The 461,373-nt window shown below is 35.9% G+C and carries 429 protein-coding genes, 3 tRNA genes, 2 rRNA genes, 1 other RNA gene, 11 pseudogenes, 1 riboswitch and 3 other annotated features (2 of these 450 only partly in view); of the genes and pseudogenes, 188 read left to right on the plus strand and 258 right to left on the minus strand.

Annotation, left to right across the window (positions count from 1 at the left end; translation table 11 throughout):
• From FA707_RS04485 to FA707_RS04495, 3 genes are all read left to right on the plus strand, one after another.
• Positions 1–529, plus strand: the 3' end of a protein-coding gene (locus FA707_RS04485) for an aspartate ammonia-lyase (RefSeq protein WP_136953099.1). Its footprint begins 833 nt before the window's first position; only the last 529 of its 1,362 coding nucleotides appear in the window; the start codon falls outside the window, past its left edge; the stop codon is at positions 527–529.
• 90 nt (positions 530–619) lie between these two features.
• Complete coding sequence (locus FA707_RS04490; RefSeq protein WP_136953100.1) at positions 620–1,543, plus strand: manganese-dependent inorganic pyrophosphatase; 924 nt, start codon at positions 620–622, stop codon at positions 1,541–1,543.
• A gap of 125 nt (positions 1,544–1,668) precedes the next feature.
• Positions 1,669–2,079: a phosphate-starvation-inducible PsiE family protein gene (locus FA707_RS04495; protein WP_246032348.1), complete on the plus strand. Its 411-nt coding sequence runs from the start codon at positions 1,669–1,671 to the stop codon at positions 2,077–2,079.
• Positions 2,080–2,123: 44 nt separating this feature from the next.
• Here FA707_RS04495 and FA707_RS04500 read toward each other — a convergent pair whose 3' ends face one another.
• From FA707_RS04500 to FA707_RS04510, 3 genes are all read right to left on the minus strand, one after another.
• Positions 2,124–2,813, minus strand: coding sequence for a type 1 glutamine amidotransferase (locus FA707_RS04500; RefSeq protein ID WP_136953101.1), 690 nt, complete (start codon positions 2,811–2,813; stop codon positions 2,124–2,126).
• 1 nt (position 2,814) lies between these two features.
• Positions 2,815–4,158, minus strand: coding sequence for a Mur ligase family protein (locus FA707_RS04505; protein WP_136953102.1), 1,344 nt, complete (start codon positions 4,156–4,158; stop codon positions 2,815–2,817).
• A gap of 126 nt (positions 4,159–4,284) precedes the next feature.
• Positions 4,285–5,682 (minus strand): TrkH family potassium uptake protein, encoded by a 1,398-nt coding sequence (locus FA707_RS04510; protein ID WP_136953103.1) that lies wholly within the window; start codon positions 5,680–5,682, stop codon positions 4,285–4,287.
• A gap of 200 nt (positions 5,683–5,882) precedes the next feature.
• On the opposite strand from FA707_RS04510, the gene FA707_RS04515 reads away from it, so the two are divergent.
• The 6 genes from FA707_RS04515 (at position 5,883) to trmD (ending at position 13,136) form a co-directional block, all read left to right on the plus strand.
• The gene (locus tag FA707_RS04515) at positions 5,883–8,819 is read left to right on the plus strand and encodes a cell division site-positioning protein MapZ family protein (RefSeq protein WP_136953104.1); all 2,937 of its coding nucleotides are present in this window, start codon (positions 5,883–5,885) and stop codon (positions 8,817–8,819) included.
• Between the two features lie 100 nt (positions 8,820–8,919).
• A complete protein-coding gene (locus FA707_RS04520) occupies positions 8,920–9,339 on the plus strand; it encodes a CopY/TcrY family copper transport repressor (protein ID WP_136953105.1) in 420 nt (139 codons plus the stop codon).
• Positions 9,340–9,353: 14 nt separating this feature from the next.
• Positions 9,354–9,560 carry a copper chaperone CopZ gene (copZ, locus tag FA707_RS04525; RefSeq protein WP_136953106.1) on the plus strand — a complete coding sequence of 69 codons (207 nt, stop codon included), beginning with the start codon at positions 9,354–9,356 and terminating at the stop codon, positions 9,558–9,560.
• A gap of 14 nt (positions 9,561–9,574) precedes the next feature.
• Complete coding sequence (locus FA707_RS04530; protein ID WP_136953107.1) at positions 9,575–11,767, plus strand: heavy metal translocating P-type ATPase; 2,193 nt, start codon at positions 9,575–9,577, stop codon at positions 11,765–11,767.
• A 114-nt stretch (positions 11,768–11,881) separates the two neighbouring features.
• Positions 11,882–12,394: a ribosome maturation factor RimM gene (rimM, locus tag FA707_RS04535; RefSeq protein ID WP_136953108.1), complete on the plus strand. Its 513-nt coding sequence runs from the start codon at positions 11,882–11,884 to the stop codon at positions 12,392–12,394.
• Position 12,395: 1 nt separating this feature from the next.
• Positions 12,396–13,136, plus strand: coding sequence for a tRNA (guanosine(37)-N1)-methyltransferase TrmD (gene trmD / locus FA707_RS04540; protein WP_136953109.1), 741 nt, complete (start codon positions 12,396–12,398; stop codon positions 13,134–13,136).
• Between the two features lie 8 nt (positions 13,137–13,144).
• Here the strand turns inward: trmD and FA707_RS04545 are convergent, their stop codons facing one another.
• Both FA707_RS04545 and FA707_RS04550 read right to left on the minus strand, forming a co-directional pair.
• A complete protein-coding gene (locus FA707_RS04545) occupies positions 13,145–13,678 on the minus strand; it encodes an AAA family ATPase (RefSeq protein ID WP_136953110.1) in 534 nt (177 codons plus the stop codon).
• Between the two features lie 9 nt (positions 13,679–13,687).
• Positions 13,688–15,454: a glycerophosphoryl diester phosphodiesterase membrane domain-containing protein gene (locus tag FA707_RS04550; protein WP_136953111.1), complete on the minus strand. Its 1,767-nt coding sequence runs from the start codon at positions 15,452–15,454 to the stop codon at positions 13,688–13,690.
• A gap of 224 nt (positions 15,455–15,678) precedes the next feature.
• Between FA707_RS04550 and rplS the strand changes: the two genes are divergently transcribed.
• The gene (gene rplS / locus FA707_RS04555; protein ID WP_136953112.1) at positions 15,679–16,026 is read left to right on the plus strand and encodes a 50S ribosomal protein L19; all 348 of its coding nucleotides are present in this window, start codon (positions 15,679–15,681) and stop codon (positions 16,024–16,026) included.
• A gap of 96 nt (positions 16,027–16,122) precedes the next feature.
• A complete protein-coding gene (locus FA707_RS04560; protein WP_136953113.1) occupies positions 16,123–16,890 on the plus strand; it encodes a sulfite exporter TauE/SafE family protein in 768 nt (255 codons plus the stop codon).
• Between the two features lie 94 nt (positions 16,891–16,984).
• Here the strand turns inward: FA707_RS04560 and tnpC (FA707_RS04565) are convergent, their stop codons facing one another.
• The 5 genes and pseudogenes from tnpC (FA707_RS04565) to FA707_RS04580 form a co-directional block, all read right to left on the minus strand.
• On the minus strand, positions 16,985–17,626 hold the full coding sequence (tnpC, locus tag FA707_RS04565) for an IS66 family transposase (RefSeq protein WP_168177343.1): 642 nt from the start codon (positions 17,624–17,626) through the stop codon (positions 16,985–16,987).
• The gene (locus FA707_RS10445) at positions 17,620–17,778 is read right to left on the minus strand and encodes a hypothetical protein (protein ID WP_168177344.1); all 159 of its coding nucleotides are present in this window, start codon (positions 17,776–17,778) and stop codon (positions 17,620–17,622) included. Before FA707_RS10445 ends, tnpC (FA707_RS04565) begins: the two co-directional genes overlap by 7 nt.
• 47 nt (positions 17,779–17,825) lie before the next feature.
• Positions 17,826–17,912, minus strand: a pseudogene (locus FA707_RS10545) (transposase domain-containing protein); the annotation flags it as partial.
• 176 nt (positions 17,913–18,088) lie between these two features.
• The gene (tnpB, locus tag FA707_RS04575; protein WP_136953116.1) at positions 18,089–18,448 is read right to left on the minus strand and encodes an IS66 family insertion sequence element accessory protein TnpB; all 360 of its coding nucleotides are present in this window, start codon (positions 18,446–18,448) and stop codon (positions 18,089–18,091) included.
• Complete coding sequence (locus tag FA707_RS04580) at positions 18,435–18,635, minus strand: hypothetical protein (protein WP_136953117.1); 201 nt, start codon at positions 18,633–18,635, stop codon at positions 18,435–18,437. Before FA707_RS04580 ends, tnpB (FA707_RS04575) begins: the two co-directional genes overlap by 14 nt.
• Positions 18,636–18,956: 321 nt before the next feature.
• On the opposite strand from FA707_RS04580, the gene FA707_RS04585 reads away from it, so the two are divergent.
• The 11 genes from FA707_RS04585 to FA707_RS04635 all read left to right on the plus strand — a co-directional run bounded on the left by FA707_RS04585 (position 18,957) and on the right by FA707_RS04635 (position 29,686).
• A complete protein-coding gene (locus tag FA707_RS04585; RefSeq protein ID WP_168177345.1) occupies positions 18,957–19,979 on the plus strand; it encodes a WxLIP family cell surface protein in 1,023 nt (340 codons plus the stop codon).
• A 19-nt stretch (positions 19,980–19,998) separates the two neighbouring features.
• On the plus strand, positions 19,999–20,289 hold the full coding sequence (locus tag FA707_RS04590) for an LPXTG cell wall anchor domain-containing protein (RefSeq protein WP_136953119.1): 291 nt from the start codon (positions 19,999–20,001) through the stop codon (positions 20,287–20,289).
• Between the two features lies 1 nt (position 20,290).
• Complete coding sequence (locus FA707_RS04595; protein ID WP_246032310.1) at positions 20,291–21,058, plus strand: WxL domain-containing protein; 768 nt, start codon at positions 20,291–20,293, stop codon at positions 21,056–21,058.
• Positions 21,059–21,091: 33 nt separating this feature from the next.
• Entirely contained in the window at positions 21,092–21,994 is a 903-nt protein-coding gene (locus FA707_RS04600) for a WxL domain-containing protein (protein ID WP_136953120.1), read from the plus strand.
• A 20-nt stretch (positions 21,995–22,014) separates the two neighbouring features.
• Positions 22,015–22,848 (plus strand): WxL domain-containing protein, encoded by an 834-nt coding sequence (locus FA707_RS04605; protein ID WP_136953121.1) that lies wholly within the window; start codon positions 22,015–22,017, stop codon positions 22,846–22,848.
• Positions 22,849–23,033: 185 nt separating this feature from the next.
• Positions 23,034–24,038 (plus strand): WxLIP family cell surface protein, encoded by a 1,005-nt coding sequence (locus FA707_RS04610; RefSeq protein WP_136953122.1) that lies wholly within the window; start codon positions 23,034–23,036, stop codon positions 24,036–24,038.
• Positions 24,039–24,069: 31 nt separating this feature from the next.
• Entirely contained in the window at positions 24,070–24,381 is a 312-nt protein-coding gene (locus FA707_RS04615) for an EF2685/EF0750 family sortase-dependent surface protein (protein ID WP_136953123.1), read from the plus strand.
• 2 nt (positions 24,382–24,383) lie between these two features.
• The gene (locus FA707_RS04620) at positions 24,384–25,154 is read left to right on the plus strand and encodes a WxL domain-containing protein (RefSeq protein ID WP_136953124.1); all 771 of its coding nucleotides are present in this window, start codon (positions 24,384–24,386) and stop codon (positions 25,152–25,154) included.
• A 37-nt stretch (positions 25,155–25,191) separates the two neighbouring features.
• The gene (locus FA707_RS04625) at positions 25,192–25,995 is read left to right on the plus strand and encodes a WxL domain-containing protein (protein WP_136953125.1); all 804 of its coding nucleotides are present in this window, start codon (positions 25,192–25,194) and stop codon (positions 25,993–25,995) included.
• A gap of 49 nt (positions 25,996–26,044) precedes the next feature.
• The gene (locus tag FA707_RS04630) at positions 26,045–26,857 is read left to right on the plus strand and encodes a WxL domain-containing protein (RefSeq protein ID WP_136953126.1); all 813 of its coding nucleotides are present in this window, start codon (positions 26,045–26,047) and stop codon (positions 26,855–26,857) included.
• Between the two features lie 180 nt (positions 26,858–27,037).
• Complete coding sequence (locus tag FA707_RS04635; protein WP_136953127.1) at positions 27,038–29,686, plus strand: BspA family leucine-rich repeat surface protein; 2,649 nt, start codon at positions 27,038–27,040, stop codon at positions 29,684–29,686.
• 244 nt (positions 29,687–29,930) lie between these two features.
• Here the strand turns inward: FA707_RS04635 and FA707_RS04640 are convergent, their stop codons facing one another.
• The 7 genes from FA707_RS04640 to FA707_RS04670 all read right to left on the minus strand — a co-directional run bounded on the left by FA707_RS04640 (position 29,931) and on the right by FA707_RS04670 (position 35,259).
• Positions 29,931–30,980 (minus strand): IS30 family transposase, encoded by a 1,050-nt coding sequence (locus FA707_RS04640; RefSeq protein ID WP_136954183.1) that lies wholly within the window; start codon positions 30,978–30,980, stop codon positions 29,931–29,933.
• Positions 30,981–31,226: 246 nt separating this feature from the next.
• The gene (tnpC, locus tag FA707_RS04645; protein WP_136953128.1) at positions 31,227–32,531 is read right to left on the minus strand and encodes an IS66 family transposase; all 1,305 of its coding nucleotides are present in this window, start codon (positions 32,529–32,531) and stop codon (positions 31,227–31,229) included.
• Between the two features lie 8 nt (positions 32,532–32,539).
• Positions 32,540–32,755 carry an IS66 family transposase gene (locus FA707_RS04650; RefSeq protein WP_136953129.1) on the minus strand — a complete coding sequence of 72 codons (216 nt, stop codon included), beginning with the start codon at positions 32,753–32,755 and terminating at the stop codon, positions 32,540–32,542.
• Between the two features lie 86 nt (positions 32,756–32,841).
• The gene (gene tnpB, locus FA707_RS04655; protein ID WP_136953130.1) at positions 32,842–33,201 is read right to left on the minus strand and encodes an IS66 family insertion sequence element accessory protein TnpB; all 360 of its coding nucleotides are present in this window, start codon (positions 33,199–33,201) and stop codon (positions 32,842–32,844) included.
• Positions 33,188–33,388, minus strand: coding sequence for a hypothetical protein (locus FA707_RS04660; RefSeq protein WP_136953131.1), 201 nt, complete (start codon positions 33,386–33,388; stop codon positions 33,188–33,190). The genes tnpB (FA707_RS04655) and FA707_RS04660 overlap by 14 nt, the downstream gene beginning before the upstream one ends.
• Before the next feature lie 185 nt (positions 33,389–33,573).
• Positions 33,574–34,089 carry a YbaK/EbsC family protein gene (locus FA707_RS04665; protein ID WP_136953132.1) on the minus strand — a complete coding sequence of 172 codons (516 nt, stop codon included), beginning with the start codon at positions 34,087–34,089 and terminating at the stop codon, positions 33,574–33,576.
• Between the two features lie 165 nt (positions 34,090–34,254).
• A complete protein-coding gene (locus tag FA707_RS04670) occupies positions 34,255–35,259 on the minus strand; it encodes a PocR ligand-binding domain-containing protein (protein WP_136953133.1) in 1,005 nt (334 codons plus the stop codon).
• A gap of 217 nt (positions 35,260–35,476) precedes the next feature.
• Between FA707_RS04670 and FA707_RS04675 the strand changes: the two genes are divergently transcribed.
• The 10 genes from FA707_RS04675 (at position 35,477) to FA707_RS04720 (ending at position 47,187) form a co-directional block, all read left to right on the plus strand.
• Positions 35,477–36,607 carry a glycerol dehydrogenase gene (locus tag FA707_RS04675; RefSeq protein ID WP_136953134.1) on the plus strand — a complete coding sequence of 377 codons (1,131 nt, stop codon included), beginning with the start codon at positions 35,477–35,479 and terminating at the stop codon, positions 36,605–36,607.
• A 141-nt stretch (positions 36,608–36,748) separates the two neighbouring features.
• The gene (gene dhaM / locus FA707_RS04680; protein ID WP_136953135.1) at positions 36,749–37,147 is read left to right on the plus strand and encodes a dihydroxyacetone kinase phosphoryl donor subunit DhaM; all 399 of its coding nucleotides are present in this window, start codon (positions 36,749–36,751) and stop codon (positions 37,145–37,147) included.
• 3 nt (positions 37,148–37,150) lie between these two features.
• Positions 37,151–38,134, plus strand: coding sequence for a dihydroxyacetone kinase subunit DhaK (gene dhaK, locus FA707_RS04685; protein ID WP_136953136.1), 984 nt, complete (start codon positions 37,151–37,153; stop codon positions 38,132–38,134).
• Positions 38,135–38,144: 10 nt separating this feature from the next.
• Positions 38,145–38,741, plus strand: a complete 597-nt coding sequence (gene dhaL / locus FA707_RS04690; protein WP_136953137.1) for a dihydroxyacetone kinase subunit DhaL — start codon at positions 38,145–38,147, stop codon at positions 38,739–38,741.
• Between the two features lie 150 nt (positions 38,742–38,891).
• Positions 38,892–40,571, plus strand: a complete 1,680-nt coding sequence (locus FA707_RS04695; RefSeq protein WP_246032349.1) for an IS1182 family transposase — start codon at positions 38,892–38,894, stop codon at positions 40,569–40,571.
• A 124-nt stretch (positions 40,572–40,695) separates the two neighbouring features.
• On the plus strand, positions 40,696–41,397 hold the full coding sequence (locus FA707_RS04700; protein WP_136953138.1) for an ABC transporter ATP-binding protein: 702 nt from the start codon (positions 40,696–40,698) through the stop codon (positions 41,395–41,397).
• A gap of 11 nt (positions 41,398–41,408) precedes the next feature.
• Positions 41,409–44,150: an FtsX-like permease family protein gene (locus FA707_RS04705; RefSeq protein ID WP_168177346.1), complete on the plus strand. Its 2,742-nt coding sequence runs from the start codon at positions 41,409–41,411 to the stop codon at positions 44,148–44,150.
• Positions 44,151–44,236: 86 nt separating this feature from the next.
• Positions 44,237–45,103, plus strand: coding sequence for an SPFH domain-containing protein (locus FA707_RS04710; protein ID WP_136953140.1), 867 nt, complete (start codon positions 44,237–44,239; stop codon positions 45,101–45,103).
• 10 nt (positions 45,104–45,113) lie between these two features.
• Positions 45,114–45,617 (plus strand): LURP-one-related/scramblase family protein, encoded by a 504-nt coding sequence (locus tag FA707_RS04715; RefSeq protein ID WP_136953141.1) that lies wholly within the window; start codon positions 45,114–45,116, stop codon positions 45,615–45,617.
• Between the two features lie 229 nt (positions 45,618–45,846).
• Positions 45,847–47,187: a M20 family metallopeptidase gene (locus tag FA707_RS04720; protein ID WP_136953142.1), complete on the plus strand. Its 1,341-nt coding sequence runs from the start codon at positions 45,847–45,849 to the stop codon at positions 47,185–47,187.
• Positions 47,188–47,225: 38 nt separating this feature from the next.
• Here FA707_RS04720 and FA707_RS04725 read toward each other — a convergent pair whose 3' ends face one another.
• A complete protein-coding gene (locus FA707_RS04725) occupies positions 47,226–47,594 on the minus strand; it encodes a YccF domain-containing protein (RefSeq protein WP_136953143.1) in 369 nt (122 codons plus the stop codon).
• Between the two features lie 272 nt (positions 47,595–47,866).
• Here FA707_RS04725 and FA707_RS04730 point away from each other — a divergent pair, with 272 nt between their 5' ends.
• From FA707_RS04730 to FA707_RS04780, 11 genes are all read left to right on the plus strand, one after another.
• Positions 47,867–48,778, plus strand: a complete 912-nt coding sequence (locus FA707_RS04730) for a YitT family protein (RefSeq protein WP_136953144.1) — start codon at positions 47,867–47,869, stop codon at positions 48,776–48,778.
• Positions 48,779–48,838: 60 nt separating this feature from the next.
• Positions 48,839–49,174, plus strand: a complete 336-nt coding sequence (locus FA707_RS04735; RefSeq protein WP_136953145.1) for a metal-sulfur cluster assembly factor — start codon at positions 48,839–48,841, stop codon at positions 49,172–49,174.
• 198 nt (positions 49,175–49,372) lie between these two features.
• A complete protein-coding gene (locus FA707_RS04740; protein ID WP_136953146.1) occupies positions 49,373–50,368 on the plus strand; it encodes a tyrosine-type recombinase/integrase in 996 nt (331 codons plus the stop codon).
• Positions 50,369–50,404: 36 nt separating this feature from the next.
• On the plus strand, positions 50,405–51,721 hold the full coding sequence (locus FA707_RS04745) for a DUF2726 domain-containing protein (protein ID WP_136953147.1): 1,317 nt from the start codon (positions 50,405–50,407) through the stop codon (positions 51,719–51,721).
• Between the two features lie 194 nt (positions 51,722–51,915).
• Positions 51,916–53,523 carry a type I restriction-modification system subunit M gene (locus FA707_RS04750; RefSeq protein WP_210409630.1) on the plus strand — a complete coding sequence of 536 codons (1,608 nt, stop codon included), beginning with the start codon at positions 51,916–51,918 and terminating at the stop codon, positions 53,521–53,523.
• A 13-nt stretch (positions 53,524–53,536) separates the two neighbouring features.
• The gene (locus FA707_RS04755) at positions 53,537–54,751 is read left to right on the plus strand and encodes a restriction endonuclease subunit S (protein ID WP_168177407.1); all 1,215 of its coding nucleotides are present in this window, start codon (positions 53,537–53,539) and stop codon (positions 54,749–54,751) included.
• Positions 54,752–54,830: 79 nt separating this feature from the next.
• Positions 54,831–56,048 carry a hypothetical protein gene (locus FA707_RS04760; protein ID WP_136953150.1) on the plus strand — a complete coding sequence of 406 codons (1,218 nt, stop codon included), beginning with the start codon at positions 54,831–54,833 and terminating at the stop codon, positions 56,046–56,048.
• Between the two features lie 140 nt (positions 56,049–56,188).
• Positions 56,189–59,251, plus strand: a complete 3,063-nt coding sequence (locus FA707_RS04765; protein ID WP_136953151.1) for a type I restriction endonuclease subunit R — start codon at positions 56,189–56,191, stop codon at positions 59,249–59,251.
• Between the two features lie 407 nt (positions 59,252–59,658).
• Positions 59,659–59,835, plus strand: coding sequence for a hypothetical protein (locus FA707_RS10450; protein WP_168177347.1), 177 nt, complete (start codon positions 59,659–59,661; stop codon positions 59,833–59,835).
• 764 nt (positions 59,836–60,599) lie between these two features.
• On the plus strand, positions 60,600–61,946 hold the full coding sequence (locus FA707_RS04775) for a Y-family DNA polymerase (protein WP_136953153.1): 1,347 nt from the start codon (positions 60,600–60,602) through the stop codon (positions 61,944–61,946).
• Positions 61,947–62,001: 55 nt separating this feature from the next.
• Entirely contained in the window at positions 62,002–62,427 is a 426-nt protein-coding gene (locus FA707_RS04780) for a hypothetical protein (RefSeq protein WP_136953154.1), read from the plus strand.
• A 176-nt stretch (positions 62,428–62,603) separates the two neighbouring features.
• Here FA707_RS04780 and adhP read toward each other — a convergent pair.
• Positions 62,604–63,604: pseudogene (adhP, locus tag FA707_RS04785) on the minus strand (alcohol dehydrogenase AdhP).
• A gap of 292 nt (positions 63,605–63,896) precedes the next feature.
• On the opposite strand from adhP, the gene FA707_RS04790 reads away from it, so the two are divergent.
• The 8 genes from FA707_RS04790 to FA707_RS04825 all read left to right on the plus strand — a co-directional run bounded on the left by FA707_RS04790 (position 63,897) and on the right by FA707_RS04825 (position 72,126).
• Positions 63,897–65,315, plus strand: coding sequence for a helix-turn-helix domain-containing protein (locus FA707_RS04790; RefSeq protein ID WP_168177348.1), 1,419 nt, complete (start codon positions 63,897–63,899; stop codon positions 65,313–65,315).
• 130 nt (positions 65,316–65,445) lie between these two features.
• Positions 65,446–66,087, plus strand: coding sequence for a WxL domain-containing protein (locus FA707_RS04795; protein ID WP_136953156.1), 642 nt, complete (start codon positions 65,446–65,448; stop codon positions 66,085–66,087).
• A 20-nt stretch (positions 66,088–66,107) separates the two neighbouring features.
• Positions 66,108–68,456, plus strand: coding sequence for an L-type lectin family protein (locus FA707_RS04800; RefSeq protein ID WP_136953157.1), 2,349 nt, complete (start codon positions 66,108–66,110; stop codon positions 68,454–68,456).
• A 28-nt stretch (positions 68,457–68,484) separates the two neighbouring features.
• Positions 68,485–68,769, plus strand: coding sequence for an LPXTG cell wall anchor domain-containing protein (locus tag FA707_RS04805; RefSeq protein ID WP_136953158.1), 285 nt, complete (start codon positions 68,485–68,487; stop codon positions 68,767–68,769).
• Entirely contained in the window at positions 68,759–69,247 is a 489-nt protein-coding gene (locus FA707_RS04810) for a hypothetical protein (RefSeq protein WP_136953159.1), read from the plus strand. Before FA707_RS04805 ends, FA707_RS04810 begins: the two co-directional genes overlap by 11 nt.
• A 32-nt stretch (positions 69,248–69,279) precedes the next feature.
• Positions 69,280–70,317 (plus strand): DUF916 domain-containing protein, encoded by a 1,038-nt coding sequence (locus FA707_RS04815; RefSeq protein WP_168177349.1) that lies wholly within the window; start codon positions 69,280–69,282, stop codon positions 70,315–70,317.
• A 200-nt stretch (positions 70,318–70,517) separates the two neighbouring features.
• Positions 70,518–70,790 carry a hypothetical protein gene (locus tag FA707_RS04820; RefSeq protein ID WP_136953161.1) on the plus strand — a complete coding sequence of 91 codons (273 nt, stop codon included), beginning with the start codon at positions 70,518–70,520 and terminating at the stop codon, positions 70,788–70,790.
• A gap of 475 nt (positions 70,791–71,265) precedes the next feature.
• A complete protein-coding gene (locus FA707_RS04825) occupies positions 71,266–72,126 on the plus strand; it encodes a type IV toxin-antitoxin system AbiEi family antitoxin domain-containing protein (protein WP_136953162.1) in 861 nt (286 codons plus the stop codon).
• Positions 72,127–73,203: 1,077 nt separating this feature from the next.
• Here FA707_RS04825 and FA707_RS04830 read toward each other — a convergent pair.
• Positions 73,204–73,695: a hypothetical protein gene (locus FA707_RS04830; protein WP_168177350.1), complete on the minus strand. Its 492-nt coding sequence runs from the start codon at positions 73,693–73,695 to the stop codon at positions 73,204–73,206.
• Between the two features lie 350 nt (positions 73,696–74,045).
• Between FA707_RS04830 and FA707_RS10455 the strand changes: the two genes are divergently transcribed.
• From FA707_RS10455 to FA707_RS04840, 3 genes are all read left to right on the plus strand, one after another.
• Positions 74,046–74,216: a hypothetical protein gene (locus FA707_RS10455; protein ID WP_168177351.1), complete on the plus strand. Its 171-nt coding sequence runs from the start codon at positions 74,046–74,048 to the stop codon at positions 74,214–74,216.
• Positions 74,217–74,264: 48 nt separating this feature from the next.
• Entirely contained in the window at positions 74,265–74,636 is a 372-nt protein-coding gene (locus FA707_RS04835; protein ID WP_136953164.1) for a hypothetical protein, read from the plus strand.
• Between the two features lie 132 nt (positions 74,637–74,768).
• Positions 74,769–75,710 carry a hypothetical protein gene (locus FA707_RS04840; RefSeq protein ID WP_136953165.1) on the plus strand — a complete coding sequence of 314 codons (942 nt, stop codon included), beginning with the start codon at positions 74,769–74,771 and terminating at the stop codon, positions 75,708–75,710.
• A gap of 264 nt (positions 75,711–75,974) precedes the next feature.
• Here FA707_RS04840 and FA707_RS04845 read toward each other — a convergent pair whose 3' ends face one another.
• The 4 genes and pseudogenes from FA707_RS04845 to FA707_RS04855 form a co-directional block, all read right to left on the minus strand.
• Complete coding sequence (locus tag FA707_RS04845) at positions 75,975–76,763, minus strand: hypothetical protein (RefSeq protein ID WP_136953166.1); 789 nt, start codon at positions 76,761–76,763, stop codon at positions 75,975–75,977.
• A 118-nt stretch (positions 76,764–76,881) separates the two neighbouring features.
• Complete coding sequence (locus tag FA707_RS04850) at positions 76,882–77,688, minus strand: hypothetical protein (RefSeq protein ID WP_246032350.1); 807 nt, start codon at positions 77,686–77,688, stop codon at positions 76,882–76,884.
• Between the two features lie 132 nt (positions 77,689–77,820).
• Positions 77,821–77,937 (minus strand): annotated as a pseudogene (locus FA707_RS10605) (SAP domain-containing protein); the annotation flags it as partial.
• 222 nt (positions 77,938–78,159) lie between these two features.
• Complete coding sequence (locus FA707_RS04855; protein ID WP_136953167.1) at positions 78,160–78,714, minus strand: tyrosine-type recombinase/integrase; 555 nt, start codon at positions 78,712–78,714, stop codon at positions 78,160–78,162.
• A 509-nt stretch (positions 78,715–79,223) separates the two neighbouring features.
• Here FA707_RS04855 and FA707_RS04860 point away from each other — a divergent pair.
• The 29 genes from FA707_RS04860 (at position 79,224) to FA707_RS05000 (ending at position 110,478) form a co-directional block, all read left to right on the plus strand.
• A complete protein-coding gene (locus FA707_RS04860) occupies positions 79,224–79,580 on the plus strand; it encodes a helix-turn-helix domain-containing protein (protein ID WP_136953168.1) in 357 nt (118 codons plus the stop codon).
• 405 nt (positions 79,581–79,985) lie between these two features.
• Positions 79,986–80,207, plus strand: a complete 222-nt coding sequence (locus tag FA707_RS04865; RefSeq protein WP_136953169.1) for a hypothetical protein — start codon at positions 79,986–79,988, stop codon at positions 80,205–80,207.
• Positions 80,208–80,219: 12 nt separating this feature from the next.
• Positions 80,220–82,508: an ATP-dependent DNA helicase gene (locus FA707_RS04870; RefSeq protein WP_136953170.1), complete on the plus strand. Its 2,289-nt coding sequence runs from the start codon at positions 80,220–80,222 to the stop codon at positions 82,506–82,508.
• Complete coding sequence (locus FA707_RS04875) at positions 82,496–83,926, plus strand: hypothetical protein (protein ID WP_136953171.1); 1,431 nt, start codon at positions 82,496–82,498, stop codon at positions 83,924–83,926. The genes FA707_RS04870 and FA707_RS04875 overlap by 13 nt, the downstream gene beginning before the upstream one ends.
• Positions 83,919–84,395, plus strand: a complete 477-nt coding sequence (locus tag FA707_RS04880) for a crossover junction endodeoxyribonuclease RuvC (protein ID WP_168177352.1) — start codon at positions 83,919–83,921, stop codon at positions 84,393–84,395. The genes FA707_RS04875 and FA707_RS04880 overlap by 8 nt, the downstream gene beginning before the upstream one ends.
• A gap of 230 nt (positions 84,396–84,625) precedes the next feature.
• On the plus strand, positions 84,626–84,961 hold the full coding sequence (locus FA707_RS04885; protein WP_136953145.1) for a metal-sulfur cluster assembly factor: 336 nt from the start codon (positions 84,626–84,628) through the stop codon (positions 84,959–84,961).
• Between the two features lie 368 nt (positions 84,962–85,329).
• Complete coding sequence (locus FA707_RS04890; RefSeq protein ID WP_136953173.1) at positions 85,330–85,848, plus strand: hypothetical protein; 519 nt, start codon at positions 85,330–85,332, stop codon at positions 85,846–85,848.
• Between the two features lie 17 nt (positions 85,849–85,865).
• The gene (locus FA707_RS04895) at positions 85,866–87,395 is read left to right on the plus strand and encodes a flotillin family protein (protein WP_136953174.1); all 1,530 of its coding nucleotides are present in this window, start codon (positions 85,866–85,868) and stop codon (positions 87,393–87,395) included.
• Between the two features lie 138 nt (positions 87,396–87,533).
• A complete protein-coding gene (locus FA707_RS04900) occupies positions 87,534–87,980 on the plus strand; it encodes a DUF6557 family protein (RefSeq protein WP_136953175.1) in 447 nt (148 codons plus the stop codon).
• A 183-nt stretch (positions 87,981–88,163) separates the two neighbouring features.
• The gene (locus FA707_RS04905; protein WP_136953176.1) at positions 88,164–88,631 is read left to right on the plus strand and encodes a ClbS/DfsB family four-helix bundle protein; all 468 of its coding nucleotides are present in this window, start codon (positions 88,164–88,166) and stop codon (positions 88,629–88,631) included.
• Positions 88,632–88,853: 222 nt separating this feature from the next.
• The gene (locus FA707_RS04910; protein WP_136953177.1) at positions 88,854–90,284 is read left to right on the plus strand and encodes a 6-phospho-beta-glucosidase; all 1,431 of its coding nucleotides are present in this window, start codon (positions 88,854–88,856) and stop codon (positions 90,282–90,284) included.
• 163 nt (positions 90,285–90,447) lie between these two features.
• The gene (gene dinG / locus FA707_RS04915) at positions 90,448–93,246 is read left to right on the plus strand and encodes an ATP-dependent DNA helicase DinG, 3'-5' exoribonuclease type (RefSeq protein WP_168177353.1); all 2,799 of its coding nucleotides are present in this window, start codon (positions 90,448–90,450) and stop codon (positions 93,244–93,246) included.
• 15 nt (positions 93,247–93,261) lie between these two features.
• Positions 93,262–93,738, plus strand: a complete 477-nt coding sequence (locus tag FA707_RS04920; protein ID WP_136953179.1) for a cell wall elongation regulator TseB-like domain-containing protein — start codon at positions 93,262–93,264, stop codon at positions 93,736–93,738.
• Between the two features lie 17 nt (positions 93,739–93,755).
• On the plus strand, positions 93,756–94,943 hold the full coding sequence (locus tag FA707_RS04925) for a pyridoxal phosphate-dependent aminotransferase (RefSeq protein WP_136953180.1): 1,188 nt from the start codon (positions 93,756–93,758) through the stop codon (positions 94,941–94,943).
• Between the two features lie 50 nt (positions 94,944–94,993).
• Positions 94,994–96,292 carry an asparagine--tRNA ligase gene (asnS, locus tag FA707_RS04930; protein ID WP_136953181.1) on the plus strand — a complete coding sequence of 433 codons (1,299 nt, stop codon included), beginning with the start codon at positions 94,994–94,996 and terminating at the stop codon, positions 96,290–96,292.
• Positions 96,293–96,495: 203 nt separating this feature from the next.
• On the plus strand, positions 96,496–96,885 hold the full coding sequence (locus FA707_RS04935) for a GntR family transcriptional regulator (protein ID WP_246032351.1): 390 nt from the start codon (positions 96,496–96,498) through the stop codon (positions 96,883–96,885).
• Positions 96,875–97,783 (plus strand): ATP-binding cassette domain-containing protein, encoded by a 909-nt coding sequence (locus tag FA707_RS04940; RefSeq protein ID WP_136953182.1) that lies wholly within the window; start codon positions 96,875–96,877, stop codon positions 97,781–97,783. Before FA707_RS04935 ends, FA707_RS04940 begins: the two co-directional genes overlap by 11 nt.
• Complete coding sequence (locus FA707_RS04945; protein WP_136953183.1) at positions 97,776–98,978, plus strand: hypothetical protein; 1,203 nt, start codon at positions 97,776–97,778, stop codon at positions 98,976–98,978. The genes FA707_RS04940 and FA707_RS04945 overlap by 8 nt, the downstream gene beginning before the upstream one ends.
• A 122-nt stretch (positions 98,979–99,100) precedes the next feature.
• Positions 99,101–100,648 (plus strand): ABC transporter permease, encoded by a 1,548-nt coding sequence (locus tag FA707_RS04950; protein WP_136953184.1) that lies wholly within the window; start codon positions 99,101–99,103, stop codon positions 100,646–100,648.
• Between the two features lie 12 nt (positions 100,649–100,660).
• A complete protein-coding gene (locus FA707_RS04955; protein WP_136953185.1) occupies positions 100,661–101,335 on the plus strand; it encodes an ABC transporter ATP-binding protein in 675 nt (224 codons plus the stop codon).
• Positions 101,328–102,821, plus strand: coding sequence for a PASTA domain-containing protein (locus FA707_RS04960; protein ID WP_136953186.1), 1,494 nt, complete (start codon positions 101,328–101,330; stop codon positions 102,819–102,821). The genes FA707_RS04955 and FA707_RS04960 overlap by 8 nt, the downstream gene beginning before the upstream one ends.
• Before the next feature lie 222 nt (positions 102,822–103,043).
• Positions 103,044–104,882, plus strand: coding sequence for a DNA primase (gene dnaG, locus FA707_RS04965; protein WP_136953187.1), 1,839 nt, complete (start codon positions 103,044–103,046; stop codon positions 104,880–104,882).
• A gap of 22 nt (positions 104,883–104,904) precedes the next feature.
• Positions 104,905–106,014: an RNA polymerase sigma factor RpoD gene (rpoD, locus tag FA707_RS04970; RefSeq protein ID WP_136953188.1), complete on the plus strand. Its 1,110-nt coding sequence runs from the start codon at positions 104,905–104,907 to the stop codon at positions 106,012–106,014.
• Between the two features lie 87 nt (positions 106,015–106,101).
• The gene (aroD, locus tag FA707_RS04975) at positions 106,102–106,836 is read left to right on the plus strand and encodes a type I 3-dehydroquinate dehydratase (RefSeq protein ID WP_136953189.1); all 735 of its coding nucleotides are present in this window, start codon (positions 106,102–106,104) and stop codon (positions 106,834–106,836) included.
• Positions 106,837–106,911: 75 nt separating this feature from the next.
• Positions 106,912–107,610 (plus strand): tRNA (adenine(22)-N(1))-methyltransferase, encoded by a 699-nt coding sequence (locus FA707_RS04980; RefSeq protein WP_136953190.1) that lies wholly within the window; start codon positions 106,912–106,914, stop codon positions 107,608–107,610.
• Complete coding sequence (locus FA707_RS04985) at positions 107,611–108,414, plus strand: Nif3-like dinuclear metal center hexameric protein (RefSeq protein ID WP_136953191.1); 804 nt, start codon at positions 107,611–107,613, stop codon at positions 108,412–108,414.
• A gap of 21 nt (positions 108,415–108,435) precedes the next feature.
• Positions 108,436–109,674: a peptidase T gene (gene pepT / locus FA707_RS04990; protein ID WP_136953192.1), complete on the plus strand. Its 1,239-nt coding sequence runs from the start codon at positions 108,436–108,438 to the stop codon at positions 109,672–109,674.
• 1 nt (position 109,675) lies between these two features.
• Positions 109,676–109,951, plus strand: coding sequence for a DUF1294 domain-containing protein (locus FA707_RS04995; RefSeq protein ID WP_136953193.1), 276 nt, complete (start codon positions 109,676–109,678; stop codon positions 109,949–109,951).
• A 65-nt stretch (positions 109,952–110,016) separates the two neighbouring features.
• A complete protein-coding gene (locus tag FA707_RS05000; protein WP_246032352.1) occupies positions 110,017–110,478 on the plus strand; it encodes a hypothetical protein in 462 nt (153 codons plus the stop codon).
• A gap of 46 nt (positions 110,479–110,524) precedes the next feature.
• Here FA707_RS05000 and FA707_RS05005 read toward each other — a convergent pair whose 3' ends face one another.
• Positions 110,525–112,948: a transglycosylase domain-containing protein gene (locus FA707_RS05005; protein WP_136953194.1), complete on the minus strand. Its 2,424-nt coding sequence runs from the start codon at positions 112,946–112,948 to the stop codon at positions 110,525–110,527.
• Positions 112,949–113,103: 155 nt separating this feature from the next.
• On the opposite strand from FA707_RS05005, the gene FA707_RS05010 reads away from it, so the two are divergent.
• The 6 genes from FA707_RS05010 (at position 113,104) to FA707_RS05035 (ending at position 119,640) form a co-directional block, all read left to right on the plus strand.
• Positions 113,104–113,829: an HAD family hydrolase gene (locus FA707_RS05010; protein WP_136953195.1), complete on the plus strand. Its 726-nt coding sequence runs from the start codon at positions 113,104–113,106 to the stop codon at positions 113,827–113,829.
• A gap of 259 nt (positions 113,830–114,088) precedes the next feature.
• Positions 114,089–114,637, plus strand: coding sequence for a tryptophan transporter (locus tag FA707_RS05015; RefSeq protein ID WP_168177355.1), 549 nt, complete (start codon positions 114,089–114,091; stop codon positions 114,635–114,637).
• 136 nt (positions 114,638–114,773) lie between these two features.
• Entirely contained in the window at positions 114,774–115,658 is an 885-nt protein-coding gene (locus tag FA707_RS05020; protein ID WP_136953197.1) for a deoxyribonuclease IV, read from the plus strand.
• 101 nt (positions 115,659–115,759) lie between these two features.
• Entirely contained in the window at positions 115,760–115,987 is a 228-nt protein-coding gene (locus FA707_RS05025) for a YneF family protein (RefSeq protein WP_135254757.1), read from the plus strand.
• Positions 115,988–116,107: 120 nt separating this feature from the next.
• Positions 116,108–117,859, plus strand: coding sequence for an ABC transporter ATP-binding protein (locus FA707_RS05030; protein WP_136953198.1), 1,752 nt, complete (start codon positions 116,108–116,110; stop codon positions 117,857–117,859).
• Positions 117,859–119,640: an ABC transporter ATP-binding protein gene (locus FA707_RS05035; protein WP_136953199.1), complete on the plus strand. Its 1,782-nt coding sequence runs from the start codon at positions 117,859–117,861 to the stop codon at positions 119,638–119,640. The genes FA707_RS05030 and FA707_RS05035 overlap by 1 nt, the downstream gene beginning before the upstream one ends.
• A gap of 66 nt (positions 119,641–119,706) precedes the next feature.
• Here FA707_RS05035 and FA707_RS05040 read toward each other — a convergent pair whose 3' ends face one another.
• Positions 119,707–121,053 carry an MATE family efflux transporter gene (locus FA707_RS05040; protein ID WP_136953200.1) on the minus strand — a complete coding sequence of 449 codons (1,347 nt, stop codon included), beginning with the start codon at positions 121,051–121,053 and terminating at the stop codon, positions 119,707–119,709.
• A gap of 157 nt (positions 121,054–121,210) precedes the next feature.
• Between FA707_RS05040 and trxB the strand changes: the two genes are divergently transcribed.
• The 6 genes from trxB (at position 121,211) to FA707_RS05070 (ending at position 126,765) form a co-directional block, all read left to right on the plus strand.
• Positions 121,211–122,128 carry a thioredoxin-disulfide reductase gene (gene trxB, locus FA707_RS05045; protein WP_136953201.1) on the plus strand — a complete coding sequence of 306 codons (918 nt, stop codon included), beginning with the start codon at positions 121,211–121,213 and terminating at the stop codon, positions 122,126–122,128.
• Between the two features lie 102 nt (positions 122,129–122,230).
• Positions 122,231–123,406, plus strand: coding sequence for a nucleotidyltransferase (locus tag FA707_RS05050; RefSeq protein WP_136953202.1), 1,176 nt, complete (start codon positions 122,231–122,233; stop codon positions 123,404–123,406).
• Between the two features lie 107 nt (positions 123,407–123,513).
• Positions 123,514–124,284 carry an ABC transporter ATP-binding protein gene (locus tag FA707_RS05055; protein ID WP_136953203.1) on the plus strand — a complete coding sequence of 257 codons (771 nt, stop codon included), beginning with the start codon at positions 123,514–123,516 and terminating at the stop codon, positions 124,282–124,284.
• A 3-nt stretch (positions 124,285–124,287) separates the two neighbouring features.
• Complete coding sequence (locus FA707_RS05060; RefSeq protein WP_136953204.1) at positions 124,288–126,141, plus strand: FtsX-like permease family protein; 1,854 nt, start codon at positions 124,288–124,290, stop codon at positions 126,139–126,141.
• A gap of 95 nt (positions 126,142–126,236) precedes the next feature.
• Entirely contained in the window at positions 126,237–126,512 is a 276-nt protein-coding gene (gene rpsP, locus FA707_RS05065) for a 30S ribosomal protein S16 (RefSeq protein WP_135254743.1), read from the plus strand.
• A gap of 13 nt (positions 126,513–126,525) precedes the next feature.
• Entirely contained in the window at positions 126,526–126,765 is a 240-nt protein-coding gene (locus tag FA707_RS05070) for a KH domain-containing protein (RefSeq protein WP_154299892.1), read from the plus strand.
• Positions 126,766–126,838: 73 nt separating this feature from the next.
• Here the strand turns inward: FA707_RS05070 and FA707_RS05075 are convergent, their stop codons facing one another.
• The gene (locus FA707_RS05075) at positions 126,839–127,252 is read right to left on the minus strand and encodes a hypothetical protein (protein ID WP_136953205.1); all 414 of its coding nucleotides are present in this window, start codon (positions 127,250–127,252) and stop codon (positions 126,839–126,841) included.
• Positions 127,253–127,526: 274 nt separating this feature from the next.
• Between FA707_RS05075 and FA707_RS05080 the strand changes: the two genes are divergently transcribed.
• The 3 genes from FA707_RS05080 to FA707_RS05090 all read left to right on the plus strand — a co-directional run bounded on the left by FA707_RS05080 (position 127,527) and on the right by FA707_RS05090 (position 131,238).
• A complete protein-coding gene (locus tag FA707_RS05080; protein ID WP_136953206.1) occupies positions 127,527–128,633 on the plus strand; it encodes a VanZ family protein in 1,107 nt (368 codons plus the stop codon).
• Between the two features lie 137 nt (positions 128,634–128,770).
• A complete protein-coding gene (locus FA707_RS05085; RefSeq protein ID WP_136953207.1) occupies positions 128,771–130,165 on the plus strand; it encodes an MDR family MFS transporter in 1,395 nt (464 codons plus the stop codon).
• 185 nt (positions 130,166–130,350) lie between these two features.
• Complete coding sequence (locus tag FA707_RS05090; protein WP_136953208.1) at positions 130,351–131,238, plus strand: DUF3307 domain-containing protein; 888 nt, start codon at positions 130,351–130,353, stop codon at positions 131,236–131,238.
• A 47-nt stretch (positions 131,239–131,285) separates the two neighbouring features.
• Here FA707_RS05090 and gmuD read toward each other — a convergent pair whose 3' ends face one another.
• A complete protein-coding gene (gmuD, locus tag FA707_RS05095; RefSeq protein WP_136953209.1) occupies positions 131,286–132,677 on the minus strand; it encodes a 6-phospho-beta-glucosidase GmuD in 1,392 nt (463 codons plus the stop codon).
• A gap of 159 nt (positions 132,678–132,836) precedes the next feature.
• On the opposite strand from gmuD, the gene FA707_RS05100 reads away from it, so the two are divergent.
• Both FA707_RS05100 and pepI read left to right on the plus strand, forming a co-directional pair.
• A complete protein-coding gene (locus tag FA707_RS05100) occupies positions 132,837–133,541 on the plus strand; it encodes a GntR family transcriptional regulator (protein WP_136953210.1) in 705 nt (234 codons plus the stop codon).
• A gap of 26 nt (positions 133,542–133,567) precedes the next feature.
• Positions 133,568–134,452 (plus strand): proline iminopeptidase, encoded by an 885-nt coding sequence (pepI, locus tag FA707_RS05105; protein WP_136953211.1) that lies wholly within the window; start codon positions 133,568–133,570, stop codon positions 134,450–134,452.
• A 62-nt stretch (positions 134,453–134,514) separates the two neighbouring features.
• Here pepI and fni read toward each other — a convergent pair whose 3' ends face one another.
• From fni to FA707_RS05135, 6 genes are all read right to left on the minus strand, one after another.
• The gene (gene fni, locus FA707_RS05110; protein ID WP_136954188.1) at positions 134,515–135,564 is read right to left on the minus strand and encodes a type 2 isopentenyl-diphosphate Delta-isomerase; all 1,050 of its coding nucleotides are present in this window, start codon (positions 135,562–135,564) and stop codon (positions 134,515–134,517) included.
• A gap of 33 nt (positions 135,565–135,597) precedes the next feature.
• Positions 135,598–136,680, minus strand: a complete 1,083-nt coding sequence (locus FA707_RS05115; protein ID WP_136953212.1) for a phosphomevalonate kinase — start codon at positions 136,678–136,680, stop codon at positions 135,598–135,600.
• A 15-nt stretch (positions 136,681–136,695) separates the two neighbouring features.
• A complete protein-coding gene (gene mvaD / locus FA707_RS05120; RefSeq protein WP_136953213.1) occupies positions 136,696–137,682 on the minus strand; it encodes a diphosphomevalonate decarboxylase in 987 nt (328 codons plus the stop codon).
• Positions 137,679–138,605: a mevalonate kinase gene (gene mvk, locus FA707_RS05125; RefSeq protein ID WP_136953214.1), complete on the minus strand. Its 927-nt coding sequence runs from the start codon at positions 138,603–138,605 to the stop codon at positions 137,679–137,681. The genes mvaD and mvk overlap by 4 nt, the downstream gene beginning before the upstream one ends.
• A 182-nt stretch (positions 138,606–138,787) precedes the next feature.
• Positions 138,788–140,086 carry a hydroxymethylglutaryl-CoA reductase, degradative gene (locus FA707_RS05130; RefSeq protein WP_136953215.1) on the minus strand — a complete coding sequence of 433 codons (1,299 nt, stop codon included), beginning with the start codon at positions 140,084–140,086 and terminating at the stop codon, positions 138,788–138,790.
• 18 nt (positions 140,087–140,104) lie between these two features.
• Positions 140,105–141,283 carry a hydroxymethylglutaryl-CoA synthase gene (locus FA707_RS05135; RefSeq protein ID WP_136953216.1) on the minus strand — a complete coding sequence of 393 codons (1,179 nt, stop codon included), beginning with the start codon at positions 141,281–141,283 and terminating at the stop codon, positions 140,105–140,107.
• A 244-nt stretch (positions 141,284–141,527) separates the two neighbouring features.
• On the opposite strand from FA707_RS05135, the gene FA707_RS05140 reads away from it, so the two are divergent.
• Genes FA707_RS05140 through FA707_RS05160 form a run of 5 tightly spaced genes read left to right on the plus strand, consistent with a single transcriptional unit; the run spans position 141,528 to position 145,092 of the window.
• Positions 141,528–141,953: a MarR family winged helix-turn-helix transcriptional regulator gene (locus FA707_RS05140; RefSeq protein ID WP_136953217.1), complete on the plus strand. Its 426-nt coding sequence runs from the start codon at positions 141,528–141,530 to the stop codon at positions 141,951–141,953.
• Between the two features lie 38 nt (positions 141,954–141,991).
• Complete coding sequence (locus FA707_RS05145; protein WP_136953218.1) at positions 141,992–142,954, plus strand: ring-cleaving dioxygenase; 963 nt, start codon at positions 141,992–141,994, stop codon at positions 142,952–142,954.
• A 2-nt stretch (positions 142,955–142,956) separates the two neighbouring features.
• Entirely contained in the window at positions 142,957–143,850 is an 894-nt protein-coding gene (locus FA707_RS05150; protein ID WP_136953219.1) for a VOC family protein, read from the plus strand.
• Positions 143,847–144,464 carry a flavin reductase family protein gene (locus tag FA707_RS05155; protein ID WP_136953220.1) on the plus strand — a complete coding sequence of 206 codons (618 nt, stop codon included), beginning with the start codon at positions 143,847–143,849 and terminating at the stop codon, positions 144,462–144,464. The genes FA707_RS05150 and FA707_RS05155 overlap by 4 nt, the downstream gene beginning before the upstream one ends.
• A gap of 31 nt (positions 144,465–144,495) precedes the next feature.
• On the plus strand, positions 144,496–145,092 hold the full coding sequence (locus FA707_RS05160) for an alpha/beta hydrolase (RefSeq protein WP_136953221.1): 597 nt from the start codon (positions 144,496–144,498) through the stop codon (positions 145,090–145,092).
• A 57-nt stretch (positions 145,093–145,149) separates the two neighbouring features.
• On the opposite strand, the gene FA707_RS05165 is transcribed toward FA707_RS05160, so the two are convergent.
• On the minus strand, positions 145,150–145,914 hold the full coding sequence (locus FA707_RS05165) for a peptidylprolyl isomerase (protein WP_136953222.1): 765 nt from the start codon (positions 145,912–145,914) through the stop codon (positions 145,150–145,152).
• A 170-nt stretch (positions 145,915–146,084) separates the two neighbouring features.
• On the opposite strand from FA707_RS05165, the gene FA707_RS05170 reads away from it, so the two are divergent.
• From FA707_RS05170 to nth, 10 genes are all read left to right on the plus strand, one after another.
• Positions 146,085–147,176 (plus strand): DUF871 domain-containing protein, encoded by a 1,092-nt coding sequence (locus FA707_RS05170; RefSeq protein WP_136953223.1) that lies wholly within the window; start codon positions 146,085–146,087, stop codon positions 147,174–147,176.
• Between the two features lie 214 nt (positions 147,177–147,390).
• The gene (obgE, locus tag FA707_RS05175) at positions 147,391–148,698 is read left to right on the plus strand and encodes a GTPase ObgE (protein ID WP_168177356.1); all 1,308 of its coding nucleotides are present in this window, start codon (positions 147,391–147,393) and stop codon (positions 148,696–148,698) included.
• A gap of 110 nt (positions 148,699–148,808) precedes the next feature.
• Positions 148,809–149,756 carry a ribonuclease Z gene (gene rnz / locus FA707_RS05180; RefSeq protein WP_136953224.1) on the plus strand — a complete coding sequence of 316 codons (948 nt, stop codon included), beginning with the start codon at positions 148,809–148,811 and terminating at the stop codon, positions 149,754–149,756.
• Entirely contained in the window at positions 149,749–150,543 is a 795-nt protein-coding gene (locus FA707_RS05185) for an SDR family NAD(P)-dependent oxidoreductase (RefSeq protein WP_136953225.1), read from the plus strand. Before rnz ends, FA707_RS05185 begins: the two co-directional genes overlap by 8 nt.
• Before the next feature lie 14 nt (positions 150,544–150,557).
• Entirely contained in the window at positions 150,558–151,043 is a 486-nt protein-coding gene (locus FA707_RS05190; RefSeq protein WP_136953226.1) for a LapA family protein, read from the plus strand.
• Between the two features lie 105 nt (positions 151,044–151,148).
• Positions 151,149–153,455, plus strand: a complete 2,307-nt coding sequence (gene recJ / locus FA707_RS05195) for a single-stranded-DNA-specific exonuclease RecJ (RefSeq protein WP_136953227.1) — start codon at positions 151,149–151,151, stop codon at positions 153,453–153,455.
• A 15-nt stretch (positions 153,456–153,470) separates the two neighbouring features.
• The gene (locus FA707_RS05200) at positions 153,471–153,983 is read left to right on the plus strand and encodes an adenine phosphoribosyltransferase (RefSeq protein ID WP_136953228.1); all 513 of its coding nucleotides are present in this window, start codon (positions 153,471–153,473) and stop codon (positions 153,981–153,983) included.
• A gap of 225 nt (positions 153,984–154,208) precedes the next feature.
• A complete protein-coding gene (locus FA707_RS05205) occupies positions 154,209–154,739 on the plus strand; it encodes a lysozyme family protein (protein WP_168177357.1) in 531 nt (176 codons plus the stop codon).
• Positions 154,740–154,753: 14 nt separating this feature from the next.
• Positions 154,754–155,470 (plus strand): DnaD domain protein, encoded by a 717-nt coding sequence (locus FA707_RS05210; protein ID WP_136953230.1) that lies wholly within the window; start codon positions 154,754–154,756, stop codon positions 155,468–155,470.
• Positions 155,471–155,478: 8 nt separating this feature from the next.
• Positions 155,479–156,117 (plus strand): endonuclease III, encoded by a 639-nt coding sequence (gene nth, locus FA707_RS05215; RefSeq protein WP_136953231.1) that lies wholly within the window; start codon positions 155,479–155,481, stop codon positions 156,115–156,117.
• Positions 156,118–156,158: 41 nt separating this feature from the next.
• Here nth and FA707_RS05220 read toward each other — a convergent pair whose 3' ends face one another.
• A complete protein-coding gene (locus FA707_RS05220; RefSeq protein ID WP_136953232.1) occupies positions 156,159–158,495 on the minus strand; it encodes a PBP1A family penicillin-binding protein in 2,337 nt (778 codons plus the stop codon).
• Positions 158,495–159,106: a Holliday junction resolvase RecU gene (gene recU / locus FA707_RS05225; protein WP_136953233.1), complete on the minus strand. Its 612-nt coding sequence runs from the start codon at positions 159,104–159,106 to the stop codon at positions 158,495–158,497. Before recU ends, FA707_RS05220 begins: the two co-directional genes overlap by 1 nt.
• Before the next feature lie 58 nt (positions 159,107–159,164).
• On the opposite strand from recU, the gene FA707_RS05230 reads away from it, so the two are divergent.
• From FA707_RS05230 to FA707_RS05260, 7 genes are all read left to right on the plus strand, one after another.
• A complete protein-coding gene (locus FA707_RS05230) occupies positions 159,165–159,710 on the plus strand; it encodes an SLOG family protein (protein ID WP_136953234.1) in 546 nt (181 codons plus the stop codon).
• 102 nt (positions 159,711–159,812) lie between these two features.
• Positions 159,813–160,244, plus strand: coding sequence for a cell division regulator GpsB (gene gpsB / locus FA707_RS05235; protein ID WP_136953235.1), 432 nt, complete (start codon positions 159,813–159,815; stop codon positions 160,242–160,244).
• 19 nt (positions 160,245–160,263) lie between these two features.
• An RNA gene (rnpB, locus tag FA707_RS05240) (RNase P RNA component class B) lies at positions 160,264–160,634 on the plus strand.
• Positions 160,635–160,732: 98 nt separating this feature from the next.
• Positions 160,733–161,896 carry a THUMP domain-containing class I SAM-dependent RNA methyltransferase gene (locus FA707_RS05245; protein ID WP_136953236.1) on the plus strand — a complete coding sequence of 388 codons (1,164 nt, stop codon included), beginning with the start codon at positions 160,733–160,735 and terminating at the stop codon, positions 161,894–161,896.
• Positions 161,897–161,921: 25 nt separating this feature from the next.
• Entirely contained in the window at positions 161,922–163,433 is a 1,512-nt protein-coding gene (locus FA707_RS05250) for a carboxypeptidase M32 (protein WP_136953237.1), read from the plus strand.
• 183 nt (positions 163,434–163,616) lie between these two features.
• Entirely contained in the window at positions 163,617–165,143 is a 1,527-nt protein-coding gene (locus FA707_RS05255) for a YfcC family protein (RefSeq protein ID WP_136953238.1), read from the plus strand.
• A 71-nt stretch (positions 165,144–165,214) separates the two neighbouring features.
• Entirely contained in the window at positions 165,215–165,568 is a 354-nt protein-coding gene (locus FA707_RS05260) for a DUF2200 domain-containing protein (RefSeq protein WP_136953239.1), read from the plus strand.
• A 60-nt stretch (positions 165,569–165,628) separates the two neighbouring features.
• Here FA707_RS05260 and FA707_RS05265 read toward each other — a convergent pair whose 3' ends face one another.
• From FA707_RS05265 to FA707_RS05275, 3 genes are all read right to left on the minus strand, one after another.
• Positions 165,629–166,483 (minus strand): DegV family protein, encoded by an 855-nt coding sequence (locus tag FA707_RS05265; RefSeq protein ID WP_136953240.1) that lies wholly within the window; start codon positions 166,481–166,483, stop codon positions 165,629–165,631.
• Positions 166,484–166,495: 12 nt separating this feature from the next.
• Entirely contained in the window at positions 166,496–166,996 is a 501-nt protein-coding gene (locus FA707_RS05270) for a DUF1836 domain-containing protein (RefSeq protein ID WP_136953241.1), read from the minus strand.
• A 95-nt stretch (positions 166,997–167,091) separates the two neighbouring features.
• Positions 167,092–167,505, minus strand: a complete 414-nt coding sequence (locus FA707_RS05275) for a ribonuclease HI family protein (RefSeq protein WP_136953242.1) — start codon at positions 167,503–167,505, stop codon at positions 167,092–167,094.
• 80 nt (positions 167,506–167,585) lie between these two features.
• Here FA707_RS05275 and FA707_RS05280 point away from each other — a divergent pair, with 80 nt between their 5' ends.
• Positions 167,586–168,047 carry an EbsA family protein gene (locus FA707_RS05280; protein ID WP_136953243.1) on the plus strand — a complete coding sequence of 154 codons (462 nt, stop codon included), beginning with the start codon at positions 167,586–167,588 and terminating at the stop codon, positions 168,045–168,047.
• Between the two features lie 31 nt (positions 168,048–168,078).
• Here the strand turns inward: FA707_RS05280 and FA707_RS05285 are convergent, their stop codons facing one another.
• Positions 168,079–168,291 (minus strand): cold-shock protein, encoded by a 213-nt coding sequence (locus FA707_RS05285; RefSeq protein ID WP_136953244.1) that lies wholly within the window; start codon positions 168,289–168,291, stop codon positions 168,079–168,081.
• Between the two features lie 173 nt (positions 168,292–168,464).
• Between FA707_RS05285 and FA707_RS05290 the strand changes: the two genes are divergently transcribed.
• The 38 genes from FA707_RS05290 to xerS all read left to right on the plus strand — a co-directional run bounded on the left by FA707_RS05290 (position 168,465) and on the right by xerS (position 205,562).
• Positions 168,465–168,863 (plus strand): hypothetical protein, encoded by a 399-nt coding sequence (locus FA707_RS05290; protein ID WP_136953245.1) that lies wholly within the window; start codon positions 168,465–168,467, stop codon positions 168,861–168,863.
• On the plus strand, positions 168,856–169,554 hold the full coding sequence (locus FA707_RS05295) for a CBS domain-containing protein (protein ID WP_136954190.1): 699 nt from the start codon (positions 168,856–168,858) through the stop codon (positions 169,552–169,554). Before FA707_RS05290 ends, FA707_RS05295 begins: the two co-directional genes overlap by 8 nt.
• A 13-nt stretch (positions 169,555–169,567) precedes the next feature.
• Entirely contained in the window at positions 169,568–170,011 is a 444-nt protein-coding gene (lspA, locus tag FA707_RS05300; protein WP_136953246.1) for a signal peptidase II, read from the plus strand.
• Positions 170,012–170,020: 9 nt separating this feature from the next.
• Positions 170,021–170,926, plus strand: a complete 906-nt coding sequence (locus FA707_RS05305) for an RluA family pseudouridine synthase (RefSeq protein ID WP_136953247.1) — start codon at positions 170,021–170,023, stop codon at positions 170,924–170,926.
• Between the two features lie 231 nt (positions 170,927–171,157).
• Positions 171,158–171,694, plus strand: coding sequence for a bifunctional pyr operon transcriptional regulator/uracil phosphoribosyltransferase PyrR (pyrR, locus tag FA707_RS05310; protein WP_136953248.1), 537 nt, complete (start codon positions 171,158–171,160; stop codon positions 171,692–171,694).
• 151 nt (positions 171,695–171,845) lie between these two features.
• Complete coding sequence (locus FA707_RS05315) at positions 171,846–173,129, plus strand: solute carrier family 23 protein (protein ID WP_154299887.1); 1,284 nt, start codon at positions 171,846–171,848, stop codon at positions 173,127–173,129.
• A 33-nt stretch (positions 173,130–173,162) separates the two neighbouring features.
• On the plus strand, positions 173,163–174,095 hold the full coding sequence (locus FA707_RS05320; RefSeq protein WP_136953250.1) for an aspartate carbamoyltransferase catalytic subunit: 933 nt from the start codon (positions 173,163–173,165) through the stop codon (positions 174,093–174,095).
• 4 nt (positions 174,096–174,099) lie between these two features.
• On the plus strand, positions 174,100–175,389 hold the full coding sequence (gene pyrC, locus FA707_RS05325) for a dihydroorotase (protein WP_136953251.1): 1,290 nt from the start codon (positions 174,100–174,102) through the stop codon (positions 175,387–175,389).
• A gap of 7 nt (positions 175,390–175,396) precedes the next feature.
• Positions 175,397–176,476 (plus strand): carbamoyl phosphate synthase small subunit, encoded by a 1,080-nt coding sequence (locus FA707_RS05330; RefSeq protein ID WP_136953252.1) that lies wholly within the window; start codon positions 175,397–175,399, stop codon positions 176,474–176,476.
• A 1-nt stretch (position 176,477) separates the two neighbouring features.
• The gene (gene carB / locus FA707_RS05335) at positions 176,478–179,654 is read left to right on the plus strand and encodes a carbamoyl-phosphate synthase large subunit (RefSeq protein ID WP_136953253.1); all 3,177 of its coding nucleotides are present in this window, start codon (positions 176,478–176,480) and stop codon (positions 179,652–179,654) included.
• 18 nt (positions 179,655–179,672) lie between these two features.
• The gene (locus FA707_RS05340; protein WP_136953254.1) at positions 179,673–180,461 is read left to right on the plus strand and encodes a dihydroorotate dehydrogenase electron transfer subunit; all 789 of its coding nucleotides are present in this window, start codon (positions 179,673–179,675) and stop codon (positions 180,459–180,461) included.
• Positions 180,458–181,375 (plus strand): dihydroorotate dehydrogenase, encoded by a 918-nt coding sequence (locus FA707_RS05345; protein WP_136953255.1) that lies wholly within the window; start codon positions 180,458–180,460, stop codon positions 181,373–181,375. Before FA707_RS05340 ends, FA707_RS05345 begins: the two co-directional genes overlap by 4 nt.
• 1 nt (position 181,376) lies before the next feature.
• On the plus strand, positions 181,377–182,090 hold the full coding sequence (gene pyrF, locus FA707_RS05350; protein ID WP_136953256.1) for an orotidine-5'-phosphate decarboxylase: 714 nt from the start codon (positions 181,377–181,379) through the stop codon (positions 182,088–182,090).
• Positions 182,090–182,719, plus strand: a complete 630-nt coding sequence (gene pyrE / locus FA707_RS05355) for an orotate phosphoribosyltransferase (RefSeq protein ID WP_136953257.1) — start codon at positions 182,090–182,092, stop codon at positions 182,717–182,719. The genes pyrF and pyrE overlap by 1 nt, the downstream gene beginning before the upstream one ends.
• Positions 182,720–182,900: 181 nt before the next feature.
• Entirely contained in the window at positions 182,901–183,590 is a 690-nt protein-coding gene (locus tag FA707_RS05360) for a carbonic anhydrase family protein (protein WP_168177358.1), read from the plus strand.
• Positions 183,591–183,744: 154 nt separating this feature from the next.
• The gene (locus FA707_RS05365; RefSeq protein WP_136953259.1) at positions 183,745–184,623 is read left to right on the plus strand and encodes a phosphate ABC transporter substrate-binding protein PstS family protein; all 879 of its coding nucleotides are present in this window, start codon (positions 183,745–183,747) and stop codon (positions 184,621–184,623) included.
• A gap of 216 nt (positions 184,624–184,839) precedes the next feature.
• Positions 184,840–185,574 (plus strand): response regulator transcription factor, encoded by a 735-nt coding sequence (locus FA707_RS05370; protein ID WP_136953260.1) that lies wholly within the window; start codon positions 184,840–184,842, stop codon positions 185,572–185,574.
• Positions 185,571–187,304, plus strand: a complete 1,734-nt coding sequence (locus FA707_RS05375) for a sensor histidine kinase (RefSeq protein ID WP_136953261.1) — start codon at positions 185,571–185,573, stop codon at positions 187,302–187,304. The genes FA707_RS05370 and FA707_RS05375 overlap by 4 nt, the downstream gene beginning before the upstream one ends.
• Before the next feature lie 34 nt (positions 187,305–187,338).
• Positions 187,339–187,527, plus strand: coding sequence for a 2-hydroxymuconate tautomerase (gene thmT, locus FA707_RS05380; RefSeq protein ID WP_136953262.1), 189 nt, complete (start codon positions 187,339–187,341; stop codon positions 187,525–187,527).
• Between the two features lie 71 nt (positions 187,528–187,598).
• A tRNA-Sec gene (locus tag FA707_RS10460) sits at positions 187,599–187,695 on the plus strand.
• A gap of 372 nt (positions 187,696–188,067) precedes the next feature.
• A complete protein-coding gene (gene prdC, locus FA707_RS05390; RefSeq protein ID WP_171028925.1) occupies positions 188,068–189,354 on the plus strand; it encodes a proline reductase-associated electron transfer protein PrdC in 1,287 nt (428 codons plus the stop codon).
• 35 nt (positions 189,355–189,389) lie between these two features.
• Positions 189,390–191,285 carry a D-proline reductase (dithiol) proprotein PrdA gene (prdA, locus tag FA707_RS05395; protein WP_136953265.1) on the plus strand — a complete coding sequence of 632 codons (1,896 nt, stop codon included), beginning with the start codon at positions 189,390–189,392 and terminating at the stop codon, positions 191,283–191,285.
• 32 nt (positions 191,286–191,317) lie between these two features.
• Positions 191,318–191,599, plus strand: a complete 282-nt coding sequence (locus tag FA707_RS05400; RefSeq protein ID WP_136953266.1) for a CBO2463/CBO2479 domain-containing protein — start codon at positions 191,318–191,320, stop codon at positions 191,597–191,599.
• Between the two features lie 10 nt (positions 191,600–191,609).
• Positions 191,610–192,068, plus strand: a complete 459-nt coding sequence (locus tag FA707_RS10640; RefSeq protein ID WP_484444096.1) for a glycine/sarcosine/betaine reductase selenoprotein B family protein — start codon at positions 191,610–191,612, stop codon at positions 192,066–192,068.
• Positions 192,069–192,095: 27 nt separating this feature from the next.
• On the plus strand, positions 192,096–192,341 hold the full coding sequence (locus FA707_RS10645) for a hypothetical protein (protein ID WP_246032298.1): 246 nt from the start codon (positions 192,096–192,098) through the stop codon (positions 192,339–192,341).
• Between the two features lie 13 nt (positions 192,342–192,354).
• Positions 192,355–193,092 carry a proline reductase cluster protein PrdD gene (prdD, locus tag FA707_RS05410; protein ID WP_136953268.1) on the plus strand — a complete coding sequence of 246 codons (738 nt, stop codon included), beginning with the start codon at positions 192,355–192,357 and terminating at the stop codon, positions 193,090–193,092.
• A gap of 15 nt (positions 193,093–193,107) precedes the next feature.
• Positions 193,108–193,581, plus strand: a complete 474-nt coding sequence (locus FA707_RS05415; RefSeq protein ID WP_136954191.1) for a glycine/sarcosine/betaine reductase component B subunit — start codon at positions 193,108–193,110, stop codon at positions 193,579–193,581.
• 15 nt (positions 193,582–193,596) lie between these two features.
• Positions 193,597–194,613, plus strand: coding sequence for a proline racemase family protein (locus tag FA707_RS05420; RefSeq protein ID WP_136953269.1), 1,017 nt, complete (start codon positions 193,597–193,599; stop codon positions 194,611–194,613).
• Positions 194,614–194,636: 23 nt separating this feature from the next.
• Positions 194,637–195,518, plus strand: coding sequence for a sulfite exporter TauE/SafE family protein (locus tag FA707_RS05425; protein ID WP_136953270.1), 882 nt, complete (start codon positions 194,637–194,639; stop codon positions 195,516–195,518).
• Positions 195,519–195,626: 108 nt separating this feature from the next.
• Positions 195,627–196,652, plus strand: a complete 1,026-nt coding sequence (selD, locus tag FA707_RS05430; RefSeq protein WP_136953271.1) for a selenide, water dikinase SelD — start codon at positions 195,627–195,629, stop codon at positions 196,650–196,652.
• An 11-nt stretch (positions 196,653–196,663) separates the two neighbouring features.
• Positions 196,664–197,263: a sulfurtransferase-like selenium metabolism protein YedF gene (gene yedF / locus FA707_RS05435; RefSeq protein WP_136953272.1), complete on the plus strand. Its 600-nt coding sequence runs from the start codon at positions 196,664–196,666 to the stop codon at positions 197,261–197,263.
• Positions 197,264–197,274: 11 nt separating this feature from the next.
• Positions 197,275–197,535, plus strand: a complete 261-nt coding sequence (locus FA707_RS05440; RefSeq protein WP_136953273.1) for a putative Se/S carrier protein — start codon at positions 197,275–197,277, stop codon at positions 197,533–197,535.
• Positions 197,532–199,418 (plus strand): selenocysteine-specific translation elongation factor, encoded by a 1,887-nt coding sequence (selB, locus tag FA707_RS05445; protein WP_136953274.1) that lies wholly within the window; start codon positions 197,532–197,534, stop codon positions 199,416–199,418. The genes FA707_RS05440 and selB overlap by 4 nt, the downstream gene beginning before the upstream one ends.
• A gap of 9 nt (positions 199,419–199,427) precedes the next feature.
• Complete coding sequence (locus FA707_RS05450; RefSeq protein WP_136953275.1) at positions 199,428–200,582, plus strand: aminotransferase class V-fold PLP-dependent enzyme; 1,155 nt, start codon at positions 199,428–199,430, stop codon at positions 200,580–200,582.
• Positions 200,579–201,976 (plus strand): L-seryl-tRNA(Sec) selenium transferase, encoded by a 1,398-nt coding sequence (gene selA / locus FA707_RS05455; protein ID WP_136953276.1) that lies wholly within the window; start codon positions 200,579–200,581, stop codon positions 201,974–201,976. The genes FA707_RS05450 and selA overlap by 4 nt, the downstream gene beginning before the upstream one ends.
• A complete protein-coding gene (yedE, locus tag FA707_RS05460) occupies positions 201,973–203,145 on the plus strand; it encodes a selenium metabolism membrane protein YedE/FdhT (RefSeq protein ID WP_136953277.1) in 1,173 nt (390 codons plus the stop codon). Before selA ends, yedE begins: the two co-directional genes overlap by 4 nt.
• Positions 203,146–203,147: 2 nt before the next feature.
• Positions 203,148–203,387 carry a sulfurtransferase-like selenium metabolism protein YedF gene (gene yedF, locus FA707_RS05465; RefSeq protein ID WP_136953278.1) on the plus strand — a complete coding sequence of 80 codons (240 nt, stop codon included), beginning with the start codon at positions 203,148–203,150 and terminating at the stop codon, positions 203,385–203,387.
• 1,101 nt (positions 203,388–204,488) lie between these two features.
• Positions 204,489–205,562 (plus strand): tyrosine recombinase XerS, encoded by a 1,074-nt coding sequence (gene xerS / locus FA707_RS05475; protein WP_425471269.1) that lies wholly within the window; start codon positions 204,489–204,491, stop codon positions 205,560–205,562.
• Between the two features lie 18 nt (positions 205,563–205,580).
• On the opposite strand, the gene FA707_RS05480 is transcribed toward xerS, so the two are convergent.
• From FA707_RS05480 to fakB, 14 genes are all read right to left on the minus strand, one after another.
• Positions 205,581–206,162 carry a TetR/AcrR family transcriptional regulator gene (locus tag FA707_RS05480; RefSeq protein ID WP_136953280.1) on the minus strand — a complete coding sequence of 194 codons (582 nt, stop codon included), beginning with the start codon at positions 206,160–206,162 and terminating at the stop codon, positions 205,581–205,583.
• Positions 206,163–206,235: 73 nt separating this feature from the next.
• Entirely contained in the window at positions 206,236–207,255 is a 1,020-nt protein-coding gene (locus tag FA707_RS05485) for a DUF2804 domain-containing protein (protein ID WP_136953281.1), read from the minus strand.
• A 32-nt stretch (positions 207,256–207,287) separates the two neighbouring features.
• Positions 207,288–208,673, minus strand: a complete 1,386-nt coding sequence (locus FA707_RS05490) for an aldehyde dehydrogenase family protein (RefSeq protein ID WP_136953282.1) — start codon at positions 208,671–208,673, stop codon at positions 207,288–207,290.
• Positions 208,674–208,683: 10 nt separating this feature from the next.
• Positions 208,684–209,349 (minus strand): YdeI/OmpD-associated family protein, encoded by a 666-nt coding sequence (locus FA707_RS05495; RefSeq protein ID WP_136953283.1) that lies wholly within the window; start codon positions 209,347–209,349, stop codon positions 208,684–208,686.
• 70 nt (positions 209,350–209,419) lie between these two features.
• Positions 209,420–210,376, minus strand: coding sequence for a siderophore ABC transporter substrate-binding protein (locus tag FA707_RS05500; protein ID WP_136953284.1), 957 nt, complete (start codon positions 210,374–210,376; stop codon positions 209,420–209,422).
• Positions 210,377–210,405: 29 nt separating this feature from the next.
• Positions 210,406–211,164, minus strand: a complete 759-nt coding sequence (locus FA707_RS05505) for an iron ABC transporter ATP-binding protein (RefSeq protein ID WP_136953285.1) — start codon at positions 211,162–211,164, stop codon at positions 210,406–210,408.
• 10 nt (positions 211,165–211,174) lie between these two features.
• A complete protein-coding gene (locus tag FA707_RS05510; protein WP_136953286.1) occupies positions 211,175–212,146 on the minus strand; it encodes an iron chelate uptake ABC transporter family permease subunit in 972 nt (323 codons plus the stop codon).
• A complete protein-coding gene (locus FA707_RS05515) occupies positions 212,139–213,092 on the minus strand; it encodes an ABC transporter permease (protein WP_246032299.1) in 954 nt (317 codons plus the stop codon). The genes FA707_RS05510 and FA707_RS05515 overlap by 8 nt, the downstream gene beginning before the upstream one ends.
• A 184-nt stretch (positions 213,093–213,276) precedes the next feature.
• Positions 213,277–215,082 carry an acyltransferase family protein gene (locus tag FA707_RS05520; protein ID WP_136953288.1) on the minus strand — a complete coding sequence of 602 codons (1,806 nt, stop codon included), beginning with the start codon at positions 215,080–215,082 and terminating at the stop codon, positions 213,277–213,279.
• A gap of 163 nt (positions 215,083–215,245) precedes the next feature.
• Entirely contained in the window at positions 215,246–215,467 is a 222-nt protein-coding gene (locus FA707_RS05525) for a YozE family protein (RefSeq protein ID WP_136953289.1), read from the minus strand.
• Positions 215,457–215,978 (minus strand): peptide-methionine (S)-S-oxide reductase MsrA, encoded by a 522-nt coding sequence (msrA, locus tag FA707_RS05530; protein ID WP_136953290.1) that lies wholly within the window; start codon positions 215,976–215,978, stop codon positions 215,457–215,459. Before msrA ends, FA707_RS05525 begins: the two co-directional genes overlap by 11 nt.
• Positions 215,978–216,631: a YpmS family protein gene (locus FA707_RS05535; protein ID WP_154299886.1), complete on the minus strand. Its 654-nt coding sequence runs from the start codon at positions 216,629–216,631 to the stop codon at positions 215,978–215,980. The genes msrA and FA707_RS05535 overlap by 1 nt, the downstream gene beginning before the upstream one ends.
• A gap of 1 nt (position 216,632) precedes the next feature.
• Complete coding sequence (locus tag FA707_RS05540) at positions 216,633–217,472, minus strand: SGNH/GDSL hydrolase family protein (RefSeq protein WP_136953292.1); 840 nt, start codon at positions 217,470–217,472, stop codon at positions 216,633–216,635.
• A gap of 98 nt (positions 217,473–217,570) precedes the next feature.
• Positions 217,571–218,419 carry a fatty acid kinase binding subunit FakB gene (gene fakB, locus FA707_RS05545; protein ID WP_136953293.1) on the minus strand — a complete coding sequence of 283 codons (849 nt, stop codon included), beginning with the start codon at positions 218,417–218,419 and terminating at the stop codon, positions 217,571–217,573.
• Positions 218,420–218,593: 174 nt separating this feature from the next.
• Between fakB and trhA the strand changes: the two genes are divergently transcribed.
• Complete coding sequence (trhA, locus tag FA707_RS05550) at positions 218,594–219,223, plus strand: PAQR family membrane homeostasis protein TrhA (RefSeq protein WP_136953294.1); 630 nt, start codon at positions 218,594–218,596, stop codon at positions 219,221–219,223.
• A 53-nt stretch (positions 219,224–219,276) separates the two neighbouring features.
• Here trhA and FA707_RS05555 read toward each other — a convergent pair whose 3' ends face one another.
• The 13 genes from FA707_RS05555 to FA707_RS05615 all read right to left on the minus strand — a co-directional run bounded on the left by FA707_RS05555 (position 219,277) and on the right by FA707_RS05615 (position 231,219).
• Positions 219,277–219,987 (minus strand): aspartate/glutamate racemase family protein, encoded by a 711-nt coding sequence (locus FA707_RS05555; protein ID WP_136953295.1) that lies wholly within the window; start codon positions 219,985–219,987, stop codon positions 219,277–219,279.
• 20 nt (positions 219,988–220,007) lie between these two features.
• Entirely contained in the window at positions 220,008–221,246 is a 1,239-nt protein-coding gene (locus tag FA707_RS05560) for a carboxylate--amine ligase (RefSeq protein ID WP_210409614.1), read from the minus strand.
• Positions 221,239–222,762, minus strand: a complete 1,524-nt coding sequence (murE, locus tag FA707_RS05565; RefSeq protein ID WP_136953297.1) for a UDP-N-acetylmuramyl-tripeptide synthetase — start codon at positions 222,760–222,762, stop codon at positions 221,239–221,241. Before murE ends, FA707_RS05560 begins: the two co-directional genes overlap by 8 nt.
• Before the next feature lie 50 nt (positions 222,763–222,812).
• Positions 222,813–223,181 carry a methylglyoxal synthase gene (gene mgsA, locus FA707_RS05570; RefSeq protein WP_136953298.1) on the minus strand — a complete coding sequence of 123 codons (369 nt, stop codon included), beginning with the start codon at positions 223,179–223,181 and terminating at the stop codon, positions 222,813–222,815.
• Positions 223,182–223,312: 131 nt separating this feature from the next.
• Positions 223,313–223,804, minus strand: a complete 492-nt coding sequence (locus tag FA707_RS05575; RefSeq protein ID WP_136953299.1) for a dihydrofolate reductase — start codon at positions 223,802–223,804, stop codon at positions 223,313–223,315.
• Between the two features lie 24 nt (positions 223,805–223,828).
• Positions 223,829–224,776, minus strand: coding sequence for a thymidylate synthase (locus FA707_RS05580; protein ID WP_136953300.1), 948 nt, complete (start codon positions 224,774–224,776; stop codon positions 223,829–223,831).
• A 16-nt stretch (positions 224,777–224,792) separates the two neighbouring features.
• Positions 224,793–226,694 (minus strand): ABC-F family ATP-binding cassette domain-containing protein, encoded by a 1,902-nt coding sequence (locus FA707_RS05585; protein WP_136953301.1) that lies wholly within the window; start codon positions 226,692–226,694, stop codon positions 224,793–224,795.
• Positions 226,695–226,848: 154 nt separating this feature from the next.
• A complete protein-coding gene (locus FA707_RS05590; protein ID WP_136953302.1) occupies positions 226,849–227,307 on the minus strand; it encodes a hypothetical protein in 459 nt (152 codons plus the stop codon).
• A 78-nt stretch (positions 227,308–227,385) separates the two neighbouring features.
• Positions 227,386–227,754, minus strand: coding sequence for a thioesterase family protein (locus tag FA707_RS05595; protein ID WP_136953303.1), 369 nt, complete (start codon positions 227,752–227,754; stop codon positions 227,386–227,388).
• Positions 227,755–227,792: 38 nt separating this feature from the next.
• The gene (locus tag FA707_RS05600; RefSeq protein ID WP_425471317.1) at positions 227,793–228,989 is read right to left on the minus strand and encodes a CCA tRNA nucleotidyltransferase; all 1,197 of its coding nucleotides are present in this window, start codon (positions 228,987–228,989) and stop codon (positions 227,793–227,795) included.
• A complete protein-coding gene (locus FA707_RS05605) occupies positions 228,985–229,347 on the minus strand; it encodes a MazG nucleotide pyrophosphohydrolase domain-containing protein (RefSeq protein WP_136953305.1) in 363 nt (120 codons plus the stop codon). The genes FA707_RS05600 and FA707_RS05605 overlap by 5 nt, the downstream gene beginning before the upstream one ends.
• Before the next feature lie 75 nt (positions 229,348–229,422).
• Positions 229,423–229,959 carry a YpiB family protein gene (locus tag FA707_RS05610; RefSeq protein ID WP_136953306.1) on the minus strand — a complete coding sequence of 179 codons (537 nt, stop codon included), beginning with the start codon at positions 229,957–229,959 and terminating at the stop codon, positions 229,423–229,425.
• Positions 229,960–229,971: 12 nt separating this feature from the next.
• Positions 229,972–231,219 (minus strand): tetratricopeptide repeat protein, encoded by a 1,248-nt coding sequence (locus FA707_RS05615; RefSeq protein WP_136953307.1) that lies wholly within the window; start codon positions 231,217–231,219, stop codon positions 229,972–229,974.
• Positions 231,220–231,365: 146 nt separating this feature from the next.
• On the opposite strand from FA707_RS05615, the gene FA707_RS05620 reads away from it, so the two are divergent.
• Entirely contained in the window at positions 231,366–231,620 is a 255-nt protein-coding gene (locus FA707_RS05620; RefSeq protein ID WP_136953308.1) for a YbjQ family protein, read from the plus strand.
• An 80-nt stretch (positions 231,621–231,700) separates the two neighbouring features.
• On the opposite strand, the gene hbs is transcribed toward FA707_RS05620, so the two are convergent.
• From hbs to FA707_RS05655, 7 genes are all read right to left on the minus strand, one after another.
• Positions 231,701–231,976, minus strand: coding sequence for a non-specific DNA-binding protein Hbs (gene hbs / locus FA707_RS05625; protein ID WP_136953309.1), 276 nt, complete (start codon positions 231,974–231,976; stop codon positions 231,701–231,703).
• 183 nt (positions 231,977–232,159) lie between these two features.
• Positions 232,160–233,470 carry a ribosome biogenesis GTPase Der gene (gene der, locus FA707_RS05630; protein WP_136953310.1) on the minus strand — a complete coding sequence of 437 codons (1,311 nt, stop codon included), beginning with the start codon at positions 233,468–233,470 and terminating at the stop codon, positions 232,160–232,162.
• Between the two features lie 277 nt (positions 233,471–233,747).
• Positions 233,748–234,950, minus strand: a complete 1,203-nt coding sequence (rpsA, locus tag FA707_RS05635) for a 30S ribosomal protein S1 (protein ID WP_136953311.1) — start codon at positions 234,948–234,950, stop codon at positions 233,748–233,750.
• 107 nt (positions 234,951–235,057) lie between these two features.
• Entirely contained in the window at positions 235,058–235,726 is a 669-nt protein-coding gene (gene cmk / locus FA707_RS05640; protein ID WP_136953312.1) for a (d)CMP kinase, read from the minus strand.
• Positions 235,727–235,806: 80 nt separating this feature from the next.
• Positions 235,807–236,514, minus strand: a complete 708-nt coding sequence (locus tag FA707_RS05645) for a LysM peptidoglycan-binding domain-containing protein (RefSeq protein WP_136953313.1) — start codon at positions 236,512–236,514, stop codon at positions 235,807–235,809.
• Positions 236,515–236,594: 80 nt separating this feature from the next.
• Entirely contained in the window at positions 236,595–238,037 is a 1,443-nt protein-coding gene (locus FA707_RS05650) for a RecQ family ATP-dependent DNA helicase (protein ID WP_136953314.1), read from the minus strand.
• Complete coding sequence (locus FA707_RS05655; protein WP_136953315.1) at positions 238,021–239,106, minus strand: helix-turn-helix domain-containing protein; 1,086 nt, start codon at positions 239,104–239,106, stop codon at positions 238,021–238,023. The genes FA707_RS05650 and FA707_RS05655 overlap by 17 nt, the downstream gene beginning before the upstream one ends.
• A 28-nt stretch (positions 239,107–239,134) precedes the next feature.
• On the opposite strand from FA707_RS05655, the gene FA707_RS05660 reads away from it, so the two are divergent.
• Positions 239,135–239,353, plus strand: coding sequence for a ferredoxin (locus FA707_RS05660; protein ID WP_136953316.1), 219 nt, complete (start codon positions 239,135–239,137; stop codon positions 239,351–239,353).
• Between the two features lie 41 nt (positions 239,354–239,394).
• Here FA707_RS05660 and FA707_RS05665 read toward each other — a convergent pair whose 3' ends face one another.
• From FA707_RS05665 to FA707_RS05705, 9 genes are all read right to left on the minus strand, one after another.
• A complete protein-coding gene (locus tag FA707_RS05665; RefSeq protein WP_168177359.1) occupies positions 239,395–239,979 on the minus strand; it encodes an ECF transporter S component in 585 nt (194 codons plus the stop codon).
• 134 nt (positions 239,980–240,113) lie between these two features.
• Positions 240,114–240,246: riboswitch (FMN riboswitch) on the minus strand.
• Between the two features lie 74 nt (positions 240,247–240,320).
• On the minus strand, positions 240,321–241,049 hold the full coding sequence (locus tag FA707_RS05670; RefSeq protein ID WP_136953318.1) for a pseudouridine synthase: 729 nt from the start codon (positions 241,047–241,049) through the stop codon (positions 240,321–240,323).
• Between the two features lie 26 nt (positions 241,050–241,075).
• Positions 241,076–241,729, minus strand: a complete 654-nt coding sequence (scpB, locus tag FA707_RS05675) for an SMC-Scp complex subunit ScpB (protein WP_136953319.1) — start codon at positions 241,727–241,729, stop codon at positions 241,076–241,078.
• A gap of 6 nt (positions 241,730–241,735) precedes the next feature.
• Positions 241,736–242,494: a segregation/condensation protein A gene (locus FA707_RS05680; protein WP_136953320.1), complete on the minus strand. Its 759-nt coding sequence runs from the start codon at positions 242,492–242,494 to the stop codon at positions 241,736–241,738.
• Positions 242,495–242,562: 68 nt separating this feature from the next.
• Complete coding sequence (xerD, locus tag FA707_RS05685) at positions 242,563–243,453, minus strand: site-specific tyrosine recombinase XerD (RefSeq protein WP_136953321.1); 891 nt, start codon at positions 243,451–243,453, stop codon at positions 242,563–242,565.
• A 90-nt stretch (positions 243,454–243,543) separates the two neighbouring features.
• A complete protein-coding gene (fur, locus tag FA707_RS05690) occupies positions 243,544–243,987 on the minus strand; it encodes a ferric iron uptake transcriptional regulator (protein ID WP_136953322.1) in 444 nt (147 codons plus the stop codon).
• A gap of 100 nt (positions 243,988–244,087) precedes the next feature.
• Positions 244,088–245,296 carry an MFS transporter gene (locus FA707_RS05695; RefSeq protein WP_136953323.1) on the minus strand — a complete coding sequence of 403 codons (1,209 nt, stop codon included), beginning with the start codon at positions 245,294–245,296 and terminating at the stop codon, positions 244,088–244,090.
• 57 nt (positions 245,297–245,353) lie between these two features.
• Complete coding sequence (locus FA707_RS05700) at positions 245,354–246,235, minus strand: CvfB family protein (protein WP_136953324.1); 882 nt, start codon at positions 246,233–246,235, stop codon at positions 245,354–245,356.
• A gap of 131 nt (positions 246,236–246,366) precedes the next feature.
• Complete coding sequence (locus FA707_RS05705) at positions 246,367–247,803, minus strand: NCS2 family permease (RefSeq protein WP_136953325.1); 1,437 nt, start codon at positions 247,801–247,803, stop codon at positions 246,367–246,369.
• A gap of 359 nt (positions 247,804–248,162) precedes the next feature.
• Here FA707_RS05705 and FA707_RS05710 point away from each other — a divergent pair, with 359 nt between their 5' ends.
• Positions 248,163–249,509 carry an Nramp family divalent metal transporter gene (locus tag FA707_RS05710; protein WP_136953326.1) on the plus strand — a complete coding sequence of 449 codons (1,347 nt, stop codon included), beginning with the start codon at positions 248,163–248,165 and terminating at the stop codon, positions 249,507–249,509.
• Between the two features lie 47 nt (positions 249,510–249,556).
• On the opposite strand, the gene FA707_RS05715 is transcribed toward FA707_RS05710, so the two are convergent.
• The 20 genes from FA707_RS05715 to rpoN form a co-directional block, all read right to left on the minus strand.
• Positions 249,557–250,102: a DUF3267 domain-containing protein gene (locus tag FA707_RS05715; protein ID WP_136953327.1), complete on the minus strand. Its 546-nt coding sequence runs from the start codon at positions 250,100–250,102 to the stop codon at positions 249,557–249,559.
• Between the two features lie 116 nt (positions 250,103–250,218).
• Positions 250,219–252,147: a BglG family transcription antiterminator gene (locus FA707_RS05720; protein ID WP_168177360.1), complete on the minus strand. Its 1,929-nt coding sequence runs from the start codon at positions 252,145–252,147 to the stop codon at positions 250,219–250,221.
• Positions 252,148–252,271: 124 nt separating this feature from the next.
• The gene (locus FA707_RS05725; protein WP_136953329.1) at positions 252,272–252,574 is read right to left on the minus strand and encodes a PTS lactose/cellobiose transporter subunit IIA; all 303 of its coding nucleotides are present in this window, start codon (positions 252,572–252,574) and stop codon (positions 252,272–252,274) included.
• A 277-nt stretch (positions 252,575–252,851) separates the two neighbouring features.
• Positions 252,852–253,169, minus strand: coding sequence for a nucleotide pyrophosphohydrolase (locus FA707_RS05730; protein WP_136953330.1), 318 nt, complete (start codon positions 253,167–253,169; stop codon positions 252,852–252,854).
• Between the two features lie 447 nt (positions 253,170–253,616).
• A complete protein-coding gene (locus FA707_RS05735) occupies positions 253,617–253,907 on the minus strand; it encodes a hypothetical protein (protein ID WP_136953331.1) in 291 nt (96 codons plus the stop codon).
• Positions 253,900–254,289: an MmcQ/YjbR family DNA-binding protein gene (locus tag FA707_RS05740; RefSeq protein ID WP_246032300.1), complete on the minus strand. Its 390-nt coding sequence runs from the start codon at positions 254,287–254,289 to the stop codon at positions 253,900–253,902. Before FA707_RS05740 ends, FA707_RS05735 begins: the two co-directional genes overlap by 8 nt.
• Positions 254,290–254,387: 98 nt before the next feature.
• Positions 254,388–255,587, minus strand: coding sequence for a M20 family metallopeptidase (locus FA707_RS05745; RefSeq protein ID WP_136953332.1), 1,200 nt, complete (start codon positions 255,585–255,587; stop codon positions 254,388–254,390).
• Positions 255,588–255,617: 30 nt separating this feature from the next.
• Positions 255,618–256,457 (minus strand): MetQ/NlpA family ABC transporter substrate-binding protein, encoded by an 840-nt coding sequence (locus tag FA707_RS05750; RefSeq protein WP_136953333.1) that lies wholly within the window; start codon positions 256,455–256,457, stop codon positions 255,618–255,620.
• Between the two features lie 13 nt (positions 256,458–256,470).
• The gene (locus FA707_RS05755; protein WP_136953334.1) at positions 256,471–257,154 is read right to left on the minus strand and encodes a methionine ABC transporter permease; all 684 of its coding nucleotides are present in this window, start codon (positions 257,152–257,154) and stop codon (positions 256,471–256,473) included.
• The gene (locus FA707_RS05760) at positions 257,151–258,224 is read right to left on the minus strand and encodes a methionine ABC transporter ATP-binding protein (RefSeq protein WP_136953335.1); all 1,074 of its coding nucleotides are present in this window, start codon (positions 258,222–258,224) and stop codon (positions 257,151–257,153) included. The genes FA707_RS05755 and FA707_RS05760 overlap by 4 nt, the downstream gene beginning before the upstream one ends.
• 60 nt (positions 258,225–258,284) lie before the next feature.
• Positions 258,285–258,524, minus strand: a binding site (T-box leader).
• A 201-nt stretch (positions 258,525–258,725) separates the two neighbouring features.
• On the minus strand, positions 258,726–259,799 hold the full coding sequence (locus FA707_RS05765) for a serine hydrolase (RefSeq protein ID WP_136953336.1): 1,074 nt from the start codon (positions 259,797–259,799) through the stop codon (positions 258,726–258,728).
• Between the two features lie 312 nt (positions 259,800–260,111).
• Positions 260,112–260,312 (minus strand): hypothetical protein, encoded by a 201-nt coding sequence (locus FA707_RS05770; protein ID WP_136953337.1) that lies wholly within the window; start codon positions 260,310–260,312, stop codon positions 260,112–260,114.
• Between the two features lie 147 nt (positions 260,313–260,459).
• Positions 260,460–261,758: a phosphopyruvate hydratase gene (gene eno / locus FA707_RS05775; protein ID WP_136953338.1), complete on the minus strand. Its 1,299-nt coding sequence runs from the start codon at positions 261,756–261,758 to the stop codon at positions 260,460–260,462.
• 97 nt (positions 261,759–261,855) lie between these two features.
• Positions 261,856–263,385, minus strand: coding sequence for a 2,3-bisphosphoglycerate-independent phosphoglycerate mutase (gene gpmI / locus FA707_RS05780; protein WP_136953339.1), 1,530 nt, complete (start codon positions 263,383–263,385; stop codon positions 261,856–261,858).
• Positions 263,385–264,140, minus strand: a complete 756-nt coding sequence (gene tpiA, locus FA707_RS05785; protein ID WP_136953340.1) for a triose-phosphate isomerase — start codon at positions 264,138–264,140, stop codon at positions 263,385–263,387. The genes gpmI and tpiA overlap by 1 nt, the downstream gene beginning before the upstream one ends.
• Positions 264,141–264,166: 26 nt before the next feature.
• Positions 264,167–265,348 carry a phosphoglycerate kinase gene (locus FA707_RS05790; RefSeq protein WP_136953341.1) on the minus strand — a complete coding sequence of 394 codons (1,182 nt, stop codon included), beginning with the start codon at positions 265,346–265,348 and terminating at the stop codon, positions 264,167–264,169.
• Positions 265,349–265,441: 93 nt separating this feature from the next.
• Complete coding sequence (gene gap / locus FA707_RS05795) at positions 265,442–266,440, minus strand: type I glyceraldehyde-3-phosphate dehydrogenase (protein WP_136953342.1); 999 nt, start codon at positions 266,438–266,440, stop codon at positions 265,442–265,444.
• A gap of 43 nt (positions 266,441–266,483) precedes the next feature.
• Positions 266,484–267,521: a sugar-binding transcriptional regulator gene (locus tag FA707_RS05800; protein WP_136953343.1), complete on the minus strand. Its 1,038-nt coding sequence runs from the start codon at positions 267,519–267,521 to the stop codon at positions 266,484–266,486.
• A gap of 264 nt (positions 267,522–267,785) precedes the next feature.
• The gene (locus FA707_RS05805; protein WP_168177361.1) at positions 267,786–269,000 is read right to left on the minus strand and encodes a chloride channel protein; all 1,215 of its coding nucleotides are present in this window, start codon (positions 268,998–269,000) and stop codon (positions 267,786–267,788) included.
• Between the two features lie 55 nt (positions 269,001–269,055).
• Positions 269,056–270,387 (minus strand): RNA polymerase factor sigma-54, encoded by a 1,332-nt coding sequence (gene rpoN / locus FA707_RS05810; protein ID WP_168177408.1) that lies wholly within the window; start codon positions 270,385–270,387, stop codon positions 269,056–269,058.
• Between the two features lie 72 nt (positions 270,388–270,459).
• Here rpoN and FA707_RS05815 point away from each other — a divergent pair.
• Together FA707_RS05815 and FA707_RS05820 are read left to right on the plus strand one after the other, a co-directional pair.
• Positions 270,460–270,531, plus strand: a tRNA-Arg gene (locus FA707_RS05815).
• Positions 270,532–270,731: 200 nt separating this feature from the next.
• Positions 270,732–271,571, plus strand: a complete 840-nt coding sequence (locus FA707_RS05820; RefSeq protein ID WP_246032301.1) for an Ltp family lipoprotein — start codon at positions 270,732–270,734, stop codon at positions 271,569–271,571.
• 117 nt (positions 271,572–271,688) lie between these two features.
• Here FA707_RS05820 and FA707_RS05825 read toward each other — a convergent pair whose 3' ends face one another.
• Positions 271,689–272,357, minus strand: coding sequence for a hypothetical protein (locus tag FA707_RS05825; RefSeq protein ID WP_136953346.1), 669 nt, complete (start codon positions 272,355–272,357; stop codon positions 271,689–271,691).
• A gap of 182 nt (positions 272,358–272,539) precedes the next feature.
• Here FA707_RS05825 and FA707_RS05830 point away from each other — a divergent pair, with 182 nt between their 5' ends.
• Together FA707_RS05830 and FA707_RS05835 are read left to right on the plus strand one after the other, a co-directional pair.
• On the plus strand, positions 272,540–272,821 hold the full coding sequence (locus tag FA707_RS05830) for a hypothetical protein (RefSeq protein ID WP_136953347.1): 282 nt from the start codon (positions 272,540–272,542) through the stop codon (positions 272,819–272,821).
• Between the two features lie 370 nt (positions 272,822–273,191).
• Positions 273,192–273,374, plus strand: coding sequence for a hypothetical protein (locus tag FA707_RS05835; RefSeq protein ID WP_136953348.1), 183 nt, complete (start codon positions 273,192–273,194; stop codon positions 273,372–273,374).
• 59 nt (positions 273,375–273,433) lie between these two features.
• Here the strand turns inward: FA707_RS05835 and FA707_RS05840 are convergent, their stop codons facing one another.
• Entirely contained in the window at positions 273,434–274,468 is a 1,035-nt protein-coding gene (locus FA707_RS05840) for a Gfo/Idh/MocA family oxidoreductase (protein ID WP_136953349.1), read from the minus strand.
• A 199-nt stretch (positions 274,469–274,667) separates the two neighbouring features.
• Between FA707_RS05840 and FA707_RS05845 the strand changes: the two genes are divergently transcribed.
• Positions 274,668–275,525 (plus strand): MurR/RpiR family transcriptional regulator, encoded by an 858-nt coding sequence (locus tag FA707_RS05845; protein WP_136953350.1) that lies wholly within the window; start codon positions 274,668–274,670, stop codon positions 275,523–275,525.
• A gap of 61 nt (positions 275,526–275,586) precedes the next feature.
• On the opposite strand, the gene FA707_RS05850 is transcribed toward FA707_RS05845, so the two are convergent.
• Together FA707_RS05850 and FA707_RS05855 are read right to left on the minus strand one after the other, a co-directional pair.
• On the minus strand, positions 275,587–276,279 hold the full coding sequence (locus FA707_RS05850; RefSeq protein WP_136953351.1) for an ABC transporter ATP-binding protein: 693 nt from the start codon (positions 276,277–276,279) through the stop codon (positions 275,587–275,589).
• 12 nt (positions 276,280–276,291) lie between these two features.
• Positions 276,292–277,419 (minus strand): ABC transporter permease, encoded by a 1,128-nt coding sequence (locus tag FA707_RS05855; protein ID WP_136953352.1) that lies wholly within the window; start codon positions 277,417–277,419, stop codon positions 276,292–276,294.
• Positions 277,420–277,585: 166 nt separating this feature from the next.
• Here FA707_RS05855 and FA707_RS05860 point away from each other — a divergent pair, with 166 nt between their 5' ends.
• Complete coding sequence (locus tag FA707_RS05860) at positions 277,586–278,140, plus strand: TetR/AcrR family transcriptional regulator (RefSeq protein ID WP_136953353.1); 555 nt, start codon at positions 277,586–277,588, stop codon at positions 278,138–278,140.
• Between the two features lie 47 nt (positions 278,141–278,187).
• Here the strand turns inward: FA707_RS05860 and FA707_RS05865 are convergent, their stop codons facing one another.
• On the minus strand, positions 278,188–278,769 hold the full coding sequence (locus FA707_RS05865) for an NUDIX hydrolase (protein WP_246032302.1): 582 nt from the start codon (positions 278,767–278,769) through the stop codon (positions 278,188–278,190).
• A 100-nt stretch (positions 278,770–278,869) separates the two neighbouring features.
• Between FA707_RS05865 and FA707_RS05870 the strand changes: the two genes are divergently transcribed.
• Positions 278,870–279,940, plus strand: coding sequence for an endonuclease/exonuclease/phosphatase family protein (locus FA707_RS05870; protein ID WP_136953354.1), 1,071 nt, complete (start codon positions 278,870–278,872; stop codon positions 279,938–279,940).
• Positions 279,941–280,027: 87 nt separating this feature from the next.
• On the opposite strand, the gene ccpA is transcribed toward FA707_RS05870, so the two are convergent.
• From ccpA to FA707_RS05980, 23 genes and pseudogenes are all read right to left on the minus strand, one after another.
• Positions 280,028–281,032 (minus strand): catabolite control protein A, encoded by a 1,005-nt coding sequence (gene ccpA, locus FA707_RS05875; RefSeq protein ID WP_136953355.1) that lies wholly within the window; start codon positions 281,030–281,032, stop codon positions 280,028–280,030.
• 250 nt (positions 281,033–281,282) lie between these two features.
• Positions 281,283–282,314, minus strand: a complete 1,032-nt coding sequence (locus FA707_RS05880) for a metal ABC transporter substrate-binding protein (RefSeq protein WP_136953356.1) — start codon at positions 282,312–282,314, stop codon at positions 281,283–281,285.
• A 101-nt stretch (positions 282,315–282,415) separates the two neighbouring features.
• A complete protein-coding gene (gene dnaJ / locus FA707_RS05885) occupies positions 282,416–283,570 on the minus strand; it encodes a molecular chaperone DnaJ (protein ID WP_136953357.1) in 1,155 nt (384 codons plus the stop codon).
• A 137-nt stretch (positions 283,571–283,707) separates the two neighbouring features.
• On the minus strand, positions 283,708–285,534 hold the full coding sequence (gene dnaK, locus FA707_RS05890) for a molecular chaperone DnaK (protein ID WP_136953358.1): 1,827 nt from the start codon (positions 285,532–285,534) through the stop codon (positions 283,708–283,710).
• A gap of 35 nt (positions 285,535–285,569) precedes the next feature.
• Positions 285,570–286,118, minus strand: a complete 549-nt coding sequence (grpE, locus tag FA707_RS05895; RefSeq protein ID WP_136954196.1) for a nucleotide exchange factor GrpE — start codon at positions 286,116–286,118, stop codon at positions 285,570–285,572.
• A gap of 29 nt (positions 286,119–286,147) precedes the next feature.
• Positions 286,148–287,182, minus strand: a complete 1,035-nt coding sequence (gene hrcA / locus FA707_RS05900) for a heat-inducible transcriptional repressor HrcA (protein WP_136953359.1) — start codon at positions 287,180–287,182, stop codon at positions 286,148–286,150.
• Between the two features lie 241 nt (positions 287,183–287,423).
• Entirely contained in the window at positions 287,424–288,560 is a 1,137-nt protein-coding gene (gene hemW, locus FA707_RS05905) for a radical SAM family heme chaperone HemW (protein ID WP_136953360.1), read from the minus strand.
• Entirely contained in the window at positions 288,557–289,510 is a 954-nt protein-coding gene (gene ribF / locus FA707_RS05910; RefSeq protein ID WP_136953361.1) for a riboflavin biosynthesis protein RibF, read from the minus strand. Before ribF ends, hemW begins: the two co-directional genes overlap by 4 nt.
• 14 nt (positions 289,511–289,524) lie before the next feature.
• Positions 289,525–290,448 carry a tRNA pseudouridine(55) synthase TruB gene (gene truB, locus FA707_RS05915; RefSeq protein WP_136953362.1) on the minus strand — a complete coding sequence of 308 codons (924 nt, stop codon included), beginning with the start codon at positions 290,446–290,448 and terminating at the stop codon, positions 289,525–289,527.
• 123 nt (positions 290,449–290,571) lie between these two features.
• Entirely contained in the window at positions 290,572–291,753 is a 1,182-nt protein-coding gene (locus FA707_RS05920) for an MFS transporter (protein WP_136953363.1), read from the minus strand.
• 53 nt (positions 291,754–291,806) lie between these two features.
• A complete protein-coding gene (gene rbfA / locus FA707_RS05925; protein ID WP_136953364.1) occupies positions 291,807–292,160 on the minus strand; it encodes a 30S ribosome-binding factor RbfA in 354 nt (117 codons plus the stop codon).
• Between the two features lie 32 nt (positions 292,161–292,192).
• Positions 292,193–294,106: pseudogene (infB, locus tag FA707_RS05930) on the minus strand (translation initiation factor IF-2); the annotation flags it as partial.
• A 299-nt stretch (positions 294,107–294,405) separates the two neighbouring features.
• A pseudogene (locus FA707_RS10610) lies at positions 294,406–294,514 on the minus strand (translation initiation factor IF-2 N-terminal domain-containing protein); the annotation flags it as partial.
• A 12-nt stretch (positions 294,515–294,526) separates the two neighbouring features.
• Entirely contained in the window at positions 294,527–294,832 is a 306-nt protein-coding gene (locus FA707_RS05935; RefSeq protein ID WP_136953366.1) for a YlxQ-related RNA-binding protein, read from the minus strand.
• Positions 294,829–295,122, minus strand: coding sequence for an RNase P modulator RnpM (gene rnpM, locus FA707_RS05940; RefSeq protein WP_136953367.1), 294 nt, complete (start codon positions 295,120–295,122; stop codon positions 294,829–294,831). The genes FA707_RS05935 and rnpM overlap by 4 nt, the downstream gene beginning before the upstream one ends.
• A 132-nt stretch (positions 295,123–295,254) precedes the next feature.
• A pseudogene (nusA, locus tag FA707_RS05945) lies at positions 295,255–296,292 on the minus strand (transcription termination factor NusA); the annotation flags it as partial.
• A 24-nt stretch (positions 296,293–296,316) separates the two neighbouring features.
• A complete protein-coding gene (gene rimP, locus FA707_RS05950) occupies positions 296,317–296,790 on the minus strand; it encodes a ribosome maturation factor RimP (RefSeq protein ID WP_136953369.1) in 474 nt (157 codons plus the stop codon).
• A 211-nt stretch (positions 296,791–297,001) separates the two neighbouring features.
• Entirely contained in the window at positions 297,002–297,844 is an 843-nt protein-coding gene (locus FA707_RS05955; protein WP_136953370.1) for a bifunctional 5,10-methylenetetrahydrofolate dehydrogenase/5,10-methenyltetrahydrofolate cyclohydrolase, read from the minus strand.
• A 21-nt stretch (positions 297,845–297,865) separates the two neighbouring features.
• On the minus strand, positions 297,866–298,621 hold the full coding sequence (locus FA707_RS05960) for a formate/nitrite transporter family protein (RefSeq protein ID WP_136953371.1): 756 nt from the start codon (positions 298,619–298,621) through the stop codon (positions 297,866–297,868).
• 16 nt (positions 298,622–298,637) lie between these two features.
• On the minus strand, positions 298,638–299,180 hold the full coding sequence (locus tag FA707_RS05965; RefSeq protein ID WP_136953372.1) for a 5-formyltetrahydrofolate cyclo-ligase: 543 nt from the start codon (positions 299,178–299,180) through the stop codon (positions 298,638–298,640).
• Between the two features lie 156 nt (positions 299,181–299,336).
• Positions 299,337–299,897, minus strand: a complete 561-nt coding sequence (hpf, locus tag FA707_RS05970; RefSeq protein WP_136953373.1) for a ribosome hibernation-promoting factor, HPF/YfiA family — start codon at positions 299,895–299,897, stop codon at positions 299,337–299,339.
• A 121-nt stretch (positions 299,898–300,018) separates the two neighbouring features.
• Complete coding sequence (locus tag FA707_RS05975; protein WP_136953374.1) at positions 300,019–300,705, minus strand: ComF family protein; 687 nt, start codon at positions 300,703–300,705, stop codon at positions 300,019–300,021.
• Positions 300,686–302,032, minus strand: a complete 1,347-nt coding sequence (locus tag FA707_RS05980) for an ATP-dependent helicase ComFA (RefSeq protein ID WP_136953375.1) — start codon at positions 302,030–302,032, stop codon at positions 300,686–300,688. Before FA707_RS05980 ends, FA707_RS05975 begins: the two co-directional genes overlap by 20 nt.
• Before the next feature lie 116 nt (positions 302,033–302,148).
• Here FA707_RS05980 and FA707_RS05985 point away from each other — a divergent pair, with 116 nt between their 5' ends.
• The gene (locus tag FA707_RS05985) at positions 302,149–303,063 is read left to right on the plus strand and encodes an alpha/beta hydrolase (protein WP_136953376.1); all 915 of its coding nucleotides are present in this window, start codon (positions 302,149–302,151) and stop codon (positions 303,061–303,063) included.
• A gap of 44 nt (positions 303,064–303,107) precedes the next feature.
• On the opposite strand, the gene FA707_RS05990 is transcribed toward FA707_RS05985, so the two are convergent.
• On the minus strand, positions 303,108–303,635 hold the full coding sequence (locus tag FA707_RS05990) for a hypothetical protein (protein WP_136953377.1): 528 nt from the start codon (positions 303,633–303,635) through the stop codon (positions 303,108–303,110).
• Positions 303,636–303,786: 151 nt separating this feature from the next.
• Here FA707_RS05990 and FA707_RS05995 point away from each other — a divergent pair, with 151 nt between their 5' ends.
• A complete protein-coding gene (locus FA707_RS05995) occupies positions 303,787–304,428 on the plus strand; it encodes a YigZ family protein (RefSeq protein WP_136953378.1) in 642 nt (213 codons plus the stop codon).
• A 150-nt stretch (positions 304,429–304,578) separates the two neighbouring features.
• On the opposite strand, the gene FA707_RS06000 is transcribed toward FA707_RS05995, so the two are convergent.
• The 5 genes from FA707_RS06000 to FA707_RS06020 all read right to left on the minus strand — a co-directional run bounded on the left by FA707_RS06000 (position 304,579) and on the right by FA707_RS06020 (position 308,534).
• Positions 304,579–305,298: a GntR family transcriptional regulator gene (locus FA707_RS06000; protein ID WP_136953379.1), complete on the minus strand. Its 720-nt coding sequence runs from the start codon at positions 305,296–305,298 to the stop codon at positions 304,579–304,581.
• 135 nt (positions 305,299–305,433) lie between these two features.
• Complete coding sequence (locus FA707_RS06005; RefSeq protein ID WP_136953380.1) at positions 305,434–305,949, minus strand: hypothetical protein; 516 nt, start codon at positions 305,947–305,949, stop codon at positions 305,434–305,436.
• Positions 305,950–305,984: 35 nt separating this feature from the next.
• Positions 305,985–307,319: a Y-family DNA polymerase gene (locus FA707_RS06010; protein ID WP_136953381.1), complete on the minus strand. Its 1,335-nt coding sequence runs from the start codon at positions 307,317–307,319 to the stop codon at positions 305,985–305,987.
• A gap of 156 nt (positions 307,320–307,475) precedes the next feature.
• Positions 307,476–308,057 (minus strand): YtxH domain-containing protein, encoded by a 582-nt coding sequence (locus tag FA707_RS06015; RefSeq protein ID WP_136953382.1) that lies wholly within the window; start codon positions 308,055–308,057, stop codon positions 307,476–307,478.
• A gap of 27 nt (positions 308,058–308,084) precedes the next feature.
• Complete coding sequence (locus FA707_RS06020) at positions 308,085–308,534, minus strand: DUF948 domain-containing protein (RefSeq protein WP_136953383.1); 450 nt, start codon at positions 308,532–308,534, stop codon at positions 308,085–308,087.
• Between the two features lie 160 nt (positions 308,535–308,694).
• Between FA707_RS06020 and FA707_RS06025 the strand changes: the two genes are divergently transcribed.
• Positions 308,695–309,606: a mechanosensitive ion channel family protein gene (locus FA707_RS06025; RefSeq protein ID WP_136953384.1), complete on the plus strand. Its 912-nt coding sequence runs from the start codon at positions 308,695–308,697 to the stop codon at positions 309,604–309,606.
• 59 nt (positions 309,607–309,665) lie between these two features.
• On the opposite strand, the gene FA707_RS06030 is transcribed toward FA707_RS06025, so the two are convergent.
• From FA707_RS06030 to rlmN, 38 genes and pseudogenes are all read right to left on the minus strand, one after another.
• The gene (locus FA707_RS06030) at positions 309,666–311,345 is read right to left on the minus strand and encodes a formate--tetrahydrofolate ligase (RefSeq protein ID WP_136953385.1); all 1,680 of its coding nucleotides are present in this window, start codon (positions 311,343–311,345) and stop codon (positions 309,666–309,668) included.
• Between the two features lie 25 nt (positions 311,346–311,370).
• Positions 311,371–311,994, minus strand: a complete 624-nt coding sequence (locus FA707_RS06035) for a cyclodeaminase/cyclohydrolase family protein (protein WP_136953386.1) — start codon at positions 311,992–311,994, stop codon at positions 311,371–311,373.
• Positions 311,995–312,105: 111 nt separating this feature from the next.
• Positions 312,106–313,383: a phosphoribosylamine--glycine ligase gene (gene purD / locus FA707_RS06040; RefSeq protein WP_136953387.1), complete on the minus strand. Its 1,278-nt coding sequence runs from the start codon at positions 313,381–313,383 to the stop codon at positions 312,106–312,108.
• 12 nt (positions 313,384–313,395) lie between these two features.
• On the minus strand, positions 313,396–314,937 hold the full coding sequence (purH, locus tag FA707_RS06045; protein WP_136953388.1) for a bifunctional phosphoribosylaminoimidazolecarboxamide formyltransferase/IMP cyclohydrolase: 1,542 nt from the start codon (positions 314,935–314,937) through the stop codon (positions 313,396–313,398).
• A 2-nt stretch (positions 314,938–314,939) separates the two neighbouring features.
• A complete protein-coding gene (gene purN / locus FA707_RS06050; RefSeq protein WP_136953389.1) occupies positions 314,940–315,515 on the minus strand; it encodes a phosphoribosylglycinamide formyltransferase in 576 nt (191 codons plus the stop codon).
• Positions 315,515–316,558 carry a phosphoribosylformylglycinamidine cyclo-ligase gene (gene purM, locus FA707_RS06055; protein WP_136953390.1) on the minus strand — a complete coding sequence of 348 codons (1,044 nt, stop codon included), beginning with the start codon at positions 316,556–316,558 and terminating at the stop codon, positions 315,515–315,517. Before purM ends, purN begins: the two co-directional genes overlap by 1 nt.
• A gap of 20 nt (positions 316,559–316,578) precedes the next feature.
• Positions 316,579–318,003 carry an amidophosphoribosyltransferase gene (purF, locus tag FA707_RS06060; protein ID WP_136953391.1) on the minus strand — a complete coding sequence of 475 codons (1,425 nt, stop codon included), beginning with the start codon at positions 318,001–318,003 and terminating at the stop codon, positions 316,579–316,581.
• Positions 317,979–320,210 (minus strand): phosphoribosylformylglycinamidine synthase subunit PurL, encoded by a 2,232-nt coding sequence (gene purL / locus FA707_RS06065; RefSeq protein ID WP_136953392.1) that lies wholly within the window; start codon positions 320,208–320,210, stop codon positions 317,979–317,981. The genes purF and purL overlap by 25 nt, the downstream gene beginning before the upstream one ends.
• On the minus strand, positions 320,210–320,884 hold the full coding sequence (purQ, locus tag FA707_RS06070) for a phosphoribosylformylglycinamidine synthase subunit PurQ (RefSeq protein ID WP_136953393.1): 675 nt from the start codon (positions 320,882–320,884) through the stop codon (positions 320,210–320,212). Before purQ ends, purL begins: the two co-directional genes overlap by 1 nt.
• Positions 320,884–321,141 (minus strand): phosphoribosylformylglycinamidine synthase subunit PurS, encoded by a 258-nt coding sequence (purS, locus tag FA707_RS06075; protein WP_136953394.1) that lies wholly within the window; start codon positions 321,139–321,141, stop codon positions 320,884–320,886. The genes purQ and purS overlap by 1 nt, the downstream gene beginning before the upstream one ends.
• Position 321,142: 1 nt before the next feature.
• Positions 321,143–321,865: a phosphoribosylaminoimidazolesuccinocarboxamide synthase gene (gene purC / locus FA707_RS06080; protein WP_136953395.1), complete on the minus strand. Its 723-nt coding sequence runs from the start codon at positions 321,863–321,865 to the stop codon at positions 321,143–321,145.
• 19 nt (positions 321,866–321,884) lie between these two features.
• Positions 321,885–323,183, minus strand: coding sequence for an adenylosuccinate lyase (purB, locus tag FA707_RS06085; protein WP_136953396.1), 1,299 nt, complete (start codon positions 323,181–323,183; stop codon positions 321,885–321,887).
• Positions 323,184–324,317: pseudogene (gene purK / locus FA707_RS06090) on the minus strand (5-(carboxyamino)imidazole ribonucleotide synthase).
• A complete protein-coding gene (gene purE / locus FA707_RS06095) occupies positions 324,310–324,801 on the minus strand; it encodes a 5-(carboxyamino)imidazole ribonucleotide mutase (RefSeq protein ID WP_136953397.1) in 492 nt (163 codons plus the stop codon). Before purE ends, purK begins: the two are co-directional and overlap by 8 nt.
• Positions 324,802–325,053: 252 nt before the next feature.
• Positions 325,054–325,725: a phosphate signaling complex protein PhoU gene (gene phoU / locus FA707_RS06100; RefSeq protein ID WP_136953398.1), complete on the minus strand. Its 672-nt coding sequence runs from the start codon at positions 325,723–325,725 to the stop codon at positions 325,054–325,056.
• A 24-nt stretch (positions 325,726–325,749) separates the two neighbouring features.
• Complete coding sequence (gene pstB / locus FA707_RS06105; RefSeq protein ID WP_136953399.1) at positions 325,750–326,526, minus strand: phosphate ABC transporter ATP-binding protein PstB; 777 nt, start codon at positions 326,524–326,526, stop codon at positions 325,750–325,752.
• Positions 326,508–327,311 carry a phosphate ABC transporter ATP-binding protein PstB gene (pstB, locus tag FA707_RS06110; protein ID WP_136953400.1) on the minus strand — a complete coding sequence of 268 codons (804 nt, stop codon included), beginning with the start codon at positions 327,309–327,311 and terminating at the stop codon, positions 326,508–326,510. The genes pstB (FA707_RS06105) and pstB (FA707_RS06110) overlap by 19 nt, the downstream gene beginning before the upstream one ends.
• A 14-nt stretch (positions 327,312–327,325) precedes the next feature.
• The gene (gene pstA / locus FA707_RS06115; protein ID WP_136953401.1) at positions 327,326–328,210 is read right to left on the minus strand and encodes a phosphate ABC transporter permease PstA; all 885 of its coding nucleotides are present in this window, start codon (positions 328,208–328,210) and stop codon (positions 327,326–327,328) included.
• On the minus strand, positions 328,210–329,130 hold the full coding sequence (gene pstC / locus FA707_RS06120; RefSeq protein WP_136953402.1) for a phosphate ABC transporter permease subunit PstC: 921 nt from the start codon (positions 329,128–329,130) through the stop codon (positions 328,210–328,212). Before pstC ends, pstA begins: the two co-directional genes overlap by 1 nt.
• A gap of 26 nt (positions 329,131–329,156) precedes the next feature.
• Complete coding sequence (locus tag FA707_RS06125) at positions 329,157–330,005, minus strand: phosphate ABC transporter substrate-binding protein PstS (protein ID WP_136953403.1); 849 nt, start codon at positions 330,003–330,005, stop codon at positions 329,157–329,159.
• Between the two features lie 410 nt (positions 330,006–330,415).
• Positions 330,416–331,303, minus strand: coding sequence for a permease-like cell division protein FtsX (ftsX, locus tag FA707_RS06130; protein WP_136953404.1), 888 nt, complete (start codon positions 331,301–331,303; stop codon positions 330,416–330,418).
• Positions 331,296–331,982 (minus strand): cell division ATP-binding protein FtsE, encoded by a 687-nt coding sequence (ftsE, locus tag FA707_RS06135; protein ID WP_136953405.1) that lies wholly within the window; start codon positions 331,980–331,982, stop codon positions 331,296–331,298. The genes ftsX and ftsE overlap by 8 nt, the downstream gene beginning before the upstream one ends.
• Before the next feature lie 101 nt (positions 331,983–332,083).
• Positions 332,084–333,188 (minus strand): peptide chain release factor 2 gene (gene prfB, locus FA707_RS06140; RefSeq protein ID WP_136953406.1). Its coding sequence is split into 2 segments (ribosomal slippage): positions 332,084–333,115 and positions 333,117–333,188, totalling 1,104 coding nucleotides; the frame shifts between segments, so codons are not numbered across the junction.
• Between the two features lie 74 nt (positions 333,189–333,262).
• Positions 333,263–333,406: an SEC-C metal-binding domain-containing protein gene (locus FA707_RS10615; protein ID WP_425471318.1), complete on the minus strand. Its 144-nt coding sequence runs from the start codon at positions 333,404–333,406 to the stop codon at positions 333,263–333,265.
• A gap of 5 nt (positions 333,407–333,411) precedes the next feature.
• A pseudogene (secA, locus tag FA707_RS06145) lies at positions 333,412–335,788 on the minus strand (preprotein translocase subunit SecA); the annotation flags it as partial.
• Positions 335,789–336,045: 257 nt separating this feature from the next.
• On the minus strand, positions 336,046–337,869 hold the full coding sequence (lepA, locus tag FA707_RS06150; protein WP_136953408.1) for a translation elongation factor 4: 1,824 nt from the start codon (positions 337,867–337,869) through the stop codon (positions 336,046–336,048).
• A 143-nt stretch (positions 337,870–338,012) separates the two neighbouring features.
• Positions 338,013–340,610, minus strand: a complete 2,598-nt coding sequence (gene clpB, locus FA707_RS06155) for an ATP-dependent chaperone ClpB (RefSeq protein WP_136953409.1) — start codon at positions 340,608–340,610, stop codon at positions 338,013–338,015.
• Between the two features lie 308 nt (positions 340,611–340,918).
• Positions 340,919–341,140, minus strand: coding sequence for a DUF2187 domain-containing protein (locus FA707_RS06160; protein WP_136953410.1), 222 nt, complete (start codon positions 341,138–341,140; stop codon positions 340,919–340,921).
• 266 nt (positions 341,141–341,406) lie between these two features.
• Positions 341,407–342,168 (minus strand): hypothetical protein, encoded by a 762-nt coding sequence (locus tag FA707_RS06165; protein ID WP_136953411.1) that lies wholly within the window; start codon positions 342,166–342,168, stop codon positions 341,407–341,409.
• Between the two features lie 138 nt (positions 342,169–342,306).
• Positions 342,307–344,397, minus strand: a complete 2,091-nt coding sequence (gene glyS / locus FA707_RS06170; protein WP_136953412.1) for a glycine--tRNA ligase subunit beta — start codon at positions 344,395–344,397, stop codon at positions 342,307–342,309.
• Position 344,398: 1 nt separating this feature from the next.
• Positions 344,399–345,301, minus strand: a complete 903-nt coding sequence (gene glyQ, locus FA707_RS06175; RefSeq protein WP_136953413.1) for a glycine--tRNA ligase subunit alpha — start codon at positions 345,299–345,301, stop codon at positions 344,399–344,401.
• 63 nt (positions 345,302–345,364) lie between these two features.
• Positions 345,365–345,534: a binding site (T-box leader), on the minus strand.
• A 39-nt stretch (positions 345,535–345,573) separates the two neighbouring features.
• Positions 345,574–346,383: a DNA repair protein RecO gene (gene recO, locus FA707_RS06180; RefSeq protein WP_136953414.1), complete on the minus strand. Its 810-nt coding sequence runs from the start codon at positions 346,381–346,383 to the stop codon at positions 345,574–345,576.
• A gap of 82 nt (positions 346,384–346,465) precedes the next feature.
• The gene (gene era, locus FA707_RS06185; protein ID WP_136953415.1) at positions 346,466–347,371 is read right to left on the minus strand and encodes a GTPase Era; all 906 of its coding nucleotides are present in this window, start codon (positions 347,369–347,371) and stop codon (positions 346,466–346,468) included.
• 15 nt (positions 347,372–347,386) lie between these two features.
• On the minus strand, positions 347,387–347,800 hold the full coding sequence (locus tag FA707_RS06190; RefSeq protein ID WP_136953416.1) for a diacylglycerol kinase: 414 nt from the start codon (positions 347,798–347,800) through the stop codon (positions 347,387–347,389).
• Positions 347,778–348,245, minus strand: coding sequence for an rRNA maturation RNase YbeY (ybeY, locus tag FA707_RS06195; protein WP_136953417.1), 468 nt, complete (start codon positions 348,243–348,245; stop codon positions 347,778–347,780). Before ybeY ends, FA707_RS06190 begins: the two co-directional genes overlap by 23 nt.
• Positions 348,245–350,356 (minus strand): HD family phosphohydrolase, encoded by a 2,112-nt coding sequence (locus FA707_RS06200; protein ID WP_136954197.1) that lies wholly within the window; start codon positions 350,354–350,356, stop codon positions 348,245–348,247. The genes ybeY and FA707_RS06200 overlap by 1 nt, the downstream gene beginning before the upstream one ends.
• Before the next feature lie 75 nt (positions 350,357–350,431).
• On the minus strand, positions 350,432–351,397 hold the full coding sequence (locus FA707_RS06205) for a PhoH family protein (RefSeq protein WP_136954198.1): 966 nt from the start codon (positions 351,395–351,397) through the stop codon (positions 350,432–350,434).
• Positions 351,398–351,493: 96 nt separating this feature from the next.
• Positions 351,494–352,549 carry a dual-specificity RNA methyltransferase RlmN gene (gene rlmN, locus FA707_RS06210; RefSeq protein ID WP_136953418.1) on the minus strand — a complete coding sequence of 352 codons (1,056 nt, stop codon included), beginning with the start codon at positions 352,547–352,549 and terminating at the stop codon, positions 351,494–351,496.
• A 153-nt stretch (positions 352,550–352,702) separates the two neighbouring features.
• Between rlmN and FA707_RS06215 the strand changes: the two genes are divergently transcribed.
• On the plus strand, positions 352,703–354,784 hold the full coding sequence (locus FA707_RS06215) for a Na+/H+ antiporter (RefSeq protein ID WP_136953419.1): 2,082 nt from the start codon (positions 352,703–352,705) through the stop codon (positions 354,782–354,784).
• On the opposite strand, the gene FA707_RS06220 is transcribed toward FA707_RS06215, so the two are convergent.
• From FA707_RS06220 to fsa, 17 genes are all read right to left on the minus strand, one after another.
• A complete protein-coding gene (locus FA707_RS06220) occupies positions 354,763–356,454 on the minus strand; it encodes an IS1182 family transposase (RefSeq protein WP_246032304.1) in 1,692 nt (563 codons plus the stop codon). The two genes, FA707_RS06215 and FA707_RS06220, sit on opposite strands and share 22 nt — an antisense overlap.
• 157 nt (positions 356,455–356,611) lie before the next feature.
• Positions 356,612–357,790: an acetyl-CoA C-acetyltransferase gene (locus FA707_RS06225; protein WP_136953420.1), complete on the minus strand. Its 1,179-nt coding sequence runs from the start codon at positions 357,788–357,790 to the stop codon at positions 356,612–356,614.
• A gap of 317 nt (positions 357,791–358,107) precedes the next feature.
• Positions 358,108–359,433 (minus strand): IS91 family transposase, encoded by a 1,326-nt coding sequence (locus FA707_RS06235; protein ID WP_136953422.1) that lies wholly within the window; start codon positions 359,431–359,433, stop codon positions 358,108–358,110.
• Positions 359,434–359,584: 151 nt separating this feature from the next.
• On the minus strand, positions 359,585–362,020 hold the full coding sequence (locus tag FA707_RS06240; RefSeq protein WP_136953423.1) for a DNA translocase FtsK: 2,436 nt from the start codon (positions 362,018–362,020) through the stop codon (positions 359,585–359,587).
• Between the two features lie 153 nt (positions 362,021–362,173).
• On the minus strand, positions 362,174–362,668 hold the full coding sequence (locus FA707_RS06245; protein WP_136953424.1) for a hypothetical protein: 495 nt from the start codon (positions 362,666–362,668) through the stop codon (positions 362,174–362,176).
• Positions 362,669–362,769: 101 nt separating this feature from the next.
• A complete protein-coding gene (locus FA707_RS06250) occupies positions 362,770–364,848 on the minus strand; it encodes a DNA topoisomerase 3 (RefSeq protein ID WP_136953425.1) in 2,079 nt (692 codons plus the stop codon).
• Complete coding sequence (locus FA707_RS06255; RefSeq protein ID WP_136953426.1) at positions 364,796–365,158, minus strand: DUF1033 family protein; 363 nt, start codon at positions 365,156–365,158, stop codon at positions 364,796–364,798. Before FA707_RS06255 ends, FA707_RS06250 begins: the two co-directional genes overlap by 53 nt.
• 164 nt (positions 365,159–365,322) lie before the next feature.
• Positions 365,323–366,150 (minus strand): MetQ/NlpA family ABC transporter substrate-binding protein, encoded by an 828-nt coding sequence (locus tag FA707_RS06260; RefSeq protein ID WP_136953427.1) that lies wholly within the window; start codon positions 366,148–366,150, stop codon positions 365,323–365,325.
• Between the two features lie 27 nt (positions 366,151–366,177).
• Positions 366,178–366,867, minus strand: coding sequence for a methionine ABC transporter permease (locus tag FA707_RS06265; protein ID WP_136953428.1), 690 nt, complete (start codon positions 366,865–366,867; stop codon positions 366,178–366,180).
• The gene (locus FA707_RS06270) at positions 366,857–367,894 is read right to left on the minus strand and encodes a methionine ABC transporter ATP-binding protein (RefSeq protein WP_154299957.1); all 1,038 of its coding nucleotides are present in this window, start codon (positions 367,892–367,894) and stop codon (positions 366,857–366,859) included. Before FA707_RS06270 ends, FA707_RS06265 begins: the two co-directional genes overlap by 11 nt.
• 60 nt (positions 367,895–367,954) lie before the next feature.
• Positions 367,955–368,225: a binding site (T-box leader), on the minus strand.
• Between the two features lie 42 nt (positions 368,226–368,267).
• Complete coding sequence (locus FA707_RS06275) at positions 368,268–368,600, minus strand: glycine cleavage system H family protein (protein ID WP_136953429.1); 333 nt, start codon at positions 368,598–368,600, stop codon at positions 368,268–368,270.
• Positions 368,601–368,612: 12 nt separating this feature from the next.
• Complete coding sequence (locus tag FA707_RS06280) at positions 368,613–368,966, minus strand: arsenate reductase family protein (protein WP_136953430.1); 354 nt, start codon at positions 368,964–368,966, stop codon at positions 368,613–368,615.
• Positions 368,967–369,459: 493 nt separating this feature from the next.
• Positions 369,460–369,639 carry a hypothetical protein gene (locus FA707_RS06290; protein WP_136953432.1) on the minus strand — a complete coding sequence of 60 codons (180 nt, stop codon included), beginning with the start codon at positions 369,637–369,639 and terminating at the stop codon, positions 369,460–369,462.
• A gap of 2 nt (positions 369,640–369,641) precedes the next feature.
• On the minus strand, positions 369,642–370,451 hold the full coding sequence (locus FA707_RS06295) for an SPFH domain-containing protein (RefSeq protein WP_136953433.1): 810 nt from the start codon (positions 370,449–370,451) through the stop codon (positions 369,642–369,644).
• Positions 370,452–370,591: 140 nt separating this feature from the next.
• Positions 370,592–371,962: an MATE family efflux transporter gene (locus tag FA707_RS06300; RefSeq protein ID WP_246032305.1), complete on the minus strand. Its 1,371-nt coding sequence runs from the start codon at positions 371,960–371,962 to the stop codon at positions 370,592–370,594.
• Positions 371,963–372,129: 167 nt separating this feature from the next.
• The gene (locus FA707_RS06305; RefSeq protein WP_136953435.1) at positions 372,130–373,401 is read right to left on the minus strand and encodes a RidA family protein; all 1,272 of its coding nucleotides are present in this window, start codon (positions 373,399–373,401) and stop codon (positions 372,130–372,132) included.
• A gap of 182 nt (positions 373,402–373,583) precedes the next feature.
• The gene (fsa, locus tag FA707_RS06310) at positions 373,584–374,231 is read right to left on the minus strand and encodes a fructose-6-phosphate aldolase (protein WP_136953436.1); all 648 of its coding nucleotides are present in this window, start codon (positions 374,229–374,231) and stop codon (positions 373,584–373,586) included.
• Between the two features lie 238 nt (positions 374,232–374,469).
• Between fsa and FA707_RS06315 the strand changes: the two genes are divergently transcribed.
• Positions 374,470–375,294, plus strand: coding sequence for an aldo/keto reductase (locus tag FA707_RS06315; RefSeq protein WP_136953437.1), 825 nt, complete (start codon positions 374,470–374,472; stop codon positions 375,292–375,294).
• 251 nt (positions 375,295–375,545) lie between these two features.
• Here the strand turns inward: FA707_RS06315 and nhaC are convergent, their stop codons facing one another.
• Complete coding sequence (nhaC, locus tag FA707_RS06320; RefSeq protein WP_136953438.1) at positions 375,546–376,943, minus strand: Na+/H+ antiporter NhaC; 1,398 nt, start codon at positions 376,941–376,943, stop codon at positions 375,546–375,548.
• A gap of 419 nt (positions 376,944–377,362) precedes the next feature.
• The gene (asnA, locus tag FA707_RS06325) at positions 377,363–378,370 is read right to left on the minus strand and encodes an aspartate--ammonia ligase (protein WP_136953439.1); all 1,008 of its coding nucleotides are present in this window, start codon (positions 378,368–378,370) and stop codon (positions 377,363–377,365) included.
• Positions 378,371–378,609: 239 nt separating this feature from the next.
• Between asnA and sstT the strand changes: the two genes are divergently transcribed.
• The gene (sstT, locus tag FA707_RS06330; RefSeq protein WP_136953440.1) at positions 378,610–379,854 is read left to right on the plus strand and encodes a serine/threonine transporter SstT; all 1,245 of its coding nucleotides are present in this window, start codon (positions 378,610–378,612) and stop codon (positions 379,852–379,854) included.
• Positions 379,855–379,912: 58 nt separating this feature from the next.
• Here the strand turns inward: sstT and FA707_RS06335 are convergent, their stop codons facing one another.
• From FA707_RS06335 to FA707_RS06365, 7 genes are all read right to left on the minus strand, one after another.
• The gene (locus FA707_RS06335) at positions 379,913–380,671 is read right to left on the minus strand and encodes an ABC transporter permease (RefSeq protein WP_136953441.1); all 759 of its coding nucleotides are present in this window, start codon (positions 380,669–380,671) and stop codon (positions 379,913–379,915) included.
• Entirely contained in the window at positions 380,668–381,585 is a 918-nt protein-coding gene (locus tag FA707_RS06340) for an ABC transporter ATP-binding protein (RefSeq protein WP_136953442.1), read from the minus strand. Before FA707_RS06340 ends, FA707_RS06335 begins: the two co-directional genes overlap by 4 nt.
• A 1-nt stretch (position 381,586) precedes the next feature.
• A complete protein-coding gene (locus FA707_RS06345) occupies positions 381,587–381,778 on the minus strand; it encodes a PLDc N-terminal domain-containing protein (RefSeq protein ID WP_136953443.1) in 192 nt (63 codons plus the stop codon).
• A complete protein-coding gene (locus FA707_RS06350) occupies positions 381,765–382,358 on the minus strand; it encodes a hypothetical protein (RefSeq protein ID WP_154299956.1) in 594 nt (197 codons plus the stop codon). Before FA707_RS06350 ends, FA707_RS06345 begins: the two co-directional genes overlap by 14 nt.
• Before the next feature lie 10 nt (positions 382,359–382,368).
• On the minus strand, positions 382,369–382,869 hold the full coding sequence (locus FA707_RS06355) for a helix-turn-helix domain-containing protein (protein WP_136953445.1): 501 nt from the start codon (positions 382,867–382,869) through the stop codon (positions 382,369–382,371).
• A gap of 255 nt (positions 382,870–383,124) precedes the next feature.
• Positions 383,125–383,307, minus strand: a complete 183-nt coding sequence (locus FA707_RS06360) for a CsbD family protein (RefSeq protein ID WP_136953446.1) — start codon at positions 383,305–383,307, stop codon at positions 383,125–383,127.
• A 24-nt stretch (positions 383,308–383,331) separates the two neighbouring features.
• The gene (locus FA707_RS06365) at positions 383,332–383,574 is read right to left on the minus strand and encodes a GlsB/YeaQ/YmgE family stress response membrane protein (protein ID WP_136953447.1); all 243 of its coding nucleotides are present in this window, start codon (positions 383,572–383,574) and stop codon (positions 383,332–383,334) included.
• 270 nt (positions 383,575–383,844) lie between these two features.
• On the opposite strand from FA707_RS06365, the gene FA707_RS06370 reads away from it, so the two are divergent.
• Positions 383,845–384,339: a hypothetical protein gene (locus FA707_RS06370; RefSeq protein ID WP_136953448.1), complete on the plus strand. Its 495-nt coding sequence runs from the start codon at positions 383,845–383,847 to the stop codon at positions 384,337–384,339.
• 133 nt (positions 384,340–384,472) lie between these two features.
• On the opposite strand, the gene nifJ is transcribed toward FA707_RS06370, so the two are convergent.
• The 7 genes and pseudogenes from nifJ to FA707_RS06410 form a co-directional block, all read right to left on the minus strand.
• Entirely contained in the window at positions 384,473–388,009 is a 3,537-nt protein-coding gene (gene nifJ / locus FA707_RS06375) for a pyruvate:ferredoxin (flavodoxin) oxidoreductase (RefSeq protein ID WP_136953449.1), read from the minus strand.
• Positions 388,010–389,032: 1,023 nt separating this feature from the next.
• Positions 389,033–389,993, minus strand: a pseudogene (locus tag FA707_RS06385) (IS30 family transposase).
• A gap of 409 nt (positions 389,994–390,402) precedes the next feature.
• Positions 390,403–391,848 (minus strand): glycoside hydrolase family 1 protein, encoded by a 1,446-nt coding sequence (locus FA707_RS06390; RefSeq protein WP_136953451.1) that lies wholly within the window; start codon positions 391,846–391,848, stop codon positions 390,403–390,405.
• Positions 391,848–393,296 carry a glycoside hydrolase family 1 protein gene (locus FA707_RS06395; protein WP_136953452.1) on the minus strand — a complete coding sequence of 483 codons (1,449 nt, stop codon included), beginning with the start codon at positions 393,294–393,296 and terminating at the stop codon, positions 391,848–391,850. The genes FA707_RS06390 and FA707_RS06395 overlap by 1 nt, the downstream gene beginning before the upstream one ends.
• On the minus strand, positions 393,296–393,628 hold the full coding sequence (locus FA707_RS06400; protein ID WP_136953453.1) for a PTS lactose/cellobiose transporter subunit IIA: 333 nt from the start codon (positions 393,626–393,628) through the stop codon (positions 393,296–393,298). Before FA707_RS06400 ends, FA707_RS06395 begins: the two co-directional genes overlap by 1 nt.
• A gap of 21 nt (positions 393,629–393,649) precedes the next feature.
• Entirely contained in the window at positions 393,650–394,888 is a 1,239-nt protein-coding gene (locus FA707_RS06405) for a PTS transporter subunit EIIC (protein ID WP_136953454.1), read from the minus strand.
• A gap of 8 nt (positions 394,889–394,896) precedes the next feature.
• Positions 394,897–395,211, minus strand: coding sequence for a PTS sugar transporter subunit IIB (locus FA707_RS06410; RefSeq protein ID WP_136953455.1), 315 nt, complete (start codon positions 395,209–395,211; stop codon positions 394,897–394,899).
• 205 nt (positions 395,212–395,416) lie between these two features.
• Between FA707_RS06410 and FA707_RS06415 the strand changes: the two genes are divergently transcribed.
• A complete protein-coding gene (locus FA707_RS06415; protein WP_154299955.1) occupies positions 395,417–397,342 on the plus strand; it encodes a BglG family transcription antiterminator in 1,926 nt (641 codons plus the stop codon).
• A gap of 256 nt (positions 397,343–397,598) precedes the next feature.
• On the opposite strand, the gene FA707_RS06420 is transcribed toward FA707_RS06415, so the two are convergent.
• From FA707_RS06420 to FA707_RS06450, 7 genes are all read right to left on the minus strand, one after another.
• Positions 397,599–398,453 (minus strand): hypothetical protein, encoded by an 855-nt coding sequence (locus FA707_RS06420; RefSeq protein WP_136953457.1) that lies wholly within the window; start codon positions 398,451–398,453, stop codon positions 397,599–397,601.
• A complete protein-coding gene (locus tag FA707_RS06425; protein ID WP_136953458.1) occupies positions 398,446–399,555 on the minus strand; it encodes an AAA family ATPase in 1,110 nt (369 codons plus the stop codon). Before FA707_RS06425 ends, FA707_RS06420 begins: the two co-directional genes overlap by 8 nt.
• On the minus strand, positions 399,542–401,038 hold the full coding sequence (locus FA707_RS06430) for a DUF262 domain-containing protein (protein ID WP_136953459.1): 1,497 nt from the start codon (positions 401,036–401,038) through the stop codon (positions 399,542–399,544). Before FA707_RS06430 ends, FA707_RS06425 begins: the two co-directional genes overlap by 14 nt.
• A gap of 19 nt (positions 401,039–401,057) precedes the next feature.
• Positions 401,058–403,769: a DEAD/DEAH box helicase family protein gene (locus tag FA707_RS06435; RefSeq protein WP_136953460.1), complete on the minus strand. Its 2,712-nt coding sequence runs from the start codon at positions 403,767–403,769 to the stop codon at positions 401,058–401,060.
• Positions 403,762–405,651: a site-specific DNA-methyltransferase gene (locus FA707_RS06440; protein ID WP_136953461.1), complete on the minus strand. Its 1,890-nt coding sequence runs from the start codon at positions 405,649–405,651 to the stop codon at positions 403,762–403,764. The genes FA707_RS06435 and FA707_RS06440 overlap by 8 nt, the downstream gene beginning before the upstream one ends.
• 129 nt (positions 405,652–405,780) lie before the next feature.
• A complete protein-coding gene (locus FA707_RS06445; RefSeq protein ID WP_136953462.1) occupies positions 405,781–406,557 on the minus strand; it encodes a hypothetical protein in 777 nt (258 codons plus the stop codon).
• A gap of 58 nt (positions 406,558–406,615) precedes the next feature.
• Positions 406,616–406,852 (minus strand): helix-turn-helix domain-containing protein, encoded by a 237-nt coding sequence (locus tag FA707_RS06450; RefSeq protein WP_136953463.1) that lies wholly within the window; start codon positions 406,850–406,852, stop codon positions 406,616–406,618.
• Positions 406,853–406,965: 113 nt separating this feature from the next.
• On the opposite strand from FA707_RS06450, the gene FA707_RS10560 reads away from it, so the two are divergent.
• Positions 406,966–407,742: a YvbJ-related protein gene (locus tag FA707_RS10560; RefSeq protein ID WP_246032306.1), complete on the plus strand. Its 777-nt coding sequence runs from the start codon at positions 406,966–406,968 to the stop codon at positions 407,740–407,742.
• An 80-nt stretch (positions 407,743–407,822) separates the two neighbouring features.
• On the opposite strand, the gene FA707_RS06460 is transcribed toward FA707_RS10560, so the two are convergent.
• The 5 genes and pseudogenes from FA707_RS06460 to FA707_RS10590 all read right to left on the minus strand — a co-directional run.
• Positions 407,823–408,230, minus strand: a complete 408-nt coding sequence (locus FA707_RS06460) for a hypothetical protein (protein ID WP_136953464.1) — start codon at positions 408,228–408,230, stop codon at positions 407,823–407,825.
• Between the two features lie 201 nt (positions 408,231–408,431).
• A complete protein-coding gene (locus FA707_RS06465) occupies positions 408,432–409,820 on the minus strand; it encodes a relaxase/mobilization nuclease domain-containing protein (protein ID WP_136953465.1) in 1,389 nt (462 codons plus the stop codon).
• Positions 409,805–410,419, minus strand: coding sequence for a plasmid mobilization protein (locus FA707_RS06470; protein WP_136953466.1), 615 nt, complete (start codon positions 410,417–410,419; stop codon positions 409,805–409,807). Before FA707_RS06470 ends, FA707_RS06465 begins: the two co-directional genes overlap by 16 nt.
• Positions 410,419–411,426, minus strand: a complete 1,008-nt coding sequence (locus FA707_RS06475; protein WP_136953467.1) for a replication initiator protein A — start codon at positions 411,424–411,426, stop codon at positions 410,419–410,421. The genes FA707_RS06470 and FA707_RS06475 overlap by 1 nt, the downstream gene beginning before the upstream one ends.
• Positions 411,427–411,516: 90 nt before the next feature.
• Positions 411,517–411,675 (minus strand): annotated as a pseudogene (locus tag FA707_RS10590) (helix-turn-helix domain-containing protein); the annotation flags it as partial.
• Positions 411,676–411,762: 87 nt separating this feature from the next.
• Here FA707_RS10590 and FA707_RS06485 point away from each other — a divergent pair.
• The 3 genes from FA707_RS06485 (at position 411,763) to FA707_RS06495 (ending at position 414,697) form a co-directional block, all read left to right on the plus strand.
• Positions 411,763–412,344, plus strand: coding sequence for a hypothetical protein (locus tag FA707_RS06485; RefSeq protein ID WP_136953469.1), 582 nt, complete (start codon positions 411,763–411,765; stop codon positions 412,342–412,344).
• Between the two features lie 73 nt (positions 412,345–412,417).
• Positions 412,418–413,581, plus strand: a complete 1,164-nt coding sequence (locus FA707_RS06490; RefSeq protein WP_136953470.1) for a site-specific integrase — start codon at positions 412,418–412,420, stop codon at positions 413,579–413,581.
• 36 nt (positions 413,582–413,617) lie between these two features.
• Complete coding sequence (locus FA707_RS06495) at positions 413,618–414,697, plus strand: S66 family peptidase (RefSeq protein WP_136953471.1); 1,080 nt, start codon at positions 413,618–413,620, stop codon at positions 414,695–414,697.
• A gap of 112 nt (positions 414,698–414,809) precedes the next feature.
• On the opposite strand, the gene sufB is transcribed toward FA707_RS06495, so the two are convergent.
• The 24 genes and pseudogenes from sufB to FA707_RS06610 form a co-directional block, all read right to left on the minus strand.
• The gene (sufB, locus tag FA707_RS06500) at positions 414,810–416,204 is read right to left on the minus strand and encodes a Fe-S cluster assembly protein SufB (protein ID WP_136953472.1); all 1,395 of its coding nucleotides are present in this window, start codon (positions 416,202–416,204) and stop codon (positions 414,810–414,812) included.
• Between the two features lie 5 nt (positions 416,205–416,209).
• Positions 416,210–416,686: a Fe-S cluster assembly sulfur transfer protein SufU gene (gene sufU, locus FA707_RS06505; RefSeq protein WP_136953473.1), complete on the minus strand. Its 477-nt coding sequence runs from the start codon at positions 416,684–416,686 to the stop codon at positions 416,210–416,212.
• Entirely contained in the window at positions 416,673–417,908 is a 1,236-nt protein-coding gene (locus tag FA707_RS06510) for a cysteine desulfurase (protein WP_136953474.1), read from the minus strand. The genes sufU and FA707_RS06510 overlap by 14 nt, the downstream gene beginning before the upstream one ends.
• Position 417,909: 1 nt before the next feature.
• Positions 417,910–419,193: a Fe-S cluster assembly protein SufD gene (gene sufD, locus FA707_RS06515; protein ID WP_136953475.1), complete on the minus strand. Its 1,284-nt coding sequence runs from the start codon at positions 419,191–419,193 to the stop codon at positions 417,910–417,912.
• Positions 419,194–419,206: 13 nt separating this feature from the next.
• Entirely contained in the window at positions 419,207–419,974 is a 768-nt protein-coding gene (gene sufC / locus FA707_RS06520) for a Fe-S cluster assembly ATPase SufC (RefSeq protein ID WP_136953476.1), read from the minus strand.
• Between the two features lie 268 nt (positions 419,975–420,242).
• Positions 420,243–421,994: an ABC transporter ATP-binding protein gene (locus tag FA707_RS06525; RefSeq protein ID WP_136953477.1), complete on the minus strand. Its 1,752-nt coding sequence runs from the start codon at positions 421,992–421,994 to the stop codon at positions 420,243–420,245.
• Positions 421,981–423,723, minus strand: coding sequence for an ABC transporter ATP-binding protein (locus FA707_RS06530; protein WP_136953478.1), 1,743 nt, complete (start codon positions 423,721–423,723; stop codon positions 421,981–421,983). Before FA707_RS06530 ends, FA707_RS06525 begins: the two co-directional genes overlap by 14 nt.
• Before the next feature lie 1,011 nt (positions 423,724–424,734).
• Positions 424,735–425,862, minus strand: coding sequence for a tRNA 2-thiouridine(34) synthase MnmA (mnmA, locus tag FA707_RS06535; protein ID WP_136953479.1), 1,128 nt, complete (start codon positions 425,860–425,862; stop codon positions 424,735–424,737).
• Between the two features lie 198 nt (positions 425,863–426,060).
• A pseudogene (locus FA707_RS10565) lies at positions 426,061–426,195 on the minus strand (FusB/FusC family EF-G-binding protein); the annotation flags it as partial.
• Positions 426,196–426,208: 13 nt separating this feature from the next.
• Positions 426,209–427,126 carry a MalY/PatB family protein gene (locus tag FA707_RS06540; RefSeq protein WP_136953480.1) on the minus strand — a complete coding sequence of 306 codons (918 nt, stop codon included), beginning with the start codon at positions 427,124–427,126 and terminating at the stop codon, positions 426,209–426,211.
• A gap of 18 nt (positions 427,127–427,144) precedes the next feature.
• On the minus strand, positions 427,145–427,411 hold the full coding sequence (locus FA707_RS06545) for a beta C-S lyase family protein (RefSeq protein ID WP_136953481.1): 267 nt from the start codon (positions 427,409–427,411) through the stop codon (positions 427,145–427,147).
• A 135-nt stretch (positions 427,412–427,546) separates the two neighbouring features.
• Entirely contained in the window at positions 427,547–427,888 is a 342-nt protein-coding gene (locus tag FA707_RS06550; RefSeq protein ID WP_136953482.1) for a cysteine desulfurase, read from the minus strand.
• Between the two features lie 81 nt (positions 427,889–427,969).
• Positions 427,970–429,115, minus strand: a complete 1,146-nt coding sequence (locus FA707_RS06555) for a cysteine desulfurase family protein (protein ID WP_136953483.1) — start codon at positions 429,113–429,115, stop codon at positions 427,970–427,972.
• A 131-nt stretch (positions 429,116–429,246) separates the two neighbouring features.
• Complete coding sequence (gene pbp4, locus FA707_RS06560) at positions 429,247–431,265, minus strand: penicillin-binding protein PBP4(5) (RefSeq protein ID WP_136953484.1); 2,019 nt, start codon at positions 431,263–431,265, stop codon at positions 429,247–429,249.
• Positions 431,266–431,389: 124 nt separating this feature from the next.
• Positions 431,390–432,319, minus strand: coding sequence for a ribose ABC transporter substrate-binding protein RbsB (rbsB, locus tag FA707_RS06565; RefSeq protein ID WP_136953485.1), 930 nt, complete (start codon positions 432,317–432,319; stop codon positions 431,390–431,392).
• Between the two features lie 27 nt (positions 432,320–432,346).
• Positions 432,347–433,306 (minus strand): ABC transporter permease, encoded by a 960-nt coding sequence (locus FA707_RS06570; protein ID WP_136954201.1) that lies wholly within the window; start codon positions 433,304–433,306, stop codon positions 432,347–432,349.
• Positions 433,287–434,765, minus strand: coding sequence for a sugar ABC transporter ATP-binding protein (locus FA707_RS06575; protein WP_136953486.1), 1,479 nt, complete (start codon positions 434,763–434,765; stop codon positions 433,287–433,289). Before FA707_RS06575 ends, FA707_RS06570 begins: the two co-directional genes overlap by 20 nt.
• Positions 434,766–434,776: 11 nt before the next feature.
• The gene (rbsD, locus tag FA707_RS06580) at positions 434,777–435,166 is read right to left on the minus strand and encodes a D-ribose pyranase (protein ID WP_136953487.1); all 390 of its coding nucleotides are present in this window, start codon (positions 435,164–435,166) and stop codon (positions 434,777–434,779) included.
• Between the two features lie 3 nt (positions 435,167–435,169).
• Positions 435,170–436,039, minus strand: a complete 870-nt coding sequence (rbsK, locus tag FA707_RS06585; RefSeq protein WP_136953488.1) for a ribokinase — start codon at positions 436,037–436,039, stop codon at positions 435,170–435,172.
• A gap of 82 nt (positions 436,040–436,121) precedes the next feature.
• On the minus strand, positions 436,122–437,093 hold the full coding sequence (locus FA707_RS06590) for a LacI family DNA-binding transcriptional regulator (protein WP_136953489.1): 972 nt from the start codon (positions 437,091–437,093) through the stop codon (positions 436,122–436,124).
• A 26-nt stretch (positions 437,094–437,119) separates the two neighbouring features.
• Positions 437,120–437,665, minus strand: coding sequence for a cysteine hydrolase family protein (locus tag FA707_RS06595; protein ID WP_136953490.1), 546 nt, complete (start codon positions 437,663–437,665; stop codon positions 437,120–437,122).
• Positions 437,666–437,706: 41 nt separating this feature from the next.
• Positions 437,707–438,402, minus strand: a complete 696-nt coding sequence (locus tag FA707_RS06600) for a 5'-methylthioadenosine/adenosylhomocysteine nucleosidase (protein WP_136953491.1) — start codon at positions 438,400–438,402, stop codon at positions 437,707–437,709.
• A 22-nt stretch (positions 438,403–438,424) separates the two neighbouring features.
• Complete coding sequence (gene macP / locus FA707_RS06605) at positions 438,425–438,712, minus strand: cell wall synthase accessory phosphoprotein MacP (protein WP_136953492.1); 288 nt, start codon at positions 438,710–438,712, stop codon at positions 438,425–438,427.
• A 12-nt stretch (positions 438,713–438,724) separates the two neighbouring features.
• Entirely contained in the window at positions 438,725–439,276 is a 552-nt protein-coding gene (locus FA707_RS06610) for an NUDIX hydrolase (protein WP_136953493.1), read from the minus strand.
• Between the two features lie 166 nt (positions 439,277–439,442).
• Between FA707_RS06610 and FA707_RS06615 the strand changes: the two genes are divergently transcribed.
• From FA707_RS06615 to FA707_RS06625, 3 genes are all read left to right on the plus strand, one after another.
• A complete protein-coding gene (locus FA707_RS06615) occupies positions 439,443–440,180 on the plus strand; it encodes a 5-bromo-4-chloroindolyl phosphate hydrolysis family protein (protein ID WP_246032307.1) in 738 nt (245 codons plus the stop codon).
• Positions 440,181–440,202: 22 nt separating this feature from the next.
• A complete protein-coding gene (locus FA707_RS06620) occupies positions 440,203–441,387 on the plus strand; it encodes a toxic anion resistance protein (RefSeq protein WP_136953494.1) in 1,185 nt (394 codons plus the stop codon).
• Between the two features lie 145 nt (positions 441,388–441,532).
• Entirely contained in the window at positions 441,533–443,215 is a 1,683-nt protein-coding gene (locus FA707_RS06625; protein ID WP_246032308.1) for an IS1182 family transposase, read from the plus strand.
• Here FA707_RS06625 and brnQ read toward each other — a convergent pair.
• The 9 genes from brnQ to FA707_RS06670 form a co-directional block, all read right to left on the minus strand.
• Positions 443,212–444,558, minus strand: coding sequence for a branched-chain amino acid transport system II carrier protein (gene brnQ, locus FA707_RS06630; protein WP_136953495.1), 1,347 nt, complete (start codon positions 444,556–444,558; stop codon positions 443,212–443,214). The genes FA707_RS06625 and brnQ overlap by 4 nt on opposite strands.
• A gap of 218 nt (positions 444,559–444,776) precedes the next feature.
• A complete protein-coding gene (locus FA707_RS06635) occupies positions 444,777–446,087 on the minus strand; it encodes a dihydrolipoamide acetyltransferase family protein (RefSeq protein ID WP_136953496.1) in 1,311 nt (436 codons plus the stop codon).
• A 29-nt stretch (positions 446,088–446,116) separates the two neighbouring features.
• Positions 446,117–447,100 (minus strand): alpha-ketoacid dehydrogenase subunit beta, encoded by a 984-nt coding sequence (locus FA707_RS06640; protein ID WP_136953497.1) that lies wholly within the window; start codon positions 447,098–447,100, stop codon positions 446,117–446,119.
• 2 nt (positions 447,101–447,102) lie between these two features.
• A complete protein-coding gene (locus FA707_RS06645) occupies positions 447,103–448,098 on the minus strand; it encodes a thiamine pyrophosphate-dependent dehydrogenase E1 component subunit alpha (RefSeq protein ID WP_136953498.1) in 996 nt (331 codons plus the stop codon).
• A 31-nt stretch (positions 448,099–448,129) separates the two neighbouring features.
• Positions 448,130–449,557, minus strand: coding sequence for a dihydrolipoyl dehydrogenase (gene lpdA / locus FA707_RS06650; protein WP_136953499.1), 1,428 nt, complete (start codon positions 449,555–449,557; stop codon positions 448,130–448,132).
• Between the two features lie 28 nt (positions 449,558–449,585).
• Positions 449,586–450,647 (minus strand): butyrate kinase, encoded by a 1,062-nt coding sequence (gene buk, locus FA707_RS06655; RefSeq protein ID WP_136953500.1) that lies wholly within the window; start codon positions 450,645–450,647, stop codon positions 449,586–449,588.
• Positions 450,648–450,663: 16 nt separating this feature from the next.
• Complete coding sequence (locus FA707_RS06660) at positions 450,664–451,503, minus strand: phosphate acyltransferase (protein ID WP_136953501.1); 840 nt, start codon at positions 451,501–451,503, stop codon at positions 450,664–450,666.
• A gap of 92 nt (positions 451,504–451,595) precedes the next feature.
• Positions 451,596–452,690 (minus strand): Glu/Leu/Phe/Val dehydrogenase dimerization domain-containing protein, encoded by a 1,095-nt coding sequence (locus tag FA707_RS06665; protein WP_136953502.1) that lies wholly within the window; start codon positions 452,688–452,690, stop codon positions 451,596–451,598.
• 558 nt (positions 452,691–453,248) lie between these two features.
• Entirely contained in the window at positions 453,249–453,947 is a 699-nt protein-coding gene (locus FA707_RS06670; RefSeq protein WP_246032309.1) for a LysM peptidoglycan-binding domain-containing M23 family metallopeptidase, read from the minus strand.
• Between the two features lie 395 nt (positions 453,948–454,342).
• On the opposite strand from FA707_RS06670, the gene FA707_RS06675 reads away from it, so the two are divergent.
• Complete coding sequence (locus FA707_RS06675) at positions 454,343–455,818, plus strand: helix-turn-helix domain-containing protein (protein ID WP_168177364.1); 1,476 nt, start codon at positions 454,343–454,345, stop codon at positions 455,816–455,818.
• 38 nt (positions 455,819–455,856) lie between these two features.
• On the opposite strand, the gene gshAB is transcribed toward FA707_RS06675, so the two are convergent.
• From gshAB to FA707_RS06695, 4 genes are all read right to left on the minus strand, one after another.
• The gene (gene gshAB, locus FA707_RS06680; RefSeq protein WP_136953504.1) at positions 455,857–458,145 is read right to left on the minus strand and encodes a bifunctional glutamate--cysteine ligase GshA/glutathione synthetase GshB; all 2,289 of its coding nucleotides are present in this window, start codon (positions 458,143–458,145) and stop codon (positions 455,857–455,859) included.
• 127 nt (positions 458,146–458,272) lie between these two features.
• Positions 458,273–458,346: transfer RNA gene (locus FA707_RS06685), tRNA-Asn, on the minus strand.
• 4 nt (positions 458,347–458,350) lie between these two features.
• Positions 458,351–458,466, minus strand: a 5S ribosomal RNA gene (gene rrf / locus FA707_RS06690).
• A gap of 72 nt (positions 458,467–458,538) precedes the next feature.
• A 23S ribosomal RNA gene (locus FA707_RS06695) occupies positions 458,539–461,373 on the minus strand (it continues 82 nt past the right edge of the window).

Genomic DNA, 461,373 nt, shown 5'->3' on the forward strand with positions numbered 1-461,373 from the left:
GGCGATCGCAGTCAGTCTTTCAAAAGTGGCGAATGATATTCGTTTGCTATCTTCAGGTCCAAAAACAGGTATCGGAGAAATAAAAATACCTGCACGACAAAATGGTTCATCCATCATGCCAGGGAAAATTAATCCAGTAATCCCAGAAGTAATGAATCAGTGTGCGTTTTTAGTGATGGGAAATAACGTCACCATCGGTTTAGCCGCTGAACATGGACAACTAGAATTGAACGCGTTTGAACCAGTAATTTTTTATAAATTAATCGAATCATTTGAAGCACTTACGAATGGTATTCAAACTTTTAACGAAAATTGTGTTAAAGGAATTGAAGCAGATCGTGAACGTTGTCAAGAAAATTTAGAGCGTAGTACTTATATGGCGACACCACTAGCTGAAAAAATAGGCTATGAACAGGCGGCGGATATCGCTAAAGAATCCGTGGCGTCAGGGAAGACCGTCAAAGAAGTAGCGAAAATTTTTAATATTTCAGATGACATCTTGAATGATTTGAAAGTCACAATAAAATAGAAGATTTTAAGGTTTAGCCTCATAAATATTCAAGTTTTATGCTATAATAATGGCGTAATTAATTTATTAGAATAGATAGGGGTATTGAATATGTCTAAAGTTTTAGTTTTCGGCCATCAAAATCCAGATACTGATACCATTGCATCAGCGATTTCAATGGCGTATTTACAACAACAATTAGGAGTAGATGCTGAAGCTGTAGCACTTGGCGAAATGAACGAGGAAACAGCTTACGCTTTAAATGAATTTGGTGTCGCACCATTAAGAATTATTGAAAGTGCAAAAGCAGAAACAACAGAAGTGATGTTAGTTGATCACAACGAAGCACAACAAAGTGTTGGAGATATTAAAGAGGTAGACGTGTTAGCAGTTGTTGATCATCACCGTATTGCTAACTTTGAAACAGCAAATCCATTATATTATCGTGCTGAGCCTGTAGGTTGCACAAACACGATTATTTACAAAATGTATCAAGAACATGAAGTAGCAATTCCTAAAGACGTAGCTGGTTTAATGTTATCAGCGATTATTTCAGATACATTATTATTCAAATCTCCAACATGTACCGAAGAAGATGTGAAAGTTGCGGAAAAATTAGCGGCTATCGCAGAAGTTGATATGGAAACTTATGGATTAAACATGTTAAAAGCGGGAACTAATTTAGCGACTAAATCTGATGAAGATTTATTAAACATGGATGCAAAAAGTTTTAATATGGGCGACAAAGTTGTTCGTATTGGTCAAGTTAATACAGTTGACGTTCAAGATGTATTATCACGTCAAGCATCAGTTGAAACAGCAATGGCTGGTCAAAACGAAGCAAATGGCTACGACCTATTTGTTTTAATCGTGACGAATATCTTAGATAGTGATTCAGTTATTTTAGTCGTAGGTGAACCAAAAGAAAACGTTGAAAAAGCCTTCAACGTGACATTAGAAAACAATACTGCTTTATTAAAAGGTGTTGTATCTCGTAAAAAACAAGTAGTCCCTCAATTAACAGAATCATTTTAATGTGGACACGTAGGATGTAGCTCAAGTTGCTGCATCCTTTTTTATTTTATGTCTAATTAGATGAAATATCACAAACTATTAGGTATAATGAACAAGTAACTAACGAATAGTTTGGAGGAGAGAGTTTGAAGCAGTTATATAAAAAGTTCGAAAATTTAATTGATTTAATTGTCCATCTGATTATTATGGTGTTAATCGGTGTTGTCTTAATCGGGATGGTTGAACTTGTTTATAATATTATTACCACCTCAATTACCATCGGTACAATGGAAAGTTTGACTGTGATGATTCAAGATGTCGCGACGTTTTTCATCTTTTTAGAGATTATTTTAATGTTGCTGAAGTACTTGAAAGATATTCATCATGTGCCGGTTAAATATTTGATTATTATCAGTATTACGGCTATTGCCCGTGAAATTTTATTAGCGCATGGCGATGCATTAAGAATGATTTTTTTAGCGTTAGCTATTTTAATTTTAATGGGTGTTGTTTACTTAATTCAAAAGTTAAACTTATTATCAGATGATGATTTATAACATAAAGAAAGGACTGCGATGTTAACGTCGCAGTCCTTTCTTTATTAATCTAATTCAATAATATAACCGAAGTCTTCGTTATATTTGTGTTCTAAAATAGAGCGCAAAACTTGTTTGGCTAAGTTTGTGTTGCGGGCTAAGATGGGTCCGTGGAAATAAGATCCGTAGGTGTTTTTGTAATGGACACCTTCAGTTTGATCTTTACCGTTATTACCATAGCCTTTAATGACTTTCCCTAAAGGTTTAACATTTTCACCTAAATAAGTCACGCCATTATGGTTTTCAAAACCTAAATAAACTTCGTCGTATTCCTCGTTTCTAATTTCAACATCACCAATAAAGCGGTTGTTGACTTGGCTTTCAGTATAATAATCAATCGCCGAAATCCCTTTGATTTGTTCACCTTTTGCACCAATGTAGTAGTGGCCAAGTAATTGATAACCACCACAAATAGCTAAGAAGGGACCGTCATTTTCAATATAACGAACAAGTGGTTCTTTCTTTAATTGAATGTCTTGAGAAACGACTGTTTGTTCAAAGTCTTGACCCCCACCGAATAAAACAAAGTCATATTTCGAATCGTCAAACGTATCATCAATACTAATAACCTCGTGTGTTAGCGTGATTCCTGCTTTTTTCGCATAGTATTCTAAGACTAATAAGTTACCGATATCACCGTAAGTATTTAATAAGTTGCCATACAAATGACAGGCATGAATAGTGTAGTTTGTCATGCTACATACCTCCTTTGATATAACCTTGTGAAGCTAATTCTTTTCGTAACTGTAAGACCGCCGTATACGTTGCTAAAATAAAGACGCGTTCGGTGTCCATTTGTTTAATTTCTTCAATAATTTTTGGTAATTCAGGGATTTCCTTGAAATTATTGTTTTCTAAACCAGCTACTTTCATACGTAGGGCGATATCTTTAGAGCGTTCACCACCAGCGATGACATTAGGAATAGTCATCTCAGCAAATGACTCATAATTGCCATCCCAAATCCAACTGACATCGATACCATCGGCATAGTTGGAGTTTAAAATTTGTACTAAGCTAAAAGGTTGTGGGGCTAAGTTGATCATGTCGATAACTTGATTCAAACCAACTGGATTTTTAACTAAGACTAAGGTACATTCTTTGCCATCGATGTTAATTACTTCTTGACGACCAAATACTTTTTGGTCGTAGGTTAAGCCTTTAGCTATATTTTCATCTGTGACACCATAGTGTTTAGCAACTGCAGCTGCGGCTAATGCGTTATAGATATTATATAACCCACCAACTTCGATTCGTTGTTTAGTCCCATCGATTTCAAATTCAGAATAAGTGTTTGTCATATCGTTAAGGTTGGTCACTTGATAACTTAGTTCAGGACGTTTAAACTGACAATGTGAGCAATAGTATTTACCTTGGTTACTGTAAGTTAACATGTTGTATTTTAAAATGTGCTGGCAACGAGGGCATAGTAAGCCGTCGGTATTTGAAGAAGGTACCACCTCAGGGTCTTCTTCGTGATTAAATCCATAAAAAACTCGTGAATTGACACTTTCGTTAGAGTTAAATAATGGTAAATCGCCATTTGCAATAATCGTTGCATCAGGTGCGTTCGCTGCGCCATCAACAATCATCTGATAGGTTGTATAAATTTCACCGTAACGATCTAATTGGTCACGGAAAATATTGGTAAATAAAAAGGCAGAAGGTTTTAAGTATTTTGTTACTTTAGATAAACTTGCTTCGTCAATTTCTAAAACAGCAAATTTCTTTTGACCTTTTTTCGGTTTATCTGAAAGGAAGGTTGAAACAATCCCTTGTAACATGTTGGCTCCAGTTGTGTTTGTTAACACATCGCCAAATTGTTGTTTTAGTATGTTTACGGTCAAAGCAGTTGTTAAAGTTTTCCCATTTGTTCCTGTTACGACGATAATTTCGTAATCTTTTGAAATCGCGTTTAGAACATCAGGGTCTAATTTTAAGGCAATTTTACCTGGCAAACTGCTGCCGCCTTTCATAAATGTTTGCAAGAACCATTGGCTCGATTTGCCAACAGAAAGTGCTAAACGACTTTTAAATGTCATTATTTTTTCCTCCCAAAGCACGAATCGTGATCATAATATGCTTAATAATACCATAAAACAGCAAAAAAAGAGAAGAATCACGCGACTCTTCTCTTAATTATTAGTGAAAATTTAAACAGTTATTTTTTACCCGATAATAATTTTTTCAGTTGGGTACAAGAATGCTTTATCTTGTTTTTCTTTAGGTAAGAACATCATCAACGTATATAACATACCCACGCGTCCGACAAACATCAGAATACCAATGACAATTTTTCCGAATAAAGTCAAATCATCTGTTATTCCTAGTGATAGTCCTGTGGTTCCGAATGCAGAGGTGACTTCAACTATGATGGCGAGTAATGAATGGGATTCAGTTGCTGATAATAGCATAATTGCCAGGAAACACATTGTTAAGGATAAGTTGAAGACAACTACAGCTTTTTTGACATCTTCAGCTGAAATTCGACGTCCAAAAATATTAACGTTTTCTTCGCTCTTAATGAATGACATCATATATAAAAATAAGATAGCGACGGTAGTTGTTCGAACACCACCGCCTACAGAACTAGGGCTACAACCGATGAACATTAGCACTGAGAATAATAACAACGTAGCTGGTTGGAACTCGTTTAAGTCATGCATTTGCAGACCAGCATTACGCGTGGTTACTGAATAAAACATTGCATTTAGCCATTTTTGTCCCTCGTTCATGTTCGCGAATAAGTGCTGACGTTCTAATAGATAAATCATGATTGTACCAGCAATAAATAAAGTTATAAAGGTGAAGATAGCAATTTTGGCGAACAATGAAAATCTAAAAGGAATTTGACGAGCTTTGCGTTTATACAATACGCGTTCTCTGATTTCCATGATAACCGGGAACCCTATCCCTCCGACCATGATTAAAAACATCGTACAGACAAGGAAGAAAATATCGTTTTTATAAGGAATAATTGATGCACCGGTCACATCAAAACCTGAGTTTGTTGCGGCAGAAATAGACTGATATAATCCGAAAAAGATTGATTCAGAGATGGTCACATGCGATTTGTTAAGGTAAAAATGAACCGCAAATATTGCCCCAAAAATTAATTGAATTTTTATTAAGAAGGACATACTAATGCGTATAAGTTTAACAATGCCACTCAGCTTTGGTTGGTTCATATCAGTCATAATTAGCTGCCGCTGAGATAATGAAATTTTCTTTTTGGAAAAAATAAAGAAAAAAGTTAAAAACATCATAATGCCAAGTCCACCAATTTGGAAAAGGATTTCTAACAGAACAATACCGCGGTGGTTAAAGACCTCGTTAATATTATAGGTTGATAGGCCAGTAACACTAACAGTACTTATAGCCATAAAGAAATCATCAAAGGCAGAAGTATGGACACCGGGATTTCTGAACCAAGGCATTTTTAATAAGAAAAATGCGAACACGGTAAAGCCCAAATAGTAAATAACAATTTTTTGAATACTTGTAACATTATTAGCCATAAAGCGATCAAATTGTCGTCTAATTATATAGAGATATTTATTTATCATAAGCAGGTTCCTTTATACGTTTATATGTAATGATTATATCATAGCTGAATTAATAACATTAACTAAATGAAATGGTATCATATCTATCACAAGCTTTGCTAGTGCAAATAATTATTTATATTGCAGAGTAGAGTTAGATTTTCAACCCGACTAAAGTGTGATAGAATTGTATAGAATATACTGATAAAGAGGTTGAGATTATGTCAGAAAATAATAAATGTCCAAATTGTGGACAGATTTATGATTTAGATACTGATTTCTGCCCTAAGTGTGATTTATACGGTGGGAGTAGTCGCCAATTTCATCATGGGCCAGATTATCGAGAAAAAATAGCGACACGTCGTCAAGAGATGGAAAACGATGCTCAAATTCGTCTAAAGTTAAAAGCAGTCCATGAAATAAAACAAGAAAAACAACTGGTTGATGAAGAAATAGAACGATTCAATAACGAAGAAGCGTTATTAAATGAAGAAGCAGTGGATCACAGTACTATTTTCAGAGAAATTTCGGAAGAAACATCAATAGCGGAGGTCGAGGAAGCGATTAGTTCTGCAATCGAGGAGAGCAAGCTAAAAGCTGAAGCGGTAGATGTGGTAGACACTACAGAAATGCCTATCATTGAAATTGAAGGTGAAGATTCGCAAGCAACGATTGTTGAGGAGGAATTAGTTCCTCACACAGAAGATATTATGGAAGTTGCGGCTACCGAGCAAGAAACGGTAGCGTCTGAGACAAGTGAAGAAACCGCAAATATCCATGTTGAAGAGACCTTCGACGAGAAAACACCGATTCTACTTGAGTCGGAAGAAGTACCAGCAGCTTTAATCGGTAAAATTGATAAAATAAGTGGCTCTCTCGATGAAAAGGATGAGGAAGTTGCTTCTAGCCAAGACGCTGAAACGTTGAAGGAACCACTGTCAGAAACAAAGGTTGAAGAACCTCAACCTGATTTAGCAACGATGGCCGGTTTATCAGGTGATTTAACCGCAGAAAGTCAAGAAAAGCCTGTAGCAGAAGCAGAGAAAATGGTTAATGAAGCAGATTTATCAGACGATGCGATTGAAACATTTGGTAAGGTTGAAATAGAAGAAGTTAATATGGCGATTGAAAATCATCAAGTTGATTTAGACGTAGCTTCAGGTTTAAACCCAGAAGTACCAGCAACTTCTAATGAGGATACTAGCGATTCAACTGATCAACCTATCAACGATAAGTACTCGACAGAGAATTTAGTCAAAATAACTGAAGAAGTGAACGAAAAAGAAGCTTATACTGATGAAGTCAATGTTGAAGCAGCTGAACTTGGTGATAATCAGGAGATAGTAGTCATCGATGAAACATCTAAGTTAAGTGATATTTCTGAACATCAATCTGTTGACACCAATCAAGCGATGACGCTAATCATGTCCGAAGAATCAAATATTTCCGGCATTTTGGAAGAAGCTAAAGAAGAGCAGCCTGAGGTGTCAATTGACTCAGAAGTAGCAGGAAATATTAGTGAAGCTGAAGAAGTAGAAACTAACGTAATAATAGAGCATGAGATGTTAGATGAAGTAGAGCTAGAAGATTTAAAAACAGAGTTGACATCCACTGAAAATATTTTACAATCTGCTGACCAAGCTGACCAAGCTGACCAAGCTGACCAAGCTGACCAAGCTGACCAAGCTGACCAAGCTGACCAAGCTGACCAAGCTGACCAAGCTGACCAAGCTGACCAAGCTGACCAAGCTGACCAAGCTGACCAAGCTGACCAAGCTGACCAAGCTGACCAAGCTGACCAAGCTGACCAAGCTGACCAAGCTGACCAAGCTGACCAAGCTGACCAAGCTGACCAAGCTGACCAAGCTGACCAAGCTGACCAAGCTGACCAAGCTGACCAAGCTGACCAAGCTGACCAAGCTGACCAAGCTGACCAAGCTGACCAAGCTGACCAAGCTGACCAAGCTGACCAATCAAAAGCGTCTTATGTTCCACCGGTCGATATTGAAACAATTCCAAATCGTGCCACTAAAGACGTGGTAAAACATGCTAATAAACCGTTATTTAACCGCAAACGTGCTTTATTAACCGTTGCTGCGATTTCATTATTAGCAACAGGCGCTATTACCATTAGCCAACGAGAAAAAGCACTCGAACAACAACGAATGGAACAAATTGCAGCGAATAATAAGGCTAATGAACAGGCCAAACTATCATTAGAAAAATTATATGCCGACAGTAGTCATAGTTTGCTGAAAGTTGGAATTTCAATGGAATCAATTGATGAGGTTGCTGAGCAAATTGCCGCTCTTTCTGATAAATCATATAAACAGGAATTAACGAATCAGTTAGCGAAAGCCAGTCAACAACTTGAAGAAGTTGCCACTTTAAATAACTTATTTGAAGCACCAGTACTCGTTGATAACAAAGTGCAAAAGGATGCACTCGTAAAAGTATCAACGACCTATAAAGAATTAATAGAAAAGACGGAAACTGATGAGTATGCCACTTTATACAATCAAGCAATTACGCTTGGGTTAACTCAAATTAAAGAGAATCAACAAGCAAGCAAATTGGTAGATGGTTTGTTTGACGAAGACGGGCAGCTAGTTCAAGATACTAATGATCAAGCCATTGAAAAAGCAGCTGCGGCCATTAAGCTAGTCAAAAATACTTCGCTTAAAAAAGAACAAACAGCTAAACTAGAAAAAGCCAAAAAAGCGTTAGTTGAGCGTAAAGAAGCAGAAGTAGAAGCGAAGAAAGAGCAAGAAGCAGCTGAATTAGCAGCTCAAAAAGCTGAACTTCAACAAAAAACAATCGATATTTATGGACAAGACACTCTTGATAAGTGGAATAATAAATACACAACAGAACAAAGTGGTATTTTAACCAATTTGGATGCAGGCGCTGTGTCTGACGATCCTTGGGTCTGGGCTCCTGGCGTTCAACAAGTTGTCTTGAATGAATGTTATCGTCGTGGCTACATTGTTGATGGTGGTTATGAACTACGCAAAAAAGAAGTCGTCAATGGTGAGGGGTACTATGAACTATATGCAACCGATGCAGGTTCGCCTTTGCTATCAAAATCTGGCGCCAAAACACCGTTTTTCGTTGTGCAAATCAATTGTAAAACAGGTTGGTTTAAAGGAAACCGTTAAGTTCAAAATCGAGAAGGATAAAGACCGTTCACTTTATCCTTCTTTTTTATTGACGTTTATCGTCTACAGGTGTAAACTTTGGGTATTAGGAGGGATATCGATGGATATTAGCGAAGCGGAATGGGAAATTATGCGAGTTATTTGGGCCAATGGTCATTCGACAAGTAGCGACATTTTAACGATTCTTTCTAAAAAAACGTCGTGGAAGGCCTCGACAATTAAAACATTACTTAGTCGTCTTGTGCAGAAAGATTATTTAGTAACGAGTAAAGTGGGCAATAAATTTGTGTACCGCGCTACCGTTTCTGAAAATGTTGCGCTGAACCACAAAATGCAACATATAGTGAAGCAAGTCTGTGCAAAAAAACGTGGTCAAATTTTGGGAGATTTGCTTGCAGAGAGTAAATTAACCCAACATGATATTCATGCGCTACAGCAACTACTTATGACTAAATTAGAGGCTGCCCCAACGGAAATTGCATGTGATTGTATACCAGGTCAATGCACCTGTCATTTATAAAGGAGGAGAAACAAATGAAACAAGTGATTAATATTGAAGGCATGAGCTGTAACCATTGTGTAGCCCGTGTTGAAGAAGCATTAGCACCCTTAGAAGGTATGAAAAAAGTAAAGGTAAATTTTAAAAAAGGCCAAGCCGTTGTTAAATACGACGAACAATTATTGAATGAAACGACATTGGTTTCAACCGTTAATGATTTAGGGTTTAAAGCAAGTGTTTAAGCGAGGTGGAGAAGATGAGTGAAAAAAGTATCGACACTTTTGTGATAACTGGCATGACCTGTGCGAATTGTTCTGCACGAGTTGAAAAAGAATTAAATGCAACAGAAGGCGTTATCAAAGCTAACGTTAATTTAGCAACTGAAAAAGCTACAGTCGAACATGAGTTAACGATTGATACCGATCAACTCATTCAAACGGTAGAAGGTATTGGATATGGAGCGATTCTTTATGATGATGCACACAAAGCTCAAATCGCTAAAGAACAAAGTGACTATGAACAAAAAATGAAACGTCAGTTAATTATCAGTGCGCTGTTAACTTTGCCGATGGTTGTTGGGATGATTTTTATGCTAGTAGGGAACCATCATCCATTTGTGATGTTTATGCATAAACCTTGGGTCCAGCTTTTACTAGCGACACCGGTACAATTTGTGATTGGAGCGCGTTTTTATAAAGGGGCGTACCATTCTTTAAAAACTAAAGCACCAAATATGGATGTATTAGTGGCGCTTGGGACAAGTGCGGCTTATTTACTAAGTGTCTATAATGGTTTTTTGGGTGGTAATTCAAGTCATTTATATTTTGAATCAAGTGCGATGATTATTACCTTGATTTTGTTAGGAAAATATTTAGAGCATCGAGCAAAAAATAAAACAAGTGACGCTATACGTCAATTAATGGCATTAGCTGGAGATGAAGCAGTAGTTATCCGAGATGGGCATGAGCAAACGATTGCGATTGAAGAGGTCAAATTAGGAGATCGAGTTAAAATCATCCCCGGTAGTCGCATTCCTGTTGATGGCAAAATCGTGAGTGGGCAATCAATCGTTGATGAAAGTATGCTAACGGGTGAAAGTGTCCCAGTAGAAAAAATAGTCGGTTCACAAGTGTTTGGAGGAACTGTCAATACGACAGGTATGTTTGTTTTTGAAGCAGAAAAAATTAGTAAAGAGACGTTACTGTCAAAAATTATTCAAATGGTCGAGGATGCGCAAGGATCAAAGGCACCGATTCAGTCCATTGCGGATAAAATGTCGACTATTTTTGTTCCAGTTGTTTTAATTATTGCATTAGTGACATTAGGGGTAACAGCTTGGCTAACTAAAGATATTGAGCGAGCGCTTATCAATAGTGTTTCGGTGCTAGTTATCGCCTGTCCTTGTGCGTTAGGTTTAGCAACGCCAACTGCTATTATGGTGGGCACCGGATTGGGAGCAAAAAACGGCATTTTGATAAAAAACGGTCAAGCTCTCGAAACAGCAGCTAGTATTGATGCGCTGATTTTTGATAAAACAGGTACCTTAACTAAAGGAACCCCAGCCGTGACAGATGTGATAGTTTTTTCAAATGACTATGATGGGCTTGACTTTTTACAACTGGCTTCCTCATTAGAAAGTCATTCAGAACATCCATTAGCTCAAGCGGTTGTTAAGCATTACCAAGGAGGATTAGTTGAGGTTACGGATTTCGAGGCTAACGTAGGTTTTGGGATTAGCGGTAAAATCTCAGGTCAATCCTATGTGATGGGTAATGACAAATGGATGCAGGCAAAAGGATTTGAAACAGAAAACTTTCAATCTGTGATGGCACCCATTGAGGCGTTAGGTAAAACCGTGATTTATTTAGCAAATGAAGTTGAATTAGTCGGAGCTATTGCGTTAGCAGATGAAGTTAAAACGACGTCTGTGAGAGCTGTGCAAAAATTAAACCATGCTCAAGTAGCAACTTATATGCTGACAGGCGATAATTTTGCGACTGCGCGTCATATAGCCGAACAAGTTGGTATTCCAAGTGATCATGTGCAAGCACAAGTATTACCTGAAGATAAAGCAACCTATGTAACCCAGTTGCAAGCTAAAGAGCGACAAGTCGCGATGGTGGGCGATGGAATCAATGATGCCCCAGCTTTGGCACTAGCCGATTTAGGAATCGCAATGGGAAGTGGGACTGATATCGCCATGGAAAGTGCCGATGTCACTATTGTTAAAGGGGACTTAAATAAAGTTTCCCAATTAATTCATTTATCGCAAAAGACCTTGAAAAAAATTAAACAAAACTTATTCTGGGCCTTTATATACAATATTATTGGCATTCCGTTTGCGGCAATCGGCTGGTTAAACCCGATTATTGCCGGAGCAGCGATGGCGTTTAGTTCTGTCTGTGTCTTGTTAAATTCATTAAGTATCAATCATATTAAATTAAAATAACTATGTAAGAATGGAAGGTATGAGCGAGTAATGTCATACCTTCCATTTTTTAAGTAGTCAGCTTTGGCAACTAATGTTACAATATTGAGGACTAAAGAAGAAAGATGTGAGAGAATGACTGAATTTTTAAACGTAGGAAAAATTGTCAATACCCAAGGAATTAAAGGGGAAGTACGTGTGATTTCAAAAACTGATTTTGCAAAAAAACGTTATAAAACGGGCAATCAATTATACTTGTTCCAAGAAGATAAAGCACCGATTACCTTAACGGTTAAAAGCCACCGCCAGCATAAAAACTTTGATATTTTAAGTTTCGAAGGGCATCCAAATATTAATGATGTGGAAAAATATCGCGATGGGATCTTAAAAATTAAAAAAGAAGAGGCGCAACGCTTGCCTAAAAATGAATTTTATTTCCATGAAATTATTGGCTGTGAGGTCTATGAAGGCGAACAATTAATTGGGAAGATTAAAGAAATTTTACAACCTGGCGCGAATGATGTCTGGGTTGTGCAACGTAAAGGCCAAAAAGATGCCTTAATTCCCTACATTGAATCAGTGGTAACGAATGTTGATGTTAAAAACAAACGCGTTGATGTGGAAATTCCAGAAGGGTTGCTTGATTAAGATGAAAATAGATGTATTAACGCTATTTCCTAAAATGTTTGAAGGACCAATGAATGAATCGATTTTAGGAAAAGCTAAACAGCGTGAATTAGTTGAGGTCAATGTTCATAACTTCCGTGATTTTTCTGACAATAAACATCAACAAGTAGACGACTATCCGTATGGTGGTGGCGCAGGGATGTTATTAAAAGTCCAACCGATTGATGATGCGTTAGCACATATTAATGAACAGTCACCCGAAACCAAGAAACGTGTGATTTTACTTGATCCAGCGGGTATACCGTTTAATCAGAAAGTAGCAGAAGAATTTTCTGAAGAAGAGCATTTAGTATTTATTTGCGGTCATTATGAAGGTTACGACGAGCGTATTCGTTCATTAGTGACGGACGAAGTTTCTTTAGGGGATTATGTATTAACGGGTGGAGAGCTAGGGGCCATGGTGATGATTGATGCGACTGTGCGCTTATTACCCGAGGTGTTAGGTAATGACGAATCAGCCGTAACCGATTCTCATTCAACAGGCTTATTAGAACACCCTCATTACACACGTCCTGCCGACTATAAAGGAATGAGAGTACCAGAAGTGTTAACAAATGGCAATCATAAATTAATTGACGAGTGGCGCTTAAAAGAATCATTGCGTCGTACGTATTTACGTCGCCCAGAGATGTTAGAAAAATTAGACATGTCGGCTCAAATGATAAAAATGTTAGAGCAAATTAAACAAGAAGAAAACGCGTAGCCGAAGGGCTACGCGTTTTTTGTCGTTATATGATTTAATTCATGTGCTTGATAATAAGCATCTAGTTCTTTTTGATTGCGAATAATAATTGTTTTGTCGGGGTATTTTGCTTGAATCTTCTTTAATTCAGCTAATGGTTGGGCTTTGCGGCCTTTATAAAGAATCCACCATAGAAATGCCCCGTCAATTTTTTCTTCGCAGCCCTCGGCCATGTCAGGTCGTGAGCTTTTTCGATAATTAAAATAACGTTTGATAACTCGGCGTAAACAAGCCCAACGTGAAAAAGCTAAGATGATGACAGAGTCAGCTTTTTCAATGCGTTCTTCTTTAAAAAATTTGGTGTAGTTACCATCAATAACCCAAGATTTTTGTGCCATAAATTGTTTTATGATGGTATTAGCTTCGATGCGGTCACGTTCTTGCCAATCTTCTACAAAATGAACAGTGTCTAGATGAAGTACAGGAACGTTGATTTTTTCAGCAATAGCACGAGCTAACGTTGATTTTCCACTACCGCTATAACCAAGAATTGCAATTTTCATAGGAACTCCTTATCTGATTTCTAAATATTTTTTGATTCGGTCGGTAAAGCTCATGTTTTCAGAGAGCTTTTGTTTAATTTCTTGTGCTTCATCAGGATAATCGGTAATTATCGCATCAGCGCCCATGCTAATGTATTTACGCATCAGTGATTGTTTATTAATTGTCCAAGCAAACAATTGTTGTTGACGTTTATGGGCTGTTTCTAAATTGTTCTGATTAAAAGAAAATTCTTCCATCACCATAAAGTCAGCGCTTGTTTTTGGAAGGGAGCCTAGGTTGAAGGCGACGATAAAGCCAGTATTAACAGCAGGTGCGCCCACTTCAAAACTTTCAATTTGTGTTTGATTTAATCCTTGTACATAGTGCCGACTTAATAAATCACGGTCGTAAAGTAAGTTGATTAATTCGGCTTCATTGCGTCCATCTGCTTCTTCAGCAAATTTTAACTCAATTAATAAGCGCAAGTTTAAATCATCGGCTAACGTTAACACATCTTCTAGTGTTGGAATTTTATCTTTCATTCGTCCTTCTTGCAAGGTAATTGCTTGAACTTCTTCAAGGGTTAAATCACTGATTTTTTGCGACGAGCCCCCTAGGCGTCTTAGTGTCTCATCATGGAAGAGCACAAATTCACGATCTTTTGTCTGTTGGATATCAATTTCAACCATGTCAGCATCAGCTTCTTTAGCGGCGATAATGGCCGATTTAGTATTTTCAATGGCATTCTCTGTCACACCTCGATGACTAATAATTAAAGTACTTGGGGCATAGACGTTATTGGTTAAGTAAGAATAGTTAAAAAATGTCATTACCACGAATCCAATCAACATCATGGGTAGAAGGATACGTAAATATTTTTTAGGGTAGATCGTTTTTTCAGTAGGATGTTCTAATTCTTCAGTATCTTTTAGTAAAGTAACTATTACCTCCGCGACTAATGCCTGTAACATACTAAAGGCAATAAATAACAAAATTTCGATTAAACTTAAACAAACCGCTGAAACATAGGGAGCCACTGGTAAAGCAATTTTTTCGACTAACATTACGGGTAAAAATAATAGTACAATCCCTAAGAACGTCAATAATGAATGAAGTAATACAACGCCACCTAAAGAAATCAAGGTAGTAAATAATTTCTTTTTAGTAAATTGCCAGCTGTATTTAATCCCTCCAAGGATGGTGCTTGATTCATTAAAGACAAAATAAGGAATACTGTAAATTAATCTAATACTTAAATAAAAAATTAAGGCCGAAACACCAAAATATAACAGCTTTCCAGATAGTGATTTCATCAACTCGTCCGTAATGAAGTAAGGAATGTACAAATCACTAGTAAAACTGCCTTCAAGACCAATCGAAGCGAGTGGAATCATTAAGACGAAATAAATCAAAAATAATAACGCTTGAAAACTGACAAAGTAACGCAGCTTTTTGAAAAGCTTGAGTAATGACTGTCGGAATTTCAAGGGATTCCTTCCATGATGGTCAGCATATAAAAAATACAAGCCAAATTCAAAGAAAATCGCAAAAATAAAAATTAATACTATAAGGATAATAAGAGCGAATGATTTTGGGTTTTTAAATAAACTGAAGATGGTGGATTCAGTAATTCCGTCAAAGCCATTAATTTTTAAAATTTGTTGGCCTAAAAAACCAAGAATCGGTGAAATAATGGCGATTCTAAGTAAGTTGAACAGGACATTAGCCTTGATGTAGTCACGTTTATAGAGCCAAAAATCTTGATAAGCGTGTTTAATGACAGCAATTGGATTCAATAGGGCATCACCTCAAATTATTATGTTAATTATATTATAGCGAATATTTGTTATTTTACGAATGAATCGGTTTCAAAGGTAATGATTTGTGGTAAGTAAGAAAAAAACTTTACAGCTAATTTGATTTGTGTTAGAATATTTTGGTGAGTAAGAACTCACATAATATTACGACATTCCGCTTTGAATCACTCATATGAATGTTTGGGAATAAGGAGATGGATAATATGAATCCAATTATTGAAGCTATTACAAGTGAACAACTTCGTTCAGACATTCCACAATTCCGCGCTGGGGACACTTTACGTGTACACGCGAAAGTTGTAGAGGGAGAACGCGAACGTATCCAGTTATTCGAAGGAGTTTGTATCAAACGCCAAGGTGCTGGAATCAGCGAAACTTACACTGTTCGTAAAATTTCTAACGGTGTTGGTGTTGAACGTACTTTCCCAGTACACACTCCACGTGTTGCTCAAATCGAAGTAATCCGTCATGGTCGTGTACGTCGTGCTAAATTATACTTCTTACGCGAACGTAGTGGTAAATCTGCACGTATTAGAGAAATCAGAAGATAATTTCTGGAACCCTTGCTTAGGCAGGGGTTTTTCTTTATATAATAGTTTTTTCATTATACTATCGTAAAATGATAGGGAAGAGTGAGGTGATATTATATGATTGGTATTATTTACTTTATAGTGGTTATCCTCGCCAATACTTTGGGGGCTGTTTCAGGGATGGGTGGAGGTGTTTTAATTAAACCAATCTTTGATTTTATTGGTGTAGATTCGGTCTTGGCCATTTCATTTTATTCATCGGTGGCTGTTTTTACAATGTCTCTCGTTTCAACTATGCGCCAGTTAAAACAAAACATTTTATTGGATGGTAAAAAAATAACAGGATTATCTATGGGTGCTTTAATAGGGGGAATCTTGGGAAATCAAACGTTGTTCTCGTTAATATGGCAATTGCCAAACGAGAAAGATGTCCAACTTATCCAAATTGGCTTGACCATTTTATCACTTTTTTTTGCTTTAGTTTATTCGAATGAACAGCATCAACGTTTTTCATTTACTTATTTGGGAATGTACATTATTTGTGGTATTGTTTTGGGGTTTTTAGCTAGCTTATTAGGAATCGGTGGTGGACCCATCAATGTTTCACTCTTGATGTTATTATTTAGTATGTCAATTAAACAAGCAACGGTGTATTCAATTGCTACGATATTCTTCTCACAATCGGCTAAGTTGTTAACGATGGGATTGACGACTGGTTTTGGTTCGTATGATTTAACGAGACTTTGGTTTATCGTACCAGCAGCAATCATTGGAGGCATTTTAGGAGCAAAATTAAGTAAAATCTTACCGAGTGAAAGAGTTAGTCAGATTTTCAAACTAATGATTCTTTTGGTTATTTTGATTAATTTGTATAATGGTATGTAAGCGGGTAATAGTCACACGGGTGCACAAATAACGTCAGATAATCTATGATTTTAAACAAGTCATAGTTATCTGGCGCTTTTTGTATTGTACTATTTTATTTACAGAAATCTTGGATTCCTTGAGCCCAAGGCATATACGTTTCAATGAGTTCAGGTTGTTGTCTGAATGGTAGATTCGGTAAATCTGTTAAGAGTCGGCAAAGATAGCTATAGGGATTTAGGCCGTTGGCCTTCGCAGTTTCCATGATGCTATACACTATCGCATTGGTTGTTGCACCCAGTTCGCTCTTTGAAAACAAGAAGTTTTTACGCCCAATAGTTAAAGATCTAATTTTCCTCTCGGCTAAATTATTGGATAAAGCCAAGCGTCCATCCTCTAACACACGCATTAATTCCTCTTTCAAATGTCTACCATAAGCTACCGCTTGTCCTAGTTTACTTTTTGCTAGGACAGGGAGTTGTTCCAACCATTCCCAAAACTCTTCTAGTATCGGTTTGAGTTGAATCTGCCGTTGCCATTTTCTTTCCGCTGTCGATAAGTTTTCAAAACGTCGTTCTAAAGCGAATAACTGATTACAGTAGGCAACACCAATTGCTGCTTGTCCCTTATCACCACTGGCATCCACAAATTTCCTTCTCATATGTGCCCAACAGCCTACAACGGTTAGTCCTGGGATATTTTGATAAGCGACATAACCATCACAATGGCAATAACCTTCAAATTCTTCACTTAACACCTCGATGATGTTTTCTCGTCAGAACGATTCAAAATTTGATAAGGTGTTTCATCCGCATCCTCTATATGGATGTGGATGTCTTTCGTTGGTAAATGTTCAATTAATTTTGCTTTATGGCCTTTACGTTTTTTACGTCGGGTAGTAGTGGTCACGACGGTTTCTACTTCGGTTGTCTCCGGTTCTTGAAAACCGCTGGTTCCTCATCAAATAAAGACAGTTGATTATTGTCTACTGATTTCTCACTAGAAGAACCAAATAATTTTTTAGTTAGGTACTCGACTTGTTCAGTTAACACTTTAATTTGTTTAGCCTGACTTTCAAGTTGAAGTGTCAATTTTTCATTATTTTTAGTTAGAATTTTGACTAGTTCTTCCATTATATGTGACTCACTTTCTAGTTGTTTTTGAAAGTGTATCACACAAATAAGCAAGGTTAAACAAAAAGTTTTATCCTTGCTTAAATTTAATTAAGATAGCCTGGAGCCGATGGCTTCAAAGCTTTAGGTTGTTGAAGCGAGAGTCCCTCTAATAACCATCGTAACTCTTGATGAGATAGCTGTTTGACTTCTTCTGCTTTTCGAGGCCATTGTAATTTTCCTGATTCTAATCGTTTATACAATAAGACAAAGCCATCTTGATCCCAATATAAGGCTTTAAAGCGATCTAATTTTCCACCACAAAACAAGAAGAGTGCTTCATCAAACAAGTTGAGGTTGTATTGACAGGTGATGATTTCTGCCAAGCCATCAATACCACGTCTCATGTCTGTTTTCCCACAAACAATAAAAATGTGTGGGACGCCTGCATAATTAATTAGACCCATTGGTCAATTCCCTAACAATTGTAGTCAGGATATATTGACTGATCCCGTTGTACACTCTTAAATCAGCCTCTCCAACTTCTAACTGACAAGCTAATTTAGGTTTTATAGGTTGGTTTTGGGCAGACAGCTTGCTAGAGTCGTTACCTAAAGAAACAGGGATGATAGATGGTAAACTTTCTTGGTTCATAAAGAACACCTCCAGATATACTTGATGAATTAAGTATACCCGGAGGTGTTTAAGAATTTAATACGGTCAACTATTACACGCTTACTATGAACATCCTTAATCACTGTAATATCAACATTTAAAAGTAAAACATAAAATCATAAAAAAGTCCAACAGTTCAAAAACATTTATAAAAACATTTTTTTTGAACTGTTACTCTTCGTTATTTTTAGTTAAGATGATATAGGACTAAAAGTGACTTGTTAGAAGTCACATAATTTATTAGTTCTTACCGACAATCTTTTTCGAATGAAAAACTTGCGAATTAATTTTAAAGGAGAGATGAAATTAGTGAAAAAAACTTTTTTATTAATTGTTGCATTATTTAGTTCAGCTGTCATGGGCAGTCAAATGGTGAAAGCCTCAGAACTGAATTTTAGTGTTGATACTATATTACCAGAAAATCAAAGAGAAGGTAGTACTTATTTCGATTTGATAATGGAACCAAATCAAGAACAAGAGATCGTTACCAAAATACGTAATCACACCGATAAAGAAATAGAGGTAGAGGCAACGGTAGAACCAGCAACTACAAATGTTAACGGTGTAGTGGACTACAGTAAGACGGAAACAAACGTCGATGATACAGCACCTATAACTATCAAAGAGATTGCTAAGGCTGATAAAGAAACAGTCAAAATTAAAGCCAATCAAACATATGACTACAAAGTTAAGATTACGATGCCAGATATAGCGTTTGATGGTGTAATAGCTGGAGGATTGACTTTTAAAGAAGTTAATGATGATAGTGAAGCAAATGAATCTGAAGAACAAGGGATGGCTATTGAGAATAAATTTGCTTATTCAGTTGCGTTATTAGTTAGACAAAATGAAACATCTTTAGCTTCTGATTTGAAATTACTTGATGTTCGTGTAGATCAATTAAATGCTCGAAATGTTATTTACTCAGATTTACAAAATCCTGTCGCAAAATATTTGAACCAGTTAAATGTTGAAGCAAAGGTAACTAAAAAAGATAAGACCGAAGTCATCTACGAAACGTCTAATCAATCGATGCAAATGGCTCCAAATACGACAATGGCTTATCCAATTAGACTTGAGGGCGAAAAATTGCAACCTGGTAAATATACGATGCATATAACAGCAACGTCAGGTGAGGATAAATGGGAGTTGGAAAAAGACTTCGAAATCACAGCTGAAAAAGCACGTGAACTAAACAAAAAAGACGTGTCAATTGAAGAAGATAACTCAATGTTATACATCTACATAGGAATTGCTGTTCTAGCGTTGTTAATGATCATTATTATTGTTCTGCTTGCTAAAAAGAAAAAAAATAACGACTAAACAAGGGGGATGAGAAACAATGAAATACATTAACAAGCTTACATTAGCCTTAATGTTGTTTATGATATTAGCACCCTCGGTGAAGGCAGAAGAAAGTGAATATGGTTCTAAAGGACAAGTAACGTTTACAGGTGAGTATCAAGTAGACAATGGTCCGGATGAAGAAAAACCACATCATTTGCCACAAACAGGTCAACCACATTATTTGCCACAAACAGGTGAGCAAACACATGCTTATCAATTTATGGGCATCAATCTGGTTGTTATCTCTTTCTTTGGGTATTTAAGATATAAACAGAAGGAGGTGTGATATGAAAAAAATCAACTTAATGCTCATTATCTTCAGTTTTGTTCTGTTTGAAAGTTTAGAAGTGAACGCTGAAGAAAGCACCTATTCAAAAACCGGTGAAATAGAATTCATACCTGGTGATAGTGTTAGACCTCCAATTGATCCAGTAGACCCTGATCCTGATCAACCTGTTGACCCATGGGATCCAACTAGTCCAGATGGCAAACCCGCCCCTGGCACACAAGGTCCGTTATCTATCGATTATGCTTCGAGTTTTGATTTTGGAACGAACGAAATTGATAATAAAGACCGAATTTATTATGCTAACCCACAGTATTATTTTGATACTCAAGTTGGTGAGATAAACAAAAAAATATTCACCCCTAACTATGTTCAAGTTTCTGATATGCGTGGCACGAATACTGGTTGGCGCTTAACGGTCAAACAATTGTATCAGTTTAGAAACGACGAGACAAAAAATAGTGAATTAATAGGCGCTCAGGTGAAATTGAATGATAGCGAAGCCATTTCATATATTGAACAAACTGATCAGACACCGTTGTCTGGTGATGTATCAATTGTACCAGGTGAAAGCTTCGTCGTGATGCAAGCAAACAAAGGAGCAGGCGCTCAAACATGGATTAACAGATGGAGTAAAGTGGAAACTATCCCGTCTGGCGAAGTGAAAAATACTAGTGTTCAACTGTTTATTCCAGGTTCAACACCAAAAGATGCCGTTACCTATAAAACCGAATTCATCTGGACATTGTCAGATAGTCCAGCAAATTAACAAGAAAATTTTTAAATAAAAGGAGAATATAAAATGAAAGCAACTAAAGTAATTTCAACAGTATTATTAAGCACGTTAGTATTAGGAACAGTTTCAACAGGGGTATTTGCTGAAGAGGTTTCTCAGGGAATCGACACAGAAGCTGGTGTAGGGTTCAAGTCTGGTGATGGTGAAGTAACGCCACCCGTTGATCCAGAAAACCCCGATCCAACTAAACCGATTGATCCGGTAGATCCTACAGACCCTACTAAACCGATTGAACCACCTACCGGAAACAAAGGACCTTTATCTTTAGACTTTGCGTCTAAATTGTACTTTGGTAATCAAAAAATTAGTACAAAAGACCAAACTTATTTTGCAGCCGCTCAATTGTATCAAGATAAAGAAAATCCAGGTCAATATTTAGAAACTACAAACTATGTTCAAGTAACTGATAGTCGTGGATTAATTGACGGAAAATGGCAATTGAATGTAAGTCAACCTAATGCTTTTACAACCCCGATTACTGATAGTGAAGGGCTAGCGCAGTCAAAAGAGTTAGAAGGTGCTAAAATTGTTTTCACAAATGTTAACGCCAATTCAGAACAAGATACTACTTCTGCTAAACCGCACGTTCTGCAGACATTTACCTTAGAAAAAGAGGCGTCTTTCAATGTTACCACCGCAGATAATAGCCAAAATCAAGGCTTTGGGACATGGGTAACTCGTTTTGGAACAGCAGTCACTCCAGTTGATAAAACTAATGCTACTGTTGAAATAGAGGGTGTGACGGTGGATACTGAAGCATACGATGAAGCAACCCATAACTTAAACACTGATATTCGTTTAGAAGTACCAGGTAAAGCAACTAAATTAAACCAAGCTTATACAACACAACTTGTTTGGTCATTAACTGATGCACCAGGAAATACAGAAAGCACAGAAAACACATTATAAAAAGAAAAGGATGATAAAAAATGAAAAACAAATTAATTAACTCTCTATTATTAAGTTCATTATTATTAAGTACTGTTTCAACTGTCGTTTTGGCAGATGATAATGAAGGCCCTGTATCGTTATCAAAAGATGCATCAGTTGAATTCCAAGCTGATGACACACCAACACCACCCGTTGACCCAGAAAATCCAGATCCAGAGAAACCAGTAATTCCTGTTGAACCAACAGATCCAGATCCAGATCCAGAGAAACCAGTTGAGCCAGGTACAGGTGGAGAATTATCAATTGACTATGTTTCATCATTTTACTTTGGAGTGAATAAAATTACTGGTAAAACTGAAAATTATGCAGCAAGAGCACAACGAGTATTTGATGAAACAGGTGAATTGTCAGATGTACCTAACTATGCGCAAGTGACTGATAAACGTGGAACGTTAGCGGGTTGGACATTATCTGTTACACAGGCGACTGAATTCCAAACAAGTGAAGAAACGCCTCACGTATTAGTAGGTGCACAATTATCATTAAATAATGCTTATTACGCTACTAAATCAGATGTTAAAGATGTATCACTGCTAACGGGTGCTACTACACTTTCTGCAGGACAAGAAGTTGAGGTATTAGGAACTTCTGAAGGACAAGGTGCTGGAACATTTACCTACTATATGGGGTCATCTGATTCATTGGAAGCAGGAACGCTTTATGTGAAAAATGAAGCAGGAGAAGTAGTTCCTGAAGAAACAATGTTAAATCCAGATGTTAATTTAAAAGTACCAGGTAAAGCAGTTATTAAAACACAAAAATATAGTACTGATTTAATTTGGACATTAAAAAATACGCCAGCAAATTTATAATAAAGCAACGAAAACGAGTGGGTTATCCCACTCGTTTTTTTGTTGTTTATTATTAGAATATTAACATCTTAATATCGCTTTCATATTTGTTGTTGTAACAACCATTCAGATGCTATCATAAATTAGGTAAGTATAATATCTGTTATTTATTATACGTTTAAAGTGAAGTTGGGGAGGAATTTTGGATGAAAAAAATAGTCATGGGGATTTTATCATTGTTGGTATGGGGGATGGTATACAACGAGACAATTGAAGCATCAGAGCTAAAATTTAGTGTGGAAGCTGTTTTACCAGAGAACCAAAGAGAAGGAAGTACGTATTTTGATTTATTAGTTCAACCTTCAACAACGCAAGAAATTGTAGCAAAAATAAAAAATCATTCAAACGAAGAGATAAAAGTAGCAACATTTATAGAGCCTGCTACAACAAATATTAACGGAGTGGTTGATTATGGGGTAACGGATACCACCACCGATGAAACAGCGCCGCTTCAATTCAAGGAGGTTGTGACCTCAAAAGAAGAAACAGTCACCATTCCAGCCATGCAAACAGTGGATTACAAAATCACCATCAAGTTACCAGATAAGACGTTTGATGGCGTGCTTGCAGGCGGGTTGACCTTTAGAGAACATGAAGATGAAAAAGATGAGGAAAAAGACAATCAACAAGGGATGGCGATTGAAAACAAATTTGCCTATTCTATTGCTTTGTTGTTGAGACAAACGGAAACAACCTTAGCTTCAGATTTGAAGCTGTTAAAGGTTGAACCAAGCCAAGTCAATGCTCGTAATGTTATTAATAGTTATCTACAGAATCCAGTTGCTAAGTATTTAAATAAATTTAATGTAACAGCCAAGGTAACAGAAAAAGATAAGTCCGAAACATTGTATGAAACGAAGAATGAAGGCATGCAGATGGCGCCAAATACTACCATGGCTTATCCACTGAGATTAGAAGGAGAAAAATTAAAAGCAGGGAAGTATACCATGCATATCGAGGCTTCTTCTGGTGAAGACCAATGGACATTTGAACAAGATTTTGAAATCACAGCTGAAAAAGCGCGTGAGTTGAATAAAACCGATGTCTCTATAGAAGAGAACAATGATCAATGGTTGATCTACATTGGAATAGGTATTTTAGCACTACTACTTATGATTATTATTTTCTTATTAATTAAGAAGAAAAAATAATAAAATCGGACGAAAGGAGACAATCTCGAATATGATGAAATACTATCTTGTCCTCATAGGTTGTTTGTTATTGATGCTACCAGTTAGCCTCGTACAAGCTGAGGAGAAAAGTTATGGTTCAAGTGGCGTGGTCGGTTTTACGGGTGAATACCCCGTAGATAATGGTCCAGATACCGCGTCGCCAAGCCCTCAATTACCCAATAATAATGGGAATGGTATCGTCTCAAGACCAGTACTACCACAGACCGGAGAAACAAAAGTATCTTATCTATGGTTGGGAAGTCTACTAGTAGTATTAAGTCTAGGCTTGCTAACACAACAAAAAAAAATGGAGGAATTATAAAGATGAAAAAAATATATATGAGTCCTATCGCATTATTATTGTTTACAGCCCCTATTCTATCACTAGCAGAAGAAGAAAAAACATATCCAGCTAAAGGAGAAGTCGAGTTTATCCCTAGTACAACGGTGACTCCACCGGTTGATCCTAATGAACCGGATCCTGGAAAGCCTGTTGAACCATGGAACCCAACGGACCCTGATGGAAAACCAGAACCAGGCACTACTGGACCATTATCAATTGACTATGCTTCAAGCTTTGATTTTGGGGTGCACGAGATTGTCAATATCGATCAAACGTATTTTGCAAAAGCACAGTATTTCTTCAATGCAGATGGAGAGGGTAAAGACGAAAGTACGACACGTCCAAACTATGTCCAAATTACCGATAACCGAGGAACGAATGCTGGCTGGCGTTTAACAGTAAAACAATTAGCGCCGTTTAAAAATGAAGACACTATTAACAAAGAATTAACCGGTGCCAAAGTGACTTTAACAAATAGTAAAGCAGATTCAAATATTACATTAGAAAGTCAAACACCGACTGTTCACGACGTGACGATTGAACCAGGTGAAGATTACTTAGTGATGGATGCAACGATTGGCCAAGGTGTCGGGACATGGGTGGATCGTTGGGAAGGTTTAACAACGGTTGATGGTGAACAATTAAATACAGGCGTTCAATTATTTGTTCCTGGTGCCACACCTAGAGATGCAGTTCAATATTATACAGACTTCTTATGGACGTTATCAGACATTCCGGCAAATGAATCATAAGAACTTACTACTATTATTAAAAGAAGGAGAATAGGCAATGAAAAAAACAACGATTATTTCTACTATTATAATGAACACGTTATTATTAGGTGGGTTAATGCCCGCAGTCAGTGCTGAAGGCTTACCACAGGAAGCGTCCAGCGAAGCAGGTGTTGGATTTGAACCAAACAACGAAGTAGTGGATCCGGTTGATCCAAACAAACCAGATCCAGAAAAACCAATTAATCCAACTGATCCAGAAAATCCTGGAACGGATCTACCAGATCCAGAAACACCAAATGCCGGTCCAATATCATTAGATTTCGCTTCAAAATTATATTTTGGTCTTCAAAAAATCTCGACTAGTAATCAAACGTACTATGCTGCAGCTCAACCATACGGGCCAGATAATGAATTAACAACTAATTATGTCCAAGTAACAGATGTGCGTGGCGATGACCAGGCAACTTGGAAGTTATCAGTTAAGCAATTAAAAGACTTTACAGTACCAGAAACGACTAAAACTTTAGCTAACACTAAAATTCATTTTACTGACGGGAACATGAACACACAAGCTGAAAACAGCTCGGCAGCTCCTAGTGTGTTGAACGAGTCGTTCACGTTGGAAACTGGAACACAAGTGGATGTCGTTCAGGCAAGTGATGGTAAAGGGATGGGAACTTGGGTTCTTCGCTTTGGTACCAATGATAGCTTGGCAACTAATACTGGCGATGAGGGCACGTATCCTGAAGCTATTACAAAGTTAAATAAAGAAATCAGTTTAGAAGTGCCAGGTGCTTCAACTAAGTTAGCAGAAAAATATACCACCGACTTATTATGGACATTATCGGATACACCGTAGCAGTAAACTAGTTAGCTCATAAAAACATTAATTAGAAGGAGAATAACCAATGAAAAAAATTATAACCGCAACGTTATTAAGCACAATGGTATTAGGTACACTTGCCACAACTGTTAAAGCAGCAGATGTGGGGTCGTTAACAGGAACGGGTTCTGTAGAGTTTATTCCAGATGACAGCACAACACCTCCGGTTGACCCTGAAACACCAGATCCAGATAAGCCAGTTGTTCCAACTGACCCAACTGATCCAGATGTTGACCCATCTAATCCGGGAGAGCCAGCACCAGGTACTGATGGACCGTTATCAATTGATTTCGTGTCGGATCTATACTTTGGCGTTCAAAAAATTGTCAGCACAAATGAAGATTACCCTGCTAGAGCGCAACAAGTAGTGAAAAATAATGCGTTAGTGGATGTGCCAAACTATGCGCAGATTACAGATAAACGTGGGACGTTATCTGGCTGGACATTAAAAGTAAAACAAGAAGCGCAATTCAAAACTGGCGATAATGATTTGAACGGTGCTGAATTATCATTTAAACAAGCAACGTTTGCGACGACTGCTTCAGAAAAAGAGTTAGCTTTAATGGAGGAGACGGTAACCTTTGATCCAGGAGTAGAATACACAGTGTTGGGCGCTGCTGATGGGCAAGGTGCAGGAACATACACCTATTACTTTGGAAGCAGTAGTGCGTTGACAGACGGTCCGATGTCATTTAGAGATGATACTGGAGAAGTGGTTGAAAAAACGGTTAAGTTGAATGAGAGTGTCAACTTACATGTACCAGGTAGTGCGGTGAAACGTGCGGCTGTTTATACAACGAACTTGCTATGGACGCTAAGTGACGTTCCTGCTAGTTAATCAGGTGGATAGTGCTCCTTAACGTTATGTTAAGGAGTTACTATAACAGTTCAAACTTGTTAAATCACAAAACATTTATGGACTGTTTCACCAATAACCTTTGTAGTAAGATAGACAAGCAGGTTATGTTGTGATGTTACAGAACGAAGGTAATTGGTTAAAGAACAGGAGGTAATTTTTTTGACTAATAAAAAAATTAATAAGACGGTAACGTTTGTCAGTGTGACAACGATTGCGTTAGGTTCGTTAGGTTTATATAGTAGTAGTGTCTTAAGGAATGCGACGCCGTTAAAGGCGGATGAAATAAATACAGAAGTGTTAGAAGAAACCCTACCAACAAGTGAGATTGCTCAGAGTATGGTAGATGGCAGTTTGGCAAGTGAAACAAGTGAATCGGCTGTAATGAGTGAGTCGGAAGATTCATCAGAAGAGGTAATCGAAAGCACAGAAGAAGTTGCGACTTCAGAAAGTGCATCTGAGGGGAATACTTCGCAAAATGAGAATTCAAGTTCATTGTTTAATACTGATACTATTCAGTATAGTGTTGAAGGTACAACTTTAGTCATTACGGGTGGCGTTCTTGAACACTTAATAGATGGTGTTGGAGCATATTTTGCTGGAAAGATAGATATGTCATCAATTACAGAAATTAATATTACGGGTGAAGTTACCTTCATAGACGCCGGTGCAAATGCATTTTTTAGAGATTTTACAAATGTAACAAGTATTAGTGGTTTAGAAAAAGTTGATGTCTCTCAATGTACTATGTTACGTGGCGTATTTGTGAATATGAAATCACTGCTTTCTATAGATTTATCCAGCTGGGATGTAAGCAATGTAACAAATACTAATAGTTTATTTAGTGGTTGTAATAGTTTAACCGAATTAGATTTAAGTGCTTGGAAAGTGAATAATATTAGATCATCTAGGTCAATGTTCGGTTCGATGACAAGTTTGGAAAAATTAGACCTCTCTGGATGGGAAACAGAAAACTTAATAGATATGTCTGGTATGTTTGTTGGAATGTCAAAAATAACTGAACTCAACATTAATCATTTTGATGTTTCTAAAGTTGCTTCAGTTTCACAGGAGTATGATCCACAAACGGCTGGTGGTGGTATGGCGACTGCATTTAGAGGTATGTCTAGCTTAAAGGCGCTTGATTTAAGTAATTGGAAAACCCCTAGTTTAAAAAGAGCAGACGGTTTATTCCAAAATATGGATTCGCTAGAATACCTTGATATTAGCGGATTCGATATGACTAATATTACGAACCAAACAGGTATGTTTGATTTGAATCAAGAAACATTAGTTTTGAAAAAAATAGTGTTGGGTGAAGATTTTTCATTTAAGGATTCTTCAGTAGCTGGAGAGTCTGGTTTCTCTTCTCTTGTCCCGCCTACTGAATTAAAGTTATGGGGAAGACAAAATCAACAAACCATGAAATTTGACAGTATCCCTAAGACAGCAGAACAATTGGAATCAGAGTATAACGGACAAACTTTATCAGGAACTTGGACATGGCTAGATTATTATGGAATATACCTGAAGGAAGAGACGATGTATATTAATCAGGAACCTCTTTGGGATCCCAAAGTCCATTTAGAAAGAGTAACCGATGAATACGGTAATATCAGTGACTGGGATACAGAAGACGTCCAATACTCGCATGATATTGACTTTAGTAAAACAGGTAAGTATGAAATCTTATATTCTACCGAACATTTTGAATCTAGCACATATCTAAACTTGATTTCCAAAATTATTAATATTAATTTTGTGAATGAAGAGAACCAAGTGATAGGAGAACAAGAGAAATTTGAAGGTGGAGTAGGAGAAGAATATCAGTTTAAAGCAAAATCTATAGACGATTATATACTAGCAAGTGTAGAAGGGGAAGCTTCAGGTGTTCTTACTGAAGAAACACAAGATGTGACTTTTAAGTACATTAAACTAGATGATGCTCTAGAGTTAAAACAAGAAGTATTTAATACAGATAACACATCATTAGATGGAAAAACTGCAAATAAAGAAGATACTTTAAATTATAAGGTGACAATTAGATTAAATGATTTAATTGATTTAGATCATTATACTTTGAACAATTTAATAGTCAGTGAAGTTATAGACCCATCGTTAGAGGATATAACAAATCTAAAAATGATGAATTTAGAAGGTGACGAGGTAGAAATTGAATTAGATTCAGATAACAAATTAATAACTTATAATGATGTTGCAGGTTTATCTCGTGAATGGGTAATAACATATAATGGGAAAATTTCACGTACCGCAGAAACGGGCGCAGAAATCAAAGAAGTAGCGGATATCACGTTAGAATTAGATTCGAATTTGCTGGATAGTGCTAGTACTATTATTGGAAAATCAAATGAAGTTGTTACAATAGTGGAAGCTTCTCCATTAAGTTTGGTTAAAGCACCACTATCAATAAATTATGGTAATAGTAATAAAATTTCATCTTCTACACAAAAATATGAATATCAAGAAGTTTCAGATGATAATAGAATTATTATTAACGACGGTCGTGGCGTGGATACAGGATGGAGCCTATATGGTAAAATGGAGAAAGAATTAACGAATGGTTCTTCTATTTTGGAGTCTGCATTAAGTTATAAAGGTCAGACGCTTGATACTGTAAATGGTGCATTAATTTATAATCAAGAAAAAACAGAGAACTCAAATGATGTTGTAATAGAGATTAATAAAGAAGATTTATTACTAACGGTGTTACCAGGACAAGCTAGAATAGGTGATTACGAAGGTACGATAATTTGGTCGTTAATGGATACACCTGCTAATGAAATCAACTAATGTGTAAAAAAAATGGAGAGCCTTAGAGCGAAAAAAGTTAAATAGTAGGTTAATATAAAGAAAACAGGTACGATGATATTTTCATCGTACCTGTTTGTGTTTATTTATTATGGCTCTTCGTCAAATAGTGTTGATGGACTCAAATTTTATAAAATTAAGTGACTCTAAATTGCAATATTAAGTTAGCCACTTAGGTAAAAAAATCTAAATATCAATGTTATTTTAACCAAAACCTCTTTTACTATCAGGTTTTGGTTTTAATTTTTTCCAATTCTTCTAAAAATAGTATGACTGGTTGTCGATAGTTTAACAACTTACGTGGTAAAAAATTGATACTATCAGTAGCTTGCTGAATAAATTGTTTTGAATACTTATATATCGGTGTTCCTTTCGGAACAAATCTCCTAAGTAATCCATTATGCCGTTCATTTGTTCCACGTTCCCATGAGGAATACGGATGAGCAAAGTAAATATCAGTCGCATGGTTTAAGGTGTCTTGTAATGAGCTAAATTCACTTCCGTTATCAGCGGTGATTGATTTAAACACATGAGAAAACAAATGACCAAACTGCTTTTCTAGTTGTTTTAACGCATAGCAAACAGACTCTTCAGTATGGTCATCTAAAATAGCGGTCACCATGTAGCGTGTTTTTCTTTCAACGAGAGTGAGTAAAGCATTGTCATCTTTTGTTTTGGCTCCAAGAACACTATCTATTTCCCAATGACCAAAAGATTGTCTACTATCAATCGAAGCTGGCCGTAGATCAATTGATTTTCCTAGCTCTTTTTTATGTTGATGGCTTTTCTTTTTCTTCGGTGATAACCTAAGCTTCATTTTAAGATGGTGGTTTCTTATTGGTAGAATGCCACTATCTATGTAGTTATAAAGTGTTTTAGTGGAGACTGTAGGTTTGTCAAAATCCTCTAAGGATTTAACAAACCCAACAATCGCATCTGGTGACCAATTAAATTCAATGATTTGTTTACAAGCATAATTAATAAAGTCAAAGGCACTTATTAATTTGGATTTAGCTCCACAACGCTTCCTGTTTTTTATATAAACGGCTTGTCCTGTATCAGCAAAATAGAGTTGTCTAACTTTTCTATTTTCTTTAATTTGAGTTGTGGTACCACGTTTAAGCTCGTTAGCAATCGTTTGGTGATGACGACCTAACCGTTTACCAATTTCTCTATTTGATTTACCATTCTTATGCCAGGATTCAATAAGTTGTCTTTCCTTGAAGGAAAGGTGTTTATAGGTTGATTTTTTTGTGTTACTCTTAATTTGAGCCATGGTAAAAATTCCTTTCATTGTTGAGTGAGTACTTCAATGATACATGATTTTTTACCATGGTGTTTTTTATTTATCTTAGGGTGGCTAACTTGATTCTACAACTAGCCAAAATTAAGTGACTAGGTGAAGTGTAAAAACTTCACCTTTTGTAAGCGGGTAATAGTCACACGGGTGCACAAATAACGTCAGATAAGCTATGATTTTAAACAAGTCATAGTTATCTGGCGCTTTTTGTATTGTACTATTTTATTTACAGAAATCTTGGATTTCTTGAGCCCAAGGCATATACGTTTCAATGAGTTCAGGTTGTTGTCTGAATGGTAGATTCGGTAAATCTGTTAAGAGTCGGCAAAGATAGCTATAGGGATTTAGGCCGTTGGCCTTCGCAGTTTCCATGATGCTATACACTATCGCATTGGTTGTTGCACCCAGTTCGCTCTTTGAAAACAAGAAGTTTTTACGCCCAATAGTTAAAGGTCTAATTTTCCTCTCGGCTAAATTATTGGATAAAGCCAAGCGTCCATCCTCTAACACACGCATTAATTCCTCTTTCAAATGTCTACCATAAGCTACCGCTTGTCCTAGTTTACTTTTTGCTAGGACAGGGAGTTGTTCCAACCATTCCCAAAACTCTTTTAGTATCGGTTTGAGTTGAATCTGCCGTTGCCATTTTCTTTCCGCTGTCGATAAGTTTTCAAAACGTCGTTCTAAAGCGAATAACTGATTACAGTAGGCAACACCAATTGCTGCTTGTCCCTTATCACCACTGGCATCCACAAATTTCCTTCTCATATGTGCCCAACAGCCTACAACGGTTAGTCCTGGGATATTTTGATAAGCGACATAACCATCACAATGGCAATAACCTTCAAATTCTTCACTTAACACCTCGATGATGTTTTCTCGTGATCGTGTAAGCGATGAATGATAGTAGGTAATAGGATATTGTGATTCTTGAACAGCTTGGAATAACCAAATGCGAGCTTGCGAAGTACTAGGTTTCCCGTCAGAACGATTCAAAATTTGATAAGGTGTTTCATCCGCATGGATGACAGGCTCTTTTATTAAATACTGACGTAAACGTTCATATATTGGTTGTAGCCACTCTTCTGATGCACGGATTAACCAATTTGCTAAAGTTTTTCGAGAAACAAGTAATCCATAATTTTGCCATTCTTTTTCTTGTCGATAAAGTGGCAGACTTAAATTATATTTTTGATGCATCACCCACGCAATCACACTAGGACTTGCTAAACTATTTTGTAATGGTGCCTTCGGTGCCTGTGCGCGTTTGATAGAAGAAATATCTTGCTTTCGACAAGCTTGGCAATCATAGCTATGTTCGATATAGCGATTTTTTTCTAAACGTGCTGGAATAAATATCACTTCTTCTCGGACCACTTTTTCACCCATGACTTTTAACGTATCACCACAAAGCTCACAAAGATAATCCGCACCCTCTAAATGGATGTGGATATCATTTGTTGGTAAATGTTCAATTAATTTTGCTTTATGGACTTTACGTTTTTTACGTCGGGTAGTAGTGGTCACGACGGTTTCTACTTCGGTTGTCTCCGGTTCTTGGAAACCGCTGGTTCCTCATCAAATAAAGACAGTTGATTATTGTCTACTGATTTCTCACTAGAAGAACCAAATAATTTTTTAGTTAGGTACTCGACTTGTTCAGTTAACACTTTAATTTGTTTAGCCTGACTTTCAAGTTGAAGTGTCAATTTTTCATTATTTTTAATTAGAATTTTGACTAGTTCTTCCATTATATGTGACTCACTTTCTAGTTGTTTTTGAAAGTGTATCACACAAATAAGCAAGGTTAAACAAAAAGTTTTATCCTTGCTTAAATTTAATTAAGATAGCCTGGAGCCGATGGCTTCAAAGCTTTAGGTTGTTGAAGCGAGAGTCCCTCTAATAACCATCGTAACTCTTGATGAGATAGCTGTTTGACTTCTTCTGCTTTTCGAGACCATTGTAATTTTCCTGATTCTAATCGTTTATACAATAAGACAAAGCCATCTTGATCCCAATATAAGGCTTTAAAGCGATCTAATTTTCCACCACAAAACAAGAAGAGTGCTTCATCAAACAAGTTGAGGTTGTATTGACAGGTGATGATTTCTGCCAAGCCATCAATACCACGTCTCATGTCTGTTTTCCCACAAACAATAAAAATGTGTGGGACGCCTGCATAATTAATTAGACCCATTGGTCAATTCCCTAACAATTGTAGTCAGGATATATTGACTAATCCCGTTGTACACTCTCAAATCAGCCTCTCCAACTTTTAACTGACAAGCTAATTTAGGTTTTATAGGTTGGTTTTGGGCAGACAGCTTGCTAGAGTCGTTGCTTAAAGAAACAAGGATGATAGATGGTAAACTTTCTTGGTTCATAAAGAACACCTCCAGATATACTTGATGAATTAAGTATACCCGGAGGTGTTTAAGAATTTAATACGGTCAACTATTACTCGCTTACAATGGTATAAGTGTTTTAAGCAAATCTTAACGTAATTAAATGAACCTGTCAGTGTATTGAATACTGGCAGGTTCATTTTAATTGTTACTACTTAGTATGGTTATAACGCTATTACTTGAATATCATAACCATAGTGTTTAATTAATTCTAAGGTATCAGCCTTCTTTAAAAAAATGGTTTGCGTGTTGATATTCGGGTGAAAGGTTAAGTATTCTTCCTCCAATATTTCTTGGTCGAAAAAAACTTGAACATCTTTGTCGGCGTTATAAGGTAATCCAAATATCGAAATTAAACCAGGAGGAAGTTTCATTTTTTTGATAGCTGTTTCACTAGACGTTAGTTTGATACGACTTTGGGAACCAATAAGATTTTTAAAATGATGAATATCTAGCCGTTTTTTATCGTCCATCACAATCAAAAAGAAAGCGCTTTTTCGTTTGTTTGTTAAAAATAAATTTTTTGTACGCACTCCCTGATGCCCATCAATAAAAGCATCCGCTTCTTCTGTTGTAGTAGCAGGAGGGTGTTCAACGATTTTATAAGGAATTCTAAGTAATCTTATCGTATCCATTAACTCTTTGTTCAGTTGGGCTAACTCATATTCAGTTGTATCCATCTTATCTCCTCCATCCAATTAAGTGTTTGTTTAATAAAACAAGATGATAAACCAATCATAAGCCACATATTAGCAGCAAGCAACTTTTATTCTTAAGATATAAGAGCAGCTGTTCGGCGAGCAGATGAAAAAAGGATGACAAAAAAAAGCCTTTTTGTCATGCGATTAATTACTATTTTTTCGATATTTCAATGGTGTCATGCCTGTGACCTTTTTGAATGTTCTAACAAAATAGCTTGGTTCCACGTATCCCAATTCATCACTTATTTGATTGATAGGTAAGTCGGTTGTTTTAAGCAATTTTTTCGCCCAGCTTATTTTTAATTTCGTATAAACTTTTGTGAATGGTTCGCCAAATTCTTCTTTAATTAAACGACTTAGATAGCTAGGGCTTAAATTACATAACGACGCTAAAGTAGTTAAATCAAGATTTTCTTGTTTGTTGTAAAAAATAGCATCAATTGCTGGTTGTAATTGTTTATTTTTCAAAGATCGTTTAGTCGAGAGGTTATTTAAACGCTTATCTAATAGGGACTGTTTTAACTCTTTTTCCACATATTCTAGATTATCAAGATTAGTTGAAGTGACGACTCTGTCATCTTTCTTGCGAATCGTTAAACTCTGTTTATAAGTTTTAACTAAAAAGTCTTTTTTAATGGCCTCGTTCACAATATAATGACTTAAATCTTTCAACATATTAGCGAATTTAGTTAGTTCATCCAAGGTTAGTGAGGGATATTGTTCAAACAAGTCAACATGTTCACATTTGAACGCTTGCACGCTTTCAAGATGATCTAAGTTGAGGACTTGTTCAAGTTTGTCATGATTGTCTCGCAAGGTGATTTCACCAGCCATGATGGCCCCGGTGTATTGATTGTCAACCATAATAGGAATTGCCATATCAATAATATTAAAATGACAGCGATATATAAACGGTTCATTCATCCGTACAGCTTCGATAGCCGCTCTGGCATCACATTTTTCACAAAAAAACTTTAACTCCGGATGCTTTCGAGCTAAAGAGCAAAACGGTTGAACTTGACTATGGGTTGAGATAGGGCGACCTTGGTAGTCCACTAAGATGATCGCAAGGTTTGTCGCAATCGCAATGCTTTCTTGCAATGTTTCCCATTTTTTTAAATCCAATACTTCTTCAATTTTGTACGCCATTAGTAAAATGCTCCTAACTGTCATTGGTAGAAAATGTTTATTAAATAATCGTATTTATTAATATTATATCATTTTGACGATTATTTTTTACAAAAAAATTCAATTTAACAAAAAAATTCAACTTTAATTTATAAGTAAACGCTATCATCGTTCAATGATTTCGCTTTCATTAGAGGTTATGATAAGTATGTAATAAAAAACAAGGAGGAATTAACTCATGAGAAAAGCATTAATTTTACCAACAAAATATGTACAAGGTGAAGATGAATTATTAAATTTAGGATATTTCGTGTCGACTTTTGGTAAGTCAGCATTGTTAATTGCAAGTCAAGAAGATGTAGAGCGTGTTAGACCACAATTAGAAGCAACTGCCGAAAAATTCGATGTGAGTTTTATTGAGGGTGGGTTTAACGGTGAGGTAACACGTGAAGAAACAAAAAGATTACAAGCTGTTGCAACAGAAAAACAAACAGATTGTATTATCGGACTAGGCGGAGGTAAAGCAATCGATGCGTCTAAAGTAGTGGCAGAAGGTGAACATTTAATCATTGTCCCAACAATTGCAGCTCAAGATGCACCAACTTCACATTCAGCAGTTTTATATCATGAGGATGGCTCATTTGATGACTATGCTTACTTTAAACAAAGTCCTAGTGTTGTATTAGTTGATACAAAAGTAATTGCGAAAGCACCAACGAGATTTTTAGTGGCCGGGATGGGTGATGCATTATCAACTTACTTTGAAGCACGTGCAACGCACCATTCATATTCTCGTGTTAATGCAAGTTTACCAATGGGCACAAGAGAAGGTGTGACACCTCCAGCAGTTGGAACATATGCGGCTCTAGCTCTAGCAAAATTATGTTGGGATCATCTAAGAGAAGATGGCTTACGAGCAAAAATTGCTTGTGACGCAAATGTAGTGACAGAAGCATTAAATAAGATTGTTGAAACGAATATCTTGCTTTCAGGACTTGGGTTTGAAAGTGGTGGTTTGGCAGCTGCTCATGCGATTCACAATGGGATGACTGCCTTACATGGTGCACATAGCTATTTACACGGTGAAAAGGTTGCCTTTGCAACCATCGCTCAGCTAGTTTTAGAGAACGCTGACCAATCAGAACTTGAAGAAGTTTTAGACTTCTGCTATTCAGTTAACTTGCCAATTACGTTAGCTGAACTAGGCGTTGAAAATATTACGTTTGAAGAAGCAATGGAAGTGGCGAAAATCGCATGTATTCCAGAAGAATCAATTCATTCTATGCCTTTCCCAATTATTGTTGAAGATGTGGCAAATGCGATTATCGTAGCAGATAAAATAGGACAAGAGTATCATTCTAAACACTAATAAAGAAGATGACTCCTAAAAAATGAACATCTTTTTAGGAGTTGTTTAATTGGAAAATAGCCTCTTGTTGAAATCGCTTCCAATTATTAGTATAATGTAGAAGTGGTAAGCAAAGATAGAAATGTGGGAGTGACGTTAATAATGAAAAAAAGTATTCTATTAGTATCACATAGTAAAGAAATTACAGATGGCCTGAAAGTGATGATTGAGCAAATGGCAAATTCCGATGTTGTTTCAATCTATTCATTAGGAGGCACGTCAGATGGAGAGTTAGGAAGCGATCCGATGAAGTTAATTGATGCGGTAAATGAGGCGGAAGATTCAGATGTCTATCTAGTCTTTGCAGATTTGGGAAGTGCGGTAATGAGCTCTGAACTAGCATTTGACATGTTAGAAGAAAATCAACAAGCACGATATAAATTAGTTGATGCCCCACTAGTTGAAGGCGCTTTTGCAGCAGCCATTACAGCGGGTGTAACAGATGATATTAACCAAATAATCACTGAAGCAAAAAATGCTGGTAAGAAAGGTTGGGAGTAATAAATGAAAAAAATTATTAATGATCCAAGTCATATTGTTGAAGAAATGTTAGAAGGTATGGTGAAAAGTTATAGTACGTTAATTAGACGGGTTGAGGATACTCGTGTTGTTGCCAAAACTGCTGAGCATTCACAAGTTGGATTAGTTTCAGGCGGTGGTAGTGGTCATGAACCAGCGCATGCAGGCTTTGTTGGTGACGGCATGTTAAGTGCTGCGGTTTTAGGGGATGTTTTTACTTCCCCAACGCCTGATCAAATTGAAGCAGCTATTAAAGCAGTTGACCATGGCCAAGGTGTGTTATTAATTGTTAAAAACTATACGGGAGATATTTTAAATTTTGAAATGGCGAAAGACATGGCTGAAATGGAAGATATCGCTGTAGAAATCGTTGTGGTCGATGATGATATTGCGGTTGAAGACAGTACTTACACTGCTGGTAAACGTGGTGTGGCTGGAACTGTTTTGGTTCATAAAATCTTGGGAGATGCTGCTAGAAACGGTGCTACATTAACAGAACTTAAAGAGCTCGGAGAAGCAGTTGTAGCTGCCACTAAAACAATTGGTGTTGCGCTTCGTGCCGCTACAGTCCCAGAAGTTGGTAAACCAGGTTTTGAATTAAAAGAAGACGAAATTGAATTTGGGGTTGGGATTCATGGTGAACCAGGTTACCGTCGTGAAAAACTACAAGCTTCTCGACAATTAGCAGAAGAAATGGTGGACAAATTGGTCGCAGCTTATGATGATAAACCAACGGAAATTGGTGTTTTAGTTAATGGTATGGGTGGTACACCTTTAATGGAACAATTTGTGTTCATCAATGATGTACTTAATTTATTAGCTGATCATGGTATTAACGTGACGTTCCACAAAGTCGGCAACTATATGACGTCGATTGATATGCAAGGACTATCATTAACGTTCATCGACTTAAATAATACAGCTTGGTTAGAGGCATTAAATACTGACGTTACGACAATTTCTTGGTAAGGAGTAGATTATGGAATTAACAGTAAAAGACATTCAAGCATGGTTAAATGATTATACGAAATTAATCGAAGAAAATAAAGACGAACTAAGCTTACTTGACACGCCGATTGGTGATGGTGATCATGGGAATAATATGGCTCGTGGTGTAGGAGCCTATCAAGAAGCGTTTGCTAAACAACTTCCGGCAACTATCAGCGATACCTTTAAGACATTGTCAATGGCGATGATTTCAAAAGTAGGTGGGGCTTCAGGTCCATTATACGGAACAGCTTTTATGAATATGACAAAAACAACAAAAGGCATGGAAACTATTGACTCAATCGAAAGTTTAACCGAAATAGTCAAGCAAGGTTTGGCAGGGATTCAAATGCGAGGAAAAGCTGAACCAGGTGATAAAACAATGGTCGATGTATGGTCAGCGGTTGTGACTGCCTTAGAAAATAATCAATTAAATGAAGAAAAGATTATGGCAGCTAAAGAAGCAACCAAAGATTTAGTCGCTAAAAAAGGGCGCGCCTCTTACTTAGGTGAACGTGCCATTGGTCATATTGATCCCGGTGCAGCATCTAGTGCGTTATTATTTGCATGCTTGCTAAACTATTTATAGAAACTCGTATGAGGCTGTGACATAAGTCTCTAAAAAAACCCCTGATAAATTTGGCAATAAAGACAAATTTATCAGGGGTTTTGGTATAATAAAATAAAAAAGAAGCACGGTCCGACCCATGCTTCAAAGAATCCTAGAAAGGACCAAAAAATGTATTCTAATTATAACATGAATCAGTTAAGTTTGGATATTACAACTTCATATATTCCAGAAAAAAATAATACGGCTTGGTTTATTAACGAGCTAGTTGAAACATTAAAAATCAAAGAATCTTATTTATTCGGAAGACCACGTCAATATAATTTATCTGCTATGTTAAAGCTGGTCTTATTTGCGTACACACGCAGTGTTTTTAGTAGTCGTAAAATTGCTCAATTGGCTGAAGAGAGCCTACCGGATCGTTGGTTAACACAAGAAATGATGCCTTCTTATCGAACGATTGCACGCTTTAGAATATCTGATGAATTAGAAGGTCTTATTAATCAAGGCTTGGAGCAGCTAACCGCTTATTTACGTCAACAAAACATGATTGATGATGCCATTTTTATTGATGGAACTAAAATTTTAGCTGATGCCAATAAATTTAGTTTTGTTTGGAAGAAAAGCACGATTCGTTTCGATGCGATGAATCGAGAAGCAACCGTCTCTTTAATGAATGAATTAAAAGAGGCTTATTCGTCGTCTCATATACCAGATGGTTCTAATCTGTCTTTAGATATGGTTGATGAAGTTCTAACTCGTTTAGAATTCAGATTAGAAGAATTAGAAAAACAAATTGAAACAACACCTAAGCTTTCTCCCAACCCTGCTAAACAAGAACGACGTTCTTTAAAATCAACTAAAAGAAAATTAGCTGCACGTCGAGCTAAAATGCTAGAACATCAAAAGCAATTTAAGACTTTCGGGAAACGAAACAGCTTTTCAAAAACTGATCACGATGCCACTTTCATGAGAGTAAAAGAAGATCACATGAAAAATGGTCAGCTTAAGCCAGCTTATAATCTGCAAATTGCTACGAGCAAGCAATTTATCGTAGGCTATGATGTTTACCAAAATCCAACAGATACTAAAACGTTAATCCCTTTCTTAGAAAAAATGAATTTAGCAGAAAAGGATGCCATGTATATAGTAGCAGATGCAGGTTATTGTTCAGAAAGTAACTATCAATATCTAGAAGACAAATTATCTCAACATACCTCATTAATCCCGTACGGGACAATGTTGAAAGAAAATAGTAAGAAATGGCAGTCAGATGATAAAAAGGTAATGAATTGGTTTTACGAAGAAAAAGAAGACTATTATATTGACCCAAAAGGAGTCCGTTTTAATTTTAATACGTATCGAAAACGCACAGACAAAGACGGTTTTTCACGTGATTTCAAGGAATATGTGGCAGAAAAATATGACGAAAATCGTGAAGAAATTCCTGCTGCGTTAACAGCCAAAGGCCACATAAGAAAAATAATGATTAATCCTTCATGGGAATATTATAAAGCGAAGCAACGAGATTTTCTTTCAACGAAAGAAACTGGAAAAATTTACGCTAAACGTAAGATTGATGTGGAACCAGTTTTCGGACGGATGAAGGCTTCTTTGGGCTTCACTCGTTTCTCTGTGAGAGGACTTGGAAAAGTTCTCAAGGAAACCGGTATTGTTTCCTTGGCGCTAAATATGATGAAATTAGCGTCTTGGGAGACGCAGAAAGACATAGAAAATAGAAAAAATCCGAAACAAACGAAAAATAACACTTTTTGTCCGTTTCGGATTTTTTATTTTAGACTAATAACACTAACTTTTGTCACAGCCTCATTTTTATGTGTAAAACCATAAGACTATATAAATATTCTTTGACTTTTTACGAAAATTTGACCGCTTAATTTTATTATTTGTTATAATAAACCTATTATATAAAAGGATAGTCATTTTATAGAAACCGAGTTAGGGAGGTCGCTTGATGAGTTTTATTGAAGTTAATCATGTTTACAAGAAATATCACATGGGTGAAACAGAAATTATTGCGAATAATGATGTAAGTTTTACTATAGATCAAGGAGAACTAACAGTTATTTTAGGTCCAAGCGGGGCAGGAAAATCAACTGTATTAAATATGTTAGGTGGGATGGATGTTCCGACGTCAGGTGATATGTTAGTGGATGGACAAAATATTGCTAAGTTTAGTGATAAGCAATTAACAGAGTATCGTCGTACAGATGTCGGCTTTGTTTTTCAGTTTTACAATTTAGTCCCTAATTTAACGGCGAAGGAAAATGTCGAATTGGCAACAGCTGTTTGTAAAGATGCGTTAAATGTTGAAGAAGTCTTAAACCAAGTAGGGTTAGGTCATCGTATGGCAAATTTTCCGGCGCAACTTTCAGGCGGTGAACAACAGCGTGTATCAATAGCAAGAGCCATTGCAAAGAACCCTAAAATGTTATTGTGTGATGAACCTACGGGTGCGTTAGATTTTGAAACAGGCAAACAAGTCTTACAATTGCTTCAAAATTTAAGTCGAGACTTTAATAAAACCATCTTAATTATTACGCATAATTCCGCAATTGCCCAGATGGCAGATAAAGTGATTCATATTAATGATGCCAGAGTAAAAAAAATAGAAATCAATGAACAACCGATCTCAGTTGATCAAATCGAATGGTAGGTGACAGTTCATTGAAAATAGATTTGTACCTTAAATCAACGTTTATAGATATAAAAAAATCACTAGGACGGTTTATCGCTGTCGTAATTATTATTTTGATGGGTGTCTTATTGTTTGTCGGTATTAAATCAGTTGGTCCCAACTTAGAATTAACTGCTGATAATTATTTTACAAAATATCATCTTTCAGATTTTCAAGTAGTTTCTACGCTAGGCTTAACCGAAGAAGAACAGCGAGTAGTTAGTGAACTTCCGGGTGCTCAAGTGGAGATGGGTCATAATTTTTCTTATATTGACGAAACCCATAACTTAATTTTACAAGTTTACAGCTATCAAACAGACACTAAGCAAAATAACTTAGAAGTGATGAAAGGCCATTTACCTCAAAAAGCGAATGAAGTAGTGGTAGATTATCAGCTAAAAGAGACGTATTCCATCGGAGACACATTAACGATTCAAGACGATAATTTGAAGCAGACAATTTATCAGGTGGTTGGTTATGTTCAAACCGCTCTGTACATGGATGTCGATGAACGTGGTGTCACTAATATTGGCGACGGTGTTGTCAAAGGCTTTGTTTATTTACCAGAAGAGAATTTTGAAATGGACGCATATACCACGATGTATGTTTCGTTTAGTGAGTTGCAACAGGAAAGTAGTTTTTCTAAAGTTTATGAAACACGTTCTTTAGAAAAACAAACCGCGATTGAAGACGCATTAAACCCACGTCAAAGCGCTCGTCTAAATGAGATTAAGGCTGACGCACAGGCCGAACTTGATAAAAATCAAGCAGAGCTAAATGATAAAACACAGCAACTAAATAACGGAATAAACCAGGTCGAAGCGGGTTTGTCTGAAATAACTAAACAGTATGATCAGTTGAAAGAACAATCTGACATGTTGGCAATGCAAATTGGCGAGAAGTTAGCAGTAAGTCAATTTGGTGATGGACTGACTCAATTGGCTGATAAAAAAGCAGAATTAACCCAACAGCTAGCTGATTTAACAGCTAATCAAACCGAACTAGCTGATGCACAACAACAATTAACGGATGCGCAAGCTGATTTAGATGAAATGAAAAAAGCCCGCTTTATCGTTAATAACCAAGCAAGCAACCCTGGTTATACGGAATATCAAAGCTTATCAGAACGCATAGATGCGATTGCAAATGTCTTCCCGGTTTTCTTTTTCTTAATTGCGATTTTGATTACTTTTACAACCATTACACGGATGGTTGAAGAAAATCGTAAAGAAATTGGAACGCTAAAAGCGTTAGGTTATCGTAACGGTGAGATTGCAAGTAAATATATATTGTATACCTTATTAGCTGCATTTATCGGAACTACTCTTGGTGTATTAATTGGTGCAAAACTATTACCATTGGTCGTGTTCGAGATGCAAAAGGTTAACAATATTTTCCCAGTTTATACGACGAAATTTTTCCCTATCCCAATCTTAATTGCGGTCCTATCAGCTCTAGGTTCGACATTAGGTTCGGCCTTACTAGTGTTATCCCGCAACTTACGTGAAAAACCAACCGCGCTTTTAATGCCCAAGGCACCTAAAGCAGGTAAACGCGTTTTCTTAGAGAAAATTACCCCTATTTGGAATCGTTTGAATTTTTTTCAAAAAGTGACGTATCGTAATATTTTCAGGTATAAAGCGCGTATGATTCTGACAATCATGGGGATAGCAGGCTGTACAGGCTTAATGATAGCAGGTTTTGGCTTGAATGATTCGATTTCAGCGCCTGTCGATAAACAATTCAATGAATTGGTGCATTACCAGGCAATTGTTTCGTTAAGCGAGGAAGGTAACGTTGATAAAGCAACGGCAATTTTAAACGAGCATTCCCAAGTGAATGAAGTGATGCCGGTCTATTCAGAGCAAATGACGATTCGTGAGAAGCATAAAGCTGGTCAATTTGCGACAGTGACCATCACCGATGATTTAACCGATTTAGAAAAATTTGTGACGCTACATGACGAAAAAACAGGTAAGAAACGAAACGTGCCTGAAACCGGTGTGTTGATTAGTCCTCGAATTGCTAAAACTTATGAAGTAGCGGTTGGGGATTCGTTAGCACTTGAAACAAGCGAAGGTACTCTTATCGAAGTAAAAATTAAAGGAATGATTGAAAACTATTTAGGCCACGTTATTTATATGACTCAAACCTATTATGAATCAGTTATGAAGCAACCTATTACTGCCAATACATTACTAGTCAAGACGGAGAAACAGACAAACAAACAAGAACAATCATTGGCAGAGGAACTAATTGATAGTGGTGCGGTTCTAAATACAACCTACATTTCTGATCAGATTGCTAAACAAGCCATTGCATCTGAAAGTTTAGGTTCGATCGTCGCAATTTTTATTATCTTGTCAGGTACATTGGCATTTGTAGTGCTTTATAACTTAACAAACATCAACATTTCAGAACGTGAACGTGAACTTGCCACAATTAAAGTGTTAGGTTTTTATGATAAAGAAGTGACGATGCATATTATTCGAGAGAATGTCGTGTTTACGATTATTGGTATATTAATAGGCTTTGTTGTAGGACAAGTTTTAACGTGGTTTATTTTGACGATGGCTAGTTCAGATATGATGGTCTTCCCAATGATTATTAAACGGAACGGTTACTTAATTTCCGCATTAATGACTGCCATTTTTTCTGGGATTGTCATGTGGGTGACACATGTTAAATTGAAACACATTAATATGATTGAAGCCTTAAAATCTAACGAATAGGCAACAACCACAAGGAAGAATCTAGGTTCTTTTTTGTGGTTTTTTTTTGAATATGTTACACTATTTGTAAGAAAGAGGGGGATAAAATGAAAGAGAAAAAACCTTTTTATATTAATGGCTATATTGGAATATTAGCACTAGTTGTGATGTTATTGTTGGGTATCTTTTTATTTTATAAAGGTGTGTCAAATGATCAGTTTAGTAATGTTGTGGTCGCGATTATCTTATGGATTATTTCGTTACTGTTTTTAAGTTCATTAACGATTATACAACCTAATCAAGCGCGAGCAGTCTTATTTTTCGGTCAATATTTAGGCACAATCAAAGAAAGTGGTCTATTTATTACGGTCCCACTAACTGAGAAAAAAGATGTGTCATTAAAAGTGAAGAACTTCAATAGTTCAGTCTTGAAAGTAAATGATTCGGATGGGAACCCGATTGAAATTTCCGCAGTTGTGGTTTACCGTGTTGTTGATACGGCAAAAGCTTTATTCGACGTTGATCGTTATTCAAACTTCGTTGAAATCCAAAGTGAAACAGCCATTCGTCATATTGCAACACAGTATCCGTATGACACGTTTAACGATGGTGATTTAACTTTACGTGGGAACACGAATGAAGTTTCAGAAGAATTGAAAAAAGAATTGGATGAGCGTTTATCAGTTGCCGGTGTAGAAGTGATTGAAACACGTTTAAACCATTTAGCTTATGCAACAGAAATTGCGAGTGCCATGTTACAACGTCAGCAAGCTAAGGCAATTTTATCCGCTCGTCAAACGATTGTTGAGGGAGCTGTGTCGATGACGCAAATGGCACTTGAACAAATTCAAGAAGGTCAAGAAATTAATTTTACAGACGATCGAAAAGTTCAATTGATTAACAATTTATTAGTATCGATTATTACAGACAAAGGAACACAGCCAGTCATCAATACTGGGGACGTTTCTGAATAGGAGAGAGCCAATGACGACGTTATATATGAAGCAAAAACTTATATCAATCGGGGAAAAATTTACCATTACCGATGAAAAAGGTCGTGCTAAATATTATGTTGAGGGTAGTTTGTTGAAAGTACCAAAAACTTTTACAATATATAATGAGAACAAACAGAAGATTGGTAAAGTGAGTAAAAAACTTGTTTCAATCTTGCCTAAATTTGACGTAGAGGTTGAAGGACAACCTGCTATGAGTATTGAAAAGCAGATTAGTTTGATGAAAGCCAAATATGAGATTAAAGGTAATGGCATAACAGTTAAAGGGAACCTATTAGACATGGATTTTTCTGTATTAAAGAACGGTCGTAAAGTAGGATCGATTAGTAAAAAGTGGATTAGTATTGGAGACAGTTATGAAATCAATATCGTTGATACTGGTTTAGAGGAAGTAATGGTCTCAATTGTAGTCGCAATTGATTATGTCAAAGCAAGTAATGACAAGTCCAACCAAACAAATAATCAAACAAATTAATTAGATTCTTATAAATACGTCGTGTAAATTAACTTTTACGGCGTATTTTTTATAGGCAAGATACTATTTTTAATAAAAAATAATTTGATGGCATTATGTTTATAATACGTTAGGATGTGAAAATTCTAATAAATATGTAACTTTGATTATTGTTGATGAATATTGATACATGCTTTGATATAATAGGAAGTGAACTAAAATAGTGAGTTTAGGAAAGGTATGTGATTTCATGGAAAAATTTATTACAAAGGCACATTTGGATGATGCGCTAGATACTTTATCAACCTTAATTTCTTATCCATCAGTTTTAGATGAAGAGGCGACGACAACACCCTTTGGACAAGATATTCAAGATTGTTTAGAAGTAACTTTAGATTTCTTTAAAAAAGAAGGGTTTGAAACATTTATTGATCCTGACGGTTACTATGGTTATGCAGAAATTGGTGAAGGTGATTTATTTGCCGTTCTGTGCCATTTAGATGTTGTGCCAGCGGGGGACCCTTCAAAATGGAGTGTTGACCCGTTTAAAGCAGAAATCAAGAACGATGCAATTTATGGACGAGGCACGCAAGATAATAAAGGTCCTGCGATTGCTTCTTACTATGGATTGAAAGCAGTACTTGATAAGGGCTATCAACTGAAACATAAAATTCGCTATATCTTCGGAACGGATGAAGAAAACTTATGGCGTTGTATGAATAAATACTGTGAGGAACAACCTGTTGCAAAAATGGGCTTTGCTCCAGATTCTAAGTTCCCATTAAATTTCGCTGAAAAAGGGTTATTACAGTTTAATCTTAAAGGCACAGGACAAACTGATTTCGTATTAGAAGGTGGAAAAGCCTTAAACGTTGTACCGGAATTAGCAACCTATCAAGGAACAAAAGTTGCAGACGTTGTGAGTGAACTAGAAACATTAGGTTATAAATTTGAGTCAAACACTTCAACTGTTAAAGTATTTGGTAAAGCGACACATTCAAAAGATGCGCCTATCGGAATTAATGCTATTACACGTTTAGCCGAAGCGTTACATTCACTTTATCCAGACAACAAAGCGTTAGAATTATTAGGTGGTGTTATCAAAGGTGATGCGAATGGTGTTAGTGCCATTGGTGAAGTTAAGGATGAACCATCGGGCTTAATGACCATGAATATTGCGAAAGTAACAATGAATGCTGATGAAACAACTATTAGTGTGGATATCCGTTACCCTGTTACTTTAGAAAAAGAAGACTTGGTCGCTAAATTAGAAACTTTAGCTACTAAATATGATTTAGTGTATGAAGAATATGATTATTTAGCACCACTATACGTACCTGTTGATTCAGAATTAGTGTCAACTTTATTAGCGGCTTATCGTGATGTATCTGGCGATACTGAGTCAGCTCCGATTGCTTCAGGAGGCGCAACTTATGCCCGCACAATGCCGAATTGTGTAGCGTTTGGTGCGATGTTTGAAGACACAGTAGAGCTGTTTCATCAAATAGATGAATGTTGGACGTTTAATGACATGGAACGCGCCATGGATGTTTATGCCGAAGCATTCTACCGTCTATGTGTGACAAAATAAAAATAAGAGGTATGATCGTTACGATCATACCTCTTATTTTAATATCTGGTGACCACTTGTTTACCAAACGGCATCAATGCTAGTCCGGCTAATTTAAATGATTGCTTGGCAAAAGGTATTCCGATGATTGTAATCATCAATATCAGACCACTAATCAGATGTCCAAGAGCGATTGGTAACCCACTGAAGATTAACCAAATAATATTGATTAAAAAATTAAAGCCGCCCCCGGTATCAATCACCTCTTTACCAAATGGCCAAAAACTTAATCCAGCTAGTTTAAAACATTGTAAACCAATTGGAATTCCGATAATGGTGACACACCACAATACCCCAGCTATTAACCAACTTAATCCTCCGATGAATCCTCCAAAGATAAACCAAATAATATTTCCTAAAAAACTCATGTTATCACTCCTCAAGCGTCATGTTGTTATAAAAAAGTGTATCACTATATTCATCAAATAGATAGATTTGAACGGTAAAATCATTCTTTAGACGGAGGAATAATCAGTCTCGAGTTGTTGAGAAAGTTCGGTTTTTGTTGATTTATTAATTGATGATGAGAATTTAATCGATATCGAAACTTTTTTTAGTCTCTGGGGTTTTTTAGGCTATTTTTTTCATGAAAAATATTGTAGGATAGATAGGTAGAAAACAGTAGATAGGAGGATTTGTAATGAATCGTTTTCATGAATTTAGCATTAAACATGAATTGTTAACACGAAGCTTGATTATTATTGTTTCGTCAATTATTGGTTCAATTGGATTAAATATGTTTTTAATTCCTGCCAATGTATTTTCAGCAGGGGTCAATGGGGTGGCACAGTTAGTGTCTGGATTTTTAGATATGAAATTTAATCTTTCTATCGATACAGGCGTGTTAATCTTTCTATTTAATATTCCCATCTTCTTAATTGGATGGTTGAAATTAGGGGCAAAAGCCACGATTTATAGTTTTTTTTCAGTTTTAACTTTTTCACTATTTGCAATGATTATTCCGGTACAAGTTATTGTACAAGATGTATTACTTAATACGATTATTGGTGGTCTCCTAATCGGGATTGGTTCAGCTTATTGCTTGAAATACGGTTTCACAACAGGAGGATTTGATTTGTTATCTGTTATCATTTCAAAAGTAACAGGTAAGTCAGTTGGTAGCATGATGTTCTTGATGAACTTGCTAGTGATTGCTGGAGCAGGTTTCTTATATGATTGGACACAAGCTATTTATACAATTATTTCAATTTATGTTTTAAGCACAGTAGTAGATAAAATTCATACAAGTGGCCATAAGCTTACGGTATTCATCGTTACTAGCAAAGAAGATGAACTATTAGAAGCCTTTAAGAAAAGTATTGTTCGTGGCGTAACAGTTTTACCAGGTAGAGGTGGATACACTGGTAAAAATCGATCAGTCTTTATGATAGTCATCAATCGTTATGAGTTATATGACATTGAGAAGCTTTTAAGACAAGTTGATGAAAAAGCCTTTGTTAATATTTTACCTACTGAAGTAGTGTTAGGTGAGTTTTGGACGCCAGAACAACAAAAAGCAATGCTGAGTTTAGCTAAAGGTCAGATGGAATAATCTGGCATACATGTGGTAAAATAAAGGCAACTGATACTAGCAAAGAAATGAGGGACTTCAATGTCAGAACAAAATTGGACAGAAGCACAGATCGAAGATATTAAAGAGCGTATTTTAGCAGCACTTGAAACAGTAATCGATCCAGAGTTAGGGATTGACATCGTAAACCTTGGTTTAATTTATGAAGTAGAATTTGGGACAGACGGCAATTGTTTAGTGAAGATGACCTTAACCACAATGGGTTGCCCATTAGCCGATGTTATTACTGAAGAAATTCATGAAGCATTGAAAGATGTGGAAGAAGTGAAAAATACAGAAGTGAAGTTAGTCTGGTATCCTGCTTGGACAACGGATCGCATGAGCCGTTATGCGCGTATTGCTTTGGGGATTCGATAACCGTATTTTGATTTTAATTATTGCTATATAAGGGTTTGTACGCCCTTATATTTTTTTTGTCCTCTCATTAAGTTAGATGTCCGTGTTAAAGGGTCGGACTCCGGGTATTCGGAGTGTATGAGTAAATATTTTGTTATTTTATAGATTAAAAAGCCGTTTTTCTTTGATTAAATCATAAGAAAGGATGGCTTTTTTTGTATGGAAAAAATTAGGTTGGAAGAATTGATCACGGAGCTGGATTTTACAGATCGAGCAAGAGGTTTGTCACCGAAGACTTTGAAGAAGAATAAAAAAGCGTTGAAATTATTTCGAGAATACATTTGGAAGGAATTTGGAGTAGAAGAGATGGGAGAGGTTTCGACACATATGATTCGTTCTTATTTGATTTATCGTAAGGAAAAATGTGGAAATAAAGAAACCTATATCAATAGTCACTTGAGGAGTATTAGAGCACTCTATCGTTACGCCGTTGATGAAGAATATTTGAAAGAATTTGAGAACCCGACAAATCGGGTTAAGTGGATGAAGGAAGCAAGTCCGGTCATTATAACTTTTAGCGATGATGAAATGAAATCGATGTTAAATTATGTAGATAAACAAAGACAGAACAAATTAGCGAGATATGACGAATTTCATTTAGGCTATATGACAGAATTTCTACGTGAAAGAGATAAGTTGCTGATTATGGTTTTAGCAGATTCTGGTCTTCGTGCATCAGAAATTTGTGGTTTAACTGATGCGACATATAACCAACACGGTATTCATGTTGTGGAAGGTAAAGGGAAAAAAGGTCGTGTGGTATTTGTATCACCACTTGTTTTGAAACAAAAAATGAAGTATGACCGAGCAAAAAGTCGATACTTTGATTCTGTTGATTACAATGTAAAAAAATCCGTATTTGTAACACGTAAAGGTAGTAAATACTCAGTAGATATGATGGAAAGAGATGTAAAACGTATTGCAGTCCATGCAGGTGTTAGACAAGAGGTTCGAGCAAGTCCTCACACCTTTCGACATTATTTTACTCAAAGTTTGGTGAGATATGGAACAGACATTTATACGATACAACGCTTGATTGGACATAGCTCGATTAAAACGACAGAAGTTTATCTTAATAGCTTGGTTAATGAGGTGGTGATAAAAAAGGGATTATCGGCCAGTCCATTGATGAATTTATATGAGTTAGAGAGTTAAGCAGACATAAAAACTAATATAATAGGAGAGTGCCAAATGAAAAAGACAACGGAACAATTCAAAGAAGAAATTTTTGGAAAATATGGGAATGAGTTTGATATTTTAGGTGAGTATCAAGGAAAAGAAATTCCTCTGTTAGTCAGACATCACGTCAATGGATCATATCATGATTATAAGGTTAGGCCAGCGGATTTAAAAAGAAGAGGTTCATGCTCTATTTGTCATAGAAGAAAAAGAACGCATGACGAATTTGTAAAAGAGGTTGACGCATTAGTTGGGGGAGAATATATTGTTGCATCTCACTATATAAATTCAAAAACAAAAGTCACATTTCTTCATCTGACAGAAGAAGGTATCCATTTATTTAACATGACACCAGATGCATTTATTAATCAGCATTCCAGATGTCCAGAATGTTGTGTGCGACGTGTTCCTGATTCATTAGAGGTAATGATGGCAAAATTAGAAGACAAGTTTAGTGGTGAGTTTGAGTATAAAGAGGGATATGTTAATGGTCAAACTAATTGTCAATTCGTTCATCATACTGATTTGGGATCTCATGAGATTATATCAACTCCAGCGAGATTATTGAATACAGGAGGCTGTGGTGTCTGCAAAAATACTAATCTTTCGCATGATGATTTTGTTCAATTATTATTCGAAAAATATGGTGATGAATTTACAGTTCTTTCTACCTACAATTTAACATCAAACAAGTTATTAGTTAGACATAACACGAAGGAAAACCCACATGATTTTGAAGTGATTGCCGGGGATTTATTGCACCGAAAGACGTGTTGTGTTTGTAATCCGCGTTCAAAAACACATGAAGAATTTGTTGAGCAAATCAAAGAGAAATTTGGAGAAGAGTATGAGGTATTAAGTCGATACATAAACAATAAAACACCTATACGGGTAAGACATATATGTGAAACTGGTGAGCATGAATTCATAAAAGAACCATCAAGTATGATAAATCAACATCAAGGATGTCCTCTATGTGCTCCACGAAGTAAAGGAGAAGAAAAAATTCAGCAATATCTTGAGCAAACTGGACGAGAATATCAGAAGGAATTTCATATTTCTTTAACTAACAATACGTTCATGAGAGTGGATTTCATGATTTTAGAGAATGGCCAACCGATTGCTGGTATTGAATATGATGGAGAGCAACATTTTCATCCAGTTGAGCAATTTGGAGGAAAAGAAGGATTTGAGAAAACTCAGGCGAGAGATCAAGTGAAAAATCAATATTTTAAAGATATGGGAATTCCGCTATTAAGGATTTCGTATTTAGAGTATGAGAGAATTGAAGAAATCTTATCTGAAAACATAAATCTTTGGTTTAGCTAAGATATCAAGAATTTTGAAATGTATCATATTAAAAAGGGCTGATTTGTTCAGTCCTTTTTATTTATTCATAAAGTATGTTCTGATAATAAATTCTTCTGAAGGTTATAAAAAACTATGAAATGGCAATTATAACGGTTAATATAGAAGTGTATGTAAAAAAAATATAGAAAATAATATAGATATATTATAAAGGAGTGTCGCAAGTGGCAACTACAACGTCAAAAACATTATCACAAGCACTATGGAATTCAGCGGATATTTTGCGTTCTAAGATGGACGCTAATGAGTATAAAACCTATTTACTTAGCTTGGTGTTTTATAAGTACTTATCAGATAAAATGCTGTTAAAAGCTTCTGAGTTATTAGAATCCGATACAGATGATTTAGCACAAGCACAACGTAATTTTGAGGAAGCCTTTGCAGATGAGGAATTGCGTGATGAGCTAATTAATGCGGTAAAAGAAGATGTCTCGTATGTGATTGAACCTAAATTAACGTTTACTCATTTAGTGGACATGGTTAACAAAGGGAAGTTCCAATTAGAAGATTTAGCTCAAGGCTTCAGAGAGATAGAGCAGTCAAGTGAGATATTTGAAAATCTATTCGAAGATGTGGACTTATATTCAAAAAAATTAGGACCAAACAGCAGTAAACAAAATCAAACGATCTCAGCCTTAATGAAGGAATTAGCAACATTAGATATCGCACACAATGGCGATATGTTAGGCGATGCTTACGAGTATCTAATCGGAGAGTTTGCGGCCGATTCTGGTAAAAAAGCCGGCGAATTCTATACACCACAACCGGTATCACAGTTAATGACGAAAATTGTCATGCAAGGCAAAGAAAATCAAAAAGGCTTTTCTGTCTATGACCCGACGATGGGTTCAGGTTCCCTAATGTTGAATGCCAAGAAGTATTCGAATGAGCCTGGTACGATTGGTTATTTCGGACAAGAATTAAACACGTCTACATTCAACTTAGCGCGTATGAACATGATTCTACATGGAGTGGATATCGAGAACCAGCATTTGAATAATGCGGATACCTTGGATGGAGATTGGCCAACAGATGAGCCAACCAACTTCGAAGCAGTTCTAATGAACCCACCTTATTCTGCTAAGTGGTCTGCCGAAAAAGGTTTCTTAGATGATCCACGTTTTTCATCTTATGGGGTATTAGCGCCAAAATCAAAAGCCGATTTTGCGTTTCTATTACATGGTTTCTATCATTTAAAAGATACGGGAACAATGGCGATTGTCTTGCCTCATGGTGTCTTATTCCGTGGTGCAGCAGAAGGGAAGATTCGTCAAGCGTTGTTAGATCAAGGTGCGATTGATACTGTAATTGGTTTACCTGCTAATATCTTCTTCAATACAAGTATTCCAACGACGATTATTATTTTGAAAAAAAATCGTTCATCTCGTGATGTTTTCTTTATTGATGCATCAAATGACTTTGAAAAAGCGAAAACGCAAAATAATTTAACACCAGAGCATATTGAAAAAATATTAGAAACCTATATCAAGCGTGAAAATATTGAGAAATATGCCCACTTAGCTTCATTTGAAGAAATCGTTGAGAATGACTTTAACTTAAATATTCCACGTTACGTCGACACATTTGAGGAAGAAGAACCCATTAACCTAACTGAGTTATCTAATAGCATGAGAGCAACAAATAAAGCTATTGTACAAGCTGAAACTGAATTATATGACATGATGAAAGAATTAACAGCCAATAATGATGAAACAGCACAACAATTAGCTGATTTGATGAGTTTATTACAGGTAGGTGAGTAAAATGGCGAGTAACATAACTAAACAACCTGAAATACGATTTGACGGATTTAGTGACGATTGGGAACAGCGTAAGTTAGGTGAAGTTTCTCAAATAATGAGTGGAGGAACCCCAAGTACATCTACTCCTGAATTTTGGAACGGAGGCATAGATTGGTATTCTCCTGTAGAAATTGGCGACCAAATATTTGTGAATGGAAGTCAAAAAAAGATTACTGAACTGGGTCTACAAAAAAGTTCTGCTAAGATATTACCGGTAGGAACAGTTTTATTTACTTCTCGTGCAGGTATTGGAAATACAGCTATATTAGCAAAAGAAGGTTGTACCAATCAAGGATTTCAATCAATAGTACCTGGAGACGAATTAGATTCTTATTTTATTTTTTCAAGAACAAATGAGTTGAAAAGATATGGAGAAACCAATGGAGCTGGTTCAACTTTTACAGAAATTTCAGGTAAACAAATGGCTAAAATGCCGATACTTATTCCTAAAATGGACGAACAAAAGAAAATTGGTGCGTTTTTTAAGACCCTCGACCATGCTGTCGCTCTTCAGAATTGTAAGTTAGAAGAAATGCAATTATATAAAAAAGCCATGCTTCAAAAAATGTTTCCAAAAAATGGTGAAAAAGTACCTGAAATACGATTTGACGGATTTAATAACGATTGGGAACAGCGTAAGATTGGAGAATTATATAAAACGTATTCAGGTGCAACACCATTAAGAAGCAAAAAAGAAAATTTTATTAATCCTACAACTCCATGGATAAAAACAACTGATTTAAGGAATATGGCAATAATCTTTAACGAGGAAAATATCTCAGATATAGCAGCAAATAAATTAAAACTACTTCCAAAAAATACGGTGTTAATAGCAATGTATGGGGGATTTAACCAAATTGGTAGAACAGGTTTACTAACGTATTCTGCAACCATAAATCAAGCATTAACTGCGTTAGAACCTATTGATGATGTAAATTCATATTTTTTAATTACAGAATTAAATTATAGAGTCAATGAATGGAAAAAACTTGCAGCAAGTAGTCGAAAAGACCCTAATATAACAAAAAAAGATGTGGAAAATTTTATTCTTTATTATCCTGATTTAGAAGAACAACAAAAAATTGGAGCCTTCTTCAAGTCGTTGGATGATATTATCGATCTTCAAAATAATAAGGTGAAAAAGTTAAAAGAAATGAAGAAAGCACTATTGCAGAAAATGTTTGTTTAATAATAAAAATCTCTTTTCTTATAGAAAGGAGATTTTTTGAATTTGGTTATAGTAAAAATATAAAAAGGTGGTAACGATATTGCAAGAATCCATAACTAATTTTATTACTGATAATAAGGACATACTAATAACAATAATTTTTTCTTTTGTAGCAATTATATTAGCTTTAGATGAAGATGCTTTAGATAAAAAATACCAAAAAAAGATAATACTCGTTATATATTGTATGATGTATTATTTGCTTATTATATCGAATAATATCATATCGGTTAATAAAGCTATGGTATATAGTTTAGTAATGTTAGGAATAGTTCTAATATTCTTTACAATTAACGTATCTTATTCAAATGAAAAGAAGTACTTAGAAAGAGAATTATCGGTGTTAGATTACTTTTTTCTAAATTTTATGAAAAGCTTTTTTATAACAAAATACTACATTTTTATTTTATTCGTAATTATAGAGAGGTTAATAAACGGTATACCTAAAGGATACTCCAATACGATTACTATATTAGAATTTTCGTTTATGATCCTAATTCCGATATATCATTTATTGTCTAATTCAAATGATTGTTTTGGAACAGTTGAATTTTCTAAAACAAGGGATACCGTTTTGGAAAACTCAAAATTAGTTATCAAAAAGACAGACGAGGAATTAATGGAGATAAGTAGGTTATTATCATTATTAGTTTATTTAGAAGATAAAATGCTATTTGATAGAAAGGAAGTTTGTGTAACATTACCTTCGTTATTGGAAGGAAGAAAAAAGTATCGATGTAGAATATTACAATCTAATTCTACTAAAGCAAATGATAATAAATCATTAATCAGATATTCATTTAAATTAGTTAGATCCCCATTAAAAGCCTTGAGAACTTTAAAAAAATATAAACGTGGGTATTCAACATTATTAACACAGTATATTAGAATTAGTTGTATGTATCCTAATTCATACAATTATACTTTCAGAAGAAAATTATTCGTAGAACATATATACTGTAAATTATTTTATAAAAGTTGGAGAAGATTTTTTGTAAGGATAAAATTTTTGGGAGAAGATAAGTCATTTGATTATGTTAGAACTCTTACTTTGTTAGCTTATTATAAGAAGGTTTTAGAAGAACCAATAAATGAATTAGAGTTAATAAATAAATTACAATCATCCGGGAGTAAAGAAATTCTTGTTGAAATTGCAAACTGTTTTTATGAAATTAATGGAGAACATCATATTTATAGAGAAGATTTAATAAATAGAATTTATTCTTCAATACATATTTATAAAAATAGTATTAGATAAAATTAAGCAAAAAACCTTTAAAGATAGTGTTATATAAGAAATTTGAAATACTATTAAGTAAAATTAACGAAGTAACAATTTGGTACGTTTGCTATGATATAATTTTTAGTATAAAGAAATAAGCGGAAAGTAGGGTAGCTATGTACTCATTTACTTCAGAAGAAATTATGGAAAATAACTTAATTCAACAATTAATTACAGGAGAATCGCAGTGGACGTATCGTGAAGATCTACGTACAGAAGATGATTTATGGGCTAATTTCAAACAAAAATTGGAAGCGAATAATAAACAAGTTTTGAATGATGTCATGTTAACGAACCAAGAATTTCAACAAATCAAAAATCAATTAACTTTTGCGAATTTTTATCGAGCGGCTGAATGGTTAAGTGGTGAGAATGGTATTGCGAAAGTCGAAGTGCAACGCGAAGATGCCTCGCTTGGTACCATTCGTCTAATCGTCATGAAGAACCGTGATATTGCAGCGGGTATTTCTTCTTATGAAGTCATTAATCAATATCGTTCAAGTAAAGATAGTGCACAAGACCGCAATCGTCGTTTTGATGTGACATTACTAATCAATGGGTTGCCTATGATTCATATTGAATTAAAAAATAAACGAGAACCTTATATGGATGCGTTCCGTCAGATTGATAAATACTTAAAAGAAGGTAAGTTTACCGGTATTTTCTCAAGCCTACAGATGTTTGTCGTGACAAACGGCGTTGATACTCGCTACATTGCGGCTTCAATTAGTAGTAAACTAAAGCCGGCTTTCTTAACAAAATGGGTTGATAAAGACAATCAACCTGTGACGGATTATTTAGATTTTGCTCGAGAGGTCTTATCTATTCCAATGGCTCATAGAATGGTTGCGCACTATTCTGTTCTCGATAATGAACGTAAGTCGTTGATTCTTCTACGTCCGTATCAAATTCACGCAATTGAAGCGGTTAAAGAGGCTTCTAAGCATCGTCAAGGTGGTTTTGTCTGGCATACGACCGGTTCAGGAAAAACGCTAACCAGTTATAAGTGTGCTCGTAACTTATTACAAATCCCATCAATTGATAAGACGATTTTTATTGTCGATCGAATTGACTTGGACCAACAAACATCTGCGTCATTTAACTCTTACGCGCAAAATGACGCGATTGAGATTAATGAAACAGAAAATGTCTCCGATTTAATCAAAAAATTAGGAAATGGTGACCGGTCAGGCATCGTAGTGACGACTATTCAGAAGTTAAACCATTTAATCAGACGATTAAATAATAAGCCAGACGGACGAGATTACAAAAAACTATCGCAATTACGCGTCGCTTTTGTCGTGGATGAATGTCATCGAGCGGTGAGTGCAGAGAAGAAAAACGAGATAGCGGAATTTTTCATTAATTCATTATGGTATGGTTTTACTGGAACCCCAATTTTTAAGGAAAACGCTAAAGATGAAAAAGGGAATATGGCCCGAACTACTTATGAGCAATATGGTGAATGTTTACATAACTATACAGTGAAAGAAGCTATTCATGATAAAGCAGTATTAGGTTTTCAAGTAGAATATAAGGCCACCTTTGAGGAAGAACAATTGGATGAGATTGTTGCAACTGTGACCGGTAAAGAGTTATCCGAAGTTGAAACAATGGACATGATGGTCCGTGAAGCTAAAGTACCTAAGAAGGTTTATGAAGAAGAGGAACATATGCTGGCGGTTATTAATTCTATCATCAACAAGTCTTCCAAGAAATTAGGTTTTAACAACGGTGTTGGGTACACGTATAATGCTATTTTAACTACGACATCAATTGCCCAAGCCCAAAAGTATTATGACTTGATTAAAGAAGTAAAAGCAGGTCATTCATCGGTGAAAATATCAGAAAAAATTAAACGCGTCTTGCCAGATTTTCCTAAAGTAGCGATTACTTATTCGATTAGTGAGAATGAAGAATCTTCAGAGGTGAATCAGACGAAGATGAAGGAAGCGTTGTTGGATTACAATGCTGAATTTGGCACTAATTTTACCATTGATACGATGAGAGGTTATAACAGTAATGTGAACGACCGTCTGGCTCGTAAGAGAGAAAAGTATCAAGCCAGAAGTGAACAGTTAGACTTAGTCATTGTAGTGGACCGTCTGCTTACAGGATTTGATGCTCCATGTTTATCGACTATCTTTATTGATCGTCCGCCTATGCCGCCTCATAACTTGATACAGGCATTTTCTCGAACGAATCGTATCTTTGACTCTAAGAAGGAATACGGCCAAGTGGTGACGTTCCAGTCGCCTGCTTTGTTTGAAGAAAGCGTGAAAGATGCCTTACGTTTGTATTCAAACGGTGGAGAGAATGAAGTATTAGCGCCGGAATGGGAAGAATCGAAAACGGCTTTTATTGAAGCAATCCACAGCCTAAGACAAATAGCGGAAGAACCTGAGAACATTGATATTGATGCCTCTCCAATCGAATGGTTGAAGAAGTTTGCAAAAGCTTATCAGCGCGTGGATAAGACGTTTAGTGCGGTTCAAGTTTATACAGAATATGAAGATGAGATGTTGGGCACCCTTTTCTCAATCACGATGCCTGAATTAGAAAATTATCATGGGAAATACCAAAACGCGTTAGAAAAAATTAAAGGCGAAGGACCTGGCCCTGATGATGAGATTGAATTAGATGTGGAATACGAGTTGTCGTCTATCAAGACAGACAAGATAAACTACGAGTATATTTTAATGTTAATCCAATCATTTGTCCCAAGCGGTGATGATGACATTCAATTGGTACATACGATGAATGACAAAACGATGCAAGAAGTTGAGAAGTACTTAGAAGACCTTGCACGCACCAATCAAACCATGGCTAATATTGTCAAAGGAATTTGGCAAGATTTACAAGACAACCCTGAAAATTACCGTGATAAAGTAATTTCAATGGAAGTAGAAGCTGTCATTGAGCAAGCCAAGCAACAATTTGTCGAAGAAGTTTCAAAGGAATGGTATGTTGAAGAAGATAAATTGGCCTATTATGTAGATAATTACAAACACGGAAAAGAACATCAATTAGGCGCCAGTGATTTATATAAGAGTGCTGATTACAATCAATACAAAACAACCGCTGAAAATCCAGTCATCAAATTGAGATATAGAAGTGAACTGTTTAAACAAATTAATCAGAAGATTGAAGAAAATATTTTACCGTTACGAGAGAAGTAATTAAATAATTAGTAGGGAGAGAGTTAGGAAGTAGACTTTCTCCCTATTTTTTGGTACCATAAATTCTTGACTAATTAGTTAGTAGATGTTATTTATGTATAAGAAGTGAGGAACTCATGTTAGCCTTATTGGAGTTCTTGAGACACATAAAAGTGTCTGCCTGAAAGGGTGTCGGTGATTCGACAGTGATGAAAGGGCTATTCATCAAAAACTTACTTAAAGACTCATAAGGTGCAGAGTCTATAATGCAACCTCACTTGACAGCTACTTAGTTGTCATTAGAAAAAATCCGGCATAGGAAAAGCCTTATAACATTAAATGTTATAAAAGCAATGCACCTATTAAAAAGTAAAAGCGAATGTGCTGGTGGCATGTTCGCCTTTTTTTATAAAAAGGAGGGATATGTTATGAGAGTGATTAACGCAAAAGATGTTGCAAATATCAAACTACTGGAAGAAGCACTCAAAATGGAAATACCATCTCTTGAACTAAAACAAGGAAGACAACGCCCAAGAAATCCTGATGAAAAAGAAGTGCTGTTACGCTGGGAAAGGAAACGTGGCACAAAGATTGGAACGATATAGAGAAGATATGTGCTGTCAAAGAACAGATAGCGACCATAGATGCAATTAGTCTAAGGAAATTTACATTGTTTGGCTGAACTATATTGGCTGGAATGTAGTCGTCTTTATCTTGTATCTTTGTGTATTTCTCAAACAAAATAACGATGGTGAACACCTTTAAATCATTAATAATAGACTGAAATAATGAACGTAGGTATCAATACTTATAAGCGAAATAGCCGTGCATTATGTTTTTTTGTCTAATGGTTAGCAATATTATTAGTGTGAGTCCACTCATTTTATTCAATACATTCGATGAACAGAGAAAAAAGTATTTTTGAACTGTTTATATATTTAATAGTGCTCCCTTTTTAGTAAGATAGTATATTTATTGAAAATAGGTCAAAGTTCGTTTATTTATTTAATAAATATACGTATGTAGGATAAACCATACTATATATGTAAATTACAGAGTAAGGCATATGGTGTTCCGGCATTATAACTAAACTCATCAGCTTTGATATAGTTAAGGATACTTAAAAGTTAAAACATTGATACCATAATTTGAAAAAATGAGATTGTATTTGCTTATTTTGAGATGGTGAATAATTTTATTAATATGATATACAACTAATTTTAAGAGTCTCAATTGAGGCTCTTTTTTGTGTTCAGAGTTTCTTTTTCATATGTACTTGACTTAAAATACGAACATATGTTCTAATTTGAGTATAAGATTTATTTAGACTGTTAAATAATAACCGATTAAGAAAGAAGGCGGGATTACGATGGGATTATTCAGTCAAAATCCTACATTTGATTATAATAAGGAACCCTCACGAGATATTTTGTGTATTGATTGCAAGAGTTTTTATGCCTCAGTGGAATGTGTAGAACGCAATCTTAACCCATTAACAGCGAAGTTGGTGGTGATGAGCTATCCGAGTGATAATCCTCGTGAAAGGGGTAGTGGCTTGATATTAGCCAGCTCACCCGCTGCGAAAAAAGCGTTTGGCATCTCTAATGTGAGTCGAGCGAGAGATTTACCTTATCCATATCCGGATGATTTGGTAATTGCTCCACCTCGTATGAAAGTGTACATGGAGAAAAATAAAGAAATTAACGCTATTTATAAGAAATATGCCGATGAGAGTAATCATCATGTCTATTCAGTTGATGAGAGTTTTTTAGATGTTACCGATGGCATGACCATGTATGGTGTAAAAACGGCTTATGAGATGGCCAGACTCATTCAACGAGATGTTTATCATCAAATAGGTATCTACACGACGGTTGGTATCGGAGATAATCCATTACTGGCAAAATTAGCGTTAGATAATGAGGCAAAGCATAATAAGGACATGAAAGCCGAATGGCGTTATGAAGATGTAGCGACTAAACTATGGGGTATTCAGGATATTACGGATTTCTGGGCAATAGGAAGCAAAACTGCTGATAGATTACGAAAACTCGGTATTTATAGTATTAAGGATCTGGCTCATGCCGATTATTACAAAATCAAACAACACATGGGTGTGGTTGGGACGCAACTCTATGCGCATTCATGGGGAATTGATCGCACCTATATTGGACAAGATTATACACCTAAGTCTAAATCCGTTGGCAACTCACAAGTCTTACCTCGTGATTACCGAGATGCGAAAGAAATTGAGATTGTTATTACTGAAATTGCTGACCAGGTAGGGACGCGCTTACGTCGAATGGGTGCCAAAGCCAGTACTATTAGTTTAGGAATCGGCTTTTCACTGGGATACCTTAATCATGAGGGACGTGGTGGCTTCCGCAAGCAACTCAAGGTACATCCTACAAACAACAGTCGAGAAATGGCCCAGTACTTATTACAGTTGTTCAGAGAGAATTATGAGGGAGAATATGTCCGAAATATTGCCATTAATGCCACAAATCTCACTTATACAAGCGCACTACAATTAGACTTATTTAAAGAACCGGACGTACAAGTTAATAATGTGAAAGTCGATTATGTGGTCGATACGATACGTAAAAAATATGGGTTTACCTCCATGGTTCATGCGAATAGCTTATTAGAAGGCGGTAGAGCCATTGCGCGTGCAGGATTAGTTGGTGGTCATGCAGGTGGAATGGGAGGCATATAAACATGGGGGGCATTTTCAATGGGAGGCATGTGAGCATGAGAGGAGAGTTATCACCATGGTCAAACGAACCAGTAAACGATTTGCGCAACAGTTTCAAGATTACAATGACTACCATGATCGTCCATTTGGGTTAAAGTGGGGAACGGCTTTTGCGATGGAAGAATTGACCAGTACCATCGACGAGAACCATCTCCACGCATCTAAAGACATCAAATCCAAGCCGTTAATGTCACGAGAAGATATAGATGAGGTTTTATCATTCTCCTATATCAAGAATCAACCAGTAGAAGTTCAATTGAATGAACGAGATGAATTTGGTCGCTTTACGGAACCATTTATTGGAAGATTCAAGGGGGAAGCGTATGTGGATTATGTAGTGATCGAGAAAGCTGATGGACCTACACCCTATAATTGGGAAGATATCCGGCATGTCGCGATTAAAGAAGTGGATAAGTTGTCAAAGGTGGAGTTGTTCGAGTGAAATCTTGAATAAGAATTAATCAGCTTTTTGGTAAGATGTATATGGAACTGTGAATATTTTTTTTTAATTATAATATCAAATTAAAAAAGGACGTTTATGATACGTTTGAATTATTTTCTTTACTAAAGAAAAAAACAAATGTATGCATAAATGTCCTATCAATTTACTAATTACAATTATTTATTAAAATCGATAACCATACGTCCTCGAATTTTTCCAGCTTCCATTTCCTCAATATCTTCAATTTTTCTTGATTCACAATGAGGTACTACTTTTCCTTCTGCACCAAATTGGAATGCCTCTTTTAGATCTTCACGAGTGCCCACTAATGAGCCTACAACTTGAATACCGTCCAATACAAGACGTGGAATATTTAAGTCCATTGAATCAGTTGGTAAGCCAACTGCTACTACGCGTCCACCTGCACGAACTGAGTCAACTGCTGAATTGAATGCTTGTTTCGCTACGGCAGTAACAACTGCAGCGTGAGCACCTCCATGGGTTTTTTCTTGGATAATTTTAGTTGCATCTTTCTCAGAAGAGTTGATCGTTAAGTCAGCACCACATTCTTTTGCAAATTCTAATTGACCATCGTTAATATCGACAGCGATAACTTTTGCATTGAAAACGTTTTTAGCATACTGAAGGGCTAAGTTACCCAAACCTCCTAATCCGTAGATCACAATCCATTGTCCAGGTTTTACACCAGATTCCTTGATCGCTTTATAAGTCGTCACACCGGCACAAGTAATACTACTTGCTGGTTCAGAAGCTAAATTTTCAGGCACTTTAACTGAATAGTCAGCGGTTACAATACATTCTTCAGCCATTCCGCCATCTACAGAGTAACCAGCGTTTTTTACTTCACGACATAACGTTTCTTTCCCATTAATACAATACTCACAATGGCCACAGCCTTCAAAAAACCAAGCGACACTTGCTCGATCACCAACCTTTAAACTTGTTACATCGTCAGCAACTTCAATAACACGCCCAATTCCTTCATGTCCTAAAGTAACACCTGTTACGTCGCCAAAGTCATGATTCTTTACATGTAAGTCAGTATGACAAACACCGCAACAAATCATTTCTAAACGTACTTCACCCGTTTTTAGTGGACGTAGTTTTTTTTCTCGATTTTTACTCCTTTATCTTTTGTTACTACAACAGCTTTCATAATAATTCCTCCTAAATATTAATTACGATACTTTTCGAAAATATCACCTTTTTTGTGCCGATGCAATGTTTTTTTTAAGGTGTAATTTAAGAATTTATTATTTTTTTCGGACTCTTCTCTTTTTTCAATAACATGTAAGAATGCCGTAAATTTAAATAATCGTTTATATAAATAGCCTAATTTGTTAAAAAAATATCATATGATATTAATCTTAATAATTTCTTAACAATTCGATTATTGATTCTTTTTTTATCAAAATGGTACGCTATTAGTGAGAAAAATGGAGGTTTATATGATTGAAAAATTGTTAGATAATGAAGATGCAAAAAAGTATAAAGTGGTTAAATTCATTCAAAAACAGAGAAACAGATATATTAGTATCGAGGAAATCATAGCAGAAACAGGTATTTCCTCAAAAAAAATCAAAGAGATAATCAATGAAATTGAACAAGATGAAAATGAAATTTATCCTAATTGTTCAAAAAATCAAATTAATTATCATAAAAAAATGGTAATTAAATCAACGGACTATAATCCGTATCATTACCTTAAATTTTATCTAAAAAGGAGCTTGAAATATAAATGGTTGGAGGATATTTTTCTTGAAAAACAAATAAATTTAGAGGAAGAAGCTCTGGAATACCACATTAGCACCTCTACGATTTACCGAAGATGGAAGGAATTTAAGCGAGATATATTAGATATGGGACTTTCTATTAAAAAAACAGCGAGACAACGTTACCGAATTTCAGGTGAGGAGCCTACCATTAGGTACCTTTATTATCGAATCTTTATGTTAATCGATTGTCCAATCCCTTTGAATAAAGAATTGGAAGATGAGACATATCATTATCTCGTTAATCAAAATTATGGCATTGCAGAGGGAAGTATCATTTCATTTCAAACAATGCTGGCTGTTACAATTCAGAGATCTTTAAAAAATCCTATTAATTCGACTAAAAAAAATGATTTTTCTTTAATTGAATTTAAGTACAGTCGGGATTTATTTTTAGAGAGATTTTTTAAATTCTTTAAAAAATATGGAAGAAGTGAAACTGTCATATCAAAAGAATTGGATTTTTTATTTTTCTTTCTGACAACGGAAAATACTCACGACATATCTGAATTTAAAAACGAAGTAATGGATTCTACTGAACTGTCGGATTGCAAGTATTTTAATATTTTAACTGATTTTAAAAACGAAATCATTGAAAAAAGATTTGAATTGAACCTTAATAATGCGGAATTGTTTTGTTTTTACGTCAATACTTATTATGGTTTGAGGAGGAATGATTTATTTAAAAATGCCGTAAATATTGTTATAGAGGGCGAAATGCCCATAGCTTTCGAGTGCTTCAAGGAAAAGATAAAGGATTATCAATTCTATCACATGCTACCGTTAAAACAATTATTTATATTGTTAGAGCCTATTATGAAATTGGAACAGAAGGTGATAAAAATATTGCTAATTAACAGAAATGGAGACCTGGTTACCAAAGAGATAGAAAGGATGATCGAAGAAGAAGCACGATTTTCTCCAGTATTTTCTAAAAGACTATTAGATAAACCCGATATAGTTATTTCTGATGGTCCACTATTAGAATACACAAGCTTACCAGTATTTTACTTATCCCAGTTACCTAACAAATTTGAAATATTATCAATCGTAGAAGAAATTCATGAAAGGTTTGAAAAAAAAACAAGCAGTTAAAATATCGATATAGCGCTATCATCTGTGTGTTTTCTTATTTTGAGGTTCAAAAAATCTCCTATTTTGAGGAAAAGTATCTTTTATTCTATGTTATTCTTTAGTTGTATTATAAATTTAAGGGGGAATTTTTGTGAAAAAAACAGTGTTATGTTCAGTATTATTATTTGGGAGTTTTGGATTTTTAGCAAATAATGTAAAGGCAGAGGATGCCAGCAATACAGGTAGCGTTATGCTAAATGCACCCGAAACAACAAATCCGGTAGAACCTGAAATCCCAGGCGGTGGCGGAACAGGACAAACTGGCCCATTAACAATTGACCAAGTGCCATCTTTTGAATTCGCAAGTGATGAGAAGCAATTAGAAGGAACGTTTAAAGATACACCAGTAGAAGGAATTAAAAAAAATGTACAGGTAACTGACCGCCGAGGAACGTCAGCTGGTTGGACATTGGGAGTAACTATTTCACCTTTTGTTGATGCGAATCAAAAAGCATTAAGAGGAGCGGACATTAATATCCCGATCGCATTACAAGCAGGTGAAGATAACCAATCAGACAAACCTGGTATTATTAAAAGCGCTATCACAGGAGTTATTAATACTGAAAACGGATTAACCGCATCAGATGTCATTACAGCAGATGAAGGTCAAGGTGCAGGTACGTGGATCGCTTTAATGGAGAATGCTGCATTAAATGTTAAACCAGGAAATACAGCTGGAACATATACAAGTACATTTGTATGGACATTAGGAGAATTACCAGCTGGTAACTAAGAATTATTAGGGGGCATAATATGAAAAAATTATTAGGTACATTAATCTCTCTAACATTTTTTTACCTATTAACTATCCCTACTATTACACATGCAGATGAAGTGCCTCCTCATATGAGGTTAGATAATATTTTTACCGTAGATCTTGGTCAATCGGAAAATATTGCCGGAGTGACGGATGATGGAACTGTTTATATCACAACTGCCGGATATAGCCAAATTGGTGCTATTTGGAGCACTGATAATAACTTGCTTGATTTTAAAGAACCTTTTGAAATTGTAGCGTATACGAATCAAGGATTAGGTATGGTGAGTGATGGTAAACAAAAAGCGGATGGCATGGCGTTTGTCATCCGCTCCACTTTACCCATAACAGATGGGGCGTATGAATGGTTCTCGCACTCAGGAAGTTCTTTAGGGGTATATGCGGATGAGGGATATGGTAAATCAAAAAATGGAATCGCAAATTCTATAGCTATCGAATATGATCTATATAAAAATATTGGGGCGCCCGATGCGTTTGACCAGGATCTAACGACCGTTGGCGATAAAGGAAGCCATATTGCGACAGCCTTTCCAAACGATCCGAGTACTTATGATGATAGATATGTCCTACCCATCTTGGGTAAGTCATACAGAGTAATGAAACATGAAAATGTGTTAAATTCAGTTCCTATTCAAACAGATAAATGGATAAAATTAGAAGTGAAATGGCAACCTTCAGAAGATAAGGATATTTCAAAAGGGCAATTGAGCTACACTATCGACAATAATACGTTTATAATTGATAGTAAACGATTCTTCAAGCAGGTTTTTGGCAGTCAAAATGAGATACAAACAGCCTACTTTGGGTTCACCGGATCTACAGGTCCAAGCAATACTGCTGGTCAAGCTGTTGTCTTTGAACAAATTCCATCAGTAGTAAATTCAAACGTCAATACTACGATTAAAAAAGCCGATAATTCGGAAGTAGTAGATGGGGAAACAATTGTAGCCGGGGAAACCTTAACAGTTGAAGTGACACCGGAATGGGTTGGAGGTAATCAAAATTGGTCGGATATAGCAACAGAGATCAATCTCCCCGCTAAAGGTGTTTCACTTGTAGCCAATAGTACCAAGCTAAATGGTGAAGATCTATCAGATGATTATTGGCAAAATGGAATCCTTAACTTACCAGAAGGAACGCTACCTGATTTAGGAATTTTTGAAGGAAATGGTGGAGAAAGTGCTACTATTCAATTTCAATTAAAAGTTGCGAACAATGATGATACTGGGAAAAAGATTGTGTCGTCATCATTTACTGGTAGTAACAATATTTCTAAATCTGAAAGTGTCGGATTCCTTACTGAGAATAAAGATATTATTCTTGAGATAACTAATCCAAAAGAAGGTGACATATTCGTTGATGATGGTCAGACAGAGCTTTCTTTCGATGTAAAATGGAAGACTAATGTATCTAATCCACCTTTAAAAGGCAAATTTCAAATAGTTCAAGATGACAATGTCTATGATATTTCAGATATGGATATTAACGGTAGTGGACAAGGTTCGGTTAACTGGATCAAACAATTCAAAGAAATAGGCTTTGGGAAATTTAAAGCGGTTTTTTCCGTAACAGATGACAATGTTAATGAATCAGTTAGTGTGAATCTGATAAAACAGGATAGACCTATTCTAAAAGTTCTTCGATTAGAGAATGAAGAAGTGGCACCTAACTCCGAAATCTTAGTAAATTTTGAAGTGCAAGATAGGGATAGTACTGCTGGGGATCTATGGATGAAACTGGATGACGGAGAGTTTAGCTTGGTGGACAGCTATAGTGATTTTAATGCGGTTGGCCCCAAACTATTGGATACAACATTAAATACAACAGGCCTTTCAAATGGTGCGCATGTAGCTACTTATTACTTTGTAGATCCAGATGGTAATCAATCGAACGAGTCAGCCCTTAATTTCACCGTATCAGGCAAATTAGAGATGGTAGACAAACCGACTGATTTTAAACTTACGGATATTGCTTTAGGAGACCCAGATACGAAAGTTGATATGGGTAAGATTGGTTTGAGTGATGGAAGATTAGATAAAACATCATGGAAACTAAGTGTTGCTTATTCAGAACCATTCTCTACAACGGTTGAGGGCACTCAGTTAATAGCACCGGATGGTTTCTTATACTATTCAAAAGATGGCGTAAAACATAACGTCAATACAACGGGCACTATCCTTTTAGAAGACACGACGATTCCTGACAATGAGACACTATATGTTGATCAAGAGGACTCTAATGGTTTTTATATCCATACAAACTATGGTATGCGCACAGGTGAGTATAATGGAACGTTATTATGGTCATTAGAGATGACGCCTTAGCTAAGATGGAATTAATGGAGGAGATGTCATGAAAAAAGTAATTACTATGATAATGGTTGTTTGTTCTTCGTTGTGTTTTGCTATACCTCGTGTGAATGCTTCATCTACGAATGGTGCCACGGATGTCACAATTGAAATAGTAAAAAGAGGGTCGATGTCAGGACAAACACCTATTGATAAACTAAATGATAAAATTTTACAAACTGGCGAATCAACAGATATACACCTTATTTTATTGGGATTGATTTGCGTGGTATCGTATTTCATTATAATAAATTGGAAAAAGAAAGGACTGAGCCTATATGAAAAATAAACACATGAGGCGAGATCTTTTCTTCGTCCTTTTATTAACGTTTCCTTTGGTCGCCACAAAACAGTACGCAAGCCAAGTAACATCAACAGGTACAATCACAATACCCCAGGGGACGTTATTGTTAGAAGATGTTTCATCTACTATTGATTACGGGAAAATTGAACAACCAATAGAGGAAGAGGTCTATTCAATCAAAGTAGAGCTAACGGTGAATGATACGAGAGAAGCCTTACCTGGTTGGGATGTATTTGTAAAAAATGCACCAGTCAATTGGGATGAACAAAACCTTAAACTTTCAATCGATGATAAACAAACTATATCATCAGATGAATCGGTCAAAATATTATCATACGATCCTGCCACTTATGAAAATACAACTACTGAAGCATTTAAAGTATTTCTTACAGTGGGGCCTAACATACAGCCGGGATTGTACGAAACCAAGCTTATTTGGGAATTAGGGGCATTACCTAAGTAACGAATAATAGATATGTAATGTGGAGGGAATTTATGCGCAATTTATATAAGTTTATGATGCTTTCGATTGTTGGTATAGTCATGATGTGTTCGTTTCAACGCTTTGCTTATGCAGATGACAGCCCAACATTTGAATACTATGTCACACCAATCTTCACGGATAATCAATCGGATGATAAACGAGGTTATTTCGACTTATTAGTGAAACCTGGAGAAGTTCAAGAACTTAAACTTGAGGTATCAAACACGAGTAAACAGAAAAAGAAGTTGACGATAACGCCTACAACAGCTGGGACAACCAGTAATGGAACGATTGACTACAGTGGTAAGGAGTGGCGTCATACATCTAACTTAGTTGCCAAATTTTCTGATATTGCATCTGAACCACAAACGGTTGAATTGAAGCCTGAGGAAAAGAAAGTTGTGACGTTTGAAGTCAAAGTTCCTGATGAAAAATTTGAAGGACAAATAGTTGGAGCCTTTTATGTAAAAGAAGACTCAACCGAAAAAGAAGAAACAAAAAGCACAAGTGAGAATGGCATCGGAATTAAAAATGAATTTGCTATGATTATTGCATGTGTATTAATGACAGATGAGAAAATACCTGATCAAGATTTTGAATTAGGACCTGTTAAAATTGATACTTATGGTGGTTTGTTGTCGTTAAAAACTGATTTATCTAATCACACAGCACGACTACTTACCAACTATAGCTTAGAAGGAACTATTTTAACGGCAAAAGGTAAAAAGGTAATGGACATTGCGTTGAGTGATATTTCAATGGCACCTAATAGTATTTACGAAATGCCCTTACAGATTAATTCCTCTGATTTTCCTGCGGGTAAGTATAAAATGGCGTTAACCATTCACGACCGAGCGAAAGAGAAAGAATGGGAGATCGCTACTGACTTTAAAATTAAAGCTGAGGAACGTCAAGAAGCAATTAAGGAGAGTATCGATTCAGTCGTTTGGTATAAAACAACCAGTGGCATGTTAATAATTGCATTAATCGTATTGGTTATCATTATGTTTATCGTGATATTAAGAAATAAAAGAAAAGGCTCGCAATAGTGAGTCTTTTTATTTTGTCAAAAAAAATATATCTACATGCATTAACATTAAAAGTATCCGTTAGAACAGCTGAAAAACTTCTAAAAAAATGAATTTTTACTTTTTAGGAATATTCTGAAATGTATTACATATAATTCAATATAAAATTAATTAATTTAAAAAATAGAGAAAAATAAACATTAGCGGAGAGTGGAGAATGAATGATAGATAAAACAACAGTTAGTTCTGAAAAAATCAATGGATCGAATAACACGATAGCAACAAAGAAACAAAAAAGAAAGGCGAAATTTATAGCAACAAGTTCGGCTATCCTGACTTTTATTCTTTCTTTGTTATTAGTAAAAGAGGTGGCCTATATAGAATTGTTTTTTGGAATTATTTGCACTTATTTTTATGTGTACTATTATATCCTTGCTGAAGAGGAGTATACCCTTATTCTCGATAAGAATAAACAAGTACCAAAAGAAACATAGCTTTATTTATCAATAATTAAAAAAAATCGATATTTTTTTAAAAAGTCAGAATGAAATATTGTGGTAGGTTTCTATAGTTGGTATTATTAGCTCATAAGAACAAGAGATGCAAGATTCCAGCGATAAACTAAAGAGAGTGTAAGCGATAGTGAATCAGTTAATGAGCACTACTTGTCTTTCCTTTCTAAAAAAGCCTATTTATTTTTTATTTGAACTGCTGAAAACTACGTTGCGGAAACAGTGTAGCGAGTAAGGATTAAAGACGACTGCGGAAACAGTTGTCTTTTTTTGTTATTTGAAGTTAAAGTCTACAATATTAAATAATTAATGATAAGCAAATGATATGTACAGCAAACACTCAATGACAAATTTCGTTGTGTAGTAGTATTGATATTATTTAAAAATACCGATAAATTAATATTAGTGGTAAAATAATGTAAAAATTATAATTACCAACACGATGGAGGTGTGTCTAATGGATAATGAAAAACTTAAGCACAAGTTACTGAGACAATTAGGAACTTTAACGTTATCAACTGAAGAATTAAATCAGTTGGAGGCTATGTATCGTCAGTTCGTTATTAATGATACTTTAAATGTGGGATCAACGAAATCAATTAAAAAGCTGATTTTAAATGAATTGTTTAAAAATAAAGATATTAGACGCGTTTGCGGAGATTTTTTTCAAAATAAAGATTATTTTAATAAAGCTGATTTAGTTCAGTTGTTTTCTATGATTGCTTCAAGTAAAGTTGGGAAATACGAGTTATTTGATAGTAACTACTACTCAGTTGAATTGGAAAGTGTTATAGAATCATATTCTGACAAACTATTGACTGAATATGGGTTTGAGAAAGTTAGAAATGGTTGGTATAAAAATCAAGATTCACCAGAAGATGATGAGTTTGAAATTCAAATATATTATCCAAATATGATATTTAGCCATGAATCAGCTTTATATTATCATGAATTAACGAATGTGATTCCTAAAAAATATATAACTACTGTTCCAAGAACATATAACAATTCTAATACCCGATATGGTAAATTGCTAAAAATTGTAAGGACCTCCAAGTTTATCTCTAATGATGACGTTGTTATAATGAAAACAAATTATCAAAATGAAATTAGAGTTACAAGCATTTACAGAACAATTTGTGACGTTATGAATCCCAAATACAAAATGAATGCAGAAATAAGGAATAGGCTATTAGTAGAATCTCTGAAAAGAAATGATGTTAATATAACTAAATTATTAAATAAAGCAAAAGAACAAAATGTGGAGCATATCATTAGACCTCTAATTGAAGTGTTAGCACAGAGCATGATTGAGTAAAAAGTTATGTCTATTTAATGGAATTAATAGATTCTAAATAGATGAACTATCTTTCTGCCGCGCAATATGAAGTAGTTTAGTAATTATTTGAGGTTTTTAAAAACATCTTTCAATTGGTTAATGCTTATGTAAGTGAGGTTAATCTTCTACATTCAGTGACTATCCCAACCAAGTTATTGGAATAGGCTATTAAAAGTTATCTGGTTTCTTTTTAAAAGGTTACAACCTATCACGTTGTTGGGGGTGTTAAGGTTTTATCTATATCAAATAGAGAATACATGAATAGTGAAAAATGATAATTTTTACTATTTATATAATTAATAGTGCTCCCTTTTTAGACATATTTAGTATAATGAACAAAAATTTTCTTATAAAAATGAAGTAAATTAATAGTAATGATTTCCAACTAATCAGAAGAACCAACAGCATAGCAATGTAGGCGTGGCGCTACTAATGATGTTGGAAAGTTGCATATAGACAACTTAACTTAGAGAACAGTTTTTTGGGGGATTTGACTTTAAATTAAAAACTCAAGTTTATGAAGAATTTATTTAGATAAATCTGAGGAAATCCGAATACAATTCAATAAATTAGAAGAACTGAAGAAGAAGTCGAAGAAAGGATGAGAAGGTTAAACTATTATAAATAGAAGCCTATAGTTTCTTTTGCTAATTCTATTTTCAACCTAATTACGGCCGAAATCATCTTATAGAACATGAATGAGTAGAGTGCGCCTACATTCCATCCTGTTTTTATTAATTAAATTTATTGATTTTGGCTTTATTCTCTGTAAGAAGATTCTCTAAAAAGATAATAAATAATAAAAATCCAAATATGACTTTATTTTTGTAAAATTACTTTATAAGTATTTATGAAAAAACAACAAGTGATGATAGCATTTTTATGTTGTTGATGGTGTTTTGAACTTAGATACATCAACTAATAGCGATAAAATTGTATAATTTTGAGATATTATATAATTAATAGTGCTCCCTTTTTAGACTGGTTAATCAAATAAATGACTAAAATAATTTAAAGTAGGCGTAATATAGGGAGATAGGTTTGTTTTATCTTATATTAGGGTGATGCCTCCCTATTTATTGCGCCAATTATGTTTTCTATAAAATCAATTAATTCATTATTTAAATTTAAACGTTGACTCACCTTAATTAACTCTGCAAGTTTAAAGTTCTTATGGTTGTATAAATTAATCCAAGCTTCAACTAATGTTGATTCAGAAATCAATACGTCGTCTGAAAGACAATCTAAGAATGTACGATAAACATTAGTAACAGGTACTAAATTTCCTAAAGGAGTATCTACTAATTCGATGTCTTCAACTGGCACAGCATGAGTTGATGAAGAAGAAGCTATCGTTGTCGACTCCGAAATTGAATAGTGACAAGGTTCTTCAGTAATTAATTTATGAAGATACAAAGCAGTATCATGTGAATAGACACAGCCAATATTTTCGAAAAGAAACTTAAATAGTTCATCATATACTTCATCTTCAACTGGTGATTCATCAATTCTTGATGCAACAAATGATTGATAAACGCTATCTAACAAGTTTAGTTCTACAGAATTTAGAGACATTTCTTCTATTTTAGTCAGCATTTCTTTTTTTGAAAGTGGTAGTTTAGACGATTTTTTAAAATCTGAATTATGTAACATTTGGGTTCTTCCCTTCTATAATCTCATTAGTGAATACAAGACTATTATATACGAACGCACATTCGGTTCCTAAGGTTTTAGTAGTTTTAATTCGCTGTTTTTATACTAAGATTGGTGTTAAAATAACAAAAGTTAATTCGCTTTATTATATATATTTCACTTATAAGAAGCATATAATACCATATGAAAAGAGAAAGGAGTAGAACTACAAATTAGTTGGGAAAAATCAAGAAGGTGGTCATATAATGGATTATGTGCAAATTTTTAAATTAAAAGTGGAAAAGATTATGATAGAGAGTAATAGGAAATATTTGGTTAAGGATGTAGATAATGGATTCAAATTGATTAATTTTAACTCAGAAAATATTTATATTTTTGAATATCAAAAAGGAAAATGGATATCAAAAATCAAGTAAAGAGAAGGACAGAAGCATAAAATAGAAGATAAGGTTGATTTACTCTATTTGAATCTTCTTCAATTAATTGAAAAAGAAAATAGAGATTTACTCGGGATCACTAAAGAAGAATTAGATTCTGATTTTGTGTTTCATGAATCAATGAAAATTTGGCAAATACTTTTACAAACGTTAAAAGACGAAATGTCAGATACTATTAATCAGATTGACATTATGGAATCACAAATAGTTGTTGAGTTCAAAAACATTAAAGACTATTATCCAATGGTTTTTCTGAATTACGTTCATAAATCGCAAGTCTGGGTTTCTGAATATATAGAATTTCTTGAAGTAGACGAAGTTTTTGCAACTTATCATAATCAATTTCAACAGATTGAAATGTATTTAGATATGATAAACAATCAAGAACCTTTAAGTTAACAATGCAAATGTAGTCCCTTTTTTGTGAAAAGAGGGCTTTTTTTTACTAATGTAATTGGAATTACTGGTTTATGATTGCTTGTATATGGTGTATAATTGTTTTAAAAACGAATGTTAAAAAGGGGAGTTTGTATGAAAAGTAAAAAAAAGTCTTTGATGATTGCTGTGTGTGGTTTACTTATTATAGGTGGTATTGTATATAAAGTAGATGCAAATAAAAAAGCAGAAGCTGAGAGGATAAGAGTCGAACAGGTTAACAAGAAAATAAAAGACATAGAATTAACCTTTATTTCTTTTGAAGAACTAAAAGATAGCGATAGGAAATTAGAAAGTTTAAAAAAACTAATTAAAGACTATAATAGTTATGAGAAAAGTGATGAACCTGATTCGAAAATATTAAAATCCTATGAAGATGCTATAAAAAAAGAGAAAGATGTATTAAAAAAAATTAACACAGATTCTCTGAAATCAATCACTTCTAAGGATGTTTCTAAAGAGGGAAAAGACGAATTAAATTCAAAGATAAAATCTTTAGAATCTCTAAAACAAGAAATATCTGGCCAAGAGAATGTGGTTTATTCCGAAAAAGAATTCAAGGAGATAAATGATAGTATCGTAAACTTAATTAAAAACTATACTGATAAAGTGAAGGAAATTGAGAAGAAGGAAGCTGAAGAAAAGGCAAAAAAAGAAAAAGAAGCTAAAGAAAAAGCTGAAAAAGAAGCCGAATTACAATATCAAGCTCAATTACAAGAAGAATATCAGAGTAATCAAGTAAATCAAAATCAAGCTTATAGTGAACAAACCTCGAATAACGAGAATAGCTATAGTCAGGGGGGAAGTCAAAGTAATAATCAAACGATAACTTCAAATCAAGAATCAACTAATTCAAATTCATCTGCAACTTCAAATCAAAACCAAGGTAATAGCAATCAAGCTCATGATTGGAATGGTTGGAGTAATGATGGGGCAGAGGGACCTATTGCTGATGATCTTTGGGCGGATTATGGCGAAGATGGAAAAGTTACAATTGGTGCTGGTGATGAAGAATTTGGAGGATGGCAGCCTAATTAATCAGCCTTTGAATAGTTTATAATTATTTATTTGTCATACGTAATCTGTAACCAGCTTTTTAAAAATCATAGCGAATTTTGAAATACCCCCAGCAACTATTTTTCACTGTCAGTTGCTGGGGGTATGTTCATAATATGAAATAATCGTAAACTCATTTGGATCATACCAGAAGTCTATAGATAATTGTATATTGTAGTATATTTTCATAATCTGAATTGCTTAATAATCTATAGTTTCATAAATAGTTCAAGTGTACATTTTTATTTATAAATCTTCTAATCTTTTTAGAGGTTCTCCAACGGTAGAATATCGGGCAATTGTACCATGTGGTGATACCAAGAAGTACCCCCTGTTAGGTGAGCCTAACTCAGATTCAAAATGAACCTGTAATGAAATACCATCATCTGCAAGTTTTACTTCTGGATAGGATAAATTCCAATCGGTGTACGTTCTAACATATTCATCAACGTATTCTATTACATTTTCACTGGTAATATTAACTAAATCATCATTATTAGATTGATCACTATAACCTCCGTTGTACAACTTGTCCGTAGCCAGCTTTTGGGCAGTGCTATTTTGTTCTTCTGAAATCCATCCATTTTGGTAAGCATTTCCATAATAATCAACAATTCCCCAAAGAATGATATTGTATTCTTCTCCTGACAATCCAGAAGAATCAGACGGACGCACACTTCCACGTTGTTCTGGAGGCATGGGATTTCCATTCATAGAAAATTCATTATACGCTTGAATAAATTTTTCAGGATTATCATTTGATAATATTTCTTCTGTAGATGGGATGTTAGAAGAAGCCTCACTTGTTGTTTCAATAGTAGTGGAAACTTTTTCTTTTGAGGAATTACTTTCTTTTTCTTGTGATGAAAAATTAGTAGATTGATCAGTTTCATTTGAATTAGTAGATTTTTTAGTATTCCCAGTTACATGAGTCTTTAATGACGAATCATTTTTTATTTCAGATTTTTTTGAGCAACCAGTACCGATAATTAGTAAAGTTGAACAAATTAATATGTGATTGATTTTTTTTAACAATTTAACATCCTCCATTTGATAAATTATAATAGCCTAAAATGTATATCAGGTGTACATTAATGATACCATTATTATAATCGAATCAAAAGCTTTATCATAGTATACAGGTTGTTAAAATTTAAATTAATCCCTGTAGATAGTCAATCACTTTCTGAATCTCTTCTTTCTCAAATGATTCGACAACTTTACATATCACTTCAACTTTAGTCGTATCAAAATCATCTTCATTACCCCAATAAATATCGCCACCTGGCAATACTCCCAATACATTTTCAACCAACTCATCTAACCCTGGTAGTTCCTTAGGCGCTAAATCTTGTTGATATGTTTCATCATCGATCCATCTTCCATCCCAGTAATGAGCTCTTGTAGCTTCGTTTCTGCTATAACCATTTTTTTCACGTATACCAGCGGATAGTTCTTTAAATAATTCATCCATAGTAGGTATATCGCCTTCGCTCATTAGTCTCATGATCTGCTTATATTGTTCAAAGGAAATATATGCCAGTTTACTAAGAGGCTTTGTCATCTCAGGTCGATTTGAGATCATTTCTTTATCAAATTCATGATAGAAAGTGTGTAGGAAAAGTTCTAACTCATCAGTCGGTATTGATAGTTGGTTGTAAATGGAATGAACAGGAATCGATTGGGCATCTCCAGTTGAAATATACCAACCGTGTGTGCCAATATAAGTCATTTCATCTCCAGCTCGAGTCTTTTCTAAAGAAGCCCACAAATTGTACGTAATGTCTTTTAACTTTTCATAATAAGACTGCTTGTAATTACCTTGATTGTAATAGAGTATTGATAACTTGTACGGCTCTTTATCGAAATAGCTAATTAAGAAATCTGCTGGGTTTACGTAAGGATTTTTAATGAAGTAGGTACTATCTATATTAATCCCGTTATCTCGGTAATTAGGCATTAAATGTGGATTTCTGTCAGCCCAATAAAACGCCTTATATTTTTTCAATACAGCCTTTCCTACATCTGTTAATACTAACATTTTTTTGTCGTTAACTGCCGAAATTTGGTAATCAGCTAATCTTTCTTCTATTCTTTCAATTAATTCTGCTTTGGTACCTGTCGTTTTTTCACTATTTCGTTTTAAAACTTCTTTCAGTTCAGGTATCTTTAGGTAATCCAGACTATTGAAAGGGGTGCCTACTTCAATTCATCCTTTATTCAAAAGGGGAGGGATACTTTTGATATAATCATGATCTATGTATGAAACTTGGCCACCAGTCATTTTTCTTTTATAATCATTTGCGTTTATCGGGTTAGCATTGACAACTCTTAGTGCACGCAATTGATTAAGGGTAGGTAATTCATTAGAGCTATTGGTCATGTTATTATCTCCTTTTTCTTCTATTATATATGCGATTTTACGACGCCATCATATTCCTAATTTGAAGTCCATTAAACTCCTACCAATTTCATCTTCTGTAATTCCGATATATCGTTTCGTGATATTCTCAGATGAGTGATTGAAGATCTGCATCAATGTGGCAATATCTCGCGTCTTTTGGTAATAATGGTAGCCGAATGTTTTTCTCAGGCTATGCGTCCCAATATCATTCCGACCTAATTTCTCTGCAATATCCGCGTACAGTTTGTAAACTGTATTGACTTTAAGATGTCCGCCTTGTTGTCGGCTTGGAAATAACCAATCATCATCTTTTTTATCTTTGGTGTAATCCTTGATAAGTGGTTGGAGATTTTCCAAATAGAGTTGCTTTTTCTTTTCGGTTTTCTGTTCCGTTATTACGGGTCTTATTTCGTACTTAATATCTTTTACTTTTAGTTTCACTATGTCGCTCATGCGTAATCCATTATTGATTCCAAAAATGAACAGAAAGACATCTCGATCCGCATGTTGGGTTCTTCTTAGCCAAAATTTGAAATCTTCGATTTCGGTCTGAGTTCTGAGTGGTTGGACATTATAAGACATATAATTTCTCCTTTATTTTATGGATTTCACTTCATTAATTTAATTATATAGATTAATAATAGTGAACTCAATAGATGAGGAATTAAAAATGCTATTTTATCAGCGTTTTGACATCACTATTTTCTATCAAATAGTGAACTGTAATTGTTTTTGTGTGAAAGTAAGTTAATTATTGATTTAATGTAGAACGTATGTTCAAATAGTATTAAGAAAACAAACGAAAAATCGAGTGACAGGATTATCATGGCTGAGACAGTAAAAGTAGTTGAAATTAATACAGGGTAATCAAAAAGAATGTATGGCTTGAAATTTCTAACAGAATTATCGGATAATTTATCTTTGAAAAAGTGTCGAAAGATTCGATGGATAAAAGAAGACGGGTATTTGATGGTACCCATTTGAACAAGAACTAACAGAGAACGTGTGAATAATATCAAATTGCCTGAAGGGGCATTTAAAATGATTAAAGTAAAAGATACGAAACTATTATAATAAGTGAGGAGAAAATAATGAAACTTAATATGAGGTTTGCGACCAGAGTAAATAAAATTCTCTCAGAAGAAGGTATTTCAGCAGAAGAGTTCGCAACAATGCTGGAGTTAAATACCAAATATGTGAGAGAATTGTTAACTGGGAATCGTGTGGTTACAAAAGAGATAGTTAAAAAAACAGCTGAGGTTTTGAATGTTTCTGTAGAAGAGTTAGTTAAATCTGATCAAAAACCAGGTACTGATATAGAAATTGTTCACCTGTATGGTCAATTTGATTCAAGACAAGGGCGTCGCGCAATTGATGAGATGAAGTTTCTAATTAATAATTATATGGGATTGCTGGAGAGAAAAGAAAAGTTATCAAAAGATGAGTAATGCTTTAAGCAAAAAATAATAATTGGCATTGCTTTAAATATTTAACAGATATAAGTAATGAATATATTATTTAGTATAAACACAAAGTTCGGGCGCTTAATTGAAAAGGCTTGGACTTTTTTATTTTTCAAATCCCTAAGATAATCATAACTAAAAGTCGAGATACGATATCTCGGCTTTTTTTTAGCCGATTTTTTATAAAAAATAATATCCGAATCATCGGATGTTTTATATTAACGTTATTTTATTTTTTATAAACACTTTAACAATAAGGGTTTAAAGGTTTTTTTGTGTAAAAATAATTTATTTTTTAAATCAAGCTATATTTTGGGGAGAAATATCTATAATAAATAAAATGTTGAGTTAATACCATTCACAAAAAAAGAAACTAAAGGAGAAAAAACAATGAAAACAGAACAATTATTTTTTGAAGAAGAGGCGTCAATTTACCTTTTAATCTTGTACAAATTTGAAATCGAGGTTGAAGAAGAGATGAAATATTATGGATGCATCGAGTACAGAGAAGATGTATTTAAAGTCAAATTAAATTATGAGGATTACCAAAAATCAGATGCACCCGAAAATTTTGTGACAGAAGATCAGTTTTTTCGAATGAAGGAATTTTAAGAGGAGGAAACTATGGAAAAGTTTAACAATGTAGAATTTACAGTTACAAGGATTATGAGTAGGAATGAGACAAAAGCTAAGGAAATGTTTTCTTATTATATCAATGGAAATATTTCAAAAGTTGCCGGAGAAAAAAATTGTAAAGAGCTTCATAGCAGAGTAGGAAAAAGAAATGCAAGTATTACATTTGCTTTTGAAGAAGAGGTTAATGTTAGAGACAAATTTACTGCTGACGTTAAGGTGTGTCAGTCAAGTAACGGGCAATACTTTTTGAAATGTCTGTGCGTTCAAAAAGAGATACCAGCGTCTGATAGTAAGCTATATGGTTATTTAGCTTCTAAAAGTAAAGAACAGAAACCAAAAATCACAAAAAAAGATTGGGAAAAAATAATTGAAATCAAACCTCTTGATGAAATTATAAAAAGTGGAATCTCTAAAGAAGAGCTCATGGAGATGAACATAAAAGAAAGTAAGGTAGATACGATTATCAAAGTGTTAACAGAGAACGTTATTCATTTAGGTAGAATTCAAGCCTTAACAAAAGCATTAGCTCTTAATGTTGCAGAGTCTATAAAAATATTGGACAAATTCAGTGTTCAAGATAATCAGGATGTAGATTCGATAGTCAATCAAATTAAAAGCAATCCCTTTATTTTGATGTTTAATTATTCATTTTCGTTTGAACGTTGTGAACAAATTTTTGAGAATCCAAAGATTAAAGTAGCTGAAAAAGTTTGGAATGCTGCCCGTCTTTATAATATGCTCACTACGCTTTTACTAAATAATGGAGGATATTATATCTTAAAACAAGAGTTAGAAAGTGAATGGACCGCGTATGAAGAGGAGAAATCGTCAAATGTAAGTAGCATATCTTTTGATGATTTATTAAATTACTTAATTAATAGTGAGTTTGTTAAATGTGGTTTGAGTCGAAATGATAACGAACAAACGGCAAATTTTGTCACAACCAACAGATTATACGAAGGAGAGTGTGAGTTAGCTTTTGAAATTGCAACGAAATTGTCAAGGGAAGTGAAGGGAAGCACCGCAATAAACATCGATGGGTTAAGTGTACCTCAAAATGCAGCAGCAAGATTAATACTTAGAGATTTTGCAATAATAACTGGAGGTCCTGGAACAGGTAAAACAACAACATGCAAAGGACTAATAGAACTGATTGAAAAATTATTTCCTAATAAGAAAATTTGTTTACTTGCGCCTACAGGTAAAGCTGCTAAGAGATTGGCTGAATCAACAAATAGAGAGGTAATGACAGTTCATAAGAAATTGGAAATAATAAATTCAGATGACGATAGAACTGTTACAGTATTTGATTCAAATGACATAGTTATCATTGATGAAGCTTCAATGTTAAGTACTTATTTGTTGCTCAAAGTATTTCGTTCAATGCAACCAGAAACCAAATTGATACTAATTGGTGACGTAAACCAATTACCTTCTATTGAGTATGGTAAACAGTTTTCAGATTTGCTTAATGTTGAAGAAATTTCAAACATTAGACTGAGGGATGTTTACAGACAACAAAAGGACAGTAAAATAATTGATATTTCAGATGCAATTATCAACAATACTTCAGAAATCAAAAAGCTTTTTGAAGTAAATAGAAATGAAGAAAAGTTTTTTGATGGAAAAAATGAGTCGAAAATTGTTGATACTGTCGTTAAACTATCAAAAAAGTGGAAAGAAAAAGGAAATACTTTAGAGGACATGCTTGTGCTGACCCCGATTAACAATGGCTTAATTGGCAAAGATGAGTTGAACAAGAAATTGCAAAAAGTTTGGAATGAACAGAATAACAGCCAGTATGTTCTTGATCAAGATAGATCGATAAAGTTTTATGAAAATGACAAAGTCATGCAATTAGTAAATGATTCAGATCAAGGTTTAGTGAATGGTGATGTGGGTACTATTACTAAGGTTATTCCTAAAAATGATGGCGGAATAGTTGAAGTGAAATTTGACAATGCAATCGTTACGTATGATTCAACTAATTTGAAAGAATTAGATTTAGCATATGCCTATACCGTTCATAAATCTCAAGGGTCTGAAGCAAAATTTGTCATTCTTGTGAGCCCACCTGAAAAAGTGTTCAAAGGAAACAAAAACCTATACTACACAGCAGTTACAAGAGCAAAAGAATTTTTGATAGTAGTAGGTTGTCAAGAGACATTTGTTAACAGTTGTGAAATAAGCGCGTTAGAAAACCGACATACATTATTAACAGAAAGAGTAAAACAAAACATTAGAAAATTAAAGGAGAATAGCAAATGGAAACAATAAATAAAGAAATTTCACAAAAAATAATGGAATTATATTGTGATTTTAAAACAAGCTACTACGTGAAAAATAAAGAAGGGGATTTTGCGATTGCAAAGTCCTATACGAAAGAGGAAGAAGAGGATAAATTGGATAAAATTTTATCATTGTTTCAAATTATGGAATTTATGAAGAATAGGAACATGGAAATGAGGTTAGATATTTCTTTGGATACTACCAAATTTCTATCAATCGAGGTTGTTGATGATAAAGATTTAGTAGAATCTATTTTAAGGATTCTGACTGAAAAATTTCAACTACGACAACAAAATATACTTGTTAGAAAGTATGAAAATAAGTATTTTGTCGATTTGTTTTTTAGTTTTCATCTATCAAATCTTATTTCACAAAAACTATATCTTTTTATTAAAGATGAGTTGAAGTTGACTAATTATGAGATTAGCTATCATCCGAAGTCCGTGAGAGGATTTGATTTGCATTTTAATAAGTTGGAGCATGAGATATTTGATGCTGAAATGAAATCAGTCGATATTAATTATTTATTGGCGATTAAGAAAATTGATATCAATTCGGAAGATTTTAAATTAATTGAACATGCTATGTTGTCTAATATTGATGAAACAAGGCTGAAAAAATCTGGTTATTTAGACGAAGAATTTGTCAAGTGGCCTTCAGAAATACGAAAGATTGAAGAACAAAGAGTATTTGATTTAAGCCTCGAACACTGGAATTATGCCGTCTATTATCATATTGGAATAAGAAACGAGGAATTTAGCAGAAAACAAATTGAGGAAATTTGGAAGGAAATAATTCAAAATACCTCAATTAAATATGGTGGACAGATAGACACCGATAAGCTTAAAAGAGCTGTTGAAAAATCACTTGATCAAAATTATGAGGATAAAGGATATATAAAAGAAACACCTCTATTTTTAACTAAAAAAGAGGCGTTGTTTATCTTTAAATCACAAGACAATAAACGCAAAAGGGAAACATTATTTGCCTTGTACATGTATTGTCGAATGTACAACAAGCCGACAAAATTTCAGTTTTCATCGAAGTTTTTGTCTAAAAAATTCGGATTGGGAAAAAGAGAAGCTATTGTTAATCGTATTGAACAGATGACGGATGAAAATGGCGAGATAATGGTAGGGGTTGAAAGAGTTGGTGCAAGTCAATGGAAAGGAGAAGAAGTTAAAAAAATGAATACATATAGTCTGAATTTTGAAATGAATTTGGATATCGATGTGGCAAAAAAAGAAAAATACATTGTAATTACTGATTTTGATAGTAGAAACTTTTATCGAGTAGTGACTGAATTAATTGACGAAGATGAATTGAATCAGATTGTTAGTAAAAGTGACTACCAAAATTATTTTAAAAAACTATACAAAGAAAAGGAGGAGGTAGTTGTTGGTTAAAAATATTGTGTTAGCTTTAGATTTATCATTAACAGAAACGGGATATGCTATTTGCAAAATTGAAAAGGGGAATTTTGAGGTGTTAGAGTTTGGAACGATTAAAACTTCTTCAAAAGATAGTATGGGCTATCGGCTTCAATTGATTGAAAGTGAACTGATTAGAATTATGCAAAAATGGCATCCAGATAGTGTAGTGAAAGAAAAATCATTTAGCAATAGGAACATTACATCTACGCAAGCTATATTTCAAGTGGTTAGAATTGCTTCATATGCTATTTGGAAAGAGTTGGAATTGGTACCTATCGATTATGCTGCAACTAATATTAAGAAGACTTTAACAGGTAATGGCAGAGCGAGTAAAGAACACCTGATGGAAAAAGTAAAGGCATTGACGAACTCAGAACCAACCAATTTTGATGAATCGGATGCGATAGCGGTGGCTTATACTTATTACTTAGATAAAGTATAGAAATATTCGATAAAAAGCGATTAAAATCGAGAATTATTTTTGGAGTGATTTTGGAAATCGACATATTTTATCACGGGTACCTAAGCGTATGAGAAAAAAGTGCTCATATGCAGGGATATCCCTGCTGTAACTCTTGAATTAAGGTTAGAAAGATGGTAAATTAAACGTAAAGAAAGAACGGCTTTTTAGAAATATCACAACTACAATTATTTACAAAATGAGGGACTTCAATGTCAGAACAAAATTGGACAGAAGCACAGATTGAAGATATTAAAGAGCGTATTTTAGCAGCACTTGAAACAGTAATCGATCCAGAGTTAGGGATTGACATCGTAAACCTTGGTTTAATTTATGAAGTAGAATTTGGGACAGACGGCAATTGTTTAGTGAAGATGACCTTAACCACAATGGGTTGCCCATTAGCCGATGTTATTACTGAAGAAATTCATGAAGCATTGAAAGATGTGGAAGAAGTGAAAAATACAGAAGTGAAGTTAGTCTGGTATCCTGCTTGGACAACGGATCGCATGAGCCGTTATGCGCGTATTGCTTTGGGGATTCGATAGCGTTATATCAAAGTCTCTAGGGATGTTGCTTAAAATTTGATGAGTGAAATACTCACTGAGTATGGTGTCCAAGATGAATTTCTCATTGTTTGGATAACAGACTAAAAGCGTCAATTTTTGCATGAATCCTATATTAAAACGACAAAAAATATTAAACTCCTTCGTTAACTGAAAAGTTAGGGAAGGAGTTTTTTTAGAAAATAACGAGATTGGCTGAAATTTCATTCTTTGACTTTTATTATGACGATATATTTATTACGATGCCTACTCAGGTAATTGTTTTTTTATGAAAAAATTTGTTGTTTTGTATTAAATGTATTATGATATGATTATATAAATGCAAGGTTAAATGAAAAAGAGGTGAGTTTGTGGAAGGGATACTAAATTTATATGTTTCTCATCTAAGCAGTGAGCCACTCTTATGGGTAGTTGTGACTGTATTGATTATCTTTGGTATCAGTATGATGACACGATTTATTGATATTGATTTTTTAGATTTATCATTTGTGTGGATTATTATGATAACGTTATTTGTTTTTCTTGATTGTCCGTGGTGGCTCGCGTTTATTGCCGGGCTAATCGCGGCGTTTTTACTGAAAATCTTGATTATTTTTCCATTCAGAGAAAAAATGAGTTACTCAACCATTATTAGCAGTAAAGAATTGGTTGGAAAAGACGGAGAATTAATGACATCTCTAAATGTGAACGAGACAGGACAAGTTCGTTTGATCTTAAGTAGTGGTATTGAAAATTTCCCATGTAAAATGATGGGTGAGCAGTCTACAACTTTGGCACGTGGAGAAAAAGTCAGGGTTATGTCTGTTGACGAAAAAAATAATCTCATCTATATAACCAAATTGGTTGATCATAATTGGGATGAATTTTAAAAACAGGAGGAAGAAAGATGAATGTTATCATGACTTTAGTACCAGTAATTATTATTTTAGCTTTAATTGCAATTGGATTGTTTTCGTGCTACCGAACAGTACCAAATAATGAGGTAATGTTGGTATATGGAGGACTTTTAGGTAACAAAAATACGTTGACTTCTTCATCAGGATCAAAATTGAAAATGGTGAGTGGAGGAGGTTCATTTGTTATTCCTATTGTTCAATCTACGAAACGCATGAAATTAGAAAACATGAAGCTTGATGTGAGTGTCGAAGACGTTCCGACGAAAGCTGCAGTTCCAGTAAATGCCGAAGGAACGGTAGTGATTAAAATTGGGAATAGCCAAGAAGCGATTATGACACACGCCCAACAGTTTATGGATAAACATGTTGAAGAAAAAATTGAGCAATCACGTGAAGTTTTAGAAGGTCACTTACGTGCTATTTTGGGAACACTAACCGTTGAAGAAATCTATCAAGAACGTGATCAGTTTGCCAATCGTGTGCAGGAACAAGCAGAAACGGATTTAGCCAACATGGGATTAACCATCGTTTCCTTTACTATTCGAGACATTAACGATGAAAATGGCTACTTTGAAGCAATCGCTCAACCTAGAATTGCAGCTGTAAAAAAAGATGCACAAATTGCGACAGCTATTGCGGAAAAAGAAACTCGTATCAAACGTGCTGAAGCGGAAAAAGAAGCAAAAGAACGTGAAATTTCAAATGCGACAATGATTGCAGAAGCGACAAAAGATAAAGAGTTGAAAATTGCTTCTTATATCGTAGAGCAAGATACGGCAAAAGCCAAAGCCGATAATGCTTATGCAATTGAAAAAGCAAAACTTGACATTGAACTGAAATCGCAACAAATGAACATTGAAATCCAAGAACGTAAGAAACAGATTGAATTAGAAGAACAAGAAATACTGCGTCGTGAAAAACAATACGATTCTGAAGTTAAGAAAAAAGCAGATGCTGATCGCTATCAAGTCGAACAGGCTTCTGAAGCTGAAAAATTTGCGCGTGTCAAAGAAGCGGAAGCACAAAAGGAATTAGTTGCATTAGAAGCTCAAGGGCAAGCAGAGAGCATTCGTGCAATTGGTGAAGCGGAAGCTTTAGCAAAAACTCAAGTGGGTCAAGCAGAAGCAAATGCTAAGGAAATGATGGCAGAAGCTTTACGTCAATACGGAGAAGCAGCGATTAAACTAGAATTGATTGATCGTTTACCTGAAATTGTGAAACATGCAAGTGAACCAATAGGAAACATCTCTGATATTCGTGTGATTGAAGGTGGAAGTGGTGAGGGCCAAGGTGCTTCTAAAATCGCAGGTCTTTCAGCTAAAAATATTGCCGCAAGTTCTGAAATATTGGAACAAGTACTAGGAATTAATTTAGGAAACTTGATTCAAGATTTCGCTGGCACAAGAACGGGTGTTCAAGCCAAACGAATTGCTGATGCGTTAAATAGTGACGAGAAAAAAGTAGAGAATGAGGAAACATCAGAAACTAATGATTCTGAGTCTAACAATGAAGAGAATTAAAACTAAAAATAAGCCTATGTAGGCTTATTTTTTTCAATCTTGAGTTATATCTGTCATTTGATTTCCCCTTAAAAGATCACTCTCAATAAAACTATTATGCTATAATTAATTAAAATAACTAGAATTAGAGGATAACTAATGAATTTTAAAACAGAATTATTGGGTATATTAAACGATGACTTATTGATGACAATTGCTGAAGATATGGTGGGACGTTTTAATATTCAAGAATCAGCAGATAAACGATTTGATAAATTATCACGGTTTGTCAATAGCATTCAATCAGTTTCCGACAAGGTAAACAATCATTACGTGGTAAAAATTATGCAAGACTTTGATGATGAAGAAGACGAGGATGAAGAGGGATACTGGCGTCCGTTTTTGTACCATGTGAATGAGGATAAACTATATCCAATAGATTTAATCCCTTTTACAGATTTATTTACCTATCAAATTGACGGGTTAACAGATGATTTAGATTTATTATCAGAGGTTTTATTTGAATTGACTTTTGATGGTTTTACAATCGAAGAACAGCAAATAAGCATTATGGCATTTGAGGATTCTTTAGCCTCGCTAGAATAAAAGTCAAACGAGAGTGGCAATTGCTTCTCTCGTTTTATAAGAAGATATTTGTTTATTAATGGCTCTTATAATATTGCCTTAATGATAGCTAGGAGGGATAAAATGGTACGTCCAAAATCAAAGGAATCGTTATGGCAACAAGCAGAAGAAAATTTTGACAAACTATAAAATACTATCAATCAAATGACGTTAGAACAGCAATTAGAACCATTTGTATTCACAGAAGAATTTTTAATGACTAAAAAAGAGGCTCACTGGCGTCGTGATGAAAATCTACGAGATGTTTTGATTCATTTGTATGAATGGCATCAACTTTTTCTAAATTGGGAGAGTGCTAATGGTCAAGATCAATCGGTTCCGTTTTTACCTGAACCTTATAATTGGAAGAATTATTCACAAATGAATGTTGAATTTGTTGCTAAGCATCAAGTGACTTCCTTATCTGAAGCGAACGAATTGTTAGCAACAAGTCACCAACAGATGATGGCTATCATTAAGGGTTACTCAAATGAACAATTGTTTGAGAAACAACAGTTTAGTTGGACGGGTAGTACAACATTAGGCAGTTATTCGATCTCTGCTACATCCAGTCATTATGATTGGGCAAATAAAAAACTTAAGCAACAACTCAAGTTATTAAAGGGGAAATAAGGGCCTTTTTTAATAGAGATTGACATTAGTGAAAGCGTTTGATATATTTTATATATAACATAATATTTATGAATGCCGATGGATAGTGATTGTTTATAAATGACAAGCTAGACCTGATGACGAGATGTAAGACCGCTTTTTTGCTGTGTCTAATCTTGTCATTAGGTCTTTTTCTTTTTATCGGAACCATCATAAAAAATATAAGAAAGTGAGTGAAGATACATGGGATTTCCAACGAATTTTTTATGGGGCGGGGCAACCGCAGCGAATCAATGTGAAGGGGGCTATAATGAAGGTGGACGTGGTCTAGCTAACGTGGATGTGGTGCCAATTGGTAAAGATCGTTTCCCAATCATTGCAGGGATTCAAAAACATTTAGCCTTTGATGATGAACATTTTTACCCAGCTAAAGAGGCCATTGATATGTATCATCGCTATAAAGAAGATATCGCATTATTCGGAGAAATGGGCTTTAAAGTGTATCGCTTGTCGATTGCTTGGAGTCGCATTTTTCCTAACGGTGATGAGAGTGAACCAAACGAAGAAGGACTGGCTTTTTATGAAGATTTATTTAAAGAATGTCATAAACATGGCATTGAGCCATTAGTTACGATTACCCATTTTGATTGCCCGATGCATTTGATTACGGAGTATGGTGGTTGGCGTAACCGTAAGATGATAGGCTTTTATGAAAATCTTTGCCGCACTTTATTTACGCGTTATAAAGATTTGGTTAAGTATTGGTTAACATTCAACGAAATTAATATGATTTTACATGCACCATTTATGGGAGCTGGGATTGTTTTTGAAGAAGGTGAAGATAAAGAGCAAGTTATCTTTACAGCCGCTCATCATGAGTTGTTAGCAAGTGCAGCAGCTACAAAAATTGCCAAAGAAATTAATCCTGACAATCAAATTGGTTGTATGTTAGCAGCAGGTAACTACTATCCATATACTTGTAATCCTCAAGATTATTTTGCAGCGATTCAAAAAGACCATGAGAATTATTTCTTTATCGATGTGCAATCACGTGGTAAATATCCTAACTATGCGTTGAAGGAGTTAGAGCGTAAAGGTATCAAGCTACCCATTGAACCAGGTGATTTAGAGTTGCTAGCTGAAAATACAGTAGACTTTATTTCATTCTCATACTATTCTTCAAGAACTGTTTCGACTGATTCTGAGTTGAATAAACAAACCGAAGGCAATATTTTTGCCTCATTAGCTAACCCTTATTTAGAAGCTTCAGAATGGGGCTGGCAAATTGATCCGCTAGGTTTAAGAAGTACGATGAATCAAATATATGATCGTTATCAAAAACCTTTATTTATTGTTGAAAATGGTTTAGGGGCAGTGGACACGCCTGATGAAAATGGCTATGTAGCAGATGATGATCGTATTGACTACATGCGTGAGCACATTAAAGCCATGAAAGATGCGATTGACTTGGATGGCATTGAATTAATGGGTTACACGTCTTGGGGTTGTATTGATTTAGTATCAGCTGGGACAGGTGAAATGAAAAAACGTTATGGCTTCATTTACGTTGACCGTGATAATGAAGGGAACGGTACATTAAAACGTACACCAAAGAAATCATTTGATTGGTATAAGCAAGTAATCAGTACTAATGGTGAGGACTTAGGTGAATAATTAAGTTTGTATATAGCTACGTAGGCTTGTTCTACGTAGCTTTTTTGATTTGTTTTAGCTAATCTATCAATAAAACTCGATTTTTACGTAAGATATTAGAGATATTGTTCATGAATTGACGAAAAATGAGGTATAATAGCATAGAATGAAAGGAGGAGCGTCGATGAAACACGACTCCGTTTATGCTGTTGTCGATTTAGAAACAACCGGCACGAATTCAAAAGAGGATAAAATAATTCAAATTGGCTGTGTCTTTGTCCAAAATGGTCAAATAATTGATATTTATCGTCAAGATATTAATCCTCGTATTAAATTAACCAAGCAAATAGAATCTTTAACAAGATTAACCAATCAGCAGCTCGCAAGTGCGCCTTATTTTGAGGATATTGCAGCTGAATTAATGCAAAAACTAACGAACTGTGTGTTTGTTGCCCATAATATTTACTTTGACTATCAATTTTTAAGTCAGGCGTTCGTTCAAGCTGGATTTGAACCGCTAACGATGCCGGGAATTGATACGGTTGAATTGGCACAAATTTTCTTGCCTACTTTACCAAGTTATCGGTTAACCGATATTGCCGACTTTTTAGAGTATGAACACGATCGTCCGCATCAGGCGGATAGCGATGCACTTGTGACTAGCGAATTGCTGATTTATATTGATCAAAAAATTAAACAATTACCAATTTGTACCTTAGAACAAATTGTCACATTAAGTCGTGTCTTAGGAAAAGAAACCTCAGACTACTTAGCCATGCAATTAACACAACTTAAACAAAACTACCCGCCATTAGCTCCAGGGCTTAAAGTTGTTAATGGTCTAGCTTTACGGCAAAAGCCTGATATGAGTGATTTATACCCACATAAAGTTTTAACAGACTTTCCCGTAGGTGTAGAAGCGAAAACAGAAGCTTATGGTGAGTTACTAGAGGTACGTGAAAGTCAATCACGTATGATTGATGATGTGTACCAATTTTTTACCAATAAAACACGAGAAAATGTTGAAAAAAACTTTGCCATTGAAGCACCAACGGGAAGTGGAAAATCATTTGGCTATTTGTACCCGATGAGTTTCCTAGCAACGTGCGACAATCCGGTTGTGTTGAGTACGACCTCAATTTTGCTTGAACAGCAATTAATTAATGAAGCAATTCCGCTTGTCAATCGAGTCAATCAGAATAGTCTTGTCGGTACAATGATTAAAAGTTCTCGCTACTTTATCGATCTTAATAAATTTAATGTTACCTTACAACAAGCCCCACGACAAAAACAATTTGCCATCCATCAGATGAGCGTTTTAGTATGGCTACTTGATACAGAAACGGGTGATTTAACGGAGCTTAACTTAGCTAATTTAGAACATCCATTCTTCAGACAAGTGAAACACTTTGGTGAACGATTTATTCCGACAGGTTCACCTTTTTATGAAGAAGATTTTTGGCGTTATTTAAAAAATCGTGTGAACCATTCGAATGTGCTGATTGTCAATCATGCCTTTTTAATAAAAGAGAATTTTCGTGAGTTTCCTTGGTTACCGGCAAGTGATTATTTAATTATCGATGAAGCCCATCATTTACCTGAAATTGCCGAAAAAATGGGACGTGAACAATTAGATTTTTCGAAAATTAAGTTTATTTTCCATAAATTGACGCATTTTGAAGAAGTAATGGCTAATTGGACGCGCATTCAGGGGGATAAAGATTGGCCAATTAATGTCCAACTATTAAATCAAATTGTGACAGAGTCTCATCAAGTGTTAGAAAATCTAGAGGCTGATATCGTTGAAACAACTGTATTAGATGGGAAATATAAGTTAAATGAGGAGCTATTGATAAGTCAAGAACAGTTAGAAAATTTACCGATATATGTAGTTCAAGACATTTATCGTTTGATTCGGTTATTAGCTGATTTAAATGCGTTGATTAACCAATGTCGGGACTTCTGTTTCCAACATTGGGAAAAATGGTTGCCAAGTGAGCAATTAAGTATTCAAGCTTGGCTAGACTATCAAGATGAGCTTCAAACCATTTTAGCGTTTGTGACCGATTATATCCAAAATGATAATAAACAATTAATTAAATGGTTATTTATCGATGATGATAAGTATCAAATTCGTTTATTTAAATCGGATGTCGGCGCATCACTCGTGGAGGATACTACCTGGTACGAACGTTATCAGAAAATTCTATACACAGGTGGTACCTTATCGACAGGTGATCAGGATAATTTTTTAGCAAAAAATTTAGGGATTGAGTCGATTCCAATGGTGAAATTCAAAGGGACATTTGATTACGAGCAACAGGCACGACTATATTTGCCAACTGAAAGTGCGCAGTTTACTAATTTATCAAGTCCTTATTACGAATCATATGTCGCACAGAGTATTCTTGAATTAGCAAAAAATAATTCGGTCAATATACTTGTGTTATTCACGTCATTAGACATGCTAAAAAATGTTTATTATAAAATTCAATCATCGTTAATTGATGATAGTATTGAAACATTAGCGCAAGGAATCACGGGTTCAAGGGAACGCATTCTGAAACGCTTCACCAAACAAGGTGGACAAAAAGTTTTACTTGGGGCTGATTCTTATTGGGAAGGGGTCGACTTACCTGGAGACGCTCTTGAATTAATCGTAGTTGTTCGCCTACCATTTGAATCACCTGATCGTCCGTATATCAAAGAAAAATTACGTCTCTATCAAGAACGTGGGTTAGATGGTTTTCAGCATTACTCATTACCCAAAGCGATATTACGTTTGCGCCAAGGGATTGGTCGTCTTATTCGTAGTAATGATGATCATGGGGCTATTGTAATACTTGACCCAAGAATTGAGACTGCACGTTATGCCAAAAAAATTAAACAGTCACTGCCCGATGGCTTGACGTTAGCTGTTAAGCCCCTGGATAATATTATCAGCGAATTAACAGATTTTATCGGTAAAAGAAACAACAGGTAATAATGGAGGAACAATATGTATAAAAAAATAATGATCGCATTAATTGCGTTATTAGTGATAATTATTTCAGGCAGTGTCTTGATTTTTGTAAAATCAGTTCAACCTCACCAACAAGCAGAAAAACAAGCGCTGGCGTTTGCCAAAAAATATATCGATCTTGAAACAGTCGATGAATTCTATTGGTTTAATCGTAAGGAAACAAATTTTTCATTAGTAGGGACGACTGAAAAAGGTAGTGAAATCGTCGCGTTTATTCCCGAAAGTGGTGATAAAATTAAAGTCATGAAACAAAAAGAAGGCATTAATTATGACCAAGTGATTAGTTTGATTGAAAAAGACTACCAACCTAATAAAATATTACGAGTAAATTTAGGGATGATTGATGACATTCCGCAGTGGGAAGTCGTTGTTCAAAATGAAGATGAGACGTTAACCTATTATTTAATAGGATTCGAATCAGGTAAAATAATCTCAGTTATTGAAAATGTATAAAATAGGAGGAATGCAAGATGGAATTATCTAAACGTGCTAAACAATTATCACCGTCTGCTACCTTAGCAACGGCTCAAAAAGCGCAAGACTTGAAGAAAACAGGGGTTGATGTGATTAGTTTGTCATTAGGACAACCAGATTTTGTAACGCCGATAAATGTTCAACAAGCAGCCATCTTATCAATTGAAAATGGAGAAGCAAGTTTTTATGCGCCATCTAACGGAATTTATCCATTGCGTCAAGCAATTATTGATCGAATTGAAACAGATTATGGCAAGCGATATGAACTAGATGAAGTAGTGGTGACGGACGGTGCCAAGTTTGCACTATACGCATTATTCCAAGCGGTATTAAATTCTGAAGACGAAGTGATAATTCCAGTTCCTTACTGGGTAAGTTACGCAGAACAAGTTAAATTAGCTCAAGGTGTGCCCGTCTTTGTTGAAACGAAAGAAAGCAACCAATTTAAAGCAACGGTCCAAGATTTGGAAGCTGCTAGGACGGACAAAACCAAATTAGTGATCATTAATTCTCCATCAAATCCAACAGGTATGCTTTATTCTAAAGAGGAACTAGAAGCAATCGGGAATTGGGCAGTTAAACACGATATTTATATTGTTGCGGATGAAATATACGGTAAGTTAATATACAACGGTTATGAATTTACTTCAATGATTGAATTATCTGATGCGATTAGAAAACAAACGTTCATCATCAATGGCGTATCAAAAAGCTATGCGATGACCGGTTGGAGAATCGGCTATGTTCTTGGAGACAAAGAAGTGGTTAAAGCGATTAACACTATAAACAGTCAATCAATTAGTAATTGTGCAGCGGTCAGTCAATACGCAGCGGTTGAAGCCTTGAGTGGACCGCAAAATTCAGTTGAAGAGATGCGTCAATCATTTGAAGAACGTTTGAATACAATTTATCCGCTAGTTGCAGCCTTGCCAGGTGTAACTATTGAAAAGCCTAAGAGCGCGTTTTACCTATACCCGAATATTCGTGAGACGCTAAATTTATGTGGGTATGAGAATGTCACAGATTTTGTGAATGATTTATTAGAAGAAGCCCATGTCGCGGTAGTAAGTGGCGAAGGATTTGGCACACACGATCACATCCGCATAAGCTATGCAACGGATATTGACACGTTAAAAAAAGGTGTTGAAAGAATTGCATCTTTTATTGAAAAAAAGCAAAAATAACGATATAGTAGTAGTAATGCTAATGAAACAGTGAAGGGGAGACTTATTAGATGGAAAGAATTCGTATTATTGATTCTAAAGACCACGTTGGCGAAATTGTACAAATTGGTGGTTGGATTGCGAATAAACGTTCAAGCGGTAAAATCGCTTTTCTACAATTACGTGACGGATCAGCCTTTTTCCAAGGGGTTGTCGTTAAAAATGAAGTACCTGAAGAGGTATTTGAAACAGCTAAAGGGTTAAGCCAAGAAACATCAGTTATCGTAACAGGTGAAATTCGTGAAGATTCACGTTCTAAGTTTGGTTACGAAATTGGTATTCAAAATATTGAAGTGGTAGGGGAAAGTAATGAGTACCCAATCACACCGAAAGAGCACGGGACAGACTTCTTAATGGACAACCGTCATTTATGGTTACGTTCAAGTCGTCAACATGCTATTATGCAAATTCGTAACGAAATTATTCGTGCGACATACGAATTTTACAATAGCCGTGGATTTACCAAAATTGATCCACCAATCTTAACAAGTAGTGCACCAGAAGGAACAACTGAATTATTCTCGACTGATTACTTCGGTCAAGATGCTTACCTTTCACAAACAGGTCAATTGTATGCTGAAGCAGCTGCAATGGCGTTTGGTAAAGTATTCTCATTCGGTCCAACTTTCCGTGCTGAAAAATCTAAAACACGTCGTCATTTGACAGAGTTCTGGATGATTGAACCTGAAATGGCGTTCGTCAAACATGAAGAAAGCTTACAAATTCAAGAGCAATATGTTGCCTTTTTAGTTCAATCAGTTTTAGATAACTGTGATTACGCTTTAGACGTTTTAGGTCGTGATAAAGACTTATTGAAAACTTATACAGAGTTACCATTCCCACGTATTTCATACGATGAGGCAATTGAATTATTAAATGCTAATGGCTTTGACGATATTAAATGGGGCGATGATTTTGGTTCGCCACATGAAACTTATATCGCGAACCATTTCAGTAAACCAGTTTTCATTACTAACTATCCTAAAGGAATTAAACCATTCTATATGCCTTCACCAGAAGACCGTGATGATGTTGTAATCTGTGCGGACTTAATTGCACCAGAAGGCTACGGTGAAATTATCGGTGGTAGTGAACGTGCAATTGGATACGAAAACATGAAACAACGTATTGAAGACAACAACCTAAGTTTAGACGACTATGGTTGGTACTTAGATCTAAATAAATACGGTCCAGTTCCTCACTCAGGATTTGGTCTAGGTTTAGAACGTGCCGTGACTTGGATTTCAGGGATTGAACATATTCGTGAAGCAAGTCCATTCCCACGTCTATTACACCGTATTTACCCATAGTAATAAACAATATAACGAAGAGTCCAATTTGGGCTCTTTTTTGTTTTTTTGATTATTTAATTACTAGTTTATTCAATGAAATTAAGGTCTTTAAGGTGGTTGTCTGTTATTTATTCTTCCTCCTTGTAGATTATAATTGACAGTATCAAGTGTATTAGTTAATATAGTACACATAGAACAGTTGGTTGAAAGGAGGAAGAAACGTGCAATTAGATAAGATGAGCCGAAAACCTTTGTATGAACAAGTCGTTTATGGCATAAAACAAGATATCTTATTAGGGATTATAGAGGCAGATGAAAAGTTACCGTCTGTTAGAGAACTGGCAAGTCAATTATTAATTAATCCTAATACCATTAGTAAGGCGTATAAACAACTAGAAGCTGAAGGGGTTATTATGACAATCCGTGGTAAAGGGACATTTGTTGCGAGACAAGAAACGGCGCAACGAGATGAACGTAAAGTTGAAAGTATTAAGGCTAAAATGAAAGAAGTCGTTATTGAAGCGATTTATCAAAATGTTGAAGAAACCGAATTAATCTCTTGGATAAAGGACATTGTGAGTGAGAATGGAGGAATGAGAAATGAAGGTTGAACATTTAAGTAAAGAAATTGATCAACGTCTAATTATAGATGATATAAGTTTTGAATTAAAAAGGGGAGAAATTGTTGGCCTGATTGGACGTAATGGGGAAGGAAAAACAACCCTCTTTCGCTTATTAGCGAATCACTATAATAAAACAGCTGGTAATGTGTTTATCAATGAAGAGAACATTGACCGCCATCGCGATTTATATAGTCAGCTATTTTATATTGATAGTCAATATCATAGCTTAAACGGTATGTCGCCTTTACAAATTTCTAAAATGTATCAAGAACTTTATCCGATGTTTGAAGCTGATAGATTTAAGAACTTGGTTGTAAGAAATGAATTGCCGTTAACGAAAACTTACCGAACTTATTCAAAAGGGATGCAGGGATTACTACAAATTATTTTAGCTATTTGTACGAATGCCAATTATATATTGCTTGACGAACCCTTAGACGGTTTAGACTTTTATGTCAAAAAACAAGCTCTGCAATTGTTATTATCAGAAGTTGCAGATCATCAAAAAACGTTATTAATTAGTTCGCATAATTTAGAAGAATTAGAATATATAATCGATCGGGCGTTAATTATTAAAGCGGGTCGTTTAGTGAAAGATTACCATCTTGATGAAGTAAAAGAAGCGGTGAAGAAAGTTCAGATGATTTTTCCGAATAACGAATTACCTAGTTTTGTGACCGAACACGCGATGATTATTGAGCGTAGAGGGAAAGTGAGTGTCGGTATTTTTGCTGAATTAACGGATGAGATTTTAAAAGAGATTTCTAAATATCAACCTATTTTATTCGAAGAGTTACCGATTAGTCTAGAAGATGTGGTCGCTTCTCAAGTTTTAGATGAAGCAGAATTAAATAAGTCACAGCAGGGAGGAACGTCAAATGAATAAATCGTTAATAAAGATTGTCTGGCAACGTCATAAATGGATACTAATTGCTGGATTAGTAGTGATTATAGGTAGTTATATGCAATCATTGACAACTCAGTATACTAGCTGGAAAAGTCAGCATGATTATTATTATTCAAAAGAATACAAAGAGATGTTTGAGGAAGAAGTAAAAAATAACTTAGCAGAAGGCTATGACGGGGCGATTTACTATGTGGGTGATGAGATGGAGGAACGCTACACCCAAGATTTTGATGTTTATCAAGCCAATGATTTAGAGACTATGCGCATATTTGAGGACGACCATAATGTTTACGGAATTAGCTACTATAGCTATTTTTTCTATAGTTTACTATCGTTGGTGACAATATTCTTTGGATTAGCCGTGTTTCTATTTGACAATAATGGTAATTTTAATCAAACATTATTTTCTTCACGTTTTACTAGAAAACAAATTTTTTGGACCAAACTTAGCCTATTTAGCTTAGTGTTTTTTATCGCTCATATTATCGGAACGTTTATCTATCTAACAGGGATGTATAGCTTAATTCCAAATGATATGATGGGGGCAAGTATCACTGAACTATTGCCTAGTGTCATCGCAACTATTTTAGTGGGAGGCTGTTATTTCTTTGTTTCTGTTTTAGGCGGTGTGATAATGGGACAATGGCTATTTGCGGTCCCAACAGTGATGGTATTTCTATTGTCTACTGAGTACTTTGCTAGTACGATTAAAGAGTGGTTAATTGTGTTTAGTGGTCAGTACGATGCTTACTATAATGGTTATGATTATGATGAGTTATCTCAAAAGTATCATTTGTCTTCTTGGGTTACGAGCTATGGGAAAGGCGACGTGCCAATGTCCCAATGGTTAATGATGGGAGCGATTATGATAGTCTGTGTTGCAGCTAGCTATTGGTTATTTAAACGTTTATCAACTGATAATGTTCATCAATATATTGCCTTTGATTTCTTAAAGAAACCAGTTTTAATAACAGCGATGGTCTATATTTTCTTTAGTGTTTTTTCAATTCCTTTCTTTGCGACAGTCGTTTATGAGAAGTTAGGAGCTGTGATGGCGATGATGGGAATCATGTTGGTCACTATGGCGATGTTTTATATCGTTTTCTACTTGTTGATATATCGTCAATTCCCTTTTAGTAAAAATGAAAAAATTTTTGAATTAAAAGTTAAATAATGAGTTATTTATTGAGTACGGAGTAAATCTTCGTACTTTTTTTGAAAAAACAGTATAAAAAAAGTAGATTTTTTATATGAATATTGATATATTAAGTATAATTTAAAAAAGGAGGATTATGTATGGGGTATTTACAAAGAGCTTGGGCAAGTGTAACAAGAAAAAAAGGCAAATCATTCATCTTGTTTGCGGTCATTTTTATTTTAGGAAATGTGATTGCGGGAGCAATTGCTATTCAACAAGCTACGAGTAATGTTGAAAAAAACATCAAAAAATCTTTGAGTGCTAGCGCAACACTCACAGTTGATTATGAAAAATTAGAAAAGGCTAGTGAAGATTTTGATTACGAGAGTTTAAAATCTCAAGACTTGAAGGTGATTAATCAAATTGGTGAATTACCACAAGTTGACTATATGGATTATACGCTTCAAGATTACCAACAAGTGAAAAAAATCAAAACAATCAGCTCGGAAAATATGGGTGGAATGGATGGTTTAAACTATAAAGGTGGGAATCAACCAGGAATTAGTGATATTAAAAAAGGTTTAGTAGAGCTAAAGGATGGCCGTGTTTTTGATGAGAACGAAATTGAAAACGGTAAACAAGTCGGATTGATTTCAAAAGAACTAGCGAAAGCCAATAATTTAAAAGTAGGAGATAAATTTGTCATTGAACAATTACAAGATTTTTCATGGCTTGATGATGTCACGTCTTCAGATTCAGAAGATATGGAAGAAGATGGAACGGGTATGCCAACGATAACTAATGAAAACAGCGTTAATGTTAATTTTTTGATTGAAATTATTGGTTTATTTGATTTAGTTGATAAATCCAAAGATAAACCCAGAACGCAAAATCAAGAGGATCAATTTGCCTCTGAAATGCAGAAAACAGAACTTCAAAACACTGTTTATTTACCAAATAATACGATGAAGAAAAATACGCGCCAAATTGCTGAAGCTGTGAAAAAACAAAATCCTAGTTTTTTCGAAAATATGTATGGTGATAGTTCATTCGATGAGATTGAAAAAGAATATTCATTTGGGCAACCTTTTTACATGTTGAAATCACCTGAAGAGGCTGAAAGTTTCAGAGAAGACGCGCAAGCGCTTTTAACAAAATATGATAAGGTAGTCTTGTCGACAGATCAATATGATGATGTTGCAGGTCCATTGAATCAGATGTCTAAATTATCAACCATTGTGTTATGGGTAGCTATCGGTGCTTCTATTGTGATAGTTAGTTTAGTGGTGCTATTGTTCTTACGCGATCGCAAACATGAATTGGGTGTTTATTTATCAATGGGTGAAAAGCGTGGAAAAGTGATTGGTCAAATAGTTGTTGAGGTTTTAACGATCGCGATTATAGCCTTAAGTGCTTCAGTAGTAACAGGGAACTTTGTTGCGAGTTCAGTTTCGGATTCAATGATTGCAGCAAATGTGAAAAAAGAAAATGAAAAAGCGCAAGATGGCTTTACGATGGACTATGAATATCAAGCGTTAGGTGCAACGGCGATTAGCCAAGAGGAAGTGTTAGACGCTTATCAAGTGAAGTTAACACCTAAATTTGTTGGCTTATTTTATGGCGTTGGTTTAGTGACGATTCTATTGTCTGTCTTGGTCCCACTACTGTATATTGTACGCTTAAATCCGAAGAAAATTTTAATGTAGGAGGGAAAAGGAATGGCGATTTTAGAAGCGAAACATATTAATTATTTTTATCAAGATGGCGACCAGTTACGTTATATTTTGAAAGATACGACGATTGGCTTTGAGAAAGGGACTTTCTATGCGATTGTGGGACAGTCTGGTTCTGGTAAGACAACTTTTCTCTCGTTATTAAGTGCGTTAGAAGAACCTAAAGAAGGATCGGTCTATTTTGAAGGCAAGGATATTAAAGAAATTGGCTATGAAAATTATCGTCGTGACAATATAAGTATTATTTTTCAAAGTTATAATCTGATTCCTTATTTAACGGCGGTTGAAAATGTGTTAGTTAACATGTCAATTACTGATAATGAGATGCCCGGAGATGAGCGTGAAATTGCCTATAATTTATTAGACTATATCGGATTAGATCGTGCTAAAGCAGATCGTCAGGTCAATCAATTATCTGGTGGGGAACAGCAACGTGTAGCAATTGCGCGTTCTTTATCTACGAATGTCGATGTTATTTTAGCCGATGAACCAACCGGAAATCTAGATGAAGGAAAAGAAGAAGAAATTATTGAGATTTTTAAAGAATTGGCTCATAAACATGGTAAGTGCGTAATTGTTGTGACTCACTCAAGCGAAATTGCTGAACAAGCGGACGCATCAATTACGCTCCGTAAGGGAGGCTTAACATTCAATGAGTGATTTTTTATCAAATTTTACTAACGATAATTACGAAAACAAACAAGCTGAAAAAAAGACTGAATCTAAGATTAATCCTGAGCAAACAAATGAAAAATCATCAAATGATGAGGAAGTTCTAGAAGAATCGCAAAAAAATCAAGCGAATGAGATGGAAACATTGCACCGAGAAGCAGATGATATCGAAGCAAAACAAAAGGAATTTTCTGAAAAACTGCCTCACTTTGATGAAGAAACCCAAACGATGACTGACCCGTCTTATGGCAAAAAACAATTACGTAAGAAGATTATTATTGGAACCTCGAGTTTGGTGGCAATTGGGTTAATCGTTTTTGGTTATCATCGAATGACAACCGTTAAAGTGCCTGATTTTGTTGGTAAACAAGTGAGTGACGTTCGTGAGTGGGGTGTTGATACAGGCGTAAAAATTACACCAGAACAAGTCTATGATTTTGATGAAGAAATTAATTCTGTCATTAAACAAAATCAAACACCTGGTGAACGTATGAAGAAAAAACAAAAGTTAGTAGTTTATACAAGTTTAGGTCCTGATCCCGAACAGTTAATTAAATTACCTAAGTTTGAAGAAATGACCTTAACTCAAGCTCAGGAATGGATTACAGAACAAAAGGCCGAGAACGTGACTATTACTGAAGAGTACAATGATAAAATTGAAAAAAATAAATTAGTGAAGCAAGAATTTTCTCAAAAAGATTTTGATGCCTCTAAGTATAAACGTGAAGATCAGATGATTTTAACTTATTCAAAAGGTAAGGAAGTTTTTGAAAAAAATATTGCTATGCCAGACTTTGTTAAAACAGATAAAAGCAAACTTGATGAGTGGATAAAAGCTAATCAAATTAAGGCGGATATTAAATGGGTAGATGCAGACTTAGCTAAAGGTAAGGTAGTATCACAAAGTATCGAACCTAAAGTTAAGGTAGCTAAACGTGATAACATAGCGTTCACTATTTCAAAAGGCAAGGCGATTATTGTCCCAAATTTTGTAGAGTACAACAAAAACAATATTGATGAAATTTCTGGTTTAACTGTACAGGTGAAAGAGCAGTTTTCAGATGCGGTGGCGTTTGGCGGGTTAATTTCGCAATCAGCTGAAGCAGGGAAAAAATATTACGAAGGCGATGAGATACCGCCTGTTACGGTTGTTTATTCAGCAGGCCAACCTTACTTGCGTTCTTATATAGGTGAATTGGAAGGCGATTTAGCTGAACGATTTTTCAATGATTATCGTTCAAAAGGGGCAGATATTACTTATACAACTTATCGCATGGCTTCTAGTGAACCAAAAGGAACTGTTGTAAAAATGAGTACGTATAATGAATTTGTTCCGACAACATATAGTGTTTCAATAGGAATAAGTGATGGTACCTTAACAGTTGAAGAACCGAAAGCTAATACAAAATTAACAGAAGAGGATACGCTATCGTCTGACACTTCAGTAGATGAAATTGAGAAAGAATCGGAATAAGTGGTAGGTTCGATAAAAAAATATTACGAAAAGAGTAAATTATTAGATAATTTGCTCTTTTTTATACTATATCTAAAAATTCGGGATAATTCTTTTGTTATATCAAGGAATTGTGCTATAATAGATTATGTAAATTTATGTTCGCAAAAGTTCGCGCTAGGTTAACTTAGGGCGATTTTTAATCGAATGAAATTTGAATAAGTGACAGAGGGTGAAAAGAAGTTGAGCAGAATACCACAAGAAGTACTTGATGAAATTAGACATCAGGTGAACATTGTCGATGTCGTTGGCCAATATGTTCAACTCAAGAAATCGGGTAAAAATTATTTTGGTTTATGCCCATTTCATGATGAAAAATCCCCTTCTTTTTCAGTAGCAGAAGATAAGCAAATTTTTCATTGCTTTGGTTGTGGTAAAGGGGGCAACGTATTTCAATTCGTTCAAGAAGTTGATGGTGTGTCCTTTGTAGAGTCAGTTGAAAAAGTAGCAGAAACCAGTCATGTGCAAATTAATTATCAATTTCAACCAGAGATGTCTGTTAATGAAACAGTCCAAAAACGCAAATTTGATACATTAATCGAGATGCACGAAAAAGCTGCAACACTTTATCAACATGTCTTACTAAAAACCAAAGTGGGAGAACCAGCGTTAGATTATCTGTATCAACGTGGGTTAACTGATGAACAAATAGAGCATTTTGGCATTGGGTTTGCACCAACTGAGAATAGTTTGTTACGTCGTGTTTTTGAAAATGATGGCTATAGTGAAGAAATGCTTGCCGCCTCAGGATTAATGTCTCAACGAGATAATGGTGAATTTTTTGACCGCTTTTTCGGACGGATTATGTTTCCTATCAGAAACAATCAAGGGAAATTAGTTGCTTTTTCAGGAAGGTTATTTGACCAATATTTATTAGATCAAAAGAAAAGTCCTAAATATCTAAACAGTCCCGAAACCGAAATTTTCAATAAGCGTCAAGTGCTGTACAACTTTCATGAAGCTCGTAAAGTAGGTCGCAAGGAAAATGAATTGGTTCTTTTTGAAGGGTTTATGGATGTGATTGCTGCTTACAATGCAGGAATAAAAAATGGTGTTGCTTCAATGGGAACCAGCTTAACTAGTGAGCAAATTAATACGCTGCAACGTACAGTTAGTCAAGTACTAGTCTGTTATGACGGCGACAATGCAGGTAAAGAAGCCAGTTTCCGAGCGATGAATGTGATTAATGATCATTCAGCATTAGATATTAGTTTAGTCTTATTACCGGAGCGTATGGACCCAGACGAATTTATTCAGAAGTATGGCCCAGAACGCTTTGTTAATTTATTAAAGAATCATCGTGAATCACCATTTACTTTTAAATTAGAGTACTATAAACAAAATAAAAATTTAGATAACGAACTAGACCGTCTAGAGTATCTTGAGACCATGGTTCGTGAATTGTTGTCAGTTAATTCGGTTATTGAACGAGAAGTTTATATTAAGCAATTGGCGGATGATTTTGATGTTTCAGTGGAAGCAATACAAGCTGAAATCCAAAAAGGCCTGACAAATCAAGCTCAGGTTCGACAAAATCGTCGTCGTGAGATAGCTCAGGCTGAACTTGTTGTGCCCCAAGTACAACAAGTACCCAAACTATCTTTAGCTGAAAAAACCGAACAGATGCTATTGTTTCGTATTTTACATGAGACAGGTGTGGCATCTTCAATTAAGAATTTATCGGATTTTCAATTTATCCACACAGAGTATCAGCAGATTTTTGAAATTTATCAAGAATATATGCTGTTACACGGAGAATTTTTGGAAGCTGATTTTTTAAACGCATTAACCGATGACACATTAAAAAATAAATTAATTCAAATTAGTTATTTAGAAATGTCAGAAGAAAGTAGTCAGCAAGAAATTAATGATTATGTTCGAACGATAAAAAAAGCTAGTTTGGAGCAATTGAAACAAGAAAAGTTGATGCAACAAAAAGAAGCATCACGCATGGGTAATAAGGAATTAGAACTTCAATTAACGATTGAGATTATTAATATCCAAAAGTTACTTAAGGATTAGAATATATTAGGGGGCATGGTCCATGGCAAACCAAAATGAAACAAAAAAGGTAACGTATAACCAAGCAGTTACCGCGTTAATTAGCGAATACAAAGCAAAAGGGTCAATCTTATATGATGAGTTGACTGATAAAATTGCGACGCCTTATGAATTAGGTGATAAAGGAATGGACAACTTAATTCAACGTGTGGAAGACCAAGGGATTAGCGTGGTTGATGAGGATGGCGAACCAGCAAAAAGAAGTTTACAAAATGAAGATGAAATCGACCAAACAGAGGAAGATTTATCTGCCCCAGCTGGCGTTAAAATTAACGACCCTGTACGTATGTATTTAAAAGAAATTGGGCGTGTTGATTTGTTAACAGCGCAAGAAGAAATAGATTTAGCACTACGTATTGTCGATGGTGACCAAGAAGCGAAACAAAAATTAGCGGAAGCTAACTTACGTTTAGTTGTAAGTATCGCAAAACGTTACGTGGGTCGTGGTATGCAATTCTTAGACTTGATTCAAGAAGGAAACATGGGTCTAATGAAAGCTGTAGAAAAATTTGACCATACTAAAGGGTTTAAGTTCTCTACTTATGCAACATGGTGGATTCGTCAAGCGATAACACGTGCGATTGCCGACCAAGCAAGAACGATTCGTATTCCAGTTCATATGGTGGAAACTATCAACAAATTAATTCGTATTCAACGTCAATTATTACAAGACCTAGGACGCGAACCTACACCGGAAGAAATCGGTGCTGAAATGGACTTACCAACTGAAAAAGTTCGTGAGATTCTTAAAATTTCTCAAGAACCTGTTTCATTAGAGACACCAATTGGTGAGGAAGATGATTCACATTTAGGTGATTTCATCGAGGACCAAGATGCAACAAGTCCAGCTGAACATGCAGCGTATGAAATGTTAAAAGAACAATTAGAAAACGTCTTAGATCAATTAACAGATCGTGAAGAAAATGTTTTACGTTTACGTTTCGGTTTAGACGACGGCCGTACACGTACGCTTGAAGAAGTGGGGAAAGTCTTCGGCGTAACACGTGAACGTATTCGTCAGATTGAAGCCAAAGCGTTAAGAAAATTACGTCACCCTTCACGTTCAAAACAATTAAAAGACTTTTTAGAGTAGACATAATATTAAGGGTGTGACGACAATCGTTACACCCTTTTTTAGTAGATAAGTACGATAATTTGTAAGAAAGAAGAAGTGAGACAAATGAAAGTAACTAACTTGTTTGTTAAAACTGACGGTAACATATGCGTGCCGTTAGTTGGTAGAACGCGCGATGACATTCTTCAACAGTTACCACAAATTGTTGACGTGCGACCAGATTTAATTGAATGGCGTCTAGATTATTATGAAAACTATCAAGTGATTAAGGAAGTAGCGGAGCTCTTGTCAGATATCCGATTACAATGGGGAAATCGTCCTCTTTTGTTCACGCTTCGTACTAAGAATGAGGGAGGGCAGGCTGAGATATCGCCAGAAGATTATCTGTCTATTCTTATTCAGTATGTTACCCAGCTAGACCTCGACTTACTTGATATTGAAATGATGTCAGTAACAGATGCTAGCGAGCTAAAGGCAGTATTAAAAAATAAAAACACAACCCCTGTCATTAGTTACCACAATTTCTATGAAATATTGACTGAAGGGTCTACAATTAATTTGTTGAAACAAATGAAGACAGATTATCCAGACGCAATATACAAATGTGCCCAAATGCCCAAAACATTTGAAGAGGTTCTAATGATCATGGCAGTAGGAAAAAAAATTGGAAGTAAGCAACCATTAATTATGGTTGCCATGGGAGAACTAGGTAAAATAACTCGCGTTTTAACGAAATCAATGCATAATCTCGTGACGTTTGCTTCAGTCACACAAAGTTCTGCTCCGGGACAGCTTGAAATTCACATTTTACGTGACTTGATGGCTCAATTAAATCATTAAAAAACCTAGACCTCGACGTTTTAGTTGATAGATTATGGTATAATTAAACAATATTATTCAGAAAGTAGTGAAAGTATGAATGAACAAAAATTATCAAAAAGGTTAGAAAGAGTAGCGAGTTTTGTTCCTAAAGACGCCATTGTAGCGGATATTGGATCAGATCATGCCTATCTACCGGCTTGGTTATATTTAAATCATAAAATTAAAAAAGCCATTGCGGGCGAAGTGGTTGAAGGTCCATATAATTCAGCTAAATCACTTGTAGCTTCTCTCGGATTAGAAGAACATATTTCTGTTCGATTAGCAGATGGGTTGGAAGTATTAAAGGCAGAAGATGGTGTAACAGCGATTACGATTTGTGGAATGGGAGGCACGTTAATTCGTGACATCCTGATTCGAGGAAAAGCAAAAGGTCATTTATCTGGTAAGGAACGCCTAATTTTACAACCTAATGTCGGTGAACCGACTCTAAGACGTTGGTTACAAGCTGAAGGCTATCAAATTTTACGTGAAGATATTTTAGAAGAAGATGAAAAAATTTATGAAATTATAGTGGCGGAGAAAACTGGTGAAACTACCAATTATGATGAACGAACCTTGTTTTTTGGCCCATTTTTAGGTGAACAAAAGGGTGAAGTATTTGCTCAAAAATGGCAACAACAATTAGAAAAATATCGCTATATTTTGGCTAGCATGGAGAAAGCTGAACAAGTCGATTCAGCAAAAGTGACGGAAGTAAAAGAGAAAATAAGTTGGATTGAAGAGGTGATTTAAATGTTAGCAACAACGTTTATTGAGCGATTTGAACAGCATTTTCCCCTTAATATGGCAGAAGCAGGAGATCCTGTTGGCTTACATGTCGGGACTTTGAATAAAGAAATTAAACGAGTGATGATAACCTTGGATGTCCGTCCAGAAGTCGTGGCGGAAGCTATTGCTAAAGAAGTCGACTTATTGGTTGCAAAACACCCACCAATTTTTAGACCACTGAAGGATTTAGTTATTGATGCACCACAGCAACAAATGTATGCTGATTTGTTGAGACATGATATTGCGGTTTATGCAGCTCATACTAATATGGATATTGTCCATGATGGTTTAAATGACTGGTTTTGTGAACTGCTTGAGATTGAAAATACAACGTATATCACCAAAACTCATGAGATTGATGGGGAATCTTTTGGTATTGGTCGTGTCGGGGATTTACCTACTCCGATAACTTTAGAAAACTTTGTTTATCAAGTAAAGGAGACGTTTGCTCTAGATGGTCTTCGATTAATTAGTCATTCACCAGAAAAAATGATTCAACGTGTGGCTATTTGTGGCGGTAGTGGCGAAAAGTTTTATCGTGATGCACAAGCAGCTGGTGCGGATGTTTATATTACAGGTGATGTTTATTATCATACAGCTCATGATATGATAGCTGATGGTTTTTCAGTTATTGACGCGGGTCATTACATTGAATCTTTATGCAAAGAAAAAATAGTTTCTCTATGTAATGAGTGGAAAAAGGCGTATAATTGGGATGTAGAAATTATTGAGTCAATGGAAAATACAAACCCATTTACTTATTATTAAAATTTAAGGAGTTGTCGTTAAATGTATGAAAATTTAGTGCCTCGTTTTATTAATTATGTAAAAAAAGAAACTCGTTCTGATCATACGAGTCAAACAGTTCCTTCAACATCAAGTCAAATTGAATTTGCGCATATGTTAGAAGCGGAATTAAAAGAGTTAGGAATGACAAATGTTAAATATAACGAATCAAATGGCTTTGTAACAGCTGAACTACCAAGTAATACAGATAAAGCTGATGTACGTAGTATTGGTTTTATTGCGCATATGGATACGGCTGACTTTAACGCAGTTAATGTTAACCCACAATTCGTAGAAAATTATGATGGCGTTTCAGATATCACATTAGGTGACAGCAAATATAAATTAACAGTAAAAGATTTCCCTAATTTAGCAAATTACACAGGTCAAACGTTAATTACAACGGACGGCACAACGTTATTAGGTGCTGATGATAAATCTGGTATTGCTGAAATTATGACAGCAATGGAAATTTTAATCAATAATCCAGATATTAAACACGGAAAAGTTAAAGTGGCTTTTGGACCAGATGAAGAAATCGGAGTAGGTGCAGACCGTTTTGACGTTGAAGATTTCGATGTTGATTTTGCCTATACAATGGATGGTGGTCCAGTAGGCGAATTAAACTATGAAACGTTTAGTGCTGCTCAAGCTAATATTACGATTCATGGGAAAAATGTTCATCCAGGTACAGCTAAAAATACCATGATAAATGCTTTATCTTTAGCGATTGCCTTTGATAATCAGTTACCAGCGGATGAACGTCCACAGTTTACTGAAGGTTATGAAGGATTCTTCCATTTAATGGAATTATCTGGTAATGAAGAAGAAGCTAAAATGAGCTATATTATTCGTGATCATAAGCGCGAAAAATTTGAAGCACGTAAAGCTTTGATTACGGAAATTCAATCAAGAATGAATGCAGTTTTCGATGAAGAGCGTATTTTGGTAGAAATGTATGACCAATACTACAATATGGGTGAAATTATCGAAAAAGATATGAGCATTATCGAATTAGCAAAAGAAGCAATGGTTGAAGTAGGCATTGAACCTAAAGTTGAACCTGTTCGTGGTGGTACAGACGGCTCTAAAATTTCTTATATGGGATTACCTACACCTAATATTTTTGCGGGTGGCGAAAATATGCACGGACGTTTTGAATTTGTCGCAGTAGAAAGTATGCAAACAGCGACAGACGTTATCGTTGGTATCATCAAATTAAACGAGCAAAAGGCAGTTTAATATGAGTACAGGAATTTTAGTCTATTTAATCGCGGCTAACGTGTATGTTTTTTTCTTGATGTGGCTTGATTATCACCAAGAAAAAACGGGTAAAAAAGAATGGCCAGTTTCTGAATGGCAAATGATGACAATTGGCTTGTGCGGTGGCGGGTTAGGTGGCGCACTAGCCATGATTATCTTGGGTCATAAAGAAAATCGTAAACGCGTAAAAATTATTTATTCACTAGGTTTGATTATTGCCGTCATTTTGTTTGCTAAAATGATAGGTTGGATTTAATATAATGGGGCAATGAGCTGGAAATATAGGCTTTTCTAGTTCATTGCTTTTTTTGAAAGGAAAGAATGATGCTAACATTTGATGAGAAAAAACAAATTATTGAAGAATTTAAAGAATTACAAGCTCAGCCAGTTTCAATGAATCGCATTAACTATCACTATCCCGAAAGCGCAGTTGATCGTACGGTTGTGGTAAAATACCTTCATCCGAAAAGTCACAATGCGTTTGTGTATGCAGGGTATCTACCAGCTGATGAGACTAATGACGGTTATATTTCTGTTAGAGACGCTTCAGCTGAAGAATTACGTCGATTAATTCAACTTGGTATTGAGGAATTACGTAAAACATTAGACGGTTTTGAAGAAGGTTATGAAGAAGAATGGCAGGATGAACGAGGGGATATTTTACGCCTACGTTATGTAAATCCAGTATGGGCCGTTGTCATGCAGTCGGAATCAATTGAGGCTATTTTTAAAACGAAAGAAGCTGCAGAGAGTTACTTAGAAGATGAGGGCTTCTTTTATTAAATAAGAGTAAACAAAAAAACTTCCTAATTTTAGGAAGTTTTTTTGTTTACTCTTCGTCTTTGTCATCGTCATCATCTGATTTTTTATCTTCATCAGTTTTTTGATCGGTGTTAGTTTTTTTCTTTTCTGTCGTAGTTGTCTTTGGTTTTTTAGTGGATTCAGTCCAGTATTTGTTGTAGTTTTCGGTTGTACCGCCTACACCAAATTCATAACTTGGGCTAGAAGGTTGATTGCCTTCTGAATAATATGAAGTGACAGATTTTCCAGGTGTGTAATAATTACGATTATTATACTGGAAAGAACCAATTGTTGTACCTGTTTTATCAGAAACTTGATAGCTTTGTACAGAATCATCAAGACTAAAGGTTTCATTAGTTTTGAAGACATCAGGTTTTGCCTGATACGCTGCTAAAGCGATATGCGCCCATAATGTCATGTTGTTTTGACCAAAAGTATAAGGCATATTGACATTGTTGGGGTTATCAGTATTTGACTTACCAATCCAAGAGCTTAAGGTCACTCCTGGTGTAGAAGCAGTAAACCAAAAGTCACGGTCGTTTTCCGATGTCCCGGTTTTACCTACCCAATCAGCATAAGCAAGGTCACCATACAAGGTACTTTTTGCTGTTGTTCCGGTACCACTTGTTAAGACATCACGCATCAAATTGTTCATGATTGACGCAGTCGAACGTTTATATACTTGTACAGGGTTGTTTTTATGTTCGTAGATAACTTTTCCAGTAGAATCTGTAATCTTCTGAATTACATAACCTTCGAGATATTCACCGTGGTTGGCTAAGGTTTGATAGGCATTTGTTTGTTCAATAACACTCATACCATAATCCATCGCACCAAGTGGAATCGATTCACGTATAAATTCATCTGATCCCATGTCAATGTTCATTTTGTCAAAATACTCTTCTGGATTAATTTTATTTAATAATTCTTGATATAAGTTTACGACAGTAATGTTTCCAGAGTTTTTAAGAGCGTCTCTAACAGATATAAAGGATTCACTCGATTTTTTACCATAGTTGGTTAATTCAACATCACTAGAGTTCCCTTTATAATTACGTTTAAAGTCAGGGAGCATGGTTTCACTACCGATTAGTCCGACATCAATCGCTGGCGCATAAGCTAAAATTGGTTTCATAGTTGAACCAGGAGAACGCTTGGTTTGGAATGCATGGTTATTTTGATTTTCTGAGTAATCTAGACCTCCGACAAAACCTAAAACTTTACCCGTCGCATTTTCCATTAAGACGCTACCGTTTTGAATTTGATTACCTGACCAGTCATTAATTAACCATTCATTATTTTGAACCGCTTGATTCATGGCAACATAGACATCTTTATCTATGGTTGTTTCAATCGTGTATCCTTTACGACGAATATCTCTCTCAGCAAGTGTATAGTATCGATTATAGAGATTTTCATCGTTCTCAACGTCCTTACTTGTCAATTCATCCGCTTCATAATAGAGTTTCATTAATGTTTTTATGGCTTCTGATTCGACTAAATAGTATAAGTAGCCACGTTCATCTTCTTCGTTAACTTCTTGTTTTAGAAAATCTTTTTTGATGTCATATTTCTTTGCTGTTTCGTAATCTTCCTTAGAAATCAGTTTTTCACGATGCATATTTGCTAATACTTGTTGTTGGCGTTCAATGCCTAAACTAAGGTCTTCTTTTAATTCCCCTGTATTGGTGTAAGGGGAGTAAACAATTGGACTTTGTGGTAAACCAGCGATATAGGCAGCTTGTGGAAGCGTGACGTCTTTGGCTTTAACACCAAACAATCCTTGTGCTGCTTCTTCAACGCCGGCTATGTTTTCTCCTTTATTATTACGACCGAACGGAGAAACATTGAGATAAGCTGTTAATATTTCATCTTTTGATAATTCGTCCTCAACTTTTAACGCATATAAAATTTCATTGGCTTTACGTGAAAAACTTAACTCGTTAGTTAAAAGTTGTTGTTTCACTAACTGTTGGGTAATCGTTGAACCTCCTGATTGTCCGCCTAGTCCTGTAACATCGGAAATCATTGCTCGGATTAAAGCCTTGGGAACGATGCCCTTATGGATGTTAAAGTATTCATCTTCGGTTGAAATTAATGCCTCTTTAATTAGAGGAGAAATTTCATCTTGATTGATTCTTGTTCGCACAATGTCAGACCTTAAATCAGCTATTTTCTGACCACCAGCAAAATTAATATGCGAAACGAGTTCGATATTGTTGATGGCTTTGACTAATTCTTTTTTTTCAGGAATTCTAGTGGTTTCAGTCAAGTTGGTAAAATAACCTAAGACGATACCCGCTCCTAATGAACCGCCAAGAATTAGCAACGCAAGTAGTAGATAAATCCCTGACTTGATTACTTCCATGGATACGATACCTCCAAAGAGCAAGTTGTCTTTAAGCGTGTGTTTATCATTTGATCGACGTTTATTTTCTTTTTTCAGTGTCATCACCTCATTAATCTACAATCATTCATAATTATAGCAAAAAACGTACGTACTTCATAGTTTAATCGGTTTACTTTAATTGAATTGAAATATAATGTATACTTTCAGAAGAAGACATGAATATTTTCATAAAAAGTGATGAAAGGTAGTTTTTACAAATGATTTTTTTTGATTTAGATGATACATTGTATGACCAAATGGCACCATTTAAGAAAGCCTATGAGCAAGTTTTTGTGGAGGAAAAATACCAAACAATCGACTTAATTGAGTTGTTTGAACATCGTCAAAAATATAGTATAGAAGCTTACACACTTTTTACCCAAGGTGAATTAACGAAACTTGAAATGTTTAGTTATCGTTTATGCCGATCGTTTGAAGCGATGGATGTGAAGATTACAGACGAACAAGCGCTAGCTTTCCAAGAAGCTTATCAAGGATTTCAAGGTAAAATTGAACTCGATCAAGAAATGGTAAAAGTACTGGACTATTGTACCGCTAATGCTATTCCAATTGGCATTTTAAGTAATGGTGAAGAGCAACATCAATGGAAAAAAATCAAACATTTAAATTTAGAAAAATGGTTTACTAAAGAAAATATTTTCGTTTCAGGGGCTATAGGATTTGATAAACCTGATCGTCGTATTTTTGAACATGTTAGGACATGTATGCAGTTAGAAGAGCATGAGTTATGCTTAATCGGTGATAATTTTGAAAATGATGTGGTGGGTGCATCAGGGGCGGGTTGGCAAACGGTCTTCTTGAATAAGTATCGCCTTGATACCACAGATTTAACTCAACCAAACGTTGAAATTACTAAAAGTAAAGAACTATTACCTTTAATTGATGAAATTGTTACCTTTGACAAAGTCATTATGACATGGTAAGGTGTAATCAATATATTTGAGAGGAGCGATAACATGTACAATAGTCATTCAGTTTTAACTAATACGATGAATTTATTAAACTGGCAAAGATACTATTGTATGTATGGCTTCTGAACTGAACCCATAGATACAATTTTAGAGTACTTTCTAAAACGTGTATCTATGCCAATTCGAACGAAAGCATAGAGCAATCTATGCTTTTTTTGTTTTTTTAGAAAGTACTCATATGGTCAAAAAAATGAATGTGAGGAAAATTTCTATGAATACAACAAAACAACTAACCAAAATGCTAACACTAACACCAATTTTAATCGTCTTAGGTCAAATTTTAACGTTAATTACACCTAGTCTTTTTGGATTAATTCGTCCTGACTTTGCGTTAGTCTTCTTATTTCTGTGTGTGATAATCAATCCAACCTTTAAACAAGTGATGATAGCTAGCTTATTAACGGTCGGCTTATCTTTACTAGCAGGGGCTAATCCCTTATTTTTAATGCCATCTTTGATAGACCGTTTATTGTCTGCTATGTGCTGCTTACTAATGTTCAAGTTATTGAAGGGGAAAAATATGGCACAAAATACGACCTCGGTTAGTCTGATTATTTTTATATCTACTTTAGTCAGTGGCATCGCCTATTTGTTTAGTGTCTTTATGATTGGAAGTATGATTGGTATGCAAGAATTGTTGATAATTTTTAAAATGGGACTATCATTGTTAATTATTACAGTGGGGGCAACGGCTGTTATTAATTTCTTTTTTGCTAAATTCATCTTAAAAATATTTAAATTAGTCACGCATTCAGCCTAGTTTTATCTTCCCAACACCTTAATAATGTAAAAAGTCCAATAAATGAGTTAAAAAGGCTTGAATTTAAGCAATTAGATTGTTATCTTGTCAAAAAAAACATACAATTATTAAGATGATAATTTTAGGGGGAAGATAGATGTTAATAGGATCACATGTAAGTATGAGTGGCAAAGCAATGTTATTAGGTGCAGCTCAGGAAGCGGCTAGTTATAATGCTAGTACGTTTATGATATATACTGGTGCACCACAGAACACACGCCGTAAAGCGGTAGAAGAAATGAATATTGAAAAAGGTCAGTTGATGATGAAAGAGGCTGGGTTGAGCCATATGGTCGTTCATGCGCCTTACATTATTAACTTAGGCAATACAACGAAGCCAGAAAATTTCCCGTTTGCTGTGCAATTTTTAAAAGATGAAATTATGCGTTCTGAAGCATTAGGGGGTACACAAATTACCATGCATCCAGGTGCTCACGTAGGCGCAGGAGTGGATGCTGGCATTAATCAAATAATTAAAGGGTTGAATGAGGTCTTAACCAAAGAACAAATCCCACAAATCGCTTTAGAGACAATGGCGGGTAAGGGAACTGAATTAGGTCGTTCTTTTGAAGAGATTGCTCGTATTATTGAAGGTGTTGAATTAAATGAGAAATTATCAGTTACTTTAGATACGTGTCATATTCATGATGCAGGTTATGATGTTACTGATTTTGATGCGGTTTTAACAGAATTTGATAAAATCATCGGGTTAGATCGTCTAAAAGTAATTCATGTCAATGATTCAAAAAATGTTCGTGGAGCTGGTAAAGACCGACATGCGAATATTGGTTTTGGTGAGATAGGTTTTGAGGCATTAAATCGCATTGTTCATCACGAGGCATTAAAGGATTTACCAAAAATCCTAGAAACGCCATATGTTGGTGAAGATAAAAAGACAGCAAAAGCACCTTATAAGCATGAAATTGAAATGTTTAGAGCCCAAAAATTTAATCCGAATCTGTTGGAAGACATACAAAAATAACAAATTTGTTTAAAAACATAAAATAACCTTTTCAAAATGCTATTCTTTTAGTAGAATTAGTAATTGAGAGAACGAATCTAAAGATGAAAGGGGCGATTTAAATGGGTACAGGATGGGTAATTTTAATTGCTATTATAGCGTTATTAGCTGGTTTAGTCGGCGGCTTCTTCATCGCAAAAAAATATATGGAAGATTACTTACAAAAAAATCCACCAGTCAACGAAGAATTATTACGTTCTTTAATGGCACAAATGGGACAAAAACCTTCTGAAAAGAAAATCCGTCAAATGATGGCTTCTATGAAAAACCAAAATCAGAAGAAAAAATAGGATTTGATAAGTTCAATTCGTATGCGAAAAAGCGAGCGCTTGTAAACGGGCGTTCGCTTTTTATTTTTTAATGTGAAGCTCGTATCAAAGCAGTATTACGGAATTATTAGGAGGTGCAACATGCAAATTTTTAAAAAGTTAGGCTGGTTTTTCAAGCAAGAGAAAAAAGCTTACTTCTGGGGTGTTTTATCATTAATTATCGTCGCACTTTTACAAATTTTAACCCCAAGAATTATCGGTTTGGTTGTCAATGAAGTCAACAATAAGACATTGACGAAAGAAAAGTTATTATTATATGTAGGCGTGGTGTTCTTCGGCGGAATATGTCAGTATATTTTACGATTTATCTGGCGTACTAACATCTGGGGGAGTGCCGCTCGTTTAGAAAAAACTTTGAGAAAACGTTTGTTCCATCACTTTACTTCAATGGACCAAGTCTTTTTCCAAAAAAATCGTACAGGCGATTTAATGGCACATGCGACCAATGACTTGAATGCCATTCAAAACGTGGCTGGAGCAGGTGTTTTGACTCTTGTCGATTCACTGTTAAATGGTGGGATTACTATCGTAGCTATGTGTTTATTGATTGATTGGCGATTAACGTTGATTGTATTAATTCCATTACCATTACTAGGCCTAATGTCACGCGTTTTGGGAACTAAAATGCATGATGCGTTTAAAGAGTCTCAAGAAGCGTTTTCAATGATTAATGATAAAACACAAGAAAGTATCACAGGGGTTAAAGTAATCAAAACGTTCGGGCAAGAAGCAGAAGACATTACAGAATTTTCGGAAAAAATTGATTACGCAATTGGTAAACAAAATCGCGTAAACTTTATCGATTCATTATTTGATCCGCTAATTACCATTATTATCGGCTTATCGTATGTTTTAACGTTATCAGCTGGCGGTTACTTTGTGTCCAAAGGTATTATCCAAGTTGGGGATATGGTGTCAATGTTTGCTTATATCTCGATGCTTGTTTGGCCAATGTTTGCTATTGGTCGTTTGTTCAATGTATTAGAGCGCGGAAGTGCTAGTTACGACCGAATTCAAGAATTGTTAAAAGAAACCTCACAAATTCATGAAAAAGACAACGCGATTACTACACCAGCCAAGGGTGATTTAGCATTTTATATTGCCTCATTTACTTATGATGGTGATGAAAAATCAAGTCTTGATAATGTTCATTTCTTATTAAAAGAAGGCAACACATTGGGCTTAGTCGGTAAAACAGGTGCTGGTAAAACAACGATTTTAAAATTATTATTACGTGAGTTTGACCATTTTGATGGTGAAATTAAGATGGGTGGCGAGTCATTAGCTGATTATTCATTAGACGCTTTATTATCATCCATCGGTTATGTGCCACAAGATAATTTCTTGTTCTCAATGACGGTTCGTGATAACATTCGTTTTGCAAAACCTGAAGCGACTCAGGAAGAGGTCGAAGAAGTAGCCAGAATGACGGCTATTCACGATGATATTTTGGGATTCCCTGAAGGATACGATACGATGGTAGGCGAACGTGGAGTGTCTCTTTCTGGTGGGCAAAAACAACGTATTTCAATTGCGCGTGCCTTACTAGTTAATCCAGAGTTGTTGATTCTAGATGATTCACTATCAGCAGTTGATGCCAAAACGGAAGAAGCAATTCTTTCGAATTTAAAGGCTACTCGTCAAAATAAAACAACAATTATTGCGGCACACCGTTTAAGTAGTGTGATGCATGCGCAAGAAATATTAGTGATTGACGAAGGAACAGTGAGTGAACGTGGCACGCATGAATCACTTGAAGCTGAAGGTGGCTGGTATGCAGATATGTACGAGCGTCAACAGTTAGAAGCAAAAATTGAAGGAGGGGTTGAGTAATGGCTGAGCATCAATCAGAATGGACAAAATCGATGTCGACTAAAGAACAGTATCAGGTTGTGAAACGGATGATCCGTTATACTAAGCCATATTGGCACTTATTTATTCCTTCAATTATTTTGTCGCTAGTGTTAGCGGCGGTCAATATGGTGTTACCAAGAATTATTCAACAATTTATCGATAATTATCTAAAAGTTGGCAATACGGGCTTAAACATTTTCTTCTTTTTTGCAATGTTATATTTTGCAACGGTCCTTGTTAAAGCAGTTATTTGGTTTTTCCAATACAGCTTATATTTAAAAGGAGCTGTTAGAACGTCGCAAAGTATCCGTTTAGCCTTATATAAGAAGGTACAATCATTAGGTATGCGCTACTTTGACCAAACACCAGCTGGTTCGATTGTCTCACGTGTGACCAATGATACGGAGACCTTAGTGGACTTCTGGTTTGTTTTTCAAAGTGTAATTACCGGTGTCTTTGGGATTATTTCAGGGATTATCGCGATGTGGTTACTAAGCCCAGACTTGACCTTGAAGATTGTCTGGTTCATCCCGTTACTACTGGTTATTATTTGGTATTATCAAAAATTCAGTTCACGTGTTTATCGTCAAATGCGTGAAAAATTAAGCCAGTTGAATACGAAATTAAATGAATCGATTTCAGGTATGTCAATTATTCAACAATTTAGACAAGAAAAACGTCTAGAAGCTGAATTTGAAGCAATTAATGACGATTACTTACAAACAAAAACAGCGATGATTAAAACCAATTCATTATTATTAGCGCCAGTTATCAACTTATTAGTCGCGTTATCGACTGCTTTAGTGTTGTATTATTTTGGTAACTTGTCATTGAATCAGTTAATTGATATCGGGATAATTTATGCCTTTATTACGTATGTTCAGACATTCTTTCAACCAATGATTAATATGATGGACTTCTTGAGTGTTTTCCAAGATGGGATTGTCGCAAGTAGTCGGATTTTAAAAATTATGGATCATGAGGAATTAGCGCCGCAACAAAATCAAGAAGCAGATGCTAAAATTACCCAAGGGAAAGTCGAGTTTCGTAACGTTAGCTTTGCTTATGACGGGGAACATCAAGTTTTAAAAAATATTAGTTTTGTGGCTAATCCTGGTGAAACCGTGGCTTTAGTTGGACATACGGGTAGTGGGAAAAGCTCTATTATTAATGTTTTAATGCGTTTTTATGAGTTTTATGACGGCGAAATTTTGATTGATGATCGAGATATTCGTGATTATCCGATGTCTGAATTACGAGATAAATTAGGGTTAGTTTTACAAGAAGCCTTTATGTTCTATGGTGACATTAAGAGTAATATCCGTTTGCTAGATAAAAGTATTACGGATGAACAAATTGTTGAGGCAGCTAAGTTTGTTCAAGCAGATAAATTTATTGAGTCGCTACCAGATGGTTATGATTCAAAAGTCATTGAGCGTGGGGCTAGCTACTCTAGTGGGCAACGACAATTATTATCGTTTGCAAGAACTATAGTAACGGATCCTAAAATCTTAGTATTAGATGAAGCTACGGCTAATATTGATACGGAGACAGAAGGGTTGATTCAAGAAGGCCTACAACGTATGCGTAAAGGTCGAACAACGATTGCGATTGCCCACCGGTTATCAACGATTAAAGATGCAAATTTAATTTTAGTGTTAGATAAAGGACGTATTGTAGAGCGAGGGAATCATGACGAGTTAATCGAACATGGTGGCTTGTATTATGATATGTATCAATTGCAACAAAAAGGTGAATAATATATAAGAAAAGGATGTGGCCAGTGTTTTGGCTACATCCTTTTTTAGTCATTAAGTGATTGCGTGTTAGACAACATTTTTATTTCGCCAGTGACCAGATTGCCAACGTTTTGACATTGCAATAGAGCGTAGCCCCTCATCAATAGTGTAAGCTAACCAAACCCCAACTAAGCCCCATTTAAAAACAATAGCGAGTAAATAAGAAAATGGGAGACTGATGACCCATAATGCAATCAAACTACAAATCAGAGGGAATTTAACATCACCTGCTGCATTGAGTGCACTGACTAAAATCATATTAATTGCACGACCAGTTTCTAGGGCGATATCAATCAATAATATGATCTTAGAAATCTGAATAATTTCTTGGTTGTCGGTAAAAATCCCCATAAATTGTTCAGCAAAAAGATAAACGATGAATGAAAAAACAATGGTGATTATCGTTCCAAGTACCGCACTGCGTTTTGCACGATCAAAGGCGTTATCATAGTCTTTTGCACCTACAAAACGTCCCACCATAATTTGGTTACCTTGTGCAATAGCGCTTGCGGTAATATAGACAAATTGGGTAATGGTTTGTACGTAAGACTTTGCGATTAAATATGATTGACCAAGTGTTGCCACGATGATGGTGACGACAATTTGTGACGCTTGATAAGATAATGATTCTCCAGAAGAAGGTAAGCCTAATTTGAAAATTTTTCCTAAATAGCTTTTTGAAAACTTCAATGGGTTATTCTTTAATACGTTATAACCAACACATTGATTTAATAAATATAGCGAAATAATTAACCCTATGGTATTAGCTATAGCACTCGACATACCTAAGCCTTTTACGCCGAGATGCGGGAAACCAAACGGGCTGAATAAAGCAAAATAATTTCCTATAACCGCTAAAATTGTTGAAACCAATGGGATAATCAACGCAGGTTTTGTTTGTCCATGACTTCTTAAAACAGCGATGACAACTGCGGTTAGAGCAGAAACAATCAAACTCCCACCGAAAAATTGTAAATAGTCTTTCCCAATTTCTACTATATTAACTGGTAAGTTCATAAAGACTAATAATTGCTTTGAAAAGAAAATAAATGTCAAACTAATCAATAACCCCATGATAAAAGCACCAAAAAGGCCAGTTTGAATGACTTTATTAATTTTGTGATGCTCTTTAGCCCCGATTAATTGGGCGATAATAATTTGTGTGCCGACTGTTACAAAACCGTAAATAAAAACGGTTAAGTTGATTAATTGGTTAGACGAGCTAACCGCAGCCACTGCTGGCTCAGAATAACCAGAAATCATTAGGACGTTGATATTTCCAATAATCACACGTAAAAACAATTCAACTAAAATAGGCCAACTTAATAGTAGTAACTCTCGGTCACTACGAGTTGGTGATAAATAACGTAACATAAGCCCCTCCTTTTATTTATTATCTTCATTTTAGACTACCTTCACTTAATGTCAATTAACTTTTAAACAAATTTGAAAAAAACAAAAGGGTAGACAAAATGCTGATAAGTGAGTAAAGTAAAGGGAGGAAAATTGATAGAGAAGAGGGAATGAAATTATGTATGATGTAGTCATTATTGGAGCAGGTCCTGGTGGGATGACCGCTGCTTTATACGCCTCTCGTGCGGATTTAAAAGTGTTAGTTTTAGAACGAGGTATCTACGGTGGTCAAATGCAGAATACTGCTGAGGTAGAAAATTATCCAGGTATGGGCATGATTAGCGGCCCAGAACTATCTGAAAAAATGTATCAAGATTCAAATAACTTCGGTGCCGAGCATGCTTATGGGTATGTAACAGGTATTGAAGTAAATGAAACATATAAAACAGTTGTCACAGAAGACAATCGCTATGAAACAAAAACTGTGATCATTGCAACAGGAGCAGAACATCGTAAATTAGGTGCCCCTGGTGAAGATGAGTTTGCTGGTCGAGGGGTTTCATATTGTGCGGTTTGTGATGGAGCATTTTTCCGTAATCAACATTTAGCTGTTATCGGTGGTGGGGACTCCGCGGTTGAAGAGGGAGCTTATTTAACACAAATGGCTTCTAAAGTGACAGTTGTTCACCGTCGTGATGCGTTACGTGCGCAAAAGATTTTACAAGACCGAGCGTTCAAGAACGAAAAAATGGCTTTCGAATGGAACAAAACGGTTGAAACCATCGAGGGTGATGACAACAAGGTAAAAGCACTACAATTGGTCGACACTCAAACTGGTGAAAAATCGACGTTAGAAGTTGACGGTGTTTTCATTTATGTCGGTTTAGTGCCAATCACAGAAAACTTCAGTAATTTAGGTATTACTGATGAAGAAGGTTGGATTGTGACGAACGAAAAAATGGAAACCTCTGTCCCAGGTATTTATGCGATTGGTGATGTGAGAAAAACAATTTTACGTCAGATCACCACAGCTGTAGGCGATGGTAGTATCGCTGGACAAGAAGTTTATAAATATATTGAATCATTAAATGACTAATTATTCATAGTTAAAGGAGAGGTAACCTAGTTATCTCTCCTTTTTTCGTTTCAAATAAAGTTATGATACACTAGTAACATGACAAATTAAAGAGAGGTTCTTATGAAAAGTTGTGGCATAATAGCAGAATATAATCCGTTTCATAACGGACATCGTTATCAAATAGTGGAAGCAAAAAAAATAACGGGCGCTGATTGTTTAGTCGTTGTGATGAGTGGTAACTTTTTACAACGTGGTGAACCGGCGATTATTGATAAATGGAAACGGACTGAACTAGCCTTAGCTGCAGGGGCTGACTTAGTCATCGAATTGCCGTTTGCTCATGCGGTGCAGGCAGCTGATTATTTTGCGGCAGGTGGGGTTGAATTATTACAAGCTCTAGGGGTTGATTATTTATCATTTGGCACAGATTATGAAGGGGAGTTAGATTATCATCAATTTGCGGAGTTTCAACTTGAAAATCAAGTTCAAATTGATGAAGCGTTTAGACGAATTCAAAATAATGGCATGAATTATCCCCAGCAGATGACAGAAGTTTATCGCCAGTTATTTCCTGAGATGCGGTTAGATTTCTCGTCACCGAACCATATACTAGGAATGAGCTACGCAAAAGAAAACATTAAGTATCCACGTCCGATGCAATTAGCTCCGATTAAACGTCATCAGGCCCAGCATAACGAACAATCGGTCAACCACGAAGTCTTCGCTAGTGGCACAGCCATTCGTCAAGCAATGCTTGCTGGACGATTTGCCGAGGTCCAACCAGTTGTTCCACTTAAAACTTACCAGGCCTTAACTGAGTGCCCCCTTATTTCGTGGGAAAAACTTTGGCCGTATTTAAAGTATCAATTGACGATTTTATCGACTAGTGATTTAGCTGAGATTTACCAAATGACACAGGGAATAGAATATCGTTTAAAAGAAGTTGCGAAACAGGCTGAGAGTTTTCATCAGTTTGTAGAATTAGTGAAAACTAAACGTTTCACTTGGACAAGAATTCAACGTTTGTCTACTTATCTATTATTAAATATAAAAGATCAAGATATTTTAAGAGCACGTGCGCAAAATTATTTACGTGTCTTAGGATTTAGCCAGACAGGTCAGCAATTTCTTAAACACATAAAAAAACAAACCACTTTACCAATTATTACGAATATCAATAAAAAAAATGAAGAGTTGTTAATACTAGATATTAAGGCGGGAAAAATTTATCAAATGGCGACGGCTGAAAAAAATGAACAGGACTACTATAAACGTCCGATAACTATAAAATGCTGACGATATTCGAACTATAAACCGAGTGAAATGTGGGTCTTAGGTCTGATGGCAATTGTCATGAGGAGGCGTATGATTAGGTTATTGAAAAACACTAGGGGGAAGAAATTATGACAGAAAAAGTTGTCGAGATTAATCATTTAAAAAAAATATACGGAAAGCCTAATGAAAAACAATATCAAGCATTAGCTGATATCTCTTTCAATGTGCATGAAGGAGAATTCGTTGGGATTATGGGACCTTCTGGTTCAGGGAAAACAACATTATTAAATATGATTTCAGCCCTTGATACACCTACAAGCGGTAGCTTAAAGATTGCCGGCGAAAATATCGTGGACTTAAACGAAAATCAATTAGCTGATTTTCGTGCTGAAAAAATTGGTTTTATTTTCCAAGACTTCAATTTATTAGAAAATTTAACGATGCGTCAAAATATTGGGCTGCCGTTATCGCTACAAGGTGTCTCAGCGAAGAAAATTAATCAACAAGTAGAGAGAATTGCCAATCGTTTAGGCATTGACCATATTTTGGACAATTATCCTACAGAAGTCTCAGGTGGACAAAAACAACGTGTAGCAGCTGCTAGAGCGTTAATCCATCAGCCTGAATTGCTACTAGGTGATGAACCAACAGGGGCACTAGATTCAAAAAACGCAAAGAACTTATTAGAAGCGTTACGTGACTTAAACGAGCAAGATAAAACAACGATCTTAATGGTAACGCATGATCCAATGAGCGCAAGTTACTGTAAACGAATTTTGTTTATTCGAGATGGTGAAATCTTTAAAGAAATCGAGAAAAAAGGCAGTCAACAAGTCTTCTATGAAGAAATTCTTTCTATCTTATCACATGTTGACTTTTCATCAGAAAGTCAGGTGTAAGAGATGACTTGGAAATTAGCACTTATTAATGTAAAAAAACGCTGGCAAGATTACGCCGTGTTGATGATGGGGTTAGTCGTATCAGTGGCTATTTTTTATATGTTCCAAACATTATCTGTGAATACGACTTTCTTGGAAGAAGTCATTCCAACTGTTGCGATTGTAGGCTTTATTTTCCAGATTGGTGCAGTAATGCTAGGGCTACTGACCATCGTATACATATTCTATGCCAACTCGTTCTTACTATCGATGCGTAAAAAAGAATATGGTATGTATATGATGTTTGGCGCTAAAAAAACTAAAATTAAACAAATGATGACTATCGAAACGTTATCAATTGGTGGGTTAGCGCTGTTAATTGGAACATTTGTTGGGGCAGGGTTTGCTAATATTATGAGTCGTGTCTTGATGAAAATGTTAGAACTTGAAACCAATGCTTATAGCGCATTTTCTACCAAAGCAATTTTGATTACTGTAGCTTTCTATGTTATATTATTTATTTTTACAGCTATTGTTAATAATTTGAAATTTTCAAAAACAAAACTATTGCAATTGCTTAATGAAGAAGGGACAAGTGAGAAGTATCGACCAAACAAATTTAAGATTGTTGGTTTAACTCTAGTATCTATCATTTTATTAGCGATTGGTTATTGGGTAATGGCCCATTTAGATAAAGTAGGACAAATGGGTATCGTGATAGCAATGTTGACGATTACGTTTGGGACATTTGCTTTTTATCAAGCCTTATTCCCATTAGTTGTAAATTTAATCAAAAACTCTAAGTTCTCTAAAAAGAATTTACGTATTTTCACTTTATCACAGTTAAGTTTTAAAGCAGGTAGTATTAGTCGTGTGTTAGGCATGATAACTATGATGTTAGCTTTATCATTAGGTGCGATTACGGTCGGATTTGGTTTTAATCATGAAAAAGAATCATCAGTGGCGTTTTATCAATATGATGTTGTGAGCAATAATCCTACACCTGAAATCATCAAACAAATTGATAATTTACCAGGAGTTAAAGACAAAGTTATCTATCAAGTTAAAGAAGTTGGGGACAAGACTTATTATTTATATGATGAATTAATGGCCCATCCGCTAATTGTCGATAAATCACGTATGGATAACACTGTAGTTGTAGGGGGCTTTTCTGAAACAGAGTTTGTAGAGTATAACGAGTTCAATGAGGGAGATGTCTATAGCTATAATAATGATAGTTTAGGTGAGGTATTAAATACGTTGGGTAATTTAGATAATGCTTACCAACCTTATAAAGCTGATCCTGAATATCATATCGTTTCACAGGCTGATTTTGATCAAGTAGAGGCGCCAATTATTGAGAAATATGTTGTCCGCCTTGATAACTTTAAGGATGGCTTGACACAGCTAAAAGCAATTAATCAATTAGAAACTAAGCGAAGTGATATGGAGCAATTTAATGCTTCTAGTAAATATAGTTTATATAGTGTCATGAGCGGTATGATGAATGGCTTCATGTTTATGGGAGCCTTCTTGGGAATTGCTTTCTTAGCAATGCTTGCAAGTTGTTTAATGTTCAAAATTTTAACAGGCGCTCATGCCGACAAAGTCCGTTATGATATGTTAAGTAAAATGGGAGTTCGTAAAAGCTTGTTATTAAAATCAATTGCTCAAGAAATTGGCGTATTGTTTATTGTGCCAGCGTTGTTAGGGACAGCTCATGTATTGTTCGGATTAAAAATGTTTGAATCATTTCTAGCTAATCCATACGCACAGCTATGGTTGCCGTTCAGCTTATTTGCTGTTGTTTATTTAATCTATTATGTATTTACAGTGGTGCTTTATAAAAACATCGTTTTAAAAAAAGTTGATAGATAAAGATAAAAAGAGCCTGTAAAGAAAAAACACTTTACAAGCTCTTTTTTTAGTGCTAAACTATCCATTGTAATATATTTCATGGAGGTGACATAATAATGGCAGTTAAAATTCGTTTAAAACGTATGGGTTCAAAAAGAAATCCATTTTATCGTATTGTAGTAGCAGATTCTCGTTCTCCACGTGATGGACGTTTCATCGAGGTAGTAGGAACTTACGCTCCAACTAAAAACCCTGCAGAAGTAACAATCAAAGAAGATTTAGTTTTAGATTGGTTATCAAAAGGTGCACAACCTTCAGATACAGTTCGTAACATCCTTTCTAAAGAAGGCGTTATGAAAAAACATCACGAAGCTAAATTTGAGAAAAAATAAGGTGGCGTAGATTATGACAGATGTGAAAGAATTGATCGTAACTATCATTCGTCCGTTAGTCAGTCATCCTGAAGATATCTCATTAACGATTGAAGAGTCAGATGAGTTTATGGAATATAATTTGAAGGTACATTCAGATGATATCGGTCGAATTATCGGTAAGCAAGGACGCGTTGCCAAAGCAATTCGTACGATTGTTTATTCAGTAAGAACCAATGGCCCTAAAAAGATTCGTTTAAATATTTTAGATTAAGAGAGAGCATCTGTTCTCTCTTTTTTTGCAAAAAAAGAGCTGTGACGCACAGGCGTCACAGACTAAGGTTAAATTATTTTGTTAACATTTTTTTCAAAATTTCAGATAAGAAATCGCCAGAACCAGAAGCTTCTTCACCAGTATTTTGTAAACTTGATGGAATTTCAGGCATTTCTGGTAAGTCGTTATTTTGAGCAGAAGCTGAAGTAGCACCACCCAATAAGTCTTTTAATGAACCGAAGATATCAACTGAACTATCAGTAGCTGAACTAGATTGAGTCACATCAGCTTTTTCGCTGAATAAATCCGTTAAATTACCAAAAATATCGTGATCAGCTGTTTCATTTTTTTTTGCAAATAAATCCGTTAATTGACCGAAAATATCACCAAATTCAGAGCGGTTTTCTTCGACTTGTGTTTGTGCTTCTTCAGCTTTCCCCTCGTTCATTAAATTAAAAACTGTTTTTAATAAATCTTCAATATTCATTTATCTGACACTCCCTCATATTTTTATACTTTATTTATATCATTTTACTAATTAAATAGCTAAAAATAGGGCTTACATTGGCTTAAAAGACTGGAATAAAGAGCGTTAAGTGATTATTAGAGGGGTACATAATGTAGGAAGGTGGGAGGCAGTTTATGAATTAATTGAATATTTTGGGAGAAATGATGGCGTATGTTTAAATCTATTATTGCAAGCCTATTTAAAATCATGTAAGTTAAATGAATAAGAATGTATTTATTAGGGGGAAGTTTATATGGGTGTCTATTTAGAACCAATAAAAATGGCAATGATTGCATTTCCAATTATGGCTTTTATGATCAGTTTGCCAATTTTTTTATACCAATATTATAAGCACGTAACATTTCTACGATGGTATGGACTCGTTATTTATAGTTTTATGTTATACCTGATTGTTGCTTATTTTCTAGTTATTTTGCCTTTACCTGATCGAGAGGAGGTTGCTAAGTTTACAACAGCACGATACAGCTTGCAACCATTTCAATTTGTACGGGCATTTATTGAAGAAACAAGTTTAATAATTAATCAACCTGCAACGTATTTGTCAGCGTTAAAAGAGTCAGTGGTTATTCAGCCTGTGTTTAACATCTTTTTGACGATTCCGTTCGGTATATATATGCGTTATTTGTTTAAAAAAGATTTGAAAACAACTTTTTTATTATCATTTGGCTTTTCGTTGTTTTTTGAATTGACACAGTTAAGTGGGTTATATGGTTATTATCCTCGTAGTTATCGTTTATTCGATGTGGATGATTTGTTTTTGAATACTTTGGGTGGTTTAATTGGTTATGGCATGACGCCTTTAGTTGAAAAGCTGTTTCCACGAGAAGAAGCTCTTAAACGTCGTCAGGAGAAAAGTGCTAAACAAGTGTCATATATTAAACGTGGTGTTACGTATCTTACTGACTGGTTAGTCTTTACTTGGCTGTTGGGAATAGTTGAAGGGTTTCTGGGCAACGGTTATCTAATAAGCGTTCTATCGTTTTTTATTTATTATTTTGTAGTGCCGGTAACTATTTTTGACGGGCAAACGTTAGCTCAGAAAGTAACAGGACTTAAGATGATAACCGAGACCGGTGAGAAAATTTCTAAAAAAGCCTTATTCATCCGACAATTATTATTTGGTATCAATTGTTTCATAATTAATGTTTTGCTTAGTAATGCGTTAATTGCTACGGGTACCGTTCCAGATGAACAGCTTGATGTTGTCTTGTATATGGTGTTTATCTTAACGTTCTATACGTTGGTATTTGTGTTGCATGTTTTATACAATATTATTACCAAAGATAAACAGCTGTTTTATGAAGATATTTCTAAAACGATTTTGATTAGTACGAAATAAATAGTCAACCTAGTGAAAATTCACTAGGTTGACTATTTATTTTGAAAAATATCCTATTAATATGCTATGATAGTTAGGTACCAAATTAATTGGCTTATAAATAGTTAGTTAGTTTGAATGTAGAAGGGAAGAGATATATGAAGAAAAAATCAACAAACATGATACTTGCCATTCTTCTGTTTGGAACATTTATTGCCTTTTTAAACCAAACATTAATGAATGTCGCGCTACCGAGCATCATGAAAAATTTTGGCATCGATGCTGCACAAGGGCAGTGGTTAACAAATGGTTATTTGTTAATTAATGGCATTATGGTCCCAACAACAGCCTATCTAATCGATCGATTTAAGACACGTAATTTATATTTAACGATTATGACGATTTTTGCTGTTGGGACATTAATCTGTGGGATTTCGGATAATTTTACGTTATTAATTATCGGTAGGATGCTGCAAGCAGCTGGAGGTGGGGTAGTTGGACCACTGTTAACCGTCATAGTCATGCGCTTATATCCGATTGAACATCGCGGGACAGCAATGGGCTTCATCGGTTTAGCGATGAATTTTGCGCCGGCTATCGGACCAACTTTGTCAGGATGGATTGTTCAGTCCTTTACATGGCGTTACTTATTTTATATGATTTTACCTTTAGTGATATTAAACCTTATTTTAGCGGCTATTTTTATGCCCAACATTGGTGAACCAAAAGATATTAGTTTGCATAAACCAAGTATCTTATTATCTTCACTAGGGTTAGGATCCTTATTGCTAGGTTTTAGTAATGCAGGTAGTCATGCTTGGGGTAGTTTTAATGTGGCGGGGTATATCTTGCTAGGTATTGTTATTTTGATGCTATTTGTTCGTATGCAAGTTAAATTAAAGGAACCCGTTTTAGATTTTGCTGTATTTAAAGAAAAAATGTTTAAGTTATCTACGATTGCTAATTTTTTCATAATCATGGGTCTGTATGGAGGTATGTTATTATTACCACTATTCTTACAAAATGTAAAAGGGGTTACACCTTTACAGTCAGGCATGGTGTTACTACCAGGAGCACTTTCAATGGCTGTTTTGTCACCAGTTACAGGTAATTTATTTGATAAATATGGTTATAAAATATTGAGTAATATCGGATTGACGATTTTAGCAATCGGTACGTTACCATTTATCTTTTTCAAACCAGAGGCAAGTTTAATGGTAATTGCCTTGTGTCAAATGGTTCGTAACATCGGTATTGCTATGGTGTTAATGCCAATCCAAACGCAAGCGATGAACTCATTGCCTGATGCGTTATTGAGTCATGGAAATGCAATGTATAACACAATTCGACAAGTGGCAGCCTCAATTGGTACGGCTGTGTTAATTACGATTATGTCGACTGCCAATAGCTCTTATGCTAGTCTTCACCCGGAAGTAACTGAATCAGCTTCATTATTGTTCGGTATTCATACAGCTTATGCGGTAACGTTCGCTTTAGGATTAGTCGCACTATGTATATTAGCTTTTATTAAAATTCCTAACAAAATTAAGTAATTATTTAACAGACCTGAATAGTCAGGTCTGTTTTTTAAAATTCAATAAATAGACACTGTTTTTGTTAATGTTGTATAATTTATATAAGTTATGATGTTATGTTTACTGTAGGGTGACGATGGGTTGTTTAATAATATTATTATGTAAACTTATCGTTTTCCATATTGAATATTGGGGGAGAAAGAATGGGCAATTTAGTATTAGCATTTATTATTGGACATTTATTGGCTGATTTTCCGTTTCAAAAAAATCAACTAAAGTTGACAAGAAAGCAGATGGTAGGCCATATTTTCATTCACTTCTGTGTGTATTTAGTGTTAGGAATTGCTTATTTGCTGTATTTACCAGAAGTAACTAGTGAGATTATATTGAAGTTAGTCTACGTTATTTTATTAATATGTTTCTTGCATTGGGTTGTTGATATTGGTAAAGAACATGTGATTGATTTGATTGATGAAAAAGAAGAGGATCTTCATTTAGAAATGATTTATCAAGTTGGGGTCTTTTTGCTTGATCAAGTAACGCATTTGACGATTATAGTAGGAGCTATCAGCTTTGTTTTTAAAGAAAACTTTAGAGTCTTTCAAAGTTTAGATTTATTACTTAGTGGCATGTTGTCACTTGAATTTAGCTCGCAACTCCTTTTAACCATTATTGTATTATTAATGAGTATCTTTGTTGTTGGTAATTTAAATAAGTTGATTTTAGGCTATTTCGAACCTGATCGTGAAATCGTTGAGAAAGTTGAAGTGGAAGAAACTAGAGCAGTCGGTGATTTTTCAGAAATTGAACGTGTGGTGACGAATCGAGTATTTACTGTAGAGGAGTTTCCGACTAAGTCAGGATTATGGATAGGTGGATTTGAACGTTCCATTGTCATGATGTGTTGCTTTGCCAATAATTTGATTGCAGTTGCGATCTTTGCTTGTTTTAAAATGTTAGCACGTTTTAGACAATTTGAAGATAAATCGTATGGTGATTATTATTTGTTAGGAAACTTAATTAGCTTTGCTTGTGCCATTTTTTTAGGTTATTTTTTGAAATTCGTTTGGGGATTTGAAATTAACTTTTAAAATATTTAAATAGAGTATGACGTGATGTCATACTCTATTTTGTATTATTAGAAGCCGTTATTATCAGAAACTTGTTTAAACCAACGACCGCTATTTTTTATGCTGCGCTCCCAGTTTTTATCAAGGTTAACTGAAATGAAACCATAACGGTTCTTATAAGCATTGGTCCATGACCAGTTATCCATGCAAGTCCACATATGGTAACCTAGACAGTTAGTGCCTTCTTGAATGGCTTGGTGAACATATTTTAAATGTTCTGAAACAAACTCAATACGGTAGTCGTCTTCAATAATCCCTTCAGCATTACGGAATTTTTCTTCACCTTCAACACCCATTCCATTTTCAGAAATGAAACATGGAATATTGCCATAGTTTTCTCGGACATTTGTTAAAATATCGTAAATGCCTTTTTCATATATTTCCCAACCACGATGAGGGTTCATTTTGCGTCCTGGCATTTCGTAATTATCGAAGTAATCTTCTGGCATAGGCCCATGCTCATGGTTGATAGGAGTTTCTTTTGCTTTGACACGACGTGGTTGATAGTAATTGATACCTAGTAAATCAATGGTATTATTTTGGATAATATCTAAGTCTCCATCTTTTATTTCGGGCATCATATCAAGCTCTTTTATGATATCAACTAATTCAGTCGGGAATGTTCCTTTAACAGAAGGGTCTAAGAATGAGCGGTTGAACATCGCATCGGCAATGACAGCTGCTTTTACATCCTCAGGGTTATTTTCGTCACGTGGATAGCTTGGGGTTAAATTTAAAATAATCCCAATTTGTCCATCTAGGTTTAATTCATGATAAACTTTAACAGCCATTGCACTTGCTAACATTTCATGATATCCCACTTGAATCGCATGTTTTAAGTTGATTTCATTTGGATAGTGGAATTGGTATAAATAACCAGCTTCAACCGGAACGATTGGCTCGTTATGGGTGAACCATTTTTTCACACGATCGCCGAATAATTCGAAACACGTTTTTGCATAGTTGACATAGGCATCAACGGTTTCACGATTTAACCAGCCACCTTTTTCTTGGAAGGGCATTGGCATATCGAAATGATATAAGTTCATAAAGGGTTCAATATCATTCGCAATCATTTCGTTAATTAAGTCATTATAATAGTCAACGGCTACTTGATTGACTTCGCCAACCCCATTTTGAATCAAACGACTCCATTGGATAGAGTGACGGTACGAGTTATGCCCGGTTTCTTTCATTAATTGAATATCTTCTTTATAAGTTTGATAGAAGCGTGATGCGTTATCGGGACCGACATTGTTAAAGAATTTTTCTGGTTCAATGGTGTACCAGTAATCCATTACATTTTGTCCTTTGCCGTCACCTTCGAATTTACCTTCTGTTTGTGGACCACTTGCAGCGGAACCCCACCAAAAATTTTCAGGGAATTGATAGTTTACCATGAAAACGCCTCCTAATATTATTATGTTTTAATGATAACACAATTTAAGTTAAATGACTATACATTTACACTTTAAATGATATAATTATTATAATAATGTAAAGGTTTGCAATAGATAGGTATGCTATAATAAAAAAGAATAAAATGAGGGAGTATGACAATGACGAAATATGAATACATCGCGGATATCATTCGTAAGCGTATCTTAGCGGGTGAATATCCTGAAAACACCTTAATTCCCAATCAAGTTGAATTGGTTGAGGAATTTCAAGTAAGTCGCATGACGATAAAAAAAGCCATTAATATTTTAATGATGGAAGGGTTAGTTTACAGTCAAAGAGGGCTAGGAACGACCGTATTAAATAATCAATTACCTGAAAGAAGTGCCACATTAGCTACAGATTATTCAGGCCTAACTAAAGGTTTAGAAGGCAAGGAGATTAAAACCGATGTCATCAAATTCGATGTAGCTTTTCCTGATGAATTTATTCAAGAAAAACTGAAAATTACGGCTCATCAACCCGTTTATGAAATTATTCGTTTACGTAATGTTGAGAATGAGCCTTATACGTTAGAGCATACGTTTATGCCGGTTGACTTAGTGCCAGGTTTGAATGAAGAAATCAGTTCTCATTCGATTTATTCGTATTTAGAGGAAATTGGAATTGAATTTGCTGGAGCACATCGAAATATTCATGCGGATAAATCAACCGAATTAGATCATCAATATTTAGACTGTCAACCGAGTGATCCAGTTCTTGAAGTTGAACAGGTGGTTTACCTTAAAAATTCACGTCCAATTGAATTTTCAAGAAGTCGCAACCGTTATGATAAGAAAAGCTATACCGTGTTAGATGTGATGTAACAAATAGAATAAAGGAGGCAATAAAAATGACAACCATCACGGAAGGTTATATGCCATTTAAAGGTTACCATACGTATTACCGAATTATCGGTGAAAAACAATCGGGAAAAGCACCGTTATTAATGTTGCACGGTGGTCCGGGTTCTAGTCATAATTACTTTGAATTATTAGACGAATTAGCTAATAGTGGGCATCAATTGATTATGTATGATCAAATCGGTTGTGGCAATTCACAAGCTGAAGGACGTACGGATTTATTTAATTTAGCCACTTGGAAAGAAGAATTAATGGCGTTACGTGAACATTTAGGGTTAGAGGAGCTTCATATTTTAGGCCAATCATGGGGTGGGATGTTATTAATTGCCTATTTGATTGAAGAACAACCATCAGGCATTAGGAGCGCGATTCTTTCTAGTACTTTATCATCAGCAAGTTTATGGAAACAAGAACAGGAACGTATGATTCGTTTGATGACACCCAAACAGCAAGCATTATTGCTAAATCCTAAACCACCAGTCTCAGGTGAGTTACTAGATGCTTACCAATCGGTAGAAGATTTGTATATGTTACAACATGCTAGTGGCCCAATTACTGAAGATTCTCCTGAGCCATTACGTCGTCCTAAGGCTTCAGGAAGACAAGCTTATGAAACAGGCTGGGGACCAAATGAGTTTACGCCACAAGGCAATTTGAAAGCATTTGAATATACAGAACGATTAAGGGAAATAGAAGTCCCAGTCTTAATCACAAGTGGCACCGATGATCTCTCAACACCGTTAATAAATAAAGTGATGTACGACCGTTTGCCAACTGTTGAATGGGAATTATTCGCTAACAGTCGGCACATGCCATTTGCTGATGAGAATGAACGTTATATAATTGTTCTCAATAACTGGTTATCTAATCATTAAAAAAACATGAAATCTCTATCCGTTTGACGTTACGATTCAAACGGATAGAGATTTCATGTTTTTTATTTTGAACGATTTGCAAATGCTTGCCAATTAATTTGACGGGCTTCACACCAAGTTTTAAGTGGATCCATCAAGATTACATCACTTGCAGTTAAGTCAGCTACTGATTTAGCACTTAATAGTGTCATCATAGTTTGAATACTATTTTTCCAACGTTCAACTTCAGCAATGGTGGCTTCAACACCTTCGTTTAATACTAAGTGTAAAAAGTGTCCTGATAAACCAGCTGCTTTAGCACCAAGCGCCAACGATTTAACAATGTCATAAGGGTTACGAATTCCCCCAGAAGCAATAAGTTCTACTGAGTTGGTTAAAGTTGATCCTTCTAATAATGAAATAGCCGTTGATTGTCCCCAATCTTCAGCAAAAGCAAACTCTTGATGTTCACGGCGTGCATTTTCAATTTTTAAGAAGTTTGTGCCGCCGTTACCACTAACGTCAATGGTTTGAACACCAGCTTGTTGTAATTTCATGATGGTTTGACGACTCATTCCAAAGCCGACTTCCTTCACAATCACGGGGACACCTACTGATTGTACCGTTTTTTCGATATTGTTTAACCATGTTTCAAATACGCGTTCACCTTCAGGCATGACTAGTTCTTGAGGCGCATTGACATGGATTTGCAACGCATCAGCTTTCAAAATATCCACGGCTCTTAAATAGTTTTCAAGTGGATGTTCGGGTCCTAAATTAGCAAACACTTTACCGTTGGGATTGGTCTGGCGAATGATTTCGAAGCTAGGGGCCGTTTCAGGATGTTTAATCCCGGCACTCACTGATCCTGACGCCATCGCTAAACCAGTTTCACGTGCAACAGTCGCTAAATCTTGATTTATTTTATATGTCTTTTCACTACCACCAGTCATTCCGTTAATGAAGAAGGGAGTACTAAAATCAAGTCCAGCAAAACTAGTCGCTAGACTAACGTCTGCTTGATTGACTGTTGGAAATGAATGGTGAACAAATTTAATCGCGTCATAGTGATCTGTTTGACGCTCATGATAGAAAGCTTCGGCTAATTCTACATGCTCATCTTTACGATTGATATGTTGTGTCATTTTAAAAAACTTCCTTTCTGATTAAATTTGTTTGATCGCATCATAATGAACAGACAAAGGTAATGGGGTGATATTTTGGTTTAACCATTCTTTAAAAAGTGGCGTATAAGTTGGTTGTTTTTCAATAATCACAATACCGCAGTCGCCACCGCCAGCACCTGATGATTTAGCGGCACCACCATATTCTTGAGCGATTTCGCACATTTCAAAAAGCGTAGCCGTTTCAATTTGAATGCCACTGTTCTTGCCTAGTTGTTGTAAGAGATTACGATTTTTATGAATCCCGTTTTGAATTTTTTGAAGGTTACTCTCAGAAAAACCGGTTAGTATTTCCTCGACGACGGTTTTACTCTGTGCTAAAAACTGGCTGTAATAGTCTTGGATTTCAGCTTTTTCATCGTTAATTAAATCGACTAGATGAGTAGTTGAGGCCGGAGAACCGGTCCAACCGATTAACAGTTCTAAGTTGTTAGGAACGGGTAGTGGTTCAATTGTCAATAATGGCCAATCCATTGCCAATAATTCAGATAGGGCATGTTGAGTACTCTTTTCAAGTAACCATTGACGGTCAAAACAAGAATAAGCAATCCAACCACCATATGAACTGGCGGCTAAGTCACCAAACGAACCATTGCTATTAATTGCAAGGTGTGTGATAGCGGCTAATTTATAAATAGTTTCGGCTGTATAAGGCACTTGATAAAATTGCAACAAGGCTTTGATAGTTGCTACAGTCACGGCGCCGCTTGATCCTAAACCATATTTTCTTCCATCATGGTTATCTAAGTCGCTCTCAATTTCCAAATTGAAAAAGTGTAAAGGTTTGTTAAGTTCAGTTATGTATTGTTCCGTCGTTGTAACAGCTTGGACTACATAGGCAAATGGGTTTTCACGTTGGTCCATGAAAAATTTACCTTGTTTTCGAGTCCATGGGATTGGAAAACCATTTGTTAAGCTTGAACGAATCGTTCCTAAATTATTCGTTTGGGTTAATTTAACGGTAATATATTGGTTAAGCGCGACTAATATAGCAGGATGTCCAGGCTCTAGTACGGCGTATTCACCAGCAATATATAATTTTCCAGGTGCGCTAGCTTTGATCATGATATTCGTCCTTTCTTATTCGGCGGATAGTATATAGGCATCTCGTCCTACGCCAGAAATAATTGTGGGATTATTAGGGAAAGTATCATCTAGTAGTTGTTTGATTTGATCAGCTTGATTAGCTTGACAAATCACTTTAACGTTAGGTCCAGCATCCATTGTATAGTAACAAGGTAAGCCTAGTCCACGTATTTCACGAATTCTTTGTAAAACCTTAACTGTTAATGGTTCCCAGTAACTAAAAGGGGGAGTTGCCCCTAACATGGTACCGTGCATTTTCATCCCATTGGCTTCAGTTATCTCACCGAGCCTAATGAAGTCACGTTGACTAATCGCCTCTTTGATAGTAATTAAATCTTTCCCGGCTTGTTCAACCCACGCAGGATAGAAGGGGGAGGTTTCAACCGTCAATTTCATGCCTTCACGACTAGAAATTTCTTTTTTCCCAGTATTAACTGGAATAGTTAGCATAGCTATATTCCAGTCAGCATTGTCAATTTTGTTGGCGCAGCTATCAGAGCCATCAGATTTTGTACCCATTTGCCATTCAACAAAACCGCCAAAAATACTACGAGTGGCACTTCCTGAGCCTTGACGAACGAACGTTGATAAAGTAGTTTGATCGAAATTCAATTCAAATAATTCGTTTAATGCTGTCCCTAAGGCTGCAAAGGCTGATGCCGAAGAAGCTAAACCTGCAGCAGTGGGGACATGATTAGTACTTTCGACTTTAATCGCTGATTGGTGTCCTGCTACTTTTCTAAATAAATCAATAAACTGGCTGATTTTATTAATTTCTTTGATTTCTTGTAGTTCGCCATTTAAAACAAATTGATCGCTGTTTCCTTCTATTAAGGAAACAGTGGTATCGGTATAAAATTCATCAAGTGTTAAAGATAGTGAGCTGTTCATTGGTAAAAACAACTCTGTATCACGTTTGCCCCAGTATTTGATTAAGGCAATATTAGTATGAGCGCGTGCGGTTACACGTGTTTTTGTCATAAAGATTCTCCCATCTGATAAAGCCAAGTCTTTTGCGCACCGGCTAAAGTTAAGGCTTGTTGTATTTTTGAGGCTTCACTATGAGTTGCAGCTAGAGCAATCATACAGCCTCCTCGACCACCACCTGTTAGTTTAGCACCTAGTGCCTTGTTTTGAAGGGCGGTCCTTACTAACTTATTTAGAGGTTCATTTGAAACGTTTAATTGTGTTAATATACCGTGGGCTTGTGTCATCACTTGTCCAAGCGCTTCGGGTTTGTTTTGTGAGATGTATGTTTTAGCTTTCTTAGCAAGATCGCCTAATTGATGAATCAGCTCTTGAACGTCAGCTATGTGATAGTGATTGGCAATTTCTTTTACCGCCGCTTTGGTTTGTCCAGTAATACCCGTATCAGCTACAATTAGCCAAGCGGATAAATTTAAGGTAATAGCTTCCATAAATTGATTTTTGGCAAAAAAATAGGGGACATGGCGGCTTGTCATTAGCGCATCTAACCCACTTGGATTACCATGAGCTATTTTTTCTGCTTCACCCACTATATGAAGTAATACATCATCTGAAAGTCGCGCTTTATAATAGTCAAAAATACCGCGAACAGTTGCGACAGCAACCGCTGCACTGGAACCCATGCCGCGTTCAGCAGGGATGGTACTTTCAATTTCAATTGTTAGCGTATCTTGTTTATTTAAATAATCTAAAGAAATAGTGATGGCGTGATGCAGGCTCTCAAGTAATTCTGGCATATCTGATACTAATCCTTGATAAAATTCACAGGCAAGAAATAATTCCTCTTGATTAGGCGTGATGGTTGCAGTAATTCCTACACTAGGGAAGGGAATTGCTAACGCAGGTTCACCATAAACGACTGAATGCTCGCCCATCAATATAATTTTTCCATGTGAATGACCTTGTCCTTTGCGCATAATATTCCTCCATCAATATAGTCAACCTTTATATTTTAGCTTAAAATCGTTAATTTCTCAACGGTTTCAGCTGATTATTGAAAAAAATCGCTGAAATAATCACTTTTATCATAAGGGAAATAGCGAAAAAATAAAGCTCTTTATTAAATTATTAATGAATACTTAAAAACTCGTAGAATAAACTACGAGTTTTGTTGTCTTAATTCAGTTAAGAGCTCAGTTGCTTTTGCTAAATTCATGCGTTCAAGCGCTCGTAAGCGACTAGCAACAAGTTCGATTTCTTCACCGGTCGCCCCAGCGTGAATGGCTAAGGCGTTTGCATGTAGTGACATGTGTCCTTTTTGTATTCCTTCAGTCACTAAGGCACGTACAGCAGCAAAGTTCTGCGCTAATCCGACGGCACAAATAATACGAGCCATTTGTTCAGCAGTGTCTACTTGCATCAATTCTTGCGAAATTTTCGCTAGTGGTAAGGCGTTAATCGCGCCACCTAATGAACCGAGAAGGAGAGGGAGCGTTAATTGCCCTTCAAGCATCTGTTTGTCGAGATCCAATTGCCAAGTTGTTAAACCTTGATAACTACCGTTTCGACTAGCGTAGGCATGAATACCTGCTTCTATAGCGCGATAATCGTTACCAGTTGCCATTACTACCGCGTCAATACCATTCATAATCCCTTTATTATGTGTGACTGCACGGTAGGGATCTAGTTTAGCATAATGCGCTGCTTTAACGATTTTTTGCGCAACACTTTGGCCATCTAAGTGATTAGTCGCTAATAAATCAAATGGAATTTCGCAAGTGGCTGTGACGAGTGAACGGGTATTATAGTTACTTAAAATACTCATTAATTTTTCGGCTGCTAACCATTCTTGAATCGCCGGTGTGACACCTTCAAGAATCGTATTGACGATATTTGCGCCCATCGCTTCTTTAACATCAACATATAAGTAGACAGTTAAGTATTCCGCTTGGTCTTTTTCATTATAGATAATGTGTGTCTCAACGTCGACAAGTCCACCTCCGCGGACCACAATTGACGGATGAGCAAGTTCAGCTAATTGTTTAATTTCGTCAACGCGACTGTCTACTAATTGTTTTGCGTTAGCAAAATCAGCTATTTGATAAAAAATCATTTGCCCTGTTTGTAGACGTTCTGGAAATGACGTTTTAAAACCACCAGTAGAACGGGTAAAACGCGCGGCATTACTGCAAGCAGCAATAACAGAAGGTTCTTCGATTGCCATAGGGATAACACATTCTTGACCATCAACAATAAAGTTTAAGGCGACGCCCATAGGAAGACTAAACTGGCTAATTTGATTTTCGATTAAGTGATTGGCAACATCTTCACTTATCCCAGTTGTCGTCATTAATAAATCTGCAGAATTTTCTGATACAAAGCCGTGAGCTTTTAGTAAATCAAGGCGTTCACTACGCGTTTTTTGATAAAATTTTGAAATTTTAGAAGTTTGTTCCATAGTTAGGTACTCCAAACATTAGTTTACAAAGCCATAATGACGTTGGTGTTGTGTTATTTCGGTTAATTGAATTGGCGCATGATCAAAGCGATTAGATAGTGCTAGTGTTGAGCCATCAGTAGGTAATTTTTCTAAGAAAACTTCTTCATATTCAGCTACTGTCAATTGTTGTCTTGCTTCTAAGATTGCTTGATGCTCTTGACTTAAGAGTTGTGTTTCGAATCCATCTACTAAATCAAGTAGGAAAAACTCGCACACAGCGCCAGAACCATAGCTGAAACAGCCAATTGTTTGTCCTGCTTGTAAGGTAGTCGCATGATCTAATAATGAATTAAGCCCTAAATATAAAGACCCTGTGTAAATATTTCCAATGTTTTTGGTGTAAATAATACTTTCTTCGTAGTGTGCTAAGAAACGCTCACTGGTTTCTGGTGAAACAGTTTCGAGTAGGCTAGCCATCGCTTTTTTGCCCATCTTTGCATAAGGTAAATGGAAACATAAGGCTTCTAAACTCTCTATATCAAGCTTGTAACGTTTTTGATATTCATTAATGACTGTCTCAAAGAAAGTTGTATAGGCTTCGTTTGAAAATTTGCCATCAACCATGGCATTTTCTGAGTAGGTTGGACGCCAAAAATCATAGATATCATTTGTATACATCACAGATTCATTTCGAATAGAAAAGATGCGTGGATTTGCAGAGATTACCATAGCAACTGCGCCAGCCCCTTGTGTCACTTCACCAGGTGTATTCAGACCATAACGAGCAATGTCTGATCCAATGACTAACACTTTACGACCGGGATGTTGTGCGACATAATCTTTTGCCATCATTATTCCAGCTGTGGCACTATAACAAGCTTGTTTCATCTCGATACAACGAGCGAATGGATTGATGTTTAATAACTTATGAATGGCAACTGCGCCTGATTTAGAATAATCAGTGCCTGATTCAGTAGCAAAAATGACCATATCGATTAATTTGGCATCTTCTTCTGAAACAATCGGTCGCGCAGCGTTCGCTCCCATAGAGATTGCATCTTGAGTGATGGGATTAATGCCCATTTTTAATTGACCAATGCCAATAGTGTATTTATTAGGATCTGTATCACGTGCGTGAGCCAAATCGACCATGTCTACATACAAAGTAGGGGTGAAAAAGTTGATTTTATCGATACCTATAGTTTGTGTATTCATATTTGTTTGCTCCTTATCTGGAAATCTTTCACAAGAAGTGTAGCATAAAAATGCTTCAAACGTGAATAGTATCAGGATTATTTAGATTAATTTAATAATTTCTATCATTAATTCAAGCATTTGCACCCAAAATGAAAATGCCCTTTATAACAACAACTTATTATTTGTAAGCATATTGATTGCCTGGATAAAAAGTGTGGGTTATAATTATCTCGAATTAGAGATAAAATGAGGTGAAGGAAAAATGAAAAATACGGAAATAGCGTTACGAAATTTTATTGCCATCATGCGAACAAAAGATTCAATTGAAAAAGTTGTGAAGGAAGATGTAAAAAAATACGGATTGAATTTAACAGAATTTGCAGTATTAGAATTGTTATACAGCAAGGGTGAACAGCCTATTCAACAAATAGCTGACAAAATATTAATTGCCAGTAGTTCGACCACCTATGTCGTTGATAAACTGGTTGCAAAAAACTTAGTCGATCGACAAGTATCTCCAAATGACCGACGTGTTTATTACGCAAAACTGACAGCACATGGTCAGAAGTTAATGGATGAAATTTTTCCGAAACATACGTTGACGATTCAGAAAATATTTTCGACTCTTGATCAACAAGAAATGAAACAATTACAGCGATTGTTACTTAAAGTAAATCAAGCCAATTAAATGGTGTTATTAAAAATTATTGAAAGAAGGAAATTAACATGAGTAAACAACAACTATTAGGAATTCATCATGTCACTGCCATGACAAGTGATGTCGTAAAGAATTATGAATTTTTTACAGAAATATTGGGGATGCGCTTAGTCAAGAAAACTGTTAATCAGGATGATATATACACCTATCATACGTTCTATGCGGATGATCAAGGCTCGCCTGGAACGGATATGACATTTTTTGATTTCCCAAATAATCCACCGGGTATTAAAGGAACGAATGCTATTACTCGCACAAGTTTCCGCGTGCCGACAGATGAAGCGTTAACGTATTGGGTAGCACGTTTTGAAGAATTTAATGTTAAACATGAAGGAATTAGTGAGTTGTTTGGTAAGAAAGTCTTGAAGTTTGAAGATGAAGACCAACAACGTTATCAATTGATTTCAGACGAAACCAATCAAGGAGTAAAAGCCGGAATCCCATGGAAAAAAGGGCCCGTACCATTAGATTATGCCATTTACGGGTTGGGACCAATCGAAATTACTTTAGCATACTTTGAGCGCTTCAAAGAAATTATGACGAGCGTTTATGGGTTTAAAATGATAGAGGAAGTCAATGATATGATCTTATTAGAAATTGGCGAAGGGGGAAATGGTGCTCAAATGATCTTACGACATGATGCCACATCTCCAATTGCTCGCCAAGGATATGGCGAAGTCCATCATGTTGCTTTTCGAGTAGCTGATCAAGAAGCGTTGTATTCATGGTTAGATAAATATCAACGCTTAGGAATTCCAAATTCAGGTCATGTGGATCGTTTTTATTTTGAAGCATTGTATGCTCGTATTGGTCATATATTAATCGAGCTATCGACAGATGGTCCTGGGTTTATGGGGGATGAACCGTATGAAACATTAGGAGAAAGTCTATCGCTGCCACCATTTTTAGAAAATAGACGTGCCTATATTGAAAGTGAAATTAGACCATTTAATACGAAAAGGGAGGAATAATCATGCAAGGAATTAACAAAATTCATCATATTTCAGCCATTGTTGGAGACGTGAATGAAAATTTAACTTTTTATCGTGAGGTGTTAGGCTTACGTTTAATTAAACAAACCGTCAATTTTGATGATCCGTCAACTTACCATTTATATTTTGCTAATAAAAAGGGTGAAATTGGAACGGTTATGACCTTCTTTCCATGGCAACAAGCGTATACCGGTCGTGTTGGCGGAGGGCAGGTAGGAAGAATTGCGTTTAGTATTCCTAAAGGCAAACTGTCAAATTGGCAAGAAAAATTTGAAGAACTAGCTATAAGCTACACGACGGAGAAGATTTTTAAGGGGGCACAACTACACTTTAATGATCCACATGGTCTAAGTTTAAGTCTAGTTGAAAGTGAAGAAATAGGAATAGACGAAGACATTACCAATATTCATGGGGTTGAATTACTATCCACTAATTATCAGATGACATTAACGGGATTAATGGAGCACCTAGGAATGACGGATGCAAAAGAAGAAGACACGGTTTGGCGGCTTTTCTTAAGAGATGAAGTCGTTCAAGAAATTGTGTTACCCAAAAAAAACTTACCAATTGGGCGTTTTGGGGTCGGGACAGTTCACCATATCGCATGGTCAGTCCCAAATGATATAAAGCAAATGTTATGGCAAGATAAATTAATGGCGTTGCAATACGGTGTAACAGAAATTAAAGATCGTCGCTATTTCAAAGCTATTTACTTAAAAGAATTTGGTGATATCATTTTTGAATTAGCGACTGAAACCCCTGGATTTGCAATTGATGAAACACCAGAACATTTAGGTGAGGCGTTGATGTTGCCGCCTCAATTCGAATCGCAACGCTCAGTCATTATGTCGCAATTGCCGGAGTTACAATTATGAAAGAAACAGTCTTTTTAACGCCAGACAAATTGACTGAACGCGAAAATTATAAATTGTTGATTGGTTCAATTGTGCCACGTCCAATCGCTTTGATTACTACTCTTAATAAGCAAGGCGTGCTTAATATCGCACCGTTCAGTTATTTTAATATAGTAACGGCAAATCCTCCGATTGTATCAGTGGCTATTCAACGAAGAAATGGACAATTGAAAGATACTGCGCGCAATTTATTATCGCAGAAAGAAGCGGTCGTTCATCTAGTAAGCGTTGAAAATGTGACAGATGCTAATCAGACTGCTGCCAATTTAGGGATGGATGAAAGCGAGTTGTCGCTAACACATTTTACTCCGATAGCATCAAAAATGATTAAAACACCAAGTTTACAACAAGCAAAGGGGCGTTTTGAAACAAGTCTTTTACAATGTGTACCAATTGAAGAACACGGAGAACCTACAGCAGATTTGTTTTTATTAAAAATTCAAGCGTATCATTTCGAAGAAACAGTATATGAAGCGGGTAAAATTAATTTAGAGAAGTTGGCACCAGTTAGTCGATTAGCGGGAAACTATTACGGAGAAGTAGCCAATATCTTTAGTTTAGAGCGACCAGATTAATAGAGGTTAATGACAAGAGGAGAGGTAAGAGATGGAACATAAATTTATTCAGGGAGCAACTGGCCATCCAGTTCTCATATTGTTACATGGGACAGGAGGGAGTATGAATGATTTAATACCTGCTGCAGAACATTTGGATTCTCAAGCGTCCGTTTTAACCATACAAGGGGATGTTTTAGAAAACGGCATGCGTCGTTTTTTTAAACGATTTCCTGATGCAAGTTTTGATTGGGATGATTTAGAAGTCAGAGGCGCGAATTTAGTGTCTTTCATAAAGAATGCTAGTCATATGTATCAATTCGATTTAAAAGATGTTGTATTAGTTGGTTACTCAAATGGGGCGAATATTGCGATTAATTTATTACTAAGAGACCCACGTATCTTCTTACGGGCAATATTATTCCATCCAATGTATCCGACAGATGATATTGATAGACAGGATTTAACGAATGTGTCAATATTTGCTTCGTTAGGTGTTAAAGATCCGATTGTAACGGTGGCTCAAAGTGAGCAAGTCATTAAGTTATTTGAAAACCAAGAAGCTCAGGTAACACCTTACTGGACGACAGGTCATCAATTGAGCTATAGCGAAGTAGAGCATGCACGTCAATGGTTAAAAAATAGTTAATAGAGAATAAAAACACAGCTTTGCGTCGCTTTAGACGCAAGGGCTGTGTTTTTACTTTTATTTAGGTTCTTGTAAAATATCGATTGATTTGATTACAACGTCTTTTTCTGGTTTATCATTAGCACCAGTTTTTACTTCGGCAATTTTATCTACGACATCCATCCCGTCAATCACCTGACCGAATACGGTATGATTGCTAGTTGATCCTTCAAATGTATAGTCTAAGTAAGGCGTACCACCTTCTTTATATTTGTCGATAATTTCTTGTGGGTACTCATCGGTTAATAGACCGTCGGAGACATTATCAGAATTTTGGACGATAAAAAATTGGCTACCATTAGTATCTGGGCCAGCATTAGCCATTGAAAGGGCCCCACGGATATTAAATAATTCACGGTTAGACTCATCTTCAAACGGTTCACCCCAAATACTTTCACCACCTGCACCAGTTCCTTCTGGATCGCCACCTTGAATCATAAAGTTATTAATTACACGGTGGAAAGTAACACCATCATAATAACCATCTTTGGCATGTGTAACAAAATTTTCAACCGTCTTTGGTACGACTTCAGGGAATAGTCTGATTTTGATCGCACCTTGACTAGTGTTCATTTGAACCAAATATTCATTATCTTGAACCTGATCGTTTAATTGTGGAAAAGTTAGTTGACTAAAATCAACAGATTCTTCGGTTTCTGAAGATTCAATGGTTACTTCTGAATTATTAGTAACACTTTCAATCGTGTTATCTTTTGACTGATTACAGCCAGCTAAAAACAAAATTGAAGAGAATAGTATAACTGGTAATATAACTTTTTTCATTACATTTCACTCACTTTCAATAATAGCTAAATTGTTATAAATTAGATTATACCTAAATTCTTTAAAATACAAAATAAAAATAAAAAAATAATTATGTTCGTAATTGGTGGACGTGGTCTAGACAACTTGCTATAATTAAAGCGTATTCAAAAAGATTAGGGGGCATTTGTATGGGAAAATTAGGGATTTCAATTTATCCAGAACGTTCAACATTTGAAAAAGATAAGGAATATTTAGATTTAGCGCATAAATATGGTTTTAAGCGTGTTTTCACAAGTTTATTACAAATTAAAGGTGATAAAGATCAAGTATTAGCGGATTTCAAAAAAGTGGTGGATTACGCTAATTCTTTAGATTATGAAGTGATGGTGGATATTAACCCTGGATTGTTTGATCAATTGGGTATTTCATATGATGATTTATCTTTCTTCCACGAAATGGGCGCAGACGGTATTCGTTTAGATATCGGGATGACCGGTTCAGAAGAGGCACGTATGACGCGTAATCCATATGGTATTAAAATCGAAATTAACATGAGTGGTGGGACAAGTTATGTTGACAATATTATGAGTTATTCACCAAATACTAATAATTTATTAGGCTCTCATAACTTCTATCCGCATCGTTACACTGGTTTAGATTACCAACACTTTGTTAACTGCTCAGAGCAATTTAGACAATATAATTTAAACACGATGGCGTTTGTAAACTCGCACGCTGCAACATTTGGTCCTTGGCCAACACAAGACGGTTTATGTTCGTTAGAAGACCATCGTGACTTGGACATTTCAACACAAGTTAAACACTTAATGTTAACTGGCTTAATTGATGATATTACAATTGGTAACGCCTATGCGTCAGAAGAAGAATTAAAAGCAATGGCAGAAGCCTTTACTGCAGAATTTCCTTCTATTAAAGTGGTACCTGCTGAAGACATTACTAAAAACGAACGCATTTGTTTATTTGATAATATTCATAGCTATCGTGGTGACCGTTCAGCTTATATGCTACGTTCAACTATGACACGAGTTTATTATAAAGATAAAGATTTCCCAGCCCATAACACAGTGGATATCGTTCGTGGCGATGTTTTAGTTGATAACGAAGGCTACGGTCAGTATAAGGGCGAAACACAAATTGCCTTGAAAGAAATGAAAAATGATGGCCGTGTCAATGTAGTAGGTAAGATTTCTGATGATGAGTTATTCTTATTAGAATTCTTAAAACCATGGTCAAGTTTCAAATTAATTGAAGCAAAATAATAAATTCTCATAAAAAATAGAAAACTTAGAGTGTGAGAAGAACACTCTAAGTTTTTTGCTGTGCTATCAGTTGAGAATGCTAGTCAAAAAATGGTATGATAGTGGTGAGGTCTTGCTATAGTAGTTTTTTTCATGAAAATTAATAAAAAAATAGACAAGTGTGGTTTTTACCTATAGAATAGACAAAGATTGAATAAGAGTAGGAGGACAAAAAATGTCCATGTTTTTAGATCAAGTAACAATTGACGTTAAAGCCGGTGATGGCGGAGACGGAATGGTTGCTTTCAGAAGAGAAAAATATGTACCCGATGGCGGACCACATGGTGGTGACGGCGGTCGCGGTGGTAATGTAGTATTCGTAGTAGACGAAGGACTACGTACGTTAATGGATTTCCGTTTTAATAAACATTTCCGTGCAAATAGCGGTGAAAAAGGGATGCGTAAAGGGATGCATGGTCGAGGATCAGACGATTTAATCGTTAAAATCCCACCAGGTACAACCATCAGAAATCAAGAAACAGGTAAAATCCTAGGTGACTTAACGCAACACGGTGATAGTATTGTCGTGGCGAAGGGTGGCCGTGGTGGACGTGGTAACATGCGTTTTGCAACACCTTCTAACCCAGCACCTGAGATTGCTGAAAACGGTGAACCTGGAGAAGAATTACGTCTTGATTTAGAATTGAAAATTTTAGCAGACGTTGGTTTAGTTGGTTTCCCATCCGTTGGTAAATCAACTTTATTGTCGATTGTATCTAAAGCTAAGCCAAAAATTGGAAGCTACCACTTTACAACGTTAGCACCAAACATTGGGATGGTACCAACAAAAGACGGTCGTAGTTTTGCAATGGCTGACTTGCCAGGATTAATTGAAGGCGCATCTCAAGGGATCGGTTTAGGAACGCAATTCTTACGCCATATAGAACGTACACGTGTCTTATTACATGTGATTGATATGAGTGGGATGGAAGGTCGCGATCCTTATGAAGACTACTTGACTATCAATAATGAGTTAGAGTCTCACAACTTACGTTTGTTAGAACGCCCACAAATCATCGTGGCAAATAAAATGGATATGCCAGGTTCTGAAGAAAATTTAGCTGAATTCAAGCAAAAATTAGCTGAAAATACGGAAGGTGAGTTGCCATTAATCTTCGCAATTTCAGGTATTTCTAAACAAGGTGTCGATGACTTATTAGTTAAGACGGCTGATATGATTGAAATCACACCAGAATTCCCATTATATGAGGAAGAAGAGATGCAAGAAGAAAACGTGGTTTACTCATTTGCTGAAAATAATCGCGAATTTGATGTTACACGTGATCCTGATGGTACATGGGTACTTTCTGGTGAAAAACTAGAGCGTCTGTTCTTAATGACGAACTTAGAACGCGATGAAAGTACGATGCGTTTTGCACGTCAAATGCGTGGTATGGGTGTTGATGAAGAATTACGTGAACAAGGAGCGCAAGATGGTGATTCAGTCAGAATTATGGACTTTGTCTTTGAATTCGTAGACTAAAATTGGCATGATGAGCCTGATAGGATAACTTGAAGAAATACTTTAAGAGGTGATGGCACACGTTGCCTCACCTCCTTTTTTAATAGCAGATAAAAGAATAGGAGTTAGCGATGAAATTAGAATTCTTAGGTACCGGGGCAGGCGTGCCGTCTAAACAACGTAACGTAACCGGCATTGCACTGAAATTATTAGACGAACGAAATGCTGTGTGGTTATTTGACTGCGGTGAAGGGACACAACAACAAATTTTAAATACGAGTGTTCGTCCAGGAAAAATCGAAAAAATCTTTATTACGCATCTTCATGGTGACCATATTTTTGGTTTGCCAGGTTTATTGAGTTCACGTTCTTTTCAAGGTGGTGATACAACCTTGACCATCTATGGCCCAAAAGGAATTAAAGCGTTCGTTGAGACTAGTTTAAAAGTGTCTGAATCACGCTTATCTTATCCATTAGACTTTGTAGAAATAGAAGAAGGTGGCGTTATTTTCAAAGACCAACAATTTGAGGTGATTTGCCTTCCATTAGACCATAAAATTGCCAGTTTTGGTTATCGTATTGAGGAATCTGATCATCAAGGGGAATTGTTAGTAGACAAATTACGAGAATTAAACATTCCTTCAGGACCAATCTACGGAAAAATTAAAAATCGTCAAAAAGTAGTGCTAGCAGATGGACGAGAAATTGATGGGGCGGATTTTGTTGGGCCTGATCAAAAAGGTCGCACGGTAACGATTTTAGGCGATACTCGTAGCCATGCGAATATTGCGAAACTTGCGGCTGATGCAGATGTCTTAGTACATGAAAGTACCTTTAATCATGCAGAAGCGCAAAAAGCACGTGCTTATTATCATTCAACTTCAACGCAAGCCGCAACAGTAGCTAAAGAACAAGGCGTCGGACGCTTGTTATTAACCCATATTAGTTCACGTTATTTAGGCAAAGCTGTTTATGAAATGGAAAAAGAAGCGAAAAATATTTTCCCGAATACTAAAATTGTGAAAGATTTTGATATTATTGATATCCCTTTTGATAAAGAGGCGCGTCAGCATGACTAAGAAACTCGTCGGCAAGGTCGTTTTAATTACGGGTGCTTCATCAGGATTGGGTGAGCAATTAGCTTATTCAGCCGCTAGACAGGGAGCGACTCTAATACTTTGCGCCCGTCGTGAGGAGCAGCTATTAGAAATTACGAAAAAGTGCCAAGAGCTCTCTGGTCACGAAGCAGTCTATTATTTAATCGACATAGCAGAATATGAAACAACCGAGCTTGTCCTAGAACGCATCATTCGCCGTTTTAAAAAAATTGATGTCTTAATTAATAATGCAGGCTTTGGTTTGTTTCGTGAATTTATACAGTTTGATTTTGACGTTGCGGATAAGATGTTTAAAGTCAACGTCTTAGGGTTAATGGCTATCACACAGAAAATTGCCCAATTAATGATCGATCAAAAGCAGGGTCATATTATTAATATTGGCTCTCAAGGTGGAAAAATGGCTTCACCAAAAAGTAGTGTCTATTCCGCTACAAAATTTGCAGTGATTGGTTTTTCCGATGCGCTACGTTTAGAGTTGAAGCCACATGGTGTTATGGTGACAACCGTTAATCCTGGACCGATTACAACCGAATTTTTCGAAACAGCGGATGAAACAGGCAACTATTTAGCATCGATTGGTCGCTTAGCTATTGATCCGGCCAAACTAAGTGAAAAAATTATTCGCGTAATCGGTAAATCAAAGCGCGAAATCAACACACCTAAAATTATGTCTTTTGCAAGCATAATGTCTAGCCTATTTCCAAACCTAAGTGATATACTTACTGTATCGTTATTTAATAAGAAATAAGTAGGGGAGGAATAATGATGAAAAAAATGTGGAAGTGGATTGTAGCTGCAATTGTAATCTTATTGGTAGTTATTTTTTCAGTCATGAATACGCGCTATGTTAGTCTAGATTTTGGGTTTAAATCGCTACATTTACCACTGATTTATATTTTGTTAGGGTCATTTATTTTAGGTGGTTTAGTGACAATGCTTTTATGGTTAACAAGTAACTTTGAACATCGTCACAATATTAAGGCATTGCAAAAAGAATTAGATGCGTTACAAGCCTCTGTGGATGATCGTGTCGTAACAGAAGTTAGTGCTGCGAAAATTGAATTAGAAGCACGTCTTGCTGAAAAAGAGCAAGAATTAATTGCTGTGAAAAAAGATTTTGCAGAAGATAGTAATATAAAAAATCAAACAATTGATGAATTACAAGCGAAATTAATGGCACTAATGCCACCTCAAGTTGAGGAGCCAATGGAAATGACTTTACCAGATGAGTCATTCACAGCTGAATAACTAGAGTTTATATAACTGGCACGAATCATCGTGCCAGTTTTTTTTGTATATTTTTTCCGTTAGACTAGGTAATTTGCTATAATAGGGAAGTTGGGAGTGATTGAAGTGAAACAATCAAAATATCATTGGATTCGTTCTGAGGAACCAATTCAAACCGAATTAATAAACTGGCTAAAAGAGCATGGCTTTTCTGAACAATTAGCGCCTTTATTAGCTAACCGAAAAATAACGACAGCTGAACAATTATCAGCTTATTTTTATCCGAACTTAGAAGACTTATATGACCCATTTTTACTCTTTGATATGGACAAGGCGGTTAATCGTTTATTTGAAGCGATTGAGAGCGGTCAAAAGATTGTGATCTACGGTGATTATGATGCCGATGGGATTACCAGTACGACCGTGATGAAGGAAGCAATTGAATTAGTTGGGGGAGATGTCTCATACTTTTTACCGAACCGCTTTGAACATGGTTATGGACCAAACGTGAAAGTTTATGAACAATTAATTGCCGATGGTGCCGAACTTATTGTGACAGTTGATAATGGTGTAACAGGACATGAAGCAATTGAATATGCCAAAACGCAAGGCGTGGACGTTATCGTGACCGATCACCATGAATTACCTCCAGAGTTACCAGAACCGTATGCTTTAATCCATCCGAAGCATCCAGCTGGGAACTATCCATTTGGGGATCTTGCGGGTGTAGGTGTAGCCTTTAAAGTGGCGACAGCCTTGCTAGAAGAACCACCTGTTGAACTGCTTGATTTAGTTGCGATTGGGACGATTGCTGATTTGGTTTCTCTAACCGATGAAAATCGCAATCTCGTAAAACATGGGTTACAAATGATGAAAGAAACTGATCGAGTGGGTTTAAATGCTTTGATGAAAGTAGCCAATGTTGACAAAGAAAATATTAGTGCTGAATCTGTCGGCTTTGGCATCGGCCCTCGTTTAAATGCGATCGGCCGAATTGGCGATGCAAGCCCAGGCGTCGAACTAATGTGTACGTTTGATGAGGAACAAGCAGAAGAATTAGCGACGTTTATTCAGAAAAAAAATGAAGAACGTCAGGCAATTGTTGCGACAATTAGTCAAGAAGCATTAGAGATGGTTGCTGAATTAGGTGAACAGTCCATCTACTTATTAGCCAAAGAAGGCTGGAATGAAGGCGTATTAGGTATCGTTGCTAGCCAAATCGTACAAAAGACTAATCGACCAGCCATTATCTTATCACTAAATCCAGAAAGTGGCCTGGCAAAAGGCTCTGGACGAAGCATTGAACAAATTAATTTATATGATTTGCTATCAGAAATTCGTGACGAACTGGTGAAATTTGGGGGCCATCATATGGCAGCTGGGATGACGCTTGAACAATCAAAATTACCAGAAATTCAGGCTAAATTGAATACGTTAATCGAGCAACAGTCCATTGACTTTTCAGTTGGACAGCCGCTAAATGTTGAAGATCATTTAGCAATTGAAGCCCTAGATGTCCGTTTAGTTGAAGCCATTCAAACGTTAGGACCATTTGGAACAGACAACCCATCGCCTGTTTTCTTATTTGAAAATGGTCGCGCGCAAATGACGAAAGCTATTGGGGCAGATCAAAAGCATTTGAAATTCCAATTTCAAACCTCTGATGCAAGTATCGATGTGATTGCGTTTGGTTATGGGAATCAATTAGTGGAAATTGAGAGTGCAAGTGAGTTGGCGATTGTCGGAGATTTATCAATTAATGAATGGAATGGTAATAAGAAAGTACAACTGATGATGAAAGACTATGGGATTAACGAAAAACAAGTCTTTGACTATCGTGAAAAATTACATCTATTGCCAGAACTATTAAGTTTACCGCGAACATTCTATGTTTTATTTGACGGGAAACATTTAAATCAATTCAAAGCGATTCCCCAAGAACATCTGTTGCTAGTAGGTGACCAAACGGACCTAAGCCAGTATGCCGGCGCGGCTCAGTCGGTAGTCTTTTTGGATTGTCCAATAGAAGAGCATCAGCTCCAAGAAATTGTCAGCGAGTTACAAGTTGAAAGGATTTACTTGTTACTTTATAGCAAGGAGCAGTGCTATTTGAATGGGATGCCATCAAGGGAAGCATTTGGTAAATTATTTAAATTAGTCCAAACTAAGCAAGAAATTGATGTGAGGTATAAGCTTAATGAACTTGCACAGTATATAAATGTCGAATTTAATACAATAATTTTCATGATTAATGTGCTTTTTGAGCTGAAATTTGTTACAATAGAGAACGGAGTGATGCGTAAAGTGGATTCAACCAACTTCACGCCGCTTAATGAAAGTAAAGTATATCAAACTCGTGAGCGTAAAATGCAGACGGAGAAATTTTTACTTTACAGCAATATAATTGAATTAGAGAAATGGCTGTTTCAATAGGAGGAAATGTAAATAATGAACTTAAAAGACTATATCGCTAGTATCCCTGATTACCCTAAAGAAGGTGTGATTTTTAGAGATATTTCACCATTAATGGGAGACGGAGACGCTTACCGTGAAGCAACGAAACAAATCGTGGATTATGCTAAAGAAAAACAAATCGACATGATTGTTGGACCTGAAGCACGTGGTTTCATCATTGGTTGTCCCGTTGCCTACGAATTAGGTGTAGGTTTTGCTCCAGCTCGTAAAAAAGGTAAATTACCTCGTGAAACAATCGAAGTAGACTACGGTTTAGAGTATGGCGAAGCGACGTTAACACTACACAAAGATGCGATTAAACCTGGTCAACGTGTGTTAATTTGTGATGACTTATTAGCAACAGGAGGAACAATCGCTGCGACAATCGAATTAATTGAAAAATTAGGTGGCGTGGTAGCGGGTTGTGCATTCTTAGTTGAATTAACAGACTTAAATGGTCGTGAAAAAATTAAAGGTTATGACATTTTAACATTAATGGATTTCTAATAAATGATTCATTGTAAAAGGATGTGGCAGATTGTCACATCCTTTTAGTTATCTTTCAAAACAATTGTCAGCCTTACACAGATTGTAGTATGATTAATATTCAAAGAATAAAAAGGAATGAGACAAATGGTGGTAAAAAGAAGACGTCGCCGTCATATGTGGATAAAACTATTGACGATATTCCTTTTATGTAGCCTTACAATCGTAATTTTTCTTGGGATTCAGATGAAGAAAAAAGTAACGGCTGTTTCAAAATGGGATACAGATATTGAAAGAATTAGTAAAGAATACGAAATAGAACAGTATCAAGATATCATAAAAGCTATAATTATGACAGAATCCAAAAAGGATAATGTGGATATTATGCAAAGTAGTGAAAGTCGCTACGGAAGCACAGGGAATATTAAGAGTGAAGAAGAGAGCTTGGAAGCAGGTATTGCATTTCTAGCTGAAACAATTGAGTTAGGTGAGTCAGAACATGTCGATTTATGGACCAGTGTTCAAGCGTATAATTTTGGATTAAATTATATTTACTATGTAAGTGAAAGAGGTCAAAATACATCGATTGAACTTGCTGAAAAATATTCAAAAGAAGTGCTTGCACCAAATCTCGGAAACGAAGAATTAACAATGTATACTTATCGCATGCCGCACGCTATTTTTTATAATGGTGGCCACCTTTATAAAAACGGTGGGAATTTCTTTTATGCAGATTTAGTGAGAGGGTATGTTAAAGTATTAAATTGGTTTTCATAGAAAAGGGTGGGAAAATGTTAGAATTACAACGTTTTATTCAGGCGGGAAGCACGTCAGTTTCTAACCTACTTATGACTTATTACCGACAATTAGGTATGAGTGAGCAAGAAATGATACTTTATTTACAATTATTGATGGATGAAAAAGAGGGTAAGAGTTTTCCGGATATGACAGTCATCGCAAGTCGTATGGGCATAACATTGCAAGAAGCGTATAGCTTAATTGAAACATTGATTAATAAAAAAATTATTAAGTTAGAAACTCAGCCTGATTCTTCAGGTAAGCAAACAGACTATTATGATTTGACAACTGTCTATACAACATTACAAGAAGTGTTAGTAGCAGCTCATCAAAAAAATCAAGTAGAACAATCACAATTAGACATTCGTCAGTTAATGCACAAGTTTGAACAAGAATTTGGTAGGAATTTGTCCAGTATGGAACGTGAAAGCATTACTTATTGGATTTATGATGATCATTATTCTGTCGAAATTATAGAACTAGCGTTAAAAGAAGCAGTTCTAAATCAAGTTTATAATATTAAATATATTGATCGTATTTTACTAAGTTGGGAACGAAAAAATTTACGTTCCAAGGCACAAGTCTTAAATGAATTAAATCATCGAAAAAATCAATTGAGAAGCCAGGATAAAGCAGAATTTACCAATGAACAAGCAAAAAACAAACCTAAAATTCCTTTGTTCAACTGGCTTGACAATGAAGGGAAGTAGGATATACTATGCTTTCTAAAGCTAAAACGATGGAAGCAATCGATCTTATCGCTTCCATGTATCCAGATGCAGAGTGTGAATTGGTCCATAAAAATCCTTTTGAGTTATTAACTGCGGTTATTTTGAGTGCACAAACAACCGATGTTTCGGTAAACAAGGTAACGCCATACTTATTTGAGAAATTTCCTACGCCGCAAGCTTTGGCCGAAGGCGAATTAACAGAAATAGAAGAAGTGATTAAAACAATCGGATTGTATCGAAATAAAGCCAAACATATTAAAGGCTGTAGCCAAAAATTGGTCGCTGAGTTTGCTGGGGAAGTTCCCAAAACGATTAAAGAACTAGTTAGTTTACCAGGAGTTGGGAAGAAAACGGCAAATGTCGTTGTAAGTACGGCTTTTGGAGTTCCAGCTATTGCAGTAGATACACATGTTGAACGTGTTTCTAAACGTTTAAGAATCGTAAAACAATCAGCAAATGTCACTGAAGTAGAAGAGACATTGATGAAAAAAATACCCAAAGAACGTTGGTCCAAAACACATCATCAATTAATCTTTTTTGGCCGTTATCATTGTACTGCGAGAAAGCCGAAGTGTGAAGCCTGCCCATTACTATATATGTGCGCAGAAGGACAAAAAAATTTATAGTAGAAGTTAAAAAAAAGCAAGCGACTACTCGCTTGCTTTTTTTAATCTTTGTCATCTTGGTTTGAACCATCAGCTTTCGCTGCATCAGCAGGTTTCTCTTCTGAACTTGGTTGTGTTTCAGCAGGTTTCTCAGTTGAAGGAGCAGGCTCTTCCGAACTAGCGGGTGGTTGCTCTGAACTTTGAGGCTTTTCTTCAGAACTATCAGGTTTTTCTTCTGATTCTATAGAGCTTTCTGGTTTCTCTTCAGAAGATTTAGAGGAGTCTTTCTCAGACTCAGAGCTTTTCTCTTCTGATTCTACAGAGCTCTCAGGCTTTTCTTTAGAACTACTTGGGGTATAGCTTGGTTCGCTACTATATGAAGGGGTAGTTGGTTGTGTCCAAGTGTATCCTTTGACAAATAACTCACTACCATATTTCACGACGCTGTCAGGCATATCCCAATCAGATGATTGAACATTGTTCATTAAGTAAGACATCATATTACGATAAATCGCCATTGCAATCCCTTGTTCAGACTCTGGAATCGCTTGGAAGAAGTCTTCATAACCAATCCAAACTGCTATCACATATTCTTTCGTATAGCCAACAAAACTAATATTTGGAACGCCATCACCTTTGATTTTATCTTCATCGGCTTCATCATAGTTAGATGTCCCTGTTTTACCAGCTTGATAAATACCGTAAATTTGAGCGTTACGACCAGTTCCTCGGTTGATAACATCTTTTAACATGTCAGTAATCATATAAGACGTTGAGTCTTTCATGACGCGTGTCCCTTTATCTTCGTACATTTCTTCTGATCCATCATTAAAGACGATTCGGTTAACATAACTTGGTTGGTAATACTTACCACCATTGGCAAATGCCGCGTATGCTGCAGCCATTTTTAATGAACTGATTTCTTGATGAATTGCACTGGAATCAACAACGCCAATATTTTCGTTATAAATGTTTAGTTTCTTTTGGAACTTTGTCACATTATCAAAGCCAACTTCACGGATTGTTTTAGCTGCTGGAACGTTACGTGAGTCTATTAAAGCTTCACGCATTGTAAGAGCGCCACGATAACGATTATCATAGTTCATTAGATCAATATCTGTCCCTGGATATTGATACGGTTCATCAACGATTATCTTGCCAGTTGAATAATTTAAATATTCAATTGCAGGTGCATAGTCATTTAACGGCTTCATAGCGGAAGCAAAATCACGGGCATCACTAGTGGCTAAGTTTTGTGTTAACTGAGCATCTTCTGGTGCTTTACGATTTCCAATTTGGCTAACGATGTTACCGTTATTAGGATCAAGTACTGTAATTGCTACTTGTAAATCATCGTTTGTAAAGTCAATGTATTCATTTGTATTGACTATATTATATAGCTGTTCTTGTGCCTCTAAATCAATATTTGTATAGACATCTAGACCTTCAGAGTATATGTCGCGATCGGTTTTTTGTTTCACCTCTTTAATCACTTCACTCACATAGTTGTCAACGATTTGTTGTTCTTTTGAGTTGTCACTGTGCTTAATTAAATCTTTATCGATGGGTTCATCTACAGCTTTTTGGTAATCTTTTTTTGAAATGACTTTGTCTTCATACATCTGTTGCAATACTAAGTCACGTCTTCTTTTAGCACCTTCAGGGTTAATATATGGATCATATTCTGATGGTGCTTGAGGCAGACCTGCAAAAAGAGCTGTTTGAGCAAGTGATAATTCATCTAGAGATTTGTCATAGTAATATTTGGCAGCAGTTTTCATGCCGTAAACACCGTTTGACATATAAACTTTATTTATATAGTAGGTAATGATTTGGTCTTTTGACTTTTCACGTTCTAAACGAACAGACATCCAGGCTTCTTGGGCTTTTCTTTCGACTGTCTGGTTGGCTGCTGAAGTGTCAAAGAACGATAGCTTAATCAATTGCTGAGTTAACGTACTTCCACCTTGTAGACCGGAACTAGATCCAGTAATATTGGAAAGTAATGCACCAAAAATACGAATAGGGTCGACGCCAATATGCTTTTCAAATCGTTTGTCTTCAATTGAAATAATCGCATTCTTTAATTCAATGGGAATATTTTCACTAGAAGCGACTTCTCGCTTCATGGAGCCAAGTGTATAAAAGACTTCGTTATTAATGTCATATAAATCAGATGACTTGATACCTTCCAATTTTTTTTCATCTAAAATAGGGGCCTGTCGTGCGTAATTGACAAACAATGCCATACCTGTAAGACCGGCTAAAAAACCGATTAATCCCAGTATACCGATCATTTTTAATAGTGTTCGTTTAAGAGCAGTCGGCTTATTTTTTTGAGGACCTTTAGTTTGTTTGTGATAAGTCGAGGTTCTACTAACTTGTTGATTGTTTTCCATTATAATCTCCTATCTAACATCTTATCAATAATTTCTAAGTAGGCGATACGTGGTGAAATTCTAATAGGGACTAGCGCCACGTGCTCTTGGAAATAACTGTAAGGAATAGATTTTTTTCCAGTTTCTTTTTGGTTCCACCAGACCAATAAATCTTGTGCTTCTAGTAGGTAACACTCTTTTAGTGTGCTAAAATAAACTAGAAGGAAGACTAACCCTTGTTGTGACAGACATTGTTGCATGTGCTCAATCTGATGTTGGTGGATATTTGACAGAGGAAAGGATGTTTTATTACGTGTTTCCTTTGCTTCGAAATCTAAGTATCTACCTTGATAGACACCGTTGTAGTCAGTTGTTGAAGCTTGTTTGAAGTAAGCTTCTTTGATTGTAGCAGCACTACGTTTTGGATAATCGACTTTTACAATTTGAACAGGTGTGGGTTTTTTATGAATGACGGCAATACCTTTTGCTAAGTAATAGTCGTTACTTTCATTAATCATCTGTTCAAAGGTCATGCCACGATTAGCAAAGCTTTGTGTTTTTGGTAAGACTTTCTTATTCTGGGGGGCTTTAACTGATTGATAGCGTTGCCCATTAGGATAGTTCAAAGCCATGTTTATCACACTCCTAGAAGTATTATAACAAAAAAAGTTTTAGAAAGGAAAGAATGACGTGACAAACCTTAAGACTTTATATGTATCGGGCTACCGAACGTTTGAATTAGGTATATTTAAAGATAAAGACCCTAAAATAGCTATTATAAAAAAAGCTTTAAAGAAACAACTTATAATGTATTGTGAAAGTGGTTTGGAATGGGTAATCGTCAGTGGTAATTTAGGTTGCGAATTTTGGGCAACTGAAGTAGTAGGGGAACTTAAAACTGAAGGTTATGATCTCAAACTAGGACTTATCACGCCATATACTGATTTTGAAAAAAAATGGAATGAAGCTAATCAACATAAATTCATGCAGATGTCACAGTTAGCTGATTACCAGAATAGTGTTTCTCATGAGCCCTATCAACATCCTAGTCAATTAAAAAATCATAGTCGTTTTATTCTAGATCATACCGACGCGACACTTTTGGTTTATGATCGTGATTATCCGGGTAAAAGTGAGTTCTTTTTGAAAGAAATAGAACGTTTTATTAATAACAATGAGTATCTAATTGATTTAATTGATATGTTTTCACTACAAGATGCCGCAGAAAGTGAATAATTGTTTGATTTTCTCGTGTATTTTCGATACAATGAGTAAAGAAAGATTACATGAGAACTACTTATTAAGTTAGACATAAAGAAATAAATGGGGTGCCTATCAATGGGAAATTATCATTTAACTGCTAAAGACATTTTACAAAAAGAATTTAAACAAAAAATGCGCGGCTATGATCCAATCGAAGTCGACGAGTATTTGGATAGTATTATTAAAGATTACGAGCAATATAATCGTGAACTTCTAGAGTTGCGTGAAGAAAACGAACGCCTAGTGGCAAAAGTTGATCAATTAACACGTAGTACAGAAACACTATCACGCATTCGTCAAGATGCGCCAAAACAAACCACTACAGTCACTAACTTTGATATCATTAAACGTTTATCAAATTTAGAAAAAGAAGTGTTTGGTAAAAAATTAGCTGAAAAAGAAGTACCACAAGTACAAGTAACGGAAGATGTTAAAGAAACAAATGTACAAACGACACCGTTAACTTCTTCAGTACAAGAAGATTTAGAACAAACTAAACAATTTTAATTGTTAGGTTTTACTTGTAGTTTTCGGGTAATTACAGCAATCTTTTGATTGTTGAGGAAAGTCCATGCTCTCACAAGCTGCGATGCTTGTAGTGTTCGTGCTTAGCGAAAAAATAAGCTAAGGGACTCATTTATTGAGTTACGGCAACTAAAAAAGCTAAGGTCTTTGGACTATGCTTGAGTAAGTTTGAAAGTGCCACAGTGACGAAGTGTTTGGAGAAATTCAAACAGTGGAACGGGTAAACCCCTCGAGAGAGCAACCCAAATTATGGTCGGGGCATTCTTTTCACGGAATTGAACGTAGAAAGGGAACAAAGTAATCTTTGTAGACAGATTATTACCGTTGGTTTTTCGTTCCTGGGAAAACCAATACAGAACATGGCTTATAGAAAACTACATTAAACAGGATGAGGAGCTTTCCGTTGGTTTCAATGGAAAGCTTTTTTTAACATTAATCAAGACTATTATTTTTTAGGAGTGTAACATACAATGAAACAATTTAAATTAATGGCGACAGCCGCAAGCGGAATTGAAGCTTTAGTTGGCCAAGAATTGCGTGATTTAGGGATTGACTGTGAAATCGAAAATGGACGCGCAATTTTTTACGGTGATATTGAAACTATCGCAACTGCTAACTTATGGTTAAGAACAGCTGACCGTGTCAAAATTATCGTAGCTGAATTCGAGGCAACTACTTTTGAACAATTATTTGACAAAACCAACGCCATTGCTTGGGAAGAGTTACTTCCAATGGACGCTAATTTCCCAGTTGCAGGTAAATCAATTAAATCTAAGCTATTCAGTGTATCTGATTGCCAAGCCATTACGAAAAAAGCGATAGTAAAACGTCTAAGCGATTACTACAGCCGATATGGCCGTTTACCTGAGACAGGCGCACTTTATCAATTAGAAGTTGCGTTATTAAAAGACAAAGTAACGATTACCTTAGATACTACTGGTCCAAGTTTATTTAAACGTGGTTACCGTATCGACAAAGGTGGAGCGCCATTAAAAGAAAATATGGCAGCTGCCTTAATCAAATTATCAAAATGGCGTAAAGACCGTCCGTTCTATGATCCAGTATGTGGTTCAGGGACTATTTGTATTGAAGCGGCTTTAATCGGTCATAACATTGCCCCAGGTTTCAATCGTGACTTTGCGTGTGAAGAATGGGCATGGGTGGATCCTGCAATTTTTGATAAAGTTCGTGACGAAGCTGAATCAAAAGCGGATTACGATATTGAATTAGATATCTTAGGTTGTGATATTGATGGCCGCATGGTGGCGTTAGCCAAGAAAAATGCTGAAGAAGCTGGCCTATCAGATTCTATTACCTTTAAACAAATGCAATTAAGCGACTTTACGACGGATAAAGATTATGGCGTAATCATCGCTAACCCGCCTTATGGTGAACGTTTAGGTGAAGAAGAGTCAGTTCGTAAATTATACAAACAAATGGGAGAGGTTTACCGTCCATTAGATACTTGGAGTAAATACATTTTAACAAGTGACTTAGAATTCGAGAAATTCTATGGTGAAAAAGCAACGAAAAAACGTAAATTATATAATGGGGCGATTCGTACCGACTTATTCCAATATTGGGGTAAACGCCCACCAAGACAACCAAGACCTGAAACAACCGAAGCAAATTAATTTTGTAAAGAAAGAAGTGGCGTAAATGGGGTATACTGAGCAAGATTTATTGGAACATTTAAAAGAAATTTCTTTATTAAACGAAACGATGGGATTAGCGCATTGGGATATGACCACTGGCATGCCCGACAAAGCGAATGAACAACGTGGTGAGATGATCGCTTATTTAAGTGGTTTGTCTTATGAGTTAAATTTTGGCGAAAAAATGACTAATTTAATGACATACTTCGAAGATAAAACGTCAGAATTAAGCGAATTAGGTCAAAGTGCGTATGAAGTAGCTAAACGTGCCTTTGATTTGAACTACAAAATCGACAAAGAAAGCTTCCTAGGTTTTCAAAAAACCTTAACAAGTGCCCACGCTGATTGGGTAACATCACGTGAAACAAAAGACTTTAATGATTTTAAAGATTCGTTGACACGTTTAATTGACTATACGAAACAATTTATTCCTTTGTGGAAAAAAGATGAAGCGACACCTTATGATGTTTTGCTAAATCAATATGAGCCAGGGATGACGGTTGAAAAATTGGATGAAGTCTTTGCAACGGTTCGTAAAGGAATCATGGAGATTAGAGCTAAAATCGAAGCAGAAGGCAAGACACCACAAACAAACTTTTTATATCGTCATGTGTCAAAAGCTGAACAACGTGAGTTTGCTGAAAAAGTTATTGCTGATCTAGGTTATGACTTATCTCGTGGTCGTTTAGATGATACGATTCATCCATATGAGTTAACGCTAAATCAAAACGATGTCAGAATTACCACTCGTTGGGCAGAGGAAGACTTCCAAATGGCAATATTAGGAACGATTCATGAAGCTGGACATGGTTTATATGAACAAAATATTAATCCTGAGTTTGCTTACACGCCACTAGCAAATGGGGCATCAATGGGGATTCACGAATCACAGTCATTGTTTAATGAGTTAGTGATGGCTGGTAGTCAAAATTTCTGGAAACGTCAATATCCAGTATTGCAAGAAATTACGGGTGACACGTTTAAAGATATCGAATTTGAAACATTCTATCGTGGGCTAAAACAAACACGTGCAAGTCTAATTAGAATTGAGGCGGATTCTTTAACGTATCCACTTCATATCATTATCCGTTACGAAATCGAAAAAATGATTTTCAATGATGGGGTAGCAATCGAGGACTTGCCAAAAATCTGGAATGATAAATATGAAGAGTATTTAGGGATTCGTCCTGAAAACGACTTAGAGGGTATCTTACAAGATTCTCATTGGTCAGGAGGAAGCTTTGGATACTTCCCATCATATGCACTGGGTTATATGTACGCGGCCCAATTAGAGCATGCAATGAATAAAGACTTAGATGTTCAAGCTATTTTAGCAAGTGATGATTACTCAGCGATTATTGAATGGAATAAACACCATATTCATCAATATGGTGCAAGTAAAAAACCAAACTGGTTGATCGAGCAAGCAACAGGGGAAAGTCTAAATCCTACCTATTTAATTGAGTTCCTTAAAAACATGTATTATGCTGCGTATCAAATCACAGATAATAACTAGAAAAGAGATGACTTCGGTCATCTCTTTTTTGTTTTGTCTCTAAGTTAAGAAGAAAATGAATCATTATAAAACGATATTGCATGAGAAGATAATGAGAATACAATAAAATCAGTCACAGTCTTAGTTATCTGATTTTAAGGGAGTGATATAATAATGAATATTTAAACATAAAGGAGTGAGATTATGTCTCAAAAAGTAAAGAAAAGAGAATTTCCAACGGCGTATACTGTTATTATTATTGTGTTATTATTAGTTCAAATGCTTACGTTTTTTATTCCTTCAGGTAAATATAGTACCTTATCTTATGATGAGAACACTCAGACGTTTATGGTTATTGACGCTAATGAGCAACAGGTTCCTGAACCAGCTACTCAAGCTACATTAGATAAATATGGTATCACTATCCAATTAGATAAATTTACAGATGGTACTATTTATAAGCCTGTAGCCATCCCAAATTCTTACCAAGAAATTGAGAAAGAAAAACGAGGGTTAACAGGAACTATCAGACAATTCTTAGAATCTCAAATTAACGGGATAATTGATAGTATAGATATTATCGTCTTTATTCTGATATTGGGTGGTGTTATAGGGATTGTCAACGCAACAGGCGCAATGGATGCTGGAATGATGCGATTGGCTGAAAAAATGAATGGTAAACAAAAATGGTTAATTGTGATTATTACCACATTAGTCGCTTTAGGGGGTACAACATTTGGATTGGCTGAAGAAACGGTAGCTTTTTATCCTATTTTAGTCCCTATTTTTTTATTAGCAGGTTACGATACAATCACAGCGGTGGCGACTATTTATTTAGGAAGTGCGGTTGGTTCTATGATCTCAACAACCAATCCATTTTCAACAGTTATCGCATCAAACTCAGCGGGTATTAATTTTAGTGAAGGTATGGGATTGCGTGTTGTGATGTGGGTATTATGTGTAGGTGTATCAATTCTCTATACCATTCGTTATGCTGAAAAAGTTAGAAAGAATCCAGAAAAATCTATAATTGCGGATCAAATGGCAAGCCAAAAAGAAATGTTTTTAAAATCACATGAAGACGGCAGTAGCGTTGAATTTGATTTTCGTAAAAAATTAACGTTGATTATTTTTGCACTAGGTTTTGTGATTATGATATATGGTGTTCAACAATTAGGTTGGTATTTCACTGAAATTTCAATGGTATTTTTAGCGCTTGTTTATATTTTAATTTTCGTAGTAGGATTAAGTGAGAAGGAATATGTAAGTAGTTTTGTTGCGGGGGCGGGTGATTTACTAGGAGTCGCCTTAACTGTTGGGGTTGCTAGATCCGTAAGTATTGTTATGGAAACAAGCTTTGTCAGCGATACAGTGATGTACAAATTCAGTCAACTAATTTCAGGGATGAACAGTGTGTTATTCATCTGCGTGTTATATTTTGTTTATATTATCTTAGGTTTCTTTATTCAATCATCTTCAGGACTTGCGGTTCTATCAATGCCAATTATGGCACCATTGGCGGATGTTGTGGGGATTGACCGAGGTATGATTGTTAATGCGTATAACTGGGGACAAGGAATTATTGGATTAATTGCTCCGACTGGTTTAATCTTAGTTTCTTTATCATTGGTACAAGTCGGCTTTGACAAGTGGCTTAAGTTCGTGACGAAATTATTAGTTATATTAATTATTATGTCATTAATTGCTTTAAGTATTGGTGTCTTAATCTAAATAGTATTCGTTTAGAATGTGGTTATGATATAGTAAATTCATAACCACATTTTTTAGGAGGGTTCATCTTAATGAAAAAACCAAGAATTTATACCATAAATTTTGCGACAGTTTATCCATTGTATGTACAAAAAGTTGAGAAAAAAGGGCGAACAGAGGCTGAATTATTACAGATAATCGAGTGGCTAACAGGCTACGATCAATCTGCGCTTATACAACAGATGGAACGTCAAGTTGACATGGAAACATTAATCGATGAAGCACCGAGTTTTAATGCTAACAGTGCGTTAATTACTGGTGTAATCTGTGGTAAACGAGTAGAAGAAATAGAAGATAGCATGACTCAAAATATTCGCTATTTAGACAAAGTAGTCGATGAATTAGCAAAAGGCAAAAAGTTAGAAAAAATTATGCGTGAAGCCTAACATTGTCATAATATAGCAAAAAAGGAAGGGCCTATTTTCAATAGGTCTCTTCCTTTTTGACTATCGTTTAATGACACCCATCCCTAAAACGCCTGGTCCGGTATGGACTCCAAGGGCTGGACTAACTTCATCTAAATAAATATGATGAATATTTGGGAAACGTTTTTCAACGGCCTCTTTTAAAAGTTCAGCTTCTTCGATACAATTCCCGTAAGCAACTGCTAAATCATACGATTTGTGGTTACCGACAAATTTTTCAACTTCTTGAAGTAACTTTTCTAAGCTCTTTTTACGTCCACGGGCTTTAGTTACCGTGTAATAAATACCTTCTTCATTACAAGAAATAACAGGGTTTAGGTTTAAGGCTGTCCCTAAAATCGATGTAACAAGACCGATTCGTCCACCTTTTTTTAAGTACTCTAGTGTTGGAATGCTAAAGAAGACACGGGAATTTTGTACGTTTTCTTGTGATTTAGCAATGACTTGTTCGAAAGAGTTGCCGTTATCAATCATTTCTTTTACATGTACGGCTTGTAGACCGCCTCCAATACCTATACTTAATGTATCAACAAATCCACATACTAAATCTGAATAATCTTTTGACATTAATTTTAAAATGTTGTGTGTGCCGCTAAGACCACTTGAAATAGTAGCGATAATTAAGTGTGTGTATCCGTCAGCAATGATTTGATTAAATATCTTATCAATTGATTCTCCATTTGGAAGAGAAGTTGAAGGGATTTCTTTGCTTAAACGCTCGTAAATTTCCTTAGAAGTAATCGTTTCTTTATCAATATAAGTACCCTCTGGATAGATAATATTTAAAGGCACAACATAGATACCGTCTTTTTCTAAAATACTTTTAGGAACGTCCATTCCTGAATCGACTAACACAGCTATTTTTTCCAACATAATGATTAACCCCTTTTATTTAAGTGTTTTTTCTGTAATTAATTTTGAAGCCAACGTAATAGTTGCCATCTGAACTGTCAAATATTTGTCGTCGCAACGATTAATAATGATATTTCCATCGTTTACAATGCTGACGAGTGAAGCTATAGAATCCTCTAATTGTTGACAAAATTGATTATACGCTAAACGATAATCACCTTGATCAATTTGTTTTAAGATGCCTTGATGAATAGTAGGTAACTCAAAGGACTGTTTTAAGATAGTGATGATAATGAGACGAGCTAAGTGGCGTCGGTCGTATTTTTTTTTAACCGGGGCCAGAATATAGTCATGCTTGACATAGTTATGAACGATACTTGAAGTAATTAATTTATTCTTACTATCGTTCACTTTGAAAGGAAGAGTTGTTCGTTCAACTAATTGAATAACTTGTTCCATATATAAGTCGATGTCTGGTAATTGTTCCCATCTTGGGAGCTTGATTTCAAGTATTTCTTGATAGTAATCGTTTTCCATTAATTATCAAAACCTCTTTACTTAGTTTTTGAAACTATATATTATTTATAACACACTTCATTTATAAATAAAACAAAAAACTGTTGCAAAAATTATTACAACAGTTCCTTTTGCTTTAGTTTTTTAGCTAATCCTTGTCTTGCAAGATTATCTGCCCCTTTATTTTTAGCCTCTGGTAGCCATTGGATAAAAATTATTGGGAATTTTTGTAACAAGTGCTCAATTTTAATTAAGTATGGTTTAAATATCTTATTATGCGTGTATTGTTTATCAATTGTTTGAACAACGACCTTACTATCAGAATAGACATAAGTCGTTTGATGATGCCAGTTTTTTTCAATAGCAAATTCTAGCGCTGTTTGCAGGGCTAAAAATTCAGCTTCATGATTACTCATGACAGATGCAGGAAGGGCCATTTGCACTTGTTGATCATCAATAATATAGAGAAGTCCAAGACCACTTGGACCAGGATTACCTTTCGTTGAGGCATCAATGTAAATTTTTAGCATAAAAATCACTCCTTAGACTATCATACTACCTATGAAATATGATAATATTATTCTATCATTTGATGGATGTGTTGAACAACATGAATAAAGACAAACAATTAACTAAATTTTATTATCAACCGGATATAGCACATACTGTGATTTATTGGTCTTTATCTTTATGCCTATTCTTAGGAGGCATCATAATTACGTTGGAAAAAATTAAATTTTCATGGATGGCCGTTATGTTCATACTATTGGGTTTACTTTTGATTCTAATTGGTAGTAGTAGACGTCTTTGCATTAACGATCAAGAAATCACATTTAGTGTAGGGCTACCTATTTTTCAAAAAAACAAGCGAGTGCCAATCAAGAAAATTCATAAAATTTCATTAGGATCGAAAGGCTTTACGCTATATCAAGAAACACCAGACGGGGAATTCAATGAAATCATCTGCTTAATGAAAGAGAAGTCCCTGCAATATTTTGTTCAGACTATGACGGCCAACGAAGCATTTAATGGCGAAATTAGTGGACTAAATATAAATGAATTAATCGAATAGGTAAGGAAAGCTATCAAAAAAAGTGAAGGCACTAGCCTTCACTTTTTGTTTGTATTTTAACGTTAGTTGCTTGGAAACCACGCTTTCCTTCCATGATATCAAACTCAACTTCTTGATTGGCTTTTAAATTTTTGAAGCCATCTTGTTGGATTCCAGTAAAATGTACGAAGATTTCCTCATTTTCATAAGAAATAAAGCCATACCCCTTTTTTTCATCGAACCATTTGACGATACCGTGAGCCATTTTACATTCCTCCAAATTTTCAGTTTTGTATACGCTTTTATTATAGGGTTATTTAAAGAAAAGGTCAAACAAAGAAGTATCTATAAAAAAAATTAAGTTTATTTAACAAAATACCTTAATATAAGCTATAATGTAATCTAGTGAGATAAAAATGATTGAAAGGATGTTCGAATATGAAAATTAAATTAAATCGAAATTCAGGATTTTTTGCAATGGGTACACCCTTTGATATCTTAATAAATAAGTCTTCTAATACTAAGCTGGCTCATAATCAAAGTAAAGAAATTGAATACGAACCGGGCGATGTATTGAGAGCTAAATATTCACTATTAAAAAGTAATGAAGTTACACTTTCTGCTGAAGATGACGGAGCTACTTTTGAAATCACCTCAAATCCGAATATTATGAGAACATATATGACCATTTTTACATTGTTATTTATTTTCCCAGTTTTATTTCAACAATGGTTATTAGCAATATTAATTATTATTTTTTATGCTATTTTTGGGATGGCTGTTATGAACAAGTTTTACTTAATAAGTAAGGTTGAAGAGGTAAACAATGATGAATAATTCTGAACAGTTTTTAGCAACATTTAATCGGATTGAAAAATGGATGCGTCAACTTTTTGGCAATAAAACGAACATCGGCTTTACTGAGCTTGTACGACAATTATCTCGCCGTAAAGAATTACCTTTAGAGCAATATAGTGACGACCTAATTCAAATGGCGCAACTTCGTAATGCCATTATTCATGATCAAATCGCTCCAGATTTCGTGATTGCAGAACCTAATGAATGGGTAGTTAAACGTATAATTGAAATAGAAGAAGCATTGTTACATCCACAAACGGTAATCCCGTTATTTGAAAAAACTGTAACAGGTTTTAATGAATCGACATTACTTGGAGATTTATTAACCATTGTAGCTGAAAAGGGGTATTCACAATTTCCAATCTACAATAGCCGTGGCGTTTGTGAAGGTTTAATTACGGCACATGGATTAGGGATTTGGTTAGCAAAACACGCCAATAAAACGGCAATTGATGTTAGCAGTCAAACGGCAAAAGATGTGCTAGCAGCTGACCGTAAAAGTCAAAATTATCGTTTCGTTAAAGAATCGACAACCTTAAATGAGGTCGTTCATTTGTTTTTAACACAATCAACATTAGAAGCACTATTAATTACTAAAGATGGTAATCCTAATGGTAAATTAATAGGGATTATTAGACCAAGGGAAGCATTTGGTCATTTTTATAAGTAAGTGAGGAATTTAAATGATTTATTTAGCGTTGATCGTTGTCTTAGTGGCAATTGATCAAATTGTAAAGTTTTGGACGGTTCAAAACATTGCTTTAGGAGAAACGATTTTTGATAATCCCATTATCTCATTAACCTATTTACAAAATGATGGGGCAGCTTGGAGTATGTTAGAAGGAAAGATGTGGTTCTTCTATACGATTACTATTGTAGCTATCATCGTATTATCGACAATGATTTATAAAAATCGAAATGATTCTAAGTGGTTAACGTATGGGTTAACGATGGTACTAGCAGGTGCAATCGGTAACTTTGTTGATCGTTTACATCTAAAGTATGTGATTGATATGTTTCAAATTGAGTTTTTCAATTTCCCAATTTTTAATGTGGCGGATGTATGCATTACAATTGGTGTAATTTGTATTTTTATTTATCTGTTTTTTGTAGCAGAAGAAGATTAGGAGTTAGTTATGAACGAAATTTTAGAAGTAGTTATTGAAGAGCAAAAGGGAAGGCTTGATAAAGTGTTAACAGCTGAATTCAGCCAATTTTCACGCTCTCAAATTCAAAACTGGGTAAAGAATAATCACGTCTTAGTAAACGGTGAGGCGGCTCCTGCTAACTATAAAGTGAAGCATGCTGATGTTATTCGCATCGAACGTCCAGAAATCGTCGAGTTAGAATTAATCGCACAAGATATTCCACTTGACGTTGTATATGAAGATCAAGATTTAATGGTAATTAATAAGCCCCAAGGCATGGTAGTTCATCCATCCAAGAGTCATCCAGATGGAACATTAGTTAATGCCTTGTTGTTCCGCAATCACGATTTATCAGGAATTAACGATGTCATTCGTCCAGGCATAGTCCACCGTATTGACAAAGATACTTCAGGTTTGTTAATGGTCGCTAAAAACGATGAAACACATCGTGCATTGCAAGAGCAATTAATGGATAAAACAGTGGTTCGTAAGTATACAGCACTAGTTCATGGAGAAATTGCCCATGAAACTGGAACAATTGATGCGCCTATTGGGCGTTCTCATAGTAATCGTTTGGTCAATACAGTTCGCCAAGAAGGCAAAAAAGCTGTGACACATTTTACGGTGTTAGAGCGTTACCAAGGCTTTACGTTAGTAGAATGTCAATTAGAAACAGGACGTACCCATCAAATTCGTGTACACATGAAGTATATTGATCATCCAATTGCAGGTGATCCGACTTATGGACCAAGCGGAACCTTAAAAGGTAATGGCCAGTTCCTACATGCGGGTGTCTTAGGCTTTACTCATCCTCGTACTAGCGAAGAATTAATGTTTGAAGCTCCTCTGCCAGCAATTTTTGAAGAGACGTTAAATGGTTTACTAAAAAAATAGTTGCAAAGTGGTATTAATAAAGTTATGATGAGTAAGAATTAAATAGTTAATTCCTTTAAGGATAGTCCCGTGAGGCTAACAAGGAAATACCAGTAGAAACTGAAACTTAGTAGCGAAGTTGTGTACTAAGTATGTATATACATGGACATTTCCAACCTATCTCGCGGATAAAACGAGATAGGTTTTTTTATTTCAATAATTTTCAATCGAAAAGACGAAAAGGGGTAAGAAATAATGGAAAAAGAAGTAGTAGATGAAATGACAATGACGAGAGCGATTACGCGTATTACGTATGAAATCATTGAACGTAATAAATCAATCGATGATGTAGTCCTGGTTGGTATCAAAACACGTGGTATCTATATTGCGCAACGTGTCGCACAACGCTTATTACAATTAGAAGGTAAAGAAGTGCCGGTTGGAGAGTTAGACATTACACTTTATCGAGATGATGTGACACCTGACCAATCATTATTAGACGCACGTGTTAAAGGATCAGATATTCCTGTTGATATTAACGGGAAACAAGTCATTTTATGTGACGATGTGTTATTTACGGGTCGTACTATTCGTGCCGCCCTAGATGCCTTAATGGACTTCGGTCGCCCAGCAAAAGTTTCGGTCGCCGTGTTAGTTGACCGTGGTCATCGTCAATTACCAATTCGCGCTGATTTCGTTGGTAAAAATATTCCAACAGCGTTAGATGAAGAAATTGTTGTTCATATCAGAGAGTATGACAACGACGAAGGAATTTACATTAAAAAATAAAATAAGAGCTTTTTAATTATGTCCTGTGAGACATAGAAGAGCGTTGTAGTTAAAGATAGGGATGAGACTATCTTTATTTAGGCGAACTTCTTGTGTCTTAGGATAGGGCACAGGAAGTTTTTTTTATAGAAAAAATTAAGGAGAAATTATTATGACAAAAGAATTTAGAAATCCAGATGCAGTTTTAGATGTACATGACAAACCAAGCTTTATTCAAGGACTAGGTCTTAGCTTCCAACATTTATTCACGATGTTTGGTGCAACCGTATTAGTACCAATTTTGGTCGGAATTGATCCAAGTGTCGCTCTAATGAGTTCAGGAATTGGGACATTGGTTTACATCTTTACAACAGGTGCCAAAATACCAGCTTACTTAGGTAGTAGCTTCGCGTTTATTCCAGCTATGAAATTGTTAATGGATAATCCAGACGCTGGTTATGGCGCGGTTGCGCAGGGTGCTATTACAACCGGACTTGTTTATATTATCGTATCATTCATTATTAAAAAAATCGGCTCTGATTGGGTAAACAAAGTATTGCCACCAGTCGTTGTAGGACCTGTTGTAATGGTTATCGGTTTAGGATTAGCAGCTAATGCAGCTAATAACGCCATGTATAACGCAGCTGGCGAATACGAAGTAAAGTATATTATCGTGGCCCTTATTACTTTAGCCTTAACGATTTTCTTCAATATGTTCCTTAAAGGTTTCTTAGGTCTAATTCCCATCTTATTAGGAATTGTAAGTGGATATTTAGTAGCTCTTGCAATGGGAATCGTCGATACTAGTTTAATTACCCAAGCATCATGGTTTGCAATGCCTGACATTCACATTCCATTCGTCCAGTATCAACCAACTATTCACTGGAATGCAATCTTGATGATGGCACCTATCGCATTTGTCACAATGACTGAGCACATGGGACACATCTCAGTTTTAAATAAATTAACAAAACGTAACTACTTTGAAGATCCAGGGTTAGACCGTACGCTTCTAGGTGACGGATTAGCCCAAATTACAGCTGGTTTAGTTGGTGGACCTCCAGTAACAAGTTATGGAGAAAATATCGGCGTATTAGCAATCACTCGTATTCACAGTGTCTTTGTTCTAGGTGGAGCGGCTGTTTTAGCTATCGTGATGAGTTTTGTCGGCAAAGTAAGTGCTGTGATTCATAGTATCCCTGGACCCGTAATTTCAGGTATCAGCTTTATTCTTTTCGGAGTTATCGCAGCGAGTGGGATTAAAATTCTTATTGATAATAAAATTGACTTTGATAAAAAACGAAATTTAATCATTGCATCAGTTATTTTGGTTGTAGGGATAGGAAACTTATTACTAAAAACAGGAACATTTGAGTTATCGGGTATGGCGTTAGCAACCTTATTCGGAATTTTATTAAATCTAGTTTTACCAAAAGAAGCAGCAAGCGAAAGATAATAGGGGTTACTCATAAAAAAAGGGGGAACAAAGATGATTATTAATCGAGAACAAGTTAGCATCAAACATTTATTAACGATTGAGGCCTTACATGACAATGAAGTAATGGGGTTAATTAAACGAGCACAGGAATTCAAACATGGCGCAGCTATTCCCGATCATTTGAAAGATTATTATGCGGCAAACCTCTTTTTTGAAAACAGTACAAGAACGCACAAAAGTTTTGAAATGGCTGAACATAAATTAGGCATCAAAGTAATTGACTTTGATACGAAAACAAGTTCAGTAAGTAAAGGTGAATCATTATACGATACTGTGTTAACCATGTCAGCAATCGGCGTTGATGTTTGTGTCATTCGACACTGGGAAGAAAATTACTACCATCAATTAATTCAAAGCAAAACGATTCGCAGCTCTATTATTAATGGTGGTGACGGAAGCGGTCAGCATCCGACACAATGCTTACTTGACTTGATGACAATATATGAAGAGTTTGGTCATTTTGAAGGCTTAAAAGTAGCGATTGCTGGTGATTTAAGTCACTCGCGCGTGGCAAAATCAAACATGCAAATGCTAAATCGTTTAGGTGCAGAACTTTATTTCTCAGGGCCTAAAGAATGGTATGAAGATCAGTTTGATGTATACGGTGAATACAAAGAAATCGATGAATTAGTCGAACTTGTAGATGTCATTATGTTATTAAGAGTACAACATGAACGTCATGAATCTGGTGAAAGCTTTTCAAAAGAAGAATACCATCAAGCATATGGTTTAACAGTCGAGCGTGCGAAGCAACTGAAACCTGAGACAATCATCATGCATCCAGCACCAGTTAACCGCGATGTAGAATTAGCAGATGAGCTAGTGGAAAGTTATCAATCACGTATCGTCTCACAAATGAGTAACGGAGTTTTCATGAGAATGGCGATTCTTGAAGCGATTTTAGAAGGAAAAGCAAAGGGGTAAAACAATGAGTACATTATTAATCCAAAACGCGCGCACTATAAATGAGCGCAATCAATTAATTCCAACTGATGTCTATATCAAAGAAGGTAAAATTCAATCTATCGGTCAAAATTTAGCCAAGCTAGGGTTAAGCGCTGAAAAAATAATTGACGTGCAAGGTGGCCTATTAACACCAGGATTAGTCGATGTCCATGTTCACTTTAGAGAACCAGGATTTACTCACAAAGAAACAATTAAAACGGGTAGCTTGGCGGCTGCTCGTGGAGGTTATACAACCGTCTGCGCTATGCCAAATTTAGACCCGGTTCCTGATACGGTTGAAAATTGGCAAGCTATTGAAGATATTATTCAAAAAGATGCGGTTGTCAACGTCTTACAATACGCGACGATTACTAAAGGTTTAAGAAGCGAAGAATTAGTCGACTATCAAGCGCTAAAAGAAGCCGGTGTTTTCGCGGTAACTAACGATGGTGTTGGGGTTCAAACAGCGGGCACGATGTACTTAGCGATGAAAGAAGCCGCAAGAGTGGGATTACCGATTGTTGCTCATACTGAAGACGAAAGTTTACTATTTGGTGGCTGTATGCATCACGGCAAGAAATCAGAAGCATTAGGCTTACCTGGTATTATTAGTGCAACGGAATCATCTCAAATTGCACGCGATTTATTATTAGCTGAAGAAACAGGCGCTCATTATCATGTCTGTCATGTTTCCACTAAAGAGAGTGTCCGCATTATTCGTGAAGCAAAACAAGCCGGGATTAATGTAACGTGCGAAGTTTGTCCGCATCACTTGATTTTATCAGATGAAGACATTCCATCTGATAATGCGATTTATAAAATGAATCCACCACTTAGAGCGTTGGATGATCAAGCCGCTTTAATTGAAGGTCTGTTAGACGGAACGATTGATTGTATCGCAACTGATCATGCGCCACATACGGATGAAGAAAAAGCTGTTTCCATGACCGAAGCACCATTCGGAATTGTTGGAAGCGAGACAGCCTTTTCACTAATGTACACGCACTTTGTTAAAACAGGTCGTTTCACATTGAAACAAGTGGTTGATTGGATGACAATCAGACCTGCGAATATCTTCGGATTAAGTTGTGGAACGTTAGATATTGGTAGTCCAGCTGACTTAGCAATTTATCAACTTGATAAAGAAATTGAAATTAATGCTGATGAATTTGAATCGAAATCATTCAATACACCATTTATTGGTGAGAAAGTTTTAGCAGAAACACTCTATACGTTAGTAAACGGAAAAATTGTTTGGTCAAAGGAAGGTTAGGTAGCACATGAAGAGAACACTTTTGTTAGAAGATGGCACGACGTTTGTCGGTGAAGCATTTGGAGCTGAAAAAGCAACTGTCGGAGAATTAGTTTTTACAACGGGAATGACAGGATATCAAGAAGGGATTACCGACCCGAGTTTTAACGGTCAAATTATCGTTTTCACTTATCCATTAATTGGTAATGTCGGGATTAACCGCGATGATTTTGAGTCAATCGAACCGAGTTGTAAAGGCGTAGTTGTACGCGAATTAGCACGACGCGCTTCCAATTGGCGTAATAATTTAAGTCTGGATGAATTTTTAAAACAAAAAGGCATTCCAGGTATTTCAGGAATTGATACGCGAGCTTTAACGAAAATTGTTCGTGAAAAAGGCGCGATTAAAGCGACTTTAATCGATGGCAAAAAAGATGCGGAACACTCATTGGATCAATTACGAGCAACCGTTATGCCGAAAAAATTAGTAGCAGAAGTGTCAACAACCAAAGCATATCCTTCACCAGGTTTAGGAAAAAATGTCGTGGTAATAGATTTTGGTTTAAAACATAGTATTTTACGCGAATTAAGTCGTTATCAGTGCCAAGTCACTGTTTTACCTTATAATGCGACTGCAGAACAAGTACTTGCATTAGCTCCAGATGGCGTGTTATTAAGTAACGGACCTGGAGATCCACAAGATGTCCCTGAAGCGTTAACATTAATTAGAGAAATTCAAGGTAAAGTGCCATTATTCGGGATTTGCTTAGGTCATCAACTGTTCTCATTAGCAAATGGCGCTAAAACTTACAAGTTACCATTTGGACACCGTGGCAGCAATCATCCAGTTAGAGAGGTTGCAACAGGGCGTATTGATTTTACTTCACAAAACCATGGTTATGCTGTTTCAAAAGAATCATTAGCTGAAACTGATTTAATCGTGACACATGTGGAGGTTAATGATGAAACAGTGGAGGGTGTCAAACACCGTCATTACCCAGCTTTCTCAGTACAATTTCACCCAGATGCTGCACCGGGACCACATGATGCGCATCACGTGATACAAGAATTTATCGAATTAATGGATGCATGGAAGGAGTCAAACTAAGATGGTTAAACGTACGGATATTAAGAAAATTATGGTGATTGGTTCTGGACCAATTGTGATTGGACAAGCAGCAGAATTTGATTATGCAGGAACGCAAGCTTGTCTAGCACTTAAAGAAGAAGGGTATGAAGTGATTTTAGTTAATTCAAACCCTGCAACAATTATGACAGATAAAGAGATTGCCGATAAAGTCTATATCGAGCCGATTACTGAAGAATTTGTCTCTCGCATTATCCGTAAAGAACAACCAGATGCGTTATTACCAACGTTAGGTGGACAAACTGGTTTAAATATGGCCATGACTTTAGCCAATTCAGGGATTTTAGATGAGTACAACGTCGAATTATTAGGAACAAAACTATCAGCGATTGACCAAGCAGAAGATCGCGATTTATTTAAACAATTAATGGAAGAATTAGACCAACCGATTCCAGAAAGTACGATTGCTAATACCGTTGAAGAAGCGATTGCGTTTGCGGAAGAAATTGGTTTTCCATTAATTGTTCGCCCAGCCTTCACATTAGGCGGTACAGGCGGTGGTATGTGTGACAATATGGAAGAATTAATCGAAATTGCGACAAATGGGTTAAAATTATCACCAGCAACGCAATGTTTGATTGAAAAAAGTATTGCTGGCTATAAAGAAATTGAATACGAAGTAATGCGAGATTCAGCTGACAATGCGATTGTGGTTTGTAACATGGAAAACTTCGACCCAGTCGGCATTCATACAGGGGACTCAATCGTATATGCCCCAAGTCAAACATTAACTGATGTGGAACATCAATTATTACGTGATGCCTCATTAAAAATCATTCGTGCATTGAAAATTGAAGGAGGTTGTAACGTCCAATTAGCGCTTGACCCACACAGCTTTAATTACTATGTCATCGAAGTGAATCCACGTGTCAGCCGTTCTTCAGCTTTAGCAAGTAAAGCAACCGGCTATCCGATTGCTAAATTAGCGGCTAAAATCGCCGTTGGTTTAACTTTAGATGAAATTAAAAATCCTGTGACTAAAACAACTTTCGCAGTATTTGAGCCGACTCTTGATTACGTCGTGGCAAAAGTCCCAAGATGGCCATTTGATAAATTCGAAAATGGTGAGCGTCGCTTAGGTACACAAATGAAAGCCACGGGTGAAGTGATGGCAATTGGTCGTACCTTAGAAGAAGCGACCTTAAAAGCGATTCGTTCATTAGAACTAGGAACAGTACATATATCTTTAGAAGAAGCAACGGAAGCTAGTGAAGAACAAGTGGTTAATAAAATCGTGAACGCTCAAGATGACCGTATCTTCTACATTGCTGAAGCGATTCGTAGAGGATATACAATTGAAGATATTCATGAAATGACCAAAATCGATTTGTATTTCTTAGATTGCTTATTGCATGTCATCGAAATTGAACAAGCATTGGCTGAAAACATCGGCGACTTTAACACTTTAAAAACCGCTAAAACGTATGGCTTCTCTGATGTGACGATTGCAAAAATTTGGAATCAAGATGAAGCAGCTATCCGTACTATGCGTAAAGAAAACAACCTATTACCAGTCTACAAAATGGTTGATAGCTGTGCAGCGGAGTTCGAATCAGAAACACCGTACTTTTATAGCTCATATGATTTTACAAACGAAAGTATTCGTACTGAAAAAGAATCTATTTTAGTTCTAGGTTCAGGTCCTATCAGAATCGGTCAAGGCGTTGAGTTTGATTACGCAACCGTTCACTCGGTTAAAGCGATTCAACAGCTTGGTTATGAAGCAATTATTATCAATAATAATCCTGAGACAGTCTCAACTGACTTCTCAATTTCGGATAAATTATACTTTGATCCGTTGACTTTTGAAGACGTGATGAATGTCATTGACTTAGAACAACCTAAAGGAGTAATCGTTCAATTCGGTGGTCAAACAGCAATTAACTTAGCAGATAGTTTAGACAAAGCCGGCGTTCCAATCATCGGAACAACCATCGAAGCGCTAGATACAGCCGAAAATCGTGACTTGTTTGAACAAGCCCTAAAAGCATTGGACATTCCACAACCACCAGGTGACACAGCAACAAGTAGTGAAGAAGCCGTAGCAATCGCTGAAAAAATTGGTTATCCAGTTTTAGTTCGCCCTAGCTATGTGTTAGGTGGACGCGCGATGGAAATCGTTGAAAACGAAACTGATTTACGTAGCTACATGAAAAACGCGGTTAAAGCTTCACCAGAGCATCCAGTTTTAGTTGACCGTTACTTAGTTGGTAAAGAATGCGAAGTTGATGCAATTTGTGATGGGGAACGTGTGTTAATTCCAGGGATTATGGAACACGTTGAACGAGCGGGTGTCCATTCAGGCGACTCAATGGCAGCCTATCCACCACAAACGTTATCAGATGAAATTAAAGCCACAATTGTTGATTACACAAGACGTTTGGCGTTAGGCTTAAATTGCTTGGGCATGATGAACATTCAATACGTGATTCATGATAATCAAGTGTATGTTATTGAAGTAAACCCACGTGCGAGTCGTACGGTACCATTTTTAAGTAAAGTAACAGATATTCCAATGGCGCAAGTCGCAACCAAAATTATTTTAGGCCAATCTCTTGAAACTCAAGGCTACGAAGATGGATTACACCCTGAAAGCAGCTTAGTGCATATTAAAGCGCCGGTCTTTTCATTTGCAAAATTACAAAGCGTTGATACTTACTTAGGACCTGAAATGAAATCAACTGGTGAAGTAATGGGTTCAGACACAACTTTAGAAAAAGCTTTATACAAAGCTTTTGAAGCTAGCTACATGAATATTCCAAATCATGGTTCTGTTTTACTAACAATTGCTGATGAAGCAAAAGAAGAAAGTTTAGAAATTGCTAAACGCTTTAAAAACATTGGCTTTAAACTGGTAGCTACTGCTGGAACAGCAACTTACTACCAAAACAACGGGCTTGTAGTTGAAAGCATTGATAAAGTAACGCAGTCAGGTAAAAATATTTTGGATATTATTCGTGAAGGAGATGTCCAAGTAGTCGTCAATACGATGGATAAATCAAGACAAACGAATTCAGATGGTTTCTTAATTCGCCGTGAAGCGGTCGATCATGGCGTACCACTATTCACATCATTAGATACAGTGAGTGCGGTCTTACGTGTGATTGAATCGCAACAATTTTTACTAGAATCTATTTAATAACAAAGGGGAATATCGATGAAGCAAGAAAACATGAAAATTATCGAGCAAAAAATGTTAGCACCAAACATCTTTGAAATGACTTTAGAAGGATTAATCGTTCAGGAGATGTTAGTACCTGGACAATTCCTTCACTGTCAGCCTCCAACTCGTAGCGATTTATTATTACGTCGTCCAATCAGTATTTCGTCAATTGATTTGAAAACAAGTCAGTGTAAATTAATTTATCGTGCTGAAGGTGCGGGTACTAAAGATATGAGTCAATTAAGTGCCAATGAAACGTTAGATGTTTTAGGGCCGCTTGGTAATGGTTTTCCAGTTGAAGATATTTCAGAAGGGGAGTTAGTGATTGTCGTGGGGGGTGGTATTGGGATTCCACCGCTTTACGAAGTCGCTAGACAAGCTCGTTTAAGAGGGGCACAGGTGATGGCTTTCCTTGGCTTTGCTTCTAAAGACGTGATGTTTTATTTAGAAGAATTTCAAGCACTTGGTGACGTCCACGTTTCCACAGATGATGGTTCTTATGGAACGAATGGTCACTTAGGAATTATATTAGATGAAATATTACCACAAATCGAGCCGAGTGCGGTCTATTCATGCGGTCCGACACCATTACTTGCTAAAGTGGATCAATATTTTGAAGAACATCCTCGTGCTTACGTATCGTTAGAAGAACGTATGGCTTGTGGTGTTGGAGCTTGTGCCGCCTGTGTCTGTCAAACAAAAGATAAAAAGACTAAAAAAATGAGATTGAAGAAGGTTTGTGATGAAGGACCAGTCTTTGCAACGGGGGTAGTGAACATATGAATCGATTAGCAGTTGAATTACCAGGTTTATCATTAAAAAATCCGATTATGCCGGCTAGTGGTTGTTTCGGTTTCGGAGCTGAATACGCTAAATTTTATGATATTAGTCAATTAGGAGCGATCATGGTTAAAGCAGCGACGCTTGAACCACGTGATGGTAACCCAACCCCACGTGTGGCAGAGACGCCTAGTGGCATGTTGAATGCTATTGGCTTACAAAATCCTGGTATCGAAGAAATTATGTCTGACAAACTACCCGCATTGGAACGATTCGATGTGCCGATTATTGCAAATGTCGCGGGTTACACGATTGACGACTATACGAGCGTGTGCGAACGAATTAGTCAAGCACCAAATGTTAAAGCCATCGAATTGAACATTTCATGTCCGAATGTTAAACAAGGTGGTATCACGTTTGGAACGGATAAAGATGTTGCCGCTGATTTAACTTATCGTGTTAAACAAATAGCTAACGTACCTGTTTATGTAAAATTATCACCTAATGTGACGGATATTGTGCCAATTGCTAAAGAAGTTGAAGCAGCAGGTGCAGATGGCTTATCAATGATCAATACCTTGCTAGGCATGCGTATCGACTTAAAAACACGTCAACCTATTTTGGCTAATCAAACAGGTGGTTTATCAGGACCAGCCATTAAACCTGTGGCAATTCGCATGATTAAGCAAGTTTCAGAGGTAGTTAATATTCCGATTATCGGGATGGGTGGTGTCTATACAGTAGATGACGTACTAGAAATGTATATGGCTGGAGCTAGTGCGGTCGCTGTCGGAACAGCGAATTTTACTGATCCGTTAATTTGTCCGAAATTAATTGAGGGTTTGCCACAAAGGATGGATGAACTAGGTATTGAGAGTTTAGCCAAGTTAATTCAAGAAGTGAAGGAGGCGCGTTAAGATGCCACAACGACCAATTATTGCATTAGATTTTCCAAATAAAGAAGAAATTATCTCATTCTTAAACCACTTTCCTAGTGAAGAATCATTATATGTTAAAGTTGGCATGGAATTATTTTATCAAGAAGGTCCTGAAATCGTTACATGGTTAAAATCACTTGGGCATGATGTCTTTTTAGACTTAAAACTGCATGATATTCCAAATACAGTTGAAAGTGCCATGAGAGGACTAGCTAAATTAGGTGTCTCGATGACGAATGTTCATGCCGCAGGTGGTATCAACATGATGGAAGGAGCTCTTCGAGGTCTTAAAGAAGGTTCTGTCGATGGTAATCGTCCCTTATTAATAGCCGTGACACAACTTACCTCAACATCAGAAGAGGCGATGCAACACGAGCAAGGGTTAATGATGACCTTAGAAGATAGTGTTATTCACTACGCTAAGATGTCGCAAATAGCCGGATTGGACGGAGTCGTTTGTTCGGCCTTAGAAGCAAATACTATTAAAAAGCATACCTCTACAGATTTTATTTGTTTAACACCAGGGATTCGTCCATTAGGAGCAGCAGTAGGTGATCAGCAACGTGTTGTGACACCAGGAGGCGCTCGCGACCTAAGTGCAAACTTTATCGTCGTGGGCCGCCCAATTACACGAGCAAACAATCCTTATCAAGCGTATCAAGAAATCAAAAAAGAATGGAATGGTGAAGTATAATGACAACAGCTCAACAAACAGCTCAACATTTACTAGAAATTGGCGCGGTAAACTTAAAACCGACGGAACCTTTTACATGGGCAAGTGGCATTAAAAGTCCTATTTATTGTGATAATCGTGTTATTATGGGCTATCCTTCTATTCGAAAAGAAGTGGCAAGAAATTTAGCTGAAATGATTAAAACAAACTATCCAGATGTGGAAGTAATAGCTGGAACAGCAACAGCAGGAATTCCACATGCTGCTTGGATTGCGGATATTTTAGAACTACCTATGGTTTATATTCGTAGCGCAGCCAAAAAACATGGTCGTGGAAATCAAATCGAAGGTGTCATCCATGAAGGACAAAAAATGGTGATCATTGAAGATTTAATTTCAACAGGTGGCAGTGTATTAGAAGCTGCAGAAGCTGCCAAACGAGAAGGCGCAGATGTTTTAGGAGTGGCTGCAATTTTTACTTATGAACTAGCAGATGGTATCAATAATTTTGAAGAGGCCGGTCTAGCATTTGAAACGTTGACCAACTATTCAACCTTAATCACGACTGCCATCGATACAAATCGTATTGAAGCTAATCAAAGAGAATTATTAGAAGAATGGAAACAAAATCCTCGTGAATGGTTAAACTAAACTGATGAAACAGTACAAGACAATTGTTTTGTACTGTTTTTTTAACAGGTAACTACAATATCTAAGACAATAATTTAGAATCAGCGTTCCGTTTCAGCACAATAGTATCTGATGAATATTAAGGTTGTATTAGTAGCCTAATTCTTTTTTTTTTTATAAAATAATGGGTGGAGGTGCAAGTATGTATATTAAAGAAACAACCGAAATATGGGATTATAGTCAAAGTGACAAAGGACCTGAAAATTGGCATCAATTATGTCCAGAATTTTCAGTAGCAGCCGAAGATAAATGGCAATCACCGATTGGGTTATCAAAAGAAATTATCACGAAGAAAGCACCTAATGAGTTGATATTCCATTATCATGAAGATGAGTTCACTTTACGACACGATAATTACACATTACAACTTGATTCCGTCACGAATCAAAGTTATTTAATTTATAAAGGGGAACACTACTTCCTTAAAAATCTTCATTTTCATATACCAAGTGAACACGTGTTAGATAATCGTCCTTCTGATTTAGAATTCCACTTTGTTCATCGTAATGAACGAGATGAGTTACTCGTGTTAGCCATTTTATTTGATGTAACCGATGAGAAAGAAGCAATTTTAGCAAGAGTCTTATATGAACAGGATCGTTTGTTTGTCAAATTTGACTTTACCCCGTTCACAGAAAGTCAACCAACTTACTATCATTATCAAGGGTCACTAACAACGCCACCAACTATTGGGCAAGTTACGTGGCTAGTTATTGATGATCGTCGTGTTATTTCAACACGTGGCTTCAGCTTGTTAAAAAGTACCATTACAAGTGCCAGCAATAATCGTCCATTACAACCGATAAATAATCGTGAAATTTACCATACGTAGATGCGTGTGGTTTTTTCAGGTTTCAAGTTTACATAATGTAAATATTGTCTATAAAATTTACCTAATTTTTACATAAACATGACTAATGATTTTACATTCACATCGTATACTCTAATTGTAATAACTAATAAATTTTACGAGGAGAGTCAATCATATGAAGAAAACATCAATGATTATTGCAGGTCTATCTTTTATCTTTTTATTAACAGGATGCGGGAGTAATAAATCTGGAAATGAAACAGGCAAAGAAAAGCAAACAGAAATCGTGGCAGTAGGTTCAACAGCCTTACAACCATTAGTGGATAAAATAAAAGACATCTATCAAACCGATTATCCTGAGTATCAAATTTCGGTCCAAGGTGGTGGTAGTGGTACGGGATTATCGCAGGTTGCTAGTGGTGCTGTTGACATAGGTAACTCGGATGTTTTTGCTGAAGAAAAAGAGGGCATTGATGCTGATAAAATTATCGACAATCAAGTAGCAGTCGTCGGAATTGGCCCTGTGGTTAATAAAGAGGTTAAAGTTGATAACCTAACACGTCAGCAACTTATCGATATTTTTACTGGTAAAGTGAAGAATTGGAAAGAGGTTGGTGGCCAGGATTTAGATATAGTGGTTGTTAATCGTGCAGAAGGAAGCGGTACTCGTGCAACGTTTGAAAAATGGGGGCTAGACGGGACTAAAACAATCGGGACTCAAGAACAAGATTCTTCAGGAACAGTAAAGAAAATCATAACTGAAACGCCTGGTGCTATTAGTTATTTAGCCTTTTCATACTTCGATAACAGTTTCAAATCATTAAAAATTGATGGCGTTGAACCAACTGAAGATAATGTTGCAACAAACGATTGGACGATTTGGGCGTACGAGCATATGTACATCGGTAAAGACGCTTCTGAAGATGTGAAGAAATTCATTGAGTTTTGTTTATCAGATGATGTCCAAAAAAACGTTGTCGAACAATTAAACTACATCCCTATTACTAAAATGGAAATTAAACGCGATGTTGAAGGCAACGTCTCACCTTTGTAATCTTTAAGGATTACCTTCACACGTTTATATTTAAAAAGATTCTATTAAAAATCCCCCTGACAAAGCTCAGGGGGATTTTTAATACAAGATTGCGTATCTTAATAGTTAATAGGTCATTGATAGTCATTATTTATTGAATTTGTAATATAAGTTAGGACCGCTGTGGTGAAATTACTGTATAATTAAATTATCCATACTATAGGAGGAACATTTAAATTGAAAATATTAATTGTTGATGATGAAGTCTCTATTACAACATTGATAGATTACCATCTACAAAAAGCAGGTTATGAAACAGTGATTGTCCATGATGGTTATGAAGCCTTTCAAACAGCACTTAACCAATTCTTTGATTTTATTGTGTTAGATGTGATGTTGCCGAATATGGACGGAATGGATATTGTTAAGGCACTACGTCAACAAGCGGTTAATGTTCCTATTTTGCTATTAACTGCTAAAGATGAAACTGTCGATAAAATTATCGGGATTGAATTTGGTGCGGATGACTACATGACAAAACCTTTTAGTCCAAGGGAATTAATCGCACGTATTAAAGGAATCTTACGTCGCGCTTCAAGTGCCTCTATTACTAGTGACGTCAAAAGACTTTTAAATGAGGCCGAATTAGATAATATAATAACAGTTGGTGAGTTAACTTTTAATAGGTCGGCTTTTACCATATATAAACAACAACAATTACTAGATTTAACGAAGAAGGAATATGAGTTGTTAGCTTATTTTATTGAACGACCAGGTCGAATCATCGATCGCGACACATTACTTAACCGAATTTGGGGTGATGATGTATACAGTCAGTCACGAGTTGTTGATATTCACGTCAGTCATCTGAGGGAAAAAATAGAACGTGAACCGAAACTGCCAGAATATTTACATACAGTCCGAGGGTTTGGCTATAAATTTGATTATCTTCCGCATGAGGATTCAAGATGAAACAATATGTAAAATCAATGTCGCTTATTCGTTTGCTAGTGATTATGGGAAGTTTGGCAATATTAACTTTAGGAATAATGAATCATTACATCTCAAAACGCGATACTGAGAAACAAACTTATTACCTTTCTGAAACCATTTCTCAATTAGTTACGCAATATGAGTTAGAGAAAGAAATGAATTGGCAAACTAGTACCTTTCAGTCAATCCGTTTTGATCATCCAACGTTGATTAGTCTAAATATTACATTTTTGGATGCATTAGGTGATGCACTTGAAGTAACGACTCAACCACTGACACAAGCCTCAACTACATTAATTAGGAGTGGTAATAATTTGGCGAGTAATGTTTCTAAAGAAACCAATCAATTAATGGTTTCACAAGCGATTGTTAACCAGAACGGACGCATTGGTATCAGACAGGTATCGCAAAGTCTCCATGATTATCCATACAATCTTTCGACTTTAAAAAAATTATTGTTATGGCTAATCACACTGTTGTATGGATTAGCAACATGCGCCATATATATACTTTCTCGACATAATCAACAACCTGTCAAATATGCATTATCCGTTGTAGAAGAGGCCTTAACTCATCCTGAAAACCAACAAGAACTAATGATTGCAAAGGACGAGTGGTCCTTATTATATGATAAACTAAACCAATTAATGAGAAACAACCATCAATTACATTTTCAGCAATTAGTGGCTGAAGAAAAATTAGAGTATTTATTAAATAATGTAGAAATTGGGATTATTACTGTAAATCTGGAAACAGATGAACGAACCTTCAACGCGATGGCTAGGGATTATTATTACCGTCCGAATGGGCTAAAGTCCGATATTGAATCGCTCTTAAAGCAATTATCCAAAAGTAATAAACGTACTATTGCTAAAGAAATCGTGTTAGATTTGCCTACTTTTAAAGTGTTTAAGGCAGAAATCCGTATTAATACAACGGCATCTATTCAACAAGCAGAAGAAGCGATAATTATTTTATATGATATTACTTCGATTAAGATATTAGAACGTGCCCATGAAACATTAATTCGTAATGTTGCACATGAATTGAAAACACCTATCACCTCAATCGTTGGCTTTACTGAAACCATTTTAGATGAATCCTTACCTTCTGATACTCAGAAAGAGTTTATTAAAATCATTGATAAAGAAGGAAAGCGTCTTAATCAGTTAGTTAATCGCATTTTAGAATTGCTAAAGACGCAGCATCAATTGACAGAGGTAGCTATTGTTTGGAAAGATATTTCAGAAGTGATTAAAGAGGAGATGATAATATATCATCCCTTAATTCAAGCGAAATATTTAAAAATAGACTTAATTTCTTCCCTTCAATCTACTTATGAGGTTTCTGAACAATATTTTCAACCAATAATAAAGAATTTATTAGAAAATGCCATTCATTATTCGATTGAATCAGGAGATATTAATCTTAAACTCACCGAAACCTCGAAATCAATTGTATTTTCAATTCAAGATAATGGCATCGGTATTGCCGAAGTTGATCAACAACGTATTTTTGAAAAGTTTTATCGTGTAGGGGAGTCTAGGGATCGCAAAAATGGTGGCACTGGCTTAGGCTTAAGCATTGTTCAAAATTGCGTCGAACAATTAAATGGTCAAATAACACTTGAAAGTAAAGTAAATCAAGGTGCAACGTTTATTGTAACGATTCCTAAAAAAAATTTAGTCCGACACCGTTCTGAGGTATAATAAGGATAATAAAACGTTAAGGAGAGATGATAAGATGCCAATTGTACATATTGAACTTCTAGAAGGACGAACGGATGAACAAAAAAAATCGATGGTGCAGGAAGTAACCGAAGCCATTTCTAAAACATCTGGTGCTCCAAAAGAGAATATTCATGTCGTGATTCAAGAGATGAAAAAAGAACATTACGCTGTTGGTGGCGTACTTAAATCTGAACTAAATTAATAATCATACAATAAAAAAACGTTCGTTTTTGACAGAATGTTTTTTTATTGCTATTATCTTATTTGTAATTCGGGAATGGATGGGTTCTGGTGTTCCCTCTGGTCTTCAAAACCAGTACGAGGAGTTAAGAGCTTCTTGGGTGGGTTCGATTCCCACACTTTCCCGCCATAAAAATATAAGAATGAAATTAAGTAATTCATTCTTTAATAATAGAGATGTCTATCATCAGTTAAAAAGTGAAGGGGAAACCCTTCACTTTTTTTTATTTCAGTTTATGATTATTATGGTGCGTTTCTTATTAATTAAATGATTCACAAAAATTCGTTTGTAAATAGATAGATTTTTTTGTTTTGTCCAATAAAGTGTCGTTTATTGGAGTTTTGTGATTTTTTTATGAGGTATTTATGAAATTTTTGCGTTATTTTACTTATACACCTTAAAATATGTGGATATATATGTTATTATCCATTTGTGAAATCATAATGTATATTGTTAAATATTTCACAAAATACCACGAATTATAACGAGGAGGTGAAAAAAATGACAATCTGTTATATTCCATTAAAACAACACGTTGGAGCTCCCTGTGAAGCAATCGTTTCAATAAATCAAGAAGTAAAACGTGGTGAATTAATCGCAAAACCAAATGGATTAGGCGCTAATATTCACAGCAGTATTACTGGTGTGGTCACATCAATTGATAATGAAAAAATTGGTATTACCATGACCGACGTGCCCACTGCTGATTATTTACCTTTAACTGAAAACAGTGATAAATTAGCTATGATTGAAGCTGCAGGAATTGTTGGTGCAGGCGGTGCGGGTTTTCCAACTCACATTAAATTAAACAATAAAATTCCAAATGGCGTATTTATCGTTAATGATGCTGAGTGTGAGGCATTGTTACACCACAATATACAACAAACCCAAAAGTATGCGACACAAATTGTTGAGGGAACGAAACATGTGATGTCCATTACTGAAGCTCCAAAAGCTGTCATTGCCATTAAAGATAAAAATCGACAAGCAGTGATTGAATTATTAAAAGCGACTAAAGATGAACCAATGATTGAAGTTTATCGTCTGCCAGACATTTATCCTGCAGGAGATGAGCGAATGATTATTCGTGAAGTTCTAGGGATTGAATTAAATCCAGGGCAATTACCAATCGAAGTAGATGTAATTGTATCAAATGTTGAAACGGTAAAACGAATTTCTGAAGCAATTGATGACCGTAAACCATTTATTGACAAGGATGTTACTGTTGCCGGACGAGTAGTTGGTGAATCTCATGTATTTGAGAATACCCCAATTGGTTTCCCAGTTATTGATTTAATTGAATGTGCGGGTGGATATATTCACCCACATGGCGAAATCGTGATGGGCGGGCCAATGACTGGAAGAAGCGTCGAAGAAAGTACACCAATTAATAAAACAACCGGTGGTATCTTAGTTGCGATGCCTTATCCTCAAGAAACTCGTCCAATCGGTATCTTAATTTGTGAATGCGGTGGTTCTGAAGAACGCTTGACTGAAATCGCTAACAATATGGGTGCTGAAGTAGTTGCAAAAGAAATGTGTAAACGTATGGTAGAAGTTAATGGAAGATATAGATGTTCGAAACCGGGTGTATGTCCAGGACAAGCTGAAAAAGTTATGAAAATGAAAAAAGCTGGCGCTGAAGTGATACTTACCGGTACGTGTTCTGATTGAACAAACACCGTTCTAGGTGTAGCTCCTAGGTTAGGAGTTCCAGTTTATCATCATACGGATCATGTGCTGCGTTCGGTTGGACATAAACTATATCGAAGATTACCGACTGCCTAAAAAATATATCGAAATAAAATTAGGAGGATTTGTCTATGTCTATTACAGCTGAAACAGCAAAAGATCACGCTAATGACCCGGCAGTATTATGTTGCCGAGCTGAAGGAAACATCACTATTGAACCAGCAAACTTGGAGGATCCAGCAATTTTTGCTGATTTAGAAGATTCAGGTTTGTTGACTATCCCAGAAAATTGCTTAACTATCGGAGAAGTAATTGGTGCAACTTTATTAACGACTACAGATGCGTTAGTACCATTAACTGCTGATTTAGTATCAGGCATTCAACAAACTGTTGAAGAAGAAAAAGCAGAAGAAGTCGAAGTTATTGAAACTCCAGCTACTAGCTCTGAAGTTGCCGTTTCTCATGCTACTTCAACATCCGTTTCAGGTCAAACAATCAAAATTAGTATCGCTGAAGGTAAAGGAATAGAATTAGAATTGCCTATCGTAGTTACAGGAGCAGCACCAGCAGTTCAACAAACCTCTGTATTAGGCGAAGACGCTGTGTCTTCAGTAGCTACTACTGTAAATGAAACCGTTACTAATGAACAAGAGCCTATTAAAATGCGTTCAGTAACTCGCCAACATATCAACATTACAAATGTAGTTTTCGGTGAGGAAACGAAAATTGAAGATAATACGTTAATTATCCGTAAGCCTGAAGAGATTTCAGCTGAAGCTGTGGAACTTGAAGAACTAGTTGAAAATATGAAAATCGATATTATCACACCAGATAAGTACGATACATATAGTGAAACTATTATGGATGTTCAACCAATCGCTACTAAAATCGAAGGTGATTTAGGTCATGGTATTACACGTATTATGGACGGTGTTGTCGTTGTATTAACCGGTACTGACGCTAATGGTGTACAAATTGGTGAATTCGGTTCATCAGAGGGTGAATTAGATCGTAACATTATGTGGGGGCGCCCTGGTGCACCAGATAAAGGCGAAATCTTTATTAAAACACAGGTAACGATCAAAGCTGGAGCTAATATGGAACGTCCAGGACCTTTAGCCGCTCATAAAGCTTCTGATTATCTAACACAAGAAATCCGTGAAGCATTAAAAAAAGCTGATGAAGCATTAATCGTTGATACTAACGAAATCACTCAATATCGTCGTCCAGGCAAGAAAAAAGTTTTAGTGATTAAAGAAATCATGGGACAAGGGGCTATGCATGATAACTTAATTATGCCAGTTGAACCAGTTGGGACATTAGGCGCGAAACCAAACGTTGACTTAGGTAACTTACCAGTCATTCTTGCACCAACTGAAGTGCTAGATGGCGGTATTCATGCCTTAACATGTATTGGACCTGCGTCTAAAGAAACATCTCGTCACTACTGGAGAGAACCTTTAGTACAAGAAGCAATGAATGATGAAGAAATTGATTTAGTAGGCGTTATGTTTGTTGGTTCTCCACAAGCTAATTCTGAAAAATACTATGTGTCTAAACGTCTAGGGATGACAATTGAAGCAATGGGAATTGATGGAGCAATCATCACAACTGAAGGATTTGGTAATAACCATATCGATTTCGCGTCACATATCGAAGAAGTGGGTAAACGTGGAATTAAAGTTGTGGGTGATTCATATAGTGCTGTCCAAGGTGCTCTTGTTGTAGGTAACGAGCACATGGTCGCTATGGTTGATAATAATAAATCAAAACAAGGTATTGAAAACGAAATTTTATCTAACAATACATTATGTAGAGAAGATGCAATTCGTGACTTAGCAATGTTGAAAACATTAATGGGTGGAGGAACAATTAAACCTGCTGAACGTAAATGGAATCCTAATGTTAAACAAAACAACATTGAAGTAATCGAAGCAAAACTTGGCAAAAAAATTGAACTTGTAGAGAATGAGCAAACACTACCAAAGAGCAAAAAACGTCAAGAAATTTATGAAATAGAAGACTAAACAACACAAAATAAAGCTTATGAGGTTAAACAATGGAAAATATCGAAAAATTAAAATACATCTCAACTGAGAGAATGTTTGAAGGAATTATCGTGGAGTTTTCAGATGCAAGTGTGACGATTGATATAAAAGGTCGTTTGGGGCAATTGAAAATCCCAAGAAGAATGTTAATTTCTGAATATGATATTAAAGTGGGCCAAGAAGTAGGCTTTATGATGTCTTACCCTGAAGTGCTTGAAGAAGAAGCTAATGAGCATTATGTTAATGCGATTCAGGGACATAAAAAATTACAAGAAAAAATGATGAACGACTAGAGAGAGGAGAATTTCAATGACTTTAACAGTTTTTGAAGGTTTACAATCAGAGATTTTTGTGCCAATCACACCTAAATCAATTTTTACACCTGTAACAAAAGAACTTAAAGATATGAAAGTCGCGTTAGCTACAGCTGCTGGCGTGCATCTAAAATCTGATAAACGATTCAACTTAGCGGGGGACACTTCATATAGAGAAATTCCTGATACAGCTAAAAGTGATGATTTAATGGTATCTCATGGTGGTTACGATAATGCAGACGTTAATAAAGATGTGAACTGTATGTTCCCAATTGATCGTTTACATGAATTAGCTGCTGAAGGCTTCATCGGAAGCGTTGCACCAATGCATGCTGGATTCATGGGCGGTGGTGGTGACCAAGATGCGTTCCACGATATCACTGGTCCAGAAATTGCACAAAAATTAAAAGAAGAAGAAGTAGACGCAGTTGTTCTAACAGCCGGTTGAGGGACTTGTCATAGAACTGCCGTGATCGTGCAGAGAGCAATTGAGGAAGCGGGTATTCCTACTATTTTAATCGCAGCTTTACCACCAGTCGTACGCCAAAATGGATCTCCAAGAGCCGTTGCGCCGTTGGTTCCAATGGGAGCAAACGCTGGTGAACCAAATAATGTAGAAATGCAAACAGGCATTTTAAAAGATACTTTACAAGCATTAGTTGATATTCAAACACCAGGTAAAATTGTTAATTTACCATACGAATATATCGCACATGTATAGAAGGTAATAAATTATGAAGAATAAAACACTAAAAATCAGAGCGTTTCATATTAATGAAATAGAGCTAGGACAAAATTTTAATTTGACAACTGATTGTTTATCAATAAGCGACCAAATAAGTTTTGATTCAGAGATTTTTGATAATGTTTTTATTCAAATAATTAAACCTCATCAACATGATATTGAGACTAACACCATCATGGATATCATTCCGATATCCACGAAGGTGTTAGGTCATATTGGTGAAGGCTTGACGCATACATTAACAGGGGTTTTTGTCTTGTTGACTGGTCGAATAAAAAATGGTGAGCAATTACATGAATTTGGTTCTTCTGAAGGGATTTTAAGTCAACAATTAAAACTCAACAAACCAGGTACGCCAGGAGAAAACGACCTGCTAATTCATATTGATTGTATGATGCAAGAAAATCTGGTTTTAGACCGAGTGACCTGTAATGAAGCGTTTCAGCTAGCTGATCAATATATTCAAAAAATCCGCGAAAAAATGAAATTACTTGAGGCAAGTTCAGCTACAGAGACCCATTTGTATGAACATAAAACGCAACCAGATAAGCCTAATGTTATCCTAGTCAAACAGTTGCCAGCTCAAGGGGCAATGTATGATGCCATGTTATTTTCTGATGAGCCAAGCGGATTTTCTGGTGGACAATCTATAATCGATCTCCACAGCATGCCAGTTTACTTAACTGTAAACGAGTATCGAGATGGTGCTATCAGAGCTCTTTCATAAAAAGGAGGTATAATGATGGGTGTTGGACCGTCAACAAAAGAAACATCTTTGCATCATTTTAGAGACCCGTTAGTCGAAATTCTTTCAGTGGATCCAGATATAAATTTTCTTGGAATTGTTGTAGCAGGGACGCCACAGAGCAATAAAGAAAAAGAATTTGTGAGTAGGCGAACGGGAGAACTTGTCAACAGTATGCAAGCGGATGGTGCAATTGTTTCAACTGATGGATGGGGAAATTCTGATATTGATTTTTCGACAACCTTGGAAGAAATTGGTGACCATGATATCAGTGTAATAGGCCTTAAATTCATTGGAAAACAAGCGAAATTTGTAGTAGAAAATCAATACACAGACTTTGTGTTGGATATTAACAAATCGACCACTGGAACCGAGACAGAAGTGGTTGGTGAAAATACTTTAGATAAAGTAGATGCTAAAAAAGCACTAGCTGCATTGAAGCTGAAAATGCGTCGAGATTTATCTGATTAAAAAAGGAGTTATCACATGAAATTTTCTAAAATGCTTACAGCCATTGACACACATACAGCTGGAGAAGCAGCAAGATTAATTGTCGGTGGAATTACCAAGTTTCCTGGTCAAACAATGGCCGAAAAGAAAGAATATTTAGCGAAAGAAAAAGACTGGTTGCGTACAGCAGTCATGCTTGAGCCAAGAGGCCATAATGACATGTTTGGCGCATTCATTTGTGAACCAGTTAACGAAGAAGCGGATTATGGCATCATCTTTATGGATGCTGGTGGTTATTTGAATATGTGTGGTCATAATACCATTGCTGCAATGACAGCTGCTGTTGAGGCAGGCTGGGTAGACGTTGAAGAAAACCAAAGAGAAGTAAAAGTTACGCAAGAAACGCCTGCTGGAATGGTACATGGCGTTGTCACCTTATCAGAAGATTTCCAAGCAGAATCAGTAGCTTTTGAAAATGTGCCAGCATTTTTATATAAACGTGATGTCCAGGTAAATGTGCCTGAAATTGGTGAGCTAACAGTAGACATCTCATTCGGTGGTAGTTTCTTCGCACTATTACCAGCTAGTAAAGTGGGGCTAGAAATTAAACCTGAAAATTCATCAAAATTCTCAGATGTAGGGATTAAAATTCGTGATGCTATCAATGCACAGATAGATATCCAACATCCTGAGTTATCTCATATTAATACCGTTGATTTAGTTGAATTTTATGGACCGGCATCAAGTGAAGACGCAACGTATCAAAATGTTGTTGTATTTGGTGATGGACAGGTTGACCGTTCACCTTGTGGTACAGGAACGAGCGCTAAACTTGCAACATTATATGGTAAAGGTGAAATGGGAGTAGGCGATACATTTGTCTATGAAAGTATCATTAACACTAAATTTACTGGTGAGATTGTTAGTGAAACTAAAGTAGGTAATTATCAAGCGATTATTCCTCGAATTGGTGGTTCGGCATATATAAATGGATTTAATACATTTTTAATTAGCCCAAACGATCCATTAAAATATGGTTTTAGTTTGAATTAACCACTGGAAAAGGAGAGAAAACTATGGTCGTAGCATTACTATCTATTTTAGGATTACTTACTGTTTATTTCTTATATTATTTTATTGTCGATTTAATTAAATCAAGAGGTAATTGGGGGCATGGCAATCTATTGGTAGCAACGGTTGTCGGAGCAATTACAGACTTTTTAGATACGTTAGGTATCGGGAGCTTTGCACCAACCGCTTTGTTGTTCCAATTAACTAAATTTTTTAAAAATGACAAAGAGTTACCAGGGACTTTAAATGCGGGGCATACTGTTCCGGTTGTTTTTGAAGCATTTCTATTTATCACAGCGGTAAAAGTAGAACCTCTTACTTTATTTTCTCTAATCGGTGCAGCAGTTGTTGGCTCATTTTTTGGCTCAAAATTTGTTGCTAAACTACCAGAGAAAAAAGTTCAGTTAGTAATGGGCGTAGCATTAGTTCTTACGGCTGTTTTGATGTTACTAAAACAAGTTGGACTACTTGATGCGTTAGGTACGGATAATACTGCGACTGGTCTAGCTGGGTTTAAACTTGTAATTGGTGTAGTTTGTAACTTCGTTCTGGGCGCATTAATGACAGCTGGTGTAGGATTATATGCACCATGTATGGCAATGGTTAGCTTATTAGGAATGAATCCTCAAATTGCCTTTCCAATTATGATGGGATCATGTGCTGGATTAATGCCTGTAGCAGGCGTGAACTTTATCAAATCTAACACTTATTCTAGAAAAGGGACATTAGGCTTAACTATTGGTGGTGTTATTGGCGTTACCATCGCATTTAAATTAGTGAAAAGCATGGACATGTCCACATTAACTTGGGTAATCATCGCTGTGGTTATCTACACTGGCATCAGCTATTTCTTAAAAGGAATTAAAAAAGACCAAGTAGTGGCATAAATATTTTGCATAAGAAAATGACTTCAATGTTTTTCTTATGCATATTGTTTTAATTGAATAACTTAATTATTTAATTAAAAGAGTATAAAAAATCGAAGGGGAATATATATGAACAATAGCGAACAAATAATAGTATGCGGTGGGTGTAATGCAAAAATAGGACCTGGTCAACTTGGAGAACTTCTTAAAGACCTACCGAAGAAACAAGACAATCGTTTACTAGTTGGATTTGAATCCTCTGATGATGCAGCGGTTATCAAACTAAACGAAGAACAAGCCATTATCCAGACGTTAGATTTTTTCCCTCCCATGGTAACCGACCCCTATATGTTTGGGAAAATAGCGGCAGCTAATGCCCTTAGTGATGTTTATGCAATGGGGGGAGACGTTGTTTCTGCCCTAAACGTCGTGGCATTTCCTGAAGATAAACCACTAACGATTTTAAAAGAAATACTTCGAGGTGGTGCTGAGAAAGTTCAAGAAGCTGGTGGATTGTTAGTGGGTGGTCACTCTATACATGATCATTCTATTAAATATGGACTATCGGTTAATGGCATCATCAACCCTCAGAAAATATTAAGCAACAATACGCCTAAATCAGGTGACTATTTGATATTAACTAAGCCGTTAGGAGTAGGTATTATAACGACAGGCTTTCAAGTTTCAGAAATAGATACACACTATTTTGAGCAAGCTGTAAAAAATATGCAGACGCTAAATAAATATGCGATGGATGTTGCAAGACATTATGATATTTCAAGCTGTACAGATATTACAGGTTTTGGATTGTTGGGTCATTTACATGAAATGTTAGATGGTCGTTTAAGTGCGTGCCTTTATTCTAATCATTTACCCATTCTTGATGGTGCATTAAAAGCAGCTTCTGATTTTATATTGACAGCAGGTGGACAACGTAATCGTAATTATTTGTCTAACTTCGTCTCATTTCATTGTGATGATTTTTCTATGGAAGAAATTTTATTTGACCCACAGACTTCAGGCGGTTTGCTTTTTAGTGTTCCAGCTAACCAAGCAGACGACTTAATCACACAATTAAAACAAGAACTTGATAGCGAATGCGCTATTATTGGCCAAGTCATTGACAAACAAGCAGTTGAAATAGCAGTTTACTAGGAGGACAAATCATGAAAAAAATTGACGCAAGAGGACTAAGTTGTCCTCTACCCGTAATACAAACAAAAAAAGCTTTAGAAGCACATGAACATGTTCTGACAATTGTAGATAATTATGTAGCAGTCCAGAATTTGGAAAAAATGGCATCTCAACTAGGTTATAAAATCGAAGTAAATGAGAACACAGATGGATTTTATGTTAATCTGGCAAAATCTGCTGGCAACTTCTCGACTGAATTACAACAAGATACTCATTCAGAACCAATACATAGAGATGAAGACTACATTGTCGTGATTGACTCGGATGAAATGGGAAAAGGCAATCCTACTTTAGGTCAAAATTTAATAAAAACCTTTGTGAATACTTTATTAGCACAAGATAGTCTGCCTAGTTGTGTACTTTTATATAATAGTGGGGTGAAGTTAGTGACAGAAGTTGAACAAACTATCAATGATTTCAAGGAATTGGAAGATAACGGGGTTGAAGTTTTAACTTGTGGTGCCTGTTTAGAATTTTATGAGTTAACAGAACAATTAAGCGTAGGTAATATTACCAACATGTATCATATCGTTCATACTATAAGAACGCATACGCGCGTCATCAAGCCATAGGAGTGTTATTAATGGAGTATCTAGTACTATATAAAAATATTAAAGAAGCTATTCAAGCAGAAGAATGGTTAAGACAACAAGATATAAAGGTACGTATCATTGCTACACCAGAATCTATTGAAGCAACTTGTGGATTTTCTTTAGAATTAATAACGGAAAATTTAGAAGAAGCATTAGCAAAAAATCATTCATCCTACGCAATCAAAGAGATTTATATGATTCAGGGAGAACGATTAAATAAACGATACAATAAATTAGAGGTGCGTCTATGACGGAAATAGTAATTGGAACAGCTGGGCATATTGATCACGGAAAAACGACTCTTGTCAAAGCCTTATCTGGTATAGAAACAGATACTACCAAAGAAGAAAAAAAGCGTGGAATGTCAATTAATTTGGGATTTGCTTACTTAGAAGGTCCAAACAATCAAAAGATTGGATTAGTAGATGTACCAGGTCATGAAAAATTTATAAAGAATATGGTTGCGGGCTTACCGGGTATACATACCATGATGATAGTGATTGATGCCGCAGAAGGGGTCATGCCACAAACTAAGGAACATATAGATATTTTGACGTTGTTAGGTATTAATAGCTTTATGATTGTTTTAACTAAAATTAATCAAGTAGATGACGAACTAAAAGAATTAGTTATAGAAGATTTAATCGATTATTGTAAGGAAACACCACTTGAAGGCGCTCCAATTTTTGAAACAGATGCGATTGATAATGTAGGAATTGACGCATTAAAACAAGCAATCTATACGATTGCCAATGAATTAAATCCGCCAATTGAAAAGGATGAAGGCCGCCTGAATGTGGATCGTGTTTTTTCAGTAAAAGGATTTGGAACAGTTGTGACAGGAACTTTACTGGATAAACGCCTAACTGTAAATGATACCTTGTATTTATACCCTGGTAATATCTCTTGTAAAATCAGAAGTTTACAAGTACATGAACAAACGGTAAAGGAAGCCTATCCCGGACAACGAGTCGCTATCAATTTATCCAATATAGCAACTGATGAGATCCAACGTGGGGATGTTTTATCAACGTTAGACACCGGTCAAGAAACATGGATGATGGATGTTAAGGTTAAGTGTTTAGCGAATCATTTATCTGGTATCAATTTATGGAATCGTGTTCGTATTTTAATTGGAACACGGGAAGTATTTGCACGTGTCGTTCCAATCGGTGTAGAGACAATTGCTCCTAACACAGAAGGATTCTTACAATTGCGATTAGAAGAACCACTTAGAGTCAAACAAGGCGATCATCTGATTATACGTGCGTATTCACCAATGAAAACTATCGGTGGTGGGTTAATATTAGATGCAAGTCCAGATAAACATCGTCGCTTCAAGTCAAGTGTCATCGAAAGTTTAGAAATTAAAGCTGAGGGATCTGTTGAACAACAATTGTTAGACTTTGCCTATCATCAAACGTCTCCTTTTACGACGCTATCAGAAATGCAACATTATCTATCTATTGAAGAATATGAACTATGTCGTCTATTAGATGAAGCCGAGTCGCAGGAACAAATAATGGAACTGACGACCAATACATACATTCACCCCCTTCGATTTGAGCAATTAACCAAAAAGATTATGGAAGAAATTAGTCGGTATCATAAGACGTATCGTCTACGTAAAGGAATGCCGATTAAAGAATTACGTTCTAAATTTAATCGTTTAGGAAAAGTAACATTAATTGATGCTCTATTAACTAGAATGACCACCGTCAACCTGTTGAAAAGAGAAGGAGATTTACTGGCGTTATCAGACTTTGAGATTAGTTTCAATAGTTATCAACTTAAAGCTAAAGAGTCGATGCTTAATATATTAGATCAAAATGGCTACAACCCTACTAAAGTAGAGGAATTAACAAAAAGGGATAAGAACTATATTGAGATGTTAGAAGCATTAAATGGTGAAGAAATTACAATGTTGACATTCGAATATGCTATTTCAAGTAAAAAATTACGGGACGCTATTCAGTTAATGTGTGACTATATTAAAGAACATCAGGAAATGACGTTAGGAGATTTTAGAGATTTGACTCGATCTAGTCGCAAATCATCCATGCTCATATTAGAATATATTGATCAATTAGGGATGACCAAAAGAATTGAAAATAAACGAGTATTAATAGATTAGAGGGATTGAATGAATATTTATATGGATTATGCATCCACATCTATACAAAAACCGCCAGCTGTGATGAAAGCAATGGCGGAAATTATATCTAGTAATCATTATGGCAACCCTTCTAGAGGAGCCCATCAGTATTCAATGAATGCTCAACGAGTGGTGAATAAAGTGAAAGAACAAATTCTTCAGTTACTTAATGCTTCTAGTGATACCTACGACGTTTTGTTTACTCAAAATGCCACTACTGCATTAAACATGGTCATAAAAGGATGTGTAAAAGCACAACAGCACGTTTTAACGAGTGATTGGGAACATAATGCTGTCTTAAGACCTTTATATGAATTAGAGCAGTCTAAAAATATTTTACTAAATTTCTTAGAATCTGCGACTCTAACCGGAATGTTTGATTATCAACAGTGTGATCAATTCATCAAGCAAAAGTCACCAGATTGGTTAATTCTTAATCACGCATCAAATGTAACGGGTAATTGCTTAAATCTTGAGGCTATTAAACAAATGGCTTATCAAGCAGGTGTCCCAATTATTTTAGATAGTTCTCAAACATTTGGGACTGTTCCAATTGATTTTTCGGACAAAATAATAACAGCATTAGCATTTACTGGACATAAATCTTTGTATGGGCCAATGGGAATTGGTGGTTTAGTAATAAAAAAAGATATAGAGATGTATCCGTTAATTTCCGGTGGAGATGGTTTAGAACCGTTTGCCAAAGTAATGCCTCAGCATCAGGAAGCTGGCACATTAAATGTTCCGGGAATAGCAGGACTAGGCGGAGCATTAGAATCTTTTGACAATAAAGGAGAATCTGTCGCAAAAAAACAACTTAGTTTAAGAGAGAAGACCATTTATTTTAGGCATGCTTTAGAAAAAATCAATGGTTTGACCCTCTACGGTGAGGTTGAAGAACAAACAGTAGGAGTAATTAGCTGTAATATCCATGACATTCCTTCTGCAATGGTGGGGGATATTTTAGCGACTGACTACAATATAAGTGTCCGCACAGGTTTCCATTGTGCTCCCCTGATACATGGGTGCTTAAATACAACTAGTCAGGGGACCCTGCGTTTTTCAATAGGTGCTGCAACTACTTATGAAGAGATAGATTATGTCATCAATAGAATGGAAGAATTAGGACGAGAAATAGAATGAATGAAAACAAACAAAACTTACTAAAAACATTACCTCAAATAGATAAACTTGTTAAAGAAACCTCGTTACGTTATCAAGAAATATCAGTACTAGAAATAAAACAAGCTTGTCAACAAGCCTTGTCGTCAATTCGTCAAGAAATATTATCAGACCAATTGACTAGCGTTACTGTATCTGACATTTTCGAGAAAATAAATACTTGTTTAACTACAGAACCTGATTATCATCTAACCTCAGTGATTAATGCTACAGGGACTATTTTACATACTAATTTAGGTCGTTCTTTATTGAGCAAAAAAGTCCGTAATCATCTAAATGATGTGGCGTATCACTATTGTAACTTAGAATATGATGTCAACGAAGGTAAAAGAGGCTCAAGGTATCAACATTTAACCGAAATAGTCAAAGATTTAACCGGTGCTGAAGATGTCTTAGTGGTCAATAATAATGCTGCCGCTATTATGTTGGCGCTAAGAGCTATTGCCAATGATAAAGAAATTATTGTGTCTAGAGGCGAATTGGTCGAGATTGGTGGCTCATTTCGTATTCCAGAAGTAATCAAATTGAGTGGAGGAACATTAGTTGAAGTTGGGACAACGAATAAAACACATCTTACCGACTATAAGCAAGCTATAACTGAGAATACAGGGGCTTTATTAAAAGTTCATACGAGTAATTACCGTTTGATTGGGTTTACTGAGCAACCGAGTCTGGAAGAGATGGCTTCTTTAGCCAAACAGAAGCAACTACCGCTAGTAAATGATTTAGGTAGCGGATTATTCTTTGACCTACAAAAATTTGGTCTTCCATATGAACCTACAATTCAAGAAGCTTTAAGTAAAGGTTGTGATATCGTAACCTTTAGTGGCGATAAATTACTAGGTGGACCACAAGCAGGCATTATCGTAGGAAAACGAGAATGGATTGAAAAAATGAGACAGGATCAACTACTTAGAGCCTTGAGGGTAGATAAATTAACGCTAGCAGCCTTGGAAGCAACCTTTATGTTGTATCAAAATAAAGAACAAGCCTTTGCTAATATTCCTACATTAAAAATGATCAGTAAAGATTTAACGATTTGTCATGAAGAAGCTAGTCAGTTGAAAAAAGCAATCGATGACAAAACAATTGGCTTCAGAGCACAAATTGTTCCTTCAAAAAGCAACATTGGTGGTGGCTCATTTCCGGAAGAAGAAATGAATAGTGTAGCTATTTCATTGTCTTCTGATAACTACTCCTTAATAGAATTAGAGGAAAAATTAAGGAAGGGAAGTATCCCAATTATTTCAAGAATTTATCAGAATCAATTGTTATTAGATTGTCGAACAATCGATCCGTCTGAGCATCAATTGATTCTGAATGAATTAATAACATTACAAGGAGCAAACGAATGAAATCATCAATAAAAAGTGTTTGGAATCCTACAATTGTTGTCGGATTGTTAGGTGTTTTATCAGCGTATTATTTTGGAATTGTTGGATCCGCTTGGGCGGTTACAGGTGAATTTACTAGATGGGGTGCTCATCTAATGAAAATGGCTGGCGTTGATACTAGTCAATATTCCTATTTAGAGTTAATTCACTTCGAAAAAACTCCCTTTACACGTCCAGATGGCATTATGATTTTTGGTATGTTTGTGGGAGCCTTTATCGCAGCGATCTTATCAAATAATATCAAATTACGTTTTCCAACCTCTAAAATAAGAGTGGCACAAGCATTAATTGGAGGGATTTTAGCAGGATTTGGGGCAAGGTTAGCAATGGGCTGTAATCTGGCAGCATTTTTTACAGGTATTCCTCAGTTCTCACTACATACATGGTATTTTACCATTGCTTCAATTATTGGAACCTATATTGGGACTAAAATTATCAAACTACCTATTTTCCAATCTAAGGTGAAAGTAAGAAAAGTATCGAAAAAATTCAAATCTAATCAACGTCTTAATGATAGAAATAAACTTAGCCTCACGATAGGCATTGCAGTGGTTCTATTAGTATTATTAAGTATTCAATCATTTAAACTAGGCGGAATATTTCCATTGTTATTAGTTTTTGGTTTAATTTTCGGCTTCTTATTAGAAAAAGGACAAGTTTGCTTTACTTCGGCATTTCGTGATTTGTGGACAGTTGGTCGAACACAAATGGCTAAAGCTATTATTATTGGTATGGCATTAAGTACTATTGGCACATTTGCCTTTATTCAACTAGGTGTCGTACAGAAAATATTATGGGCAGGACCAAATTCTTTAATAGGAGGCTTAATCTTCGGTATTGGTATCGTGATTGCTGGTGGTTGTGAAACTGGCTGGATGTATCGAGCGGTAGAAGGGCAGGTTCACTATATGATTGTTGGGATTGGTAACGTTATAGGCTCTATCTTAGTAATCGTTTCCTGGGATAAATTAGCCCCTCTATTAACAAACGAAACGCAAAAAATTAATTTACTCAGTACTTTTGGAGATTACGGTGGTCTTACCATAACCTATATAGGATTAATGCTGTTATTTTTATTTGTTTTATACTACGAAAAACGTTACTTTGCTAAAAGTAAGAAGGGAATATAAACATGACATCAGAGATTAACATTGATTACGTATTAAATTTAGAAGGAGAACCATGTCCATTTCCAGCAATGGCTAGTATCAATGCCTATGAGGATATGCAATCAGGTGAAGTAATAGAAATTATTAGCGATTGTCCACAATCAATTAATAACATACCAGTTGATGCAAAAAAAAGAGGACATGAAGTTTTATTAGTTGAACAAGATGGACCGACATTCCGATATATTATTAAACATTTATAAAAAAATATAGCAAAACCTAGTTTAAACACAAATTTAACTTGATAAAGGAACAAACCATGATTAAATTAGTAAACAATGATACACACAGTGTTATATATGCTAAGCACGGAATATCCTGGACCTGTTTATTTTTCGGATGTTTAGTACCATTTATACGAGCTGATTATAAATGGATGCTAGTTATGTTTATTGCCAATAGTTTCACTCATGGCTTTGCAATAATTATATTTGCTATGATTTACAATCGAATATATGTTGACTCACTCCTAAACCAAGGTTATGAGATAGTCACTGATGAGTATTAATTAAAAAATAGCCCCGTTTCCCATATGTAGCTAATATCGCTAAGGGAACGGGGCTATTTTTTATCTTATAAATTTTATCTTTAGGTTTACATAATATATATTATAGGAAGTAATAACAAAATAATTTTATTAGACGGTATCAGCAGTCTTTATACAAATATAGTCAATTTAGATCGTAAACTATTTGCCAAATTACCATTTAACAAGTATCTATCACCATATCAAGCCATTAAACCTGTTAGTCAGTTACTGGCGATTGTAATTTTTATATGTGAACTTATATGATCGCTAGTCACAGATTGATAATTAATAATGCTAATTTATAAATATAATTATACTGTGTGTTAATTTGAACATGTGTTTGATGATTAGCCATTAATATTTTTCAAAATTAATATTCTTAGTTAAGGATCATGCTAAAGTCAATAAATTATGCGTTTAAAGAGTTATCAACCACAATTGTTTCGATTAATTATCACGATTTATCACAATAAATAATTTTTACTGTAGTATTATATAGAATCTATCGCTAAAAACATTACTAACTAAACGTGTTACTCAACTGATTAATAAGTTGTTAATATTAAATACGTTTTTATTAATATTTATACAAACCTAATAATAGAATCAAACAATAAATGCCTATATCATCTGTCAATAAGACACTTTTCATCTTTCTAGAAAATGATAATATTCAGTAAAGATGAAAAAATATTTATTATTTTTGCATATTCACTTGAAATAATGGTCTATACCATATATAATGATAGTATCTCCTACTCTATCGTCGAAAGGAATGATAAAATTGCAACGAGAACAATTAATGCTGATGCTTCAAAAAGAACTTGATCAGTCTCCTGATTACTTAAAAGATTTTGTCCATCATAAATTAACACAGGAATTCTCTCCTCATACGATCAATGAATACTTGAAAAATTATCGACTTTTCTTTAACTGGGCACTTTCAGAACATATTTTACCTGACCTCTCTCCTTGTTCACTCGAATCGTTGACCGCTTACAAAATGAATTTGTACAAATCTCACCTACTTTCACGTGAAAAATATGGACCACCTTCGGATACCTATAAAGGTACTCTTTCAAAACCGACGATTCAACGTCACCTAACTGCCCTAAAAGTCTTGTTTACTTATCTTTCAACTAGCTATGATAATGCGCAAGAACGTCCCTATTTAAGCCATAACCCAATGAATGGCGTTGAAAATGTTAAAGAGTATCAAACATTGCAAGCGCGGGCAGATGCGATTGAAGAACAACTCTTCCTCGGCCAAGAAACGCATGACTATCTGCAATTTATTGATGAAGAATATGGTCAAACGCTCACCCCACAAGCGCTAAAATTTTTTAAACGTGATAAGGAACGGGATTTAGCGATTAATGCGTTAATTCTTGCTAGCGGTTTACGCCTGTCTGAAGTTGTAAATCTTAATTTAGATGAGCTCTCATTTGAAAAAAATCGGGCTTATGTGACACGTAAAGGCAACAAAAAAGATTCTGTCAGAATTGCAGCTTTTGGGATGACTTACTTAGCACGTTATCTGGAAGTTAGAACGCTTAACTATCCTGGTGCCATTGATACAACCGCCCTATTCATTACCACTTATAAAGGCCAGGCAAAACGAATGACAGGTAATGCGATTGAAAAAATGGTAGCAAAATATTCTAAGGCCTTCCGAGTTGAAGTTTCACCGCATAAATTACGGCATACACTTGCTACTAATCTATTTAAAAGTTCAAAAGATTTATTATTAACCTCTCAACAATTGGGACACTCATCAGCCGGGCAGACTACCGCTCTTTATATTCACATTGATAATGACGCGACCATGGATGCGTTAAATTTATTATAAGCCCCAAAAACCAGTTCGCTAGCTAACACGCGAACTGGTTTTTGATTTATCAGTAATAAGATAATGTACGATTAGTTGCTCAAATTGTTGACAAGCAACTAGTAAGGAAAGCTCTTGATTGGCACATCTCATCGCTACCCCATACATTCCCCAACTACACAAACTCGCCATAAAATTCACTTCAGCGACGTTCACCTGTCTATTTTCGAGCCAAAGTTCTTTAAAATAGACTTCTAGCATCTCAATCATCTCGTTTGATAAGACGGTTTTAATGTCTAGATAAGCTTTTGGATACTTTACTTCCGTCTTTTGATGAATCATCAGAATAGTATGAAGGATTTTCTCACTAGCTAGCTGTTCTAAAGGTGCATTTGAAGCTAGTGTTCGTTTCAAATCAACCAAATAGTTTTGACTTAACAATTGCGTAAGAACGGCTTGTTTATTATCATAATGAGCATAAAAAGTTGACCGATTAACTTGCGCCGTTTTGGTGATTTGCGCTTTCGAAAGCTGCTGATAGTCATATTTCTGCAATAACTCATCAAAAGCCCTTATAATTTTTTGTTGTGATTGTATCATCCGTTTGTCGATTGTTTTCATCTCTATTAATAAATTCCTTAGCTTTATTCAAAAAGATAACCAACAGGTGTTGGTTATCTGCGGTGTTTTATCTTTAATATTTATTATGGACCTTCTCAAAGAAGCAAAGTAACTCATTGACTTCTATCACCTCTTGATTATCTAATATGACTCTTGCATTTAGATATCCAAAGACTTGATGTTGATCAGATTTGATTATTTTTACGTCAGTTAGGGCACTGCGATCGATAATGGGCTCAAAAGTCCCCTCAAATCGACCGTCAGATGATGTAATGGTCCATGGCGCTAAATAATCTTCTTGATGAATAAATTCAATATCGTCTAATTTATTTAAAATGCCATCATAATAGACCACATTTTCACTCGCTGCTGAAATATCACCAAAGCCATAACCAAGGTTAAAACCAAACGGCTTGCCATTAACGATACCATTACCATTTCCCCAATACCAAGTATTATCATAGGTCCAGACACCACGTCCCCAATCTAACGTTGCAAAATTATTTTTGTCTTCAAAGGTAATGGTCTGCTCTCCATACTTAACGTGTCCAGTAACCGTCATGTTATTAATTTTCTGATTGTAATAGAAAGCTTTGGGTTTATTAGGCCAAGGGGTTGCGATGACTAACGAATCAGGTTGAGTTTCAGTTAAGACTAATTCACACTCGAAATCTTTTTGACCATGAAATTGCTTGAATTGGCAATTGATATGACGTTGTCCGTTTTGATGAGTGAACGAAAGATTTAACCGTTTATTGTTAAAATGCACGTCTCCTGTTTTAGAAGTCTTAGGTAGGTTTAACTTACCCATTGTTAACGGAATAATTAGCGATTCGGTATGTTCCCAACGTTCTTTAAAGTTAATTAGCGATACGGATTCAAGACCTAGGTAGGCATTGTCCGAAATTGTAAAACAGCAAGCATACTCGTCATTATGGATTAAGTAATAGTCCCACTCTTTAATACGCCAAGTAGACGCTTTGATTTGTTTGCGGTCATATTGTTGCACTAACCCTCTTGACCATCCGGGATTGTTTAGAGCCCCTTTTTCATTTAATAGAGGTTGCTGTTTAGTAACTTCATGATTCCTCATTTTACTTCTCCTTTTGGTAATATAAATTCCTTTTATTTTAGTAGTTTTCTAATAACCTTGTCTTTCATCACAGTATAGGGAGCATTCATTACCGGTAATGTTAGCCAAGTTTGACGTTTTAAGACTGCTTTTTGATGAGTAAAGGCTTCGTATGAGTAGGCACCGTGATAATGCCCGATACCTGAGTTTCCGACACCACCGAATGGTAAATGAATATTAGCCAAGTGTAGAATCGTATCATTTACGGTTGCCCCACCAAAAGACAATGTGTCTAATAAGTAAGTTTGCTCCTTTTTATTGGCTGTAAATGGATAGAAAGCTAATGGTTGTTCAAACCCTTTGATAATAGTGACGGCTTCTTCAATAGTATCGAAAGGCAAAATCGGTAAAATTGGTCCGAAAATTTCTTCCTGCATGCTAGCAAGTTCTTTCAAATCATCCGCAACTAACAGCGTGGGTTCAATATAACGTGTCGCTTCGTCTGACGAGCCACCGGCCACGATATAAGAAGCATCAGCTACTAATAAGCTATTTAGACGTTGCCAGGCAGCTTGGTTAACAATTTTACCATAGTTTTTATTTTGCTTAGTGTCTTGACCGTATAGCGCTATAATCGCTGATTTCAGCGCCTCAACGAATTCAGGCAGTACTTGACGATCAACTAAACAGTAATCAGGTGCGACACACGTTTGGCCGGTATTAATAAACTTACCCCAAGCAATTCGTTGAGCAGCATGAGTTAAATTCGCGTTTGCTGTGACTAGCGCTGGACTTTTACCACCTAATTCAAGGGTGACCGGTGTTAAGTGTTGACTAGCTGCTTGATAGACGATTTTTCCAACTTTAGGACTACCCGTGAAAAAAATTTTATCAAAACGTTGGGCCAGTACAAAAGTATTGCGTTCAATACTACTTTCAAAAAAAGTAAGGAGTCCGGCATCAAACGTTGCTGAAATGGCCTGCAATAAGACTTGGTTAACAGTTGGTGTATATTCTGATAGTGCGACTAACGCAGTATTACCACCTGCTAACGCTCCTACTATTGGATCAAAAGACAACAAGATTGGGTAGTTAAATGCCGACATAATCAAGCTATTCCCTAACGGCTCCGTCATAATTTGACTGGTTGCTGGGAATAACGTTAACGGTGTTTTTACACGCTTAGGCTTCATCAGTGATTTAAGATGCTTCAACATGTAGTTGATACTATCGTAGGTTACCCCTATCTCAGTTAAATAAGACTCGTTGGGATGCTTACCTAAATCCTTCTCAAGCGCCTTGAGGATGGCTGGTTCGTGTTGTTTCAACATTGTTTTTAATTGTTTTAACGCCTTAATACGCGCGTTATACGAGTGTGTGTGCCCATTTTGATAATAAGCACGTTGTCTTTCGATAAGTTTCATTAAGTGATCTTGCATATTAATCCCTCTATTTCTTTGCTAAATGCTTTGCTTTCACGCCTTGTTTTAAATAATCAATCGTCTCATTCAACCGTTTCGTTTGGGTGGCAGCTTGTTTGGCACTAAAAACATGACGAGCCCAGCCTTTTTGATAACCAACTGTTAATTGCTGATAAAAAGCCAAAGCTTCAGGTTCATCAGCTAATAAAGTCATTAGCTCAGGAATACGCATCTCATAATCAGCAACGCACTGTGAAGGTTTAGCATCTTTAGTAGGCTCTTTTAGCGGATTAACATGTTTGACGCCAACCACGGTATAGTTTTCGTCTAATGATACCATCTGGTTAAACTTATAAGCTGTTCCTTCAATATAGCCTTCACTATCAACCTTGAGTGTTGGAAATAAATCATCGCGGTGAATGGCTGCTTTTCCTAGTTTATTGCCTTTTTTGGGGTAGACAATTAATAGGCGACCGTCTAGTGCGACTAATTCTCGCTTAATTATCTCATGCGTTTTTTCGGTTAATTCTGTTAAATTTTCAACCATAACTAGAACATTCTGATAATTATCCGCTTGTTCCATCCCAACAGCCACTTCTAAAGTTTCAAAGTAACACTCGACGTCAGAGGCATCAATCAATAACAATTTATTTGATTCTTTTAGTCGTAATTTTTTTAATAAAGCAGTATGCATCTGAGTTTTCCTCCTAATAAAAAAGCATTCTGTTACTTAATCATAACAGAATGCTCATTATTTATATAGCTTATTTTAGGGCTGATTGAACGTCATCTAACATCAAACTAGTTGATTCAATCCCGCCACCGGCTAAGTACCAAACGTCAGAGGCAAGTGAGATAATTTTACCATTTTTAGCAGCAGATGTTTCTGCGACTAATTCATTTTTGGTCATATCATTATTGGTTTCATCGCCACCGACCACTTTTGTGCGGTCGATAACAAATAAGATATCAGGGTTTGTTTCTAAAACGTATTCGTATGATACTTGTTGACCGTGAGTTGAGGCTTCAATGTTTTCATCTGCAGCAGTAAATCCAAAGACATCATGCACAATCCCAAAACGTGACCCTTTACCGTATGCTGAAATGTTACCTTCATTGATTAATGTCACTAATGCTTTTTGATCTAATCTTGAAGCCGTTTCTTTTGTTTCGTCGATACGTGTTTCTAAAGCAGTAATTTCAGTTTGAGCTTTTTCTTCTTCGCCGAAAATTTCAGCTAAGGCAGTGATATTATTTTTCGTTGATTCCCATATGTTCGTGGTATCAACTGCTAAATAAATGGTCGGCGCGATTTTTTCTAATTCTTCACGGAAGTCGCCTTGACGACCAGAGATGATGATTAAATCAGGTTGTAACGCGTTAATTTTTTCCATATCTGGCTCTTTAATCCCGCCAGCTGACTCTAAGTTCTCGAAATCAGCAGCTAAATAGTCAGGTAAGCTTTGAGTTGGTACCGCGATTACTTGGTCGCTATGACCTAATGTTTTGATAGTATCAAGTGAGCCCATATCAAAAACAACTACTTTTTGAGGGTTTTTATTCACTTCGACATCACCAAATTCGGTTTTGACAACCACAGCTGAACTTTCTTCAGTTGACGAAGTAGTGGTTTCTGATGTTGTAGCGTTTAAGCCACAACCAGTCATTAAAAATAAGCCTAAAACTAATAAAGTCAGTAATGCTTTTGTTGTATTTTTCATGATAATATAAATGCTCCCTTAGATTTATTTTATTCGTTAAAGTATAAACAGAAACGTTTGCCTTCTAACTCGCAAACGCGAATATTCATATTGTATAGCTCATCTAACACATCTTTTTGGATAACGTTATCGGTCGTATCATGTAGGTAGATTTGTCCGTCTTTCATCGCAATAATTTCATCAGCATAGCTTGCAGCAAAATTAATGTCATGCAAGACCATAATGACGGTTTTACCATGATGATCAACTAAGTCACGCAAGACTTTCATCATCTGCACAGCATAGTTCATATCTAAATTATTTAAGGGCTCATCAAGTAAAATATACTCGGTATCTTGCGCAAAAACCATCGCAATAAAGGCGCGTTGTAATTGACCACCTGATAAAGTATCAATGTAACGATCAGCTAACTCTTCTAAGCCCAGTTGTGCAATGGCTTGGTTGACTAATTCATAGTCTTGATCCGTTAAACGACCTTTCGAATAAGGAAAACGACCAAAAGCCACCAATTCACGTACGGTTAATTTTAAGTTAATCATATTTGATTGTCTCAAAATTGCAATTTTTTTTGCTAAATCCGTTTGATTCCAGTCAGTTATTTCTTGCTGATCAATTAATACTTCACCCGTATCTTTTTCAATTAAGCGACTCATCATCGACAACACCGTGCTTTTCCCAGCACCATTTGGTCCGATAAAAGCAGTAAATTTTCCTTTAGAAATGGTCACATCGACATTTTTGACAACGTGTTTATTCCCAAACATTTTAGATAATTGACGAACTAGCATCTCTAGCCACCTACTTTCTTTCTTTCAATAACTTTCCAACAAAATAAACGCCACCGCTAAACTCGATAACCACGCTCAGGGTCGTATTCCATTTAAAGACTTGCTCCACTAAAAATTGTCCCCCAATCAACATTAAAATGGCGATCAGAGTACTACCGATAAATAGTGTCCGGTGCTTATAGGTATTAAATAGTTGATAGGAAATATTAGCGACGATAAAGCCTAAAAAGGTAATGGGACCAACTAAAGCGGTAGAGACCGCCACTAGTAAGCTAATGACAAACAATAGTTGCCATTGGAAACGATTGACGTTAATTCCTAAGTTTGTTGCAACATCCTTCCCTAAATGAAGAACGTCCATTTTTTTTGCGACCATCCAGAGATAACCCGCTCCAAAGAATAAGAAAACAAATGCCAGTGTTAACAGCGTTGTATTGACATTGGCAAAACTAGCAAATAACTTGCCTTGTAATTTATCAAATTCGTTAGGATCTAGTAATACTTGTAAAAAGGTGCTAATGCTTCCAAAAAGTGTCCCCAAAATCATGCCGACCATTAAGAGTAAATACAAATTATTCCCTTGTTTTTTTAATAAAAAATAAAATAAAGTCGTACTCAACACAATCATTAAGCTGACGTTGACAAAAAACATCACAAGTTGATTGCTTAATAGGGCAATTTTGGCTTGTTCTCCCATAAAGAAGAACAAAACGGTATGAATTAGTGTATATAGTGAATCAAAACCTAAAATACTGGGCGTTAAAAAATGATTGTTAGCAAGTGTTTGAAAACTAATCGTTGCAAAACTAGTCGAGATGGCAACGAAAATAAAAGCTAGCATTTTTTTACCACGGTAATTCAGGGCAAATTCCCAGTTGCCATAGGTGTTATACGTTAGAAACAAAACAGTCATCATGATAACAGCTACGACTAAGATTGACCAAATGATGCGAGTGTTTGGTTTAGACAGACGCTTATCCATGTGTTTTCGTCCCCCTCACTAGTAGAATAATAAACGATAAACTACCGATAATTCCGACAATTAAACTAACCGGAACTTCATAAGGTGGAATAATGGTTCGCGAAAGGATATCACAAACGATTAAAAAAAGACTCCCACACAAGGCGGTTGGCCACAAGGTTGTCTGCATTTGATCGCCCGCGTAAAGTGACACTAGATTAGGAATGACGATTCCTAAGAATGGTAAATTTCCGACTGTTACTAGTAATACTGAACTAGCTAAGGCCACGATGATTAAACCAAACGTTTGAATGACGTGATAATTTAATCCAACACTTGTCGCAATATCTTTTCCCATACCAGCTAACGTAAATTGATACGCATAGAAGCTTGCGATAATCAATAACGGGACTGATAAATAAATGAGTTCATAACCATTACGGGTAATCGTTGAGAAATTTCCTTGCAACCACGAAGACATATTTTGAATAATCTCCAATTGATAAGCAAAGAAACTAACAATCGAACCGATAATATTCCCAAACATCATACCGATTAACGGCACCATCACATTGCTTCTTTGCGGCAAACGATTAATTAATTGCACAAAAATCACCGTTCCGATAAAAGCAAAAACAAAAGCGACGAGTGAACGAATCATACTAGAGCTATTTGGAAAGAAAATCATGGCGATTAAAATACCAAAACGCGCACTGTCCATCGTCCCGGCTGTCGTTGGGGAAACAAATTTATTTTGGGTTAGATGTTGCATAATCAAACCACAGACACTTGCTGTTGCACCAGCTATAACTAAACTGACTGTTCTTGGAACACGTGTACTCCATAACACGAGTTTTTGTGTCTCATTTAGATGAAACACCTCGTTAATAGGAATGCTTTGTACGCCAATGAACAATGAAGTGATTACTAATAATAGAAAGAAAAAAGGTAATAAATATCTTTTCAAAGACCTACCTCCCTTTTCTAATTGAGAATGATTTTCACTCTCAACAATCATTTTAAAGCAACATTTCACAAATTACAACTAAATTCATAAAATTTGAGCATATTATTTGCAAATCCATCATTCAGTTATCTAAAAGCAAAAAAAGAAATGCTGAAGTTAGGTTATCTTCATGCATTTCTTTTTATTAGTGACTCGATTCAGTTGTTATTGCTTCTTTTGTGTCTACCTGAAAATCGAAGTATTTAGTCAATTGTTCTTTAATTAACGTCGCTAATAGTTCACGACCTGCAACTGTTGGATGTACCCCATCAATTTCTAAATAGGCTAGCTTATCGGCAATATAATCATGCCAATCGATTAATACGACATCTTGATGGGTTGATGTGAAATCCGCTAACAAATGATTAACTTGACCTTGCCAATTAAGTGGTACATAAGTATTTAACAGGACGAGATGTGCTCCTTTTTCAGTGACGGTCTGATAGAGATTGCTTAATTCTTCTTCCTTAAATGGTCCATTGGTTCCTAAAGAAATAAGGACAACGGTCTCTGTATCAAATTTATGTTGATAGTTTTTCTCTAAAATTTTGGGTAACTCAATAAACTGTCGACCAACCTTTGCATCAACTTGTGATTGAGGGATTAACTCCTCAATATCTGGTTTAGCCCCTAACAGAACTGAGTCTCCAATCATAAAGACCTGATTAATTGGGATTTTTTTAATCTGAGGTTCTTTAATCGTTTCTTTTTTTGAGGACTTATTTTTTTCATAAGATATATCGACTGATTTAGCAACCATCTGATTAAAGAAAGTCGTTGTAAAAATCATGCCGATTAATGTAATCCCGATTAATAGACCTTCGATTCTAACTGTGGCGGAACGTTTAACTGTTTGTTTCAGCTGTTGTTGCCAACTAATCCCTCTTGTTCTTTTTCTGAACGGTGTTTCTACGTACTTATAAGACATCTCTGCTAAAACGAACATTAAAATAACTTGAAAAAACATTAAAGCCACTCGGTAAATGCCGGTTATTTTCATAGGTGTCATTAATACGATTATCGGATAATGCCATAAGTACAAACTATATGAGCGCGTGCCAATCCATCTTAGCAAACTGGTTGAAAATAGCCGATTTAATTTCGTATCAGGATGAATAACAAGACACATCAATATGGCACTAACTAAGCTAATAATTAATAAACCACCGTGGTATAAACCTGAAAGAAATTCATTGCCAAATACGACAAAACTTAATAGACCGACTAGTAATGAAGTTCCAATAACATCGAACAACTGGCTAGTTTTAGTAGGTAGTTGATTGGCTAATCGTTTATATGGATATAAATAAGCAGTAAGACTACCAATCAGCAACCCAAATATCCGGGTATCCGTCCCGTAATAAGCTCGGTTGATATCTCCTGGTTTATACCATAGTCCCATGCTAATGGCTGAAAAAATCAATATCGCAACAAGCATGACAAAGGCTAGTTTTTTCTTCGCTTTAGGTGGATTTGTTCCCACAAATAATAACGGCAACAACAAGTAAAATTGCGCCTCAACTGCTAATGACCAGAGATGTTTTAGCGGTGCTGGATGACTGAATGTATCAGTGTAAGGTACTTTTTTGATAATATACCACCAATTACTCACGCCAAGCACACCCGCAACGTCATCACTTATGATCGATTGCCAACGTTCAGGTGTCTTTATTAAGACGTATATTGTTACCACCATCAAAAGCATTATCATAGCTGGAAACAGACGCTTGATTCGCTTAAACCAAAATTCTTTAATCGAAAACTTAGGTACGTCCTTAATCTTATTCAAAATTTGATTAGTGATGAGATACCCCGAAAGGACAAAGAACATGTCCACTCCTATAAAGCCACCTCTAAAAATAGATATTCTGAGATGATACCCTATCACTAATATTATTGCTAAGGCTCGAAGGCCATCTAAACTATTTATATATGTCATTCTTTTCTTCATCTTCGTTACCCCTTCAGGTCCATTCTTTCATTTGACCTTTATACATTGTAATACAACTGTAACACTTTTGCAACATTAGAAAGTATTTTTTACAAAGAAATGACAAATATTATTTGTTGAAATATTAAAAAAAAAGACCCTATAATAGAGTCTTTCTCTTAGTTTAAGTATTTTCAAGGTATTGTTGCCATAATTGATCAAAATCATCCATACTTTGGACATAATTCGTATGATCTTCTAGATAGGAACTAATTTCATGATAATCTTCGGATGTTTTTGGAAAATTCGTATCATCATGAATAGCAGCTGCTAGTTGAACCGCCCCAGTGTAATCATATGGATTTTTGACTGTTTGTACAAATAAATAAAAACTCTTACTCCGCATGCCACGTATCCTTTACGAATTTTTCACGAGGACCACTTGATGCTTTGTAACGTAGAGGGTCTTTTTTATAAAAATCTTGATGATAATCTTCAGCTACATAGAACGGCGCAACTGGTTTGATTTCGGTAACGATAGGTTCATTAAAACGACCACTATCTTGAAGCGTTTGTTTACTTTTCTCGGCAATTAAACGTTCTTCTTCGTTTTGGTAAAATATAACTGGACGGTAGCTATCACCACGATCTTGGAACTGACCGAAAGCATCTGTTGGATCAGTTTGTTGCCAATAAATTTCTACTAACGCCTCATAACTAATAATCGATGGATCATAGGTGATTTCAACGGCCTCAGTGTGTCCTGTTTCACCTGAACAGACTTGTTCATAAGTTGGATTAACCACGTGTCCATCTGTGTAACCTGAAATAACGGAATGGATGCCTGGTTGCTGATCAAATGGATGAACCATACACCAGAAACACCCTCCAGCAAAGATTGCTTTTGCTTCTGACATTAATTTTCCTCCTTCTTAGCTGAATCTCTGACATCAAAATAGACACTTAAACGAATGTCGTCATCAATTAAATTGATTTTATCAGCTTTTATACGAATATCATCTTCAATCTCGAGTTGATTCAAATGAAGAATGACTTGTTCTTCTTTTGATTTTACTTCAACCCACTCTGGTAAGTCCATTTTGGCGACTTGTTTTAAGACTTGCGTCATAGGTAAGTTAAGACTACCAATTGAGACACTTTTAGCTTCTAACATAACATTACCATCGCTCATAACAAATGGCTCAAAATATAAGTAAAACTCAACGGGAAAACCGAGCAATTTAAACGTGCCATTTAATAGCGCTTGGTTTTCTAAATAGAACTCATAGTTGACCGATTTATTACTTAAATATTTGGTTAAATAATGATTAATGATTCGATTCAAATCTTCTTTATTAGAAACCAATTGAAAGCTAGGTTTATCTTCAAAGACAACTTCTTCCACTTGCTCTTTATAAGCAACCTCACGAGTATCACTTAAACGGACACCTATAAAAATAATGCCTCCTATAATGGCAGCTAGTAATCCTAAAAAAGCTAACTTCCAATAGTTAGTAGGAGATGGGGGATTTACCTGTGATTCTGATAGGTCTTTTATTTTTTCGTTCAATTTATTCACGTCCTTCTGCTTTTAACTCACCTGATGCTTTAATGACTGAGGCAAATTCATTGGCAATTATTTGATAACCTAAATTATTCGGATGAAAATTATCCGTATCGGAAAGTAAGTTATTGATACCGTCTAAATTTCCAGTTTGGGTAGATTCCAACCCACTATAAATATCATCATTAATTGGCACAAAATACAGGCGTTCCTGCTGCTTAATACTCTCTTTAGCTGAATCATTCCAATTATCAACAATGTCTTGCATCGCGGATATTTCATTGAAGCTGACGTAAAAAGGATTATAAATACCTAATTGGTAAATTGGGGCTTCAGGATTCAAGTTTCGTATCAATTGATACAAGTCATTCAAATCTGCTTGATACGTTTGACTTGGTTTCTCAAACGATTCAACCGACAAATCATTAAACAAATTTGATTTAATCACTTTCATTAAATCATTCCCACCAGTCGTTAAGGTAATCACCGTAGCATCTTTGATATCCTGTTGAATGTCAGGTGTTTGATTAATTCGTTTGATGATTTGTTGGGTGGTGTTCCCCGCTTTACCATAATTAACGGTACTGAAGATTTTACTTGGATAAGTTTCAGTTAAACGAGTTTGGAGTAAGGGCACATATCCACCTTCATTAGTACTATCTCCTACGCCTTCTGTTAATGAATCACCTATCGCAACCACGTAGACTTCTTCTGTCACCGTTGATTGATTAGAGGCGCTAACCTGCATGATATCAGAAGGTTTTTCGATTAATAAACTACCGATAATAAAGGGTAAGATGAAACAGATTGCACTAACGATTATTTCTTTACCGTATTTTTTTAACATGATACATCACTTCCTTACATTAAACAGGGTGTGACAATAAAACGTCACACCCTGTGTTTGATTATAGCACAAAAAATATTTTTTGATGAAAGGCTTGCTTAACTTTCCTCACTGTATATCATAATAGCAAATGCACCAGGACCCGTGTGAGTCGCTACTAACGGTGAAGTATCCAAAACACTAATTTGTGCATTTGGAAATTGTTCTGTTAAAGCAGCAGCAAATTTTTCAGCTGTTTCTAATCCGTCTGCATGTGAAATACCAATTTTTTTAACATTATTTAGATGTTTTAGTGTTGTTTCAGTTAGATCTTTGAACCATTTTTTAAATGTTTTTAATCCACGCCCTTTAGACATCGTTTCTAAACCTGTTGGTAATAGTTGCATCACTGCTTTTATATTTAAAATGTTAGATAAGATACCTGTAGCACGGCTCAAACGTCCACCTTTCACCATATTATCGAGTGTGGCAATACCAATATATAACAAGCTGTTGTCCAAGGCTTCTTCAACCGTTGCGGTTACTTCAGATAAATTCGCTCCTTCGTTAGCTTTTTCAGCTGCTCGCTCACAAACAAATGCAAGTGCTTGATCGATAAATTTCGTGTCTATCACTGTTACGTTTGCGTTAGCCATTTGTGCTGCTTGACGAGCTGCATCTACCGTACCGCTTAGCAAACCAGTCATATGTAGTGAGATGATATCATAACCTTCACTAGCTAAACGTTCATAAGTTTCCACAAATTCTCCAATTGGTGGTTGAGACGTTTTTGGTAAAGCTCGTGCTTGGCTCATCATGTTCATGAACTCTTTGCCGTCTAAATCAGTATCCTTATAGATGACATCATCAATCATGACTGATAATGAAACCATCTCAATATCTAAACGTTCCGCTACTTCTGGTAAAAATCTTGCACTTGAATCCGTTACAACTTTAACTTTTTTCATTGAAACCAAACCACCCTTATATCATTAAATATTTTAACTAATATTATTATTTTATGTAAATATTATAACATATTGATTGACTTTTTAGTTTGTAAAGGTATACTATTTTTTTAATAACACATTAATCGGATTATTTTTGTATCCGCTTCAATGGACGTTACTGGAGGGATTTATATGAACCACAGAAAATATGAAATCGTCAATGAAGTCTTTAATGCTATCACACATGGCATAGGGTGCTTAGCAGCGATCACAGGAATGGTCTTTTTGATATTAAAAGCTGTTTCCATAGGGAGTATCCATACCTTTGCTTATCTAGTATTTGGCATCTGTTTAATTTTGCTTTTCTTATCATCAACCTTATTTCACAGTTTAATTTTTACAAAAGCGCGACACGTTTTTCAAGTGATGGATCATTGTTCTATTTACTTGTTAATTGCAGGATCATACACACCTTACTGTCTTCTAACTATCCAAGGGACAAAAGGTTGGGTATTGTTTATTATTATTTGGTCTTTAGCAATCGCTGGTATTGTGTATAAGAGTTTCTTTATTAAAAAGAAATGGAAGTTTGATTTTCTTATTTACTTGTTTATGGGATGGTTATGCTTAATAGCTAGCAGTGAATTATATGAAGGTCTGGGACTGAATGGGATATTACTTTTAGTCCTAGGAGGGGTTAGCTATTCGTTAGGGACTATTTTTTACGCCCTACAACGCAAGAAATTTATGCATGTCATTTGGCATCTATTCGTTATGGCTGGAGCGGCCTTTATCTACTTCTCCATTTACTTTTATACTTAAATAAAGAGAGCCAGTCAATCTAATAAGATTGATTGGCTCTTTTGTTAATATTTCTAATTCGATTTAGCTCGTTTGATTGTTTGATTGACTAATTCCAGTTGAGCGTCAACCACTTCATACGCAGATAAATCTACATGCTCGGCAATTAATGATAATTCAGTACAGCCTAAAATAATCGTATCACACTGATACTCGTTCATCATTGTATCCAGGATGTTGAAAAATAATTCCGTGTTCATATAATTAGCTTGTTTAATGTCACGGTAGATTAAATTCATTACCTCTGCTTGGAGTGCTTCATCGGGTGTGATGACGTTCAAATGCTTATAACGAGCCAATGCTTCTTTGTAGACACCTGTTGAAATCGTACCAGTTGTAGCTAGGACACCAACATTTATTGGCTTTTCAGTGCCAAACAGATTAATTACTTCATTTACTGCAATCCTTGGCATATGTAAGATAGGGACACTTGTCGCTGCTTGTAACTCATCATAAAAACGATGGGCTGTATTGCATGTTAGGACGAAAAAATCAGGTGATAATTTACTATATTGTTCAATATCTTCGACTAGGACCGTTGCTGGATTTTCATCTGATTCACCTAATAAAAAGGCTGTACGATCCGGAACTGTTGCATGGTTCACTAATAAATAATTTAAGTAGTCTTGATCTTTGCTAGCAGGAGTTTTCTCATTTAACAAATGGACAAAACTTTCAGTGGCTTTAGTCCCCATACCACCTAAAATAACAAAAAAGTTTTTCATAATTTATACCTCATTTAGGACTATTTTTCTGTAAAATGCTCTTTATAACGCTTGTTGTATAAATTGTATATACGCTTAACGAGTAAATAACGTTTTAAGCCCATGTCCTCTTTATAAAATAGGGTCGTACCGTATTGTTTGTTTTTTAACATCTCTAACGCTTTTGTTTTTTGTTCAGACGATTTGACATATTGCTTAACGATTTTTTCAGGGACACCTAGCCATAGCTTATCACCTGAGCCATAAACCACTTCATCTAGTTCTTTTCCTAATACATAGTCCTCTACGATGTATTTCGCTAAATTATAGCCCATTAATGTTACGTAATAACTACTTCTGCCTTGTCGTAAGTTGATTTCAAATAGTTTGTATTCACCATCTCGTTCGTCATACTTCATATCAAAGTTAGCAAACCCTTTGTATTCAATTTTTTCTAAAAATGATTGAATGTTTTGGTAAATTTTTTCATTATAGTCTGGCATAATTGCCACATAGTTACCGACTGCTTCAGGCGTTGGATCTTCTAAAAGCGGGTTACCTAGACACATCATTCGTACTTTGTGATTTTGGTCAACATAAGCATTTAACACACGCATGTGACTGTCATCACCTGGTATGAAATCTTGGCAAATCATTTCACCTTGATAGTTAGAGGCGTAAATTCGTTCAACAATTGTCATAAATTCTTGTTCATCTCTAAAAATAAACGCTTTTTTCTTTCCTTCAAATTTTGCGCCCAACCATGCGACACTATCGGCTGGCTTAAGCGCCACTGGGAAAGAAAATGGTACGTTGACTTGTTTGTTAGCGACGATTTCTTGATTGATAATATACGTTGCTGGATAAGGCAACCCATACTCTTCACACGTTTCATAGAAGGTAACTTTATCTTCTAATTGTTTTTGTAACGCGATATCAATCGTTGGGCAAATAAACGTCTCTTCTAATTCGTTTTTATACATTGCGATTAATTCAGTATAGCCGTCACCACATGGTAAAAGGATATTCACTTTACCATTATTTTCATAATCTTTTTTTACTTGGCGCATAGCTTTAATGAATCCTTCTGGCTCATTAAAGTTATCATGTGCATGTACATTGACAATTTTACTAAATTTAGTTGGTGATAAATGCATTAGGCTATGAGCTTCTGAAATAATCCCATATTCTTCATGGAAGGCACGAGCCATGCCATATACATTAATATCACTACCTAACAAAATCACCGTAAATTTTTCTGCGATTGCTGCTTTATCCATTAATAACATCTTCCTTCGATATAAATTCATCCACTATATTACGATCACCCTGATAGGCAATCTTTTGTGTCCCAATAATTTGATATTTATCTGTTCCTTTACCTGCAACGATCACGACATCACTGGCTGTAGCATTTTTTAAGGCATATAGAATCGCTTCTTTACGATTTAAAATGATTTCAGTTCTGACATTGTCATTGATATACGCTTGAATCACTTCAGCAATGGTTTGCGGATCCTCAGTTCCAGGATCATCACTTGTCAAAATCGCATGTGTGACATAGCGGTTAATTACCTTACCAAAATCCATGCGACGTTCAACGCCTTTATCACCTGTACTTCCAATAACAAGTTTGATTTCATGATCCGGATAACTTTGATGAACGTGAGCTAGTAAATTATCTAGACTTAAATAATTATGAGCAAAGTCAATATAAACAGGTGTTTCTCCGGCCATAACCTTTTCCATTCGACCTGGAATAACGGTTTCTTCTAACCCTTGTTGATAGATACTTGGTTGAGCATCAGAAACTAACGAGCACGCAAGTAGTGCACTCGTTGCGTTACTTTGATTGAAGACACCTTCCACTTTTAACGAAAACTCTCCATCAATTGTCCAAGCATTCGGTGCAATCGTAAAGGTATGTTCATTCACACTAGCAAACGAAACGTCAGCGGATGTGTTGTTTTCACCAAATGTAACCAAAGCTTTTTGTTTAGCTTGACATTCTTCTAGCATGAATGAGCTATAATCGCTATCTAGATTTAGAATGAATTGTTTAGAGTGATTAGCTAGCTGGCGTTTGCAATAAAAATAATCGTCGAACGTTGGATGCTCAATTGGACTTATATGATCTGGAGAAATATTTAAAAATACTCCCACATCATAAATTAATCCGTAAACTCGGTCTAATTTATACGCTTGAGATGACACTTCCATCACAAGATGCGTCATCCCATTATCAACTGCTTGGCGCATCATCTTATATAAAGGTAACGCTTCTTCGGTTGTTAAATTTGATTTAAAGGCTTCTTCTCCACCAATATACGTTTCTAACGTACTAAACAAGGCCGTTTTATTATTTGTCACATGTTTTAAAATGCTGTAACAAAAATAGGCTGAACTCGTTTTCCCTTTAGTCCCCGTATAAGCAATAATTTTTAAATCATTTTGTGGCATATCATAAAAATTCATGGCAATGACGGCCATCGCTTTGCGAATATCTGTTACAATGATCGCCACGGTATTTTCAGGTGCTTTTTCATAAGCCACTTCGGAAACATAATAGGTAAGACCTTTATCACAAGCAGCTAATAAATAGTCTTCTTTAAATGATAGACCTTTACAGAAAAATAAACTATCAGCTGTTGCTTCACGTGAGTCATACGTAATCTGTTTAATTTCTTGTTGTTGAATATTTTCTGGACATTTATAAGACCAATGATTGTTAATAATCATCTCTTTAAATAACTTTTCATTTTCAAGTATACCAACTATTTGATTAATAGTTAACATAGACAATCCTCCTCACACGCCATAAAAATAGGCATGTACTTCCTAACTAACTATCTAGCGTTTAAATACTCAATTAAATAGTTAGCTGTGCCAATATTGGTTGCTAACGGTACATTGTAGACGTCACATAAACGAATCAAGGCTGAAACATCTGGTTCATGTGGTTGCGCAGTTAATGGGTCTCTAAAAAAGAGCACTAAATCCATTAGTTCTTCCGAAATTAAGGCCCCAATCTGTTGGTCTCCTCCCAACGGACCAGATTTAAAACGATGAACATTTAATTGTGTATGATCGATAATCAATTGACCGGTTGTTCCCGTTGCATACAATTCATGTTTTTCAAAATAATCACGATGCTTTTTGGTAAATTCAATCATTAAATCTTTCTTTTTATCATGCGCAATTAAAGCAATTTTCATTTTAACTTCTCCTCTACAATGACTGTTTCTTTCCTAGTTTATCATATCTTTGGTTTTTTCCAAATGCTTTGCTTAAAAATATTCATAAAAAAAGGATTAGACAAAAACTGTCAAATCCTTTAAGTTAACCCTTATTTTTTTCGTTTAAATGTTTCAAATGAATGTGGGTATTTATTTTTACTATCCACGAGACCATCACTAACATCAATCATTGACCAAACATCAAAATCAATATCAGGAATAAACACATCACCTTCAAATGATTCATGAATTACTGTGCGATAAACAATATCACATAATGGTAAAAATTCTTGATAGACCTTTGCGCCACCAGTGATAAAAACAATGCCATCATAATTTTTCTCGTAGGCAACAACTTCATCAACTGAATGCATGACAGTAACACCCTCCGCTTGGTAATCACGGTCAGTTGTTAAGACAATAGTGTGGCGATTAGGTAGCGGTTGTTTGTTCATCCCTTCAAATGTCGTACGCCCCATCACAATGGTATTATTTTCGGTTGTATTTTTAAAGAACTGTAAATCATTTGGCAAGTGCCACGGCATCGTGTCTCCATTTCCAATTAATCTGTTCTCATCTTGTGCCCATATAGCAGCAAACATAATTTTTTTCCTCCCTGAACCTGACTAGACAGCAATTGGTGCCTTAATAGCCGGATGTGGTTCATAATTCTCTATTTGAATATCTTCCATCTCAAACTCAAAGACTGACTGTTTTTCTTTATTTAACACTAATTTTGGAAAAGGTCGTACGTCTCGAGATAATTGCTCTTTGACTTGGTCAAAATGGTTATTGTAAATATGAGCATCCCCAAAAGTGTGGACGAATTCCCCAACTTCTAAGCCAGTTTCATGTGCAATCAAATGGGTTAATAACGCATAACTTGCGATGTTAAAAGGTACCCCTAAGAAAATATCAGCACTTCGTTGGTAAAGCTGACAGCTTAGTTTACCATTTGCAACATAAAATTGAAAGAGGGTATGGCAAGGTGGTAAAGCCATGGTTGGTACATCTTCTGGATTCCAAGCTGATACGATGAGACGTCTTGAGTCTGGAGAGTGTTTAATCATCTCAATCACCTCTTTAATTTGATCAATGGTTTCGCCATTCTTTGTTTGCCAATGACGCCATTGAGACCCATAAACATTACCTAAATTTCCGTATTTTTCAGCGAATACTTCATCGTCTAATATTCTTTGACAAAACGTGTCTTTTTCCGTTAAATAAATTTGATTGAAGGTTTCATCCTCAACAGCTCGTAGTCCAAAGTCCGTCATATCAGGACCAAGGTAATCCTCACTCTTAACATAACGTTCAAAGGCCCATTCATCCCAAATATGATTATTATGTTGGAGTAAAAAGCGAATATTAGTGTCTCCTCTTAAAAACCACAATAGTTCGCTTTTGATTAATCCAAACGGCACACGCTTAGTGGTTAATAAAGGAAAGCCCTCTTGTAAATCAAATCGCATTTGATGACCAAATACACTCTTAGTGCCTGTACCTGTTCGGTCACTCTTTTGATTACCTTCTGCCATTACTTTTCGGCATAAATCTAAATATGCTTGTTCCATAATTTTGCCTCCTCTATTAGATAAACTCACTTAAATATTCCCAACGTTCTAATTTAATATCTAATGATTCTTCAGTTGCTTGTAAATCTTTTTGTAATTGGTTAAGTGCCGTAAAATCACTATTTTGATGATTCATTTCTTCTTGTAAACTTGCGACTCTTTCTTCAAGTTCCGCAATCTCTTCCTCGATTGTTTGCCACTCTTTTTGTTCCATGTACGTTAATTTTTTCTTGGTCTTCTCAGTTTCTTCTCCTTCTGGAGACTGCTTATCGTTATCATTAGCCACATGAACAGGTATCGGTTTTTCAGTTTGTTCATGAGTTGATTCTTTCGATAAATAGTCACTCATTGAACCATAATGCGTTTGAATTACCGCATCTCCTTCAAAAACCAGCAGCTTCTCCATTGTCTTATCAAGGAAATATCGATCATGACTAACGGCTAAAACAGCTCCATTAAATTCATTCAAGTAGTCCTCTAAAATCGTTAATGTATCAATATCTAAATCATTTGTTGGCTCATCCAGTATCAACACATTCGGTTGACTAATTAATAATTTTAATAAAAATAATCGGCGTTTTTCACCACCGGATAACTTTCTAATCAAAGTACCATGCTGGCTTCTAGGGAATAAAAAGCGTTCTAACATATCAGTGACACTAATCTCTGATCCATCCGCTGTGCGAACTTGTGAGGCAACCTCCTGCAAATATTGAATCATTCGCATATCATCAGGAATGGCTTCCGTTTGCTGCGTATAATAAGCAATTTTGACTGTTTCACCCATTTGAACGACCCCACTATCAGGTGCCAGATTACCTACTAAAATATTTAGCAAGGTTGATTTCCCTGCCCCATTTTTTCCAGTAATCCCTAAGCGCTCATTATTGGTAATTAATATAGAAAAATCATCTAATAATCGTTGACCCTCGATACTATATGTCAGATTTTGAGCCTCAATAACTTTTTTTCCAAGTCGACTCGTGGCTAATCCTAAATCAATCGCGCCATTCTCCTTCACCTGATGTAGATTTTCTTTTAAATCTTCAAATCGTTCTTTACGCGCTTTTTGCTTAGTACCACGTGCTTGAACCCCCGCTCTAATCCAAGCGAGTTCTTGTTTGAATAATTGTTTTCTTTTGTATTCAGCACTACGTTCTTGTTCATCTCGCACTGCTTTTTGTTCTAGATACGTTTGATAATTCCCTCGATATTCATGTAATTTCCCAAAACTTAATTCAAAAATACGATTAGTTACCTTATCTAAAAAATAACGATCATGAGTCACTAAGATAATCGCGCCTTTATATTGCATCAAATACGTTTCAAGCCACTCGATTGTTTGGTAATCCAAATGGTTTGTCGGCTCATCCAATATTAACAAATCTGCTTCTTGAATTAGAGCTTGCGCAAGGGCCACACGTTTTTCTTGCCCACCCGATAACTCTCCGATTTTCTTCGTGATGTCAGTAATCCCTAATTTGGATAAAATCGTCTTAGCATTCGTGTCCGCAGACCAAGCATCTGCTGCGTTCATCTGTTCTTCCGCTTTTGCATATCGCTTTTGATTGACCTCTGAAAGACCATCTTCAGAAAGCGCCGCAACCGCTAATTCATATTCACGAATCACACTTAATAACACAGACTCACCTGAAAAAATTGCTTGTGCCACGGTGTCATTAGGTTCAAAATTGGTTGCTTGTGATAAATAACTTACGTGATAATCATGTGGGTGTTTTAATTGACCTTGGTCGCCCGTATCTATTTCAGCGATGATATTTAATAAACTCGTTTTCCCTGTACCGTTGACACCAATCAAACCAATACGATCATTAGTATGCACTAAAAACGAAATATCATCGAATAATAGCTTATCTCCATACGTTTTTGTTAAATTGTCAACTCGAAGTTCCTTCATAACACCACCATCATTTCTTCAAAATTCACTTTATTTTACCAAATATAGCAACCAAAAACAAATCGGTCTAGATGTTTTTTAATAAAATAGCTTCTTCAATAAAAAAAGCTTAAAAATCGACTAGCGATTTTTAAGCTAAAAATGAATCATATTATTAGAATTCTGCTCCATAAATTGAGTCAACTGTTTCATTCATATCAATAACGATATACAAGTGATTGTTTTTCCCAACTTTCGTACTTTGATAATCATTGTCTAGACCTTCTTGCCCTGGTATTGCTTTATCTTTATATGGGAAATAAACCAAATCTTCCTCTCCATTATCAAAGATGATCCCCATTTTTTCGATGTCTTGATATTGTAACGCACGTCCAAACATGCCTGATTCTAAACCGCCTTGGTTGATGTCGTCCGTTAATACATGATCAGCTTCTTCAAAAATTTCAATTTTTATTCCTTCGCAAGGATTAATTTTTTGGAAATCGCCACCGTTAATTCTTCCAAAACTAGTAGTAATCTGACGAATCCATAAATCACCTATATTTTCACGCTCGATAGTCCATGTTTCACCATTTCTAAAATAAAATTTTAAAGCTTTCATTTCTTTTGACATATTTATCGGCTCCTTTGTTTGTTTATATGTTAATAATATCACAAACTTATCAAAAAGCAATAGTTTTTGTGAAAAAAATTACAAAGTGTTTATTTTATTTAAAAACTGTTTCGTTTCTACGATAAAACGCTTATGTACAGCAGTCCCGATTGTTTTATCACCTTGTGTCGCTAAACAATTAAAAATCACTTTTTGTTCATTTTTTTCGACAACTTCAATTGATATTGTAACTTTTTCACTAACTCCAGTTGGTTGCAAATGCTTCATATCCATTTGAATCCCTACAGAACTGTAACCTGGTAACAACTGTGTTTGTAGCCATTCGAAACATACATTTTCCATATAGGCAATCAAACTAGGTGTTGATAACACTTCTAACCCTCCTGAACCAATAGCTAGCGCAGTGTGTTCAGGTTCTACAACAAAATCTTTCATCGTACTTTTCATATGCCACCTTCTTCCTGTATCTTTTAATCAAACCTCTATTATTGAGCTAAATACGCTAATAAACTTGCTTTTTCATTGCTGACATTGTTGATCAAAACAGCTGATTCCAGTTCTTTTAGAGTCTCTCCCAACCACGGGCCTGGTTGCTGTTCTAAATGCTTAATTAAATCGCTACCGCTCACCGCCAAGTCTTTCAAACTATGAATTGGTAAAGCTCTATAAGCGCTTAGGGCTTGCTTACAATCGTGAGGCTGCGCTAATACCTGTAGAACATGTTCCGTTAAGATGACTTGTTCTTCGTTTAAAGCGTACAACCGCTCTACATTCCACTGATGTATCAGACGATAACGAACAGCTAACAACACTTTTTTTGTGGTCTCTATTAATTTATTTGATAATTTCCATTTTTTCAAAAACATACCACAATTATTTTCATCAATTTCAAGCAGATAACAAACTATCACCCAGATAACTGCTTCTGATTTAATGTCAATCGGAGCTAGGTCCGTTAATTTTAATAATGAATCAGCTTTATCCTTAAATCCTGGACAATACTGAGATAATTGACTTTCAACAAACGCTAACACGCCGCGATCTCGATTTTTCCCCATCAATAACTTGACTAGCTCAATATGAATTCTTTCAATTGAGATATGTTGCAATAATGGACTCAGTTCTTTAATCGCAGCAAAAGTGTCTTCCTCAATTTCAAAATCAAGTTGACTAGCAAAACGCACTGCACGCATCATTCTTAATGCGTCCTCATTAAAGCGTTCGTGTGCTAAACCTACTGCTTTAATTAAATGAGCCTCTAAATCAGACGCCCCTTCAAATAAATCAATAATTTCTCCAGAGGTCGTCATCGCAAGTGCATTAATCGTAAAGTCACGTCGTTTTAGATCCTCTTCCAAACTACGAACAAAAACCACTTCATCTGGACGTCGATAATCTTGATACGTTGATTCCGTTCTAAAGGTCGTTATTTCATACTCATTGCCTTCAGCTAAAACCAAGACAGTACCATGTTCAATTCCTACATCAATGGTATGTGGAAAAATCGCCTTTATTTCTTCAGGAAAAGCACTAGTCGCAATATCAATGTCATGAATCGGTTTATTTAATAAAACATCACGGACACTACCTCCAACAAAATACGCTTCAAAACCTGCTGCTTTAATTTGTTCCATAATCGGGATGGCCTCAATAAATTCATTTGGCATCACTTGTTTATCAATTTTCATCTCTTACATCCAACTTTCTAACATCCTCTGCTACTCGTTCAAAGCGTTCGGCATCGCGGTGACGATACTTCTGCATATTTTTCTCGTAAGATAAGGATAAATCTATTTCTAAAGCATTCGCCATGATAATTAATGACACCAATAAATCCGCTAATTCCTCATCAACTGAACTAATGACTTCATTTTGTTTCTTATTTACATGACCTTGCTGATACATCAATGATTTGGCAACTTCTCCTAATTCTTCTGTCATTCTGCCTAGAAGCACTAATGGAGGAAAATAGCCTTCCTTAAACTGTGAAATATATTCGTCTAATTCACGTTGCATCTCATTTAATGACGGATTATCCATCGTTTCTCCCTCCTTAAGTACACCATTAGTTTAACAAAAATAAAACCGTTAATAAAGCACAGAAAAAGCTAAGACTTACTTTGTCTTAGCTTTTAATTGCCTATTTAACACTTGACTCAATTCGTTAAACCTTTGGTGATTTCCTTGTTCTAACGCAAGGTCAATCGCTTCACGTATAGATTGCTCATTAAATGTCGCTTCAAGCTCATCTAAAACGTTATGGTTCGCTTTAACATACACCTGCTCATTCCATGGTGCATAAGGATTATCTTCAAGAACTCTCATTAGTTCTTCGTTTTTCCATGCATCTTCGAGATTAAATTCTAAGTACAAATCAAATAAGACGTTCGCTCTAATTTCATGGAAGATTTGTTCTCCATGATCAAATGTTAAATGGTGTTTAAACATTTGAAAAGCTGGTTCCTTTTGTTTAATATCTGAAAATTTAATGCCACGTGGCGTTTTTTCTACTTGTTCAATAATTTTGACTTTTTTTAGCACGGTTTCATGAGTCACAATATAGTTGATTAACCAATAGGCTTCACGATCATTGAAACGGATATTTTGAAGCACCCACGTCAAAAATAGTTTCTTTTCCTCAGTTGAAATCATTGGTTTCACATCCTATTCTGCCAACAAATGTTGAATCTCCAAATCATCAGGGAAGTACTCTAGATATTGCTCTAAAACAACTTGTGCTTCGGTCAGATTACCTTCTTCCCTTAAGAATAAACCGTACTCTCTTAAGAAATCAGGCTCATCATCTAAGCCTTCGTACGCACGGTGGTACTGGATATTTGCTTCATCGTATTGTTCTAATCCGTAATAAGCTTGAGCTAAACTCCAATGACCTTGAACATTCATCAGTTCTTGTTGGTCTTCTAATAATGCAATTACTTCTTCAAATTCTTCTTGAACTAAATATAAATTACTCAATTTAATCAAAGTTAATTCTTTATCTTCTTCAATCTTTAAAGCACGAATTAAGTATTCTTCAGCTTCATCTAGTCGATGATACTTATATGCAAAATCAGAAGCCAAATGATACAACGAGACATCGTAAGGATTTTCTTGTAGTCCTTCTTTTATCATCTTATCCGCTTCTTCAGGTCGATTTTCATCTATCAGGGCACTCACTAATGGCACATAGACATTCAAATAAGTTGACCCTAGCAATTTCAATTCTTCTAATAAAGCAATGGCTTTTTCTTTTTCACCAATTTGAATATATAACAAGGCTAATGAGTGTAATACATCGTCAGAGCGATCTTCTTCTAATTCTTTCTCAAACAGTTCAACTGCTTCATCAAACTCACCCATATGGCTCAGCGCAGTGGCTAATTGTTTCGGAATGCGTGTTTGGGCAAAATCTTCAATTCCCTGTTCTAATAACTGCTTATAGTACGAGACAGCTTTAGCAAATTGATCTGTTTCTAATGAAACTTCAGCCAACGCGAAGACAATGGTAGGCTCGTTCGGCATTAAACGTAATGCTTCTTTTAGTTTAGCTTCAGCTGTTTCAGGGATTGCAATCGTAAAATACAAATCAGCAGCGACTAAAAGACTTGCTGGATATAATTCGTCTTCTTTTGAAACACGACTTAAATAATCTAAGGCATCATCAATTTTGTCATCTTCAATCGCGATTTCAGCTAATGAAATGTAGGTACTTGATGAAACGTTCTGGTTGTCTAACAGATGCAAAAAGATTTTTTTTGCTTCCTCGATAAACCCCATTCTGAATAATTCGTCACCTAAAACACCTAATAATTCATGATCATCAAATTTTAAAGCCTTTTCTAATAATAATTCCGCTTCAACGTAATCTTGTTCTTGAATGGCGGTTAACATTTGTTCACTATATGTTGTCATATTCTCACCTCTACTTGCTACATTATACCCTATTTCGCTTTATTATTCATTCAAATCGCCTAATTAATCATATAAAACCGTTCATAATACCTATTATTAGACAAAAATCTACCATTAAGATAACCTATACAAAAAGGGGTGATTAAATGATAATTTCAACGTTAACGTCTTACCCACATCGTGAAATAGCGGAAGACTTAGGTATTATCACAGCTTTTGATACAAAATTACGTCCAATCAGAATGACTATCGAAATTGACACCTATATCCAATCCGCCTTACAAGAACTTGAATTAGCAGCCGAAAAAATCGGTGCAGATGCCGTTTTAGGTGTACAATTTATGATGGATGAAAAAAAAATCCCGATTGTCATCGGTTCAGCGGTTAAATTTGGCAGCTGATAACGTAAAACTGATTTTTTATTAAAGCAAAAAAGCTACTAAAAACGACCATGACCGTTTTTAGTAGCTTTTTTAGGTAATTATTTAACAGCGTCTTTTAAAGCTTTACCTGGTTTGAATGCAGGAACTTTGCTTGCTGGAATGCTGATTTCTTCACCTGTTTGAGGGTTACGACCTTTGCGTTCTGCGCGGTCACGTACTTCAAAGTTACCAAAACCGATAACTTGTACTTTCTCACCTTCAGCTAAGAAGTCTTGAACTGATGAAAATACTGCATCTACAGCTGCTGTAGCGTCTTTCTTAGTTAAGTTTGTTTTCTCAACAACTTTTTCGATTAATTCTGCTTTGTTTGCCATGTCTATTATTCACCTCCGTAAAATTTAAAGTGTCGACCACTTCATAGATAAAAAGATAATAAACACATAAGATAACAAATTGTTATCTTATATCAAAGATAACATACAAACCCTTTATTATCAAGGTTCTGACCTGTTTATTTTATTTTTTTATTAAGGTATATTAAAGAAAATAGCGTTTTCTTATTTCCTACGTCTTGGAATAATATGGATAGGTGTTCCTTCAAATGGGAATGCACGTCTAATTTGATTTTCTAAAAAACGATTGTAAGAAAAATGCATTAACTCTTCTTCATTTACAAAAACAACAAACGTAGGTGGTTTAACAGCTACTTGTGTTGCATAGAATATTTTCAGACGTTTACCTTTATCAGTTGGTGTTGGATTAATCGCAATTGCATCCATAATAATATCATTAAGGACAGACGAAGACACACGTAAGTTTTGATTCATGCTGATTTGTTCAATCATTTCTGGTAATTTATTTAGACGTTGTTTAGTCTTAGCTGAAACAAAAATGATTGGGGCATAATCTAAATACTTAAATTCTTTACGAATCTCGTCTTCAAATTCTTTCATCGTGTTTGTATCTTTTTCGACCGTATCCCATTTGTTAACAACGATTAAGATTCCTTTACCAGCTTCATGCGCAAATCCGGCAATACGTTTGTCGTATTCTCGAATACCTTCTTCAGCGTTAAGAACCATTAATACAACATCTGAACGGTCAATCGCACGCATCGCACGCATCACGCTGTATTTTTCAGTTGATTCATAAACTTTCCCACGTTTACGCATCCCCGCTGTGTCAATCATTAAAAATTCTTGTCCAGTATCAGAAGTAAATGATGTATCAATCGCATCACGTGTTGTCCCTGCAATGTTAGAGACAATCACACGATCCTCACCAAGAATCGCATTAATTAATGACGATTTCCCTACGTTTGGGCGCCCAATCAAACTAAATTTAATGACCCCTTCGTCCTCTTCTTCTTGTTCTGATTTAAAATGTTTAACTGCTTCGTCTAGGACATCTCCTAAACCAATCCCGTGACTTCCTGACACTGGATACGGATCACCTAATCCTAGTGCATAAAAATCATAAATATCGGCTCTCATTTCTGGGTTATCTACTTTATTAATTGCTAAAATAACAGGTTTAGTTGAGCGTTGTAACATACGTGCTACTAACTCATCTGCATCGGTAATACCTTCACGGCCACTTGCGACCATAATAATTACATCTGCTTCATCCATCGCAATTTCAGCTTGATACTTGATTTGTTCCATGAAAGGCTCATCACCAAGATCGATACCACCCGTATCAATAATACTGAATTCTCTTCCTAACCATTCACCGACAGCATAGATTCTATCACGAGTTACCCCCGGTGTGTCTTCAACGATGGAAATTCTTTCTCCAGCGATACGGTTAAACAATGTAGATTTCCCTACGTTAGGTCTACCTACAATTGCAATTGTTGGGTTTGCCATTAGCTTATCTCCTTTCATTTCGTCATACTTTCATAGTTTACCTAATTGAATCACTCAATTCAAGTAAATTCTCTCATTATTTGACGTTAAACTCAAATAAACTGTGTTTTGATAGCTATTTTATAAGAATATAGACATGACTGTAATTATAAATAACCTATACAAGGTATCTTCTTTTAGTTAGTTTTAAATTTTATCGTGTATGACTAATAACAATTGGTTAGTTTTGCAAAAAAAGAGATGTGACAATCAGTCACATCCCTTAATACGTTATTGTTTATTCTTCTTCAGAAAAATCTAAATCTTTTCCGATTAAATCCCCTAATGTGAAGCCAGCATCTTCTTCTGGTTCGTAAGCTTCTACGATTTCTTCTTCAACTACAGGTTCTTCTTTTTCTTCTAATGCTTTAATACTTAACGCTATACGGTGTTCCTCAGGTTTTACTTCTAAGACCTTCACGTCAATTTCTTGGCCTTCAGTTAAGACTTCGTGAGGTGTTGCAATGTGTTTATGTGAAATTTGTGAGATATGTACAAGACCTTCTACGCCCGGTGCAATCTCAACGAAAGAACCAAAGCTTGTTAGACGCTTAACAACACCAGGAATAACCGCTCCAACTCCAAATTGTTCTGCAACATTTTCCCAAGGTCCAGGTTGCGTTTCTTTAATTGATAGTGAAATTCTTTCATTATCAGCATCCACTGATAAGACTTTTACTTGAACTTCATCCCCAACTGCTAAAGCATCTTCAGGTTTAGCTACGTGTGCATGTGAAATTTCAGATACATGTACTAGTCCATCAATTCCACCTAAGTCAACAAACGCTCCGAAATCTGTTAAGCGTGCGACTTTACCAGTTAAAACAGCACCTTCTGTAATATCTTCTAATAATTTACCTTTTAATTCTGCTTTTTCAGCTTCAACAATCGCTTTATGTGATAAAATCAAACGATTTTCTGATGGTTCAATTTCGATAATTTTAAAGGTCATTGTTTTACCTTTGTAATCTGAGAAGTCAGATACATAGTGATCTTCTACCATAGAAGCAGGAACAAATCCACGTACACCAGCATCAACTACTAGTCCACCTTTCACAACGTCTGTAATTGGCGCTTCAATTACACGGTCTGCTTTAAAATCTTCCTCAATATCAGCCCAGATTTTTTTAGCATCTAGACGACGTTTAGATAATAAATAGTTACCGTTTTCTTTATCTTTACCGATAGTTGTAATAACTACTAAATCTAAAACATCTCCAACTGAGATGATATCGTTGATATCTTCAACAGGTAAAGTAGATAATTCCTTAAGTGGAACAACCCCTTCGACACCTGCACCAATAATACCAACTAAAGCTTGTTTGTCTTCAATCTGTAAAACTTCTCCTTGGACAACATCTCCAATTTTTACCTCTTGTACACTTTCTAGCGCATCTAACATTGAAGTATTTTCTACGTTTTCAAAACCAAATTCTGACATACTTTTGACCTCCTTGCTAATCCATAGTCTAAAACTACTCTTACTCAACAATTGTACCGTATTGGACAAAGTAATTCTAGTAGAATAACTTATTTTTGATATAACTATTATATCACAAGAAAGGATTCTATGGTATCTACAACATTTTGAATTGACATGCCAGTTGTGTCTATAAGTTTGGCATCTTCTGCTTGAACTAAAGGCGATACGTCTCTTGTCATGTCTTTATGGTCACGATCGGCAATTTCTTGTTTTAATGTTTCGAAATCAACTGTCATCCCTTTAGCTATATTTTCTTTATAGCGACGTTCTGCACGCTCTTCAACACTAGCGACTAAGAAAATCTTCAGTTCAGCATCAGGCATCACCGCTGTGCCGATGTCACGACCATCCATCACTACACCACCATTGCGTCCAATTTCTTGTTGACGCGCAACTAAGTTTTTTCTCACTTGTTCGTGTGCTGATACTTGAGATACATTGTTTGTTACCAAATCTTCACGAATCACATCTGTTACATCTTCACCGTTCATCAAAACAGTTTGTGGCGCATCTCCATTTGATTGAAATCCTATCTCAATCGTATTTAATAACGCAACGATTGCCGGTTCATCAGCTGGATCAATATTATTTTTTAACGTAGCATACGTAATCACTCGATACATTGCACCTGTATCAACATACACATAGTCTAATTTTTTTGCTAAAAGTTTAGCAACCGTACTTTTACCAGCTGAAGCAGGTCCGTCAATTGCGATACTAATTTTTTTTGTCATATTATTCACTCCTAAATCCCATCATAAATGAGGCTGTGACAAAATTGTCACAGCCCCTCAATATTTTTATTAATACTTCATTATTTAGTTCTTAATACTTGTCCAGCTGATAATGTTGAGTCAGGTGTTAAGCCGTTTAATTGCATTAGTGTATCCATTGAGATGCCAGCATTAATAGCCGCACGGTAGATACCTTCACCTGCTTGTACTGTATAGGTCCCTTCAACTTGACCTTGTTGAACAGGCGTTTGTTCTTGTTGATTTTGTTGTTCAGGCGTTACTTCAGGTTGAACTTGTGCTTGTTGTTCTGCTTCAGCTTGTTGTTGAGCTTGTTCTTGGGCGGCAGCGGCAGCTGCTTCTTCCTCTTGTTTTTTCTTTTCAGCTTCTAAACGCTCTGCTTCGGCACGTTCTTTTTCTTCTTTTGCTTTAGCAGCTTCTTCTTCAGATTTCTCTTGCTCAGTTTTTTCATCATCTTTATCTATATCTTTTGATTCTTCAGTTGTAGACTCTTTTGTTTTAGAGTCTTTAGTGCTAGATATTTTTTTTTCGCTTTCAGATGTCTGAATGGCAATACCCGTATCATTTTTTAACGTTGATTCTTGTGTACGAGTCGCTTGTACAAAAATAAAGACAATCAGTAAAACAATCGCTACTAATAATGCTAACAAAGCAGTAATGAACCATGCATTACCCTTTGAACTATTTTTTTTCCTAGCACGTGATTCTTCAAAGTCCGTTTCGTAAATTGGTTCTTCCCAAGGTTCACGCTTGTTATCGTTTTTATCCAAGAAAAACTCCCCCTTAAATACTTTATTAACTTAATTGTTATCCTATCCTCATAAATACTACAACATTTTCATGAAAAAATCTATGAATTAAACAGTTTCTTTATAATTTCTTCGGGTTTTTTTATTTTTTGCTGGTGATTTTTTAACTTCTCACCGTACAAACCAATTGGTAATCCTTCTTGTGAGAACTCGTTACAATTATCACAGCAAATTTCTTGTGCTTCAATAGACTCATGACCAAAATACTTTAAAATAACTTCGCGACGACAAGCGTTTGTGTTCAAAAAGAACAGCATTTGATTCACTTGATTTTGTTTATCCTGTAATCGTTGTTTAATGCGATTTTCTAATTCCTCTTTTGAAAACCGCTCTTTTTCCTGGTAATCAAACCATTTTGTTTGGATATCGGAATAGCTATCTTTTGATATATCTTCCATCTCGGTTAATTGAGCATACGTTTGCCATTCGTTTTCGAGTTCTTTTCTAAAATAATGATGAATACGTTGGTCGTTTTCATCATATAAGACTATTGAAACAGATTGTTGCCCATCCCTACCCGCTCTACCAGATTCCTGTACATAACTTTCTAAACTATTAGGCAACTGATAATGGATAACATAACGGATATTCCCTTTATCAACTCCCATTCCAAAAGCACTTGTGGCAACTAAACAATCCAATGATCCTTGAATAAATTGTTGCTGAATGTTAGCCCGCTCCACTCCATTCATCCCTCCATGATAATAGGCTACCTTTAGAGATGTTTTCTCCTTTAAAAACTGACTGACAGCTTCAGTATCTTTACGAGTTGTGCAGTAAATCATACCTGGACCTTGGTAACGACTAACAAATACTCGCAACCATTCATTTTTAGTAGCTGTAGCTTGCATCTCTTCGACATGATAATAAATATTCGGACGATTCACAGACGTGTTAATTGTCTGAATAGGCAGTGACATATTAAATAATTTCTCTTTGATATCCATTAACACTTGTGATGTTGCAGTAGCTGTTAAAGCTAGCACTTTAGGATAAGAAAGCTCTTTAATAACTGAATAAAGTCGTTCATAATCAGGACGAAAATCAATGCCCCATGTTGAAATGCAATGCGCTTCATCGACGACGAACATAGAAATCGACAAATGCTTTAAACGGTTAATTAACTCACGATTCATCAACGATTCAGGTGTCACAAAAATAAAGCGATATTGATTTAAACGCTGAAAAACCCATTGTCGTTCTTCAAGAGAAAGTTGACTATTAATCGCGACCACATGTTTTTCCCCATGCTTTATTAAACTTCGCACTTGATCTTCCATTAACGAAATTAAAGGAGATACGATGATGACTTGACCATTTAATAAATAACTGGGCAATTGATAACACAACGACTTTCCAGTACCAGTGGGTAACACACTAACAACCTGTTGTTCATCTAAAATCGCTCTAATCGTCTTTTCTTGCCCCGGCCGAAACGTTTGATGACCAAAACGCTGCTTTAAAACATTAAATACTTGATCCATTATTCGTCATCCTTTGTTTATAAATTTGATAGAGTCGCATTTCAAAATAAGTAACAGGTACTTGACTGTTTGTTTCAATCACTTTAAAGCTCCACTCTTTTTCGTTTGGAAATAACTCATTGAGATGGATAAACACCTGAAGTAACTCCGGATGTAAAAAAAAGTCATATGGAAACTTCTCGTCTATTATCGCAAATTCTAAAAGATGTTCTTCTAAGGTACTTTGTTTAATACGACGCTGATTCATCACATACTGAAAATCGCAGGTTTTCTTAAACAATTCATAACTTTGATGGGCACTTTGATTATATGGATAGCGCGCAACCAATTGAAAAATAGTCTTAAGTAATGGAATTTGATCAGGGTTGGTATCTAGAAGATCAATTAAATGATGCATTAACTCACGATCACGTAACACAGCCTCGATAGAACTTATTCCTAATTCGGCACTTAATTGAGATAGCGTGTAGCCTGTCCATTCATGTCCGCTCATCTGACCAAACAATAATGACCCTTTAATTTCATCATCATTGAAAAAACGACTTACTTCTGATAGCTCATTAGCTAGCTGATCGACCAGTTCTTTTTTTGATATATCAGCTAGCTGACTAGCTAACCAACGCTTCACAAGCATTTGTTGATAACCATTCAATTCGATTGGCACATACTCATTATTATCGTAAGACAGTTCACTGGTTACTTGAATAATAAACAATAACAAATTCTTAAAGGATTCGTCATGGCGATAATGCTTAAAGCTATTTAAGTGTTCGAAGCTAATCGACAATTGACAATCATTTAAGTGCTTTTTACCTTTAGTCGTAATCATGACTTTTCCATCACGTTCTAATAAACATTGTGAACGCAATAAACGATCAATTATTTCTTGGTATTGATAATCAGGCAATCGTGAAAAAATGGCAAAATATCTTAAGACATCGTACAGAAAACCGTATGAAATAATTGAAATAGTACGTTTTCCTTTTAATAATTGATATAATGTCGAAGCTCTAACCTTGTGGCCGTGAGCAAATAGGGATAAAATAAAGTCATCAATACTATATGTCATTGAAATACCTCTTCGTAAGGGTGATAAGATGTTAACCAAAATTATACCAGAAAATTGTATTGCATGTGGACTATGCCAACTAAAAGCACCAGATATTTTTGACTATACAGCCGATGGTATCGTTATTTTTCAAGAAGACGACCAATTACGAGAAAAAAATATTCCAAGCGAATTAGAAGAACAATGTCTTGCAGCATACAAAAAGTGCCCGACTCGGGCTATTTTGATTGAAAAAACGACAAAATAAAAGGAGAATGCCTAACTTCCATTAGGCATTCTCCTTTTATTTTATATTACGTAATTTTTTGCTGATTCTTCTTTTTTATTTAACCATGGCACTAAGCTTTTGTACACCGCAAAGAACAAGGTATTCACGATAACGCCTTTAACCAAATTAAATGGAACGACACCCAAGAAAATATAGTCGGCCATTGTTCCTGGTAGTACAAAGCCTGCAAACTTAGCGTAGACAGGAAGAATAAAACTATAGTTAGCCAGTGACATAACAACAGTTGATGTCACTACCCCTACTACAAGTCCAAAAACTAAACCTACATTGTTGTGCTTGTTTTTGTAAATGTAATAGATTGGTAAAATTAAAGCGATTGCCGCTAAGAAGCTGGCTAAATCACCAATCATATTAGGAATACTGAAACCTGTTGATAATAGATGCAAAATTGATCGCAACGCTGCTATACCAATACCCGCAATCGGACCTAGAATGAATGTCCCTATTAAAATAGGAATTTCACTAAAATCGACTTTCATGAATGGAACGGTTGGCAAGATTGGAAACGCGAAAAACATTAACACAAATGACACGGCTGCTAGCATGGCAATAATCACCATACGTTGTACTTTACTCTTTTTCAAAACTGAAACCCTCCTAGAAGGATCCATCTTCACTGAACCGCAAAGACTAACAATAACAAATAAAAAAAGCTATTTTTCTACACATAAGGGCAGAAAAATAGCGAGTAATCTTATTTGAGAGCTAATCAAATAAGCTCAATCCTCTTTATACCAGACTATACTGTCGGTTTTGGAATTTCACCAAATCAGCCATGAACTAGTAAACTAGCCATAGGTCGTGGACTATAACCACCGGTCGGGAATTGCACCCTGCCCCTGAAGACGAACCTTTATTTTTTTTACATACATATTTTATCATGAAACATTTCACAAAACAAGCGATTTAGTTTAAATAACAAACCTTAATCTTGTTTGTCTAAGTTCATTAAGTCTTTTACTTCTTTTGGTGTTAAGCGACGATATTGACCAGGTGCTAAACCTTTTAAATCTAAATTACCGTAACGTTCACGCTTAAGTTTAACAACAGGATAGCCAATTGCTTCCATCATCTTCTTAACTTGATGATTACGTCCTTCATGAATCGTTAACTCAACAATCGCTGTTTGGTTCGCTTTATCACGTGATAGAATCATCACTTTTGCTGGCGCGGTTTTTCGGCCTTCTAAACGAATACCTTTTTCTAATTTTTGTAAATCTTTTTGCGTAGGAATTCCTTTAACTTTTGTTACATAAACTTTATCCACTTCGTAACTTGGATGCGTTAATTTATTCGTGAACTCACCATCGTTCGTTAATAGTAATAACCCTGAAGTATCATAATCTAAACGCCCTACTGGGAAAATTCGTTCATGAACTCCTGGTAGAAAATCCGTTACAACCGTACGATCTTTATCGTCAGAAACTGTCGACACAACGCCTCTAGGTTTATATAACATAAAGTAAACATTTTCTTCGCGTGTTAACGGAATTCCATTAACCTCGATAACATCTTTCTTCGTCACTTTAACGCCCATCTCTGTCACTTTTTTACCATTAACTGTTACTTTCCCTTGAGCGATTAATTCCTCTGATTTTCTTCTTGAAGCCACACCGCTTTGGGCAAGGAACTTCTGTAATCTAACTTCTTCCATTTTGTTTATTCATCCTTTCGCAAGAGTTACTCGCTAGTTTTTATTTGTTGTTCATTCAAATAGTCGGTTAAATCTTGTGAATCAAAACTAGCTTCTGGTTCTACCGCTATTTCTTCCTTGAATCGATCAAAGAACAAATCGGTCGGTAACTCTTCTGCAAATTCTTTTTCCATCTCTTCAATCGACGGTAAATCATTCAGTGTTTCTAAACCAAAATAGTTCATGAAATAATTAGTAGTACCATACAAAATTGGACGTCCTGGCCCATCCAAACGACCTCGCTCTTCAATTAAATTACGAGAAAGCAGTTTCTGTAAAGAACCTGCTGATTGAACGCCACGGATTTCATCAATTTCCACCCTAGTAATAGGTTGCTTATAAGCGACAATTGATAACGACTCCAGGGCTGCTTGAGACAAATTATGAGACAATGACGATTGCGCATAATCTTTTAATAGTTCTGCCATTTCTTTTTTAGTCGTTAGTACAAATTGCGTCCCAACTTCTAAAATATTTAAGGCGGAGTTTTCATCTTGTTGATATTTATTCATTAAATGTTCTATTTCTTGATAGATAATACTTGTTGGTTGCTGTGTATAGTAGGCCAGTTCGTCTATAGAGACACCTTCTTGCCCTACGACAAACAATAACGCTTCTATCTTACTTTGTAAAGAGGTCATGCTTATTTACTCCACTTCTTCTATACTGTTTTCAAATAATAGGATGGGCGCGTATGGCTCTGCTTGGCGTGCGATAATCGATTTTTTCTTGATCAGCTCTAACATTGCCATAAATGTCGTGACAATCTCACTACGAGTATACGTTTGAAATAAAGAGTCAAATGACAGGCCACGCGTTTTATCAGCTGATTTAATTTGGTTTTCAATCCAATTCATTTGTGCTTCAATCGAATTTTTATCCGGTTTAATCGTCGTTTCTTGTTTTATTTTATGTTTACGTCGCTCTAAAACATCATGAAAGGCAAAAAACAAATCAATCGTAGTGACTTGGTCTGGTTCAAGTTCAGGTATTTCTTCTTGATAATGATCTAAGTCCATTGGCCCTTTTGAATAATAGTCCCCACGTTGTTGCTCTTTTTCTTTTAAAACACCCGCTGCGTACTTAAATTTACGATACTCTAGAAGTTGGGCAACTAGCGCGTCCCGAGGATCTTCTTCGGCCATTAGGTCATCATCGTTAAAAATAAGCTCTTGTTTTGGCAATAACATTTTACTTTTAATTGACATTAACGTCGCAGCCATTACCATATACTCACCGGCCACTTCTAATTGAAGCTCTTTCATGGAATGAATGAATTTCATGTATTGAGAAGTGATTTGCGCTATCGGAATATCATAAATATCCACCTCTAAGGTTTTAATTAAATGCAATAATAAATCAAGAGGTCCTTCAAATACCTCTAATTTTAAATTCAATTCTACCATTTCCGACACCTTTCATGTGTGATTAACTTCAATATTATAGCATACTACTAAGTAACAGGTGTAGTGTTTTACGCTCTAGGGAAATATTGCTTGTAAACTTCAGCCATTCGTTTTTTGGTAATGTGTGTATAAATTTGAGTCGTCGAAATATCCGAATGTCCCAGCAACTCTTGGACAACACGTAAATCTGCGCCATTTTCTAAGAGATGGGTCGCAAAACTATGACGCAACGTATGAGGTGTTACCTCGCTTTTAATCCCTGTTTGGACAACGTATTGCTTTAGATTTTTCCAAATACCTTGACGAGAGAACCCTCCACCACGATGATTTAAAAATAATATATTGGTTGGTTTCTGTACATCAGCAAGGAATGGTCGAGCCTCGTCTAAATAGGTATTAATCCATTTAATCGCGTGATCACCTAACGGAATAATACGCTCTTTATCACCCTTACCGATTGTTTGAATCAGGCCAAGTGATAAATGAAGATTGTCTAGTTTCAAGGTAATTAATTCTGTCACGCGAAGTCCTGTTGCGTACATCACTTCGAATATAGCACGATCTCGAATTCCTAAAATGGTATTAGTATCAGGTGCATCAATGATTTTTTCGACTTCTGATAGAGACAATGTTTTCGGTAACGTGCTCCCTTTTTTAGGTGTATCAACGTATTGCATAGGATCCTGATCAGTAATACGTTCCAAGCGTAAAAATTGATGAAACTTACGTAAGGTTGACACCATTCTAATACTAGTCGCTGCTGATTTGCCTTCATCACTTAGTTGTTTCAAGAACGCCAAGACATGATAGCGATCAACCACTTGCCATTCTGTTAAGCCTTCTTTTTCCAAAAAAGCTAAGTACTGACGTAAATCTCGTGTATAGCTTTCAATACTATTTTTTGATAATCCGCGTTCAACTTTTAAATGATGAATATATTCTTCAACTGATTCGTTCATGTTTTCACCTCATTCTGTTTTCCGTATAAATATTATGTAAACTATTATAACAAAAAAATAAGCAACGCAAAACCTTTACGTTGCTTATTTTTAATTGGTTTGACACTTATGACAAACGCCATGAAAAGTTAAACGATGATCGCTTACTTTGAAACGAAAATCTCGTTCAACAAGTTTTTCGACTTCTAATAATAAATCTTCCTCAATTTCTTCAATGTCGCCACACTCTAAACATAATAAATGATGGTGAAAATGTTTAGCCCCTTCTTTTCGCAAATCATAGCGTGCTACACCATCTGTAAAACTAATTTTATCAATAATTTTTAGTTCTGTAAGCATTTCTAAGGTTCGATAAACAGTAGCCAAACCGATATCATGACTTTTCATTTTAACTAATAAATAGATTTCTTCAGCGGTTAAATGATCTTTTTCATTCTCAATTAAAACTTGGACAGTTGCCTCTCGTTGAGGTGTTAATTTATAGCCACCATCATGCAGTTGGGTCCGAATTGATTCAATTTGCTTTTCTGACATCTCGACACCTCTTATTTGTAATAATTATAATCTAGCAACCAAAAATAAGCTAAACTATTTATAATAATTATAAAATAGTTTAGCTTATTTATCAAGAATTCTAATGATTTGTTTGCAATTTATCGACTTTCATGCTGTAAAACATAGCAATTACACCAATCACCATCACGGCGACGCCTAATCCTAACATGTTTTTGACCCCACCATAAGTGATGATTTGTCCACCAATAAAACTACCAAAAACATTCCCAGCTGTCACTGCAGCCATTACAAACGTTTGCCCTTTCACATTATCCTTTTTCTCCGTTAGTTCATTAATATAATGAGCGTATGCTGGAGTTATGATTGCAAATGAAAACATTTGGAGCAATTGAACCGGAACAATTTGCAAGAAGTTTCCTGCAACTAGATACAACACGCTACGAATAAAGAAGAAAATGACCGAAATTTTCAATAAGTTACGAACCTTAAATTTTCTTTCTAACCACTGAAAACCAAACATTACTGGAATTTCAACTACACTAGCAATGGCGATGGCATAACCTACTTGACTTTTCGTACCATTTACATGGGTAATTATTTGAGGCAAGAACACGTTAACTATCGTGTGGAAGGTAAAAACCATCGCAATTGCCACAAGCAACGGGAGTAAACTAGGATATTTTTTTAATAAATTAGTTGTTACCTGCTTTTCTTCATGGACAGTCTTATTCAAAACATTTCTGTCATCAGCTATGTGAGGCAAGTAAAACAGTAACGCTAATAAGAAGAACGCGACGACTGTCGTCACAACAGGAATAGATAAACTGCTATGTTTCGCTAACCATCCCCCTAATAAGAAAGACGTTAGGGCATACGTTCCAGAACCAATCCCACGAGTAATTGAGAATGATACACGATAGCCAGCGTTGACGTATTCGTATACCAGACTGGTCATGAGTGGTTGCACATTGTATAACAAAACGACAGCCAAACAATAGAGTAGCGCAATTAAGGCATCAGATTGATTGAAAAACATTAATAATAGATTAATGACTCCCATCGTCAACAGACTACCACTAATAATTTTTCTTAAACTTAAACTTGGCATTTTTTCCATTATAAAACCTGTTGCTATTTGAACAACTACCGAAATCAGACTCGCGATAGCAATAATGATACCGACCATTGCATCACTGATTCCACGATCCAACATATAAACGGTCGCAAACCCACTCACACTACAAAACATGACCCAATACAAACCTTGAATTAATGCTAGTTTCCCGAATACAGACTGTTTTTTTTCATTTTTTTGACTGCTCAACATTTCCCCTCCTAAAAAAGGATGTGATTGACAATGATCACATCCTAAACACGAACTTAATTATCCTTTAGTCGATTTTTGTTCTTGTTCTTCAATTAAAATAGTATAACCATTTTCCTGTTTAATTTTTTTAGCTTTCATCAAGCTACCTAGAGCACGTTTAAATTGTGCTTTACTAATAGCAAACATTTCCTTGATTTCATCAGGTGTTGATTTATCGGTAAATGGAATTTTACCCTCACGAGATTGACGCAAAAATGTTAAAACCATATTGGCATCATCTGAAATAACTTCGTGCGCACGAGGTTTCAACGAAATATTTAACATACCATCTGGTCGAATACCGATAACACGACCGGTTACTTTCTCACCTAAACGAGGTTCATTAAAACGTTCTGAAGGATGAATAAAGGCTAAATGATAGTCTTCTGTTAGAACGAATGTCCCAACGACTTTCACGCGGTAAACAGTTCCTGTCACATTTTTATTATGCATGTCTTCAGTTGCCGGACGACTCATCGCAGCTACTCGCTCTTCATCTGCTAATTCCGCCCATAAACGGTCTTTTTCGTCAGTACGTAACGTCACATATAAACGATCATCTTTCTTCGGCCATAATTCCTTCATAGCGGGTAATTCGTCTGAAGATAAAGCAATATCTTTATCCCCTAAGCCAATATTAATGAAGGCACCTAAGTCGCGACGTGTACCGACAACATCAGCAAACCCGTATTTTCCTTTAACAATTTCTGGTATTTGTGTCGTTAAGGCACCTTCACCTTTTTGGTTGAGGTAAGCAAACCCTTCAACAGCATCACCAAGTTGGCGTTCCCCTTCACTTTTAGCTAATTTAAACGTAAAACCATTCTTTTGAACATAATATGATGTATCATTTTCATCAGTAATTAAACCCGTCCAAACAGTTCCTAATAAGTCTTTCATATAATCCACTCAATTCTATATTGTTTATTTATGCTTTATTATAGCATAACTCATTGACTGGATTCACTTATTCAGAGAAAAAAGAAAAAAGAGTTTGAACATTAATGTTCAAACTCTTCTCGTACACCTAATTATAAAACACTCATAATCACAAAGTTTAAAATAAATAAGGCTGTAATAATCCACACAATTGGAGAAATATCTTTAATTCTACCTTTGATTACTTTCAAGATAACATAGAAGATGAAACCTACCGCGATACCATAAGAAATGCTGAAAGATAGACCCATAAAGACTGAAGCAAAGAATGCTGGAATAGCTTCATCTAAATTACCCCAGTTAATTTCTGTAAATGAGCTTAACATCATGATACCAACAACGATTAAAACAGGCGCTGTTGCTTGAGCTGGAACGACAGCGATTAATGGTGCGAACAAGCTACTTAAAGCAAATAAGATAGCTACTACAACGGAAGTTAATCCTGTACGACCACCTGCACCAATACCTGCTGCACTCTCAACAAAAGTTGTTGTATTAGACGTACCGAAAATTGCACCAATAGATGTTGCAATTGCATCGGCAAATAGTGCACGGTCCATTTTTGATTTCATACCAGTACTATTTTCCAATGCCGCTTCATCTTCTGCACTGAAGATTCCTGTTTTACGACCTGTTCCGATGAAAGTTCCAATTGTATCAAATGTATCAGATAAACTAAACGCTAAAATCGTCATTAAAACTAATGGAATACGTTTCGTATTTTCAAATAAACTTGGCAAACCTTCTGAACCAAAAGCTGCCCCAAACGTCGTACCTAGTTCTTTGATTGAGCTACCTAATGAATTGTTTTTGAAGTCAACTGCGGATAAATCAACCACACCCATTAAAATACCGATTAACGTCGTACCGATAATTGAAATTAAAATACCACCTTTAACATCTAATGACACTAAAATAATTGTTAAGACTAAACCAATAACAGCCAAAATCATTTCAGGACTATTAAACATTGCTAAACCAGGAACGACTCCACCATTAATATTTACGCTAACAGTTTGGCCATTGTCTACGATTGAATTAGTAATTGAACCAGCATCTCCTGAGAAACTTAATAAGTTAGCACTTTTTAAACCTGCATAAGCAACGAAAATCCCAATCCCGCCACCAATGGCATGTTGTAAGCTTTCTGGAATTGCTTTAATAATCATTTTTCTAATTTTAGTTACTGTAATCAAAATATTAATAATACCACATAAGAAAACCATTCCTAAAGCTTGCTGCCAAGAGTAACCTAAACCAAATACGACGGTAAAGGTGAAAAATGCATTTAAGCCCATCCCTGGTGCTTGTGCATACGGTACGTTAGCAAATAATCCCATCACTAATGTTCCAATAATTGAAGAAATAATTGTTGCTAAGAAAACTGCTTGAAACGGCATCCCTGATTGAGATAAAATGTTTGGGTTTACAAACAAGATGTAACTCATTGCAAAGAAGGTTGTCAAACCTGCAATTACCTCTCTAGAAACTGTGGTGCCATTTTCTTTCAGTTTGAAAAACTTGTCCATTACGATTCCCCTTTTAAATTAAATTACGAACATTAACAACCTAAAAAGTTGAATTGTTCACTTATTAAGAACAACCTCATTATAAATTTGCTTCGTGAAAATTGCAATAGATATTCCGTATTTTTTAAGTAAAACGTTACACAATGTTCGTGTTTAGTTGCGTTCACTAAAATTTATAAGATGTATTACGTCATAATGTACTATAAATGTATAATGATAGTTAATAAACAATGAATCCAACTCATGAATTTAAGTCCCTAGTCTTTTTTTGAAATATAGAACGTTTTATGATTGATTTTTTTATTTTTTAGGAGTACGATATTAATATATTTAGGCACACCTAAAAAGGAGGTTGTAATATGTCAAATAATATCGAGTCGATAGAAACCCCTCAAATGAAAAGCCTTAGTGAGGTACATGCTACAGTTGAGGTACCAACTGATAAAAGTTTTATCAAAAATTTAATCGCATTTTCCGGTCCTGGTGCATTAGTAGCCGTTGGATACATGGATCCCGGAAACTGGATTACTTCTATAGGAGGTGGGGCAAAATATGGTTACTTATTGCTTTCCATTATTATGCTCTCAAGCTTAATTGCGATGTTACTGCAATATATGTCCGCCAAACTAGGCATCGTCACCCAAATGGATTTAGCTCAAGCCACACAAAAATTGACAGGTAAGAAAATGTCATTCTTCTTATGGATCATAGCTGAACTTGCTATTATGGCAACGGATATTGCCGAAGTAATCGGAGGGGCTATTGCTTTAAACTTGCTATTTGGAATTCCCCTATTATACGGAATCTTCCTAACCGTTTTTGATGTATTTGTTTTATTATTACTAATGAAATTAGGGTTTAGAAAAATCGAAGCAATTGTTGTTTTACTTATCGGAGTGATTTTATTCGTATTCTTATATGAAGTAATTATCGCACAACCAAACATACCTGAAATTTTCAAAGGGTTTGTTCCCAAAAAACAAGTAATGCATCCCGGTGAATTAACAATGTCTCTAGGTATTATTGGTGCTACTGTAATGCCGCACAATCTATACTTGCATTCATCTATCTCCCAATCCAGAAAAATTGATTCTTCCGACCAACGGGAAATAGCAAAAGCCGTAAAATTCGCAACGTGGGATTCTAATATTCAATTAAGCGCCGCTTTTTTCGTTAATTGTTTATTACTAATCCTTGGGGGCGCCTTATTCTTTGGTCACGGTGATGATTTAGGTACCTTCTCAAGTCTATACAATGCGCTACAAGATACGAATTACGCTGGTGCTGTTGCTAGCCCTTTACTTAGCACTTTGTTTGCTGTTGCCTTGCTAGCATCAGGTCAAAATTCCACTATCACCGGTACATTGACTGGTCAAATAGTCATGGAAGGATTTATCCACTTAAAAATCCCTTCTTGGCTAAGACGTCTTGTTACCCGATTAATTTCAGTTGTGCCCGTCCTTATTTGCGCGTATTTGTTTGGTGATAATGAAGAAGCATTAGATAATTTACTTATTTACTCACAGGTCTTCCTAAGTATCGCTTTACCGATTGCGATGATTCCGCTCGTGTATTTCACCAGTTCAAGTAAAATTATGGGGGAACAATTTAAAAACAAAACATGGGTAACTGTTCTAGGTTGGGTAGCCACTATTGTCTTATGTTTATTAAACTTCCAATTAATTGTCCAGACTCTGTTTCACTAAAAAAAAACAAGTCTCGGGTACATTCTCGAGACTTGCTTTTCATTTAATTAGTTTAAATTATGATAGAAAGACATTCCTTGTTCAGTATCTTCCACCACAATACTCTCTGGGGCTCTAGCCACTAACCAAGTGAAATAAAAATCACCAATACATGACGCAGCATGCAGACTCGCAAGCGTCACGAAAACAAAGCTAGACACGATACTTATCAGGTAGAATATATATAACCCTATACTGATCAAAGTGAAAGGTGCTAGTAATACAACAATAAACTGGGTTTTAGAATAAAAAAACCCTGGACTAGTCGCATATGCTAGCCCATTTTTTACACCAAACTTAACTTTCCCCTCTTTGTTAAATAATTTAAAAAAGATACCATGAATCAATTCATGAATGATAATGAGCACAAAATAACTAACAAGCACTATCAGCAACATAAATATTGATAAATCAGCACTAATACTCTGATTATTAAAAGTCGCAATTAATGAAAACATGAAATAAAAGATTATAAATAGTGGGATGCTGATTACATTTAACCAAAAAATAATTTTATTATTGTCAATTAAGTTTATTTCTCTATACAATTCCATATCTAATCCCTCCTAGTTTTATTTACTGGGTTTATTATAACATATCAATACTTTTCCTCTATCATTACCCAATATTAAACGTAAAAAAGCAGCCATTATCGACTACTTTTTTACGTTTAATATTGGGTTTCAACTTCAACTTGAATGAACTCATTGACTTTATCAATGAAATAGCTAAAACTCTCTTGAAGTAATAATTCCTGAACTTTTTGTGGATCGGATAATATATTCAACAATAACTGTAAATAATCATTTAGTTCATCTTGATCTTCTTTTGTAATAGTTAAAAGAAGAACTAATTTAACCCGTCCTTCATCTCCCCACTTCAAGCCTTGGCTTTGAGTGTCATACCAGACAGAAATAGTTGACTGATTAGCTTTTCTATTTAGCGCATGAGGGATAGCAAATTCTCCTAATTTCGATGAAGATAACGATTCTTTTTCCAAAACATCATTCAAATAATCATCTGAAACAATTTGACTGTTAACTAACTTTTTAGTCATCGATTCAAGCAAATCTTCTCTTGAAGTTGTTTTCATATTAAGCTGAAATAGTTCTTCTTTAATGAAATTAGTCGTGAAACGTTGATAAGCTTCCGTTTTACGTTTCAACTTAACTGCCAGTATATTTTTTTCTATTTTTTGAATATCAACATCTGTAAAATAAGGGGATAAAGTAACTACTTCTTGGTTATCAACGCCTTGGTATGAAATGGTTGAAATAACTAAATCTGAAACTAATGATCTGTTAATATCACAATAATCCATCACAAACTCATTTACCACAATGCGTTCGCCATAAAACTGTTCTAATTTTCTAATCAATTTATTTTCTAAATGATTGTAAGAAAATGACGGGGATATTATCCCTATAGTAACAGGTAGCTCTTCAATTTCTTCTTCAAAATAAATGCCAAAGTGAGCCGAAATATATACCATTTCCTCCTCTGGTATTTTAATACCTAACTTGTCCTGTACAATTTTTCCAACTAACAACCCTAGATTATTCAGCATTATATCACGGGTATTCTTTAAACTTAAGAGTGGATTATTAATCACAATCCCTTCGCGAACACGTTCAATCATCTGATGAAGATGCATCGTTAGTTTATTTTTAAACCCTTTTGCTTGCAAATCAAAGCCATAGACAGCGTTTACCTCCTCCAAAATAAACTCTATCACCTTCTGAAATTCTTTATCAACTACTTGATTAACTTGTTTAACCCCTTGATAACTAGTAATATTTCCAACGAACATAGTCCTTAATTCGGTTATCTCTTCCTCTCGCGGGTCAAATTGGTACCTATGTGCTAATGTCTCAATAATTTCTTGTGCAATTAGATACTCCATTTTATCTTTTGAAAGTACAATCTTTTCTTTTTTTGGTAGATAAGCAGCTTGTTGAAGCCTTTTTATCATAATAACCAAGTATAGTATGATATTACTCATCACAAATTTACTAATCATAACATTATAATATTGTAATTTAGTCTCAACCAACCGATAGATGAAACTAATTTCTTCATCAGTTAATAAGTCTTGATTTTTGAAAAACGAAGAGGTTACATCATAATCAGCCATAATGAAAATATCTTTAATTAAGTTTCTAATAATTCTTTCATCACCACTGATTGCGAAGTGCCTGTTTCTATGAAGTATGGATAAACCATTTTCTAAAAAAAACAGCCTAATGCTCTTTAAATCATTCTTTAGTGTCGTTTCAGATACATTATATTCATTTAATAAGTCGTCCCACTCTAAACCATCAGTTGCTAATAAAAATTGTTTTATCAAATTCTTCCTGCGTTGTTCAAAGTTATGCGCAGCATAATCACTATAATAAAAAGCTATTTCTTCATAAAATTCTTTTTTTAATAAATAACCTTTAGAACTAGAGACAATAACATTATGTTTAAAATGTTGATTAATTCTACTTACGTAATTTCTAATAGTTCTGGTTGACACGCATAATTTATCTGAGAGAATTACAGAGGAAATTGGCAAATCTTGCTTACCAAGTTCTTCTATTAATTGATACTCTTTCACCTTTAACATCCTCTCGTGACATAATAATTATCTATTTTACTTTGATATTCAGACAATGTAAAATCAAAAGCAAACTGACTGTGCTAAGTTTCACCTATTCACAATCTTAATAACATTCCAAATGTTATTTAATAGGCGATAAAAATTTCTCCTCTAAAACTGGTAATAGCTTAGCCATACTTTCAACATCTTTTTGACTGGCTGTGATCATTTCTGAAATAGTTTTTAAAAAATCTAATGATAATTTTTCATTCAACTGATTATGGGCTACTATGCTTTCGCTCATTTCAATAGCTAAATTCATTATTTTTTGAGATTCATGTAAACAATGATTCGATTTCACAAAATCCTTTTCGAGTGCCAAATCTAATGCCTGATTTAACTGATCCCGCACATCCGCAATTGTCAGGATGATTCTCATTGACAATTATTCTGAATTCCCTCTCAAATTAATGTCCATATCAATTCCTCCTTTGTTAGATTCCCTAATAACACAATTGTAACAACGATAACCTTTAAATATGTAATTTACTTATAGTTTAATTTTTTTCGTTTATTCATACAAATTTGTACTTTCCTATTGAATAGGAAACAATTAGTCATTTAATCATATAATACCCGTTAAAAATTATTTGTCCTATTAAAAAAATGAGAGAACAACTTATATTCGCTCTCTCATTTAGATTTTACTAATTGATTTAAAATTAACTATTTTGATCGTCTATTGTGTCGACAATAGGATATTTAATTGCGTTTTTTGCTAGTTTTTCGTCGATGATTTCAGAAACATCCATTTGTAAATCATCCGCTAACATTAATGTATAAATTAAAACATCAGCAATTTCTTCTTTCAAGTGTTCTGGTTCGGCTGCTATCGCTTCCTCGCTTGAACGCCATTGGAAAATTTCTAACAATTCCGCTGCTTCTAAAGATACAGACAGTGCTAGATCCTTCGCATTATGAAATTGTCGCCAGTTGCGCTCATCTCTAAATTGATTGATTTTTTCGATACTATTTTTCATTCAATACTACTCCAACTCTTCTAATATTTTTGTTCTATTATAGTATACGTCAGTCCCCCTACTTATTAACACAAAAAAAGACCACTATCGTAGTCTTTTTTTGTGCTTACTCTGTTAGTTGGGGTACTAATTTTCAGCCAGTTCGTGATTAAAAAAACAGGGAGTTATCGCAATCTATGCTATAAGATAGGATGGGGACTTATAACATGATTTGGTCAAACAGACAAAATATGGGGGTATTTGTCTGTTTGAAAATTTTTTTTAATGCTTAAGAATCACTCGTTTGGCCATTAAACAGTTCCTATTTGATAACATCTTGTTTATGTTATGATTTGAAGAGTTTAAATAACACGAGTTCATCTTTTATATATTTATCTTACTACAGCAAGTCAACAACTGGCTAGCTAGATGTATTTTTTTAAATTAAATATAAAAAAGTTCATAAAATCAGGGCATCCTCTTTAAAATAACTTGTTGAGTCATGCCTAAGCGCCCTGGTTTCGCTACTTGTTGAAATAATAATTGTTCGTCACATATCTTCGTAAAAAAATAATCAGCCTCTTCTCCTATTAATACATATTGGTTATCTGTTTCAATGACTTTTTTTAACACTAACCGATTGGCTCTGGTGATCTCATTTATAATTAATAACCATGTTTCGTCTTGATTTTTGGTAAACGTTATTTCACAGTCCCAACTTCCACACCACCAACTAGCTTCTAACCAATAATTATTCATCTTCAGTAACCTTCGCAATAAGTTGTTTTTGCTCTTTCTTTAAATTTTGACAAACTAATGAGTAGGAGATTTTTATCAATTGGCATAACAACTCTTCTGTTATCGTTTCGTTAGCAATGGCTATCGTATTCCAGTGTTTTTTGTTTAGGTGAAATCCCGGAATGATATCATCTGGGTACAATTCTCGCCACTCTTCGTTTTGTTCGGGTGTATTTTTTAATGACAATGTTGTGTCCTGACTAGCTAATGGCGAGAGTAACCCGAACATTTTGCCAAAAATATCAAAATAATAGACATCCCAATCTTCCCGATGATAAACCTTTGCGTACGGTAATGATTGTCCATAATTGATAAGTACCTGCATTTTTTTATTTATTGACATGCTATAACTCTCCTATTTGTTATTATTCGTTATATTTATCATAACAAAAAAATCCGCTAACACCTAATAAGCTAAGTCTTAGCGGATAAAACAAATGATTAATTGCCTTTAGCCAAACTATGTTGATGGTCAGCTTTAATAGCATCTAAGAGATTAGGCTCTTGAATCAAATCCAAGGCTGTTCGTGCTAAAAGTTCTGCCGCTATCGCAATCGATGATAAGCCTTTCTCGCTTTTAGCAGCTACTTTAAACTCTTCTGAATGACCTGCTATATAGTCATCTGAAATGGAAACTGTTGGTTGAATAGTTGGAATGACCTGGCTAACATTCCCGACGTCTGATGAGCCCAAGCTAGTTCTAAGTTCTAAATCGATTTCGCGTTCAGGAATAGCTAAGTCCTTAACATGTTTAAAAAACACGTCATCAAAACTTGGTGTTACAATGACATCATCGACTGAATTTTGAAACAGACCAAATTCGTAAGTTGTACCAGTAGCCAGTGCTGCGCCTTTCACTATATTTTCAACTTTTTGATAGACAGTATCTAGTGTTTGACGATTGGCAGCCCGCAAGTAGAAACGACCAGCTGCAAACTCTGGTACAACATTAGCTGCTACACCACCGTCAGTGATAATACCATGTATATTCACATCTTTTGGTAAATGTAACCTTAAACTGTTAATGCTATTAAAGACTTGGATCAAGGCTTCAAGCGCGTTGATTCCTTGCTCAGGAGCACCTGCCGCATGAGAGGCTTTTCCAAAAAATTTAATATCGACAGGATCATTTGCTAAAGAGGCAGTCGTACGACCGTATTGATGGGCTGGATGAACACAGAGCGCCGCATCTACATCGTCGAAGAAGCCTTCGCGAACAAAACTTCCTTTAGCTGATCCGTTTTCACCACCTTCTTCACCTGGTGTTCCGTAGACCCGAATTTCACCACCGACTTCATCAATAATCGACTTGAGCGCAGTGGCAGCCAAAATAGAATAAACCCCAAACAAATTATGGCCACATGCATGCCCGATCCCTGGCAAAGCATCAAATTCAGCTAAAAATACCAAGGTTGGCCCCTTTTTGTTGGAAACATAATTTCCAGTAAAACCTGTTCGGTGACCAGCCACTCCCTTTTCAACCGCAAATCCTTCGCTAATTAGTAAGTTGATTAAACATTCAGATGAATAGAACTCATAATTACTTATTTCCGGGTGGGCGTGTATATCTAATGCGATAGCTTGATATTCTTCTAATTTTGACGAGATGACTTCTTTGATTTTTTTATAATAAATATTCATATGTACATTCCTCCGCTATTCATTAATTAATTATTTACGTCCAAATGTTTCCCAAGCTGGAATACTCGAACCTTTTGAGGTTTCTTCAATAACTTTTGCTGTTTCTTCCGTTTGGTAAGCATCAACTATTTTTTGATATAAGTCATTATTTTCGTCTTCTTTGCGCGCTACAATGATGTTAACATAGCTTTTTGAACTTTCATCAACTGGCTCTAAGAAAATAGCCTCTTGGGTTGGCAGGAAGCCTGCATCGACTGCGACGCCACTATTTATTACTGAAATATCGACATCTTGTAACGCACGTGCCGTTTGTGAAGCATCCAACTCGGTAATAGCTAAATTCAATTTATTTTCAGTGATATCCGAAAGCGTTGGCGTATGCCCTTTAGCTTCATCCACTTTAATCAATCCAGCAGATTGTAAAAGCAATAGCGCACGTCCTCCATTCGTGACATCATTGGGAATCGCCACGGTCGCATTTTTTCCTAGCTCCTTAACATCTTTTAGTTTGTCTGAGTAGATACCAAGTGGAGCATTAACAGTATTTCCAATTGAAACCAAATCAGTTCCGTGTTCGGCATTATAATTATCTAGAAAAATTTGGTGTTGGAACGAATTCAAGTCAACTTCCCCTTCATTTAGCGCAGCATTGGGCTGATTGTAATCGGTAAAACTGACATATTCTAAGGTAATGCCTTCATCTGCTAAACGAGCTTTAACATCGTCCCACACATCGGTATCCGAACCGATTAACCCTAATTTGACCGTTTGAGTATCCTTTGAATCATTGGATGCCGCTTGATTACCACATCCGATTAAGGCTGTTAACGTAAAAGCTGAGATAACAAAACTTTTAATATATTTTTTCATGGAAAAATTCCTCCTAAGTATGTTTGATTTTTTTGATAATTAGGTTACTAATAAATTGACTAATAAAAACTAATACTAAAATAATTAAGGTCGCAACGACGGTAATATCTGTTTGGAAACGATTGTAACCACGAGATATAGCAAGGTTGCCAATACCACCTGCACCAACTGCGCCGGCCATTGTTGTTAAACCGATGACATTAATAATCGTTAAAGCAGAAACACGAACAATTCCCGCTAACCCTTCCACCAAATAGACTCTAAAAATAATACCTAATGGATGGGTCCCCATTGCTTGAGCGGCTTCAATCACACCAGGATTTACTTCTAATAGGGCAATTTCAATTTGGCGAGCAAAAAATGGGATAACGCCGATGACTAAAGGAACAAGTGCTGCTTTTTCACCGATAGTCGTGCCTACAATGAAGCGAGTAAACAGGGCCAACAACGATAATAAAATAATAAATGGGATAGAACGGACAATATTGATAACTTTATCTAAACATTGATAGATAAAACGATTCTCTAATATGCCATCTTTTCTTGACACAACCAAAACGACGCCCAATAGAATCCCTAATACACCTGCAATTAACGAAGTCCAAAAGACCATATAGAGTGTCTGCCTGGTCGCTTCAATGATTTCGCTAGGAATTTTACTAGCATTAGGTAATAATTGTTGAACCCATTCACTCATGATGCAAGCCCTCCTTCTTCATCGTCTATAATTTTTCGATCTATATCAGATAGCATCGCCACTTTGACGTGTTGCTCACGTAAATAATCTACTGCCCGTTGGCGTTGGTTAGCGTCACCTTGAAGCGTCACAATTAAGCTCCCTAACGCTTGCTCTTGAACAATTTCTACATTGCCATACAAAATATTCGTCACCACTTGAAACTTCGAATAGAGTTGTGAAATGATTGGCTCTTTGGTTTGCTCACCAACATAAGATAATTCAACTAAGCATTCATTGGGCGCTAATTGATTGAATTTTGGATTTTCTAGGATAGTTGCTAGTGCGTGGTCTACATGAGTAGCGGTCCGAATAAATTCTTTTGTAAGCGTGGCTTGTGGTGCGCTAAACAATTGCACACAGTCACCTTGCTCAATGACACGTCCTTGTTCCATAACAGCAACCTTGTTACAAATCTCTTTCACCACCTGCATTTCATGTGTAATTAGCACAATGGTTAAATTCAATTTTTTATTTAATTGTTTTAATAATGTTAGAATTTGACGCGTAGTCTTTGGATCTAAGGCACTAGTTGCTTCGTCGCATAATAGCACTTCTGGGTCATTTGCTAAGGCTCTCGCAATCGCAACCCGTTGTTTCTGACCACCTGACAATTGGCTTGGATAATTATTTGCTTTATCTGCGATACCAACCAATTCTAACAATTCACTAACTTTTTGTTTTCGTTGCTGTTTTGATTTCCCTGAATATTTCAACGAAAAATCGACATTATCAAAAATCGTTCGATTGTCCATTAAATTGAAATGTTGGAAAATCATCCCTATCGACCGTCGTAACTCTCGTAACTGTTTACTAGTCAAATCATTAACAACCGTTTCACCAATCTGCACGATACCAGCTGTCGGTTTTTGCAAAAAATTTATGACGCGAACTAATGTACTTTTACCTGCTCCTGAATAACCCACAATACCAAAAACATCACCCTTTGCGATGGATAAATTAACATCTTTTACCGCTTGAACTTCCTTTTTCCCACTAAATGTAACTGAGATATCTTTTAATTCAATCATTGTTTAACCTCCTTTAATTCACAAAAAAAAAGCATCCTCAAACAAATAAATAATTATTTGCTTGAGGACGCTTTTTTGCGTGTTACCACCTCTAATTTAAACGACCCTCACGAATCGTTCCTCTTCAAGTACTATCATACTCTAGCATTAATAACGGATGCAGCCGCTAGCGCCTTACTTTTCAGCTCGGGCTAGTACACTCCTTGGCCATTTTCTACGACATTCCCCTTGCTTCTTTTCAGCTACCGAAGCTCTCTGTTAAAGTTTCCTGTCATGTACTTACCAAATCATTGTGACAAATATACCAATAAACTTTTTCATTATTCACTATTTTGGTTTATCAAATCAGTTAATTTAACATACTAAAAGAAGCAATTAAATTAGATTTGCTTTTTATTTTTCTCATCTGATATTTATCATTCTAATTCTATTTTAATTTAAAGTCAATAGGTATTCAAAAAAAATACCTACGATCTTTTTTTGATCAATAGGTATCTTTCATTACTGTTGAAATAATATATCGCTTGTAATTTTGGTTAATTGTTCAATAATCTGTTTCCCTTCAGTCATCGTTTGATCATGATTTGTTAAAACCGCAATCAAATACTTCTTATCTCCATTCACAACCTGACCAATACTATTAATAATACACTCATTAGTATCAGTTAACCAACCATTTTTCAAGGCTACGTGACTAGATCCTGCGCCAACTCCCCAGGCTTGATCGACATCCACTTCAGACATTAATTTTTGAATGTATTCTCTTTCAGAATCAATTAAATAATCTGATGGCAGAAAGACATTTTTTAATAATGTAATTTGATCTTTTGCGGTGGTAGTCGTTTGCCCCCAATGATAATTATAAGTAGAATCGTTCATTTCTAACGTTTCAAATAAAGATTGAATGGATGTTGCTTTATCCAAATAATTATCTATCAAATAGGTTGTGGCGTTATTATCACTACTTTTAATCATGTTTTCTGCGTTACTTATTTCAAGTTCCGATAATTCAGTTTGTTCTTCTTGATGTTTGTGTAATAGTGCGGTTAATACCGAAACCTTGATCACACTTGCAGTAGGAATCAGAGGTTGCTCATCCTGATTTGTATAATGGAATTCCTGATTGGATTGCATGTCAAAGACTGCAATATCTATCACAGGTGATTTATCCTGTGCGTATACTTTCCATTGATTGACTAACTGATTAGATAAATCTTTTTGTTTTTCTTCTTTTTCTCTTTGTTCTTTATCTTTCTTTTGCTGAGCTAATACTTTAGGATCAGGCTTATCTTTATTGCGATAGCTAGAAACATAATCTGAGACTTTACTATCCAACCGTTCAGTTGCTTGTACACCCAATTCTCCCAGAAGAATGACAACAAGGATTGTCCCTATCCACAAGAAAGCCTGTGCTTTCCTTTTTTGATGATTATTAAGAGGCTTTAAATTTTTTTCTTTATACAAATAGCTCATAAAAAACAAACATATTGCAATAAATAACCACCAATATCTAAGAAAAGCTATTATCCCTACTATTATTCCCAAAAAAAGCATCATGTATTTTTTGTTATTCATCTTCCAACTCACCCAACCATTATTTTATAAATCAAAAAATCAACTATAATGATTGTAATATATGAATCTTATCGTATCAATACGTTTTAAAAAATGTTATATTAAATTCACAAAATATTCATATTTCATACTTTTTAAATTTACATAATTAATTTATATGTTCGGACATAATTTAAACTGTCGGACAATAACAATAGTTTATCTAAATATACATGTTATAAAATATATAATTAAAATAAGGATGGCGGATCTTATCGCTTAAATGAACCCTTTTTAAATACAAGTTTTAGTATAATCGTGTTTCTTATAAAATTAATCAAGTTGACCATTCGCTTTAGCTTTCAATACGACAATGATAACACCCACAATAATCAGACACCAACCGAAGAATGATAACGGCTTGTTGCTTGATTTGTAATAGCCACCCAATTTCCAGCTCCATCTCGCAGTAACCGCTTGAATTATTAAACCGACGCCCATGATAATAGCACCAATTAGAATTGTATTATCCATCTTTATCTCTCCTTAAATTTTAATTTTATTATAATCTGTATATAGCATAACTACAACAGACATAATATATCATTTCTTCCATATAAAAAAACCTCCACACTCAATAGAATGCGGAGGTTTCCTAATAGATTATCATCTAATCACAGCTTATTTTTTTAAGTTGTAGAAAGAGTTTAATCCTTTGTATACAGCAACGTCGCCTAATTGGTCTTCGATGCGTAATAATTGGTTGTATTTAGCTACACGGTCAGTACGGCTTAATGAACCTGTTTTGATTTGGCCAGCGTTAGTTGCAACAGCGATGTCAGCGATTGTTGAATCTTCTGTTTCACCTGATCTGTGAGAGATAACTGCAGTGTAGTTAGCTTCTTTAGCCATTTCGATAGCTTCGAAAGTTTCAGTTAAAGTACCGATTTGGTTAACTTTGATTAAGATTGAGTTACCGATACCTTTTTCGATACCTTCTGATAATTTAGTTGTGTTAGTTACGAATAAATCGTCACCTACTAATTGAACTTTGTCGCCTAAACGTTCAGTTAATAATTTCCAACCATCCCAGTCGTTTTCATCCATACCGTCTTCGATAGTGATGATTGGGTATTTGTTAACTAATTCTTCTAAGTAGTCAACTTGCTCAGCTGAAGTACGTTTAGCAGCGCCTTCACCTTCGAATTTAGCGTAGTTGTAAACGCCGTCTTCGTAGAATTCTGAAGATGCACAGTCAAATCCTAAGAATACATCTTTACCAGGCTCTAAACCTACAGCTTTGATAGCTTCTAAGATTGTTTCAACGCCGTCTTCAGTACCTTCAAATTTAGGAGCGAAACCACCTTCGTCACCTACAGCAGTTACTAATCCACGTTCGTGTAAGATTTTTGATAAAGCGTGGAAGATTTCAGCACCCCAACGTAAAGCTTCTTTGAATGTTGGCGCTCCAGTTGGTAAGATCATGAACTCTTGGAATGCGATAGGAGCATCTGAGTGAGATCCACCGTTAACGATGTTCATCATTGGAGTTGGTAATACTTTAGTGTTGAATCCGCCTAAGTAGTGGTATAAAGGAACTTCTAAGTAGTCAGCAGCAGCACGTGCAGCAGCAATAGAAACACCTAAAATAGCGTTAGCTCCTAATTTACCTTTGTTTGGAGTACCATCTAATTCGATCATAGCGCGGTCGATTCCCATTTGGTCACGAACGTCAAAACCGATGATAGCTTCAGCGATTACGTTGTTAACGTTATCTACAGCTTTTTGTACACCTTTACCTAAGTAACGACCTTTGTCGCCATCGCGTAATTCAACTGCTTCGTATTCACCAGTTGAAGCTCCTGAAGGAACCATTCCGCGTCCGAAAGCACCACTTTCTGTGAATACTTCTACTTCGATTGTTGGGTTACCACGTGAGTCTAAGACTTCGCGTGCGTATACGTCTGTAATAATTGGCATATTATTCTCTCCTTTGAGTTGTTGACTAGGGTTTTATCCCTAGTCTATTTTAGTTGTTTTTTATGAAACTTTCAATGATAACCTTGGTTTTCACCGATTATTTCTTAATAATTAATGATTGACCAGTCATTTCGGCTGGTTTTTCAATGTTTAATAAGTCCAACATTGTAGGTGCTACGTCAGCTAAGCGGCCATCGTTGCGTAATTCAATGTCTTTCTTAGTAACGATAACTGGTACTGGCACTGTTGTGTGAGCTGTATGTGGTTTACCATCTGGTGTACACATTGTTTCAGAGTTACCATGATCGGCAAAAATTACAGCGTAACCACCTTTTTCAAGGATAGCGTCAACCACTCGACCTAAGTTTTCGTCTACTGCTTCAATCGCTTTGATTGTTGGTTCTAACATTCCTGAGTGACCAACCATATCTGGGTTAGCGAAGTTTAAGATGATCGCATCGTGTTTATCAGCTTCGATATCGGCCACTAATGCATCTGTTACTTCGTAAGCACTCATTTCAGGTTTCAAGTCGTAAGTTTCAACTTTTGGTGAGTTGATTAAAATACGGCTTTCACCTGGGAATTCTTCGTTACGTCCACCGTTCATGAAGAACGTTACGTGAGGATACTTTTCAGTTTCCGCAATACGTAATTGAGTTAATCCAGCATTTGAAAGTACTTCACCGAGAACGTTTTTCATTTCGATTGGTGGGTAAGCAACTTCTGCAACAATGCTTGGGTTATACAATGTCATGGTAACGAATTTCACTGTTGGGTGGTTTTCACGAGCGAAATGTTCCCACTCTGTATCAGTGAACGCGTTTGATAATTGAATCGCACGGTCAGGACGGAAGTTAAAGAAAATAACTGAGTCATCGTTTTTAACTGTCGCTACTGGTTGACCATCTTTTTCGATGACAACTGGTACGATAAATTCATCGTTCACGTTGTTTTCGTATGAATCTTTAATCGCTTGAACTGGATCAGTTGCTTTCATACCTTCTCCATCAACGATTGCTTTGTATGCTTTTTCAACACGTTCCCAACGTTTGTCACGGTCCATTGCATAGAAACGACCTGAAACAGTCGCTACGCTACCGTAGTTTAACTCTTCCATTTTCGCTACTAATTGTTCCATGAAACCTAAACCTGAAGTTGGTGAAACGTCACGTCCGTCCATGAAAGCATGAACGTAAGTGTTTTTAACACCACGTGCTTTAGCTGTTTCTAATAAAGCATATAAATGATTTTGGTGGCTATGAACCCCACCATCAGATAATAGACCAAATAAATGTAAGTCTGTTCCTTTTTCAATGGCGTTATCCATTGCTGAAAGTAACACTTCGTTTGTTTGGAATTCACCATCTTGGATGGCTTTATCGATTCTTGTTAAACTTTGATACACAATACGACCTGCACCAATGTTTGTATGTCCTACTTCTGAGTTCCCCATTTGGCCGTCAGGAAGACCTACGTCTAATCCTGCGGCTTTCATAGTGCTATGAGGGAATTCAGCCATGTAGCGATCATAGTTTGGTTTGTTCGCTTGTGCTACTGCATTACCTACGACTTCGTCACGGACACCGTAACCGTCTAAGATAATGATTGCTACTGGCGCTTTACTCATTATTTTACTGCCTCCAATAATGCTAAGAATGACTCAGCTTCTAAACTAGCGCCACCTACTAGGGCACCGTCTACGTTTTCTTTAGCCATGTATTCAGCGATGTTTTCAGGTTTAACTGAACCACCGTATTGGATACGTACTTTTGATGCTACGTCAGAACCGTATAATTTTTCAACTGTTGAACGAACTACTCCACAGATTTCGTCTGCGATGTTAGCGTCAGCTGATTTACCAGTTCCGATAGCCCAGATTGGTTCATAAGCGATAACCATTGAGCTTACTTGCTCAGCAGTTAAGTCTACTAAACCATTAGTGATTTGGCCTTCGATCCACTCAGCTGTTTGACCAGCTTCGTAAGTTTCTAAAGATTCACCACAACAGAAGATTGGTGTCATACCGTTAGCAAAAATAGCTTTAGCTTTTTTGTTAATATCTTCGTCTGTTTCATGGAAGTATTCACGGCGTTCTGAATGTCCAATAATTACATATTGTACGCCTAAATCAGCGATTGCAGCTGGTGAGTTTTCACCAGTGAATGCCCCAGCGTTTTCAAAGTAGCAGTTTTGTGCTGCTAATTTAACGTCTGTTCCTTCTAAGTTTGAAGCTAATGGTGCTAAAAATAATGCTGGTGAGCCGATAACAGCATCTACTACATCATTTGATGGCACATTACCTTTCACAGCTTCAGCAAAGCTTTGAGCTTCTGCTAAAGTTTTATTCATTTTCCAGTTACCTGCAATAATAGGTTTACGCATTTGATATGCCTCCTAGTAATTTATGATTATTTTTCTGAAATAGCTTCTACGCCTGGTAATTTTTTACCTTCTAAGTATTCTAATGACGCACCGCCACCTGTAGAAATGTGAGAGAATTTGTCAGCGTAACCTAATTGGATAGCTGCTGCTGCAGAGTCTCCACCACCGATGATTGTTGTTGCATCTTCTAAGTTAGCGATTGCTTCACATACACCGATTGTTCCTTTAGCGTAGTTAGACATTTCGAATACACCCATAGGTCCGTTCCATACAACTGTTTTAGCACCTTGTAATAACTCAGTGTATAATTCGATTGTTTTTGGTCCGATATCTAATGATTCTTGATCTGCTGGGATTTCAGCAACGTATGTAGCTGGGATATCAGCAAATTCTTTTGTTACACCGAAATCAACTGGTAAAACTAATTTGTCGCCAGCTTTTTCTAATAATTCTTTTGCTAATTCAACTTTATCTTTTTCAACTAATGATAAACCAACTTCTTTACCTTGAGCAGTCATGAAGGTATAAGACATACCACCACCGATTAAGATTTTGTCAGCTTTGTCGATTAGATTTTCGATTACGCCAATTTTATCTGAAACTTTTGCTCCACCTAAAATCGCTACAAATGGGCGTTTTGGTGCATCAACTGCGCCACCAATAAATTCGATTTCTTTTTCCATTAAGAAACCAGCAGCTGTTTCTAAGTTAGAAGCAATACCTACGTTTGAAGCATGAGCACGGTGAGCTGTACCGAATGCATCGTTTACAAATACATCACCTAATGAAGCCCAGTATTTACCTAATTCAGCGTCATTGCCGCTTTCTTTTTTACCGTCGATATCTTCGAAACGAGTGTTTTCAAATACTAAAACATCGCCGTCTTTCATGTTAGCGATAGCTGTTTCTAAAACTTCACCACGTGTTTCAGGTACGAAAGTCACTTCTTTACCTAATAATTCACCTAAGCGAGCTGCAACTGGAGCTAAAGATTTACCTTCTTTATCTTCTTCAGTCTTAACACGACCTAAATGTGAGAATAAAATAGCTTTTCCACCTTGTTCAACGATGTATTCGATAGTTGGTAAAGCAGCAACGATACGGTTATCATCAGTGATAACACCATCTTTCAATGGTACGTTGAAGTCAACACGAACAAGTACCTTTTTATCTTTCAATTCTAAATCTTTAACAGTTTTCTTAGCCATAAATTTATTGCGCCTCCTTGGAAAATCCTCAGTTGTTTTTTTATTAAGAAAAGCGAGGAAGCGCGTAGCTTCCCCGCTTATATGTCGGTTATATTAACCTAATTTTGCAAAGTATTCTAAAGTACGAACTAATTGAGCAGTGTATGACATTTCGTTATCATACCAAGCAACAGTTTTAACTAATTGTTTGTCGCCAACAGTCATAACTTTAGTTTGAGTTGCGTCGAATAATGATCCGTAAGTAATTCCAACGATGTCAGAAGAAACGATCATGTCTTCGTTGTAACCGTAAGATTCGTTAGCAGCAGCTTTCATTGCTTCGTTAACTTCTTCAGCAGTTACTTGTTTTTCTAAAACAGTTACTAACTCTGTTAATGATCCAGTTGGAACAGGAACACGTTGAGCAGCTCCGTCTAATTTACCGTTTAATTCAGGAATTACTAAACCGATAGCTTTAGCAGCACCTGTAGTATTAGGAACGATGTTAGCTGCAGCAGCACGAGCACGACGTAAGTCACCGTGTGGAGCATCTAATGTGTTTTGGTCACCTGTGTAAGCATGGATAGTTGTCATTAATCCTTCAACAACACCAAATTTGTCTTGTAAAGTTTTAGCCATAGGAGCTAAACAGTTAGTAGTACATGAAGCACCTGAAATAACTGTTTCTTCACCAGTTAAGATTTCATGGTTTGTGTTGTAAACGATTGTTGGTACGTCGTTTCCGCCTGGTGCAGAAATAACTACACGTTTAGCGCCACCTTTTAAGTGTTTTTCAGCGCCTTCTTTAGATGTAAAGAAACCAGTACATTCTAATACGATTTCAACACCTAGTTCGCCCCATGGTAATTCTTCTGGGTTACGGTTAGCTAATACTTTAACTTCTTTACCGTTAACTTTGAAGAAACCATCATGAACTTCAACATCACCGTTGAAACGTCCTTGAGTTGTATCATATTTTAATAAATGTGCAAGTGTAGCTGCGTCTGTTAAGTCGTTGATTGCTACTACTTCAATTCCTTCTACTTCTTGGATACGACGGAAAGCTAAACGTCCGATACGTCCAAAACCGTTAATACCTACTTTTACTGTCATGTGAGATTTCCTCCTTTAGAAAATCGAAAAAAATTTTTTTATTTTAAAGGGTTACCCCTTTTAAAATCTCATTAGCTGCACCTTCATCGGTTATCAACCACGTTTGACTTGGTGCATGTTTCATATAAGACTGGATAGCTTGGCTTTTGGCCTTACCACCGGTCACTGCAATAATGAACGGTACTTTTTGTAAATCATTAAGTTGTAAGCCGATTCGTGGAATTTTATAAACGATATCGCCATCTTTATTGAAAAAATAGCCGAAAGATTCGCCAACTGCTTGACCTTTAGTTATTATTTTCAATTCTTCTTCTGACATGCCACGACGTTTTGCCATATGCATAGCATTACCGACACTGTGAATGACACAAGTTGCACGATGGATTAACTGCAATACCACTTGAACACTCGGTTCTTGCAATAATGAATGATACGTTTCTTCGCTTACCCGTTCTGGAACAAATAGTGAACGTGAACGTCCACCTGTTTTTTTCGCCATTATTTCACTAACTGAATTTGCTTGGATATCGATGGTTTCACCGACTCCGCCTCTTGCGGGAACAAAGATGTTATGTCTTAAATCTGAATCAAGTAGATTCATTTGGCTAGCAACTCCTGCCATTGTTGTACCACCCATTACCGCAATGATATTTTCTTTAGCAGGTAATAGTTGATTCAATGCATCGGTTACCGATTTACCAAACTCTTCCAACACTTGATTATCTTGATCAAAGTCACCGGAAACAATTGTACAACGGCCAATATTAAATAATTGCGCCAGTTGTTGTTCTTTTTGCTTCATACCGGTTACTTGAGACATTAATCCCTCTAACCCTTGCAAAACACGTTCGCCTTCAGCTGTTAAGGTCATACCACTTTTGGAAATCTCAATCAGGTTTAACTGACGTAAAATATCTGTTTCCGTTCGTAATGTACGTTCCGTGATATTTAACTTTTGAGCCAACGTTCTACGTCCTACAGGAGACATCCACTGGATATTTCGAAGAATCATAAAACGTTCTTCAACAATTTGCAAAACTTCAGGAATAATCGCTTCTAACAAATTAATTTGATTTTCCATTTGTTTTGTCACTTCTCCTTTTACGTGGGACACGATTTGCCCAAGGTAGTCATTTAACGACCCATGGTTACTAAAAATATATTGGTAGAAGAAACAAATCATTATGTTTATTACTACCAATCACAAAATCAGTATAGCACCACTAATTATTAAAATCAAGCTTCTGGCTCTCAAAAAAAACTGTAGATAACATTTTCTACAGGTTTTAAGCGTATTTTTATGTATTTATTACTATAATTACAAGTTATACTTGCTGAATTCGTTCTACAACTGAGTTTTAGACGCTTTCATTGGATAAATAGAAATTTCCTGTTTAATTAAATAAAAAACAACAGCCTGGATAAGCGCTAAAGGTACCATCTGCCAACCAAAAACTTCATAAGCCAAAAATATTGCCGTAACAAACGTATGCGACGCACTACTAAATACCCCGATATACCCGAGCGCAACAGCAGGTAATATAGGTAAACCAACAAAACTAGCAAATGCAAACGAAAAACTTGCACCTATCGAGAATAACGGCGTAACTTCCCCACCTTGAAAACCAATAGCCAGCGTTAAAACAGTAAATACCATTTTCAGTAGCCAGTCATAACTTGTTACCGATTGATAAAAAGCATCCTGAATCAAATTGGTTCCTAATCCCGAATATCGTCCTTGACCGATAAAATATATACTAATAGCTAAGACTATTGATAAAATTGTCATTTTTAAATAAGGATTTGGTAAAGAACGATTTAATAGCCCCTTGAATCGTTTTAGAAAAACAGCAAATAATTTCCCGATTACATACAAGCACACCATCATCAATAACCATTTCATTACGTTTAAACTTGATAAACTACGCCACCACACAGGGCCATCTCCAATTAATACGTTGAATTTTTCTAGTCCTAAGCTCGATGTAACAAAATCAGACGTTAAAGAGGCAATTAGCACGTAGATAATTTTTTTTAACTTTATGTTCTCAGTCCGAAAAACCTCAAACGCAAAAACAGTTGCGGCTAATGGTGTTTGAAATAAACCACCAAATCCCGCAGCCATCCCCATCATCAAAAACAATTGTTGCATATCTGGCTTCAGTTCCTCATCTGATAGCCATTGGTAAGCTTTATTCCCGATGGTTCCACCAATCTGGACAGCAACTCCTTCTCGTCCAGCGCTTCCTCCAAATAAGTGAGTCAACCACGTACTCACCATAATAAGTGGAATCAGTACGATAGGAATCGTTTGTTTTTCGTTTTGATGAACATCAAAGAGCAACGCCATTCCTTTTGAAGCTTCTTTTCCGAATCGTTGATACGCAAAAACAATCACTAACCCAACGATGGGTAACCACCCTATCAAGGATTTAAAGTAGTCGGTACGTAAATCTCCTATCTTTAATAGAACCGATCCAAAGAAGTAGTCTAAAACCCCAACCACTAATCCTATTAACAGACTCACCCCAAGTATTTTGATTTCAGCACGTTTGACCATTTTGACACTCCTCATAAAAAAGGTAGACAATGATTGTCTACCTTGCGATTTTTATCTAAGATTCGTAACGCTTGCGATTAGTAGAAGACGGAATCCCTAAAATATCACGATATTTCGCAACCGTCCTTCTAGAAATTTCCACCCCTTGCTCTTTCAGTAACTCTAATATCTTTTGATCTGACAAAGGTTTACGTTTATCTTCTTGGTCTACTATCCTTTGCACTAATTGTTGTACGTTACTTGCAGACGTTTCTTCTTCGCTCTCACTTCCACCAACAGCTGTCGTAAAGAAATGACGTAATTCAAACACACCAAAATCCGTTTGTAGATACTTGCCATTAACTGCGCGGCTGATAGTTGATTCATGTACTCCGATAATTTCCGCTAGTTCTTTTAATTTTAATGGTTTTAACGGTCGATTAGGGTCAGTGAAAAAGGCGTGCTGGCGCTTAACAATTTCTTCACCTACGCGTAAAATCGTTTCGCCACGTTGTAGGACGCTCTTTTGTAACCATTCAAATTCAGCTTGTTTTTCTTTTAAATACTTTTTCACTTCTTTATCATCACTTTGATTCATTTGGTCAAAATATTTTTTTTGGAAGACAATATTTGGTTGCCCGCGTTTTGTTGAAAGTACACTTAACATACCATCTTCTTCTTTTACAATAATATCTGGGTAAATTTGATGTTCAAATGATTCCCCAAAACCAGCACCTGGATTAGGTGTAAGCGTTTGAACATAATCATAAATTTCTTGAATATCGGCTAACGAAATCTTGTATTGAGAAGCAATTGGTTTCCATTTCTTATTAGCAAAAGATTCAAAATGTTCTTCTAAAACGATATAAGCCATTTCAGGTGCGGATTCATCACGTTCTATCTGTAACATTAAAGCTTCTTGTAAATCACGTGCACCTACACCTGGTGGATCTAATTGTTGTAACAGAGTCAATGCGTCTAGCATTTGAATATATTCAGAACCTGTCTTTTCAGCGGCGTCCTCTAAATCAATCGATAAATAACCGTTAACATCGATGAATTCAACCAAAAAGATAATAAGCTGTCTTAAATATGTATCACGGTAATTTAAATGAATTTGTTCAATTAAATATTCAAATAATGACACGCTATTATCGGGAATATTAGCAAAGACGTTTTGCTCGTCATCTCCTTGATAAGAAGCACCTCGAACAGCATAGGGCTCATCATAAATCCCTGTTGTTACATCCATCTCCATCAAAGGATTTTCAAGTGTCTTGTTCTCAAGATACGCTAATAAATCATCTGTGCTGTACTGTAAAATTTGAATCGATTGTTGTAACGCTTGAGTCATCGCCAATTTTTGGCTCTGCTTTTGCTGTTGATTCAATTGGTGACTGAAATTCAACATAAATCTCACCTTCATTTCTTAATATGCCTTGCTATTTATCATATGATTAGCTAAAATTATATTGTAGTAGTACCTTTAGTGTAGTGGATATCACACAAGATTCCGGTTCTTGAGATGGGGGTTCGATTCCCTCAAGGTACGTTTATTAATACTTAATAAAGTATAGCTTAAAAAAAAAACTATCTCAACCTCAACTGTTTATATGCAAATATAAATCAATTCTCTTTATAAATTTTAAAGCGATTTATCAAACGGCTATCTCATATAGATAGCCGTTGTTAGCGATACACAAATAAGAAAGCGGATACAATAAATTATATTATATAGAGGGGGAAGCCTAAATGAAAAAACTAGTATTACCATTATTATTATCCACATTATTATTCGGTTGCACGAACAACGCAAACGATAAAGAAGAAACTTTTGAAACCACAGTAGAATCTACAATAATTTCAACTGAGAGCTCAGAAACTATCGAAGTTGAACCTTTAATAATTAAAGAAACTTCATATGATTTAAATGAAAAAACTTTTAGCATTGTAGGTTCTGTAGATAAATCAAATACACTAACGATGAGTGTATCGGACCAAAATAAGAAAAGTATTGAAATTTCAGATTCAGGGTCTTGGATATTTACAGATACTATACCAGAAAACGAGACTGATTATGTTTTTACAGATGGAATTACATCTGAAACAATTAAGATTGATTCGCTTTCTAACTTAATGAAGATTGAAGCTAAAAAACAAGAAGAAATCGAAAAACAAAAACAAGTTGATGAAGAAGAAAAAATAAGAAAAGAAAAAGAAGCTGCTGAACGAGAAGAAGCTGAAAAACAAAAGAAAGCGGAAGAGGCTGAAAAACGTAGTCAAGAAGAAGCAATTAATAATGCGACTAGAGAACAAAAAAATGCTTTATCTAAAGCGATTGATTATCTTGACTATTCTGCATTCTCAAAATCAGGGCTTTATGAGCAATTAATTTATGAGCAATTTCCTGAAGAGGCTGCCCAATTTGCTGTTGATAATGTACAAGCCGATTGGAATGAACAAGCATTAAACAAAGCATTAGATTATCTAGATTACTCTTCATTTTCTGACGCTGGTCTGTATGATCAACTAGTATTTGAAGGTTTTACATCTGAACAAGCACAATATGCAATAGACAACCTACCGAATTAGAAGTATGTCCTATTAAAAGTCTAAAAACAAATAAAGAGGGACTCAAATGAGTCCCTCTTTATTTGTTAATTAGATCAACACATTTCGCAAATTAAAAATTAACTTGCAATTTTTGTATTACTCCTTTACATATTCCATCATTACATCAGCATCTTCAGCTTCAACATTACCTGCGAAGTTCTCTGTAACAAGCGAAATCGTGCCTTGGCCATTATAGAATAAATAATATTTATGTCCTTCCAGCTTACTATACTCACTATTTTCGTCATTGATATCAGGTGCTTGGAGCGTAATTTCTGTATTCACTCTTATCGGCCGTTTATAACTATTTGTTCCACTCCCACCAATAACCATCAATTCTTTGGTTGGAATTTGAGTAAACGTCACTGGATAAACTAAATCTTTCTCATTATCTGCATGGATTGTCAAACACACTCCTTGTGAAGCCGCTCGTCCTTTTCCAATTGTCAACTTGTTAGGAATATTTGTACCAGCAGCAACAAAATCGGTTCCTTCAACATCTACTACTTTGTTTTCTTGATTGTCCTTAATTTTTACTAAGGCATCAACACCAACAGCAAACGGATAGGTATTTTTGTCGATTTCTTCGAACGGTAATTTAAACGACTCTTCCTTACCTTCCTCACTGCCATCTATCGGTTTACTACTATCCTCATCCGGAAAATAACTTTTTAGCTTTGTTCCAGAAATTATTTTATTATCTTCTGAATCCGTGGTGCAACCTACTAATAATAGTAACGTTAATAGCCATAATAGTTTCTTCATATTTCCACCTACCTGTTATTCTATGTTCCTCATCATAACTATAATTTACTATACTAAACAAATATAGTCACTTTATTTACTTCACTATCCTAGCTGATAATTTATCAAACACACAATAAATTAACGTATTAGTTCTCACAAACTGAATCCTCCTGTATAATGAAATCAGGAGGTGTCTTTTTATGAAAAAAACAAATTTTGTCGTTATTTTTTGGTTACTGATTGCACTCATCTCGTTCGTGGTTTTTCTTATGAATTTTTATTCGCTATTTGAATCTGTATCATATGTCCTTTTCCCTGTCACGGATAACAATACTTATTCACCTGACAGAAACCAGTTGTTCCGTGATTTAATAACCACAATCCCAATGCTTATTATTGTGACATTATCCTTTATTATTAGTCTAAAACAAGGTTTAAAGGCTTACGATTCAAGCAATTCTACTAAAACAACCAATCTATAATCTAAAAACAACTTGGTCTTCCAAGTTGTTTTTTCATATTAATAAAGTAATATTCTTTACTATTTTCACTGTTTTGCTATAATTTCATCATCAAGATAATGGAGGTCGATGAAAATGATCAAATTGAATCGAGAAATTTCAATGAGAGTTGTAAAGTTACTAGCCAATAATTGTGCCTGTCGTTGTTCCTTCTGTCGTGATTTAACCCATTGTGGAAGTAAAGAAAATGGATGTCATTGTTAAAATTATTATCTAACATCAATAACGATTGGAGCAAAGTTTTTATGTTTTGCTCTTTTTTGAGTGGTATTACTTTCTTTTTCAAAAAAAGAGCGGTAAAATTAAATTATAAGAAAGGTAGGTCTTGAAAATGACAATTAATAAAGAAGCAATTACCCATTTAATTAACGAGGACAAAAAAGAAATCGAACGTTTAGAAAGCCGCCGCACTGATGATCTAGGAAACTCAATCAACTATATTGAAAATGAATTACAAATTCAATATTTAGCTGGAAGAATTGCCGGACTAGAAGCAACTCTTGGAGATGAATAATACTTAACTACAAAAAAGTCTGCAGACACCATTTAACATGTGTCTACAGACTTTTTATTTTAGAAATATTTAGGCATATTTACATTCATAGCGTCAATGCCCGCTTCTAATAATTTTATTTGAGCTAAAGTTTGCTCAGGTTTGACAACAGGTTCTTGCCCGTTGACAAGCGTTTCATAGATTGCCTGATAAACACGAGAATAATCACCCACTTCTGAGACTACTTTTTCTTGATGATACTGGCCTGATTCATCAACATACGTCAACTCACCGTAATGCTCGGGTAAATCCAAGCCAAAGTCAGCGTTAGTCGGCATATAGAATAATTTCAAATGTTCTTCTTGGCGATCTTTTGTGGTCTTAATAAAACAACCTTTTGTTCCATATACCGCAAAACTTGGACGCTCCTTTATTCTAAAGAAACTTGATTTTACTGATACTTTTAAACCTTTTTCGTAGAACAAATCTAAGTCGAAATAGTCGTTCATACGATTTAGTCCTAATAACTGACGAACGTCATAATGGACATCTAGTGGTTCTCCAAAATACGAAATAACTTGATCAAGTGTGTGACAAGCATGGCTATACAAAAAGTCGTTAATTACATCTAAACGCTGATTATTCGTTGGTACTTCCGGTCTGAAATAATCAAAATGCATCTCTAACTCTAAAATATCCCCCAATTTGCCACTTTCAATTACTTTTTGTACTGTTAAAAAGTCAGAATCATAACGTCTATTTTGATAACACTCTAAGAACAACCCTTTTTCCTTAGCTAAAGCAAATAACTCTTGTGCTTGCTCAGAAGTTTCACAAAACGGTTTTTCTAGTAAAACATTATGTCCGCGTTGCAAAGCTTCCTTAGCCAACTCAAAATGACTTGTCGGAGGTGTCGTAATCACGACCAAATCCAAACTGTTATCTCCCCAAATAGCCTCTATATCGTTAACATACTCAACACCCTCTAACGTGTCCCACTTAGGCTCGCTTCGTGCATAGATTTTTTTTACTACAATTTCTTTTATTTTAGTCGCAAATGGCAAATGATAACGATTGGTACTTTTACCATTACCGATATAAGCAATGTTTAACATACATTATTCCTCCAAAATTCATTTGTTAACTTTATTTAAGCATTCTTCTTTAAATCTGTAAACTCTCTGTACTAATTAGGCAAATTATTCCAAAAAATGGAGGCTATGCTCATTATTTTTGGAATTTTTTTGCAATTAGTTAGAACCTCCTTGACGAATACGCTTTTTATTAAGACAATGAAAGTGGAGGTGTTGCTAAATGTTAATTTTACAAGCACTCAAAGAAAAGAAAAACTTCAACTCTTCTGAAATTGAATTAGCAAACTATATATTAACGAATGCTGAGGACGTATTAGACGATTCTATTCAAGAATTATCAAATAAAACCTTTCATGCTACTTCGACCATCTACCGACTATGTCGCAAAATTGGTTTGAAAGGCTATAAAGACTTCAAAATTAAATTATCAGCTGAATTGCAAGCAAATCCTGTAACCCCTAGTTTAGTAGATCCAAACTTTCCTTTTAAAAAAGAAGACAATACACGCTCGATCGCAAAAAAAATACTAGAACTTTCCATTTCATCGCTCGAGTATACGGAAAAACTATTAACTGATAACTTGATTGACCAAGCAACTCACTATTTAACAAACGCAAATAAAATAGGGATTTTTGGTTATGGAGATACTTACTTACCCGCTTTAAACTTTCAAAATAAAATGATGAAAATTGGCAAACGCGTGGAACTGACTCCCATACCTGGCGAGACACACCAGTTAGCCTTTCAATTTTCACCTGAAGACTGTGCCATTGTCTTATCTTATAGCGGACAAAGTAAAAACATGTATGAAATCGCCCAAATCTTACGTCAACGAAAAACCAAAATTATCGCTATCACTTCTAATGGCGATTCACATATTGCTGCGCTAAGTGATTTATCAATTGAAATTGCTAATAAAGAAAGCCAATCAGTTAAACAATCTACCTTTTCATCTCAATTAGCGATTGACTACGTATTGAATACTCTCTATTCTTGTTTATTCGTTGAAAATTTTGAAGTAAATCAACAAAAACGAATTAGCGCGGAATTAAATTTCTTAAATGACCGTTTCTTCTGAAAAAAAATAACCTCGATAGATAAGCTGACTTATTTATCGAGGTTATTTGGTTACGTATTGATTAATGGCCTTTCATATCATCCAAGGCAACTTCGTTTAATATTCCGTCATTCATTTCCAAAATACGATCACAATATGACAACATACGTGTATCATGCGTTACCATAATAATCGTTGTATTAGACTCATGTGAAATTTTTTGGAACACTTCCACCACTTCATAAGCTTTTTCGGTATCTAAACTAGCGGTTGGTTCATCTGCTAAAATAATTTTAGGACTTAGTACCAAAGCTAAACCGATAGCCGCTCGTTGGCGTTCTCCTCCTGAAATATCATCAGGGTATTTATCCGCTAAATGAGTAATTGACAATTTATCCATTACTTGTTGAACACGTTCTTTATCGTATTTTTCTTTTTTATATTTGTACTTTAATTCAAACTGTTCTCTTAGTGTCAAATAAGGCACCAAGTTAGAGGCTTGTAGTACAAATCCAATATCATTGAAACGAACATTTGATAATTCTGTTTTTGATAAGTTTGACACATCTTTTTCGTTAATCGCAATACTACCTGAAGTTGGTGATTGTAGCGCGCCCATAATAGTTAATAGAGTAGACTTACCACTACCACTAGGACCAACGATTGCAACAAAGTTTCCTTCGTCAATTTTTAAACTTGTTTCTTTTAAGATGTTGACCTCATTTGCGCCAACTGTAAAATTTTTCGTTACTTTATTTAATTCAATCACACTCATATTTATTTCCTCCTACAACGCATCTAGCGGATCAATGTTCAAGACACTTTTCGCTGAGAAGACACTACCAATTAACCCACAAAGAATGAATAATAGCGTAATAGCTAAATACAACGGCCAGTATATTGCCACTGGAACACTTGCGGGCATAAAGTAAAATGTTACGACAGTTAATGCTAAACCGATTAAAGCACCAAAAATACTAATTAATAGCGTTTGATAGATAACCGATTGGCTAATAAATTTATTACTAATCCCTTGTATTTTCAAAATGGCAAATATCGATTTTTTCTGCATTGTTAAGATATACATGAAAATCCCAATAATCACTGAAGCGATTAAGATCAAAGAAATAATCATTAAACCAAACGTTAATACTTGCGCTTGATAACCTGGAATCGAATTAATAAATTCTTTCTTATCTAAATAAATCAACTTATTATCCGCTAATTTCTTCTGATCAACTTTTTCATCTACAATCACTGCTGAAATCCTAATTGGCGTATTTTCAGTTGGACCGGTCGTTGCCTCTACACCTTCTGCTTGATTTTCCTCAGTAGGCGAATAAATCATCATCGCTTGTGAAGCCATTTCTAACTCTACATATCCAACAGGTTGCGTGTTATATTTTGACGATTCTGTAAAACCAACTACTTTATATTCTCTGTCAGTGTCTAACAACGTAATAGTGTCACCTAGTTTTACATCCACTAATTCTTTAAAACTTTCACTTAAGACAATTTCATCTTGACCTGAAAATTTCTTTCCTTCAATAACAGGTGCCATTAGGCTATCATCGTTCTCTTCAACACCCATTAAAACTAAATCTAACGGATCTGATTTAACTCCTTTTACCTCAACAACAGTTGACCCTACATTAAGCTGTTTACCATTTTTTAAATCAAGTCCTTTAACGACTTCTTCATCTATGGCTGATGAATAAATATTTTGATTGGAAGCTTTGGTTAACACAATTCCTTTTGCATCTTTCCAGTGATCAATCGAAGTTGTATTCGATTTAGCTAAACCATACGCTAAGCCTGATAAAAAATAAACTAAATACGCAATTAAGATGGTCACCATGATAATCATGAAAAAGCGACCTTTTTCTTTTTTTATTTCTTTAAGTGCTAAAAACATTATTGTCCCCAATAAGTCAATCTACTTATTGAGTCCCCCCTTCTAATTCAACTTATCAAACGATAAGGTAATTATAGCAAAAGAATTTCTAATTTGATATTATTTTGCTTAGGACAATATTTTGCTATAATATAAGTAACGAACTATTCAAAAGAATTGAGGTGACATGATGAAGAAAAAAATCATCGACCTAGCAACCAAACTATTTATGAAACAAGGATATTTAGCGACCTCGACAAGACAGATTGCAAAAGAATTGAATATTACGCAACCTGCTTTATATCATCACTATAAAAATAAAGAACAAATATACATTGAAGTATTAAAAAATTTTTCTGATGAAATTGGTATTAATATGCATCAAATCATCGAATCTGAACCCGATACTGAACAAGCTCTTATAAACATTTGTAAATATCTTCAACAAACCCATCCTATGAATTTTTCAATGATGATGCATGATATGAACCACGAATTAGATGAAACAACACTTCGCGAAATCTTTGTCATCTGGCAAAAAAATTATTTTTATTACTTTGAACAATTATTCGAACGATTAAATCATACTCACGACCTATTTTTTTCCCCAAAACAAATTTCTTCTCATTTTTTAAGAGGTTTATCAGCTTATATTGTTGGAGAATCTGAAAAATCGATGACTCCAGAATTACCAATAGAAGAATTTGTCAAAATTTTCTTGCACGGTGTCATAAAAAAATAAAGCAGGAAAAAGTGATGACTTCCAAGTCAAACTTTTCCTGCTTTATTTTATTTAGCTAGTGAACCGTCAAGATATTGTTTCAACTTAGCATTTAATTTTGGGTAAATACGCTTTCTAAACCACTCTTCATTAGATGCTGCCACTGCATCATCTAACTTGAACCACGCTACTTCACTATTTTCGTCTGGTTTATTAATAAGGGGTTCATTCTCATCAGCCTCTAATAAGTAAGTGACATTTAAGTGAAGATGTGAAGGTTCATATAGCCCCTTTTTTTCATGACCATCAACCGTTAAAACTTCAATAGAAAAAATTTCATTCGTAACGGCTTTAACGTTTTTCAACCCACTCTCTTCTTGGACTTCTTTAATAGCCACTTCTAGTAAATTTTTATTACCATCCGCATGACCACCTAACCACGCCCATGAATCATATAGATTATGATATGCCATTAAGACTTTGTCCCGACCTTGATTCACAACCCACGCAGACGCTGTAAAGTGCGCACACTTATTAATTCTAGTAAATAAGTGTTCTTGTGTTTCCATCAAATCTAACATCAATTTCTTATCAGCTGCTTCTTGTTGATTAACTGCTACGTAACGACTTAAGTTTGCTTTTAGATCCACATATCCCCCTCCTCAAACATAGGTTTATTATATCACAACTAAGTTGCTATCATTGCCTCATTGGACATTAACTATTATAATTTATTAGGAGGTAATTTATATGAAAAAACTATTCAAAGGACTTTTAATAGTAATTAGTTTCATCCTATTAATCGCTATTTGCTATATTAGTTATCTATTTCTAGACTATAAACGTTTACCAGACAACTTAGCACTTGAGGTTGTCAATCAGACTAAATTAGCAACACCTGAGTCAAAAAACCACTATCAAGTCACGAGTTTTAATATTGGTTATGCAGCCTATCCCGATGATTATTCGTTTTTTATAGACGGAGGTAAGTATTCCCGCGCCTACGACAAACAAACTGTGTTAAACAATCTCGATGGTATTATTTCCAATCTGAAAGCTTTAGATTCGGATATCATTATGCTACAAGAAGTCGATACTAAGGGTCATCGTTCGAAGAATGTCCAGGAGGTTGATTATTTAGCGACTAATCTCAACCAATATCACTATGTTTTTGGACAAAATTATGATTCAAGTTATCTATTTTATCCGATAACGCAACCAATTGGAGCAGCAACTTCAGGATTACTGTCTTTAAGTAAATACCCTATTGAAAAAAGCACGCGCTATACCTTACCAATTGAAACCGACATTAATAAATTTTTTGATTTAGACCGGGCTTTTACAGTATCAGAAACAACGCTAGATGGACATCCATTAACATTTATAAACGTCCATCTTTCAGCTTTCACTAAAGATAAAAATATCTTAGAGAACCAAATCAAACGCCTGAGTTCTTTTATGACTCAGGCCTACAAGGACGGTAACAGCGTGATTGTGGCAGGTGATTTTAATCACGACATGTTAGGGAACAGTCCTGAAGTGTTTAATACCGATAGATTGGTTAGAACCTGGACACATCCATTCCCCGAAGATCTGCTACCAGAACATTTTTCTATCCCTAAAGGAAACTTAGCGTCTGACAAAGTCCCATCAGTTCGCTCTAATGGTGAACCTTACGAACCGGGAAAATCCTTCGTCTCAATCGTTGATGGTTTTATCGTCTCTGATGATATAGTAGTGGAAGATCTTTCTGTCCACAACATTGACTTCAAATATTCAGATCATCAACCGATTACTTTAACTTTTAATATTAGCAAATAAACAACGCTATCTAAGGATTATCGTTGTAACTCATTGATTGTAAAACAATAAAAAGACTGGAGCTCTTGAGTTCCAGTCTTTTTATGATTATTTTTTCGTTGAATCTTTTATCTTGAATCCGTGTGGCAAGATGATTTGTTTTTCTTCAACTTCTTCTTTGTTCATTAACTTAGTCAACAAACGCATTGACACTGCACCGATATCATATAAAGGTTGGCTAGTTGTTGTAATTTTCGGACGAGCCACTTCTGTTAAGAACGTGTTATTAGACGTTACTATTTCGAATTCTTCGGGCACTTTAATACCGCGGTCTTGAATAGCATTTAAAATCCCTAAAGCTAAAACATCTTGCGTTACAATCGCTGATGTTGCCCCACTATTGATAATTCTTTCAGCCAAATCTTCTACAATTTTATGGTCATAAACCGTTTCAAAAACCAATCCTTCTTTATAAGGCAAGTTAGCTTCTTTTAACGCTTCTTTATAACCATTCAAACGTTGTTTACCATTAATTGGATCTAATAACGATCCTGTTACTAAGGCAATTTCTTTGTTACCGTTTTTAGCTAACAATTCAGTTGCTTCTTTACAAGCTTTAGCATAGTCAATGTTTACCGATCCTACTTGTTGGTCAGGGTCTATAGCTCCTGCTAATACAACTGGTGTTTTAGAACGTGAAAATTCCGCTCTTAATTCATCCGTAATGTGGTAACCCATAAAGACGATACCATCTACTTGTTTTGATAATAACGTGTTCAACACGTTGACTTCTTTTTCCGTTTGGCCATCAGAACTTGCTAAAATGATGTTGTATTTGTACATTGTCGCAACATCATCGATACCACGCGCTAATGCTGAGAAATAAGCATTACTAATATCGGGAATGATTACACCAACTGTTGTAGTTTTTTTACTTGCTAGACCACGAGCAACAGCGTTTGGACGGTAATCTAGACGGTCAATAACCTCTAGCACTTTCTTACGCGTAACCGGTTTAACATTTGGGTTACCATTAACGACACGTGATACAGTTGCCATTGAAACATTCGCTTCGCGTGCAACATCATAAATTGTAATAGTTTGTTTTTCCATAATTTCCTCCATTATTTTATCTAGAAATTCATTTTTTAGTAGTCATCATTAGAATAGCAAATGTAAGCACTTTATGCAAGCGTTTTAATGACGTGTTTCTCAAATGATTTTCATACGCCACTTCACTCGATTCATATAGCACAAAGGTTTATATATACTTTTGTAAATTTTCAACTTTTTTCATTATATGAATAAATCAACGATTTGTAAACCGTTTTGAAAGAAAAAAGCACCTTTTCAGGCGCTTTTTTTACTTAATCGATTTTTTCAAAGCCTCTAAGTTGTTTTCCATGATAGAAAAATAATCTTCGCCGGCCTTAACATCTTTAGTTGAGACTGTTTCTAATGTCGATAACGTTAAAATTTCGGCACCTGTTGCTTTGGCAATTGTATCGGCATATTTACTTGAGCCTGATTGTTCAATGTAAATATATTTGACCTGTTCCTCTTTAACAAAATCCTGCAAAGCTGCTAATTGTTTTGGACTAGGCTCAACATCAGGTGTTAAACCTGAAATGGAGACTTGATGTAAGCCGTATTCATTAGCTAAGTAACCAAAAGCTGCATGTTGTGTGACGAATGTTTTGTTTTGAGCATCCTTGAACGCCTCTTTAAATTCACCATCTAGATTGGTTAATTTTTCAACAAATTGGTTATAATTTTTCTCATAGTTAGTCTTATTTGGTGCATCTATTTCAGTAATACCTGATAAAATGTTTTTAGCTTGTTGTTCAGCCAATAGAGGACTTAACCATACGTGAGGATCTAACTCATGATTGTGACCCGCATGATCTTCGGCTTCCTCTTCGTCATGCTCAGGTGTTTCTGCTTCATGATCATGCCCATCGTGTTCATCATGTTCATCTGCTTCATGGTCATGTTCATCTGCTTCATGGTCATGTTCATCACCTTCTTCATTCGCTAAGAGCTCAATCCCTGCAGAAGCTTCAATTACTTTGGTCTTCTTGGTATCGATATTAGCTAGGACTGAAGATACCCAGGTTTCCATTTCATTTGAACTATACACAAACACATCAGCTGATTGAATTTTAGCAATGTCTTTGGCACTCGGTTCATAATCGTGAGGCTCAACTTCACCAGTAACCAACATACTAACTTCGCCATTGTCCCCAACAATTTTTGTAGTAAAATCATAAACAGGATAAAACGTTGTGACTACTTTAATCCCATCATTTGCTTCGTTACTTTTTTCTGTTTTCGCACACGCGCCTAACGTCATCAGAACAGACATAGTTATCAGTGCTTTAAATAGTTTTTTCATACCTTCCTCCTACAAATCGTAATCATTACTATTTACATTATACACGAGCAAATTTATTCCGCAACAAAAAAAGTATCCAAAACGGATACTTTTTTCTATTATTACTTCTTACGACCATTAAATGCATCTTTTACTTTATCAAAGAAGCCTTCTTCTTGAGGGCTAACCACTTCATCGCCACTTGCTTCAGCAAAGTCTTTTAATGCTCGTTTTTGAGCGTCATTTAAGTTCTTAGGCGTTACTAACTTCACGATGACATGTTGGTCTCCATTACCAGTTCCACGCAATCTAGGTGCTCCTTTGCCTCTTAAGCGGAAAGTCGTACCTGTTTGTGTACCTGCAGGAATTTTCAATTTAACGTCTCCATGAACAGTTGGCACTTCTATTTCAGTTCCTAATGCAACTTGAACAAAATTCACTGGTAGTTCATAGAAGATATCTGCCCCTTCACGTTCAAAAATTGGGCTTTCTTCAACACGGAAAACAACATATAAATCACCATAAGGTCCACCGTTAATCCCTGCTTCTCCTTGGCCACTTAGACGCATTTGTTGTCCATCTTCTACACCAGCTGGTACATTAACTTTTACCTTGTGAGTTTCATTAACTTTACCAGTACCGTGACAGTCCGTACATTTATCTTTAATTGTTTGACCTTTTCCTTGACAGTCTGGACACACTTGACGGCTCATCACACGACCAAGTGGTGTTTGACGTTCAACGTTAATAGTTCCTTGTCCATGACAACGCGCACACGTTTCCGGATGAGTACCAGGTTTAGCCCCGCTACCAGAACAAGTTTTACATGATTCTTCGCGTTTATAACTAATATCTTTTTCAGTACCAAAAATCGCTTCTTCAAACGTTAAATTCACACTATATTGTAAGTCAGAACCTTGACGAGGTGCATTTGGATTACTTGAGCGTCCACCGCCTCCAAAGAATGATTCAAAAATATCCTCGAAGCCGCCAAAACCGCCTCCTCCAAAACCTTCAAATCCACCACCAAAGCCGCCACCTGCACCAAAGTTAGGATCAGTTGACGCATGACCATATTGATCGTAAGCAGCACGTTTTTGCGCATCGCTTAGGACTTCATAAGCTTCCGCTACCTCTTTAAACTTTTCGTCAGCATCTGCTTCTTTATTAATATCTGGATGATATTTTTTTGATAATTTTCGATAGGCTTTTTTAATCTCATCGTCTGAAGCATCTTTCGATACCCCTAGCACTTCATAATAATCTCTTTTTGCCATGGGTTTACCTCCACACTTCTCTAGTTTCAATGCTTTCTTATCATATCATATTATTAATAATTGGCAAACCGTCCGATTATTAATAATATGACATTAGAAAAGCCAACTACCCTAAGGTTGCTGGCTTTTCAATTTGATTAGTCTTTGTTTACTTCTTCGAAGTCACCATCAACGATATCATCTGCTGATCCTTGTGCTTCGCCAGCACCTTCAGCTGCTTGTTGAGCCGCTGCTGCTTGTTCATATAATTTAACTGTTAAGTTTTGCACGATTTCATTTAATGCATCACGTTTAGTTTTCATAGCTTCTAAATCGTTCGCTTCAACGGCTGCTTTTAATTCGTCACGTGCTGCTTCAGCTTGTTTCACTTCAGCTTCATCCACTTTACCTTCTAAATCAGCTAATGTTTTATCAACTGAGAATAATAAAGCATCCACATCGTTACGTAAGTCAGCTTCTTCTTTACGTGCTTTATCTGCTTCAGCGTTTGCTTCAGCATCTTTCACCATTTTTTCAATTTCTTCATCTGATAAGCCTGAAGAAGATTTGATTGTGATTTTTTGTTCTTTTTGAGTTCCTAAGTCTTTCGCACTAACATTTACGATACCGTCTTTGTCGATGTCAAATGTTACTTCGATTTGAGGAACACCACGTGGAGCTGGTGGAATATCTGTTAATTGGAAGCGTCCTAATGTTTTGTTGTCCGCTGCCATTGGACGTTCACCTTGTAACACGTGAATATCTACGGCTGGTTGGTTGTCTGCTGCTGTAGAGAATACTTGAGATTTGCTTGTTGGGATTGTTGTGTTACGGTCGATTAATTTAGTGAAGACCGCACCCATTGTTTCGATACCTAATGATAATGGTGTAACATCTAATAATACAACGTCTTTCACATCACCAGCAATAACCCCACCTTGAATTGCAGCACCCATTGCGACTACTTCATCCGGGTTAACTGATTTGTTAGGTGTTTTGTTTGTTTCTTTTTGGACAGCCTCAACAACTGCAGGAATACGTGTTGAACCACCAACTAAGATTACTTCGTCAATTTCAGAAGCTGATAAACCAGCGTCTTTTAAGGCTTGACGTACAGGTAATTTAGTACGTTCTACTAAGTCAGCTGTTAACTCATCAAATTTCGCACGAGTTAAGGTCATTTCCATATGTAATGGACCTGCAGCTCCAGCAGTGATGAATGGTAAGCTAATTTGAGTGCTTGTCACACCTGATAAGTCTTTTTTAGCTTTTTCAGCAGCATCTTTCAAACGTTGTACAGCCATTTTATCTTGAGATAAATCAATACCGTTTTCTTTTTTGAATTCTTCTACTAAGTAGTTCATGATTTTGTTATCAAAGTCATCCCCACCTAAGTTATTGTCACCCGCTGTTGACAATACATCGAATACGCCATCTCCTAATTCAAGGATAGACACGTCAAACGTACCACCACCAAGGTCAAATACTAAAACTTTTTCTTCTTTATCTGTTTTATCTAAACCGTAAGCTAATGCAGCTGCAGTTGGTTCGTTAACGATACGTTCTACTTCTAAACCAGCGATTTTACCAGCGTCTTTAGTTGCTTGACGTTGTGAGTCGTTGAAGTATGCTGGAACAGTGATAACTGCTTTTGTTACTTTTTCGCCTAGGTATTCTTCAGCAAAACCTTTTAAGTATTGTAAAGTCATCGCTGAAATTTCTTGAGGTGTGTAAGATTTACCATCGATGTCTACTTTGTAACCAGCTTCACCCATATGACGTTTGATTGAAGCGATTGTGTTAGGGTTAGTAACTGCTTGACGTTTCGCTACTTCACCTACTTGAATTTCACCATCTTTGAAAGATACTACAGATGGTGTTGTACGGTTACCTTCTGGATTTGGAATAATTTTAGCTTCTCCGCCTTCTAATACAGCTACCGCAGAGTTAGTAGTTCCTAAGTCAATACCGATAATTTTACTCATATTAAATCGTCTCCCTTAATTTTTCTAATTTATTATTACTGTGCTACGATAACCATTGTTGGACGTAACACACGATCATGCAATTTGTATCCTTTTTGAAGTTCATGAATCACTTCATCAGGTGCTTGCCCTTCTGAAACAGGCATTGTTTGAACGGCTTGATGTAAGTTTGGATCAAAGGTTTCTCCAAGTGCTGAAATGACTTCTACGCCTGATGCATTAAGTGCATTTAGTAAGCTATCTCTTACCATTTCAACTCCTTTTTTAAGGTTTTCACCATTTTCATCTGTTACTTCCGTTTCAAGCGCACGTTCTAAGTTGTCGATAGCAGGTAATAATTCTTTTGCTAAATCTTGTGAACGGTAGCGTGCAGCTAATTCACGTTCTTTTTGATTACGATTTCGCATATTAATCATTTCTGCTTGAACGCGTAGTAATTGGTCTTCTAATTCGTTGACCTTTACTTCAAGTTCTTCTTCCTTAGACACTTCGATTACTTCTTCAACTTCGGCTCCTGTTTCTTCAGTCGCTTCTTGAGTTGTTTCAGTTGTAGCTTGTTCTTCTTGAAGCATTTCTTCCTTCATTTCTTCTGACAACTGCCTCACCCTTTCTTTTATGAATCCAATAAGCGATAGTAGTCGCTTAAATAATTCGCTAATTCTTTTCTGTAAGTATCCATTAATGTAAAAATTTCTGAATAGGCCATGTTTGTAGGCCCGATAATGGCAATCGTACCGTTACCGTATTCACTAATTTCATAGGAAGCCGTAATCATGCTCATATTAGATAAGAGTTCATTATCATTTTCTGAGCCAATTCGAAATTCAATACCTTCATTCGGCGCTGAAATCATGTTTGACAACAACTCTTGATTATCCATTAATGAATAAAATGATTTAATTTGATGAACGTCTGAAATCATTTGGTTATCCAAAAGATTCATTTGACCACTAATATACACTTTGTCTTTAAACGTACTTGCTAAAATTGTATCAAAAACATCCATCACTCCTCTTGTTGTGACAAAATATTTTTGTAAAATCATAGGGATTTCCGTTCTTAGTTTGTTGTATACCGTGACTAATTGTTCACCGACTAATTTTTCATTGGCGATAGAAACAATAGTTTCAATATCGCTATAAGCAAGATGTTCTGGCATTTTAAATACTCGACTTTCAACGTTCCCTTTATCTGTAATGATAATGGCCACTAATTGTTGCTTGTTTAGTGGGATAACCCTAAAACCTGTCAAACGACGGCTAGTCATTTCAGGTCCTAACGATATCGCCGTATAGTTGGTCAATTGAGATAAAAAATCCGCTGAATGCGCCATAATATCATTTAATGCCGTGTATTCCTGATCAAACGATTGACGAATTCTAGTAATATCTTCTTGCTTCATTTGTGATGGTTGTAATAGATGATCCACATAGAACCGATACCCCTTCAATGAAGGTACACGACCAGCTGATGTATGAGGCTTCTCTATCAACCCTTGATTTTCAAGAACTACCAAATCATTCCGAATCGTTGCTGAGCTGGCTTTAATACCCGCGTTCATCAATGTCTTCGATCCGATTGGTTCTCCCGTTTCAGTATTTAACTGAATGACTAATCGCAAAATATCTAATTGTCGTTGTGATAACATTCTATTCACCTCTCTTTAGCACTCGGAACTCATAAGTGCTAATCACAATACTTAGTATATCAGTAAACATAGGGGTTGTCAATGGAAAAACACCATTTTTTAGCACTCGTTACAAAAGAGTGCTAAAAACAACAAAATCCCTTACAAATCAAGGAATTATAATAATTTTAATCAAAAAAATGTGTATCGCCTAGCTTAGCAATACACACTTTTTCGATATTTAATTAACATTTCGTTTAATCTAATCAATTAAAAACTTCTCAAATACTTCATTACCTAAAATTAAACCATGTTTGGTTAAAGCGATATGATCGTCTTTGAGTTGAATCAAGTCTTGCGCCTCAAGCTGAGGTAAAATCTTGCCGTAAACATCATAAAAGTCACGTCCAAACTTACGATTGAACTCTGTAATCGAAACACCTTTCAATTTACGTAGACCTAAGAACATTTGCTCTTCCATCACATTTTTAGTTGTTAACTCTTCTGTTTCACGGATTGGCAATCGATCTTCTCTTAAAGGTTTCAAATAATGTTGAATCGGGCCCTGGTTTTTATAACGCGTTTGATTCAAGTAACCACTTGCCCCCGCACCTAAACCATAATAATGCTCATTATTCCAGTAGACTAAATTATGTTGACTTTGTTTACCTGGAGCTGAAAAATTACTAATTTCATATTGTTTTTTACCATGTTTTTCCATTTCTTCAGCAGCACGTTCAAACATGTTGCCTTCGACATCTTCAGGTGGTAAATCAAGTCGACCTTGACGTGCCCAGTTATAAAAAATCGTCTGATTTTCTAGGATTAATGAATATAACGAATAATGTGGTAAATCTAAAGCAAGTGCTTGCTTCAATGTGTCTTCGAAACTAGCCATGGTTTGACCTGGTAATGCATAGATTAAATCAATACTAACATTATTACCAAACCCTGCTTTATCAATGACCTTCATCGTATCATAGACGTCTTGAGCGCTATGTTTACGACCAATTTTTTTTAGTAATTTATCATCAAATGACTGCACACCCATCGATAAACGATTAACGCCGTAAGAAGACATGACATTTAGCTTTTCTAAGGTTAAGTCACCAGGGTTCGCTTCAACTGTAAATTCATTTCCATCTTTAAAAGGCATTAACTCTCTAATGCCTGCTAGTAACACATCTAACTGCTCGGCTGTTAAAGACGTTGGCGTCCCACCACCAATATAAATCGTTTCAGTATTATCTGTTGGAAACTGTTCAAGCGTCATTTTAATTTCTTTTAATAAAGACTGAACGTATTCATCAACCGGTTGCCCTTCTAACATTACTTTATTAAAATCGCAATAATAACAAATGTGCTCACAAAATGGAATATGAATATAAGCTGACGTCATGCTAAAGACCCTCTTTCTTTAAAATAAAGCCCCGTATTTTGTTTGTCTTCATTTAATTGTGCAACAAGACCTTCAATTCCGTCAAATTTTATCTCGCCACGTAAATAATGTAGCCATCTCACTTCAACTTGTTCTCCATATATATCCTGACTAAAATCTAAAATATACACTTCAACTGTTCGATCACGATTTGCTTTAAAAGTAATATTATGACCAATTTGAGCCATCCCTTGATACCATTTGTCAGCTACTTTAATCTCCACCACATAAACACCATCTTTCGGCAAATGTACAGCGCTAGATGTTTTTACGTTTGCAGTCGGAAAACCTAAAGTACGACCTCGAGCATCTCCATGAACGACAATACCACCTGTGACATAATCATAGGCTAACATTTCATTTACCAATTCCATCTCGCCTTCATCAAGATAAACACGAATACGCGATGAACTAATTTTTAAATTGTTTTCTGATAATTTATCAACAGTTATGACATCAAATCGACCTTGTGCATAACCTGGTAAATGCTCCATCGCGGCAATTTCCTTCTTGCCATATGTATAATCAAAACCTGCAACCGCAACTTTGGCATTCAAACCAACGATGTACTCATCAACGAACGCTTCTGGTGAAAGCCCCGCAAACGCAGAGGTAAATTCAACAACGTATAAATAATCTACTCCTAAAGCTGCCATGATTTCCGCTTTTTGTTCAACCGTCGTTAAATATCTCACTGCCTTAGGATCAATTTTTTGAAAAACGATTGACGGATGTTGATTAAATGTCATTACTGCCAATTTCAATCCGCGTTTAATCGCCTCTTCTTTGGCACGTTTAATGACAGCTTGATGACCGCGATGTACGCCATCAAAGAAACCTAGTGTCATTACAACGTCACCACTTGGGATTGCGCTAGGGTCATAAGGATGATGTATTTCAATTAATTCCATAACTTTTCTACCTCTTACTGATCATTTCTAATAATTTTTGTTGGTTTTAACATATTTTTTTTGGTTGGATGAACTTGATAAACCCCGACGACTTGTCCTTGATAAAAAACAGGTAACGGTTCCTCTTCTTTAGTCGATTGATTGACTAGATGACGTGCTAAAAAGACCCCGTTTTTCACCAATTGATATTGTTCATCGTTTAATTCAATGCAAGTAAATGATGCGTCAAAAGCTCGCTCAATTGGTTGAACAAAACTAAAATCTTCTTGTTCAACTAAAGCACTGATCTGCTCTAGCGTTAATGCATTTTCTTTACTCAAGCCACCACTAGCTGTACGCGTCAAGTCGGACATATGAGCAGGTAGCCCCAAAACAGTCCCTGTATCAACCGATAACGTCCGAACATATGTCCCTTTACCACAAACCACTTTAAAGCGCCATGTTTGCGTTCCAGATACTTCATTAAAAACGGGTTCACTTGTTCGCTCAAATGAAAAGATTTCCGCTTTTCTAATAGGGCGTTCTACTTCTAACCCCTCACGTGCATATTCATATAAACGTTTACCGTTAACTTTAACCGCTGAATACATCGGTGGTATTTGCGTAATCGTTCCCACCATTTGACTCATCGCATCATCAATAGCTTCCGTTGTCAAAGGTTCAGTTAACGAAACTTGCTCAACGACTTCACCTGAAGCATCTTCAGTTGTTGTTGAGAAACCTAACGTAATCTCACCTTCATATATCTTATGATTATCTTGTAAATATTCAATCACTTTGGTTCCTTTACCAATACAAATCGGTAAAACACCGTCTACATCAGGATCCAAGGTGCCACCGTGACCGATTTTTTTCATTTTTAAAATTTTTCTTAGTTTAAATACGCAATCATGACTGGTCATGCCACGTTCTTTCCATAATGCAATAATACCGTCCACGATAATTACTCCTCACTTAGTCTAATAACCCAGTTATTATAACATATTACACCTTATAAGTGGGCAAAATGCTTTGAAATTCAACGCTTCAATCATTTAAACTTTATAAAAAAAAGCAGAAGGTTAACCTTCTGCTTGGTATTTCTTACTGTTTAGTTTTAAGGAAATAATTCCGGTAATTAACAAAATAAGCGCTGATACAAAGTAAGGCGAGCGGTGATGCATATCAAATAATGCTCCTGCTACAATTGGACCCACAATATTACCCACACTTGTAAACGTTGAATTCAATCCATTAATCATCCCTTGATTATTGCCAGCATGTTTAGATAAATAGGTTGTTACAGCTGGTCTAAACAAGTCAAATGACAAGAATACCACGAACGTTGAAGCCACTACTACCCACGGTCTATTCGTAAATGCTATAAACGCAATAAACAATGCACTTGAAAAGAATGTTAATTGAATTAAGCGTAACTCACCCATAATATCAACTAATTTTTCAAAGATAAACAGTTGGAAGATTAAGGCAAAAATACCTCCAATCGTAATAACGACTGAAATTTGTCCAACTGTAAAACCAAAGTTTTCAGTGGCCATCACACTGTATATCGCTTCAAAAGCTTGTAAACCAAATGAAGAGATAAAAATGATAACAAATAACATACTGAAAATAGGATTTTTCAGCAAATTAAAAGCTTCCGTTTTTGCGTCTAACTTTTCAACTGCTTTGTGAGACACCTCTTGATGTTTTTCTGGTTCTTTCAAAATAAGTGCTGAAACGATAAAACCAATAAAAGCCACTAACGCTGCGGCAAAAAACGGTACACGTAAACCAAAATGAGTTAACGCCCCACCAACACCAGGACCAATGATAAAACCACCACTAATAGCAGCAGAAACTAATCCCATCGCTTTTGGACGTTCTTCAATCGTTGTTAAATCCGTCACAAACGCTGTAACCGACGGCATAATGAAGGCCGCTGAAGCGCCTCCTAATAAACGTGAAAAATAAAACCATGGTAAAGTTTGCGCGAAGCCAAAAATAACTTCCGAAATTGCAAATAACAGCATACCAAAGACGATTAATTTTTTACGTCCAAATCTATCTGACATGTAACCTGAAATTGGCGATACTACTAATTGCGCGAACGCAAAAATTGAAACTAAAATCCCCATAACAGTCCCTGAGAAGCCCATTTCTATTTTTAGCTGTGGTAAGGCAGGTATCACAAGTCCGACCCCTAAAAAGACTAAAAATAGGTTGAAGACAACCAAGTATAACATTGAATTCTTTTTAACCATACAAGTCCCCCTTAATATAAAAAGGGCTGTGAAGTCTCACAGCCCTCTAATTCTTAGTAATCCTGACGATTCATGTTTCGAATTAATTCATCAATTCGATTTCCGTAAGCGACAGATTCATCACGTTTAAAGAATAACTCGGGCGTTTTATAGATGTTTAATCTGCTCCCTAGTTCTTTACGCATTAAACCACTTGCTTTATCAAAACCTTTTTGGACGTCTTCCCAATCTTTAGGATCATCTGTCAAAGTGCTGTAATAAATGGTTGCTTGTTGTAAATCACCAGTCACCGATACTTCGGTAATTGTTGCACCCGCAACTCGAGGATCACGAACTTTTTTATGCAAAATATCGTTAATTTCTTTTTGTACTTCTTGTGCCACACGGCGAGAACGATAATTAGCCATATTCGTTGGCTCCTTTCAATATATAATAGTTATTAAACGCGTTTAATTTCTTCCATAACGAAACCTTCAATGACATCATCAACACGTAGGTCATTGTAGTTTTCAACCATAGCACCACATTCAAATCCCATTTTAACTTCTTTAGCATCATCTTTGAAACGTTTTAGACTTGCTAACTCGCCTTCAAAAATAACAATGCCATCACGGATAACGCGTACGCCGCTATCACGTTGGATAGATCCTTCAAGAACGTAACAACCAGCAATCGTTCCAACTTTAGATACTTTATAAGTTTCACGAACGACCATTTGACCTGTAATTTTTTCTTCAAATTCAGGATCAAGCATCCCTTTCATCGCTGTTTCGATTTCTTCGATAACGCGGTAGATGATGCTGTGTAAACGAATATCCACTTGCTCTTGCTCCGCTTGCATTTTAGCTAATGGTGTTGCACGAACGTTAAATCCGACAATAATCGCACCACTTGCCGCTGCTAGAGTAATATCACTTTCGTTAATTGCCCCTACAGCTGAATGGACGATACGGACACGTACGCCTTCAACATCAATTTTGTTCAAGCTAGCTACTAACGCTTCAGCTGAACCTTGTACGTCAGCTTTGATAATCACGTTAACATCTTTTAATTGCCCTTCTTTTAGGCTTTCAAATAAGTTATCTAATGTTACCACGCTGTTAGCGTTACGTTGTGCTAATAATGCACGTTTCGCACGTTCTTCACCTGCTTGACGAGCTGTTTTTTCATCTTCAAAGTTTACAAAATGATCGCCTGCTTGAGGAACATCATTTAAACCAGTAATTTCGACCGGAGTAGCTGGGCCTGCTTCTTTCACACGTCGACCGATATCATTTGCCATCACGCGGACGCGTCCGAATGTGTTACCCACTACGATTGGATCACCCACACGTAAAGTTCCTTGTTGAACTAATAACGTTGCGATAGGTCCTTTACCTTTATCTAAACGCGCTTCGATAACTGTACCAATAGCACGTTGTGTTGGGTCAGCTTTTAACTCTTGAACTTCAGAAACTAATAAGACCATTTCTAATAATTCATCGATATTATCGCCAAATTTCGCTGAAATAGGTACGAAAATTGTTTCGCCACCCCATGCTTCAGGAATTAAACCATGTTCGCTTAATTCTTGCATCACGCGATCTGGGTTAGCTGCTGGTTTATCAATTTTGTTAACTGCTACGATAATTGGCACATCAGCCGCTTTCGCATGGTTAATCGCTTCGATCGTTTGAGGCATCACACCGTCATCGGCTGCAACGACTAAGATAGTAATATCTGTAATACTTGCACCACGCGCACGCATGCTTGTGAAGGCCGCATGTCCTGGTGTATCTAAGAATGTGATCGTTTTGCCATCAACATCAATTTGGTAAGCTCCAATATGCTGTGTGATACCACCAGCTTCGCCTAATGATACTTTCGTGTGACGTAGAGTATCTAAAAGCGTTGTTTTACCATGGTCAACGTGCCCCATGATTGTTACAACTGGTGGGCGAGATACTAAGTTTTCTTCATTAACTGCATCTTCTTCAAAGAATTTGTCGATATCTGCCACGTCAACGGTTACTTTTTCTTCTGCTTCGATACCGTAGTCAGCAGCTAACAATTCAATTGTTTCTTTATCTAAAGCTTTATTTTGGTTAACCATTACACCCATCATAAATAACTTTTTGATAATTTCTGCTGGTTCACGATAGATTTTTTTAGAAATATCCGCAACGTTCATGCCTTCAGTGTAAACTAACACTTCTGGTAATTCTCTGAATTTACGTTGTGGTACTGGTGGCTTGTTAGAAGTTTGTTGGCGGTTATTCTTGCCCTTCTTACCACGTTTGTTAAATTTATTTCCCTGGTTGTTATAGTTACCAGGACGCTTGTTGCCATTATTATTGTTATTATTCATTCGGTTTGATTGCTCTTTCTTTCCATCATTTTGTTTCTTAGGGCGTGCTCCAGCATTGTTAGCTTGACTTTGTTGCTGTTGTCCTTGACCAGATGGTTTTGGACGATTGTTAGCTTGCTGTGAGTTTCCTTTGCCGCTTTGTTGCTTATTATTCGCTTGATGTGTTGCTGGTTTTCCTTTTTTCACATCTTTTGTTTGATTAGTTGAGGCTTGAGCCTTCGCTGGTTGTTTCGGAATTTGTTTGGACTGCGCTGGTTTTGATTGAAACGCTTTGTTAATCTTCTCCACATCCACCGCTTCAACGGTTGTCATGTGATTTTTCACATCAATCCCTAACGACTGCGCTTTTTCAACGACCGCCTTACTTGACTGATTGATTTCTTTAGCTATTTCATAAACTCTTTTTTTACCCATGCAATCACCTTCCTAACTTTGGATTAACTCCTTAAGCTTCTTAGCGAACCCTGCATCTGTCACACCACAAATCATACGATGTTTTCCAATAGCATGACTTAATTCTCCTTGTGAAAATGCCAGAATACAAGGGACTTCATAATAAGAACACTTATCAGTGAGTTTTTTCTTAGTATTATCACTTGCATCAGTTGCAACAAATACTATTTTCATTTTATTGGAACGCACGTCATTTAAAACTAATTCTTCTCCAGAAACAATTTTACCTGCACGTTGCGCGATTCCTAATAAATTTAAGATTTTTTCTTTGTTATTCATTTTCCAAACAATTCCTGTCTCGCTTTTTGGTGAGTGACATAATCTATTAATTCTTGATAAAATTCATCAGAAATTTTTACGTCCAAAATTTTAGATAGCGTATCATTTTTTTGAGCTTTTTTTGCTACTTCAGGTTCAATAGAGACGTAAGCACCACGTCCAGGCATTTTGCCAGAAGGATCGATACTCACTTCGCCTTCTTTTGAGCGAACGATTCTAATCATGCTTTTTTTATCCTTCATCTCACCTGAGACGACGCATTTTCTTAAAGGAACTTTACGCTGTTTCATCTATTTTACCTCCGTGATTTAAATTTCTTCTGAAGTTTCTTCTTCAACTGCCACTTCATCTAATACTGGCTCAGTTGTTACATCTACTACAACTTCTTCTGGTACAATAATTTCTTCTTCAACAACTGTTTCTTCAGTCATGTCTGATTCAGGTTTAATATCGATTTTGTGGTTCGTTAATTTAGCTGCTAAACGTGCATTTTGTCCACGTTTACCAATAGCTAATGATAATTGATGATCTGGTACGACAACCGTACATGTACGAGAATCAGCATCTGAGAATTTCACGTCTAAAACTTGCGCTGGATTTAAAGCATTGGCGATAAAGACTGCTGGGTCTTCATTCCATTCTACGATATCCATGTTTTCGCCTTTTAATTCGTTAACGATTGCTTGTACACGTTGTCCACGAGGTCCTACACATGTTCCAACTGGATCAACGTTAGCGTCTTCTGAACGAACCGCTACTTTTGAACGATCACCGGCTTCACGTGCTATGCTTACGATTTCTACAACACCGTCGTAAACTTCAGGAATCTCTTGTTCAAATAAACGTTTTAATAAGTCTGGATGACTACGGCTTACGAATACTTGAGGTCCTTTTGATGTGTTTTCAACTTTTGAAACATATACTTTGATACGATCATGTGGTTGATACATTTCGTTAGGGATTTGATCTTGGCGAGATAAAACAGCCTCGATTTTTCCTAAGTTAACGTAAATGTAACGGTTATCTTGTCGTTCAACAATTCCTTGCATGATTTCATTTTCATAAGCTGAAAATTCTTCATAAATAATCGTACGTTCTGCTTCACGAACTCGTTGTAAAATAACTTGTTTAGCAGTTTGTGCTGCAATACGACCAAAATCTTTTGGTGTTACTTCAAAACGAATTGTGTCCCCTACTTCATATGCAGGATTAATTTTAATAGCATCATCAAGTGATACTTCTAATTGTGAATCCATTACGAAATCTGTTACTTCTTTAACAGCAAATACATGGATATTTCCTTTTTTGCCGTCGAATTCCACTTCTACGTTTTGTGCTTGTCCATAATGACGTTTATAAGCTGAAACTAATGCTGCCTCTAATGCTTCAACTACGATTTCTTTTGAAATGCCTTTTTCTACTTCTAACACTTCTAAAGCGTTTAACATTTCTTTACCCATGACTAAAATTGCCTCCGTTTGTTTTTAAAATTGAATTGCCATTCTTGCTTTGGCGATATTTTTTCTTGAGAAAGTTATTTCTTTCTCACGTGTTTTAATTTTCACTCGTAATGTTAACTCTGATTCGTTTAACTCAATTAAGAAGCCATCAAATGATTTCTCGCCTTCAACAGGTGAGTATAAAGAAATATTGATGTATTCATTTAACGCATTTTGGTAATCTTCTTCTTTTTTCAACGGTCTTTCCACACCAGGTGAAGACACCTCTAAGAAATACGCTTGAGGAATTGGATCAGGATTTAAACTATCCATTTTCTCGCTTAGTTGCTCACTTACAATGGCACACTCTTCGATATCAATTCCATTTGGCTTATCGATATACACTCGCAAGAACCAATTTTTACCTTCTTTTACAAATTCAATGTCTACAAGTTCAAAATTCAATTGATCTAGAATTGGTGTTACCACTTCAGTAACTGTTTCCACTACACTACTCAATCAATTTCGCCTCCTTTTCGGAAATCCGTATTTCATCAAAAAGAGTGAGCGTTGGTCACGCTCACTCTCCCTTCAATATCAATCTATCAGTAGTCTAACACAAAAAAATGAAATTTTCAAGAAAGATGTAGCAACTTCAAGCTTTTTCATGGAATAACAAAAAAGAACGAAAGACTAAAAAAATCTTTCGTTCTATATATTTAGCTAATTGTTATTTATTTAATAGTTGATAAGCCCTCAACACATGCTGCGCTAATACAAAATTAGTAACTGTTCCAACGCCACCAGGAACAGGTGTAATGGCTTTGACTTTTGATTGCACTGCGTCAAATGCTACATCGCCTACAATTTTACCGTCTGCTGCTTCATTAATGCCCACATCAATGACAACGGCTTGTTCATTAACAAAATCCGCCTGAATCATTTGTGCTTGGCCCATTGCAGAGATAACCAATTCCTGGTCACGACATTCGCGAGCCAAATCTTTGGTCGTACTACGACAGATTTTAACCGTCGCTCCACGGTCCATTAATGCTAAAGCTAACGGTTTTCCCACAACCAAACTATAACCTGCAACAACAGTACGCATCCCTTTTAGATCCAACTCTAACGCATCAATAATATCTAAACATGCTTGTGCTGTACAAGGTAAATAACTTGAAAAATCACCTTGATAAATTTTCACCATATTCTTCTCACCAAAACAGTCCACATCTTTTTCAGCACGAATCGTTTGACTCGCATAGTCATCTGATAAATGGGATGGTAATGGTTTCAACAGCAAGATGCCGTGAACGCCATGATCGTTATTCACTTGGTCGAACGCTTGATTGAACGTCGCTTGATCAGTATCAATTGGTAAAGAAACGCTCGCTACCTCAAACCCCATATTGCCTAAAATACGATGACACGCTTGTTCATAATAAAGCTGACCAGCATCTTCTCCTACACGAATAATCGTCAAATTAGGTTTCTGCGCTAATTGAGCCACGTGCGCCGTTAATTCTTTTCGCTTCGCTTGAACAATGTCTTTCCCTTTTACAATTGTCGCCATTACGTCACCTCAAATTTCCTGTTACTTTTTCTTTTTTAACGTTGTATAGAAAATAGCAGAAACTAGAACAGATCCCCCTACTAAGTTTCCTAAATAAACTGGTACAAAGTTTTGTAACATTTGGAACCAAGTAATATCCGCACCGTTGAAGATAGCTGCTGGAATAACGAACATATTCGCTACATTATGCTGGAAACCAATTAACACGAAAATCATAATTGGGAACCACACACCTAACAATTTTCCTGCGGCATCTTTCGCACCGTAACAAATCCAAACAGCCATACCAACCATCCAGTTACAACCTATACCTGAAACAAATGCTTTTACAAATGGCATATCAACTTTAGTATGTGCTATTTCACGCGTTGTTTCTAAATATGAACCTTCTGTTAATTGTAAAATATGACCGAAGAAATACGCAACAAAAAGCGCTCCTAATAAGTTAGCAAACGTTACAATCGCCCAATTGACTAACATTTCACGTGTCGAAACTTTCTTGTCAAACCATGCAATCGATAGTGTCATCATGTTACTCGTGATTAATTCACCTGCTCCAAATAAAATACAAATAAGTCCGATTGGGAACACCATTCCTCCCACTATCGAATGATATTCATGAGGCAAACCTGCTACCGCTTTAATATAAGCAACATAGCCCAACGCTACGAAAGCTCCCGCTAAAAATCCTAAAATTAATTTATTGCGATGTGATGTATGTGCTTTTTTTACACCACTTTTAATCGCTAGTTCTACTACTTCATCTGCTGTATGCATTTCTGACTTAACCCCTCTACTCTGTTATTACCTTATCTACTTTCATATCATGTTCTTCAACAGGGATTGCCGAATAAATCATCTTTTGCCAAAGACAAAGCACGGTATACGCTTGACTATTTTTTAAGAAACGATCATAAAAACCACCACCATAACCCAACCGATCACCGGCTAGATTAGCTGTCACACAAGGAACCAAGACTAAGTGAATCTGCTCACTTGACACTAAAGGACTTGTCGTCGTTGGTTCTAACACACCAAACGCACTACGTTCTAAAATTGTTCCCTTATGTAGTTCACGAATTTCCATTTGATCTCGGCTAATAACACGTGGAACACAGACCTGTTTCCCATCCTGCCAAAAGCGTTCGATAAAATGCCACGTATTCAACTCATCTTCCATACCAATGTAACAAAAAATCATCTCAGCTGTTTGGTATTCTGGTAACAAGACAAGTTTTTCTAACATCACTCGCTCCGCTTGCTCACGGTATGATGCTGACAACTGTTTTCGTTTAGCTAATTGTTCGTTTCTTAAATTAGTTTTGCTTCCCATCATGAACTCCTTTTATTTACATTCATCAAACATAACAAAAAATATTAGGCCACTGACATTATAATATAAAACATTCACAAACTGTATCTTTATTTTAAATTTCAAACAAAAAAGAAGAATAAGCACTAAAGCTTATCCCTCTTAAAATATTATCAATAATTAGTCTGTTTCAATTAAGCCATATTTACCATCTTTACGTACATAAACAATGCTTGTACCATTTGTTTCTGCATCCTCGAAGATAAAGAAATTATGACCTAACATATTCATTTGTAAAATAGCCTCTTCACTATCCATCGGTTTCAATGATAAGCGTTTTGTACGAACGATTTCGATTTCATTTTCATCATGTTCTTCCACGTCTTTTGTATCAATAAAGAACGTTGCAGCTAAGTCTTTCTCTGATACCTCACGTTGTTTACGATGAATTTTAGTTTTAAATTTTCTGATTTGTCTTTCTAATTTATCAACCACCAAGTCAATACTTGCATACAAATCGTGTGATGTTTCTTCTGCCCTTAATACTAGGTATGGCAATGGAATGGTTACTTCCACTTTCGCATCTTTATCAGCATACACTTTTAAATTCACGTGTGCTGTTGCTTCAATATTTTGGTCTTTATCGAAATATTTTTCTAATTTTGAAACACGTTTTTCAACATAATTTCTAATAGCCTCTGTAACCTCGATATTTTCTCCTCTGACATTAAACTTTAGCATAACACATTGCCCCTTTCATCAAACATCTAGTTAGAAGAAAAAGATAAATAAAACGCTATCTTTTTCCTTAACTTTATTATAACTAATGATTGGTAGAAATACAAACAAACTTCCTCATTTTTTAGCGACATAAGCTAAAAGTTTCGATTTTTTTTACATATGGAGCCAACGCATGGGCCGCACGATGAAGAGTCGTACCAGTGGTATAGACGTCATCTACAAGCAATATTGATCGTTGAGTTAATACTGAACGATAATCTTCTTTTAATTCAAAGTTTATTATCGCTCGTAACCTTTCTTCTCGTGTTTTTTTAGATTGTGAACCACTACTTTCAGTCATAACTAACGGCTCAATGTATGACACACCAGCAAATTCAAGCATCACTGCAACTTGATTAAACCCACGTTCAGCCAAGTGAGCGGTAGCGCTTGGCATTGGAACAACTAAATCAGGATGAATATCAATGACAGCTCGAGCGATTTCTTTAGCAAATATCTGCCCTAAAACATAATCGCCTTGGCGCTTGAATCGTTCTAACCACTCCGAAAAAAATTTATTATAATAAAAACAACTATGATGCTGATAGTCACAACCGTATATGTTTCTCCATTCTAAACACTCATCACAAATCGACTCTTCACCAAAAGCATGACAAATTTTACACCCTTTGTTCTTATCAATTTTTTGAGAAATGAACATACGCCGACATTCTTTACACAAGATTTCAGGTGTTAACGACTGCCAACTAAATAACTCTCTTAATGTAATATTTTCTTGAATGATTCGATCACAATTTAGACAATTCATCTTGTAACGCAACTCCTATTTGATTCATTTTAATAATTTGCTTACGACATTGTTTCATCGCTCTGGATTGTCCTTCATGTAAAAAATAAACAACACCATTTGGAAATTCACTTTTACGCCCCACGCGACCGGCAATTTGAACCAAAGAAGACGTCTTATAAATACGATGATGGGCTCCAAAAACAATCACATCAATATTAGCAAACGTAACCCCACGTTCTAATATCGTCGTTGTTATGAGCCAATCAACTGTTTCCTGTCGCATCTCCTCAACTTTTCGATGACGTTCTTCATCAATCGACGATACGTTGGCAATCTTGACACTTGGAAAAGCATGCCTTAGTCGAACCATCAACTGCTTACCTATTTCAATCGTCGGCACAAAAATTAATGTCCGGCGTGCACCGCTTAATTGCGTCAATAGTAATCGATGCAATGTTTTAGGAATTTTTTGGCGACTGTTAAGATTACATGAACAATAGACTAATTTAGGCACTGGTAACGGACGACCATGATAGCGTAAAAATAATTCTTCTTTCAACAACTTATTCTGTTTGACTTGCTGAAGCTGTTCTTGACTTGGTGTAGCAGTTAGCAACACTTTTTGGCCGTCAATCTTTAGGGCCTGCTCCACCGCGTAAGACAACGATGGGTTGCCCTGAAACGGGAAAGCATCCACCTCATCTAATACAATGCAATCAAACGCTTGATAATAGCGTAATAATTGATGCGTGGTGCAAATGACTATCGGTGGCATATCAAACGGTTTCTCGCTATTCCCATGAATTAAGCAAATGGCACAAGTAAACAACGGCTCAATTCGCTTATATAACTCAATACAGACATCTGTTCTGGGGGCAGCTAAACATATTGTTCCCCCTTGATTCACTACTTCAATTATTAACGGATAAAGCATTTCAGTCTTGCCAGCCCCTGTCACCGCATGAACCAAGCTATCTTGTTGTTTCTTATAATTAATCACTAAATGTTGGGCTAATCGTTGCTGAAAAATAGTCAATTGTCCTTGCCAAACACATGCCACTTCACGTAAAGTCGTACGTTCGTTCGGTTGATGATAAAGCACGCTATCCTCATCAATTTTCCCCATTCGCAAACAAAAACGACAGTAGTAGCGAAGTCTCCCTACTAATAGTTCTTGTTGTGCATATTTTTTCAAAGAGTGACCACAACGAAAACAGCGTACTCGACCATTTTCCATAACTATTGTTGGTAATATCGTGACCTGTTCATCATGTTGTACAGCTAGTTGTTCTTTTTCTTCCAATTCTTTCATCAATAGTTTACGTCCTACTAATCGTTTCAACATATTTATCACCTATTATTAAAATACGCAACCCTCTTCTTTTTCCATATCAAAAATTGTAAACGAGCTGATAATGAACTATAATGGTAGTGTTACTAACATTTTGAGGTGCAAATTATATGAAAAAAGAATTCTACTTTTCATCATCACGTCAACAAAAAAAAATCCATGCGATTATTTGGTTACCTGACTATCAACCAAAAGGCATCGTCCAAATCGTTCATGGGATGGCTGAACATATCGAACGTTACACTAAATTTGCTGATTTCTTAACCAAAAACGGCTGGGGAGTTATCGGTCATGATCATCTTGGGCATGGACAATCCGTCACCGAACTCAGCGACTACGGCTATTTTGATAAAAGCAATGGGACAGGTGTACTCATTGAAGATACTTACCGATTAACAACGATTATCAGAAAAAAATTCCCTAATACTAAATTAGTACTACTCGGCCACAGCATGGGCTCGCTCATCGCTCGTAATTATTTAAAAAAATATAGCAACGCTGTAGATGCCAGTATTCTTATGGGAACAAGTGCTGGACGTGTTGATTTGAATTTGGGATTATCGTTAGCTAAACAATTGAATCGATTTTCTCCTAAAAAAATCAACCCTAAACTAGATAAAGTGGCATTTGGTAGTTTTAACAAATCATTCTCTGAAGACTCCAAATTTAATTGGTTATCAAAAAACCAACAGAATGTGCAAAAATATGAACAAGATAAACTTTGTGGCTTTACGTTTACCAATAACGGCTTTTATACGTTGTTTCAATTAACAAAACAAGCCAATGAAAAAGGTTGGGCGAATAGTATACGGGAAGGTTTACCGATTTTAGTCATTAGTGGTGAAAAGGATCCTGTTGGCGAATTTGGGAAAGGCCCCCGAAAAGTTATCGCTGACTTGCGCCAATCTGTCCACAGCAAATTAACACTTCATCTCTACCAAGAATTACGTCATGAAATTTTAAATGAGGACGACAATGATTTAATTATGAATGACTTACTTGGTTGGATAGAAAAACACGTCTAATACTCTTACGACTCTAGTCGTTTAAGTATTAGACGTGTTTTATTTTAAATATGTGACATAATTTTAATGTTTTGTTTTTTCGCAATATTGAGTATTTCGGATGCACGATCGAAATATTCGACTGGTGCTTCAAAATGATCGCCAATTTGTAATTGTTCAATGCCTTCGATTAAATTCATACAATTCCCATCGAATCCAACGTCAAATTGCTCCCCGTCATTTGTTTCGATTAATAAATGACGATGCCCTGTTAACTCAACTTTATGGGGATTTAATAAGTCTAATTTTCGTTTCACCATCTTCGAATCGCTATCAATATAATGAACAGAACGCGTTGGGCGTGTTTCACCAGAAACAATGGCTGTTTGGTCAGGTTGTTGTTCGCCTGTAAACGGCATCACAATTTTCATCAACGTACGTTCTCTTTCATCACCATTAATCTTGGTTACATGAAAAACCAAATACGGCAACAACTTTATAGTTATTTTTTTCACATTAGTTACATCTATTTTCTTGTTGTCATCTACCTTGATATATTGGCCGTCAAACACTTGTTTCTCTTTAACATTCATCCCTTGCACCTCTTTATGTTTTCTATTTCACATGGTATGTTACTCCTATTCCTCTTTTTTTTCAACAGTTTTCACAAAAAATTCACACTTTTTCATATTTGCAATCAATCGAAAAAACTTTATACTTATAAATGAAAGTGAGGAATGCCTGTTGACTAATGAGTATATAACAATTAAAGAAAATGGTATCCATGAAATTGAAATAAAAAAATCACGCTTTATTACGAAACTGGTACGAATTGAATCAGAGGAACAAGCGCGTAATATTATCCAACAAACAAAAAAAGAACATTGGAAAGCTAACCATAATTGTAGCGCCTATGTTCTTGGTAATAAACAAGATATCCAACGTAGTAGCGATGATGGCGAACCTAGCGGAACAGCTGGTGTTCCAATGCTTGAAGTGTTAAAAAAGCAAGAAATTATTAATACATTAGCGATTGTTACACGTTATTTTGGTGGGACTAAACTTGGAGCCGGTGGTTTGATTAGAGCATATAGCAGTGCTGTTTCGGAATCAATTAAAGCCATTGGCCTTGTTAAAGGCACCTTACAACAAGAAGTCGCCATCACGATAGATTACCCACAGCACAATTCTTTAGAGTATTTTTTAACTCAAAATGATTATACTATTGCGGAGACGATATTCACTGACAAAGTGACGGTGAACGTGATGATTGATGAAACGCTAGTTGAGGCATTTCAAGAGGCGTTGATCAACCTTTTAAACGGACAACTAACATTGACACTAGGTGAAACAAAATATTTTGAACAACCCATTAATTGTGAGTAATATTAAAAAGGAAAGCACTATATTTAGGCGCTTTCCTTTTTTGTCTTTATATTCAATTAGTTCCTAAGCTTAAACGTAACAGCTTCATTTCGCTAATTTGCCTAATCTCGCTTACGTTCCAGAGATAATCATACGGCCACACACTTTGTATTATCTACGCTCTAAGACAAATTCAAAACGATCGGCAACATAGTATGAACGAACCATCTCAAATGGACGACCGTCTTCTAGGTACGTGACTTGGATTAATTTCAGCATTGCCTCACCTTTTTTCGTATCTAAAAAATCTGCTGTACGCTCTCTTGCTAACGTTGCGGTAATATTTTGCTCTGAGTAACCAATACGATAATTACCTTTTATCTGCATCGTTTCATAGAAAGACTTAATAATCTCCGCCTTACTAAACTCTTTGACTAATTCATAAGGAATCGACATCACTTCAAAACAAATTGGCACATCGTTAGCGTAACGAATACGCTCAACTTTCAAAATTTTATCAGTTGGATGTAAATTTAATTTTTCCATCTCACTTGCACTTGGCTGTGTAACAAAAAATGAAACAGCTTTAGCCGAAGGTTCTTTACCTTGTGCTCGCACAATTTCAGAAAAACTCGTCGTACCAGTTAACGTTTCTTGGACTTTTTTAGCCGCGACATACGTTCCTGATCCGATTTTACGCTCTAATACACCTTCGTCCGCTAGCGTTTGAACGGCTTGACGCAAGGTCATTCTACTTACATCGAAGTGAATCGCTAAATCGCGCTCAGACGGTAATTTATCACCAATTCGCCATTTCCCTTCTTCGATTTCTTGTCTTAGTTGATTATGAATTTGTAAATATCTTGGTATATTATGGTTATTTTCAGACATGACACTCACCATTCTTTCTCATTGGTCTATATAATAAGTCATTATAACTACTATTATTATCATATCCTATTATAACTGGTATATATCTTTCAAACAACACTTTTTACCTAGTTAACTGTTTTTCAATTATAGAACCTAGTGCTCTTCCAACTCATCTTCAAAAAAAGCTTGGTAAAACTCATCCTTTAAAAGTTCTAATCGTGACTCCTCTTCTGTTTTTTGGGAGGCGATTGTGGCTAATTTGTTAGGCTCATTATCGTACCTTACCACATGCGACCACTTAATCTCTTCAATTATTTTGACCGATCGCACCTCTTCCCAGCGATAGCACTGATTGTCTAAGACAAAATAATCCTCATAACACTCACCTTTAAAATCTCCACGAATACTCTCTGTTAGACGCCCAAATTTATCCCACTGATTTAATTGTATCTCGATGGGTTTGTTTTTTAAATAAGCAAAAGCTAACGCTTCATCGATTTCACTAGGCGACATTAACTCTTCAGCTTTAATATTTTTTTGAGAAAACTGATTATTCTTATCAATAGCTGTTGTCAACTCATCCATCGCAAACGCAGTGCCCCACTTCAAACCAAACGGTCGATCTTGATATTCATTATAAGGAATAAATTGTTTTTTCGTCCGTTTCATTCCTGTCATCACCTTTTATTATTTTATTATTTTAACTAATCTAAACCACCCATACCACCTGCATGGCCACCAACTAAACTCGCACGAGCAATGGCACGTCCCCCTTCTAATAAACTATTCGCGTGAATTAAAGAGCAAAAGCCATACTTTTTACGTATTGTATCGACCACATAATCAACGCGTACTTGCTTAATTTGTTCTTCTGGTTCACTAAATAAATCTAACTGTAAGGCATTAGTAAAAATCAATTCACTTGTATTAATCGCCACTGTTCGCACTTCCTCTTGCTGATATTGGTGACGAAATATCTGTAATAAGTGCCTTGCTAACTCACGACTTGTATTCGTTGGTGAAATTTTCAGTTGCTTTTTAACACTCGTTTTACCTTCACGATTTATATATCCTAGCGAAAAACCCAAACTTAAGCTAACAACTTGCGCTTTAGCACCTAAGCGCCTCAAACGCGTGCCAACTTGATCTGCCATTTCAATAATTACAATTTCTAGCTCACGGGCATCATGATAATTACGGGGTAACACTTGCGAATTTCCAACTGATTTAGATTGCGGTTGATATGGCTGACCTAAAAACGTGCGATCAATTCCCCACGCATGCGCATAAAGTTGCGTACCAACAACACCTAGTCGACTTTTTAATACGTAATAGTCAGCCTGCGCTAACTCGGCAATTGAATGGATGTTCAACGCTTCTAGACGCTTAGCCGTTCGATGCCCAATCCCCCAAAAATCAGTCAACCTAGGGATTTTCCATAATTTGTTTGGCACATCTTGATAACGCCACTCCGCTTTCATATGACGATGATGTTTCGATTCATTATCTAGCGCTAACTTAGCTAGTAATGGATTATCACCAATTCCAACCGTCGTGTAAATTCCCGTCTTAAAATAAACCTCACGCTGAATCAAGCGCGCCATCTCAAAAGCATTCGCTACACCATACATTTTCAATCCATCCGTCACATCAAGAAAACTTTCATCAACTGAATAAACATGATGATTTTGATCATCGGCAAATTGTTTGTAAATCTCATTGATTTCTTGATTTTTTTCCATATACAATCGCATACGAGGTGGTGCAATGACTAAATCATCAGGATACGGATAAGGCAAATCACGGGCACGAGAGATATTTGAAATGCCATACGCTTTTTTAGCCATCGGTGAACTGGCTAAAATCAGTCCACTACCACGTTCTTTAGGATTATCACTAGGATAACTCATCACCACAAGTTTGGCATCTAGTGGATCTAATCCTCTTTCAACACACTCAACCGAAGCGTAAAACGACTTACAATCCAGGCACAAAATATCACGTGATGGCTCCTTACTATAATCAAATGTTGGATTCATACAAAAATCATTCAAGTTCCTCACCTCACAAAAATACGAACAAACGTTCTATATACATTAGAACATTTGTTCGTATTTTTAGTCAAGTATCAATTATTAATTATTAAAAAAGACTTGACCATTTTTAATTGGTCAAGTCTCACATTGATTCTTTTATTAGCTTAAATGATGATCCACTTCATCTTTAATTTCTTCGGTTGTTGTTTCAACTGCATCGGCCACGTCAGCTGCGGCATCTTTAGCCGTTGTGACTGTTTCATCAACAGCATCTTTAGCATCAGCTATCAATTCGTCTGTTTCCGATTTATCAAATGCTGATTGAACACCGTCTTTAAAGTCTGATGCCACTTCTTGTGCACGGTTGACTGCTTTGGTTGACATTTCTTTGACATCTAATACGATATCTTGTGCTCCATCTACTAAGTTATCTAAACGATCTTCCCATTCAGATTTTTCAACCGTTTCTTTTAAATCATCGGCTAATTCTTCAGAATTACGTTTTAATGTTGAAAGAGTTGATTCTTTAATATCTTGCGCTTTAGATAGAGCTTTGCTGCCTTTATCTTTTGCTAATTGCGTGTAATCAGAAGACTTTGCTTTTAAATCATCCATTTGATCTAATAGTTCTTCACGTGTTTCTTTACCAGCTTTTGGCGCCATTAATAACGCTGCTGCAGCTGCGGCTGCTCCCCCAATAATTGCCCCTAGTAAAAATCCGCCATTATTTTTCTTACTCATAAAAAATCCCTCCTGTAAATTATCTGTTTATTTTTTTCTTCGCAACAATTTAAACGCTGATTGACCCACTTTAGTAGCCACTGATGCTTTAACAGCATTGCCGCTCATCACACCTAATTTGCTCGCAACGTTTCGACTCGAATGGTTAATGCTTGAAACACTATCTCCCAAGTCTGCAGCCGCTTTAAACAACGGTTGAATCGTTTCGACTTTGCCATTGACATCATTTAATAAATCATTGCTTTTAATTAATAATTCTTCCACTTGATGGCTTAAAACATCCACATCTTTAGCCACAAGTTTCAAGGTACGATTGCTTTCATCCACAACGTCCTGAGTTTTTTTCATCGTTGTATTAGCATTATCTAAAGTTTCTTTTAACTTTGGTAATAATGTCATTAAAAAGAAGATTAACACGACGACTAAAATAACAAACGCGATAGCTGCTATTAAGGCAGCAACTTCTGTTCCTGTCATAAAATCTACCTCTTTTCCCTTCAATTTTCCTTATTTTTAGGATAACATTAAGCACAATTTTTCACAACTATAACTAATTATTTGCAGATATTTTTCCAATTGTTAAGATAATCTGATACACTTAATCTATCTAAATTCTATAGAAAGCGAGTTTTGTTATATGTTACTCTTAACAGCTCAAACCACAACGTCAGACACTTTTTTCCAAGAAGATACAGTCCAAAAATTCGGTGTCTTGTCTGAGTATTGGCAATCCATTGACTGGTCGTCCATTTTATCACTGATTATCAACAAAAGTATCCTAATTATCGCTACTACTGTGTTGATTTTATTTATCAAAAAAATTGGACAACGTTTAATTAAACGCTCCTTCCAGAATAAAAAATTCACTGAAAATCACGGCCAAAATCGAATTGATACCCTGTATGCTCTAACGAAAAATGTCTTCAGCTATATTTTACTATTCATCTACTTGTATACATTACTAACGATTATTGGTATTCCAGTAGGTTCTTTAATCGCTGGTGCGGGTATTGCTGGTGTAGCGATTGGTCTTGGGGCGCAAGGATTTATTAATGACTTAATTACTGGATTTTTCATTATTTTTGAGAAACAAATCGAAGTCGGTGACTATGTCATCATCAACGAATCGGAAGGAACCGTACAATCAGTCGGATTACGAACTACCAAAGTCAAATCAACTGACGGTGTAGTTCATTTCATCCCTAATCGCAGTATTTTGGTCATTAGTAATTTTTCTAAAGCTAATCGCTTGGCGGTTATCCAACTACGTATCAACCCTAATAGTGATCTAGAGCTAATCAAGCAAATTGTAACAGACGTGAATCAGCAGTTAACGCCGCTGTTCCCTGAAATAGAAGACGAACCTAATATTGTCGGAGTCGTTGACACAGGCAATGGTAATCTAGCCTTGAAAGTGGTAATCCCTACTTTAAACGGGGCACAGGTAAAAGTACAAACGAAATTTTTAGAAGAATATTTATTGGCATTAAAAGCAGCTGGCATCGAACTACCTACTTCACCTATTAATTTGAGTGATGTCAAAAAATAATCCAATAGAAAAAGGGAGCTTAGCGTTGTATCAACGCTAAGCTCCCTTTTTATTAGTAATTAAAATAATCCATCAATCTGACCGTCATCCGAAATCGTAATTCTTTCTGCCGCCGGAACTTTTGGTAGTCCTGGCATCGTCATCACTGCACCGGTTAAGATCACAATAAAGCCTGCACCAGCTGAGACTTTCACCTGTTGAATACTCACATCAAAGCCGCTTGGTGCACCTAATAATGAAGCATCATCTGAGAAAGAGTACTGAGTTTTAGCCATACAAATCGGTAAATCGCCAAAACCTAACGCTTCTAATTCTCGAATTTCACGTTTTACTTTTGGTGTTAATTTAATTCCTTGACCGCCGTAAACTTTCGTTACCACTTTTTCAATTTTTGTTTCAATTGAATCAGTTAAATCATACGCATAGCTTAATTCAGACGACTGGTCAGCTAACGCCATCACTTTTTTAGCTAAATCAACGCCACCTTGACCACCTTTTTCCCAAACTTCAGAAAGTGACACTTCCACGCCACGTGCTTCGCAAGCGGATTGAACAGCTGCTAATTCTGCTTCTGTATCAGTCGGGAATTTATTGATAGCAACCACTACTGGTAGCCCATACACGTTTTGTAAGTTATCTAAATGTTTTTCTAAGTTAGGTAAACCATTTAAGACAGCTTCAACATTTTCTGTTCCTAATTCTTTTTTATTAACACCACCATGCATTTTCAGCGCACGAATCGTTGCCACTAACACAACCGCATCTGGTTTTAAACCACCTAAGCGACATTTAATATCTAAGAATTTTTCAGCGCCTAAATCAGCACCAAAACCGGCTTCTGTGACCGTATAATCAGCATATTTAAGCGCTAATTTGGTTGCTAAAATACTGTTACAGCCATGGGCAATATTGGCAAAGGGACCACCATGAACTAAAGCAGGCGTGTGTTCTAATGTTTGGACTAAGTTAGGATTAATCGCATCCTTTAATAGAACCGCCATCGCATCAGCTGCTTTTAAATCTTTAGCGGTTACTGGACGTCCATCATAAGTATAACCGACAATAATTTGGCTTAATTTTTGTTTTAAATCAGCCAAACTATTAGCCAGACATAAAATTGCCATAATTTCTGAGGCAACGGTAATGTCAAAACCATCTTCACGCGGCACACCATTTATTTTCCCGTTTAAACCGTCGACAATATATCGTAATTGACGATCATTCATATCAACGACACGTTTCCACGTAATACGTCGTGAATCAATGCCTAGTTCATTGCCGTGATGAATGTGATTATCTAGCATCGCTGATAATAAATTATGTGCCACACCAATTGCATGAAAATCTCCTGTAAAATGCAAGTTAATATCTTCCATTGGCACCACTTGCGCGTAACCACCACCAGCGGCTCCACCTTTGACACCAAAAACCGGACCTAGTGACGGTTCACGTAAGGCTAACACTACTTTTTCATTTAGGCGGTTCAAGCCATCTGCTAAACCAACAGATGTCGTCGTTTTCCCTTCACCCGCAGGAGTTGGCGTAATCGCTGTGACTAAAATCAACTTACCATCTGGTTGGTTTTGTAGTTTTTCTAACTCTAATGCTGATAACTTCGCTTTATATTTACCGTAAAATTCTAATTGATCTTCTGTTAATCCGATTTTTTCACCGATTGTTTTAATAGGATGCATCGTGTTTGCTTTTGCAATGTCGATATCACTTAATATTTCTGTCATATTCTAGCCTCCGTCAGTATGATAATTATGCTAATTCAGTTAACACTTGTTGGTACAATTCATTCGCAAGTTGTTTACCTTCTGCAAGTAATTTAGTTCCCTGCATGCGATAAGTTGAGACGAACGCCTCATCTTGAATATTTTTTAAATTAATTAAAACATTTAACCATGAACTTTGTAACGCTGCACTTAAATTTAAAGCAGCAACCCCTAAATCACTCAACACATTAGGATTAGATTTTCCTAGTAATTGTTGTGACAGTCTTAAGGCTTCCACTGATGTTTCCATCATGTTGAATGGCGCAATCGTTGCTTCTTTACTTGTTGCTTCGATTTGCACTTGTTTTAAACATTTCTCATCTTCAGTCTGAGCAGGTAAACGATAAGCCTCCATCACATGATTAAACGCCGCAATATCCTCTTGAATACCGTCGATGAAACGCTGTGTTAATACTGTCGCTTGTGCTTGTACGTCATCTAATAACGTTTGGTGCTCGGCGTAACGAGCTTTACCGGTTGTTAAAGAGACGACCATTTGTGTTAATGATATGCCAATTGCTCCGGTAACTGCGGCGGCTGAACCGCCACCTGGTGTTGATTTTTCTGACCCTAATTCATTGATAAAATGCTCAATTGTTTGATTAATCATACGTTCCCTCCGCCTAAAAACGCCCAATCCACATACGTTAGTTAAAAAACATGCTAACTTATGAAAATGGGCATTTTTATTTAACTCTAGTTATTATAGCGTTTTTCTAGCTTAGTTAAAAGCAGAAGCATCACTTAAATACTTCAAGGCACGATGTGCAATATCGCTTCGATAAAACAAATCACTTGCTTGATAGCTATCTAATGATTGATAAACCTTCGCTAACGCTTGTTCTAAATCAGGCGCCGTCGCATTCAACAACATCACGCGGCCACCATTTGTCACCAATCGATTGTCTTTTTCAGCCACACCTGCGTAAAAGGTTTCGATTTCACCTGTAAATTCAGGTATCAACACCCCTTTTTCGTAACGTTCAGGATAACCTTTTGCAGCTAGAACAACACCAACAGCTACTTCATCAGACCACGTAATCTCAGGTATATTATCCGCAAATAAATCATCAATAATTTTGGCTAAATCACTTGTTAAACGTGATAAAATAACTTGCGTTTCAGGGTCGCCAAAGCGCGCGTTGAATTCGATGACTTTCGGACCATCACTCGTGTTGATAAGACCTGTATATAAAATACCAGTAAATGGTGTGCCATTATCAATCATTCCTAAAACAGTCGGTTTAACGATTTCCATTATTGCTTGATTAACAATCGCTGGTGAGATTTGAGGAACCGGTGAATAAGCCCCCATTCCACCAGTATTCGGGCCACGGTCTTTATCATACGCACGTTTATGATCTTGAGCAATAACCATTGGATAAAACGTTTCGTTTTTAACAAAGGACAGTAACGAAAATTCTTCCCCCTCTAAAAACTCTTCAATGACAACTTCTTGGCTGCTTTTACCGAACTTTTGTTTCACTAACATCTCATCGAGCGCGTGGTAGGCATCTTCTAATGTTTGAACGATAATCACACCTTTACCAGCTGCTAAACCATCTGCTTTAATCACTACTGGAAATTTCCCGTTACGTACATAAGCTCTCGCCTCTTCGACGTCACTAAAAACTTGATAATCAGCCGTTGGAATTCCGTATTGTGTCATGATTTGTTTAGCAAAAGCCTTGGAACCTTCAATTTGACTAGCCGCTTGATTAGGACCAAAAATTTTTAATCCTGCCGCTTCAAAATCATCAACTATCCCATTAATCAGTGGTTGTTCAGGTCCGACTAAGGTCCAACGAATTTCATTGGTTTTAGCAAAACTAATCAACGATGCATGATTATCTTCGTTAATTGCCACACATTCAATACCGTCTTGACACATACCAGGATTTCCCGGAGCACAATAGACGTGCGCAACAGTAGGACTTGCTAATAATTTTTTGGCAATCGCGTGCTCACGACCCCCACTACCTATAACTAATACATTCATTTGAAGTTCTCCTTAATGTTTAAAGTGTCTTGTACCAGTGAAAATCATCGTGATATCATGCTCGTCTGCTAAGGCAATGACTTCAGCGTCTTTTATGCTACCACCTGGTTGAATAACTGCTTTAATACCATGACTTGCTAAAAACTCAATGCTGTCACTCATTGGGAAAAAGGCGTCACTTCCCACTACAGCACCTTCTAATTGATCAGCTGCTTGTTCAGCCGCAATTTTTAGTGAGCCAATACGATTCATTTGACCAGCTCCTACACCTAACGTACGTGTTGCATTAGTAATCACGATAGCATTTGATTTCACATGCTTGACTGCTTTCCAAGCAAATGATAAAGCTGCTAGTTCTTCTTCAGTTGGTTGACGTTTGGTCACGACTTCCCACTGTTCATCTTGTTCAGTCGCCGTATCTAAATCTTGAACTAGTACCCCACCTAAAACTGATGTTAACTCCACTGGGGCCACATCTGCTTCTTCACGTGTTAAGTCGAGTGCTAAGACACGTAAGTTTTTCTTCTTGCTTAAAATGGCAAGCGCTTCTGGTGTATAGCTTGGCGCAATAATAATTTCTAAGAAAATTTGATGCATGCGTTCAGCCGTTGCTGCATCTACTTCACGATTTAAGACCACAATCCCACCAAAAATCGAAACAGGATCGGCTTCATAAGCTGCCACAAAGGCATCTTCGATCGTTGTTCCTGTTCCAATACCACATGGGTTCATGTGTTTTAAAACTGCGACAGTCGGTTCAGTAAAATCTTGAATAATTCGTACAGCTGCATCGGCGTCGCGTAAATTATTGTAAGATAATTCTTTTCCGTTTAGTTGTTCAGCATTAACTAACGAACCGCTTGTCGAAAATGGTTGACGGTAAAAACTTGCCGCTTGATGGTTATTTTCGCCATAACGAAGTGTTTGTTGTAATTCATAACCATTAACTAAAACTTCTGGTGTTTGAATACCAACTTTTTGATTCATATATTGGGCAATTAACGCATCATAATAAGCGGTGTGGCTAAACACTTTAGCCGCTAAATATTCACGCGTTGTTAGTGATGTTTCACCGATTGCTTCTAACTCAGTTAAGACACGTTCAAAATCTTGTGGTGACACTAATGTTGTGACCGCTGCATAATTTTTAGCGGCTGAACGTAACATACTTGGCCCACCGATATCAATATTTTCGATGATTAACTCATGCGTCGCGTCAGGTTTTGCTAAGGTTTCTTTAAACGGATATAAGTTCACATAAACCAAATCAATCAATTCAATCTGATGTTCTTTTACTTTTTCTAAATGCGTTGCTAGGTCACGTCTAGCTAGTAATCCACCATGAATCATCGGATGTAAGGTTTTGACACGGCCATCTAACATTTCGGGGAAACCGGTCACTTCATCAATCGCAATCGTTGTAAGGCCTGCCTCATCTAGTAATTGCTTTGTTCCCCCTGTCGAGATAATTTCAAAATCTAGTGCCACTAACGCTTTGGCAAATTCAACGACACCTGTTTTATCTGAGACACTGATCAACGCACGTTTTTTCATGATTAATTTAGCTCCTTATTAAGTAATTGTTGTAATGCTTCTGGGTATAATTGATGTTCTAATTGATGAACACGTTCTTCTAATTGTGCCAAACTTTCACTAGGATCAATCGTAAGTGAGGCTTGACGGATAATTGGGCCAGTATCTAAGCCCTCATCAACATAATGAATCGTCACACCGGTTACTTGTTGTCCATCTTGATAAGCTCGTTCGATACTTCTTAAGCCAGGATATTCTGGTAACAGCGATGGATGAATATTAATAATTTTATTGGGAAAAGCTTGAATAACATCAGACCCTAAAATTCGTAAATAGCCGGCTAAAATTAACATGTCGACTTCACATTCGACTAATAGTTCTAATAACCGTTGTTCGTAAGCTGCTTTTGAAGCAAATTCTTTTGGCGAAAAGGTTGCGTAAGGTAACTGATGTTGTTTAGCACGTTCTAGCACAAAAGCTGACGGTTGGTCACTAAAAACTAAGACAATTTCTGCTTGCAATTCTCCATCTACAATTTTTTGTCTAATCACTTCAAAATTACTACCGTTACCCGACGCTAAAATAGCGATTTTTTTCATTATTCGTTCGCCGCCCATTCAACTGGTGTACTTGTTTGTGTCACCACTTCACCGATAACATAGCTTGCTTCACCTAAGCTAGCGAGTTGCGATTGTACATCAGCCACTTCATCGGCAGCGACCGCTAAAACCATCCCAATTCCCATATTGAAAATTTCGTACATCTCATCATGTGATAGTTCACCATATTTTTCTAACACCTCAAAAATAGGTAAAATCGGCCATGAACCATGCGTCAACTTAGCAGCTAAACCTTCTGGTAACATACGCGGAATATTTTCGACAAATCCGCCACCGGTAATGTGCGCCATTCCTTTCACTTTACCTGTTTTCGCAAGTGGTAAAAGGCTCTTCACATAAATTTTAGTAGGAACTAGTAAAGCTTCTGCGAGTGTTTGCTCACCTAATTCTGGTAACACAACCTCAACTGATAACTCGTGGCGATTAAAGAAAATATCACGCACTAATGAGTAACCATTTGAATGAATCCCTGATGACGCTAGGCCAATCAATACATCACCTGCTTCAATCGTTTCACCTGTCACTAATTGAGATTTTTCAACGACACCAACCGTAAAACCTGCAACATCATATTCACCGGTTTGATAAAGACCTGGCATCTCAGCTGTTTCTCCACCAATTAAGGCAGCCCCAGCTTGCTCACAACCATCAGCAACTCCAGCAACAATTTGTTCAATTTGAGCCGGTTGATTGTTGCCTGTTGCAATATAATCTAAGAAAAATAATGGTTCAGCCCCTTGTGCGACGATATCATTAACACACATCGCTACACAGTCAATTCCAATCGTATCATGTTTATCGGCTTCGATTGCGACCATTAACTTAGTCCCCACACCATCTGTTCCGGCAACTAACACCGGTTCAGCGTAGTCTAGTTGGCTTAAATCAAACAAACCACCAAAACCACCGATTGCTCCCATCATACCTAAACGTTGCGTTTTACTAATATGTTTTTTTATTCTTTCAACCACTTCATAACCAGCGTGAACATCAACACCAGCTTTTTCATAAGCGTTAGCCATTGTTTTCCTCCCAGAACCTTTTATTTTTGCCTTTTTTCCAATACAGATTGATAATCAAATAATTTAGTAGGATAATCTCCGTTAAAATAGGCCATGCATAATCCACCATATGGAGCATCCAAGTTCAAACCAATTGCTTTGATTAAACCATCTTCACTTAGAAACTCTAGACTGTCCGCTTCTACTAGTTCACGAATTTCTTCGACTGAGTGGCTGGCAGCAATTAATTCTTTGGAGTCTTGAATATCAATCCCATAAAAACATGGATACTTAAGTGGTGGCGAGGTAATACGTAAATGAACCTCTTTAGCACCTGCTTCTTTAAGCAAGCGCACAATTCGTTTACTAGTCGTGCCACGTACAATGGAATCATCGACTAGAATCACGCTCTTACCCTCAACCACTCCTCTTACCGCTGAAAGTTTCATGCGAACGCCTTGTTCACGCAACTCTTGCGTTGGTTGAATAAAGGTTCTCGCAATATACTGATTCTTCACTAAACCCATCTCATATGGAATGCCTGAAGCTTCAGCGTAACCACTCGCAGCTGATAGCGACGAGTTTGGTACCCCAATTACCATATCAGCTTCTACTTTTTTCGCTTCTTGCGCCAAAATTTTACCCATTTTTTTACGAGCTGAATGGACGTTAATGCCCGCAATATTTGAATCAGGTCGCGCAAAATAAATAAATTCCATTGAACAAATCGCATATTGCGTATCCTCGGTAAAATGATCAATTGTCAACCCATTATCATCAATTTTTACTAATTGACCAGGTTTCACGTCACATACAAAGGTCGCACCACTCACTTCTAACGCACATGTTTCTGAAGCCACGACATAGGCGCCATTCGACATACGTCCGATAGACAGCGGACGGAACCCATTCGGATCCAATGCAGCATATAAGCAATCATTTGTCATGATTAAATAGGCAAAGGCTCCTTTAACAGTATTTAGGGCCTCTTTGATTTTTGATAAAAAATCTGACTGCGTACTTTTTTGAATTAAATGCATTAAAATTTCAGAGTCAGAATTAGAATGTAAAATTGTCCCTTGTGCTTCCAATTCTTTTCTTAGCGTCGTTGCATTGGTTAAATTCCCATTATGCGCTAAGGCAATTTGCGCATCTGATAACTCGAATAAAAACGGTTGGATATTATTTAAGGAGTGATTACCCGCCGTTGCATAACGCACGTGCCCAATAGCTGCTTTACCAGGTAACGTATCTAAGGTACTTTCATCTTTAAAAACTTGCGATAATAAACCATGATTACGGTAGAGATGAAGGCTGCCGGCATCGTTTGAAACGATACCTGCCCCTTCTTGTCCGCGATGTTGTAGACTATGTAAACCAAAGTAAGTCAAACGCGCGGCTGCTTCATGTCCCCAAACACCGAAAACCCCACATTCTTCTTTTAAGCCTTTGATTTCATAAGACATAGAATCGCGTCCTCCCATAATTTCTTAGCTTCTAGTGTTTCAACCTTAACAGCTTGATCTGTCGTATTCATGACAATTTGTCCTGAATCTGTCACACGCCCAACTAAAATTGCTGTTTCTTTCATTAAGCTTTCAAAGGCTGTGCGTTGTTCTGGTTTAACACTCAACACAAAGCGTGACGGTGTTTCAGAGAATAGACGCGCACTTTCGAAGTCAACAGTAAGCTCGCAACCTAAACCTTTACCAAACGCGCTTTCAGCCACTGCTACTGCTAATCCACCTTCAGCACAATCATGAGCACTCACGACTAAACCATTTTGAATAGCTTCTAAAACTAACGCTTGATGACGAGCTTCTTGAGCTAAATCGAAGTCCGCTAATGCGCCTTCAATACGACCTAATTGCATTTTTTGGATTTCAGTACCATTAAAGTCTGCTTTGGTTTGACCAATAACATAAATTAAATCGCCAGAACTTTGGAAATCTTGAGCAGTAATATGGGCTAAATCTTCAACTAAACCAACCATTCCGATAGTTGGCGTTGGGTAGATACCTTCACCATTTGTTTCATTGTACAATGATACATTCCCTGAGATGACGGGTGTCTTCAATTCACGACAAGCAGCCGCAATACCGTCAGCTGAGGTTGATAATTCCCAGAAACATTCAGGTTTATCAGGAGAACCGTAGTTTAAACAGTCCGTAATCGCTAAGGGGCGGCCACCACTTGCAACAATGTTACGAGCAGCTTCAGCGACTGCCATTTGACCACCAATTTCAGGATTCAAATATAAATAACGCGCATTACAGTCGGTTGTCATCGCTAAAGCTTTATTCGTGCCACGAACGCGTAGAACAGCGGCATCACTTCCTGGTCCAACTACTGTATTCGTTAATACTTGTGAATCGTAACGCTCAAAAACTGATTTTTTAGAGGCAATCGTTGGTTGTTGTAATAGACTTAGTAAGACAGCACTTGCATCTTCAACAGTTGGTTCGAAGTTAGGTAATTGCTTAAATTCTGCAATACGAGCCGGTTCAACCATCTCTTTATAATAGACAGGTGCTTCGTCAGCTAACGCATCAACCGGTACATCGGCTACTAATTGACCGTGGTGGAATAATTGGTAACGCCCCTCATCAGTCACTTCACCGATGGCTACTGCATCCAATTGATACTTTTTAAATAAGTCCATCACGACTTGTTCGTCTCCTTGTTTAACACATAACAGCATACGTTCTTGTGATTCTGATAACATCATTTCATAAGGCGTCATTTCAGTTTCACGTTGAGGCACATCATCTAAGTATAGTTTCAAACCAGAACCAGCTTTTGATGCCATCTCTGAACTTGATGATACCAAACCAGCTGCGCCCATATCTTGAATACCGACTAAACTATCAGAATAATTTAAAATTAATTCTAAACAAGCTTCCATTAATAATTTTTCCATAAACGGATCACCGACTTGCACCGCAGAACGTTGTTGTTCTTTTTCATCCGTAAATTCTTCTGAAGCAAAGGTCGCGCCGTGAATACCGTCACGACCCGTTTTAGCGCCGACATACATGATTGTGTTACCGATACCTTTTGCTTGGCCCTTTTGAATATCTTTATGCTCAATTAAACCAACACACATCGCGTTAACTAATGGATTACCTTCGTAACATGGGTCAAAGCCGATTTCGCCACCAACAGTTGGAATTCCGATACAGTTACCGTAACCACCGATTCCCGCTACCACTTCTTCTAATAAATATTTGGTACGGGCATTGTCTAATTCACCAAAACGTAACGAATCAAGTAAGGCAATCGGACGCGCACCCATACTGAAAATATCACGAATAATACCACCGACCCCGGTTGCTGCGCCTTCATAAGGTTCAACGGCTGACGGATGGTTATGACTTTCGGCTTTAAATACAACCGCCAAATTATCCCCGATATCAACAATCCCAGCACCTTCACCAGGTCCTTGTAACACGTGTTCACCGTCAGTTGGGAATTTTTGTAAGACAGGCTTTGAATTTTTGTAAGAACAATGCTCACTCCACATCACCGAAAAAAGCCCCGTTTCGGTATAGTTGGGTAATCTACCTAAAATATCATTCGCAATCGATTGATACTCTTCATCTGACATCCCCCAGTCAGCATATAAACGTTTCTCTTTAATTTCTTGTGGAGTTGGTTCTGTCATCATCGTCATTAGTTCGTCACCTTTCCAAAGTTCTTAATCATTGAAGCAAAGAATAAACGGCCATCTTCAGAGCCAAGCAAGCTTTCCATCGCACGCTCTGGATGAGGCATCATGCCTAACACATTTCCTTGTTCATTGGTAATCCCAGCAATCTTCTCAACACTACCGTTAACATTTTCTTGGTATTCAAAGACTATTTGACCATTTGCTTTTAGTTGCGCTAACGTTGCTTCATCACAATAGTAGTTCCCTTCACCATGTGCAATTGGTAGATGGATGATTTGATCTGTTTCATATTCACTTGTAAAATTCGTTTGTGCATTAACAACTTTTAACGGCACTGTTTTACAAATGAAGTTCAATGATTCATTACGTAATAGCGTTCCTGGTAGTAAACCAGCTTCGGTTAAAATTTGGAAACCATTACACGTGCCAAAAACAGGTTTGCCTTCTTCAGCAAAACGAGTGACTTCTTTCATCACGTTAGAAAAACGCGCAATCGCTCCACAGCGTAAGTAATCCCCGTAAGAAAAACCACCTGGTAATAACACGCCATCAAACTCACTTAAGTCTGTCGCTGTATGGTCTACAAATTCCGCTTCCACTTGCATGATGTCTTTCATCGCCCACAATAAATCTTTGTCACAATTCGATCCCGGAAAAACAACAACCGCAAATTTCATTAAGCTTCTTCCTCCATCTCAACGATTTCGTAACGATACGTTTCCATGTTAACATTCGCTAATAATTGGTCACATAACGTTTCAATCACTTCTTCAACCGGCTCAGCTGTTTGTTTAACTTTTAACTCGAAATATTTTCCGATACGAACATCTTGAACCCCTTCATAACCTAATTGATGAATCGCCCCTTTAACGGCTTCCCCTTGTGGATCTAAAACTGATTGTTTATACGTAACATATACTTTGACAAAAAACATATTATTTTTCCCCCTCTAATTGTTCTAAACGACGTAATACTTCTTCATAAACCGACACAATTCCACCAATTTCACGACGATAAACATCTTTATCTAAGTGGTCGCCAGTTTCTTTGTCCCATAAACGACACGTATCAGGAGAAATCTCATCACCTAACACGATCTCACCTGCTTGATTACGACCAAATTCCAGTTTAAAATCAACCAATTGAATGCCTAATTGATTAAATAACTCAATTAATACTTGATTAATTTCTAATGCTTGAGCTTTCAACTCGGCAATTTCTGTTTCGGTTGCAACGTCCAAAAACAAAACATGCGCATCATTAATAAATGGATCGTCTAACTCATCTTTTTTATAATAAAATTCAACGATAGGTTGCGCTAATTTAGCACCTTCTTCTAAACCAAAACGTTTGGCGAAACTTCCCGCTACCACATTACGAACCACTACTTCTAACGGAATAATACTTAAACGTTGAATCGTTTGTTCAGTTGCCGATTCTTGTTTGATAAAATGGTGCTTGATGCCTTTAGCCGTTAAATAATCAAACACGCGACTAGTAATCTGGTTGTTTAATTGTCCTTTACCGATTACTGTATCTTTTTTCAAGCCATTTAGAGCTGTTGCTTGATCAAGATACTCTACCCATAAAACATCTGGAGTATCAGTGGTAAATAATTTTTTAGCCTTCCCTGCATAAATCAATTCGTTTGCTGTCATCGTTTTAGCTCCCTCGTTATTAATCAAGTAATCCTACACGTTTAAAAATAACCTCTACTTGTTTTAAATGGTGGTGATAATCAAAGGCACTGGCAATATCATCCGCCGTTAAAACGGTCGAAATGGTTTCATTTCCTTCGACCAACTGTCTAAAATCAACTTGCTCATCCCAAGCTTTTGCGGTCAATGGTTGAACTAAGTCATAGGCTTGTTCACGTGTCATGCCTTTAGCAACTAGTTGTAACATGACTTGTTGGCTATAAATCAACTGATGCGTCGCATGCATATTACGCTTCATATTCTCAGGGAAAACGGTCAATTCCCTCACAATTTTGCCAAAACGCACTAGCATGTAATCAAGTAAAATCGTGCTATCTGGTAAAATAATACGTTCAGCCGATGAATGTGAAATATCACGCTCGTGCCATAGTGCCACGTTTTCATAAGCTGTTACTAAATGTCCACGAATCACACGGGCTAACCCGCACATGTTTTCTGAACCAATTGGATTACGTTTATGTGGCATTGCAGATGAGCCTTTTTGACCTTTTGCAAAAAACTCTTCTACTTCACGTTGTTCCGACTTCTGTAATCCACGGATTTCAGTCGCAAAACACTCAATACTAGTGGCAATTAACGCCAAGCTGCTCATATATTCAGCATGTAAATCTCTTGGTAAAACTTGCGTTGAAACTTCTTGTGGGCGGATATCTAATTTATCGCAAACATACTCTTCTACAAAAGGAGGGATATTCGCAAATGTACCGACAGCTCCAGAAATTTTTCCCGCTTCAACACCCTCTGCTGCTAAATTAAAACGGACAAGATTACGTTTCATTTCTGAGTACCACGTTGCTAATTTCAAACCAAATGTTGTCGGTTCAGCATGAACACCATGCGTACGTCCCATCATAACCGTGTCTTTATGTTCAATCGCTTTTTGTCCAATAATTTCAATAAAGGCTTCGATTCCTTGACGTAATAATTGATTGACTTGTTTCAATTGATAGCCGTAAGCCGTATCCACGACATCAGTACTTGTTAAGCCGTAATGCACCCATTTACGTTCTTCACCCAAAAATTCAGACACACAACGGGTAAAAGCTACGACATCATGACGTGTTTCTTCTTCTATCTCTAAAATACGCGCAACATCAAAAGCCGCTCCTTGGTGAATTTTTTCAACATCTTCTTTAGGAATAATCCCTAATTCTGCCCAAGCTTCGGTTGCTAAAATCTCAACTTCTAGCCATGTTTGATAACGATTAGTTTCTGACCATAAGGCCGCCATTTCTGGTCTAGTGTAACGAGGAATCATCTAATTATCTCCTTTTTTATCCCAAATATTTGTTTCATCAAGTATTGCTAATGTTTTCTCAACATCATCCGTTAAAATCGTGACATGGCCCATTTTACGGCCTATCTGACTTTGCTCTTTACCATAATAATGAAAATGCCAGGTTGGATAGGCCATCATTTTTTGAAGACTTTCGTTTAAATGCTGTCCTAAAATATTGGTCATCACAACTGGGGACAATAAATGAGGTTTGCTAAGTGGTAACCCACAAACGCCTTTAATATGAAGATCAAATTGACTAAAATCACATGCTTCAATTGAATAATGCCCTGAATTATGAGGACGCGGGGCAAGTTCATTGACATACACTTGTTGTCCAACCACAAACATTTCAATTGCTAAAACACCAGCAAGCTGTAATTCTTGTGCAATTTTTAATGCCTATTGCGAGGCTTTTTCACAAATATCATCCGATACACGAGCTGGAACAATCGTTTGGTGCAAAATATTTTGTTGATGAATATTTTCACCACAAGGCAACGTGACATAATCTCCCTGAATATTTCCAGCCACGATAACCGAAATTTCTTGGTCAAACGTCAACCATTCTTCTAATACACAGGATTGCTTCAGTAAGGTAGCCGCAATCGCTAAGTCATCAATAGACTTAATCACCACTTGACCTTTGCCATCGTATCCACCAGTAGCTGTTTTCAAAACACAAGGATAACCGATTTTCTTAACTGCCTCATCAAGCTCTTCAACTGTCGTTACTACTTGAAAATCAGCAATTAGCAAGTTAAGTTTTTGCAAGAAACGTTTTTCATTAACTCTATTTTGTGTCATTTCTAATAAAGCAGTTCCTTGAGGCAAATAGTTTGGGGAATCGATCATTTTTAACGCTTCTGCCGAAACATTTTCAAATTCATAGGTTAAGATATCCGAACAGTTCGCAAGTTGTGTTAAACCACAAACATTATCATAAGCACAATGAATAAAAGTATCTGCTAAACATGAAGCTGGACAATGCTCATTTGGATCAAGAACATTCACACGATACCCCATTTCTTTGGCACTCATCGCTAGCATCTGACCGAGTTGTCCGCCCCCAATAATTCCAATAGCTGCTCCTGGTAATATCACATGTTTATTCATCAACTAATTCACTACTTTCTAAAACGTTATTGGTTAACTTTTGACGACGATTATTTAAACGTTCAGCAAGCGATTTATCACTAATCGCTAATATTTGTGCTGCCAAAAGTCCTGCATTGGTTGCTCCTGCTTCACCAATCGCTGTAGTCGCAACAGGTACTCCACCTGGCATTTGGACGATAGACAACAATGAATCCAAACCATTTAATGTTCGGCTTTTAACCGGTACCCCAATAACAGGTAAAATCGTTTTAGCTGCTACCATACCTGGTAAATGCGCTGCCCCACCTGCTCCCGCAATAATAATGTTAAGCCCTCTATCAATTGCTTTTTCAGCGTATTCAAACATAAAATCAGGCGTACGATGCGCTGATACGACTAATTTTTCATAAGGTATTGCTAATTCTTCTAAAATATCACATGTTTTTTTCAAGGTTGGCCAATCTGATTGACTCCCCATGATAACACCAACTAAAGGTTTCATAACGTCCTCCTTCCTTTTGTGATTATTTTAACAACGCCACCTAACAAAGTCAATACAAACACGTATGTTTTATTAATTAGATTTCTATAATGTTCGTCTTTATTGGTTAGAACCAATCGTGCATATCGTTAAAATAAAGTTTTTTTACTCATCTTAAAACACTTTTATAAACCAAAAACGAACGATAATGTATCTTATCTGTATCACTAACAGGAAAAATAGCAAAAAAAAAAATAGCCCTAAGGCTATTTTTTATTCATCATTTGAAGAATGTAATTCTACATTTTTACCTGTTTTAAGATAAACAATCCATTCACAGATATTAGTCACATAATCACCAATACGCTCTAAGAATCGAGCCACTCTTAAGTAATCTGTTCCAACTTCAACTAAGTTTGAATCTTCTTTCATGACTTTAATACACATACCATAAATCTCTTTAAAATAGTTGTTAACTCGTTCGTCACGATCTGCTATTTTAACCGCTTCGTCTGCATCACCCTCAGTATAAGCATGCAACGCATCATCAAGTAATTTCAAGACGTCATTTGCCATATCAGAAATTTTTTCTTGAATTTCAACGATTGGTTTAGTGTTATTAACACGAATTGCCGCTTTAGAGATTGATACCGCATGATCTCCAATACGTTCTAAGTCGTTAACAGCTTTCATAACGGTAATAATTAAACGTAAATCAGATGTTACAGGTTGTTGCAAGGCAATCATTTCTAAGCCTCTTTTTTCTAAGTCTGCTTCAAAGTCATTAATCTTTGAATCACCTTGAATCACACTTTCAGCAATTTCATTATCTTGCTTAATGAAAGCACGAACGGCTTTATACACTGATAAACTTACTGTTTCACCCATTTCATGAAATTCATCATGTAATTGACGTAAATCTTTTTCAAATTGAGCTCTTAACATAAAAGTAACATCTCCTTTTTAATTTTAACCAAATTTCCCTGAAATATAATCTTCTGTTTCTTGTTTCTTAGGGTTCAAGAAAATATTTGATGTTTTATCAAATTCTATCAAATTACCATCTAAAAAGAAAGCTGTTTTATCCGAGATACGTGATGCTTGCTGCATGTTATGCGTTACCATGATCATCGTATACTTGTCTTTCAATTCATATAGCATATTTTCTATTTTACCGCTCGACACTGGATCTAACGCACTAGTTGGTTCATCTAGTAAAATAATTTCTGGTTCAACCGCTAATACACGTGCAATACAGACACGTTGCTGTTGGCCGCCAGATAACGCTAACGCACTTTTGTCTAATTTATCTTTCACATCGTCCCAAACAGCCGCTGCGCGTAAACTTTTTTCTACAATTTCATCTAGTTCTTCTTTAGAACGCTTGCCTTCTAATTTTAAGCCATAAATAACATTTTCATAAACAGAAAATGGAAACGGATTGGGTTGTTGGAACACCATCCCGATTTTTTTACGTAATTCTACTAAGTCAGTTTGCGGGCTATAAATATTTTGGTCTTTATACATGATATTACCAGTAATTGTGACCCCCGGAATCATGTCATTCATACGGTTAATACTACGTAAGAAAGTAGACTTCCCACACCCTGAAGGTCCGATTAGAGCTGCAATTTCACCTTGTTTGAACTCAATATCAATCCCTTTTAGCGCTTCTTTCTCGCCATAAAATAAATGTAAATCTTTTGATTTTAACACGCGTTTTCCTCCTAACCGAAGTGTCCAGATACATAGTCTTCAGTAGCTTGTATTTTAGGACGAGTGAAAATTTTATTGGTTGTATCGTATTCAATCGCATGGCCCATGTAGAAGAAGGCAGTGTAATCACTAATACGAGATGCTTGCTGCATATTATGAGTTACGATAATAATAGAAAAATCTTTTTTCAGATTCAATAACGTTTCTTCTAATTTACCCGTAGAAATTGGGTCCAAAGCACTGGCCGGCTCATCTAACAGTAAGATATCTGGTTTCATCGCAATCGCACGCGCAATACATAGACGCTGTTGTTGCCCACCGGATAAAGCAAGCGCACTTTTGCCTAAGTTATCCTTTACTTGATCCCAAAGTGCCGCTTGTTTCAAACTCGTTTCAACGACTTCATCCAAATAATTCTTATCGTTAATTCCATGTTGTTTTAAAGCAAACGTAATGTTTTCATAGATTGACTTACTAAATGGATTAGGACGTTGGAACACCATGCCAATATGTTTACGCATTTCGTAAACATCGACATTATCAGCATTGATATCAATCCCTTGATAAATGATTTCGCCTGTTACTTTTGTATTGTTAATTTCGTCATTCATACGATTAAGCGAGCGTAAATAAGTCGACTTCCCACACCCTGAAGGTCCGATTAACGAAGTGATTTTATTTTCTTCAAACTCTAAAGAGACGCCTTTAATCGCTTCATTTTGACCGTACCACACATGTAGGTCATTGGTTTTCAAATCAACTGACTTATCCTCTAATTTAATGATATGACGTTTATCTAAATTATACTCTTTCATTGTCTACTCCTTCGTTATGCGGAAGTCATTTTCTTATGTAATCTCTTACCTAAGAAGCGAGCTAAAATATTAAATAATAGTACCGCTAAAATTAATACAGCTGAAGCACCCGCTGAGACTTGTGGGCCATCTGGCATTGTTCCTTCACTGTTAACTTTCCAAATATGAACGGCTAGCGTTTCTGCTTGTCGGAAAATGTTTAATGGGCTTGAAATATTCATTGGATTCCAATCAGTAAAATCTAAAGCTGGAGCACTTTGACCAGCTGTGTAGATTAACGCAGCAGCTTCACCAAAAATACGGCCCGCACCTAAAATCACTCCCGTTAAAATACCAGGTAAGGCTTCAGGAACAACCACTTTAATTACCGTTTCCCAACGAGATAACCCTAAAGCTAGACCAGCTTCACGTTGCGTATAATGCACAGCTTTCAACGACTCTTCAACATTACGCGTTAATAACGGTAAATTGAAGAACGTTAACGCTAAGGCCCCTGAAATAATTGAGAAACCAAAACCAGCTTGCACTACAAACACTAAGAAACCAAATAAACCAACTACGACTGAAGGTAAGGAACTTAAAATCTCAATGGCTGTACGGATGAAATCTGTTAACCAATTTTTCTTGGCATACTCAGATAAATAAATACCTGCTCCTAAAGAGATTGGCACACTAATAATCATTGTAATAATTAACAAATAAAACGAGTTGAACAATTGAATCCCAATTCCGCCACCTACTTCAAACGTTTTGGCTGGTTGGGTTAAAAATTCCCAATTAATATTAGGGATACCACGGAATAAAATATAGGCAATTAAACTTGCTAAAATCAAGACGATAATCGCCGCAATTCCATATAAAACGCCTGTTGCAATCTTATCTACTTTTTTTGAATTCATTATTTAAATTCTCCTTTTTTACCAATCATACGAATGATGATATTAAAGAATAGTGACATTAATAATAATAGTAACGCTAATGACCATAATACGTTATTTTCGAGCGTACCCATGATGGTATTTCCAATTCCCATCGTTAAAATACTAGTTAATGTTGAGGCTGGTGTGGTCAAGTTTTCTGGTAAAATCGCTGCATTACCGATCACCATTTGAATCGCCAACGCTTCACCGAAAGCACGTGCCATACCGAAAACTACCGCGGTTAAGATACCTGGAATTGCAGCTCTTAACACCACTTTATAGGTTGTCTGCCATCTAGTCGCTCCCAATGCCAACGAAGCTTCACGGTAATGACGTGGTACAGCATTTAATGAATCCACTGTCATCGATGTCACAGTAGGTAAAATCATAACGAATAATACAAAGGTTCCGGCTAAAATACCAAAACCACTACCACCAAACACATTACGAACAGCTGGCACAACGATCGTTAAACCGATAAATCCATAAACAACTGAAGGTATACCGACTAATAATTCGATAACAGGTTGTAAAACTTTTTTTCCTAAATTAGGGGAGATTTCAGTCATAAAAACGGCTGCCCCTATTGCAAACGGTGTTGCGACAATAGCAGATAATAATGTCACCAAGAAAGAACCTACCAACATTGGTAACGCCCCAACTAATGGCTTACCGTCGTCACCAACTGTGCCTGGTGCCCAGTCCGTTCCAAATAGAAAATCAAACACGTTAACGCCATCTTTAAAGAAAGTGGCCAAACCTTTACTCATAACAAAATAAAAAATGGCTGCTACTACTGCGACAATAAAAATAATACATAGCATACTAATTGCTTTACCGATTTGCTCTAATCTAGCTTTTTTAGATTTAGTTAATAGACTCTTTTGAATCTCTTCCAAGATTTTAGTCCTCCTATTTCATTCAATTACTGAACTATTTCTCCATTAGCGTCACGCTCGACTTCCATTTGCGTCACGGGAATATAACCAAGTTTTGGAATCATACCATTTTGCATCTCATCAGATAACACAAAATCGATGTATTCTTTTGTTAAACCTGTTGGTTCTCCTTTTGTATACATGTGCTCATATGACCAAATTGGCCATTTATTGGTGATGACATTTTCATCTTTTGGTGCAATGCCATCAATCGATAATTCTTGTACTTCATCAGTCACGTAAGAAAAAGCTAAGTAACTAATCGCACCCGGGGTTGTACTAACAATTTGACGCACCATCCCAGTAGAATCTTGTTCTTGTGCTTTCTTCGTTTTCTCACCATTCATTACCCAACGTTCAAAAGTGGCACGCGTCCCACTTCCAGTCGCACGGTTAATGATGACGATTGGTAAATCTTTACCGCCGATTTCTTTCCAGTTAGTTAACTCACCGGTAAAAATCGCACGTAAATGATCCATTGAGATATCTTTCACCCCAACTTCTTGATTGACAATCGGCGTGATACCAACGACTGCCACTTTGAAACTTACTAACGCTGATGCATCAATTCCTGATTTTTCCTCAGCGAACAGATCAGAGTTACCGATATCGACTGCGCCTGCTTGTACTTGGCTCAACCCGGTACCACTTCCTCCCCCTTGGACGTTGACGAACTTCCCAAGATTTTTACTGCTGAATTCATTACCTGCTGCCTCCGCTAAAGGTTGCATCGCAGATGATCCGACTACAGTGATTGACTCTCCTTTATCAATTTTACATCCTGCTAAGAATAATAAACCTGATAAAACAAGAGCAAGTTGCAAGATTTTTTTCACCTAAAAATCCTCCTTCAAAAATTAACGAACTAACATCATATTTGTCTTAGTTCCCTTCTTTCAAGATATATGTTTCAAACAGAAAAAGCAAGTATTTTCAGCTGAGAAAAAACGCTTTTTTCTGAAAAAAATATTTTTTTCTACTATATACAATATTTTTTCATGAAATATATACTGAAAAATCATTGATTTTTTATAAACTTGATTAATGGTATTTTTTAACCTTTAATGTTCCTTTTTGGACCGAAAACAGCGAATAAACAACACCCAATATTCGTATATAACACAATCCAAAAAAAAGTGACTAGATATATTTTATTTTTCGAATTTTTTCTCCAACTTCTCAAAAATGATAAAAAAATTAAAAAGCACTACAAAAGGTATAACCCCTCTTGTAGTGCAAAAATGTTTTATATTTTTAAGAATCGTCTCATTGAGAATACCGAACCGATTGAACCAATCGCAACGCCAATAATTAAAACTAGTGAAGCTAGCCAAACCGTTAATTCATCTGGTGGAATTAATGAGTAATTACCCGTTTGCATAAAGGTTCTCATGATAACCTGATAGGTCTGACGGTAACCAAACAGAACGGTTAATATAGGAATAATAGAACCTAGAATGCCAATCCAAGCCCCTTCTAAGAAGAACGGCCATTTAATATAGCCATTTTTCGCTCCAACTAGACGCATAATTTGAATTTCACGTTTACGTGAAATAATTGTAATACGAATTGTATTTGAGATTAAGAAAATCGCTACAAATAATAGCAAGCCCATTCCTACTGCTCCCCAAAGACGAACATTTTTTGAGATTTTGAAAATCTTATCAGATGAAAGACCACCGTAATCTGCTTTGTAAACATTATCTAATACTTCTGCTTTCTTCTGAACTTTTTTTACAGCTTCTGGTGTTTTAGCACTAACAATAAAAACATCATAGAGTGGATTTTCGTCTCCTTTAAAGATTTCAAACGATGATCCCATCGTTTCCACTAATTTTTCATATTGCTCTTCTGAACTAGAGAATGTCACGTTTGTAACGTCTGGCATGGCTTTTAATTCTGTTTCTAATTTATCCATGTCTTTTTGCTCTGTCCCCAATTCAACGAATACCGATACATCAACAGCTTTTTCAATATCTTGTGCTAACTTAGTTACGTTTAAGATAACGGATAAGAAAATCCCTACTAATACAAGCGTAACCGTGACCGCACTAACGGATGCTAAAGTCATCCAACCATTACGTTTTAAACTTTTAAAACTCTCGCCTAAATGGCGGAAAAAATTTCTAATCATCGTAGCCGTATTCTCCTTCCACTTGATCTCGGATAATGCGACCATTTTCAATTGCAACTACACGATGTTTAATCGTATTCACGATATTACTATTATGTGTTGCCATCACAACTGTCGTTCCTTGAATATTAATCTTTTCTAACAAATTCATAATTTCCCAAGAGTTTTCGGGGTCTAAGTTACCTGTTGGTTCATCGGCAATTAATACTTTTGGCGTATTAACAATCGCACGCGCAATCGCCACACGTTGTTGTTCTCCCCCTGATAATTCATTAGGAAATACACGCACTTTATGACGCAGACCAACTAAGTCTAGCACTTCCATTACACGTCGTTTAATTTCTCGTGGTTTCTTACCAATAACTTGCATCGCATACGCAACATTTTCATAAACAGTTTTTTGATGCAATAATTTATAGTCTTGGAACACAATACCTATTTCACGTCTTAATAATGGGACTTGACGATTTTTTATTTTCATTAAATCATGACCAACGACATTTAATTGGCCTTTTGTTGCTTTTTCTTCACGATACATCAGCTTAATAAACGTTGATTTACCTGCTCCACTCGGACCAACGACATAAACAAACTCCCCTTGATCAATATTAATTGATAAGTTACGTACCGCTGTCGTCCCGTTTGAATACTTTTTGGTTACTTCTTTCATTTCAATCATGTAGTATTCTCCTATCTATAAAACTAAACTAACTCTCCTCATTATAACACCCGCATATTGTAATCTATTAATAATTTGATTACAGTTATGTTTCAGTTTAACTAATTTGCAAGACTTGAACGTAAATAAGCGTCTATAAAACCATCTAAATCTCCGTCCATTACAGGCTGAACATTGCCAACTTCATAGTCTGTTCGATGATCTTTAATCATTGAATACGGATGGAAAACATATGATCTAATTTGTGAACCCCAACCAATTTCTTTTGTCTCACCACGTATTTCAGCCTCTTCTTGGGCTTTTTTATCCAATTCAAGCTGATAAAGTTTAGCTTTCAACATCCCCATTGCTTGTTCTCTATTTTTTAACTGTGAGCGTTGTGCCTGGCTAGCAACGACAATACCTGTAGGAATATGTGTAATACGGACTGCAGATTCTGTTTTATTGATGTGCTGACCACCAGCCCCACTCGCTCGGTAGGTATCAATTTTCAAATCATCTGTATTAACGTCAATTTCGATGTCATCATTCAATTCTGGCATGACATCAATCGAACAAAATGACGTATGGCGTCTCGCATTTGAATCAAACGGTGAAATACGGACTAAACGATGCACACCCATTTCTGCTTTCAAATAACCATAGGCATTTAAACCACTAATCAATAAGGTAACACTTTTTATTCCCGCTTCATCTCCCGCTTGATAATCAAGATATTCCACTTTGTAATCGTGCTGATTTGCCCAACGAGTATACATACGAAGTAACATCTCTCCCCAGTCTTGAGACTCTGTCCCTCCAGCTCCTGGATGAATCTCTAAGATCGCATTATTACGATCATAAGGTCCGTCTAATAATTGTGTTAACTCATAAGCAGCCAACTGCTGCTTAAATGCCACTAGATTATCTGTCAATTCTTCTTGCAAGTCTTCATCCGGCTCTTCTTGGATCATCTCTAACATCACCATTAAATCACCTTGTTCGTCTACCAACGTCATAAAATCGTTATATTTAGCTTTTAATTCATTTGATTCATTGATCACTTTTTGGGCTGCTTGGTTATCATCCCAAAAATCAGGTTGGCCCATTTGATAGTCGAAATCAGCAATCATTTCTTCTAGATGATCTAAGTCAAAGAGACCCCCTAAAATCATCGATTTTCTTTTCAGTCATTTGCAATTCATTTTTTAAATCTGCAAGTTCCATATTATCGTCTCCTAACATAATAAATACGGCCAAGAAGCATCTTCGCCGTATTTATGAATATTTATTATTGTATCTTACTGTTCTAAACCATGACAGTTTTTATACTTTTTACCACTACCGCAAGGGCAAAGATCGTTACGACCAATTTTTTTAGAAGTGACCGGTTGACGTTTTTGCTCGCCACCTTCAACACGACCTTGTTCAGGTGTGACTTGAATTGGGGCTTGTGTCGTTTGCTCACGTTGAACATTTTGACGAATTTGAGCTTTCATATAGATACGGGTTACATCATACTCAATGGCACCAATCATGTTATTAAACATCATGTAACCTTCTTGTTGATAATCAACTAATGGGTTATTTTGTCCGTACGCACGTAAGCCAATTGATTCGCGTAATTGATCCATCGCATCAATATGATCTGTCCATTTTTGGTCAACCACTTTAAGTACCACTACTTTTTGGAATTCAAGTAATTGTTCTGGACCGTTTAATTGTTGTGATTTCTCTTCAAAAATAGTTTTTGCCTTACCAAATAAGAAATCTTTTATTTCTACTGGTGTTTTTGATTCGATATCACTCATCTTGATTGAATCTTCTGGTACAAGGCAAGCTTTGGCAAAGTCTAAAATACCTTCTAAATTCCAATCCGCTTGATTTTCCGCAGAAGTATGGTCCGTTACAACACGATCAATGGTACGTTCAATCATACCTAATACAATCGGGCTTAACTCTTTGTCTTCCGTTATAACACGGTTACGTTGACCATAAATTACTTCACGTTGTTCACGCATTACGTCATCGTACTGCAAAATATTTTTACGTGTATCATAGTTGTTTCCTTCAACGCGTTTTTGAGCACCTTCTACTTGCTTAGATAACATACCACTTTGAATAACCGCATCTTCACCTTCAATTTTGAAGCGTTCCAACATGTTTTTCACTCGGTCTGATCCGAAACGACGCATTAAATCATCTTCTAATGATAAATAGAATTGAGAAACACCTGGGTCTCCTTGACGACCAGAACGTCCACGCAACTGATTGTCGATACGACGTGATTCATGACGTTCCGTTCCGATTACTGCTAAACCACCTAATTCTTTCACACCAAAACCTAACTTGATATCGGTCCCACGACCGGCCATGTTAGTGGCGATTGTAACGGCACCTTTTTGACCAGCATTTAAGATAATTTCGGCTTCTTTAAAGTGATTTTTCGCATTCAAGACTTCGTGTGGCACTTTTTCTTTTGTTAATAATTGAGAAATGTACTCCGATGTTTCAACCGCAACAGTACCGACTAAGACAGGTTGCCCTTTACGGTGACGCTCTTTGATATCTTGAACAACTGCTTGGAATTTACTTTCTAAGGTTGGATATAATAAATCAGGACGATCATCACGAGCAATCTCACGGTTCGTTGGAATTTGAATAACTTGCATATTATATATTTCGCGGAACTCTTCTTCTTCTGTTTTAGCTGTACCAGTCATACCAGCTAGTTTCTTATACATACGGAAGAAGTTTTGGTAAGTAATGTTGGCCATTGTTTTCGTTTCATCTTCAATTTCAACCGCTTCTTTGGCTTCAATTGCTTGGTGAAGGCCATCTGAATAACGACGACCATCCATGATACGACCAGTAAATTGGTCAACAATCATAACTTTACCTTCTTGAACCACATAATCAATATCTTTTAACATGATGAAGTTCGCGCGTAAGGCGTTATCTAAATGATGCGTTAACGCTGTGTTATCAATATCATATAAGTTGTCTAAACCAAAGTTTTCTTCCGCTTTAGAAATGCCTTCATCAGTGAAAGCAATCGTTTTAGATTGGACATCAATTTTGTAGTCTTCGTCTTCTTTCAAGCGTTTCACAAAGTTATCTGCGCGCGTATAAAGGGCAGTTGATTTCTCTGCTTGACCCGAAATAATCAAAGGTGTACGCGCCTCATCAATTAAGATTGAGTCAACCTCATCGACAATCGCATAGTTAAGTGGTCGTTGAACCATTTGTTCACGGTAAACGACCATGTTATCTCTTAAGTAGTCAAATCCTAGTTCACTGTTTGTGCTGTATGTAATATCGCAAGCATACGCTACACGTTTTTCTTCTGAAGATTTTGAGTTTAAGTTTAACCCTACAGTTAAACCAAGGAAGTTATATAACTCTCCCATTTCACTCGCATCACGCGTTGATAAGTACTCATTGACAGTAACAACGTGCACACCTTCGCCTGTTAATGCATTCAAATAAACTGGCATTGTCGCTGTTAATGTTTTACCTTCACCCGTTTTCATCTCTGGAATGTTACCGTTATGTAATACGATACCACCCATCATCTGTACTTTATATGGATATAAACCTAACACACGTTTAGCTGCTTCACGAACTACTGCGAAAGCCTCAACTAAAAGATCATCTAACGTTTCACCATTAACAAGACGTGATTTAAATTCATCAGTTTTTGCTTTTAATTGTTCATCAGTTAGAGCAGCTGTTTGCTCTCCCAATGCATCGATTTGATCAGCGATTTTTTCCAAGCGCTTAATCTCTTTTTTATCATTTTCAATGATTTTCTTAATGAAATTCATTTAGCTATCGTTCCCTTCTATAACTCACTTTTTTCATAAAACAACTTTGAAATCGTATCACTATTCATTCTATCATTAATATTACAAAAATAAAAACATTTTTCATAATATAGGCCTGAAATCTAAAGATTCTCTTGCGTTTCCCACTTCAAGATAATTAGTTTGAAAAAGCTTTTGAATAGCAATAAAACCTGACAGTCAAACACATGTCTGGATGTCAGGTTTTATATTATCTTTCAAAAAATATTTGATTAACTTTAATCTTCATCCATCTTAAGAACAGCCATGAACGCCTCTTGTGGCACTTCAACCGATCCAATAGATTTCATACGTTTCTTACCTTCTTTTTGTTTCTCTAATAATTTACGTTTACGAGAAACATCTCCACCATAACACTTCGCCAAAACATTTTTACGTAAGGCTTTGATGTTTGAACGGGCCACAATTTTTTGACCAATTGCTGCTTGGACTGGCACTTCAAATTGTTGACGTGGAATTAAAGCTTTTAATTTTTCAACAATCACTTTACCACGGTCATAAGCAAAATCTTTATGAACGATAAAGCTCAAGGCATCAACTTTTTCAGCATTTAATAAGATATCCATCTTCACTAAACGACTTGGTTTGTAGCCGATGATTTCATAATCAAGTGACGCATACCCTTTAGTGCTTGATTTCAATGTATCAAAGAAATCATAAACGATTTCTGATAATGGTAATTCATAAACCACATTCACACGGTAATCGTCTAAGTAATCCATCGTGATGAACTCGCCGCGTTTACGTTGTGACAATTCCATGACAGCTCCAACGTATTCGTTTGGTACCATAACCGATGCTTTGACATAAGGCTCTTCAACATGATCAATCACGCCTTGCTCAGGGAATTCAGCTGGATTATCAACGACTAATTCAGTCCCATCTGTTTTGGTTACATGATAGATAACTGATGGTGCTGTCGTAATTAATTCTAAATTAAATTCACGTTCTAAACGTTCTTGAATAACATCCATGTGTAATAATCCTAGGAAACCACAACGGAAACCAAATCCTAAGGCTTGTGATGTTTCGGGTTCAAATTCTAAAGCTGAGTCATTTAATTGTAATTTTTCTAAGGCTTCACGTAATTCTACATACTTCGACGTATCAATTGGATATAGACCGCAATAAACCATTGGATTCATTTTACGGTAACCTTCTAAGGCTTCCGTTGCCGGATTATTGGCTAGCGTCACGGTATCCCCAACTTGTGTATCTTGAACCGTTTTAATGCTAGCAGTAATATAACCTACATCACCAACCGATAGCACGTCACGAGGAACAGGTTTAGGAGAGAAGATTCCTACTTCTGTGACATCAAATGTTTTACCATTTTGCATCAACATAATCTTGTCACCTGGTTTTACCATACCATCCACGATGCGGACATTAAGGATAACCCCACGATAACTATCATAAACCGAGTCAAAAATTAACGCTTTTAATGGCGCATCTAAATCGCCTTCTGGTGCAGGTACTTTTTCAACGATTTGTTCTAGAATTTCATCAATCCCGATACCAGACTTAGCACTCGCTAACACGGCTTCTGATGCATCAATTCCCACTACGGTTTCGATTTCTTCACGAACTTTTTCAGGGTCAGCTGCTGGTAAGTCGATTTTGTTAATAATGGGTAAAATCTCTAAATCATTATCAACGGCTAAATAAACGTTTGCCAACGTTTGTGCTTCAATCCCTTGCGCTGCATCCACGACTAATAAAGCTCCTTCACAAGCTGCTAAACTACGTGATACTTCATAAGTAAAATCGACGTGTCCTGGTGTGTCGATTAAGTGAAAAATATATTCTTCGCCATCATTCGCAGTATAGGTTAATTCAACTGCATTTAGTTTAATAGTAATGCCGCGTTCTCTTTCAAGATCCATTGAATCTAACAACTGGTCTTGCATTTCACGACTAGAAACTGTTTCTGTTTGTTGTAAAATACGGTCAGCCAACGTCGACTTTCCGTGATCAATATGGGCAATAATCGAAAAGTTACGAATTTTGCTTTGTCTTTCTCTTAATTTCTTAATGTCCATTTATTTAGTTCCTACTTTCTTTTTCAATCAGCATTTCCTATTATAACAATATTCTTCTTAATTTTAAAGAATCTTTATCAAAAGCTCAATAAATATCTGGTAAAAACACGTAAAAAGGGAACTCATAGAGTTCCCTTTCTTCATTAAACTTGGTCACTTGTTTCAAATACTAAGGTATCGTCTGCTACCGTAATCGTTACGCGTTGTTTTGGTAAGATTTTCGCAGCCACTATTTCTTTAGCAAGTGGTGTTTCAACTTGTTTCGTAATGAAACGTTTCAATGGGCGTGCACCAAATGCTGGCTCGTATGCATTTTCAGCAATCCAATCTTGTCCCTCTTCCGATATTTCTAGTTCAATCTCTTGTTCAGCTAATTTTTGAGCTAACCCTTTCGTCATTTTCACGACAATATTTTTCATGTTAGCTAACGTTAACGGCTTGAATAAAATCGTTTCATCAATCCGATTTAGGAATTCTGGTTTAAAATGGGCGCGTAACATGTTTTGAACATCTTTTTCAGTGTTTTCAGCAAACTCACCTTCTGCCGTCAAACCATCTAATAAAATTTGAGAACCTATATTACTTGTCATAATCATCACGGTATTTTTAAAGTCCACCGTACGTCCTTTACTATCGGTTAAACGACCATCATCAAGGACTTGTAATAAAATATTAAAGACATCAGGATGTGCTTTTTCAATTTCATCAAGTAAAACAATGGTATAAGGGTTATGTCGAACGGCTTCCGTTAATTGACCGCCTTCTTCATAACCAATATAACCTGGAGGAGCTCCGACTAAACGTGACACCGTATGTTTTTCCATATATTCACTCATATCGATACGAACCATATGCTCTTCAGAGTCAAATAGGTTCTCAGCTAAGGCTTTAGCTAATTCGGTCTTACCGACACCTGTCGGTCCTAAGAATAGGAAAGAACCTAGTGGACGGTTTTGGTCTTGTAAACCAGCGCGTGAACGAATCACTGCGTCAGCAACGGCTTCAACCGCATCATCTTGACCAATCACACGTTCATGCAAGGTATCATTTAGTCGTAAGATTTTTTCACGCTCTCCTTCGACTAAACGTTGAACAGGAATACCGGTTAAACGTTCGACGACAACTGATATTTCATGATCGGTTACAGCTTCTTGTACAAGTCGATTATCATACGTTTCATTTTGTTTTTCTAATTCAGCCAATTCTTTTTCTAATTCAGGAATTTTACCATGACGAAGAATAGCCGCTTGCTCTAAGTCATAATTATTTTCAGCGTCTTCTAAAGCGTGTTTAGCTTGCTCGATTTCACCACGTTTTTGACTAATGGTATTCACGATTTCTTTTTCGGTTTCCCATTTCATCTTCAAGTTGTTGGCTTCTTCTCGTAGCTCTGCTAATTCTTCTTGCAACATTTCTAAACGTTTTTTGCTGGCGTCATCACTTTCTTTTTTCAGCGCAGCTTCTTCGATTTCCAACTGCATCAAGCGACGTGTGACTTGGTCTAGTTCTGTTGGCATAGAGTTCATTTCAACACGGATTGTCGCACACGCTTCATCGACTAAATCGATGGCTTTATCTGGTAAAAAGCGATCAGTAATATAACGATTTGACATTGTTGCCGCCGCCACTAGAGCGTTGTCATTGATATTCACACCATGGTGAATTTCAAAACGTTCTTTCAAGCCACGTAAAATACTAATCGTATCCTCGACAGTCGGTTCATTTACCATTACTCGTTGGAAACGGCGTTCTAGCGCTTTGTCTTTTTCCATATATTCACGGTATTCATCTAAGGTCGTCGCACCAATTAAATGTAACTCACCACGTGCTAACATTGGTTTTAGTAAGTTACCTGCATCCATACTACCTTCTGTTTTACCTGCTCCAACAATCGTATGAATTTCGTCGATGAACATAATAATCTGACCATCGCTCTTTTTCACTTCTTTAAGGACGGCTTTTAAACGTTCTTCAAACTCACCACGATATTTTGCACCGGCAATCAAAGCCCCCATATCTAATGAATAAATTGTTTTATCTTTTAAGTTTTCTGGTACATCGCGTCGCACAATACGTTGTGCTAGCCCTTCAATAATCGCTGTTTTACCAACACCTGGTTCACCAATTAAGACCGGATTATTTTTCGTTTTACGAGATAAAATACGGATCACATCACGAATTTCTTCGTCACGTCCGATGACAGGATCTTGTTTTCCTTCACGAACACGTTTCACTAAATCAATTCCGTATTTTTCTAACGCTTCATATTGTTCTTCTTGATTTTCAGATGTCACACGCTCTCCTCCTCGCATTTGTTCAATATGTGCTTTCAATTCATTATAACCAATCGAATGACTAGTCAAATAAACTGTTAACGGATGATTGTTTAATTTCATTAAAGCAAGTAACACAATCTCCGTTGATAAATATTCATCATGAAATTCATTCATAATCAATTGGCCTTCTTGAAAAACTTGGTATAAATTACGGCTAAATGTTTGACCGTACTGAATATTCCCTTCAACCACGGAGATTCGATCTAGTTCCATTTCAATTTTTTTAGAAAAGTCATCGACTGATAGTCCTAGATCTTGATAAAAGTTATAAGCAAAATTACCAGGTTGAACTAAAGCCTTCCATAAATGTGGAATATCAATTTCTTGGTGTTTTCTATGCATTGCAATTTGTTGTGCTTCTGCAATGGCTTGTTGCACTGTTGTGGTCATTTTATCTGGTTGCATAAAAAGACTCCCCCTATCATTTGATTTAAGCTTATCGCTCTATAACTCTATTTTATTCCTAATTTAAAAAAATAAAAAGTAATAAGCAAAAATAACACGTTAAATGTAGGGATAATTTATAAAAGATGCGCACGATAGAATCTAATAGATACGTCATAAATAGATTATTACCATTACACCATCATTTATAAAGAAATGATTAAACAAGAACATAATTAACTAATGTTACTTCTCAATCACAAAAAAAGAAAGCCTAGCAGTTGCTAGACTTTCTTTTTTAACAATAAATAATTTCAGTATATATTCAATTATGCCACTACTGCTACTTCAGCAGTATTCACTGCGATATCACGATAGCTAACCACCATACGGTTAATTAATTCATGGACTTTTGCGTCATCTTTTTCATCAAATGCTTGAATGGACACAATACAAGAATTGTCATATAACGTTTCGACCATTCCTTTAGCTTTGCCACTCAACAGTTCAGATGTAAATTCAACTACTTGACCAATTTCAACAATACCCATAATAAACAACTCCCAATCTTCAAAATAAATACTTTATATTACTCCAAAATAATATAATAACAATTTAACATTAAATAACTAAAAAAACAAATAATATGACACAAAAAAGGGAATATTTGACTTTTTTATCCAATAAACATTCGGAGTTTAACGCTTCCATTTAGGTAAAACGTTTAACAAAGTTGTCTAATTATATTAGTATAACCTCTCCAACTATTTAACGTATAGTTATTATATAACAAAAAACAATAAGATGAAAGCGTTTTTTAAAATAATTGTTGATTAAAATCTTGACGAAGCATAAATTTACCTAATCCGTACTGTCCTTTTTCAATTAACTGATCAATAATTTTTTCAGTTGTTTGTTCTGGCTGGTCTTTTTGGTTTTGATTTTGATGAATTTTAACCGCATTATTGATGGAATCATGAACTAATTCAATAAAAACATCTGAAACATAGCGTTCTGGTAAATGTTCGCGAATCATACTCCATTCAAATGGTAATTCGTTCGCTTCCCAATTTGTTTTTTGATAATAAGTCGTTTGTTGAGTAGGAATACTAATACTACTTTGAATCATTTGATGAAAAGCCACACTATATTCTGGACGACGACCTAAAGAATTAAAGCGCATCAATGGCATTTTCTTTAAGTTCGTTTCAACGTAATATTGACCTAAAAATTGCAAACTCATATCAATCACATAATATTTTAAGTTTATCGTCACATTATTGGCTGTCAAAACATCTACATGTTTTAATACCTCCTCAATAGTTTCACCTTTGGCAATATGTTCAGGGCGTGATAACGTGTATAACAAACTATTGATATTGTAATAAACATTACGCGGCTCTTCTCCAGAGAAATTAAAGGTAATCTCATGACGCTCACCTAGTGGTTTTTCTTCATATTTAAAACCTAAAGGCCCTTCTAAACGTTTCATCCCATTTAGTAACCATTTAATACTTTCTTTCACACTTTTTTCATTAGTTGTTTCATAATTAAAATCAATTCTTCCGATTAACGGCATGACTTGTTCCTCCTTAGTTACCTAGTTCTATTAGTTATTTTACACCGTAATTGATGTGGCCACTAATATTTCATTCAACACATAACAAAAACTTAAGGATTCGTCTTGAATCCTTAAGTTTTGTCTGTTTATTGTCTATTATTTTTTAATTTCTAATAAATCAATTTTCGCCATTGGTAAAATCATTCTAGCAATTTTCGCTAATTGGCGTAGACGGTTATTTCTAACTGCTTCATTATCCGCCATAATCATTGTATTATCAAAATATTTGGTAATCAATGGTGCTAACTCAGTTAATTTTTGATATTTATCAGCAAGTGACAATTCCACATAAGTCGCTTCAACACTAGCTAACACATTTGCCAATTCTTTTTCTTCAGCTGTTTCGAATAATGAGGCATCAACAGCTTCTGTTAATGATTCCCCCATTAATTCTTGCCCTTTGCGTGTTAAATTAATGACACGGATTAAGGCTTCCATTGTTGGACGGAATGAATCTGTTGATTGTTTATCTTGTAATAGACGTGCAACTTCAATCGCTTGACTCATCTCAACATCTTCGACATTTACGGCTGCTTCAATAATATCATGACGAATGTTTTTACCATTTAATAATTGTTTAATACGGGCATTGAAGAAGTCTAGGACTGCTTCACGGTTTTCATCAATGGTTACACCGTAAGTAGCTGGGTCTTCATTAATTGCTTCTTTAATCATTGGCAAGATATTAGACATCGCTAAATCCCAACCTTTAGCTTCAATAATACGCACAATTCCGTAAGTTTGACGACGTAATGCATATGGGTCATTAGAACCTGATGGAATCATACCAGCGTTAAAGAATGTTAAGACAGAATCTAATTTATCAGCCATTGCTAACACAGCACCGACTGTTGATTCAGGTAAGGCCCCTTCACTAGAAACAGGCATGTAATGTTCACGAATGGCTTGTGCTACAGCTGGTTTCTCACCTTTAAGTAAGGCATACTTCTCACCCATAATGCCTTGTAATTCTGGGAATTCACCGACCATACCTGTCATTAAATCAAATTTATAAATCGCTGCTGCACGCGCTAAATCAACTTGTTCTTCACTTGTTAAGCCAACTGCTTGACCGATGATTTCACTAATTTTAGCGACGCGTTGCATTTTTTCATAAGTGGTTCCGATTTTCTCATGGAACGTTACTTTTTTCAGACGTTCAACGTAAGACTCGATTGAATGTTGTTGGTCTTCATCATAGAAGAAGACTGCATCTTCAAGACGCGCTACCAATACTTTTTCGTTCCCTGCAATGACGTTTTCGATAAAGTCAGCATTACCGTTACGAACTGCCACGAAGAATGGCGCTAATTGACCATCTTGGAAACGCACTTCGAAGTAACGTTGGTGTTCTTTCATTGAAATAATTAAGACTTCTTCAGGCACTTCTAAATATTTTTCATCAAATTTACCAGCAAAAGCGGTTGGGTACTCCACAATGTTATTAACTTCTTCTAGTAACTCTTCATCTAAGTTCATCACCCAGTTATTTTCAGCTGCTAAAGCTTCGATTTGTTTAACAATTAAGGCTTTGCGTTCTTCGGCATCAGCGTAAACGTTTTGTTCTTTTAATTTAGCCACATATTCAGATGGGTGGTTAATAGTTGTTTCTTGACCTAAGAAACGGTGACCACGCGTTGTTTGACCACTTTTCACATCTAAAAATTGTAAATCAATTAGTTCATCGTCTAATAAGCTGACAATCCAGTGAATTGGACGAATGAATTCAGTTGTATGGTTACCCCAATGCATCGTTACAGGGAAATGAATTCCTTTTAGCGTATCTAAAACATTAGCTAAAACCGTTTGGGCTGTTTCACCAGGGATGAATTTATCAACGTGAACATATTCCACGCCTTTAATTTCTTTAAAGAATAATTTATCTGTTGCAACACCTTGTCCACGTGCAAACCCTTCGGCTGCTTTTGTCCAGTTACCATCGGCATCAACTGCAATTTTTTTTGCAGGTCCTTTAGCTTCTTCTTCGATGTCTTCTTGTTTTTCAGCTAATTCCAATACTTCTAACGTTAAGCGACGAGGCGTTGAGTAAGTACGAATCTCACTGTAAGCTAAACGATTTTCGTTTAAGAATTTTTCCATTGCCGCTTTAAATTGTTTAATTGATGAAGTCACAAAACGTGCCGGCATTTCTTCTAAACCGATTTCTAATAAAAATGTTTTTGACATGTTATGCTTCCTCCTCTTGTGTGTCTTTGTTTAATAATGGGAATCCTAATTTTTCACGTTCTTCAACGAATTTCTTCGCTAATTGACGGGCCATGTTACGAATACGTGATAAGTAGCCCGCACGTTCCGTTACTGATACTGCCCCACGTGCATCTAATAAGTTAAACGTATGGCTACATTTTAGAACGAAGTCATACGCTGGATGAACTAACCCTTCTTCGATACAACGTTGTGCTTCAGCTTGATACATTTCAAATAATGTTAATAACATTTCTTGGTTACTAATTTCAAATGAATATTTTGAATGTTCATATTCAGGTTGGATAAAGATTTCGCCATATTTAACGCCTTTTTTCCATTCTAAATCGTAAACACTTTCCACTGATTGGATGTATGACGCTAAACGTTCTAAACCATAAGTAATCTCGACTGTTACCGGGTTACATTCTAAACCACCCGCTTGTTGGAAATAAGTAAACTGTGTGATTTCCATGCCGTTTAACCACACTTCCCAACCTAAACCAGCACACCCCATTGATGGATTTTCCCAGTTATCTTCAACAAAACGAATGTCGTGCTCTAACGGGTTAATGCCTAGACGTTTTAAACTTTCTAAGTATAGTTCTTGAATGTTATCAGGTGATGGTTTCATTACCACTTGGAACTGGTGATGTTGGTATAAACGGTTTGGGTTTTCTCCATAACGACCATCAGCTGGACGACGAGAAGGTTCAACATAAGCAGCATTCCATGGTTCTGGGCCAATCGCACGTAAAAACGTGTATGGGCTCATTGTCCCTGCCCCTTTTTCCGTATCGTATGCCTGCATTAACATACAACCTTGCTCTGACCAAAAGTTTTGTAAGGTTAAAATCATTTCTTGTACAGTTAATCCTGTTGTCATGTGTATTCTCCTTTACGATTTTGACTAAAATAAAAAGCCCCTATGCCTAGACGACTGTCTAAACATAGGGACGAAAATTTTCGCGGTTCCACCCTAATTCCAAAAATTACTTTTTGGCATCTTCATTATGGTTGCTCCAAAGCGCCCTTCAGATTGTCTATTTAGCCAGTCACACCAACCCTAGCCTCTCTTTAAAAACAGCTAATCTTACTCTTCTTTTTCTTCGCAACTATTTAATTATCTTCCTGTCTATCATAGCCGTTATTGAGTAACTAGTCAATATCTTTGCTAGGATTATCCGATTTTTCTGTTTGTTTATCCAATAAGATATTTTGCCAGTTACTCATGTCATCAATAAACTTCTTGCTCTTCAAGAAAATCCCGACGTATTCCTCATAAATCATATCTATCGTCCGGCGAATCTCTTGCTTAACTTCAGCAGAAAGTGAAATTGAATGAATTTGTTCTAACGAAATACTAGAAAACATCCGGATAAAATGCATGGCTTTAGGTGACGCGTGATAGCGACGTTCATCACGATAAAAATCTTTCTCACAGATCACCCCTAAGTAAGCTGAAGAAAAGTCAAACTTACCATGGACTTCGCCACAAATCCGACAATGAATCCATTCAAATTCTAAACCAAAACGATTAAGAAGTTGAATTTCAAAAATATTGGTTAAAATTTCAGGGTCTTTACCTTCGTCCATCAGCTTCAATATATCACGAGTAAAGCCGTATAAAGCGGGATCATACGTCTGATCATCAATCGCCACATCAACTAAATTCAAAATATACGTCGCGTAGGCTGTTAAAAAGATATCTTGCTGAATATTGCGAAAACTTTCGACGTTTTTGGCCGCATTAAGAAACGATAACCCGTCTTGATTTATTTTCCCAATATACGTACCATACGAAAAAGGTTGCGTTGCCGCTGTCAGAGGATTATTTTTCTTCATCGCATTACGCATAAAAAACATCACTTTACCTTGTTGTTCAGTAAAAATTTTCACAAGTTTATCTTTATCTCGATGTTTTTTGCTAAACAAAATCAAGCCGTTGACTTCATTGACTTCTGACATTTTCCCACCCCTTTATCGTTACTAATTGCAAGAAACAACACACAACGAGCCCAAACACTGACTTGTTGTGTGTTGAATAGAGTTAATAATCCATTTCGCGGTAACCGAAATCTTTTAAGTAGCGTTGTTTATCACGCCAGTTTTTCTCAACTTTAACCCAAGTTTCTAAATAAACTTTGTTTCCTAATAATAATTCGATATCTTTACGCGCACGGATACCGACATCTTTCATCATTTTTCCGCCTTTACCGATTAAGATACCTTTTTGGCTATTACGCTCAACGACAATTGTGGCTTGTACGTGGACCTTATCGTTTTCATCACGCGTCATCGAATCAACGACCACTGCCACTGAATGAGGCACTTCTTCGTGCGTTAATTGTAACACTTTTTCACGAATTAATTCAGACACAACAAAGTACTCTGGGTGATCAGTAATTTGATCAGCTGGATAGTATTGAGGTCCTTCTTCTAAATAAGTTGTTAATTTTTCTAATAAATTATCAACATTATTACCTTGCGTTGCTGAAATTGGAATAATTTCGGCAAAATCCATTTGTTCACGATAATCTTCAATAATCGGTAATAATTTATCTGGATGAATGGTATCAATTTTATTGATGACTAAAATAACTGGTGCATCACTGTTTTTTAAGCGCTCAATAATGAAGTTATCACCAGGGCCACGCTTTTGATCAGCGCTCACTAAGAATAAAATCGCGTCCACTTCGCGTAAGGCACTATAGGCAGACTCTACCATGAAATCGCCTAATTTATGTTTAGGTTTATGAATACCAGGTGTGTCGATAAAGACAATCTGGCTATCGTTGGTTGTATAAACTCCTTGAATTTTGTTTCTTGTTGTTTGTGCTTTGTCACTCATGATGGCAATTTTTTGACCAATCACACGGTTTAATAACGTTGATTTCCCAACGTTAGGACGACCAACAATCGCCACAAAACCTGAACGGAATGTTTTTTGTTCCATGTTATTTCCTCTTTCTTAACTAATAATTTTTTGAATAATCGGCCAAACTTTCGGGATAAAAATATAGGCAGCGACTACCATCGCAAAGATTGAACTTAGCAATACAACCGTAGCTCCCATATCTTTTACTTTTTTCCCTAACGGATGATAGTTACGTAACGTGTACATGTCTACTAGATTCTCAGCAATCGTATTTAGCATTTCCATCATCAACACTTGGAAAATGGCAAAGGTAATCCATAACCATTCCCCTAGCGAAATTTTAAAGTAAATACTAACGATCACAGCGAAAATTCCTAGGACACAATGATAACGAAAATTTCGTTCTTCGATAAAGGCTATTTTCCCACCGTTAATAGCGTACTTTAACGATTGTAAGAAGCGGTAATTTTTATCGATTTGTTTCTTATCGTTGTAGTCCATAGGCATCCAAAATCTCTCTTTGTAGGCCGAACATCTCTTTTTCATCTTCTTCATTCATATGATCGTAGCCATTTAAATGCAAGAAACCATGTACCGCTAAAAAGCCAAGTTCACGTTCAAAACTATGTCCATATTCCTTGGCTTGTTCTTTTGCCTTATCAATCGAAATTAAAATATCTCCAATATTACGTGGCAATCCCATTTCTTCTAGCAATTCAGTTGGAATATCTTCCTCATCTTCAATCGCAAAGCTAATCACATCGGTTGGCACATCTTTGCCACGATACTCACGATTAAATGTTTGAATGTCGTTATTATCCATAATGGTGACTGACATTTCAGTTGCTTCATCTAATTGTAAATGTTGACCTGAAAAATTTAAAACATCAACAATATCATCTAAATGTTTTTGTTCAACCATACCTGTTTTATCTTCAATATAAATTTCCATTATTTTGACTTCCCTTCAATCTCGTCTTTAAACTTCGGATACTCAATTCGTGAATGGAACGTACTACATAAACCATTAATTAAAGACTCTCTAACTATTTTTAGTTCTCCTAAAGTAATGCCTGATTCATCTAACTGACCATCTTTAATACGACGTTCAATGGTATTAGAAACAAATTCCGTAATAGACTCCTTAGTCGGTTGTTTCATTGCACGCACACCGGCTTCACATGTATCCGCAATATTGACCACTGCAGCTTCTCTAGTTTGTGGTTTAGGACCAGGATAACGGAAATCTTCTTCTTTCAAATCAGGATTACGTTCCAGGGCTGATCGATAAAAGAATTGCATCAAGGTAGTACCATGATGTTGTTGACAGATATCAATCACCATTTTTGGCATATGATTTTCTTCTAATATCTTAACACCTTCAGTGACATGAGAGAAAATAATCTCCTTACTATCTTCTGGTAATAAGAAATCATGAGGATTATCTGCATCGGGCGGTAAGTTCTCGACAAAGAAATTAGAATACTTAATTTTCCCGATATCATGATAATAACACGCCACACGTGTTACTAAAGAACGTCCACCAATTGCGGCTACTGCATTGGCACTTAAACTAGCTACCATCATTGAGTGATGATATGTTCCCGGTGCTTCTTCCAACAAACGTTTTAATAACGGTTGCGTCGGATTACTTAACTCATTTAAGACAATCATACTATCGTCGTTTAACCATAAATCAATGTAGGGATGTAACCCTATCGCTAAAACGAAACTAATTAGACTCCCTATCATTGTACAGATTATCGCACCTAAAGTGGTTGTATCTGACAGTTGCATTCCTTGATAGATAACTAAGACACAGACAAAAATTGTTGGGAAAATAAACAACCATAAAATTCCTTTAGAACGTTGGCGTCCCAATTTTTGTGAACTCAGTAAGGTCGCCATCATCCCCGAAAAGATTAAGACGCTTAAAATAAGTAATAAATTACTAGTACCTGCTAAATCATAATAAACAAACAAACAAAACGTTACTTGGAACAGTGCCGCTAATATACTTGCGCGACGACTGACAAACATATTCAAGATCATCGGCACAAGTGCTACTGGAAATAGCAACGGAATAAACGGGTTAGCTTCTGTTTGAAAAAGTGATAAACCTTTCATTAACAACACCGATAAGATCATTAAAAAGACATAAGAATGGAATACACGGAATCGCTTAGCTTGGGTATCAGAATCTCGCACAATCCATACCAGACTAATTAACTGCAATACAATCATTAGCACCAAAGCAACATAAGGAAAGACACTGGTATCTTTGTTTGTCATACCCAATAGTTCTAATTTATTCATGGCACGAGCATCAATTTGAACTCCTTCACGAACGACCACTTCACCATGATAAATCATGACCGGATTAACGCCTTGACGTGCGGTTTTCTTTAACTCTTCTGTTTTTTTCTCATCCATGAATTCATTAGGGACTAACGTCAATCTGATTAAAGAGTTTGCCAACGAATTCTCTTGATCCGTCAACGATGACTTGTCTATGCTATCTTTAGCTTTTTCACGATAATCAGCCAACGTATCCTCATGAATATGATTTTCCATTGTATCTGCAATGACTTTGTTTAATTGACTTTTAACATTAGACAAGTTACTGGTACTTAACTCAAACATTTTAGATAAGACTGAATCAGGAATTGAGGTAAAGTAAGGCATGTCTAATTCATCAACTTTTTCAAATTGTCCTTTTAAATTTGCAACATAATCTCCCAGTGTTGGCGCAGCTTTTTTATTTTTGCCATTCGCTGAAGCCATAGCAGCCTTATCTACCTCTTCTTTAGCCTTTGTCACATAGTCAAATAAACGTGTTAATTTATCTAATTGTTCAGTCGCGATATGCTCATCGTAATTATAGGATGGTGCAATCGCACTTTCAGCTAACTTACGTTTCTCTTCCGTTTCTGCTTTATTTTCTATTGTTTTGTTCGCACGAATTGTTTGCGAAGCTAAACTACCTTCGCGAAAATCCATGTCCTTCTGTCTTAAGCTAGAAAAAATCAAACCAAATAATACTAGACCAAACAACACGGACATTGTTATAAGGTATTTCAAGTCAAATTTCTCTATCCATCGTGAAAAATTAATTTTCACTTTGCCTCATCTCCTAAATTAATGACTTTCTTCTTGTTGATATGCCTCAATGATTTCAGCTACCACGGGATGACGAACGACATCGTTTGATTCAAACTCAACAAAACCGATACGTTTAATACGATTTAATTTGTGTTGTGCATCAATCAATCCACTCTTAGTTCCACGTGGCAAGTCGATTTGTGACACGTCTCCATTGACAATCATTTTTGAATTAAAGCCCAAGCGCGTTAAAAACATTTTCATTTGGGCAACGGTTGTATTTTGCGCTTCATCTAAAATAACGAATGCTTCATCTAACGTACGACCACGCATATAAGCAAGCGGTGCAATTTCGATGACCCCTCGTTCCATCAAACGGTTCGTATGTTCAATGCCAAAAATCGCGTACAATGCGTCATAGACCGGACGTAGATAAGGATCAACTTTCTCTTTTAAATCCCCAGGTAGAAAACCAAGATTTTCACCTGCTTCAACAGCTGGACGTGTTAAGACAATTTTCTTCACTTCGCCACGTTTCAATGCTGCTATGGCCATTACTACCGCCAAGAACGTTTTACCAGTACCAGCCGGTCCAATCCCAAAGGTAATATCTTTTTTCTTAATAGTTTCGATATATTTCTTTTGACCATATGTTTTAACTCGGATAGCTTTACCATTTTTATCTTTAAGAATTTCTTCTTCATACAAATCAATAAAATACTCTAACGTGCCTTTTTTTGACATTTTTAATGCGGTAACAACATCAGGCGTACTAACAGGTACTTCTTTAAGCAATAACATCTCAAGTTTTTTAATAATTTCTTCAACAGCTACAACATCGGCCTCTTGACCGCTAATTTGAATCACTTCACCACGCGTATGAATATTCACATGACGATTTTCTTCTATTAATTTTAAATGGGCATCGTGAGCGCCAAATAATTGAACTGCTTTTTCTGGATTATGTAAGACTAACTCAGTCGAAAATTCTTCAATATTGATCAAAGTCTTCGCTCCTTTTTAGATTATCTATTGTTAAATAATACCACATTTAGCACAACTTAAAAAGAATCTACAATAATCGTAGATTCTTTTTCGTTATTTTTTCATTTGTTTACTACGTAATTGTCCACAAGCTGCATCGATATCTGATCCTTGCTCTTTACGAATCACACAATTTATGCCATGTTTTTGCAAGACATCATAAAAAGCTAACACGTCTTCTTTTGAACTACGTGAATACTGATCATGCTCACTTACTGGATTATAAGGGATTAAATTGACATATGCCAATTTCTTCTTATCTTTTAGTAAGGCTGCTAATTGACGTGCATGTTCCGGACGGTCATTAACATTAGATAACATAATGTACTCGAACGTTATACGACGATTGTTTTTTGATAAATAATAGTCTACTGCATCCATTAATTTTTCAATTGGATTGCTACGATTAATACGCATAATGGACGTACGAACCTCATTGTTTGGTGCATGCAATGAAATGGCTAAATTAATTTGGAGCGGTTCATCAGCAAATTCACGTATCTTATGAATCAACCCACTAGTCGAAACAGTAATATGACGTGCACCGATTGCCAAACCTTTCGCATTATTAACAATGTTTAAGAAGTCTAACACATTGTCGTAGTTATCAAATGGTTCACCAATTCCCATAACCACGATATGACTAACACGTTGCCCTTCACCCTTACTGTCTAAGTAAAATTGCACTTGCATAATTTGTGCGACAATTTCACCCGCTGTTAAATCACGTTGTTTCTTCAAAATACCGCTCGCACAGAATGTACAACCAATATTACATCCTACTTGCGTTGTGACGCAAACTGACAAACCATAGTGGTGCGTCATTAAAACTGTTTCAATCATATGCTTATCTTCTAATTGAAATAGATATTTAACCGTACCATCTTTTGATTCTTGCACAACGACTTGATTAAGGGGTGTAAAGCTAAAATTAGCTGATAATTTTTCTATCAAAGCTTTTGATAAATTTGACATTTCCTCAAATTTTTTCACACGTTTTATATATAACCAACCCCAAATTTGTGAAGTTCGAAACTTCTTTTCACCATTTTCAATCAGCCAATTTTCTAAATTCCCATAGGTCAAACCATAAATTGCTTGTTTATCCACATTTATTCTCCTTTCAATAACCAACTCTTAACTTGTAAACTATATAACAAACTTTCCTTTTAGACAATCAATTTTTTTATACAAAAAATACACAGTTGTTTGTATTAAAGGTATTATTTGTTATAATTTAGAGTAAAAGAAAGGTGGAATGTTATGCTACTACTCGAAGCAACTATTTTAATTATTCTGTTGGTTGTCATTTCTAATATCATTAGTCATTATTTAGTCTCAATTCCAACAGCACTAATAGAAATTGCTATAGGACTCATTGTTGTCCTAGTTTTTGACATCAACATCACATGGGAATCCGACTGGTTTATGCTCCTCTTCGTTGCTCCCTTGCTGTTTAACGATGCCAAACATTTTCCAAATAAAGAAATGTGGGAATTAAGAATACCGATTTTCGGTTATGCCATTTTACTCGTCTTTTTAACAACGATTCTTGGTGGTTACTTTATTAACTGGTTAATTCCTAGTTTCCCATTACCACTTGCGATGGCCTTAATCGCTGTTTTATCTCCAACGGATCCGGTCGCAGTGCAAAGTATTGCCGAACAGGTGAAACTCCCAAGCAAAATCATGGGATTAATCAGTGGAGAAAGTTTAATTAATGATGCAAGTGGCCTGATAGCCTTTAAATATGCCTTAGCAGCTTTTATGACCGGCTACTTCTCTATCATGGATGCTACAACTAACTTCATCTATATGGCAGTTATCGGAGGTATTATTGGCTTTATTGCAATGCTTTTAATTCATTCATTGAAATATAATTTATTCAAATTGGGGATTCAGGATGTTATTTTGCATTCAACTATTCAACTACTCACACCGTTTATTATTTATATGATTGCAGAAGAATTCCATGCATCAGGCGTTATTGCGGTCGTGACAGCTGGCTTTACCACATTAACTAGAAAAAATATTGACACTAATTTCCATCCTGAAGTGCGCATCATTACATCACGTATGTGGGATGTCTTGATTTACATCTTAAATGGGATAGTCTTTGTGCTTCTAGGAGCTGAATTACCAATTGCCATGCGCGAGGTTATTCGTAATCCCGAGATTAAAAACACACAATTGCTAATGTATATCTTAATTACTTGGTTCTTCTTATTAGTGATACGAACTGTTTGGTCTTACTTATTCGTCTTAATTACCTATCGAAAAAAAGAAAAAAGCGAAAAGCCAAGTTTTTTTATAGCTTTTCTGACGGGTATGACAGGCGTTCGTGGGGCTGTAACCTTAGCGACTATCATGTCAATGCCTTTAGTGACACCTAGTGGACAAGCTTTTGAGCAACGTTCATTAATGATCGCAATAGCGTGTGGCGTTGTCATGATGAGTTTAATTGTAGCTTCCATTGGGTTACCGCTATTAACCAAAAATCATGCGAAGTTTTTATCAAGTTCAGATGACTTGTCTGAAGAACACTCATTGGACGAAAATGAGGACATTGATGAGCTATACACTGAGATGGAAGCCCGTCAATTAATGAATGTCCAAGTAATAAAGGCACTTTCAGAATTCAATGTCGGTGAAGATCAATTGATTACAGCTGACCTACTTCATGAATTCCAAATGCGTTTAGATCACTTACACAAAGAAGCATTAGACGAAGAAACGTCGGCAACCTACTTAGAAATTGAAAAAGAAATCCAGCGCGTCGCGTTTTATGGGGAAAAAGTTGCATTAAGGGAATTAGAATGCCATACAACAGAAGAAACTGATTTTATTAAACGCCAATTAAAAAGTATTGACATGAAAGAAAAAACATTAGAAAATTCTTTTATTTCTAAGATAATTAAAGCTGCATATGGTCTAAAAATTAATTTTGTTCGTTGGGTATTATCTTTTGTAAAAGTTAATCGTCAAGCTATTGAGGAAGTTGAAAACACCATGTTCTATCAAACTCAGCTTGCTTCAACAACAGGTGCGATTCAAGAACTTAAAAAATATGCCCAAACTATTGATCCTTCAACAAGAGAAGGACAATTCGAATTACAAGTTATCAACCAAAAAGAACATGAATACAAATATAAATTACAACGGATTAAACATGGTAATGAACGTTTAGCTGATAACTATAACGAAAAATTAGCAGAATATTATAATATTGCGATTTACACTGAACGCAAAGTCATTCACGATTTATATTCAGCTGGAAAAATAACTTTAGCAACTGCTAATAAGCTACGTCAATCGTTAACTTATTACGAATCAACGTTAATATAAAAGATAAAAAAAGAGGCTGTGACAAAAGTTAGTGTTATTAGTCTAAAATAAAAAATCCGAAACGGACGAAAAGTGTTATTTTTCGTTTGTTTCGGATTTTTTCTATTTTCTATGTCTTTCTGCGTCTCCCAAGACGCTAATTTCATCATATTTAGCGCCAAGGAAACAATACCGGTTTCCTTGAGAACTTTTCCAAGTCCTCTCACAGAGAAACGAGTGAAGCCCAAAGAAGCCTTCATCCGTCCGAAAACTGGTTCCACATCAATCTTACGTTTAGCGTAAATTTTTCCAGTTTCTTTCGTTGAAAGAAAATCTCGTTGCTTCGCTTTATAATATTCCCATGAAGGATTAATCATTATTTTTCTTATGTGGCCTTTGGCTGTTAACGCAGCAGGAATTTCTTCACGATTTTCGTCATATTTTTCTGCCACATATTCCTTGAAATCACGTGTAAAACCGTCTTTGTCTGTGCGTTTTCGATACGTATTAAAATTAAAACGGACTCCTTTTGGGTCAATATAATAGTCTTCTTTTTCTTCGTAAAACCAATTCATTACCTTTTTATCATCTGACTGCCATTTCTTACTATTTTCTTTCAACATTGTCCCGTACGGGATTAATGAGGTATGTTGAGATAATTTGTCTTCTAGATATTGATAGTTACTTTCTGAACCATAACCTGCATCTGCCACTATATACATGGCATCCTTTTCTGCTAAATTCATTTTTTCTAAGAAAGGGATTAACGTTTTAGTATCTGTTGGATTTTGGTAAACATCATAGCCTACGATAAATTGCTTGCTCGTAGCAATTTGCAGATTATAAGCTGGCTTAAGCTGACCATTTTTCATGTGATCTTCTTTTACTCTCATGAAAGTGGCATCGTGATCAGTTTTTGAAAAGCTGTTTCGTTTCCCGAAAGTCTTAAATTGCTTTTGATGTTCTAGCATTTTAGCTCGACGTGCAGCTAATTTTCTTTTAGTTGATTTTAAAGAACGTCGTTCTTGTTTAGCAGGGTTGGGAGAAAGCTTAGGTGTTGTTTCAATTTGTTTTTCTAATTCTTCTAATCTGAATTCTAAACGAGTTAGAACTTCATCAACCATATCTAAAGACAGATTAGAACCATCTGGTATATGAGACGACGAATAAGCCTCTTTTAATTCATTCATTAAAGAGACGGTTGCTTCTCGATTCATCGCATCGAAACGAATCGTGCTTTTCTTCCAAACAAAACTAAATTTATTGGCATCAGCTAAAATTTTAGTTCCATCAATAAAAATGGCATCATCAATCATGTTTTGTTGACGTAAATAAGCGGTTAGCTGCTCCAAGCCTTGATTAATAAGACCTTCTAATTCATCAGATATTCTAAAGCGTGCAATCGTTCGATAAGAAGGCATCATTTCTTGTGTTAACCAACGAGCCGGTAGGCTCTCTTCAGCCAATTGAGCAATTTTACGACTACTAAAAACACTGCGTGTGTACGCAAATAAGACCAGCTTTAACATAGCAGATAAATTATATTGACGTGGTCTTCCGAATAAATAAGATTCTTTGATTTTTAATGTTTCAACTAGCTCGTTAATAAACCAAGCCGTATTATTTTTTTCTGGAATATATGAAGTTGTAATATCCAAACTTAACTGATTCATGTTATAATTAGAATACATTTTTTGGTCCTTTCTAGGATTCTTTGAAGCATGGGTCGGACCGTGCTTCTTTTTTATTTTATTATACCAAAACCCCTGATAAATTTGGCTTTATTACCAAATTTATCAGGGGTTTTTTTAGAGACTTATGTCACAGCCTCATTTTTTAACATTTAATTTAGCGTTTAACAATAATCGATGCGCCTTGACCACCACCGATACATAAAGTACCTAAGCCATATTCAGCCCCTTGCTTTTGCATTTCATGAATTAAACTCACCATAATCCGTGCACCGCTTGCACCAATCGGATGGCCTAGAGCGATTGCGCCACCATTAACATTTACAATGTCAGGATTAAGCGATAAGCCTTCAATTACTGCCAAAGATTGGGCAGCAAATGCTTCATTCGCTTCTACTAAGGACAAATCAGAAATCTCTAGATTCACTTGTTCTAACGCTTTTTTTGTTGCTGGAATAGGACCTTCCCCCATCACATCTGGTGAAACTCCGGCAGTCGCATACGAAATAATTTCTGCCATAATAGGTAGGTTGTAAGCTTGCGCTTTTTCAGCAGACATTAAGACTAACATCGCTGCCCCATCATTTATTCCTGAAGCATTAGCAGCTGTGACTGTCCCATCTCGTTTAAAAGCCGGACGCATGCTTGCTATTCCTTCAGCGGTCACCCCGCGTCTTGGATATTCATCCGTCTCAACAGTTTCCAATTGGCCTTTTCTTGAAGATTTGACAACTGGCGCTATTTCATCGACAAATTTACCCATATCCATTGCCTTAATAGCTTTACGTTGGCTATTTGCTGCGAATTCATCTTGCGCTTGACGAGAAATTTGATATTTTTCACTTAAGTTTTCTGCCGTTATCCCCATATGATAGTCACCTATTGCATCGGTCAAGCCGTCTTTTAGAATGCTATCATATATTTCATCGGTCCCCATTTTATTGCCCCAACGACGCGTCATATCTAAATAGGGTGCTTGGGTCATATTTTCAGTACCACCCACTAGCACTACTTCTGATTGACCTGTTTGAATCGCTTGAGCTCCTAGCATGATAGCTTTCATACCTGATCCACAAACCATATTAACAGTAAATGCAGGTTTTTCTTGAGGTATCGATAGGCCTAACGCTACTTGACGCGCCACATTTTGTCCTAGACCTGCACTCAACACATTGCCAATAATCACTTCATCTACTTGATGAGGTTGGATGCCCGCTTTATTTAAAGCCGCCTTAGCCGCTGTAACCCCTAATTCAACTGCTGAAACATCCGCAAAAGCACCGCCAAATTTACCGATTGGTGTGCGTTGTGCTTCTACTATGACTACATTTTTCATAAATAACCCCCTAGTCTTTATTCTTCCCCCATTATAACGAACTCTTAACGAAATAAATACCTAAACTCATGACTTTTAAACAAATTTAGTATTTCTACTAAGAAAACCTCGGGAAAAATTTCCCGAGGCCTTTTTAGTGTAGTGGTAACTATTTATCTTGCACATCTGACAATTGAAATTCTATCCCACAGAAATTTCGATAATATTGTGGATACATTTCACCACCACATTTTTCACAACTAAATTGTGGTGCAGTAAGCGGACTGAAATCTTCATCTAAAAACTCAATCGTTTCAATGATTTCCTTCGGAATACGTTCAGCTATTCCACACTGGAGACATATATAAGTCACCGTAGAATTCCCAGTCGAATCGAAGCTTTTTAAAAGCTGCTTCTGTTTTTTCTTTTTGTTGATGTTGCGTTTCTTTTTGGCCAAGACGAATATTCTCCTCCTTCATCACTATCATTGCTTGCTTATTCTTCGTATATTTAGTAATTAGTCTACCATTTTTGCACACACTCATCCCCATAAAGACAAATTCTTCACCACAATTAGGACAATCCAATGGATTTTTTCCAAAACATTCGGTTATTCTTTGAGCCCAAGTTTTACTTTTAAGCATTTGTTTACTGTTTATCAATAACTTTTTTACCTTTTCTTGATAAACTTCTACAATTTTTTTGATAAAGCTTTTTATCCTTCGACTATAAATACCATAATGACGTATCATTCTAAAATGTCGATCTGGAATATGACGAACTAATGCCCCTATAAACTCTTCTGCCGTCATTGTTTTCATTTCTTTTCTATTCGTCCGCTTATCATGATATTCAAACATGACATGATGACCGTCATACATTTTTATTCGTTCTAATGCAATAGGCCCTCTTTTCATATAGCGACTGATATATTGTAGTAAGCCTTTGGTATTCGTTCTGCTCCGTTTAGGAGCATTCACATAAAATCCTTCTCCATTTTGATGGTAGGCCTTCTGTAATTTATACTGAACTTTTGCTTTATCACGTGGTGATAAAGTTCTCCTAATCAATTTTAATACCGCATTCTGCCAATATTTTCTAAGCATTACATAAGGTAAATAATCATAATTTTCCCATTCACCTTTTCTGTTTACACCACCCATTGTTACTATCATATGAACATGAGGATTAAACTCTAATTGTGAACCAAACGTATGTAATCCAGAAATTATTCCAGGCTGTATCTTACGATTATCAAAGAACTCTATAATTATTTTGGCGGCTTCATCCATTAATCCTTTTAACAAGGTACTTCGATACTTATCCATTAAAAAGATATCACGTAAACCTTCATCTATTGTAAAAACAATGTGACGATGAATAGTGTGATACATGTCTTGAGCTATCGTTTCACTCCAACGTTCACTCTCACCTTTAGCACAACTTGGACAAAACTTACCTTTACATCTTAAAGGTAGAAATTTGACATCATGACATCCCTCGCAAACATACAAACGATATCCTTTCTGGATATCTCCACAATTTCTAAACTTAACAACCTCCTTCTTAACTACCGGACGAAGTCTGTCAGAATACTTGATGATAAAATTATCCCAATTATGATACTTATCAAAAAATATAGCTTGAAGAATATTCACATTCATATTTAAATTATACCAAATTTGAAACAATAAAAAAGCCGTATAACACTTGATAGAACAAGCATCATACGACACAAAATTTTATAATCCCTTTATAGTTAAAAAAAGCGTAAGGTAAACGGCTGTCTACCTTACACCTAATAATTCTATTGGTTTAAAACGGCAAATCGTTCTCATTTGGTGAGCTTTCTTCTACTGACTCTATTGCTGAGATTAACACTTTACGAGGTTTACTACCTTCTGAAGGTCCGACTACACCATTGGCCTCCATTTCATCAATTAATCGAGCAGCGCGATTGTAACCAATTCTAAAACGTCGTTGTAGCATAGATATGCTAGCTGCTTCCATTTCGGCAACCATTGCGACCGCTTCGTCATACAATTCATCTTGTGATTCTCCACTCCCGTTCATTGATGTTGGTTCATCACTTGGCATCATATCTTCACGATACTCCGCTTTTTGCTGCGTTGTAACAAATGACACAATATCTTCAACTTCACCATCAGAAATAAAGGCACCTTGGACACGAATCGGTTTATTTTCACCCATTGGCAAGAACAACATATCTCCACGACCTAACAATTTCTCAGCACCATTACTGTCAATAATCGTACGAGAGTCAGTACCACTTGAAACTGCAAAGGCGATACGTGATGGCACGTTTGCCTTAATAATCCCAGTAATAACATCCACACTAGGTCGTTGAGTTGCTAAAATCATATGGATGCCGGCTGCACGTGCCATTTGCGCTAACCGAATAATAGCGTCTTCGACTTCATTACTTGCTACCATCATCAAGTCTGCTAACTCATCAACGATTACAACAATATAAGGTAATGTTGGACGTTTTTCACCATCATCTAAGTTATGTTTCATAATTAATTCATTGTAACCCGTCATATTACGTACGCCATAACCCGCAAACAATTCATAACGTTTTTCCATTTCTTGCACGACTTTTTGCAATGCTTGCGCCGCTTTACGAGGATTCGTAACAACTGGTGTTAAAAGATGAGGCACACCATTATAAACATTCAACTCAACCATTTTAGGATCAATCATCATCATTTTAACTTCGTGTGGTTTAGCATTCATCAAGATACTCGTAATAATCCCATTGATACAGACTGACTTCCCACTACCTGTTGAACCAGCAATTAACATGTGCGGCATTTTTGATAAGTCTGCCGAAACCACTTGACCAGATATATCTCGACCTAATGGCACTTCTAACAAACGACCGTCGTGACTAGGCTGTGACTCAATCACATCTCTAAACGATACCATGCTGACTTTAGTATTAGGCACTTCAATCCCAATTAATGATTTGCCAGGAATTGGCGCCTCCATACGGATATCTTTTGCCGCAAGAGCTAACGCTAAATCATCTGTCAAACTCACAATTTTACTAACTTTGACTCCGACTGCTGGTTGAATCTCATATTTCGTAACTGATGGGCCGATACTAGCACGTACCACTTTCGCATCGACTCCAAAACTAGCAAATGTTCGCTCTAAGATTTTAAGATTTTCTTTTACCTTTTCATTTTCACCACTCTGATTCACTTGAGGAATTTCTTCAAGTAAACTAGTTGGTGGTAATTGATAATCACGATTTTCAATTTCTTGTGGAATCTCGAAATCTAACGGTTCTTCCTCTTCCCTATCATTACTACCCTGCTGATTTGAACTTGTCGTTGGAGCTGATGCGCTATAATCACTTGCTTTAGGCTTTGGATTTAACTCTTCAATAATGACTTCTGGCGCTTGTTCATCCACGGGTTCTTGATAATGATCAATTTCAAATAAAGATTCTTGTGGTTGAGAGTGAGTCGTGACAACTGGCTCTTTAGCTTGAGACTGTTCAGCTTGTTGTATTGCTTTAGCTACTTCACGTTCTTGCTTGGCTTGCGCTTTTAATTGTTTTTTCTCTTCTTTTATGGCTTGCTTAGCCGCTAACTTCTCTTCATCAACTTCAATGAAAGCGAGTAATTTATCTTTTGCATTGGCAAGCATATCTAATACTTGTTCTAACTTAACATTAAAGAACATAGTAATACCACATACCCCCATGAAGAACATCATTAAATAACTTCCTAATTGATCGAGTAAGAAATAAGTGACGGAATAAAGCGAGGCCCCCAACATCCCACCACCTACTGATAATTTCACTGTTCCAGCTTGTATATCATGTAGTAATTTAGACCAGGTGACTTGGATTATATTGGTATCACTATTAATCCCTTTTCTAAAGAGTAAAATATGTAACAATAAACATACGGCCATATAAATCATGACTAAACCAATGATTTTTTTTGGCTCTTTGACTCTTAATTTACTACCCGAAAGCATAATTAAGAAACCAAACACCATGGTTAACAGACCAAACACATGATAGGTATTTCCAACTAGTAATCGAAAAACATTGGCAATTAAATTACCTAAAAATCCAACATGTAACATTCCAAAAAGACCTAACAAAACAAAGGCCAATCCCACAAAAAAGTAAATAAGTCTTTCTTGCTGTTGTTGTTGTTTTTTAGTTTTTCTTGTATTTTTTTTCTTCTTATTATTTGTTTTTTTTGCCATGACGACACTCCTAAACCTTAATCAATCATGTTTTTTCAAACACTCATCTCATTCATTATACACTAAATTATCTTTTTTTCTTGATGAAAACTCACAACAACACCATTTTTAGCAAAAAAATAGAGCAGTGACGCTAAGCTAGTGTCACTCCCCCTATGATTTTTTAATGAATAACATTAGACCAATCAACACAAATACTATCATTGTGAATGGCATTAGAAAATCGAGGTGCAGCCAACTTAAAAGTTGATGAACGCTAGCGCCTAATAGGCCCCCTCCGCTATCAAAGTTTTGTTGATTCAGTTGCACATCTTGGTATAGTCCTTTAAATATTTGTGACAATATGGTAGTCGCATCGTTCGCAATGAATCCACGTTGCATCCAACAAACGTAAGCCATCAACCAACTAAAGAATGCCCAAAAAACACGAGGCTTCTTAAAATGCAGCTCTTTTTTTAGCAAAATCAATAATAACCCATAAACAATGCTAATTATACCAAGAATCATATAGCCTTCTCCAACAAAAAAACGAAAAACATTAGTAATTAAACGGCCAATAAAACCGTAAGACCAACATCCTAATAGTCCTATTAATCCATAAATAAAGCCAATTAATAGAAAAGACGAATTTGTTTTTTTATTACTCAATAGTAATCCTCCCGCAAAAATTTCCTTTAGTTTATTATAGCACAAAAAGACTGTGCTAATCATTTACACAGTCTTTTGCTTGCTCCGACATTCTCAGCTCATTAATTATCTTTCATAGCTGCCTTCAATGCTAGCGCTAATGGACTTTCTTCAGGTTCAGCTGCTTGACTATATTTTTTCACAAGTTTTCGTTCTTCATGTTTCGTCATTTTCTTCTTGCGTTCTTGTTTATTAGACATCTTTTCAGTAATCACGCAATACTTACATTTAAAGAAATCGCCACTTTTACCTGAGTGAATTTCCATTTTTTTATGACATTGCGGACAACGTTTATTACTTAATTTAGGATCTTTTCGGCGACTGTACGAGCAGCTTTGGTTCGTACAAACGTAAATCTTACCATTTTTTGTATTTTTTTCTTTCAGTAATTCCCCGCATTCAGGACACTTTTTCGAGGTAATGGCATGATTTTTATACGTTTTATCGCTTTGTTTTATTTCAGATACTAAACGTGTCGTCTCTGTTTCAATCTCTTTAATGAATGCTTGACGTGTTAATTTACCACTAGCGATGGCTTCTAATTTAGTTTCCCATTTTTCCGTCAATTCAGGCGACACCAAAGCTGGATTAACTAGTGACAATACTTGCTTTCCTTTAGGCGTTACGCGCAAGCGATTATTTTGACGTTCAATTAGTTCACTCGAGATTAAACGTTCAATAATTTCAGCACGAGTAGCTGGCGTCCCTAAATTAAAGTGTTCCATCTTCCCTAATAACTGCCCTTCATTCATTGGAGCTGGCGCTGTAGTCATTTCTTCTTTAACTTGGTAGTTCAGTGAAATCTTTGCTCCTTTTTGGAACGTTCCCATCTTATCAGGTGTTGTCAATTCAAGTTTCCACCCTTTATTCACAACTTCTGCTTGTTTAAACTGAACTTGATACGCACCCAAATCTAGCGTTAGCGTTTGACGTTTTTCTACGTAAGCTGGATAAAACAATGTTAAAAATCGCTTGCAAATTAATTGATATAGTCGATTTTCATCTAAATCTAGTTTTTCACTTCTTGGTACTTGTTCCGTTGGGATAATACCATGATGATCCGTCACGCGGTTATTTTGAAAAACAGCTGGTTGTTCCACTTTAAACTGATTCTTAATAATCGGTTGAACCTCTTCATTAAAATAACTCTTAATAGCTAAGACACGTTCCTTCATTGACGCTTTCATATCGTTGGTCAAATATTTAGAATCGGTTCGCGGATAAGTAACGATTTTATGAATTTCATAGAGACGTTGAATAATTGATAACGTCTTCTTAGCTGAATAACCGTAACGTTGGTTAGCTTCACGTTGCAATTCCGTTAGATCATAAGGCAACGGGGCTTTTTCATTCTTAGTGGATTCTTTAACATCCGCAATCACCGCTTCTGTCGGCAATTGTTTAACTACAACCTCAGCTTCGGCTCTTTCTTTAACTTGTAGGACTTTTTCCTGTTTTTGAAGTTTAGCCGATAACCCTTGATGGCTAACCTGCACGACATAATAAGTAGACGGTTTAAACGTATCGATTTTACGATCTTGTTTATCGACTAAAGCCAATGTCGGCGTTTGCACGCGTCCTGCTGATAAATTATCGTCATATTTTACAGTTAGCGCACGTGTCACATTTAGTCCAACTAGCCAGTCGGCTTGTGAACGGGCAACCGCTGATTCATATAAATCATCAAACGCTTTAGCCGGTTCTAATTTATTAAACCCCTCTTTAATCGCCTTTTCAGTTTGAGAAGAAATCCATAGACGTTTAACTGGCTTTTTGACACGCGCATATTCTAAAATCCAACGTGCCACAAGTTCCCCTTCACGACCAGCATCGGTTGCAATAATAATTTCTCCTACATCAGAACGGTTAGCTAGCTTCTGAAAGCTCTTCAACTGTCCTGTTGTTTTTGGTAGCGGTTTAATTCCGTGTCGTTTCGGAATCATTGGTAACGTGTCAAATGACCATTCACGCCATTCTTTTTGATAATCTTCGGGCATTTTTAACGTTAATAAGTGACCTAAGGCCCAAGTTACAATAACTTGTTTGCCTTCAATATATGTTTTGTGCTTTTCATTGGCGCCAAGTACTTTAGCTAAATCTCTTGCAACACTTGGCTTCTCTGCTAATACTAATTTTTTCATTTTGTTCCTTTCCATCAACAACCATTCTTTCTCCATTTTCGAGCATTAAAATGCCTCGATATAATTGTAAATCATCATCACATTCCTCACAAAAACGCACCTCATCTTCATTCCAAAAAGCTGCCATGAAGTCAGGTTTAAACGTCATTTGTTCATAATCATTTGTTAATCCCATTATTATTTTATGTAAGTAATTGTTGGCCTCTTCAAACGTTTGAAATTCTTGTCGGCTAACAATATCTTCTTCCCAATCACTAAAAAACCACCAGGGTTCGTTTTCCCCGTACATTTCGATAACTTGATAACTCATTTGATCAACCTCATTTTCATCTATTACTGTCAGTTTAAATAACCCAGACTAAAAATGCAAGTAGTTAAACCTATTATACAACTTATCATTCTTCAGATGACCGTTACGCAAAAAAGAGTGGCTCTAATATAGCCACTCTTTCCACTGTTGTCATAACCTAGACGCTACTCTGATACCGACATAATTTTGCCGTTCCATTTTTCTTTTATCCAAGCTTGTGTCTCTTCATCATGCAAAGCATCCATCAATTTTTGAATCTTTTCACTGTCTTTATCTTTCGCATTAATGGCCACAATATTAGCATATGGTGAATTATTTTTTTCTACTAGCACACCATCTTTTTCAGGGGCCAGTCCAATTGTTTCAGCAAAGTTGGCATTAATTGCAATTAAATCTGCTTCATTATTTTTATAAGCTGTCGTTAATAACTCTGGATTCACATCATATTTAAACTTAAGATTTTTAGGGTTTTCGGCAATGTCATCAAATGTTGCGGTTAATAAATCCACACCATCTTTTACTTTAACAAGACCGGCATTTTGTAAAATGGTAATGACACGTCCCCAGTCGGTTGAAGAATTGCTGACTAAGACGGTCGCACCATTTTTAACATCCTTCACATCTTTCAATGTTTGAGAATAAAACGCCATTAACTCAATGTGGACTGAACCCGCATTTTCAAAGTCATACCCATTATCTTTAACTGCTTGCTCAAAATAAGGAATATGTTGGAAATAGTTAGCATCAATCTCCCCTAAAGATAAGGCTTTGTTTGGCAAAATATAGTCTTGGAATTCTACGATTTCTAATTCAATTCCTTCTTCAGCCAATTTAGGTTTAATATGTTCTAAAATTTCACCATGAGGCGTTGGCGAAGCGCCTACTTTTAAAACGTTGCTATTTTCTGATGCTTTGTCATCATTCCCACCACATGCTGCTAAACCAATTGTTAAAGCTGTTAATCCTAAAAATGTTAATAGTTTTTTCTTCATACTAATCTCCTCCTCCACTAATTGTGGTTATCGTTTATCAATTTTCTTCACTAAGGCATCCCCTATGAATTGAATCAAGAATACCAGAACTAAAATACAGGCTGTAGCAAAAAGTGTCGTAGTTAAATCATCTTGCATATAACCTTGGTAGTAAGCTAACTGTCCCAAACCTCCACCACCAACTGCTCCAGCCATTGCAGCAAAACCAATCATGGTAATCGTAGTAACCGTCCCACCTGAAATCAGTGCCGGTAAACTTTCTGGTAATAGTACTTTCCAAATCGTTTGAAACTTACTAGCGCCCATTGCTTCTGAAGCTTCTAACACACCACTATCGACTTCTCTAAAAGCCATTTCAACTAAACGCGCATAAAACGGTGTTGCAGAAATAACTAACGCTGGAATAGCTGCTTTTGCCCCTAGGAATGTCCCTAGAATTGCGCGCGTAAATGGTATTAATAAGATAATCAAAATAATAAACGGGATCGAACGAAAAATATTACTGATTACCGATAACACGTTATAAACTAGTTTCGCTGCTTTCCCGTCTCTTTTTGAGAACTCAAATAATAACAAACCTAACAGTAAGCCTAATACAATAATAAAAATCATTGAAATCGTCGTTACATAGAACGTTTCTTTAAACGCCGTTAAAAACTTTGCGCCATCTAATTTTTCTGAATCAAAATAGGTTTCCATAAAACTTTTATTCTGCATCTTCATTAACCTCCACACTTACGCCTTCAGAAATCAAGTTAACAATTGCTCGTTCGATTTCTTTCTCTTCACCGACAAATTGAACGATTAGCGTACCAAAAGATGATTGGTTTATTTCCTGAATTTGTCCTTGGATTACATTAATGTCGACCATAAACTCACGAATGGTTTTCGACAAGATTGGTAATTTGGATTTGTCACCTGTGAAGGTCAATTTCGCCACTTTGCCATCTGGATAGTTTCGTTCGAAATAAACAAGGCTGTTGTCATCTGTTACTTCAGGGACTGTTTCTTGTTGAACAAACCGCTTCGTTACATCCATTTTTGGATGACTAAACACTTCGATAACACTACCTGTCTCCACAATTTTCCCGTTTTCCATGACCGCTACTTTGTCACATATTTTACGGATAACATGCATCTCATGTGTAATTAAGACAATCGTAATTCCCAACTCTTTGTTGACTTTTTTTAACAAGTCCAATACTTCGTCTGTTGTTTGTGGATCAAGGGCACTTGTAGCCTCGTCACATAACAAAATTTTAGGATTATTAGCTAAGGCTCGGGCTATTCCGACACGTTGCTTTTGACCGCCAGACAGTTCACTTGGGTACGCGTGCTCACGTCCAGTAAGTCCCACTAACTCAACTAGCTCTAATGCACGTGCTTCACGCTCTGCTTTAGGAATTTTGACTAATTCCATTGGTAACATGATATTTTCTAACACCGTACGCGACCATAACAAGTTAAAGTGTTGAAAAATCATGCCGACTTCTTGACGAAAGTTGCGTAACATTTTTCCTTTTAATTCTGCTACTGGTTGACGATTAACCAAAATTTCACCAGAGGTTGGTTTCTCTAGTCCATTTAATAATCGTAATAACGTACTCTTTCCAGCACCTGAATACCCAACCATTCCAAAAATTTCACCCTTATAAACTTTAAAATCCACTTGATTCACTGCTAGAACATTTCTTTTTTTACTCTCGTATTGCTTCGTGATATTCTTCAATTCAATAATTGGCATTGTTTTCCCCCCCATAACTAATAAAAAAAAGCTTTCGTCCCTTGTTTATTCTAAAATAAACAAAAGGACGAAAGCGACTATTCGTGTGACCACCTTAATTCGTTACTTCCTCACGAAAGCAACCTCTGCCAGTACGCAAGAATATTCTCCATAGTCGAACTTCTCTCAATACTGTGACATGTTAACGGATGTATCCGTAATGGATTTACCCACTAGGCTCATCCACTCTGCTCAAAGACCATTTTCTAAATTAACGCCATTATCCTCTTGCACCAACGAAGGACTCTCTTTAAACTTTGTTAATTTGTACTTTTCTTTTCACTGCATTTCATTAATTTTTAATCATTCTATCAACTTTTTCTTGTTAAGTCAATTATAAACTTTCGAATACTGCTTCATCAACGTCAGTTACAATTAGTAACCAAGCACTTGCTTCATCTTCGCTATCTAATAACGAAGGTGTATCTAAGGCTGCTTCATTAATTTTCAATACTCTACCTGAAACAGGACTTACTAATTCTGTTACTGCTTTTTCTGCTTCGACATCAGCAAATGCTTCACCTTTAACTAATTCACGTCCAACTTTTGGCAATGAAACAAAGGTAATATTTCCTAATTCATCTTGACCTTCATTAGTGAAACCTAGACGGTAACCTTGTTCTTCTTTAGTAATCCATAAATATTTATCTGCAATTTTCTTTTCCATCTTCACAATCTCCTACAATAATGTCTCATATTCAGATTCTTTCCAACCTAAGAAAACTTTATCGCCATTTTCTAAAATTGGTCGTCTAATTAACATACCACGCTCTGATAACATTTGTGCTGCATCATCTTTATCCATTGTATAAATCACTTCTTTTAAGTTCTCAGTACGGTAGATAACGCCTGATGTATTGAAATAACGATGGATTTCATCATCATTATTGTCCATCCAGTGTAAAATTTGTTCTATTGTTGGTGTCTGATCGTCAATCATATCGATTAAGTGGTAATCAACTTGATGTTCGTCTAACCATGCTTTGGCTTTTTTACACGTACTACACTTTGGATACCAATAAAAATTAATCATTTTAGAAAAACCCCATTTCACATCTTTTTACAATACTAGCTATAAGTATATCATAAATGATGGCATTTAGTTTAGGCTATTTTTAAAAAGTTAAAAAGAACGAACGATATTTTAAAACCCAGACAATCCTCCAATAATGACAAATGTTGTCCACAAAAATGTTATAAGCAATAGAATACTTACCAACAATTTTACACTTATGTTTGATGTCCTCGTTCTAACAAATGTGTAGATTAACAAAATAAATCCTGTTAGCCAAGTAATATACGTCAACGCAACACCTACCCAAAACCACGTTAATCCCTCGCCCCAATAGGACATCTCCTGAAATTTAATTGACATTGGGAATACACAAACAGCGCATATAAATGACAAAAAAGTATAACCTTTATCTGATAACTTCTTTAAATAGACCGTCTCCCACTCCTTCTATTATAAAAAAACAGAAACAGTTTAAAAAAACTATTTCTGTTTCTCACCTATAAGTATTTCATCAAAAATCTGACCACTCGTCAGTTTTATCTAATTGGTTGCCTTGATTATTAGAATCATGTGGTGTTTCTTTTTTTCTAATTTCTTCATCATGACGTTTCTGGCGATTATACATAATAAACGTATAAATCATCATCACTAAAATGAAGAGCATTAAAAATTTAGCAATAAAGAAAAACATCTTTATTCACCTTCTTTTACGACTGCACTCGCTCCATTCACTGTTACCCATCCGTGTTCTTTACGGGCTTGTGCTTCTTCATATTTGATTAAGTTTTCTGTAACAGAATCAGCAATTTTTTTATTAGCTGTTGCTTCTGCTTCTGCTTGCTTAGTTGTTTCATAGGCTTTTGCATCGGCTTGTGTTTTTTTAGTTTCAGCATCTAATTTGGCTTTTTCATTTTCTTGACCAGATAAAACAATCGCATCAATTGATTTTTGCGTTTCAGCATCAATGTCAGGAACACCCACTGTTACATCTTCTACAACAAAACCTTTTACTTCAACTGCTTTTGAGTAACTATCTAACAACTTCGCTTCTGCTTCCGAAGATTTACCAGAAAGAATATCTAAAATAGTATATTGTGAATAAACTTCTCGCGCTTCTTTTTGCAACTTAGACTTCAACCAGCCATCTTCAATGTCTTGAGAGGTAATATTACCAAACTCCTTGAACATCGCTGAAGTTTTTGTTGGATCAATTTTGTAATCATATTTAATATTAACCGATGTTTTTTTACCGTCTGATGTGGCAATTGCCATATTCTCGGCTTGAATCGTTTGTAAACGAATTGGATATTGTGTTACTTTATCTAACCCAACAAATTTAATCCCTTGTCCTAGTGTCTCGTCACGGACACCCCCATTAATCGAATAGCGGACCCCTACATAACCATTTTCTATACGTTCAAATAATATAACAAACGCAAAAACCGCTATAATTGCGACGACTACTAGACTTAAAATATTTTTAATCATCTTTGTGCTCTTCATTTCTTTTCCCCCTATAACCAGATGTTACCGTTATTATGACACGAATAAGGCAACTTATCAAATAACGATTGTATAATTCACGAAAAATTATACAGGTAGTTCTAACCGTATGATCTATTTAACTTTGTATCATCGATTAATTAAGACATTATTTTCGCTTGCCATTTACCACTTCTAAAACGCCATATAAAAATTAGACTTCTTAAAGCCCATTCAAGTGTCATAATCGTAAATAAGCCAATCAATCCATAACCTAATTTAATACCGACGATATAACCCACACCAACTCTAAATAACCACATGGTAGTAAGTGATACTTTCGTGGTAAAAGCGCCATCTCCAACCGCACGTAGAGTTGCTGGTAGAACAAAACTCGTACTCCAACATAAGATGTGCATTGTCAATGTAATCAAGTAAATCTTGAAGATTAGCGGAACTAAATCACTTGGAGCATTAAATAAATTCATTGCTACGGGAAATAAAGGCAACATGATTAAATTAACGATAATAAATGCAGCAATGCCTGTTCCAACAAACGTTTTAGTCATTTTTTTAATATCGGATAAACTTTTACGTCCAACTGCTTGTCCGATGATAGGAACGAGTGCTGTCGATAGCGCACTTGGAATAATTTCGGCTAGTTGAATCCAGGAAACACTAATTGCATTCGCTGCGATATAGGTTGTACCTAAGCTCACGATCATCATTTGCATGATAATTTTACCCCCATTAAAAAAAATGTATTCCGCAGCAAACGGTACCGCAGTAGTCAACACTATACGGTCAACTTGCGGACTAATATTTAATATATTGTCACGTTTCAAATTAAAATCCGTATGATGACGGTACAAATTGACACTCGCAATAATTAGCGTTAAATAACGAGAAATTAATAATGAAATAATTAAACCGCTTATGCCTTTTTGTAAGACAATTACAAAGATAAAATTACTTAATAGGTACAAACTATTCATCACCAGCGAATTTTTTAATGAGTCTTTTGTTTTACCAATACCACGTAAACTACCATTTATCCCTTCAATGATACTATGAGCCGGATAGCTACATAAAATACCAATAAAATATAAACGTGCTTGGTGCATCACTAAATCGTCGGCACTACCGAATAATAACGCTAATAACGGTTGATGAAGAACTAAAAATAAAACCATAATCAACGTCCCAACAAAAAATGTCGAATGAATAACAGCGGCACACAGCTTCCCTAATTTATCAAAAGCCCTCTCACCAAACGTACGCGCAATCAATACCGTCCCACCTAAACCAATCGCGCCAAAAATCTGAACTAAAAAAATATTCAAACTCCCAATCATATTGACCGCGCTTACCGCTTCTTGACCAGATGAACTAATCATGGCAGTATTAATAAAATTAAAACTCACCAAGAAAAATTGATCAATCATTACTGGCAGTAAAATAGTTAAAATCTCACCACTTGTAACCCCTTCACCTGTATAATACCCTCTAATACGTTCCCTAAGTTTACTCAAAAAACCGTCTACCTTCTTTCTATAGTAAAAAGCTGACACATATAAAACTATCATAAGCCATTTTGGCTAAATTTGGAATTAATCAAGCAACACTTTCAATAAATAGCGTTAGTTTTTTTCTATCCATCAAAAAAGACCTAACACAGGGCTAGGTCTTCTCTTATATATTAATTAGCTATCGGTGATGTTCCTTCGGCATTTCCTGCCACAGCATCCATTTGGATTAGCGCACCTTTCATGATATGGTTGACACCAACTACTTTACGAGCTGGTGTACCAGTTGAGAAGTATTCGCGATAGACTTCATCAACTAACGCTAACTGCGTCATATCAGTTAAGTATATATTAACTTTCACAATATCTTCTAATGAATGGTCCACACTTTCGATAATCGCTTTAATATTTTCTAAAACTTGTTTTGTTTGAACTTTAATCTCGTTTTCAACTAATTTATTAGTGATAGGATCAATCGGAAGTTGAGCTGAAATATGATTGTAGTGTGAAAAAGCAACGGTTTGCGTTGATAATGGGCAAATTGGCGCATTTTTCGTATTATTTGCTTCAATGATAATCCCATGGCGATCTTCAATCGCTTGTGGAGGCGTTCCGTCTCCATGTGAGACAACAGCTTCCATTTGAACCATAGCATTCATTGGCAAATCAACCACTTCAACGACAGTTCGTGCTGGCAAGTAACCTAATGCTCTAGCAATAGCTGATTTCGGGAAAAATCTCTTGTAAATCTCGTTAACTAAATCCATATCCTCTAGTTTTTTTACATAAATGGTCATCTTAACGATATCATCTAAAGGAATGTTAATACTAGCTAAAATCGATTCAATATTTTTTAAACATTGTAATGCTTGTCCTTGGATAGTATCAGCCACAATACGTCCTGAAGCTGGTTCAATAGGTAATTGCGTTGAAACATTGTTATAGTGAGAAAAAGCGACCATTTGTGTTGACATCGCTTCAATTGGCGCAGCTTGTGTCGTATTGGTTAATTTGATTAAATCACCTGCTTGGGGAGCATTTGGAATAGTTCCTTCACCGTTTGTTAGTAAAGCTTCCATTTGGACCATAGCACCCATAGGTAAATCAGCCACAACCGCCATTGTTAAAGCTGGTTGATAGTTAGTGAAATAGGTGTAATAAACTTCTTTAATCGCTTCTAAATCTTTAATATTTTTAACAAAGACGCTTAATCTCACCACATCTGACATGACATGATCGATACTTTCTACGATAGATTTGATGTTGGCTAAGCATTGATTGGCTTGCTCCATAATACCACCTGGTACTAACTCATCCGTTTTGGCATCAATCGGTAATACCGCCGATAAATTATTGTAATGTGAAAAAGCAACAGATTGTGATGCTAATTCATTTTGCGGGGCTTCCTTCGTATTTCTAGCTAAAACAACGTTATCAATTGACATGTTTTCCCTCCAAATTATTGATTATATTCCGCTTTTTAAAAGCGCTTACTCGAACAGTATACTTTATCCTAAAATATAAAAAACAATATTTTTCTCAAATTAATAACAATTGCAAAAAAAATTAATCGAAGAGACATTATGCCTTCATCTTCGATTAATTTTTTTAATACAAATATAGTTAATTAATTACTTTTAAAAGCTTCCCAGTCTTTCAAGAATGTAGCGATTCCAGAATCAGTTAAGGTATGTTTCATCATACTTGGGAATAGATTACTTGGGATAGTCGCTATATGAGCTCCTAACAGTGCGACGTTTTCAACATGAGTTGTATTTCTAATGCTCGCAGCGATAATTTCCGTATCAAATCCGTACATATCAATTAAATCGCGTAAAGATTCGATTAATTCATTCGCATTAACGCCAATATCTTCTAAACGTCCAACAAAAGGACTAATAAAAGTAGCCCCTGCCTTCATTGCCATTAATCCTTGAGACACCGTGAAGATTAAAGTAACATTCGTTTTAATTCCTTCTTTAGATAAAATATGTACTGCTTTCAAGCCATCCTCAGTCATCGGGATTTTCACGACGACATTATCGGCCCATTTTGAAATAGTACGCGCTTCTGAAACCATCTCTTCTGCTGTTAAACCAATCACCTCTGCACTAACAGGACCATCCACAATGGAACAAATTTCCTTGATGACTTCTTCAAAATCACGACCTTCTTTAGCAATAATCGTTGGATTTGTCGTAACCCCATCAACTAAACCTAGGTCATTGATTTTCTTAATATCCTCTACATTAGCTGTGTCTAAAAAGAACTTCATCCGTACATTCCTCCTCAAGTTGTTATCAATTTCTAAACACCCCTAAACCAATTGAAAGCGTTTTATACTTTTGATTTAGTTCATTATAGCACAGTATTTTTTCAAAAAAAACAAATAAAAGTATTTTTCACTTAAATAACACGCTAACTTTTTATGGTTATTTCAAATAGTAAGAAGCTATTCATTGTCAGCTCACTAATAAAAAGTTATGATTAAATAAGAAAACAATTAAAGGAGAATGACGATGACAGAATACTATACATTAACTAATGGTTTACAAATTCCAAAAATTGGTTTAGGAACTTGGCAAGTACGTGATGAAGAAGAAGCCGTACAATCAGTTGTGACCGCTTTAAAAAACGGCTATCGTTTAATTGATACAGCAGCTGTTTACCAAAATGAGGAAGCTGTAGGGAAAGGTCTACGTGAATCCGGCGTTGCACGTGAAGACATCTTCGTGACAAGTAAAGTTTGGAATGCAGATCAAGGTTATGACACCACCATTCAAGCCTACAAAGATAGTTTAGCTCGATTACAACTTGATTATTTAGATTTATATTTAATCCACTGGCCAACAGCTGGAAAGTACGTCGAAACATGGAAAGCAATGGAAACCTTATACAATGAAGGGTTAGTTAAAGCAATCGGTGTGTCTAATTTCCACCAACATCATCTTGAGGACATCTTAGAAGTCGCAACCATCGTCCCAATGGTGAATCAAATTGAATTACATCCTGAATTAAGCCAAGAAGAATTAGTCGCATACTGCAAAGAAAAAGATATCTTAGTGGAAGCTTATTCACCACTTGGACATGGTAAACTTTTAGATCATCCTGTTATTACAGAAATGGCTGAAGCTAAAGGTAAATCAGTTGCCCAAATCATCCTACGTTGGATCATTCAACGTGACATCGTGGCGTTACCTAAATCAGTCACCGAATCTCGTATTATTGAAAATGGCGATATTTTCAACTTCGAATTAACAAAAACCGAAATGGCCACTATTAATCAATTAAACACGAATACACGTGTAAGTGCAGATCCAGACAATTTTGATTTTTAACTAAAATCGTGAATAAAAAAGCGAGTAGCCACCCAATGGCTACTCGCTTTTCTACTGTATTTACTCATTCAAAACTAGAGTATTGGGATAAGAATTTCTATTAATTTTCAGGAATTTCTCTATACGATAGCTTTTTAATGATAGCCTGGTGGTGTGGATAGAGTCGGCACTCAAGACCATTATGCTCGACTTTCTTCTTTTCGTTTACAGAAATCATCTCCAGAGCGTAGCGATAAACCAAACTCGTTAATCTATTTTAATACATTTTTCATTCCAATAGAGGTGTATTTCACCCCAATACCTGTAAATGCGCTGATAATAGAAAATACTGGTGACAGCAAACTAAAGAACACAAACGGTAAATAGGTTAATGTATCGATTCCAAAGGTACTTGCCACAAAACTTCCGGCAATTCCCCAAGGTACCAAGTAATTAATTACCGTTCCGCCATCTTCCAACGTTCGCCCTAATACAACTGGATCTAAACCTACTTTTTTGTATACCTCTTTAAAGGCATTTCCCGGTAAAATAACGGATAAAAATTGTTCGCCAATAAAAATATTCACGCCAATACTTGTTAGAAGTGTCATTGAAATCAATTTACCTGGTGACGTTAATTTTTTGGCCACTTGATTCATGACTGTCGAAATTAAACCAGTCGCCATTAATAATCCGCCTAAAGATAACGTTAAGATGATGAGAGACACAGTCGGCATCATGCTTTCAATCCCACCACGTGACAGTAGTAAGTCAATCTCGTTATTACCTGTGTTTGAAACGAAACCACTGTCGATTAACTGACCTAAGTCTGTTAATTGAATGGCCGGATTTTGAATCACTATCATTCCCACAGCCGCCGCAATATTAAGTAAAATCGTCAAAATAGCAGGAATTTTCTTCCAAGCACAGATAAGCATTAAAGCAATTGGAATTAATGACCAGATAGAAATGCTAAAATTAGTGTTCAAGACATCGACAACTTGCTCAATATTTTCAAAGCTGGCATTGGTGTCGTTAATACCTAGAACAGCAAATAAAATCAGGGACACGACAAACGCAGGAATTGTTGACCACATTAAGTTTTTAATGTGTTTGAATAAGTCTGCTTCTACAATCGCAGCCGATAAATTGGTAGATTCTGATAGAGGCGACATTTTATCGCCAAATACCGCGCCTGATACGATTGCCCCTACGACTAACGCTGGATTAAGACCAAGTGTTGAGCCAATTCCAAAGAAAGCAATCCCTATCGTAGACATAACGGTAAACGCACTGCCAACTGCACTGCCAACGATGGAACATACAATGAAAACCGATGGCACAAACCACTTCACACTAATAATATTAAACCCAAAAACCATTAACGTCGGGATGATTCCCGCTTGAATCCAGACAGCAATCAAAGCAGCTACTAGGATAAAAATAAAAATTGGAATAATCCCCGGCTTCAGTCCCTCAATAATTCCTTCATGCATCAGGTCAAACGGCATCTTCTTGGCAACCATATACAGCATCACTAAACCAATCGCAAATAAAATCGCAATATTTGGAGACAGCTTAAATCCAATTACCCCCATGGCAATACTTGCCACCACGATTAATAACATAATACTAGCTTCTAAAATACTTGGTTGTTTTTTCTCATTCATATTCATTCTCCTCAATTATTCGTTTTTTCTACGGCAAATCGATCGAACGATATCGAATAATCCCTCCACAATTCATGTCTGATCTTCCCTTCTGTCTAAATAAAAAACGCCCTCAGCTAATATTCCTATTAGCTAAGGACGAATTACTCCGTGGTACCACCTTATTTCAAAAACATCACTGTTTTCCTTTAAACATCTATTCAACTGTATGTATTCTTTTAGTGTAATTCAACAATAGACCTGATCGATTCGCAGCAACCATCGACTTTCTTGACATAGAGTCTATTCCCTACTTCGCTAAAAGTTATTCATCTGTGATAACTTAGAACCAAGGATAACGTAAAAGCTTCGAGATGTCAATAACAAGCGTTTTTTGTTAGTTTACCTCAAATTAAATAACAAATAATCCTTCTTAATTTTTACAACAATGCCACTTTCCCTTTGCAAGCCTGAAGAGTTGCAGCATCCCACAATGACACTTGCACTTCACCAATGTGAACTTTTTCTAATAATAACATACATAGACGACTTTGACCGATGCCGCCACCGATTGTTAAAGGCAGTTCATTATTCACCACTTTAGCATGAAATTCAAAGTTCAGCCGATCCATCACGCGTGATTTTTCTAATTGACTGACTAAAGAAGTAGCATCTACTCTAATCCCCATACTTGAAATTTCCATCGCGCATTGAAGTGGTTCGTGCCAAAATAATAAATCACCATTCAGTGTCCAATCATCGTAGTCTGGTGCTCGCAAATCATGCGGCTGACCACTCGCTAATTTATCACCAATCTGCATGATGAATGTTGTTGGATGTTCTTTTACGTAAGCATGCTCACGTTCTTTAGGCGTTAAATCAGGGAATAAATCTTCCAACGCTTGACTGGTAATAAATGAGACATTCGTGTTAATGTTTGTACTAATACTTGGATATTTAGTCTTCACACGACTTGCAGTTTCACCAATAGCATTAACCAGCCCCTGAACAGTTGCTTTCAAATAATCTTCCGTACGCTGCTCAACAGAAATCACTCGCTCCCAATCCCACTGATCAACGTAGATAGAATGTAAATTATCTAATTCTTCATCTCGACGAATTGCATTCATATCCGCATACAAACCATTGCCTACGTGAAAATCATACTGATGAAGCGCCATACGTTTCCATTTAGCTAAAGAGTGCACCACTTCGGCGCTTTGATGGTATAAAGCTGGCACGTCAAACGTTACAGGACGCTCCGCTCCACTCAAGTCGTCATTTAAACCCGATCGTTGTTTAACAAATAACGGCGCTGATACACGTTTTAATTTTAAACTACCGGTCATCGCCTCTTCGAAGCAACGTTTAATAAATCCGATAGCGGTTTGTGTTTCATAAATACTTAAACTTGACTGGTATTCTGATGGAATTATTATTTCTTTCATGACATACACCTCTCTATTTTAATCGTCGCATAATGATAATAGACGCCACAAACATTCTTTATCATTATTTATTAATTTTTCTAATATATCATACTATTTCAAAAAAGGATATATTCTAGATATAATAATATCGTTACTCTGCTTTGCGTCTTTTATTAAAAAAAAATTAAAAATATGCTTTATTTTTATAGAAATCTCTAGTATATTAGAGTGACATTATAAAAAAAGGGGGAATAAAGATGAACAAGTTCAAAAGGTTATCATTGATTCAAAAAATCTGTATCGGAATTATTTTAGGAGCTATTCTAGGAACCATGGTGCCTTCATGGACGTGGATTAAAATTCTGGGCGACATCTTTATTGGCTCTTTGAAAGCTATCGCTCCGCTACTTGTCTTCTTCTTAATTATCGAATCATTGTCTAAACATAAAAAAGGTGTAAAAACACATATGAAAACAGTCATTGTGCTCTATTTAGGCGCGACCCTTATTGCGGCTTTAATGGCAGTATTTGCTTCACGATTGTTTCCTGTTGAACTAGTATTACCTAATGTGAGCGTTACGCAAGAAGCACCCGATGATTTGTGGTTAATTTTATCTGACATTATTTTAGGCGCGGTAATGAATCCTATTCAAGCACTAATTGAAGGCAATTATTTATCACTGCTATTCTGGGGGGCAGTATTGGGTGCTTGTATGCGTGGGGCTGCTGACTCAACTAAAAAAGTCATTACTGATATTTCTGATACTATTTCAAAAGTGGTGCAAATCATCATTCAAATGGCACCAATCGGGATTACTGGTCTTGTCTTCAACTCAATTTCAGAAATTGGACTAAAAGGAATGGCTGAATATGGCAAATTAATCTTATTATTGGTCGGGACTATGTTATTTGTATCATATATAGTCTATCCATTAATGGTATTCCTATTACTGAAACAAAATCCTTATCCACTTACAATGTTCTGTATGAAAGAAAGTGGCGTTCCTGCCTTCTTCACGCGTAGTTCAGTCGTGAATATTCCAATCAACATGGAATTATCGGAAAAACTTGGATTAGATAAGGAGTCTTATTCGATTTCTATTCCGTTAGGGGCAACTGCTAATAGCGGGGGTGCGGCAATTACAATTTCCATCATGACATTAGCGGCCGCTAACACAATGGGGATGCACATACCTTTTGTCCTAGCATTCTTACTCTGCTTATTGGCGGCAATTTCTTCAACTGGCGTTTCTGGAATCGCTGGCGGTAGTTTATTATTAATTCCACTTGCATGTAGCCTCTTCAACATCTCAAATGATATTGCCATGCAAGTTGTCGGGATTGGTTTTATTATCGGTGTTGTTCAAGATTCTGTTGAAACAGCACTGAACTCTGCAGCCGATTTATTATTTGCAGCCACTGCTGAATTTTATGATAAACAAAAAGCTGGAGAAAAAATCGATTTAAATGAACGTGTAAGAGAAGCACAAAAATTAGTCTAACAATTATTAAAACGCCTAATCATGAAGTGAAATGACATGATTAGACGTTTTTTTAATATTAAGATAACAACTTCTTATTGAACTTGATACTTGCCAAACTATAAAACAAGACTGTGAAGGCGATAGTAACGAAATAGCAAACTAACGATAAGTTGTCCCCACTCGTCATTCGTGCAACATTTCCCGATAATAATTGTATAGGTGACGCCTCACGCGTGAAGGTTGGAATACTCATTAAATAGCTTAATAGGACACTTAAGGCCACAAATAATAAGCTACCGTAACCTTTTGATAAAACCGACCCAAGCATTAAGCAGCTGACTAAAAACAACGCAAAAAGGCCCAAATCCATAAGTGGTACAAATGACTGAACATCGCCAAAGGTCCCAAAAACAGGATAATTATAGAGATGTGTTACTGAAGCAGTCGTTAGTAAGGTAGCCCAAATAATTAGAGCCAAAAATAATGCCTTGCCGTTTAATACTGCTTGTTTCTTCAATCCTTTGGTAACAAGTGGCACCAACGTTTTATCACTAACTTCTTTTGTCAAAATGTCAGCAAACATAATAATCACGATAAATAAAAACATTTGCCCGACGTTTTTGTAATATTGCGTCCAGCTATCCCAAATAGTAGGCTCTGGAATCATCGATGCCATCTGTTCATCCACTAGATTCGCGATTAGATCCGGTGTGAATTTAGCAATGATTGGATTCATAAAACCAAATAATAACGACAAAATACCAATGACCATCAGCTTTTTATTACGAAAATTCTCGATAAATTCTTTTTTCATAAAGGTAAACGTCTGTCTCATGCGTTCGTCTCCTCCAAGAATAGTTTTTCTAACGTTTGTTGTTCTTTAACCAATGATTCGATAGGGTAATGATGTTGAGATAATTTATCCAAGATTGCTGCTTGTGATTCAGCTGTTGTAATCATTAGCTGCTCTTGATCATGTGAAACAAGTTGCACGCCAGTTGCTGTCATTTCTTTCAAATAGGCTTCGTACGCCCACGCTTCACTAAATTTAAGTGTGTAATGAGCTTGCGTTTGGTGCTCTGCTAAAACATCTTGCAAGCGCCCTTCCCGCACCAATTTGCCATTCGCTAAAATACCAATATGATCACAAACACGTTCAATATCACTTAAAATATGCGTTGATAAAATGACCGACATTTCTTCTTTCAACGATGCTAGTAAATCCATCACTTCTTTACGACCACGAGGATCTAGCGCTGAGGTCGGTTCGTCACAAATTAATAATAATGGTTGATTTAGTAACGCTTGAGCAATCCCTAAACGTTGCTTCATGCCACGCGAATAAGTTGAGATTTTAACTTTTTCCGTCTGAGCTAACCCGACACGTTCTAGTAACCCTTGAATTGTTAACTCTAAATTATCAGTTTTAAAGCTTGTGATGCTCGCACAAAACTGTAAATATTCTTTAGCAGTCATGTAACCATAAAAATTCGGCACATCAGGACAATAGCCTATATAGCGATTGGTCGTTTCACCCCCCGCTATCACACGTTCACCATTCACAAAAATCTGACCCTCATCAGGCAACAGCTGACCTAATATCATATTCATGACAGTTGTTTTGCCGGCACCATTCTGACCAATTAACCCGTATATTTTGCCTTTTTTTAAGGTCAAATTAACGCCTTCGATAACCTTTTTTGGTCCGAAAGCTTTTTCTAAATGATTTATTTCTAAAATATTTGTCATGTTACTCGTCCCTTTCTAGTACAAAGAATAAAATAGGACCGACCAACTGGCCTAATATCACGATAAATAACCAAATCCATTTGCTAAGGTATTTAAAATGTTGTTTTTTTAATACTGACAGTACCGCAATAATCATTAAACCGAATTGTAAAATAATTAAGGGTAAAAATAATAAAAAGTTAGTCATTGACATGAGTGGCTCGCCACCTTTCTAAACGTGTAATAAGTTGTTGATAAACTGTTTCTTCGGCTAAATCACTAGCTAAACGCGGATCTTTTAGTAAGGCGACTAATTGATTAGCTAAAACCCCTTCATTGACGGGCATTTCTTTTCCCTCGTCTAACCCTTGAAGCCAATCATCAATTAAATCAAACAAATGATTACCTGATAGACGAATCGGATAGTCCGCTTGTTCAATCATGCTGACATAGTTTTCAAGCTCAACTAGAGCAAGATCAGCTTGCTTAAATTCCAGAAATTTTAGAGCCATATCGGCATAACCGTTTAATAGCACACCAGGATGAAAGTCTCTCAGTTCAAATAGCTCAATAATACTATCCGTTATCCCTTTCAAATAAGTAAAACGTTGATAGTCCTCCTCATACACTGCTAATTTTTCAAAATTACCGTATAAGTTCAACATAAATTGATAAGCCATTTTTTGAAGTAAGAGTTTCGCTTCATCAACCTCTCCTGACATCATCAAGGCTTGCGCCAAAATCGGCTGAGTCATGTACAATAATTGATTATCTTCTTCACTTTCTGCAATCACCTTTTGCGGTTCACCATGCATTAAATGACAACTCGGCCTTTAGTGCCGCTGCTTTAGCCGTTTCTTGTGCGCTTGCCGTTTTTTCAATCACAATATCTAAATACGCACGACACCAATTGACCGCTTCATTGACATGCTCAGGTTGTCGTTCGATTTGGAGATGATTAATCACGACTAAGCAATTAGATAATAACATTTTCGTTTCATTCAGATAGGCAAGTGATTCTGTTCTAATTCGACAAAAGGTCGGATAGAAACCTTGTTGAAGAAATGCCTTGCCCCAATTTTTATAAGAGTCATTGACGGCCGCTTGTGAAATTTCTTGGCTTTCAAATAGGTCATCAATCGTACAGCCGTAAAAATTAGCAATCACTGGTAATAAACTTATATCAGGAAAGGAGGCTCCTGTTTCCCATTTAGAAATCGCTCCCTTACTAATCCCCAAAATCGTCGCTAATTTTTCTTGTGTTAAGCCTTTTTCTAGACGTAGCTGCTTTAATTTATGGTTCATCGCTCTCACCTCTTATTCATCATACCCTAAATATAACATAGTGCCTAACGAATATTAGTTTACTTATAGTAGGATTTGTCTACTAATAGTAGACAACGTTCCAAGATTTTTCAATCCTTCACCACTAACTACACGAGCGCCCAAAAAACCTTTACCGTATCCGAAATATATTCCGATACGGTAAAGGTTAAAATAATATATCAAATTAACATAAACCCCCTTTGGAAACTAAGTTAGTTTCCAAAGGGGGTTGAATTATTTCTCTAATTTATCTTTAACTTCTTCTACTTTATCTTTAGCATCAGCGGCTACTTCTTTCACCTTGCCGATTGCTTGGTCAACTAGACCTTCAGCTTTTTGTTTGTTATTACCAGTTACTTCTCCAGCTACTTCTTTAGCTTTACCTTTAATTTTATCGCCTGTACCTCTATCTGCCATGATAATTCCTACTCTTATCTTTAACTATTTGCGACCTGTTAGCAACGACACAACTGCAACTAAAATGACTGCTCCTGCTATTGAAGGTACAAGGGCCATTCCTGCTAATGACGGTCCCCAACTACCTAAGATAGATTGCCCAATTGATGAACCTATCAATCCAGCAATAATATTTGCAATCCAGCCCATTGATGAGCCCTTGTTTGTGATAGCTCCAGCTACTGCCCCAATTATACCACCTACAATTAATGACCAAATAAGTCCCATCTTCTTTGCCTCCTTGTTAATTGATCACGTGACATACACTTGACGTTATACAACATTTATATAATATAATTTTAAACCGACTAATACTGAAAATGCAAGCGAAAGAGCTTACATCTCTAAACAGTTTATATCAAAAAATAACTTTAGAATAATATCACGTCATAAAATGTGACAATAAGTGACAAAAAAAGTTACTAACTAATATATAAACTTGTGACCTATCTATAGATTTGTTAAGATACGTCTAGCACAGCTAAAGGGGGCGCTACTATGAACCACTCAATAATCGAATTATATTTATCAATGAACGACCTAGACAAAGATGAATTACTCGTACTAATGAACCTGACTGACGATGAGTTAGATAGATACGATACACTATCGTTCTTTGATTTACCTGTTAAGCTTATTCATGGTTTAGCAGTCTTAAGCAATCGTCAAATCGGCGATGTCATGAACGAATTAGAGATGATGTATTTCTCACAAGATAAATTGCGCGGATTCGGATTTCTCTTACAACGCCACAATGTCTCATTTCCTGATTTAGAATTTGCACTCTACACTAATATTCAAGAAGCCGAAGATTTAGGCATCGCCGTTCTTCCCTTTATTCCAAATCTAATTAAACACAGAGACTTAACCATTACAGAAGCCATCGAAAAAGAAATGGAACAAGCTATTAAATTATTGAATGCAAAAATTAATGCGACAGGTGTCAATTATCTTGATGAATTTGATAAAACAGATTTTGATCCCAATGACTAAAACTATCTTTGATTAATAAACAAGACTGATGAAGGGAATGCCTCATCAGTCTTGTTTATTATGGCGCTTGATTGTAAGTCATGAGTAACTTCAAACAAGCAATACTGGGTATCTTCTTTAAAGTTTTATCACACTACTTACCTTTCTTCATTGACGCTAGACGTTCATAATTTTCAGTTCTAACCTTCATATCTTCTTTTGTATTCTCATACATTTCTTCAACCACATGTTCATCATGCTTAATGTTTATTAATGAAGAGAAGCGTGTTTGTTTTGCTAAGAATTCAGGAATTAGATCAAAGTCTGCTTTTTTAAAGTCAACTCTCATTGGATCCTTTCCTTTTTGTGTTAAACGTGGGTCGTAACGATACAATTGCCAGTAACCTGATTCAACCGCTTCTTGCGCACTTAAGTTGGCTTGACTCATCCCGCCTTTGATCCCGTGGTTAATACATGGCGTGTAACCGATAATTAATGACGGCCCTGGATAAGATTCAGCCTCAGCAATTGCTTTAATGGCTTGGTTTGGATTTGCATTGATGGCAATTTGGGCAACATAGACATTGCCATACGTTGCTGCAATCATCCCTAAATCTTTCTTCGTTGTTTTCTTACCAGAAGCAGCGAATTTTGCAATCGCTGATTGTGGCGTTGCTTTAGATGTTTGACCACCAGTATTGGCATATAACTCGTTATCCATTACTAGAATGTTGATGTCTTCACCAGATGCTAAGACATGATCAATACCACCGAAGCCAATGTCATACGCCCAACCGTCACCGCCGATTAACCACTGGCTAGGTTTCACAAACATGTCTTCGTGTTTCAGTAATTCTGCAAACTCAGGAGCGGTTTCTTGTTTCAAGGCTTCAGCTAAGTGAGTCGCGCGTTGACGAGTTCCTTGACCTTCTTCAAAATGTTCCAACCATTCATTCATAATTTGTCGTGTTTCTTCGCTACCTTGTCCACTTTCAAGTAATTCATGAACTTTGTTAGCAACGCGATGACGTTTCATTTGATTAGCAATGTGCATCCCATATCCAAACTCGGCGTTATCTTCAAATAATGAGTTACTCCATGCCGGACCTTGGCCTAAATGGTTAGTCGTATATGGGACTGAAGGTGCCGATGCGCCCCAAATTGACGAACAGCCTGTTGTATTCGCAATCATCATGCGATCTCCGTACAATTGTGTTAATAATTTAACGTAAGGCGTTTCCCCACACCCAGAACAAGCACCAGAGAATTCTAATAATGGTTGTTCAAACTGAGAACCTTTAACTGATTCTTTTTTCAATTTATTTTCTTTATGTTTTAAGGTCATTGAGAAAGCCCAATTAATCGCTTCTTCACGTTGTTCTTCATAAGGTTGCATGACTAATGCTTTTTGCTTAGCCGGACAAACATCTACACATAAACCACAACCTGTACAGTCTTCAACTGATACTTGAATACGGTAATTCATGCCGTCTTTTTTGAAGTCACGAGTAATGTAGCCTTCTGGTGCTGCTTCTGTTTCTTCTTCGTCTAATAAGAAAGGACGAATCGCAGCATGTGGACAAATAAAGGCACATTCATTACACATCGTACAAGCTTCAGGTTGCCATTCCGGTACTTCTAACGCAATACCGCGTTTCTCATAAGCGGACGTACCGTGTGGGATTGTCCCACCCAACATCCCGTTTTCAATTAAGTCATTCACTGATAATTTATCGCCTTCTTGACGATCTATCGGTTGTAAAATATTAAAAATGAATTTTGGCAAGTTAGGATTTTGCTCACGATCCTCATTTACTTCGATTGTCGCCCAATCTTCCGGTACCTCAATCTTGTGCAAGTGGTCAAATGTTTGATCGATTAAACGCCAGTTAGCTTCTACAATTTCACGCGATTTTTTACCATAAGCAGCATCTATTTCTTCGCGTAAATATGGTAAAAATTCTTCTCGAGGCATCAGTTTTGTCACCTCGAAAAAGGCAGCGGACATAACCGTATTAATACGGCGTCCTAAACCTTCTGCCTGTGCTAGCGCCATCGCGTTAATAATATAGAAATTAATGTGATGTTCACTGATATAGCGTTTTAATTTTTTTGGCAATAATTTAAGCACTTTTTCTTCATCCCACACGGTGTTTAACAAGAAAGTCCCGCCATCTTTTAGTCCTTTAATTAAGTCATATTTATGCAAGTAGGCAGCGTTATGACAGCCAACAAAGTCTGGATGCTCTACTAAATAGATGGAATCAATTGGCTCATCACCAAAACGAATATGAGAAACTGTTAAACCACCTGATTTTTTAGAGTCATACGAGAAGTAGGCTTGCGCGTATTTATCGGTATGGTTCCCGATAATTTTAATAGCTTGTTTATTAGCTCCAACCGTGCCATCAGATCCGAAGCCCCAGAATTTCGCTTGGAAAGTTCCTTCAGGTGTTAAATCTAACATTGGCGTTAATGGTAATGATAAATTTGTCACGTCATCTTTAATACCAATCGTGAAGCGTTGTTTCATTTCAGCAACCGGTAAACGTAAATGATCGTAGACAGAGACAATATGGTTGGGTGTCACATCTTTAGAGCCTATGCCGTAACGACCACCAATAACGATTGGACGATTTTCATGACGATATAGGACACTTTGAACATCTAATAATAACGGCTCACCATCAGAACCTGGCTCTTTCGTACGGTCTAGCACTGCAATACGTTCAACTGTTTCAGGTAAATGAGCTAATAAATTCTCTGCTGGAAATGGTCGATATAAGTGAATCACGATATGTCCGACTTTACGTCCTTGTGCATTTAGATAGTCAACTGTTTGACGAATCGTAGGCGTTACCGATCCCATCGAAATAATCACTTCAGTTGCTTCAGGATCACCATAATAAGCAGTTAAATCATAGTTAGTGCCACGTAATTGGTTAATTTCACCCATATATTTTTGGACGATTCCTGGAATTTCATCATAATAACGGTTCACTGTTTCGCGTGATTGGAAATAAATATCTGGGTTTTGAGCAGTTCCTGAGACAGTTGGATGATTAGGATTCATTCCGCGTTTACGGAATCGTTCTAAAGCATCTTCATCTAACAACTTGCCCAACTCATCATATTCTAAAACTTCAACTTTTTGAATTTCATGACTCGTTCTAAACCCATCAAAGAAGTTAATAAATGGTAAGCTTCCCTCGATACTTGCCAAATGAGCAACTGCTGACAAGTCCATGACTTCTTGGACACTGCCTTCAGCTAACATCGCAAAACCCGTTTGGCGTGTCGCCATCACGTCACTATGATCGCCAAAAATACTTAAGGCATTCGTCGCAATCGCACGCGCGGACACATGGAAAACAGTCGGCAATAACTCACCGGCAATCTTGAACATATTAGGAATCATTAATAATAATCCTTGAGAAGCCGTATACGTTGTCGTTAAGGCACCAGTTTTTAATGAACCGTGAACGGTACCCGCAGCTCCTGCTTCCGATTGTAGTTCAACAACTTTTACTGGATCTCCAAAAATATTTTTTTGACCCTTACTTGACCAATCGTCCACCACTTCTGCCATGGTAGAACTTGGTGTAATGGGATAAATTGCTGCAACTTCCGTGAACGCATAAGAAATATAAGCAGCTGCTGTGTTACCATCCATTGTTTTCGTTTTTCTCATTGTCATCGTTCCTTTTCAAGTGATTTTAACCCAAGAATCTTGTATTTTATTACTAGTTCTGTATTTCACTAATCAATCTAGTCTTCCTTTATAAAATAGACTAACCATCGAATCGAAATTGATGTTACCATTATCCATTTATTAGAAAACGCTTTCAAACATATCTTCATTGTAACAAATTATCCGTTTATTGTGAATGAAAAATCAAACTTTTATATGGGGACTATTTTCAATAATTTATATTCTACAATGATTAAAACATAAAAAAATAGGATCACTTTTTCAGTCATCCTATCCTTTATTATCCTACTGATTAATGTGAGAGCCTGTGTTTATATGTGCAAAATCGTCTTTAGCTAGATCCTTCTTATAGGCTATACCTCTAAAAAATACGTCACCAAAAAATAGTTTTCTAATGTCTACCAAGCTTTCTGCAAATTTATCCAATTCCAGATAAGCTTGATACTATAATAAACGTTGTCCACAAAGCACTAATTATTAATAAAACACCTGAACTTATGCCAATAGCTAATGAGTAATATGTTCGATATTTTTTAGTAAAAGTAGCACCTATTAAAATTAGACTTACCAAAAAAATTAACAACGTTATGACAACGGCTAGCCAAAACCAAATTAATCCATTTCCCAAATAAGAAATTTTTTTTAGTAGTTCATAAATAACAAATAATAACATTGAACACACGAGAAATAATAAAAACATTTTGTGTGTTTTCTTTGAAATCCCCATAAAATCAGCTACTTTCACAATATTTCAAACTTAAAAAACTTCTTCTTTCATCTATAATAATGATAATCAATAAAAAAAGAATACTTTACGCACCTATAATAAACTATTCCAAATAGTTCTTCCATTAACTTTGTGAGTCAACAGAACCCATATTACCAAGATACTCAAACTTATAATAGATTGCTTAACAACGTATAAAGTAATAATAACTACTCAATAGATTTTCATTATACTCCTAATCATAAGAAAATCTATGTTTTTAAATGTATGATTTGTCAAATTAAGTTAGAATAAAATGCTTCTTGTACATAGCTCAAAAATATTTCGATAGGTGTTTTGTAATGCAATGATTTTCTTGGAATATGATTACGTTGATTGCTGACGCTTGAAATAAATATTTGATCGACTTCTCTAAAATCCATTGATTTTGGTAGACCATTACGACGTAGAATTCCGTTGATATTCTCGTTCAACGGTCGTTGAGAAGGTGTTCCAGGGTCTGCAAAGTATATATAAAATATCCTGTTGATTACTAATAGCTTTCCAGTTAGAAAATTCTTTACCACAGTCAAACGTAATGGATTTAAAGAAGTTTTTAGGGAAGCGAGAAAACCATTGGTTAAGGGCAGTTTCAATATCTGATGCCTTACGGCCGTGGGGTTTAATCGTGATAATTACTTTAGATAATCTTTCAACTAAAGTAATAACGGCACTTTTATGATGAACGCCAACAATCGTATCACCTTCAAGGTGACCAAACTCAGAATTGAAATTTGGATAATCATTAGGTCGATCATGTATTGAGCGCTGATACTGTTGTTTTCCCCGTTTTTCCTGATGGCCATTGGGTTTTCTTTTACCTTTCATAGGTAAAGTTTCAATATCAAATATGCCTTTGGAAAACAAACGATAAAGTGTTCACATACCGCATGAAATAGGCTTTTCTTGACGTCCGATAATGACGTCAGGCATCCAACCAAGAGCAACTTTCTCTTTAATATAATCTACTTCATGAGCAGGTAATTGAATAACTTTTCTACCACATTTTTTCTTATTTTCTTTATACTGATTCCAATAGTCAAGTGCTGTCAGACCTTGCTTGAACTTATTAATCACATTATAAATAGTTTGTATAGCTCGTCCCATTCGCTTAGCAATTTCAACCGGTTTATTGTCTTGAAGATAATAGGATTCTATCATTGTCAGTTCGTCTATGGTAAGATGTTTATAGGTCATTTATGGTTTACACTCCTTTGTTTTCTTTGGTCGGAAATACAATTTGAATGTACCATAAATGCCTTTTTATTTTTCTAACTTAATTTTACAATTCGCGTTATTAATAAATTAGATCCACAATAATAAATTTGATAGCCCAACCACTTCTTTATCTGTAACAAATTAAAACACAAAAAGAGTCATAAACATCGATATTTCAACGTTTATGACTCTATATAAAAGATTATCCGACTAAACCCTCTAATGGAAATTTGAAAGATAATTAACTAATAAAGACAATAATATCAGCACTTTCAGATTATAAAATCTTAATACTATTGCTAACTGATATTGCTTGATAGCATTCAAAACGTACCCAAAAACGAATCCAATTTTGCAGGTAGATAAGTTTTTTATATACTACGAAAATTTATAAATTATCCCCATTTGTTTCAATAACTTTTTTATACCAATCAAAGCTATCTTTTTTTATTCTATCCTTTGTTCCTTTACCAAAATCATCTTGATCAACATAGACATATCCATATCTTTTACTCATTTCTGCGCTAGAAGAACTTACAATATCAATAGGAGCCCAACTTAAATATCCAATAATATTTGCTCCATCCTTAACTGCTTCCTTCACTTGAATAATATGATTTTTTAGATATTCAATACGATATTGATCATGAATTTCATTATTTTCATCAACTACATCAATAGCTCCTAGGCCATTCTCGGTAATAAAGATTGGCTTTTGATATCTGTCCCAATATTGTGACAAAGAATTATATAATCCTAAAGGATCAGCACGCCATTCCCAAAGAGTAGGTTTTAAATAAGGGTTTTGCTCTCCATCAAATGGTTTCATATTATTTTTAGTAGAGTCCGCTACTTTGCTATAATAATATGAAATAGCTATATAATCCATCGTATAATTTTTTATCAACTCTTCGTCATCTGAAAGAAATTTTAACGAAATATTATTATCATTAAAGAAACGTAGAGCATATTGAGGATACTCCCCTCTTAATTGAACATCCGTAAAGAAGTACTGCATCCTATTTTTTTTCATTGTAAAGACGATATCTTCTGGTTTACATGTAGCTGGATACATGGTACCATCTGCTACCATCGTACCGATCAAAGCATTTGGCGAAATTTCATTTGCCATTTTTTTTACTTTTGCACATGCCACGAATTGATGGTGTACAGCTTGATACATTAACTGTAGCATATTGTCTGATTCATCTTCATACAATCCCAAACTCCCAAATTGAATATGAGGAACTAAGTTTAACTGATTAAATACTATCCAATATTTTACTCGATCACCGTAACGTTCTAACAATACTTTAGCATAATTTACAAAGAAATCTAAAACTTTTCGATTGGCAAATCCCCCATAATTTGTTATCAAATTTACAGGTATATCGTAATGGGACATTGTGATAACAGGTTCCATTCCATCTCTTATTATTTCATCAATTAGTTGATCATAAAACTCTATTCCTTTTTCATTTGGGTCCTTTTCATCACCATTTGGGAAAATTCTTGACCAAGATATACTTGTCCTAAAAGCCTTTAACCCTAGTTCTTGCATTAAACTTAAATCAGATTTATATGTATGATAAAAATCTATCCCAAATCTTTTTGGAAAATAACTGTCGTTATCTTCTATCATTTGTTTAATTTCTTGAAGTGTTCCTCCTCCTTCTTTTTCAATATTAGATCTATCTAATTTAGTCGAATAGGCATGTAAATCAGATGTTGACAACCCTCTACCGTCTTCATCATATGCCCCTTCAATTTGGCAAGCAGCTACAGCGCCTCCCCACAAAAAATTATCAGGAAAATTATTTACCACTTTTTTCATTATTCCACCAGCTCTCTACCATTATTTTCAATAACTTTTTTATACCAGTAAAATGAGTCTTTTCGAATTCTTTCGCATTGCTTAGGATCATCATCAGTACGATCTACATATACAAAACCATATCTCTTTTTCACACCATTACTAGTTGAAAGTAAATCAATCGCAGACCAAGGGCAATAAGCAATCATTTCAACACCATAATCTATAGCTCGAGACATTGCTTTAATATGCTCACGAAGATAACTTATTCTATAATCATCATGAATCTTTTTATCAACTGTTAATTTATCAAAAGCACCTAGTCCATTCTCAGTAATCATTAAAGGTTTACCATATCTTGTATAAATATCACGAAGAATATATTCTAAACCTATTGGATCAATGGCCCAATCCCAATCTGTTGTATCTAAATTTGGATTTTTGCACATTTCATAAAAGCCTGGATGTGTTTCATATCCAGATATTTCACCTTTCTTTCCAGAATAGTTAACACCATTAAAACGAATTTTTTTACCAGAATTAATCGGACATGCCTTTGCACATTCACTTGCATAATAATTCAACGCAAGAAAATCTGAATAACCTTCTTTAATTAATTCCATATCACCCTTTTCAATTATTGGTGCAAGTCCGTGTTCTTCCAAATAAATACTGGCTGCTTTTGTGTACTCCCCTTTAAAATAAATATCAAGATAATAAGAATTTCTCAAATCATGTGCATTCTGAGCCGCCATAACATCTTCTGGTTTAGAACTTAATGGATAAACAGGTGAATAACCCAAAGCTGCTCCTACTTGACCATTTGGTACAATTTCATGAACTAACTTACAAGCCACGGCATGTGCCAAATTCATATGGTGATTAATTTGAAATCTTAATTGATTGTTACTTTGTAGTTCTTTTGGAACATAGTTTTTAGTCGTCCAATATTGAACAATGACACTTTGCTCATTAATAGTCGTCCAATATTTAACTTGATCCTTAAATTCTGTAATGACATATCTAGCATAGTATTCAAAATCTTTTACAACCTGACGATCTAACCAACCATTGTATTTTTCTACTAATGCCCAAGGTAAATCATAATGATATAGAGTAACTATCGGTTCAATATTATTAGCATGTAATTCAGCAATTAAATTACGATAAAATTGAATACCTTCTTCGTTAACCTCACCTACCCCATCTGGGAAAATTCTCGACCAAGAAATCGAAAAACGATAGGTAGAAAAACCCATTTCCTTCATTAATGCAACATCTTCTTTATAATGATGATAATGATCACTGGCTATTTCAGCAGTTGCAAACCCACGTTCTTTGTAATTATTTTGGTTAATTATATCTTGCTGAGAAGCTTTTTTACCATTTGTAAACGCCGCACCTTCAACTTGATACGCGCTTGTTGCAGCTCCCCACAAAAAATCATCACTAAATCCTTTTTTATTCATTATTCATTCTCCTTTAAGTTGCTAATTATTTTAAGAATATCAATCATATGATTAGCCATTCTGACTTCGGAATTAATAGTCATTAATGTATCTTGCGCATGATTGAAAAGTAAGGAGGATCCATAATTTTTACCTGATGCTTCATTCTGAATAACATTCGTTTGCGATTTATGAGCTAATACAATTTCTTTATTAGCTTCTTCCATTAGGTTTTCTGATAAATCAAAATTAAATGTTTTAGCTTCTTTTAAACTATCTTCAATTTTCAATCTAGCATCGCCCGCGTGCAAAATAATCTCCATTGCAACCATTACTAGTTCGTTGTCTTTCATAATAACATTCCCCTCTATCTTCTAATTAGAAATCTCCATTTTTCCTTCAATCTTTTCTTTTTCATAAACTTTGAAGAATGGATACCAAATAATCAGGTAAATAACAAATAGTAATAACCACCACAAAACAGCTCTAAAATCTTCCGTCACCATTACACTACTAAATGGTGCTGGAATTTGACCTACTTGTATCATTTTGTCTGGAATATTTAATAATCCCATTTTCATAATAATCCAAACATAGATTGGGCCAATTATTGCATTAATCCAAGATGGTATCATCAATAGTGGGTTAAATACCACTGGCGCTCCAAACATGATAGGTTCATTAATATTGAAGAATGAGGGAACTATGAAAATTCTTCCTAGCATTTTTAACTCATTTGATTTAGAAAAACACATTAACACATTAAGCGCTAAAGTCGCACACATCCCCCCCATGGTGATAAAAGTCATAGTGAAAACGGTTTCACTTGTTACAATATTTAATGCTGGTTGTCCTTGAGCAACAGCATCTATATTTGCCTGAATTCCTGACATGAAAATTGGTGTGGTAACAGCACCCCATAACCAACTTGAAACCCCCATTGTATAGAAAAAAGCTGGAATTAAACAAATTAATATAAATCCAGGCAATGTTTGTCCTATCTTAGCAACAGGTTCAAATGCACCTAATATTATTTCAAAGATATCTAATCCTAATACATCCACTAAAACCATAGCTATAGCCAAACATACCACCATTGGAATAATGGTATTAATCCAAGAAGTAACAAAATCCGGAATACTACTATCTTTTAAAAACTTTAATTTGGCCCAAAGGTTAAAAATAATGGAAACAAAAATACCAACAACCATCCCCACTGCTATTCCCGTAGGTCCTAATCTTGAAAGCAGAGCTTGAATACTGTCAGCTTCACTTCCAACTGGCATGATAGCTAATAATAATACACCAATAGAAGTTAGGCCTGCATTAATTACATATTCAGGATGATTTAATTTTTCCATACATTGATTAGCAATCATAAAAGTGATAATCAATGTAATAATACCAAAACTAAAATTTAATATTGGAGATAAGTCAGGTAAACTTGGAATAAATGACTTTACTACGTTATAGCAATATATTAATGATCCTGCTAAAATAAAAGGAATTATTTTTTGCATACTAGAAGAAATACCTGATAACCATGGTCTAGAAAAAAATTCCTTCATAGTAGGAGCAAAACTATCTGCTAACCAACTCATCATTTTTTTCATATCACATTTTATCCTTTCTTAGCTTCTAAAGCTAATTCAATAACTTTTTCACCATTTAATGTTGCATAAACATCTTGTGGAATAACTAATACAGGTACATTATATGGTGCTGCTAATTTTTCAAAAGATTCTAATTCATTAGCGTAATGAGGTCCAATCATTAATACATCTATTGATGATAAATATTCATTTACTTCTGTATGACTCCTTGCCTCAACACTTACTGGTAATTTTTTCTTATTAGCAACCTTTCTAGCATTACTCGCTATAAATCCACTCGACATTCCAGCACCACAGCATAATAAAATTTTTGTTTGTTCCATAATAAACACTCCCTTATGTATTTTATAAACTTATTATCTCTTTTTTTATTAATATCATCTACTTATCTTTTTCACCTATTAATTATTATTCTTATATATTATTTTCACCCTAAAAAGTGAAAAACAATATTTTTTAAAGAGGATTTAATAAACAATAAGTAATAAAATAAACTATATAAACTATTACTAACTAGAGGTGAATATATTGGATAATAAGCATATTAATTTAATCAATTTATTAAAAAAAAGCAATCAACCTATTACTAGTAACGAACTTGCTCTGAAATTAAATATTTCATCCCGAACAGTAAAAAATTATGTCAAAGAAATTAATTCCGGCGAAAAAGTACCTATCATTATTTCTTCTAATAATGGTTATCAATTAAACTCTATTGATGTAAAAAGTCCTGAGGAAAAACATATTCCTCAGACATATAGTGAGCGATCTAAATATGTAATTAGTCAACTTATTTTTAATCAACTAGAGGCTATTAATATCTTTGATTTATGTGAAGATTTATTTCTTAGTTACTCATCTATAAAATCATTAATAAATAAAATGAATACTAGTTACACTAGTCATAACGTATCATTTCGGTTAAAAAAAAATTTAGTATATTTTAAAGGAAAAGAAGAAGATAAAAGAAAATTTATTAGTTTTATCATTACTGATAATTTATCAATAGGAACAATAAGCAAAACACAATTGACTGAAATTTTCCCTAGACTAGATATTGATGCTTGTTATTCTATTATTAAACATGAGCTTAATGAAAATAATTATTATATTAATGACTTTGCTATGATAAATATTGTTACCCATTTACTTATTATGATTGATAGAAAACAACAAGGAAATAATTTAGTGCTTCTTGAAGATGATAATACTAATTCCATAGACTCAAGTTTTCTTTCATTCATTGATGAAATTGAAAAAAAGTTTGATATTCATTTTTCATATACTGAAATCGATATTTTATATAATTTATTCTCTTGTAATGTAAATTATGTAGGTAATAAAAATATTCAGCTAGAAGATGTCATTGATAAAATTGGAAAAAAAACATATACTTTCACTAAAAATATTATAAAAAAAATTAATAGTATCTATTTAATTGATCTAAATAATAATGAATTTATTTTCCCATTTGCTTTACACATTAAAAATTTGATTACACGAATAAAAAATACTACATCTTCAAATATCAACCCTTTAAAAAATATTATTAAATCAAATAACCCAATTATTTTTGAAATAGCAACACATATTTCTCTCTTAATAAGCGATGAGTATAAAATAAAAATACCTGAAGAAGAGATTTCTTTTATTGCTATGCATATTGGTGGAGAAATGGAGAGAGTAAAGATAAATGAATCTAAAATCCCGACTCTCGTTATCTGTCCCAATTATAATAATTTGGATAACAATTTAACATCAGTGCTTTATAAACATTTTGAAAATGACATAGATATAAAAGATACATTTACATCAGAAAATGAATTACAAGTGTTTTTTAATAATATTCCTAATAGTCAAAAATTTTTATTGCTAAGCACTATCCCATTAAGTAAGACTACTAATAATGGAAACACGCTTGTTCTTATTTCACCATTTAATATTCAAGACCAAATGTTTAATATATTAAATGGTATATCTCAATATAAAGACAACACAAAAAATCAATTATTAGTTTCTAATTTTGATAAATTTTTCTCACCAAACTTATTTTTTAATTTCGACACTTATGACATGAATCTGCTTATCACTAAATTGTGTGCTAATTTAGTAGAACATAATTTAGTTGATACTAACTTTGAACATGATGTTTTTATCAGAGAAAACATGTCTTCTACCTCATTCGGAAAAATAGCTATCCCTCATTCAATACATATGAATGCTGCCAAAACAAGCATTTCCGTTTGTATTTCTAAAAAAGGAATGAAATGGGGAGATAACGTAGTTAATATCATATTTTTGTTAGCAATAAATCAACAAGATTATCATATTTTTCGAAATCTCTATGAATCATTAATAAATGTTTTTACATTTCCTTCAACCATAGAACAAGCAAAAAAATGCTCTACATTAGAAGAATTCAAAGAGATCATCTTACGATCACTCAACAAATAAAAAGCGCACCCAATAGTTTCCAAGAGAAAAAACAGGTTATATAAACATTGTCATACCAATGTTTATATAACCTGTTTCACTATCCCACAGACCCTTCCAATGGAAATTTAAAATATAATTGACTAATAAAAGCAATAATATCAGCACTCTCTGATTAGAAAATACTGATACTATTGCTACATGATATTGCTTGATAGCAATCAAAACGTACCCAAAAACGAATCCAATTTTGCAGGTAGAGAAGTTGTTTGAATAACTATATATGGTCTCCTATACTATAAACGATAATTTTTCCTTCTTCATATAGTTCAGTTCCGAAAGAAAAATATATTCTATCTTGTTTATTCTTATTACGTCCAAATTTTTTAAATTTTGTATGGCATTCACAGGTTATATCTATTTCTCCGTCTTTAAAAGTCAACAATTTAGCTTTTTCACGACTGCTCTCAGGGCTACAATTTATATCAAATAGCGATTCAAAGTCAGCACATTTTTCACGATTTGACTTAGAAAGCTTATTATTTTCTTTTGAAAACTCATCTAGAGCTGTTAGATGATCGACAATTTCAGGTAATAAATCAGAAAAATCAGTATTCAGATTTCGCAAGCTAGAAAATACGTTCTCATGAAAAAATAAATTTGGATAATATATTTTTAGCATCTTAAAAAACTCTATTTTATTTGGTGAAACACTAATATATCGTCTCATCAATTTTAGTAGTTTATCTATCGAAGATATTAAATGGATATTTTCAGTATTATCATCTTCTATAAATAAAAATTTGTCGTTAAAATCACAGTAACTAGGATGGTCTTTTGACAGCTTTTCTTGAAATAATTCATATTCATGGCTATTTTCAAATGACTGGGCTTTGGTGATTTGTATTGACAATTCTCTTTTTAAATCTGATAGTACGGGTTCATCATTACTATATAACCAATCCACCAAAATATCTCCGTTATATTCAGAATCCCATATTTTTTCAGTCTTCTTAATATCGAATGAATTCGAATTTATAAAATCAAAAAGTTCTAGTATCTCATTTAATATTTTTCTAGTATCATTCAACATTAAACTCGAATACAATTCATTAGAAATAATACTAATCATAATTTCTCCTTATTATTCTCATATTTTTCAAATCATTCTCTTGTTGATCAAAAAAATCATCCGGCCATTCTAATAATTCTAACCTATTATTTAATGGTATTCGTGAAACCTTCGTTCTACCATCTTCAATTGAGAAAAAATTTATTACCAAACTGTCTTCATCCATCTTTTTCTTCAAATAATATAATCGCATACCGTTAATAACATGTTCACTATGAGTTTCAATTATCACTTGACGGTGACTTGAAGAAACCTGAGCTAAAAACTGTCCTAATAGTGACTGACCCTTAGGATGTAAATGGGCTTCGGGATTTTCTACTATTATTAAAGAATTTTCTTCAGATATCAAACATGTTAATATAATTGGTAACACATATGATAAGCCAAAACCCACATTATTTAACGAAACATATCCCATATCATGATTTTTTTGTTTAACTTCAAGTTTCACTAATCTCAACGCAGTATCAAGAGTTGAACTGAATTCAACACCCTCAAAAAAACTATTCAGCCAGGTTTCAGTTTGTTTCTTTAAAGTTTTCTCCGATCGTGTTGCTGTCTTATCATATAATAATCCCTCATCTACGATATCATCAGCATATTTATTTAATATGTGAAATGAATTTTCTCCTCTTATTCCACAATTTTCAATTCCTAAACTATCAATCTTTTGATAATTTCTAGGACCAATTCTTTCTGCTGATAAATAGTAAAACCTATTATCAACAATATTTATTTGATTATCAAAGTTATGAATTCCTATTTCTGTGCTCACTTTTAATGAATCTTTTTCTTTTTTTACTATTTTAAAGGTAAGATTATTTAATCCAATTTCGAAATGATCATTATTCCCTGTAATAATTTTTTCATACGTACCTAATTCTAATCCAAATTTTTCACTATTCAAATACGTTTCACTTACTTCCCTAGAAGTTTCTCGAAAATTATCAAATAGTAATTTAAGTAATAATAATGATTGAATTGCTGTAGATTTACCGACTGAATTCACCCCAGAAAAAACATTTAAATTATTTAATTTTATTTCTGTATCTTCTATATAACTTTTTAATCCATTAATCCTTAACATATTAATTTGATTCATTAATCAATACCTCCAGTATTTCAGCCATTATTGTATATGCACTTTCTATTTTTAATATTTCGTTTGTACCCGTACTTAACGAATCATCTATAGTTCGGCTCTTTAATTCTAGCTTTTCTACTTTTCCAATCCAAAAAGTATTATTATCATCATTCAATTCATAATTATAATTAAAGAATAGATCTCTCAACTCAACATTTTGCTCTGCATTATAATCATTTATTAACTCATATCTATACGCATTTCTAGAAACTGATAGAAACAAAGCCTTATTTATTACTGTAGTCCTTTTAAAACCTTTATCACCAAAAAGTTCATATGAATTTTCCATTGACCTTTTAAAAGCTTGAAAAATGTCATTCTGAAATTTTTCTCTATTAGAATAATATTTGTTTAAATTTTCAATAACTTGGTCTAAAAAATTAGCCATTGCGCCTTTGTATTGAACGGAATGCTTATACTCATTATCAATCAAATAAAATCCTATGAATCTTAGTATTAGCTCTTGATCAGCAAATCTAGTATCTTTTACTGAATATGCAGTTGCTTTTTTAAATATTTCTAAATCAGAAAGACTTTTTAGTAACTGTCTAGTATGTGGTGTTGCCATCGCATTTCTCATTTCTTGGCGATTTAATGGCTTCCCACCTGTATTAATCCTTCTAAAAATATCATATTTAGCTTGATCTGGAGTTCTTGAGTCAACTACGTTAAAATTTAGCATTGTATCATTAATTCTTCTGACATATTTTTGTGGTAAATATTTATTAGGATTTTTTTCGTACTCTGCTTTACGTTCATCTTCATCTTCTGACAATGGCTGGAAAAATTTCCCTCCACATTCTTCCTCTAAATACTCTAAATTTTTCAATCTAAAACCATTATTTAAATATGAATTTAATACTGATAATCTTTGTAATCCATCTAACACATGATAAATTCCATCTTCGTCTTCAGATAAATAAAATACTGGTAAAGGAATACGTAACATCACAGACTCTATTAATCTAGATTTCCTTGTAATATCCGTCCAAACAAATTTTCTTTGGAACTCAGGATTTAAATCTATGGATTTCTTCATTATTTTTTCAACTGTACTTTCAATTGTAAATAACTTCTGGTCAACTCTAATTAGTGTTGGATCATAAGGCTTAATCTCGTTATCTACTTCTTCTATATCTTCCTCTTCATCTTGAGATTGTAATTTGTATAGTTTATCATTATAAGATTTTGTGAATTCTAATCTGATTTCTTCAGCACTATCTACTATATTTTCACTAAATTCAATGTCAACATTAAATACCTGTGATTTTTCTTTATCTAGACTAATAGTAATATCTCTTTTCGATAAATACTCATTTTCTAAATTATAGTATTTATACTCTTCAATATCGTTAGTTTCTTTAACAAATCGCACATCAATTTGTTCAGTAAACTCTTCTCTGTTAATTACATTTACCCCAATAGTAACTGTTTCTACCATAATATTCCTCTTTCTCTTTTCAAATACTCAACCCTCTAAACTCACCATCAATCGCAATTCTGGCAAGTTGTTTCATAGTATTTCTACCGTCATTGATTGTGTAGAATTTTAGTCCTTTGATTTTAACGCCGTCTATTTCCTCTTCAAAGGCTAATTCTGCTTCATGCTCGTTGATATACATCAACAAATCTTCTTTCCATTGTTGTTCTTCTATTTTACCGCCTTTTGGTTCAATAAATACTTGTAAGAAAAAGTCGGCATTTTGAAGATATAGTATGAAGTCTGGTTGGAACCCTTCAAAGTGAACATCTTTAGCGTTGGGATTGAATTCATGTAGCTTCATATTTTCGCTTTTAGCTGATTCTCTATGCATGTTCTCATCCATACGAATCAAGAAAACTTCTGAATAGTGTCCTTTCAACTCTTGTACTCTTTCCCCAATACGATCAATCAATTGTTTTTCTGTTAAGTTAATAATCGCTGATTCGTACACGAAATAATCATCATCAATCACAAATCGTTGCACTGTTTGAGGGTTTTTATCCATGAACAATTTTGACGTATCATAGTTAGGAATACGTTTCTTATAATCCGTCACATAGTCTTTCACTGGATAGCCAATGAATTTATTCGTCCCTCTATGACTGTTAAAGTTCTTCTTAATTTTTTGAGCGACTTCCGCTAAATACAGTTCAACAATTCTCAACTTTTCTTGTGCTGTTAAATCGTGGCTTGTCATTTTCATTGGAATGTTTGCGTATATTGTACGATTGGTAATATTTAACCATTTCTCCCCTAAAAACTCGTCTCTTGAATTTAATAATGGCATATATTTTTTTAGGTTATCAAAATGGAAAAATGTTAAACGATTCATGGCTTTTTCTATGAATCTCCTATCAATTTCAACGGGTACTTGATGCATATCTGTATAATCTTCATACACCATATCCGCTTTATAGCTTACCTCTTTTGCTGAGGATAACCAATTAATGACAATATCTTCTTGGTTGTTTAGCGAATATTTGGTTAAACCGTCATAGTAATCATCTGATAACTCAATGGATTGGTTATAATACAATTTCCCGTATTTCCAGACATCCGTTTTCTTGAATTTGGATTTAACTTTGACATCTAAAAGCGGGTTTTTCTTATCTTCGCCCGTTGGTAAGTTCATTTCATCTAAAGCAGCCACTAAGTTTTTCAGATACTGTGGTTCATTGATCGTATGATAATGTAACGTTTCTAAAATCAAACTTGGATTGCTATCATCTTCAAATCGTCTTTGATAAGATTTTTCGCCATCTAATTCAAAAGGATTATACCTTGCCCCACGTCCAATTAACTGGGCTTCAGCCATAGTCGTTTTCTTATCGCCTTTGGTATCTTTATAGTTACTGATTCTGACAATATCATACAGATTTAAAACATCCCAACCTTCTGTTAACTTTGCTACCGCAAACACGACACGATACAAGTTATTAGGACTTTCTAAACTATTTAACGCTTCATATTGTCCTTTTTCAAGCATTCCTGCCCCACGATCACTATCGTTAGCGTTAATAATGCGACTTGGTGAGAACTCACGCTTCATTTCTTTGACAATTTGAGGTAAGTCTTCTTTATTTTTTAAGAAGTAATTATAGGCAAAACCTAACGTCTCACTTTGATCTTCAGACATGACTTTTGCTTGTCTTTCAAGAAACGCTAAAATATAGTCTGGTGTTAACTTGTCAATCAGTTGATTAAACAGGTTGTTTGCTTCATTTGACGCATCAATTTTTTGTGATTTAAACATAATCACTGGTTTGATATAAGTACCATATAATTCAAAGGCATAGCGACGTCTAAACTCACTTAATAACACAACATTCAACATGTTTTCTTCATCTGTGTTGCTTGATTGAATTCGTTTAACATTCTTAGAGTATCTGTCTTGAATAAAACGATCTAAACCGTAACGATATAACACTTTATCTTTGTACTTCTCATAGACTTTTTTGTTTTCTAAATCAATAGTCGCCGTAAATTCTAACAACTTATTATCTTCATTGGCGTTTAATATGGTATTAATCGCTTTTTCCCATGATTGTTCCATTTCTTTTTCAGACTTAGTAGAAGCTGAATAGTGATGCGCTTCGTCTCCTAAAATAGCCACTTTATTTCTTGCGTAATCTTGCGCTCCCATTGAGTTCTCACTTTGTGTGAAAATATCACTCGCAACGGATTGTACACTGGCTAATTTAATGTAAATCGTGTTTTTACTTTGATTTTTCGGAAACTCATCAACTTTTACAATCGACAAACGTTCCCCATCTATTTCAATCACTGGCTGATACAAATACTTATTAGATTGCTTATTCGTTAAGTTATCAATCGTTTTATTTAATACACTGTTAGTATTCACAATAAATAAAAAGTTCTGGTAATCGTGTTCTTGATACAAATACAAGATTAAACCAGCCATCAAATCTGTTTTCCCCGAACCCGTTGCCATGTTAAACAACGCATGATTAATTCTTCGGTACTCAAAGACTTTATTCGTCATGGTGTAGTGGAAATAACGTAAAGCAGACTCCTGATAATCACGGAACGTATGTACCATATTTTCAGCTAAATAAGTTGGTGTGACCCATCCTAATTCATCATTTAGTAAGCTATGATCCAGTTGAACGAGTTCATCATATAAAGGAAGGGACAATGGTTTAAACGTTTCTTTCGTCTTCTTAGCCATCTTGATTCACTTCCTTGTAGAAGCTCTGATTAAAGGCATAATCTGAGTCAGACACTAATTCTCTAACGTGTGCATCATCTATTTCTGAATAGTTGAAATACAACTGATTTTTATCTAGTATTTTAATCAAGGTTTTCTTTTGTTCTTCAAGTGAATGTTCCCATAAGGTCGCCTTAACCTCTTCTAAATCCACTCTAAAATCAATATCAGGTGATTGACTCATTCGTTCAAAAATAACTTGTAATTCTTGCATGGTAGCTGCTTCGATAATTTCTTTTAAGAAACCTGTGTTCTTTTCCATTAATTCAGCATAGACGAATGACCCGCCACCTTGCCAATCAACATCTTTAGAAATACCACCTTGTTCTCCTTCAATGACTTTTTGAAGTCTAGGAACTGAAACAGTATTAATGTAATCCATTTGTTCAATTCCAATAAAACGACGGTTCATTTTCATAGCTACAGCTTGGGTTGTCGCCGAACCCATGAAGAAATCCAATATTAAGTCATTTTCATTACTAATTAAATTCACAATATTCATAAGAAGTTTTTCGGGCTTGGCAAAGTCAAATATTCGACTTCCAAACAATAGTTTTATTTCATCTGCACTTCTTTGATTAGTACCAAAACTAGAATCCCAAAAATCTGAAGAAATTTGGCCATTATTTAAAGCGTACTTCAAATATGTCTTTCCATATGGAATTTTTTTCCCCTTTGATGGCCAATGAATTTCATCCTTTTCTTTTAGCTTGATGAATTCCTGTTCTTCAATCATCCACGGACCATTTAGTATTTCACCATCTGGTGTTTCTATACTATATGTATATCTCCCCCTAGTTAGATCCAATATATTACTTCTTCTGTACTTCCCTACGGAATCAGTATATGAATACTCTTTTTGTGCCTTTTCACTTAGTGGTAATCTATTTAATTTAGAATTTGAATTTTTTCGATATAATAAAATATAATCTACAACATTTGCAAACTCCCCAATATTACTTTGATTATCTGTTTTTCTCCAAGTGATAGTTCCAATATACCGATTTGGATGATTTGAAATTTCAAATATTTCATCTAGTAAAAGCTTTAAATGAGCATACCCATCCACTCCGATTGTAATCGCCAATATTCCATCTTCATTTAATAAATCTTTTGCAATTTCAAACCTATTTTTACAAAAAGTTAGCCATGTGGATAATTTGAAATTGGAATTATATTTAAAAGCATCCACTTGCTTTTTTTTCGAAAAATAGTATGGTGGATCACAAAATATCCCACTTATTTTATTTGTAAATCTTGCTTTTAAACTATGTAAAACAAATAAATTGTTCCCCTTTATTACCAAATTATCTTCATCAGTTATTTCAGAAACATCATGTTCTCCTTCTACATCATATTTTTTAGCGTTTACTAATAACTTTTTATCCAACAGAACATCAATTTCTTCTTTCGCAATCACTTCATTAAGAAATGGTTCATCAGGTCTTAAATCATCTTTCGCTAGGTCTTCTTTAGTCATACCTGCTTTTAACACCGTATCTTTATAGGGGAAATCTAACACGACTTCAGTTGCTTCATCAATAAATTTTCCGTTAGTTGTTAACCCAATTTTTTTTGAATATTTTGTATAAGAATCTTGCCAATAATCATTCGTTTCAAATAATTCTACTAATTTATTCACATTAAAAATAATGGCATCATTAATAGCCATTGTAAAATTACTTTTCACAACGTCATTTGACAACATTTTTGCCATTAATTCTTTGTCATAATTATCTAAATCTTGAATCACTTTTTGCTTATTGATGATCTCACCAATAAAATATTTATCACCAAACATCAGCAACACTGATTTAATGGCTTGATTAATTTTCGTTTCCATAATTCCTCCTACATAATGAATATCTAGTGCCTTTATAATAACATTTTATGGTAAATATTGGGTTATTATTTATAGCAATTCCTGAATAATCTTTGATTTTTAGACAATATAATAATTATTGAAATCACATTATTCAAAGTAATCTTCAAAAAAAGATAATGATTCGACTACAGTTAAAAGTCTCAAGTAGTCAGAAAAAGTATAGTTATTAGGGTTATACTTCCCGTGTAAAACAGCATGTCTATTAATCTCATTAATTGGGTCTCCCTCAAATGAAATATAGCTAAAATAATTGCTAACTAATTCTAAAGTGTTGTAATGGATTAGCATAAACAAGTCTTTATTATCTTCAGATTTTGCTTTGCTTATTTTCGCAATTTTTTCAATTTCCTTATTTTTTGCATAGCTAGACACATTGTCTATCTTAGAAGCTTGATTAACAAACATACGCTCCATAATTGAAAACAAGAATGGTATAGTCAACGTGTAGTTATTAATGTCATATTTTAGTATTTTTACAATTTTTCTAATTTCATTTTTGTACTGTTCTTCTATATTTTCTTCTATATTTTCGAATATTATATACATGGACTTATAGTTTCCTTTTGTTAAAAATCTCAAAAAATATAGATTCAACTGTTCATCATCTACACCTTTTAAATCAGATAATGACAACGCCAACTCAGTTTCTAAAGGAGGCATCCAACCAATTTTTCGACATCTTTCGTAAAACTTGTACCTAATTGGATGGCTCTTTTTCACTGTTTCGATACTCTTAGTCATTGTGTCAAATAAAGGATTAATATATTCTGATAGGTTATTCATAACTTTTAATACTGGTGATATAGATTCTTCAACTGTTTTTGTTATTTTTCTAATACTTTCATATAGTGAGTTATTATCCAAATTATTCTTCCTTTCTCTCATTGGTTAAAACGTTTACAAAATCGTTTGTTTGATAAGTTTAGCTGAGAAACTCATCATAACTAACATCTAATAGCTCTTTTATTCCTTTTAACTGGGTTAACTTAATATGCTGGCGGCCACCTTCAATTTTAACTAATGACTCTCTTGTTATATTAATATCTTTCAACTGTAATTGTTCAACTAATTCAGTTTGTCCGATACCTTTACTAATACGGATACGCTTAATATTTTTCCCAATAATATTGTCTTTATCAATAATTTTTTCTTCCTTCATGTTATCACACCTTCTGGACCAAAATAAGTCCATTTTCTTATTAATTTTAGAGATTAGGTGTGTTACAATGGGACTATTTTAGGTCCACATACCGATAAATAGGAGGAATTTTTTTGAAAAAACTATCACTTTATTTTTTATTTTTATCAATCTTAATCATTGGCGGATGTTCTAATAATGAACATTCAAAAACAGAAACATCCCAACCTATAAATTCTACTGACATAGAATATCCAGTTTCTTTCGCCCCAATTCCTGATAATTTCACTGCATATTATGATAAAAAAGCTTTAGATGTAAAGTTATCAGAAAATAATGAGATTGAAACCATTCTCCCAAAAAACATTCAAGAACATCAATCAGAAATATATTTTGAAGCTGAATTACCTCTTCTTAATAAGACAATAGTTGATTGGAATCATAATAATATTTCTTTCAAAGCAAACAGTAATGAGCTATCAAATCTATATATCGAAAAAATCGAACTGTTTTTTAAAGCAGGACAAAATAAAGATTTCAATCAAATTAATAATTATACAGATAATTTCTATAATGAAACCAAAGATAATATAAATGATTCTACATTTATATCAGAAGATTTAGATAAGATGTCGTTAAAGAAAATTTACGGATACGATCAACTATTTAATTTACAATTAATCGAAGGTCAACTATCTTTTGTTTTAGCTGGATATTTTGATTATGATTATCACCCAGACTATTTAGACGCTCCATTAGAACATAAAAATCAACCTTTGAATTTCACCTTTATTTTTGACTCAACAAAAAATAAATGGTTACTTGATAAAATGAACACTTTTAACGGAAGTCTAGACGGATTACCAAAACCAGAAGATAATGATGCATCATTTGTAACTAAAGAATTTTAGAAACAAGTATTACCTACTTTATCTTGTTATCAACAAACAAAAATGAAGCTAGCATAAGTACTAGCTTCATTTTTTATTATCTATTTCATTGAACATATTTCTAAATAATTTTCATTATCTTCTGCTATCATTGTCACACATCTATTTCCCTTATGATTGGCTGTTACTAAATAAATTAGTCCTGCTCTCATTTCAGAATAACCAACTTCTACCACAAAATGGTTAGCTCTTATTCCGCAATAATAGTCATCATCTTTTTCCACCATAAAAACTTTTTTTGCATGAAACAACATTAATTCGTCAACATCTTCTTGATAAACATCCTTGTAAAAATTAATTTCAAATACAACTTCTGATTCAATTTTAGTAAATTTATTTTCATATAACCATGCTACTCGTTGCTCAATATCATCATAAATTTTTTCTTCTTTTTTAATTTTTAATTCTCGTTTTATCTTTTTCATTTCGGTATTTTTTGATTTTTCCATATTATCCACCTCTTCATTTTATTCAGGGAGTCTGTAGGGAGCTTGCTCCCTCAGGAATTGAGATCCACCACTGACCTTTCCAGATAGAGTAGCCTGCGACAGCATGGCTCGAAATCTGGAAAGACAGTGGGTAGCTCGCGTATATCTTAAAAAATAATCTCACCATATCAAACTTTTAAATTTAGGCTCTGGCAAGATGCTTTAAAAATCCATTTCAAATTCTTGTCTTCTTTGTTGCTCCATTTCGATCTTATGTTGCATAAATTCATAGTCTTTTTTAGCACGATACATCTTCACATCATCGTTAATGACTTTGCTAATCTGATGGTGTAAAGCTTGTGCATTTGGCGTATGAGCGTAACTCCCTACACCAAATCGTGGAGACGTGTACTGTTTTTCTTCTGTCTTTTTGACTGCAACTTTTTTATGGTCGGTACTTTTTAAAGTCTGCTTGTTCACTTTCAAATGCACTTTTATTTCGTACTCTTGATCATCAGGTGGACCAAGTGACGTGGCAAAATGTTTATCAACTGACTTTAAAAAATCGTCATACTTCATAAAATGATGCGCACCTTTTCGATTAAATTGACGTTGTGCTGTTTCATCTAATTCTACAAAGGGTGCTTCTAGTTCGCCTGTTTTATTAATTTTTTGATTCAAAATAATAAACTGTTCTTCTTTACTAAAGCTATCAAGATTACTAATTTGATAATCCATTAGATTATAATCAAGCTCTTTTTCTATCGACTCTAACTCATAACTCTTACCTAATTTTTTAGCACTAAATGTTTTTTCAACATACGGTTCACGTATTTTTCGTGACGCTTTGTCTTTACCTAAAGCAATAAATTTTTCCCTATTATCATAAAAGTTAGCTTCTTTTTTATACAAAACATAGCCCAACTTGTTGCTGTTTTTAGAAAACTTGTAAACTTCTATGTCATGATTTTTTGCTAAAGTATCTGAAAATTTTTCAAATGTCGTAACGTTTTTATCTCTTAACACCTCATCAATAGCATCTTGAATAACTTGTTGATGGTTCACTTGTCCCTTTTTCAATTTAGATGGATCATTAGAATAAATGTTATTACGTCTAAAAAGTGAATCATAATATTCATTGTTTATCGGTTCCAACTCATGACTTTTTAAAATAGTATCATTTATTTCTCTCATGTTTTCTAAATCTTTTGGATCAATTCTAATTCGTTTACCCGTTTCAGTATCAATGTTGTTAATCACTAAATGACTATGAAAGTGTTCCTTATCGTTGTGACTTGCGACAATAATTTGACAATGAGGAAATGATTTTTCCGCAAACTCTACCGCTATTTTGTGCATCTGCTCTTCTGTAAGTTCTTTAGATATTTCTTTATCAAAAGAATGTATGACATGATAAGCCTGTGTCACATCCTTTGAATGATTCATTTTTGTTCTCGTCCTATTCATCATTAAATACGCTTTTTCTAGTTCATCACTGCAATTTATTCCTGTGACTGCCACACATTTTTCTTTTTTTGATGGATTACCTGCATATTGAAGAAGGGAAGAAAGATTTTTCTTCCTCCCCAATGACGTTACACTAGCTCCCATAACTTTTCACTCTGCTCTTCCATCATTTGAATGCTTGCTAGTGCTTTATTGAGTCTATTATGAATATAAGTAGCGTATTCAAACTTTGTCTGAGGACGTTCCTTTTTCTCAATCCAATATTGCATGTATTTCTTTTCTTCATCACTTAATTGACTACTACGGATATTATGGAGATTAGCTTCTGTAAATACTTTGTCGGGATCAACAATCATAAATACTTGTGCAATCTTATTAGCCTGTTCATTCTCAAATAGTTGATACTTTTTATTGCTAAAAAGATCAGTAGAAGAATTAGTTGCTGTATCTTTCTTATGAAAATGAATTGCAATAGTATTCAAACTTTTAGTTGCTTGATTTAAGTTGTTTCCCAACAAATTCAAGGCTTTAATTAGTCCTTTGGTATCTAAATCAGCAAGTAAAGGGGGCTCGTATTGTAGCCCCTTTAACCGCTCTCTACAGACTTCTGCACGTGAGATACCCTTTTGTTCTGCAATTAAAGAAATCTCTTTATACGTTCGCTTATCTACTCGAAAATTTAACGCTTCACTATTCTTTCTATTTCTATCGTACAATTTTTGTTTAGTTGAACCACCGCCCATTATTTAACCTCCTCTTCCTGAAACGAGCTACAATATACTAAATCATATCTAATCTTTTGTTTATCTTTTTTTGCCTTGTCTTTTAATAACCTGTTCATTTGAATAAAATTATCTTCTAATTCTAAACACCCAGTTGATGCCCAAAATTCTAGTTGAGAATAGCCATATTTTTTTTCCATGAGCAGGACACTCTCCCAAAAATTTTCCATTACTGAAAACCAATAATTTTTAAAATTGAACTTTTTATCTTTAGTATTAGATTCTTTCATTTTAAAAACTGCTTTAAAAGCATATTTTTCAATTTCATACTTCCACATTTCACCATCGATTTGGTAACGAAGGTTTTTATTAGGTTGTTCTTTGTTTTGATAGTTTTCTACTTTTCTTTTAGTTGAATAAATAATATCAATATTATCTTTCAACTCATAGACTGAACCAAAATTTGAAAATAATTCAATTAGTTTTTCAGTTACTAACTGATCTTGATAATAATTTGTAAAATTATCTAATAATAAATTATCAATATTTGTTTTATTAACTGTATTACTAATAGTATCTTTATTAGTGTCTTTAAAAGTATAGTTAATATCAGTATCATTAGAGTTCAAATTGTGAACCTCTTGAAGTTCACAATTTGAACTTCCTTTATTATCAATACTTTCTTCTTTAAGCAAATATAACTTGTTAGGTTTCTTCAAACCTTGTCTTACTTCAGAAAGCAATTCAAATTTTACTAATTCTTTTTTTGCTTTAATGATTGAGTTTCGACTCTTGTTCATAATTTCCATCATAGAGTCAATGGTAAAGTAAAAATATACATAGCCATTCTCATCAAACCATTTATTTTTTAAACTTAATTCATATCTATCTTGAAAAATGGCATACATTAAAACAGCATCACTACTTAATTTTTTATATTTTTCATTTAACATCAAAGATTTCGGTACTCTATAAAACTTTTCGTGTATCAAAAAATCTTTTATTTTATATCCAGATTTTTTTGTCATACAAATCCTCCCAAAAAGATGTTAATATGTATGAGACAGTATATCTGTCTTTCATATTTTTTTAGAGGAGCAAATTACAGGCCTGCCAGTCTATTTATTTGCTCCTCCTATTTGCTGTCTCAGCAAAAATTTTGATACCTCTTTTTTTGAATAAAAGTTTCTACCTCCAATAATGATAATTGGTAACCCTTTTTGAACATATGTTTTTAACGTGTTAACACTTATCCCTAACCAATTCGCCATTTCTTTTTGACTTAAAAATTCCTTGTCCGATCCTGCGACAGTAGTTCTGTAAGGAAATGGGAGAAAGGATTAAATCTTCCTAATAAAGAAAGATTGAAACAAATAGCAAAACTTGGAAATGTAACTACAGACTATTTATTATTTGGAAAACAATTATCTGGCTATGGTGAAAAAATTAAATATATTAGAGAAGAAGTACTTAATGAAAACAAATTAGAATTCTCGACTAATTTTCCAGAAAATTTATCAGTTGATGAAGATACTGTCTCTGCTTGGGAAGATGAGAATTTATTTCCGACTTTTGAACAATTAGAAAAAATGGCTTTATTAGGTGAAACAACTGTTTCTGAAATTTTATGGAATGTTAAAGAACCTGATGCTGTACTTTCAGCAAGAAAATTAGAAATGTTATTTGATAAGGAATCGCTAGATGAATCTCAGTTAATAATGAGAGAAGGTTCAGTCTCTTTATTTTATGGCTTAAGAAAAATACTCGTAGAAAAATCTAGTGAAAATTTATTAAATACCTTAAGCCATATTTTATTACTATATGGGATCAAAGATTTAAAACCAGAACTTAGTAAAGAAGAACTAAAAACAGAAAGACAGGAATTAATTACTATCATAACTAAATATTTAGAAGATGAAATTTCAACTCTTGAAACTGACAAATAAATTTAAGCCAATAACTCCTTTTTGATTTTTGAAATAGCTCCTCAAAAACAACAATTTATAGGAGGAAAATATTATGGCATCTTTTAAACAATATTCACGTAAAGACGGTACTAAGTATTGGAAATTCCAAGCTTATTTAGGTGTACATCCTGTTACTGGTAAACCAGTTAAAACAACTAGAAGTAACTTTAGAACTAAAAAAGAAGCACAAATTGCTTTAGCCCAGCTTCAAACAGAATTTGAGAATAATAATCGTAAATTGATTAAAAAAGAAAGCATTACTTTTCAAGAATTGTATGATCTCTGGTTACCTCAATACAGACTAAAAGTAAAACCTTCTACTGTTGCAACTTCACGCAGATTTATTGAGGAATATGCGTTGGAATTCTTTGGAGAATTGAAACTAGATAATATTACGGTTCGTTACTGTCAAGAAATCGTCAATAAATGGCATTCAAAATATAAACAGTATCATTATTTTAGAAAAGTAGTCGGACAAGTCCTTCAATTTGGGGTTCAGATGGAACTCATAGAAAACAACCCTATGAGAAAGACTGTATTACCTCGTAAGAAAGAAGTTGAAACGTTCCCTAACTTTTACTCTAGAAGTCAATTAGAAACGTTTTTTGAGTGTTTAAACGACCATATCGAGTCTTCAGGTAGAACTAGTACCAAGTTGCTAGCATTTTTCCGTTTATTAGCTTTTACTGGTATGCGAAAATCTGAAGTGTTAGCCCTACAATGGAAAGATATTAATATATTTAATCAAGAACTTACAATTGGAAAAACTTTGGCGACAGATGAGTATAAAAAAATTATTATTCAAGAACCCAAAACAAAGAGTTCTCAACGGACGATAAAGTTAGATATGAAAACTGTACAAATTCTAGAACAATGGCGAAGAAACCAACAAGAATGGTACATCAAATTCGGTTTTAATACGGCTAAAGATACTCAATTCTTATTTACAAACAAATTTAACGAGTTGTATTATCCTCAAGCACCTAATGACTGGTTGTACAACATATTAGAAAAATACAATTTACCAAAAATCACCTTGCATGGTTTTAGACACACACATGCTAGTTTATTATTTGAATCAGGTGCTAGTATTAAAGAAGTGCAAGAAAGACTAGGACACAAAGACGTAAAAACTACTATGAATATTTACGCTCATGTTACACCTGAAAAAATCAGAGAAACTGGTGAACGATTCGCTAGATACGTCAATTTCTAAATAGAAAATATAGTGATAGATGGGAGTGAACTATTAATGATAAAACCGAGTAGGTTAAAAAAAGGTGACAGAGTTGCAATTCTTAGCTTATCTAGAGGATTGCTAGGGGAATCTTTTGTCTCTCACAATTTAGAGATTGCTTCTAAAAGATTAATAGAATTCGGTTTAGAGCCAGTAGTAATGAAAAATGCCTTAAAAGGAATTGATTATTTAGAAAAGCATCCTCAGGCTAGAGCTGAAGATTTAATTGAAGCTTTCTCAGATCCTAACATTAAGGGAATTATTTGTGCTATTGGAGGAAATAATACCTATAGAACTTTACCTTATTTATTGGAAAACCAAAAATTTACTGAATTAGTAAAAAACAATCCGAAGATATTCACAGGATTTTCAGATACCACCGTTAATCACTTAATGTTTTATAAGTTGGGGTTAACAACTTATTATGGGATGTCGTTAATACCTGATATTGGTGAAATCAGCACGCACATGTTGCCATATACAGAAAAATATTTCAAATATTATCTGTCAACCTCACCCAGTTATGAACGAATTTTACCGAGTAATATATGGTATGAAGAAAGAAGTGACTTTTCTGCTAAAGCTATTGGTACTGATCGTGTTAGCCATCAGGATTTAAAAGGCTTTGAATTACTACAAGGTCAACCTGTATTTGAAGGTCGCTTACTAGGTGGGTGCATTGATAGCCTATATGATATGCTCTCACCTTACACACATGTTGATGAACCTCTGATTATAGATAAATATAGTATCTTCCCTAGTTTAGAAGATTGGAAAGAAAAGATATTGTTTATTGAAACTTCCGAAATTAAAGAAACACCCGAGACTTTTAAAAAAATGCTAGCGAAGTTAAAAGAGAAAAATATTTTTGATGTAATTAGCGGGATTATTTTTGGTAAGCCACAAGATGAAGTGTTCTATGAAGAATATAAAAAAATTCTAGTTGAATCTGTTGATAATAAAAACCTTCCTATCGCTTATAATATTAATTTTGGGCATGCTACTCCACGTTGTATTCTCCCGTTAGGAATTACGGTAAGAGTAAACATTGAAAAACAAGAAATTCAATTATTAGAAAGTCCTTTTGCTGATTAAAATATTCACTTTCTTATAAATGGCATTTAATTTGGCATTTAACAAATTTAACCTAAACAAAAAAAGGGTCATAAACATTGATATTCCAACGTTTATGACTCTTAAAAAAAGGTTATCCCACTGACCCTTCCATCTCATATGAGATCAGTCTGTTCAACTCCACCGCATATTCCATCGGTAGTTCTTTGGTAAATGGTTCAACGAATCCCATAACAATCATCTCTGTTGCTTGTTCTTCTGACAAGCCGCGGCTCATCAAGTAGTACAATTGTTCTTCAGAGATTTTTGATACTTTCGCCTCGTGCTCTAAAGCTACTTGGCTGTTGTGAATTTCGTTAAATGGAATCGTATCTGATTTCGATAAGTTATCCATAATAATCGTATCACATTCGATATGTGAGATTGATCCTTGGCTTTCTTTACCGAATGTTACTTGTCCACGGTAGTTCACTTCGCCGCCACCACGTGCGATTGATTTAGAAACAATCGAACTAGATGTGTTTGGCGCGTTATGAATCATTTTAGCACCAGTATCTTGGATTTGTCCTTTGTTAGCAAAGGCTACTGTTAACATCGTACCACGCGCACCGCGGCCATTTAATTGGACACTTGGGTATTTCATGGTTGTTTTCGCGCCGATGTTACCGTCAATCCATTCAACCGTTGCGTTTTCCATGGCACGTGCACGTTTTGTTACTAGGTTGTAGACGTTATCTGACCAGTTTTGGATGGTTGTATAACGGCAGTAAGCGTCTTTTAACGTAAAGATTTCAACAATCGCTGCATGTAAGCTATTTGATGAATACGTTGGGGCTGTACAACCTTCAACGTAATGCACGCTTGCACCTTCGTCAACGATAATTAAAGTACGTTCAAATTGTCCCATGTTTTCGTCGTTAATACGGAAATAAGTTTGTAATGGTACTTCCACTTTCACGCCTTTTGGTACATAGATGAACGTACCACCTGACCATACGGCTGAGTTTAGTGCGGCTAATTTGTTATCAGTTGGTGGCACTAATTTTGAGAAGTATTCTTTGAATAAATCTGGGTATTCTTTTAACGCTGAATCTGTGTCAGTAAAGACCACACCCATTTTTTCAAATTCTTCTTTCATGTTGTGGTAAACCACTTCTGACTCGTACTGAGCTGAAGCACCTGATAAATATTTTTGTTCAGCTTCAGGGATTCCTAAACGCTCGAATGTTTCTTTAATTTTTTCAGGTACATCTTCCCAATCACGTGCAGGATTGTTACTTGATTTTTTATAGTAAGTAATGGCATCAAAGTCGATATCTGATAAATCAGGTCCCCACTCTTGCATTGCCATATTATTAAATGCTTCTAATGAACGTAAACGGAACTCTAACATCCACTCTGGTTCATTTTTGACACGTGAAATTTCACGTACGATTTCTTCACTTAGTCCTTTACCAGTTGTATAAACTGGCTCGACTTCATCACGAAAACCAAATTGGTAATCCCCAACTACAGGTACATCCGTCATTGTCTTCACTCCTTCTCTTCGCAATGTGATTGTTCGACAGTGGTAGCAGCCACTTGTTCGATAATGCCTTTTTCCAGAGCTTTCCACGCCAATGTTGCGCATTTGATACGCGCTGGGAATTTTGAGACACCTTTTAATAAACCGGCATCGCCTAACGACTTAATGTCTGCAACCTCATTACCTTGCACTAGTTGTGAAAAGTCTTCGGCCAGCGCTAACGCTTCTTTTTCGGTTTTACCAATCACGACTTCCGTCATCATACTGGCACTTGCCATCGAAATCGAACAGCCACTGCCCGCAAAACGCGCATCAACGACGCGATTGTCTGCAATTTTTAACTGTAAGGTAATGACATCCCCACACGTTGGGTTATTTAACTCCAACTCGTGGGTCATTTCTTCTGACAAACCGAAATGGCGAGGGCTACTTGAATGGTCCAAGACCACTTGGCGGTATAACATATCTAATCTAGATAATCCCATGGCTGAAAAACTCCTTCGTTGCAATCACTGCGTCTATAAATTTATCTACTTCTTCTAAGGTATTGTAAAAATAAAAACTTGCGCGCGCTGTGGCACTAACATCTAAATAGCGTAAAAGTGGTTGCGCACAGTGATGGCCCGCACGCACCGCTACACCCTGCATGTCCATCGCGGTTGCGACATCATGTGGATGAACGCCATCGATATTAAATGACAACACGGCTGTATGATTAGCGGTTGTTGACGGTCCGTAAACAGTCACGCCTTCTATTGCTTGTAATTTGGGTAAGACATACTCAACAATCGCTTGCTCATAAGCATGAATTTGACTCATATCTAAAGCCGTTAAGTAGTCAATCGCAGCCCCTAATCCAATCGCGCCTGCGATATTTGGTGTGCCGGCTTCGAATTTATACGGTAACTCGGCCCAGGTACTTTCTTGGTCATAGACGAAATCAATCATCTCGCCTCCAAACTCAATCGGCTCGATTTTTTCTAGCCAACTTTGTTTACCATACAAGACACCGATTCCGGTCGGCCCACACATTTTGTGGCCACTAAAGGCGTAAAAATCGACGTCTAACTCTTGGACATCGACTGGCATATGTGGAACCGCTTGGGCACCGTCAGCGACCATAATCGCTCCGACTTCATGAGCTAATTGCGCTAATTCTTTGATTGGATTGGTCACGCCCAACACGTTTGAACTATGTGTTAGAGACACGATTTTAGTTTTAGGCGTAATTTTTTGACGCGCATCCTGCATATCAAGTTCCCCTTCATCAGTTAACTCGATATATTTTAAGATTGCGCCCTTACGTTTAGCAATTTGTTGCCACGGCACGATGTTTGAGTGATGTTCCATGTAAGAAATCACAATCTCGTCGCCATCTTCAACAAACTGATCGCCAAAACTTCGTGCGACCCAGTTCAAACTAGTGGTCGTACCACGGGTGAATAATATTTCTTTAGTAGAGTGGGCATTGATAAATTGGCGAACTTTCTCACGCGAAGCTTCATAGGCAGTCGTCGCTCGTTCCCCTAATGTATGAACGCCACGGTGAACGTTGGCATTGTCTTGCTGATAGTATTGATTTAACACTTCTAACACTTGCTTAGGTTTTTGAGTAGTAGCTGCATTATCCAAATAAATTAACGGTTCATCGTTAACTTCTTGGAAAAGAATCGGGAAATTTGCTCGTAATTTATCAATAGCTTTCATTCTACATTAACTTCCTTTCAATCACGTCAGCTAATTCATCACGTACTTCTTTGACAGGAATTTCTGTTAACACGCTGCCTAAGAATCCACGAATTACTAGACGTTCTGCTTCGATTTTTTCTAAACCGCGGCTCATTAAGTAATACATTTCTTCTGGATCAACGCGACCAACGCTGGCTGCGTGTCCTGCGGTTACTTCGTTTTCATCAATTAATAAAATTGGGTTCGCATCACCACGGGCTTTGTCTGATAACATCATCACACGGCTTTCTTGTTGGGCATCAGCTCCAACCGCCCCTTTAATAATGTGACCAATTCCGTTAAACGTTAAGGTACCACGTTCACGAATTACCCCGTGTTGTAAAATATGACCAACTGAATGTGGTGCATAGTTTGTGACACGTGTATCGATTCCTTGAATTTGACGACCGGCACTTAACGCCACCACTTTCACTTCTGAATGTGCGCCTTGACCGACTAAGTCTGAATCAAAGTCTGCGACGACGTTCCCATCGTTTAAGACCCCAATTGCCCAATCAACTGAAGCATCACGCATGATATGAGCACGACGGTTCATGTAAGTGTTCATATTTCCGCCTAATTGGTCAATGGCTGAGAATTTGACTTGGGCACCTTGTTTAGCTACCACTTCAACGACAATATTACTGATTGCTTTGGCTTCGCCTTGACCAATTGTTTCAAAGCGCTCTAAATAAGTCACTTGACTGTTCTCATCAGCTAAAATTAACACGTGATGGTTAAAGTTAGCGATTGAATCAGCAAATTGGTAGAAGACCGCTTCAACCGGTTCTTCAATTACAACATTACGTGGCACATACAAGAACATCCCACTGTTCATGAAAGCAGCATGAAACGCTGTTAATTGATCTTCGTCATGTTTAACCGCTAACTGCATGTATGCTTCTTTAACTAAGTCTGAGTGTTCTTTCATCGCTGTGAAGATGTCAGTAAAAATCACACCTTGTTCAACTAATGCTTCTGGTAAATATTCCATTAAGGTTTGGTTATAGGCTTGGACAAACGTTGGGTTTGTTTTTTCGTCCACCACGATTTCTGTTTCGTCAGTTGAATCTGTTGGTTCCCAACCTTGCATGTTGGTTAAACCCCAACGATGCATTTTTACACGCTCAATCACGGGTAAAGCTAGTTCATCGACTTGATCTAAAGCAGCCAAACGCAGAGTTAACATCCATTCTGGCTCCCCTTGATTAACTGAAAAAGCTTTGACCGCTTCAAGATACGTTTGTTTGATAGTATCTGTCATTTTCGTCGCTCCTTTATTCTTCAGTTAATTCGATTCCTAATTCAGCACTAATGCCGGCATATCCTTCTGCTTCTAAACGACGTGCTAAATCAGCATCGCCTGTTTTCACAACGCGACCATCCATCATGATATGAACCACGTCTGGTGTGATGTAGTTTAATAAGCGTTGGTAGTGAGTAATGATTAAGGCACCGAAGTTTTCGCCACGCATTTCATTTACCCCTTTTGATACAACTTTCAACGCGTCAATATCTAAACCTGAGTCGATTTCATCTAAAATCGCAAAAGTTGGTTCTAACATTAATAATTGCAGGATTTCGTTACGTTTTTTCTCGCCACCTGAGAAGCCTTCGTTTAAATAACGTTCAGCCATCTCTTCAGACATATCTAATAATGCCATTTTTTCATCTAATTTTGTGATGAAGTCCATGACCGAAATTTTGTCTTCGTCTTCTTTACCAGCGTTCATTGCGGCACGCATGAATTCAGCGTTAGTAATACCTGGAATTTCGCTTGGGTATTGCATAGCTAAGAAGACACCCGCACGCGCGCGTTCGTCAACTTCTAATTCTAATAAGTTCACACCATCCAATAACACTTCACCTTGTGTTACTTCATAGTTTGGGTGACCCATGATAGCTGCTGATAAAGTCGATTTACCAGTACCATTTGGCCCCATGATTGCATGAATTTCATTTGTGTTAATCGTCAAATTAACACCTTTTAAAATTTCTTTATCCTCTATGCTAACATGCAAATCTTTTATTTCTAAAACTGCCATGTATTATTTCCCTCCATTGTCACTAAATTTTTATCTTTGTGATACAACTAATTGTATCTTAATTGAAAATGAAATTCAATGATTGAAGGCGCAAAACATTGTAATTTTAAGGGTTTTGGCAAAAAATCACGTGTTTTCTAGATAATAATCATTCTAAACTACTGGTATATAAAGCGTTTACGGGTGTGACTAAAATTTTTTAAAACACAAAAAATAATAAGCCTTCGAAAAAAATTTCGAAGACTTATTTTTATTAAACTATTTTTAATTAGCTACCGGAAACTTGCGCTTGTAATTGATACATCTCTGCATAATACTGATTCAATTCAAGCAGATGTTCATGGGTGCCACGTTCTTTAATTTCTCCGTTATCTAATACTAAAATTTGATTAGCATTTTGAATAGTAGATAGACGATGAGCGATAATGAACGTCGTGCGACCTTCTTTCACTACTTCCATCGCATGCTGAATCATCTCTTCAGTCTCGGTATCAATATGTGAAGTTGCTTCATCTAGAATCAAGATTTTAGGATTACTCGCTAAAGTTCTTGCAAAGGCGATCAACTGACGTTCACCCGATGAAAACGATTGGCCTTTTTCAACGACAGGTTCATGTATTCCCTTTGAAAGTTTAGCCACGAACTCTTTAGCTCCGACTTTTTCTAACGCTTCTTCGACCATTTCATCAGTAATTCGTGGGTCATTCATACTGATATTGCTGGCAATTGTCCCACTAAATAAGTATGGTTCTTGCAAAACAATTCCCATATGAGAGCGAATGCTTTCACGATTATACTCAACTAACGGTTGCTCATCGATTAAGACTTGCCCATTTTGCGGGTCGTAAAATCTAAATAACAAATTAATAATCGAACTTTTCCCTGACCCTGTGTGACCGACTAAACCAATCGTTTCCCCTTTTTGAGCGGAAAAATTAATGTTTTTTAAGACTGGCTTGTCTGGATTATAACCAAACGAAACGTTGTCAAATGTGACATTTCCCTGTTTAAACGTAATCTCTTGATCAGAATCAGCTTCTGGTGTTTCATCTAACAATTCAAACACACGTTTCCCACCTGATAGTGCTTGCTGAATGGTTGACATCAATCTCACCAAGTTTAATATCGGATCAAACAAATGATTAATGTAGTTGATAATAACGTAAATCGTCCCGATTGAAAACCCAAGAACTCCGTCAACAAAACGCGTGCCTAAATACATTAAAACCGCAAACATGACCAAGTTTTTAATGAAAGTTGAGAAGTCCCATGACAAGCTGCCATCTAAGCGAATCGACTTAAGTCTGGTATTAAGCCATGTTTGATTCGTTTCTTCAAATTCCGCTAGCATGTTGTCTTCTTGGTGAAATAATTGCACAATCGAGACACCTTGTACTATTTCAGCCGTGTGACTATTCAGTTCGCTGACACTTTCACGCCACTGTTTATTAATCGGTGCAGCCAGTTTAATATACACCCATTGCCAAACAGCAAAGAACGGCAGTAATAATAACAAGGCCGTCCCAATTTGTGGACTAACAAAAAATAACGCTACATAAATCGCTATTACCGTTAAAACATTTATAATGACCACATTACTAAAGTTTAGGAAGAAATTGGTTCTTAGCAATTCAACATCATTGACGATACGCGCTGAAATCTTGCCGGCAGGTTTATCATCAAAATAAGAAATCGGTAGTGTCTGCATGTGAGCAAATGCTTCATCACGGAGTCTTTTACTAACCCCATTCGACGCATACGATAGTAAAATATAGCTAGCATATCCACATAAACTACTAAATAAAGTCACCAACATAAACCAACCAAATTGTTGAATTAATAAACTAAAGTCAACCGGACTGTTAGCTGTCATTTGTTCCGAGACATAATCAATCATTTCTTTTCCGACTAACGGAGCATAAATAGCCGTCATCGCTGAAATAAATGACAAAATAACACCGAAAGTATAACGTCTTGTTTCATATTTAAAATAACTTAATAAACGCTTAAATGTTTTCACTTTCTTTCACCTCCATTTGTTGTGTCATGTATTGTTCATAGTACCAACCTTTATTCGCTAATAACTCTGACGGAGTACCTGCCTCTATAATTTCTCCATCTTCAAGCACCAAGACCTTATCTGCTTCAGCAACAGCTGATAGACGGTGTGTGACAATCACGTTCGTCTTATCTTGTCGAATTTCTCGGATGTTATTAATAATCGCCCGTTCAGTTTTCGCATCGACCGCTGAAAGCGAATCGTCAAGTACCAATAACTCAGGCTGTCTAATTAAAGCGCGCGCAATCGATACCCGCTGTTTTTGTCCGCCAGAAATTGAGACTCCTTTTTCTCCAATCAACGTTTCTAGACCATCTGCCATCCGTACCAAATCTATTGAAAAATCTGCTGAGGCAATCGCAGCATTCATCTCAAGGTCGGTCGCACTGTTATTTCCAAAGCGAATATTATGACCAACTGTTTTTGAAAACAAGATATGTTCTTGCGGCACATAACCGATTAAGCCTTCCATATTTTTCACACTATATGCTTGAATAGGACGACCATTAATATTGATCTCACCGCTAGCTCCTACGGGATATTGGCGTAACAATTGTCTGACTAATGTTGTTTTGCCGCTACCTGTTTTCCCAACAATTCCTAGGGTTTCACCGCGCTTTAGCGAGAAATCAATTTTTTTCAATGTGGTTTCATCACTAGTCGGATAGTTGAAAGCATAGTCTGTAAACTCGATGTGCTCGATTGATTCGATAGTTGCTTGTCCGTTTTTTTCCAAAGAATCTTCAGCCGTTAGTAGTTCATCGATTTTTCTAAACGAAACATTTCCTTGTTGGTAAACTAGGACGATATCTGATAATCCCCAAACAGCACCACTTAGCATCCCTAAATAAATTTGAAAGGCAATCAGTTGACCCAATGTCATCACCCCTTGGCTGACTAGGTAACCGCTGTAAGTCAAACCAATCCCCATACTCAAGCCTGTTAATAATTTAGCCACTTGCCCAATAGAACCATTATAGACGACTAAATTATTGGCTTTTTTCAAAACTTGTGAGGTTCTCTCTTGGAAACGTGCTTGTTCTAATTCTTTTTTTCCGTATGCACGCATTACGCGAACACCATCGACCATTTCTAACACTTCATTACTTAATTTGGCCACCGAATCTCGGTTATTTTCGTAGAGCACATCAATCTTCGACCATAGTTTAAAGACGATATAACCGAATAAAACTAGCGGTAAAATACTGACCGCTGTAGCTTGCCATGACGTCGTCACAATCATGATTGTTAAAATACTCACTGTCCACGTCACATTCGAGACAATTAACATGAAGCCATACCCAATCGTGTCACCTAAATAGTCAATATCACTAGTCATACGCGTCATTAAATCACCTGAACGAAAGCGCTCGTAAAATGGCGTACGCAAGTGTAGTAATTTTTTGTATACCTTGTTTCGCAGTTCAGACTGGTATTGGTATGATTGACTAAAAAGCGTCACGACCCAGATGACATCCACTACGTAAATACAGATCACGCTAATAAAAAATATTGATAAATACAACCATAAATTATCACGACTTAAGTTGTTCACGACTATAGCATCAATGAATTTTTGAATCATTAAATTTGGCACTAGTGTTAAACCCGATGACACTAAGGCAAAGCATGTGGCAATACCATACGCCAGTGGATGTTTTTTTATATAATTCCAAAATGTTTTTAGCATAAATTCTTCTTTCCCACCTTTACATCCATAAATTTGTTTTTGTTATTATGTTAAAAAAGCGCACAAAAAAACCCATAAATTGTCGAATCGCATTTCTCCGCAATTTACCGGTTGGTAAGTTATTTATTCATAATTATCATAAAGCCAACGTACACAGACTGAGACATACAAAAAGCCCGCTACAAAATGATAGACACCGAATAAGGAGTAAATAGATCCATATCTTTTTTATTTGATTTTTGTTGTTTGATCACATTGATAGTTAACATGAGTCTTGCTCCTTTCTTCCGCTATTATTTGTTTTGTTCGCTTTCTCTTAACTTCTACAATTTACTATATAAAAATTAAATTGTAAAGCACTTTCATCATTTATTTTTAATTATTTTTTAATTTAACAAATTAATATTACACTCTATATTATTAGTTACATTTATTGTTACTATATAATTCAATAAATATATTTTCAATAAAAAAACATAGTTAACTGAAAATATGTGAGTCATTAATTTAGCGAATTAACGAAAAAAGATGCCTGAATTAGTTATTCAGACACCTTCAATTTATTTTAATATTAATATTTATTTTATTTTTTATTCATTTAATCAAATAATTTAGACCAATCGTCGTGTAAACAAGAAACGCCACGCGAATGCTTTTGGGTAGCTCGGTTACAGTATTCTTTATCGTTTACTTTTTTATTAAATTGATAGATTTTGTAACGTTCCACAATGCTTAGATACTTGGTGTTTTTTTGTATAATTCCCAGTACCGTACTTTTTCGCTTTAACACTGCTTTCCCTTCCTTTTCCCCATAATAAAAATCAACCGAACATCATTATAATAGATGGGAAATGTTTTGTCACTCATTTCTGAAATTTTCAAAAATTTTGTAGAGATTTATTACTATTTTCTTACCAAATTCTAATGAATGTTGATCATTAAATAAATAAAATAACCTACCAATCAATCACCTTTTCAGACAATTAACTAGTAGGTTGTATAATACGAAGATTAGATATATTGTTGTAACTTATCACCATTATAGGCTAAATCAATCATCCCGCCACCTAAACATTCTTCACCATCGTAGAACACAACGGCTTGTCCTGGTGTAATGGCACGAACAGGTTCGTCAAAAATAACACGTGCTTTAGTCGCGTCATTTTCAGCAATTTTAACTGTTACACCGATGTCTTGTTGGCGATAACGGAATTTAGCGGTACATTTGAACTCTTTTTCGCTCCAATTGTCTTGCGTAAAATGAATCTCACTTGCGTCTAAATGGGTTGAATAAAGCGTTGGATGGTGGAAACCTTGACCAACGATTAACGTATTCGTTGCTAATTCTTTACCAATCGCGAACCATGGTTCATTTGACGCACCACCGCCACCAATTCCTAGCCCTTGACGTTGACCGATTGTGTAATACATTAAGCCAGCGTGTTGTCCTTTAATTTCACCATCTTCCGTCACCATGTTACCTGGTGTTGCAGGTAAATAGTTACTTAGGAACTCTTTGAAGTTTTTCTCACCGATAAAGCAAACACCCGTTGAATCTTTTTTCTTCGCAGTTGCTAGACCGGCACGTTCAGCAATTTCACGTACTTCAGGCTTTTGCAAATGACCTAATGGGAACATGGTTTTGCTTAATTGCTCTTGTGATAATTGACTTAAGAAATACGTTTGGTCTTTATTATTGTCAACGCCACGTAACATGTGTGACACGCCATTTTCATCGCGGACGACACGTGCATAGTGACCAGTTGCCACGTAATCTGCTCCTAACTCCATCGCGTAGTCTAGGAAGGCTTTAAATTTAATTTCTTTGTTACACATCACATCAGGATTTGGCGTACGTCCGGCACGATACTCAGCCAAGAAGTATTCAAACACACGATCCCAATATTCTTTTTCAAAGTTTACTGAATAATAAGGAATCCCAATTTGGTTAGCGACTTTCGCCACGTCCTTATAATCTTCAGTTGCGGTACACACACCATTTTCGTCAGTGTCGTCCCAGTTTTTCATAAAAATCCCTACTACGTCATATCCTTGTTCTTTTAATAGTAGAGCCGTAACGGAAGAATCCACTCCGCCACTCATGCCGACAACGACACGAATTTTGCTGTTGTCTGTCATGTTATCACCATCATTTCTTCTAGATTCTGAAACTATCTACGATTTGAAGGTCGGAAATTTCAGTCAATCCATTATATACTGTTTGCGGAAAAAATGCACGTTTTGATTCACAATTAACACTAAATTTCGTTTCTTGATTGACTATTCTCTAACGAAAAAAGAAAGCCACACAGCTGTGACTTCCACTCGGCTATTTATTTATTTAGAAAACATTTCATAAAAATCATATAAATACGTCAGTTCTTCCATTTGCGCATTACATTTCACGCTATCTTTACAAATATAATTGCCCTTTTTAGCGTAAGTGCCATCACCCGAAGATTTAGTCGTTGATCCGACTTTCTCGCTACTCGCTTAAATTTTTCAAGCCTGAAATCAAACGAGCTACGCCTTCGGTCAGCGTTGCTTTCGGACAACCGATATTCACACGTAAGAATAGTTGATCTTCATAAAAATCTTCCCCCGTCGAAATCGCCACACCGTGTTTAGCCAAGCTAGATTTCAAGTTATTCATGGTAATACCCTTCTCAGCTAAATAACTGATATCAACCCAAATAAGATAAGTTGCTTCTGCTTCGACAATTTTAGCCTCAGGCAGTTCACGGGCCAATTCGGCTTCAACATAACGATAATTGTCTTGAATATATGACATCATGGTATCAACGTAGTCCTCCCCGTAGCTGTAAGACGTTTCTATCCCTAAATACGCAAAAACACCTAATAAATTACCTGTACTTGCATACGCACGTTCTTGTTCAATTAGCTCGATAAATTCAGGGTTCTCGACTATATAATAAGCAGCCTGTAATCCTGCTAAGTTAAAGGTCTTCGTTGGGGCATTCGCCACAACTAGTTGTTGCTCCCAACCGACTTCACGCGCCACTTGCATCGCTGGCACAAATGTTTGATCAGGATAAATCAAGTCACTATGAATTTCATCAGCTAATACTTTCACCTGATGACGTTGACAAATTTTAAATAATTCCGTCAATTCAGCGTGCGTCCATACCCTACCTGTTGGATTTTGCGGATTACACAAGATGAATATTTTAATATCATGTTCAATAATTGCTTGCTCAAATGACGCCATATCTACTTGATAACGCTTGGATTCGCAAGTCATCGGAACTTTAATGACGTGACGTTTCGCCGCTGTTGGAGTATTAATTAACGGCCCATAAGACGGTGTTAGGACTAAGATATTGTCCTCTTCTGCAGTCAACGCGCGGACGACGGTACTAATCACCTGCACAACGTTATTCATCAAGAAAATATGTTCGGCTTAATAGTGAATATGATTTCTTTTTTGATGCCATGTAGCAATTATTTCAAGTGTCCTATCCGAATTATAAGCATAACCAAAAATTTGATTGTCTAAACGTTCTTGCATAGCCGCAATTAGTTCTTTAGGTGCCCGAAAATCAGTATCAGCAACCCACATCGGGATTAAATCTTCTTCCCCATACAGAATAGGACTCCCATCCCATTTAGCTGAAATAGTGCCTTTCCGGTCGATTACTCGGTCAAAGAAACTTTTGTCATACGTCATAAAAATAATTCCTCCTTGGGTAGTGGGTTAATTGAACAACTTTATTACGTGTTACCTCAATGTTATCAACTACTAAAAGCCTTAATAAGCAAATTAACAAAAACTCCTGAAGAACAAACCCCAGGAGTTAATTCATTATGAAATTACTTCAAAACAGCCACGGCTGACCATTTCATTTAACATATATTCTAAATTTTGACGCAATTCTGCGTGTTCTTCTTTTTCATAGATGTTAATTTGTTTTAAACCGTTTGGGGTTGTAACGCCCATTTTTAACGTTTGTAAGTCTTTAGCGACAGTTATTTTAAAACGTGGACCTGTTTTACTAACCGTCATGTCTAAAGCACGGTCAAATTGTAAATTACCTTGTTTAGTTTCTGAAAAACCTAAGTCCTTAAATGTATAACGTTTAGCTTGGGGGCTCATTTTGTATTGAACAGGTGAGCCTAACACTGAAGTAGCTTGTTCAAATGCCATTACATTCACTCCTCAACTCTTTTTATACCTCTATTATAGACAAGTTCGCAAACGAACTCTAGCTTTTTTGCCATAAAAAGATTATTTAATTAGACGTGTCACCGTTTCAGCCAATGTTTGGGCAAAATTGACCACGTCTTCTTCGGTTAAACCATAGCCAAAACTGATACGGATAGACGCTGGAACAATGGGTGAATCCTCTCCGTACATCGCTACTAACACATGCGACGGTGCCATATTGCCGGCCGTACAAGCTGAGCCTGCAGACACAGCGAAACCTCTCAAATCAAGATGCATTAATAACATCTCACTTTGTACACCAGGTAAATAAATATTCAAGACATGCGCGGATTGTTCTGGTGCTTGACCATTCACTTCAAAATGAACACCACAATCTGTTAAGGTATTGATAATTAAGCGACGATAGGTTTGATACTTTGTTTGATTTTCAGCTTTCACTTCAGGTGTCAATAAACTACTTGCTTTGGCAAAGCCCATAATATTGGCTAAATTTTCGGTCCCTGGACGTTTTTTATTTTCTTGATCGCCACCTTGAATTAAAGGTGTGATTTTAGTCCCTTCTTTAATATACAAGAAGCCTGTACCTTTAGGACCGTTGATTTTATGAGCAGCAGTAGATAATAAATCAACTTGCCAGGCGTTAACATCAATTTCTTCTAGACCAAACGATTGAACCGCATCGGTATGGAATAGCGCTTGATGGTCTTTTAGCAACTCCCCAATCGCTGGAATTGGAAAAATCGTGCCGACTTCATTATTGGTACGCATAATTGAGACTAAAATGGTATCCTCACGTAACGCTTCTTTAACTTGTTCAACCGTCAATTCCCCTGTTGAGGCAACGGGTAAATACGTCACATCAAAGCCTTGGGTTTCTAAATATTTAAAAGATTTCAATACCGCCGAATGTTCGACTTGAGTTGTAATTAAGTGTTTACCCAAATGTTGGTAATTTTCAGCGGTTTTAATAATCGCCATTGTATCTCCTTCACTACCACCACTTGTAAAAATTAATTCACTTGGCTTAGCGTCAATACTTTTAGCTAGCTCATCACGTGCATTTTCAAGCATTCCTTGTGCAGGACGACCAAATTGGTGCAAGCTTGACGGGTTGCCAAATGTTTCAGTTAATGTTTTTGTCATGACTGCCACGACTTCTGGATGTAGCGGAGTTGTCGCCGCGTGATCTAAATAAACAGGATTCATTATTCTTCACTCTCTTTGTTTGCATAATTTCCTTTATTATACACTAAAATCGACGACTTCCTAAAAGATACGCGTAAAAAATAAAAAGTCATTGCTTAGCTGTCTGTATAGCTAGGCAATGACTTTTACTATTAGTAGTTTGTCACTAAATAATCTAAAAGAGCTCCGGTCTTGCTAACGGCTGTGCCGTTTTCGCGTGAGTCTTCACTCATCACTAAGCCCATAAATTGTTTTTGTTCTTGGTCCATAAATAACAAGAAACTATTTTCTTTACCAGTTGTATCTTGTTTGTCTTTAATTTCAGCGGTCCCTGTTTTGGCCGCAATTACTCGTCCTGATTGATACAAATCGTGCGCGTAACCATCTTGATTGGCGACGACACCAACTAAATCATTTAGCACAATATTGGCTGATTCTTTGGACACTACTTGTTTTTTATCCGCTGGTTTTTCTTGGCCTTTCACAAGTTGTGGATACACTAGATTCCCATCATTCATCAAGGTGCTATACATTGAAAGCTGTGTGACCGGTGCAATCATCAACTCACCTTGCCCATAACCTGTGTCAGCTAATAAAATATTAGAATCAAAACTAGCTTCGTTTGATATGCTAGCTTTTGGTACAGTAATCGGCAATTCAAGCGACTCGTTAAAATCGAATTTTTCTAATCCTTGGCGGAAAGTTTTCTCTCCCATCTCCAGCATCTTCTGAGCAAAGAAAATATTATCAGAATTGACTAAGGCTGTTTCTAAATTAACGGGGCTAGCTTCTTTAACACGCGTCACATAATAATTGCCCCAACTATCATCTTGTTGCCATTTTAGACCATTAATGTCTAATGAATCGCTTGGTTTTAAAGTACCAGCATCAAGTGCTATCATCGCGGTTAATGTTTTAAACGTTGAACCAGGAGCATAGTTCGTAGCATAACGTTCAATGAAAGGTAAGTTTTCATCTTCTTGATAAGTTTGATAATCTTTTGTTGAGATACCGACTGTCATTTGATTCGGATTATATGATGGTGAACTTGCTAAAACTAACAATTCGCCCGTTGAAGGATCACTTGCAACAGCTGATCCAGGTTGGTTGTCTAATGAATCAAACGCGATTTTTTGTGCCTTCGAGTCAATCGTTAACGTCACATCTTGTCCATCTTCTTTATCATTAGCGAGAATTACTCGTTTGACTTTTCCGTCTTCATCTTCAATTTGAACTGTACCACCATTTTTACCTCGTAATTGGTCATCAAGACTTGCTTCCAATCCAGCTTTTCCAATCGTCATATCAGCGGTCAGTTCAGGATTTTTTTCAATGTCTTCCGCTGTTGCTTGACCGGTGTAACCTAATAATTGAGCACTTGCTTCGCCTAATGGATAGTAACGCGTCTCTTTAGAACTAATCATCACACCTGTTGGTAAATCAGCTAAGTCCTCATCACTCAAGTCGTTAACCAATGTTTTCAGTGGCACAAAGACTTCACCTGTTGCCCAGTCTGGCGCTAGAAAACTTTCAATAGTTTCAACATCAAGGTCGAATTTCTTGGCAATGGCTTTAATGTTTTTATCACGCTCTTCACCTTCGCCTAGTTTAGCTGGAATCACTCCGACTTGTTGGTAGGCGCGTTTAGTTGCTAGTTCTACGCCATTACGATCTAAAATTTTACCACGTTCAGCAGTTTCTTCGTTAATCATGACTTTATCGTTACCAGTCATCTCCGCAAAAATCAAAGCGGGTGACCATTCAAATTGCCAGCCGTTATCCGTTTTTGTGAGGGTAGTTTGATACGCTTCGTCTTTGATTTCACCCATTGAAGTTGTCATTGATAATTTATAAGCCACTTGATAGTGATTTTTATCTTGCTTTTCTTGTTTGAAGTCAGTAATTTTAACACTGCTAACGTTTAAAGCATTAAAAATAGTGGCGTATTTAGTTGCCGCTGATTCTTTAGTGAAACCTGCCTCTTCAATACTATCTTCATCGAATAACGAGATAAGTTGCTCGTAATCTTGTTTTTTAATTGCTTTTTTTAATTGGGCAGTTGATAAATTGACTTGTTTTTTTATGTGATGTTGGTAGGCGTAGGCAGCAGCAGCTAGTGCTACGACTACTGCACCGATAAGGATACCTTTTAGTTTATTATTAGCTTTCATATTCCCTCCTATAATTGCTAATAATTTTAACATATTTATCTTAAGAAATACTTAAATAAACTAAAAAAGTACAGATTAAGCAAAAACATTTGCCAAATCTGTACTTTGATTAATACCTCTCTAATTATTTTAAAACTAATTCTAAAGGTGAATCAATTTTTGCTTTTACCTCTTTACCGGCAAAGTAGTCATAAGCAGCTTGTAACGCTAATTTACCCATTTCAGTTGGTTGTTGTGCGATAGTACCTGATAATTCTCCAGCTTTAACTGATTTTAAAGCATCATCATTACCATCAAATCCAATAACAATCACATCTGTTTTCCCAACAGCTTTTAATGCTTCTAACGCGCCTAAAGCCATTTCGTCATTTTGAGCAAAAACTGCTTTAATATCAGCATTAGATTGCAACATATTTTCCATTACGTTTAAGCCTTTTGCACGGTCAAAATCAGCGGCTTGAGAATCCACTACTTCTAGTTTTTCTTTTGCAATATTGTCAAATCCTTCTCCACGTTCACGAGTTGCTGAAGCACCAGGAATACCTTCTAATTGGACCACTTTAGCTTTTTCGCCTAATTGTTCTACAATATAGTTAGCAGCCATTTCACCACCAATGACATTATCTGATGCAACTAAGGTTAACACTTCTCCGCCATCAGAACTTCTATCTAAAGCAATGACAGGAATATTTGCTTGGTTGGCTGCTTCAACAGCTGGTTGAATAGCTGAAGAATCTACGGGGTTAATTAATAACACATCCACGTCTTGTTGAATTAAATCATCTACGTCATTACTTTGTTTAGAAGAATCATTTTGAGCATCGGAGACAATTGTTTTGGTATTGTTTTCGTCCGCTAACTCATTGATACCATCTTTAACTGATACAAAAAATGGATTATTTAAAGTTGAAATGCTAACACCTACGACTAATTCATCAGGTTTCTTTTCATTAACACTATCTGAAGACTGACTGCCATTATCTAAAGTTGCTGCACCACACCCCGCCAAAGTTAAAGAACCTACTGCTAACATACTTAATAAAAATTTTTTCATTTTTTTCGCTCTCCATTCAAATAGTTTTTATTTTTTCTTTCTATCCAATAACACTGCAACAATAATAACTAAGCCTTTAACGATTTGTTGATAGAAACTTGAAACCCCTAATAAATTTAAACCGTTATTAATTGTTCCAATTATTAAAGCCCCAATTAATGTTCCGACTAAACGGCCTTTACCACCTGATAAACTAGTACCACCCAAAACAACTGCTGCGATTGCGTCCATCTCGAATGCCTGACCAGCCGTTGGTTGCGCTGAGTTTAAACGTGACGTTAGCACAATACCTGAAATTGACGCCATTAAACCTGAAATCGTGTAAATCAATGTTTGGACTTTATCGCTTTTTACCCCTGCAATTTGAGCTGCTTTAATATTTCCCCCAACGGCAAATGTTTTTTTACCAAATGCTGTTTTGTGCAACAAAATATATAAAAGAATAAACGCTACTAACATCACCACAATAGGGAAAGGAATACCGAATAAATAGCCTCTACCGACAAATTGGAATAAGAAACTATCGCCAATACCTGTAATTGGATTGCCATCTGTATAAACCAACGTCGCACCACGATAAATAGTCATAGTTGCTAAAGTTGCAATAAATGGTGCCATGTTACCTTTAGTAATCAATAAACCATTAATCATTCCTAGAATAGCTCCAGCGATCATTCCGATTAACATCGCCAGTGCCGGATTAATACCATTGGCAATTAACCCTGCTGTTAAGGCCCCTGTTAAAGCTAAAGTTGAACCTACCGATAAATCAATCCCACCTGTTATAATAACAAAACTCATTCCGAAAGCAATTAACGCATTGATTGAAACTTGTCTTAGTAAATTTAATAAATTATTAGGTGTTAAAAAATTAGGATTTAAAATTGAGACGACGACCACTAAAATCGCGAGTGCTAATAACGGACCAAGTGATCCAATTGATAGTTTTTTTGTTTTACTTGTCATTTTATTTTCCTCCCGTAGCATAATGCATAATTCGTTCTTGAGTTGCTTCATCTTTCATTAATTCACCATTAATTTTACCTTCATGGACCACCAGGATTCGGTCACTAACACCTAAAACTTCCGGCAGATCACTTGACACCATAATGATAGCTACCCCTCGTTCTGCTAATTCATTCATTAATAAATAAATCTCCCGTTTCGCACCGACATCTACTCCACGTGTTGGTTCATCTAAAATTAAAACCTGTGGGCCAATTCCTATCCATTTTGCCATGACAACCTTTTGTTGGTTACCACCTGATAATGATGAAGCAGGCACGTCACTATTTTCCATTTTCACTGTCAAACGTTTCAACAGTAGTTCAACAAATTCATCCATCGTTTTATTATCTAGCACACCTTTTTTATTAAACTGCTCAACAGACGGTAACACCACATTGTCTTTCAAAGAAAAATCTAGAACCAATCCTTCTTCTTTACGATTTTCAGTAAGGAAGCCAATACCTTTTTCAATGGCTTGACTAGGTGAATTAACATGAATTTCTTGACCGTTTAAAAATAATCGACCACTATCTTTTTTATCAATGCCAAAAATTGCACGCATGATTTCGGTACGACCCGCTCCCATTAAACCTGAGAAGCCTAAAATTTCACCTTCACGAACGTCAAAACTTATATTTTTTACGCGATCTGATGATAAATCTTCTACTTTAAACTTCACATCTCCGATTGGATTATCTTTTTGTGGATAGAAATCGTTGATATCTCGACCTACCATGTCTTTAACAATTTGATTAACTCCAACCTCACTTATTTGATAGGTACTAACTGAAATACCGTCACGCATAACAGTTATTCGGTCACACAGCTCAAAAATTTCTTCCATTCGGTGAGAAATGTATACCATCGAAACGCCATCAGCTTTCAACTTACGAACAATCTTGAATAAATGACTAATTTCACGTTCTGATAAGGCAGCGGTTGGTTCATCCATAATAATGATCTTGCCGTTAGCTAATAATGCTTTGGCGATTTCCAAAATTTGTTGCTCTCCAACGGATAATTCACCCACTAATTGATTCAAATCAAACGTGACATTCATTTGTTTGAAAATCTCTTGCGCTTGTTCACTCATTTTTTTTGTATCAAGTAGTCCAAAGCCTTTTCTGATTTCTTTATTCAAGAACATATTTTCCAAAACACTCATGTTCGTAAGCGTATTCATTTCTTGATGAATAAACGTGATTCCAAATTCTTCGGCTTCTTTAGGGTTTGAAAAAACTTTCTCTTCCCCATCTATTTTGATGCTCCCACTGTCTTTTTTGTGATATCCGGTTAAGATATTCATCAAAGTTGATTTTCCAGCCCCATTCTCTCCCATTAAGGCGTGAATTTCTCCATCTTTCAAATCAAAATCAACAGCTTCTAAGACTTTGTTAGCACCAAATGCTTTGCTAATGCCTTGCATATTAATTTTCATCGTTACTCCTCCTAAAAAATTACGCCAGATTGTAAAATAATATTTGCATATGGTGTTGCTTCCCCGGTACGAATAATCACTTTTGCCTCTTTTGTTAACTCTTTAAACCTTTCATGATTAACATAGTCAAGAGGTAGATTAGTTGCCTTGATTTTCGCTTCAACTTCAGGATTATTATCACTAATTTCAGTGGCAATAATTGCCTGTTCAACTTGCATTTCATTTATAATTAATTCTAGTACGTCTAAAAACTTAGGAACACCTAGCTTTAGTGACAAATCGATTTGTTTAACACCGTTCGGAACTGGCAAACCGCAATCTCCAATAACGATTTGATCGGTATGGCGCAAATCATCTAATATTTTTGAAATTTCTGAATTCAATAAACCATTTTTTTTCATTATTTATACCTCATCAATCTTAGGAATCCCGTTTTGAGCACCTTTCTTTTGTATTGCCAAACCAGCTGCTCGATTACCTAGTTTAATTGCTTCTTCAATACTTAACCCCTTTAAAATGCCACTCGCAAAATAACCATTAAATGTGTCACCAGCGCCTGTTGTATCGACAACATTGTCAACTGGCTCTTGTTCAACCAGAACAACTTGCTTACCATCATGGTATACAGCACCCTTTGAACCTAATGTTACTACTAATTTATTAGGATGCATGGCTAGCGCCTCTTCTAAACTTTGATTTGTAAATAGCGCTTCAAATTCATGTTCGTTTGGTGTAATGTAACTCACTTTATTTAAAAGCTCAGGATTAATCGCTTTAATCGGTGCTGGATTGTATAGTGTTGGAATCCCTGCTTGATGGGCAAATTCAATCACATATTCAATCACTTCAACCGGTATTTCATTTTGAATAACAAATAAGTCCATTTCTTTTAATAAATCAGAATGATTATCAATGTCAGCAATTTCATTTTTACCATTTGAACCTTCGACAATCACAATACGATTGTCCCCTTGATGAACTTGAATGATGGCAACACCACTGCTCATATCCTTTACTACTTTAACCATTGAGGTATCGATATGATTATGTATTAAATTCGATAATAGATTTTCACCAAAATTATCATCTCCGACCGCACCTACCATATAAGTTTCAATGCCTGACCGGCTAGTTGCGATGGCTTGATTTGCTCCTTTCCCTCCATAGAACGTCGCAAATTCTTTTCCAACTACTGTTTCTCCTTGCTCAGGAATGATATTAGTGGTTACAACAAAATCTGTTGATAAGCTACCAATAACCGCTATTTTCTTCATATATTCAACCTCTCCTAACTTTATATGTAACCGGTTACCTATTTGCCACTATCATAACACTATCTAAAAAAAGGTGCAACACTTAAATGCGAAGTGTTGCACCTTTTTTAAATTTAACAGGAATAAATGTACGGTCTGGATAGCTTTTTTCCGGACTATTAAGCAATGAAATCATCTGTCTAGCAGCTTCTTGACCAATTTTGTAGGCTGATTGTTCTACCGTTGTTAAAGACGGAGTCACTAAATCAGAAAAAACTATTCCGTCATAACCAATTATTTGGAGTTGCTCAGGAATTTTAATACCTAAAGCTTGCGCTCGTTTCATTAAATTAAGCGCCAAATAGTCATTTGCTGCAATAATCGTATCGTATTTCAAAAAATATTTTTCAATTTTGGCAATTGATTTCTCTATATTGTCATTATTATAAGAATTCAGTTCAATCACACTGTAGTCCACTCGTTCGTTCTTAAATTTATTCATTAACCCTTCAAAACGGGCTGCAGAACTTGGGATATTAAGGTTACCTGGTAATATTAAGATTTTTTTGAAAGCCGTTTTTAATACTTGTTCGGCGATAAGTTGGCCACCGCCATAGTCATCTGATAAAACTTTAGGAAAATCGCCATCATACACCCGGTCAATTCCAACAATTTTCATTTTGGCATGTAATTTTTCTGGTAATGACACCGCTGTGATGACGCCACTTACATTATTTTGATTAAAAGTTGTCACATATCGTTCCATTGCTTCAACTGAATCAGCAGTATTGGCTAAAATCATTAATAAACCATTTTTAGTTAGTTCTTCCTCAATGCCCTTAGCTACTAGTGGGAAATACGGATTTGCAATGTCGGGAAAAATAACACCAATCAACTTAGAAGTTTTTTGAAATAGTGATCTGGCTACCTCGTTTGGAACATATTGCAATTCTTCAATAGCTCGTGCAATTTTATGACTAGTTTCTTCACTCACATAGCCGTTTTTATTCATATATCTTGAAACTGATGCAACTGATACGCCCGCATGATGTGCTACTTCTTTAATTGTTGCCATTTTATCCAACTTCCTTTGTCAAATAATTAAATAACCTCTGCTCCCAATGTTCCTTTAAAATGCTCCAACGCCCACGCATGACCAGTCGGATTAAAGCTTGCGACTGCCTCTTGATGAATAACAATTTTATACCCTAAGTTATACGCATCAATCGCGGTATGTAGCACGCAAATATCCGTACAAACACCTACTAAATGCAGCTCTGTAATTTGACGTTCGCGCAAACGAATATCTAAGTCTGTACCACTAAAAGCCGAATAATGGCGTTTATCAATCCAATAGACATTGTCTTTATCTTGATTTTCTTCATAAACAGCTTTCAAGCTACCGTATAAGTCACGGCCAGATGTTCCAATTATATTATGCGGTGGAAACAACTTCATCTCAGGATGATACGTGTCTTGTTCATCATGACCATCAATTGGAAAAACAACAAAATCGCCAGCTTCAATAAAGTCACGCGTTAAATTAGTAATCGCCTCTTCAATCGCCTGACCTGGTTTCCCGGTTGTTAACTTACCGTCATCTGCCACAAAGTCATACGTATAATCAATATTAATTAATGCTTTCATCAAAACTGCCTCCTTTTATTTCCTTTTATTAGTTCATTCGATTATTTTTGATAATGCTTAATAAATTCAATCACCACTAACGCTGATTTTTTCCCTGCTTCAATGATAAATTCATCAAAACTCATGCTAGCTTCTTCATCCGCTACATCACTAATCGCACGAACAACCGCAAACGGGACTTGATATTGGGTCGCCACTTGCGCAATCGCTGCGCCTTCCATTTCAGTTGCTAAAACGTCTGGGAAATCAGCTTTAATCCCCTCAATCTTATCTTGGCTAGCAATAAAACTATCTGAAGTTGTAATTAAACCACGTTTCACACGTAAGCCTTCACTAATTGAGGCAGTTTCTAAATCGGCAATGACTTGCTCATCTGCTTCGTAATAAAGCGGCATCCCCGCCATTTGTCCTTTAGCATAGCCAAACGCCGTCACATCAACGTCATTGTATGCTAACTTAGTTGAAATCACAATATCACCAATTGCAAGACCTTCACCAACACCGCCCGCTGACCCGGTATTTAATAACACATCGACTTGATAACGATGAATTAATAAGGTTGCGGTCATCGCTGACATTACTTTTCCAATACCTGATTGCACGACAACGACTTCATTACCTGCAATCGTTCCTTGGAAAAACTCATTACCTGCTTCCTGCCAGCTTGACATATTTTCCATAGCTTCTTTTAATACAATGACTTCTTCCGCCATTGCGCCAATAATTCCAATTTTCATCTTGTTCCATTCGCTCCTTCACTTATCCAAAAAATATAAAATAAAAAACAATGATTAACAAAATTGAAACAACTATAATGGCCTTCGTTAAAAAGCTACTACGTTGACGTATTTTACTACTTGTTGCAGCGCGGCTTCCGCGTACCGTTTCAACTTGTTTCTTTTCTTTCTTAAAGCGTTTAACAATCGCCTGTTCTTTTTCTTCGTACTCTTTTTGTAAAGCCTCATCGCGTTTGCGATTGGCAGCTTCTTCTTCACGTTTCATTTCACGTAATTTACTACGCGTAATTAATGGTCCCTTGTCACTCAAACCAAATGCCTCCTATTGTGTTCTTAATGCTAAATACTGTAACGCCATAATAGTCTTACTATCATTAATTTCTTTACGTTTCATTAACTCAAATGCTTCAGCTAAACTGACCGTCATTAGTTCAATGCGTTCGTCCTCATCCTGCGCTTTAGGTTGTGCTATCGGATAAAGGCCGGTCGCCAGGTACATCACCATGCGTTCATTTGAAAAACCCGGCGATAAAACAAAATCAAAGATTTCTTCTAACTTTTCACAACCCATGCCGGTTTCTTCTTCTAGTTCACGACGCGCCACGTCAGCCGGATTCGTTTCACCTTTTTCTATTTTACCAGCTGGTATTTCGATCAAGGTACGCTCTAATGGTTTTCTAAATTGTTTAACTAAAATCAATTCCTGCTGTTCCGTCACTGCCACAACCCCGACCGCTCCGTTATGAAAGACTAATTCACGTTGCGCTTTTGTACCATCAGCTAGTGACACTTCATCAAGCGCGACTTCAATCACATGCCCTTTGAAAATGGTCTGACGATCGAGTGTCTTTTCATAAAAATCTTCTTCACGCACCCTACATCCCTCACTTTTCGTTTACTATCTAGAGCTTACTATACCATGAACTCAATGAAAAGGCCTAAAAAAAAATCAATCTTCGGACTGATAGTGTGGTTTTATGAACTATGGTAAAATGAATTCATCAGGCAACAATACCCTTAACGAAAAAGGAGTGATTCGATTGAAAAATAAAACGTTGAGTCTCGTGCTAGGAGGTTTAGTGTTAATACCACTACTAGCCATATTTATTGATAAATTAACCGAAGGAAGAATCTTTGTCGCGATTGTAATTGGAATCTTAATGGTACGCTTAATGATGAAACTTTTTGACATTCTTAAAAGACCAAAGAAAAATAAAGCAACAAAAGTACCCGTTTTAAGTAAAGAAAAAGCTGCTCATTACGAGGAACTTGGCTTAAATGACCAGCAAGTTGATTTTTTCCGTGAAACGATGCAAACAGCAAAAGAACAAATTGAACAGTTAGATAAAAATATGACTAGCGTCACTAAGTTAAAAGCAATTAACTTACGTACTGATGCGGTTAAAATTGCAAAATCATTATTTAAACGTTTGGCTGATGAGCCAAATAAGTTACACTTAGCTGATGGTTTCTTATATCATCACCTACCAAATATTTTGGAATTAACTGAAAAATATATCGAAATTAACAACCACGAAGTCAAAACCAAAACTTCATATGAAGCCTTAGAAAAAAGTGCCACGATGATTGAAAAAGTTGCTGGCTTACTTTTAGAAGATTATGAGCGTTTTGTTAAAGATGACATGGAAGAATTAGATGTTGAAATTAGTTTAGCTGAACAAAACATCTCACGGACCGATGATGAACCAATCGATGATATAATTAAATCAGCAACAGATGAACTGATTAAAGAAGAATTAACTGACACTGAAAAATAAGACTAAAGGAGTCGATGTGTACATGACTGATAAAATGAAACCTGTAGATTCAACCTTAGATGATTTATTAAGCAACCCGTTTGCTGATCCAACTGATGCAGCGATGCAAATGGTGAATAGCCCTGATATGCAACCTGCTGAAACGACTAACCAAGCACCAAAACTAATTGACAAATTAGAACCAGCACGTCAAGAACAAGCCCGTCAATTAGCCGAACAAATTGACATTAACGACTCACAATCGGTGATGGCTTACGGTTCTGCCGCACAAAAAAAATTAGGTGAATTCTCACATTCAATGTTAGCACATGTTCAAAACCAGGACTTAGGACCCGTTGGTGACTCATTAACTGAATTAATGTATCGTCTGAACGAAACCAGCCCTGATGAATTACAAGCGCAAGAACGTAATGTTTTCAAAAAAATGTTTGGTAAAGTGAAACAATCTATTTACGAAGTGACCGCTAAATATCAAAAAATCGGTGCGCAAATTGATAAAATTGCGATTAAATTAGACAAAGAAAAAAATGGCTTATTAAGTGATAACGTGATGCTTGAACAGCTTTACCACAAAAATAAAGACTATTTTGATGCCTTGAATATTTACATTGCCGCCGGAGAGTTGAAAAAAGAAGAATTAGAAACAACATTAATTCCTGAAGCCATGAAAAAAGCTGAAATAACTGGTGATCAAATGGATGTCCAAATCGTTAATGACTTAACACAATTTTTAGATCGCTTGGACAAACGTACCCATGATTTAGCTTTAGCGCGTCAAATTACGATTCAACAAGCCCCACAAATTCGTTTAATCCAAAATACAAACCAAGCCTTGGCTGAAAAAATTCAAGCGTCAATTAACACGGCGATTCCACTTTGGAAAAACCAAGTAGCGATTTCGTTGACTTTACTTCGTCAAAAAGACGCCGTAACATCACAACGTCAAGTATCCGAAACTACGAATGACTTATTGAAGAAAAACTCTGAAATGTTAAAACAATCTACCATTGAAACAGCTCGTGAAAACGAACGTGGTGTAGTCGACATCGAAACGTTACAAAAAACGCAAGATGACTTAATCGAAACGATTCAAGAAACACTACGTATTCAAGCAGAAGGTAAAGAAAAACGCCGCGCTGCAGAGTTAGAATTAGCCGTAATGGAAGAAGAATTGAAGCATAAATTACTCGAAGTAAGCAATAAATAAAAAATGAGGCTGTGACATAAGTCTCTAAAAAAACCCCTGATAAATTTGGCAATAAAGCCAAATTTATCAGGGGTTTTGGTATAATAAAATAAAAAAGAAGCACGGTCCGACCCATGCTTCAAAGAATCCTAGAAAGGACCAAAAAATGTATTCTAATTATAACATGAATCAGTTAAGTTTGGATATTACAACTTCATATATTCCAGAAAAAAATAATACGGCTTGGTTTATTAACGAGCTAGTTGAAACATTAAAAATCAAAGAATCTTATTTATTCGGAAGACCACGTCAATATAATTTATCTGCTATGTTAAAGCTGGTCTTATTTGCGTACACACGCAGTGTTTTTAGTAGTCGTAAAATTGCTCAATTGGCTGAAGAGAGCCTACCGGCTCGTTGGTTAACACAAGAAATGATGCCTTCTTATCGAACGATTGCACGCTTTAGAATATCTGATGAATTAGAAGGTCTTATTAATCAAGGCTTGGAGCAGCTAACCGCTTATTTACGTCAACAAAACATGATTGATGATGCCATTTTTATTGATGGAACTAAAATTTTAGCTGATGCCAATAAATTTAGTTTTGTTTGGAAGAAAAGCACGATTCGTTTCGATGCGATGAATCGAGAAGCAACCGTCTCTTTAATGAATGAATTAAAAGAGGCTTATTCGTCGTCTCATATACCAGATGGTTCTAATCTGTCTTTAGATATGGTTGATGAAGTTCTAACTCGTTTAGAATTCAGATTAGAAGAATTAGAAAAACAAATTGAAACAACACCTAAGCTTTCTCCCAACCCTGCTAAACAAGAACGACGTTCTTTAAAATCAACTAAAAGAAAATTAGCTGCACGTCGAGCTAAAATGCTAGAACATCAAAAGCAATTTAAGACTTTCGGGAAACGAAACAGCTTTTCAAAAACTGATCACGATGCCACTTTCATGAGAGTAAAAGAAGATCACATGAAAAATGGTCAGCTTAAGCCAGCTTATAATCTGCAAATTGCTACGAGCAAGCAATTTATCGTAGGCTATGATGTTTACCAAAATCCAACAGATACTAAAACGTTAATCCCTTTCTTAGAAAAAATGAATTTAGCAGAAAAGGATGCCATGTATATAGTAGCAGATGCAGGTTATGGTTCAGAAAGTAACTATCAATATCTAGAAGACAAATTATCTCAACATACCTCATTAATCCCGTACGGGACAATGTTGAAAGAAAATAGTAAGAAATGGCAGTCAGATGATAAAAAGGTAATGAATTGGTTTTACGAAGAAAAAGAAGACTATTATATTGACCCAAAAGGAGTCCGTTTTAATTTTAATAAGTATCGAAAACGCACAGACACAGACGGTTTTTCACGTGATTTCAAGGAATATGTGGCAGAAAAATATGACGAAAATCGTGAAGAAATTCCTGCTGCGTTAACAGCCAAAGGCCACATAAGAAAAATAATGATTAATCCTTCATGGGAATATTATAAAGCGAAGCAACGAGATTTTCTTTCAACGAAAGAAACTGGAAAAATTTACGCTAAACGTAAGATTGATGTGGAACCAGTTTTCGGACGGATGAAGGCTTCTTTGGGCTTCACTCGTTTCTCTGTGAGAGGACTTGGAAAAGTTCTCAAGGAAACCGGTATTGTTTCCTTGGCGCTAAATATGATGAAATTAGCGTCTTGGGAGACGCAGAAAGACATAGAAAATAGAAAAAATCCGAAACAAACGAAAAATAACACTTTTTGTCCGTTTCGGATTTTTTATTTTAGACTAATAACACTAACTTTTGTCACAGCCTCATTTTTTATTACTCTCTATACTTAAGAATACTCAATCACTAATTCAGGATGATTCTTTTTCTCAATTTTAGCCCAAATTATGCCGATAACTGCTCCGGTAATTGCTGGAACAATCCAACCTAGTCCGATACTGTAAAGTGGTAAATATTTCGCTAAGATACTCGAAATATTTAAAACGTTAATCCCCGCTGTATCAAAACCATCAAAGATACTCACACAAAACGTAAAAAGGATGACTAATTGATAAACTCGCTGATTTCCATTAAACCATTTATTGAATAAAAGTAAGAAGACTAGACTAATAGCTAACGGATAAATAGCATTTAACATGGGTTCAGAAAACTTAATCAAACTCGTTAATCCCATGTTTGCAACTAAAATACTAAATAATGTCATTCCGATAACGTATTTTTGGTAGCTAATCTTAGGATATAAACGATTAAAATATTGTGCACAAGACGAGAGCAAACCTACACAGGTCGTCATACAGGCTACCGAGATCATCAAGCCAAGTAAGACATTCCCATAAACGCCAAAATAATAGTTAGAAACTTTGGCTAATACTTCACCACCGTTATCCATGTACCCAATCTTAGATACACTAGTAGCACTCATATAAGACAAAGCAGAATACATAATGACTAATAAAGTTGCCGCAATGACAATCGCTTTAGTACACGCTGCCATCACATGTTTTTTGTCGGTTGCACCTTTTTCGTTCACAGCATTAATGATAATAATACCAAATGCAAAAGACGCCATCGCATCTAAAGTTAAGTATCCTTCTTTAAAGCCATTTACAAAAGCCTTACTAACAAAATCACCCTGTGGCTCATAAATATCTCCCATAGGAAAAGCAATCGCTACGACTACTAAGATGCCAATTAACGTAATTTTTAGTGGCGTTAAATACTTACCTACAATATCAACTACTTTAGCTGGAAATAGGGCTAACAAACAAGCAATTGCAAAGAATATTAAGGTAAAGATTAGCAATGTCATTGACTCACTTATGCCAAAATCAAACGGCTTGATTCCAATTTCAAATGCTACTGTACCCGCTCTCGGAATGGCGAAAAATGGGCCAATTGATAGATATAAAACAACTGAAAACAGTACACCAAACCATGGCTTAACACGACCAGCTAGCTCTTGAATATTATTTTTACCCGTTGCAACCATTGCTAAAAAGCTAAGCAAAGGTAAACCTACACCTGTCAAGAAAAATCCTATCATTGCAGTAACAATGTTACTACCTGATTCCTGTCCAATAATTGCCGGGAAAATTAAATTACCGGCTCCAAAATACATAGCAAATAACATTAATCCAAGAATAAACACATATGAAGTTGGTACTTTTTTAGACATAATATTCCTCCCTTACTCCTGTTATTAAAACAACCAATTTATGAAAACATGTCATGTAAGAATACACTTAATAACGACACGACTAAATACAACTTTATCATTGATATAATATATGTTTTATAGGAAAGGATTAGCCTAAGAAGATAAGAAAGAATAGTTAACACTTATATACTGACTTCACTTATCTTCAATTAGACTTCCCTTTTCTTCAACCTATTTTAATAGATTGAAGTTGTTTCTTCCGTCATACGTTCAACCGTTTCTTTGACTTGTTTTAAAAATGCACCTGCCATCATGCCATCAAGAACACGATGATCAATGGATAGACATAAGTTAACCATATCACGAATGCCTATCATTTCATTAACCACAACCGGTCGTTTAACGATTGCTTCTACTTGTAATATAGCCGCTTGTGGATGATTGATAATCCCCATCGATTGAATCGAACCAAATGAACCGGTGCTATTTACAGTAAACGTACCACCTTCCATATCTGCAGCTGTTAATTTACCTTTTTTAGCTTTGATTGCTAACTCATTGATTTCACGTGCGATTCCTTTGATCGATTTTTCATCAGCATGCTTAATAACTGGAACGAATAATACATCATTTGCCGCAATAGCGATTGAAATATTAATATCTTTATTCTGAATAATCTTATCGCCTGCCCAACTACTATTTAACATTGGGAAATTCTTAAGCGTTTGAGCGACAGCTTTAACAAAGAAAGCAAAGTAGGTTAAATTATAACCTTCTTCTTTTTTGAATTTATTTTTCAATTCATTACGATAATTCACTAAGTTTGTTGCATCTACTTCTGTCATCATCCATGCATGTGGAATAGTTTGTTTACTTTCCACCATGTGTTTTGCAATAGCTTTACGAACACCACTCACTGGTATTTCAACTACACTACCACCCATGTTGACACTTGGAACACTTTGAGGCACCGTTTCAATTTTAACTGTAGCTGATTCTGCAACTGGTGGTACCACAATATGGTTTTCTTCTGCCACTGCAGCACCCGTTGTCGGAACTTGACCATTTTCAATCAATTTCAATAAATCTTTTCGGGTGATTCTACCTCCAGCGCCACTTCCAGAGACTTGAGCTAAATCAATATTGTGCTCACCCGCTAATTTTAAGACGGCTGGTGAAAAACGGGCGCCAGTTTCGGATTGTTTTACAGGCGCTTTGCTTGGTGAAGTAACTTTTTTGGAAACACTTGGAGTTGGAGCTGTTGGTTCACTGTCTACAGTTGAATCTCCTTCAACACTTCCTTCATCTTCTGTTTCAATCGTACAGACTACGGTGCCAATCGGTACGACATCGTCCTCTACTACCAGAATTTCTTTAATCGTTCCTGCAAATGATGAAGGTATTTCTGCTAACACTTTGTCCGTCAACACTTCAGCCAATGCGTCATATTTTTCAACATGTTGACCTGGTTGAACTAACCAAGAGCTAATAGCGCCTTCGGTTACACTCTCACCTAATTTAGGCATTAAAATATTTTCAAGTGCCATATTTCCTCACTCCTTATTTCTATAGTTAATTAAAATTCTGCCAGTTCACGCATTACTACTTCAATTTTATCGGGATCAATTGTAAAATATTTTTCCATTGTAATAGCAAATGGCATCGCTGGCACATCTGGGCCTGCTAAACGAGCAATCGGTGCATCTAAATCAAATAAGCAATTTTCCGAAATAATGGCACTTACTTCACCAATAATACTGCCTTCTAAATTATCTTCAGTAACTAACAAGACTTTTCCTGTCTTTTTAGCTGCCTCAATAATACTTTCTTTATCCAATGGGTATATAGTACGTAAATCTAAGATATGAACATCATAACCATCCGCAGCTAATCTATTTGCTGCTTCTTTAGCAAATTCAACGGCTAATCCATAGGTAATGACAGTTATATCAGTTCCTTCACGAACAACATTCGCTTTACCGATGGGGACAACATAATCAGTTTCAGGAACTTCTCCTTTCAATAAACGATAGGCTTTTTTATGTTCAAAGAACAATACAGGATCATTATCACGAATTGCAGCTTTTAATAAACCTTTTGCATCGTATGGATTAGATGGCACCACAATTTTCAAACCGGGTTGACCAAAGAAAACTTTTTCGACTGATTGTGAATGATACAAGCCACCATGGATACCACCTCCAAATGGTGCACGTATTACCATTGGACATGACCAATCATTATTCGAACGATAACGAATACGAGACGCTTCCGAGATTATTTGGTTAACTGCCGGCATGATAAAATCAGCGAACTGAATTTCAGCAATTGGACGGTAGCCATACATCGCTGCACCGACCCCAACTCCAGCGATTGCAGACTCAGTTAATGGTGAATCAATAACACGATCTTCACCGAATTCATCGTATAACCCTTCCGTTGCTTTGAAGACGCCCCCTTTTTTCCCTACGTCTTCTCCTAAAATAAACACTTTCTCATCTTTTTGCATCTCTTCGCGAAGAGCTAATTTAATTGCATCTATATATGAAATAACTGCCATTTTTATTCCTCCTCACTTTCTTCGTAAACATATTTCAATGAAGATTCTGGTGTTGCATAAGGGGCATTTTCAGCATAATCCGTTGCTTCATTAATCTCTTTGACTAATTCTTTTTCTATTTCAGCAATTTCATCCTCGGTGATAAAGCCTTCTGTTAACATCTCGTTTTTAAAGATTTCGATTGGATCTTTTGCTTTGGCATCTGCTACTTCTTCACGTGAACGATAGACGCGATCATCATCATCAGATGAATGTGGCGTGAAGCGATAAGATAACGTTTCAATCAATGTTGGACCCTCTCCACGTCGAGCTCGATCTGCTGCTTCTTTAAAAGCTAAATAAACCTCCGCAAAATTATGACCATCAACTTGAACACCTGGAATACCATAACCTAAGGCACGGTCTGATAATTTTTTTGCTGCAAATTGTTTTTCTGCAGGTACACTAATCGCGTAATGGTTATTATGAATAACAAAAACAACTGGTAATTTATGGACACTAGCAAAATTTATTCCTTCATGGAAGTCTCCTTGATTTGAAGACCCCTCTCCACAAGACACATATGAAATGCTATCTTCGCCAGCTAATTTTGCTGCTAATCCAATACCAGCAGCATGCGGGAATTGCGTTGTAACAGGAGAACTTTGTGTTACAATACGATTTTTTCTTTGACCAAAATGGGCTGGCATTTGACGACCACCTGAGTTTGGATCTTCGGCCTTAGCAAATACTGATAACATAATGTCTTTTGCAGTCATGCCAAAACTTAAAACCATTGCTAAATCACGATAATAAGGTAAACAATAATCTTTTTCTAAATCAAATGCATAAGCAGCTCCAACTTGAGCAATTTCCTGACCTTGACCTGAAATATGGAAAGGAATTTTTCCTGCACGATTAAGTAACCAAATACGTTCATCTACTTTACGAGTTAGTAAAGCAGTACGAAAAATGGTTTGTAATGATTCTTTAGATAAACCAGTGTCTTTTAATAACATGTTGTTGCCCCCTTTAAATTTTTCTAATAAATTAGCCGTGAATTTGCTTTTTATCTACTGCTAAAGCTGCTTCTGCTAATGCTTCTGACAGAGTAGGATGTGGATGAATTGTTTCTCCAATCTCCCAAGGTGTTGCATCCAAAACTTGTGCTAAAGCTGCTTCACTAATCATGTCCGTCACATGCGGTCCAATCATAGCAACGCCTAATAGATCATCTGATTTTTTATCAGCAATGACTTTGACAAAACCTTCTGACTCTCCATAAACTAATGCCTTACCGATACCTTTGAACGTAAATTTACCTTTTTTAATTGTTGCCCCTCGTTCTTTGGCAGTAGCTTCTGAAACACCCACACATGCAATTTCTGGTGATGTATAGATACATCTTGGAACCAAATCATAATTAAATGGTTCAATGGTTTCTCCACAAATACTCTTAACCGCTAATGTTCCTTCATGCATGGCAACATGCGCTAATTGCATAGTTGGAATACAATCCCCAATCGCATAAATATGACGCTCTTTCGTTTGGAATTGGTTGTTCACTTGAATAAACCCTTTTTCTACTACTATATTGGTATTTTCAATCCCAATATTCTCGATATTTGCTTGTCTTCCTACTGACACTAATAGTTTTTCAGCCGTAAATGATTGAATTTCTCCGTTAACTTTTGCTTGGACAGAGACGCCTTCCGTTGTCTTTTCAAATGAATCTGCCAAGACTTCTGCACTAGTGACAATTTCTACGCCTTTTTTCTTAAAAATGCCAGTCAATTCTTTAGAAATCTCCTGATCTTCCATCGCAATAATGCGATCAGCATACTCTAATACCGTCACCTTAACGCCAAAGTCAGACAACAATGATGCCCATTCCATTCCTATTACACCGCCGCCAATAATAATCATTGATGCGGGTAATTCTGTTAGCTCTAGCGCACCATCCGAAGACAACACCACTTCTTCATCAAATGGCAGTTTCTCTAATGGTCGTGGACGTGAGCCTGTTGAAATAATCAAATTCTTAGGAATTAACATTTCATTCTCGCGACCATCTGAGAAAGTAACTGAAACAGTGCCCGCCATTGGAGAGAAAATTGACGGACCTAAAATAGTGCCCCGACCTTCGTATAAGTCAATTTTCCCCATCTTAAACAATTGTTGAATGCCTTGTTCTAACTGATTAATAATCACTTGTTTTCTTTCTTGTGCTTTAATAAAATTAATGCCTACTGCACCAGCTAATTCCACACCGAATTCAGTTGCTTTTTTCACGGTTTGCAGAACTTCTGCCGAACGTAATAGTGCCTTAGTCGGAATACAACCTCTATGTAAGCATGTTCCTCCCACCTTAGATTGTTCAACAACGGCTACTTTCTTGCCTTGTTTTGCCGCTTGAATAGCTGCGACATACCCACCTGTACCGCCACCTAGAACGACTACATCATATTCTTGTGCCACGTCTTTTCCTCCTCCATCTTGTTAGCGCCTAATATTGCTTAGCATGTTCAATTTTAGCTAAGACTCGTTGGGCTCCTTGATTTAATGCACCCATTTCGTCCTCTCCAGGAACAACAATGATTGGAGCCATCCAAGAAACATATTCAGTGATTGATTGAACAAAACTATCACTGTAACAAAGTCCACCTGTTAAAACAATCGCGTCTATCTTACCTTTCAATACAGCACAATTTGCACCGATTTCTTTACTGATTTGATAAGCCATCGCATCAAACACTAATTTGGCTTTTTGATCACCCTCTGCGATTAATTGCTCCACCACGCGCAAATCATTCGTTCCTAAATAAGAAACGAGACCGCCTTTCCCAACTAACGTCTTATAAATTTTATCTTGAGGCCATTCTTTAGTTAGCTGCATAAAATGATAGACTGGGACACCTCCCGCACGTTCTGGACTGAATGGACCTTCCCCTCCAAGCGCATTATTAACATCAACTACGCGTCCCTTCTCATGAGAAGCAACTGAAACACCACCACCTAAGTGAGCAATCACATAGTTTTGTTTGTCATAATCTGTGCCTTGTTTTTCTGCTGCAATTCGACCAACTGCCTTATGATTTAGGGCGTGAAAAATACTTGAGCGCTCAAGAGCTTCCGTTCCAGAAAATCTTGCGAGAGGTTGCAATTCATCAACCACAACCGGATCCACAATATATGATGGGATTTGATATTTTTGGGCAATCTCATCAGCTATTAACCCACCCAAGTTACAAGCATGTTGACCTGAAACACCTAGTCTTAAGTCTTCTTTTAGCTTTTCAGTCACTTCGTATGTGCCACTTTCTATCGGGCGTAACAATCCACCACGTCCAACTACAGCTGATAATCGGTTTAAATCATAAGATTGTTCTTCAACTACTTTCAAAATAGCTTGTGTTCTAAAATCAAACTGATCGCTAATTTGAGGATATTTCTCAATTTCTTCTATTGGATGGCAAAGATTCGTTTGAAATAATTGTTTTTTCCCTTGATAGACCGCCACTTTAGTTGAAGTTGACCCAGGATTAATTACTAGCGTTTCAAAATTCATAATTCCCACACCTTCTCTATAAACTTGTTTTAATGGCTAGTCTTAGAGACGCCATTTTAGTTGCTAAATCATCACTTCTAGAAGATAGAGCTATGGGTACCGCAGCACCGACTACTACGCCGCTTACGATACTAGGAACAAAATGACTGAAAACTTTATATAGGAAATTTCCACCATCAATTGTAGGAACCACTAAAACATCAGCATCTCCTTTAATTGAGCCAGGATAACCTTTAATCGTTGCTGCTTCATGACTGGTTGCAATATCAAATGATATCGGGCCATCAATAATCGCAGCTTCCGGATTATTTTCAAAATAAGTTGCTACCTCATGAGCATCGGCTGATGAAGGTATATTGGGATTAAAAACTTCAACAGAACTTAACAATGCTACTTTTGGTACTTCAATTCCCATTTTATGAGCCACTTCTATTGCGTTTTGCGTAATCGCAATTTTATCTTCAACGGTCGGTTGAATGTTTAAAGCGGGGTCTGTCAATAATAATAAACGACCTGACTCTTTTAATTGAATCGCTGAAACTTGTGATAAAACAGTTGATTTCCTTAAACCATTTTCTTTCTTTAGTACCGCTCTCAAAATGGTGAAAGTTTGAACAGAGCCTTTCATTAATAAGGTTCCTCGTTTTTCAACAATAGATTTTACCGCTTGATCAACCATAGACTGCTCATCGAGACCTGACATTAAACTAACACCTGTAGCAGGTATTTCTAATGGCACATCACTATATAACAAAAACTCACACAATCCCTGTTCAAGTGCATCCTTGACCACGCTATCAACAAATCCCTGAGTAGCACCTGCAACGGCAACTACTGGTTTGATTTCATTAGGCATATTTGCTGTCCTTTCTCTATATTTTGGAAAAAGAACTACCACCAATCATGACACTTACTTAATTGATGGTAATTCCGTTTTCCATATTTATTCTATCGTTTTGTAATTGAAGATTTTTCAGTTTGAATATAAGTACTTCTTACACGCATCATTTCTTCAATACGTTCTTCAGCTAAATGATCGGCTGCCATTGCTGTCGTGATATTTTCGCGTTTAGCAATCTCAAACACTTTCTTCATTTGGTTGTAAACATCCATAATTTTCTGATTAGCTTTTCCTTCATCGTAACCTGAAAGTTCTTGAGCAACATTGATAACCCCACCAGAGTTAACAATGTAGTCTGGCGCATACACGATGCCTGCTTTTTCAATTAATTTTCCATGTTTTTCAATGTCTAATAATTGATTATTTGCACTACCACATACTGCTTTCACTTTTAATTGAGGAATTGTTTCATCATTTAAAATACCACCTAAAGCACACGGGCAAAAAATATCAGCATCTACTGAATAAATTTCATCCACTCCTACAGCTGTCGCCCCAAAGTTATCAACTGCCAACTTAACAGCCGCTTGATTAATATCCGTTACAATTAATTTAGCTCCTTCTTCATGCAACATCTCACATAATGAGTAGGAAACATTCCCTACACCTTGAATAGAAATAGTTTTTCCTTCAAGTGAATCAGAACCATATACTTCACTAGCTGTTGCTTTCATCGCATATAATACACCTAAAGCCGTTTTCGGACTTGGGTTACCAGAACCACCTTTAGCAGAACTACTACCTGTCACATAATTTGTTTCTTCAAAAATATAGTTCATATCTTCAACTGTAGTGTTCACATCTTCTGCTGTAATATAACGACCATTTAACCCTTCGATATAACGACCTAGAGCACGGAATAACGCTTCACTTTTATCCTTTTTAGGATCGCCAATAATTACTGTTTTCGCACCGCCAATGTTTAACCCTGCAGCTGCATTTTTATACGTCATACCACGTGCAAGACGTAACGCATCAACTAGAGCTTCTTCTTCAGTTGCATATGGCCACATACGACAACCACCTAGTGCAGGACCTAATGTTGTATCATGAATTGCAATGATTGCCTTTAACCCTGAACTCTTATCGTGACAAAATACCACTTGCTCATAATCTCTGTTTACCATTTCTTCAAATAACATTTTAACTTCCTCCTCTTAATTATTAGCTTTTTAAGAAAACGCTTTCAAAGTTTCCTTGATTTCAAGATACCATAATTAAACGAACTTTCATTAAAAAAAGATAACATTAAAACAATAAATAGATTATAATTTGATGTATTTTTTTAATAGTTATTTTTTGAACAAACAAAAATGTGAGAATTTTTTTTATTTTGAAACACAGTTCATAACTGAATCGTTCATAAAACCCGTTATAACGAACTGCCTTAGATTTTAAATAGTGATAACTTTTAGATTATAAAATAGTTTTAAATTATTATTGTTCATCAAATCACTTGGATTTTCTTTTGCTTTTATTTCGTTTATCTATGTATTTTTTATTAAAAAAGTGTGAATTTTTATAAAAAAGTACAAAATCATTTGGATGCTAAATAGTTATATTTTTACTTTAATTAAACTTTATTATTTGAGGTGAACTAATACCTTTAATAATTTTCTATCTCCTTTTGAAATGCAAAAAAGCAGATTTTTTAACAAAACCTGCTTCTATCTACATTAATGCCCTATAGACACTATTTATTAAAATGCAACATAGTTTCTTGGATTTTCAAATCCTGACCATAATGCGGAACTAATACCAAAGTGTAAATGTGAACCTGTAGAATAACCTGTTGTTCCAACATTACCGATATGGGTTAATTGACCCACTTGTTGTCCAGTATAAGTATTGATACTGCTTAGATGGAAATAATACGTGTATTGACCATTTTGATGTTTAATAATCACATAATTACCAGCCGAGTAATGGAAACCTGCTTCTACTACTGTTCCTGATTTAACAGCATAAACTGGTGTTCCTGACGCGACAGCTAAGTCGATCCCATCATGTTGTGTTCCTGACATACCTGTTGGGTCTTGACGATAACCAAACTCACTTGAAACAGGTGCACCTGGCATATTTAATGGGTGAGCATAACCTGTTGTCGAAGCATTTGCTTTAGCGCCCATTTTATTTGATTTATTTACTTTTTTTGCTGATTTATTGCCAGATATTTTAATACTATCCCCAGTATAAATTAGATCCGGGTTAACAATTGATCCATTAAGCTCCATAAGTTGACTTATACTTAATCCATTCTTTATAGCAATGCTTTGTAAATTATCGCCTGCTTTCACTTCATAATTTGTAACTTCCGCAGCGTTTACGACACCTGAAGTAGCAAATAGACATGCAGCCAATACAATGCCCGCAGTTTTAATAACATTTAATTTCTTCATACTAATTAAACCTCCTAAATATCTACTAGTACATATTCTTTATTTTTGACAACGACTATCAGAAATAAAAAATATCATTAGCTGTTCATGGTTCTACTTGATAAATCAAATCTAGAACCGTTTAGTTTCAATAAATTATTCAACGGGTACCCCGATAGGCCACCCATAAAAAAGCGTCAATTGAATAACTCACAAGTTATACTATAACCAAAAAATATGCTTTCATCTGTTCAATTTTAGAAGACACTAAAAAAAATTGAACAGGTATACTATAACCAAATGAAACAAATAATGAACTATATATCAAAAAACGACTAGTAAATAACAAAGGAACAGATATTTGCGCCACTTCGTTCGGGTGTAATATAATGTATTTAGTAGAAAGGAGGGATACAATGACAAACCAATTACTTTCAAAAAAGACGCTTCACTACTTATTTATCATTAATCGTCTACATGCTGAAGATATTTCGATTGAGGTGTTAATGGATGTCTTAAAATGTAGCCGCTCAACTATTCAAACGACAATTGAATCTTTAAATGCTATTTTAGTACCGAGTGAGGTAATTTATTATAATGATGTCTACTCGCTTATAATTCCGGTCAACGATTCGTTTGATCATTGTATTGCCAAAATCCTTGATGATAGCTTTGAACTAACGTTACTTGAAAAAATATTTTTCGAAGAAGAACATAGTTATTTAACATTAGCCGAACAATTATTCACCAGTGAGTCCACCATCCGTCGCACAATTAGCTCCTTGAATCAGGCATTAGAACCTTTTGATATACAAATTAAAACGCGTCCTATCCGCATCATTGGCAATGAACGACTAATTCGCATTTTATATTTCCGCCTATTCATTGAAAAGTACGGCGTTTACCGTGTGCCATTTGATGAAAGCAATATAACATTTATCAAACAGTTTTATCATCTAAAAATACCATTTATCAATCGTGGGAAAAACCTGCAAGCTGAAAAAAACTTCACCTTATTCTCATTAGTTGGTTTACAACGTGAAAAAAATCAGCACTCGGTAGATGTTAAAGCAAAAAACACCATCGTCAAGTTACTCGTTAATTGGATGGATAAAATTCCTTTTTGGGGGATAAATAAGCTTGCTAAAACCCAATCAAAAGACACTATGACTTTTTTGTCAAACGTCTTCTATCTTTATTTGACCGACGATTTTTTCGCTGTTAACGATGATTTATCTACCAAAACAAAACGAAACAAACTCGGAAAAATAGAAAAATTTACAACACACGTTTTGGTAGAATTAAATATCACCGTTTCAACTAAGTTAAAAGCTATTCTCGTTCGCGATATTTATGATGCTAACTATGGATTTTTATCACTTAAAGATACTTGGGTAAATTTAACAATGAATAACAATGAATATAATAATTTTTATACCTATAATCAAACACTACTTGATAAAGAAATAATTCAAAAAAACATAGTCGAATTCCTTGGTGAAACACAGTTACAGTATTTACCTACGACCTACTTTTTGATGCAAACGAGACTATTTAATCATAGTCAAGCAACGATTATTCACCCTAATATTGGTGTCTTCATCGATTTCGATAAAGAGTTCAATGATTATCTTTATAATGAGCTTGCTAAAGTGATGCCCGCTCATTTTCAATTAATCAACTTAGCCGATAAAAAATATCAAGAACAAGCGGATAAACTAGCAAACATCGACCTACTCGTGACGAATATTTTTAATAGTCAAACAATTGCAGAAGAAAAAATTTACCGAGTTTCGAGATTTTTCTCTGAGGATGAATTAATGAAAATTTCTAATTGGGCAGCGGAGCAATTGAGCTTAAATAAAAAAATAATAGAGGAAAAGATAAAATAATCATCTTTTCCTCTATTTGTTATTTTAGTATCTAAATTCTAAATTACTTTTGATTCAGGATATAATAAGTCTAATACATTTTGGGTTAACCTGCGACCTTTTCCTTGATAAGGGAAACAGTGCATATGCATCGCGGGGTTGAAGTTCGCTTCTATAATACCGTAAGCATTTTTTGATTCAAATGGATTTACCTCTTTATCTGGAATAATTAAATCAATCCCGCAAATAACAGCACCTAAACTTAAAACAGCCTGCTCTGCGATAGTTTTATAATGGGATGATATTTCATCCGTCATGTCAATGCTATCTCCGCCTGTGCTAACATTTGAGTTTTCTCGTAAGTAGGCCACTTGACCTTCTTCTAATATAGAATGGATTGTTAATCCTTGTTCCTTCAGCATCAAACGTTCAATCTCTCCTAATTGAATCAACTCTAGTGGTGAACGATGATGTGTGCCACGCAATGGATCTTGATTTTTTTTCTTTACTAACTCCTCAACGGTCGATTGACCATCACCCATCACATTCGCTGGAACACGTAACATAACACCTTGCGTCTTCCCATCAATCACAAAGAAACGATATTCAGTTCCCGGTAAGAACTCTTCTACCAACACATCCGTATCCTCTTTAAACGCGATAGCTAACGCTTCTTCATAGTCTTCTTGGCTTGCACCTTCTTTAAAAATGCTGATGCCTAGCCCATAGTTCGTTGACTTGGGTTTAACCACAAAACCAGTCTTTGCAATTTCTGGATAAATAAGACGCGCACGTTCAAGAGATTGAAACTCATAACCTAATGGGACACGAAAACCTGCTTCATTCAATACCTTCTTCGTCACAATTTTATTCGCCATCATTAATGGGACAACGTAATTGTCTTTACTTGTCATATTGGCATTTTTTACATATTCAACTTTTCCGTTAAAAGTTAACTTGATAAACTGATCTGAACGATCAATCACTTCAACTTCTACACCACGCTGTAAACTATCAAAGATCATAATTTGCGTTGAAAGTTCCATATCCCTGAAGCCTTCCAACTGATAGATTTTCTCCCAAGCTTTGTCATAATACTCTTTAGCATAGACAACCGCAAATTCATGTTGTGTTAACTGTTCTTCTTCAAACATAGTCAACATTTGAGCTGCAATGGTTTTTCGCGTATCATTTAGCAATTCTTCCGCCTTATCAACTAAGTAATACCAATTAGCAGAGGCATTAATTTCATCGAGCATTTGTCTCATACCTGCAATCACCCCTAAGCCTTCCGTTAAATAATTTGTCATATTCAAAGGATTTTCAAGGGCAACTTCATTGTTGAGCTGTGTTCCTACTTTTAATAACTCATCTGCATTATCAGTTCGATTGTCTAACCACAACATATACATTAAGAAGATATGAAGAAACTCTACTTGATCTTCTGTAATTCCATATGGTGCGAATGGGTTATTATCAATATTACGAATTTCAATATATTGAATACCAGCATTTTTCAAGTCTGCCATGGTCTTACCACCGCGTAAACGTACAGGTGAATAAAACTCTTTTTCTTCCGATAACTTCCCTTGTTCAATTAAATCTGCAATATCTTGTTCATAGCGCTCTAATGTCTCATAAGAAACAAAAACATCATCATGGTTTGTGTAACCAAACTTACTATTGCGAATACTTCTAACCGGCTCATCAGGTTTTTCTTCATCTTCACTAAAATAGCCGGCTTCACTAATAGGCGCAGCACCGAATAGATACGTAATTAGCCAACGATAGCGCAAATAATTACGTGATACTTTTAGATATAGAGCAGTCTTAAATTGGCTTAGCGTTTGATATTCGGATTGCTCTTCAAAAAGTTTTTCAATAAATTGTTTATTAAATTCAAAATTATAATGAATGCCACTTACCATTTGCTTACGTTTGCCATAAGATTTTGCTAAATAACGACGATACAAAACATCTTCAAATTTTTCAAGCTTCGCAATGATAATATCCTCATCTTTCTCTGGCAATATTGGTGGCATACTTAATGGCCATAACATTTCCTCTTGCTTCATCGAACGTAAGACGACTTCATGTAACGCACCTAAATAAGACACCACATCATGCTCATTTTCGAATACTGGCGTAATTAATTCAACCTGTGTTTCACTAAAATCAGTTTGAATATTAGGGTGATATTTTCGAGCTCCTAAGGTTTTAGGATGATCTGTCGCAGCTAACTCACCTGCTAATGTTACACGTTGACTTTCTTTTTCTAAACCAATACGTAATTTTTTAAACCATTCTTGGTTATTATTTTGTATTATTAAGTCTTTAATTGACTGCATATTATTTCACCTCAGCGTAAACTTTAATCAATTCATTATACCATTATTAAATAGTTATTTCCTTGACGGAGTCTTATTTATCAAGTTTTTAGACAAAAAAAAGAACTAGTAAATTACTAGTTCTAAACTCCGGCAGTAGGACTCGAACCTACGACATCATGATTAACAGTCATGCGCTACTACCAACTGAGCTATGCCGGATTATGCGTGGCGACGTCCTACTCTCACAGGGGGAAACCCCCAACTACAATCGGCGCTAAGAAGCTTAACTTCTGTGTTCGACATGGGAACAGGTGTATCCTTCTCGCTATCGCCACCACACTATTTAATTGAATGAATTCCTTCACTCAAAACTGGATTGAAACAAAACTTTACTTTCCGAAATACAATTTTTTGGTTAAGTCCTCGACCGATTAGTATTGGTCCGCTGAATACATCGCTGTACTTACACTTCCAACCTATCTACCTGATCGTCTCTCAGGGGTCTTACTTTCTTAAAGAAATGGGAAATCTCATCTTGAGGGGGGCTTCACGCTTAGATGCTTTCAGCGTTTATCCCTTCCACACGTAGCTACCCAGCTATGCCCTTGGCAGAACAACTGGTACACCAGCGGTGTGTCCATCCCGGTCCTCTCGTACTAAGGACAGCTCCTCTCAAATTTCCAACGCCCGCGACGGATAGGGACCGAACTGTCTCACGACGTTCTGAACCCAGCTCGCGTGCCGCTTTAATGGGCGAACAGCCCAACCCTTGGGACCGACTACAGCCCCAGGATGCGACGAGCCGACATCGAGGTGCCAAACCTCCCCGTCGATGTGGACTCTTGGGGGAGATAAGCCTGTTATCCCCAGGGTAGCTTTTATCCGTTGAGCGATGGCCCTTCCATGCGGAACCACCGGATCACTAAGCCCGACTTTCGTCCCTGCTCGACTTGTAGGTCTCGCAGTCAAGCTCCCTTCTGCCTTTGCACTCTTCGAATGATTTCCAACCATTCTGAGGGAACCTTTGGGCGCCTCCGTTACCTTTTAGGAGGCGACCGCCCCAGTCAAACTGCCCATCTGACTCTGTCTCCCGCCACGATTAGTGGCGCGGGTTAGAATGGTCATAACACAAGGGTAGTATCCCACCATTGCCTCCTTCGATACTGGCGTACCGAGCTCTACGGCTCCTACCTATCCTGTACATGTGTTACAAACATTCAAAATCAAACTACAGTAAAGCTCCATGGGGTCTTTCCGTCCTGTCGCGGGTAACCTGCATCTTCACAGGTACTAAAATTTCACCGAGTCTCTCGTTGAGACAGTGCCCAAATCGTTACGCCTTTCGTGCGGGTCGGAACTTACCCGACAAGGAATTTCGCTACCTTAGGACCGTTATAGTTACGGCCGCCGTTTACTGGGGCTTCAATTCTGAGCTTCGCATACGCTAACCCATCCTCTTAACCTTCCAGCACCGGGCAGGCGTCAGCCCCTATACGTCATCTTTCGATTTTGCAGAGACCTGTGTTTTTGATAAACAGTCGCTTGGGCCTATTCACTGCGGCTGAGCTTGCGCTCAGCACCCCTTCTCCCGAAGTTACGGGGTCATTTTGCCGAGTTCCTTAACGAGAGTTCACTCGCTCACCTTAGGATACTCTCCTCGACTACCTGTGTCGGTTTGCGGTACGGGCAGTTATATTCTCACTAGAAGTTTTTCTTGGCAGTGTGATGTCAGTGACTTCGGTACTATTACTTCCCTCCCCATCACAGCTTGTTCTTATAGCGATAAGCATTTGACTCATCACAAAACTCACTGCTTGGCCAGACTCTTCCAATCGTCTGGTTCACCTAACCTCCTGCGTCACTCCCTTGCTCAAACAAATATAACTGGTACAGGAATATCAACCTGTTGTCCATCGCCTACGCCTGTCGGCCTCGGCTTAGGTCCCGACTAACCCTGGGAGGACGAGCCTTCCCCAGGAAACCTTAGTCATACGGTGGACGGGATTCTCACCCGTCTTTCGCTACTCATACCGGCATTCTCACTTCTAAGCGCTCCAGTAGTCCTCACGATCTACCTTCAACGCCCTTAGAACGCTCTCCTACCACTACACCCTAAGGTGTAATCCACAGCTTCGGTAGTATGTTTAGCCCCGGTAAATTTTCGGCGCAGGGTCACTCGACTAGTGAGCTATTACGCACTCTTTAAATGGTGGCTGCTTCTAAGCCAACATCCTAGTTGTTTATGCAACCCCACATCCTTTTCCACTTAACATACATTTTGGGACCTTAGCTGGTGGTCTGGGCTGTTTCCCTTTCGACTACGGATCTTATCACTCGCAGTCTGACTCCCGGATATGAATGAATGGCATTCGGAGTTTATCTGAATTCGGTAACCCGGGATGGGCCCCTAGTCCAAACAGTGCTCTACCTCCATCATTCTCAATTCCGAGGCTAGCCCTAAAGCTATTTCGGAGAGAACCAGCTATCTCCAAGTTCGATTGGAATTTCTCCGCTACCCACACCTCATCCCCGCACTTTTCAACGTGCGTGGGTTCGGTCCTCCAGTGCGTTTTACCGCACCTTCAACCTGGATATGGGTAGATCACATGGTTTCGGGTCTACGACTACGTACTAATTCGCCCTATTCAGACTCGCTTTCGCTACGGCTCCGACTCTTCATCTTAACCTCGCACGCAATCGTAACTCGCCGGTTCATTCTACAAAAGGCACGCTATCACCCATTAACGGGCTCTAACTTGTTGTAGGCACACGGTTTCAGGTTCTATTTCACTCCCCTCCCGGGGTGCTTTTCACCTTTCCCTCACGGTACTGGTTCACTATCGGTCACTAGAGAGTATTTAGCCTTGGGAGATGGTCCTCCCGGATTCCGACGGAATTTCACGTGTTCCGCCGTACTCAGGATACTCATAGGTGTGTGACTAGTTTCGTTTACGGGGCTTTCACCCTTTTCAGCTGACCTTTCCAGGTCGATTCAACTACTACTCACAGCTACCACAGCTGAGTCCTACAACCCCAACGAGCAAGCTCGTTGGTTTGGGCTGTTTCCGTTTCGCTCGCCGCTACTAAGGAAATCGATTTTTCTTTCTCTTCCTGCAGGTACTTAGATGTTTCAGTTCTCTGCGTCTCACCCTCACTAACCTATGTATTCAGTTAGGAGTAACAGCCTATAAAAGCTGCTGGGTTGCCCCATTCGGAAATCTCTGGATCATAGCTTACGTACAGCTC

Source organism: Vagococcus zengguangii (assembly GCF_005145005.1).
In the GTDB taxonomy this organism is placed as follows: Bacteria; Bacillota; Bacilli; order Lactobacillales; family Vagococcaceae; genus Vagococcus_A; species Vagococcus_A zengguangii.

Coding starts and splice junctions, on each gene's coding strand:
- FA707_RS04490 (WP_136953100.1), top strand. CDS start 620: ATGTCTAAAGTTTTAGTTTTCGGCCATCAAAATCCAGATACTGATACC.
- FA707_RS04500 (WP_136953101.1), bottom strand. CDS start 2,813: ATGACAAACTACACTATTCATGCCTGTCATTTGTATGGCAACTTATTA.
- FA707_RS04505 (WP_136953102.1), bottom strand. CDS start 4,158: ATGACATTTAAAAGTCGTTTAGCACTTTCTGTTGGCAAATCGAGCCAA.
- FA707_RS04510 (WP_136953103.1), bottom strand. CDS start 5,682: ATGATAAATAAATATCTCTATATAATTAGACGACAATTTGATCGCTTT.
- FA707_RS04515 (WP_136953104.1), top strand. CDS start 5,883: ATGTCAGAAAATAATAAATGTCCAAATTGTGGACAGATTTATGATTTA.
- FA707_RS04520 (WP_136953105.1), top strand. CDS start 8,920: ATGGATATTAGCGAAGCGGAATGGGAAATTATGCGAGTTATTTGGGCC.
- copZ (WP_136953106.1), top strand. CDS start 9,354: ATGAAACAAGTGATTAATATTGAAGGCATGAGCTGTAACCATTGTGTA.
- FA707_RS04530 (WP_136953107.1), top strand. CDS start 9,575: ATGAGTGAAAAAAGTATCGACACTTTTGTGATAACTGGCATGACCTGT.
- rimM (WP_136953108.1), top strand. CDS start 11,882: ATGACTGAATTTTTAAACGTAGGAAAAATTGTCAATACCCAAGGAATT.
- trmD (WP_136953109.1), top strand. CDS start 12,396: ATGAAAATAGATGTATTAACGCTATTTCCTAAAATGTTTGAAGGACCA.
- FA707_RS04545 (WP_136953110.1), bottom strand. CDS start 13,678: ATGAAAATTGCAATTCTTGGTTATAGCGGTAGTGGAAAATCAACGTTA.
- rplS (WP_136953112.1), top strand. CDS start 15,679: ATGAATCCAATTATTGAAGCTATTACAAGTGAACAACTTCGTTCAGAC.
- FA707_RS04560 (WP_136953113.1), top strand. CDS start 16,123: ATGATTGGTATTATTTACTTTATAGTGGTTATCCTCGCCAATACTTTG.
- tnpB (WP_136953116.1), bottom strand. CDS start 18,448: ATGGGTCTAATTAATTATGCAGGCGTCCCACACATTTTTATTGTTTGT.
- FA707_RS04580 (WP_136953117.1), bottom strand. CDS start 18,635: ATGAACCAAGAAAGTTTACCATCTATCATCCCTGTTTCTTTAGGTAAC.
- FA707_RS04585 (WP_168177345.1), top strand. CDS start 18,957: ATGAAATTAGTGAAAAAAACTTTTTTATTAATTGTTGCATTATTTAGT.
- FA707_RS04590 (WP_136953119.1), top strand. CDS start 19,999: ATGAAATACATTAACAAGCTTACATTAGCCTTAATGTTGTTTATGATA.
- FA707_RS04595 (WP_246032310.1), top strand. CDS start 20,291: ATGAAAAAAATCAACTTAATGCTCATTATCTTCAGTTTTGTTCTGTTT.
- FA707_RS04600 (WP_136953120.1), top strand. CDS start 21,092: ATGAAAGCAACTAAAGTAATTTCAACAGTATTATTAAGCACGTTAGTA.
- FA707_RS04605 (WP_136953121.1), top strand. CDS start 22,015: ATGAAAAACAAATTAATTAACTCTCTATTATTAAGTTCATTATTATTA.
- FA707_RS04610 (WP_136953122.1), top strand. CDS start 23,034: ATGAAAAAAATAGTCATGGGGATTTTATCATTGTTGGTATGGGGGATG.
- FA707_RS04615 (WP_136953123.1), top strand. CDS start 24,070: ATGATGAAATACTATCTTGTCCTCATAGGTTGTTTGTTATTGATGCTA.
- FA707_RS04620 (WP_136953124.1), top strand. CDS start 24,384: ATGAAAAAAATATATATGAGTCCTATCGCATTATTATTGTTTACAGCC.
- FA707_RS04625 (WP_136953125.1), top strand. CDS start 25,192: ATGAAAAAAACAACGATTATTTCTACTATTATAATGAACACGTTATTA.
- FA707_RS04630 (WP_136953126.1), top strand. CDS start 26,045: ATGAAAAAAATTATAACCGCAACGTTATTAAGCACAATGGTATTAGGT.
- FA707_RS04640 (WP_136954183.1), bottom strand. CDS start 30,980: ATGGCTCAAATTAAGAGTAACACAAAAAAATCAACCTATAAACACCTT.
- FA707_RS04650 (WP_136953129.1), bottom strand. CDS start 32,755: ATGGAAGAACTAGTCAAAATTCTAATTAAAAATAATGAAAAATTGACA.
- tnpB (WP_136953130.1), bottom strand. CDS start 33,201: ATGGGTCTAATTAATTATGCAGGCGTCCCACACATTTTTATTGTTTGT.
- FA707_RS04660 (WP_136953131.1), bottom strand. CDS start 33,388: ATGAACCAAGAAAGTTTACCATCTATCATCCTTGTTTCTTTAAGCAAC.
- FA707_RS04665 (WP_136953132.1), bottom strand. CDS start 34,089: ATGGATACAACTGAATATGAGTTAGCCCAACTGAACAAAGAGTTAATG.
- FA707_RS04670 (WP_136953133.1), bottom strand. CDS start 35,259: ATGGCGTACAAAATTGAAGAAGTATTGGATTTAAAAAAATGGGAAACA.
- FA707_RS04675 (WP_136953134.1), top strand. CDS start 35,477: ATGAGAAAAGCATTAATTTTACCAACAAAATATGTACAAGGTGAAGAT.
- dhaM (WP_136953135.1), top strand. CDS start 36,749: ATGAAAAAAAGTATTCTATTAGTATCACATAGTAAAGAAATTACAGAT.
- dhaK (WP_136953136.1), top strand. CDS start 37,151: ATGAAAAAAATTATTAATGATCCAAGTCATATTGTTGAAGAAATGTTA.
- dhaL (WP_136953137.1), top strand. CDS start 38,145: ATGGAATTAACAGTAAAAGACATTCAAGCATGGTTAAATGATTATACG.
- FA707_RS04695 (WP_246032349.1), top strand. CDS start 38,892: ATGTATTCTAATTATAACATGAATCAGTTAAGTTTGGATATTACAACT.
- FA707_RS04700 (WP_136953138.1), top strand. CDS start 40,696: ATGAGTTTTATTGAAGTTAATCATGTTTACAAGAAATATCACATGGGT.
- FA707_RS04710 (WP_136953140.1), top strand. CDS start 44,237: ATGAAAGAGAAAAAACCTTTTTATATTAATGGCTATATTGGAATATTA.
- FA707_RS04715 (WP_136953141.1), top strand. CDS start 45,114: ATGACGACGTTATATATGAAGCAAAAACTTATATCAATCGGGGAAAAA.
- FA707_RS04720 (WP_136953142.1), top strand. CDS start 45,847: ATGGAAAAATTTATTACAAAGGCACATTTGGATGATGCGCTAGATACT.
- FA707_RS04725 (WP_136953143.1), bottom strand. CDS start 47,594: ATGAGTTTTTTAGGAAATATTATTTGGTTTATCTTTGGAGGATTCATC.
- FA707_RS04730 (WP_136953144.1), top strand. CDS start 47,867: ATGAATCGTTTTCATGAATTTAGCATTAAACATGAATTGTTAACACGA.
- FA707_RS04735 (WP_136953145.1), top strand. CDS start 48,839: ATGTCAGAACAAAATTGGACAGAAGCACAGATCGAAGATATTAAAGAG.
- FA707_RS04740 (WP_136953146.1), top strand. CDS start 49,373: ATGGAAAAAATTAGGTTGGAAGAATTGATCACGGAGCTGGATTTTACA.
- FA707_RS04745 (WP_136953147.1), top strand. CDS start 50,405: ATGAAAAAGACAACGGAACAATTCAAAGAAGAAATTTTTGGAAAATAT.
- FA707_RS04765 (WP_136953151.1), top strand. CDS start 56,189: ATGTACTCATTTACTTCAGAAGAAATTATGGAAAATAACTTAATTCAA.
- FA707_RS10450 (WP_168177347.1), top strand. CDS start 59,659: ATGAGAGTGATTAACGCAAAAGATGTTGCAAATATCAAACTACTGGAA.
- FA707_RS04775 (WP_136953153.1), top strand. CDS start 60,600: ATGGGATTATTCAGTCAAAATCCTACATTTGATTATAATAAGGAACCC.
- FA707_RS04780 (WP_136953154.1), top strand. CDS start 62,002: ATGGTCAAACGAACCAGTAAACGATTTGCGCAACAGTTTCAAGATTAC.
- FA707_RS04790 (WP_168177348.1), top strand. CDS start 63,897: ATGATTGAAAAATTGTTAGATAATGAAGATGCAAAAAAGTATAAAGTG.
- FA707_RS04800 (WP_136953157.1), top strand. CDS start 66,108: ATGAAAAAATTATTAGGTACATTAATCTCTCTAACATTTTTTTACCTA.
- FA707_RS04805 (WP_136953158.1), top strand. CDS start 68,485: ATGAAAAAAGTAATTACTATGATAATGGTTGTTTGTTCTTCGTTGTGT.
- FA707_RS04810 (WP_136953159.1), top strand. CDS start 68,759: ATGAAAAATAAACACATGAGGCGAGATCTTTTCTTCGTCCTTTTATTA.
- FA707_RS04815 (WP_168177349.1), top strand. CDS start 69,280: ATGCGCAATTTATATAAGTTTATGATGCTTTCGATTGTTGGTATAGTC.
- FA707_RS04820 (WP_136953161.1), top strand. CDS start 70,518: ATGATAGATAAAACAACAGTTAGTTCTGAAAAAATCAATGGATCGAAT.
- FA707_RS04825 (WP_136953162.1), top strand. CDS start 71,266: ATGGATAATGAAAAACTTAAGCACAAGTTACTGAGACAATTAGGAACT.
- FA707_RS10455 (WP_168177351.1), top strand. CDS start 74,046: ATGGATTATGTGCAAATTTTTAAATTAAAAGTGGAAAAGATTATGATA.
- FA707_RS04840 (WP_136953165.1), top strand. CDS start 74,769: ATGAAAAGTAAAAAAAAGTCTTTGATGATTGCTGTGTGTGGTTTACTT.
- FA707_RS04850 (WP_246032350.1), bottom strand. CDS start 77,688: ATGCCTAATTACCGAGATAACGGGATTAATATAGATAGTACCTACTTC.
- FA707_RS04855 (WP_136953167.1), bottom strand. CDS start 78,714: ATGTCTTATAATGTCCAACCACTCAGAACTCAGACCGAAATCGAAGAT.
- FA707_RS04860 (WP_136953168.1), top strand. CDS start 79,224: ATGAAACTTAATATGAGGTTTGCGACCAGAGTAAATAAAATTCTCTCA.
- FA707_RS04865 (WP_136953169.1), top strand. CDS start 79,986: ATGAAAACAGAACAATTATTTTTTGAAGAAGAGGCGTCAATTTACCTT.
- FA707_RS04870 (WP_136953170.1), top strand. CDS start 80,220: ATGGAAAAGTTTAACAATGTAGAATTTACAGTTACAAGGATTATGAGT.
- FA707_RS04875 (WP_136953171.1), top strand. CDS start 82,496: ATGGAAACAATAAATAAAGAAATTTCACAAAAAATAATGGAATTATAT.
- FA707_RS04885 (WP_136953145.1), top strand. CDS start 84,626: ATGTCAGAACAAAATTGGACAGAAGCACAGATTGAAGATATTAAAGAG.
- FA707_RS04895 (WP_136953174.1), top strand. CDS start 85,866: ATGAATGTTATCATGACTTTAGTACCAGTAATTATTATTTTAGCTTTA.
- FA707_RS04900 (WP_136953175.1), top strand. CDS start 87,534: ATGAATTTTAAAACAGAATTATTGGGTATATTAAACGATGACTTATTG.
- FA707_RS04905 (WP_136953176.1), top strand. CDS start 88,164: ATGACGTTAGAACAGCAATTAGAACCATTTGTATTCACAGAAGAATTT.
- FA707_RS04910 (WP_136953177.1), top strand. CDS start 88,854: ATGGGATTTCCAACGAATTTTTTATGGGGCGGGGCAACCGCAGCGAAT.
- dinG (WP_168177353.1), top strand. CDS start 90,448: ATGAAACACGACTCCGTTTATGCTGTTGTCGATTTAGAAACAACCGGC.
- FA707_RS04920 (WP_136953179.1), top strand. CDS start 93,262: ATGTATAAAAAAATAATGATCGCATTAATTGCGTTATTAGTGATAATT.
- FA707_RS04925 (WP_136953180.1), top strand. CDS start 93,756: ATGGAATTATCTAAACGTGCTAAACAATTATCACCGTCTGCTACCTTA.
- asnS (WP_136953181.1), top strand. CDS start 94,994: ATGGAAAGAATTCGTATTATTGATTCTAAAGACCACGTTGGCGAAATT.
- FA707_RS04940 (WP_136953182.1), top strand. CDS start 96,875: ATGAAGGTTGAACATTTAAGTAAAGAAATTGATCAACGTCTAATTATA.
- FA707_RS04945 (WP_136953183.1), top strand. CDS start 97,776: ATGAATAAATCGTTAATAAAGATTGTCTGGCAACGTCATAAATGGATA.
- FA707_RS04950 (WP_136953184.1), top strand. CDS start 99,101: ATGGGGTATTTACAAAGAGCTTGGGCAAGTGTAACAAGAAAAAAAGGC.
- FA707_RS04955 (WP_136953185.1), top strand. CDS start 100,661: ATGGCGATTTTAGAAGCGAAACATATTAATTATTTTTATCAAGATGGC.
- FA707_RS04960 (WP_136953186.1), top strand. CDS start 101,328: ATGAGTGATTTTTTATCAAATTTTACTAACGATAATTACGAAAACAAA.
- rpoD (WP_136953188.1), top strand. CDS start 104,905: ATGGCAAACCAAAATGAAACAAAAAAGGTAACGTATAACCAAGCAGTT.
- aroD (WP_136953189.1), top strand. CDS start 106,102: ATGAAAGTAACTAACTTGTTTGTTAAAACTGACGGTAACATATGCGTG.
- FA707_RS04980 (WP_136953190.1), top strand. CDS start 106,912: ATGAATGAACAAAAATTATCAAAAAGGTTAGAAAGAGTAGCGAGTTTT.
- FA707_RS04985 (WP_136953191.1), top strand. CDS start 107,611: ATGTTAGCAACAACGTTTATTGAGCGATTTGAACAGCATTTTCCCCTT.
- pepT (WP_136953192.1), top strand. CDS start 108,436: ATGTATGAAAATTTAGTGCCTCGTTTTATTAATTATGTAAAAAAAGAA.
- FA707_RS04995 (WP_136953193.1), top strand. CDS start 109,676: ATGAGTACAGGAATTTTAGTCTATTTAATCGCGGCTAACGTGTATGTT.
- FA707_RS05000 (WP_246032352.1), top strand. CDS start 110,017: ATGATGCTAACATTTGATGAGAAAAAACAAATTATTGAAGAATTTAAA.
- FA707_RS05005 (WP_136953194.1), bottom strand. CDS start 112,948: ATGACACTGAAAAAAGAAAATAAACGTCGATCAAATGATAAACACACG.
- FA707_RS05010 (WP_136953195.1), top strand. CDS start 113,104: ATGATTTTTTTTGATTTAGATGATACATTGTATGACCAAATGGCACCA.
- FA707_RS05015 (WP_168177355.1), top strand. CDS start 114,089: ATGAATACAACAAAACAACTAACCAAAATGCTAACACTAACACCAATT.
- FA707_RS05020 (WP_136953197.1), top strand. CDS start 114,774: ATGTTAATAGGATCACATGTAAGTATGAGTGGCAAAGCAATGTTATTA.
- FA707_RS05025 (WP_135254757.1), top strand. CDS start 115,760: ATGGGTACAGGATGGGTAATTTTAATTGCTATTATAGCGTTATTAGCT.
- FA707_RS05030 (WP_136953198.1), top strand. CDS start 116,108: ATGCAAATTTTTAAAAAGTTAGGCTGGTTTTTCAAGCAAGAGAAAAAA.
- FA707_RS05035 (WP_136953199.1), top strand. CDS start 117,859: ATGGCTGAGCATCAATCAGAATGGACAAAATCGATGTCGACTAAAGAA.
- FA707_RS05040 (WP_136953200.1), bottom strand. CDS start 121,053: ATGTTACGTTATTTATCACCAACTCGTAGTGACCGAGAGTTACTACTA.
- trxB (WP_136953201.1), top strand. CDS start 121,211: ATGTATGATGTAGTCATTATTGGAGCAGGTCCTGGTGGGATGACCGCT.
- FA707_RS05050 (WP_136953202.1), top strand. CDS start 122,231: ATGAAAAGTTGTGGCATAATAGCAGAATATAATCCGTTTCATAACGGA.
- FA707_RS05055 (WP_136953203.1), top strand. CDS start 123,514: ATGACAGAAAAAGTTGTCGAGATTAATCATTTAAAAAAAATATACGGA.
- FA707_RS05060 (WP_136953204.1), top strand. CDS start 124,288: ATGACTTGGAAATTAGCACTTATTAATGTAAAAAAACGCTGGCAAGAT.
- rpsP (WP_135254743.1), top strand. CDS start 126,237: ATGGCAGTTAAAATTCGTTTAAAACGTATGGGTTCAAAAAGAAATCCA.
- FA707_RS05070 (WP_154299892.1), top strand. CDS start 126,526: ATGACAGATGTGAAAGAATTGATCGTAACTATCATTCGTCCGTTAGTC.
- FA707_RS05075 (WP_136953205.1), bottom strand. CDS start 127,252: ATGAATATTGAAGATTTATTAAAAACAGTTTTTAATTTAATGAACGAG.
- FA707_RS05080 (WP_136953206.1), top strand. CDS start 127,527: ATGGGTGTCTATTTAGAACCAATAAAAATGGCAATGATTGCATTTCCA.
- FA707_RS05085 (WP_136953207.1), top strand. CDS start 128,771: ATGAAGAAAAAATCAACAAACATGATACTTGCCATTCTTCTGTTTGGA.
- FA707_RS05090 (WP_136953208.1), top strand. CDS start 130,351: ATGGGCAATTTAGTATTAGCATTTATTATTGGACATTTATTGGCTGAT.
- gmuD (WP_136953209.1), bottom strand. CDS start 132,677: ATGGTAAACTATCAATTCCCTGAAAATTTTTGGTGGGGTTCCGCTGCA.
- FA707_RS05100 (WP_136953210.1), top strand. CDS start 132,837: ATGACGAAATATGAATACATCGCGGATATCATTCGTAAGCGTATCTTA.
- pepI (WP_136953211.1), top strand. CDS start 133,568: ATGACAACCATCACGGAAGGTTATATGCCATTTAAAGGTTACCATACG.
- FA707_RS05115 (WP_136953212.1), bottom strand. CDS start 136,680: ATGATCAAAGCTAGCGCACCTGGAAAATTATATATTGCTGGTGAATAC.
- mvaD (WP_136953213.1), bottom strand. CDS start 137,682: ATGACAAAAACACGTGTAACCGCACGCGCTCATACTAATATTGCCTTA.
- mvk (WP_136953214.1), bottom strand. CDS start 138,605: ATGCGCAAAGGACAAGGTCATTCACATGGAAAAATTATATTGATGGGC.
- FA707_RS05130 (WP_136953215.1), bottom strand. CDS start 140,086: ATGGAACAAACTTCTAAAATTTCAAAATTTTATCAAAAAACGCGTAGT.
- FA707_RS05135 (WP_136953216.1), bottom strand. CDS start 141,283: ATGAATACACAAACTATAGGTATCGATAAAATCAACTTTTTCACCCCT.
- FA707_RS05140 (WP_136953217.1), top strand. CDS start 141,528: ATGAAAAATACGGAAATAGCGTTACGAAATTTTATTGCCATCATGCGA.
- FA707_RS05145 (WP_136953218.1), top strand. CDS start 141,992: ATGAGTAAACAACAACTATTAGGAATTCATCATGTCACTGCCATGACA.
- FA707_RS05150 (WP_136953219.1), top strand. CDS start 142,957: ATGCAAGGAATTAACAAAATTCATCATATTTCAGCCATTGTTGGAGAC.
- FA707_RS05155 (WP_136953220.1), top strand. CDS start 143,847: ATGAAAGAAACAGTCTTTTTAACGCCAGACAAATTGACTGAACGCGAA.
- FA707_RS05160 (WP_136953221.1), top strand. CDS start 144,496: ATGGAACATAAATTTATTCAGGGAGCAACTGGCCATCCAGTTCTCATA.
- FA707_RS05165 (WP_136953222.1), bottom strand. CDS start 145,914: ATGAAAAAAGTTATATTACCAGTTATACTATTCTCTTCAATTTTGTTT.
- FA707_RS05170 (WP_136953223.1), top strand. CDS start 146,085: ATGGGAAAATTAGGGATTTCAATTTATCCAGAACGTTCAACATTTGAA.
- obgE (WP_168177356.1), top strand. CDS start 147,391: ATGTCCATGTTTTTAGATCAAGTAACAATTGACGTTAAAGCCGGTGAT.
- rnz (WP_136953224.1), top strand. CDS start 148,809: ATGAAATTAGAATTCTTAGGTACCGGGGCAGGCGTGCCGTCTAAACAA.
- FA707_RS05185 (WP_136953225.1), top strand. CDS start 149,749: ATGACTAAGAAACTCGTCGGCAAGGTCGTTTTAATTACGGGTGCTTCA.
- FA707_RS05190 (WP_136953226.1), top strand. CDS start 150,558: ATGATGAAAAAAATGTGGAAGTGGATTGTAGCTGCAATTGTAATCTTA.
- FA707_RS05200 (WP_136953228.1), top strand. CDS start 153,471: ATGAACTTAAAAGACTATATCGCTAGTATCCCTGATTACCCTAAAGAA.
- FA707_RS05205 (WP_168177357.1), top strand. CDS start 154,209: ATGAAGAAAAAAGTAACGGCTGTTTCAAAATGGGATACAGATATTGAA.
- FA707_RS05210 (WP_136953230.1), top strand. CDS start 154,754: ATGTTAGAATTACAACGTTTTATTCAGGCGGGAAGCACGTCAGTTTCT.
- nth (WP_136953231.1), top strand. CDS start 155,479: ATGCTTTCTAAAGCTAAAACGATGGAAGCAATCGATCTTATCGCTTCC.
- FA707_RS05220 (WP_136953232.1), bottom strand. CDS start 158,495: ATGGAAAACAATCAACAAGTTAGTAGAACCTCGACTTATCACAAACAA.
- recU (WP_136953233.1), bottom strand. CDS start 159,106: ATGGCTTTGAACTATCCTAATGGGCAACGCTATCAATCAGTTAAAGCC.
- gpsB (WP_136953235.1), top strand. CDS start 159,813: ATGGGAAATTATCATTTAACTGCTAAAGACATTTTACAAAAAGAATTT.
- FA707_RS05245 (WP_136953236.1), top strand. CDS start 160,733: ATGAAACAATTTAAATTAATGGCGACAGCCGCAAGCGGAATTGAAGCT.
- FA707_RS05250 (WP_136953237.1), top strand. CDS start 161,922: ATGGGGTATACTGAGCAAGATTTATTGGAACATTTAAAAGAAATTTCT.
- FA707_RS05255 (WP_136953238.1), top strand. CDS start 163,617: ATGTCTCAAAAAGTAAAGAAAAGAGAATTTCCAACGGCGTATACTGTT.
- FA707_RS05260 (WP_136953239.1), top strand. CDS start 165,215: ATGAAAAAACCAAGAATTTATACCATAAATTTTGCGACAGTTTATCCA.
- FA707_RS05270 (WP_136953241.1), bottom strand. CDS start 166,996: ATGGAAAACGATTACTATCAAGAAATACTTGAAATCAAGCTCCCAAGA.
- FA707_RS05275 (WP_136953242.1), bottom strand. CDS start 167,505: ATGCTAAAAATTTACATTGATGCCTCAACGAAAGGTAATCCTGGTCCA.
- FA707_RS05280 (WP_136953243.1), top strand. CDS start 167,586: ATGAATAAAGACAAACAATTAACTAAATTTTATTATCAACCGGATATA.
- FA707_RS05285 (WP_136953244.1), bottom strand. CDS start 168,291: ATGGCTCACGGTATCGTCAAATGGTTCGATGAAAAAAAGGGGTATGGC.
- FA707_RS05290 (WP_136953245.1), top strand. CDS start 168,465: ATGAAAATTAAATTAAATCGAAATTCAGGATTTTTTGCAATGGGTACA.
- FA707_RS05295 (WP_136954190.1), top strand. CDS start 168,856: ATGAATAATTCTGAACAGTTTTTAGCAACATTTAATCGGATTGAAAAA.
- lspA (WP_136953246.1), top strand. CDS start 169,568: ATGATTTATTTAGCGTTGATCGTTGTCTTAGTGGCAATTGATCAAATT.
- FA707_RS05305 (WP_136953247.1), top strand. CDS start 170,021: ATGAACGAAATTTTAGAAGTAGTTATTGAAGAGCAAAAGGGAAGGCTT.
- FA707_RS05315 (WP_154299887.1), top strand. CDS start 171,846: ATGACAAAAGAATTTAGAAATCCAGATGCAGTTTTAGATGTACATGAC.
- FA707_RS05320 (WP_136953250.1), top strand. CDS start 173,163: ATGATTATTAATCGAGAACAAGTTAGCATCAAACATTTATTAACGATT.
- pyrC (WP_136953251.1), top strand. CDS start 174,100: ATGAGTACATTATTAATCCAAAACGCGCGCACTATAAATGAGCGCAAT.
- FA707_RS05330 (WP_136953252.1), top strand. CDS start 175,397: ATGAAGAGAACACTTTTGTTAGAAGATGGCACGACGTTTGTCGGTGAA.
- carB (WP_136953253.1), top strand. CDS start 176,478: ATGGTTAAACGTACGGATATTAAGAAAATTATGGTGATTGGTTCTGGA.
- FA707_RS05340 (WP_136953254.1), top strand. CDS start 179,673: ATGAAGCAAGAAAACATGAAAATTATCGAGCAAAAAATGTTAGCACCA.
- FA707_RS05345 (WP_136953255.1), top strand. CDS start 180,458: ATGAATCGATTAGCAGTTGAATTACCAGGTTTATCATTAAAAAATCCG.
- pyrF (WP_136953256.1), top strand. CDS start 181,377: ATGCCACAACGACCAATTATTGCATTAGATTTTCCAAATAAAGAAGAA.
- pyrE (WP_136953257.1), top strand. CDS start 182,090: ATGACAACAGCTCAACAAACAGCTCAACATTTACTAGAAATTGGCGCG.
- FA707_RS05360 (WP_168177358.1), top strand. CDS start 182,901: ATGTATATTAAAGAAACAACCGAAATATGGGATTATAGTCAAAGTGAC.
- FA707_RS05365 (WP_136953259.1), top strand. CDS start 183,745: ATGAAGAAAACATCAATGATTATTGCAGGTCTATCTTTTATCTTTTTA.
- FA707_RS05375 (WP_136953261.1), top strand. CDS start 185,571: ATGAAACAATATGTAAAATCAATGTCGCTTATTCGTTTGCTAGTGATT.
- thmT (WP_136953262.1), top strand. CDS start 187,339: ATGCCAATTGTACATATTGAACTTCTAGAAGGACGAACGGATGAACAA.
- prdA (WP_136953265.1), top strand. CDS start 189,390: ATGTCTATTACAGCTGAAACAGCAAAAGATCACGCTAATGACCCGGCA.
- FA707_RS05400 (WP_136953266.1), top strand. CDS start 191,318: ATGGAAAATATCGAAAAATTAAAATACATCTCAACTGAGAGAATGTTT.
- prdD (WP_136953268.1), top strand. CDS start 192,355: ATGAAGAATAAAACACTAAAAATCAGAGCGTTTCATATTAATGAAATA.
- FA707_RS05415 (WP_136954191.1), top strand. CDS start 193,108: ATGGGTGTTGGACCGTCAACAAAAGAAACATCTTTGCATCATTTTAGA.
- FA707_RS05420 (WP_136953269.1), top strand. CDS start 193,597: ATGAAATTTTCTAAAATGCTTACAGCCATTGACACACATACAGCTGGA.
- FA707_RS05425 (WP_136953270.1), top strand. CDS start 194,637: ATGGTCGTAGCATTACTATCTATTTTAGGATTACTTACTGTTTATTTC.
- selD (WP_136953271.1), top strand. CDS start 195,627: ATGAACAATAGCGAACAAATAATAGTATGCGGTGGGTGTAATGCAAAA.
- yedF (WP_136953272.1), top strand. CDS start 196,664: ATGAAAAAAATTGACGCAAGAGGACTAAGTTGTCCTCTACCCGTAATA.
- FA707_RS05440 (WP_136953273.1), top strand. CDS start 197,275: ATGGAGTATCTAGTACTATATAAAAATATTAAAGAAGCTATTCAAGCA.
- selB (WP_136953274.1), top strand. CDS start 197,532: ATGACGGAAATAGTAATTGGAACAGCTGGGCATATTGATCACGGAAAA.
- FA707_RS05450 (WP_136953275.1), top strand. CDS start 199,428: ATGAATATTTATATGGATTATGCATCCACATCTATACAAAAACCGCCA.
- selA (WP_136953276.1), top strand. CDS start 200,579: ATGAATGAAAACAAACAAAACTTACTAAAAACATTACCTCAAATAGAT.
- yedE (WP_136953277.1), top strand. CDS start 201,973: ATGAAATCATCAATAAAAAGTGTTTGGAATCCTACAATTGTTGTCGGA.
- yedF (WP_136953278.1), top strand. CDS start 203,148: ATGACATCAGAGATTAACATTGATTACGTATTAAATTTAGAAGGAGAA.
- xerS (WP_425471269.1), top strand. CDS start 204,489: ATGATAAAATTGCAACGAGAACAATTAATGCTGATGCTTCAAAAAGAA.
- FA707_RS05480 (WP_136953280.1), bottom strand. CDS start 206,162: ATGAAAACAATCGACAAACGGATGATACAATCACAACAAAAAATTATA.
- FA707_RS05485 (WP_136953281.1), bottom strand. CDS start 207,255: ATGAGGAATCATGAAGTTACTAAACAGCAACCTCTATTAAATGAAAAA.
- FA707_RS05490 (WP_136953282.1), bottom strand. CDS start 208,673: ATGCAAGATCACTTAATGAAACTTATCGAAAGACAACGTGCTTATTAT.
- FA707_RS05495 (WP_136953283.1), bottom strand. CDS start 209,349: ATGCATACTGCTTTATTAAAAAAATTACGACTAAAAGAATCAAATAAA.
- FA707_RS05500 (WP_136953284.1), bottom strand. CDS start 210,376: ATGAAAAATACAACAAAAGCATTACTGACTTTATTAGTTTTAGGCTTA.
- FA707_RS05505 (WP_136953285.1), bottom strand. CDS start 211,164: ATGCTAGTTCGTCAATTATCTAAAATGTTTGGGAATAAACACGTTGTC.
- FA707_RS05510 (WP_136953286.1), bottom strand. CDS start 212,146: ATGGATAAGCGTCTGTCTAAACCAAACACTCGCATCATTTGGTCAATC.
- FA707_RS05520 (WP_136953288.1), bottom strand. CDS start 215,082: ATGAAGAAAAGAATGACATATATAAATAGTTTAGATGGCCTTCGAGCC.
- FA707_RS05525 (WP_136953289.1), bottom strand. CDS start 215,467: ATGCGGAGTAAGAGTTTTTATTTATTTGTACAAACAGTCAAAAATCCA.
- msrA (WP_136953290.1), bottom strand. CDS start 215,978: ATGTCAGAAGCAAAAGCAATCTTTGCTGGAGGGTGTTTCTGGTGTATG.
- FA707_RS05540 (WP_136953292.1), bottom strand. CDS start 217,472: ATGTTAAAAAAATACGGTAAAGAAATAATCGTTAGTGCAATCTGTTTC.
- fakB (WP_136953293.1), bottom strand. CDS start 218,419: ATGAAAAAAGTTAAAGTTGTAACGGATTCAAGTGCAAGATTTTTACCA.
- trhA (WP_136953294.1), top strand. CDS start 218,594: ATGAACCACAGAAAATATGAAATCGTCAATGAAGTCTTTAATGCTATC.
- FA707_RS05555 (WP_136953295.1), bottom strand. CDS start 219,987: ATGAAAAACTTTTTTGTTATTTTAGGTGGTATGGGGACTAAAGCCACT.
- FA707_RS05560 (WP_210409614.1), bottom strand. CDS start 221,246: ATGGATAAAGCAGCAATCGCAGAAAAATTTACGGTGATTTTGTTAGGT.
- murE (WP_136953297.1), bottom strand. CDS start 222,762: ATGTTAACTATTAATCAAATAGTTGGTATACTTGAAAATGAAAAGTTA.
- mgsA (WP_136953298.1), bottom strand. CDS start 223,181: ATGAAAATTGCTTTAATTGCGCATGATAAAAAGAAAGATTTAATGATT.
- FA707_RS05575 (WP_136953299.1), bottom strand. CDS start 223,804: ATGTTTGCTGCTATATGGGCACAAGATGAGAACAGATTAATTGGAAAT.
- FA707_RS05580 (WP_136953300.1), bottom strand. CDS start 224,776: ATGGAACAAGCATATTTAGATTTATGCCGAAAAGTAATGGCAGAAGGT.
- FA707_RS05585 (WP_136953301.1), bottom strand. CDS start 226,694: ATGAAGGAACTTCGAGTTGACAATTTAACAAAAACGTATGGAGATAAG.
- FA707_RS05590 (WP_136953302.1), bottom strand. CDS start 227,307: ATGTCAAAAGAAATGAAAGCTTTAAAATTTTATTTTAGAAATGGTGAA.
- FA707_RS05595 (WP_136953303.1), bottom strand. CDS start 227,754: ATGAAAAGTACGATGAAAGATTTTGTTGTAGAACCTGAACACACTGCG.
- FA707_RS05605 (WP_136953305.1), bottom strand. CDS start 229,347: ATGGATAATCCGTCATTAAATGAGATGCAACGTGAATTAGACGAATAT.
- FA707_RS05610 (WP_136953306.1), bottom strand. CDS start 229,959: ATGATTTCAACTGAGGAAAAGAAACTATTTTTGACGTGGGTGCTTCAA.
- FA707_RS05615 (WP_136953307.1), bottom strand. CDS start 231,219: ATGACAACATATAGTGAACAAATGTTAACCGCCATTCAAGAACAAGAT.
- FA707_RS05620 (WP_136953308.1), top strand. CDS start 231,366: ATGATAATTTCAACGTTAACGTCTTACCCACATCGTGAAATAGCGGAA.
- hbs (WP_136953309.1), bottom strand. CDS start 231,976: ATGGCAAACAAAGCAGAATTAATCGAAAAAGTTGTTGAGAAAACAAAC.
- der (WP_136953310.1), bottom strand. CDS start 233,470: ATGGCAAACCCAACAATTGCAATTGTAGGTAGACCTAACGTAGGGAAA.
- rpsA (WP_136953311.1), bottom strand. CDS start 234,950: ATGTCAGAATTTGGTTTTGAAAACGTAGAAAATACTTCAATGTTAGAT.
- cmk (WP_136953312.1), bottom strand. CDS start 235,726: ATGACAAAAAAAATTAGTATCGCAATTGACGGACCTGCTTCAGCTGGT.
- FA707_RS05650 (WP_136953314.1), bottom strand. CDS start 238,037: ATGGATCAAGTATTTAATGTTTTAAAGCAGCGTTTTGGTCATCAAACG.
- FA707_RS05655 (WP_136953315.1), bottom strand. CDS start 239,106: ATGACATATAGTATTGATGACTTTATTTTATCCCTATTTGCTCACGGC.
- FA707_RS05660 (WP_136953316.1), top strand. CDS start 239,135: ATGTTAACCAAAATTATACCAGAAAATTGTATTGCATGTGGACTATGC.
- FA707_RS05670 (WP_136953318.1), bottom strand. CDS start 241,049: ATGGAAGAAGTTAGATTACAGAAGTTCCTTGCCCAAAGCGGTGTGGCT.
- scpB (WP_136953319.1), bottom strand. CDS start 241,729: ATGACCTCTTTACAAAGTAAGATAGAAGCGTTATTGTTTGTCGTAGGG.
- FA707_RS05680 (WP_136953320.1), bottom strand. CDS start 242,494: ATGGTAGAATTGAATTTAAAATTAGAGGTATTTGAAGGACCTCTTGAT.
- xerD (WP_136953321.1), bottom strand. CDS start 243,453: ATGAACGAATCAGTTGAAGAATATATTCATCATTTAAAAGTTGAACGC.
- fur (WP_136953322.1), bottom strand. CDS start 243,987: ATGTCAGAAAAGCAAATTGAATCAATTCGGACCCAACTGCATGATGGT.
- FA707_RS05695 (WP_136953323.1), bottom strand. CDS start 245,296: ATGTTGAGCAGTCAAAAAAATGAAAAAAAACAGTCTGTATTCGGGAAA.
- FA707_RS05700 (WP_136953324.1), bottom strand. CDS start 246,235: ATGAAAGACTTATTAGGAACTGTTTGGACGGGTTTAATTACTGATGAA.
- FA707_RS05705 (WP_136953325.1), bottom strand. CDS start 247,803: ATGGACAAGTTTTTCAAACTGAAAGAAAATGGCACCACAGTTTCTAGA.
- FA707_RS05710 (WP_136953326.1), top strand. CDS start 248,163: ATGTCAAATAATATCGAGTCGATAGAAACCCCTCAAATGAAAAGCCTT.
- FA707_RS05715 (WP_136953327.1), bottom strand. CDS start 250,102: ATGGAATTGTATAGAGAAATAAACTTAATTGACAATAATAAAATTATT.
- FA707_RS05730 (WP_136953330.1), bottom strand. CDS start 253,169: ATGAAAAATAGTATCGAAAAAATCAATCAATTTAGAGATGAGCGCAAC.
- FA707_RS05735 (WP_136953331.1), bottom strand. CDS start 253,907: ATGAATAATTATTGGTTAGAAGCTAGTTGGTGGTGTGGAAGTTGGGAC.
- FA707_RS05740 (WP_246032300.1), bottom strand. CDS start 254,289: ATGTCAATAAATAAAAAAATGCAGGTACTTATCAATTATGGACAATCA.
- FA707_RS05745 (WP_136953332.1), bottom strand. CDS start 255,587: ATGAATATTTATTATAAAAAAATCAAAGAAGTCATCTCGTCAAAATTA.
- FA707_RS05750 (WP_136953333.1), bottom strand. CDS start 256,457: ATGAAAAAATATATTAAAAGTTTTGTTATCTCAGCTTTTACGTTAACA.
- FA707_RS05755 (WP_136953334.1), bottom strand. CDS start 257,154: ATGAGTGAATGGGTTCAACAATTATTACCTAATGCTAGTAAAATTCCT.
- FA707_RS05760 (WP_136953335.1), bottom strand. CDS start 258,224: ATGATTGAATTAAAAGATATCTCAGTTACATTTAGTGGGAAAAAGGAA.
- FA707_RS05765 (WP_136953336.1), bottom strand. CDS start 259,799: ATGAATAACAAAAAATACATGATGCTTTTTTTGGGAATAATAGTAGGG.
- FA707_RS05770 (WP_136953337.1), bottom strand. CDS start 260,312: ATGGATAATACAATTCTAATTGGTGCTATTATCATGGGCGTCGGTTTA.
- eno (WP_136953338.1), bottom strand. CDS start 261,758: ATGCCAATTATTACAGACGTATACGCACGCGAAGTCTTAGACTCACGT.
- gpmI (WP_136953339.1), bottom strand. CDS start 263,385: ATGAGTAAAGCGCCAGTAGCAATCATTATCTTAGACGGTTACGGTGTC.
- tpiA (WP_136953340.1), bottom strand. CDS start 264,140: ATGCGTAAACCTATTATTGCAGGTAACTGGAAAATGAATAAAACTTTA.
- FA707_RS05790 (WP_136953341.1), bottom strand. CDS start 265,348: ATGGCTAAGAAAACTGTTAAAGATTTAGAATTGAAAGATAAAAAGGTA.
- gap (WP_136953342.1), bottom strand. CDS start 266,440: ATGACAGTAAAAGTAGGTATTAACGGTTTTGGACGTATCGGACGTTTA.
- FA707_RS05800 (WP_136953343.1), bottom strand. CDS start 267,521: ATGGAAAATCAAATTAATTTGTTAGAAGCGATTATTCCTGAAGTTTTG.
- FA707_RS05805 (WP_168177361.1), bottom strand. CDS start 269,000: ATGGTCAAACGTGCTGAAATCAAAATACTTGGGGTGAGTCTGTTAATA.
- FA707_RS05820 (WP_246032301.1), top strand. CDS start 270,732: ATGAAAAAACTAGTATTACCATTATTATTATCCACATTATTATTCGGT.
- FA707_RS05825 (WP_136953346.1), bottom strand. CDS start 272,357: ATGAAGAAACTATTATGGCTATTAACGTTACTATTATTAGTAGGTTGC.
- FA707_RS05830 (WP_136953347.1), top strand. CDS start 272,540: ATGAAAAAAACAAATTTTGTCGTTATTTTTTGGTTACTGATTGCACTC.
- FA707_RS05835 (WP_136953348.1), top strand. CDS start 273,192: ATGACAATTAATAAAGAAGCAATTACCCATTTAATTAACGAGGACAAA.
- FA707_RS05840 (WP_136953349.1), bottom strand. CDS start 274,468: ATGTTAAACATTGCTTATATCGGTAATGGTAAAAGTACCAATCGTTAT.
- FA707_RS05845 (WP_136953350.1), top strand. CDS start 274,668: ATGTTAATTTTACAAGCACTCAAAGAAAAGAAAAACTTCAACTCTTCT.
- FA707_RS05850 (WP_136953351.1), bottom strand. CDS start 276,279: ATGAGTGTGATTGAATTAAATAAAGTAACGAAAAATTTTACAGTTGGC.
- FA707_RS05855 (WP_136953352.1), bottom strand. CDS start 277,419: ATGTTTTTAGCACTTAAAGAAATAAAAAAAGAAAAAGGTCGCTTTTTC.
- FA707_RS05860 (WP_136953353.1), top strand. CDS start 277,586: ATGATGAAGAAAAAAATCATCGACCTAGCAACCAAACTATTTATGAAA.
- FA707_RS05870 (WP_136953354.1), top strand. CDS start 278,870: ATGAAAAAACTATTCAAAGGACTTTTAATAGTAATTAGTTTCATCCTA.
- ccpA (WP_136953355.1), bottom strand. CDS start 281,032: ATGGAAAAACAAACTATTACAATTTATGATGTTGCACGCGAAGCGAAT.
- FA707_RS05880 (WP_136953356.1), bottom strand. CDS start 282,314: ATGAAAAAACTATTTAAAGCACTGATAACTATGTCTGTTCTGATGACG.
- dnaJ (WP_136953357.1), bottom strand. CDS start 283,570: ATGGCAAAAAGAGATTATTATGAAGTGCTAGGGGTATCGAAAGATGCT.
- dnaK (WP_136953358.1), bottom strand. CDS start 285,534: ATGAGTAAAATTATCGGTATTGACTTAGGAACTACTAACTCTGCGGTA.
- grpE (WP_136954196.1), bottom strand. CDS start 286,118: ATGAAGGAAGAAATGCTTCAAGAAGAACAAGCTACAACTGAAACAACT.
- hrcA (WP_136953359.1), bottom strand. CDS start 287,182: ATGTTATCACAACGACAATTAGATATTTTGCGATTAGTCATTCAGTTA.
- hemW (WP_136953360.1), bottom strand. CDS start 288,560: ATGACGTCAGCTTATATTCATATTCCATTTTGTGAGCACATTTGTTAT.
- ribF (WP_136953361.1), bottom strand. CDS start 289,510: ATGGAATTAATTGAAATACATCATCCTTATGACCCTAGCGCAATCCCA.
- FA707_RS05920 (WP_136953363.1), bottom strand. CDS start 291,753: ATGGTTAAAAAGAATTCAATGTTATACTTGGTTGTCTTCAACCTATTT.
- rbfA (WP_136953364.1), bottom strand. CDS start 292,160: ATGGCTAATTATCGTTCTCGCCGTGTGGCACAAGAAGTACAAAAAGAA.
- FA707_RS05935 (WP_136953366.1), bottom strand. CDS start 294,832: ATGAATAACAAAGAAAAAATCTTAAATTTATTAGGAATCGCGCAACGT.
- rnpM (WP_136953367.1), bottom strand. CDS start 295,122: ATGAAACAGCGTAAAGTTCCTTTAAGAAAATGCGTCGTCTCAGGTGAG.
- FA707_RS05955 (WP_136953370.1), bottom strand. CDS start 297,844: ATGGCGACAATTGTAAAAGGGAAAGACATTGTTCAAGCGAAGCGAAAA.
- FA707_RS05960 (WP_136953371.1), bottom strand. CDS start 298,621: ATGCATACAGCAGATGAAGTAGTAGAACTAGCGATTAAAAGTGGTGTA.
- FA707_RS05965 (WP_136953372.1), bottom strand. CDS start 299,180: ATGATGGGAAGCAAAACTAATTTAAGAAACGAACAATTAGCTAAACGA.
- hpf (WP_136953373.1), bottom strand. CDS start 299,897: ATGCTAAAGTTTAATGTCAGAGGAGAAAATATCGAGGTTACAGAGGCT.
- FA707_RS05975 (WP_136953374.1), bottom strand. CDS start 300,705: ATGAATTGTCTAAATTGTGATCGAATCATTCAAGAAAATATTACATTA.
- FA707_RS05980 (WP_136953375.1), bottom strand. CDS start 302,032: ATGTTGAAACGATTAGTAGGACGTAAACTATTGATGAAAGAATTGGAA.
- FA707_RS05985 (WP_136953376.1), top strand. CDS start 302,149: ATGAAAAAAGAATTCTACTTTTCATCATCACGTCAACAAAAAAAAATC.
- FA707_RS05990 (WP_136953377.1), bottom strand. CDS start 303,635: ATGAATGTTAAAGAGAAACAAGTGTTTGACGGCCAATATATCAAGGTA.
- FA707_RS06000 (WP_136953379.1), bottom strand. CDS start 305,298: ATGTCTGAAAATAACCATAATATACCAAGATATTTACAAATTCATAAT.
- FA707_RS06005 (WP_136953380.1), bottom strand. CDS start 305,949: ATGAAACGGACGAAAAAACAATTTATTCCTTATAATGAATATCAAGAT.
- FA707_RS06010 (WP_136953381.1), bottom strand. CDS start 307,319: ATGAATCCAACATTTGATTATAGTAAGGAGCCATCACGTGATATTTTG.
- FA707_RS06015 (WP_136953382.1), bottom strand. CDS start 308,057: ATGAGTAAGAAAAATAATGGCGGATTTTTACTAGGGGCAATTATTGGG.
- FA707_RS06020 (WP_136953383.1), bottom strand. CDS start 308,534: ATGACAGGAACAGAAGTTGCTGCCTTAATAGCAGCTATCGCGTTTGTT.
- FA707_RS06025 (WP_136953384.1), top strand. CDS start 308,695: ATGTTACTCTTAACAGCTCAAACCACAACGTCAGACACTTTTTTCCAA.
- FA707_RS06030 (WP_136953385.1), bottom strand. CDS start 311,345: ATGACAGAAATATTAAGTGATATCGACATTGCAAAAGCAAACACGATG.
- FA707_RS06035 (WP_136953386.1), bottom strand. CDS start 311,994: ATGATTAATCAAACAATTGAGCATTTTATCAATGAATTAGGGTCAGAA.
- purD (WP_136953387.1), bottom strand. CDS start 313,383: ATGAATGTATTAGTTATAGGTAGTGGGGGTCGTGAGCACGCGATTGCC.
- purH (WP_136953388.1), bottom strand. CDS start 314,937: ATGAAAAAACGTGCGTTGATCAGTGTCTCAGATAAAACAGGTGTCGTT.
- purN (WP_136953389.1), bottom strand. CDS start 315,515: ATGAAAAAAATCGCTATTTTAGCGTCGGGTAACGGTAGTAATTTTGAA.
- purM (WP_136953390.1), bottom strand. CDS start 316,558: ATGGCTAACGCTTATGAAAAAGCTGGTGTTGATGTTCACGCTGGTTAT.
- purF (WP_136953391.1), bottom strand. CDS start 318,003: ATGTCTTATGAAATCAAAGGCTTAAAAGAAGAATGTGGGGTTTTCGGT.
- purL (WP_136953392.1), bottom strand. CDS start 320,210: ATGACGATGATGACAGAACCAACTCCACAAGAAATTAAAGAGAAACGT.
- purQ (WP_136953393.1), bottom strand. CDS start 320,884: ATGAAATTTGCGGTTGTTGTTTTTCCGGGATCGAATTGTGACAAAGAT.
- purS (WP_136953394.1), bottom strand. CDS start 321,141: ATGTTTTTTGTCAAAGTATATGTTACGTATAAACAATCAGTTTTAGAT.
- purC (WP_136953395.1), bottom strand. CDS start 321,865: ATGACAGCAAACGAATTGATTTATGCAGGGAAGGCTAAAAAATTATTT.
- purB (WP_136953396.1), bottom strand. CDS start 323,183: ATGATTCCTCGTTACACTAGACCAGAAATGGCGGCCTTATGGTCAGAA.
- purE (WP_136953397.1), bottom strand. CDS start 324,801: ATGAAACCTTTAGTTGGTGTTATCATGGGGAGTCAATCAGATTGGCCA.
- phoU (WP_136953398.1), bottom strand. CDS start 325,725: ATGTTAAGAGCTCAATTTGAAAAAGATTTACGTCAATTACATGATGAA.
- pstB (WP_136953400.1), bottom strand. CDS start 327,311: ATGAAAGAGTATAATTTAGATAAACGTCATATCATTAAATTAGAGGAT.
- pstA (WP_136953401.1), bottom strand. CDS start 328,210: ATGAATTCAAAAAAAGTAGATAAGATTGCAACAGGCGTTTTATATGGA.
- ftsX (WP_136953404.1), bottom strand. CDS start 331,303: ATGATTAGAAATTTTTTCCGCCATTTAGGCGAGAGTTTTAAAAGTTTA.
- ftsE (WP_136953405.1), bottom strand. CDS start 331,982: ATGATTGAAATGAAAGAAGTAACCAAAAAGTATTCAAACGGGACGACA.
- lepA (WP_136953408.1), bottom strand. CDS start 337,869: ATGGACATTAAGAAATTAAGAGAAAGACAAAGCAAAATTCGTAACTTT.
- clpB (WP_136953409.1), bottom strand. CDS start 340,610: ATGCAACCAGATAAAATGACCACAACAGTGCAACAAGCCATTGCAGAA.
- FA707_RS06160 (WP_136953410.1), bottom strand. CDS start 341,140: ATGGGTATTGTTGAAATTGGTCAAGTAGTTGAATTTACATCTGAACTG.
- FA707_RS06165 (WP_136953411.1), bottom strand. CDS start 342,168: ATGCCGTTAATCGGAAGAATTGATTTTAATTATGAAACAACTAATGAA.
- glyS (WP_136953412.1), bottom strand. CDS start 344,397: ATGTCAAAAACATTTTTATTAGAAATCGGTTTAGAAGAAATGCCGGCA.
- glyQ (WP_136953413.1), bottom strand. CDS start 345,301: ATGACAACAGGATTAACTGTACAAGAAATGATTTTAACCTTACAAAAC.
- recO (WP_136953414.1), bottom strand. CDS start 346,383: ATGTCAGAAGTCAATGAAGTCAACGGCTTGATTTTGTTTAGCAAAAAA.
- era (WP_136953415.1), bottom strand. CDS start 347,371: ATGGAACAAAAAACATTCCGTTCAGGTTTTGTGGCGATTGTTGGTCGT.
- FA707_RS06190 (WP_136953416.1), bottom strand. CDS start 347,800: ATGCCTATGGACTACAACGATAAGAAACAAATCGATAAAAATTACCGC.
- ybeY (WP_136953417.1), bottom strand. CDS start 348,245: ATGGAAATTTATATTGAAGATAAAACAGGTATGGTTGAACAAAAACAT.
- FA707_RS06200 (WP_136954197.1), bottom strand. CDS start 350,356: ATGTCCGTGTTGTTTGGTCTAGTATTATTTGGTTTGATTTTTTCTAGC.
- FA707_RS06215 (WP_136953419.1), top strand. CDS start 352,703: ATGCTACTACTCGAAGCAACTATTTTAATTATTCTGTTGGTTGTCATT.
- FA707_RS06220 (WP_246032304.1), bottom strand. CDS start 356,454: ATGTATTCTAATTATAACATGAATCAGTTAAGTTTGGATATTACAACT.
- FA707_RS06225 (WP_136953420.1), bottom strand. CDS start 357,790: ATGAAAAATGTAGTCATAGTAGAAGCACAACGCACACCAATCGGTAAA.
- FA707_RS06235 (WP_136953422.1), bottom strand. CDS start 359,433: ATGAATGTGAATATTCTTCAAGCTATATTTTTTGATAAGTATCATAAT.
- FA707_RS06240 (WP_136953423.1), bottom strand. CDS start 362,020: ATGGCAAAAAAAACAAATAATAAGAAGAAAAAAAATACAAGAAAAACT.
- FA707_RS06250 (WP_136953425.1), bottom strand. CDS start 364,848: ATGAAAAAATTAGTATTAGCAGAGAAGCCAAGTGTTGCAAGAGATTTA.
- FA707_RS06255 (WP_136953426.1), bottom strand. CDS start 365,158: ATGAGTTATCAAGTTATCGAAATGTACGGGGAAAACGAACCCTGGTGG.
- FA707_RS06260 (WP_136953427.1), bottom strand. CDS start 366,150: ATGAAGAAAAAACTATTAACATTTTTAGGATTAACAGCTTTAACAATT.
- FA707_RS06265 (WP_136953428.1), bottom strand. CDS start 366,867: ATGCAGAATAAAAGTTTTATGGAAACCTATTTTGATTCAGAAAAATTA.
- FA707_RS06270 (WP_154299957.1), bottom strand. CDS start 367,894: ATGCCAATTATTGAATTGAAGAATATCACGAAGCAATACGAGAGTAAA.
- FA707_RS06275 (WP_136953429.1), bottom strand. CDS start 368,600: ATGGAAAAGAAAATTGCAGATAAATATTTATGGATTACTAAAGAAGAA.
- FA707_RS06280 (WP_136953430.1), bottom strand. CDS start 368,966: ATGATTAATTTTTATTGGTATCCAAAGTGTAGTACGTGTAAAAAAGCC.
- FA707_RS06290 (WP_136953432.1), bottom strand. CDS start 369,639: ATGTTTTTCTTTATTGCTAAATTTTTAATGCTCTTCATTTTAGTGATG.
- FA707_RS06295 (WP_136953433.1), bottom strand. CDS start 370,451: ATGAAGAGCACAAAGATGATTAAAAATATTTTAAGTCTAGTAGTCGTC.
- FA707_RS06305 (WP_136953435.1), bottom strand. CDS start 373,401: ATGTCAATTGATAACGTTGTTTTAGCTAGAAATACGAAGGAAGCCCCG.
- fsa (WP_136953436.1), bottom strand. CDS start 374,231: ATGAAGTTCTTTTTAGACACAGCTAATGTAGAGGATATTAAGAAAATC.
- FA707_RS06315 (WP_136953437.1), top strand. CDS start 374,470: ATGACGATGACAGAATACTATACATTAACTAATGGTTTACAAATTCCA.
- nhaC (WP_136953438.1), bottom strand. CDS start 376,943: ATGAATGAGAAAAAACAACCAAGTATTTTAGAAGCTAGTATTATGTTA.
- asnA (WP_136953439.1), bottom strand. CDS start 378,370: ATGAAAGAAATAATAATTCCATCAGAATACCAGTCAAGTTTAAGTATT.
- sstT (WP_136953440.1), top strand. CDS start 378,610: ATGAACAAGTTCAAAAGGTTATCATTGATTCAAAAAATCTGTATCGGA.
- FA707_RS06335 (WP_136953441.1), bottom strand. CDS start 380,671: ATGAGACAGACGTTTACCTTTATGAAAAAAGAATTTATCGAGAATTTT.
- FA707_RS06340 (WP_136953442.1), bottom strand. CDS start 381,585: ATGACAAATATTTTAGAAATAAATCATTTAGAAAAAGCTTTCGGACCA.
- FA707_RS06345 (WP_136953443.1), bottom strand. CDS start 381,778: ATGTCAATGACTAACTTTTTATTATTTTTACCCTTAATTATTTTACAA.
- FA707_RS06355 (WP_136953445.1), bottom strand. CDS start 382,869: ATGAACCATAAATTAAAGCAGCTACGTCTAGAAAAAGGCTTAACACAA.
- FA707_RS06360 (WP_136953446.1), bottom strand. CDS start 383,307: ATGGCAGATAGAGGTACAGGCGATAAAATTAAAGGTAAAGCTAAAGAA.
- FA707_RS06365 (WP_136953447.1), bottom strand. CDS start 383,574: ATGGGACTTATTTGGTCATTAATTGTAGGTGGTATAATTGGGGCAGTA.
- FA707_RS06370 (WP_136953448.1), top strand. CDS start 383,845: ATGAACCACTCAATAATCGAATTATATTTATCAATGAACGACCTAGAC.
- nifJ (WP_136953449.1), bottom strand. CDS start 388,009: ATGAGAAAAACGAAAACAATGGATGGTAACACAGCAGCTGCTTATATT.
- FA707_RS06390 (WP_136953451.1), bottom strand. CDS start 391,848: ATGAAAAAAGTGGTAAATAATTTTCCTGATAATTTTTTGTGGGGAGGC.
- FA707_RS06395 (WP_136953452.1), bottom strand. CDS start 393,296: ATGAATAAAAAAGGATTTAGTGATGATTTTTTGTGGGGAGCTGCAACA.
- FA707_RS06400 (WP_136953453.1), bottom strand. CDS start 393,628: ATGAAAGACAACGAACTAGTAATGGTTGCAATGGAGATTATTTTGCAC.
- FA707_RS06405 (WP_136953454.1), bottom strand. CDS start 394,888: ATGAAAAAAATGATGAGTTGGTTAGCAGATAGTTTTGCTCCTACTATG.
- FA707_RS06410 (WP_136953455.1), bottom strand. CDS start 395,211: ATGGAACAAACAAAAATTTTATTATGCTGTGGTGCTGGAATGTCGAGT.
- FA707_RS06420 (WP_136953457.1), bottom strand. CDS start 398,453: ATGATTAGTATTATTTCTAATGAATTGTATTCGAGTTTAATGTTGAAT.
- FA707_RS06425 (WP_136953458.1), bottom strand. CDS start 399,555: ATGAATCAAATTAATATGTTAAGGATTAATGGATTAAAAAGTTATATA.
- FA707_RS06430 (WP_136953459.1), bottom strand. CDS start 401,038: ATGGTAGAAACAGTTACTATTGGGGTAAATGTAATTAACAGAGAAGAG.
- FA707_RS06435 (WP_136953460.1), bottom strand. CDS start 403,769: ATGGCTAAGAAGACGAAAGAAACGTTTAAACCATTGTCCCTTCCTTTA.
- FA707_RS06440 (WP_136953461.1), bottom strand. CDS start 405,651: ATGGAAACGAAAATTAATCAAGCCATTAAATCAGTGTTGCTGATGTTT.
- FA707_RS06450 (WP_136953463.1), bottom strand. CDS start 406,852: ATGAAGGAAGAAAAAATTATTGATAAAGACAATATTATTGGGAAAAAT.
- FA707_RS06460 (WP_136953464.1), bottom strand. CDS start 408,230: ATGGAAAAATCAAAAAATACCGAAATGAAAAAGATAAAACGAGAATTA.
- FA707_RS06465 (WP_136953465.1), bottom strand. CDS start 409,820: ATGGGAGCTAGTGTAACGTCATTGGGGAGGAAGAAAAATCTTTCTTCC.
- FA707_RS06470 (WP_136953466.1), bottom strand. CDS start 410,419: ATGGGCGGTGGTTCAACTAAACAAAAATTGTACGATAGAAATAGAAAG.
- FA707_RS06475 (WP_136953467.1), bottom strand. CDS start 411,426: ATGACAAAAAAATCTGGATATAAAATAAAAGATTTTTTGATACACGAA.
- FA707_RS06490 (WP_136953470.1), top strand. CDS start 412,418: ATGGCATCTTTTAAACAATATTCACGTAAAGACGGTACTAAGTATTGG.
- FA707_RS06495 (WP_136953471.1), top strand. CDS start 413,618: ATGATAAAACCGAGTAGGTTAAAAAAAGGTGACAGAGTTGCAATTCTT.
- sufB (WP_136953472.1), bottom strand. CDS start 416,204: ATGACGGATGTACCTGTAGTTGGGGATTACCAATTTGGTTTTCGTGAT.
- sufU (WP_136953473.1), bottom strand. CDS start 416,686: ATGGGATTATCTAGATTAGATATGTTATACCGCCAAGTGGTCTTGGAC.
- FA707_RS06510 (WP_136953474.1), bottom strand. CDS start 417,908: ATGAAAGCTATTGATAAATTACGAGCAAATTTCCCGATTCTTTTCCAA.
- sufD (WP_136953475.1), bottom strand. CDS start 419,193: ATGACAGATACTATCAAACAAACGTATCTTGAAGCGGTCAAAGCTTTT.
- sufC (WP_136953476.1), bottom strand. CDS start 419,974: ATGGCAGTTTTAGAAATAAAAGATTTGCATGTTAGCATAGAGGATAAA.
- FA707_RS06530 (WP_136953478.1), bottom strand. CDS start 423,723: ATGCTAAAAACATTTTGGAATTATATAAAAAAACATCCACTGGCGTAT.
- mnmA (WP_136953479.1), bottom strand. CDS start 425,862: ATGACAGACAACAGCAAAATTCGTGTCGTTGTCGGCATGAGTGGCGGA.
- FA707_RS06540 (WP_136953480.1), bottom strand. CDS start 427,126: ATGAATAACGTTGTGCAGGTGATTAGTACCGTCGTCCGCGCGTTGACT.
- FA707_RS06545 (WP_136953481.1), bottom strand. CDS start 427,411: ATGACGTATGACAAAAGTTTCTTTGACCGAGTAATCGACCGGAAAGGC.
- FA707_RS06550 (WP_136953482.1), bottom strand. CDS start 427,888: ATGGCATTTGAACAAGCTACTTCAGTGTTAGGCTCACCTGTTCAATAC.
- FA707_RS06555 (WP_136953483.1), bottom strand. CDS start 429,115: ATGAATCCTGTTTATTTAGATCACGCGGCGACAACTCCGCTACATCCA.
- pbp4 (WP_136953484.1), bottom strand. CDS start 431,265: ATGAAAGCTAATAATAAACTAAAAGGTATCCTTATCGGTGCAGTAGTC.
- rbsB (WP_136953485.1), bottom strand. CDS start 432,319: ATGAAAAAATTTTTATTAAGTATGTTAGCAGTAGGTTCTTTAACTTTG.
- FA707_RS06570 (WP_136954201.1), bottom strand. CDS start 433,306: ATGCTACGGGAGGAAAATAAAATGACAAGTAAAACAAAAAAACTATCA.
- FA707_RS06575 (WP_136953486.1), bottom strand. CDS start 434,765: ATGAAAATTAATATGCAAGGCATTAGCAAAGCATTTGGTGCTAACAAA.
- rbsD (WP_136953487.1), bottom strand. CDS start 435,166: ATGAAAAAAAATGGTTTATTGAATTCAGAAATTTCAAAAATATTAGAT.
- rbsK (WP_136953488.1), bottom strand. CDS start 436,039: ATGAAGAAAATAGCGGTTATTGGTAGCTTATCAACAGATTTTGTTGTA.
- FA707_RS06590 (WP_136953489.1), bottom strand. CDS start 437,093: ATGGCAACAATTAAAGAAGTAGCACATCATGCGGGCGTATCAGTTGCA.
- FA707_RS06595 (WP_136953490.1), bottom strand. CDS start 437,665: ATGAAAGCATTAATTAATATTGATTATACGTATGACTTTGTGGCAGAT.
- FA707_RS06600 (WP_136953491.1), bottom strand. CDS start 438,402: ATGAAAATTGGAATTATTGGCGCAATGGCGGAAGAAGTCATTGTATTA.
- FA707_RS06620 (WP_136953494.1), top strand. CDS start 440,203: ATGACTGATAAAATGAAACCTGTAGATTCAACCTTAGATGATTTATTA.
- FA707_RS06625 (WP_246032308.1), top strand. CDS start 441,533: ATGTATTCTAATTATAACATGAATCAGTTAAGTTTGGATATTACAACT.
- brnQ (WP_136953495.1), bottom strand. CDS start 444,558: ATGTCTAAAAAAGTACCAACTTCATATGTGTTTATTCTTGGATTAATG.
- FA707_RS06635 (WP_136953496.1), bottom strand. CDS start 446,087: ATGGCACTTGAAAATATTTTAATGCCTAAATTAGGTGAGAGTGTAACC.
- FA707_RS06640 (WP_136953497.1), bottom strand. CDS start 447,100: ATGGCAGTTATTTCATATATAGATGCAATTAAATTAGCTCTTCGCGAA.
- FA707_RS06645 (WP_136953498.1), bottom strand. CDS start 448,098: ATGTTATTAAAAGACACTGGTTTATCTAAAGAATCATTACAAACCATT.
- buk (WP_136953500.1), bottom strand. CDS start 450,647: ATGAATTTTGAAACGCTAGTAATTAATCCTGGGTCAACTTCAACTAAA.
- FA707_RS06660 (WP_136953501.1), bottom strand. CDS start 451,503: ATGCCTAATGAAATCAAACCAGTAGTTGCCGTTGCAGGTGCTACTCAG.
- FA707_RS06665 (WP_136953502.1), bottom strand. CDS start 452,690: ATGTTATTTGAAGAAATGGTAAACAGAGATTATGAGCAAGTGGTATTT.
- FA707_RS06670 (WP_246032309.1), bottom strand. CDS start 453,947: ATGAAGAAATTAAATGTTATTAAAACTGCGGGCATTGTATTGGCTGCA.
- FA707_RS06675 (WP_168177364.1), top strand. CDS start 454,343: ATGACAAACCAATTACTTTCAAAAAAGACGCTTCACTACTTATTTATC.
- gshAB (WP_136953504.1), bottom strand. CDS start 458,145: ATGCAGTCAATTAAAGACTTAATAATACAAAATAATAACCAAGAATGG.